Below are 461,373 nucleotides of genomic sequence, written 5' to 3'. Positions count from 1 at the left end.
CAAGGTGGTGGCCGCCGCGGTGGCCGACGGCGTCGTCACCCTGGACGAGTTCGACGCGCTCCGCGAGGCCCAGCGGCAGCTGGGGCTGACTGACGCGGACGTACAGGCTATCCGCGGGGAGGTCATCCGGCAGGCGCTACAGGCCGCGACAGAGGACAAGCGACTCAGTCCCGAGGAGGAGCGCTCACTGCAGCAGCTGGCGGAATACTTCGATTTGCCTGCCGACCAGATCCCGGCGAACCGCGAGCAGCTCGATCGATACCGTCTCCTCTACCAACTCGAGCACGAGCCGCTGCCCGTAGTCATGGTCCCGGGTCTCGTCCTGCGTCGGGGCGAGACGCCGCACTGGTCCGAGCCCGGTGAGCTGTTAGAGGAGCGGGTAATCAACCGGCGGTATGAGGGCGGCTCGTCCGGGTTCTCCTTCCGCATCGCCAAGGGAGTGAGATACCGTGTCGGCGGGCACCGAGGCCGCATCGTCACGGAGACCGGCCTCGTGCCGATCAGCCGCGGTGATCTCGTCCTCACCAACCGGAGGATCGTTTTCAGGGGAGACCGAAGGTCCGTCGCGGCGGAGTGGACGAAGGTGATCGACGTGAGTCTCTACCTCGACGGGATCAAAGTCTCCGTGACGAACCGGGCAAAGCCCGTGTTGATCCGGTTCGCGGATTCGCGCAACGCGGAGATCGTCGGTGTTGTCGTCTCTCGGCTTATAAACGAGGCCTGATTCGGCCGCTGAGCAGGCAATCCACGAGGACACGAGGCGCTTCACCGGCCCCGCTCCCGGCGCGCGGCGCGCACCTCCTCGTCCACCTCGAGCTCGCTCAACCGGTCAAGGCCGCGCTGGGCCGCCCGCTCGCGCATCCGGCTTACCGCCGCCTGCGCCCGGGCCTGGCGCACCGCCCGCAGCGTCTCCTCCAGGTCCTCCTCGCTCGTGCCCACCAGGACGGCCACCGGCGTGCCGTTGATGGTCAGCACGGCCTCCTCACCCTGCCGGAGGGCGCGCCAGAGCTCGCCGGACCGGGACCGCAGCTCGCGCACGGAGACGAAACGCATCCCATGCTCCTCGTCGTAACACTATTGTGCCACGATGGTGTACCAGGCGGAAGCGGAACCGCTGGGACGGCCCTCCCGGCATCCACCCATGGTGCTACCCGGCGGTCGCCGTAGCCGTCTCCCGGCGCCCGGGCGGCGGAGCGTGCGGCCGCGGTAGCGATTCGTCCGGCAGACCGTGGGAGGGGATCGCCTCCTACCGAACGGTGACTCGGTCCGACGGGTCGCGAGCCGTGGCCGGCACCGCTTCGAGGAAGGCCCGCGCCCGCGTCACCGCCGGGTTGGGCGTGCCCTCCTCGGCGGCTCCCTCCTGGCGGACGGCGAAGACCATCAGGAAGCGGACCCGGTCGGACCCGGCGGGGGTCGCCCAGCCGGCGAACCAGCGCCAGCGCGGCGCCCGTTCCCCGCTTCCCACCTGCGCGGTACCCGTCTTGCCCGCGACCGTCCAGCCGCGGGTGGCGGCCAGCGCATGGGCCGTCCCCGTGGGGTCCGCCACCACGCGGCGCAGGGCCTCGCGGATCACCCGGGCCGTCTCCGGACGGATCGCCCCCTCCTTCCAGACGGCCGGCGCGCCCTGGGCGGCGTCCCCGGCCTGGGCCGCGGCCGCGCCCCCTTGCTCCCTCGCCGAGGCCGGTTCGTCCAGGACCAGCCGCGGCCGCACCACGTCGCCGTCGCGCAGGAAGGCGGTGTACATGGCGGCCAACTGGAGCGGGCTGACCTGGACCTGGCCCTGCCCGTAGGCGCTGTCCGCCAGCTGGATCTCCCCCTGGATGCCGCCCTCCCCGGCCACCTGGCCGGGCGGCACCGGCAGGTCGAACGGGAATTCCTCGCCCAGCCCGAACCGGCCCAGGCCTTGGACGAACCGCTCGACCCCCAGGGCGAGACCCACCCGGGCGAAGTAGACGTTGTCCGACCAGACCAGCGCCCGCAGGAGATCGACCCGACCCGGCGGGTGGGGCACCCGGCGGACGTGGTAGTCGCCCCAGGAGGCGTCCTTCTGCCAGGCCTCGGGGCTCGGGCCGAAGTCGGTGTCCGGGGCGATGACCCCCGCATCCAGGGCGACCGCGGCGGTGAAGGGCTTGAAGGCGGACCCGGGCGGCAGCGGCGCCAGGGCCTTGTGATGGAGGGGCGCGTGGGGATCCGCGTTGAGGCGCTCCCACTCCGCCGCGGTGATCCCGTCGGCCAGCTGATTGGGGTCGAAGGCCGGACGGCTGGCCATGGCCAACACGTCGCCGCGATCCGGGTCGAGGACGACGGCGGCCGCCTCGCGGCCGACCTCCCCGCTCCCCTGCCCGGCTCCCGCGCGGCCGGCTCCGCCGTCCAGCGCCCGCTCCAGCGCCTGCTGGACCTCGAGGTCCAGGGTCAGGCGCAGGTCCCGGCCCGGTTGCGGATCCCGCCGGGCGATCTCCGGCCCCTGCGTGCCGTCGGCCCGCTCGATCCAGATGCGACCGCCCCGCTGGCCCCGCAGCGCGTCCTCGCGGGCCCGCTCCAGGCCCTGCTTGCCGATGCGGTCGTGGGCGCCGTAGCCCGCCTGGCGGCGTTCTTCCGTCAGCTCCTCGGCGGTGATGGGGCCCGTGTAGCCCAGGGTGTGGGCCGCCAGCCGGCCGTGGGGATACCAGCGGGCGGTCTCGCGGGTGGAGCTGACGAGCACGCCGGGGATGGCCAGGAGGTCGTCCTCCCGCGCCGCGACCCGGGACGCCGGCCAGGTCACGATGGGGACGAACAGGTCGTCCTCGACCCAGGGCTGTTCCAGCTGCGCCTGCACCGCCTGGGGGTCGATCCCGAGCGCCTCCGCCAGCCGCTCCGCGGAGTCGGGCGCCATCTTCCCGGGTACCAACCCGATGGCCCGGGCCGGTTCGTCCACGGCCAGGGGCTCCCCGTCCCGGTCCAGCAGGCTCCCCCGGCGGGCGGGCAGGCTCTGGGCCCGGACCTTGTCGCCCTCCCGCAGGTCCGGGAAGATCAAGGCGGGCGTCCAGTGCACCCGCCAGCCCTCGTCCTCCCGGACCAGCCGCGCCGTGTACGCCTGGGTGAAGGCGCCGGCCAGGGCCGTCTCCCAGCGGACCTGGAAGGCGAGGGTCACCTCGTCGCCCTCGGGGCGGAAGTCGTCGGGGACGCGGACCTCTGCAGCCAGGCCGGTACGCTCGATCCCCTCCTCGATCCGCCGGTACCGCTCGGTGAAGTCCTGCTCGGGGACGGCCTGACGGCTGGCCTGGTCGAGGAGGGCGTACATCCCCGCGTAGTCCTGGCTCTCCCAGGCGTCCAGGTACTGGCGCAGGACGGCATCGGGCCCCGGCGTCCGGCTGCAACCGACGAGCAACGCGGCCAGGAGGCCGAGGACCACCGCCATCGTGAGGCCGGCACCAGGACGCGATGCCGGTCGACCATGGTGCAAGCCCGGGCGACGGGACTCCTCTCCGATGAGGCGGCCCGGCGCTCCGCCATCCCCTGCCCCGAGGGGCCGCCGGGCCGACATCCCGACCCCCACCCCGATGCCAGGCCGATCCCCCTTGGATCCCGCCACGGCTCCTCCCCCCTGCCGCCGGCGCGGCACCGCTCGCGCCGCGGTCATGCCGTGCCGCCGCTGCCCGTTACCCCTGCTCGGCCGACGGCCGGCGCGCCGACCCGCTGGCCGGTTCCTCCCGCGGCGGAGCCGCCGCCTCGGCCGCCCCCCTGGGTGCCGCGACGAGGTCGGACGCGGTGGCCTTCGCCGGCACCTCCGCCCCCTCCTCCACCACGTGGACCGTCTGGGTAGGGAAGGCGAACGGGATGCCCTCTTCGGCGAAGCGGCGGTAGATGGCCAGGTTGATCGCCTGCTGGATGTCCATGTAGAGCAGGTAGTCCGGGTCCGTGACGAAGTACACGAACTCGAAGATCAGCGCCGAGTCGCCCAGCTGCTTGAGGTGACCCCGATCGAACCGCACGTGGGGTTGGGATTCGATGATCTCGCGCACCATGGCCGGGATGCGCTCCAGCTGCTGGACGGGGGTGCCGTAGGCGACCCTGATGCGGAACTCCACCCGCCGCTCGGTCATCCGCTTCATGTTGCGGATGCGGCTCTTGAGCAGATCGGCGTTGGCGAAGACCACCTCTTCGCCCGTCAGGGCGCGCACCCGCGTGGTCTTGATGCCCACGTGCTGGACGGTGCCGACGAAGTTGTCGACCACGATGAAGTCGCCGACGACGAAGGGCTTGTCCAGCACGATGGACAGCGACGCGAAGAGATCGCCCAGCACGTTCTGCAGCGCCAGGCCGACGGCGATGCCGGCGATGCCAAGCCCCGCCACCAGGGCGGTGATGTCCATCCCCAGCTGGCGCAGCACCACCAGGATGACCAGGGTCCACAGGCCGACGCGGGAGAGCAGCTGGGCGGCCGCCAGGGCGGCGGCGACCTCCTCGTCTTCGCCGCCCCGCTCCTGGAAGGCGCGGCTCAGGAAGAAGCCGATGGCGTAGTTGGCCCAGAGGGCGACCTGCAGGATCAGGGCGAGGCCCACGATCTGGCGCAGGCGGAAGGCCAGGGGCTCCGGCAGCGCCAGGACCTGGGACCCGGCCCAGACCGCCAGCACCAGCAGGGTCAGGGTGCCGGTCCGCCGCTGGAGCAGCTCGACCAGGAAGTCGTCCCAGGCCGTGCCGGTGCGGCCCGCCAGCACCGCCAGCCGTGCCGCCAGCCGGTCACGGGCCAGCTTGAGCAAGGCCAGCGTGAGCAGCGCCACGCCCAGCGCCACCAGCCAGCGCCAGACGGGGTTGCCCAGGATGAGCCACCGGGTGAAGGGTGCAGCCGCCAGGGCCAGGAACGCGGTGTCGCCCGTCACGGTTCCACCCCCTGTCCTTCGCTCCCGCGGGAGCGGCCGCGCCCCACCAGGATCTACGTGCCCGCCCCCCAGGCCATGCCAAGCGCCCATGCCTGGGCCCGACCGCAGGTGCCATCCGCCGCACCCCGTTCGGGCCGGGGTACGCGCCGAGCCGGCTCCACGAAGGCCGTCCCCCAAGTCGCCGATCGGGCTCCGCCAAGACCCGCGCCGAAGACGGCGATGGCCCGGTGGCGAGCCGTCCATCCGTCGCGACGAGGGACCGGTCCGTCGTCGCGATGGACCGGTGGGCTGTGCGGCGCCTGCCCCACCGGCGACCCGGCGGGGCGCCTCCCGCCATGGCCCGCCGACCGCCGGCTCAACGCGCTCCGCCCGCCCCCGCGCCGGGCGCCGGATCGACGCCCGCAGCGCCCCCAGAGCCGCCGGCGCCGCCGGTGCCGCCGGGGCCGCCGGGGCCGCCGGGGCCGCCGGGGACCCGCTCCCGGAAGCCGTTGGTGATGGGGTAGCGCCGGTCACGGCCGAAGGCGCGGGCGGTGACCTTCGGACCCGGCGCCGCCTGGCGGCGCTTGTACTCGCTGCCGCCCACCAGCTGCACCGCCCGGGCCACGGCCCAGGCCGGGTGACCCCGGGCGACCAGGTCCGCCGCGGGCAGGTCCCGCTCCACATAGCCTTCGAGGATCGGGTCCAGCACCGCGTAGGGCGGCAGGCTGTCCTCGTCCCGCTGGCCCGGCCGCAGCTCCGCCGTCGGGGGCCGCTCGAGGACGGATCGCGGGATCACCGGTCCGCCGGGCCGCCCGTTGCGGTAGGCCGCCAGGCGGTAGACCAGGGTCTTCGGCACGTCCTTGAGGGGCGCGAAGCCGCCGGCCATGTCGCCGTAGAGCGTGGCGTAGCCCGTGGCCAGCTCGCTCTTGTTGCCGGTGGCCAGCACCAGGCCGCCGAACTTGTTGGCCAGGGCCATGAGGAGGGTGCCGCGGATCCGCGCCTGCAGGTTCTCCTCGGCCACGTCGAAGGGCCGGTCGCCGAAGAGCGGCGCCAGGGCCTGGCGGAAGGCGGCGAAGATGGCGTCGATGGGGACCACGTGGAAGCCGATGCCCAGGTTGCGGGCCACCGTCTCCGCGTCGCGCAGGCTGGCCGCGGCGGTGAAGGGCGACGGCATCGCGACCCCCGTCACCCGCTGGGGTCCCAGGGCGTCGGCCGCCAGGCAGGCGACCAGGGCCGAGTCGATGCCGCCGCTGAGGCCCAGCCAGGCGCGATCGAACCCGTTCTTGCGGAAGTAGTCGCGCACCGCCAGCACCAGGGCGGCGTAGACCTCCGCCTCGCCCTCGAGGGCCTCGACGCGCCGCGGCGGCAGGGGCGGCTTGGGACCGCGCCGCGGGGCGGCGCCCGCCGCTCCGACCCCCGCCGCCTCGTTCGACCCCGCGGTGGCGGCGGCCGGTCCGCGACCGGGCTGCGCCGGACCGCTGGCGGCGGCCGGCGGGCCGGGTTCGTCCGGACGAACCAGCCCCGCCTGCGGGTCGCGCTGCGATGCGGCGAGGCCATCGCCACCGGCGAGGTCGACCCGTTCGACCCGGGCCGCCTCCTCGGGCGACGGCGGCACGTGCCGCCAGCGGGGCTCGTGCCAGCGGGCGACCGCCGCCTCGGTGGGGTCGTAGTCCCAGACGATCAGGTCTTCGGCGAAGGGGCGGCCGCGGGCCGCCACCTGGCCCGCCGGGGTGACCACCAGGCTGTTGCCGTCGAAGACCAGCTCGTCCTGGCCGCCCACCATGTTGGCGTACACGATGGCGACGCCGAAGTCGGTGGCCCGCGTGACCAGCAGGCTCTCCCGCTCCCGCGGCTTGCCGGCGTGATAGGGCGAGGCGGAGAGGTTCAGCAGCACCTCGGCACCGCCGGCCAGGGCCTGCTCGCGGACGGGGCCCTGGGGATACCAGAGGTCCTCGCAGATGCTGACCCCCAGGGTCACCCCGTGGAGGCGCAGCACCAGGGCGCGCCGGCCCGGCGCGAAGTACCGCTCCTCGTCGAAGACGCCGTAGTTCGGGAGGAAGCGCTTGCAGGCCACGGCCCGGACCCGCCCCCCCTCCAGCACCGCGGCGGCGTTGTAGAGATCGCGATCCTGGTGGACGAACCCCACCAGGGCCACGGGTCCGTCGGCGAGCCGGGCCGCGAGCCAGTGGAGCCAGCGCCGTCCCTCCGCCAAGAAGGCGGGGCGGAAGAGCAGGTCTTCCGGCGGGTAACCGGTCAGGGCCAGTTCGGGGAAGACCACCACGTCGGCGCCCGCCCGGGCCGCTTCGGCGGCGAAGGCCTCCACCTTGCGGGCGTTGCCCTCGAGGTCGCCCACGGTGCTGTCGATCTGGGCGATGGCGATCCGGAGGGGACTGGCGGGTGACCCGTTCAACGCGGTTCCTCCCTGCCGGCGCGGCCGCCCCGGCGACGGACGGGATCGGGCGGCCTCCCCGCCCTCCCGTCGCGCCCGGGCGGTTCCGGCGGCGACGCCGGAGCTCGCCTGTAGTGTAGACGTCCCCCGGAGGCGGGTCAATTGGACGGAAGCGGCCGCGGGACGCGGGACCAGGAGAGGCCGCCGGCAGGGCGAAGGTTCCCGGGACGGACCGGGACGGGCCGGCGGTCCCGTGCGCCGTCTTGCAGGCAGAGGAGGTCCCGCGATGGACGAACCGGCCACCGGGCGCACCCTGGGCATCGCCGTCTACCCCGGCTATGGCCCGGAAGGCACGGAGGAGGCGATCGCACGGCGGATGGAGGAGGCTGCCCGCCGCGGCTACACGGAGGTCTTCACGTCCCTGCACCTGCCCGAGGCGTCGCCCGTCGCCACGGCGGAGAGGCTGGCCCGGCTGGCTGGCCGGGCCCGCTCCCTCGGGCTCCGGCTCTGGGCCGACGTGGCCCCGTCCGCCCTGGCGGCCCTGGGTGCCGCCCCCGACAACCTGGAGCCCCTGGCTTCCCTGGGCCTCAGCGCCCTTCGCGTCGACCACGGCTACGACGCCGCCGCCGTCGCGGCCATGACCCGCAATCCCTACGGCCTGGACGTCGTCGTCAACGCCAGCACCGTGCGCCCGGCAGCGCTGGACCGCATCCTGGCGGCCGGGGCTCGGGCCGAACGGCTGGCGGCGTGCCACAACTTCTACCCGCGGCCGGAGACGGGCCTGAGCATCTGGTGGGTGCACCGCCTCTCCTCGGCGCTGGCGGAGCGGGGGATCCGGGTGGCCGCGTTCGTCCCGTCGCAACACGGCCGCCGCGGCCCCCTGTTCGCCGGCCTGCCGACGGTGGAGCGCCACCGGGCCCTCCCGCCCGACCGGGCGGCGGCGGAGCTCCTGGCGTTGGGCTCCATCCACACCCTGCTCTTCGGCGACCCGGGGCCGTCGACCGACGAGATGGAGGCCGTGCGGGCGGTGTGGCGGGGGGACGGCGTTCCCTTGCGGATCCGGCTGCACCGTGACATCACGGCCGTGGAAAGAGCCATCGTGGAGGCCCCGGTTCACGTCAACCGGCTGGACGCCGCGGAGGCCGTCGTCCGTTCCACGACCTCGCGCACCTCCGCCGGGTCGGCGACCGCCATTCCGCCCCGACCCGCCGAACCCCGGCCCCGCGGCACCGTCACCGTGGACAACGACCGGTATCTGCGGTACGCCGGCGAGCTCCAGGTGACGCTGCGCGACCTGCCGCCCGACGAGCGGGTCAACGTGGTCGGCTGGGTGCTGGCGGACGACTTGCACCTGCTGGACTTCCTGGGGCCCGGCGCCCGCTTCCGGCTGGTGGTGGACGGGAGGAACCCGGGCCGCCCCTCGTAAAATGTCATGCTGGAGACCGGGACAGACTACCACCGGTGGTCGGAGGGTGCCAGCCGCATCCGGCCGACCGCAGGGCATCGCGACCGTCCCGGGCCTTGATCACGGGCCGGACCCCGGCCCCGGGACCGCGACCTCGCCCCGGCCCGGCGCCGGCTCCAGTGGGCGCGTGCCGAACCGTGAGGGAGGGGGTTCTCATGCGTTATGCGTTGCTGGCGCCGCCGCGGGACGACTTCCTCGGCCGCGTGCTGGCCGGCTTGCGCGGGGTGCTGGACCTCCATGGACACCAGCCCACCGACGCCGACGACCCCGAGCTGGGCCTGGCCATCCAGGTGGCCGATCCGGCCGACCCGCGGCCCTTCCGCCGCCAGTCCCGCGGCACCTTCGTGGTCACCCTGATGGAGGGCGAGCCCGGCGAGAACGTCCTGCAGCGGGCCTACCCCTACCTGGTGCGCACCCTCTCCAACCTGCTGATCTACGTCACCGAGGAGCACGGGCGACGCTGCCTCCACTTCATCACACCGGAGCTGGGCCACTACCAGCTGGCGTACGAGGCCCGCGACGAGGCAGCCTTCTTCGAAGAGGTGTACGAGCGGCTGCGGCCCCTGGCCCAGTCCCGGTTCGTCCTGGACAACGTGTTCGTCCCGGACCTGCCGCGGGAGCTGTGGGACGGCAACGAGACCACCCGCGCGCTGGCCGAGGCGGGCCGGCGCCTGGCGGCGCTGGACCTGTTGCCCGCACCCTTCCCGCTGGAGGAGTACCTCTCGCCCCGGGACCTGCGCCACCTCAAGCTGCTCTACGGCATCGGGGGCTTGAGCTACGGCAACCTGAGCGCCCGGCACGAGGGCAACACCTTCTGGATGAGCGCCAGCGGCATCGACAAGTCGCGGATGGAGGTAATCGGCCGCGACATCCTGCTGGTCAAGGACTACGACCCCGAGCGGCAGGCGATGATCCTCAGCGTGCCCGCCGACCGGGAGCCGCGGCGGGTGTCCGTCGACGCCATCGAACACTGGATGATCTACCGCGAGCACCCCGAGGTGCAGGCGATCATCCACGTCCACGCGTGGATGGACGGCGTCCCGTCCACGGAGGTCAACTATCCGTGCGGGACCTACGAGCTGGCGACCTCGGTGGCGGAACTGGTGCGCCGCTCGCCCGACCCCGCGGCGGCGGTGATCGGGCTGAAGAACCACGGCCTGACCATCACCGGCCGGTCGCTGGACGACATCTTCGAGCGCATCGAGGGTCGCATCCAGCGGCAGGTGCCGATGACCTGACCGTTCCTAAAAAACATAGGCATTTATTACATCCGCCTATGACGCCGGGCGAACAGCGCTCCCGACGATTCGCGCCGGGGGATCGCACCCCGGACCCCAAGCCAGACCATCGCACCCGGGGCCGTGCGGCCTTGAGGCCGCCGGTGCCCGGGTGGATCGGGGTTCCCCCCGGCCTGGGGCGTCCTCGGAGGACCGCTCATAGAGCCGGTGCGCGAGCTTGCCGCGCACCGACGGGGCGATGCGCCGCCAATCGCTCCAGACGTGCCGCCCTCGATTCCTCGCGGGTAGAGGGCGGGCGGTTCCGGAGCGCAAGCGCTCGCCCAAACCAAGGCCCCGGCGGGCAATCGCCACCGCCGCCGCGGCGTGGGGCGACAGTCCGTACCGGGCCATGAACTTGACCTTGCCGATCACGCTGGTGAAGGCCGGGTTGACGCGGATCACTTCCACGCCTTCCCGGGCCGCTCGGGAGAGCAGGAGGGCCATGAATGCGGCGTAGGCAAAGGCGGACAGCATCCGGGCGTAGCGGGGGCCTTCTTCCCGAAGGCGGGTCTTCTTCGCCCGGAAGTCCAGCCGCTCGACGACGATGGGCTTGCCGGCGCCCTTGGCCCATGCCACCAGGTCCGCCACCCCCTCGCCCAGGATGGCCTTCACCTGCTCCCGGCGCTTGCCTTGAATCTGAAACCGGATGTCACGCGCCGCCACCGGGTTGCCGAAGCGGTCGACCTCCGCCACGGCCAGCCGGTCGGGATTCAGATCGGCACCAAGGGCGCCCGCCCTCCGCGATGTCGTGATCGGGGCCGCGGGCCGTTCGGTGGTGGCGAAGACATACCACGCGCCGTTTTGCCGGACGAACCGATAGCTGATGGCTCGCCCCGACGCAATGGCCGCCATGATGACATCCTGTCCATAGGGGAAGCGGATGCCGTGCAGCCAAACATACCGCCCAAAGCGGGCGACCAGGGCGTTGGGCACCCGAAGACGCAACCTGTTGCCAAAGAGCGAGCAGGTCTGGTTGCCGCTCATCTCGTCTTTGGAACCGATGCAGAAGAAGCTTTGGCTTCGAGCATCGCGCCATGCCCTGCGCCATTCGTCGTGGGAAGCGAACCCATTCGCCTCCAGGTGGAACTGCCGGTGAAACAAACGCCGGGAACCAAAGCAAATCGGCGGCGATCCCGTCCGGGCTTCCGCCGCTTCAAGGCGGGCGCGCAGCATGGCCAGCCGCCGCTGCTTCTGGTGCAGCCGAAACCGAACCCGGCAGCGCTTTGCAGCCCGTTCTTCGGGGGACAGGGCGGCCCAGCGCCCCTTGCCCGAGGCCAAAGCTTTCGCCTGCTTTTGGAGCTTGGCCATCGCTCGTTCGGTGGATTGAATCTGCCCGCGCAGATGCGCCAGATGGTGCCGATGCGCTTCCTCCGCCGCCTTCACCTTGCCCTTGAGTTCGGTGGCCAGCGCGTTGAAGTGGCGCGCCGTGATGCCGTAGCGGGCAATGTATTCCCGCTTGCATTCGACAAGGGGGCGGTGATGAACATAGACATCGACATACAACCGGCGCAGCAGGCGACCGTACAGGGCGGCGATGGCGTCCAGCGCCGGATAAACCGACTGGTCTTGAATCTTCGTCTGAAAGGTCGCCTGCATGGCCCACGTGTCCTCCCTCGCTCATCATACCAAACGCCTGTTCCATACACCAAAGAGGAACAGGGGTCCGTGTAACGTTTCGGTAGGTGAGGGTCGAGGCAAATAGAAAAGGCCTCACCCGGAGGCTGTCCCTGCATCGGGACGGCTTCCCCAGCGGCAGTCGGAGGGTGAGGCCCCATGGTCAGCATACACGCTGTGCGCGAACTTTTCCTCCAGACATTGCGGGAACTGGCGGAGCTGGTGACGGAGGACCGATCGTTTGGCGAACTGGAGGAAGCCGTTCAGCGGCTCAGCGGCCGGCTGACACTGCGGCTGCTGGAGTGGGTGTTGGCCGGGATCGATGAGCGACTGATGCAGGAGCGGGACCCGAGCCGATATGAGTGCCTGGATACGCGGGAGCGGGTCCTGGACACGCCGCTGGGCGAGTTGCAGGTGAAGCGACGTTACTACCGGGACCGGGCGACGGGCCAGGGTGTGTTCTTGCTGGATGAAGCACTGGGCTTGGAATCGCGGCGGCGACTGTCGCCGCGGCTGGAAGCGCTGTGCCGGCGGCTCGCGACGGAGATGCCGTATCACCGAGCGGCGGCGGTCCTGCGGGAGTTGACGGCGGGGCAGGCACCGGCGCGGGCGATGACGGTGTGGCGGGCGTCCCAACGGGCGGGGCGCCGGTTGAAGGAGGCGGCGGAGCGGCTGCGGCGGTCGGTGTTCGTGGAGGGCCAGGTGCCGGAAGGCCGGCGCCGGAGTGCGCAGCTGCATGCCGAAGCGGACGAGGTTTATCTGCGGGGTCGAGGGCAACCGGTGGTGTTGAAGCTGGGGGTCGCGTACGAAGGCAAGCAAGCCGTGGGTTCGAACCGGCAAGCGCTGCGGGAGCGGCGGGTCGTGGCGGGGGTGATGCCGGGTACGGCCTTTTGGGAGCAGGCGAGCGCCTATTGGGGGACGCACTGGGATCTGAGCGCGGTCCAGGCTTGTTACCTCGGAGGCGATGGGGCGCATTGGGTCAAGCAGGGGTTGCAGTACTTCCCCCGCGCGTGTTACCGGCTGGATCCGTTCCACCTGCGGCGAGCCCTGCGGGAGGCGTTATCGCCTTCCGAGGAGACGTACGCCCAGGTGTGCCGGGCCATCGAAGCGGGGGATTGGGCGGGCGTGGAGTCGGCGCTTCGCCAGGCGCTACGGGGGCGGCGTGGTCCGGCGCGGGAGCGCTTGTTGCGGCTGCGCGGCTACTTGCGGGAGCACTGGGACGGGATTGTGGCTTCTGGGGAAGCGCCGCGGCTGGGGGCGATCGAAGCAGAAGTCTTTCACGTCCTTGCACGACGGATGAAACGGCATGGGGCGCGTTGGAGTGAACGCGGCGCCGACCACTTGGCGCGGCTCTTGAGCGAACGCGTGGACCCCCACTGGCGCGCGGTCCTCGGCGGCCGGCCCCTGCAGATTTCGCCCGGCGTGCGGCAGGCGACACGCCAGGCCGTTCAGCGCGTGATGCGCCAGCTCGAGGAGGACCCAGCCCGTTGGCTGCGTGCCCGCATCCCAGCGCTCACCGGGCCGCATGCGACCAAACCCTGGGTTCAGGTGCTGCGCGACCTGGCCCATGTCCACGCACCGGTGGCTTGACAGCCGATTCACCGCTGGGGGCACCCACCGGAACGTGACACGGACGGAACAGGGAAACGGAGGTGAAATGTTTCGCCTACGTCTGATAAGATTTAACAATCGTTTGGTCAGCAGTTACGAACCCTCCACCTCGCGCCCCTTCGCCCGCGGCATCCCCCACCGAGGCCCGGTCGGGATGGAGCGTGGCAGGCTGCCGTGCGAGGGCATGCGGCCGCACGGGGACGCAAGGTCGGAGGCCGGAGGGCGGAGGGCGGCCGGAGCCGGCGGGCGGTCGCTGCGCCACCGCGCCGCCTCGACAGGGAGAGGAGGACGCAGGTGAAGGCCCTGGTCTACCGGCTGTCGCTACCCCGGGTGGTGCTGGCCAAGCTCTTGGCCCACCGCTGGCCGTGGCTGGTGTACGGCCCGGCCGGGGCGGTGGTGTACACCGACTGGCCGGATCCGGTGCCGCCGGGTGAGGACTGGGCGGTGGTGGCCCCGCGGCTGGCGGGCCTCTGCGGCTCGGACATCGGCGTGATCGCCGCCCACACCAGCCCCTCCGCCTCGCCCTTCAGCTCCTTCCCCGCGGTGCTGGGCCACGAGGTGGTGGGGGTGATCGCGCAGGGCGGCGCCCGGGTTCCCTGGCCGGCCGGCACGCGGGTGGTGGTCGACCCGTCGATCTCCTGCACCATGCGCGGCCTGCCCCCCTGCCCCCAATGCCAGCGGGGCTTCCCCTACCTGTGCCAGCGCTGTACCGACGGGACCCTGTCGCCGGGGTTCCTGGTGGGCTTCTGCCGCGACCTGCCGGGGGGATGGGCCCAGCGGATGCTGGCCCACGCCAGCCAGCTCCACCCCGTTCCCGACGGGATGTCGGACGAACGGGCGGTGCTGGTGGAACCCCTCGCCATCGCCGTCCACGGGGTCCTGCGCCGCCCCCCTGCCGCCGGCGCGCGGATCCTGGTGATCGGCGCCGGCACCATCGGGCTGTCCACCGTGGCCGCCCTGCGCCTGCTCGGGTACGATGCCCATGTCACGGTGGCGGCCCGGCACGGCATGCAAGCCCGGCTGGCGCGGGAGCTGGGCGCCAGCCGGGTGGTGTCGCCCGCCGATCTCGGCCGGGCTGCGGCGGAGGCCGGCGCCCGCGCCTTCCGTCCCCTGATCGGCCGCGCCGTCTACCGCGGCGGGTTCGACCTGGTCTACGATTGCGTCGGCACCCGCCGCTCCCTGGACGACGCGCTGCGCCTCGCCCGGGAAGGCGGCACCGTGGTCCTGCTGGGCGCCGCCGGCGAGATCCCGAAGATCGACTGGACCTTCGTCTGGATGCGGGAGCTGGAGGTCGTCGGGGCGGTGGGCTACGGCCTCGAGCGGGTGGGCGGCCGCACCGTCCACACCTTCGACCTGGTCCTGGAGGCCCTGGCGGCGCACCCGGAGCTGCCCGTGGAACGCATGGTCACCCACCGCTTCCCGCTCCACCGCTACCGGGAGGCCCTTCAGGCCGCCCTGGACCGGCGCGCCTCGGGGGCGATCAAGATCGTCTTCACCCCGAACGAGGGCGGAGCGCCGACCGTCTCCACCCCGAGGGACGGCTGAGGGCCGGCCCTGGGATCCGCCGCGGCCGGGGCCATCCGCCGCGGCATGGGGGCCGCCCGCCGCGGCACGGGCGCCTCGGAAGGTCGGCCGTCGCCTGCCGGGCAGCCTGGACGGACATGGACGGCGGCCGTCGGCTCCCGGACGCGGCCGGTCACGGGGCCCCGCCGCCCACCGCGGATCCTGTCGCCGGCCCGCCGCCGGCCGGCCGTCGCCGGGCCAGGTCGCGCAGGTAGTCCAGCACGTCCCCGTCGATGACCTCGTCCCCCACCACCCGCTCCTCGAAGTTCTCGTTCAGCTGGAAGGTGCGCAGCGCCTGGCGGGTGGCGTCGTCCAGCCGCCCGCTGATCGGCCCGCGGTAGTAGCCCGTCGCCTGGAGGAGCCGCTGGACCTCTTCCACCACCGCGCCCTCGAGGCGCACCTGGCGGGAGGGGTCGGGGGCGCCGAAGTAGAGCCGGTGCAGGCGCACCAGGCGATGGAGCTCCTCGATGGGGCGGGGATGGTCGTCGACCCGCAGATCGAGCCAGCGGTCGGTGTAGCCGCCGTAGCCGCCCCGGGGCTTGACCACCAGCAGCGCCGCCGACTGCTGGCCGCGCCGGTCGCCGCCCGCCGCCTGCCCGGCCCGCAGCGCCTCGATCAGGCGCTCTTCCATGGGCAGCCCGCGGTCGCGGGCCTCCTCATAGGCCCGCGCCATCGCATCGACCACGGCCGGACCGGCCAGGATGTTGCCCTGGCAGGCGTAGCCCGGTCCGACCCGGTGGCCGGCCCACTCCAGGCAGGCCGCACCGGTGTAGGCCGCCGCCCGCCCGTGGGCGTCGACCACCCCCAGCTGCCGGTGGTCCCGCCCGGGATCGGCCTGGACCAAGCGGTCCACCACCTCTTCCGCCGAGAGCCCCTGCCGCAGCAGGGCCAGCCCTTCCGGGCCGTAGGACACGTTGGCCCAGGCCTGGGTGGCGACGGCGCCGACCCCCGCCTCCGCCCAGGGCACCACAGCCCCAACAGCGAGGAACTTCGACTGGACCCCGACCCCCCACATGCCGACCCGGGGGTCGGCGGCCACGATGGAGAAGGTTGCCACGCATTCCCTCATGGCCCGCATGGTGGTTGGATTCGCTGGGCCGGACGCCGCTCCCTGCCCGGCGCCATCCGGGGTGGCCCTCCGAAGGGAGACGAGCCCCATGAAATTGCGTAAGAAGCTGATCTTCGTCGATCGATGAAGAAAAATCGGGATATTTTCACGCCAATCGACTTGCCAACATCGCGAAAGTGTGCTAATGATCGCCGCTCGAGTTTGACCTTTCCTGACGAAAGTGCATACGTTGGAGGCGGAAGGCCGACTCGGGGCCGGACCCCGACGGCCCCCGGCCTTCCGGCTCGAGATCCCGGACGGGAAGGGAGGGTGGTGCCGATGATGGGCGCGCTGGGTTGGGTGGCTGCCATCGTCGCGGGTCTCATCCTCGGTGGTGTCGTCGGTCGTTATGCCATCGGTGGCCGCCAGTTCCCGGGCAACCTGCCCGGCTCGCTGGTGACCGGCGTCGTCGGCGGTGTGCTGGGCGCGTTCATCCCGGGCAACTGGGGCTGGACGCTGGATGGCGCGAACATGGTCGCGGCCATCCTGGCGTCGGCGGTCCTGACGTGGTTGGTCGGCTACTTCGGCGGCAAGGAGGAGAGCAAGTCGGCCGGCACCTCCAGCTGATCCCAGCTGGCGCGGGCGCCGGTCCGACGGCGCGGTAGGCCGGCGGCGGGCGGCGTCGCGGTGGCTTCCGCGGGTCGCCCGGGTTCCGGCCCCGCGGCCCCGGGGGTTGCGCGACCCGCCCTTCCGGTCCGGCCAAGGTGACGAAGGCCATCGCGGAAGCGACGCCGCGGGCGGCAGGGGGAACGCGGTTCCCCCTGCCGCCCGCGGCTTCATCCTGCCCCAACGGATCGGGCCACCCGGGCCCGGCGCCTCGTCCGGCCCGGCCGGTCGGGCTGCGGAGCGCGTCACCGCACCAGGCCTGGGCTTGGCCACCAGGCCGCCCTCCCTTGGCCACCCACCCGTCCCCGGGGCCCGCCCCCGGGGCCCGCCCGCTGGTGCGCCACGGAGTCCATCCTCCGGCGGGCGACGCCATCGCCCTCCGGGGCCTCCCGGAGCCGGCCCCCGGCTTCGTCCCGGGGCGTCCCGTCAAGGGGCGTCCTGGGCGGCCTTCGCTCGCCTCACGGGGTCGCCGCCACCGCCCGGATCGTCTCGATCCACCACACGCCCTTCTCCCCGCGCCGCAGGGGCTGGACCAGGACCACCTCGTAGTCGCGGCCGTCGTGCTTGACCCGGACCAGCGCCTGACCCTTCTCCGGATCCATCTGCACCACCGTGAACTCGTCGCTGAAGGGGTCGAACCCGTAGAGGGCGCCCTGCCGCCGCACGGTGTCCACCGGGTCCAGCCGCCAGAGGTTGGTGCCGCGGTCGACCTCCTCCTGCCAGCTCCGCACCACCTCGGGGTCCACCGGCTTGCGGCCGGTCTGGACCGCCCGCGAGCGGATGTCGTGGATCACCCAGATCCCCTGGTCGCCCTGCTCGCGGGGCTGGATCATGTGCAGCGTGTAGTAGCTGTTGCCGTGCCGCACCCGCACCAGGGCCTCCCCGCGTCCCGATCCCTCGCCGGGGTCGGTCCGGTGCAGCAGCACGTACTCGTCCCAGCCGTAGAAGCCGTAGGTGGTGGCCAGGTAGCGCGCCGCCTCGACGGGGTCGGTCAGCCACTGCATGCGCCCCTGGGCGACCTCGCTCTGGAAGAAGTTCATGACCGCATCGTCCACGTCCATGCGCCAGGGGCTCCAGCCGGAGTCTTCCGCCCCCTCCCCCGCCGCGCCGGCCCGGTCGCCGTCGCCGCCCCCACCGGCGTGGCCACCCGACGGAGGGCCGGCGGAGGCGGCCGGTTCGTCCGCCCCCTCGGGCCCCGCCACCGCGCCCTCCGGGATCGGCCCGCCCGGCACGATCAGGAACCGCTCCAGGGGCTCCTGGATCGCGACGTGGCCGGCCAGGGTCTCCACCGGCTTCCCCTCCACCAGGATCTGGACGCGGCGGATGCCGGGCAGCCCCGTCAGCGTCTGCACGATGGCGTGGACGGTGACGCCCTCGCCGTAGCTGCCGCCGGGGTGGTTCTTCACCAGCTCCTGGGAGAAGTTGACGTACACCGTCTGCTGGCTGTCGTCGACGGAGACGGAGAGCACCCGCGTCCCCTTGGGGAGGACGGAGACGAAGGGGGAGTTGGGCGGCGGCTGGAGCAGGTTCTCCACCGCGATGCGGGCCAGGTCGGCCGTCCGCTGCGGGCGGTCGACGGTGCGGCGCCACGGCCACGGATCCAGCAGGCCCGAACGGGATCCGTAGAACAGGGTGAGGGTGACCCGCTCGTCGCCGGGGTTGGGCACGATGGCGGGCGTCGCCTCCAGGCCGGATGGCGCCGCCGGGGCACCCTCCGGGGCGTCCGCGCTGTCGGGCGCGATGACCACCTCGTGGGCCCCGCCCGGCACGCCCGCCTGCCCGCAGGCGGCCAGGAGCAGCGCCACCAGCAGGGCGACGACGACCCCCCCGCACGCTCCGCCCCGGCGGACGACCTGCCGCCGGGGACGATCCGGCCGGGTCGGGGACCCCACCGCCCCCGCCCCCCGCGGCTCGCGGACCCGGTGGACCCGGTGGCCCCGCGCGCCTCCTCGGTTGCACCCAGCGGGCACCCCGATGGACACGACGGCCTCCCCTCCACCCGTCAGCGTACCGACCTGGCGTTACGCACCCTTGTCAGCGCGGTGTCGGAACGGTTGCATGCGCCGGCTCGGGGTCGATCCAAAGCGATGTTGCGGTCTCGGGCGCGCCAAAGCGATGTTGCGGTCGCGTGCGCGGTTCGCAGCGTCGGCGGTCGCCTTCGCGGTCGCGGCGCCACCGGGGTCGTCGCGGGCGCGCCCCCTCACCGCTCCGACTCCGGATCCCAGGGGTAGACGATCCAATCGTCGGTCTCCTCGGCGTAGTAGTCGGGCTTGCCGGGCACCACCGAGCGCCGCGGCTTGTAGTGCATCACGGCCACCGCGGGCCGCCCGCCGGCCTCCTCGACGCGGTGCTTGACCGCCGTCACCGTGCGGCCGCTGTCCCACACGTCGTCGACCACCAGCACCCGCTTTCCCTTCAGATAGGGGTCGGGCGGGAACTGCAGGAAGGTGGGCCGGTCCAGGGTCTCGCCCACGCCGGTGTAGAACATCACCGCGGCAACCAGGATGTTGCGCATGCCCGTCTTCTCGCTGATCAGGCAGGCCGGGACCATGCCCCCCGGGTGATGACCAGAAGCGCGTCGAACTCCTCGATCCGGATCTGCTGCAAGAGGCGGTCCACCAGCTGCTCGATGTCTTGCCACGTCAGGTACTTCTTCTCCGGCTGGCCGATGACCTCCACCCCCACGATTCGCCGGGCGGTCGCCTCCCCGGCGGGACGGTGACGAAGGGCGTCGGCGGCGATTGGCCTGCCGGGCCGCGCTCGCGACCCGCCGAGGTCTCCCGCCGACCGCCCGCCGGGGACCCGCTGACGCGGGGCGCGCCGCTCTGGCCGACCCTCACCCGCTGACCCGGCGCGCGCCGGTCGGACCGGCCCTCGCGGACACGGGCCGACACCCGGGACGACCGACGCCCGAATTGCCTCCATTGTACCGGATGGCGCCCCCGCCGGCGGCGGGCGGCTCCACCGCAGGACGGCGCCGCTCCCTCGCGCCGGACCGTGGCGGACGAACCGGCCTCCGACTCCCGCAGGCGGGCGGCGACGCCCACCCTCGGACCGACGGGGCGGTGCGGCGGCGGGCCGTCGGTCGGGGTCATGGGACGGCCTGCGAGGGCGGCCGGTGCCGCCGGCCCACCGCCGTCACGGACGGCCCTCAGGGGGCGGAGCCCGACCGGGGCCCCGCGCCGGGAGCGGTTCCAGCCCCCGACCCGCTGGCGCGGGTTCGTAGCTGCTTACCATTCCATCGTCATCTGTTATCAGCCGTAGGCGAACCTTTCGCATAACGGTTCCCCCACTTCCGACCCGTCCCCTCTTCGGCTTGCAGGCGGAACATATGTTTGATATCCTGGGAAAAGGAGGATGATCGGGCCGATGCAGGCGACCTTCCAGACGAAGATCCATGACCGGTCGGTTTACCCGGCCCTGGACGCCCTCGCCGCCCTGTACGGTCGCCTGCTGCGCCGGTTGTTCGTCGATCTCTACGTGCGGAAGCGTCCCCTTGTCGAGTGCAAGCGGGAGTCCATTGCCCGCGACGGCATCACAGCCCGCTACTTCAACGCGCTGGCCACCGAACTGAAGGCCAAGGTGAAGGCGGCGGAGGAAGCCCATCGGCACCATCTGGCGCACCTGCGCGGGCAGATCCAATCCACCGAACGAGCGATCGCCAAGCTCCACAAGCAGGCGAAAGCCTTGGCCTCGGGCAAGGGGCGCTGGGCCGGCCTGCCGCCCCAAGAGCGGGCGGCGCGCCGGCGTCGGGTCCGGTTTCGGCTTCACCAGAAGAAGCGGCGGCTGGCGATGCTGCGCGCCCGCCTGGAAGCGGCGGAAGCGCGGACGGGATCGCCGCCGATTTGCTTTGGTTCCCGGCGTTTGTTCCACCGGCAGTTCCACCTGGAGGCGAATGGGTTCGCTTCCCACGACGCATGGCGCAAGGCATGGCGCGATGCCCGCAGCCAAAGCTTCTTCTGCCTCGGCTCCAAAGACGAGAGGAGCGGCAACCAGACGTGTTCGCTCTTGGGCGACCGCTTGCGCCTTCGGGTGCCCAACGCCCTGGCCGGCCGCTTTGGACGGCATGTTTGGCTGCACGGCGTCCGTTTCCCCTATGGGCAGGATGTCATCCTGGCGGCCCTCGCGTCCGGGCAAGCGATTTCCTACCGCTTTGTCCGGAAGAACGGCGCCTGGTATGTCTTCGCCACCACCGAACGGCCCGCGGCCCCGATCACGACATCGCGGAGGGCGGGGGCCCTTGGTGCCGATCTGAACCCCGACCGGCTGGCCGTGGCGGAGGTCGACCGCTTCGGCAACCCGGTGGCGGCGCGCGACATCCGACTTCCGCTCCAAGGCAAGCGCCGGGAGCAGGTGAAGGCCATCCTGGGCGATGCGGTGGCGGACCTGGTGGCATGGGCTAAGGGCGCCGGCAAGCCCATCGTGGTGGAGCACCTGGACTTCCGGGAGAAGAAGGCCCGTCTTCGAGAAGACGACAAGCGCTACGCCCGGAAGTTGTCCGCGTTTGCTTACGGCAAATTTTACGCCCTGCTCATGGCCCGGGCCGCCCGGGAAGGCGTGGAGGTGCTCCGCGTCAACCCGGCCTTCACCAGCGTGATCGGCAAGGTCAAGTTCATGGCCCGGTACGGGCTGTCGCCCCACGCGGCCGCGGCGGTGGCGATCGCCCGCCGGGGCCTGGGTTTGGGTGAGCGCTTGCGCTCCGGAACCGCCCGCCCTCTACCCGCGAGGAATCGAGGGCGGCACGTCTGGAGCGATTGGCGGCGCATCGCCCCGTCGGTGCGCGGCCAGCGGGCGCACCGGCTCTATGAGCGGTCCTCCGAGGACGCCCCAGGTCGGGGGGAACCCCGATCCACCCGGGCACCGGCGGCCTCAAGGCCGCACGGCCCCGGGTGCGATGGTCTGGCTTGGGGTCCGGGGTGCGATCCCCCGGCGCGAATCGTCGGGAGCACCGTTCGCCCGGCGTCATAGGCGGATGCAATAAATGCCTATGTTTTGAGGAACGGTCCGGCCCAGGATGCGGAGGCCCCTCATCGACCCGTGCCGGGAGCCGTTCCGGCCCCCGACCCGGCGGTCGCTGCCGTCGCCGCCGGCGGGACCGCATCCGCCGGCGGCTGGGGCGGCCAGTCCGTCACCGGCCAGTACAGGGCGAAGACGCTGCCCCGCCCCACCTGGCTGGCGACCACCGCCACGCCGTCGTGGAGCCGCATGATCTCCCGCACGATGCTCAGGCCCAGGCCCGCCCCGGCGGCGTCGCCCCCGCGGGCCCGCGCCCGGTCGAGCCGATAGAACCGCTCGAAGAGGTGGGGCAGCTCCTCAGCCGGGATGCCCGGCCCCCGGTCGATCACCCACACCCAGGCCACCCGCGGGCTGCGACGCAGCGGCTCGTCGTCGCCCACCACCCGAACGGCCGGTTCGGGCGGAGGGGCCACCGCCCCTCCGCCCGAACCGGCCCGCTCCCCGGCGCCCTCGGCGCCACCGGGCGACGCCCCCGCCGGGGCGGCGGCATCCGGACCGGATGCCGCCGCCCCGGCGGGCGGTGCCGCGGGCCCGGCGGGGGATGCTCCAGACCCGGCGGGGGATGCCACGGGCCCGGCGGGCGACGGCACGGCCGGCGCGGCGGGCCCGGGAGCACCCGCCGTTGCACCCTCGTCCGGGCCGACGGCCGCCGCGCTCCCCGCGCCATCGCCGGGCCGCCGGGCGGACGGCTCCGCGCCAGCGTCCGCGCCTGGGGTCGCCGGCGCGTCGGGTCCGCCGGCCCCGGCCCCGCCGGGGGCAGCGGCCGCAGCCCCGTCGCGGTGGGCACCGTCGGCCGCGCCGGGCGGTGCCGGCGCCCGGGGTCGCGCCGTCGGGCCCACGGCCGCCGTGCCGGTGGACGCGACCGGCGCACCGGTCGCGGCCACCGGCACGGCGGCCGGCTCGGGGGCCGGTTCGTCCTGGCGGGCCAGCTCCGCCGCCAGCAGGCGACCGACGGCTCCGGCGTCGAAGCCGGGCTGCTCGCCGAAGACCACCCGCACCAGGCCGGGGCCGCCGTACTTCATCGCGTTCTCCACCAGGTTGGTCAAGGCCCGCTCCATCTTGGTCCGGTCGACCAGCACCTGGGGGTTGCCGCGTCCCTCGAGGCGGATCCGGCACCCGAGGCGGCGCGCCTCGGGTTCGAGCCAGCCCACCACCGTGGTCACCAGCTCCGCCAGGGGGACCGGCCGCAGGTCCACCGTCTCCGTCTCTCGATCCAGCCGCGCCAGGGTGAGCAGGCTCGAGGTCAAGCGCGCCAGGCGCTCCACCTGGTCGTCGATGTCGCGGAGGAATTCGCGGTAGTCCTCGACGGTGGCGTCGGGGTCGTGGATCAGCGCGTCCGTCAACGTCTTCAGTGCGGCCACGGGCGTCCGCAGCTCGTGGGAGGCGCTGGCGATGAAGTCCCGGCGCGACTCGTCGATCCGCGCCAGGTGGGCGGCCATGTCGTTGAAGGCCCGGGCCAGCTGGGCCAGCTCATCGCCTCCCCGCACCGGGACCCGCTCGTCGAAGCGGCCGCGGGCGATGCGCCCCGCCGCCCGCGCCATCTCCCGCAGCGGCGCGGCGAGGTAGGCGCCGAAGCCGTAGGCGACGACCCCCGCCGCCACGGCGATGACGACGCCCAGCTGGATCATGCGCCCGCGGATCTGATCCACCGCCGCGAAGACGTCGCTGACGTCCGTCGAGAGCACCACCGCCCCCACCACGCGGTCGCCGGCGGCGCGCACCGGCGCGGCGGCGTACATGGCGTAACGCCGGTCGTGCAACCGGTGCACGCCGGCGCGGCTCGTGCCCTCCAGGGCGCTCCGGATCTCCACGTGCTCGAGCCGGTGACCGATCAGGCTCGCATCGGTGCCGGCAGCCGTGTCCGCCAGGACGAACCCGGCCTCGTCCACGGCCAGCACCCGACCCAGTTCCTGGACCCGCAGGGCGGCCACCTGGTTCGTCAGCCGCTCGCGGTCCCCCTGGGCGATGGGCTCGGCCAGGCTCCCCGCGAAGAAGGCCGCCGTGGCCAGCGCGCGCGACTGGCGATCGCGCAGCAACACCCCCAGGGCCGTGTCGCTGGCGACCCGCACGGTCACGGCCAGGCTGGTCAGGGTGACGGCCAAGAGCGCCAGGATGATCTTCCAACGCAGGGACAAGGCACCCGTCTCCCGCTCGCCACCGGTCCCGGCGGATCGCGCCCCGGCGGCATCGGCCCCGGCGCCGCGCCGGGACGCCCAAGGCCGGCCGCCGGAGGGGCGGCGGGGCGCCCGCGCCCCACCGCGTCAGCGGGCGTCGGCGCCGCCCGCCGAGGCGTCGTCCGCCCCGAGACGCCGGGCGATCTCCTCGGGCTCGGCAAAATAATAGCCCACGCCCCACTTGGTGCGGACGAAGACGGGATGCGCGGGATCCGGTTCGAGGCGCTCGCGCAGTCGCCGCACCGCCACATCGACCGTGCGGGTGTCGCCGGCGTAGTCGTAGCCCCACACCTGCTCCAGCAGCTGCTCGCGGGTGTACACGCGCCCCGGCCGCTGGGCCAGCACCAGCAGGAGGTCGAACTCCCGCGGCGTGAGCTCGACCGTCCGCCCCTGGAGGGTGACCCGGTAGCGGGCCCGATCGATGCGCAGCGGGCCCCGCACCAGCACCTCCGCGTCGGCGTCGGCCGCCGCGCCCGCGGCCGCGTCCTCCCGGCCGCTGCGGACCCCGGCGCCCCCTGCGGCCGCCGGAGTGCCGTCCCCCGCGGCTCCACCTGCCGGAGGCCCGGCGGCCGGCGTCCCCCCCGCCCCGCCGGCCGGCGGGGACGCAGCCGCCCGCCCCGGCCGGGCCGGCGTCCCCACGGCGACGCCGCCCACCGGCTTGACGCGGCGGAGCACGGCCCGGATGCGCGCGATCAGCTCGCGCGGGTTGAAGGGCTTGACCACGTAGTCGTCGGCGCCCAGCTCGAGGCCGACGATGCGGTCCACGTCCTCGTCTCGGGCCGTCAGCATGATGATGGGCACCTGGGACGTCTTGCGCACCTCGCGGCAGACGGTCAGCCCGTCGATCTCCGGCAGCATGAGGTCGAGGATGATGAGGTCGATGCCGCCCTCGGCGAACCGCTCCAGGGCCTGCCGGCCGTCGGTGGCGACCTCGACCTCGAAGCCCGCCTGCTCCAGGCTCCGGCGCAGGCCCTTGACCAGCGCGGCCTCGTCGTCGACCAGCAAGATCCGCTCGCCCACGGCACCGCCTCCTCCCCGTTCACCGTGCGCCGGCGCCGCGCGCCGGCGCCCCGGCCCGCCGGGACGTCCCGCCGGGCCGCGGCAACCCCGCACGGACCGCTCACCGCAGCCGGAGGAGCTCCGGGACCAGGTCGTCCAGCTCCAGGGGCGCCCGCGACCCGCCGCCCGACCCTTCCCGCAGGGCGGCGACCCACTCGGCCGGGACCGTCCCGGGGTACAGGGCGCCGGCCACGGCGCCCGCCAGGGCCGCCGTGGCCGACGCCGCGTCGGCGGGGCGGCCGTCCAGCTCCGCGTTGCCGGGGCGGGCGGTGCTCGAGGCCGCCGCCGCGGCCTCGAGCACCGCCCGCCGGGCGTCGCCGGCCGCCGCCGCCAGCACCAGGGCGAAGGGCACGGCCCGCGCCGGGCGCGGCTCGGGCTCCCAGCGGCTCGCCAGCACGGCCGCGATCCCGCCCGGCGGCAGGGCGGCCCCGCGGCCCGCCAGGGTGAGGCGCAGCGTCTCGATGGCGTGGGCCACGGCAGCGGCCGGTTCGTCCCCGGGGACCGGCGCGGCCCGGGGTCGGGATGCGGTGCCGGCCGCCGGGTGATCGCCGCGCCGAGCCCCACCCTGCCCCGGATGCGGGGCGGCCCAACCGACGGCGACCGACGCGGCCGTCACCGCCCGGTCGAGGACGGCTTCGGGGCCCTCGCCCTCCACGGCCGCCGAGACGGCCGCCGCGACGGCGGCGGCCGCCGCCAGGGCGGCCGCCGCCACCGGCCCGGCGCCTCCCTGCTGCGGCGCCCGTTCGTCGGCCGCCGGACCGCCCGCCAGGCCGGCGCCGGTCCCGCCCTCCCCGGTGGCCAGGGCGGCGACGTCCTGCACCAGCCACTCCACGTCATCGGGCCGGTTGATCAGTCCCGCCAGGACCGCGCGCACCGCCGGCCCAAGGCCCGTCCCGACGGTGCGGGCGCCGACGGCCATGGGCCCCACCTGTCCCTCGGCGGCCACCACCGCCCTCGCCAAGGCGGCGACCTCCAGGGCCAGGGGCCCGGCCTCCAGGGCGGACGGATCCGGGCCCCCAGGGCCGTCGCCCCCCGGTCGGAAGGCCCCCTCCACCCAACCGCCGGCCCGGGCCGGGCCGCCCGCCGTCACCGCCCCGCCCGCGGCCGCCCAGCGCCCCACGGCCTCGCCGCAGGCGAGGCCCCACAGGGCGTCGCGGATCCGCCGAGCCGTCCCCTCGGCCGATTCCACCGGGGTCAACGCACCGCCTCACCTCGCCGCGCCGCGGGCCGCGGCCGGCGGCCCCATGGGACGCGTCGGTCCCTGGCCGCCGTATGTCCAGGACGTCCTGAGTCTCCCGCGCTCCCGCGGGCCCATCAGGCCTCCCGCGCCGCGGGTTCGTGTCCTGGTTGGGGTTCAAGCCCTTCTGGGCTTCGTCACCGGCGCGGGCCTTCCTCCCGCCGGCCGTCGTCCGCGGGGCCCGCCGCGCCGCCGTCGCCCGTCCGGTGGGGGCCCCCCTCCGTCCTCGTCTCGACGGAGCCGGCCGCCTGCCAGCGGGCGCGGGCCTCCCGGATCGCCCCCCGCGTCAGGGCACTGGCGTCGGTGGTCCGGTCTCCCGGCAGCCGGCCCGACCGCTCGGCGGTGGCGGGACGCGTCGCCACCGCCCGCGGCTGCAGCGGCGTACGCAGCACGGGGCGCGGCCGCAGCTCCGCCGCTGCGTCGAGCCGCGGGTTCGCGGGCTCGGCCGCCACCGGCGGCCCGCCACCGGCGGCGTCACCCCGTCCAGGATCGATGCCGGGCCCCTCCCCCACCGCCTGGACCGCCGCGGCGTTCAACGGCACGGGAGCGCCTCCCACGTCCTGCACCATCGCGGTCTCCGGCGCGGACGCACCGGCCTCGGCCCGCACGCCCTCGCCGGCCTGGACCCGCGCCTCCTCGGGCCGGGGCGTCGCGGCCCGCGTCTCCGGCTGAGCCGGTTCGTCCCGCACCGGTCCCCGCGGGGCGGACCCGGCGCCCGCCGTCGCCGGTTCGACGGAGGGGATCACGTCGGCCGCCGGATCGCCGCGGCCGTCGGCCGGCGTGGCCGCCGTCGCCGCGGGCTGCGCGCCGGCGGGCGGGGCGGCCGCCGCGGCCGGCTCGAACTCGCCCGCGGGCGCGATGGGGCGCCCCTGGGAGCTGGGCGACGGGCGCTGCGTCAGCTGGTGAGCCACCCGGTCGTCGACGCGCCCCTCCTCCGGGCGGCCGGGAGCGTAGTCGACCGCGGGCGGCGCGGCCTGCTCCACCAGGGGGAGGAGCTCGCGGGCCGCGGGCACGCGGTCCACCCCCTGGCGGCGCTGCGCCACCGGCCCGTGGCGCGAGGCGTCCTCGCCCTCGCCGGTCGCGCCCTCCGCCCCGGGGCGGGCCCCGGCAGAGGATCCGTCCAGCCGCTCCCGGCTGGGGACCAGCGGTTCGGCGAAGGCCGCGCGATGGTGACCGCGGTTGGGCTGCCCGTAGAAGAGGTCGGGTCGACGGACCCAGAGGGAGCGGCGGATGTCGTCCCGCTGGTTGGGCCCAGGCCCGGCCACGGCCCCCGCCTCCCCGGCGATCCCGCCGTCGCCGGCCGCCGCGCCGGGACCCGCGGTGCCCCGGTGCCCTGGGGCGTCGCGGCGCGCCGCCGGAGTCCTGGGCTGCCCTTCCCCGGCGGCCCTCAGGGCGGGCAGGGGGAGGGGCCCCGTCGGCCGCCCCCCGCCCTGGGCCGCGCGCAGGCTGATGGGGCGCGCGACCAGGGGACGCGGCCGCGTGGTGCCCGCCCCCTCCGCCGGTTCATCGGCGGCCCGTCCCGACGCCGGGCCGCGGGCGCGATCCGGCTCGGCCCGGGTCCCCGCGGCGGCCTCTGCCGAAGGGGCAGCCGGGCGGGATCGCCGGCCGCCCTCGTCCCTTCCCTTGGATTCCATGCTCTCCGCTCCTTCGCAGACGTCCGTCGGCAGGGGACGCTCTGCCCGTTCGTCCCCGTCCTGGAGGCAGTATGCCCCGGGCCCAGGCCCTGGCGGCCCCGTGCCGGCGTGGTTCCACGGTCCGCGCTCCGCGGAGCGCGTGGGAACGGCCGGGCCATGCCCCGTGGCGGGAGCCCGTGGCCCCAGGTGGCAGCCCATGGCCCAGGCGGCCCTGGCAGCACGGCCGTGGAAGCCGGTGGGACAGGCCACCCGCATGGCACCCGATCATCCCGAGCCGTGGACGCCGAGCCGTGGGGACGGCCAGCGAAGAGGCAACGTCGCGGCACGCGACGGCCCCCACCGGAGGGCGCTCGGTCGGGCCCACCGGTGGGGGCCGGGTCGGCGGCAGGCGGCTCGCTGCCGCCCCGGTGCACGCCGGTCGGCGGTGCGGCGACGTCGCCGCCTACGCCTCCCGCGCCGTGGGGACGCAGACCACCTCGCCCGGCCAGATGCGATCCGGGTTGGTGATCTGGGGGTTGGCGGCGGTCAGCGCCTCGAGGTCGACCCCGAAGCGCTGCGCGATGGCGAAGAGCGTGTCGCCCGGCTGGACCACGTAGGGGACGCCCTCGCAGCGCCCCGGCGAACGCGGCACGCAGACGATCTGGCCGGGCTCGATCCGGTCGGGGTCGGCCAGCTGGGGGTTGGCGGCGATCACCGCCTCCAGGGGGACGCGGAACCGCTGGGCGATGGCGAAGAGGGTGTCACCGGGGCGGACGACCACCAGATGGCCCCCGGGACAGCCCGGCGGCGCCGACGGGATGCAGATCCACTGGCCGGGCACGAGGCGGTCCGGGTCGCCGAGCTGCGGGTTGGCCAGGATGACGGCGGCCAGCGGAACGCCATACCGCTGAGCCAGGAGGAACAGGGTGTCCCCGGGCTGGACCCGGACGGTCTGGCCGCCGGGACACGGGGGCGGGCCCTCCGGCGCGGCGCCGGCCGGGACGGTGGCGGTCTCCGGCACCCCCTGGGGTGAGGTCCCGCCGGGCACGGAGGCTTCGGCGGCCGCGGGCGGCGGGGGATCGGCGTCCGCCGGTGCGTCGACGGCGGGGTGGTCCTGCGCCTCACGAGGCTTGTCGTCTTCGGCGGGGGCGGCGGCCCCCGGCCCGTCCGGGTGCGGCCGGGTCGCGTCTCCCTCAGGCATCGGGTGCATCCCTCCTCGAGTCCCCGCACGGCGACGGGCCGCACGGGCAACCGTGCGAGCGCGACGACGGCCGGCGCGGGCAAGGCGCCACTGACGGCGCCCCACGCTCCCGTCGCGGACGCGGCCAGCGTCCTGCGCTCCTATCACCCTACGCCCGGGGATGCCGGGGCGTTCACCGCTCCTGGACCGTCCTCCACCGCCGCGGCGGTGCCTCGACCGCACCAGCGGCCGGGCACCGTCGGCACGGGACGGGCGCCCGCCGCGCTGCGGCGCACGGCACGAGGGACCCCGGGCCTACCGTGCCACCAGGGCGGCGATCAGCGGCGCGAAGCCAAGGGCGGGCAGGAAGTCCGCCACCGGCAGCCGCTTGATCTCCAGGAGGCCGAGTCCGATCATCACCACCAGGGCCCCGCCGGCAGCCGTCAGCTCCTGCAGCATCGCCGGCTCCACCAGGGGGCTGAGGACGCCGGCGAGCATCGTCAGGCCACCCTGGACGACGAGCACCGTCACCGCCGCCAGGGCGACGCCCGCCCCCAGCGCCGGCGCCATGGCCAACGACGCGAAGCCGTCCAGCGCGGCCTTGACCGCCAGGAGCTGGTAGTCCCCCGTCAGCCCGTCCTGGATGGAGCCGAGGAAGGTCATGGGACCGACGCAGAACGGCAGGCTGGCGGCGATGAAGCCGCGGGCCACGGTCCCGTCCGCCGCCGCAGCGGCCTCCGCCGGCCCGGGGCGGGCCGGCGGGCGCCCGGCCTCCTCCCCGGCGGTCGTCGCCGCCCCGGGCACAGGATGCCGCGTCGCCGACCGCCTACCCGGCGGGCCAGCGGCCGCCACCTCGGCGGGGCGCGGTTCGGCCTCGACGCCGGCGGCCACCGCCGCGGGCCCGGTGCGCGCCGACCGCAGCGCCCGTTCGACCGCCCGGCCCAGGGCGTCCAGGCGCGCCTCCAGCGCCAGGGCGGAGCCCACCAGGCCGCCCAGCAGCACCGAACCCAGCACGATCAGGATGTTGGCCGTCTCCCGGGCCATGTCCAGCCCGATGAGGACCGTCACCACCCCGAGCCCACCGGTCAGCACCTCGCGCGTGCGCGGCGCGAGCCGCGCGCCGAGCCACAGGCCGAGGCCGGATCCGGCCAGCACCGTGACCACGTTGATCAGGGTCCCGAGGCCCTTCATCCCCCGCTCGCCTCCGTTCCCCCTCCCCCGCCGCGCCCCACGCCCGGCCGCACCGCGACGCCCCGGCGACGGCCCTGGCCCGCGTCGCGCGGCGTCGCAGCGGACTCGGCGACATCGAGACGGCGGGAACGACAACACGGTATCATGGCGGACGAACCGGTTCCACCGGGCGCCGGCGAGCGCACCCCGGCGCGGGGACGGGCCCCCCGACGCCGCGGGGAGGGCGAGCGCCTCGCGCAGACCCGGCGCCCCGGGGAAGCGGACGCCCTCCCGGGGAGGTGAGGGATCGTGGCCGCCGCGAAGACGCCGAGCAAGGCCCACCGGTGGTTCCTCCAGCTCGAAGCCCACCCCGCTGCGCGCCTCCGCGGCGCCGTGGTGGGCCTGGCGGCCGCCACCACGGCGTCCGTGGTCCTGCTGGTGGCGGTCCTGGAGCACGTCGCGAGCCCGTGGCTGCGGGCGCCCCTGGTCCTGGTGACCGGCGGGCTGATGAGCGCCGCCGCCCTCGGGCTGGGGGCGGCGCTCTACGAGCTCCGCTACCGCCAACGCGCGTCCGCCGCGAACGCCGCGACGGACCGAACCGCCTAGCGCGTCCGCCCATCGGGGGACCGAACGCCTCGACCGCCCGCCCATCCGGGCGTCGGCACCCGGCCGGGGTCCGGCCCCGCCGTCCCCGCGGCCCACCACGGGTCCCTCGTCCAGGCGTCGCCCACGGCCTCCGCCGCCCCATGCCGGTTCCTCCCCTAGGGTCGTCGCCGGCCGCCCCCCCGGTGCGCGACGGCCGCATCGCCATGGGATCGCGCCGCGGCGAGCCTCCTCCGCGCTGCGCATCGCCGCTCCGCGACCCTGCGCGCGGTGTCCACCCGGCCGCGCCCCCCCGCCGACCGCGGGGCGGGCCACCGCCCTCCTCCCACCCCGGGACCCGCGCGGGTCACCGCTCCCGGACCGTGCCCTTCCCGCCGACCGGTTGCGTGCCCGGGGGCCGGTGGCCCGCCCTTGGCCTCGGCGCTCCCTCGGCCGGCGTCCGACGCCGCCCGTCGCCTCTGCCCCCGCGTCCCCACCGTCCGCCTGCCCTCCCTTGGCCTCCACGGCCTCCGCCGGCGCCGGAGGCGCCGGCGGCGCCGGATCACGCCGCGCCGCATCCGCGGGGCGGCATTGACCCGTCGCGCGGCAGAAATCTATACTGGTTACAAAATTAGATGGGATATCAATTGATGCAAGTGGGAGTCAGTATCAATACCCCGCCCGGGATCCGGGTGGGGACCGGTCGAAGGGGGCACCTTCCGTGGCGGGATTCACCGCGCTACCGCGTTCGCTCGCCGATCGTCGGGCCGATGGTCAGGACGGCCCGGCCGCCCACGGACCCACGACACCGGCGGAGGCCGCCGGTGGGGCGGTGCCGCCGCCGGGCGGCGGCCAGCCGCCGGCCTCCCCGGGCCGGTTCGTCCGCGTCCCCGATGGGCCCGCCGCCGCTGCCGGCAGCACCCCGTCCCCCTCCGCGACGGGCACGGCGGCGCCGACGGCGGTCGAACCGGCGCCTCGGGCGATCCGCCGCGAGCCGGGCTTCTGGGAACGGCACCATCTCGCGGTGCTGACGGCCGTCACCCTGCTGACCACGCTGGCCGGCTGGGTCGCCGAGCGCCTGCAGGCGCCGGCGGCCGTCAGCCTGTTCTTCTACGGCATCGCCTATCTGGCGGGCGGCACGCCGGCCGCCATCGCCGGTCTCCAGGCCCTGCGGCAGCGGGTGATCGATGTCGACCTGCTGATGGTCCTGGCGGCCCTGGGCGCGGCGGCGCTGGGGGCGTGGGAGGAGGGGGCGGCGCTGCTCTTCCTCTTCTCGCTGAGCAATGCCCTGCAGGCCTACGCCATGGACCGGACCCGGCAGGCGATCCGGGCGCTGATGGACCTCGCCCCGGAGACCGCCCGCCGGCGCCGCCCCGACGGCGGCCTCGAGGAGGTGGCGGTCGAGACACTGGCCGTCGGCGACCGCATCGTCGTCCGGCCGGGCGAGCGGATCCCCATCGACGGCCGGGTCGTCGGCGGGCGCTCGAGCGTCGACCAGGCGGCCATCACCGGGGAGTCCGTGCCCGTGGCCAAGGGACCGGGCGACGAGGTCTTCGCCGGCACCATGAACCAGCTGGGCGCCCTGGAGATCGAGGTCACCAAGCCCGCCGGCGACACCATGCTGGCCCGCATCGTCGCCCTGGTGCAGGCGGCCCAGGAGGACCGCTCCCGCACCCAGCGGGTGATCGACCGCATCGAGCAGGTCTACGCCACCGCCGTGGTGGGCATCGCCGCCCTGGCGGCCACCCTCCCCCTGCTGTGGGGGGCCGAGCCGCAGCAGGCGATCTACCGGGCGCTGGTACTGATGGTCGTCGCCTCGCCGTGCGCCGTGGCCATCAGCGCACCGGCCCCCGTCCTGGCGGCGGTGGCCAACGCGGCCCGTCGCGGGGTGCTGCTCAAGGGCGGTCGCTACGTGGAGGAACTGGCCGCCGTCAAGGTGGTCGCCTTCGACAAGACGGGCACGCTCACCCTCGGTCGTCCCCGGGTCACGGACGTGGTCCCCCTCGGCGACGCGGACCGCCGCGAGGTGCTGGAGGCGGCCGCCCTGGCCGAGCGGCTCTCGGAGCATCCCCTGGCGCGGGCGGTGCTCGAGGCGGCCGCGGCGGAGGGCATCCGGCCCCACGACGCCGACGAGGTCCGGGCCGAGCCCGGATACGGCGTGGCCGCCCGCGCGGGCGGTCGGGTGACCTGGGCGGGCAACGGCGACTTCGCCCGGCGCCACGGGGCCGATCCCGGGGCGGCGCAAGCGGTGGTGGACGAACTGGCCCGCCAGGGCAAGACGGTGCTCTTCGTCGGCGTCGGGTCCCGGCTCCTCGGCTGCATCGCCGTCCAGGACGTGCCGCGGCCGGGGGCGCGGGAGGCCGTGGCCGCCCTGCGCCGCCTCGGCCTGATCCCCGTGATGCTGACGGGCGACCGCCCGGAGGTGGCGACGGTCATCGCCCGGCAGGTGGGCATCACCGAGGTGCGGGCGGGCCTGCTGCCCGAGGCGAAGCTGCGGGCGGTGGAGGAGCTGTCGCGCACCCTGGGACCGGTGGCCATGGTGGGTGACGGCGTCAACGATGCGCCCGCCCTCGCCCGCGCCCGGGTGGGCATCGCCATGGGCGCGGCGGGGACCGACGTGGCCCTGGAGACGGCCGACGTGGTGCTGGTCAGCGACGAGATCGAGAAGCTGCCCTTCGTCTTCGACCTGGCGCGGCGCGCCACCCGCACGATATGGCAGAACCTGGCGTTCGCCCTGGGGGTGATCGCCGCCCTGGTCACCTGGACCCTGGCGGGACGGCTCGAACTGGCCCTGGGGGTCCTGGGCCACGAGGGCAGCACGGTGCTGGCGATGCTCAACGGCCTGCGGATGCTGGCGGTCCGCCCGGCCCCCTTCGGCGATGGCGGGCCGCGGGGAGCAGAGGGCCGGGCACGGGCGCCCGAGCCGGCCGCCGGGCGGACGGGCACTTGACCGGTTTTTGCACGCAAAAATAAGATCAAAGTAAGAATCGAAGATGGATTGATAGATCGCCTGATTTGAGCGGGATTCGCGAAAATTCCGATCAAGACTTGCGGTTCGGCGACCTTTGCAGCCCGTCCGCCGACCGCGCCGCAGCCGATGGGACGACCGGCGGGCCATGCCGCCGGGGAAAGGTTGTGACGGCGATGGCCCTGGCGATGGACGAATTCCGGCGACTCCTGGCCGATCGCGGTTACCGGGTGACGGCCCAACGCCTGGCCATCTACGAGCTGCTCCAGGAGAACGCGCGCCGCTCGCACCACCCCAGCGCCGAGGAGCTCTACCAGCAGGCGCGGGAGCGGTTCCCGATGATCAGCCCGGCCACGGTCTACAACACCCTGGAGCTCTTGGTGGAGCTCGGGCTGGCCAGCCAGCTGGGCTTCCCCGGCGACGTGCAGCGATACGACGGCAACCCCCATGCCCACGCCAACGTCCAGTGCGTGGACTGCAAGACCATCTTCGACGTCGACGCCGAGGCCCTGGAGGGCATCGGCCAGCGGGTCGCCGAGCGGTCGGACTTCGTCATCCTGGGCCAGCGGTTCGAGTTCTACGGCATCTGCCCGCGGTGTCAGGAGCGACGGGCCCGCGAGCGCACCCGGGGAACCGAGGGGTCGGGGAGCCGCAGCGGCGCCGCGGACGGGTCGGGGGCCCGGTAGCCCCACCGATCGCCGCGGCCCGCGGGGGCGCCGGGTTCGTCGGCCGCGGGCCTGTCGGTGGGATCCGACGGAGGACCATCGCGTCGCGGGACCGCCATGGCCGGGACGGACGCCGGCCGGCCGCCGGAGCAAGCCTCGCGCTGCCCCCGGGCCGGCGGCAGGGGGCGAGGCCGACCCCGGCGCAAGGCCGCCGCCAGCCGACAGGGGAGGCCCCGTGGTGGCATACCAGTCGCGCCTCCAACACCCTCGCGTCGACCGCCTCTTCGAAGCCATCCTCTCCCTGCAGAACCTGGAGGAGTGCTATCGCTTCTTCGAGGACCTCTGCACGGTGGGCGAGATCCAGTCCTTGGCCCTGCGCTTCGAGGTCGCCCAGCGCCTGGCCCAGGGCCAGACCTACGAGCAGATCCAGCGGGAGACGGGCATGAGCTCGGCCACCATCAGCCGGGTCAACCGGTTCCTCCACTACGGCGCCGACGGCTACCGGCTGGTGCTGGAGCGCCTGGCGCGACGGCAGGCGCCTTCGGGGGACGGCGCGTCCGACGAACCGACCCGGCCCGCGGCGGGCCGGCGCGGAGCCGGCGATGCGGGCGACGCGCCTCCCGCCCGGCCGTCCCCCCGCCGGTCCCCCTCCACCCCGCCGGCCTAGCGGACGAAGCGGCCGCCCGACGCGCGGCGTGGCGCCGGCAGCGCCCGCGGTGCGACGGCCAGGGGTGCCCGCGGCGCGACGGCCGGCAGCACGGCAACCCCCACGCCCAGGCGGCTGCGGCCGCGGCAGGACCCCGCCCACCGGCCCGAGGACCCGACCGGCGGCTCGACCCCAGGGGCTGCTCCAGGATCCACGCGAGGGGCTGCGGCAGGATCCACGCGGCGGCAAGGCCGCAGCCGAGGGAGGGACCTCGTAGGGCCCTCGGCCCGTCGCGGGGACCGGACCCCGCCACGGGGCGGCCCCGGCGCCCGCCTCACCGCGCCGGCGAGGGACCTGGGGGCGCGTCCTGGCCCGCCGGCCCGGGCGCCTCGCCGGCCGTCGGGCTGGCCGCCCGCCCGGCCGACTGGGTGGCGATGAACAGGCCCGCCAGCGTCAACGCCCCGCCGGCCAGCTCCACCCCCGAGGGCGCCTCCCCCAGTAGCAGCCAGGCCAGCAGCGCCGCCCCCACCGGCTCGCCGAGGATCGACACCGAGACCACGCTGGCCGGCACGTACTCCAGCGCCCAGTTGAGGACCGTGTGCCCCCCCAGGGTCGGCACCACCGCCAGGGCGACGAAGATCAAGAGTTCCCGCCCCGGGTACGGCCCGAAGGGAGTCCCGGTCGCCAGCAGCCCCAGGGCGATGACCGCCGCGGCCACCCCGTACACCACGGTGGTGTAGGGCATGACGGGCAGCACCTGGCGCACCCGCCGCCCGATCAGGATGTAGCCGGCGAAGAACCAGGATCCCGCCACCGCGAGGAAGTTGCCGTACAACGCCCGACTGCCCGCCGCCAGGTCCCCCGTCCCCGCGCCCGCGAAGGTCACCACCGCCACCCCGGTCAGCGCCAGCAGGGCGCCCAGGAGGCGCCGCGGTGGCACCCGCTCCCGCAGCAGCCACGCGTCGGCGGCCATCACGTACAGCGGATGGGACGTCACCAGGAGGACGGACGCGGCCACCGAGGTGTAGCGCAGGGACGCGATCCACGTCAGGAAGTGGCCGGCCAGCAGGACGCCGCTGAGGACCGTGGCCCCCCGCAGGCCCGGCGGCAGGCGGCGGACGCGATGCACCTCCCGCCACGCCCAGGGCAACAGCAACACCGTGGTCAACGCCATGCGGTAGAAGGCGATGACGGCGCTGGGCGCCTGGGAGAACCGGATCAGGACCGAGGAGAAGGAGATCGCCAGCACGGCCCCGGCCAGGGCCAACAGCGGCGCCAGCGGATGCACCGGGGTCCCCCTTTCCCTGATCTACAGCGCCACGTCCCGGCCCACTCCGAGGGCCTGCGCACGCTCCCACACCCGGGCGGCGGCGTAGAGGTCCTGGGCGGCGAGCCCGCAGCTCTTGAAGATCGTGACCTGGTCGGCGTCGACCCGGCCCGGGTGGGTCCCGGCCAGCACGGCACCGAGCTCAACCAGATCCCCGGGCGCCAGCGCCCCCGCCTCCAGCGCCTCGATCAGCTCCCCGGCCTCCTCGCGCGCCGCCTCCCGCTGGTCGACGAACACCGGACGGGCGCGCACCACCAGGTCGCGGGCAAGCTCCCGCATCCCGCGGCGAAAGCTGCCCACGGCGTTGACGTGGGTCCCCGGGGCCACGTCGGCCGCGCCCAGCAACGGCTCCGTGGCGGCCGTCGCCGTGCAGATCACGTGGGCGCCGCGGGCCGCCTCGGCCGGGGTGGCGGCGACCCGGACCTCGACGGCGGGCCCGAGCCGCGCGGCCAGCCGCCCGGCCAGAGCCTCGGCCCGCGCCCGGGTGCGGTTGTGGATGCGAACCTGGCGGATGGGCCGCACCGCACACACGGCCAGCACCTGGTAGGGCGCCTGCGCACCGGCGCCCAGCACCGCCAGCACCGAGGCGTCGGGCCGGGCGAGAAGGCGCGTGGCGATCCCGCTGGCCGCCCCCGTGCGCAGCGCGGTCAGGGCCCTGCCGTCCATCACGGCCAAGGGCCGGCCGGTCCCGGCGTCGAGCAGGATCACCAGGCCCGCGATGGCGGGCAGGCCCCGGGCGGGGTTGCCCGGGTAGACGGAGACCACCTTCAACGCCGTGTAGCCGAGGCCGGGATCGTGGGCCGGCATGAACAGCGTCGTGCCGCCGGCCGCCGGCGCCTCCAGGCCGAGGCGCAGGGGCATGGCCACCCGACCGGCGTGGACGGCCGCGAAGGCCTCGGCCATGGCGTCGATGGCCTCGGCCATGGGTAGGCAGCGCTCGACCTCGGCGGCCGTCAACCAGCGGACGGACACGGCCGTCTCGCCTCCTTCCCCCCGTCCGGTCCCCGCACGCCGCGGACGGCGCCCTCCTGGGCCAGCACGCTGGCCAGCAGCACCAACAGCGCCCCGACCCCTTGACCGCCCGTCAGCGCCTCCCCCAGCACCAGCCAGCCCAGCAGGGCCGCCACCACCGGCTCCACCGTCGCCACGATGGCCGCCGTGGAGGCGGGGATCCACTGCAGGCCGGCGGTGTAGAGGCGGTAGGCCAGGAACGTGGGGCCCGCTCCCAGCAGCACCACCCACCCCCACACCGCCGGCGTCCACTCCAGGCGAAGCAAACGGCTCGGCGGCAGGGCGACCAGCAGCACCAGGGCGCCGACCCCCAGCGTGTACACCACCACCGCGGCCGGGTCCAGATCCCGCAGCGCCAGCTTGCCGAAGATGCTGTAGAGGGCGTAGGTCAGGCCGGCTAACAGCCCGACGGCCAGGCCGACCCACGGGACACCGGCGGCGGGATCCGGGGCGCTGACCAGCACCACGCCGGCCACCGCCACCGCCAGGGCCAGCACCCGCCGCGGGCCCAGGGGCTCGCCCAGCAGCAGCCGCGCCAGCACCGCCACCAGCACCGGTGCGGTGTAGAGCAGCACCGCCGCCACCGCCACCGGCAGCAGCCGCACCGCCCAGAAGTAGCTGAGGTAGAAGAGGCCCACGCTGATGGTCCCGTAGGCCACCAGCAGCGGCCATCGCCGCCGGGGGACGGCCAGCGACACGCCCTGCCGCCAGGCCGCGGCCCAGGCCAGCCCGAAGGCGATGGCGGCGCGGAAGAAGACCACCTCGCCGGGGGTCGCCCCGCCTGCGTACGCCAGCCGCGCCACGATGCCCAGCGTCCCCCACAGGGACGCCGCCGCCAGCACGTAGGCCGTCCCCCGCGCGGCCACGCCGTCACGCCCTCCCCGGTCCAGCCCGGAACCGGCGGGGGTCGAAGAGCGCCAGATCCCGGCGCGCCTTGCCCTCGATCAGGTCGGCCACCGCCTCGCCGATCGCCGGGCAGAACTTGAACCCATGGCCGGAGAAGCCGGCGGCCAGCACCACCGCCGGGTGGTCGGGATGCGTCCCCACGAGGAAGTGGCGGTCGGGGGTGTTGGTGTAGAGGCACACCGACGCCTGCACGGGCTCCGGGTCCAGGAGCGGCATGCGCCGGGCCAAGAGCCGGCGCACGGGCTCGACGTCGTCCTCCGTCACCTGGCGCGGGAGGCGGTCCGGGTCGCCCACCTGCCCCCCGTGGTGGAGCCCGACCTTCACACCCTCCCCCTCCAGCCCCGGCAGGCCGTAGAGGGCGGGCTCCGGACCGCGGTCCCAGATGAACACCGGGAGGTGCTCCTCGAACCACTCGGGCCGCTCCGCGGGCCGGAACCAGAGGCTCACCTGCCGCTCCACCTCCAGGGGAAACGCCCCGCCCAGCAGGCGCGGGTTCCAGGCTCCCGCCGCCAGCACCAGCCGCTCCGCCTGATACCGGCCGGCCGGGGTGCGCACCGACACCGAGTCGGACCCCGCCACCCAGGACTCCACCGGCGCGTCGAGCCGCAGCTCCGCCCCCGCGGCCCGCGCCAGCCGCAGATGGGCGGCCACCGCCCGCTCGGGGAACAGCACCCCGGCCTCTTCCTCGTAGACCGCCACCTCGTGGGGCTCCAGGCGAAAGGCGGGGAACCAGCGGCCCACGTCCTCCGGGCTCAGCATGCGGTACTTCAGCCCGTGGCGCCGGGCGCTCTCCGTGCTGCCGGCGACGATGGGCGAATCGGGGGCGCCGATCATCAGGCCGCCGGTCTTGACCAGCAGGGTCTCCCCGCTGTCGCGCTCCAGCGCCTCCCACAGCTCGTAGGCCCGCAGCACCAGCGGCACGTAGGCCGGATCCTCGTAGTACGCCTGGCGGATGATGCGGCTCTTGCCGTGGGACGAACCGGCGTCGTGGGGCGGAGCCAGGCGGTCCAGGCCCAGCACCCGTCGGCCCCGCCGCGCCAGGTGGTAGGCGATGGCCCCGCCCATGCCACCGAGCCCGACGACGATGACGTCGTACACCGTCTCCGGTCCTCCTTCACCGCCGGCCCTCGCCTCCGGTGGGGGGTCGTGCGGGCGCCGCCGGCCCTCGCCGCCGACGGGGGGCCGCGCGGGCGGCCGTGGTCGGGCCCCTCCCTGGGGCCCCCTGGGCATCGGCCGTCCCGGCTGACAGGCATCCAGGACGGTCGTGCGGGCGGTCGTGGTCGGCCCTCCGGGACACGGGCGGCCCTGGGCGACCCGACGAGCGGGCCCAGCCCGCCCTGCGCCCCAAGCCGGCCGCGGAGGGCGCCTCCCCCCGGGTCGCCGGCCCTGGAGGCCACCGGGGGCAGCCCCGGCCGCCATGAAACCCGGCCGTCTCCCGCAGGCCGGCGAGATCGCACACCCGGGCTCGGGCCGGTCTGAGGGGCATTTCCCCACGCGATCCCGGAACCCTCTCCCGCCGGACGCGAGGACGCGCCAGCCCCGGGAGCCTCCCCACCGCCGATGCCGCCCCGCCCCCTCCGGCCGCTCCCCGGGCCGCCCGGAAAGGACGGCGCACCCGCCTCGGGACGTTCCCGTCCGCCGCGGGCCGTGACGGCTGCGGTCTCGGCCGCCCCCCATGCCCCCGCACCGCCAGCGCCCCCCGCGGGTCACGGCCCGATGCAGGCCCCCGGGTCGCGGGTCGTCTTGGTCGCTCGCGGGGTCGCCGCGTCCCCCGGATGGCGGGCATCGCCACCACCGGTCGGGATCGCCGCGTCCTTCGCGGCCGCGCCCGGGTGGCGCCGGAGGCGCCTTGCCCAACCGTTTCCACCCCAGCCGTCTTCGCCGCGGCGTCTTCCGGCCCGTCCGGGTCCGTCTCCGGCGGAGGGGGTCTTCGGGGTCCAGTGAACCGTCCCGCATCGCGCCGTCGGACGCGGCGGCGGGTTGGCAGGATCTCTTTAACGTGTTAATGTGCTAAAGAAATGAAGCATCGGAGGAACGGTCACCGGGATGGGAGCGGGGATGTTCGCCATGAGCTTGCACGCCACGTCCGTGGGATCCCCCGCGTGGGGATCCGGCACCGTCGTCGCCCTCGACCGGGAAGAGGCGGTCCGTCACCGGCTGGCCACCCTGTTCGCCCGCTGGGGGTACCGCCGGGTGCGGACGCCGCTCTGGGAAGAGGCCGGCCCCCCTCTGCTGGAGGTGTTCCCGGAGACGGCGCTGTGCCGGTTCGTCGATCCGTCCGGCCGGGTCCTGGCGCTGCGGCCGGACCACACCCTCGCCGTCGCCCGCTGGGCAGCCCCACGCTTCCGCGGTCCCGATCCGTGGCGCCTGTCCTACATCGACGCCGTCTACCGCCGGGATCCGCGGGACGGCCGCTTCCACGCGGTCACCCAGGCCGGCGTCGAGCTCCTGGGTCTCCCCGCCCCCGCGGGGGACGTGGAACTTTTGGGCCTGGTCCTGGATGCGCTGGACGGGCTGGGGCTGGGAGGGACGTTGCCCGACGGCCCCGCCACCCCCGTCCGGGTGACGGTGGGGCACGTCGGCGTGCTGCAGGCGGTGCTGGCCTCGCACGGCGTGGATGGCACGGCGGCGGGGACGATCCTCGCCGCCCTGGTCCGCCGGGACCGGGTGGCGCTGCGCAGGGAGCTGGAGGCGACCCTGGGCGCCGCGGCCACCGCCCGCCTGTACCCGGTGCTGGTCCGAAGCCTCCCCCCCGATGCCGCGCGGGAATGGCTGGCGGAGCAGGACGGCGAGGCGGCCGCAGGCCTTGCCGCGACGCTGGAGGCCGTCGGCCGGCTCTTCGGGGCGAAGCAGGTGGCCCGCATCCGGGTGGAGCCCGGTCTCGTCCGCGACCTGCAGTACTACACCGGCCTGGTGGTCGAGGTCTTCGCGGGCCGGCGGCGCATCGCCGCCGGCGGCCGGTACGACGGGCTGCTGGCCCGTTTCGGTGGCCAGGGGCCGGCGGTGGGGCTGGCCTTCGACGTCGAGGCCGTGGCCGAGGCGACGGCGATGGAGGCGGCGGCCGACCCGCACGCGGTCGTCGCCATGGGGGCGGCGGTCGGGGAACGGGGGGGCGCCGCCGGGACCCCGGACCCGGACCCCGGCCCTGCAGCGCGCGAGCTGCGGGATGCCGTCGCACCGGCGATCGGGCCTAGCCCGACCCGGGCGCGGGGCGGTGCCGCCCACGGCGGAGCGACGCGGGCCGGCGGGTCGGGGCCACAGGCCGCCTGGGACGGCACCGTCGGCCGGTCCACCTCCACCGGGGACGAAAGCGGCCCACCTCCCGCAGCCCAAGGCGCCGGCGCGCCCATCGACTACCTGGTGGCGGGGCCGGCCCCCTCCGCGGGGGCCGGCCCGGAGGACGCCCGCTGGGCCGTGACGGCCCGCCTGTGGGAGGAGGCCCGAAGGCTCCGCGCCCAGGGGGCCTCCGCGGTGGTGATGGCGGGCTTGGCCGGCGAGGAGCAGGCGGCAGCCGCCGCCCGTCGCCTGGGGTGCCTGCGGCTCCTGTGGCTCGACGGAACCCGCCGCGTCCTGCGCATGGCGTGGCCGGCGGGCGAGCCCCCCGACGCGTGAGGCCGGCCAGGGACCGGCCCCCGGCGGCGACCCTGCACCCCCTCGGCCCGCAACCCTGCAAAGGAGCGATGGTGGTGGAGGTTCCAACTTGCATCCCGACCCCCCGCCCCCTGACCCTGGCGCTCCCCAAGGGGCGCATGCTGCCGGAGGTGGCGGACCCCTGCGTCCGGGCCGGCATCGCCGCCGCCCGCCCCCTCGCCACCGGGGGGGAGCCGCCGGCGCTGCTGCTGGACGACGCCGACGCCGGCGTCCGGCTCTTGCTGGTGCGGCCCGGCGACGTGTGGAGCTACGTGGCCTTCGGCGGCGCCGACCTGGGCATCACCGGCAAGGACGTGCTGGAGGAGATGGCCGGCCCGACACCCCCCGGCTGGCTCGATGCCCCGGCGGCCGTCGAGCTGGCCGACCTGGGGGTCGGAGCCTGCCGCATGGCGGTGGCGGGGCCGGCGGCAGGCGCTGCGACGTGGCCGTGGCGCCGGCACCAGCCGGGAAGGCTGCGCGTCGCCACCAAGTACCCCCGCTGCGCGCGCCGGGCCCTGGGCGGCGGCCCGGTCGAGGTCGAGGTCATCCCCTTGGCCGGATCCGTCGAACTGGCCCCCCTGGCCGGGCTGGCCGACGTCATCGTCGACCTGGTGGCCACGGGTCGCACCCTGCGCACCCACGGGCTGGTGGAGTACGAGGTGCTCTTCCCCAGCACGGCGCGGCTGATCGCCAACGAGGCGAGCCTGCGGCTGCGGGAGGAGGCGGTGCTGCCGCTGGTCGAGCGGCTGGAGGCGGCCGCCCGCCAGGGCGCCGGCCGAGGAGGCGAACGGGCATGCGCCGGCTGACGCCCAGCCAGCTGCTCGCCGGGCTGGATCGCCGCGAGCCCTTCTCCCCCGAGATCCGGGCGGCGGCGGAGGCCATCGTCGACGACGTCCGCCGCCGCGGCGACGAGGCCCTGCTGGAGTACACCCGGCGGTTCGACGCCCCCCACCTCACCCGGGACGAACTGGTCCTCCCGCCCGACGCGCCGGCCCGGGCGCTGGAGGCCCTGCCGGCGCCGCTGCGCGAGGCCCTGGAGCGGGCCGCGGCCCGCATCGCCGCCTACCATCGCCGGTTCGTCCCGGGCGATGTGGCCTGGACCGACGAGGCCGGCAACCGACTGGGCCGGCTGGTGCGCCCCCTGGACCGGGTGGGGATCTACGTGCCCGGCGGGCGGGCGGCCTACCCCTCCACCGTGTTGATGACGGCGATCCCCGCCCGGCTGGTGGGGGTGGGCGAGATCGTGCTCGCCACCCCGCCGCGACCCGACGGGTCGATCCCCGCGGTGGTGCTGGCGGCGGCGGCGCTGGCTGGCGTTCGCCGGGTCGTGCGCGCCGGCGGTGCCCAGGCGGTGGCCGCCCTGGCCTACGGGACGGAGAGGGTGCCGGCGGTGGACAAGATCGTCGGGCCGGGCAACGCCTACGTGACCGCGGCCAAGGCCGCGGTGGCCCACCGGGTGGGGATCGACGCCTTGGCGGGCCCCAGCGAGATCGTGATCGTGGCCGACGACGCCGCCGACCCCCGCTGGGTGGCGGCCGACCTGTTGGCCCAGGCTGAGCACGACCCGCTGGCGGTGGTGGGGTGCCTCAGCCCCGACGGGGCGCTGCTGGACGCCGTGGCCGAGGAGCTCCGGCGACAGCTGGCGGCGACGCCCCGCGCGGCCGTGGCCGCCGCGGCCGTCGAGCGCGGGTTCCTGGTGGCCACGGCCAGCCTGGCGGAGGCCGTGGAGTTGGCCAACCGGCTGGCGCCCGAGCACCTCAGCCTCCAGGTCCGCGACCCCGAGGCGTGGCTCGGGCGCGTGCGGGCGGCGGGCGCCGTCTTCCTCGGACCCTTCGCGCCGGTGGCGGCCGGCGACTACGCGGCGGGCACGAACCACGTGCTGCCCACCGGCGGGGCGGCGCGGCATCAGACCGCCCTGGGCCCCGAGGCCTTCGTGCGATGCATCCCCTTCTTCGCCGGCAGCCCGGACGGCGTGGCGGCCTGGGCGCCGGCGGCCCGGACCCTGGCCGAGGCGGAGGGCCTCCCGGCCCACGCGGCCAGCATCCGGCTGCGGGAGGCGGTCGGATCCGGCGCCGATCCCCACCCGCCGGCCCCGTCGTCCGCGGGCCGGGCGCCGGGCGACGCCGCCGCACCTGCCCCTGGTTACGCCGTGGCCGACGGCCCCGCACCCGTCAAGCTGGACGCCAACGAGGCCGAGCCCTGGCCACCCGCGCTCCGGCAGGCGCTGGTGGCGGAACTCGAGCGGGTGCTGGGGTCGTCCGCCCCCCACCGCTACCCCGCCCGCGACCTGCGCCGGGAGGTGATCGCCCGCATCGCCGCCTACGTCGGGGCGGCCGAGGAGGCCGTGGTCCTCGGCAACGGCTCCGACGAGCTGGTCCAGGCCGTGCTGGGGACCCTGGGCGCCCGCTGCACCGCCGCCGTCGCCCCCTCCCCCACCTTCGGCTACTACGCCACCGCGGCCGCGGCGGCGGGGGTGCCCTACCGCCCGGTGCCGGTCCCTCCCGAGCGGGCGGTCACGCTGGACGACCTGCAGCCGGTCCTGGACGCCTTGCCGGGGGAGAAGCTGGTGTTCCTCTGCCGGCCCAACAACCCCACGGGCCTCTGTTGCGAGCTGGAGGTGGTGAAGGGGCTCCTCCAGCGGCCCGACGTGTGGCTCGTGGTGGACGAGGCGTACGCCGAGTTCGCCGGCGAATCCGTCCTCGACGCCCGTCGCGCCCCGGCGCGGACCGTCTGCGCCGCCCGCGGTGCGGCCTCCCCCTCCGGCCACCGGTCCCCGGCCGCCGTGCCCGACGCCGTCGGCCCCGGCCCCGGCACCGGCGACGACCCTTCCGCGGGGACACCCGAAGACGCGGGGGACGCCGCCCGTCCGGGGGCGGGCGGTCCCGCGCCGGCGAGGGCGGCGCCACGGGCTGGCGACCTCGCCGCGGGGGATCCGGCGGATCGCAGCCCGCACCCGCCGCGGCTGGTGGTGCTGCGCACCCTCTCCAAGGCCTTCGCCCTGGCGGGGGCGCGGGTGGGCTACGCCGTGGCGGCGCCCGCCGTGGCCGACCGGCTGCGGCGGTGGCTACAGCCGTACAACGTCAACACCTTCTCCCTGGTGGCGGCGCGGGTGGCCCTGGACCACCGGGAGGCCTTCCTGCGACGGGCCGAGGCCACCCGCAGCCGCCGCGACCGGCTCCTGCAGGCGCTGAGCCGCTCCCCCGGCATCCACCCGCTGCCCTCGCGCGGTAACTTCGTGCTCTTCCGGGTGGAGCCGGCCTCCGACGCCCGGCCCCTGGCGGAGGCGCTGGCCCGCCGCGGGATCGCCGTCCGGGCCTTCCCGTGGGAGCCGTCGCTGACCGGCTACCTGCGGGTGACCGTGGGCACGGAGGCGGAGAACCAGGCCTTCCTGGCCGCCCTGGCCGACGCCCTGGCCGCGGTGCGGGGAGGCGGGGACGCCGCGCCGTCCCGGGCCGGCCAGGGGCCGGCCCGGCCGGGGCCCGCGGCCGGTTCGTCCGGAGAGAGCCGCCGGGATGCGTCCGGAGCCAGCCGCCCGGGGTGGGGCGCATGACGGCCCCCAGCGGGCGCCGCGCCCACGTCCAGCGCGAGACCCGGGAGACGGCGGTCCGCTGCCGGATCGACCTCGAGGGCGCGGAGCCCGTGCCGGCAGCCCGCATCGAGACGGGCATCCCCTTCTTCGACCACCTGCTGGCCGCCTGGTCCGTCCACGCCGGCTTCGGCCTCGAGGTGGTGGCGCGGGGCGACCTGGAGGTGGACGGGCACCACACGGTGGAAGACGTGGGCATCTGCCTCGGCCGCGCCCTGCGGCAGGCGGCCGGCGACTACGGCACCGTGGCCCGCTTCGGCACCGCCTACGTGCCGATGGACGAGGCCCTGGCGCGGGTGGTGGTGGACTGCAGCGGCCGTCCCCTCCTGGTGTGGGCGGTGGAGGTCCCGCCCCGCGCCTTCGGCGCCTTCCACACCGAGCTGGCCGAGGAGTTCTGGCGGGCGGTGGCGGTGGAGGCCCGCGTCACGCTGCACGTCGATCTCTTGCGGGGCCGCAACGCCCACCACGGGCTGGAGGCGATCTGGAAGGCGGCGGGGCGCGCCATGGCCCAGGCGCTGGCGCCGCGGGCTGGCGGTCCGCTCTCCACCAAGGGCGTCCTGGAGTGACGGTCGCCCACCCCGTGCCCGGACCGCACCGCCCCGCCCGGGGCCCGCTCTGCACCAGGGGTACCCTGGAGGGACCTGGCTTGGCGGGGCCGCCGGGCCCCCGGGCCGCCGGGTCCCCCGCCCCGTCGGCCGCGGCCTGCCGCGGACCGGGTGCGGATGGCCGCGCGGGGAGCCTCGGACGGCGAACATGAAGCCGCCCGTCCCCCGGCGGGTCCGCCGGCGCGGCGGATCGGCCCCCGGCCGCGGGCCGCCGAGGCGACCCATCGCGACGAGGAGGCACCGACCGCCATGGCACGTCCCTACCTGGCCATGGTCGACTACGGTACGGGCAACGTCCATAGCCTGGGCAAGGCCCTGGAGCGGGTCGGCTGCTCCGTGCGCCTCACCCGCGATCCGGACGAACTCGGCCGGGCGGCCGGGATCGTCCTGCCCGGCGTGGGGGCCTTCGGACCCGCCTGGCGGCGGCTGGATGCGACCGGCCTGGTCCCCGTGCTGCGGGGGCTGGTGGCGGCGGGGCGGCCGCTGCTGGGCATCTGCCTCGGCATGCAGCTCCTCTTCGAGGGCAGCCGCGAAGACGGCGAGTGGCCGGGGCTCGGCTTCTTCCCCGGCCGGGCGGAGCCCTTCGCCCCTGGGCCTGCAACGGCGCCCTCCGCGCCCCGGACGCCGGTTGCGTCGCCACCGGAGCCCGGGAGGGGGCGGGTCGCCCTGGTCGCCGGGGACGGGGGCGCAGCCGACCGCCCCGCCGCGACCGCCGGCGGGGGCCACGCGCCGCCGGGGCAGGGCGATGCCGCGCCGGCGGGGTCGGGCGGCAGGCGAGACGGCCCGGTGGCAGGCGAGGGGCACCCCGGCGTGCCCGAGCCGCCAGGGGGCGGGCCAGCCCAGGCGGCCGGCGCCGGGCCGGGCCAGCCGCGGGGAGCCACGGCAGTCCAGGCGGCAGGCGCCGCGGCGAGCCAGCCGGGGGGAGCCCCGACGGCCCAGGCGGCCGGCGCCGGGGCGAGCCAGCTGGGGGGAGCCATGGCAGCCCAGCCGGCTGGCGTCGGGCCGGTTCAGCCGGCCGGGGTGGGGGCGACCCAGCCGGCACGGAGCGGGGCGGCGGCCCCGCTGAAGGTCCCCCACATGGGGTGGAACCGGGTCGCGGTGCCGGCGGGGAGCCGCCTCCTGGCCGGGCTGGGCGAGGGCTTCTACGCCTACTTCGTCCACTCGTATCGGGTGCCGTGGCCCCTCGCGCCGGCCCGCCCCCGGCCGCGCCCCGACGGGGCCTGCGGCGACGCCCCCGGGCGGGCGGCCGCCCAGGGCTCCGCCCGTGGGGACGAACCGGCGGGGCCCCTGGTGGCCCTGGCCGACTACGGCGGCCCCTTCGTCGCCGCCATCGAGTGGGGCCCGGTGGCCGGCACCCAGTTCCACCCCGAGAAGAGCGGTCCGGTGGGCCTCAAGATCCTGCGGAACTTCGGGGCGATGTGCGGTGCTTGTGATCCCGGCCCTTGACCTGCGGGGCGGCCGGCTGGTCCGCCTCTGGCAGGGCGACTACGCCCGCGAGACGGTCTACGCCGACGACCCCGTCGCCGTCGCGCAGGCCTTCGCGGCGGCCGGCGCCCCGCGGCTCCACGTGGTCGACCTGGACGGGGCGCGGGCGGGCCGCCCCGTCCACCGCGAGCTCGTCCTGCGCATCGCCGCCGCCGTCCCCGTCCCGGTGCAGGTGGGGGGCGGCATCCGCGATGCGGCGGCGGCCACGGCCTACCTGGAAGGGGGCGTGGCGGCGGTGATCCTCGGCACCGCGGCCGTCCGGAACCCGGAGCAGGTCGCCGACGTGGCCCGCCGCTACCCCGGAAGGGTGCTGGTGAGCCTGGACCTCAGGGATGGGCGGCCGGCGGTGGAGGGCTGGACCGCCGTGGCCCGGGTGGAACAGGCGGCGCTCGCCGGCACCCTCCGGGGCGGTGCCGCGCCGGCCGACGCCCCCCTGGCCCCTCTGCTGGCCCGCCTGCGGGAGGCGGGCGTGGCCCACCTGGTGGTGACCGACACCGGCCGCGACGGCACCCTGGCCGGGGTCGACCCCGCCGTCTTCCGGCCCTTCCTGGCGGCGGGGTTCCACGTGATCGCCGCCGGCGGGGTGCGGGACGCGGCGGACATCGAGCGCCTGCGCGAGGCGGGCCTGTGGGGCGTCATCGCGGGCCGCGCCCTGTACGAGGGGACCCTCGATCTCGCCACGGCCCTGGCCGTGGCGTCGGGAGCGGCGCCCCCGACCGGCCCGCCGCCCTCGGCCCGGGCGCGGACGGCGGCAGCCCCGGCCCAAGCGCCGACGGCGACCGCCGCGGAGGGGGCGCAGGCGGCGGCCGGCCAGGCGGCGGAGCCGGCGGCGACGGCGGCGGACCCGGCCCGGACCCAGGACTTGGCCGGCCCGAAGCCCCCGGCCCGGGTGCAGACGACCGCCCCGGCGCCGACCGCGGCACCCCCGGCGCCCGGCGGCGATTCGCTGCCCCGCTCGCCGGGACGCACCGCCCCGCGGCCCGGACGCGGAGGGCCGGAGGCGCGCCGGGATCGGCGGGACGGGGCCGGTTCGTCCGGAGAGGAGGGCCGACGGTGCTGACCCGGCGGATCATCCCCTGCCTCGACGTGGACGGCGGCCGGGTGGTCAAGGGCGTCCACTTCCGCGGCCTGCGCGACGCCGGCGATCCGGTGGAGCTGGCCCGCCGCTACGACCGGGAGGGCGCCGACGAGCTGGTCTTCCTGGACATCAGCGCCACCGTCCAGGGGCGCGAGACGCTGGTCGAGGTGGTGCGGCGGGTGGCGTCGGAGGTGTTCATCCCGCTCACCGTGGGCGGCGGGATCCGGGACTGCGACCAGATCGCGCGGCTTCTGGCGGCCGGCGCCGACAAGGTGGCGATCAACAGCGCGGCCGTCGCCCGGCCGCAGCTGGTCGCCGAGGCGGCGCGGCGCTTCGGGCGGCAGTGCATCGTGGTGGCCATCGACGCGGGGAGGAACCCGGCGGCCGCCGGCGGAGCGGCGGCGCCGGTCGCACCCCCCGCGGCGGCGGCCGAGGGTGCGGTCGGCGCGACGGGCAGCCCGGCTCCGCCGCCCCGCTGGACGGTGTTCACCCACGGCGGTCGCCGCCCCACGGGCCTCGACGCCGTCGCCTGGGCCCGACGGGTGGCGGCGCTCGGCGCCGGCGAGATCCTCCTCACCAGCATCGACGCCGACGGAACCCAGGCGGGGTTCGACCTGGAGCTGACGCGGGCGGTGGCGGCGGCGGTGGACGTGCCCGTCATCGCCTCCGGGGGTGCCGGGCGGGCGGAGCACTTCGCCGAGGTGCTCACCCGGGGCGGTGCCGACGCCGCCCTGGCGGCGTCGATCTTCCACTGGCGGCAGGTGCGCATCGCCGAGGTGAAGGCGCTGCTGGCGGCAAGGGGCGTGCCGGTGCGACCCGTGCCGGACGCCGCCGCCCCGGCGGGGGCCGGTCCCGCGGAGGCCGCCCCGTGAGCCGGCACGGCGTCGGCCCGGCAGCCCGCGGCGGCCCTCCCCGGCCGCGGCGCCGAGGGGGCGCCGCGGCCGGTCGGGCTCCCCGCGGGGTGTCCGCTGGCCCTCAGGCGGCGCGGGGCGGTTTGCGAGAGGCCCATGGGGGCAGGTGAGACGGATGCGACACACCCTGACGGCGGTCCGGTTCGACCAGCGCGGGCTGGTCCCGGTGGTGGTGCAGGACGCGGGCCGGGGCGACGTGCTGATGCTGGCGTACGCCGACCGGGAGGCCCTGGCCCGCACCCTGGCCGAGGGGCGGGCCTGGTTCTTCAGCCGCTCGCGCCGGCGGCTCTGGCGCAAGGGCGAGACGTCGGGCCACGAGCTGCGGGTGCAGGAGGTGCGGATCGACTGCGACGGGGACGCCGTGCTGTACCGGGTGGACCCCGCAGGGCCTGCGTGCCACACCGGCCAGCGGACCTGCTTCCACCGGGGCGTCGACGGCGCGCCCCTGAGCGGGGCAAGCCGCGCCGGCCCCCCGCAGCCCGCCCCCGGTCCCGGCGGCGAGGCGGGCGCAGGTGCCGATGGCGCCGCGGCGCATGGGGGCGGCGATGACGATGGGGCGGATGCGGGTGACGACGGCGGCACGGCGGCTGCAGCCGCCCACCGCGGTTCGGACGCTGCGGACGCCAACGGTGGCGACGGCCATGCGACCACAGCCGCCCATCGCGGCATGGACGCTGCGGGCGCCAATGGTGGCGGCGGCGACGGCCGTGCGACCGCAGCCGCCCATCGCGGTGCGGGGGCGGGCGCCAACGGCGTCATGGCGAGCGGGAGCGCCGATGGCGCACCCGGCGGTCTCGCCGGGCTCGGTGCGCTCGAGGCGGTGGTGCGCCAGCGCCAGAAGGAGCGCCCGCCGGGCTCCTACACCACCCGGCTGTTCGAGGCCGGTCTCGCGCGCATCCTCCAGAAGGTCGGCGAGGAGGCGGTGGAGGCGGTGGTGGCCGGCGGCCACCAGTCCCGGCAACGGCTGGTGGAGGAGGTGGCCGACCTGCTCTACCACCTGACGGTCCTCCTGGTGGCGCGCGACGTGAGCTGGCAAGACGTGGGCCGCGAGCTGGGGCGTCGGGCTGGGGCGCCGTGAGATTGCCGGGCGGCCGGCGGCAGCCCGCCGCCTCGGGCCAGCACCGATCCAGGCACCCATGAGGCCACCGCGGCCGCCGGCAGCGCGCCGCCCGAGGCCGCCACCGACCCGGGCATCATGAGGGCGCCGCGCGGCCGGCGGCGGCCCGCCGCCCCGGGCCGGGGCCGGGCCGGGTTCGTCCGCACCCGCCACTCCCCGGCGCCGTCGCTGGGACCCGGGCGGCCCGCCCCACGAGGGGGCGGCATCCTCAGCCGCGCAGCAGGTTCCGCAGGACGAACCCCACGTTGGCCGGCCGCTCCGCCAGCCGGCGCACGAAGTAGCCGTACCACTCCCGTCCGTAGGGGACGTACACCCGCATCGTGTAGCCCCGATCCCGCATGGCCCGCTGCAGCTGCGGCCGGATCCCGTAGAGCATCTGGAACTCGAACCGGTCCCGGGGGATCCCGCGCCGCTCGATGAACGCCAGCAGGTCCTCGATCAGCCGGTCGTCGTGGGTGGCGATGGCCGCGTAGTGGCCCCGCTCCAGGTGCCGCTGGACGAGCTGCCGGTAGTTGCGGTCCACGTCGGCCTTGTTGGGGTAGGCGACCGACGCCGGCTCGTTGTACGCCCCCTTGACGAACCGGATGTTGGGCTCGAGGTCCGCCAGCGCCTCCAGGTCCTGGGCCGACCGGTAGAGGTAGGCCTGCAGGACGATCCCCACGTGCCCGGTGTCGAAGCGCTGCCGCAGCCGGCGGTACAGCCGCAGGGTCCTCTCGGTGTACGGCGAGTCCTCCATCTCGATGCGGACGAACCGGCCCACCGTCGCCGTCCGCTCGAGGATGCGCCGGCAGTTGGCGTAGGCCAGCTCCTCGTCCACCGCGAGGCCCATCTGGCTGGGCTTGATCGACAGGTACGCGTCGATGCCGCGTTCCTCCAGCGCGGCCAGCAGCCGCAGGTACTCCTCCACAGCCGCCTCCGCCGCCTCGGGGCGGGTCACGTGCTCGCCGAGGAACTGGATGGCCAGCGGGAAGCCCTCCTGGTTGAGCCGCCGCGCCACGGCGAGGGCGGCGTCCAGGTCTTCGCCCGCCACGAAGCGGGATGCGCCCAGGCGCATGCCGTAGTGGGTGACGAAGCGGGTGACGGCGGGGTTGCCGGCCAGGGTGAAGATCAGCTGGCGGCTCCAGTGGGGTTGGGCCACAGCCACACGCCTCCGGCGTCGCAGGATGGGGGCCCCGTGGAGAGGCCCCGATCGCATTGTACCGCTTTCGGCGGCCACCGCTTTCGGCGGTCGTCCCGGTGGCGGCCCCCGTCGCCTCGACCTGTGTGGGGGTCGTCCTCCCGGGGACCGTGCGGTCGCCGCGTCGCCTCGCAGGGCCGCCACCCCGGGGCGGCGGTCGGCCCGCGAGTCCAACGGCCCCCGACGGTGCGCTCACCGGTGGGTCGGGTCCTCGGCGACGGCGGAGCCGCCGCCGAGGAGCACCTCTTCGATCAACCGGGCCACGCCGTCCTGCCAGTTGGGGGCCGTGACCCGGTCGGCGCAGCGCTGCACCTCCGGGGCCGCGTTGCCCATCGCCACCCCCAGGCCCGCCCAGCGCAGCATCTCGCAGTCGTTGTCGTTGTCCCCCACCGCCACCACCTGCTCGCGGGCCAGTCCCAACCGCGCCGCGAGCCGCGCCAGTCCGGAGGCCTTGTGGGTCCCGGGCGGCAGCAGGTCGAAGCTCCCCGGCCCGGAGTGGGTGAGGCGGAGCCGCTCCCCATAGCGGTCCCGGATCCGGTGCTCCAGGGGACGCAACGCGTCGGCCGGCCCCAGCGCCGAGATCTTCACCGGCGGCTGCGGGGCCGCCGCCACGAAGCGGGCCAACCGCGGTCCGGGGACGACCCGTGCGTACCGCCGCAGCACCCAGTAGTGACGCAGGGACGGCAGCGCCAGGGATCGCACCAGGGTGCCCACGGGCGGGCGCCGGCTGCTGGCCAGGAACTCGGGGAACTGCACGACCACGGGGCAGCCCGCCGCCAGCAGATCGTCCACCACCGCCGCCGCCAGGTCGCGGGGGAAGGGCCGGACGTCCAGCACGCGCCAGGGCCCGCGGGGCCGGGCCCCGGGACCGGAGGCGGCGGGGGCACCGCGGACCCCCACCTCGGCCAGGACCGCACCGTCGCTGACCACCAGCGGCCCGCGCAGGCCCAGCAGGCGCGCGTACACCCACGCGGAGGGGAGCACCCGACCCGTGGCCAGGGTCACGCGGATCCCGGCCCGGAGGGCCCGCCGCACCGCCCGCCGCACCCGCGGGCTGACGCTCCCCTGCGGCGTCAGGACCGTCCCGTCGAGGTCGAGGGCCAGCAGACGGTAGGCGCGGCCGGGACCCCCTTCCGCCCTGCCCGCGCCGTCCACCCCGCGGCGGCCCGCGTCCCCCGCCGGGCCGGTGCCCGTCGGTCGGGCCGCGGCGGCCCGTTCCTCAGCCACGGCGGTCCACCCCGGGCTCGCCGGCCGGCGTGGGCCGCACCGGCCGCGGGCGGCGCGGGGCGGAGCCCGCGCCGGTCCCTCCGGCGCGGGCGGGGTGTCCCCTCCCCGATGCCGTCGGGTCGCCATCGGGCGGCCCGCCGGCCGGCGGCCGGGCCCCGTCGCCGCCTGGGATGGGGCGGGCGCCGCTGCCGGCCGCCGCGACCGTTCCCGCGCCGTCCAGGAGGCGGGCGGCCTCCCGGTCGAGGAACCAGGTGACCTGGGGGTGGCGCTGCAGGACGGACGCGGGCAGGGAGGGATCCACGGGGCCGTGGATGGCCCGGGCGACCGCCGGCGCCTTGGCCTGCCCGGCGGCGAGGACGAAGATCTCCCTTCCCTCCAGGATCGTGGCGATGCCCACCGTCAGCGCCCGCGGCGGGACGGCGTCGGGGTCGCCGCCGAAGTCGCGGGCGTTGGCGCGCCGCGTCTCCGCCGTCAGGGTGACCACGCGGGTGCGGGAGTCGAAGGGCGACCCCGGCTCGTTGAAGCCGATGTGGCCGTTGCGGCCGATGCCCAGCACCACCAGGTCGATCCCCTCCCGGGCGAGGGCCTCCTCGTAGCGCGCGCACTCGGCCGCCGGGTCGGCGGCCCGCCCGTCCAGGGCGTCGACGGCCGGCGCCGGATCCAGGTGGCGCAGGAGGTGCTCCTCCATGTACCGGCGGAACGAGCGGGGATCCTCGGCACCGAGCCCCAGATACTCGTCCAGCAGGAAGATCCGCGCCCGGCCCCAGGAGAGCGCCTCGCGCCGGGTGATCTCCACCAGGCGGCGGTACATGCCGAGCGGGGTGTGTCCCGTGGGCAGGGCCAGGCGCAGGCTCGGCCGCGCCGCCAGGCGGCGGGCGATGGCCTCGGCGGCCGCCGCACTCATGGCTTCGTAGGAATCGGCGATGCGGATGCGGGGTGCCATGGCAGGGCCTCCTCGTCGTCGTGCTGGCGCAACGGGGTGCGACTCGTCAGTCCGCGCGGCGGGTGGTGTTGAGCAGCGCGTCCACCGCCAGCGGCCGCTCGGGGCCGTGGACGGGCACCCCTTCCACCCAGGTTGCCACGACCCGCCACCCGCCGTCCACGCCGGTGTCCAGGGCGAACAGGTCGGCGTCGTAGCCCGGGACGATGGCGCCCTTGCGCTCGCCCACCCCCGCGATGCGGGCCGGCACCGCGGCCACCATGCGGGCGGCCTCCGGCCACGGCACGCCCACCCGCTCCACCAGGACCTGGAGGCACCGCAGCATGGTGGCCGTGCTCCCGGCCAGGGTGCCGTCGGGCAGCCGGCTGGTCCCGTCCGGCCGCACCTCGGCCACGAAGGCGCGCAGGTCGTACCGTCCCGGCGGCAGCAGCGCCGCCGCGACCGCGTCGCTGATCACCGCCAGCCGCTCGGTCCCCTTGAGCCGCCAGAGGATCCGCATGGCCACCGGGTGGACGTGCACCCCGTCAGCGATCAGCTCGGCGTCGAAGGGGAGGTCCATGACCGCCCCGACCAGGCCGGGGTCGCGGTGGTGCAGCGCCGGCATGGCGTTGAAGACGTGGTTGCCCAGGCTCACCCCGGCCCGCAGCGCCGCCTCCGCCTGCTCGTAGCTGGCCTCGCTGTGCCCGGCGGCCACCACGATGCCCAGGGCCCGCAGCCGCTGCACCAGCTGGAGGGCTCCCGGCAGCTCCGGTGCCAGGGTGACCCGCCGCACGGTCCCCGCCGCCTGCGCCAGCAGCACCTCGAGCCGTTCCGGATCGGGCGGCACCATCCACTCGGGGCGCATGGCGCCCGGCTTGCGGGGGTTGAGGAAGGGCCCCTCCAGGTGCAGGCCCAGCGGCCGCGCGCCGGCGGCCCGGGCGGGATGGGTTGCGACCGCGGCCGCACCCGACGTCGTCGGGGCCGCGGCCGCCGCCGGTTCGTCCGCGGCCGCCTCCCGCCCGGTGTCTGGACGAACCGGCCCCGCTGCGGGCAGCGGGCCGCCCCAGGCCTCCCGGATGAATGCCCCCCAGAAGGCGCACGCCGCCTCCATGTCGCTCCACGCCGCCGTGGCCAGCGTCGGCCAGTAGGCGGTGGTCCCGGTGGCCGCCAGCAGGAGGCCCAGGGACCGCGCCGCCTCCGGCCGCAGGTCGTAGGTGTCCCAGCCGCCCAGTCCGTGGATGTGCAGATCGATCATGCCCGGCATGAGCACCGCATCGCCCAGGTCGAAGCGGGTCTCCCTTCCCCGCGGCCCGGCGGGCGGCTCGCCCCTCCCCACCTCCGCGATCCGCCCGCCGACGATGCGGACGTACCCGTCGATGACGCCACCGGGCACGACGATGCGGCGGCTGCAGAGGACTTGTTCGCCGGCGGCGACCGTCCTCCGGTCCATCCGTCCTCCACCCCCTCCAACGACCCTCGGGGCCCCCGAAGGGACCGGGCGTCACCCCATCCGCGGGTCACTGCGCCGCCGGCTCGTCCCCCGCCGCGGCGGGCAGCGCATGGGTGGTGGCAGCGGGCCTCACCAGCTCGGTCTCGTACCGGTAGCGGTCCCCTCGGTACCACGAGCGGACCAGCTCCACCGGGCGGCCCGTGGTGTCATAGCTGACGCGGGTGAGCAACAGTAAGGGTGCCCCTTCCCGCACGTGCAACCACCGGGCGTGCTCCACCGTGGCCACGGCGGCTTCGATGGTCTGGCGCGCTCGCTGCAGCACGATGCCCATCCGCTCGAACCGCTCGTACAGGGAGAAGGCGGTGGCGCGGTTGCCCCGAAATTGCGCCCGGACGTGGTCGGCCAGGTCGGGCAGGAGCCGAAATGGGACCTGGACGTGCTCGATGGACAGCGGCTCGTCGTTGGCGTACCGGACCCGGCGTAGGGACGTGACTCGCCGGTCCACCGCCAACCCCAGGTGCTCGGCCACGGCGTCCTCGGCCTCGACCACCGCCACGGAGATGAGGCGCGACGACGGCACCAACCCCCGACGCCGCATGTCTTCCGAGAAACTGGTGAGGAACTGCAAACCCAGCGGGATCTTCGGCTCGGCGACGAAGCTGCCGCGCCCCTGTTCCCGCCGGATCACGCCTTCCCAGGCCAGCTGGTCCAGGGCGTGGCGCACCGTCATGCGGCTGGCGCCGAACCGTTCGGCCAACTCCCGCTCCGACGGGATGCGATCCCCCGGGCGCAGGTGCCCTTCCCGAATCTGGCGCCGCAAGTACTCCATGATCTCGACGTACAGCGTCGCGCGTCCACCGGGTCCCCGGATCAACGGGTTCCCCCCCACCCGCCCGTTCACAAGGCCAAGGTACCCGCGCATGGCCCGACAAGGCCAACGTCGAAGCCCGTCTCGTCGTCCACCGCCATCGGCGACGTTGGCTCCTGCGCATCGACAGCCTGGCGCGGTCGGAGTCAGCGTCGGTCGGAGGGTCCAACGGCTTCCAACACCCGCCGGACGAATCCGCCGTGCTCTTCGAGGCGCTGCCGCGCCGCGGCGGCATCCAACCCCGTGACTCCCATGACGATCGCCACCTTTACCTGGTTTCCCGACCGTTCCAGGAGTCCGGCGGCCGTCTCGTAGTCGCACCCCACCACCCGCATGACGATGCGGCGCGCCCGTTCCACCAGCTTCTCGTTGGTCGGCCGGACGTCGACCATCAGGTTGCCGTAGCACTTGCCCAGGCGAACCATGGCGGCGGTGCTCAGCATGTTGAGCACCATCTTCTGCGCCGTGCCGGCCTTCATCCGGGTGGAACCGGCCAGCACCTCCGGTCCCACGACCACCTCGATGGCCAGGTCCGCCACGGCCCCCATGGCGGAGCCGGGGTTGCACGTCACGGCGACGGTGAAGGCGCCGACTTCCTTGGCCAGCTCCAGGGCACCGAGACAGTAGGGTGTTCGACCGCTGGCCGACAGGGCGACCACCACGTCGCCGGATCCCACGCCGCGGGCTTCCAGGTCGCGGCGGCCCGCCGCGGCGTCGTCTTCCGCACCCTCGACGGCGCGTGTCAGGGCCACGGGACCGCCGGCGATGATGCCCTGGACCATCTCGGGGTCCGTCCCGAAAGTAGGCGGGCACTCGGCCGCATCCAGGACGCCGAGCCGGCCGCTGGTCCCTGCGCCCACGTAGAACAGGCGGTGCCCCTTCCGCAAGGCCTCCGCGATGCGCTCCACGGCCACGGCGATGGCGTCCAGCTGCTGTGCCACGGCCGGAGCCACCTTGTGATCTTCGGCGTTGATCAGCCGACAGATCTCCCGGGCGTCGAGAGTGTCCAGGGTCGCCGTGGCCGGGTTGGGCTGTTCGGTCACCAGCCGCGCCAGGTCCACCCGGCGGCTCGTGGGGGCGGAGTCCGCCCGCTCCGTGACTCCGCGGTGGGACGGCACGGAACCGCCCTGGGGCCTGTTCCCCTCTTGTCCGCTGTTCACGTCCACTCCTCCTCGCCCGCACGACGTCCCGTCGACGTCACGGCTTACGGAACGCGTCGCGCGATCATGGTCCGATGGGCAAGCCCGCTGAGCCCCGAAGCGGGACGGATGCCGGCCACCCCAGCGGCCGGCATCCGTCCCGCACGGGCGGGGGCTCGCCGGCTGCGACCCGTCCCCGCCACCGGGCAGGAAACCCCCGTCGGGTGCGCCGGCGAGCCGGTCCACGCCCGCTGGGGTCGTCCGGCGCACCACCACACCAACCGGTGGGTAGTGACTGGTTGAGCCTCCCGCAGTTGGAGCCCGCGGCCCTCGGCGCAGTCAGTCGGCGGTGAAGGCGAAGGTCTGGCTGTTCTGCGCCAGGCTCTCGTCGAATCCCATGGCGTACGAGATGGCGAATCCGGCGATATACGAGATCAGGATCCCCAACAGGTACAGCGCCGGATTGGTCACCAGGAAGGCCAGGAGTACCCCGGAGACCCCGAGAGCCAGTGCACCGATCTTGGTCACGGCGATGAAGGCACCGCCCACTGCGCCGCCCAGGCAGGCGGCGACGAAGGGCCGTCCCAGCGGCAGCGTCACGCCGTAGATCAGCGGCTCGCCGATGCCCAGGATGCCCACAGGCAGCGCGCTGAGGATGATCTGGCGCAACTCGCGGTTGCGCGTCTTCACGTAGACCGCCAACGACGCGCCCACCTGGCCCGCGCCGGCCATGGCCAAGATGGGCAGCAACGGGGTGTTGCCGAGGGAGTTGATGAGCTCCACGTGGATCGGCACCGTTCCCTGGTGGATCCCCAACATGACCATGGGCAAGAAGGTCCCGGCCAGCACGGCGCCCACCAGCGGACCGCCCACGTCCAGCAGGGCCTTCACGCCGTTGGCGATCCAGTTGGACGCGTAAAAACCGACGGGCTGTACGACGAACAGGATTACCGCGCCACCCACCAGCACCGTGATGAACGGGCTCGCCATCACGCTGATGGTGTCGGGCATCCGCCGATTGACGGTCTTGTACAACCACCCCAGGAACGCGCCGGCGATCAGGGCGCCGATGATACCACCCCGGCCGGGCGCCATGTTGGGGATGTTCTGCAGGCTCGGCGCGATCAGGAGCATCCCGGCCAAGGCGCCGATGGCCGGAGGGCCACCGTACTCCCGGGCTGCGTTCATCCCCACGAGGATGTGCATGAACGCTAGAAAGGTGCCGCCCAGGACCTGGAGAACGGCTAGTACGGGGACGCCCGCCACGGTGGTCTGGTCGGTGATCCAGCCGATCCGGACGAAGAAGTTGGTCAGACCGATGATGAGACCGCTGCCGATGATGGCAGGCAACAAGGGAAGGAAGATGTTGGCGATCCGTTTGAGGAAGCTGCGCACGCCGCCCGGGCGCGTCTCGGCGCCCGCCTCGGACGGCTCCACCTTGGCCTGCGGCGCGCTCCCACCTCCCGACCGCAGTTCGGCCGCCACCGCCGCCGTGACGCGCTCGGCCAGACCGGGACCAAAGATGATCTGCAGCTGGTTGCCAGTCCGCACCACACCCTTGACGCCGCTGATCTTCTTGAGACGGTTGGGGTCGACGGACTCCACGTCGGCCAGATCCAGCCGCAGCCGCGTCATGCAGTGTTCGGCAGCCCGGACGTTCGCCCGCCCCACGACGTCGAGTATGGTCTGCGCGATGGCTCGTTCTTCGGCCACGCGGACGCACCCCCTCACAGGATGGTCCCCCGACCCTGCCCGATGGCCTGGCGGGGAACTGGATAGAATGTATATACCACCTTGACCACTTTCCCTCCTGCCGCCGAATCCGGGGAAGCGACCCGTGATCCGTCACGGCGCCCCGGTTCTGCCTGCGGAACCGGCCCCATCGACCGCAATGGGACGCAATACGCGGCGGGGCCTCCGGCTCCCGCCGCGTCGGTGGACGTCGCCTCGGTTGGCGACTGGGGAACGGCCGGCCCGCCAGGCCGACCGTCACTCCGGAAGAACCCATCAGTCGGTGCTCAGCGTCCAGCCCTTTGCCGTCCACCCTGCCTCCGTGTCCCCCCGGTCCCGCCAGATCATCCCCGTCTGCCCGACGACCACGACCTCGTCCACGTACCAGCCCCGCCCGTTGACCGAAGCGTCCGTGACGTAGCGGAAGCGAAGGGTGACCCATCCACGGGCAGGGGGGAGGTCGAGTTCCGCCTCCAGCCACCGGCCACCCGAGGAACCGGTCAGGACGCCTTCCACCGCAACCGAGGCTCCGCCGATGGCCCCAGCCCCCGTGGATGGCGGGACCTTGAGCCGCCCGCGCAAGGGTTCCCAGTGCTGACCCCCGTCCAACGAGATCTCCACGTAGCCGAAGTCGAAGCCCTCCTCGAGATCGAACCAGGTGTGGAATCGCAGCGTAGCCGGGCCGTCGACCGGGATGGTCCGCTGTAGCGTGTGCTCAACGCCGTCACCCATGCCGCCGTACCAAGCTCGTTGGCCGCTCCAAGGTCGTACCGGCAGCGATCGGGCCACCAGACGGGCCACCTGGCGTCGCCAGGGGTTGACGCTACCTCCGTTGCGCGTCGGGTGGACGCGGTTCGTCAGCAGGACGACCACCGTCTCCGAGCGCGGGTCGATAACCAGGGACGTACCGGTGTACCCCGTGTGTCCCGCGGTGAATGGTGATGCCAAGGCATCCATGTACCATCCTTGGTTGAGTTCCCAGCCGAGACCGTGATCGTTCCCCAGCATCTCAGGCAGCTGGTTGACCATCATCGCGCTCACCGTTTGCGGCTTCAGGATCCGGGCGTTGCCGTAGCGCCCACCGTTCAGCAGTGCCTGCGCCAAGACAGCCAGATCCCGGGCTGTGGAGAACAGCCCGGCATGCCCGGCCACCCCACCCAGCGCATGGGCGTTCTCGTCGTGCACGGAACCCCAAACCAGGCTGCGGTTCGTCCAGGGCTGATACTCCGTGGCGGCGATGCGTTCCCGCAAGGATGCGGGTGGGTTGAACATCGTGTCCCTCATACCCAGAGGCTCGGTGATGTGTTCCGCGATGTAACGGTCCAGCGGCAACCCCGAGACCCGCTCGACGAGCACGCCAAGGACGATCATCCCCAGATCGCTGTAACGGTACACGGTGCCTGGAGGGTCGGTCAGCGGAGTCTCCAGGACAGCCCGCAACCGGTCGGCGGGCGTCCCCGGCCACGTGTAGAGCGGCTTCCAGGCCGGAAGGCCCGACGTATGGGTCAGGAGTTGCCGAACTGTCACGAAATCCTTGCCTGCTAGACCGAACTCCGGCACGTACTTCGCCACGGGGTCGTCCAGGTCGATCCGCGCGCGTTCCGCCAATTGCATGACGGCAATGGACGTGAAGAGCTTGGTCACCGACGCCAGGTCGAACACGGTGTCTGGCCGCATCGGCAGCCAGGCGGACGGAGGGAGGGGCTCCCGGTCCGTGGCGTACTTCAGGGCATGGCCGTACGCCTGGTGCTTCACGATGCGGCCGTGCCGCGCGACCAACACCACCGCCCCCGGGAAGACGCCGGCCTCGATCCCGGTGCGGACGGCACCGTCGATCCGGTCCAGGTAGGCGCCGATCATGCCGGCGTCCTCCGGCGTCCCCGGTTGCAGCAGCCGGGATGGGTTGCGCGACCACCAGTCCGCCGCCGTGGTCGGCGGGATCCCGGCCCCGGCCCTGCCTTCATCCCTGCCGGCCTTGCTTGCACCGCCGCGTTCGGCTTCCATCGACGGTCCCGGCTCCCGCGGTGTCGGGGACGACCGGACGGGTGGAGCCGCCGCTGCCGCCACGGCCCCGCCTGCCGCGGTCCTGGTCACGGCCAGAAGGAGCGCCAGGGCCAGGACTCGCACGGCCACCGTTCCGCGCGGCTTACGCATGGTAACTCCCCCCTCACCGGAAGCGGCCGCCACCGCGGAGACGGTACAGAAGGTACCGCTCGCGGAGGGCGTTGAACGCCGCCAGATCCCGCTGCCAACCGGCGACGATCTCATCCACGCCGCGGCCCGCATCGATGGCCGTGCGCACGTAGCTCGACCCCGTGAGTCGGTCGATCCACAGGTCGGACCGCCACTGGAAGCGGTCGCCGTAGAGCCGCTTCGCCTCCACCATGATGGCGATGGCCGTGCGGATCGGGTCGAACCGGTCGCGGTCGGTGACGTACAGCTGGATGCCGCCCACGGTCCGCCCCGCATACTTGCTGAAGGTCGGCGCGAAGTAGGCCTCGCGGAAGCGCACGCCGGGCAGGTTCAGGCTGTCGAGGCGCTGGCTGAGGCGCCAGTCCACGTAGGGCGCGCCCACCAGCTCGAAGGGTCGGGTGGTGCCGCGGCCCTCGGAGAGGTTGGTGCCCTCGATGAGGCCGGTGCCGATGTACACCATGGCGGTGTCCACCGTGGGCATGTTGGGCGAGGGCATGACCCACGGAAGACCGGTCTCCTCGAAGTACATGTCGCGGAACCAGCCCTGCATGGGGACCACCGTGAGCCGCGCCCTGTGCCCGCCGGTGCGCTCGGGGACGAACACCTCGTTGAACATCAGGGCCAGCTCGCCCACGGTCATGCCGTGGCGCTGGGCGATGGGATAGCGGCCGACGAAGCTGCTGTAGGCCGGGTCCAGCACGGGTCCCTCCGCCCGGATGCCGCCCGTGGGGTTGGGCCGATCGAGGACGATGAATTCCGTCCCCGTCAGCGCGGCGGCCTCCAGGGCGTCGGCCATGGTCCAGATGTAGGTGTAGTAGCGGGTGCCCACGTCCTGGATGTCGAAGAGCACGGCGTCCACCCCGGTCTGGCGGAAGAGCTGGGCGATGGCGTCCCGGTCCTTCCCGTAGAGGTCGTAGACGAGCACGCCGGTGCGCTCGTCCACGTAGCTGCCCTCCGACCCGCCGGCCTGGGCCGAGCCGCGAAAGCCGTGCTCCGGGCCGAAGATCGCCACCAGCTCGACGCCCTCCGCCGCCGCCAGGGCGTCCACGCCGTGGCGCAGGTCCGGCAGGATCCCCGTGGGATTCGTGATGATGCCGACCCGCTTTCCCCGGATGAGGTCGAGCCGATGGTCGAGCAGCACCTCCAGGCCCGTGCGGACCCGCTGCCGGGCCGTGGCACCCCGTCCCTCCGCCCCGAAGGTGGCCAGGGCCAAGGCGGCGAGGGCCACGATGAGCATCGAGGCCAGCGAGGCCGCCCCGGATGGACGAAGCCGCCCCCTCGCGGATGGCTTCATCGCACACCCCTCCTCGCGGAACCGGTTTCCCCGGGCCAACCCCGGGCCCGGACGTCCCATGCCCGCGGTCCCCCAAGGGTACGGCTCCGGGGCTACTGCGCCCCGGAGCCCGGATCGAAGCGCAATCCCGCACCGTAGTCGAAGAGCCCGGGCACCGTCACCGGCAGGCGGCCGGACGGGTTCACCTCGCCCACCAGCACTCGCGCCAGGGCCGCCAGGGACACGGGCTGGTGGCCGTAGGTGGCCAGGTAGCCGGCTGTCGCCGGTAGCACCATGGCGTCGTAGGGGTTGCGGGTCGCCGCCACGATCACCGGTTTGCCCGTGGCCACCAGGCGTCCCACCAGCTGCCCCTGGCCTGGGTAGGAAGGCGCGTTGTAGGTGGTCACCACCACCGCGTCCGCCGCCGCGGCCCGGCGGACCGCCTCGTCCTGCTCGCTCGCCGTGGGGTTGAGCCCCGTGCCCAGGGCCGTCACCGCCAACCCCTTGGCCGCCAGCTCGCTGGCCAGGAGCTCGGCCCCTGCCGTGCGGGGACCGACCACCGTCACCCGGGTCCCGCGGCCCAGGGGCAGCACCGACCCCTCATTGCGCAGGAGGGTGATGCTGCGGTCCGCCGCCTGGCGCGCCACGGCCTGGCTCTCCGCGGTGCCGAGGAGGGCGAGGTCCGCCGCGCCGGGCAGATCCCAGGCGAAGAGGCCGCGGCGCATCTTGAGCTCCAGGATCCGGTACACCGACTGGTCGATGCGGCGCTCGGCGATCTCCCCCCGCCGCACGGCATCCACCACCGCGTTGAACGCCAGGGACACGTCGGGAGGCATCAACAGGATGTCCGCCCCCGCCTTGATGGCCTCCACCGGGATCCGCTCGGGGGGAAGGACCTGCGCCCCTTGCATCCCCAGGGCGTCGGTGATGATCACCCCGTCGAAGCCCAGTTCCTCCCGCAACACGCCGGTCAGGATCGGGCGGGACAGGGTGGCCGGCAGGCCGGCGTCGTCCAGCGCCGGGACCACGATGTGGGCGGTCATCACCGCGTCGACGCCCGCGGCGATGGCCTCGCGGAACGGGCGCAGGTCGACCCGCTCCAGGGTCTCCCGGTCGTGGTGGATGATGGGCAGCCCGTAGTGGGAGTCGACGTCCGTGTCGCCGTGGCCGGGGAAGTGCTTCACCGTGGCGATGACGCCCTCGCCCTGGTAGCCCCGGACCTGCGCCACGCCCAGGCGGGCCACCAGCTCCGGGTCCTCGCCGTAGGAGCGCACGCCGATGACGGGATTGGCCGGGTTGACGTTCACGTCCAGCACCGGCGCCAGGTTCATGTTGATGCCCAGCGCCCGCAGCTCCCGGGCGGTGATCCGGGCCGCCGCCTCGGCCAGTTCCGCCGACCGGGTGGCGCCCAGGGCCATGTTGCCGGGGAACTCCGTCGCCGGCTGCCGCACCCGGGCGACGATGCCGCCCTCCTGGTCGGTGGCGATCAGCAGCGGGATGGGCACGCGCTGCTGGCGGGCCAGCTGCTGCAGCCCGTTGGACAGGCTCTGGACCTGCTGCGGATCCAGGGGGATCCCGATGTTGCCGTTCCAGTTGAAGTAGATGAAGCCGCCCACGTGGTACCGCTGGATGGCCTCGGCGAAGTTGCGCACGCCGCGCCCCGACCGCAGGTTCTCGTCCTCGTAGTCGGGGTCGGTGGGGGTCCGCCCGTAGACGTCGATCATGAACATCTGGCCGACCTTCTCCTCCAGGGTCATGCGGGCAACGATCCGCTGGATCCACCCGCGACGGACCCGCTCGTCCCCCCAGCCGCCCGGCGGGCCCTTCACCCCGTCCCGCGCCGGGCCGGCCGCGGCGGGGACCGACAGGACGAACCCGGCCACCCACACGACGACCGCCAGCATCCCCAGGACCCTACGGCCCCGCCCTCGCCGCCTCCGCACGGCTGGCACCCCCTCTTGGACTTCTGATCATCTATACAAGTCATCTATACAAGTCGATTCGCAACGCCCTTCCATCTTCTGGCCATGCCTCCGCCGCGGGCGACGCCGGCGGAACCGCTTCCGGCCGCCGGGGGAACCGCTGCTACTCGAGCGGTTCCAGGCGCCCCTCCGTCAGCAGCCAGCGGGCCACGCGGCCCTCGGCGCCTTCGGAGCCCTCCGTCGCATCCGGGTCGCCCTGGAGCTCGACCCAGGCGACCCCGGCACCCGGGTCCACGCCCAGCAGCCGGCGGATCGCTCCGGGGGCCGTCCGCACCGGAGGCCAGGTCTCGCTGGCAGCGGGAGCCGGTGCGGGCGCGACGGACGCCCCCCCGTCGGCATCCGCCCCACCCTCCGCGGTGCCCGGGCTCCCGGGGGCCCCGCCCTGCCCGGCGGACGAACCGGCCCCTGGGCGGCCGCCCAGGGAGCGCGCCTCGAGCCGGACGCTGCCGCCCGCGGCCACCAGATAGAAGAGGCGCCGGCCGCCGCCATCCCACGCGACGCCCGCCTGCACCAGCCCCGCCGGCAGGTCGATGGCCTCCCGGGTGGTGACGTCCACCAGGCGCCACGACCCCCTGCCCGCCGGGCCACCGGAACGGGCGCCGCCGTCCGCCCTCGGCTGTCCCGGCCCTGCCCCGGGCACCAACACCAACCAGCGCCCGTCCGGGCTGGCCCCCAGCACCCGCCACGGGACGCCGGGGTCGGCGAACACCGGCTCGGCGCGGCCGGTGGGAACCTCGACCGTCACCACCCGCTGCACGGGACCCGGCGCTTCGCCGGTTCGTCCGACGGCCTCGGGCCCGCCGGCCACCAACGCGGCGAGGAAACGTCCCTCGTCCAGCCACGGCCCGGGGAGCGCCACCGCGCCCCGGCCGCTGGCCAGGTCCACGGGACGTGCCTCGCCCCGCGGGAGATCGACCAGGTACAGGTGCGCCCCGCCACCCGGTTCCGCGCCCAGGGCGCCGTAGGCCCAGGACCGCCCGTCCGGCGAGGGCGGCCCGGCCCAGGCCAGCCGCTCCCCCGGCAGCCGGGACCAGCGTCGCGACTCCAGCTGCCAGAGGTACGGAGGATCGCCGACCGCCAGCGTCTCCGGCCCGGCCCAGGCGATGGTGGCGGGGCGGCGCACGTCCTCGGGCACGGCGTAGGGGGTCGACGTCAGGTCGCTGCGCACCACCCAGAGGTAGGGGGTGCCCGCTTCGGCCCGCGTGAGAAAGGCGACGGCGCTCCCGTCCGGCGCCGGCACCACCGGGCTCGCCCAGCGGTGGCCGGGAGGCAGGCGAAAGATCTCCGTCGCCATCCCGTCCGGGTTGACGAACCGCAGCCGCTGGCCGCGGACGGCCAGGACGCCGGTCTCGCCCTCTGCCTCCATGGCCACCGGGCGCGGCTTGACCGCGGACCCGTCCGACAGGTCCACCGGTTGCACCGCCGGCCAGAGGGGATTGCCCGCACCGTCCGCGGCCGCGGTCCCCCTCGCGTCGACGCCCGGGGTGCCCACCCCCTCGTCCGGTTCCTGCCCCCGGGCGCCGTCGGTCGCATCCGACCCCGGCGGCAGGCCGGCGGTCGGTCCGGCCGACGGGGCCGCCGGGTCGGTCCTCGTGCCCGAGCGCCACCAGGCCCAGCCGGCGCCGGCGAGAAGGGCGAGGAGGATCGCGAGGGTGATCCACGGACGGGCCGCAGCAGGATGCGGTCGGCCCACCAACCGATGGCGCCGCAACGCCCCCACCTCCTGCGCGTGTCCGCCCACCGTTCGCCAGGGGCACGGGCGGATCCTGCCGCGAAGGATGCCGGGTGCTGTCGGCGATGGGCGACCACCCCGCGGTGCTCGTCGGCCCTCGACCCCGTGGGCGCGAAGGCCCCGCGGATCGTCTCCGGTCACCGCCGGCCCTGGCCAGGGGCGAGGGAAGGGCGCGGGGCACGGGGTCCGCTCCAGCCGGGAACGCCATCCGCTGCCGGGGCGGACCGGCGGAGGGGAGCCCTGCGATGGATGGGAGGGGTCGAGGGATCGGGCGGTGCGGATCAGCGGTCGCCCGCCCGGTGACGGGCGGCCGGGGCCGCCGGGCGGACGGACACGGGCGCCGCCGGTCCGCCCGGCGCGGCCACCAGGTACACGCCGACCAGGACCGCGAGCCCCCCCACCACGTGGGCCGTCGTCAGCCGCTCGCCCAGCAGGCTGATGGAGAGGGCGGCGGTGTACACCGGCAGGAGGTTGGCGAAGATGGACGCCGGGCCGGCACCGATGCGGCGGACGCCCTCGTTCCAGAAGAGGTAGGCGACGGCGGACGAGACGACCCCGATGTAAAGCACCGCCCAGGTGTCGCGGAGCGAGAGGCTCCAGGCCCCCGCCCGGGCCACCAGGTCCCAGCCGCGGACGGCGGCGGTCATCACCGCGCCGGCCGCCGCGGCGTAGAGGGTGAGGCCCAGGGGCGAGAGGCGGCGCGTCGCCACCCGGGTGACCACGGTGTACACGGCCCAGCTGGCGGAGGCGGCCACCATCAGCAGGTCGCCGGGGTTGAACCGCCAAGCCCGCAGCACCGCCAGGGACCCGCCGGAGAGGATCCACGCCGTCCCGGCGAGGCTCAAGGCGGCGCCCACGGCCCGCCGCCCCGTCACCCGCTCCCCGAGCAGGGGCACCGCCAGCAGGAAGGTCAGGGCGGGCGACGCCGTGTAGATCAGGGTCCCGTTGATGTTGGTGGTCTGCTGTTGGGCGATGTACTGCAGGGTGTTGTACCCCGCCATGCCGGTCAGGCCGCACAGCGCCACGGCCAGCCACTCCCGGCCGCGGGGCCGGGGGAGCCCGCCCTCCCGCCAGTACACGACGGGAGCCAGAACCAGCGCCGCCAGCACCCACCGCACCAGCACCAGGTCGGCGGGATGGACGCGGCGCACCAGCTCCTTGGCGATGGTCCAGTTGCCCGCCCAGAGCAGCGGGGTGATCGCCAGCAGCAGGTAAGCCAAGGGTCGTCCACCACCCGCGGGAGGCTGCGTAATCTCTATAGGTGAAGGCGTCGGTGGAGGCGGGATCCGTCCGCGTCCCCGGGCAGCCCGCCCGGCGCAGGAACCCGGGCGGGCCTGCCGAAGCCCTTGTCAGAACCAGCTAACGATTTCCGACATCTTCCCTGCGGACGAACGCCGCCTGGCGTCGTTCGGGGCGGACCCGGGCACCCCCTGCGGTGGGGGGCGTGCCCCCCACGCCGCGGCCCGGTCGGCCGCAGCGACTCGCCCCCAGGGCGGATCGAGGTGAAGGGCATGAGCACCCGACGCATCCCCGAACACCTGCGTTTCTGGGAACCGGAGGCCGACCGGCTGCTGCTGGCCTTCGTGCAGGAGGCCCTGGACGCGGGCGGCACCGTGCTGGACGGGTGCCAGCGGTTCGTCCAGGCGTTGCAGGCCGCCGGCCCCCGGGTCACCCCCTCGCCCGAGCAGATGGCGATGCGGTGGGAGGTCCTGCAGACCTTCGGGGGCGACCCCGCCCGGGATCCGGGCGTGGCCGTGGGACGCGCCCGTCCCGTGCCGCCGCGGACGGGCGGGGAGCAGGCCCCCCTCCTGCCCCAGCTCGCCGACGAGCTCCACCGCCTGGCCGACGAACTTCACCGTCTCGCCCGACGTCTGGAACAGGTCGCGATCCCCGCGGCCGAAGGCCGGCCGTCCCCGCCCCCCTCGGCGCAACCCCCGGGCCCCCAAGGGGCGACGGCTGGCGGGGCGACACCGGCGCCCCCCTCCGGCCCCTCTGCCGGCCCGCCCGCCGCCCCCGGCTCCCCAACCGGTGCCGTCGGCTCCCCGACCGGGACGGCGGAGCGTGCCGGTTCCGTGGAGCGCGCCGCGCACGCGGACGACGAGGACCAGGCCGTCCCGCCGGAGGCGGAGGCGGGGCCTCCGCTCCAGGGACCTGAGGACCCCCCGGCGGGCGACGCCGGCGACGCCGGGGGCGGCGCGGCCGCGGGCGCGGCGGAAGAGCCGGACTCCGGCTCGGGCGCCGCGCGGGCGCCCGAGCCGGAGTCCGGCAACGGCAGGCCGGCCGACGCGTCCCTGCCCGGGAGGGCCAACGGGACGGCCGGCCGCCGGGGCCGCGAGGCGGACCCGGCGGCCGGTGGCGACCCGGGCCCGGCGGGGCCGGCCCCGGGTTCGCCCGGGTGAGCCGTTCGCCCGGCGGGCGGCCCACGCCGTCGCCCCTCCCGGCGCCGACCCGGGGGATCACCGCTCGCCACCGGTCCCCCTTGCGGTAGTTCCGCGGGCTGGCGCTTCCTTCCTGCCGCGGCGGGACGCCTGCCCCGGCCGGGCGGGCCGCGCCCTCACCCGGCGCGGCCCGCCCGGCCGCCCAGGTAGGCCGCCTGCATCCGCGGATCGCGGGCGAGCTCGGCGGCCGGGCCCGCCAGCGCGACGGACCCCGTCTCCAGGACGTAGGCGCGGTGGGCCAGCTTCAGCGCCGCCCGGGCGTTCTGCTCGACCAGCAGCACGGTGACGCCCTGGCGGTTGATCTCCCGGATCGTCTGGAAGATCTGCCGCACCACCAGGGGCGCCAGGCCCAGGCTGGGTTCGTCCAGCAAAAGCAGCCGGGGCCGGGACATCAGGGCGCGGCCGATGGCCAGCATCTGCTGCTCGCCGCCGGACATCGTCCCCGCCAGCTGCCGCCGCCGCTCCTTCAGCCGCGGGAAGAGATCGAACACCCAGCGCCGCGTCTCCTCCACCGCCGCCCGGTCGGCCTGGGGGTAGGCGCCCAGGGTCAGGTTCTCGTCCACCGTCAGGGGACCGAAGATGCGGCGCCCCTCGGGGGCGTGGGCGATGCCCAGGGCGGGCAGACGGTGGGCGGGCAGGCGCAGCAGGTCCTGCCCGCGGAAGCGGATGCTCCCCTGGTGGGGCCGCACCAGGCCCGAGATCGCCCGCAGCGTGGTGGACTTGCCGGCGCCGTTGGCCCCGAGCAGCGCGACGATCTCGCCCTCGTCCACCGCCAGGTCGATGCCCTTCAGGGCGTGGATCGGCCCATAGAAGACGTGGACTCCGGCCAGCTCCAGCATCGCCATCAGAACTCATCCTCTTCCCGCCCCAGGTAGGCCTCGACGACCTGGGGGTCGGCCTGCACCTCCGCCGGCGTCCCCTCGGCGATCTTGACGCCGTTGTCCAGCACCACCACGCGGTCGGACAGGCCCATGACCAGGTTCATGTCGTGCTCGATGAGGAGCACGGTGATGCCGTCCGCCCGCACCCGCCGCACCAGCTCCACCAGCTCGGCGCGCTCCTGCTCGTTGAGGCCGCCGGCCGGTTCGTCCAGGATGAGGAGCCGCGGCCGGGCGGCCAGGGCCCGGGCGATCTCCAGGCGCTTCTGCTGGCCGTAGGGCAGGTTGCGGGCCAGCGCGTGGCGCAGCTCCCACAGGCCCACGCGGCGCAGCGCCTCCTCGGCCTCCGCCCGGATCCAGGCCTCCTCCCGCCGCTGGGCGGGGGTGCGCAGCACCGCGGCCCAGAACCCCGCCCACGCCCGGTGATGGGGTCCCGCCATCGCGTTCTCCAGCACCGTCAAGTTGCGGAAGAGCCGCAGGTTCTGGAAGGTGCGGGCCACGCCGAGGGCGGCCATGGCGTGGGGCGGGAGCCCCGTGACCCGGCGGCCGCCCAGGAACACGTCGCCCGCGTCGGGCCGGTAGATCCCGGTGATCAGGTTGAACACCGTGGTCTTGCCGGCGCCGTTGGGGCCGATCAGGGCCAGGATCTCGCCCTCGCGCACCTCGAAGCTGACGTCCCGCACGGCCACCAGGCCGCCGAAGCGCTTGGTCACGCCCTCCACGGCCAGCAGGGCCACGGCCCTCACCTCCCCCCGGCGGCACCGCCGGCGGCCGCCCCCGGACCGTCGCCCGCGCCGCCTGCCGGCGCGCCGGGGAGCCCACCCTCCGCCGCGGCGGGCCATCCGCCGGCGCCCCCCGGCACGGCGGCCGACCCGTCGCCGCCCCGCATCGCCAGCCGCCAGCGCCGGCTGGGCCAGAGGCCCTCGGGCCGGACGATCATCAGCACCACCATGGCCGCGCCGAAGACCAGCATGCGGTAGTCGGCCAGCCCGCGGAAGAGCTGGGGCAGCACCACCATGGCGAAAGTGCCCAGGAACACGCCGGGGATGGAGCCCGTGCCGCCCAGGATGACGATGGCGAACATCACCACCGACTCCCAGAAGGAGAAGCTCTCCGGCGCGATCACCCCCATCTTCGCCGCGTACAGGTTCCCGGCCACCCCGGCCAGGGCGCCGCCGACGGCGAAGGCCAGCACCTTGTACCGGCCGGTGTCGATGCCCATGGCCGCCGCGGCCACCTCGTCCTCCCGGATGTAGCTCCAGGCCCGGCCGATGCGGCTGTCCTTGGCCACCGAACAGGGCGCTGAAGGAGACAGACTGGTATGACATGATATGGAAACAAAAGGAGGGTCATTCCTCCCCGCCAGGGACGGAGGGCGGCTCGCGCCCACCGCAGCCGACGCCCCGAGGGACCCACCGGCCTGCCCGGCGAGTTGACACCGCGCCCCCCTTCTGGTGTGATGGGAGGCGCACGGACTGGCACCGAAGGCCCCATCGGCGTACCCGTGACGCTCCGTCGGCGCTTCCCGTGGCGTTCCATCGGGGTGAGGAAAACCGGGTGAACGTTGCCCGCGGGCCAACGCACCCGGTCTTTTTGTCAGTCGGCCGTGCCGGCGCACAAGGGCGCCGGGAGCGGCCGGGCGGAAAGGAGGCGGGACGCGATGTGCGGCATCGCCGGCGCCACCGCCCCCCGCGGCGAGGCGGTGGGCCGCATGCTGGAGGCCATGGCACATCGGGGGCCCGACGACCAGGGACTGTGGATCGGCGAGCGGATCACCCTCGGACACCGCCGGCTGTCCATCATCGACCTGGCGGGCGGGCACCAGCCCCTGGCCAACGAAGACGGCTCCATCCGCGTGGTGTTCAACGGCGAGATCTACAACTACCGCGAGCTGCGGGACGAGCTGGCCGCCCGCGGCCACCGCCTCCGCACCCAGACCGACACCGAGGTCCTGGTCCACCTCTACGAGGACGAGGGGCCGGCCCTGGTGCGGCGGCTCTACGGCATGTTCGCCTTCGCCCTCGCGACGCCCGACGGCCTGTTCCTCGCCCGCGACCCCCTGGGCATCAAGCCGCTCTACGTCGGGCGCGACCGCCATGGCGCGCTGCTCTTCGCCTCGGAGATCGGCGCCCTGCTGCCCCACGTGGAGACCATCGAGGAGTTCCCCCCCGGCCACTACTGGACCGAGCGGGACGGGTTCGTCCGGTACTACGAGCTGCCCCCCGTGCGGTACGACCTGCCCAGCCCGGAGGCCGCCGTGGACGAGCTCGTCGCCCGCCTGCGGCGGGCGGTGCGGCGGCGGCTGGTGGCCGACGTGCCGGTGGGCGTGTTCCTCAGCGGGGGCCTGGACAGCAGCCTGATCGCCGCGCTGGTGGCGGAGGTGCGGGCCGAGACCGGAGAGCCGGTCCATTCCTTCGCCGTGGGCATGGAGGGCAGCGAGGACCTGGAGCGCGCGCGGCTGGTGGCGGCGCACCTCGGCACCGTCCACCACGAGTACGCCTTCACCCGGGAGGAGCTGATCGGGCTGCTGCCCGCGGTCATCCGGCGGCTCGAGTCCTTCGACGCCGCGCTGGTGCGCAGCGCCGTCCCGACGTACCTGGTGTCGCGGCTGGCGCGCCGGTACGTCAAGGTGGTGCTCTCGGGCGAGGGAGCGGACGAGCTCTTCGGCGGATACCAGTACCTCAAGCGGCCGGAGATCCGGGCGCGGCTGCAGGACGAGCTGCGGGAGATCACCCTGGCGCTGCACAACACGAACCTGCAACGGGTCGACCGCATGACCATGGCCCACGGCCTAGAGGGGCGGGTCCCCTTCCTCTCGGTGACCCTGGTCGACCTGGCCTGGCGCATCCCCCCGCGCTGGAAGATCCACGACCGCACCGGGACCGAGAAGTGGATCCTGCGCCAGGCGGCGCGCCGCTTCCTGCCCGCGGCCGTGGTGCAGCGGGAGAAGGCGAAGTTCGCCATGGGCACGGGCGTGGGGCCCACCCTGGAGCGCTTCGCCGAAGCCGCCGTCAGCGACCGCGAGTGGGCGGAGGGCCGGCAGCCGTGGCCGGGCCTGGAGCTGGGCAGCAAGGAGGAGCTCCTCTACTTCCGCTGGTTCTGCCAGGCCTTCGGCCCCCGGGCGCGCTTGGCCGCCCGGCTGGTGGGACGCAGCCGCAGCCTGAACCCGCACGAGCTCTACGCCCCGGGCTGGCGGGAGCGGACGTCCCGCACGGGGACGGAGACGCCGTGACGGCGGGCAAGCCAGCCGGACGAACGCGGCCGGACGGGGCACCGGTTGACAGGCGGGCACAACCGGCGGCATAATCGGCAGCGTACACGCGAGCCGGCTCGACCGCCGGACCGCGGCCCGACGCCCGGTCCCGGCGGCGCCCACGAACAACCGAATACGCCGCATCTCTTCTTATCCAGAGTGGCGGAGGGACGGGCCCAATGAAGCCACGGCAACCTCCGTGCGGCCGCACCGCGGCCCCATCGGCCGTTCCGGCTCGGCCCGCCGGCGGCGGTGGCCGCGGAGGCGTCCGGTCTCGGGTCGGGCCGCCGCGATGCCCGCTGGTCGCGGGGGCGCGACCGCGGGGCCGCGCCCGATGCGGTCGCCGGGTGGTGCCAACTCCCGCAGAACCGCGTCCTGGTGCCGGGACGCCGTTCTGAGAGATAAGAAGGGATGGCACCCTTTGGCCATCCTTTCTGCGTCTCTCGGAAAGGATGGCTTTTTGTTGCCCGTCGCCGGACCGGGACCGCCCGGTTGCGGACCAGGGCTGCCCGCTGCGACGCCGCGGACCGAGGCGGCCGGGTGCGGAGAGGTCGCCTGGTGGACGAACCGGCCCGCCTGAACGGGCACTGCGTCGCCACGGACCGAGGCGACCGGCTGCGGAGGCCGCCGGGTCGGTGGAGGGCGCGGGCCCCCGCCGAACCCGGATCCGGCGCGGGCGACGGGGGTGATGCGGATGCCGGAACCGATGCTGGAGGTTCGCAACCTGGTGAAGGTCTTCCGCGGCCGCCGCGGGACCACCACGGCCCTGGACGGGGTCGACCTCGTGGTTCGGCGGGGCGAGTTCTTCGGCGTCGTCGGTCCGTCGGGGGCGGGCAAGAGCACCCTGGTGCGGTGCATCACCCTGCTCGAGCGCCCGACGACGGGGTCCATCCGCCTCGGCGGCGTCGAGCTCACGCGGCTCCGGGGCGCTGCCCTGCGGCGGCAGCGCCGGCGCATCGGCCTGGTCTTCCAGCACTTCCACCTGCTCTGGTCCCGCACGGCGGCGGGCAACGTGGCGCTGCCCCTCGAGATCGCCGGCGTCCCGCGGGACCGCATCCGGCACCGGGTCGAGGAGCTGCTGGATTGGGTCGGGCTGGCCGACAAGGCGAGCGCCTACCCCGCCCAGCTCAGCGGCGGGCAGAAGCAGCGGGTGGCCATCGCCCGCGCCCTGGCCACGGAGCCGGAGCTGTTGCTCTGCGACGAGCCCACCTCGGCCCTGGACGCCGCCACCAGCCGGACGGTGCTGGAGCTGCTCCAGCGGGTCCACCGGGAGCTGGGGATCACGGTGCTGCTGATCACCCACCAGCTGGAGCTGGTGCGGGCGGCCTGCCAGCGGGTGGCGGTGATGGACGCCGGTCGCATCGCCGAGTGCGGACCCGTGGACGCGGTGTTCGGCCGACCCCAGGCCGAGGCGACCCGGCGCCTGCTGGCCGCGGCGGGCGACGGCGCGGGATCCGACGCCGCGGCGAGGATCGCGACCGCCGGGCAGGGTGCTCCCCTCGCCCAACCGCTCCCCGACGCCGCCCATCCGCTGCCGGCCGCCTCGGGACGGCTCCCGGCGCCCGGCGTCGCCGGCCCATGGCGTGTCGGGAGGTGACGGTGCGTGGGAGGAACCGGCGCGATGCTGCCGGGCGGTTCGACCCTGACGGCGGCGGGGTTCGTCCCCGCACCACTGGCCGAACTGCTCGCGGCCCTGACGGAGTACGGACCCGACATCGTGGAGGCCACCGGCCAGACCCTGTACATGGTGGGCCTCGCCATCCTCTTCGCGACCCTGGCCGGGGTGCCCATCGGCACCCTCCTGGTGGTGATGGACCGGGGGCACATCGCCGCCTTCCCGCCGCTGCGGGCGCTCCTGGCCTTCGTGGTCAACACGGGTCGGTCGGTGCCCTTCATCATCCTGCTCATCGCCCTGGCGCCCTTCACCCGCCTGCTGGTGGGCACGTCCCTGGGGACCGCGGCCGCGGTGCCGCCCATGGCGGTGGCCGCCACGCCCCTGGTCGCCCGGGTCGTGGAGACCGCGCTCAGGGAGGTGGACCGCGGCACCATCGACGCGGCGGTCGCCATGGGGGCGACCCCCTGGCAGGTGGTGACCAAGGTGCTGCTGCCCGAGGCGCTGCCCGCCGTGGTGCTGGGGGTGACCATCGCCACCGTGGGCCTCATCGAGTTCTCCGCGGTGGCGGGCGCCGTCGGGGGCGGCGGCCTGGGCGACCTGGCCTTCCGCATGGGCTACCAGCGGTGGGAGGCCGGGGTGTTGCTGGCCTGCGTGGTGCTCCTGGTGGCGCTGGTGCAGCTGGTCCAGTGGGCTGGCGAGTCGCTGGCCCGGCGGCTCAACCACCGGTGAGCCGGCACCGCCCCCGGCGGCCGGAGGGCGGCGGACCGGCGTCCGCCGCCCTCCGGCCGCCGGGGGCCGCGGCTCGGGACGGCCAGGGACCGCCGCCCGATCCGGCTTGGCGTCCCGGCCCATGGAGCACGCCGGGTCTTGGGCACCGGGTCGGCGCGGCAAGCGGGCATGGGGGATGGTCCGCGGGAGCGGCCGGTTCGTCCGCGAGGGGGTGATGGGGACGCGATGGGTGAGAACAGCCACGTCCACCGCCCGATGGCGAACGCGGCCGAGCGGTGGACGGGAAGGAGGTCGCAGCCCGATGCGTGCAGGCTCCCCTCTCCCCCCGCGCCGGCGCTGGATCCGGCGGATCGCGATGTCGTTGACGGTCTTGCTGGTGGCGGCCGTGGCGGCCGGCTGCGGAGGCGGCCCGTCGGCCGGTTCGTCCGGCGCTGCGGCCGATGAGGGTGCGGCCGGCGGCAACGGGTCCGCGGGCACGCAGGGATCCGTCACCTTGAAGGTCGGCGCCACCGCCGTCCCCCACGCCGAGATCCTCCGCGACGTGGCGGCGCCGGCCCTGGAGAAGCAGGGCATCAAGCTGGAGGTCATCGAGTTCAGCGACTACACCAAGATCAACCCGGCCCTGGTGGACGGCGAGCTGGACGCCAACTACTTCCAGCACATCCCCTACCTGGACCAGTTCAACGCGGACCACGGGACAAAGCTGACGCCGCTGGCCAAGGTGCACATCGAGCCCATGGGGCTCTACTCCGACAAGATCAGCGATCTCGGCCAGCTGCGGGACGGCGCCACGGTGGCCATCCCCAACGACCCGACCAACGGCGGGCGGGCGCTGCTGCTCCTGCAGTCGGCCGGTCTGATCAAGCTCGAGGAGGGCGCGGACTACACCGCCACGGTGCGGGACATCGTGGAGAACCCGAAGAACCTGGAGATCCGCGAGGTGGCGGCCGAGCTGATCCCGCGCACCCTGGCCGACGTGGATCTGGCGGCCATCAACACGAACTACGTGCTGGAGGCGAAGAAGGCGGGGGCGATGAAGAACCCCGAGCCGCTGTTCATCGAGGACGCCGACTCGCCCTTCGCCAACGTGCTGGTGGTGCGGCCGGAGGACGTGGACCGGCCGGAGCTCAAGGCGCTGGCGGAGGTCCTGGTGGGTCCCGAGGTCAAGGAGTACATCGAAGAGAACTACGACGGCGCGGTCGTGCCCGCCCAGGAACTGTTGGAGTAGGATCGCCGCGAGCGGGTGCAACCGGGTCGCCTGCCGGCGGAAGGCGGAAGGCCTCACCCGCGGCGCGGGTGAGGCCTTCCGCGTCCATCCTCCCAGCACCGCAGGTCCCGTTCCACCGGCCCGCATCCAGCGAGCGCACCCGGTGACGAGACCGCGCCGCATGCGGTGGAGGGCAGGAACACGGGGACGGCGGGAGGGCGGAACCCCCCGAACGCCGGGGCTAGCCGCGCAGGCCGGCATCGGCCCCGCCCCGGCGCCACAGGGCCAGCACCCGCTCCACGTAGGCCTGCGTCTCGCGATAGGGAGGAACGTCCCCGTACCGCTGCACGGCACCGGGCCCCGCGTTGTAGGCCGCCAGGGCCAGGCGGATGTCGCCAAACCGCTCCAGCTGCTGGCGCAGGTAGCGGGCGCCGGCCTCGAGGTTCTGCCAAGGATCCCAGGGGTCGGTGACACCCAGCGCCCGTGCGGTGGCCGGCATGAGCTGCATCAGGCCGAGGGCGCCCGCCGGCGAGCGTGCCAGCGGGTTCCAGCCGGATTCCACCTCGATCACCGCGCGGAGCAGGGCGGGATCGAGGCCGTGGCGGCGGGCGGCCACATCGGCCAGGGTCTCCAGCCGATCGCGGGGCCATGGCGACGCATCGTCCCCGGACGGGGTCCCTCCTGCGCTGGCGACCGCGCTGGCGGCGTCGGCCCCGGCCGCACCCAGGGCCGCCAGGGCCCCCACAACCCGCTGGCCCCCGGGAGGGCGCCCCACCCCACCGTCGCCGGGGAACCGCGTCCGCCCGTCGCCGCGATGCCGAAAGCCAGCGCCGTTTCCGCCAGCGCCGCTCCCCCCGTCCAGCCCTCCAGCGCGAGGAGCGACGCCAGCGTCGCCGCGAAGTCGAGGTGCCCGGGGTTTGGCCGGGCCCGGGAAGCGGCGCCGATGACGGGCTCAGGAGGCTGCGAACCGGATGGCATCGGGGCCGAGGGCGTCGCGTCGGTCCCGGCGGCGCCCGCGGCACCCTGCAGCCCCGATGCACCGATGCCGGCGGGCCGCTTCGCTCGTTGCGCCCGCAGGGCCGCCGCCCAGAGCAGGAGCTCCAGGTCCCGGTCCCCGATGCCCCATGTCCCGCCGACGGCCACGTCCACCACCTCCCATCGCCCCGGGGGCATCCGAACCCGCGGCCACCGGTCGGCGTCCCGGACCGCCGGCCCCTCCGGGAGCCCCCGGCGTGCGCGCCGCGCTCCATGGGGTCCTGCGATTCCCCATGGCGCCCGCGCCGTCCACCCCGTCGGACGCCCCCAACGCCGTCCACCAAGCGATCTATCCCAGCGGCTCCTGTCGCCCCACCCGCCCCTCGAACACCGTCACCGTCTCGAATCCATGGGCCCGGGCGTAGGCGACCAGCTCCGGGTACGCCCATCCCACGTGTTCGGGCTCGTGGGCGTCGGAGGCCAGGGTCACCCGCACCCCGAGCCGTCGCGCCTCATCCAGGATGCCCGGGTCCGGGTAGAACTCCCCGACCGGCTTGCGCACCCCGGCGCTGGAGATCTCCAGGCACACCCCGGCCTCCGCCGCCGCCCGCGCCAGGCGCCGGTGATACTCGGCCAGTTCGTCCCGGTATTCGGGCGGCAGCTTGTAGCCGAACACCTTGATCACGTCGGGGTGCCCGAAGACGTCGAAGAGCCCGCTGCGGATCGCCCGCTCCGCCAGGTCGAAGTAGCGCCGGTACGCCTCCCGGACGTCGCGCCCGGGCCAGCTGGCGGGATCCAGGTCGAAGCCCCAGTCGTCGATCCAGTGCACCGAACCGATGACGAAGTCCAGCGGATAGGCAGCCAGGAAGGCACGGATGTCCTCCTCCCGGCCGGGGACGTAGTCCATCTCGATGCCCGCCTTCACCGGCAGGCCCTCGGCGCGGGCGGCCTGCAGCAGGGCGATGTAGTCCGCCATGCGGAAGCCGCTGCTGTAGCGCTCCACGTACCACGGGCGGCCCAGCAGCGGCGCCCCCTCGACGAAGTTGTACGCGTGCTCGGTGATGCCGATCTCGTCCACACCGCGGGCCCGGGCCGTCTCCACGAACCGCAGCAGGTACTCCCGGGTCAGCCCGCCCCGCTCCAGGTGCATGTGGTAGTCGATCAGCATGGCTTCGGCCCCCATCCCCCTTGCCCGCCTCTGGCCGCGGCAAGCACCGCCCGCGCCCGCCCGGCCCTCGTCCTCCACGAACACCGACCGCCGCAGCCGCTCCGCCGCCTCCTTCAACGGACGCCCTGTCGAGCAAGGTCCGCCCCGGGGGACGACCGAGAAGGAGCTGGGCCTGGCGCGTCGCGGCCGCGGGCCTAGCCCCGGGCCGCCGGTTCCTCCGACGGCGCCGGCGAGCGCGCCCCCGTCGACCGCTCCGGCTGCAGGTAGCGGTCGAACCAGTCGACGATGCGATCCAGCCGGTAGACCCGGTGCCAGGGCTTGCCACCGCGGCTCAAGCCGTGGCTCTCCTCGGGGAAGCGGACGAACTCCGTCGGCACGCCGAGGACCTTGAGCGCCGTGTAGAGCTGCTCCGCCTGTTCGATGGGACAGCGCAGGTCCATCTCCGAGTGCATCACCAGGAGCGGCGTCTTGCACCGGGCGATGTGGTGGATGGGCGACATCGCCAGGTACCGCAGCGGGTCCTCCCACGGCGGCACCTCCAGGTCGAAGAGGTCGTAGAAGCCGATGTCGCTGGTGCCGAAGAAGCTGTGCTCGTTGGCCACGCAGCGCATGGTCACCGCCGCCCGGAAGCGGTCGGTGTGGGTGACGATCCAGTTGGTCATGTAGCCCCCGTAGCTGCCGCCCGCCACCCCGAGCCGCTGTCGATCGATGAAGTCGTACCGCTCCAGCACCGCGTCGACGAAGGTCATCAGATCCCGGTAGTCGCGGTTGCCCCAGTCGCCCCGGATGGCCGCACAGAAGGCCTGGCCGTAACCCTGGCTGCCCCGCGGGTTGGTGTAGAACACGGCGTAGCCGCGGGCGGCCAGCAGCTGGAACTCGTGGAAGAAGGCGTACCCGTACATGGCCATGGGGCCGCCGTGGATCTGGAGGATCGCCGGGTACCGCTTGCCCGGTTCGAAGCCCACGGGCCGCATGAGCCAGCCGTCGAGGACGTTCCCGTCGGATTCGAAGGTGAAGTGCTCCGGCTCGACGACCTCCACCTCGGCCAGCCACCGGTCGTTGGCCCGGGAGAGGCGCCGGCCCTGGATCACGGGGTGGCCGTTGCGGGTCGCCCCGCCGGCCGGCCCCTCGGTCGGACCGTCGGCCGCCGCGAGGCCGGCCTCCACGGCGGCAGTACGGCCATCCTTGCCGGAGGAACCGGCACCGGCCTCCGCGGGGCCGTCCCCTGCCGTGCCCGGGGCGGCGGCCGCCCCGCCGCCGCCCACGGCGGCCGCGGCCGGTTCATCCCGGGAAGGAAGCTCGGCGATCCACACCTCGCCCGGCTCCGTCGCCGTCAAGCGAAGGTAGGCGCAGCGCCGGCCCGCCCGGTCGATGCTGATCCCCCGCAGCACCTGCGGACCATCGGTCAACGGGCGGATCGTCCCGTCCACCCCGAACCAGTAGAGCTGCACCTCCCCACGGCGGCTGACCAGGGCATAGAGACCCGACCCGTCGGGAGCCCACGCCATCACGGCCCCGGGCTCACCGACGACATCGTTGACGCTCTCGTCGCCCACCGTCAGGTCGGCCTCGGCGGTGAGGCAGCGCCGCTGGCTGCCGTCGGCGGCGATCAGGTACAGGTGGGTGTTGCTATAGGCCCGGTAGCGGCGGGCGTCCTGGCCCCGGACGGCGATCCAGCGGCCGTCGGGCGACGGCAGCGCTTCGTAGACGTCGAGGTCCGAGCTGGTCAGCTTGCGGACGCCCGGCGGCAGCGGGTCGCGGGAGAGGTCGAGGGGCCCCTCGCCGGTCGCCCCGGAACCGGCCCCGCCCTCCCCGCCGGCCGGGTGGAAGGGCACCAGGTAGACGTCGGTCCAGGGCTGGCGGTCGGCGTCGGGATGCGGGTTCGTCACCACCAGCAGCTCGCGACCCGAGGGCATCCAGGTCACCCAGCGAACGTCGTACTCGCCCGCGGTGATCTGGAACCAGGGTACGGTGGCCGCACCGGGCGGGGCGACCTGCGCCAGGTGGGCATCGCCGTCCCCCAGGTCCAGCACCAGCGCATGGTGGCGGTGATCGGTGAAGTAGCCGACGCCGTCCAACTTGTAGGCCAGCCGGCGGATCACCTTCACGCCGCGGGTGTGACGCCGGTACGGATCGTCGTCGCCCGGCTCGGGGTCCCCAACGGCCTCCAGCCCCCGCTCCGGATGAACCTGCGCCACCACCGACAGGTAGCGGCCGTCGGGCGACCAGCCGGCGGGGCTCACCCCCTGCTTGAAGCGGGTGAGCAGGCGCGCCTCGCCACCGTGCGCCGGCAAGAGATAGAGCTGGGGCCGGGGCTTCTCGTTCCCCCGGCCGGCGGCCTCGCCGGCCTTGCCTGCGGAGCCGGCCCTCCTCCCTGTCCCGTCGCCGGGCAACGGCCGGTCGGAGAGGAAGGCCAGCCAGCGGCCGTCAGGCGACCACCGGGGCGCCCGGTCGATGCCCGGTCCGGTGGTCAGCGGCGCCGGCGGGCCCTCACCGGACGCCGGGGCCGCGTACAGGTTGGACCGGTACTGGTTCCGGTCGGCGTCGATCCAGCGCTCGACCCACACCACCCGGTCCCCGTCGGGGGCGATGCGGGGATCGCCCACGAACCGGAGGTCCAGCAGGTCGCGGGAGGTGATGGGGCGCCGGCCGTTGGCAGGCTGGGTCGCACCATGGGATCCCGTCATGACGTCACCTCGGTCGATGGGTCGAGCCGGCCCCCGCGGGCCGGCTCGCTGGCGATGGACCTGTTGGGGGGATTCGAGCTGGAGTACGGGAACCCTCTCCCCGACCGTGGGCGGGTCGGGCATGCGAAGCCCGGCGCAGGTACGGCTCTCTCTGGACACCATCGGAAAGGCCCCAGCGCGCCACCCCCGACTCGGGCGGCTCGACCGGGACGAGAGCACAGCGTGGAATGTCGCGGCCTTGTGGCCGCCGTCGCCGGGAGTGGCCCGCAGACGGGAAACGCCCGTGGACGGGGCGGAAGACCTGCTTTACAGCAGGCGGCCCCGGAGGAAGCGGGAATCCGGCGCCGGCCGGCCGCCGGGTAAGACCGGCACCGCAACGGCTGGAGACCAACACCGCCAGGGGGTCGTCGTACCCATACAAGGCAAAGGACCGGGCCGGCTCACCCGGCCCGGTCCGCGTCCCGCCTCGCTCAACGGTCTGCCTGATCCCCATTTGCGATGGCTAACGGGTTCAGAATTTGGATCGGCAAACCGCGGAAATCCCGCTCGTTGTCGGTTATGAGCACCGCGTCTTCGGACAGAGCCGTTGCCGCGATTAAAGCGTCGGGCAGCTTCAGCTTCCCTTCGAGACGCTTGCCGCATGTCGGGCACCGCTCGCCTGCCCGTCCCCGCTGCCGGAGCCGCCGCAGCTCCCCGGCCTTGCGCGCGATCTCGGCATCGACCGCGATCACATCGTCCGAGAGGTCCATGAGTGCCTCGATCTCCTGAATGCGTTCCGGTGTCAGACCGGCGGTACTCAGCAATTCAGCCCGCGTCACTTCTGAAAAGAAGATGCGGCAGCCTCGCGCCCGAAGCTCCTGCAGGCACTGGACGACAGCAGGGTGTCCTTCGAGGAAGTGCGTGGCCACGGTAGTATCGACGACGAACGCCTCTTGTTCGGCCACGCCTCATTCCTCGCGATCTTCCCGGATTTGCCGGCCCAGCTCGGGGTAGTCCTCCCAAGCCCCTGCCAGGCCCGCCCAGTCCTTCGGCTTCTGCTTGCTCTCAAACGGAACGGAGGTCAGCTTGCCTTGAAACTGGGCCGCAGGGATTCGCCAGGTTCCGCCAGGCGTCCTCTCCGCCTGGATCCGGCCGCTCTCGCACCATCGGCGCACCTGCTGTTGGCTGACCCGAAAGCGCCGCGCAACCTCCGCCGTCGTCAGATACTCTCCTTCAAGCCGCTCGGCCTGGATGCTCAGCTCCAAGCGAAGACCCTGGTGCGCCGCGTCGGGGTTCTCGTTGATGAGCTTCGTAATCGCTTCCAGCATGGGATCGACGACTCGCTCCAGCAGATGCTCCCTCAACGCCGCACGCTGATCCGACGCGGCAGTCCGCCGCAACGCCTCGACCGTCTGCCGGTCAAGGTTCAGCGCCACGGACATGAGCCGGACCCCCTCTCTTCCTACCACCACTCTAGCCCCTCCGCTCCTCCTTGGGCAACATTTCGCACGTATCGCGCATTTCTTCTATGCCTATGCTGGCCAAGGGTGCCGCGCGCCATACAGGAGCGCCAGCACATCTCCGGCCTGGCCACACCCGGTTCCGGCGGACAACCGACCCGTAAAAACCAAAGCCCCGGGCCGGAATTCCGACCCGGGGAGCGGGCGTGTGGGGTGGATGACGTCGGTGTCCCGCAGCCACGTGGCCACGGGCGACCTCCTCACCGCGCCCTCTGGCCGGCCGCCACCCCCGCCAGCACCGAGCCTTCGACCGGCTCAAGGCCGTGCTCTTCCACCCAGCGGCAGGCTCGCTGGTTGCGAACGGCCGTCCGCGCCTCTGTCTTCTCGCCACCCGGTACCGCCAGTACGTTTTCCCCAGCGCCTTGAGGCTCCGCGGCCGCGGGAGCGGGTTCAGCACGATCTCCCCCTCGCCGTTGACGGATACCAGCACGTCCTCCCCGTCCGCACCGCCCACCCGCTCCTGATCCAACCAGGACGGATCCCGGCCGGTCGGGGAGCTCCAGCGGTGCGTTCACGGAGCAACAGGCTCCAACGCCCCCGGTCCTCAAATCACAAGGGCGCGGGGGTTGGCCCGCCTCCGCGCCCTTTGCCGGTGATCGATCCACCTCGCCGCCTCACCTGGCCCGGGCCAGCCGGCCACCCTGGACCCGCGCAACGGGCCCCTGGGTCCCGGGTCGGATGTCGAACTCAAAGATCTCCGTGGGCAGCCACAACGTGCAGCAGGCGTTAGGAATGTCCACGATCGCGCTGATACGCCCCTCTACGGGTGCTGCCCCCAAGATGGTGTACGCCTCCTCCCCGGTATAACCGAATCCCTTGAGGTACTCGACCGCTTCGAGACACGCCCGTCGGTAGGCCACATGGGGGTCCAGGTAATACTGTTCCCCCTCTTCATCGACCGAATATCCTTCAAATACCAGATAGCGTGAAAACCGCGGCTCGATCGGGCTTGGCTCGAACATCGGATGCCGGATCCCGTACTTGTTCATTCCGTCCTTGATTAGATCGACGTGTAACTCAATCCACCCGGCCATCTCAATGGCACCGCAGAACGTGATCTCGCCATCACCCTGGGTGAAGTGGAGATCACCGACCGTCAGCTTTGCCCCAGGTACGTAAACGGGAAGATAGGCACGAGCGCCGCGGGTGAGGTTTTTGATGTCGCGGTTTCCCCCATTCTCGCGTGGGGGTATCGTCCGTGCCGCTTCTCGGGCAATCCGCTCGTATTCCGGGGTTCCGGGACGCAACGAACCGAGAATGGCGTTACGCGGCTCTGGCGGTAACGCAAGGGGCGGCACGCGGTTCGGATCCCGTGCAATGAGTTTACGCTCGCGTTCGTTCCAACGCTGCAATAACTCGTGAGACGGTGCCGTGCCTAAAATGCCCGGATGAGGAATCGCAGGAATCTTCACGCCGGGCACGTGTCGGGATGTCGCGTAAACACCGTGAAAGTCCCAGATCGCTTTATGCGCCTCAGGGAAGTGGTCCGTCAGGAAGCCGCCGCCATTGGACCTCGCGAAGATTCCCGTATAGCCCCATTTCATCTTGGGGTGCGGACCCAGGTCAAGGATGTCGACCACCAGGATATCTCCTGGTTCCGCTCCACGGACAGCAATGGGGCCTGTTAGGTGGTGGTTGGGAGTCAGGTCCATGTCCCGGATGTCGGAGGCATCATCATCGTTACGGACCTGTCCCCCGGTCCAGTCCAAGCATTCTACGACGAACGTGTCTCCAGGACGCACCTCAACGACAGCCGGGATGTCCGGGTGCCAACGATTCTGTAAGACCTCCCGCTGTTCCTCCACAGGTCGCGTGGGATCGACTTCGATCAGCGGCCGCCCCAAGATGAACACACCCCCTTTGCATCACTTGGTACTGGGATGTTTCCAGCGTACCCGCCAGATGGGGCGTCCTCAAACGTATCCAGGGATCCTGTGGCGAGTTGCGAGCAACTGGGACAGCGTTTCCTGTGCCGCAGTGGGTTTTTCGGACTATTCTGCGGCACCGTTGACAGAATGCGTACTGACAGGACAGCATACGCTATATTTCCTTGCTTGGCCTTCCCATGCCATGGCCTGGGCCAGCCTGCTGGCGCACCGCGTAGCCCCGCCCCGCGGGGCACGGTAACATGCAAAGCGGGTGCGCATGTCCCCCGCCGACGGCACCGAGGTCCCGGGCTGCGCACCCGGACCGCGAGTTCCCGGAGGTCGAACCAGCGTGCGCGCGACGGTGACCCGCACCCGTGACGACCTGCGGCAGATCCTCGGCCGCATCGACGGCCGCGGCTACCCGGCCTACAAGGACATCGCGGGCAGCTACGACTTCGGCTCGTTCGTCCTGGCCATCGACCACGTCCAGGGGGACCCCTTCGCCGCCCCCTCGCGGCTTCGCATCATCATGGCGCCGGCGCGGATGCAGCTGCCGGACTGGGCCGCCGCCACGCCCCTTCGCCGCACCGCCACCGCGGACTGGCTGCTGCGCCGCTTCCACCGCGCGGCAGGGGCCGCCGCCGCGCGGCGCGGCAGCGGCAAGAGCGGTCTGATCACCGTCGACCGCCCCGGCCAGGAGATCCTCCCGCGGACGGCCTGCGTGGTCCACCCCCATCGGGTGGAGGTGCGCTTCTTCGCGGGTCTGCCCGCCGCGGGCCGTCGCATCCTGGGCCGGCAGGCCATCGAGATGCTGTGCCAGGATGTCCCGAGGCTGGTGGAGACGGCCCTGGTCCTCAAGCCAAGCGACCACCGCGACCTGGAGCGACACGTCGCCGTGGCCGAGGACCAGGCCGCCTTGCGCGAGGCGCTGGCCGAGCACGGCCTGGTGGCCTTCGTGGGCGACGGGGCGATCCTCCCCCGGGAGAGCGGGGTCAGCGACCGGCCCTTGCGCGGGCCGCGGGTGATCCCCTTCACGGCGCCGGACTCCCTGGCCGTCGAGCTGGACACCCCCCACCGGGGCAAGGTGCGGGGCCTGGGCATCCCGCGGGGCGTCACGCTGATCGTGGGCGGGGGCTATCACGGCAAGTCGACCCTGCTGCGGGCCCTGGCCCGCGGCGTCTACGACCACATCCCCGGCGACGGCCGGGAACTGGTGGTGACGGACCCCACGGCGGTGAAGATCCGGGCCGAGGACGGCCGCCGCATCGAGCAGGTGGACATCAGCCCGTTCATCCGCAACCTGCCCTTCGACGCCGACACCCGCCGCTTCTCCACCGACGAGGCCTCGGGCAGCACCAGCCAGGCGGCCAACATCATGGAGGCCCTGGAGCTGGGGGCGCGGGTGCTCCTGATCGACGAGGACACCAGCGCCACCAACTTCATGATCCGGGATCGGCGCATGCAGGCCCTGGTCAGCAAGGACCGCGAGCCCATCACGCCCTTCATCGACCGGGTGCGGGCGCTCTTCCGCGACCGGGGCGTCTCCAGCATCCTGGTGGTGGGCGGGGCGGGCGACTACCTGGACGTGGCCGACACCGTGATCCGGATGGACGCCTACCGCGCCCAGGACGCCACGGCCGAGGCCCGGGAGGTGGCCGCCCGCTTCCCCACGGGGCGCATCGCCGAAGACCCCGGCCCCTTCCCGCCCGTACCCCAGCGGGTGCCGCTTCCGGCCAGCCTGGATCCGCGCCGCGGCGCCAAGGTCAAGATCCGCGCCCACGGCACCGACGAGATCACCTTCGGCGTCGAGGAGATCGATCTGAGCGCCGTCGAGCAGCTGGTGGACCCCTCCCAGACCCGGGCGGTGGGCGCCATGATCCGGTACATGACAGGCCGCTACCTGGACGGCCGGCGCACCCTGCGGGAGGCTCTGGAGGCCCTGTACGCCGAGCTGGACGAACACGGCCTGGACCGCGTCTCCCCCTTCCCCACCCCGGCGGGCGACCTGGCCCTGCCGCGGCTGTTCGAGGTGGGAGCGGCCATCAACCGCCTGCGTTCCCTGCGGGTGGAGGTGCGCGGGCCGGCGGTTGGCGAGGACTCCCGCGGACATACTTCCTAGCGGGAACGGCCCGCCTGCACCGATGGACAGGAGGTGGTCCGCGTGGGGATGCGCACCGACCTGGACCGCTGGTCGTGGCCCGCGCCTGCCGGCCGCGGCCTGGGCAGCTGGCGTGAGATGTTCTGGCGCCCGTGGGACTTCTGGCGCGCTTTGGATGGCGAGGCGGACTGGGCCTTCGGCCAGCGCCCGTCCGTCGACGTCACCGACGCCGGGGACAAGGTGGTCGTTGAAGCGGAGATGCCCGGGGTCGAGCCGGAGGACATCCAGCTGGACGTCTACGAAGACCGGGTGGTGATCCGCTCCGAGACCCGGCGCGAGACCCGCAACGAGGGCGACGGGTACTACCTGATGGAGCGGCGCTTCGGCCGGTTCCACCGGGTGGTGCCGCTGCCGGAGCGGGTCAACCCCGAGGGGGCGCAGGCCCGCTGCCGGAACGGCGTGCTGCGGGTCGAGATCCCCAAGGTGCAGGATCAGGGGCGCGGGCGGCGCGTGCCGGTGACCGGGACGTAGGGGGAGCGCGCGAACCTCCGACGCGGGCAAGAGCCCCGGCCTGGCCGGAGGATTCGGGAACGGGCCGGCGCGACCGGCCAAGTCCAGGGGATGCGGCCGGGGCTTCCCCTAAGCCGGGGCTCCCCGGCCGCGGCGGTCCATGCCCCAGGGCGGGACGGCGCCTTGGCTACCGGCCCGGCCCAGGGCGGGGTAGCCTGCCGGCCACCGGCCGGCGCGTCAGTGCCCTCCCGAATGCTCCCCTCCACCTCCACCGGTGCTCGTGCCGGCCGTGTCCCGGACCTCCGCGGTCACCGGCACCTCCAGGCCGCCCTCGAAGACCAGGGTCAGGTCGACCCGGTCCCCGGGGTGCAGCGTTTGCTTCAGGTCCATGAGCATCACGTGGTACCCGCCGGGGGCGAAGGTGACGCGGCCGCCGGCCGGGATCTCCACGGCAGCGACGGGCTGCATGCGCACCGTGTTCCCTTCCTGCATGCTCTCGTGAACCTCCGCCTCGCCCGCGACGCCGGTGCGCACGCCGGTGAGGCGGACCGCGGATTGGCCCTGGTTCGTCACGGTGAAATAAGCCGCCGACATGTCACCCTCAGCGGCCGCCCGTACCCAGGCATCGGTGATCGTCACCCCGGGCCCGCCGGCCTGCTCGGCACCGCCACCGGGCGCAGGTTGCCGGGTCGACCCGGCCTGGCCGCCGCAGCCTGCCAGGGCGCCGAGGACGATGGCCACGGCGCCGGCGAGCACCAGAAAGCGAAAGCGCATGACGTTCCGCCACGATCGCACCATTACGGCCCTCCTCTCAGGTCAAGGCGACCCGTGGCCGAGCAGTCGCCGGGCCGGGATCGACCGTAACAGACTATAGGCCGGGTTCAATTCCCCTGCGCCAGCAGCAACCGGATGTCCGCCTCGATGTCCTCGGCGGTGAAGCCCAGGGGATAGAGGAGGCGCTGGCGCCCTTCCTGGTCGATCAGGTACACCTGGGCCGGGTGGGCTACCGCGTACTTCATGGAGCTCTCAGGCAGCTCGATGCGCTCGGGCTTCACGCCGTAAGCATCCCACACGGGCCGCAGTTGCTCCCGCGTCCCCGTCAGGCCGACGATGTGCCGGCCGAACTGGGGCAGGTGCTCCCGCAGCCGCTCGGGCGTATCCCGCTCGGGGTCCACGGTGACGAACACCATACGGACGCTGTCAGCATCGTCCTGCAAGCGGTCCGCCAGCTCCCGCCATACGGCCAGAGTGGCCGGACAGACGTCGGGACAGTAGGTGTAGCCGAAGAAGAGCAGCACGATCTTGCCGCGCTGGTCGGCCAGGCGGAAGGTCGAACCATCGGCCGCGGGCAGGGCGAAATCGGGCGCCGGCTGCGGATCCAGTAGGGTCATGCCGCGAAAGCCGCCCTCGCCCTTGCTGTCGCCCGAGCCGGCCGCCGGCTCGGGGGCCGGCGTCGCGGGGCCATTGGGGCGCGGATCCCAGCCGGCTCCCGTTTGCAGCACCACCAGGGCCACGACGGCGACCACCGCCAGGCCAGCGAGTGCAAGCCACCATCGCCTGCGCATCGCATCGCCCCCTCGCCACCGGTAGCTGGGCGCACGGGTGCTCCCCATGGGGCACCCGGGTCACCACGGGTATCGCCACCGGGGGATCTGCCGCCGACTCCAGTGTAAGCCCGGTCGCTCACGGAGCGCATCCGGTTCTGGCCCGATGGAACGAGTTGCCATAGACTACGTCGTGGTCCATCATCCTTGTGTGGCGCACGCGGTGGGAGGAGTGACGCAGTGGCCGGCAGCACCGGCCACGGTGAGGCGTTGCGGTTCATGGGCGAGGATCGTGCCAGTCCGGAGCATAGCATGACGCCCGCATCCGGCGCGGGCACGCCGCTCCCCGGTGCCTCCACCGGAACCGGACGGTCCGGCGCCCCTCCCTCACGTCTCGGCCGGCCGCGCCCGGCCCGCGGCCTGCGCCCCCCGCTGCCGCCGGTCCCGCTCGGGCACCGGCACCAGGAGGGTCAGCAAGAGTCCGATGACCGGCAGCAGCACCATGGCGGACAGGGTCGCCTCCAGGCCCCAGCGGTCCGCCAGGGCCCCCAGGGCGGCGGCCCCGATGCCGCCCAGGCCGATGGAGAAGCCGGTGTTGAGCCCCGAGGCCACGGCCACATGGCCCGGCATGAAGTCCTGGCTCATCACCAGGGTGATGCTGAAGGTGGCCACCAGGGCGAACCCGGTGGCCGCCAGCAGCGGCAGGGTCGCCCAGGCCGGTCCGTGCACCAGCGCCCAGTGCAAGGGGATCAGCGCCGCCATCGACGCGATCAGCACCGTCCGCGTCCCGATCCGGTCGGCCAGCGGCCCTCCCACCAGGGTCCCCACGGCCCCCGCGGCCAGGAAGACGAAGAGCAGCACGCCCGTGGAGACCCCGTCGGCACCCGCCTTCTCCAAATAGAGGAACGGCATCAGGCTGAGGACGCCGAACTGCAACCACGACCGGACGCCCACCACCCCGATGAGGAGCGCCTCGGCGAACCAGTTGGGCGCAGCCGCCTGCCCCGCACTCGCCGCGGACGCAGACCCCGCCCCGCTCCCCGTCCCGGTGGCGGGCCGGTCCCGGCGCGCCGCGCCGGTCGCCGGCTGCGCGTCTCCGGACGACCGTTCGCCGCTCGCTGCGACTCGCCCCCTGCCCGACGGTCCCGGCGGCGCCGCGGTCCCCGAGGCGATAGCCGCCGGGTGGCGCACCGCGCCCGCGGCGGCCTCCCGTTCCCGCCGCGCCATGCCCGGCAACGCGGCCATGGCTGCGACGGCCAGCAACGCCGCGGGCAAGACCAGCCAGGCGAGGCCCTCCGGTCCCCAGGCGCGCACCAGGGCGACGGCGACCACCGGTCCCAGGGCGAACCCCAGGTTGCCCCCGACGGAGAAGATGGACATGGCCGTGGCCCGCTGTCCCCCCGCGACGCCGCGGGCCGCCCGGGCCCCCTCGGGGTGGAAGAGGGCGACGCCGATCCCGCACAGGACCGCCGCCAGCAGCACGCCCTCATAGCTCCGCGCGAACCCCACCAGCGCCAGCCCCGCCGCCGCCAGCAGGGGCCCGAACGCCACCAGCCAGCCCTGGGGCCGCTTGTCGCTCCAGTACCCGAAGAGCGGCTGGATCAGCGACGAGGTGATGTTCAGCACCAGCAGCACCACGCCCAGCTGGGCGTAGGTCAGGCCGTAGTCCTCCTTGAGCTGGGGCAGCAAGGCGGGCATGCCGCCCTGGTTGAGGTCGGTGACCAGGTGGGCGATGCTGAGCAGCACCAGATAGCCGAGGGCGCCTCGCACGACGACGGTCGCCTCCTCCGCCCGGCGGATGGCAGGTCGGCTGGGGAAGGATGCAGGATACTTCGCGACCCGAAGGATGTTCCCTCCCGCCGACGCCAGGCCCTAGCCGCCACAGCCCAACGCGAGCCGCAGCCGGTCCAGGTTCTGCTCCAGCAAGGACAGGTAGTCCCGCCCCGCCTGGCGATCGGCCGCGGTCAGCGTCTCGAGGGGATGGACCTCGAGCAGCCGCGCCCCGGTCTCCCGGGCCAGCGTCGCGGCCGCCCCGGCGGCGCCGGGTTCGACCACGATGTAGGGCAGGCCCCGTTCCCGGACGAACGCGGCCACCGCCGCCAGTTGCCGCGGGCCCGGCTCCCGCTCTTCCGCGAAGCCCTCGATCGGGATCTGGACGAGCCCGTAGCGGTGGGCCGGATAGGTCAGGAAGGCATGGCTGACCACCAGCTCCCGCCGCGGGCAGCGGGCCAGCTGCCGGTATTCGGCAGCCAGCTCCTCCAGCCGGCGGGCGAGCGCCTCACCGCGCCGCAGGTAGACGGCGCGTCCCGGGGGATCGGCCCGCCCCAGGGCGTCGGCGATGGTGCGCACCTGGCGGGCGGCCAACGCGGGATCCAGCCACACATGGGGATCCGGTGGGGTGTCGGCGGCGCTCCCCTCGGCGTGCCCGTGGTCCCCATGCCCGTGACCGTCCCGGTCGGCCGGGGCGCCGGCGGATCCGCCCCCCGCTCCCAGGACCCGCGTGGCGGTGCCTGCGGGGACCAAGGGCAGGCCGGCTGCCGCCTCGACGTCGATCCGCCCCGAGCGGCCCGCGGCCTTCAGCAGCCGCGGGACCCACGGCTCCAGCCCCGCGCCGTTGTAGATGAAGACCCGCGCCTCCGCCACGGCCCGCACGTCGGCCGGGCGCGGCTCCCAGTGGTGGGCGTCGGCGCCGGGCGGGATCAGGGCGGTCACCGCCACCCGGTCGCCGCCGATGGACCGCGCCATGTACTCCAGGGGGTAGAAGGTCACCACCACCGGCAGGCGCGCCCGTTCCTCCGACGAACCCGCACGCCCCGGGGCGGCCGGGCCGTCACCCCCGCCCCGGGGCCCGCAACCGGCGGCCAGCGCGGCCAGCGCCATGATGAGGGCGACCAGCAGCCCGCCGACCCACCGCCCCCATCCCCGCCGCCCCCGTCGGCGGCGGGATTCGCCCCGCGCAACCACATCCGGCATCGGCAGCGGCATGCCGTCCCCTCCCTCTTGCCTTTCCTGAGCCCACCGCGGGCATCGGGGCCGCGCCGTCCCGTGTGCTCAGCGGGCGCCGCGCCCGGGCTGCCGCCTGGGCCGGCCGCGGCTCTCGGGCCGGGCGCTCGCCCGGACCCCTGCCGGCGTTGGACCCGGCTCCTCGCCTGCGTCCACCGCGGGTGCCGCGCCCGGGCTGCCGCGGCTCCTCCCCTCAGGCCGGCCCCAGATCGGGCCAGAGCCGGCGCGCCGCCAGGGCGCCCAAAAGCAGCACCACAGCCGCCAGCACCACCGTGGCGCCCGGCGGCAGGTTCAGCCAGTATGCCACCACCAGCCCCGCCCCCACCGCCAGCTGGCCGAACAGGACGGACAGGCCCAGGGCGGCCCGGAAGCTGCGGGCGACCTGCAGGCTGGCCGCCACGGGCAGCACCATGAGCGACGAGACCAGCAGCACCCCCACGACCCGCATGCTGGCCGCCACGGCGGCGGCCGCCATCATCGTGAAGAGGCCGTTGAGGGCCCCCACCGGCAGGCCGGTGACGCGAGCCAGCTCCTCGTCCAGGGTGAGGGCCAGCAGGTCGCGGTAGAGCACCGCGACCACCCCCAGCACCGCCAGCGTCAAGCCGGCGATCAGCGTCGCGTCCGCCGGGCTGACGGTGAGCACGCTGCCAAAGAGGTACGCGAAGAGGTCGATCCCGCCCGTCCCCCCGAGGCTGAAGAACACGGCCGCCAGGGCGACGGACGCCGCCAGCGTGATGGCCACCGCCAGCTCGCCATGCCGGCGGTAGCGGGCCCGCAGCGCCTCCATGGCCGCACCCGCCGCCACGGCCAGTCCGAGGGCCGTACCGGTGGGGTACACCCCGAGCCAGAGCCCCCCGGCCAGTCCGGCCAGGGCGACGTGGGCCAGCGCGTCCCCCATGAGGGACAGGCGTCGCAGCACCAGGAAGGTCCCCACCACCGGCGCCAGCAGCGCCACCAGCGTGCCGGCCATCAGGGCGCGAACCATGAAGTCGTACTGGAACAGCTCCTTCACGCCGGCCATCGCCCGTCCTCCCTCCGCCGACGCCCGCCCGCGCTCCGCCGCTGGCCCTCCTCCCGCCGGCCCGGGCAGGAATCGGTCGTCCGACGCCCCCACCGGCACGACGGCAGGAGTGCCCCGCCGCCAGCAGGGCTGCCGGCAGCCGAGGACGCCCTCCGCCATCGGGGCCGCGGGGCGCATGCCGGCGCCGCGCCGCCCACCGGCTGCCGGCGACAGAGGGAGTCACCGACCGCCACCTCGGCTCGCCACCGGTCCAGACAGCGGACGCCGCCGCGCTGCCGCCGGTCACCCATTCCCCCTCGGGCGGGTCGAGCCATCAGTGCCGGTGACGCACGGTGGTCACCGGGAACCCGTAGAGCTCGGCCATGGTCCCCGGCGCCAACCGCTCGGGGGGCCCGTGGAAGAACAGGCGCCGGTTCAGGCACGCCAGGGTGGTCACCTCGGCGCTGACGACGCCGACGTCGTGGGAGACCAGGATCACCGTCAGACCGTCGCGTTCCCGCAGCTCCCGCAGCAACCGGTAGAAGCGGTCCTGTGTGGCGGCATCGACGCCCTCCAGCGGTTCGTCCAGCACCAGGAGCTCCGGCCGGCCGACCAGCGCCCGGGCCAGGAAGACCCGTTGCTGCTGGCCGCCCGAGAGGCGGCCGATGGGACGCCCCGCCAGGTGCTCCATGCCGACCAGGGCCAGGGCCTCCCGCGGCGACCGCGGTCGCGCCGCGGCGGACGCGCGGCCGATGGCCACGAGCCCCGTGGCCACCACCTCCTCCACCGTGGCGGGAAACCCACCGGCCAGGGCAGCCGGTCGCTGGGGGACGTAGCCCACGCGCCACCACTGGCGAAAGGCTCGCACGTCCTGGCCGAAGAGGCGCACCCGGCCGCGGGTGGGCGCGAGGAGACCGAGGAGGACGCGGAGGAGCGTGGTCTTGCCCGAGCCGTTGGGACCCACCAGCCCGAGGAACTCGCCGCGTCGCACCGTCAGGGAGACGCCGTCCAGCACCGGGTCGGCACCGTGGGCGAAGGCGACGTCCTCGAGCTCGACCACGGCGGGGCCGCTCGAACCGGGACGGGTGGCCCCCCCTGGCTCGCCCGCCGGGGCGCGTCGACCCCCGCTGCCGGCGTGCCGCTCGGCGCCCCGGTCGCCCGCAGGCGCGCCCGCACCGTGGACCGGTTCGTCCGGCGCGGGTCCAGGCTCGCCGCGGTCGCGTCGGGCATGACCCAGGCTGGACGCCATGGCTCGGGCCTCCGCCTCCGACTCGCGATGTGGAATCGGAATATTCCGAACTAGTAATAGCGGCCAACACCCCGGCCTGTCAAGGGAGCAGGCCACCCCGCGGGCGCCGGTGGACACCGGGTCCGCGGCCGACGGACCCGATGGCTCGCCCTGGCCTGGGCGCAATCTTTGACACCGGAGGCCGTCACCGCTAGATTGGAGGTGACGAGGGGACGACGAAACGGGGACGACCGGCAGCGAGCCATTTCGGAATATTCCGATTTCCAACCCGGGTCCAGCGGGACGCCGACTCCCGCCCCACCGGGTCGGCGGCTGTGGAGGTCGGGGCACGGTGAACTTCCAGCGGGCGGTCCAGCGGTTGAAGGAACGGGGGCTGAAGGTCACCCCGCAGCGCCTAGAGATCCTCCGGGCGGTGATGCGGGCGGGTCGGCCCGTCACCGCCCGGGAGGTGACCGACGCGGTGCGGGCCCGTCATCCCAGGGTCAGCCTGGACACGGTCTACCGCAACCTGACCCTCCTCACGCACTGCGGGCTGATCAGCCCCGTCAACCTGCAAGGCCGGGACGGGACCCGCTTCGAGTACCAGGGGGATGACCGCCACCACCACCACTTCGTCTGCGTCGCCTGCGGGCAGTCCTTCTGCGTCGAGTGGTGCCCGACGGCCACCCTGCACGCCGTCCCGACCCAGGACCCCGGGTTCCGCGTGGTGGGACACGCCTTCGAGGTCTACGGCTATTGCAGCCGCTGCCAGCCGGCCGGCTGAGGGGCGAAGGGGGCCGGCCTCGCGACGCTGGCGCCGGCGGCAAGCCGCGGGCATCGGCGGCGGTGGGGCGGGCGAGTCGCCATCAGGCGGGCGATGCGCCATCGGGCGGCCGGGTCACGGGCCGGGCCGAAGCCGCTCGACCACCTCTTCGGCGAGCCGGCGCAGCCGGTGGGCCCGCGCACCGTGGAGCCCCTCCAGGTGCCGTTCCAGGTCCCGAGCCAGGTCGACCATCTCGTGAAGCTGCGCCTGGACCGCATCCCAGGCCGCCGCACCGGCCTGCCCACCCAAGGACTCGTCCTCGCCGGCACCCCGGGGTGCCTCGTGGGCGTTGCCGCGTTCGTCCGCCATCGTCGACCCTCCTCCTGAGCGGCCACGACCGACGGCCTCCTTGCCGACCGCGTCCGGGCCGCCGTCCGGGAAGCACGCGTCGGTGCACCCGCACCGGAGCGGCCATCGCCTTGCCAGCGTGCCCGGACGCCACCGAGGTCAGGATGCGCCGGCCGCCGCCCCGTCATGAACGACCCGCACGACGACCATGGCGGTGGGCGCACCGCGACCTTGGCGGGTGGGCCGCGCAGGTTGCAGGCCCCGGAGGCGACTGCGCGCGGGGCGGGACGCCCACATGCCGGAGGAACGCGACGGCCCGGCGGCGGTTCCGCGGAACCGCCGCCGGGCCGCGGGCGCGTGGCCCAGCGACATCCGCCGAGTTGCTCGCCTCCAGCCACCAACCGACTGCTCGCCCCGGCGTCCCCCTCGCCGTCGCCAACGCCCTCCGTCCGCCGGGGCCCCGGCGGGAGCGCCGTTCCCTGCGGGTGCGCCGTTCCCCGCGGGCCCCGGACCCCTCAGGCGCTGGCCAGCTTCCGCGCCAGCTCCTGCAGCTCCCCGGGGTCGATACCGGGCACGAAGCTCTCCGGAACCTCCGCCAGCTCGGGCACGGGCCCGCCCTCCGGCGCGCCGTCCACCACCTCCAGCTGCCCGCCGTCCGGTGCCGTCCCCTTCCAGATCCGCGCCACCTCGCGGAAGTCGTCCGGGCTCAGCCGGTACAGCTTGCGGTGGATCCCCATCGCCTCGAACTTGCGCGCCTCGGGGAACTTGCTGTTGTCGATGTCCGGGATCGGCAGCATCCGCGCCACCTCGACCCCCGTCAGCGTCTCCAGCGCCCGCGCGTACGCCAGCACGTGCACGCCGCCCCGCACCAGCAGATAGCCGATCATCTCCCGCGCCACCGGGTTCGTCGTCATCTCGTAGACCCGGATCTTCTGCAGCCGCGCCCCGCACTCCAGGAAGAAGTTGTGCAAGAGGTCCAGCACCAGGTTACCGCTGGAGAACACGTAGTCGCCGCTCCAGGGCGCGCCCATGGAGTTGCCCACCAGCGCCGCCTGTCCCGTGGCGATGAAGTGGTGGGTGTTGCGCAGGTCCTTCGCCACCGCCAGCGGCGCCGTCTCCGGCGCACCCGGCCGCGTGCTCCCCTCCAGCAGCAGGTTGATGGTCGCCGCCACCAGCTCGATGTGCCCCAGCTCCTCCGTGGCGATGTTGACCAGCAGGTCGTAGTAGGGCCGCAGCTTCTCCCGCCCGCGGAAGTTGAAGGACTGGTAGGTGTAGTTCATCAGCGTCGACATCTCGCCGAAGCGCCCGCCCAGCAGCTCCTGCACCGCCGCGGCGGCGTTCGGGTCCGCCTCCTTCGGTCGCGGCAACTCCACGGCCAAGCGGTCGATGCGCAGGAACACGCTCTCTCCCTCCCACCGGCAAGCTGCGGGCGGCGGTCCCGCAGCTCAGGCCGTCATCCGTCGGTGCCGGACGGCGGCGCGATCCCGCGCGCGGCGTTCGCGACGGCCGCGGGAAAGCCCCCAGCGCCGCGGTCTCGCCCCGGCCGATCGCCGCGGGAGCCGCCGTGCGGGCCAGCCGATCCGGACACCGAGCCACAGGGCCTGGGTCAACAACACCTCCAGGACCGTGGACGCGATCCTGCACCAGCAGTCGCCGCCGGTCCCGGTCTCCCCCTGCACCACCGGCCCACCTCCTCTGCCGCCTGGACGGGACCGCCGCCCAAACGTGGCCCGCCAGGCCCGGTGGGACCGCAGGGTCCCAGGCCTGCCCCCCAGGGCTGCCACCGGCGCCCGCCGCCCGCCGACCATGCCGGCGGGTCGGGACGCCCGGGGCGGCCCTCACGTCGGGCGGTGGACGGGAGGACCGTCCGCCGCCCATGGAAACGCAGCGGCTCCCGGCGGTCGCGGGAGGCCCGCGTTCACGCGGGAGGCCCGCGTTCACGGATCAGGCCGGCGGGTGCCGGGGTTGGCGTGCGGCGCGAAGCCACCCTCGTGGGACCCGACCCTGGGGAGCGCCACCAGCGGTGGGCTGCCCCGGGTCGCGTCGATCGTCACGGGCGGGACGTGCCGCCCGGCCATCGCGCCCATGATGCGCTCATGGTGGCGCCGACGGCCACGGCGGTCGCGTCGACGGCCGCGGCGGTCGACGGGGTCGGTTCAGGCCTCCACGTCAAGCTCCGGGACGCCGGGGCCCATCAGGTCCGCGAGGACCGACAGCTCGGGGATCTCCGGCCCCATCAGGTCCGCGAGCACCGTCAGCTCCGGGATCTCCGGACCCATCAGGTCCGCCACGGTCGACAGCTCCGGGATCTCCGGACCCATCAGGTCGGCATGGATGCCCTCAGCGGCGTCGGCTGCTGCCACCCCACCTCCACCCCCCGCGAGGATCGCCCACGTCAGCGCCACCAACAGGGTTGCGCCGACCGTCCAACGAACCCTCAACACGTCCTCACCTCCCGCGGGCGATGGGCGTTGGCAAGTCCATCGTGGACCCGGGCGATAGGAACACGGCGTGCCGGTCGTGCACCCGGGTGACCTGGAAGCCGCGCACCAGCGCCCCGGGGGACCACCGCGCCGAGCGAAGGGAGGGCCGGCCCGTGATCGGCGACCGCATCCGGGCCCGGCGCCGGGAACTGGGCCTGACCCAGGAGCAGCTGGCGGCCGGGCTCTTCGACCGCTCCTACATCAGCCGCATCGAGGCCAACGAGGTCGTCCCGCCCCTGGCGACGCTGCGCCTCCTGGCCGAGCGCCTCGGCAAACCCGTGGGCTTCTTCCTGGGCGAGCAGGACGAGTTCGCCCGCCGCCGCGTGATCCATGACTACGTCCAGCGGGGACGCCGCTACACCCGTCAGCGGCGTTTCGGGGAGGCGGTGCGGGCCTTCCGCATGGCCCTGGAACTGCTGGAGCAGGACGAGGACTCGCCCCTCCTGCTCTCGGTCCAGGTCGACCTGGCCTACGCCCTGGCCTGTCTCAACCAGGCGGACGAGGCCGGCCGGTGCCTTTTCGCCGCCCTCAACCTCCTGGCCCGCGTCCCCCTGGATCGCTGCCCGCCGGGGACCACCTTCCGCCTCCACTACACCCGCGGCAAGCTGGCCTTCCAGCGGGACGAACTGGCCGTCGCGGCGGAGGCGTTCCGCCTGGCCGCGTCGGCCGCGAGCCGCCCCGCCGACCGCATCCGGGCCCACGTCGCCCTGGCCAGCACCCTGTTCCGCCAGGGGCACTACCGGGAGGCCCTGGCGTACTACGCCACCGGGTTGCCGGACCGCGAGCGGCCGCCGCGCGCGGCCCCGCCATCGGGTCGCGGGCATGCCCAGGGTTCCCGTACGGAGGCGGCCGCGTCCGCAACGCCCGGAGACGCCCGGGGGTCCCTGGTGGAGCCGGCCGCAGCCCCGACGCCCGGGAACGCGCGTTCCCGCTCGGAACCGGCCCCGGAACCGGCCGGGGTCCCGGCGGCACCCGGGCAGGCTGGCGCCGGCGGGGTCCCGCCGGCGAGGGCATCCGCCCCCGCGCCCGTGCCGGTGCCGGTCCGCCACCTGCCCCGCACGCTGATCGCCGCCTGCCACCATGGGGTGGGCGTCTGCTACTGCGCCCTCAACCAGCTGGACCTGGCCGCCTACCATCTCGAGCGGGCCATCCAGCTGTACCGGGGCCGGGACCCCGCGCGCGTGCTGACGGCCACCCACGATCTCGGCGTCGTCCAGGCGCGCCAGGGGGCGTGGAGGCTGGGTCGGCAGCGCCTCCGGCAGTGCCTGGCGCGGTATCGCCGCATCGGCCGCCTCGACGGCGTGGCCAGCGTGCTGGTGGACCTGGCCAACCTTGAGCTGGCCGCGGGACGCCACCGCCGGGCGCTGGTGCTGGCGCGCATCGCCCGCTGCCGCGCCCGACAAGCCCAGCGACCGCGCCTGTACCTCAGTGCCATGGCCGTCGAGGCGCGCGCCCTGGACGCCCTCGACCCCTCCGCCGCCCGGGCCCTGGATGGGGTCGTGCGAGACCTGCGGGCCCTGGGGTGAGCAGCGCAGCGACGCCCCGGGACGTCGGCCCGGCGCGAACGCTCCCCTCGGTCCCGGCGTAGACTGGGACCGCGGCCGATGCCGGACCCGGGGAAGGACGGGGACCCCTTGCGTTCGCCGCGTTGCCGCCGTCGGAACCGCGACCGCGCGGTGCCGGCTCCTGGTGCCGGTGCCATCCATGCCGCCCCGCGGCGGGATCGTCGACGGGAGCCCAGGCCCCATCGCCAGGGCGGCGCCCGCGAGGCCGCGGGCGCCGCCCTGGGGCTGCTGGCCGTCGCGCTCTTCAGCCTCACCCTCCCCGCCACCCGGGTGGCCCTGGAGCACCTCCCCGGCGAGCTGGTGGGCCCCGGCCGGTCGGCGGGCGCGGCCCTGGCCGCGGCCCTCGCGGCCCTCACGGTCCGCGGCCGCGCCGCCGCGCCCGGATCCCCCCGGGGACGCCCCGCCGTCCGCACGATGGCCCGCTGGCTGCCTCCCCCGACCGCATGGCCCTCGGTCCTCGTGGTGGCCGCCGGCACCACCGTCGCCTTCCCCTGGCTCTCGACGCTGGCGCTGACCCAGCTCCCGGCAGCCCACGGGGCGGTGCTCCTGGGACTGCTGCCCCTGTTGACATCGGGACTCGCCGCGTTGCGGGCGGGGGAGCGGCCCTCGGCCCGGTTCTGGTTGGCGGCGATGGTGGGAAGCGGCGTGGTGGTGGGATTCGCCGTGCGCCAGGGGGCCGGTCGCCCCCACGCCGCCGACTTCCTGATGCTGGCGGCCGTCGTGCTGGCCGCCGCCGGGCACGCGGAGGGCGGCCGCCTGGCGCGGCGTCATGGCGGGTTCCTCCCCATCGCATGGGGGCTGTGGGCCGCCCTGCCGCTCACCCTTGCCGCGACCTGGGGGGCGATCATCGCCGGGCCTGCGGCCCCGTCCGTCCCGGGACCCCCTTCCTCCGGGCCGGCGCCGATGGGGTCCCCACCCCTCTCCGCCGCTGCGGCGACGGCAGCCGCCCGGCCAGGGTGGGACCCGGCGGTGCGGGCCTGGCTGGCCTGGCTCTACATCAGCGTCGTGACCCAGTTCGGCGCCTTCATCCTCTGGTACCACGCCATGGCCCTGGCCGGGGTGGCGCGGACCAGCCAGTTGCAGCTGCTGCAGCCCTTCCTGACCCTCTTCGTCGCCCACGCCGCCCTGGGCGAACGGGTCGACGGGGTCACGGTGCTCGCCGCGGTCGCGGTAGCCCTGGTGGTCGCGGTGGGACGCCGGGCTCCCGTCTACCCCGCGGAGCGGCCGGCGCCGGCCACCGATACGGCGTCGCCCCCACCCGGCGGCACCGCACCCTCGCCGCCCCGGCTCCCCCAGGACGCCGCGCGCCCGGCCGCCGCTGCCCCACCCCAGCCGCGCTCCCGCTGGCCGTAGGACGCGCTCGTCCAAGAGGAGGACCGGGCCGCCTGGCGAAGCAAGGGATGGGGGCCGCGGCCGGGCACCGGCCACGGCCCCCGCTCCCGTGCATCCGGTGGAAGCCACGGGCGTCGAGGGTGAGGAGGCGGTCCATGGAGACCATCGACCCCGCCCGCGTCCAGCGGGCCCTGCAAGCGTACGTCGGCGACGCGGTGTACCTGCACCTGGAGACCACCCACGGCGCCTACACCCGCGGCGGTTTCGGCGCCTTCGCGCGCAACGTCCGGGTTCACCTGGAGGCGGCCGCCGTGCGCGGCCGCGGCCCCTACCGCGTGGGTCTGCGGGTGATGGGCGGCTGGGTCTACGCCGAGGGGCTGACCCACTGGTGGCAAGAGCCGGATCGGGTCCTCCTGGAGGGCCATGACGACGAAGACCGGTTGACCGTGGTGCTCGAGGTGGCGCGACGCCCGTTCCCCTTGGCGACCGACGGGGGGACCGCCGACCGGCCGGCGACCACCTTGACGCCACGGCAGCCGCCGGAGGGCGAGCGGGAACCGGCGCCTGCGCCGGAAACGATGCCGGTGACCGCCACGGACCCGGTCCCCGCCCCGTGGGACCGACACCTGGTGGTGGTCCTGGCCCACCCGGACGACGAGTCCTTCGGCGCCGCCGGCACCATGGCCCGGGCCGTGCGGCAGGGCATCGGCGTCACCATGGTCTGCGTCACCGCCGGCCAGATGGGCCGCCGCGTCGGGCGGCCGCCGCTGGCCAACCGCGAGTCCCTGGGGCCGCTGCGCATCGAGGAACTGCGCCGGGCCATGGCGACCGTCGGCGTCACGGACGTCCGCGTGCTGGGGGTCTGGGACAAGACCGTCGAGTTCCAGGATCGCGCCCAGCTGGCTGGGCGCATCCGCGCCATCCTGGAGGAGACCGGCGCCACCACCGTGATCACCTTCCATCCGGAGTTGGGCGGCCATCCGGACCACGACGCCGTCGGCGCTGCCACGGTGGAGGCGGTGGCCGCGCTGGGCCGGCTGCGGCCGCGGCTGCTGTTCGTCAAGGGCCCCTTGCGCGATGCGGATCCCGGCCTGCCCGTGGTCACCGTCCCCATCGCCGAGGTGCGCACCCTGAAGGAGGCCGCCTTCCGCGCCCACCGATCCCAGACCACCGGGTGGGACGAGCGGCTGCGGCAGGACGAGGAGATGGCCCGGCGCTTCGACCAGCTCCTCCGCGAGGAGAGCTTCTGGGTCGCCCCGTACGATGGCAACGGGCGCGGGCGGTCGGGGCCCGTCGCCGCCGAGCCCTCTTGAAAGCTGCCGCCCTCCGAGGGGCTGGCGGCCGCAAGGCGCCCTGCCCCCCGCTGCCGACGGCCTGCGCCCGCCGGCCGCGAACGCCCCGGGACTCCGGCCGTGGACGCGCCCCGCCTCCGGCGCAGGATGGCCGGGCGGCGGCGCCGACCCGGGCCCACGCGCCAACGCAGGCCCTGACGCGGGGCGACGGACCAGAGGCCAACCCCGCGCGGCCCATCGGACACCCAGACTCGCCGTGGCCGTCCGGACGCCGTCGGCCACCGCGCCTCGGGAGGACCGAGTAACAGCCAGTGCGTTACTCATCGTCTCTCGTCCTATGCCATCCCCTCGTCGCAGGCCGATCGGTGCTTGCACGACGCCTCCCTTTGGTTTAGCATGGGAGATACAAATCGAAACGGCAGGCCGAAGCCCCCTCCAGGGGCGCGGGGGAACCGTCTTCGGGGCGAATTCCCGGCCGCCGCGGCCGCCAGCGGGCGACCCCGCCGGCCCAGGGACGAGCGGACGCGACCGCCGCGTCGCGTCCTCCGTCCGCCGGGCACGCAGCGCGGGACCGCACTCCAGGCCGCGGCGACTCCGGGATAGGGCAGCCCGGCCCGAGCCCGTCAGCTAACCCCGTAGGCACGCGGGCGTTGCATGCACGCCATTCCCTGCCTACCCTGTCCCCCCTTCTGCGGCCGGATTCCACCGCCACGGAACCGACCGCCGCTTCGTTCCCCCGCGCCCATGCGGCCTGCCGCGGAGGGAGGTCGTTGCGTGAAGACCGCGGCACGGCGAGCGGCGGGTGTCCGCCGGCGCGCCCCGCGGGTCCGTCGATGGGCCCCGTCTCTCCTGACGCTGGTGGTCATCCTGGTGGCGACGGCATGCGGCAGCGGCGCCGGCCCCGGCGGCGGGGGATCCGCCGGGGGAGGAACCGGCCCAGCCGACGGTCCGGCGGGCGGTGGCGGCCCGTCCGGCGAGAAGCCCACCCTGGTCTTCGGCGACTTCAGCTGGGACAGCGTGCAGGTGCACAATCGCATCGCCGGGTTCATCATCGAGCAGGGCTACGGCTACCCCGTCGACTACAAGTTCGGCGACACCGTCCCCATCCTCCAGGGCCTGCAGGACGGCAGCGTCCACATCACCATGGAGCTCTGGCCCGACAACATCCGCGAGGCCTGGCAGAAGGCCGTGGACTCCGGTCGGGTCCTCGACCTGGGCCGGAACTATCCCGAGTCCCCGCAGGGGTGGTACGTCCCCGCCTACGTCGTCGAGGGCGACCCGGAACGCGGCATCGCGCCCATGGCCCCGGACCTGCGCACCGTCCAGGACCTGGAGCGTTACTGGCAGCTGTTCGAAGACCCGTCGGAGCCCGGCAAGGGCCGCTTCTACAACTGTCCCACCGGCTGGGTGTGCTCGGACATCAACCCCCAGAAGCTCGAGGCCTATGGGTTGACCGACCGCTTCACCGCCTTCAACCCGGGGTCGGAGGCGGGCCTGAATACCTCCATCGCCACCGCCTACGAGCAGGGCAAGCCGTGGGTGGGCTACTACTGGGAGCCCACGTGGATCACCGGCAAGTACGAGCTGATTCGGCTGGAGGAACCGGCCTACAGCGACGAGTGCTGGGAGAGCGACAAGGCCTGCGCCTACCCGCCGAGCCAGGTGCTGGTGGCAGCCAACAGCCGACTCGAGGCCATGGCCCCCGAGGTGGTCGAGTTCTTGAAGCGATACGACACCACCCTGGAACAGACGGCGGCCGCCCTGGCCTACATGCAGGACGAGAACGCCAAGCCGGAGGAGGCGGCCGTGTGGTTCCTCCAGACCTACCGCGACTGGGAGCAATGGGTGCCGGCCGACGTGCGCGACCGGGTCGACGCCGCCCTGGAGGAGGTGCGGTGAGATGACGGCTCCGACGCCGACGAAGGCGGCTCCCGCGGTGCCGGCCTCGCGGCCTGCCGCAACCGCGGCCCGGCAGGGCGGCCGCGACGGCCGGGGCGACGGCGGGTCCGACGGCCGCCGCCCCGTCCTGCTGGCGGTGCAGAACCTGTGGAAGATCTACGCGCGCCACCACCGCCGCATCGACGTCCGCGACCCGGAGGCGGTGGCGCGGGCCGAGTCCCAGGGCGCCGTGGTGGCGGTCCGCGACGCCACCCTGCGGGTGCGGCGCGGGGAGATCTTCGTGGTGATGGGGCTCTCGGGCAGCGGCAAGTCCACCCTGGTGCGGTGCCTGCTGCGGCTGGTGGAGCCGACCGCGGGCCGCATCCTGGTGGACGGCGAGGACGTCACCGCCATGGACGCCCGGCAGCTGACCGCCTTCCGGCGCCACAAGGTGGCCATGGTCTTCCAGCACTACGGGCTGCTGCCCCACCGCACCGTGCTGGAGAACGTGGCCTTCGGCCTGCGCCTGCGGGGCGAACCCCGTCGCGTCCAGCTCGAGCGGGCGCGGGCCGCCCTGGCCCGCGTCGGCCTGGAGAAGTGGGCGGACCGCCACCCGGCCGCCCTGTCGGGCGGCATGCGGCAGCGGGTCGGCATCGCCCGCGCCCTGGCCCGCGACGCCGACCTGCTGTTGATGGACGAACCCTTCAGCGGGCTGGATCCGCTCATCCGGCGGGAGCTGCAGGACGATCTGCTGCGCCTGCAGGCGGAGCTCCACAAGACCATCGTGTTCATCACCCACGACCTGCAGGAGGCGTTGCGCCTGGGCGACCGGCTGGCCATCATGAGGGCAGGCCGCATCGTCCAGGTGGGACGGCCGCGGGAGATCATCCAGCACCCGGCCGACGACTACGTCCGCCGGTTCGTCCGGGATGTGCGGGAGGCGGCCGCCCTGGCCGGGGGCACGCTCCGGGCGGCCGCCCTGGAGCCCGTGGGCGCGGAGGGGGGATCCGGCCTTGTTCCCTGAGGCCCTGGAGTTCCACGTCGCCCCCTGGATCCAGGACGGCCTGACGTGGCTGGTGGACCGGGGGGGCGGGTTCTTCCACGGCGTCTCCGTGGCCATCACCCGCTCGCTCAACGCCATCGAGGCCGGTCTGCTGGCGGTGCCCTGGTGGGCCTGGGTCGGCGGGGTGCTGCTCGCCGCGTGGGCCGTCACCCGCCGCCCGCTGACGGCGATGACGCTGGCCGGGCTGATGATGGCCATCGGCGCCTTCGGCTACTGGGCGGCCGCCATCGAGACGCTGGCGATGGTCATCGTCGCCGTCGCCCTGGCGGTGGCCATCGGCCTGCCCCTGGGCATCGCCATGGCCGAGTCCCGCCGCATCCACGCCCTGGTGCTGCCCGTGCTGGACGCCATGCAGACCATGCCCAGCTTCGTGTACCTGATCCCCGTGATGATGCTCTTCCAGGCCCTCGGCCCGGTGCCGGGCACGCTGGCGACGGTGGTGTACGCCCTGCCGCCGGTGGCGCGCCTGGTGGACCTGGGCATCCGCCAGGTGCCCGCCGACGCCCAGGAGGCCGCCCAGGCCTTTGGCGCCACCCGGTGGCAGCTGTTGTTCCAGGTGCGGCTGCCCCTGGCCCTGCCGAGCATCATGGCGGGGATCAACCAGACGACGATGATGGCCCTGGCCATGGTGGTCATCGCCAGCATGGTGGGCGCGGGCGGCGTCGGTGAGGCCGTGATGCGGGCGATCCAGCGCGTCGACCCCGGTGCCGGCTTCGAGGCGGGCTTCACCATCGTGGCGCTGGCCATCGTCATGGACCGGCTGTCCCAGGGCTTGGCACGGCGGTGGCAGGTGCCCCGGACCGGATGAACCCGGCCGCCGACGGGCAATCCCGCCGCCGGCGGCGCTGCGCACGGCCGGTCGAGCCGCCACGGGTGGCGGCGTGGACGGGGAGTCCGGCCGTCATCCGCCACGGGATGAAGCCGGCCGTCGCGGACGGCGTGAAGCCGCCAACCGCCCACGGGACGAGGCCGGCCGCCCCCTGCCGGGCACCGTCCGGGCATCCCCCTCCTTCCCCGGCCGCAGCGGCGCGACTGCGAGGAGGTGGTGGCGGTGTCCCTGGTGGTGGTCGCCAACCGGGAGCCTCTGCGGCAGGAACGGGGCCGATGGGTGCCGGCCGTGGGCGGGCTGGCCACGGCGCTGCTGCCGGTGCTGGAACGGCGAGGCGGCACCTGGGTGGCGTGGGGGGAGAAGGAGGCCGACGCCGTGCCGCGCCTCGCCCATCCGCCCGAGGCACCGCGCTTCACCGTGCGACGGCTCCACGTGCCCGCCCGGGAGGTGACCGGCTCGTACCACGGCATGGCCAATCGGGTCCTCTGGCCCCTGGCCCACTACTTCCTGGAGCGGGTGGAACTCCGCCGCGCCTTCTATGCCGCGTACCAGGCCACGAACCGCCGCTTCGCCGAGGCGGTGCTAGAGGAGTGGACCGATCCCGCCACGCCGGTGTGGGTCCACGACTACCACCTGATGCTGGTGCCGGCCCTGCTCCGTGCCGCCCGGCCCGGCGCGCGCATCGGCTTCTTCTGGCACATCCCGTGGCCGCCGCCGGAGGTCTGGCAGGTCCTCCCCTGGACGCGCCAGCTTCTCGAGGGCGTGCTGGGCGCCGACCTCGTGGGCCTGCACACGCCCGAGTACGTGGCCAACTTCCTCGCCACCTGCCGCACGTTGCCCGGGGCGGTGGTCGACGGCCGGCGGGTGCGCTGGCAGGGGCGCGAGATCCGCGTCGAGGCCCACCCCATCGGCATCGACACCGCCCGCTTCGCCCAGTGGGCGGCGGAGCCGCGGGTGCGAGAGCGGGCCCGGCGGATCCGCCGCATGGCCGGGACCCCGCTGGTCGTCGTCGGCATCGACCGGCTGGACTACACCAAGGGCATCCCCGAACGTCTGGCGGCCTGGGAGCGTCTCTTCGAGCGGTATCCCCAGTGGCTCGGCCGGGTGACCCTCTACCAGATCGCCGTTCCCAGCCGGACCCGGCTGCCCTCGTATCGCCTCCTCAAGCGCCTGGTGGACGAACAGGTCGGTCGCATCAACGGCGCCTACATGCGGGACGGCTGGGTCCCCGTGCACTACCTCTACCGCGCCTTCACGCCCCGGGAGCTGACGGCGTTCTACCTCGCCGCCGACGCCGCCCTGGTCACCCCCCTCCGGGACGGCATGAACCTGGTGGCCCAGGAGTACGCCTGGGTGACGGAGAATGGGGTCTTAATCCTCTCCTCGCTGGCCGGGGCGGCCGCGGTGCTTCCCGAGGCCGTGGCGGTGAACCCCTTCGACGTCGACGGGCTGGCGGACACCCTGCACGAGGTGCTCACCTCCCTGGCGGACGAACCCGGCCGACGCCGATGGGACGCCCGCCGGGCCGCCCTCAAGGAGCGGGTGGCCGCCCTGGACGTCCACCGCTGGGCGGAGCGGTTCCTGGCGTCCTTGGAGGGCAGCCCGGTCACCCTGGCCGGCGCGTCCCCCGGTTGAGAGGCCGGCCCGCGGGTCACCCGGCACCCGGCCGAGGCGTGGAGGTGCACACCACCGGACATGGAGCAGCCCCATCCCATGGGATCCCCGCGCACCCGATCGGACGCCGTCGGCCCCCACGCCGGACCCGCCGCAAAGGACGCAGAGACCGCGGCGGCGGGCCGGCGGGATGGACGCGCGGGCCAGCGGCGTCCCGGGCGGGGCATCGGCCCGGAGGCGGTGGCGGGTGCGGCCGCCGGCGACCTCCCGCCGGTGGTGGTCGCCGGCGGGGGCATCGTGGGCACCGCGGTCGCCTTCGTCCTGCAGCGCTCCGTACCGGTGGTGCTGGTGGAGGAGGGCGACTTCCCCGGGCTGGGCGAGACCCGGGACGCCGTGGGCATCCTCAAGGCCGCCGTCGGGCACCCGGTGCTGGACGCCTTCGCCCAGTGCACCTGGGCGTTCGCCGTCGCCCAGCACCGCCACCCCCGCTCCCCCCTGCGGCTGACCTTCGCCCGGCTGGACGGCCATCCCGGCCGCGCCGCCTTCGTCGATCACCTCCTGCTGCTCGACGCCATGTACCTGGCCGCCCGGCGCGCCGGGCTGCGGCTGTTGACCCGCACGCGGGTGATGGCGCCGGTGCTCGCCGGGGACCGGGTGACGGGGGTCCGGGTGGCCCGGGCGGGCGGGGGCCCACAGGCGACCCGTCCCGCCGCCGACCGTCCCGCCGGTCATCCGGTGGAAGGATGGGACGACGTGGTCCCCGCCTCCGCGCTGGTCCTGGCGCCCGGTCCGCGGCCGGAGAGCCTCGCCATGGACGGGCTGCCCCGCGGGTTCGCGAGCCGGTTCGTCCCCGTCAAGGACGTGGTGATCCCCTTTCGCTTGCCGGCCACGGTGGAGACCCCACCGGCGGTGTTCACCCGCCGCTCGCTGATCTGGCGCTTCGCCCTCGGGATCGAGGCGCGGACGCTCTTGGCCGCGGCCCGCCTCGAGGGCGACTGGTCCCCGCCCTCCTTCGACGAGCTCGTGGCGCTGGTGGAAGACCTGGTGGAGCGGTTCGACCTGACCGCAGAGGCCCAGCTCGATCGGGTCCGGACCCTGATCGACCTGCGCGGCCCCGACGGCCTGCCCTTCGTCGGCGCCGTCGCCCCGTGGGGGGGCGCCCGAGGGCTGTTCGTGGCTGCCGGCTTCGGGCTCGAGGGGCTGTCGACGGCCCTCGGCGCCGCCCATGCCATCGCGGCGGCCGTGCTGGCCGACCTCGCCGATCGCCGCCTGATCCCCGGCCGTTGAACGACCCTGCGACGGCCGGCCGACGACCCCCAGAAGGCGGCGCCCCCGCCCGAATCCGGTTGTGGTGAACCGTTCTGGGGGAACGGCGTCGCGGTGGGGGACAGGGGGCGCCGTCCCGGCCCGCGGGGGGACGTCCCGCTCCCGGAGGTTTCTCCCCTCGCCCCGCCCGACCGGCCGGACGGTCGGTCCAGGCGGCCACCGATGCGGGTCCCACACCGGCCACCACGGGCAGGGGCGCGAGCCCCTGTGGTCCGCCGACCGCCGGCCGCTGGGCCGGGGCCGGGCGCTCCGGGCCGCGGTTCCCGGAACGCCCGGCCGCGGCCCGCGCTCCCGGTCGCGGCTCGCGCACCCGATCCCGGCCCGCGGAGCTCCGGACCGAGGTGCCGGAGCTGCGGGCCGCGGGCGTCGTCCGGCTACCGTCGCCGGTGGCCCCACCCGCCCTTCCCCCGGTCAGCGGTCCATCCTGCGGGAAGAAGGGGGGTGAGTGGATGAAGGGCGCCCGCAGCGGTGGCCGGCGCACTCCATGGCGGGTCGCCCTGCGCCGCGCCGGCGGCGACGCCATCCCACCCCGGCCCGTCGCTCGCGGGCGGGGTGGACGGGCGCGCTGCGCCGGTGGGGCGCGACCGCCGTCCGCACGACCGCCGTCGCGGATCGCGGGGGTGGCGGCGGTGGCGCTGCTCGCCCTGGGTCCCCTCGCCGGCGCGGCCGGCGCAGCCGGTGCGGCGGCCCCTGGACCTGCGGACCTGGGCGATCTCCTGGTCCCCGACCGCTACTTCGTCGTGACCGCGGACGAACTGGTGGGCCGCGACGCCGTCATCCTGCCCGCCTCCGGCCCCGGCGCCGGTCCCTTCGACGTGGTGGTGCGGTTCGCGTCGGCCGACATCCGCGACCTGGCCCTGACCCAGGAGCTCGGCCGCGACGGCCCCCCCTACCTTCAGATCACCAGCCGCGGCGTGGCCCGCGTCACCGACGTGGCGCTGCGGACCGACCTCCTCTCGCTGGTGGGCACCATCCCCGGGGCCGTCAAGGCGACGGACCCCATCGCGTTCGTCCTCGACCTGCTGCAGCGCGGCGGGCGGGTGACCCTCCGCGTCCGGGACGTGGGCATGCGGGCCACGTGGATGCACAGCGGAACCGCCGTGCTCCCCGACGCGACCCTGCGGTTCGTCCACGATCCCGCCGACCTGGCCCAGCGGGAGCGCATCGACCGGGTCCGTCGCCAGGCGGATCTCCTCCACCGCCGGTACCGCGATGCCCACGGCCTCGACGACCTCCGGGGCCGGCACCGGTCGTCCGAGGGTTCCCAGCGGCGCCCGCCCGGTGCCTCGCCCGAAGCGGCCCCGGGCGCGGCACAACCCGGTTCGGGTTCGCCACAGCAGCCCGCCGCGGGCACCGGGGAGTCGCAGCCGGCGCCCCCCGGTCCGCCGTCTCCGCCGGACGCCGGGCTGCCACCTGCCGCCCGAGCGCTGGTGACGTGCCTGGCCCAGCGGCTCCATCGCGATCCGCTGCCCCTCGTGGACCTGGAGGCCCTCCGTCAAGGTCGGTGGGATGCGGCCCTCGAGCGGTTGCGGCCGCTGGATCCCGCCGCCGTGTTGGCGTGTCTGGGGGAGGGTACGGGCGCGCCGCCGCCTGACGGGGGGACCTCGGACGGGGCCTCGCGCCATGCCGGCGGCGGCGCCGAGGACGGCGCGGTCCCGCCGCCGCAGCGGTCCCTGCCGCCGAGGGACCCGCTCCTGCCCGAGCTCGGTCCGCCGCTGACGTGCGTCGCCGGCGCGCTGGATCGGCCGGTCCGCGACCTGGCTCCGTTGGCCGGTCGCGCCCTCCGCACCGGCGTCGACCTGCTGGCGGCGCTGGTCGACGAAGGACTGCTCCGGGCCGCGGCGGCTCCCGCCGCGACGCTCCGGCTGGCCGATGCGTGCGGCCGCTTCTGGCCGGACCTCCGGCGACTGGCAGATCGGCTCGACGGCCCACTCCCTCCACCGTCGTCGGCCCAGCCCGGCGAAGGGGGCGGCGACGCCGAGGGAGCCACCCCGGGTTCCGAGCCCGGGGACGCGACCCCGCCGCCGTCTCCCGACGGCCCTGACGCCAGTCGGCGCCAGCGGGGGCTGCTCCCGCGGCTGGGCGAGCTCCTCGATGCGCTGGGCCTGGGGATCTCGCTCGGCGGGGAGCGGTGAGCTGCCCCGGGATCGACCGTCCGGCCCCGAGCGCCCAGGGGTACGCGGGAACCGCGATCACGAGGAGGGAGGCGCCATGCCCCACGTGGCCACCACGGGGACCTTCTCCTGGAGGCGCTTCTTGGTGACCTTCGCCATGTCCATGACGGTGCTGGCCATCATGCTCTTCGTCATGGCGTCCCAGGGGATCGCCCTGGCGGCGCCGCTGGCCGGCATCGGCGGCGTCGTGCTGGAGTTCGACCGCCTCGAAGGACAGGGCTTCCAGCTGCTGCCCGTCACCAACGACACCGACCGGGCCGCCGGCGTCCCCATGGCGCGGGCCAAGATCGACCGGCTGGTGATCACCGACCTGCACATGTACAAAGACCTCAAGGTCGGGGGCAAGACGGTCCGGGTGAGCATCACCGCGTCACCGGTGGAGATCAGCGGGCTGGTCCAGGACATGACCTACCAGCAGGCGGGATCCATCGCCTTCACCCAACAGACCGTCGACGAGCAGCGCGGCGCGAATCCCCTGTCGATGACGGCACCGGGCGTGGTCATCGAAGATGCCCGGATCATCGCCCACTACCTGTTCCAGAACAAGGCCAAGCTGCCCGGCATGAAGCTAGAGGTCAAGGTCATCGACTAGGTCATCGACGAGCCCGCCCCGCAGCCTGCCCCGCCGCCGTGCCGTCGCCGTGGCACCTCCGGCCGTCCCGCGACGGTGGACGAACGCGGCCACACGGCGCCACCGAGCCGGCGAGGGAACGGAGGGGGCAGGGGCGGGATCCCCGGCATCCGTCGGCGGGGGCGATGCCGTGGCGCGCGGCGGCGGGCCGGGGCGCGGAGCCCCGGCCCGCCGCCTCGTGCCCTCTGCGATCTGCACCGGTCGCGGGCGTCGGAGGTGGCGACCCGTCGTCGCCGTCCCGCGAGCCTCGCCGGCGAAGCCGTGGGGTGCCAGCCTCCGGCGCCTCGACCCGGCGGTTCAGTCGGCGGCCATCGCCCCTTCCCCACCGGCCCGCTGCCAGGCCTCCTCCAGCGCCCGGCGGGTGTAGACCCGCGCCAGATGGGCGCGGTACTCCGCCGAGGTCAACGCGTCCCCGTCCACGTCAACCCCATCCACTGCGTGGGCGGCCGCCTCGGCCAGCAGCTCCGGCGACGGCACCCGGCCGGCCAGGCGCTCCTCCACCGCCGTCGCCCGGTAGGCGGCGCCGGTGACGCCGTTGAGGGCGACCCGCACCGCCGCCGCCGTCCCGTCCGCATCCCGGGCGACGGCCGCGGCCACGCCCACCAGGGCGAAGTCCGAGGCCCGGCGGGCCATCTTGAGGTAACGGTAGCCCCACCGCCATCCTCGCTCGCCGCCGGCCGCCGGCGGGATGCGCACGACGGTCACCACCTCATCGGGTTGCAAGGCGGTGATGAAGGGACCGAAGAAGAACTCCCCCGCCGGCACGGTCCGCCGGCGCCCACCCGGCCCCGCCACCTCGATCTCGGCCTCCAGCGCCAGCAGCGCCGCCGGGTAGTCGGCGGCCGGATCGGCGTGGGCGACGCTGCCGCCCAGGGTGCCGCGGTAGCGGACCTGCATGTCGCCGATGACCCCGGCCACCTCCGCCAGCAGGGGCGCGTGCTGGCGTACGACCGGATCGGTCATCACCTGATGGTGCGTCGTCAAGGCCCCCAGGCGCAGGGCCCCGCCGGGTTCCACCGACACCCCGCGGAGCTCCTTCACCCGAGCCAGGTCGATCAGCACCTGGGGCTGGGCCAACCGCAGCTTCATCGCCGGCAACAGGCTGTGCCCGCCGGCCAGCAGCTTGGCCTGCTCGCCGTACCGCCCCAGCAGCTCGAAGACCTCGTCCAGCGTCTCCGGCCGGTGATAGGTGAAGGCGCTGGGGATCACCGCCCCTCCCCCCCTTCGGCGGCCGCCGCGGCCTGCTGGGCCTCCTGGATCGCCCGCCAGACCCGCTCGGGCTTGCAGGGCATGTCGATGTGCCGCACGCCGAGGTGGGAGACGGCGTCGACGATGGCGTTGACCACCGCCGGCGTGGCCGCGATGGTGCCGGCCTCGCCGATGCCCTTGACCCCCAGCGGGTTGACCGGCGACGGTGTACAGGTGAAGTGGGACTCGAAGGACGGCAGCTCCGCCGCCGTCGGCACCGCGTACTCCATCAGGGACGCGTTGACGGGCTGGCCGCTCTCGTCGTAGACCAGCTCCTCGTACAGCGCCTGGGCGATGCCCTGGGCGACGCCGCCGTGGATCTGGCCCTCCGCCAGCAGCGGGTTGATCACGTTGCCGCAGTCGTCCACGCAGACGTACCGCAGGATGCGGGTGCGGCCGTCCTCGGTGTCGACCTCCACCACGCAGACGTGCGTGCCGAAGGGGAAGGTGAAGTTCTCCGGCTGCCAGAAGGCCGTCTCCTCCAGCCCCGGCTCCAGCCCGGGCGGGAAGTTGATGTGGGAGCCCAGGTTGGCCGCCGCCGCGATCTGGGTGAAGGCGATGGCCCGCTGCGGCGCCCCCTTCACCCGGAACTGGCCGTCCACGAACTCCAGGTCCTCGGGATTGCACTCCAGCTGGTGGGCGGCGATCAGGGCCGCCTTCCGCTTGACCTTCTGCAAGGCCTGGTAGAGGGCGATGCCGCCCACCGCCGCCGAGCGGCTGCCGTAGGTGCCCAGGCCGATGGGCCCGCGGCCCGTGTCGCCGTGGAGCACCTCCACGTCCTCCGGCGGGATGCCCAGCTCGCTGGCGACGATCTGGGACCAGGCGGTCTCGTGGCCCTGGCCGTGGGCGGACGAACCGGTGTAGACCGTCACCTTGCCGGTGTGGTGGACCCGCACCTGGGCCGACTCGAACAGGTTGCCGCCGTAGAAGGTGGCCGCCAGGGCGGCCGAGGGCGCCAGGCCGCAGGCCTCGATGTAGCTGGAGATGCCGATGCCCAGCTGCAGCCGGTCGCCCCGCCGGCGCCGCTCGGCCTGCTCCCGCTTGAGCTCCTCATACCCGACGGCCTCCAGCGCCTTGTCCAGGGCGGCGTGGTAGTCGCCGGAGTCGTAGGTGATCCCCACGGGGTTGGTGTACGGGAACTCGTCCTTGCGCACGAAGTTCTTGCGCCGCACCTCGGCCGGATCCAGGCCGAGTTCGTCCGCCAGCCGGTCGATGGTCCGCTCCAGGAAGTGGGTGGCCTCCGGCCGGCCGGCGCCGCGGTAGGCGTCGGTGGGCGTCTTGTTGGTGAACACGCCGGTGATCTTGATGGCGTGGTTCCTGTGCCGATAGGGCCCGGGCGAGACGATGAGCCCCAGGATAGGGATGTAGGGCGTGTTGAGCTGGTTGTAGGCGCCCAGGTCGCAGATCCAGTCGATCCGCATGCCCAGGATCTCGCCGTCCCGCCGGGCCGCCACCTCCACGTCGATGATGCCCTCCCGGCCGTGGATGGTGGCGACGAAGTTCTCCCGCCGGTCCTCCACCCACTTGACGGGGCGCCTGAGCTTGCGCGCCAGGTACGGGACGACGACCTCCTCGGGGTAGACGTTGAGCTTCGCCCCGAAGCCGCCGCCCACCTCCGGGGCGATCACCCGCATCTGGTGCTCGGGTACGCCCAGGATCCCGCAGAGGTTGATCTTGAGCAGGTGCGGGATCTGGGTCGTGCTCCACACGGTCAACTCGCCGGTGGCGGGGTGGCAGTCGGCCACCACGGCCCGCGGTTCGAGGGGCGTGGGCACCAGCCGCTGCTGGATGTGCCGCTGGCGGACCACCACGTCCGCCTCGCGGAAGGCGGCCTCCACGTCGCCACCCGATGCCTCCCAGGTGTAGGCGACGTTGCTGTCGAACTCGGCGTGGACCCGGGGCGCGTCCGGCTCCATCGCCTTCTCGGGATCGACCACCGCCGGGAGGGGCTCGTAGTCCACCTCCACCAGGGCCGCGGCGTCCTTGGCCGCCGCCCGGCTCTCGGCCACGACGGCAGCCACCGCCTCGCCGACGTGGCGCACCTCGTCCACCGCCAGGGGCCAGTGGGGCGGGTTCTTCAGCCCTTCGTAGAGCCAGGCGCAGGGCAGCGGGGCCTTGAGCTCCTGCTTGAGCTCCTCGCCCGTCAGCACCGCCACCACGCCCGGGGCACCGAGGGCTGCGTCGGTCCGGATCCCCCGGATGCGGGCGTGGGCGTGGGGGCTGCGGACGATGGCCACGTGCACCATGTTGGGCAGCTGGATGTCGTCGGTGTACGTGCCCGACCCCGTGATCAGCCGGGGGTCTTCCTTGCGCTTGAGCCGCGCGCCGATGCCTGCAACCGGCACCTGCGTCACCCCCTCGCCGGCGGCCTCAATCCGCGGCCGCGCTTCGCTCCTGCAGCTTGCGGGCGGCGTACTGCACCGCCCGGACGATGTTGTGGTAGCCCGTGCAGCGGCAGAGGACCCCTTCCAGCCCGCGGCGGATCTCCTCCTCCGTCGGGTTGGGGTTGACCTCCAGGAGGTGCGCCGCGGCCATGATCATGCCCGGCGTGCAGAAGCCACACTGCAGCCCGTGCTCCTCCCAGAACCCCTCCTGCACCGGGTGGAGCCGGCCGTCGCGGGCGAGCCCCTCGATGGTCACCACCTCGCCGCCGTCGGCCTGGACCGCCAGCACCGTGCACGACTTGACCGCCTGGCCGTTGAGGTGGACCGTGCAGGCCCCGCAGTTGGACGTGTCGCAGCCGACGTGGGTGCCGGTCAGGCCCAGTTCCTCCCGCAAGAAGTGGACCAGCAGGGTGCGGGGTTCCACCTCGCGGGTGTAGGTGCGGCCGTTGACCGTCAGGGTCACCGGCACCCGCTGGCCGGCCGCCTCCTGGCCGGTCGCTGCCATGACGCCGCCCGACCTCCTTTCACGGGCCCGCGCCCGCGTGACTCTTCCCGGCCCCGGGCGTACGACGACGCCGGGACCGCGTGCCAGGGGGATGCACGGGAGGGAGGCACGCCATCGGTCAGTCGGCGGGAGCGCCCGCCGGCGACGACGACCCGCCGACGCCGGATCGGACGAACCGGCCCCTGCCGGACTTCCGGCGCCCCCGCCGGATTTGCAGCGCGGAACGACGATAAGGCGTCACGTCGACGGTGGGAGGTGACCGGACGCCCGCTGCATCCCCCGTTACACGGTGCAATACGGCGGACAGGTTCCATCTCCTGCCGACCGGCCGCTGCGGGCCGACCGACCCGGCCCGTGGTGCTCTCCAGCGGCTTGGCCGCGCGGACCCGGGGCCCGGCGCGTGCGACGGGCCCCGTCGCTACGACGGGCACCTTCGCGATGTACAATCAAGCCATGAGCCAGTTCTCCGGTGCGTCCGCTTCCGCTCCACCGGCAGAGGTCCCTCGAGCCCAGCTGCCGCCCGGCGCCGACGGCCGGTGCCCGACCGCCCACCGGCACCAGCTCGACGCCCTCGCCGGCATCAACCGGGACATCGTCGCCTGCCGTCGCTGCCCGCGGCTGGTGGCCTACACCGCCGAGGTCGCCCGCACCAAGCGCCGGGCGTACCGCGACTGGGACTACTGGGGCCGACCGGTGCCCAGCTTCGGCGACCCCCTGGCCCGGCTGCTGATCGTCGGGCTGGCCCCTGCCGCCCACGGCGCCAACCGCACCGGCCGGATGTTCACCGGCGACGCCTCGGGCGACTGGCTGTACCGGGCCCTGTACCGGGCGGGCTTCGCCAATCAGCCCACCAGCACCCATCGGGGTGACGGGCTGGAGCTCCGGGACGCCTACATCACCGCCACCTGCCACTGCGCCCCGCCCGACAACAAGCCGTCCCGGGACGAGCTGCTGGCCTGCGGCGACTTCCTGCGCCGGGAGCTGGAGGCCCTCCGCACGGTGCGGGTCATCGTGTGCCTCGGCCAGATCGCCTTCGACGTGTTGCTGCGGCTGATGCGGGAGCGGGGCTACGGCTGGCCGGTCGAGGTCTCGGCGGCGTCGGCGGTGCAGGACGTCGCGGTCCCGCCGGGCCCGGCCCCTGCCCCGCGCGGCGGCACCCACCCCGTCTCCCCGGCCCGGGACGCCGCCGGTGCAGACGCCCGCGGCAGGGGCGGCGAAGCCGGCGCCCGCGGCGGCGCAACCGGCGCCCCGACAGGCCCGGGCCGGTGGCAGGAACCCCGGGGGGCCGGTTCGTCGCGGACGAACCGGCCGCGAGCGACCAAGCCCCGCTTCCGTCACGGCGGCGAGTACCGGTGGGAGGCGGCGCAGACGGCGTCGGCCGGCGGGCCCGGCGACGACCTCCCCTCCCCGCCGGTGCTGCTGGCCAGCTACCACCCGAGCCGACAGAACACCCAGACCGGCGTCCTGACCGAGGCCATGTTCGACGCCGTCTTCCGGCGGGCCCGGCAGCTCGTGGATGGCGAATCCGTCCCGGGCGGGCCCGCCTCCGCCCGATCCGACGGAAGCGGCGGGAGGGGAGGCGCATGACGCGCCCCTGGGTGATGCAACGCGGTCCGCACGACGCCATCACCGACGTCGCCGGCGTCCGGGTGGGCCACGCCACGGTGATCCGCGGCGAGGGGCCCTTGCGGGTCGGCCAAGGGCCGGTGCGCACGGGCGTCACCGTGATCCTCCCGCCCGGCGATCTGCGGACGATCTACGACGGCAAGTTCCCCGCCGCCGTTCACGTGATCAATGGCTTCGGCAAGGCCCTGGGGCTGGCCCAGGTGATGGAGCTCGGCCGCCTGGAGACGCCGATCCTCCTGACCAGCACCCTCTCCATCTGGCGGGCCGCCGACGCCCTCCTGGATCACATCCTGGCCGCCCACCCCGCCATCGGCGTCACGGCCCCTACGGTCAACGTGGTGGCGGGCGAGTGCAACGACGGCTGGCTGAACGACATCCGCGGCCGCCACGTGGGCCCGGCGGAGGTGGCGGCGGCTCTGGCGGGGGCTGCCGGCGGCCCGGTGGCGGAAGGCAGTGTGGGCGCCGGGACGGGGATGATCTGCTACGGCTTCAAGGGTGGAATCGGCACCGCTTCCCGGGTCTGGCCCGCCACCCTGCCCGGCGCCGGCGAGGTGACGGTCACCCTAGGTGGGCTGGTGCTGGCCAACTTCGGCCGCCGCCGCGACCTGACCATCGCCGGCATCCCCGTGGGCCGGCTGCTGGCTGACCTGGACGAACCGGCCGCCCGGCCGGACCCCGCCGAGCCGGAGCCCGGGCGACCTGGGCCTGGGGCTGGCGAGGGGGGCTCGGTGGTGGTGGTCCTGGCCACCGACGCGCCCTTGAGCTCTCGTCAGCTGGGCCGCATCGCCCGGCGGGCCGCCGCGGGCCTGGCCCGGACGGGGACCGTCTACTGGCATGGCAGCGGCGATTTCGTCCTGGCCTTCAGCACGGCCCGCCGCTACCCGCCCTACCTGCCCGATGAGGGCGCTTACCTCAACCCCTTCTTCGAGGCGGCCGCCGCCGTCACGGAGGAGGCGGTGATCCGGGCGCTGGTAGCGGCCCGGCCGCTGACGGGACGCGACGGCCACCGCGTGCCGGCGCTGCCCGTCGACCGGGTGCGCCGCCTTCTGGAAGAACGTGGCATCGCCTGGGATTACGGCCCTGAGCCAAACCCGGAGGGGACATAGGGGCGGCCGGCCCCGATGGTGGCCAGGCCCAGGAGGACCGAGGCCCGGCGCCCGTCGAGGTCGGCGACCACGCCCGTGGGCACCTCGCAGAGGGTGACGGTGATCTCCAGGACGGTGCCCACCAGCGCCAGTTCCAGGGGCCCCAGACCGGCCTGCTGGATGCGATAGAGGGCGGCCACGGTGTGGGCCGTGGTGAGAAGGAAGGCCATGCCGAAGCGATACGCCACGTACACCGATGCCGGGTCACCCCCCACGGACGGGAGGGGCGGCCGGCGATCACGCCGCCACCATGCCATGGACCCACCCCGGCCCGGCGCCGGGCGGGACCTTCCGGACTGGTCCTAATGAGGAACAGCCCGCACCGCCCCGCCGGCGCCTCGCAATGCCAGTGACCCCCCAATCGTCGCGGGGCATCGGGCCGCCGTCAAGGGGCCGGGGAGGCCTGCCCGCCTGCAACCGCGCCCGGGCTCCCTTCTCCCGGACTGCCACCACCGGCCAGGCCCTGCCCTGGGCTCCCCGGCCGGGTGAACCCGTCCCCTGCCGCCTGCTCTGCTGCAGCGGCCAGGATGGCCCGGGCTTCCGCCAACTGCCGCTCCACCGCCTGGCGGGCCGTGCCGCCGTACAGCTTCCGGGCTTCCACCACCGCCCGCGGTGAAAGCCGCCCCAGGGCCTCGGGGCCGAACAGAGGGCTGTGGCTCCGCAGGTCGTCCAGGGTCAGGTCCTGCAGCCGCCGGCCCGCCCGGATGCAGTGCAGCACCAGCTCGCCCACGATGCGATGGGCCTCGCGGAAGGGCACGCCGCGTTCGACCAGATAGTCGGCCAGGTCCGTGGCGGCGGAGAAGTCGCGCTCCAGGGCGGCTTCCATGCGGTCGGCCCGCACCCGCATGGTGCGGATCATCCCGGCGCAGAGGGGCAGGGCCGCCTCCAGGGTGTCCAGGGCGTCGAACACGCCGGGCTTGTCCTCCTGCAGGTCCCGGTTGTAGGTCAGGGGCAAGCCCTTCATCACCGTCAGCAGACTGAAGAGGGCGCCGTAGACCCGCCCCGTCTTGCTGCGGACCAGCTCCGCCACGTCAGGGTTCTTCTTCTGGGGCATGATGCTGGAGCCGGTGCAGTAGGTATCGGCGAGCTCGATGAACCCGAACTCCTCGGACGACCACAGCACCAGCTCCTCGCACAGCCGCGACAGGTGCATGGCCAGGATGCTGCCCGCCGCCAGGAACTCCAGCAGGTAGTCGCGGTCGCTGACGGCGTCCATGCTGTTGGGGTAGACCCGGGCGAAGCCGAGCTCCCGCGCGACCCTCTCCCGGTCCAGGGGGAAGCCGGTCCCGGCCAGCGCGGCCGCCCCCAAGGGGCACCAGCCCGTTCGCCTCCGCGCGTCGGCGAGCCGGCCCGCGTCGCGCTCCAGCATCCAGAAGTAGGCCAGCAGGTGGTGGGCGAAGAGCACCGGCTGCGCCCGCTGCAGGTGGGTGTACCCGGGCATGATCACGTCCAGGTGCGCCTCGGCCTTCTCCACCAGCGCCCGCTGCAGGTCCCGCACCGCGGCGATCAGCCGGCCCAGGGCCTCCTTCATGTAGAGGTGCATGTCCGTGGCCACCTGGTCGTTCCGGCTGCGGCCGGTGTGCAGCTTGCCCGCCAGCGGCCCCACCACCCGGCCCAGCAGGTGCTCCACGTTCATGTGCACGTCTTCCAGCGCCGGATCCAGTTCGAACTCGCCGCTCTGCAGGCGGCGGCGCACCTCTTCCAGGCCCTCCACCAGGGTCCGAGCCTCTTCGGGCGGTAGGACGCCGCACGCACCGAGCATGCGCGCGTGGGCCTGGCTGGCGCGGATGTCCACCTCCAGCAGCCGCCGGTCGACGTCGATGGAGGCGGTGAACGCCTCCACGGCCCGGTCGGTCGCGGCGGTGAAGCGACCGCCCCAGGGCTTGGGGTTGGCCTGCGCAGCACCCGCGCTCTGCGGACCGCCGCCGGGGCTCGCCGCAGGACCGGCGGCAGGATCGGCATCGGTGCGGGGCGTGGGCTCGCCAGCCGCTGGCACGCCGGGATCGCCTCCCCCTCGAAGTCCGTGCTCCACTGCCCAGCATGGGCATCCCACGCGCCGGAAGACCACCGGACCGCGCCGTGGGTCGCCGGCCCCCCCCGCGGCGCTCGCAGCCGGCGCCAGGCAGCGGACCGCATGCCACCGTCACCTGCAACGACCGTGACCTGAGACGTCGTCGTCGGCTTCGGGCGGCCGCTCCCCACGGATCGGACGCGAGCGGAGGAGCGACGCCCTCGCTGCGCTCAGCCCGCTCCGGAGGCCTCTTCGCCCCCACCCCGCAGGGTGGGCGGAAGCGCGGACGGGGTCCGGGATGGGGAGCGGGCCGCTTCCGCTGCCCCCGCGTCGGCTCCGGCGGCGACCACCGGGTCGCCGACCCGGACCACCCCCGTGGTGAGGATCCGCGCCCGCAGGCCGCCGCGGCCGGCCAGGGCCGCCTTGAGCCCCGGCGCAACCTGGCGCTCCAGGTACCCGCACGGGTCGCAGGGGCGGACGCCCTCCACCCAGACGGACCCGAGGCGGAAGCGGCGGCCGATGAGGTCCGCGAGGCGGACGCCACGGGTGACCACGTTGCGCCGCAGGGCAGCGGGGTCGAGGCGACGACCGAGCTCCCGGGCGACCGCGGCCACGGCTTCCTCTTCGACCAGCGTCAGCTCCAGGTCGGGCCAGCCCTGCCAGGTCCCGCTGCCGACGAAGTAGCGATCGCCCTCGAGCCCCCGGCCGGCGACGGCCCGAACCGCGGGGACCGTCACCATCGGGGCGCCGCCGGTGGGGGCGATGCACAGGAGGACCACCCAGCCGCGAGCCAATGGCCTCGCTCCCTCCCGCCGGGGTCCCGGGGCATCGGTGGCAGCGCCGAGCCGGCCGTCGCCCGCCTCGGCGCTGCCGCTTCGACCGGCGGCAGGCCGGCGCGGCAGGGCCGGTGCGCCGCCCGGCGCCCCGGGACCTGAGGACGACGCCCCACCCCCGGGTCCGCGTTCATGCACCGGCGACGCCGGAGTCCGCCTTCGCGAGTTTCCGACCCCCGGCTCGGCGACCCTGCACCCGCGCCGCCGGCGTGCGCCTTCGCGCACCCGTGACGCCGTGGCCGGCCTTCGCGCGGTCGCAACGCCGGGGTTGTGGCCTTCACGCGCCCGCGACGCCGGGGACCCCCGTTCACGATCCCGCGACCTCGGCCGGCTGCGGCGCCCCGGGACCTCCGGATCCCACCGCCTCCCCCGGCTTGCCCCCGGCCGTGCCGGGTTCGACCGCCGCCCCGGGCCCCGCCGCGCCATGGACCGCTGGGCCGGCTCCTCCCGCGCCCTGGCGCTCTGCGCCGTGCACGGCCGCGTGGACCCGCGTCGGCAGCCCCCAGAGCTGGATGAACCCCACCGCCGCGTTGTGGTCGAACCGGTCGTCGGGCGAGTAGGTGGCCAGCTCGTGGCGGTAGAGGGAGACGGGCGAGCGGCGCCCCACCACTGTCGCCGTCCCGCGGTACAGCTTGACGCGGACCTCGCCCGTCACGAACCGCTGGGTCTCGGCCACGAAGGCATCCAGCGCCCGCTTGAAGGGCGAGAACCAGAGGCCGTTGTAGATCACCTGGGCCACCTGCTGCTCGATCACCGGCTTGAAGTGGAGGACCTCCCGCGGCAGGCACAGGGCCTCCAGCGCCCGGTGGGCCTCGACCAGCACCACGGCGGCCGGGGCCTCGTACACCTCCCGGGACTTGATGCCCACCAGCCGGTCTTCGACCATGTCGATCCGGCCGACGCCGTGCCGACCGGCCACCCGGTTCAGCCGCTCGATGAGCTCCACCAGGCCCAGCGGCTGGCCGTCGAGGGCCACGGGCACGCCCGCCTCGAAGGTCAGGGTGACGTACTCCGGCTCCGCCGGCGCCCGCTCGGGGGCGACGGTCATCGCGTAGGCCGCCTCGGGCGGCTCGACCCAGGGGTCCTCCAGCACCCCCGCCTCGCAGCTGCGGCCCCAGAGGTTGGCATCGATGGAGAAGGGGTTCTCCTCGGTCACGGGGATCGGGATGCCGTGCTCGCGGGCGTAGGCGATCTCCTCGTCCCGCGACCAGGCCCACTCCCGGACCGGCGCCACCACCTTGAGGTCCGGCGCCAGGGCCGCCACGGAGACGTCGAAGCGCACCTGATCGTTGCCCTTGCCGGTGCACCCGTGGGCCACGGCGGTGGCGCCGTACTGCCGTGCGGTCTCCACCAGCAGCTGGGCGATCAGGGGACGGGAGAGGGCCGCCGAGAGGGGATACCGTCCCTGGTACAAGGCATTGGCCTGCAGGGCCGGCAGCACGAAGTCGCGGGCGAACCGTTCCCGCGCGTCGACGACCACCGCCTCCGCCGCCCCGATCTGCAAGGCCTTCCGCCGGATGGCTTCGAGGTCCTTGCCCTCGCCCACGTCGGCGGACAGGGCGATGACGTCGTAGCCGTAGGTCTCCTTCAGCCAGGGGATGGCCACCGACGTGTCGAGGCCCCCCGAATACGCCAGGACGATCTTCTCCGCCACGGCCATCGCCTCCATCCCGATCCGTCCCCGGGGTGCGGACATCCGGTGCGGAGGAACCGGCCGGGCCGGCCGCCCGGCCCGCGCCCCGCGGCCGGTTCGTCCCCCGCCGCGGCCATCCCGCGCCGCCGGACCGGCGGGCCGCATCCGCCGCGCCGCACGGTGCCGCCCAGGGCGAGCCGAGCCCGCGGCGGTGGCGCCTCGGCGCCTCCCCCACCGCGCCCCGGGCCATCCCTCAGGCGAGCAGGGCCAGCAGGATCGCCTTCTGGGCGTGCAGCCGGTTCTCCGCCTGGTCGAGCACCACCGAGTGGGGGCCGTCCAGCACCTCGTCGGTCACCTCCTCGCCGCGGTGGGCGGGAAGGCAATGCATGAAGATGAAGTCCGGCGCCGCGTGGGCCACCAGGCGGGCGTTGACCTGATAGGGCGCGAAGGTGCGCCGCCGCTCCTCTTCCTCCCCCTCCTGGCCCATGCTGGTCCAGACGTCGGTGTAGACCACCTCGGCCCCGCGCACGGCCGCCACGGGATCGTGCAGCACCTGGATGGTCGCGCCCGTGTCCCGCGCCAGGACCTCCGCCAGCGCCAGCACCTCCGGCCGCGGCTCGTACCCGGGCGGACAGGCCAGCCGCAGGTGCAGCCCCAGCAGGGCCGCGCCCAGCAGCCAGGTGTGGGCCACGTTGTTGCTGTCGCCCACGTAGGCCACGGTCACCCCGCGCAGCCGACCCTTGTGCTCGCGGATGGTGAGCAGGTCGGCCATGATCTGGCATGGATGGTAGAGGTCCGTCAAGCCGTTGATCACCGGGATCGAGGCGGCCTCGGCCAGTTCCTCCACGGTGGCGTGGGAGTAGGCCCGAACCATCAGGGCGTCGACGTAGCGGGAGAGGACGCGGGCGGTGTCGGCCAGGGTCTCGCCGCGGCTCAGCTGCAGCTCCCGCGGGCTCAGGTTGAGCACGCGGCCGCCCAGCTGCTGCATGCCCACCTCGAAGGACACGCGGGTCCGGGTGGACGGCTTCTCGAAGATCATGGCCAGGGTCTTGCCGTAGAGGGGCTCGCCGCCCCGGCCCCCTCGCCATTCCTGCTTCAGCGCCGCCGCCAGGTCCAGCAGGGCGGCCAGTTCGTCCGGCGTGAAATCGCTCAGCGTCAGGAAGTCCCGCCCGGCCAGGCCGGGCAGGGGTCGCGGGGATCCGGCCGCCGGCATCGCCAGCGGCCCCGGGCTCGTCGGCGTCCACGCGTCCACCGGTCTCCCTCCCGTCGCGATCTGGCGGGCCGCTCCGCGCTCACGCCGTGGCCCGGCCGACCCGGGCCAGCGCCCGCTCCAGGCGCTCGACGGCCTGGTCGAGTTCGTCCACCGTGATGGTCACCGGCGGGAGGAACCGGACCACCCGGCCACCCGCCAGGGTCACCAGCAGGCCCTCCGCGAAGCAGGCCTCGACCACCGGCGCCGCCGGACCATCCAACACCAGGCCCAGCATGAGGCCCTGCCCCCGCACCTCGCGGCATCCGGGGTAGCGGCGGGTCACGTCGACCAGGCGGGTCCGCAGGTATTCGCCGAGGCGAGCCGCCCGCTGGGGCAGGTCCTCCCCCTCGAGGACGTCCAGGGTGGCCAGCGCCGCCGCCGTCGCCAGCGGGTTCCCCCCGAAGGTCGAGGCATGGGTGCCCGGGCCCAGCACCTCCGCCAGCCGCCGGCTGGCCAGCATCGCCCCGATGGGCACCCCGTTGGCCAGCGCCTTGGCCAGGGTCACCACGTCGGGGGCGACCCCCTCCCCCTGCATGGCGAGGAAGGTCCCCGTGCGGCCGCAGCCCGTCTGCACCTCGTCGGCGATGAGCAGCAGGCCGTGGCGATCACAGAGCGCCCGCAGCCCCGCCAGGAACCCCGGCGCGGCCGGCACCACGCCGCCCTCCCCCTGGATGGGCTCCACCAGGATGGCGCAGGTCCGGGGGGTGATGGCCGCCTCGACCGCCGCCAGGTCGTTGAAGGGAACGTGCCGAAAGCCCGGCGGCAGGGGGTGGAACCCCTCGTGGTAGTGGGGCTGGCCCGTGGCGGCCAGGGCACCCAGGGTGCGGCCGTGGAAGCTGCCCTCGAAGGTGATGATCTCCGGGCCCTCCCCGGGGGCGCCGGGTTCCCCCGCAGCACGATCCGCCGTGGCGGGCGTGGCTGCCGTGGCCGCCGTCCCCCCCGCGCCATCCGCCGGCTTCCCCGCTGCCGGTCGGGACGGGGCGGACGGCGGGGCCTCCGGACCCGCCGGCGTGGCGGCCCCCGCCGCCCGTCCCGCCCCGCGCGTCAGCCACCAGTACCGCCGGGCCAGCTTGATCGCCGCCTCGTTGGCCTCGGCCCCGCTGTTGGCGAAGAAGGCGCAGTCGAGACCCGTCAGGCGCGCCAGGCGCCGGGCCAGCTCCTCCTGCTGCGGGATCCGGTAGAGGTTCGAGCAGTGCACCAGCTCGCCCGCCTGCCGGCGGATCGCCTCGGTGACGGCGGGGTGGGCGTGGCCGAGGATGGTGACCCCGATCCCGCTGGTGCAGTCCAGCCACGCCCGGCCTTCGTCGTCATAGAGCCATGCCCCCTCGCCGCGGACGAAGGCGACGGGGAGGCGGCGGTAGTTGGGGAAGAGGTGGGAGGCGGCGTCCGGCACGCCTCCCGTCGTCCCGGTCCCGCCGGTCGGGGCGGATCCCTGGGCCGCCGCCGGTGCGGACGCCAACCCACCCGCCCGCAGGTCCCCGCCGATGGCCTGCCGCCCGCTGCCCTTGCCGCCGCCCTGCTCGCCCCGCGTCACGCCACCCGCCCCCTCTCGCCGGCGACCACCATGGTGCCCACGCCTTCGCTGGTGAACAGCTCCACCAGCAGGGCGTGGGGCCGCCGGCCGTCGACGATGTGGACGCTGCCCGCCCCCGCGGCCAGGGCCCGCAGGCCCGCCTCGACCTTGGGCACCATCCCGCCGCGGATCTCCCCGCGGGCCATGAACGCCCTCGCCGTGTCGGCGTCCAGCCGCGAGACCACCTCGGGCTCGCCGTCGCCGTCCACGTCGGCCATCACGCCCGGCACGTCGGTGAGGAACACCAGCTTCTCCGCCCGCAGCGCCCCCGCCACGGCGGCTGCGGCGTCGTCGGCGTTGACGTTGTAACGGGTCCCCCCCCCCGCGATGGCCACGGGCGAGATCACGGGGACGAACCCGGCCTCGAGGAGCTGGAGGAGAAAGGCGGTGTTCACCCGGACGATCTCGCCCACGTACCCCAGGTCGCGTCCGCCGGGACGCTTGGGGCGCGCCACCAGCAGGCCCGCGTCGCAGCCGGCGAGGCCCACCGCGATGGGACGGCCCGCGGCCTGGTTGAGGCCGGTCACCAGGGCCTTGTTGACCTGGCCGGCCAGGACCATCTCCACCACCGCCAGCGTGGCGGCGTCGGTCACCCGCAGCCCGTCGACGAAGCGAGCCGGTAGGCCGAGGCGATCCAGCCAGGCCGTGATGGCCTTGCCGCCGCCGTGGACGACGACGGGACGGACCCCCAGGGCGCGGAGCATCGCCACGTCGCGCAGGACGCCGTCGTCCCCACAGGCGGGCGCGGCGGGGATGCCGGCGCCCGGCGCGGCGGGTTCGGGCGGCCGGGCGTCGGCGCCGGGGGCGGGCCCGAGGGTGGAACCGCCGTGCTTGATCACCACGATGCGGCCGGCGAACCGCTGCACCCAGGGCAGCACGTCGGCCAGCACCGCGGCCCTGATCTCCGCCGACAGCCCCAGGTCGCCGTCCCCGCGGGCACCCGCCGCCACCCCATCGCCGGGCGTCGGCCCAGGGGGTGCGGTCCGCATGGGCGCCGTCACCCCATCCCCCGCCACCGGCGGCGCCGCCCCGGGATCCGCAACCGGATCGCCTTCGGTCGGCGCGGGCGCGGTCCCCGCGACTTCGCCGCCGGGCCGCGCCGCCAACGCCGACCCCGTCCGGCGATCCGCGGCCGCCGCCCCGACTTGCTCCGCGATGTCCTGGGTCAACCTCCGCTCCTCCCCTCGCTCTCGGCCGGCTCGCGGGCCCGCGGCCCCCCCGACGCCCACCGCCCCTGGGACCGACCGGCACCGCCCCCGGCGCCCAGGGCCGGGGAGCGACGGGCCGCGGGGTCCCGCGCCTCACGTGCGGTAACTGGCGTTGATGTGGACGTAGTCCGGACTCAGGTCGCAGCCGTAGGCCCGGCCGCGGCCCGGGCCGTCGCCCACCCGGATGCGGATCGTCACCTCCGGGGAGTGCAGGTAGGCGGATGCGGCGCCCTCGTCGAAGGGCACGCCGAAGCCGCCGCGGCACACGGGGATGGGCCCCAGGTCGATGTCCACCCGCGAGGGGTCGAGCGCGACCCCCGACCGGCCGGCCGCCGCCAGGACGCGACCCCAGTTGGCGTCGGCACCGTGGACGGCCGCCTTGACCAGGGGGGAGGCCGCCACCGTGCGGGCCACCTGGCGGGCCTCGGCGTCGCCCGGCGCCCCTTCGACCTCCACGGTGATCAGGCGCGTCGCCCCCTCGCCGTCGGCGGCGATCTCCCGCGCCAGCCGGTCGCACACGGCCTCGGCCGCCGCCGCCCACGTATCCCAGCCCGGCCGCCCCGGCGCCAGCGGCGGGCCGCCCGCCCGGCCGCTGGCCAGCACGATGACCATGTCGTTGGTGCTGGTGTCGCCGTCGACGGTGATGGCGTTGAAGGTCCGGTCCACGGCCTCGCGCAGCCAGTCGGCCAGGACGGCCGGCTCGATGGCGGCATCCGTGGTGATGAAGGCGAGCATGGTGGCCATGTCGGGGTGGATCATCCCCGACCCCTTGGCGGCGGCGCCGATGCGGACGAACCGGCAACGGGCCGGATCCTCCGGGGCGGCGCCCGCCGCATCCCCGGTCCCGGTCGCGGCGTCCCCCTGGCCTCGACCGCCGACCGCCGGCGAAGGCCCTTGCCCAGCGGGGCGCGCTCCCCCCTCGGCATCCCCCCTGCCGCCCGCGGGCGCGACGGGAAGGGCGCACAGCGCCCCCCACTGCTTGGGGCGGGTGTCGGTGGTGAGGATCGCCTCCGCGAAGGCGTCGCCGCCTTCGGCCGAGGTGGCCGCGGGCAGGGCCGCCACACCCTGCCGCACCGCCGCCATGGGCATGGGCTCGCCGATGACCCCGGTCTGCGCCACCGCCACCAGCTCCGGGGCGACGTCCAGCGCCGCGGCGACCAGCGCCTGGAGCTCACGGGCGTCCGTCGCCGCCCGCGGTGTGCACACGTTGGCGTTGCCGCTGTTGCAGACCACCGCCTGCAGGTATCCGCCCGTGGCCGCCAGGGCATCCCGCGTCACGTCGAGGCACGGGGCGTGGACCCGGTTGCGGGTGTAGACCGCCGCCGCGGCGCAGGGTCCGTCGGCCACGATCCAGCCGAGGTCGGGCTTCCGTCGCTTGATGCCGCAGTGCAGGCCGGCGGCCTTGAAGCCGGCCGGGACTGTCACGCCCCAGCCCTTGCGGAGGACGAAGTCCCCCGGCGCCGGCACCTCCTCCCCGGCCGCCGCGGCCACGGCGCGGGGGACCGTCCCGCGCGGGCCGTCCGTCGGCGCGGCTGCCGGCTCGGCCCCGCCGGCTCCCCCCGCCGCCGTCGAGCGCGGAACCTCCTCGTCGGCTGCCACCGGCGCCAGGGCGCCGTCCTGCCGGTTCGTCCCGGACATCCCAAGACCCCTTCCTCCGTCGACTCAGGGGAACAAGGGCACCAGGTCGAGGCCGGTGGTCTCATCCCAACCCGCCATCAGGTTGAGGTTCTGGACCGCCTGCCCCGCCGCGCCCTTGACCAGGTTGTCGATGGCGGCGAAGACCGTGATCCACCCGCTGCGCGGGTCGTAGTGCACGCCGAGGTCGCAGAAGTTGGACCCCTGGACGTTCTTGATGGCGGGGACCTGCCCCGGCGGCAGCACGCGGACGAAGGGGCGTCCGCCGTAGAAGCCGCGGTAGAGGTCGTGGAGAGCCGCCGCCAGGTCCGCCGCCGTTGCCGGAGCCGCCGGCCGCGGGCGCGGGACGGCGCCCGCACCCGGGACCGGCTCAGGACCCGGACCAGGGGTCGGCTGCCGCTGCTTGGGGTCGGTGGCCACCGCAGCGGTCGAACGCCGGCTGGCAACGCCGGCTGCGCCCCGGCTCCCGCCCGTCGGCGCTTGGGGCTGACGCTCCCCGCCCCCGCCCGGGCTGCCCGCGGTCGCCGGCCGACGCGCTCGCGCGGGCGAAGCGGCAGCCTCCGGGACGACGGCATCCGCCGTGGCGGCATCCGCCGCCATGACGGCCGCCGCCGGACGATCCCCCGCCGGTGGCGACGGCCACCAGCCCTCTGGCGGCCGGACGTAGCAGGTGGCCAGGATCCCCCGCGTCACGGGCAGCAGGTGGGTGGTGAGCAGCACCGTGACCGGGCGGCCGGCCAGCTGCGCCAACACGTTTTCGACCTCCGGGGTGTGCTGGTGGCGGCCGACCTTGTAGGGGTAGAAGTTCTCGTTGACCTCGGCGAAGGCGGTGGCCGCCGAGGCACCTCGCCCCGCCCCGGAGACGCCGCTCTTGGCGTCGATCACCACCTGGCCGCCCGCCAGGCCGCCGGCGGCCGCCAGGGGGGCCAGCGCCAGCAGCACGGCGGTGGCATAGCAGCCCGGGTTGGCCACCAGACGGGCGTCGCGGATGCGGGGGGCGAAGAGCTCGCTGAGCCCGTACACCGCCTGGGCCTGCAACGCGGGATCGGCGGCCGGCCGGCCGTACCAGGGCTCGTAGAGGTCGGCGGGCAGGCGCAGGTCGCCGCTGAGGTCGATCACCCGCACGCCGCGGTCGGCCGCCGCCGGGAACACCCGGCCCAGGAGCTCGGCGGCCTGGCCGTGGGGCAGGGCGAGGAAGACGAGATCCGGCTCCAGCTCGTCCCATAGGGCCGGACTGGCCGCATCGGCCAGATCCAGGTCGACGATGCCCCGCAGGTGGGGGAACACCGCCGCCATGGGCTCACCGGCCCGGGACGAACCGGCCACCGCCACCAGCTCCACCCGCGGGTGCCGCACCAACAGCCGCACCAGCTCGCCGCCCGCGTACCCACTGGCACCGAGGACCGCCACCCGCACCGCTGCCGTCACCGTCCGTCCTTTGGGTTGGCTGCACCCGTCCGTTGTGTCGGATGCAACTTGCGTATGAGTATACGACCGTTTGTATATTAATGCAATCCTGCGCGACGCGCCCCTCGACCCCTCTCCGCCCCCGGAAGGTCCGAACGCGACACATCGCGGGATCCACAGCCCCCGGCAGGGCGTCAAAGCCTCGCGTCCATCGGCCAGGCGGGCCCCATCCGGTTCAATTGTTAACCAAACACATGTTTTTGTTGACGAACGCCGGTCGCCCGCGGTACGCTGGTCCCGTCGCCCCGCCGGGCCGACCCGCCCGGTTCCCCACGGGCGAGGCCAGGTGCCCGCGGGGCGGGGCGATGCTTCGACGCATCCCGAACCCATCCCGGGAGGGATCGCGATGACCAGGGATCACGAGCCCGCCAAGGGCGCCGCGAGGCGCACCCCCACCGGCACCGGGGGATCCGATGCGTCCACCCTCCCCGCGGCCGGCCCCGATCCCGTCCATGCCACCGCCCACGCCCAAGGGACCGTCGGCGGCACCGCCGCCGCGGCACCGGCGGCGACCACCCCTCCCCTGCAGCCAGGGGCGGCGACCCGCGGGGCGCCTACCCGTCCGCTGGTCCTGGCCGGCATGCTGGCGGCCCTGACGGCCGTGTTGGCCTACCTCCGCATCCCCCTGCCCTTCACCCCCGTGCCCATCACCGGGCAGACCCTGGGCGTCATGCTCTCGGGGCTTCTCCTGGGGCCCCGTTGGGGGTTTGCCGCCCAGCTCACCTACCTCTTGCTGGGCATCGCCGGGGTGCCGGTGTTCGCCGGCGGGCAGGCGGGCCTCGCCCCGGTGATGGGGCCAACCGGCGGCTACCTGCTGAGCTATCCCCTGGCCGCGTGGCTCGTCGGATGGCTGGCGGACGGCGGATCGCCCGGCACCCGCGTCCCGGGGTTCGGCCGGGCCTTCCTCGCCGCCCTGGCGGGCGGGGTCGTCCTGGTGTATGCCGTCGGCGCCCCCTGGTTCGCCCTGCACGCCGGGGCAGCCTGGAGGCAGGTGTGGGTCGGGGCGGTGCTGCCGTTCATCCCGGGTGACGTGGCCAAGGCCGTGGTCGCCGCGATCCTGGGACCGCGGGTGCGCCGCGCCCTCGCCAACCCCGTCCGCTGAGCGGCCGGCTGCAACCGGAACCGGTCGGAACCCGCGGGAACCGGTGGACCGCGGCCTCGGAGCCCGCGAGGGGCGGCGCCCCCCGCCCGCGGGGCGGGGGGCCGGTCAGCCGGCCCGGGTGGCCAGGGTCAGGAAGTGGCGCACCAGGCGAAGGTCATCCACCAGCTCCGGGTGGAAGGCGCTGGCCAGGTGACGTCCCTGCCGGACCAGCACCGGGTGCCCGCGCCAGGTAGCCAGCACCTCGACCCCTGGCCCCACGGCCCGCACCACCGGCGCCCGGATGAACACCGCGCGCACCGGCGCCTCGCCCAGGGCGGGGACGGGCAGGTCGACCTCGAAGCTGTCCACCTGCCGGCCGTAGGCGTTGCGCTCCACCGTCACGTCCAGCACCCCGAGCCGCGGGGGAGCACCCCCCAGCACCTCCCGGGCCAGCAGGATCATGCCGGCACAGGTGCCGAAAAGGGCTAGGGTCCCGGCTGCGACCCGCGCGCGCAGCGGTTCCAAGAGACCGGCCCGCTCCATCATGCGGCCGATGGCCGTGCTCTCCCCGCCGGGGAGGACGAGCCCCTCGAGCCCCTCCAGGTCGCCGGGGGTCCGCACCGACCGGACCTCGGCCCCCGCCCGGGTCAGCGCGGTGCGGTGCTCCTCCACGTCGCCCTGAAGGGCCAGCACGCCCACCCGCGGCCGGCCATCGCCCCCACGGGCCGGCGCCGGGCCGGCGCCACCGGCGGTCCGGTGGACGCCGCCCCGTGGGGCCTCCCGCCGGTTCGTCCACCCGACCGCCGGACCCCCGGTCGGACGGCCGCGATCCCGCCCTGCATCGCCCACGAACGCCTGGCTGCCTCCGTGCATCGGACGTCGACCTCCCGTCACCCGCCCCGCTGCTGCATCCGCTGGCCTTCCCCCAGGGTGTGGGCGGCGATGCCCGGCATCGCCTCGCCCAGGCCGCCGGAGACCTTCGCCAGCCACGCCGGGTCGTCGTAGTGGGCCACGGCTTCGACGATGGCGCGGGCCCGGGCCGCGGGGTTGGCGGACTTGAAGATGCCCGAGCCGACGAAGACGCCGTCGGCGCCGAGCTGCATCATCAGCGCCGCGTCGGCCGGCGTGGCGATGCCCCCGGCGGCGAAGTTCACCACGGGCAGACGCCCCAGCCGGCGCACTTCGCGCAAGAGCTCGCAGGGCGCCCCCAGCTCCCGCGCCAGGGCGACCAGCTCCTCGTCGCCGGCCTCCCGGACCCGGCGGATCTGCTCGTTCATCCGCCGCATGTGCCGCACCGCCTCGGCCACGTCCCCCGTGCCGGGCTCGCCCTTGGTGCGGATCATCGCCGCGCCCTCGGCGATGCGGCGCAACGCCTCGCCCAGGTCGCGGGCGCCGCAGACGAAGGGCACCGTGAAGGCGTGCTTGTCGATGTGGTAGCGCTCGTCGGCGGGCGTAAGCACCTCGCTCTCGTCGATGAAGTCGACGCCCAACGCCTCGAGGATCTGCGCCTCGACGAAGTGCCCGATGCGGCACTTGGCCATGACGGGGATGGTCACCGCCTCCATGATGGCGCGGATTCGCTCCGGGTCGGCCATCCGGGCGACGCCGCCTGCCGCCCGGATGTCCGCCGGCACGCGCTCCAGGGCCATCACCGCCACGGCGCCGGCCTCTTCGGCGATGCGGGCCTCGTCGGGGGTTGTGACGTCCATGATCACCCCGCCCTTGAGCATTCGGGCGAGGCCGGTCTTCAGGCGCCACGTCCCCTGGAGCGGTCGGGGGCGGTCCTGGTCGTCACGGGTCTCCGGCGACCCGGCCGCCGCGACGGTCGCGCCGGGCGTCGCGATGGCCGTGCTGCCCCCTCCCTCCGCCCGGCCCCCTGCCGGGGACGGGGTGGCCGATCCTGCCGGAGGCTGGTCCAGCACGTGCTGTGGAACCGTCACCGGCATCCCCTCCCACCTCGCCACCGGCACCGCCCGCGGTGCACCGACCCTGCCCTGGGCGGCTCGCTGCGCCGGGCCGCCACCGGGCCCCGCGGCGAGCGGGGCCGGACTGGCGGCAGCACCCGCGCCCCGGGCCTGCGAGCCCCGGACCTGCCACGGGAAACGAAAGGCCCGACGCCACCCCGGGCGGGATGGACGCCGGGCAGAGGGCTGCGGCCGGACCGCCAAGCCGTCGCGGGCTTGCGGTCCCGGGCCGTGCCGGACGGGAGGGGGCGCGTCGCGGATCCGCCGGCTCCTGCGGCTTCACCGGCGAGGCCGGGTCCCGAGGTCTCGGAAGCCCGTGGCCCCGGGTCCCACCCGGTGCGACGATCCCGGTCGTGGCAAGCCGACGGCCCCGGGTCCCGCCCTCGGCGGCGGTCCAGGCCGTGGCACCGTCACCGCCGCCGGCGGATGCCCCAGGCCGCCGACCCATCACCACACGCCCCGCAGGCCGCCGGGGCCCGCTGCGCCCTCACCGTCCGGGTGCGCCGCCTCTGCCCGATCGGACTATACCGTCGGCTCCGGATTCTCACCGGATCGACCGCCGAGGCTGGCAGGCTCGTGGGCTGGCCCCGTCGCGGACCGCAGGCTCCAGGACCCGCACGGATCCCCGGACCCCGGGTCCGCCCGCTGCAGCACGAAGGCGGCTGCACCCGCCTTCCGCCCCTCGGAGCCGCCCCATCACTGCCGGTCGGGAATTGGCACCGGCGCACGGCTGCGCCCGGCGCCTCACCCTGCCCCAAAGGAACGGCACACCACGGTGTCGATGCCTGGGTCGTTACCTCTTACGATCGCCCGGTGGGGCCGGCGTGTCAACGGGTTCAAAGGTGGATGCCACCGCATCGCACGGCGGCGATGCCCGGGGACCGGGACCGGCCGACCCCGTCGCGCGCCGCCCCTCGGGTGGCCGTCACCCCCGGCCGGGATCGACGCCCGTTCGCCTGCACGATCGCCCAAGCTTCACCCCGCACCGGGACCGGGCCGCACCCGCCGTCATAGATCGCCGTGGGAGGTGGAACACCCATGGTCCATGACGACCTGCCCGTGGTCGACCCCACGCCCGGCGCCCGGGAGGAGGAGCCCCACGGAGCCCGCGCCTACGGGTCCGGCACGGGCGGAGCCCGCGCCGACGAGTCCGGCGCGATCCGTTCCGACGAACCCGGCGGCGCCGCCGAGCAGGCGGCCACCGCGGAGGGCACCGGGGCGGAGACGGCCGCCGGCCATCAGCCCCAGCTGCCGCCCCCGCCGCCGTGTCCCAACGGGTTCATCTACACGGTGCAGCCGGGGGACACCCTGTTCCTGATCGCCCAGCGCTTCGGCGTCTCGCTCCAGGCCCTGATCCAGGCCAACCCGCAGATCCCCGACCCCAACACGATCTTCCCCGGCCAGCGGATCTGCGTGCCCACCGGGGTCGTGGTGCCGCCCCCGCCGCCCGCGTGCCCCGGCGGCTTCATCTACCGCGTCCAGCCGGGCGACACGCTGTTCTTCATCGCCCAGCGCTTCGGGGTCACGCTGCAGGCCCTGATCCAGGCCAACCCGCAGATCCCCGACCCCAACGTGCTGGTGCCGGGACAGCTGATCTGCGTGCCGACGATCCCGACGGCGCCGCCCCCGCCCCCGCCGCCCTGCCCCAACGGCGTCCTGTACATGGTGGCGCCGGGCGACACGCTGTTCCTGATCGCCCAGGCCTTCGGCGTCACCCTGCAGGCGCTGATCGCCGCCAACCCGCAGATCCCGGACCCGAACCTGATCGTCCCGGGGCAGCTGATCTGCGTCCCCACGGGGGGCCCGGCGCCGCAGGTGCCGACGGTGGAGTGCTGCATGCTGCTGTTCCGCACCGCCAACGTGCCGCGGGGCCCCGAGGCGGGGGGCGTGGCCCGGATCTTCCAGTCGGCGGCGGTGGGAGCCAACACCCTGATCGCCACCATCGACCTGCCGGCCCCGTCCACCTTCGGGGGTGCCACCTTCGTCGCCTGGTTGCGGGGCGTGGCCCCCGACGGCCGCACGGTCAAGGTGCCCCTGGTGCGGACGAACCCGCTGCTGACGCCGCGGGTCTGGGCGGGGTCGCTGGCGCTTCCGGCGGGACGGCAGCTGGCACCCTTCAACGACCTGATCGTGACCGCCGAGATCAGCGCCGACGTGATGACGCCCAGCCTCAACCGGATCGTGCTGATCGGGCTGTTCGCCCAGTGCCAGCCCCAGTTCGCCGGCGGCCCCTGGGTGGGCGGCAAGGGCAAGGCCGGCGATCTCGCCGGCGCGGGCGGCTCCGGCTGCTGCAGCTAGGCCTTGAGGGGCCCGGCCGGCATGGGCGAACCGGATCCGAAGGCGGGGGCGGCCCCGCCTCCCGGCGACGCGGGCCGCGGACGAACCCGCCACCCGGCTCCGCGGTCTCGACGGCGGCGCCGTGGCCTCGATGGCACCTCCGCCGCCTCGGTGGCCGCTCCGCGGTCGCGGTGGCGGCCCCGGGAGGTGGATCGCACCGCGGTGGCCGCTCCGCGGTCGCAGCGGCGGCTCGCGGAGGTGGATCGCACCGCGGTGGCCGCTCCGCGGTCGCAGCGGCGGCCCCGGGAGGTGGATCGCCTGTCGCCCTGAGGGCGACCCGAGCGGGCGGAGGGGCGGCCGGACGGGCTGTCCAGGGCACGCCGGAGGCCGAGCAGGCGAAGGCGCCGCCGGGGGCGGGGCACCCAGGTGCCCCGCCCCCGGCGGCGCCGCTCCCCTTGGTGGTCGCACGGCGCCATGGCGATGCCGTCGGCCGGATGCTCCGGCGCCCCCTCCCTCCTACGCACCTCCCGCTTCCCCGGCATCCACCGGGGCGGCGCCGGCCGGTTCCACCGACCGGGGCAGGCTGCGGACGATGGGGAGCACCCCCAGCGCCAGGAGCATCACCACGGCCATCGCCGCGTGGAACGCGTCGGCCAGGGCCTGCCGCAGCGCCGCCAGGGCCGCCGGATCCAGGGTCGCCCGGCGGCTCGCGTCGAGCAGCCAGTTGCCCGCGTCGGCACCCAGGCGCGCCAGCTCGGGATGTCCGGCCTGCATCAGCGCCCCCTCGAGGCGGGCGTTGATCACCCCGCCCAGCAACGCCGCCCCGACGGCGCTGCCCAGCATGCGGGCGAAGGCCTGCGACCCCGTGGCCACCCCCCGCTCGTGGCGGGGCACGGACTCCTGGATCGACACGATGTACGTCGTCATGGTCAGGCCCATGCTGACGCCGACCAGGAAGCAGCCCGCCGCCACCTGCCAGGGTGACGCACCGGCGTCCGCCAGGAACAGGACCGCCACCCCGGCGACCCCGAAGAGCGCACCGGCCGTCGCGGTGCCCCGGAAGCCCCAGCGCAGCATCAGCCGCCCCGACAACGAGCTGGCCAGCGGCCACCCGATGGAGAGGGTGGCCACGGCAAAGCCGGCCACCACCGGCGCGTGCCCCAGCACGCCCTGGACGAAGGTGGGCACCGTGGACGAGAGGCCGATCAAGACGACGCCGCCCACCAGGCCGCCCAGGTTGCCCGCGCGGAGGACCGGCCGGCCCAAGAGCTCCAGCGGCAGCAGCGGGTCCGGCGCCCGCCGCTCCTGCCGCACGAAGAGCCAACCCGCCGCCAGGCTGACCGCGAGCAGCGCCGCCGTGGTCCCCGAAAGCCACGGCCAGGCGCTGCCGCCCTCCACCAGCTGCACCAGGAGGGCGCTGACCGCCACCACCATCCAGAGGGAGCCGGCCAGGTCGACGGACACCCGGCCGTGGCGCGGCGGCTCGTGGAGGAACAGGGCGATGCCCGCCATGGCCAGCAGGCCGATGGGCAGGTTGATGTAGAAGACCCACGGCCAGCCGGCGTACTGCACCAGCAGCCCGCCGGCCGCCGGTCCGACCACCGCCGAGATGCCCCAGACGCTGGAGAGGTACCCCTGCACCCGGGCGCGCTCCTCGAGCCGGTACAGATCGCCGACGATGGTCATCGTGATGGGCTGCACGGCCCCGGCCCCGAGTCCCTGGAGGGCGCGGAAGGCCACCAGCTGCTCGATGGTGGCCGCCGTGCCGCATAGCGCCGATCCCAGCAGGAACAGCCCGGCGCCCGCCAGGAACACCGGCTTCCGCCCGAAGAGATCGGCCAGCTTCCCGTAGATCGGCACCGAGGCCGCCGACGTCAGCATGAAGGCCGAGATCACCCAGCTGAAGCGGGAGAAGCCGCCGAGGTCGGCGACGATGGACGGGATCGCCGTGGCGACGATGGTGCCCTCGATGGCGGCCATGAACATGGCCAGCATCAACGCGGCCAGGATCCATCCCTTGGGGGACGAACCGGCCACCGCCGACGCCAGCAGCCGCCTCGAGGGCCCCTCCGCCGGCTCGCTCCCTCGGGGCGAGCCGGCGCCACGGGCGGCGGAAGCAGCGGGGTCGCCGGCGCGCGGGCCCGCCGGGCCCGCGGCCCCGCTCCGGTCGCCGTCCGGGGCAGCCGGGTCGGCCACCGCACCCGGACCCGACAGGCCCGCCCGGGTCGCGGGACGAGCCGCGGCGGGGCTGACGGCACCCGCCCCGCAGCCCGGATGGCGGCGCCGCCCCTTCATGACCGCCGGCCTCCGGCCGACCGGTCGCCATCCCCCGCCGACGGGCCGGCGGAGGCCCCGCCCTTCGCGCTCGCCCTGCCCCCCGAGCCCCCGCGGGCCGCCAGCTGCCGTTCCACGGCGGCCACCTTCTCCTCCATGGTCTGGGGACGGTCGCGGCGGTCGTCGATCTTGATCACGGTGGACACCCGTTGGGCTCCGGCGGCGAACATCGCCTCGTGCATCTGGCGGATCAAGGCGAGGATCTCGTCCAGATCGCCCTCCAGGGTAGTGAACATGGGTCCGACCTGATAGCGAACCCGGTCCTGGGCGGCCAGCACCTCGAGGGCCCGCGCCACCCACGGGCTGACGCTTACCCCCTCCCCCACCGGGGCGATGCTGACGGCGACGATGGCCACCCTCACCACCTCCCTAGCGGGTCGCCTCCGCGCCCGGCCGCTCGCGACCCGTACCCGCCCCCATCGCCCGGCCCCGGGGCGGGCCGCCATGCGGCGGCGTCACCGCCGTCCCGGGCGACCGCCGCGGCCACCAAGGCCGCCCTGTTCGACGAACCGCCCGGCGCGGCCCCGCCGGGCCGCCGGGCACCCGCGGCCGGCGGCCTGCGGCCGCCCGACCGGCACCGGTTCACAGCCCGTAGAGCTCCCCGTACTTCCGCCGCACGTAGCGCAGGAAGGCTTCCTCGCCGAGCTCGCTCCCCGTGGCCCGCCGCACCAGCTCCAGCGGCTCGTAGCGGGCGCCGTGGCGATGGACGTGCGCCCGCATCCAACGCAAGACGCCGCCCAGATCGCCCCGGGCGATCTGCTCGGGCAGGGCCGGTTCGTCCCGCAAGGCCGCCTCCCAGAGCTGCAGGGCGATCAGGTTGCCCAGGGCGTAGCTCGGGAAGTAGCCGAAGCCGCCCCAGGACCAGTGGATGTCCTGCAGCACGCCCTCCCCGTCGTCGGCGGGCTCGAGGCCGAGGTAGGCGCGGGTCTTCTCCCGCCAGGCGGCGGGCAGCTCGTCCACGGGCAGGTCCCCGTCCAGCAGGGCCAGCTCCAGCTCGAAGCGCAGCATGATGTGGAGGTTGTAGGTCACCTCGTCGGCGTCGACCCGGATCAGCGAGGGGCGGGAGCGGTTGACCGCCCGGTACATCGCCTCCGCGTCGACCCCCGCCAGCTGGTGCGGGAACCGCGCCTGGACCTTGGGGAAGAAGAAGATCCAGAACTCCCGGGACCGGCCGATCACGTTCTCCCACAGGCGGCTCTGGGACTCGTGCACCGCCGACGAGGCGCCGTCGGCCAGGGGCGTCCGTTGCCAGGCCGTGGGGAGGCCCTGTTCGTACAGGCCGTGGCCCCCCTCGTGCAGGCTGCTGAACAGGGCCGGACCGAAGACGGTCGGGTCGACCCGCGTGGTCAGCCGGACGTCGCCCGGCGAGAGACCGGCGGTGAACGGGTGGATGGAGCGGTCCTGGCGTCCGCGGCGGAAGTCGAAGCCGATGGCCCGCAGCGCCTCCAGGGTCAACGCCCACTGGTCCGCCTCGGGGAAGTCGCCGCGCAGGAAGTCGTCCCGCACCCGGTCCTGGCGCTCGGCGATGGCCTGGACCAGGGGAAGCAGGCCCGCCTTCAGGCGGGCGAAGAGCTCCCGCACCTGCCGGGTGCGCATGCCGGGCTCGTGCTCCTCGAGCAGCGCATCGTAACGCTCCTCCGCATAGCCCAGGGCATCGGCCATCTGCCGCCGGAGCTCGATCAGGCGGGCCAGCGCCGGGGCGAAGGGTGCGAAGCGCCGCTGGGCGCGGGCCTCCACCCAGGCCTGGTACCCCTGGGACGACGCCCGGGCCAGCTCGGCCACCAGGTCGGGCGGGACGCGGCGGGACCGGTCGTACTCGCGGCGGGTGACGCGCAGCAGCGCCGCGGCGTCGCTCTCGGGGTCCAGCTGCGCCGCCCACGGGGCCAGCTCGTCGAGCCACTCCCCCACCTCGGGGGCGGTGAAGGCCTGGTGGGCCAGGCGGCTCAGGGTGGCCTTCTGCTCGGCCCGGGCGGCCGCCCCGCCCGGTGGCATGTTGACCTCCTCGTCCCAATGGAGCAGGGAGGTCGTGGCGCGCAGGTCGCTGACCTGTCCGAGCCGCTCCAGCAGGCGGTGGTAGGCCGGCGGGGCATCGGGCGGGACGATGCGCGACCCGTTCCCCGGGTCGCCGGCGACCCGTGTCCCCTCCCCCGCCACCGCTCCGGCACTGGCGTCGATGTCGGCCACGAGACCGTCTCCTTTCCCAACCCCCGGGGCGCGGCAGGCCTCCCGCCGGCCGCCCACGCCCAAGGCCCCTGGCCGGCCGCATCGTCGGCGCCCAGGGGGTCTTGCCTTCCGGCGCCCCGGGGGCTTTCCTTAGATATGTTGCGGTTCTGCGGCCAGCCCGTCAAAGCCTGCCAGCCCAGGCGCATGGGGCGCGGCGGCGCCGGCCAGCCTGTGACCGGAGGAGAGGAGCGCCCCCAGGCGGCGGCGAAGGTGCCCAGCGACGATCCGCGGGGACCGGGCACGGCCCGGCCGACGCGGGGTGCTGGAGGACGGGACCAACCCACCGCGCCGGCCGTCCGGGCGGGCGTCACGGAACCCAAGGGGCTCTGGGGGAAAGGACATCGACCGTGGACCACCGTGGGGCAGCGGACGCCGCCATCGGGACGGCCGGTTCCTGGCCCGCCGAACTCGTCGCCGCCCTCGCCCGGGCACGCATCGAGGTCGACCTCGACGTCCTGGCGGCGAATCTGGCGGCGGTGCGCCGGTTCGTCCGACCGGGAACCCGGATCCTGGCCGTGGTCAAGGGCGACGCCTACGGGCTGGGGGCGGAGCTGGCGGCCCGTGCCCTGGTGACCGCCGGCGCCGACGGGATTGGCACCGACACCCTCGAGAGCGCCCTGCGCCTGCGACGGGCCGGGATCCCCGGGCCGATCCTGGTGTTCCAACCCGTCGAGGGCGCCCTCGCCCCCCATTGGGTGCAGGCGGGCCTGACCGCCACCGTCCACGACATGGCCTCCCTTCGGGCCCTGGCACGCGCGGTGGAGGCGGTGGGCGCGGCGGCGGACGTCGGTCCGGGGCCGGATGCCGCCGGTGCGGCCGCCAGGGCTCGGCCGATCCCGGACGCCGCCGTCGGGGCGGCCTCGTGGGCCGAGGGGCCGGGCACGCCGCGGCCGGGGGCGGCGGTGGAGCCGGCGCCGGCGGGTCCGCGGGCCGTCGAGAGCCTGCCGACCGTCGATGCCCCGGGAGCGAGCCCGGGGACCGGGTCCTGCCCCGTGTGCCCCGTCCACCTCGAGGTCGACATGGGCTTCGGCCGGGGCGGCTTCCGCCCCGGCGAGGTGGCGGCGGCGCTGGCGGCCGCCCGCGACCTGCCCGGGGTCCGGATCGAGGGGCTCTACACCCACCTGCCCACCGCCGTGCGGCCGCGCCTGGCGCTGCGCCTGCTGGAGCGGTTCCTGCGCCTCGTGGAGGAGCTGGAGCGGGCGGGCTTGCGACCGCCGGTGGTCCACTGCGCCGAGAGCCACCTGCTGGTCCTGGCCCCCGACGCCCAGCTCGACCTGGTACGGGTCGGCAACCTGCTCTACGGTTACGCCCCCCGGGCGGCGCGGCGGGCGGGCCTGGACGTCCGTCGGCCCTCGCGGCTGCTGGTGCGGGTCCGCTCCGTGCACCCCTGCGGGGCGCTGGCTCCGGGGTACCGCGGCGCCTGGGCACGCCGCGGCGCGCCGGTGGCGGTCCTGCCCGTCGGCCTGGCCGACGGCTTGCGCCCGGGGCGCGAGCCCCGATTCTGGCACGACCGCCTGTTGGTGCTGGGCCGGCGGCTGCTGGACGCCCTGGGGCGCGGGCGGCTGGCGGGGCTGGCCGGCCTGCCGCCAGGACCGCGGCTGCGCGTGCACGGGCGGGAGGTGCCCCTGCGGGGCGAGTTCATGATGAACCACTGCCTGGTCGACGCGTCGGGGCTCGACCTCCAGCCCGGCAGCGAGGTGGAGCTGGTGGTCGGGCGGTTGACCGCGCCCGCCCACCTGCCCGTGGTGTACCGGCGGGGCGGGTGCCCGGTGGCCGTCGCATGGCCCGGACGACAGGTGCTGGACGTGGCTCCGGGAGGCTGGGGCGGAAGCGGAGGGACCCAGCCGTCCGCGGTGGCGGCATCGTCCCCGACCCCCGCGGCGCCGGCCGACGCAGCCCTCGGTCCGCCTGCCCTCCCGGGTTGCGGCCGCGATCCCGACGGTTGGGAGAGGGAGAGGATGGGATGAACCGGCCCCGCTCGCTGCACGTGGAGCCGGCCCGGGAGCCGGACCGCGAGGCCTACGACCGCGCCGTGGCCGCTTGCGGCAAGCCCCACTTCATGCAGCTGTGGGGCTGGGGCGAGGTGAAGCGGACCACCGGGTGGGAGCCCCTGCGCTTCCTCGCCCGCGACGGCTCGGCCATCCGGGGCGCCCTGACGGTCCTCTGCCGTCGCCTGCCCGGCCTGGGCGCGGTGTTCTACGCGCCGACGGGCCCGGCGGTGGACTATCGCCACCGCGCCGTGGTGGAGGCGCTGCTCGCGGCGGCGGCGGACGAGGCCCGGCGCCGCCGGGCGGTGATGTTGCGCATCGACCCCGACATCCCCGTCCAGCACCGGGACGCCATCGCGCTGCTGGACCGGCTGAGCTTTCGCCGCGGGACGGAGGCCACGGCCTTCGAGGGCCTGCAACCGCGGTTCGTCATGCGCCTCCCGCTGGCCCCGACCCCCGAGGAGACCCTGGCCCGCTTCGAGGCGAAGACGCGGTACAACATCCGCTACGCCGCGCGCCACGGCGTCACCACCCGGGCGGCCGCCAGCGAGCAGGACCTGGCCGCCTTCTACCGCCTGCTCCAGCTCACCGCCGCCCGGCAGCGCTTCGCCATCCGGGCCTTCTCCTACTACGAGGCCCTCTGGCGCCATCTGATCGCGCCCGGCCACGGGCGCGTCTTCCTCGCGGAATACCAGGGTCGGCCGGTGGCGGGGGTCATGGTGTTCCGCTGTGGCGACGTCGTCTGGTACCTCTACGGTGGCACCGACTACGCGGCCCGCAAGGTGATGCCCAGCCACGCGGCCCAGTGGGCGGCGATCCGCTGGGCCATCGCCGAGGGATGCCGGATCTACGACTTCCGCGGCGTGTCCGGCAACCTCGACCCGGCCGATCCCCACTACGGGCTGTATCGCTTCAAGAAGGGCTTCGGCGCCGAGCTGGTCGAGTACGTGGGCGAGTTCGAGCGGGTGTTCGCGCCCCTGCGCTACTGGGCCTTCCGCGGCGCCTTCGCGGCCCGTCGCCGCCTGCTGCGGCTCCTGCGGCGCCGGCGCGCCGCCCCATCGCCGGCCGACGCCGAGTAGACCGGCGCTCCCGGCGCCGACGAGCGGCGCCACGCCCGCGCAGGACGACGTCCGAGCGGGCCGATCCGGCGGAACCGGCGAACGGGACGAACCCGGCCCCTGCGCACCGCCCCTGCGGGGAGACGGGGCGTGGCGACCCGCGCGGTCGCACGCGCCGCGGATGGGCGGTTTCGCAGCGCCGGGAGTGGCGGGCCGCCCGGCAGGGGCGGCCCTTCCGGCCATGGAACTCCTCTTCCGTCGGGAGCCGTCTCGCCCCGTCCTCATCCAGACGCCTCGACCCCGGAGGGGCGGCGACCGGCCCCGCGGGCCGGTCGCCGCCGGGGCCAGGTCCCCGGGATCCGATCCGCCTTGGGCAGACCGGGTGGGATGGAGGTGGACCGTCGTGGAGGGCACCCATGTCCAGCTGGAGTGGCCCCAGCGCGACGTGGCCCTGGTGCGACTCAACCGGCCCGAGCGGATGAACGCCTTCGACACCGCCATGGCGCAGGGGCTCGCCGCCTGCTTCGAGGACCTGCACCGGCGCACCGACCTCAGGGCGGTGGTGCTCTGCGGCGCCGGCGAGCGGGCCTTCTGCACCGGTGCCGACCTGAAGGAGCGGGCCACGCTGGACGAACAGGCCTGGTTCGCCCAGCACCACGTCTTCCAGCGCATGTTCCGAGCGGTGGCGGAGACTCCCGTGCCGGTGATCGCGGCGGTGCGGGGCTATTGCCTGGCGGGCGGCTTCGAGATCGCGCTGAATTGCGACTTCATCGTGGCGGCGGCCGACGCGCGGTTCGGGCTGCCGGAGGTCACCCGGGGCATCATGCCCGGCGGTGGCGCCACCCAGATCCTGCCGCGGGTGGTGGGCGAGGCGTGGGCCAACCGGCTGATCATGACCGGCGAGATCATCGACGTCGAGACCGCCCGGCGCATCGGGCTGGTCACCGAGGTCACCGAGCCGGAGCGCGTGGTGACGCGCGCCCTCGAGCTGGCCGCCGTGATCGCCGCCAACGCCCCCATCGCCGTGCGGCAAGTCAAGCAGGCCGTCCGCGCCAGCCGTTCCCTGGGATGGGAGGAGGGCCGCCGCCGCGAACTGGAACTCTACGCCGCCTGCGTCCCCACCGACGACCGCCGCGAGGGCATGCGGTCCTTCCTCGAGCGGCGGCGGCCGGTGTTCCGGGGTCGCTGAGCCGTTCCCAAGGGTCAGCCGCCCAGGTAGGCCCGGCGCACGTGCTCGTTCTCGCGCAGCGCCTGCGCCGGCCCTTCCAGCACGAGCCGACCGGTCTCCAGGACATAGGCGTAGTCGGCGACCTGCAGGGTGTGGTACACGTTCTGCTCCACCAGCAGGATCGTCACGCCCTGGGCGGCGATCTCCCGGACGAACCGGAAGATCTGCTGTTCGCCGCCAGAGAGGGTGCCTGCCAGCTGGTCCCGGAGCTTCGCCAGGCCCCCGGTGAGTGAAGCTCGCCCTGGATCGCCATCCTTTTTGGCGAAGGCACCCGACGAATCCTGCCCTTCGTCGGGAAACGCAACCGACGCGCAGGGCCGGGCTCCCGGGGAGGGACGCGCCGTGGACGGAGAACGGCAGGGCGCCGGCAACGGGGCCGGCGCCACGGCCATCAAGTACGGGGCCTGGATCATCATGCTCCTGGCGGTGCTCTACTTCCTGGCCAACTACGTGATCCCCCTGTTCCGGTAGCGGAGCCCTGGGTACGGGAGGGGGAGGGCCGGCCCGACGGGGCGTACACCGCCCGAGCCCGACCGACCCCCTGTCACCGAACGGGTGGCGGGCCCCTTCGCGGGCCCGCCTCGTCGCCGTGGCAGCGACTGCGCCGACTGCAACCCGGGGATCCGCGGACGGCGGCCCGACCTACCGAGCAGGCAATCCCAGGCAGCGGCCGGCTGCGCCGGCATCCCCGGACCCGGGCGGCAGCGGCTGCGCCCGCAGCATCCCGGGTCCCGGTCGGCAGCTGCCGCGCCTGCGGCGTCCCGGGTCCCGGGCGGCAGCTGCCGCGTCTACGGCGTCCCGGGAACCAGCGAACCGCGGGGAGCGGCCTAGCTGGCCCGCTCCCGCGCGGCGCCGGGACGGTCGGGCCGCGCCTGCGGGGGCCCCTCCCCGGCGTCCTCGTCCCCGCGGAGCGGGGCGCCGGCTTCGTCCCACCCCGTCGCCGGCCGCGTCCCCGCCTCCCGGCCGATGCCGCCGGCGAGTCGTCCCGGTCCCCGTCCAAGACCGCTTCCCTGCCGTCCCGCGTCGGCGGCCGCTGCGCCACCCACCGTCGGCGACGGCACGGGCGCGAGCAAGGCCGGCGGGATCTCCACCAGCCGCGCCTCCCCCATCCCCGGCAGGCGGCGGATCTCGTCCAGCAGCGCCGCGGGCACCGGATCGTCGAGGGCCAGGACCATGATCGCCTCGCCCCGGACCTGCCGGCGCGCCACCTGCATGGCGGCGATGTTGATCTCCCGGGCACCGAGCAGGCTGCCCACCTTGCCGATCATGCCGGGCCGATCGTGGTGCCGGGTCATGAGCAGCCGCGCCGCCGGCACCATGTCCAGGGGCAGCCCGTCCAGGTGGACCAGCCGCGGCAAGCCCTCGGGGGTGAGGCTGCCCGCCACCGCCCGGCGGACCGCCCGCCCCCCGGCCAGTTCGACCACCGGCACGGGCAGGTCCGGGTGGCGCTCGCTGCGCCAGCGCAGGGACAGACCGCGCCGCGCGGCCAGGACCGGGGCGTTGACCGTGTTGACGGGCCCGTCGACCACGCCGGCCAGCAAGCCCTTCAGGGCCGCCCCGGCCAGGAGCTCGAACCCCCGTTCCGACGGGAGGTCGCGGGCCGCCACCCGCAGCTCCAGGTCCTCCAGTGGCCCGCCCAGCCCCTCGCGATAGATCAGGCCGACCAGCTCGGCCACGGGGGCCAGGGGCCCCGCCGCATGCCAGTCGCTGTCCGACAGGCGCGGCAGGTTGACCGCCCCCCGCACCGGCTGTCCCCGCAGGGCCCGTAGGACCTGCTCGGCGATGGCCCGGGCGTTGTACGCCTGGGCCTCCCGGGTCGACCCGCCCAGATGGGGTGTGGCCACCACATTGGGCAGGGTCAGCAGCGGGCTCTCCCCCGGCGGTTCCGTGGCGAAGACGTCGAGCCCCGCCCCCGCCAGCCGGCCCTCGACCAACGCCTGGTAGAGGGCTTGTTCGTCCACGATCCCGCCCCGGGCGGTGTTGATGAGATAGGCGCCGGGACGCATGCGGGCCAGCGCCGCCGCGTCGATCAGGTTGCGGGTGGCGTCGGTCAGCGGCGTGTGGATGCTGACCACGTCGGCCCGGGCCAGCAGCGTCCCGAGGTCCACCGGCTCGGCGCCCAGCTCCCGGATGCGGCCCTCCGGCACGTAGGGGTCGCAGGCCAGCACCGCCATCCCGAAGGCGCGGGCCCGGTGGGCCACCTCCTGGCCGATGCGGCCGAAGCCGACGAGCCCCATGACCTTGCCGCGCAGCTCCTCTCCCACCCAGCGGGACCGCTCCCAGCGGCCCTCGCGCAGGGACGCGGCGGCGGGGAGCAGCCGCCGCACCAGGGCGAGGAGCAGGGCGAACACGTGCTCGGCCACGGCCACGGTGTTGCCGTCGGCCACGTTGACCACGACGATGCCCCGCTCCGTGGCGGCATCGAGGTCGATGTTGTCGACCCCCACCCCGGCCCGGCCGATGACCCGCAGCCGCGGCGCAGCAGCGATGAGGTCGGCGGTGACCTTGACCCGGCTGCGGACGATCAGGGCGTCGGCCTCGGGCAGCAGTTCGCGCCGCAAGGTCTCGGTGCTGGCTCCGGCGGCGTCGATCACCTGGCAGTGTTCGTCCAGCAAGGCCAGCCCGTCCCGGGGGAGCGGGTCGGCGACCACCACCCGGGGCTTGCGCGTCATGCGCCCACCTCCCCGGCATCGCCCGCGGCGGCTGCGGCGGATCCCGTGCGGCCCCGGCGGGACGCCGTGACCGGGGACGAACCGGCCGACGCGGCCGCGTCCCCCGCGCCGGACGACGATTGCTGGCGGAAGGCCTCCCACACCGCCTGGGCCGCGGCCCAGGCGCTGCCGGTGCCCGCCCGCGCCGGCGCTGCCGACGGGGCGCCCCCCACCGCCGCGGCCGTGCCCCGCGCCTCTCCGGCGCCCCCTGGACCGGCGGCAGCGGAACGAGCCCCCGCGGCACCCGGATGCCGGCCCGGGCCCGCGTCCCGGGGCTCCGCCTCCGCCAGCGCGGGCGCCAGCACCGCGTCGAAGGCGGCCATGCCGGCCAGCACGTCGGCCGGGCTCACCGCCCCCATGTGGCCGATGCGGAAGGCCCGGTCCTTGAGCCGGCCCTGGGCGCTGACCACCACCACGCCGTGTTCGTCCTCCAGGTGACGGATCACCTCGGCGGGCCGAATCCCGGCGGGGAGGAGCACCGCCGTGACCGTGGGCGAGGCGTCCTCGTCCCGGACCAGGGGCTCCAGGCCCAGCGCCCGCACCCCTGCCCGCACCATGGCCGAGAGCAGCCGGTGCCGGCGGTAGACGTTCTCCTCCCCCTCCGCGGCGATGCGCTCCAGCGCTGCCTGCAGGCCGAACCACAGGGTGACGGCCGGCGTGTAGGGGAAGTCCCCGTCCCCGGCCAGGTACGGGCGCAGGTCCCAGGTGAACCGGGGCAGGCGCGCCCGTTCCACCGCCTCCAGGGCCCGCGGCCCCAGGGCGACGATGCCCAGGCCGGGCGGGGTCATCAGCGCCTTCTGGGAGCCGGTGACCGCCACGTCGATGCCCCACGCGTCCATGGCCACGGGCACCGCGGCGAAGGAGCTCACCATGTCGACCAGCACCAGGGTCTCCGGGGCCGCCTCGCGGATGGCCGGCACCAGCCGGTCCAGGGGCAGCAAGGCGCCGGTGGAGGTCTCCGAATGGGTGAGCAACACGGCGTGGTAGGGCCGGGCGCCGCCCCGCAGACGCGCCACGACCTGCTCCACCGTGGGGACCTGCCCCCACGGGACTTCCAGGCGGTCGACAGCGAGCCCGTACGCCTCGGCGATGGCGGCGAAGCGGTCGCCGAACAGGCCCATCACCACCGCCAGCACCCGGTCCCCCGGCGACAGGGTGTTGACCACCGCCGCCTCCAGGGCACCCGTGCCCGAGCAGGGGAACACCACCACCCGGCCCTCGGTGCGGAAGAGCCGGCGCAGCCCCTCCAGCACGAAGCCGCTGACCCGGTCGAACTCGCGGCTGCGGTGCAGGACCACCTGCCGGCCACAGGCGGCCCGCACCTCATCGGGGACGGCGGTGGGTCCCGGCGACAGGAACACCTTCGCCGGACGAACCGGCTCGCGACGACGCCTGTCGACCCGCTCGGCGTCGGTCTCGCCGGCCGGTCCCGCGGCCGGCTGGGCGGAGAAGGCTCCGGCCACCCTCTCCAGCGGCTGGTGCATGGCGACACCCTCCTTTGGGCGAGCCGGGCAGCGGTGCCCGGACGGTCGAAGCACCCTCGCGATCCCCCGGCAACGCCGCGCGCCGCGTACCGGGTCGGACCCCGGGGCGCGGGAGACCGGGGGGACTACGCCCCCGCAGCAGGCCCCAGAACGCCGGGTCGCGCCTCGAGACGCGATCCCGAGCGCCGCTCCCGGACCCGCCCCGACCACCGCACGCGAAGGGGGGCCCGGGAGGGGACGTCTTGGCCCGCACAGCCCCTTGCAGCCGAGCCTCCGGCACGTCAGGCCAGGGGGCCCGGAAGGGACGTTCCGGCCCGCGCGGCCCGCGGCGACGGGCCGGCAACGGGGCAGGAAAACACGAGAACCCGTCCCTTCCGGGACGGGTTCTCACCCGCGGTGCCACCCCGCTTGACCTCGCGCGCATCGGACCGGGCGGCTCGCGACCGGCATCCGCCCGATGGATGCCCTTCGCTGCCGGCCGGCGCCCGCCCGGTGGCGAGGCCCCCTCTCGGCCGTTAACGGCGGCCTGCCGGACCCCTTCCGATCCCTGCCGGACCCTCGGGGCCACCTCCGGGGTGGATTCCCCTGCCCGCCCCACCGGCTCGCACCGTCCGCCGGCTCTCTGGCGGCAGCGTCAGCAGGGTACTAGCCCCTTCAACGGCGCCTCGACCATCGTTCAGGTTTGGGCGGGATTCTAGCACAGGCGCCCCGGCCAGGCAAGGCGGCGTCGCGGGGATTTTGCGAATGTTCGTCGGCGTCCGGAATCGATCTTTCGACAGCGCGGCATTCGCGGACGTGCCTCCATAGCTCGCGAGGCCCCGCGTCATCGCGTCATCCTTGACGGAGGAACCGCTCGTTCCTCCGGTAGCGTTCGGCCGTCGCCAGCGCCGCCAGGCCAGCCAGGCCCACCAGCGCCCAGCGGTTCGCGACCAAGGCGGGCGGCAGCGGCTGTCCCAGGGCCAGGGCTTCCACGATGGCAGCGGGATCGACCCCGGCCGCGCGCAAGCCGCCACTGGCCGCGAAGAGGTAGAGCGACCCGGTGAGGTCGCCGCGGGTGACGGCCTCCAGCGCCCACCAGGCCACGGCCGCCCCGGCGCCGGCCACCGGGGTCCGGACGAGCACGGCCACCAAGGCTGCCAGAGCGCCGAGCCAGGCCGCGGCGGGCAGCGCGAGGCCCACCGCCCGTAGGCCGGTCCCCCAGGGGGCTCCCCCGGCTGGGGCCAGCCGGAGAACGGCCACGGTGGTCATCCCGAGGGCGACCAGGAGGTAGGTCGCCAGCGCCAAGCCGATCCGCTCTAGCACGACCACCGTCCGGCGAAACGGCAGCGCCCGCCAGAGTCCCGGCCGCCGCCCCTCCACGTCCGCCCACAGGGACACGGTCACGGGCAGGACGGCCAGGACCAGGAACTCCTCGACGAGCCGCAACAGGGTGTGCAGCGCCAGGGGGTGCCCTATCAGCCGCTCGGGCCACACCAACACCGGGACGAACGCCAAGCCCAACACCGCGGTGACCGCCAGGCCTGGTCGCGCCAAACGGAGGTGCAATCGCACCAGACCGGCGCTCATCGCGTCATGACCTCCCTCAGGTCCGCGGCCGTCAGGGGCCGCCGGGCGGCCAACTCACGCAGCCGGCTCAACCGGGCCGTCACCTCAGAACGGGGCGTGCCGAGGAGCCAGCGCTGCACCTCTTCGTACCGCGGTCCGTCGGGCAGATTCTCACAGGGTCCCTGCGGCGGCGCCCCCCCGGCCCCCGGGGCGGTCGGCGCGTCGCCGCCGGGGGTCGGAAACGGCGGGCCTGCCGGCGTCCGACCTGAGGACGCACCCACCACATCGGCGAGAACGGCGAGCAGGCACCCCTCGGCGTCGCCTGCCACCTCCCGGCGTCCGTAGAGCACGGCTTGCGCCACCTGTTGCGGAACCAAGATGTTGGAGCCACGCTCGATGACCGTGCCGGTGTCCGGATCGAGGTGGACCCAATGGGCGTCGCCGCGACCAGGGGGCAGCGTGACCACCCGGGGTCGGACGGTCCGGCCAACCCAGCGGTAGGCCTCGACCAGGTCGCGGGCCCACCGCAGGGCATCGTCGCGGCTCCCCAAGTCCTCAGGGGAGTACCAGATTTCCGCGCTAGAGTCGTTCGCTTGCACCAGGTGCCCACCTACCAGTTCCAGGAAGACCGTGGTGCCTCGCATCACGGTCACCGGTCCCCAGGGCCTCTCCACGGTCTGCAGATTCGACAGCACGGGATACCGACCCGCATGGCGAACCGTCACCTGGAACGATGCCCGCAAGCTCTCCGGGACGTACGGCGGCCGGGGCGCCGCGACGCCCGCCCACCGGATGACGTCGGCGGAGGTCCTGTCCGGACCTTCGCCAAACCACCAGACCTCTTGACCGCCGCCGTCCGGGTCGGCGTGGGTGGCAAGGACCCGGGCCAAGGTCACCGCTCCCGGCAACGGGTACCAGCCATAGGACGGCGGCAGGCTGAGGCTGGCGGGCCCCACCTGGGCACCTCGCATGGGTGGCGGCGCGATGGTCATGCCCGCCGTCCGCACCGGCGGGTATTCGAAGGGCAACAACCACTGGTCGACGCGTCCCCGGTAGGACAGGGCGACCATCGCCGCCCCGCGGGGTGGCAAGACCAGGCCTTGGATGCGGATGACATCGCCTTCCTGGGACCAGCGGACGGCATCGCCGCCCGGCGCCATCACCTGGAGCCGGGTCACGGTGAAGACGTGGCGAAGGGTGAGGACGGGATCCTCCACGGCCTCGCGGCCGCGGTTCTCCAGGCGGAGCCGGGCATGGACGACGACCTCCGGCGCCCGGCGGGCGTCGACGTCGAGTTCGTAGCGGCTGATGGCGAACGGGGGCGCCGGATCCGGCTCAGGACCAGCATAAAGGGAAGCAACCCCGTTCCGGGCGTAGTGCAGCAGCTCAGCACGGGCGGCGTCCGCCTGGGCATACAAGGTGGCGACGAAGCCTGCCGACGATGCCAGGGTGAGCAGCACAAGGGCGGCTGCGGTCATTCGCAAGCCCCATCGCACCCGTGTCTTGACCCAACGGCGCCGGCGGTAGGCCAGGGCCAGGGTCACCACCACGACCCCGGCCGCCGCCAGGTACAGCACCCGATGGGCGACAAACAGGGGCACGTCTTCGGCGAGGGCCGCCAACGCGACGTCCTGCCAATCCCCAGGGAGCATCCCCGAGCCGGTCCACTGTAGAAGCCACGCCACGGGGATGAAGGGTCTGACGAGAGATTGGAAGACATATGGTCCCACAAGGCCCGCCAGCCACGTGGCCAGGATCGCCGCGAACAGCGGCAGACCCCGCAAGCCCAGCCCCAACGCGCCGCCGAGGACACCGGCCCAGAGCGCACCAGAAACGATCCACACCGCCAGCAGGCCCCACTCGGCGAGCACGTAACCCCATGGTAGGCCGGCCGACCGGGCCAGCATGGCCATCCGCACCGCCGGCGGCACCACCGCCCCCAGGGCCGCCAGCAGCGCCAGGGGGGCCGTCCCGGCGAACTTGCCCAGGACCAGGGCCGCCTTGTCCACCGGCCAGGACCACAGCACCGCGGCGCTGTCCTCATCCCGCTCGGGATCGGCCGCCAGCCCCGCCAGCACCATGACCCCCACCTGGAGGAAGGCGAGGAACTGGGCCGCCTGCTGGAGGACGCCGGCTCCGGTCTCCGCCACGGTTAGGGTCACGGTCACCAGGCCCGTGGCCAGGCCGCCGGTCGCGGCGGCCGGCAACCACCAGCTGCGCCGCACCCGGGTCCAGGTGTAGCGGGCCGCCGTCCGGAAGGAAGCGGGCCAGCTCACGGCCTGCCCCCCTTCCCATGGGAGGGCGAACCGGCCCCGCGGCCCCCGGGGGCCCCGCCGGCGGCGTCGCCCGCCGCCGGCCCCGCCGGTTCCTCCCGATCCGGCGCCTCCGGACCGGTCACCCGCTGCGGCGGTGGCGCCCCAGCCGGTTCCTCCCCATGCGCCGGCTCCGCCTCACCCACGGGCCACGGCCGGTACTCCCTGCCGGAGCTTCCCGTTCCCGGCCGCCCGGCCGCCAGGCCCCGCAGCAGGGCCACGTAGCCGTCTTCCACCCGGGGTTCGGCGGGACGGGCTCCCGGCGGCCGGTGCCAGGCCAGCACCCGCAGCAGGGCGGTGCCCCCCTCCCGGCGGGACGAGACCACCACGGCCCCTTCGGGCGCACTCCCTTCCACCTCCCAGACCAGGCCCGCGGCACAGGCGGCCAGGTCCTGGGGCGGTCCCAGCCAGCGCAGCCGCCCGCCGGCGATGACGGCCACCTCCTCGCAGGTGGCGGCGATGTCCTCCACCACATGGGTGGAGAAGATGACCAGCCGCTCGGGGCCCAGGCTGCCCAGGAGCTGGCGGAAGCGGACGCGCTCCTCGGGGTCGAGCCCCGCGGTGGGCTCGTCCAGCAGGATCAGGGAGGGATCCCCCAGGAGGGCCATGGCGATGCCCAGGCGCCGCCGCATGCCGCCCGAGAGGCGGCCGGTCCGGACATGGCGCACGTCCAGAAGACCCACTTGCTCGAGCCGGTGCTCGATCTCCCGCCGGCGGGCGGCCGAGTCGGCGATCCCCTTGAAGATGGCGGCGAAGTCCAGGGTCTCGTAGACCGTCAGCTGGGGGAACCAGCCGCCTTCCTGCGGGAGATAGCCCAGGTGCTGGCGGACCGCGTGCTGGTCCCGGGGCAGGGTCCAGGGCCCGATGCGGACCTGCCCCCGGCTGGGTTCCACCAGGGTCGCCAGGATCCCCAGCAGGGTGCTCTTGCCGGCTCCGTTGGGCCCCAGAAGACCCAGCACGCCGGGTCCCCAGGCCAGGTTCACGTCGTCGAGGGCCACCTTCCGGCGGCCGTAGATCTTGCTGACGCCGGTCAGGTGCAGCCGAAGGCCCGTGTCTTCTTCAGCGCTGCCCGTAGCGGTCGCCGCGGGACCGCCCGGGCGCCGTGAGGCAGCGTGACGGCTCGCGTCCATCCTCCACCCTCCCCGCACCGTCTCTTCCACCCGGAGGGACGGGCGAGACGGCCGGGCGTTCCCCACAAGCCGCACGCCGGCCGGGAGGATCCGGCCGGCGTGCTTGCCCTGCCCCTGCCCAGGGCCCGTTTCCCTCTTGCTCAGAATCTTGCTCACGCACGCTTCAACCCGAACCCGGCCGCCCGGGCGGCCCCGTAGCCGAGCAAGGCACCGACAACGTTAAGCAGCAGGTCGTCGACGTCCCAGGAACCGGTCCCCAGGAGGAACTCGGCCGTCTCCAGGACACCGCTGGCGATCAAGGCGCTGACGGCAACGTGCCGGGCCTGTGCCCGCCGCGGCCAGCACCAGGCCCAGAGGACTCCCCACGGCACGAAGAGCAGCACATTACCGGCCAGGTTTTGTATTGCGACCCCGGGCGAGGGCTCACCGGCCAGATACCCAGCAATGGTGCGAAAGGGAACCAGGTTCACGGACCAGCGCCAGCGGGCCGCGAACCATTCAGGGCCGAAACGGTCACGCCACAGCGCCACGGGGAGCTTGAACACCGTGACACGCAGGAGCACCGCCACGTACACCCCAAAGGCCAGGGCCCGCAGCCAGCCCCACCCCTGCCACCACCGGACCTGCTGGCGACCCACCGGTACAGCCCCCTCGTCCCTGCTTCTTGGCCGGCATTGCACTAAGGCTGCTGTCTTCTTACACCCGCAGCCCCCGGGAGCTCCGCTCAGGCTATCCGGGCCAGACAGCGGGCAGCGTGCAGCCTCAATTGTGCAGCCCCGCTCACCGCCCCGGCAGGACCAGGCACTGGTCCGCCAGGTCGACCAGCCGCCCCTCGCTGTCGACCACCACCGCCCATACCGGCCGCCCGCCGGCGGCCGCCGCCCGGTATTCCTCCAGGGCGGCCCGCAACAGGGTCACGCCGTCATGGTCCAGGCCCCGGGCGGGTTCGTCCAGGATCCAGAGGGCCGGGCGCGCCAGCAGGCTCTGGGCCAGCAGCCAGCGGCGCCACTGGCCGCCCGAGAGCTCCTCCAGGCGCTGGCCGGCCGCACCGTCCAGGCCCCATCGCCGGAGGGCCGCGGCCACCGCCTTCCGTGGCTCGGGCACGGCCCGCAAGGCCGCCAGATAGGCCAGGGCGGCTGCCACCTTCATCCCCCGGACCACGCGGCCTTCCTGGGGCACGTAGCCGGTGCATCCCCGGACCGCGGCCAGGGCGCCGGGCCCTGCCCCGGGGAAGGAGACCGGCTCCCCGCCGGGAGCCGGCCAGGGGTAGTGCACCTGCCCCCGGCGAGGAACGGCCAGCGTCGCCAGCACCCGGAGCAACAGCGACTTGCCCGCCCCCGGCGGCCCCGTGACCAGCACCACCCCCGGTGCCAGCACGGTGTCAGGCACCGCCACCGGCTGCCGGCCCGGCAGGACCAGCCCCTCCCACGCCAGGCGCTGCACCCCGGCCAGGGTCAGGGGCACGGGATCCATCCCCCCACGCCACGAGCCCCGTTCATGCGGCGACCTCCCCGGCACCCGCCTGCTTGGCCAGGCCCCACCCCAGCAGGGCCGCCAGAAGGAGCATGGCGACCTGCACGGCCACCGCCGGCACGGGGCCCGCGGCCAGCGGGTTCCAGGGACCGAGCCAGTGGCCCCCCAGGGTCACGGCCGTCCACAGGCCGGCGGAGGCCAGCATCGCGCCCAGGGTGCCCGCCCGCATGTGCCACCACAGGGCCCACGCCGCCGCCAGCCAGAGGGGCGCCAGCCGGGCCAGGATCACCACCAAGGTCCCGCCGAGGGTCCCGGCCGCCGAACCGGCGACCGCCCCGGTGGCCGGCCACGCCGGCACGGTGTCTGGAGCGGGACCCCCGGGCGGCAGGCCCATGAACGCCTGCACCGCGGCCGGCTGGATCCACCCCGTCACCAGGATGAACAGGGTCGCCAGCAGGCCCGCCACGCCGGCCCGCGCCAGCAGCCGGCTGGCCGCAGGGAAGGGCGACAGGGTCTCCAGATCTGCCCATAGCATCTGCCGCCGGGGCCAGACGGCCGCCAGGGCCACCAGGGTGCCCAGCCAGGGCGCCACCAGGGCCAGGCTGTCGGCGGAGAGCAGGATGAGGCGCCAGCCGTCCAGTGCCAGCGGGCTTGCGGGACCAAGGGCTCCCGCCCCGTCGCCGGCCGCACGGAGCGCCGGGGTCCAGTCCGGCCAGAGCCCCCGGGCCGTCTCCACCGCCACCAGGTGCAGCAGAAGGCCGCCGGCCATCAAAAGCAGCTGCAGGGCGAGAAACGGCAGGGGAAAGCAGCGGGCTTCCGCGGCCAGAAGCCTCAGCAGCGGCACCAGACGAGGCCGCCGCGAACCGTCCGGGGCCAGGGCGGCCCAGTCCAGGGTCCCCCCGCCCGCCCCAGCCCGATCCGGCTCGCCGGTCGGTACGGCAACGGGCTCGGCCCCCTCCTGCGGCTGGGCCTCCTCCTGCCCGCCCGCCGTCTCCAGCAAGGCCCGGGTCACCCGGGCGACCAGGTCCTGGGGAACGGGTTCGGGGCGGGCCCGCAGGGCCGCGAAGTCCGCCCACAGGGCCTTCACCTCCGCCGGGGAGAGGGGATCGTCCCCCTCCCGGCGGGCCCCTTCCGCCGCTTCCTGCCAGAGCATCTCCCAGGCCTGCGCCGCGCCCTGGGAAACCGCCGTGGCCCGCGCAAGACGACGGTCGGCAGAGCCGGCGGCCGGACGGTGGTGCGGTGCCCCGCCCGGGACGCCGGCGGCCGGGTTGGGTGGCGCACGTCGTTCTTCCCCAGCCGGTGCGGGCGCGCTGGCCGCCGGCTCCCGCCGCTCGCCCGTCCGGCGACCCACCGCGTCAGGGCCCGTCATCGCCCGTCACCTCCCCCCTGGCCGCCCGCCGGTTCCAGCCCCCGGCCTAGCCCTTCAAGCGCCTGGCGCAGGCTCTTCAGCGCCCGGTGCAGGCGGGACTTGACAGTCCCTTCGGCTACGCCGAGAATGGCCGCCACCTCGGCCACCGGCCGTTCCTCCAGGATTCGCAGGACCACCACCTGGCGCCAGGGTTCCGGCAGGGTGCCCAGGGCCGCCCGCAGCCTCTCGACCCGGGCCGCGCGGCCGGCGCGCCAGGCCACCACCTCCGCCGGATCGCAACCGGACCCATCCACCGCGGCCCCATCGGGGGAGGATCCGGCGTGCCATGGTGGCGGCCCCTCGGGCATGGCGGCCGCCAGGGCCACCCGCTGGCGGTACGCGCTGCGAGCCTCGTCCCGCAGCCGGTTCGTCAGGATGGTGTAGAGCCAGGGGCCCAGGCGGCCGGGAATGCGCCCGGCGCGGAAGCTGCACAGCGCCCGGACCAGGGTGTCCTGCACCAGGTCCTGGGCAGCCTCTGGATCCGCTCCCAGGCGGCGGGCATAGCGGTACAAGCGGGGTGCCCAGTGCTCGGCCAGCCGCTGCAGGGCGGCCGGATCGCCCGCCCGCAGGCCGGACTCCCAGGAGGGATCCTCCTCCGGCCCGCGGGAAGGCGCCCGCAAGGGGGCGGCCGCCCCGGGAAGAGTCCCGGGGCCTGGAACCCCGGGGCCAGCGGTCGCCTCGATCAAGGCCGAGCCCGGGCGCCCGTCCGCCCACGCGACCGCTTCGACCTGGCCGCCATCCCCTTTCCCGGCCCCGAGCCCTGCCCCATCGATCGGGCCGGTGCCGGCCGCGGCCCCGCGGTCCCGGGCGGGTTGCCGCGCGGGGCGGGGTGGCTCGAGGCTGCGCAGCCGCCACGGGATGTCCGCTGCATACCCGCCGCCTGCCAACGGTCCGATCCTCCTCCATCACCCACGGCCGCCCCATCCCCAGTCCAGCGCCCCCGTCCTGCCGATGGGGCGGCTGCCCAAGAGGAAGCGGCACCCCGTCCGTCCTTCGAGCTCCGGTCCTTTCAACACGACGAACCACCCCGCGCCGGGTTCCCGCCGGGGACCGGCCGGGGTGGGCCGGGGTGGGCCGGGGGGATCGCCCCAGGAATGCGCGAGTTGCGGGAGCGCCACGAAGCCGCTGGGGTGGACCCATCGCCGGGTCGCGCCCGGCTAGCTCACCAGCGCGGCCGGAGGGGCGCCTCATCGAGCTGCAGGTGGGTCGACCGCAGGTAGGGGTACAGCCGTAGCCCCCGGCCCAGGGCCCGGCTCAGCCCGATGTAGGCCAGCCAGCCCAGCAGGGGCAGGTAGACCCGACCTGCCAGCCACCATCCCCCAAGGCCCAGGAGCAGCGGCAGCACCGTGCTGTGGGCGGCGTTGTACAGGACGAACCAGCGGCGCGGGACCAGCGTTTCCGACGCCCGTGCCGCCGGGCGCCGGCGGCCGCCGGTTCCCGGGGCCGGGGCGGAGCCATGCACCCCATCCCGCTCCAGGCGCCGTGCGGCCCAGCGGAAGAGAGCCGCACCGATCACCCCGGGCAGGACGAAGAACACGCCGAAGGCCGCCCAGCGGCCTCCGGCGGCAGCGTAGGCCGCCACCGCCGCCACGGCCAGGAGCGAACCCTCCAGCCGCAGCCACCACCGCGCCACGGCTTCCCCCTCCCCCGGACCCCGGGCACGGCCTCAGCCGGATGGCAGAGCCCCAGGCCACGGGCCGCCCGGCAGGGCCGCGGGCCGCCCCGGCGGCGCCGTCCCGGGGCCTTGCCCCCGACGCACCCGGCCGGCGATGCCGCCACCCGGCCGCTACCTTGCGGCCCTGCGGGGCCACGGGCGGCCGCTTCCACGGGCTGCCGCCTCAGCGGCGATCAGCGCCGGGATGCCGGTTCGTCCAGCAGGTCCCAGGCCAGCAGCGCCGCGCCCACCAGGCCCGCGTCCTGGCCCAGGGCCGCAGGCACCAGGCGGACCGCCGCCAGGTTGGCCGGCAGGGCGCGACGACGCATCTCGGCCTCCATGGCCGGCGCCAGCAACGAATAACGGGCCATCACCCCGCCGCCCAGCACCAGTCGATCGGGGTTGAACAGGTTCACCGCGCTGGCCAGCCCGATCCCCAGCAGCCGGGCGTACTCCTCCGCCACCGCCCGGGCCCGCTCGTCACCCGCGGCCGCCGCGTCCAGCAGCTCGCGGGCGGTCCACCGGCCGCCCGGCCGGCCCGGCGGCGGGCCGAGGCGCTCGGTGGCGAGACGCCCCAGGGCAGGCCCGGCGGCCACGGCCTCCCAACAGCCCCGGTTGCCGCAACCGCAAGCCGGCCCGTCGGGGTCGACGGTGGTATGGCCGATCTCCACCCCGTTGCCGTTGACGCCGCTGAACAGGCGCCCGCCGATCACCAGGCCGCCGCCGATGCCCGTGCCGACGGTGACGTACACCATGACCTCCGCCCCGCGGCCGGCACCCAGCCGGGCTTCGGCCAGGGCCGCGGCGTTGGCGTCGTTGTTGACGGCGACGGGCAAGCCGAGGCGCCCGGCCAGCTGGTCCCGCAGGGCGAAGCCGTTCCACCCGGGCAGGTTGGGGGTGCCTACGAACCGGCCTTCGGGCAGCAGCAGGGGACCGGGCGCGCCCACCCCCACCGCCTGCGGCCGGCGGCCGGCCTCTTCCGCCAGCTCCCGGACGGCGGCCGCGATGCGGTCCATGGCCGCCGCCGGGCCCGAGGGCGCGTCCGTGGGGAGCGTCCGGCTGGCCAGCACCCTGCCCTGGCGGTCGACCAGGCCGGCCGCGATCTTCGTGCCCCCGAGGTCGATGCCCGCCACCACGGGCTCCTCGCCCCGGCCGGCGGGGGGTGGGGATGCCGCGGAGGCTGCGGGGGCCGCGGGGTCCACGGCGGGCCGGGCGGCCGCCCGGCCGTTGCCGCCGGGACCGGCCCGGCCCGCTGCGTCCGATCCAGATGCTTGCCTGTGGAAGGTTCCCGTCGTTCCCGTCATCGATCGCGCCTCGCAAACCGGATGATGCCGCGCACCCGGGCAAGATCCCGCCCTAGGGTTCACCGGGTGGCACCGCAGGTCCTCTTGGCACCGGTCGCACCCGTCCCTCCCGGTCCCCCTGCCGCCCGTCCCCTTCCCTCGTTCCCCTGGCACCCCGTCATCCGTAGTACAATGCGGTTGTCATGACCCCCGTGCGCGTTCCCGCTCTTCGCTCGGCCGCCCGGCGCGAACCCATTGGCCGCTACGGGCTCTTGGCCTTGCGCCTGGCCTTGCTGGCCGGCCTGGTGGCCGTGGCGGCGCGGGTGGTGCGGCCCACCGACGTGGCCGCGCTGGGCCGGTTCCTCCGGGACGAACCGGCCCCGGCCCTGGCGGCCGTGGCCGCGTACGCCGCCGCCTTTGCCCTGCGGGCCTGGGCGTGGCAGGTGCTCCTGCCGCCGGCAGGGCGCCGGCTGCCCTTCGTCCTGCTCTGGCGCCTCACCCTGGCGGCCAACCTGGTCAACCACCTGGCGCCGGGCAAGTTGGGCGAGGTCGCCCGCATCGCCCTGGCGGCGCGAGCCGGCCTGCCTCGGGCGGAAGCCCTGGTGTCGGTGGTGCAGGCGCGGGTCGTGGACACGGCCGCCTTGCTGGCGGCGGCGGCCGCCGCCCTGTTCCTGTCGCCCGCCCATGCGGCCGTCGTGCCGGCTGGGGTCCTGGGCCTCTCCATCCCCCTGGCGCTGGCGGCGGCAGCCCGCCTGGCCCCGCGCCTGGCCCGGCGCTGGCCGCGCCTGGCGCCGGTGGCCGCCGCCCTGGCCGCCGTGCCCGGGCGGCGGCTGGCCCTGGCGTGGCTGCTCTCGGCCCTCAGCTGGCCCCTGGAGGCGGGGATCCTGACGGTGGTGGCCCGGGCGCTGGGCGCGCCCCTCGCCCCGGCCGCCGCCCTCACCGCCACCCTGGTGGCGGTGGCGGGCCAGGTCCTGGCGATCACCCCGGGCGGCCTGGGCACCTACGAAGCGAACATGACCCTGGCGCTCCAGCTCTACGCGGTGGAACCCGCCGCCGCCTTCCGCATCGCCCTGGCTACCCACCTGGCCAAGTACCTCTTCGCGGTGGCGGCGGGCCTGGAGCCGGCCTGGCGCCTGGCCGGAGGCCCGGGCCGGCTGCTGGACCGGGCGCGGGAAGCCGCCGGCAGCCGCCAGCAGCCCACCGGCCGCCGGCAACCGGGGTCGACCGGCCTCTCCGGCGCCGGCGCCCCACCCCCGGCAGCTGCCGCGGAACGGCGCTGATCCCGGCGCCGGCGGCTCCGCCCCGGGTGGCGCACCGATGCTTCCGCTGCGGGTCGCGTCGGCCCTTCCACCACGGGTCGCGAAAGCGAGGAGTCCCGCCATGCCCTATGCCGGAACCTGCGTGGTGGCCGCCGTGCTGGTCGCCACCGAGCCGTACACCTTCGTCAGCCGCCGCGTGGAGGCGGTGGAGGTCGACCTGGGCGGCATCCCCGGCGACCGCCACCACGGGCTCACCCGACCTGCCGGGAGCCGCGAGCCCATGTACCCGCGGGGCACCCCCATCCGCAACCGGCGCCAGCTCAGCGCCGTGTCGGTGGAGGAGTGCGCCGCCATCGCCGACGGCCTCGGGCTCGACGCGGTCCTGCCCGAGTGGCTGGGCGCCAACCTGCTGATCAAGGGCCTGCCGGAGCTGACCCGACTGCCAGCGGGAGCCCGGCTGCTCTTCCCCAGCGGCGCGGGGCTGGTCTGCGAGGGGGAGAACCGCCCCTGCCGCCACCCCGGCGAGGTGCTGGCCGCCCTGCACCCCCTGTACCCCGAGCGGGAGGCGCTGCCCGTGCGGTTCGTCCAGGTGGCGCGAGGACGGCGCGGCATCGTGCTCTCCGTGGAGCGGCCCGGCCGCATCGCCCAGGGCGATCGGGTACGAATCTGGCTCCCTCGGTGAAGCAGACCCGGTGATCCGGGTCCGAAGGCCCCGACGGTCCCGTCCAGCCGGGCCCTCGGGACCGGCGCCGCCGGACCATGCCGGCAGCCACGACCTCGAACCGCCGGCCCCAGCGTCCGGCCCGGCCCCCGGGGCGGGCGCCGCGGGGCCGCCCGGTGCAACGGGTCATCGGTCGCAGCGCCGCGTTCCACCCGCCGATCGCGGAGCTCGGCACGCCACCGCGCCCCCACCACCGCCCGCTACCGCCCCTCCGTCGCCGGCCGTCCGCGACGGCTTCCGGGCATCCAGCCCGCCGGCGCCGGGCCGTGGTGCCCCAGGCCCCGGCACCGTGCTTCACTGCCGGGCGGGCGCCGGCATCGGCTCCGCCTGGGCGTAACCGCGCTTCAGCTCCTCATCCGGCAGGAAGAACAGGCAGCAGAGCCCCATCACCGCCATGGCCGCCGTGTAGAGGTACACCTGGCGCAGGGCCTCCGTGACGGCCTCGTTGAAGGCGGCGCGGAACGCGGCCACCGCCTGGTCCACCTGCTGCTCCATGGCCCGGCGGATCTGGGCGATGGCCTGTTCTTCCGCCTGGGCCGCCATGGCGTCCACCTGGGCGTCCAGCGCCTGCTGGGCCGCCGCCAGGGCCGCCCGCCGCGCGCCCGGGTCGGCCGGCGGGTGCTCCACCAGCCGGCGCAGGGAGGCGGGCAGGGCCGGGTCGGCCAGGAGGGCCTGCCGCGCCCGCTCGTCACCCTCGAGGGCCGCCGCCAGCGCCGTCTTCAGGGAGCCCACCCGTTCCCGCACCCGGGCGCGGATCCCGCCCTTCGGCAACTGCTCCTTGAGGTCGGCGGGTACCCGGGGGTCGGCCTGCAGCCGCGCGTAGGCCTGTTCGTCCCCGCGCAGCGCCCTCTCCACGTCGGCCAGCACCGCCTCGAAGCCCTGGCGCACCCGGACCTCCAGGTCGACGCCACCCGCCATGCCCTCGGCGGGCATCGCGATGGACTGGGTCGCCGCCCGGTAGGCCGGCGGCAGGTGCTGGATCATCCCTTGGTGCAGGGCACCGCTGAGCACCGTGCCGAGCAGGGCGACGGCCACCGTCGATCCCACCTGGCGGAAGAACTGGGTGGCGCTGCTGGCCGTGCCGATCCGCTCGCGGGAGACGCTGTTCTGCACCGCCATCCCGTAGAGCGGCATGGACGGGCCGAAGAAGAAGCCGAGCAGCACCATCAGGACGAGGACCTGCCACAGCGGCGTGTCGACCCGCAGCACCTCGTGGAAGACCAGGAACAGCGCCACCGAGCCGACGGAGCTCACCAGCAGCATCGGCTTGTAGCGCCCGAACCGGGTGGCCAGCTGGCCCGCCAGCAGGCTGCCGGCCATGGTGCCGAAGGTCAGCGGCGTCAGGGCGAGGCCGGAGTTGGAGGCCGAGAAGCCCTTGACCTGCACGAGGTACAGGGGCAGGAACATCACGCTCCCCAGGAAGGTGCCGCCGAAGAACAGCAGCGCCAGCACCGCCCACCGGAAGGTGGGGTTGGCGAACAGGCTGAGGTCGAACAGCGGCTGCGCGCTGCGACGTTCCACCACGACGAAGAGGACCAGGCCCACCGCCGCCAGGGCGAACAGGCCCAGCACCTGGGGCGATCCCCAGGGGTAGGTGGATCCGCCCCACGAACAGGCGAGGATCAGCGGCACCGTCCACAGCGCCATGGCGACCGCACCCGGCAGGTCGAAGGCCGAGCGGCGCAGGGGCGGCAAGAGGGGCATGTGCCGGAGCAGGAAGTACAGGGCCACGATGCCCACCGGCATGTTCACATAGAACACCCAGCGCCAGTCCAGGTGATCGGTCAGCAGCCCGCCCACCCAGGGTCCGACCACGCTGGAGAGCCCGAAGACGGCGGCGAAGACGCCCTGGACGCGCCCGCGCTCCCGCGGGGGGTAGAGCAGCCCGATGGTGGTGATCGAGGTGGCGAACAGGCCGCCGCCGCCGATGCCTTGGAGCGCGCGGAAGGCGATCAGGGCGTCCATGCTCGGCGACAGGCCGCAGAGGGCGGAGCCGGCGAGGAAGATGCCGGCCGCCGCGGTGAACACCCACTTGCCCGGCAGCAGCTCGTTCAGCCGGCCGAAGATGGGCAGGGCGACCACCGTCGCCAGCAGGTAGGCCGTCGCCACCCACGCGTAGCGGTCCAGGCCGTGCAGCTCCTCGACCACGCGGGGCATGGCGGTGGCCACGATGGTCTGATCCAGCGCCCCGAGGAACATGCAGAGCATGACGCCGATCATGGCCAGGCGCCGCTCCCCGGGCCGCAAGCCCGGCGCGGCCGCCCCGGCCCCGCCGGCGGTCGCTGCGGCGGGTTGCGCTTCAACGGGTTGCTTCGTCATGGGCCCTCGCTCCTTCGCCGTTGGCGGCTTTCGTCTTCACCGGCGGCGGCTTGGGCGCCCCGGCGCCCCCTTCGCGCGGCGCGTCACCGCCGCCGACCGGTCCCCCGTGGGGCGCGCGGGCGGCACCGGCCCCGTCGCGGCCGTCCGCTCCCCAGCGCGCGGGATCGGCCCCCTCGCGGCCGGCCGCATCCCACCGCGCGGGACCCGCCCCATGGCGACCGGCCGCTCCCGATTCGCCCGGGAGCGGCACCGGTCCATCCTCGGCCGGCACCGGCCAGCGCTCCTGCCCTGGTCCCGAGGGCGTCCCGTCGTCCGGCCGGCGCCGCGCAGGCCCGGCGCCGTCCCGTGGCCCTCCCGAGGCCGGGCGGCCCGAGGCTGCCCCGCCCCCAGACGAAGGCCACGAGGGGCCGGCGCCCGCCACTCGCCCCGGGGCCGGGCGATCCCCTTGCAGCCGCAAGAGGAGCTGCCGCAGCGTCTCCCGCTCCGCCGGCGTCAGGGTCTCGAGGTGGCGGTCCATGGCCGCCTGGAGGCACGCCCGGGCGGCCGCCAGCGCCTCCTGTCCCGCCGGGGTCAGCGCCAGGCGGTAGCGGCGCCGGTCCTCGGGGTCGAGCTCGCGCGCGATCCAGCCCTCGGCCTCCAGGCGGCGCAGGATGTGGCTGACCGTCGGCGCCGGCAGGCCGAGGGCCGCGGCCACCCCGGACGGCGTGCCGCAGCGCCGGACCATGGCCAGGGCGAAGGGGGCCATGCGGAAGAGCCCGTGCCGCTCCAGGCACGGCGTCGCCTCCCGCAGGACCACCCGCTGCAGCCGCCAGATCTGCTGGAGGATCTCCCAGCCGTTCATACCGGGGATCGTAGGCGCGTCGGATGTCGTTGTCAAGTTGAAATATTTCGAGGGTGAAACAAGCCGGCGGGGAAGGCATCCTGCAGGATCCTGCAGGAGACGAAGGGGGAGCCTGCAGCGAGCGGGACCGTACGCAGGACGCGAGCCTGGGGCCAGCGATCCTAGTTCCCCCGCAGCCACGCCCGGGCCGCCGCGAAGAGCCGCAGCCGCTCCGCGTAGGGCACCGTGCTGCGGCTGGACGGGTTGGGCGCGACGAACTCCCGCACCCCCGCCACCGACTCCCGGGGCTGCAGCCCCCAGTCCACCCGCGCCGTGCGGGCCAACCCGGCGTAGACCCGGTAGACCTGCTTGCCCAGGAGGACCACCAGCCGCGGCCGGTAGCGGGCCATCTTCGCCCGCAGGGCGGCGCCGCCCGCGGCCAGTTCGTCCCAGCCCAGATCCGCCTCGCCCCGGGTCGCCCGCGGCACCACGTTGGTCACCCCCACCCCCCACCGGAGAAGGAGCCGGTCCTCCTCGGGCCGCAGCACCCGGGGCACGAACCCCGCCTCATGGAGGAGCCGCCAGAAGAGGTTGTTGGGCCCGGCGAAGTGGTGCCCGGCGGTGGCGCTGGCGCGGCCGGGATTGAGGCCGACGAACACGACCTCCAGGCCGGGGGCCAGGACGTCGGGCACCGTCATCCGCTCCCAGCGCAGGGCGCGCAGCTCCCGCAGCACCGGCATGGCCTCCAGGTCGTCCTCCGTCACCGCGTCCCACCGGATGCCGCGGGGCTTGGGATACGGCGTGCGGGTCTCGATCACCGCGTCCGGGGTGACGATGACGTCGACCGACAGGTCGTGGGGGTCGACGGGCAGCCGGTCCACCAGCTGGAGGGGATGGACGGTGGTCACCACCGGCAGCTCGGGATGGCCCAGCTCGCGCAGCAAGGCGTACTCGTAGTCGGCGTAGCCCTCCCCCTTGCCCGCCCGGGCACCGTCGCGGGTCACCGCCACGGCGCCGACCACCACCAGGTCGATGGGCGCCGCCTCCGGGGCCAGTTCCTCGAGGGGGACGAACCGGCCGTAGGCCGCCGCCTTGCTGAGCTGGGCCGCCCGCCGCTCCTCGCCGCGTGGGACGTCCTCGGGGCGGATGCGAAGGAAGGCGCCGCGCAGGCGAGGGGTCGGCATGTAGAGCGTCTTGCCATCGGCCAGGGCCATGGCGCGCACGGGGAGCTGGGGCGTGTCCGGGTTCACCTTGAGGGCTCGCGCCCGGCGGTAGAGCTCGAGCTCCCGTAGCCGGGCCGCGGCCCGTTCGGCGCCCTTGAAGTTGGGGATGCGCCCCTCGATGGGAAAGGGGAAGCGGGCCGCCCCGCCCTCCCGCAACCGCCGGTACACCAGCCGGCGGGCCGCCTCCTTCTCCTGGGCGGGATCCCCCGCGGCCTTGCCGGCCCCTGGGCCGTCGCCATCGGGTGCGCCCGGGTCCGACGCCAGCGGCCGACGGTCGCCATCCTTCGCCACGGCTCTCCACCCTGTTCGCGCCGGACGCCGCGCGTTCGATGGGCTGCGGGACGGGCCCACCGGCCGCTCACCGGCTGCTGCGGCCACCGCGTCCCGCGCCGCTCCCTCCCCGCACCGGCCCGGATCCCAGCGGGTTTCGCGGCGAGGGCTGGTCCCGTTCCTCCAACACTTTTATCATGTTCATCGGATCGTCAGCACTCGTCGGGATGATGACGAAGGGAGGGACCCGCCTCACCGCGGGGCAAGGGACATGAACGCCTACCTCTGGATCCCGCTGGTTGGGAGCCTGCTGTCGCTGCTCACCGGACTCGTCTTTGCCACCCGCATCGTCCGCCAGCCGGTGGACCACCCGGCGGTGGCCGACATCGGCGGCCACATCCAGGCGGGCGCCACGGCCTACCTGAACCGGCAGTACCGCACCCTGGCCCTGGTGGCGCTGGTGCTGTTCATCGTGCTGGCGGTGGCGCCGGGCATGGGCCTGACCACCGCGCTCTGGTTCGTGGTGGGCGCCGCGCTCTCGGCGGCCGCCGGCTACATCGGAATGAACGTGGCGGTGCGCGCCAACATGCGCACGGCCATGGCGGCGCGCACGGGCCTGGCGGCGGCCTTCCGCGTCGCCGTCCAGGGCGGTGCGGTGACCGGGCTGATGGTCGTGGGCCTGGGCCTGCTGGGCGTCACCGCGCTGGTCTGGCTGACCGGGGCGGAGAACAACTCGGCCCTGGTGGGCTTCGGGTTCGGCGCCAGCCTGATCTCCGTGTTCGCCCGCCTGGGCGGCGGCATCTACACCAAGGCCGCCGACGTCGGCGCCGACCTGGTGGGCAAGGTCGAAGCCGGCATCCCGGAGGACGATCCGCGCAACCCCGCCGTCATCGCCGACAACGTGGGCGACAACGTGGGCGACGACGCCGGCATGGCGGCGGACCTGTTCGAGACCTACGCCGTCACGGCGGTGGCGGCCATCCTGCTGGGCCTGCTGACGCCGGAGTTCGCCGGCGACCCGCGCTACCTCTACTTCCCGCTGCTGCTGGGGGCGGTGGGCATCGTCAGCTCCATCGTCGGCGTCCTGGCCACCCCGCCCGCACGGCCGGGGGCGATCATGCGGGCGCTCTACCAGGGCGCCCTGGCCAGCGGTGTGGTCGGCGCCGTCGGCTTCTTCGCCGTCACCCGCTGGCTCGGCCTGGACCTGGACCTGTTCTACGCCGCCCTGATCGGCCTGGGCGTCACCGTGGCGATGATCGTCATCACCGAGTACTACACCTCGGCCAACTTCCGGCCGGTGCAGAACATCGCCCACGCCTCCCAGACCGGCCACGCGACCAACATCATCGCGGGCCTGGCCGTGGGCATGCGCTCGACGGCGGTGCCGGCCCTGGTCATCGCCTTGGCGATCCTGCTGGCCTACAACCTGGCTGGCCTCTACGGCGTGGCCATCGCCGCCATGGCGATGCTGTCGCTGACGGGCATCATCGTCACCATGGACGCCTACGGGCCCATCACCGACAACGCCGGTGGCCTGGCGGAGATGGCGGACCTGGAGGACTCCGTCCGCGAGGTCACCGACCAGCTGGACGCCGTGGGCAACACCACCAAGGCGGTGACCAAGGGCTACGCCATCGGCTCGGCGGGTCTGGCGGCCCTGGTCCTCTTCGCCTCCTACGTGGAAGAGCTCCGCAAGGCCGGCGTCGAGGCGCTGTCCTTCGACCTGGGCGATCCCTTCGTGCTGGCCGGCCTCTTGATCGGCGGCGTGCTGCCCTTCTTGTTCGCCTCCATGAGCATGGAGGCCGTCGGGCGGGCCGCCTTCGACGTGGTGGAGGAGGTGCGCCGCCAGTTCCGGGAGATCCCCGGCATCATGGAGCGCAAGGCGAAGCCCGACTATGGCCGCGCCGTGGACATCGTCACCCGGGCGGCCCTGCGCGAGATGGTGCTGCCGGGGCTGATCCCGGTGCTCGGCCCCGTCCTGGTCGGCTTCGCCCTGGGCCCGAAGGCGCTGGGCGGCCTGATCGTGGGCTCCATCGTCACCGGCCTGTTCATCGCCATCCAGATGACCAACGGCGGCGGCTCGTGGGACAACGCCAAGAAGTACATCGAGATGGGTCACTACGGCGGCAAGGGCACCGAGGCCCACGCCGCCGCGGTGACGGGCGACACGGTGGGCGACCCCTACAAGGACACGGCGGGACCGGCCATCAACCCGATGATCAAGATCATCAACATCGTCGCCCTGTTGATCGCGCCCATCGTGGCGTCGTTGTGGCTGTAGGGTGATGTGCTTTTCTCAACGACAGCCGCATCAGCTAGTGTGCGCGAACATCCTAGAGGGGGCAGGATAACATCCTGCCCCCTTTTACCGGCAATTCATTGAACGTGTTTCGTCCCGGTTAGCCACAACATGTCCGCCAAGAATTTAGGTACGTTCCCCAAGCAGCAGACGCCGCACTTCTCGCCACAATTTGTCGAACGAATCACTACGTTGGCGTGCCAGGGATAGATCCATCCGGTGCACCAATGCCACTTGGTCAACGCTCTCCCGATAATCCCGCGAAGGTCCAAAAAGGTTACGGAGAACTTCTTTCGCTCCACGTACAGCTTCGGGGTTAGCGGGGGGTGTCGCGTTCTCAGGTAACCCACGGTAGCCACGTAGTGAATCGATGGAGGCTAGGAACCAGGCTTCAAACTCACGGTTGGCCATAACGACAGCGATCGGCACAGCGGCGACAGGCTCAAGGCTTGCTCGGAGCGCAGGTCCAAGCTCCGCCGGACAGTCGTCGTCCGCGTCAAAGAGAACCAAGATGGCGCCGTTCGATCCAACACGGGAAGCCGCCAGGCGTACAGCGCGCTGTAGCCCTGGCGACCCCACAAAAAATTGATTACGATGAATTCGAATTGGCCGAAGAATATTCAATTCGAAAATCCCCAAGTGATAAGCGATGCGCCGCACTAATTCCGGCAGCGCGTCGACTTCACCATGCCCTTCAACGATGCTCGCGAGGCGCATACCAGACCTTCCTTCGCAACCATCATATTTGCTACTCATCCCTTGTCCCGATTCATCACTTTACCGTTAAATAAATCAGGTTGGAGCTGCCCCATTCGTAACAACTCACCTGCGGTATATAACTGCTCACGAATGGCGCGGCGGGTAGTTTCATCTACCGGTGCAATGAACGTTTGCCCCTTCTCGGCCTCAACGGCCAGCAACATGTCGTCTTTGATCTCAGGATGATCTAGGAGTTCGGGACTGTGGGTAGTAATCAGAATCTGCGTATGGCGCGAAGCCTCAAGAAGAGCATCCATCAACTTGACAGCAGCCCCAGGATGAATGGCGGTCTCCGGCTCCTCAATTCCCACAAGAGGAACCGGAAACTTGTTAACCGCCTGCGTCTGAAAGGCCGCAACCAAGACTCCAAGGGCTCGCATCGTGCCATCGGATACATTGACCGCTGCAAAGGACCAAGGATCACGTGCACCGCGAACGGCCTGACGGAACCGGAGAGCTTGTTTGTGCTGTAGATCGACTACCTCCACCGACCGTACTCCCGGAACCACAGCTTGTAGATACTCCATGATGCGGTTCACAACTTCAGCGTTGTTTTCCTGCAAACGCCTAATGACGCTCGCGATGTTCCGTCCGTCGCGGGCTAGCAATTCTCCCGGATCGGGTTCCTGCAAATCTTTCATCACATCCGGGTTGAGGTTGTAAAAGCCCATATGCGACAAAGAATCGTATAGGCTCCGAAATGCTGAAAGCCCCGATGCAAGGGTGAGGAACAGGCGGTCGCTCTCGATTTGACCCGGCCCAGAGCTTCCAAAGCTAGCCTTGGTGACGGTTCCCTTTTGAACCTCGTAATAATGGCTACCCGAATCCTTTGTCCAGATCAAACACCGTTCGTTGAGTACCTGATACCCTGCGGCCCGAGTAGAGCCTATGCGAAACCCGTATTTCGCTTTCGCTCCATCCGCCAGATTAATGCTCAAATCGATGTCAAAGTTATGCGGATGCCCATGGGACCTCCTGCGAACTTCGTTGATCCCACCACGGTCCCGAATGGCATGCTCAAGTGTCGTTCGTAGGGCGTCGGCCACGAATCGTAGCGCATCCAAGAAGTTGCTCTTCCCAGACCCGTTGGGGCCTACCAGGACCGTAATAGGGCTAAGTTTGACTTCACAGGAGGCAATACTCTTGTAATTCCTTATCTTTACAGACTGGATAAATGCGCCTTGATCGCGCATGTCCCAACCCTCTTCGTTTCGGTAGGCCGCCCGCATGCCCGGCGGTGTGTGCTGGTGCAGCTCACGACGTCGACCTATCTACTATTCTCGCCGAACATTATGGTCCAGCGCGACCTGAGGCATGCACCAAACCGCTCAGGGCCCTTCGCGCAGCAGGCCAACCGTGACTAACCATCGCTTCCCCATCGGAACCTCCACCGAAGGATGGGATGCCCCCCTCGGACGCCGGGCCTTCCTTCTCCCCTGCCCACCGGCAGGCGCCACCGCACCCAGCCGACGTACCTGCGCAGCCCCTCCTCCAGCGCCGTCCGCGGGTGGTAGCCCAGCCGCTGCCGCGCCCGGGTGATGTCGGCCCAGGTGGCCGGGGCGTCCCCAGGCGACGGCGGCTGCAGGTCCAGGGCGATCGGGCGATGCAGGACCCGCCCCAGGGCGTCGATGAGCTCCTTCAGGGTCACCGGCCGCCCGCTGCCTAGATTGTAGACCTGAAAGTCCGCGCCGGGTTCGCACAGGGCGGCCCAGGTGCCGCGGACGGCGTCGCCGACCTCGGTGTAGTCGCGCCGGCTGTGGACGTCACCGAATACGGGGATGGGCTGGCCGGCCAGGGCGCGGGCCGTGAAGCGCGCGATGGCCATGTCCGGACGCTGGCGCGGCCCGTAGACGGTGAAGTACCGCAGGCACGTGACGCCGATGCCGAGCATCCGCTGATAGGTCCGCGCGAACTGCTCCGCCGCCGCCTTGGAGGCCGCATAGGGCGAGAGCGGCGCCGGCGGCAGGTCTTCCCGCCAGGGGCCGGGCTGGGCGCCGTACACCGAGGACGACGACGCCACCACGACGCGCTCCACCCCCGCTCCGTGGCGCCGGATGGCCTCGAAGACGGCCACGGTCCCCGCGACGTTGGCCTCCAGGTAGCGCCGCGGCTCGGCCAGCGAGGGCCGCACCCCCGGAAGGCCCGCCAGATGGGCCACGTGGGTGAAGCGGTGACGGGCGAAGAGCCGATCGAGGAGCTCCCCGTTGCGCACGTCGCCGCGGACGAACCGGAACCCGGCCCCGGCCCTGGCGGCCCGCATGCGCAGCAGCTCGACGTTGGCTTGCTTGAGGGCCGGGTCGTAGTTGGCGGCAAGGTTGTCCAGGATCACCACCTCGGCCCCGTGGGCCAGGGCCCGCTCGGCCAGGTGGGAGCCGATGAACCCCGCGCCGCCTGTGATCAGCAGCCGCATTCCCGATCCCCCCGGTGGACGGCGGCAGCCGGTGAAGGGCCCGCCACCCTGCCACCCTCCCTGCCACCCGTGCCGAGGGCGCGCCGGCCTGCGGCCCCGCGGCCTCCGTCCGCGGACGGGACGGGCGGCGTCACCGGGACGGGATCCCGGCCTCGGCCAGGCCCCGCCCCGGCGCGCCGTGCCCCCGAGTCGCCGCGCATCCGGTCGGCGCCGTTAGCGACCGCGTCCGTCGCCGGCACCGTCCCCGGCCGGCTGCGCGGCGGGGCCGGTTCGTCCGTCGCGGGGAGGCAATGGAGGGGATGGCCGGCCGTCACCGTGACCCGAACCCGCATCCCCACGGGGAAGTCGTGCACGTGCACCATCTCGCTGCTCACCACGGTGCCGGTGTCGAGGCGCACCCGGTAGTGGTAGTATCCGTCGCGGCGCTCCCGCGCGACGACCACCCCGGCGGCGCCGCCGGGGCCGGTGGCGTCGCGGCCCGCGGGCGTGCCGGTGCCGTCGTCCAGCGGCTGCAGGCGCACGTCGTCGGGCCGGACCAGCACCTGCACCGGCTCGCCCGGGGCCTGGGCCGCCGCCTGCCGGAAGAAGCCGAGCTCGGTGGCGATGCCGCCCGGTTCCACCGTCCCCGGGAGCAAGGTGGCCGGGCCCATGAACTCCGCGACGAAGCGCGTGGCGGGTCGGTAGTAGACGGCCTCCGGCGTCCCCACCTGCTCGATGCGACCGGCCTCCATCACGGCGACCCGGTCGCCCAGGTTCAGGGCCTCCCGCCGGTCGTGGGTCACCAGGATCGCGGTGATCCCGGTGCGGCGCAGGATCTCGCGGACCTCCTCCCGCACCTGCTGGCGCAGGTCGGCGTCCAGGTTGGAGAAAGGCTCGTCCAGCAGCAGGATCTCCGGCCGGGGAGCCAGGGCGCGGGCCAGGGCCACCCGCTGCTGCTGGCCGCCGGAGAGCTCGTGGGGATACCGGTCCTCCAGGCCCTCCAGCCGCACCAGCTCCACCATCTCGCGGACGCGCCTCGACCGCTGGGGGCCCCGGGCCAAGCCGTACCCGATGTTCTCCGCCACCGTCAGATGGGGGAAGAGGGCGTACTCCTGGAACACGAAGCCGACCCGGCGCTCCTCCGGCGGCACGAATCGCCCCTCGCCGGCGACCACCCGCCCCCCGAGCTCGATGCGTCCCGCATCGGGCGTCTCGAAGCCGGCGATGAGCCGCAGGGTGGTGGTCTTGCCGCATCCGCTGGGTCCCACCAGGACCAGGATCTCCCCGCGGTAGACCTCCAGGTCGAGACCGGCCACGGCCTGCGTCGCGCCGAAGCGCTTCACCAGGCCGCGGCAGCGGATCACCGGCGCATCGGCGTCCTTCACGGCTCCCACTCCCCCTCCCGGCGGAGGATCAACCCCACGGAGGCGGCCGAGGCCGCCACCAGCAGCAGGGACTTGACGGCCGCCTGGCCGAAGTAGGCCTCGCTGATCGAGTTCCACACCGACGCGGCGAGGGTGTCGAACCCTGGCGGGCTCAAGATCAGGGTCAGGGGCAGTTCCTTCAGGGTGACCAGGAACACCATCCCGGCCCCGGCCAGGATCCCGGGGCGCACCAGGGGCAGGGTCACCGTGGTCAGCACCTGCCACGGTCGCCGCCCCAGGCTGCGGGCGACCTCCTCGAGCTTCGGGTCCACCTGGAGCCACGAGGCCCGCAGCGGCCCCAGGGCCGTGGGCAGGAAGACCATCGCATAGGCGACCACCAGCATCGCCACCGTCTGGTACAGGGGCCCCAGGAAGCGGATGCCGAAGAACACCAGGGCCAGCGCGATGACGATGCCCGGGATGGCGAAGCCGATGTGGACCACGCGGTCGACGAGCCCGCTCCAGCGTCCGGGATGCCGGGCGCCCAGGGCGGCAACGGGCAGCGCCGCCGCCACCGTGACCACGGCCGCCAGCGCGGCCACGGCCAGCGAATTGAACGTGGCCGGACCCAGCAGCACCCACCAGTCCCCCTCCAGGGCACCGCGCAGCGCCCAGTAGGCCAGCACCGCCAGCGGCACCCCCAGGGCGAGCAGCACGACCAGCCCACAGAAGGCCAGGGCAGGCAGGCGCCAGGGGCCCAGCGGCACCGGCGCCGGCGGGCGCGGCGTCCCCGGGGTGTCGCGGTGGTACCGCCAGCGCTCCCGCAGCAGGGCGTCGATGCCCAGGAGGGCCATGGCCGCCGCCACCAGCACCAGGGCCATGCCGCCCGCGGCCTCCCGGTCGAAGGCCACCTGGTACTGGACGTAGAGCGCCCAGGTGAAGGTCTCGTAGCGCAGCGTGGCGACGGCACCGAATTCCGCCAGGGTGTACAGGGCCACCAGCCGGGCGCCGGCGAGGATCGCCGGACGCAGCTGGGGCAGGACCACGGCGCGGAAGGTGGCCCACCGACCGCGTCCCAGGCTGTACGACGCCTCCTCCAGGGCCGGGTCCAGGCGCTGGAGCGCGGCCCGCACCGGCAGCAGGACGTACGGGTAGGTGAACAGGGTCATCACCAGATAGGCGCCCCAGAAGCCGTGCAGATCGGGCAGCCGCTCCACGCCCCAGGGGGCCAGGAGTCGCTGCAGCAGGCCGTGGGGCCCGGCGGCCACCACGTAGAGGAAGCTCCCGACGTAGCTCGGGATCGCCAGCGGGAGGACCGTGGCCACCGCCCAGAACCGCCGGCCCGGCAGGTCGGTCCGGGTCACCAGCCACGCCAGCGGCACCGCCAGCAGCACGCCGGTGGCGGTGACCGCCGCCACCAGCCCCAGGGAGCGGCCGGCGATGGCCCACGTGGACGGGCGGAGCAGCAGCTCCGCCACCCGGTCCCACGCACCCGCCGTGCGGAGGAACAGGTACCCCACCGGGAGCAGCATCATGAGCGCCACCGCGCCGGCGGCCGCCCCCAGGGCCAGGGGCGGCCGGCTCCCCCGGCCGGGCCCGATGGCGGTGGCGCGGCCCGATCCCGTCGCCGCGGCGGGTCGCACCGGCCGCAGCGGGAACGACGGGCCGACGGATGCGCCTCGTCCTGACGGTGTCGACCGCGCCGTGGCCGAGCTCATCGGCTTGCCTCCTCGCGTCCACTGTAGCACGGCCTGCGTCGGATTGAGAGAGATGTTCCATATCAACATCAACAAGGCGCGCCTCGAGGGCCCCGCCGCACGAGCCCGCCCACGGGCGCCCCGAGACCCGTCACCGCCCGGGCGGCCACCCGCCGCCCTTGGCCGGGTTCGTCCGCCGGTGGACCCCGGCCGACGCAGCGGGGAGAGCCGCGGCGCACCCCGCCCGGTCCGCCGCCCCGCGGACCGGCGAAGCCGCCGGGACCGCGGCATCCCCGCGGCGCACCAGCCGCCACCCCCAGGCGCCGAGCCCGGCGAAGACCGCCAGCCAGAGGGCCGTCAAGGCCGTGGTGGTGGGCGTCCACGCCCGGTAGTCCGGGAAGAGCCGTCCCATGGCAGCGAACCACGCCACGGGCATGGCGAAGGGGTCGACGGCCACCGTCACCTGCCCTGCCCCCACCGACCGCACCAGGGCTGCGGTGATCGCCAGCGAGACGGCGGCCAGGACGGCGAAGGCGCCCCGCGCCCGCCGGCCTGCCCGCTGGAGCACCAGGGTGATGGGCAGCGCGTACAGCGGCAGGACCGTCATCAGGGTTCGGCCCGGAAACCACCAGCCCATCATGGTGATGGCGACGAAGGTGGCCACCAGGTGCTGGACGAGGGCGAGAGCCAGCGCCAGGCGACCGCCGCCGCGATCCCGCGCCGCCATCACCCATCCCGGCAGGGCGAGCAGCAGCACCGGGGCCCAGCGGACCAGCCCAAAGCGGCGGTCCACGAACAACCCCCACAGGCGGTAGAACCGGTTGGCGAGATCGGTCAGGTGCGCCTGCAACACCTCCGGGGTCGACTGGCCCGCGTAGACCACGTTGACGCTGTACGGCGTCAGGGCCCCGAACACCCGCAGGTGGAAGAGCACGTAGGGGATGCCGAGGACCAGGGCCGCCAGCCCCAGGGCCCACCGTCCGCGGCGACCCGCCCGCCAGGCCGCGGCGGCCGCCACCACCGCCGCCAGCGGGGCGTACTTGATGCCGAGCCAGCAGAGGGCGGCCAGCAGCAGCGCCAGCACCGCGCACCGGCCGATCTCGCCCGGATGCCCGGCCCCGGGCCCGGGCGCCTGCTGCCCTCGGCCGATGGCCGCGATCCGTCCCCCCAGCCGCCGGGATCCGCCGCCGCACGACCCCGGGGGCACCGGCGCCCGTCCCGTCCCGGCAGGCGCCCAGGGGGGCGGGCCACCCGGCGGCACCGTCGGCCGACCGCCCTCCTCCCCCGCCCCGGATCCCGCCTGGGCGCCCGGGGCCCGTTCGTCCCGCGCCAGCACCAGCAAGGCGGCCACCAGCGCCAGCGCCGCCGGCACCTCGGGGTAGATCTCCGTCGCATAGACGAAGGGCGTCGCGCTGAGGGCCACGGCCAGCGTCGCCCAGGCGCTCCACCGCGTCTCGCCGGTCTGCCGCGCCACCCACACGTACGCCAGGGCGAAGGTCAGGGCAGCCAGCAGCTGCAGCTGGAACTGGGCCCCCCGCAGCCCGGCGAGGGCGAAGCCCGGGATCAGCAGCACCGACAGGCCGGGGTTGTGGGGGCTGAGGATGCGGCCGTCGGCCGTGGGCACCGACTGCATCCAGAGGCCGTCGGGGTGGTCGAAGAAGCTTCGGTAGGACGCGCGCGCATACTGCTGGCGCAGGTCCAGATCCCCGTCCTCCAGCAGGCTCTGGGTCGTCAAGAGGTAGAAGGGCTCGTCGCCGGTGATGGCGGCACCGCGGCTGGCCCGCAGGCCCGCGGACAGGCTGTAGATCACGGCGAGGGGGAGGAACAGGCCCACGGCCCGCCGCGCCACGTCCGCCTCCCCAGACGCGCGGCGCGGCGCGGGCACGGCGCCGGCCGGGCGCCGCCCTGGCCGGGCGGCCTTCGGCCCAAGGCTGCGACTGCCGAAGATGGCCTGGCGCACCTCGCCACCTCCCGGCGACGGGGCCGGCGGTGCCGCCCCCGCCCTCGCCTCGCCCCCCTCGGGGACTCGGCCCTGACCGCCCCTGCCCCCTGACCGCGCCCCGCTCCCGTCCCTGGCTCCCCGCCCTTTGACCCCTTCCCCGGGTCCCCGGGCCAGGGGCTGGGGCCCCCCGGCGCCTCGAGGAGCTGCGCTGCCGGTGCCCGCTGGCGACCGGAGTCACCGGGCCAAGGGCTGGGGTCCCCCGGGGGGCGGGGTGCCGTCCGGCGCCCCGCTCCCCCGGGCGCCCGGCCACCGGTCAGGGCAGCACCCCGGTCTCCCGCAGCAGGTTCAGCGTCTCCCGCAGCTGACCCAGGTCGCTCTGGTCGATGGCCGGCGGCTCGAGCTCCTCCAGCGGCGGCACGCCCTCGGGCAGCGGAACGCCCGGGATCATCGGGTACTCCTTGGTCTCCTGGGTGAAGTAGCGCTGGGCCTCCTCGCTCAGCAGGAATCGGACGAACCGCTCCGCCGCCTCCCGCTGGTCCGTGGCCTTGAGGATCGCCAGCCCCGTGACGTCGATCACCGCCCCGGGGTCCCCGTGCTTGAGGAAGTGGTTGCGGGCCGCGAAGTCCGGGCCGAGTTCCTCCATCAGGCGCGGGACGTAGTAGTGGTTGGCCACGCCGATGTCCACCTCGCCGTCGGCCACGGCGCGGACGATGCTGATCAGGTTCGGGTACTCCTTGGGCTCGTTGGCCTTCATGGCCTCGAGCCACTGCCGGGCGGCCTCCTCGCCCTCGGTCAGGCGGATGGCGGTCACCAGGATCTGCCATTCCCCGTGGGTCGGCGCCCAGCCGAAGCGCCCCTTCCACTTGGGGTCGGTCAGGTCCATGACCGAGTCGGGCAGCTCGCGCTCGTCGATCCGGTCCTTGTTGTAGACGATGACCTTGGACCGGCCCGACACGCCGACCCACTGGCCGTCGGGCGAGCGGAAGCGCGGATCGACCTTCTCCAGCACGTCCCGGGGCAGCTCGGCCAACAGGCCCGCCTCCCGCAAGGGCCCCCAGCCGCCGGCGTCGGACAGGTAGAGGACGTCGGCCGCGCTGCGCTCGCCCTCCTCCAGCAGCGCGTTGACCAGCTCGGCCGTGCTGGCGTACCGGACCCGGATGTCGATGCCCGTCTCCCGGGCGAACTGCTCCAGCAGCGGGTGCACCAGGCTCTGGGTGCGGCTGGAGTAGACCACCAGCTGCGGGCGATCCCCGCCCCCCAATGCGCCGCATCCCGCCAGGACGAACCCGGCCAACGCCAGCAGCGCGACCAGCCCCACGGCCCGGCGGGGCCGGCACCGGCCTGGCCGCCACCGCAGCCGCCAGCGACCGGGCCCGCCGGCTCCCCCAGCCCGTCGAGGCGCTCTCCCCACGGACTGCAAGCTCCTCATCCCCTTCGTCCCAGGGTTCACGGGGTCACCGTCAACTCCGCCACCATGCCCTCTTCGAAGTGGCTGACCGCGTGGTCGCCCTCGCCCTCGACGATGTTGCAGATCAACAGGTACCGCCCGGGCTCGAGGTCGAACAGCCCCGAGGCCTGGGTCCCCGCGGCGAAGGCCTCCACCTCACCGACCATCTCCACCCGGTCTTCCGGCACCCGGCCCTCCACCACCGGGAGCTCCTCCGGCTTCTGGTCGGTCCGGATGACGACCAGCTCGTGGGGGTGCTCCGGGCCCTCGTTGGTCACCAGGAAGTAGACCTGGCCCGCCTTGACCCGAGCCGGTTCGACCTCGATGGCCCATTCCTTCAGGGTCACGTCGACCTGGGTCGCGCCGGCGGGCTTGGGCTCCACGTGGCCGGGCTCCGCGCCAGCGTGGGTGCCCGTCGCGCTGCCGGTGTGGGTGCCCGAGGCGCTCCCCGTGTGGGTCCCCGAGGCGCTGCCGCTATGGGTGCCGGACCCACTGCCGGTGTGGGTCCCTGAGCCGGTGCCCGTCCCGGTCCCGGTGCCCGTGCCGGACACCGACACGGTGGTGCTCTCCGGGTCGACGGAGACGGTGCCCGGCCGGTCCTCGCCCCGGCCGCACGCGGCCAGGGCCATGGCTGCGAGCACCAGCACCGCCAGGGTCGCCAGCCGGCGTCCCCGTGGTCGGACGGCTCGAGGGCTCCGGCGGCGGACGCCTTCCCGACGCCCGCTCACCTCCCCACGGAAGAGGTCTTGGCGGCCGCCGGCCGGTGGCGGCAGGGCCTCCGCCGGCGACACGGCCGTCCTTGGAATCGCCATGGAGCATCCCTCCCTGGGGGCCGGTTCGTCCGGCCCGGTGATGTCCATCAAGGTGCGGCCCAATTGGTGCCGCGAGGCACGGGCCCGCCGACGTCAAGGGTCGGCCCGCGGGAGAGGGGGCGGCACCCGCCCCTCTCGCGGGCACGGGGCGCGGCGCGGCCCGGACCGACCAGCCGCGGCGGCCGGCCGGCGACCGCCCACCGCCCCGGGGATCCGGAATCCGCCCGTCGCTCCGGGACGCGGCCGACGGCCCGCCCGTCCACCGGCAGGGTCAGCTCCCGCCACATGGCCGGAAGCACCCGCCGCACGTAATCGCGGAAGCGGATGAACGACTCCCCCGTCTGCCGCACCCGGTACGCGATGGGCACCTCCGCCAGGCGGAAGCCCTGACGCAGGAGGTTGAGGTTCATCACCTGCGCGTAGTTGTAGTCGTGGACGATCCGGCACGCCCGCAGCGCGGGCCGACTGAAGGCCCGCAGCCCCGTCTGGCCGTCGCTGATCCAGCGGCGCAGGATCAGGGCCTGCAGCAGGGTGAAGGCGTAGTTGCCCAACCGCCGATACCAGCGCATGCCGCGGATTCGGCCGCGGAACCGGGAGCCGAGCACGTAGTCGGCCTGCCCGCGGGCGATGGGGGCGAGCACCGCGGGGATCGCCTCGGGCGGGTACTCGCCGTCGGCGTCGATCATGACGGCGGCGTCGGCGCCCAACCGGTAGGCCAAGCGCAAGCCCTGCCGCACCGTGTACCCGAGGCCGCGGTTGCGGGGATGGCGCACCACCAGGTCCGCCCCGGCCGCCCGGGCGACGTCCCCCGTCCCGTCGGTGGAGCCGTCGTCCAGGACCATCACCAGCGTCTGCCAACCGGGCAGAGCCGGGCGCGGGATGCGCCGGATCACGTCACCGATCGCCGCCGCCTCGTTGAAGGCGGGAAGGAAGACGACGACCACGGGTCGCGTCCAGGCGGCGAGGCCGAGGGATGGCGGCTTCGACCCGTCGCCCCGCCTGCGGCGGCCGTGCCGGGTCGCCCGCGAGCCGGACATGGGGGTCGCGGCCATGGCGCTCACCTCCCGGCTCCCCCTTCCTGCCGCCGAAGCCCCCGGGACCGCCCCCCGACCGCCGACGGTGCCGGGGAGGTCGGCACCGTCGGGGCGGCCGCCCGCCCCTGGGCCACGGCCGTCGGCCGCCCGCTGGGGGCGTCGCCCACCGCGTTCGCCGGCGCCGTCGCCGCCTCCGCCGCCGGCCCTGCCGCCCCGCCGGTCCGGGCGAGGCGGCTGCCCTCGGCTGTGACGGGGGAGCGAGCGGCGAAGTAGGCATCCAGGTCCGCCACCAGGTCCGGGGAGGCGGCATCCAGGGCCTCCTCCAGCACCGGCCCGCGGGCCCGCTGGGGCAGGGGCAGGCCGAGGAGGTGCATCAGCGTCGCCGCCACCGAGACGATGCTGTGGGGTCCCTCCACCCGCCGTCCGCGGGCGATGTTGCGACCCACCAGGAAGAAGGGCACCCACCGCTCCCCTTCCCCCAGGTGGCCGTGGCCGCCGATGCCGTCGCCCTGGCCGTGGTCGGCGCAGATCAGGAAGGTGGCGTCCCGGGTGTAGCCGTGGCGGTGCATCCAGGCGAAGAAGGCCTCGATGTGGGCGTCGGCCTCGCGGATGCGCTCGAGGTACTCCGGGTAGTGGACGCCCCGGGCATGGCCGGTCTGGTCGGTGGCGATCAGCTGGACGACGAGCAGGTCCGGGTCGTCCCGCTGGAGGATCTCCCGGGCCGCGGCCATGATGTTGCCGTCGACCTCGTCCCCGTGCTGCACGCTGGTGATGGCCCGCACGTGATGGCCGAAGGCATCGATCAGGTGGGCGATGCCCAGCAGGACGCCCTTCCGGCCGTGGCGCGCCAATACGTCGAAGACGCTCTCGACCCGCACCCCCAGGCGCAGCACCAGGTTGCTGGTGATGCCGTGCTCCCGCGGGTAGGTGCCCGTGAACATCGAGCTGAAGCAGACCACCGTCCGGGCGGGGTAGACCGTCTCCATCCGGTCGAACCGGGTCCCCCGCGCCGCCAGCCAGTCGAGGAAGGGCGTCTCGGCCTGCTCCAGCTTGTCCTTGCGGCAACCGTCGATGACGATGACCACCACCCGCCGGGACGGACGGGGCAGCGGCGCCGGGGCCTCGGCGTACTCGGGGTACTCGGCCGGCCGCCAGTTGAAGCCGACGCGGTGGACCACCGCCGCATAGACGGCCACGGCCACGGTGAAGAGGAACACGGGGAGCACCGCCGGCCCGCCGCCCACCTCAGCCACCAGCCCCGCTCCGGCCCCTGCCCCGGCCGCGGCGGGCATGGCCCCACCGGCTGCCGCGGTCGCGGCCGCCGCCCCGGCCACCGCACCGGCGGCGCCGCCGGTGGGCGCCATGGGCGAGGCCGCCCCTGCCAGCAGGTGGTGCCACACCGCCAGGGTGAGGAAGGACTTGGGCAGCTGCTCCTGCGCGTTGCCGCTGGTGGAGTCGGCGTTCTTCAGGACCAGCTTCCAGAAGCGGAGGAAGTTCCACAGCGTGGTGCCCGTCCGCAGGTGGTAGTAGACCGTACCCCAGACGATGACGGTGAAGAAGAAGTACAGCCCGGCGGACAGGCCCACCGCCTCGAGGGACGGCCACCCGAAGAGGACGCCGAAGGCGAGGAGGGGTGGCCAGAGGAACCAGCGCAGGTGCAGGGGGAAGTCCCAGCGGACGTACGCCAGCAGCAGGGGGAGACTGGCCAGCAGCGCCCGGCCCAGTCCGGCGCCGCCCCCCATGAGGGCGCCCTGGCGCCAGGCGGGGTCGACGGCGACCAGCACCGCCAACAGGCCCAGGTTGAATAGCGGGTAGAAGCTCTTCCCCTCGTTCAGCAGGTTCCAGGCCCGCGCCGCGAGGACCTCGAAGGCCGAAGCCGCCTTCACGGGGCCGCCTCCCAACCAATAATGAGAATGAGTGTCATTCGTGGGATTCCGCGGCCAGTATAGCGGCCCCGGCTGCGGGCGTCAAGCCGTGGCGTCCCGCCATCCTCCGGCTCTCGTCGATGGGCGATGGGGGTCGAGATCACGGCGGCGCGACCGCGGCCGACGTCACCGCAGCGAGGCCGCGGTCACAAGGCGGCGTAGACCCGGTTCCCCGGGTGTAGACGACGCGAAGGGGTCGAGGAGGCGCGGTGGGGCGGTGGGCCGGGCCCTGTCCACGCATTGCCGGCGCCCCAGGCCACGGAGGCCGCCGCCGTCACCGCGGCAGCGGGCCGCGGGCCTGCTCCAGCGCCGCGCCCACCCGCAGCACCGTGGCCTCGTCTAGGACGCGGCCCACCACCTGCACCCCGAGCGGCAGGCCGCTGGCGCCGACGGCCACGGGCACCGACAGGGCCGGTTGCCCCGTCACGTTGAACGGCGCGGTCAGCCGGATCAGCGCCTCGGGGACGGGTTCCGGTTCGGCCCCAGCGGGCGTCCACGTCGCCTGGCCGAGGCGAGGAGCCGGGATGGGCAGGGTGGGCACCACCAGCACGTGGCATCGCTCCATCACCGCGGCGGCGCGGCGAGCCAGTTCCGTCCGCAGCCGCTGGGCGAGCAGGTAGTCGCGGGCCAGCAGGAACTGGCCCAGCTCGAACCGGATCCGCACCTCCTGGCTGTAGTCGCCGGCCCGACGGGCCAGGGTCGCGGCGTGGTACGCGCCCCCTTCGGCCAGCGCCAGGAGGCGGTTGACCAGCGTCAGCACCCCCGCCGGAGGGAGGTCGGCGTCCCCGATCTCCACCAGTTCCGCACCCATGTCCCCCAGCTGACGCAGAGCGCCGCGGAAGGCCTGTTCGACCTCGGGATGGATGCGGTCGCGGGCCCAGTCGGCCAACACACCGATGCGCAGGCCGCGCAGGTCCCCGGTCGCCCCCGCCTCGGCCGCCTGGACCAGGCCCCGCGCCGGCGCCCCCAGCGCCGCGGGGTCCAGGGGGTCGGGTCCCGCCAGCACCTCCAAGACGCGGGCCGCGTCGGCCACCGTGGCGGCCAGGGGACCGGTGTGGTCCAGGGACCAGCTCAGCGGTACGGTCCCGTGGCGGCTGACCCGGCCGTAGGTGGGCTTGAGGCCGACGGTGCCGCAGGCGGCGGCGGGGATGCGGATGGAGCCGCCGGTGTCGGTCCCCAGGGCGACGGGCAAGAGGCCGGCCCCCACCACCGCGCCGGATCCGCCGCTGGAACCGCCCGCCGAGTGCTCCAGGTTCCACGGGTTGTGCACGGGTCCGTGGAAGGGCGTGTCGGTGGTGGCGCCGAAGGCGAACTCGTGGGTCGCCGTCTTGCCGACGATCACGGCGCCCGCCGCCTCGAGCCGCCGGACCACGGTGGCGCTGGCCTGCGCCACGTGGCCGGCCCGCACCCGGGAGCCGGCCGTGGTGGGCACACCGGCCAGGTCGATCAGGTCCTTGAGCGCCACGGGCACGCCGAACAGGGGACCCGGCGCCTCGCCCCCGCCACCCCCGGCCTCGCCCCCGCCGCGGCGCCAACGCACCAGCTCCGCGTCGCGGTGGCGGGCGGCCTCGAGGGCCTGTTCGGCCGTCACGGTGACGAAGGCATGGAGGTGCGGATCCAGGACCTCGATCTGCTGGAGAACGTACCGGGTCACCTCCTCGACCCCGAGCCGGCCGGTGCGGAAGGCCTCGACCAGTTCCCCGGCGCTCATCCCGGCCAGGGGTCCGCCGGCCATGACCCGGCGGCCGGGGGCGGCCCAGGGCTGCCCCGGCGGCGCGCCATGGGCCCGGCCACCGGCCGCGGGGGCCGGCTCGACCCGCCCGGCGACGGGCCCGCCCGCTGGGACCGGCTCTGCCGTCCCGGCGACGGGAGCGCCCCCTGGAGCCTGCTCCGCCGGCCCGGCCAGGGTCCCGCCCGCCGCGATGGCGCCGGGGACCGGCCGGGTCGTCCCTTCTCCGGCGGCGGGGCGAGGCGCGGGTCGGGCCGCCCCGTCCGCCCCCGCGGGTCGTGCAACCGGCCGCGCCGCCCCGTATCCCGTCCCGCCGGTCGCGCCCAGGCGCTCGAGGGCCGCCACCGGCAACCCCGGCGCGACGCGGTAGGCGGGGTGGCCCGGGTCGAAGGCCATGGCGGGCAGCGTCTCGCCCAGCACCTCCTCGCCAAAGGCCCGCAGGCGGGCAACCAGCCCCTCCAGGCGGGCCGCCGTCTCCCGGATCACCTCGTCGTCCACCGAGCCGCGGCGCAAGAGCTGTTCAGCCATGGAGCGGACGAGCTCTTCCAAGAGCACACCCCCGTTGCCACGCCTTTGCCTGGGAATTCGTGACGGGCCGGCCCGTCCCTACCCGGCCGGGGGCAACCGGAAGCCTCGGGACGGGCACACCCGCGAACCCACCTCTGCCGATGGGGCGGCGGCGGCCGTCCCGGCGGCGCTGGGCACCCTCCTCAGGCGCCCCGGCGATCCGGGGGCACTGGGCACCTTGCCCCAGCGCCCCGCCGATCCCGGAGCGCCCGGCACCCTCCTCAGGCCCACCGTCGATCCAGAGCGCCGGGCACCCTTCTCAGCGGCCTTCCGCTTCGGCGGCCACCTCGCCGGCCGCCTCGGGACACAGGAAGCGAACCAGGTCGTCCGGATCGGTGCGGACGCCGACGTAGAAGGGGCCGAACTCGCCGTAGCGGGCGCTGGCCTCGTCGAAGCGCATCTCGTAGACCACGCGCTTGAAGTCCACGGGGTCGTCGGCGAACAGGGTGACGCCCCACTCCCAGTCGTCCAGGCCCACCGAGCCGCTGATGATCTGGGTGACCCGCCCCGCGTACTTGCGGCCGATGAGCCCGTGGCTGTGCATCAGGCGGCCGCGCTCCTCGAAGGGGAGCAAGTACCAGTTGTCCGCCCCAGAGCGCTTCTTGTTCATCGGGTAGAAGCAGGCGTGGCGAGCCGGCGGGATCGCCGGATAGAGGCGCCCCCGGACGAAGGGCTCGTGGCGGACGTCCCGCTCGGGACCCCCGGGACCGGCACGGTAGAAGCTCAGCTCGGTCACCGACACGTAGGAGTAGGCGGGCTGCAGGTAGTCGCCCAGCGCCGTGCGGGACAGCGCGGTCTCCAGGTCGCCGAGGGCCTCCAGGGTGGGCCGGAAGTGGAGCCAGAGGAGGTCGGCCTTGTGGCCCACCACCCGGTACAGCGCGCTGGCCCCCTCGCCGGTGTCGGCCGCCGCCGTCACGCGGCGCAAGAACGCCGCCGCCTCCCGCGCAATGGCCGCCCGGCGGGCGATCTCCAGCGACTTCCAGCGCCGCCAGTCCAGGCGGCGGAAGTCGTGGAGGACGAACCAGCCCTCCAGGGTGAAGGGCGGCCGGTTCTGGGTCTCGCCCGCCCCCTCGGTCGCGACCTCGTCGTGGCGTCCATCGGCCGCGGGCCCGGCGGTTCGGGAGACCGCCTCCGCACCGGCCGACGCGGGGCGGGACCCGGCAGCGGCCGCCCCGCCGCCGACGGGCGGCGTGATGTCGCCAACGGAGTGCATGGACATCCACCTCACCGCCACGAGCATGGCAGAAGGGGTGCGCCCGGACAAGGGCCGTCCCCCCATCGGGCGCGGACCCGAGGACGGTGGCGTCCGCATGACGTCCCGCCCGTCCGCCCCGGGCCCGGCTGCCCCGCCCCCATCACTCGCCGGTTCGTCCCGTGGGAGGAGCCGGTTCGTCCCGTTGGAGGAGGGCCACGCATTCGACGTGGGCCGTGTGCGGGAACATGTCCACCGGACGAACCGACACCAGTCGGTAGCGGGACCGCAGGTGCCCGCTGCGGGCGGCGCCAGGCCTCCCCGTCCCCGAACCGGCGACGGCTGCGGGCAGGGGCGGCGCGGCCGGCGATCCGGTGGCGCAGAGCACGGCCAGGTCCCGGGCCAGGGTGACGGGATTGCAGGAGACGTAGACGATCCGACGCGGCGCCAGCTCGAGGCATGCCGCGAGGGCGGCGGGATCGCACCCCTTGCGCGGCGGATCCAGGATGATCACGTCTGGACGGCGCCGGTCGTCCCCGGCAGCGGGGACGGGGGGGTCGTCGTCGGGTCCGGTGGCCGCCTCCGCCGCGGGAGGACGGCCCTGCCCCCCTTCCCCGCGGCGGAAGGCCGCGGCCAGCCGCGGCAGGACCTCCTCCACGCTGCCCGTGAGGAACTCCACCCCTGCGAGGCCGTTGAGGGCCGCGTTGATCCGGGCGTCGGCGACGGCCTCCGGCACCACCTCGATGGCGGTCACCCGCCACCGGCCGGCGCCCGGCCGGTGGCGGGCCGCGGCAGCGCGCAGGAGGGCCGCCGCCAGCAAGGCCAGGGTGCCGATCCCGGCGTACGCGTCGATGAGCCAGAAGTCGCCGTCCCGGGCGCCCGGCGCCGGCTCGCCCAGGGCGTGGTCCAGGGCCAGGCGATAGAGGCGCTCGGCCTGGATCGGGTTCACCTGGTAGAACGACGTCAAGCTGATGCGAAAGCGCAGGCCGCCCAGCCGGTCGACGATCCAGGGCCGACCGTCGAGGGGGTGCGTCTCCGGGCCGAGGATCGTGTTGCCCGGGCGGCGGTTCACGTTCTTCACCACCCCGACCAGGGCGGGGACCTCCCGCCGCAGGTAGCGAGCCAGCCGGTCCTCGCCCGGCAGGCCGTCGCCGTTGACCACCAGGCCGGCCAGCGCCTCCCCGCTGCGCAGGCCCACCCGGACCACCAGGTGCCGCAGCAGCCCCTCATGGCGCGCCTCGTCATAGGTCGAGGTGGCCCGGCCGTCGGGGTCCTCCTCCAACCAGCGCCGGAGGGCGGCGATGACCTGGTCGATCACCGGGTGCTGGATGGCGCAGCCCGTCCACCCCAGGTCGACCACCTGGTGGGTCCCGGCTGCGAAGAAGCCCATGGCCACCCGGCCGGACGGGAGCCGTCGCACGGGGATGGCGGCCTTGTTGCGGTAGTGCCAGGGCGGGTCCATCCCCACCGCCTCCGCCACCGGTGGCGAGGGGATCCGGGCGATGCGCTCCAGGGCGTCGATCACCATCTGGCGCTTCCACGCCAGCTGCTGGGGATAGGCGAGGTGCTGCAGCCGACAACCGCCGCAGCGGGCGAAGAAGGGACACCGCGGTTCGACGCGGTGGGGCCCGGGCGCCACCACCGCCACGGGCTGGGCCCGCGCGAACCGCCGTTTGACCTCCGTCACGCGGGCGCGCACGCGGTCGCCGGGCGCCACCCAAGGAACGAAGACCACCATGCCGTCGTACCGGGCCACGGCGTCGCCGCCGGCGGCGACGCCGTGGGGTTCGAGCTCCACCACTTGGCCGGGCTCGAGGGGCGCTGGCTGGGTCCGTTGGCGGGCCATGACATCTTCCTCCTGCCCCGCGGCTTGGCAGGGATGCCGCAACGGGGCGCCAAAACCCTCCCTAGGGCGATCCGCCTCGGGCGCGGCAGCGCCGCCGCACCGGGGCCCTTCGCGAATCCAGGGAGGCGGTGTCACCGTGGCCGTCGATCCCGTGTGCGGCATGACCATCGACGAGTCGACCGCCGAGGAGATGGGCGTCGAGACGGTGGTCTACCGCGGCACCACCTATTATTTCTGCTGCCCGTACTGCCGCAAGCAGTTCGAGCGGGATCCCGAGCGGTACCTCCAGGCCCCGGGGGCGCACCACGACGCGGTCCACGGGGACGGCTGAGGCGCCGGCCTACGACCGGGCCGCGGACCGGCCACCGGGGGCCGTGGGGTCGCCGGGCGGGTCGTTCGTGCCCGACGGACCGCCATCCCCCGGAGGGAGGGGGCGATCGCCGCGCTCCCCTCGGCCGCCGGAGCCGGGCGCACCGACATCCGCGGCGGCGGTCCCGACGGGGGGGCGGCCGGCCGGCGCGGAGTGGGGCTCGACGTGCACGTGCACCAGCTGGATGTCGGGGTCGCGCCGCAGCGCCTGCTCGACCCGGTCCGCCACGGCGTGGGACTGTTCCACGGTGAGGTCGGGATCGACGGTGATGGTCACGTCGATGGCGGACGCCTTGCCCAGGCGCCGTCCGCGCAGGTCCCGGACCCCCTGGACACCCGGCACCCCTGCGATCCGCCTGCGCAGCCGCTGCAGGCGCTCGGGCTCGAAGCCGTCCAGCAGGTCGTGGGTGGCCTCGACCAGCAACCGCCAGGCCGTGCGCACCACCAGCACGCCGACCACCATGCCCGCCACGGGGTCAAGCCAGGGCCAGCCCCGTTGGGCCCCCCAGATGCCGACCGCCGTGCCCAGGCTGACCAGGACATCGGCGCGGTGGTCGCGGGCGGCGGCCCGCAGCGCCAGGCTGCCGGTGCGCCGCGCCAGGGCGCCGTTGTAGAGGTAGACTGCGGCCATGACGGCGGCCGCGGCGAGGGCGACCAGCGCCGCATAGGGCGCGGGCGGTTCGAGCCGCGGGGTGAGCGCCGCCTGGAGGGCGCCGACGCAAACGTCGAGCCCCACCAGCCCCATCACCGTCCCCACCACCAGCTGGGCGACGGTCTCCGCCCGCCCGTGGCCGTAACGGTGCTCGGCGTCGGCCGGCCGGGCCGCCGCCCGGATGCCCCACAGCACCGCCACCGACGCCAGCACGTCGGTCAGGTTGTTGAGGCCGTCGGCCAGGACCGCCCGCGAGCCCGCCCGCCAGCCGACCGCGATCTTCACCGCGCTCAGCAGCGCGTAGGCGGCGATGCCCAGCCAGGCCCCTCGCAGGCTGGCTGCACGAGGGTCCACCGTCTGGAACCCCCGGTCCCGCACCCCACCCGTCACGGACTTTCCTCCCCGCAAGAAGGTTGCGGTCGTGCAACTTCCCAGACACGGCGGGAGGGAGGTCCGCGCCCCCGCGGCCTCCCTCCGCAGCGGTTCCAGTATAGCGCCCCGCCTTGGCCTCCGCCAGCGGGGCGATGGCACCCCCTCCCGCCGGACGAACCGGCTACCGCCGTCCGGCCACCCGCTCCCGCTCCTCGTGCCGGCGTGCGGCCAGCACCTCGTCGCGCAGGGCCTGCCAGACCCGCTGGTAGATGGCGGCGTAGGCGGGGTGCGCCCGCAGGCTGTCCAGGTCGCGGTGCCGCGGGATGGTCACCGGCACCTCCGCCTTGATCCGCCCCGGCGAGGCCGTGAAGACCACGATGCGGTCGGCCAGGTGGATCGCCTCGTCGATGGAGTGGGTGACGTAGAGCACCGTCTTGCGGTTGGACTCCCAGAGGCGCAACAGCTCCTCGGCCAGCAGCAGCTTGTTCTGCTCGTCCAGGGCCGCGAAGGGTTCGTCCATCAGCAGGATCTCGGGGTCGACGGCGAAGGCGCGGGCGACGCTGACCCGCTGCTTCATGCCGCCCGAGAGCTGGTGGGGGTAGGCGTCGGCGAAGGGTTCGAGGCCCACCAGCTTGAGGTAGCGGTCGACGATGCGCTCCCGCTCGGCGCGGGGCACCCGCCGGAGGGCCAGGCCGTAGCCGATGTTGCGGCGGACGGTCATCCAGGGGAACACCGACTGCTCCTGGAACACCATGGCCTGCAAGGGCCGGGAGGGATCACGGCGCGCCACCTCGATGGTGCCCGCCGTCGGCGTCTCCAGGCCGGCCAGGATGCGCAGCAGGGTGGTCTTGCCGCAGCCGGAGGGGCCGACGAGGCAGACGAACTCGCCCTCGGCGACCTCCAGGTCGACGCCGTCAAGGGCGGTGATCACGCGCCGCCGGGTGGCGAATTCCTTGCGCAGGCCGCGAATCCGGATCTTCCACGGTGTGGTCATCGCGATCCCCCCTGAAGCCGTCCCTCGCCACGCCGCTCCCAAGCCGGGCCGTCCACCCACCCTCGCCGCCCGAGGCCCGCCGCCGGCGCGTGGGTCGCGTCGGGACGATCCCCGCCGCCGGCCGCACCCGCGCGCGGACCGCCCTGCCGCGCCCCCGGGCCGGGGCGCCACAGAGGGCCCAGCGGCCCGGTCCGGACGTGGCACGCCCCACGACGCGGCGTCCGGCGGTGGTCGGCCAGCTTCCCGCCGCGCCGGTGTGCGCCCGTCCCTGCCCGCGCCGCTACCGGGGCCGCCAGGGCAGCACCACCCGTTCCAGCTCGTTGAGCGCCATCGTGAAGACGTAGCCGAAGAAGCTCATCAGCACCAGGCCGATGTACATGGCGGCCATGTCCCAGACCTGGTAGGAGTTCCAGATCAGGTAGCCCAGGCCGCTGCGGGCGCCGATCATCTCCGCGGCCACGATGAGCAGCAGCGACACGCCCATGCCCAGCTTCAGGCCGGCGAAGATCATGGGCAGGGCGCCCGGCCACGCCACCGTGCGGTAGAAGTCCAGGCGCGAGGCGCCGAAGTTGCGCGCCACGTCGATGTAGATGCGCTCGATGTTGACCACGCCGGCCACGGTGTTCACCAGCACCAGGGTGAAGCAGCCCAGGGCGATGGTGACCACCTTGAAGGTCTCGCCGACGCCGAAGATCATCAGGAGCAGCGGCAGCAGGGCGATCTTGGGGATGGGATAGATCGCGGCCACCACGGGCTCCAGGACCGCCCGCACCACCGGGAACAGCCCCATGGTCAGGCCGAGGACCACCGCCGGCACGGCGCCCGCTGCGAAGCCGAGGAGCACCCGCAAGAGGCTGATGCCCAGGTGCTGGACCAGGGTGCCGTCGGCCACCATGGCGGCGAAGCGGACGGCGATCCGGCTGGGCGGCGGGAAGAACCGGACGTCCAACCAGCCCAGCCGCACCAGCACCTCCCAGATCAGCAGCAGGCCGATGGGGCTGACGATGGAGAGCCACCGCTCTCGGTCCAGCACCGGTCCGCGGCGGGGCCGGCGGCCGTGCTGCTGCCGCCGGCCCCGCCGGTGCCGCGGGTCGGCGGAGCCGCGTTCGTCCCCGGTGACCGCGGGCTCCACCGGGGCCACGGCCCGCGGGTTCGCGGACGATCCATCGGATCGATCGACCACCGGCGCCAGCCGGCCGGCTACCCGCCACCGGGGTCGACCGTCGCCCTGACCGGGCTGCCAACGGCTCATGGCACTCCCCCCTGGTCCGCAGCGCTCGGTCGCCGCGGGGCCGGGTCCGCGCCGGCGACCGCGACCCCCCGGGGGCCATCCCCCTCCCGCCGACGGCCGAGGCCCCCGATCCGGCGCCGTCGCAGCGTGGACCGGACGGCGGCGACGCCGACGACGGCGGGGTGGGCGGGGATCGCCGACGGGAACGGGAGCGGCCGCCGGGCCGCGGGAGTGGGACCCGGACACCCCCAGCCGCCTGCGACCGCCCCCAAGCTTCACCCGGCACCCGGCGCCAGCCGTGCGCCCTACTTCCCCGGCTCATAGGGACCGAGGACCCGCACCGCGTACTCCACCAGCGACTGGTCGACCACCGCGTCCAGATCGATCTCGCCCGTGAAGTAGCCCCGCTCGCGGTACCAATCGAGCTGCGCCTTGAGGCTCTCCACGTTGAGCCGTCCATCGGGATTCAACCCCGGGACGTACACCTTCTTCCAGAGCTCGGGGTCCTTGAGCGCGGTGTACTTGGTCATGATCGGGATGATCTCGGCCATCTTCGCCTCGTCCCGCTGCACGAAGGCGTCGTTGTAGTCCCGCAGGGCCTTCACGTAGGCCAGCATGAAGCGCTGGGAGAGCTCCTTGTCGGCCACGAAGCGCGGGCTCGCCAGCACCTCGGCGATCTGGAAGCCGGGGGCGTAGTCCCGGGCGGCGTCGCCGAAGCGCTTGAGGATGCCCTGGGCCTCCGCCTGGGTGATCAAGGGCTCGATGTGCATCGCCAGGTCGACGGCCCCGTTGGCCAGGGCGGCGTTCATGTCGCCGAAGGACTTGATGATCACGTACTCCACGTCGTCGCGGCTGAGGCCCGCGTGCTGGAGGGCGAGGTCGACGAACTGCTCGTCCAGCGAGGCCTCCGCCGTGATGGCGATGCGCTTGCCCTTGAGGTCCTTGTAGTCCTTGATCGCATCGGCCTTGTCGGCGGCCACCGTCAGGTTGAAGTACGAACGCCCCGGGATGTTCTCGCCCTTGGTGGCGACGAGACGCAGGTCGAGCCCGCTCTGGATGGCGTTCCAGAGCCCGACGCTGAGCACCCCGCCGGCCACCTGGACCTGGTCGGCGGCCAGGGCCGGCAGCATGTACGCGCTCGACTCGAAGGTGACGAACTCCGGCTTGATGCACAGGTCACGGAAGTAGCCCTTCTCGGTGGCGATGTAGAAGCCCGCTCCCGAGGGGGCGCCGTCTTCCGCGATCTTGACCGTGACCTCCTGCGGCAGGGGCGGCACCCCGGCGAGGCCCGGTCGCCGGCTACAGTCCCCGGCGGCGCCGCTCGACCCGCCGGCCGCACCCCCGTCCGACCCGCCCGTCGCCGCACCCGGCGCGGTCCCGCCACCGGGTCCGCCTGCGCTCCCGCAGGCCGCCAGCACCAGGGCGGCCATCAGGATGGCCACCAGCGCGGGAAGAACGCGGCCCGCGCCGCCGGCCCGGCGGGCCGTGCGCCGGCTGGTCGGTCCGGGCACCGGCCCCTGCACCGGACCGGGCGCCGCTTCGTTCTCCCAGGCGCCAGCGGCCGCCACCGCCCCGCCTCGGTCGATTCCCCTCATGCCTCGGACCCCCCGTCGAGACTCCATGGACCGGGATCGTGTCACGGGACCGTGTCAGGAATCCTGACGTCCCGGCCGTGACGACTACCCCACGATATGCCGTGGCCATGGGCGGGTGTGCAGGACGGCGGACGCGGCGGGGCCGGGACGGGCGGGCTGGACGGGGGTGCGCGCGCAGGGGGTCTGGGTGGACGAGACGGGGGCCGAAGGCAGGGCCGACGCGAAGCCGGGCCGCCGTCGAGGCCTGGTCGGCGGCTGGAACCAGCTGCGGGGGCCGGCCAGAACCAGCCGCGGGGGCGGCTGGAACCCGCCGCGGGGGCCGGCTGGAACCCGCCGCGGGGGCGATCATCCGGCGCGGGACGGGGGCCGTCCAACGGAGGCAGGGGAGCACCCGGCGGGAGCGGAAGTCGCCCGTCGCACGCGGGAGGGGTCGCCCGTCGGAAGCAGAAGTCGCTCGTCGCACGCAGGAGGGGCGCCCGGCGGCGGTGGAAGTCGCCCCTCCGAAGCAGAAGTCGCCCGTCGCACCCAGGAGGGGCGCCCGCCGGGGCCACGCCTCGAGGCAGGCCGGCGGCCGGGCGCGCGTCGCGTGTCGGCATGTCGGCGTCGCATTCGCTGAACCGGGCGTCGGCAGGTCGGCATCGGGTCGCGGGTCGGTACACGCCGGAGCGCCCGCATGGGCAGGGGGGTCGAGAAGGTGACCGCGGATCGAGGCGCCCAGAGCCCGCCGGCGGCTGGGGAGGGCCGGCCGCCGGCGGGAGCGATCGCCGTCCAGGACCGGTACGCCGACGATTTCGCCTGGTGTTACGGCTGCGGCCGTCACAACCCGGCCGGCCTCGGCCTCAAGACCCACTGGGACGGCGAGGGGACGGTGACCCGCTTCCGCCCCCGTCCCGAGCACATGGCGGTACCGGGATACGTCTACGGCGGCCTGATCGCCTCGTTGATCGACTGCCACAGCATGGCGACGGCATCCCTAGCCCTGTACCACCGGGACGGCCATCGCCTGGGGGACCCGGAACCCGTGCCACGCTGCGTCACCGCTTCGCTCCAGGTGGACTACCTGCGACCGACGCCCCTGGGGCCGGAGCTGGTGGTGCGGGGGCGGGTGGTGGAGCTCGGTGCGCGCAAGGCGGTGGTGGAGAGCGAGCTCTACGCGAACGGCGTCCTCTGCGCCCGCGGCCGCGTCGTGGCCGTGCCGGCGCCGCCGACCATGACGGGGGCCTCGCCGGGCCAAGGGGAAGGGTGAGCCGGCACCGGGGGGAGAGGCGGGCGGCGAGGGACCACGCGGGCCTTCGGCGTGCCATCACCTGGAGACCGACCCCGGCACCGGGGGACAGGTGGGCGGCGAGGGACGACGGGCCTCACGGGCTCGCCCGCCGGGTCAGGACGTACAAGGCGGTCGGCCCCGCGGATCCGCCCCCCAGACCCGTCGGCGGGATGCACCGGTCCATCAGGTAGCCCGCGGCCAGGCAGGCCTCCAGCACCTCCCGCAGGTGGTAGCGCCAGGCCAGGCCCCAGTGGGGTCGGCCCTGGCGCCACGCGGCGAACTGGGCCGGGATGCGAACCCCCACCGCGGGCTCGCCCTGGGGCGGCCGCCAGCCCACCGGCTCCGGGATGCCGTCGGCATCCCGGAGCCGGTTGAGCACCGGCACCTCGGCGTCGGCCCCTGGGCGTGCCTCGGCAGCCGGGCGCGCCCCCTGGTCGGGAGCAGCCTCGCCGCCGCGGCCGCGTTCCCCGGCCCCTCCCGCCCCTCGTGGGGCCGGCTCGACGCCCCTCCTGCCCGCCTCGACCACGCCGGCGGCCGCGGCGCGGCGGCTCACCCGTGGACTCCGGAGGTACCACTCGACCACCGCCCGATCGGCCGGCAGCCCCCGGTTCAGCTCGTCGTCCAGCGTGCCGTAGAACTCCCGCACGTACCGGCGGACGACGCCGCCCAGGCGGGTGAGGTTCAGGTAGCCGTTGCGCGCCTGCAACGGGTCGTAGGTCCAGGTGATGAGGTGGATCCCCTGCGCCAGGGCCCACTGGCGCTGGGCCAGCTTCAGCCGCCGGCCGATCCCCCGGTCCCGGAGATCGGGTCGCACGGCCAGTAGATCCGAGTGGAAGACGGGCTCCCGCTCCTCGCCCTTCGCGGGGTCAGCTGACGCCGGCCGGGCCGGCGTGCCCTCCCCCGGCCCGGGCGGCGTCGGGACGGGCGGCGCAGGACCGAGGGGCGGGTCGGGGGCGGGTTCGTCCAGACCGGGAGGAACCGGCTGCCGCCGACGCCAGCCGGGGAAGCCGAAGCAGAAGCCGACCAGCTCGCCGTCCAGCCACGCCCCCATGACGCAGCCGCCCACCTCGAGCACGGCTCGCATGGTGGCCGCCGGGACGATGGGCGGACCGCCCCAGACCACCCGCTCGAGAGCCTCGGCCTGCGACAGCTCGTCGTGGGACTCCAGGGGCCGGATCTCCGGCTCCACGGTTCGGTTCGCCTCCCCGCCCCACCTCCGGGGCCCACCGGCAGGCTGCACGGCGCAGGGCCGTCCGCCGGGCGACCCGCATCGCCCGCTGCCGCGGCACCACCCCGCCGCGCCAGCGCTCGGGGCTCCCGCCGGATCAGCAGTCGCGAGCCCCGCCGGACGGACGATCGGGATCCGCCCCATGCGCCGCCGGATCAGCGATGGCGGCCCCCGCCGGACCGGCGGCCGCGAGCCCCGCCGCATCCGCGGGCGGGAGCCCCCGCCGGACCGGCGGCCTCCCCCGGCCGCCGGTCCGGCACCGGGCCCGTCAGGGCCGGTCTCCGCCGCCGGCCTCCTCGCCGTCTCCCACCGGGCCGCTCCCCGGACGGCGGGCGGGAACGCCCGCCGTCCGGCCGGGCCCCTGGGCGGGCTCCGCCTGCTCTTCGACCAGCCGGCCGACCCGCGCCAGCCGCGCCTGGCGGCGCCGTCGCGCCTCGGCCTGCCTGCGTCGCTCCTCGGGCGTCTCGGCGATGACGGCGGGGACCGGCGTCGGCCGGCCCCCCTCGTCCAGCGCGACGAAGGTGAAGAAGGCCGTGGCCGTGTGGCGGCGCTGGCCCGTGCGCAGGTTCTCGCTGTAGACGTCGACCTGCACCTCCATGGAGGTGCGGCCGGCGTCGGTCACCTGGGCCACTACCTGGATCGCCTCACCCACGCGGATCGGGTGCAGGAAGTCGATGCTGTCCACCGACGCCGTGACGCAGACCCGGCGCGAGTGCCGGGCCGCCGCCAGGGCACCCGCGATGTCCATCAGGTGCATGACCTTGCCGCCCAGGATGTTCCCCAGGGGATTCGCGTCGTTGGGAAGGACCAGCTCGGTCATCTCGACCCGGGACTCCCGGGCGGGGCGGGCCGGCGGCATGACCTCGGCGGCCGGGTCGGCATGGCCCGTCGGGGCGGTTTCGGCACGGGCTCCGGCCGGCGCCGGGCCGGGGCCGCCGGCGGGAGGGGCCGCCTGCTCCGCGGCAACGCGGGGGCGCCATGGGTACGGCACGGGCCCGTCGCCCGCGGCCGCGGCGTCGGGCACCGCCGTCGCCGCGGCCGCAGGGGCCGAGCCTCCAGAGCGCCCCGCCGTGCCGGACCCACCGACCGATTCCACCGGGCGCGAATCCGCCCCTTGGGCTGCGCCATGCTCGTCCGGCGCCATGCCGGGCCGACGCCCCGGTTCCGCCGGGCGCGAACTGGCCCCTTCGGCTGGGCGATGCTCATCCGCCGCCGTGCCGGATCCCCGTGCCGGTTCCAGCGGGCGGGTCTCCGCCGCGGAGCCGGGGCAGCCGCTGGAGGACGCCGCCTCCTCCGCCGTTGCCGTCCGTGATGAGCCGGCGCTGGCCGGCCTGGTGCCGCGCGGCGGCCGTGGCGACGCCCCGGGGACCGGGCCCGTGGAGGGCCCCGTCGCGGAGGAAGCGGGCTCCAGCGGACGGGTGCCAGCCACCGGCCCCGGGCGCCCGCTTGCCGGTGCCGCGTCCGCAGACGCGGTCGCCCGGGCTTCGCCCGGGGCCGCTGCGGCCTCCCCCTGGCGAGCCGGCGGCGGACTTCCGCTCCGGTTGGCCGGCGGCTGCGTCCCATCCCGCGCCTCGCGGCCGTCCATGGACCTCACCCCGCCTGCGCGGGAGGGGCCGGCAGCGCCGGCCCCTCCCGCGGTTGCGCCTCGACGGCGCTGCGCCCTTCGCCGCCCATGATAGCACGGCCCGGCGGCGGACACCTCATGCGCCACGGCCGGCTTCGTCCGATCCCTCCTGCACGCCCGTGCCCTCGGGGACCGGCGCCGCCGGCGCCGACGCCCCCGGCGTCCTCGACGCGCCCGCCGCGCCGCCTCCGGCTGCCCGCCGGCGCTCCTCCTCCGCCAGCACGCGCCGCAGCACCTTTCCGATCAGGCTCTTGGGCAGCTCGCTGCGGAACTCCACCGCCCGCGGCACCTTGTACTTCGCCAGCCGCTCCCGGCAGAAGGCGATGATCTCCTCCTCGGTCGCCGTCTCCCCCGGCTTGAGCACGACGAAGGCCTTGACCATCTCGCCGCGGTACGGGTCGGGGACCCCGACCACCGCCGCCTCCAGCACCTTGGGGTGCTGGTAGAGGACCTCCTCCACCTCGCGCGGGTAGACGTTGTAGCCGCCGGTGATGATCATCTCCTTCTTCCGGTCCACGATCCGGAAGAAGCCGTCCTCGTCCATCACGGCAATGTCGCCGGTGTAGAGCCAGCCGTCCCGCAGGGCGCGCTCGGTCTCCTCCGGCCGGTTCCAGTAGCCCTTCATCACCTGGGGCCCGCGGATGATCAGCTCCCCCTCCTCGCCGGGCCCCAGGACCCGGGTACCCGTCTCGATGTCGACGATGCGCGCCTCGGTGTCCGGCAGGGGGATGCCGATGGTGCCGTTGCGCTTGCCCTCGCCGGTGGGGTTGACGTGGGTGACGGGTGAGGCCTCGGTCAGGCCGTAGCCCTCCACCAGCGACCCGCCCGTCAGCCGCTCGAAGCGCTCCTGCACCTCCAGGGGGAGCGGCGCCGCCCCGCTGACGCACGACTCGATGGACGAGAAGTCGTACTGGCGCAGCCTGGGATGGTTGAGGATCGCCACGTACATGGTCGGCACGCCGGGGAACATGGTGGGCTTGTAGCGGGCGACGGCCTTGAGGACGTCGTCGACGTTGAAGCGTGGCAGCAGGATCATCGTGCCGTGGATGGCGATGGCCAGGTTCATCACCGTGGTCATGCCGTAGACGTGGAAGAAGGGGATGACGCCCATGATCCGGTGCCGCGGCCCCTCGTCGACCTTGCCTTGCAGCACCCACTCGGCGGTCTGCAGGGCGTTGGCCAGCAGGTTGCGGTGGGTGAGCATCGCCGCCTTCGGCCGGCCGGTGGTGCCGCCGGTGTACTGCAGCAGCGCCACGTCGTCGGCATCGACCGGTACCGGGATCCGCGGCTCCCCCGCGTCCCGGCTGGCCCCGCCCTCCGCCGTCGACCGCGCGGCGGGTTCGCCGCCCCGGCCGGCCAGGAGGTCCTGGAACCAGAGCACGCGGTCGCCGGGGGCGATGGTCGGCCAGGTCCCGTCACGCCGGGCCTTGAGCGGATAGAGCAGGCGCAGCAGCCCGGGCATGTACTCGTTGATGCGCGTCAGGATCACCGCCTCCAGCTGCGTCCGCGGCCGCGCCTCCCGGACGGTGGGATAGGTCATGTCCAGGGCGATCAGCAGCCGGCAGCCGGAGTCGTTGAGCTGGAACTCCAGCTCCCGCGCGGTGTAGAGCGGATTGTGGTTGACGACCACGCCGCCGGCCTTGAGGATCCCATAGTAGGCGATGACGAACTGCGGGCAGTTGGGCAGCATCAGGGCCACCCGGTCCCCGCGCCGGAGGCCCAGGCGCACCAGGGCGCGGGCGAAGCGGTCGGCGGCGTGGTTGAGCTGGGCGTAGGTCAACGTGCGGTTGAAGAAGACGACGGCGGGATGCTCGGGCCGCTCCCGCGCCGCCCGTTCCAGCAGGCCGTACAAGGGCATGTCGGGGTAGTCCAGGTGCGCCCGGACGCCCTCGGGGTAGAAGCGCAGCCACGGGAACGACGCCGCCCCGGCCTCCCGTGGAGCGCCCGCCTGCCCTGCCACGGTATCCGCCACGGTACTCCCCTCCCCCGCCCCCGGCTCTCCGCGACTCCCCGCCGGGGGCCCGTCTCGCTTCCCCGGTGCCGATCCGCCCCGGGTCGCGTCCTTCACCTCGACCGGCGGTCTGCGCTCCTCCAGCGCGACCGCCGGATCGCCGGCTCGCTCAAGCCCGGCCCTCGTCCTGGGAGGCGCCGGCCGGACCCGTCCCCACCGGGTCCGCCAGCGCCTCGTCCACCAGCTCCACGAAATCGCGCACCTTGACGCCGCGTTCCTCCGCGCCGGGGACGCCCTTGATGCCCGCCTCCATCATCGCCAGGCAGAAGGGGCAGCCGGTCACCACCACGTCGGCGCCGGTGCCCACGGCCTCCTCCGCCCGGTTGCGGTTGATCTTGCCGCCCTGCTTGTCCTCGAACCACATGTGGGCGCCGCCCGCCCCGCAGCAGAAGCTGCGCTCGCGGGAGCGGGCCATCTCGACCCGCCGGGTGCCCAGGCCGTCCAGCACGCCGCGGGGGGCGTCGTAGACGTCGTTGTAGCGACCCAGATAGCACGGGTCGTGGTAGGTCACCCGCAGCGACCGGTAGAGCTCGCGGGCCAGCTCCAGCTTGCCCTCCTCCATCAGCCGGAAGACCAGCTCGCTGTGGTGGATGACCTCGTAGTGGCCGCCGAAGCGCTTGTACTCGTGCTTGAGCTGCTGCAGGCAGTGGGGGCAGTGGGTGACGATGCGCCGCACCTTGTAGCCGTTCAGGGTCTCCACGTTGGCGCGGGCCAGCATCTCGTAGTGGTACTCGTTGCCGCTGCGCCGGGCCGGGTCGCCGGTGCACTGCTCCTCCGGCCCCAGCACGGCGAACCGGATGCCCGCCTTGGCCATCACCCGGGCCAGCGCGCGGGCCACCTTCTGCGCCCGCTCGTCGAAGGCCCCGGCGCAGCCGACCCAGTACAGGTACTCGATCGCCTCGGGGTCCTCCACCTCGGCCATGGTGCGCACCGGCAGGTCCTTGTACCAGTCGGTGCGGTCGGCGGTGGCGCCGCGGTAGGGGTGCTGGCGCGTCTCCAGGCTCTCCATGGCGCTGGCCAGGGTCTCGGGCATCTCCGCCCGCTCCATGGCCAGGTAGCGGCGCATCTCCAGGATCGTCGGCACGTGCTCGATGAAGACCGGGCACGCCTCCTCGCAGGCGCGGCAGGTGGTGCAGGCCCACAGCGTCTCCTCCCGGATCACGCCGCCCGCCAGGATGGGCAGGTGCTGGACGATGCTGTCATAGGTCTCCTGGTCGCCGGCCAGCTGGGCCGCCTTGGCCCGCAAGAGCTCATCCCGGTGGGCCCGCACGTGGTCCCGCAGGTCCAGGATCACCCGCTTGGGCGAGAGGGGCTTGCCCTCGGCGAAGGCGGGGCAGGCCGCCTCGCAGCGGCCGCACTCGGTGCAGGCGTCGAGGTCGAGGAGCTGCTTCCAGGTCAGGTCCAGCGCCGTGCGGGCGCCCAGGCTGGCGCTCTCGTCCTCCAGGTCCATGGGCTTGGGCTCGGCCTTGGCGTCCAGGTTGCTGAAGAAGACGTTCAGCGGCCCCGTCACCAGGTGGAAGGCCTTGCTGTAGGGCAGGGCGGCCATCCACGCATGCCAGGTCAACATGTGCAGCAGCCACGTGCCCGCGTGGACCGCCCGCAGGGCGCCCTCCGACGGCAGCACCGCCGCCAGGGCGAGGCCGGTCAGGTAGCCGAAGGGCGACCAGAGCGCCCAGGGATCGGCCGTCACCACCAGCCGGATCCCCTCGAGGACGAACCCGGTCACCATGATGACCAGAAGCCCGAAGAGCAGCAGGAAGTCGGCCCGCTTGCCCTTCTCCAGCTGCCCCGGCCGCATCACGTACCGCCGCCAGAAGAACACCGCCAGGGCCACCGTGGCCAGGGCGCCGAAGACGTCCAGGGTCAGGCTGTGGAAGTAGAGGTAGAACCGGCCCCGCAGGATGGGGATGCCCAGGTCGTGGTGGACGAACACCACCAGGGTGCCGATGAACAGCACGATGAAGGCGAAGAACAGCAAGGCGTGGGCGATGCCCGGCAGCCGCTCCTTGAGCAGGCGCCCCTGGCCCAGGGCGTGGACCAGGACCCGACGCAGGCGCTGACCGGGGCGATCCCACCGCACCTCCGGCTTGCCCGCCAGCCACGTGCGCACCCGCTGCCAGACCCCGTAGCCCATGATCGCCAGGGCCACGGCCATGCTGATGTACATGACCCACACGAAGCCGTGGGGGACGTTCCACTGCACCTCGCGGGTCGCCTCGGCGACGGCAGGCATCGCCTCCGGCATGCTCCTCCCCCCTCGCTCCATCCCGGCGCGCCGGCCCAGGACGGCCGCTGCGCCGACCCAAGCCGGCCCAAGGCGCCCGCCGGACCCACCCCGGGCGGGCGCGGGCAGATCATCCCGGCCACAGGCCCACCGCGGCGTCCGCCCCCCGGCCCACCGCGGGCGCCGTGGGGGCTGGCGCCTCGCCGACCCCGGGACCCCGCGGGCCTGGGCCGCGGCCTCCTCGGGCCGGCGTGGCGGCTGGACGCCACCGCGCCCCGCCCCCCGCTGCCGCAGCCCGCTGCCGCAGCGCCCCTCGTCGCGCCGGCCAAGCGGGGTGAAGCCGGCCGGCACCCCGCCCTCTCCTGCCGAGCGCCGGCGCGCCGCGTCGCCCGGCACGCTGCGTCGCCCGGCACGCCGCGGAGCCGGCGTCCCACGGCGGGCGACGAAGCCGGGCGTGCCCCGCTGGCCCGCCCCCACGGCATCCGGCGCGTCCCCGGCGCCGTGCGTGCCACGGCGGCCGGCGTCGCCCGGTGCGGCCCGTACACCCCAGCGGGCGGCAGGCCACGACGGGCGGCACACCAAAGCGTCCAACATGGCTCGGCGGCCCGCATACCATGGCGTCCGGCGTGGCCCGGCGGGCGCCGCGCCTTGGCGGGTGGCGGCGGGACGAACCGGCCGGGCCACGGCCGGTTCGTCCCGCCCGCCCTCAGCTGGCCTTGAGCTTGCGGACCTCTTCGATCAGGTGCGGCAGCACCTTCTGGTACTCCATGGGCACGCCCAGGCGCGCCACCTCGAAGATCGGCGCCTCGGGGTCCTTGTTGATGGCCACCACGGTCTTGGCCCCCGCGATGCCCGCCAGGTGCTGGCTGGCGCCCGAGATGCCGATGGCGATGTACAGATCCGGGGCGATGATCTTGCCGGTCTGCCCCACCTGCCGCTCGGGCGGCGCCCAGCCCTCGTCCACCGCCGCCAGCGACGCGCCCACGGCGCCGCCCAGGAGCCGGGCCAGTTCCTCCAGGTCCTTGAAGGCCTCCGGGCCGCCCAGCCCCCGGCCGCCCGAGACGACGATGCGCGCCTCCTCCAGGCGCACCCCGCCCTCGGCCGCGGGCCTGACCTCCACCCGGCGCAGGGGCCGGTCGGTGCCGGTGACGGTCAGCGCCTCGACCTCCACCGAGGACGAACCGGCCCTCTCCGCCGCGGGGAAGGAGCCCGGCCGCACGGTGGCCACCTGCGGCGAGCGCCTCAGGACCACGTCGGCGATGGCCTTGCCGCCGAAGACGGGCCGCGACCAGACGATGCGGTCGCCGTCGCGCCGCGCCTCGATCACGTCGGTCACCGCCGCGCCGCCCAGCCGTGCCGCCAGGCGGGGCGCCACCTCGCGGCCGCGCGGGTCGGCGGGCATCAGCACCACCTGGGGCTTCAGGCTCTCGCAGGCCGCCGCCAGCGTGGCCACGTACGCCTCGCCGCCGTACGCCTCGAGATCGCCCCCGGCGGCGTACGCCCGGGCGCCGTAGGCCCCGGCCTCGGCCGCCGCCTCCCGGGCATCGGGCCCCAACACCACCACGGCCACGGCGCCGTCCCCGGCCAGCTGCCGGGCGCCGCCCAAGAGCTCCGCGGTGGCCTGACTCAGCGCCTTGCCACCCCACTGGACCACCAGGATCATCGACCGCCCTCCTCCCGGAGCCCACCCGTCACAGCACCTTGAGCTCCCGCAGCCGCCGGACCAGCGTGGCGGCCACCGCCGCCGGATCGTCGCCCTCGATCATCTCGCACTCGGTCTTGCGCTCGGGGATCCGCAGGGCGAGGACCTCGCTGGCCGCCTCGTCGGCCAGGGCCGCCGCATCCAGCCCCAGGTCCGCCACCGTCCACTGGTCGATGGGCTTGCGGTTGGCCATCATCACGTCGCGCACCTTGGGCAGGCGCAGCACGTTGCTGTCGTCGTTGGTCACGGTGACCACCAGGGGCGGCCGGGCCTCCAGCACCTCCCGGCCCGCCGGCGCCTCCCGCACCAGCCGCAGGCCGTCGCCCGCCGGCTCCATCTGCTGGACCAGGGCGGCACACGGCCAGCCGAGTTCCTCCGCCAGCAGGTAGCCCACCTGGCCCTGGTCCCAATCGCCCGCCTGGCGACCCGCCAGCACCAGGTCGACATCGCCGACCTTGCGCACCGCCGCCGCCAGGACCCGCGCCGTGGTGGCCGCATCCGGCAGGTCCAGGCCGTCCAGCTCCACCCGCACGGCCCGGTCCGCCTTGAGGGCCAGCGCCTTGCGCAGCCCGTCGGTGGCCTCGGCGCCGCCGGCGCTGATCGCCGTCACCGTGGCCGCCGCGCCCTTGTCCTTGAGCTGCAGCGCCAGCTCCAGCGCGTTCTGGTCGAAGGGGTTGATGACCACCGGCGCGTCGCCCCGCTCCGGCCGGCGGCCGTCCGCCGCCACCCGGAACTTGCGCGCCGGCAGCTCCGGGTCGAGGATGGGCTTGAGCAGCACCACCACGTTCCAACCCATCCGGCTTTCCCACCTTTCCCGTAGGGGTGTGTCTCCCGTAGGGGCGTTTCGGCACTTCGACGGGCGGCGGCGCCCGTCGGGTTCAAGCGCCCAGCGGCCCCGCCGGCCCTGGGGCGTCCAAGGCCGGGATGCTCCGGACCGCCTCGCCGCCCGCTGCGGTGGGCCGGTTGGCGCCGGACCGGGCAGCGGCCGGCCGTGGGGACGGCTCCCCCGCCGGGCGGTCGTCGCCCCGCGGCGCCAGCAGCCCGTGCAGGATCACCTGGACGAACTGCTCGCCGATCTGTGCCGGGGAGAGCCGACCGTCGGCGCTGTACCACCGGTACATCCAGTTGCAGGCGCCGAGGATGGCCAGGCAGGCGGCGCCGGGATCCACCGGGCGGAACTCGCCCGTCGCCACCCCTCGGGCGATCAACGCCGTCAGCCGCCGCGTGTAGCGGCCGGTCTCGCCCCGCACCTTCTCGGCGTGCTCCGGCGGCAGGGCGTGGGACTCCCGGAAGAGCACCGTCAGCGTCTCCTGGTGCTCGGCCACGACCCGCACGTGGGCGCGGATGGCCGCCGCCAGCTGATCGGCTGCGCTCCCCCCCGCCGCCTCGATCCGATCCAGCTCCGCGTGGAAGAGCCGCATGGTCTCGCCCGCGATCTTGAGCAGGAGCGCCTCCTTGCTGCGGATGTAGTGGTAGAGCGAGGCCTTCTGCAGCCCCACCGCGTCGGCGATGTCCTGCATCGTGGTGGCGTAGTAGCCCTTCTCGCGGAACAACTTGCGTGCCGCGTCGAGGATCTCCTGCTCGCGGCTGGCCATGCCGTCGCCTCCCTGCAGGGCGGTCGGTCGCCGCGTCCCTACCGACCGTTCGGTCGAGCGGCGCGCATAAAAAATTTCCAGGCACACCGTCCACCCACCGCACGCCGCAGGCGTCTCGCGATCTCGCCGCGAACCGCGCCCACCCCGCCCCCGCGACGCCACGGGCCTCAGGGGCCCTACCCTGGCCGCTTCGGGCCGCGACCCCGCGCCGGGACCGCGGCCCACCGCGTCACGGCCATGGGATGGATTCGCCGCTGCGCCGCCGTTTCCTCCCGGGCGCGGCCCCTGTCGCGGGCGCGGTGCCCGCCCCTCCCCCCGTGTCGTCCCCGGGCTGGCGTTCCTGCGGACTAGTCGCCCTGCGGGGCGCCCCGCCCTTCGCCCTCGTCCTGCGCCGCGTCGCCCTCTTGCCCTTGCCCGCCACCGGTGGCCGGCTCCCGCAGCCTCGGCAGGACCTGGTCTTCAAAGTAGGCGAGGTCGTCGGGGTCGAGGCGATAGATCCACGGTCCCTCGTTGGTCATCACGTACCGGCCGCCCTCGTCGGCCGTGCCACCGACCCGGATCTCCAGATGGGGGCCGGCCTTCTGACCCGGCGCCGCCTGGAACTCCAGCCGGATGCGCCCGTACGGTGCGTCCAGGCCGTGGCGGGCCCGCACGGCCAGTTCGTCCCCCTGGTCGCTGACGAAGTCCGCCGCCCGCCACTGGTGCAGGGCAAACCAGAGCTCGGACAGCTGGCTGTCGTCCTGGGTGCCGACCCGGCGGCCGTCCCGCTCCATGGACCAGCTGGTGCCGCCCTCCTGGCGGACGAACACCAGCCGCGCACCGTCCCACTCCAGCTCCACCCGCTGCACGCGATCGTCCTCGAACGGGACGAACATCGTCTCCCGCAGCGCGTCGGGCGCCATCTTGAGGGTGTCGGTGAGCCCGGGGGAGAGCAGGTAGACCGCATCCTGACCCGCCCGCCGCCCGTAGGTCCCGCCCCCCGTGACCGGGCTCTCGGCCCCCAGCTCCAGCACCCGCGCCTCGTCCTGCCCGGTGAATCGCACCGTCACGCGGACCGTCGGCCGATGCAGGCCGTACTGCTCCAGCGCCTGGCCGGTGACGCCCTCGGCCACCCGGCGCTGGGCCGTCAGCCGTCGCAGCCCGTCGACCAGGGTGGTGGCGTACTCCTCGGCCAAGGGGTAGGGGCCGGGCTCGTGCATCCACCAGCGCCGCGAGGACAAGAGCCCGCCGATGGTGTCGGCCGCCATCGGCCCCTGACCGCCGAAGGGGGCGTCGGGCGACGCCACCAGCTCGGGGGGCGGGCCGGGCCGCAGGACGATGCGCCCATGCTCCCCCTCGATGACGATCTCGCGCACCGTGGCGTCGCCGGCATCCCAGACCACGGTGTCCGTCGCCTCGTCCTCGCTTTGGGGCTGGTCGCCCCGCGTGGCCCAGGCGTAGACGGCCAATCCGGCCGCCACCAGCAGGAGGAACAGGCCGAGGAAGGCCTGGGAGGCCGGGTTCCGCCGGCGGCGACGGCCCGGGGCGCTCATGCGTGCCGCCTCCTCCACCAGATGGCGAGGCCGGTGAGGGCGACCAGGGCGGGGAACCCCAGCACGAGCCCGTAGAAGATCCCCACCACCGCCCGCGGGGTGAGCACGATGGGCGTGGCGGCCAGCTCCTTGGGCCGGATGGTCAGGCGCTCCTCCGAACCCAACAGCCAGTTGACGGCGTTGACGATGAAGTCACGGTTCCCCGGGACCCGGTCCAGGTAGTCGTTGGCCACGAAGGCCGCGCTGCCCACCACCACGGCCACCGGCTGCGACCCGCCCTCCCCGTCGCCTTCGGCCGCCTCGCCCTCCGCAGCGGACGCGGCCTCGCCACCCTCGTCCCGCCCTTGCTCGTCCGCCTGGCCTGCGGACCGATCCGCGGGGGCGAGGTCGCCCTCCACCGCCAGCGCCAGCGTCAGCGGGCCCGCGCGGTCGTCACCGTCGCGGCGCACCGTCTCGGACCGCAGATCCGTCTCGCCCCAGGCCTCGTCGCTGGTGTGCAGGAGCTCGGTGGTCGTGAGCTCCGTGCCCTCGCGCGCCTGCAGGCTGCGGGACCCTGGCAGCACCAGCACCAGCTCGCCCTGTCGCAGCGGGTCGACGATGGCGTGGCTCCCCAGGAGCGGCATGGGCGAGAGGGGATCCTGGCCGAGGAAGGCGCGCTGGGGATCGACCACCACGTCCTGGGCGGCCTCCACCCCGACCGATGCCAGCAGCGCCTCCAGCTGCTCCAGGCGCCGGCCGTCGGGGACCGGCCCGTAGAGGACCAGCAGCCGGCCGCCTCGCCGCACGTAGTCCTCCAGTCGCTGGCGCTCCTCCTCCAGCAGGTCCCGGCTGGGACCGGCGATGACCACCACCGCCGCATCCTCCGGCACCTGGCCCCGCTGGGCCAGGTTGAGCGTCTCCACCGTCAGGGCCTCGCCCTCCAGCAGCTGGCCCAGGGTGGTCAGCTCGGTGTCCGGGTTGCCCTCGCCGTGGCCCGTCAGGAAGTAGACCTTCTTACCGCCCCGCCCCGTCAGCTCGAGGAGGGCGCGGGTGATCGCCTGTTCGGCCCGGATCTCGAGGCCGCCGCCCGCCCCGTAGCCGAACAGGCTCAGCGGGTCGATCTTCCGGTGGTCGTCGCCGACCTCCACGACCACCGTGTTGTAGGCGTCCACCTCGTACCGCCTCGCCGTGGACGGCTCCCGCTCGGGGTCCACCACCTCGAGCCGGATGCGGGGCGAGGCGCGGTCGTACTGCTCGAGGATCTTGCGCAGGGTGTCGCCCTCCGCCGATCCGGACTGCAGGAAGCCGTACAGCGTGACATCCTGCTCGAGGTCGGCCAGGACCTCGTGGGTGGAGGGCGAGAGGGAGTAGATCTTCTGGGCGGTGGCATCGTACCGCCACGAGTAGCGGGCGGCGAACACGTTGGCCAGCACCAGCAGGGCCAGCACGGCCACCGTCAGCACCACCGCGTTCGTCCCCCGCCACAGCACGCGACGGCGATGGACATCGGCCCGCTCGGCCATGGACGGCCCTCCTCACCGACTCCGCTCGCTGCTCGCCAAGCCCGCACCCCACCGCGCGGCGCCCCGCACCCGGCGCCACGTCCGGCGGACGGCCCGCTCCAGCGCCCAGAACCGTCCGGGCCGCCTCCCCCTGGGCGTCGGGGGCGGTGGGCCGGGGGCGATGGACCGCCCCCGCGGTCCGCTGCCCGGTCGGCACCCCACCGCGGCGCCCGCCGCCACCGCCGGCCCGCACCAACCCCGGCGGGCGACGGACGGCCGGCCGCGTCACGCGGCCCAGGTGCGCCGCTCCACGTTGCGGACCGCGAGGAACAGGAAGCCGAAGATCAACGAGAGGAAGTAGACGAGGCGCCGGGTGTCCAGCACCCCGTCGATGAAGTCGCTCAGGTTCTCCCAGACCGACGCCGCTCGCAGCACGTCCCCCAGGGTCCCGCCGACGGCCCCCGCCGCCCAGTCCAGCATGTACAGGGCCAGCAGGATCCCGAAGCCCGCCACGGCGGCGATGACCTGGCTGTCGCTGAGGGTCGACGCCAAGAGCCCGGCGGCGGCGAAGGTGGCGGCCACCAGCCACACCCCGAGGTAGCCGACCAGCAGCATGGGCCACTCCACGGTGCCGTAGGCCGCCGTGACGGCGGGGTAGATCCCCGTGACCCCGAGGAGCACCGTCAGCAGCGTCAAGACCGCGAAGAACTTCGCCAGCACCACCTGATTCAGGGTCACCGGCGCGGTCAGCAACAGCTCGGCGGTGCCGCGCTGCTGCTCCTCGGCCCAGAGCCGCATGGTCAGCGCGGGCACGACGAACAGCAGCAGCACCACCATGTGGTCCAGCAGGAAGCGCAGATCCGGCGCCTGGAAGCTGGCGACCACCGCCAGGTAGTACCATCCCGTCAAGGCGAGGAAGACGGCCGCCACCACCCACCACAGGGGCGACAGCCAGAAGGAGAGCACGTCCTTGCGCCATAGGGCGAAGAGGCCCTGCCAACCCATGGCGCTCACCTCCGGCCGGCGCCCGCCGGTCGCTGCCGGCCGGCGCCGCCCTCGCCCGCCCCGCCCCGGGTCCGGCCCGCGGACCCGGAGGGGGCCTGTTCCTCCGTCACCAGTTGCATGAAGATCTCCTCGAGGCTCATCTCCAGGGGGCGCATCTCCAGGATGGGCCAGCGCTCCGCAGCCATGGCGAAGAAGACGGCCTCGCGCAGGTCCTTGCCGCGGGAGGCGACCTCGAGGCGCACCACCGGGGTCGGCGCGGAAGACCCCGCGTCGGCCGTGGACCGGTCCGCCGGCGCCCCCTCCTCCACCCCGGCCGGGGCCGGTTCGTCCCCTTCCAGGATGCGGACCGACTCGACGCCCTCCAGCTCGCGGAGGCGGCGCGCCACCTCGCGGGCCGGCCCCTTGACCGCGAGGCGCAGGGTGCTGACCCCCTGCAGCGCCCGCGTCAGTCCCTCGGGCGTGTCCTGGGCCACCAGCCGCCCGCGGTTCATGATCAACACGCGCTGGCAGGTCTGCCGCACCTCGGGGAGGATGTGGGAGCTCAGGATCACCGTGTGCTCGCCGGCCAGGGAGCGGATCAGCTGGCGGACCTCGACGATCTGCGCCGGATCGAGGCCCACCGTGGGCTCGTCCAGGATGAGCACGTCGGGCTTGCCCAGCAGCGCCTGGGCCAACCCCACCCGCTGCCGGTAGCCCCGGGACAGGTTGCCGATCAGGCGCTTCCACACGTGGGTCACGCCGGTGCGCTCCGCCGCCTCCTGGGCCTCGGCCCGGCGGCGGGGGCGGGGCACGCCCTTGAGGGCCGCCACGAAGAGCAGGTACGCCTCCACGGTCATGTCCGGGTAGACCGGCGGATGCTCGGGGAGGTACCCGACGCGCCGCTTGACCTCCAGCGGTTCCTCCCACGTGTCGAAGCCGGCCACGCGGATGGTGCCGGCGCTGGGGGGCATGTAGCCGGTGATCAGGCGCATGGTGGTCGTCTTGCCGGCCCCGTTGGGACCGAGCAGGCCCACGATCTCGCCCCGCTGCACCGTGAAGGTGAGATCCGTGACCGCGCGGTGCTCGCCGAACCGCTTGCTGACGTGGGAGACCTCGATCATCGCCGTCCTCCTCCCGGTCCGGGCGCACCGGGCGAGCCCCCTCCCCGGCTGCCCCGCCGGGCTGGGTCCCGTCGGGCTTCGCGGCCATTCTGGTCCCTGCGCCAACTCGTGGACGGCAGAGGCGAAGCCCCCGCGGCGCCAAGCCGACGGCCTCCGTGCAGAGGCGGTGTGGACGCCCGGCCGCACGGCGGTCGCCGCGGCGGTGGCAGCCGATGGCCCCCTGCCCAGGCGGTCTGGGACCCCCACCGGGGACGAGCCGCGCCTTGCCGCGCAACAGTATAGCATTGGCGATCCGGGGCCCGCCGGCCGCGCGCGACGGGAAATGTAACGGATCTGTTAACGGGCCGGGGACCGAGGGCCGCCCTCGGGCGGCGGGCGCCATCCACCACGGACGAACGCGGCGAAGGGCGGACGCACGCGGTCGCCGGCCAGGACGGGACCGGCCGGCTCCGCGGGGCGCTGGCAGGGGTCGTCCACGGGCAGGGGGGCCAGCAGCTGGCCCAGCGGGACCACCACCAGGCCGCGCCGGTGCAGGCCCTCGATCATGGCGGGGAGGGCCTCGACCGTGCCCGGCGTGGGGTGCATCAAGATCAGGTCCCCGGGCTGCGCCGCGGCGACGATGCGCCGTGCCATGAGCGCCGGGGGCGGCTTCATCCAGTCGACGGTGTCGAGGCTCCAGTAGACCAGTCGGACGCCGGCCTCCTGCGCCGCCCGCTCCACCGCGGCGGTGCGCACCCCGCGGTGGGTGCTGTAGAACCGCACCGCCGACGGGTCCAGGCCGGCCGCCCGGGCCACCGCTTCGACCCCGCGGCGGAGGTCGGCCAGCACCCCGTCGACCGGCTGGTCCTCGAGTTCCAGGGCGTCCGAGTAGCCGTGGCTGCCGACCTCATGGCCGCGGCGGACCATCTCCGCCACCAGACCGGCGTGGGCCTCCGCCCACCGCCCCACGGGGAAGAAGGTGACCCGCACCCCATGCGCCTCCAGCGCCGCGAGCATGGCGGGCAGGTGCTCCTCCCCCCAGGCCACGTTGACCAGGAAGGCCACGGCCTGTTTGCGCCGATGGCCGTGATAGACGGGCTGACCGGGGAAATCGTCCAGGTCCTTCTGCGGTGGGACGGCGCGGAACTGGAGGTCGACCCGGCTGCCCGGCGGCGCCCGCAGGATGGCTTGCAGGCTGGCGTCGACGTCCAGGGTCAGGCCGGCCACGCCGGGGATCACCGCCCGCTGGGCGGGGTCGGGGCGCGCATCCTCAGGCGGCATGTGCACCGCGTGGGCCAGCTCCTCGAGCCATTCGGACACCCGCTCCCGCGACCACCCGCCCACCGGCACGGGTCCGACCCACACGTCGGGGGCGACCCGGCCGGGGAGCCCGCCCGGTCGCCCCATCCCGGGCAGGAGGCGCAGCGGCGACCAGCCCGCCCGGCCCAACGCGGTCGCGGCTGCGATCAGGAGGAGCCACGCCGCGGCTCGCCGCCACCGGATGCCTGGGCCTGCCATGGATCCCGCCTCCTGGGCGGGCGAGCCGGACGCCAGGAGGAGGGCGGCGCGTCCTCGCCGCACCGCCCCTCCGACGCAGCCGACGCCTGGGAGTCGGCGCCCGTGGAGCGCCATCGCCTCCCGGCGCCGGCCCCCGAACGGCACAGACGGCCGCGACCCCGGCTGATGCCGCCCCCCAGACCACCCGCCCACCTGCAGGCTATGGGCCGCCCACGCCCTCCATGATCCCGGACGGGACCGCCGCACCGTCGGGGCCCCGCCAGCACCGACGACCCGCTCGTTCTTGGACCGCACGCCGACCCGTGGTCAGGCGGTCACCTCCCCGCGCTGCGACCGGGCTTTGGCGATCTTGTACAGCCCCACCGTCACCAGCGGTAGGGCCAGCAAGAGGAGGAAACCGTACGCCATCGCCGTGTACCCCTGCGCCACGAGCGCGATGATCCCGAACCGGGATAGGAGCACCGATGCGATCAGGATCGCGACGGCGATAGCGCTGCGGTGCCTTCCACCCAGTTCCTGGCGGCCGTATTCCTGCAGGGCGCTATCGAGCCGGTTCAGGATGGCATGGATCATCCCGGTGCTCGTATCCACCAGAGTGTAGAAGACCACCAGCGTGTACACCCATCCCAGCCCCGCGCCACCGACCTGCTCCAGCATGGCCAGCCACGGCACGGGGGCGTCCAAGACGTCCCTGCTGGGGTAGAAGGCCATGACAGCGAGGTACGTGAGGATGAAGGGGACAGTGGAAACGAGGCCGGTCAGCACCCCGGCACCGGCAGAGTCCTTGGGTGAGCGCAGGTTGTCGAGGACGAACAAGACCCCCGGTACGACGACCAGGTTATACCCCACGTAGAGAAGGCCTGAGAACACCGCCGCGCCGACCGTGGCCCCCGGCACGTACGACGTGTCGCCGCGGGCGAAGACCGCCTGAACGGCCTCCCAGCGACCGGCGAGCACCATGGCCGCGAAGGCGATGAAGCCCACGTACAACAGCAGGGAGCCGACCGACTTGAACGCCTCGAGGAAGCGGCGCCCCCAGAACATGATCAGACCTACGATGCCGATGACGACCAAGAGCGCCACGAGGCTGGGAATCCGGACGGTGGTGGCCACGATCTCTTCCGCTGCCGACGTCACGATCGCGATCACCAGCACGGCCATCACGATGAACAACACGTCGAACAAGATCCACGCCGGTCCGATCAGGTTGCGCATGTACGTCCGGTAGTCGTACGCATGGAACACCCGGGCAAATTCGTAGGCGATGGCGGAGATGACGGTGAACCCCACGAAGATCGCCACGATGGACCAGACGCCGTAGGCTCCAAATTTGGCCCCATATTCGACGATCTCACGCCCGCTGGCGTAGCCACCCCCGGTCAACACCGAGAGGAAGACCGCCGCCGGCAGCATCAGACGGCTGAACCAGCCCGGCTGCGCCACGGCGCCTGGACGATCCGTCGGTGCATGGACGCCTGCTTGCCCACCCGACATGACGTTCATCCCCCCACAGAACCCCCTCGTACAGCCAGCCGACCCAACTGGACAACCATACTTCGGCCGACAGCCCGCAGCCCGTCCCGACACGAGCCCGCGCATGCCCTTGTCCTCTAGGACCGCGCACGTCTGCGAACGGGACGTCACGCGGCGCCATTGGCTCGGTACGTCGCGCGGCGGCGGGTGACCCGCTGGATCCGGTCCTCCCGCACCTGGTGACCGATGCCGGGCTGCTGGGGTACGGCGATGGTTCCATCACGATCCACCGTCACCGGCGGGTCAATCACATCTTCGAGCCAGTACCGGTCGCTCCCGGACGTATCCCCGGGCAGGGTGAAACCCGGCAGCGTCGCCAGCGCCACGTTGTGCAACCGGCCGATACCGGTTTCCAGCATGCCGCCACACCACAGGGGGATGCCCAGCTGGCGGGCGAGGCGATCGATGGCTTGGACCTCGGTCAGCCCGCCAACCCGGCCGACCTTGACGTTGAGGATGCGACAGGCACCGATCCGCGCCGCCTTGCGCAGGTCGTCGGCGTGGTGAACGCTTTCATCAAGGCAGATGGGCGTCCGAAGCTGCCGTTGCAGGTCGGCGTGGTCCACCAAGTCATCGTGGGCGAGGGGTTGCTCGATCATCATCAGGTCGAAGCGATCCAATTGGGCAAGATGGGACGCATCCGCCAAGGTATACGCCGAATTGGCGTCGACCATCAGCGGGATGTCACCCAAGGCCCGGCGGACCTCCCGGACGACGTCGACGTCCCATCCCGGCTCGATCTTGATCTTGAAGCGGCGATAGCCCTGGGCCTGGAAGGATTCGATGGCCCGCAACAGCGCGGGCACATCCTCCTGGATACCGATGCTGACGCCGACTTCGACGCGGTCCTTCGTGCCGCCCAACGCCCGCCACAGCGGCAAGCCGCGGGCACGGCTCCAGGCATCCCAAAAGGCCCCTTCGAGCCCGGCCTTGGCCATGGGGTGGCGGCGCACATGGGCATAGGACGCCCGGAATTCGCGGGGGCTGTCGAAGGAGCGACCGAGGACCGCCGGCACGAGGAAGTCCCGCAAGATGTGCCAGGCCGTCTCCACCGTCTCCTCGCTGTAGAGCGGAGCCGCATCCGCCACCACCTCCCCCCACCCCTCCACGCCGTCGGCCTCCAACCGGATGAGAAGGCAGTGACGTTCGTGGGTGACGCCAAAACTGGTGCGGAAGGGAGCCCGCAGCGTCATCGCCACGTGGAAGACGTCGATCCGCTGGACACGCATCCGGTCACCCTCCTCAGCAGGCCACCCATCCGCGATCCCCGGAGATCGTTGCGGAATTCAGGCAAGCCACGCCCCGGCGCGGTCAACGCACCAGCACGTACCACCCGACGCCCCGCTGGCGGTCCACCGGCGGCACGAGGTCCACCGCCGTGTAACCCGCTGCCAAGAACCCTCCGAGGCTGTGGCGCACGGCCATCCGCCACGCCCGCGCCAGCTCGAGGTCGGTGCCTTTCAGGTCCTGGATCCGGGCCGGCACGGGCACTCGCACCCGCGGGGGCTGGGTTCGTCCGCACCGGGAGGACGGAGGCGCACCGCCCCGGGCACAGGCCAGCCGTCGGCGCGGACGTCCACCGCGAAGGCGACCAGGTCCTGGTCTTGGTCCGCCGCTCCGGCCAGGGACGCCTCTGGCGAGGCGTCGGCGGGCACGGAAGAGGCCGCGGGCTCCGTGTCCCATTCCGCCAGCAAGCGGTCGGAAGGCAGGTCGCGATTCAAGGCGTCTTGCATGGATCCGTAGAAGTCGGGCAGGTACGTGCGGGCCCTGGCCCGGAGGCGGCGAAGGTTGAGGTACGCATTGCGGCATTCCAGCGGGTCGAAGGTCCAGGTGATGGTGGGATAGCCGAGCGCCCGCGCATACTCCCGCTGGGCTTCCTTCAACCGGCGCCCGACGCCGCGATCCCGGTACACGGGGAGCACCCCAAGCATGTGGGAATGCAACACCCACCGCCCACCGTGCCGCGCCGGGAAGCCGTAGACGAAGCCGACCGGCTGCTCGCCCTCGTAGGCCGCCAGCAGCACCCCGCCGTGGCGCGCCACGACGTACAGCTGATGGGCAGGGACCACCATCGCCGGGTCGCCCCATACCTGGGCCTGCAGCGCTTCCAAGGCGCGACAGGCGTCCATCCGCTCTACGGGTCGGATCTGCAGTTCACCCATCGCCTTCCCCCGTACCCGAGGATGGTGGTTGCGGTATGGGTACTCTCTGTCTCGCCGATCCCCTGCTGCCCGGTCACGAAGGCGACGACGGAGCGGGCCGGTGGCGGAGACGCGGAGGGCGATGGCATCCAGCCACCGCCCTCCGCCCGTCCATCGGTTGCTCCGCGTGGCCATCCCTCGTCGGCTCCGCCCGGGCCCCCTCCGTCCGCAGGGGGCGCGACCGCGGGGGTTCAGGCTTCGCCCAGCTTGGCGAGGATCGCCTTCATGTAAGCCGGCAGGTCGTCCGGCGTCCGCGAGGTCACCAGGTTCCCGTCGACGACCACGGGCTCGTCCACCCACTCGCAGCCGGCGTTGCGCATGTCGTCGCGGATGGCCCGGACGCTGGTGGCCCGGCGGCCCCGCAGGACGTCGGCCGAGACCAGCATCCAGCCGGCGTGGCAGATGGCCGCCACCAGCTTGCCCTGATCGTGGATCTGACGGACGAACCGGACCATCCGCTCGTCGCGCCGCATGCGGTCCGGCGCGTAGCCGCCGGGGATCACCACCCCGTCGTAGTCCTCCGGCCGCACCTCGGCGATGGACTTCACGGCCTTGGCCGGGTAGTGGTGCTTGCTGGTGTAGGCGCGATCCCGCTCGCTGCCGATCAGGTCCACCTGGTGGCCCGCCTCCAGCAGGCGGTAGTACGGGTACCAGAGCTCGAGGTCCTCGTACAGGTCGTCGACCAGGATGGCGATGCGCTTGGCCGCCATGGGACCACCTCCCCCTCCATCGTTCCCCCGGGGACCGGGGGGATCAACGGGCCGCCGCCCGCCACGGGCCCATCGGCCAGCCCCCCATGCTCGCGTCGATCAGGCCGGCCTCCCGGTCGTCCGGCCGCCCACCGCCCGCACCTCGGCGTCGGCCGCCGCCCGTTCCGCCAGGATGGCGCAGACCGCCTTCAGGAACTGCTCGTCGTCGGCGCCGAAGGCGGCCAGCCGGTCGCTGTCGATGTCGATCTCGCCGTAGACCTTGCCGTCCCGGGCGATGGGCACGACGATCTCCGACTGGCAGGAGACGAAGCACTGCAGGTACCGCGGGTCCTTGCGCACATCGGGCACGTTGGCCACCTGGCCCGTGGAGGCCGCCCAGCCGCACAGCCCCGCGTTCAGGGGGATCTCCACGTGCTGGGTGGGCTCCGGCCCGTCCCAGGCCCACAGCTTGAGGCGATCGCCCTCCACCATGTAGACGCCCACCCAGGAGTAATGGGGGAACTCCCTGCACAGGCGGGAGCAGACCGCCTGGGCCAGCTCCCGGAAACGGGTCTCCCGGCCTGCCTCTTCCCGCAACCACGCCAGCGTGCGGGCCCGCAGCCCCTCGAGGGTGGACACGCCCCCCTGGGGCCCCGCGTCCCCGGCCGGTTCGTCCCGCGTGAACTCCGCCATCGCAACCACCTCGCCTCCGCATGCGGCACGCGCCCCAGGGGCGCCGCCCATGCCGGCGCCCCGGTCCCGGCAGCTCTCCTGCGGCCTTCCGCCATCGCCTGGGAGGCCGCAACTGAGACGCCGCAACCCCCCTGCGGCTCCCCACCGCGGTCGCCGCGCCCCCCACCGACAGCGCCTACCCGGCGCCCCCCGCCGCGGCACCGGCCTCCTCGGCGCCCCCCACCAGCGGGCCGATGACGGGCTTGCGCTCCAGCCGGTGCCAGGCCTCGACGAAGCGCACCGTCCCGGTGCGGTAGCGCATGGCCACCGAGTGGGTGTACACGCCGCGGCTGGTGAACTGGACCCCCCGCAGCATCTCGCCGCTGGTGATGCCCGTGGCGGCGAAGATCACGTCTTCGCCTCGGACCAGGTCCTCGATGCGCAGCACCCGGGCCTCGTCGATCCCCATGGCCCGCATGCGCTCGCGGTCCTCCTCGTCTTCGGGCCAGAGGCGCCCCTGCAGCTCGCCGCCGAGGCAGTACAGGGCGGCCGCCGCCAGCACGCCCTCGGGGGCGCCGCCGATGCCCACCATGAGGTCGATGCCGGTTCCCTCCAGGGCGGTGGCGATGGCGGCCGAGACGTCGCCGTCGGCGATCATGCGGATGCGGGCACCGGCCCGGCGGATGCGGGCCACCAGGTCGGCGTGGCGCGGCCGGTCCAGGACGATCACCGTCACGTCCTCGACCCGCTTGCCCAGGGCCCGGGCCACGGCCTCCAGGTTCTCCTCGATGGGCCGCTGGATGTCGATGGCGCCGGCCGCCGCCGGCCCGACGGCGATCTTCTCCATGTACATGTCCGGGGCGTGGAGCAGGCAACCCCGGGGCGCCACCGCCAGGACGGCGATGGCCCCGGGCAGGCCCTTGGCGACCAGGTTCGTGCCCTCCACGGGGTCGACGGCCACATCCACGGCGGGCCCCTGGCCGCTGCCCACCCGCTCGCCGATGTAGAGCCGCGGCGCCTCGTCCATCTCCCCCTCGCCGATCACCACCGTGCCGCGGATGTCCACCGTGTCGAACACGGCCCGCATGGCGTCGACGGCGGCACCGTCGGCGGCGTCCTTGTCGCCGCGGCCCATCCAGCGGGCGGCGGCCAGGGCGGCCGCCTCCGTCACCCGCACCAGCTCCAGGGTCAGTTCCCGTTCCATGCCGACTCCTCCAACCTGCCTCAGGGCCGGTCCTCCACACTACGCCGGGCGGGCACGGCCGGTTCTTCCCGGACGAACCGGCACGCGGCGCCGGGGCCCGCGCCCGCTCCGCCGGGCGGGCTCACGCCTTGCCCGCCGAGCCGAAGAGCCGCATCTTCTCCTTGACCTTCTCCTTCATCGCCTCGCGGGCCGGTCCCAGAATCTTGCGGGGATCGATCTCGTCGGGCCGGGCCGCCATGATCTCCCGTGCCTTGCCGACGAAGGCCGCTCGCAGCTCCGTGTCGATGTTGATCTTGCGGACGCCCAGGGGGATGGCGCGGCGGATGTGCTCCTCGGGGACGCCGCTGCCGCCGTGCAGCACCAGGGGCAGGTCGGGCATGAGCTGGTGGATGCGGGCCAGGCGGTCGAAGTCCAGCTTGGGCTCGCCCTGGTAGAAGCCGTGCTTGGTGCCGATGGCCACCGCCAGGTAGTCGACGCCCGTGCGCTCGACGAAGTCGGGCACCACCTCGGGGTCGGTCAGGACCACGTCCCAGTCCTCGACCCGGATCTCCTCCTCGACGCCGCCGATCTTGCCGAGCTCGCCCTCCACGGAGACGCCCACGGCGTGGGCGGCCTCGACGGCCTTGGCGGTCAGGCGCACGTTCTCCTCATAGGGCAGGTGGGAGCCGTCGAACATCACCGAGGTGAAGCCGTAGCGCAGGCACTCCATGACCTGCTCGAAGCTGGGACCGTGATCCAGGTGGAGGCAGATGGGGACCTTGGCCTCCTCGGCGGCGGCCGTCACCAGGGCGCGGATGTAGCGGATGCCCGCGTACTTGATGGCGCCCTGGCTCGCCTGGAGGATCACGGGCGACCGCTCCTCCTCGGCCGCCGCGATGATGGCCTGCACGATCTCCATGTTGTTGACGTTGAAGGCGCCCACGGCATAGTCGCGCCTCCGGGCGTCGTCCAGGAGTTCGATGCCGGTGACCAGCGGCATTGGGGGATCACCTCACCGAGGGTAGTCCACACCGCTCCCACGATAGCAGGAAAGGCCCGAGCGCGGAAAGCACGGCGGGCAGCACGCACCCCCGCCCTCGCCGACGGGTCGCCCGCGGCCCCTCCCCGCAGCCCCGTCCTCCGAGCGCCTGCCCGCCGGGTGCCGTCTCGCCGCCTCGGCCGCGGGCGCCGCACCCGGCGGCCCCATCCCCCGGAGCGCGCTGCTCCTCGGGGAGACCATGGCGGGCGGGCCCGGGCATCAGGGGCGGGAGGGGCGCGAGGGACGGGACGGACGGGGTGGACGGGAGAGGCCGCTGTGGCCCGGCCGGACGGCCCGGAACCACGCCGATTCGCCGGTGGCGAGGAGGACGCGGACGCCGCCCGACCCGTGCTCGCGGCGCACCGGTCCGATGTGGTGGAGCAGCAGCACCAGCTCCCCTGCGTCCCCCTCGAAGCCCAGACCTGGCCCCGCCGCGTCCCGCACCAGGCCGCGAAACTTGGAGGCGACGTCGGCCACCACGGCGTGACCGCCCATGAACTCCACCCAGACGTCCAGCGTCGCGCCGGCATCCACGGCGTCGAGCAGCTCGAGCAGCGGCTCGAGCCGCGCGGTGAGGCCGGCGAGCGAGGGATCGGCGGCCTCCAGGCGCTGGAGGTCGGCGACCAGCCGCCGCCGGCTGCTCAACAACGCCGGTCGTCCCCCTCGCTGGCTTCCGGCGTCGACGAGGGGGTCGCGACGGGATCGGCCCGATCCGCCGCTCTGCGGGCTGGCGCGGCCCGCGTCCCGCGGGGAGCCGGTTCGTCCCCATGGGATGGTGGCGGCGCGACCGACGATCCCGCGGGGGCAACCGATTCCCGGGGGAGGGGCGTCGCCGCCTGCAGGGGCTCGAGCCTTCGCCAGACCTCGGGGCGAGCCTTGCGCAGGTTGACTGGCTTGCCGCGCCGGTCGATGAAGGCATGCCGCGTCGTGCCCTCCGCCACGGGCTGCCCGGTGGCCGCCAGCCGCAGACGGTAGGCGAAGTCCATGCGGGTGGGCGTCAGGCGCTCCAGCCGCACCTCCAGCTCGAGTTCGTCGTCGTAGTCCACCGGCCGCAGGTAGCGGCACGCCGCCTCCAGGACGGGGAGGAACACGCCCTGGTCCTCCAGCTGGCGATACGAGAGCCCCATGCAGCGGATCAGCTCGGTGCGCCCGTCGGTGAACCAGTCGAAGTAGCGCGCGTAGTACGCCCGGCCCATGCGGTCCGTCTCGCCGTAGCGCACCCGCAGGCGCAGGGTCCAGCTGGCCAAGCCCATCGCCTCCTCGCCGGTTCCACCATACCACCTTGAGTGTCCTCAGTGATCGATGGCGAAGCTTGCGCCAGCGCCGGACCGTCACGGATAGTGACAGCCTGGAGGAAGGGGTGCAGGGTTTCTGGCATCGATTAAGTTGAAGGGGAGAGCGCGATTCGACCACTTCACCGGACGTGACCACGGATCACCCATGCTACGTAGCACCGCCGAAGGGTTGGTACTGGTCTGCATGGAACATCTAGTGCGACGTGGCCTCCGCCAGGTCATCGTTTGGGCCATGCCAAGGAGTGCTGCGTGGACCCTTCATCCCCTCGTTGAGCATGACCCTCGCTCGCTCTCGACTCACGGTACGGCGGGAGGCGGGTTGTTTGACGGCGAACAATGCGCGCCAACGGCGCCGGGTTGTCCTCCTGATGGTCTCACTGCTGGCATCGGTCACCGTGGTCTTGCTCGCCGGCATCTTCCAGAACGCGCCCGCCGGTGGACCACGGCTAGCCGGGGATCTGGTCGTGGCCACAGGTGACAGTCCGGGACATCCATCTACAAGCCGTCAGCGAATCAGCTACGAGGCTTCGTTCACCAACACAGGGAAGGCCCCCATTCACGGCTGGCGATGGGAGGTGGTCATCCCACCGGCCCTTCAATCGCGTCGAATCAGAGAGGAGCACAGGGCCAACCCGGATCCGCGATCCTCCCCTACGCCCCTTGACCTCAATCCCGGCGAAACCATTCGCATCACGGGCTATGTCGATGTGCGCACAGAAGGAACATCCAAGCAACAACTCGAGGCCATTATCGAGGACATCGTGGTCCGAATCACCAATGCGAATGGGCAAGCGATCCTGGAGCTGCCAGCTCGATAGGGCTTCTCCCGAACGCCGTCGACGCTGGCAAGGCGTTTCTTATCGAGCGCCGAGACTTGTTGCGATTACCGCCGGGTCACCCGGACTACAGCACGGGTCGACGCCAGCCTCGGCATGCCGAAGCCGTGAATCCGCTGGCTGTGCCCGAGCGGAGGCGGTGTTCATCGAGCCCCTTCCCTCCAGGACCACAGGGGCCCTGGGGTCGCGCATTCATCCGGAGAGATATTCGGAGACTGCCCAGACGAGCGCTGCGATCCCCAGGACGAGATTCAGAGCGTGGAACCACCAAAGCGGTTTGCGCCCCCGGGCCCGATCCAGCCGAACTCCCCAAACGGCAACAACGAGCAACGTCACACCGCTTGCGGCCGGTACGATGGCGTCCAGCACCGATCATCCACCCTCCTCCCTCGAGTCGGAACGGGTCCGTCCCCGCGCAGCACCACGTCGACCTGCGCATCGCTCACACGATGTCCTCGGGTTTGGACGCCTGGCCCCCCGCCAGGACGTCGTCGGCATCCACGCTCCAGACCGTGCGCCCTGATCTTCCGCGATCGCCGCCCTGGCGCGATCCCTCGCTTCCATGGCCGGTTCGGAGCCTGCTGACGTGGGTGGTCGAGGATGACCAACCCGGGCTGCTAGCGGGGGCTCGCCGTGCCGTCCACGGACAAGCGCCGGCCGGAACGGGCTCGCGGGTCGAAGAAGGTGCGGTACAGGCGGGCGTAGAGCCCGCCCCGGGCCAGGAGCTCGGCGTGGGTGCCCGTCTCCACCACGCGGCCGCCATCCATGACCACGATGCGGTCCGCCCGCAGGGCGGTGGAGAGCCGGTGGGCGACGACGAGGGTGGTGCAGCCGGTAGCCGCCAGCAGGTCCAGGGCCGCGTGGATCCGTTCCTCCGACGCGGCGTCCTGGAAGGACGTGGCCTCGTCGAGCAGCAGGAGCCGCGGGCGGCGGAGCAACGCCCGGGCGATGGCGATGCGCTGTCGCTGACCACCCGAGAGTTGCACGCCGCGCTCGCCCACCGGGGTGTCGTAGCCCCGGGGCAGGGCCTCGATGAACCCGGCCGCGTCGGCGAGCTCGGCCGCCTGCCGGATCGCCTCCGCCGTCGCACCGGGACACCCGTAGGCGATGTTCTCGGCCACCGTCCCGGCGAAGAGCACGGGCTCCTGCATCACCCAGGCCACCTGCCGGCGCAGGTCCTCCAGGTCGTAGTCCCGGACGTCACGGCCGTCCAGGTACACCCTGCCCCGCTGGGGATCGTAGAAGCGGGGCACCAGGTGGAGCAGGGTCGTCTTCCCCGCGCCCGAGGGGCCCACGAGGGCGATGCGCTCGCCGGGTTCGACCCGCAGGTCCACGCCCTGGAGGACGGGCGGACCCTCGGATCGGTAGCGGAACCAGACGCCGGCGAACTCGAGCGACGCGCCGCGGCCCGGTCGGGTGCCGTCCCCGACGCCCGGCCCGGCCCCAGCCCCGCCCGGTGCCGGCGTCCCGACGGCTCGTACCCGCACCCCGCCGGCGCCGGACCGCGACCGATCGCCACGGGTGACCATCCACCCGGCGGCGTCCCCAGCGCCGAGAGTCCCCTGGGGGGTGGCGCCGCGGCCCCGGGCCACCGGCACCGAACGGGTCCCCCCGCCATCCGCGGGCTGCGCCGTAACGGTCGGCGCAACCGCCCGGTCCGGCCGGTTCGCCCGCCGCGGACGCGGCCGCAGGCCGTCCCCCTCGCGGGTCGGGGCGCCCTCGGGAGCCAGGGTCAGGATCTCCTGGACCCGCTCCATGGCCGCCAGGCCTTCCTGCAAGATCAGGTGGAAGTTGACCAGGCTGCGGACCGGAGCCAGCATCATCCGCAGGTAGAGCACCAGCGCCGCCAGCCGGCCCGGGCTGAGCGCGCCGCGGATCGTCAGGTAGCCGCCGACGAACAACAGCACGAGGAGTCCCAGGTTCCCCAGGAGGTCGGCGCCACTCTCCATCCGCCCGATGAACCGCCGCCGCTCCATGTTGAGGGCCTGGTACCGCCGGCTGGCCGCGGCGAAGCGGGCCTCCTCGAAGGGCTCCCCGCCGTAGGCCTTGACCGTGGCGATGGCGCCCACCACCTCGGTGGCCCGGCCCGCCAGGCGGGCCGCCTGGGCCTGGATCTCCCGGCTCAGGCGCCGGATGCGGACCGTCTGCAGGTAGAACCAGGCCCCGGCCGCAGGCAGCAACAGGGCCAGCCCCACGCCCAGGGCGGGTTGCAAGGCGATGGCCGTGGCCACCACCGCCAGCACGCCGCCGAACTCGCCGGCCAGCCGCGCGAACACCGCCTGGACGAATCGCTCGATGGCGCCCACGTCGCTGGTCAGGCGGGAGACCACCGCGCCCTGGCGCTCGCGGTGGAAGTAGGCCAGGGGTAGGGATGCGATGTGGCGGAACAGCCGCACCCGCAGGTCGTGGACCACCCGTTGGGTCAGGTCGAAGGAGACGTAGACGGCGGCGTAGTGCACCCCGGCCCGGCCGGCTACGAGGGCCAGGGAGATCAAGGCCCCCCACCCCAGGAGCGCAAGGTCGCGGGCCGGGATGACCACGTCCAGCAGCCACCGCAGGATCTGGGGGATCCCCAGGTCGAGGCCCGACCGGCCAAGGAGCAGCACCACGGCCAGGGCCGCCTGGGCGCGGTGGGGGCGGAGGAGGCGCCGGTAGGCAGCCCAGGCGCTGGGGACGGCGGCGCGCTCGGGGAGCCCATCCGCTCCTTCCCCGCACGGCGTCCCCCCGGGCCGATCGGGACGGGGACCGGCCGCGCGGGGGCTCGACGGACGCGGGCGCCAGCGAGGGACCATGGCGAATTCATTGTACCGCGGCTGCCGGAGCCGGCGCCCCTCCCGGACGGCCGCTGGCGAGGCCCACGTACGTGATGCCCTGGCCCGGCTCCAGGCGGATGAAGCGGGCCTCACCGTCCCAGGTCAGCTTGAGCCAGATGGGCGTCCGGAGGGCGGCCTCCAGGACCCGGGCGGCGCCGGGGTCCAGCGCCGACGGGTCGGGGACGGCCGTCTGGCGGCCGACCACCAGACCGCGCGGGCTCGCGGTCCCGGGGCCGATGTCCACAGGATGGGCCGCGTCCGACCCGAAGTCGAGCCGGCCGGAGTGGATCCACCGCGCCATGGCCTCGTTCAGTCGGGCCGCGGCGACCACCCCGCGGAGCACCCGTCCGCCCCGCGGCTCGATCCAGATCTCGTAGCGCAATTCACGCCACGGCACCCCGGCTTCGCCCGCGGCGGCCCACGCAGGGTCGGGCGCGGACCGGGTGCGGCCATCTCCCAGCGTCACCGTGGCGCGGATGCGCACCGCATCGGCCACCGTCGCGGTGGAGACGAACCGGTCGCGTGGAGGCCACCCCTCCGTGTCGTGGGGGGCGACGGGCTCCTCCATGGGCCCGCATCCGGGCAGGACGGCCACCGCGGCGGCCGCCACGAGGAGGGCGATCCAGCGGGCCCCGCGCCTGGCACCTCGCCGCAACCGCCGGGCCCGGCGCCTGGGTCCCTTCCGCGTCCGCTGCGACCCTGCCCCTCCCGGCGACGGCCCCATGCGCCCACACTCCCCTGGCTGACCGGTCCGCGGCGGACGCGAGGCCGGCCGTCCTCGTCTGGTTCCACTCCGACGCGGGCCACGGGCCGACGCCGGCCACGGGCCATGCCCCGGCGGGGGCCGCGGGCGTCCGCCCCGGCGTCGGGCACGGCCCTCCGCCCTGGCGCGGGCCTACCGCGACAGCTCCCCGAGCCGCACCGCCCGCGTGTGGACGGTGGGCACCCACTGGCGGTTCCGCGGCGTGAGCAGCGCCCACAGGACCACCAGGATCCACGAGTACTGGAAGATCGGCAGCAGGGGCAAGAACCGGTAGGGCCGCAGGGGCAGGCGGTCGAGCACCAGCACCAGCAGCGGCCCGATCACCGCGAACAGCATCGTCAGCCGCAGCGGCCAATCCGGCAAGGGCACCCAGCCCCACCGGCTCAGATCGCCACCCGCCAGCACGGTCAGACTCGAAGCCGCCGCGGTGACCACGAGGTGCAGCGGCCGCGTCAGGTCGAACACGAACTCGAACTTCACCGGATCCAGCTGGCGCACACCCGCCCAGAGGAGCCGCGGCGCGTGGATCAGCATGACCTGCACGTTGCCGCGCGCCCAGCGCAGCCGCTGACGGCACGAGGCCACGAAGCCCGTGACCTTCTCGTCGTAGATCCGCGTCTCGCGGGCGAAGGTGGTCACGTAGCCGTGCAGCAGGGCCTTGGCGGAGAACTCGAGGTCTTCCGTCAGCGTGCGGGCGTCCCATCCGACCCGCTCCAGGACCTCCCAGGCGATGCACATGCCCGTGCCCGCCAGCGCGCCGCAGAGCCCCCAGTTGTGCCGCGCCTGCAGGCGCCAGCGGTTGCTCATCCAGAAGCTGAAGGCGAAGGCGGCGGCGACCCAGCTGTCGTCGGGGTTCTTGGCGTCCACGTAGGCCTGGATGATCTTCTCGCCGGCCGCCAGGCGGTCGTTCATCACCTGCAGGAAGTTGGGCTCGACCAGGTTGTCGGCGTCGAACATCGCCACCGCGTCATAGTGCCGGCCGAGGCCCGCCAGCCGCTCCAGGGCGTACGCGATGGCGTACTGCTTGCCTCGCCGCCGGGTGTCGAAGCGCTCCCACACGTGGGCGCCCGCCGCCCGGGCGGCCGCGGCGGTGCCGTCGCTGCAGTTGTCGGCGATGACGAAGACGTCATAGAGGTGGCGGGGGTACTCCTGCCGCCACAGGCTCTCGATCAGCGGGCCGATCACCGCTTCCTCGTTGTGGGCGGGGATCAACACCGCGAACCGCATCCGGGGCGCGGTGCGGGGAACCGGACGCGGGTTGCGCAGCCCGCCGAGGTAGACGGCCAGGTTGTAGACCACCACGAAGACCACGGCCGCCTCGAGGCCACGCAAGAGCCACACCGGCCAGACCGGCGCCCCGATGACGGTGGCCGCCGGATCCAGGTACGTCACGGCTCTCCCTCCCCACCCGGCCGGGATGGCCGGAGCCGTCGCCTCCGGCACGGGCTCCCATCCAGGGAATGGAGCGATCCCTGGATCTCTCCCGAAATTCCAGCATACTCCGCCCACCGCGGTCGTCAACGGGGCGGCCCGAGGGTCCTCACGGCCCCAGGGATGGGCGAACCTCCTCCCCATCTTTCGGACGAACCGGGCCGTGCGTCGGTTCCCGGCTGCGCAGGGCCATGGGCAGAGGGTAGTCCACCCGCAACCGGCACCGGTCGGCGTCGAGCTCGAGCCGCAGGATCAGGGGATCCTCCCCTCCGCCGCCCTCGGCGGCCTCGGCTCCCGCCGCCCGCCGCGGCACCGCCTCGAGCGGCCAGCGGGCGGCCACCCACCCGACGGGGACGCGCTCCAGCGGCCCCGCCTGGCACGACCGCGTCGCGGCCGCCAGGACCTGCGACCCCGCCACCAGTTGCCACGTCCATCGACCGGCCACGGCCTCGCCGCTGTCGTTCACGAGCCACACCGGCAGACGCAACGCCGCACCGGGCCGGCCGCGCCGCGGCCAGGCGCCCAGCACGAGGCGCACCGGCCAGCACGCCTGCCGGTAGGCCCGGGCGGCCTCGCGCGGCCGTCCATCCGCCGTGTAGAGGCCGAAGGCCGGTCCCCCGGGGGCATCGTTCAACGCGTACACGAACCCTCCCCTGGCCGGATGGGGACGCCGGCGGAGGATCTCCATGGCATACCTTACGAATGTTGCCTGGCGGGTTTGGTCGAACGCGGGCGCCCCCATCGACGAGACCACGGCCGCGTGGGGCACCAGGCGCAGGCGCCGCTCGATGGCCACGGGGTCGGGTGGCGTGCCAGCAGGCAGGAAGAGGCGCGCATCCCCGCCGCTGCGGGTCCAGGAGGGGACGCCGACCCGCGCCAGCACGGGCCGCCCGGGGTCCAGGGCGCGCAGCCGTCCCGCCAGCTCCCCCACCCGTCGGCCCTCGGCGGACCAGGGCCACTCGGGTCGTCGCACCGGTGGCACCCGCCTCCGCGAGCGGCCGGTCGGCGTCCCCGGCAGCGCCGCCGGCGGCACGGCGGGCTCCTGGGCCACCGCCCAGGCGATGACCGCCGGCCACCGTCCGACGGCATCGACCCACCCGTCCAACTGGGCGGCCAGCGTGGCCGTCGCCTCCCGCGTCACCGGTTCGACCAGCGGGAGGTCCTGCCACACGGCGATGCCCAGGCGACTGGCGGCCTCGTAGAGGGCCGGGTGGGCGGCATGGGCGTAGACCCGGAGGGCATTCAGCCCCAGGGCCCGCGCCCGCCGGACCCAGGCGCGGGCGCGGCGTGGGGTCACGGCCCCCGGCCAGGGCGCGAGGGGGAGGACGCACGCGCCGCGGAACGCCAGGGGCTCCCCGTTGAGGAACCAAGCCTCGGGGTCGCGGGTGACGAAGCGGATGCCGACCAGCGCCTCCAGCTCGGGCCATGGACGCCCGTCCTCGGCGACGGCCCGCGGCGGCACCCCCGCCCTCTCCGCCGCCAGTCCCCAAGGGGCTTGGCCGCCGCCCGGCGAACCCTCCCCGGATCCCGGCGCGAGCGCCGGTTCGAACCACGCACGCAGGCGATACAGGCAGGGACGACCTCGCTCCCACACGGTCCAGAGGCGCGGCGAGGGCAGGGAGAACCAGACCTCCCACGCCCCGCCCGGGGGCGCGGCCTCCACCTCCCAGGCCACCCGGACACCGGGCGCCGCGAAGCCCTCCGGCGTCAGGTCCAGCCAGCAGCGGCCGCGCACCGGCTCCGTCGCCCAGTAGCGGATACGGGCGCAGCCGTGCACCACCGGCAGGGTCGCGGCGGCCTCCGGCCTGGCGGCGACGGTCCCGTCCTCCGGGCGCAGGAACCAGGACAGGCCGGTCAGCACGACGCCGCGGAAGAACCGAAGCCGCACCGGTCCCGTCAAGCCGGGCGGGAGGTAACCCGGCGGGACGGCCTCGGGCCGCGCCCAGGCTCCCCAGCCGACGGGGCTCTCAGTCCCCGCGACCTCGATCTCCAGCTGGTTCGTCCCCGGTCGCACGGCGTCGGTCACGTCCACCGCGGTCGGCACCTGCCCCGCCGCGGGGACCGGGAACTCGCGGTCGTTGAGCCGGACGCGGACCCGTCCCAGTGCGCCGTCCAACTCGAGGCGCGCCGCCATGCCGGTCCATGCCGGGTCCACCTGGACGGTGCGCCGGTAGACCACCACGGGGGACGGCGGCGTCCCCGGGGGCGACGGCGGGTCCCGCGGGACCCAGAGGGTCTGGGGGCGTGCCGCCGTGTCGGGCCGCGCGACCTCCCAGAGACCGGCCAATTCGATCACCCGCTGCCCCACGGCTCCTCGCCGCTCGGCCCGGGCGCCGGGAAGCGGTCCACCGGGGGCGTCGCGGCGCGCGCGAATCGTCGGTTCCACGGCCAACACCTCCCTGGGGGGACCCGTGCGTGCGGCTGTCGGGGCCCGTGCATGCGGCTGGGTGGGGGCCCGCGCACCCGGCTGGGTCGGGGCCCGTGCACCCAGCTGGGCGGCGGCGCGGCGCGGTGCGCGGCGGCCTGCCCGGGCCGCCGCGCCGCCGGAGCGCCCCGGGGCCCGCTCCTCCCCGGCCGCGGGAAGACCGTCGCCGGGCCCCGGGGAGCGGGCCGCCGGGGATGCGACCCGCTGGCTCACGGGCCCGGATGCCCTCGGGTCGACCGGGGGCCGCCCCCGCGGGGCCCCGCGGGGACAACCCTATGCGCCGGTCCGCGGGATGATGCGGCCCGGGAAGGAAGTCCCTTCCGTGAGGGAGAAGGAGCCGCCAGACCGGCGGAGGGGAGAACGGGCGGCGAGGCCCATCCTAAGGCAAGGCCCATCCTGGGCCTGGAGCCCCCGGTGGACAGGGGCGGGGGCTGGGGGCCGCGCGCCACCCCGAAGGGAGGCGAGACCATGCCCAAGCGGGTCGAGCTCTACGTCCAACCCGGGTGAGCCGACTGCCGCCAAGCGGAGGAGTTCCTCCGCCAGCGGGGTGTCGACTTCACCCTCTACGACGTGCGGAAGGACCCCGAGGCCTACGAGCGCCTGGTCAACCGGTACCAGAGCCGCGTCACGGCCACGGTGGTCATCGACGGCGAGGTGTTCCGCGGCTTCGGCCGCAACCGCGAGGCCATCGAGCGGACGCTCGAGGACGGAGCCAGCGCGAAGGGGCAAGGGGCCGGCGCCGGGAGCCGTTGACCGAGGTCCCCAAGCCCACCGCGCTCCCCAGGGCGGCCAGGGGATCGGGGCCGAAGGCCCTGATCCCCTGGCCGGATCCCCTGGCCGTCCCGGACCCCTACCCTGCGCGGGAGGACCCGGCTGGACCGAATCCGCGGTACGCCCACCGCCATCGCCGCCGCCGATCCGGCTCCCGCCCCGTCGTGCCGGCCCGCGCCGCCCGGCGCCGCCGACCGCCTTCGGGGATCGCTGCGCCCGCGCCCGCACCGCCCGGAGCCAGCCGGCGACACCCTGCGGGGCCTCTGCGCCCCTTGGACCCGGCAACGGCCTTCGAGGCCCCTGCGCCCGCCCCGCGCGGAACCGGCCACGCCCTGTGGGGCCCCCCGCCCGCACCGCCTGCACCCGGCAACGCCCTTCGCGGCCCCCGCGCCCGCACCGCATCGCCGGCGTACCGGCGCCGTCGACCCCCGGCCGGGCCCCAGCGCGCGCACCGGCCTGCGGGGATCCTTGCGCCTGCACCCGCCTGCGGGGACCAGGCCGGGTCAGAATACCGGCAGGTACTGGTCCAGCTCCCATTGGTGGACCTGGACCCGGTAGATGTCCCACTCCATCCGCTTCGCCTCGAGGTAGCGGGTGAAGAGGTACTCGCCCAAGGCGTCCCGCACCACGGCGCTGACGCGCATGTCGTCCAGGGCCTCGCCCAGGCTGCCCGGCAGCGGCTCGATCCCCCGGGCGCCGATCTCCGCCGGGTCCAGCTCGAAGACGTTCTCCTCCAGCGGCGGGGGCGGCTCCAGCCGGCGCTCCAGGCCGTCGGCGCCGGCCCGCAGCAGGACGGCCAGCGCCAGGTACGGGTGGCAACACGGGTCGGGGGCGCGCCACTCCAGCTCGCCCGCCTCCCACCCCGCCACCAGCCGTGCCAGCGGGGCGTGGGTCTCCTGGCCCCAGACCACGTACACCGGGGCCTCGAACCCCGGCACCAGGCGCTTGTACGAGTTCACCAGCGGGTTGGTGATGGCGCAGAGCGGCCGGGCGTGCTGCAGCAGCCCGGCCAACCAGTGGCGGGTCAGCGCGGCGCGGCTCCACGGCGCCCCCGGCAGGGGTCGCAGCCGCATCCGCACGTGCAGCCCGGAGCCGTGGCTACCCGTCCGCGGCTTCGGCAGGAAGGTGGCGTGCATCCCGTGGCGCTCGGCCACGGCGTAGACCGTCCGCTTGGCGACCAGGAGGTGGTCGGCGGCGGTCAGGGGCGGCTGCCAGCCCAGGTCGATCTCGTGCTGGGCGGGCGCCACGGCGTGGTGGACGGACTCCACCACGACGCCCATCCGCTCCAGCGCCAGGGCGACGGCCTGGCGCACCGGCTCCCCCGCATCCCGCACGGATAGGTCCAGGTACCCGGCCCGGTCCGGCACCCGCACCTCCGGCCGGCCGCGGTGCCGCCGCAGCAGGTAGAACTCCATCTCGAAGGCGAACTCCACCGCCACCCCGAGGCCGTCCAGGCGCCCCACCGCCCGCCGCAGGCGCTCCCGGGGGCAGCCCTCGAAGGGCTGCCCCTCCCGGGTGTAGATGGCCGCCGGCACCGCCGCCACCCGTTCGTCCGCCGGCGTCCACGGGAGGACGAACACCGCCTCCCCGCCCGCCCGCAGGCGCATCTCCCGCTCCTCGATCCGCATGAACCCCTCCAGGGAGGCGCCGTCGACGCGGACGCCGTCGCCCCACGCGGCCGCCGCCTGGAGGACGGGGAGGGTCAGCCCCTTGTGCACGCCCAACACGTCGGCGTAGACCAGCTGGACGAGCTGCACCCCCTGGGCCTGGAGGCGCCGCGCCGGTTCGTCCGGAGGAACCGGCTCAGCCGGCGGCCGGCGCATCGCGCGGTACCTCCTGTGCGCCCGCGCTCAGCCCGGCGCCGAGCGGCGCCGGGCTGAGCGCATCGCCCGGCATGCGGACCTCCCGCAGGCTGCCCCCACCGCCGGAGGGCTCGCCGGAGGGCCATGCCGGCTGCCCGGCTTGACCGGGCCCGCGCCGCTGCCGGCGACGGGCCTGGTAGAGCACGGCCGGATCCAAGGCCGGGTACAGGCAGCGCGCCGTGCCGACCCCGGGGACCGCAGGCGCCGGACCCCGGAACAGCCGGTCGATGCGACCCAGCCCCGATTCGGGGCCCGCATCGGAGTCCGTACGGGCGTGCGGCGGGACGGCAGCCGCCGCGCGGGGCGGGGAGGCCGTGGCCTCGCCCGGTCGCCCGGCTCCGGCCGCCCTCCCGCCGCCCGCGACGGCGCCCGCGGCGGCGACCTCCCCGTGGCCACGGGATCCGCATCCCGTCGGGGGGGCGGCCCGCGCCGTCACGGCGCGCCTGCCGGCCGCACGGCGCACCGTCGCGGCCACCGGCACGGGAAGCGACCAGGGCTCGGCGGCGGCCAGGGCGGCGGGCAGATCCGGCGGCCCCATGGTCTCCTCCCGGCCGCGCCGGTCCAGGAGGCGCCGGCGGATGTCGTCCAGATGCAGCCCCTGCTGCAGGAGCCCCTTGATCTCCAGCAGCCGATCGACGTCCGCCTGGCTGTAGCGCCGCTGATTGCCCGCCGTCCGCGCCGGCCGGATCAGCCCCGCCTTCTCGTAGTAGCGGATGCGGCGCTCGCTCAGACCCGTCAGGTTCGACACGGCGCCGATGGAATAGAGGGGCAGGTTGCGGTGCCGGGACACGCCAGCCCCCTCCCGTTGCCGTGGGCTCCTTCATACATATGGCGGAGCGGCGCCGGTGTGCCCCGTCGCCGGCTGCGATCCCCCGTACCCCCAAGCGCCGGGGAGCGTCCTCGTGCCCCGCGGACCCCTGCGGCGCGGGGGACCTCCGGCGGGGGACCCCCGCATCCGGCTCCGCCGGCGGTCGGGCTGGAGCCCGCCACGTCCCCAGGGCGCGGCCCCCTGCCGGCGCCGGGGACCGACGGTACCGTGCAGAGCCGGGGCGGCCGTCCCGCGGCCGGCGGTCGCGCCGTCCCCTCGTCCGCCGCCGGGGGACGCGTCCCGGGCCCTCGCCTTGGGCCGCGTCAGGTTCCCTGACACGGCGGGACGTCGGCCCATCCCCGGACTGGCACCCCCACCCCTCCGGGCCCCATAGCGTGTAGCGTCGCGAATCGGTGGCCGACCCGGGACGCCCATGTCACGCCGTCGACCGGCGTCCGGGCCGGTGCCATGGGGGGCATCGGCATGTCGTCGCGGTATGCACGGGTGCGTCGTCTGTTCGCCAGCGGCAACACCGGCCGCGGGTTCCGTTCCTACTTCGATGGGATCCCGTGGCCGGAGCCGCGCCGGGTGTTCGTGCTCAAGGGTGGGCCGGGGACGGGCAAGTCGGCGGTGATCCGCCTGGTGGCCGAGGGCCTCATGGAGCGCGGCGTGGCGGTGGAGCTCTTCCACTGCCCGTCGGACCCCGCATCCCTCGACGCCGTCAACGCGCCCGACCTCGGGCTGGCGGTGCTCGACGGCACCCCACCCCATGCCGTGGAGCCGCCGCTGCCCGGGCTCGTGGGGCGCCTGCTCAGCCTGGAGGCCACGGCCGACCGCGACCTCCTGGCGGCACGCCGGGAACGCATCGCCGCCACCGGCCGGCTGGTTCGTCAGCGGTTCCAGTTGGCCCACCGCTACCTCGCGCTGGCCCGGGACGCGCTGGGCCTCTACGAGGACTTCTATGAGCACGCGGGGGCGTTGGACCAGGCGGCGCTGGAGCAGGCCGCCCACGAGATCGAGGCGGCGATCTTCGACGGCCACCACCGCCTGCGGCGGCCCGGACGCCGCGGCCGCGTGCGGCGGTTGTTCGCCAGCGCCGTCACCCCCGAGGGTCCGCGCCACTTCCTCGACAGCCTGCTGGACCCGCTCCCCAGGCGGGTGTTCGTCCGCGGCAATCCCGGCACCGGCTGCGCCGTCCTGGTCGAGCGGATCGCCGCGGCGGCCCTGCGCCGCGGCTACGACATCGAGGCGTACACCTGCGGGCTCGACGGCCGGCGCCTGGACCACGTGATCATCCCGACGCTGGGGGCGGCGGTGGTCCACAACGCCTATCCCCACACGTACGAGCCCAAGGCCGGCGACCTGGTGATCGACACCGCCGCCTTCGTCGACGTCGAGTCCCTGGAGCGGTATCGGGAAGAGATGGAGGTGGCCCAGGCCCTGTTCGGCCAGGCCTTCGACCAGGGCATCTGGTACCTGCGCCGGGCCCTGATGGCCCACCAGGAGCTGGAGCAGGCCTACGCCACGCCGGAGCTCAGGACCCAGGTGGAGGCGTACGCCCGGCAGATCCTGGCCGAGGCCGACGCCCTGCGCGCCCGGCTCCCCGCGGCGGACGAGGGCCAGCAGCTGGCGTGAGCTGGCGTGATTCCGCGTGGCCCCGACAGTCGGCAGGGACCGTGCGCAGGCGGGCACCGGCGCGGCCGTCGGGGCGACGGGCCGGCGGCCGGCCCCGCGGGGCGGAGCGGGCGGCACCTGCATCGGCGGCAGCGGGCGCCGCCCGTGATACGCTAGGGGTGAGGAGGCCGGCCATGGAGAGCGACCTGCAGGTGACGGGCATCCACCACGTCACGATGATCGCCGGCGACCCCCAGGCCAACGCCGACTTCTACGCCGGCGTCCTGGGCATGCGCCTGGTGAAGCGGACCGTCAACTTCGACGATCCCGGCACGTACCACCTCTACTTCGGCGATGGGACCGGACGGCCGGGCACCCTGCTGACCTTCTTCCCGATCCCCAACGCCGCCCGCGGCCGCCACGGCGCGGGCCAGGTGACGGGGGTCGCCCTGGCCGTGCCGCCCGGCGCCCTAGCCTTCTGGCAGGATCGGCTGCACGGCTTCGGGGTGGCGTGCCGGCGCACGACGAGCCCCGTCGGGCAACCGGCCCTGGCCTTCACCGACCCCGACGGGCTGCCCCTGGCCCTGGTGGAAGATCCGTCGGCGGTGGCCTGGCCCGGGTGGGCCGACGGCCCTGTCCCGGGCGAGCACGCCATCCGGGCCGTGGCGGGCGTCACGCTGACGGTGCGCGAGGCGGAGCCCACCAGCCGGGTGCTGCGCGCCCTGGGCTACCGGCCCGCCGCCGCGGCCGCGGCGGCCACCGCCCAGGCCGGCCACGAAGCGGATCCCGCCGGGTCGGCCGGCCGGCGGACGGATCCGCCTGCGCCCCCCGCCGGCGGCCGCCCCCGCACCCTCTGGACGGTGGGGGAGGGCGGGGCCAGCCGATGGCTCGCGGTGATCGCCGACCCCGCGGCGCCCCGCGGCACCCTGGGTGCCGGCACGGTCCACCACGTCGCCTTCCGCACGCCGACCGACGAGCACCAGCGACGCTGGCGACGGCGCCTGGACCTGCTCGGCCTGGCGGTGACGCCGGTCCAGGACCGCCGCTACTTCCGGTCCATCTACTTCCGCGAGCCGGGCGGGGTGCTCTTCGAGATCGCCACGGACCCGCCGGGGTTCCTCGTGGACGAGGACCCCCGCACCCTGGGCACCGCCCTGCGCCTCCCGCCGTGGTACGAGCCGGCGCGCCCCAGCCTGGAGCGGTCGCTGCCGCCGCTGCGGCCGCCTTCCGACTTCGCGACCCTCGGCTTCATCCACCGCTTCGTGCCCGCGCCGGACGAACCGGCCGACGCCGCGTCCGACGGCCGCGGGTCGCGGCCCCCCGTCCTGCTCCTGCTCCACGGCACGGGCGGCGACGAGCACGACCTGCTGCCCCTCGGCCGCTACCTGGCGCCCCGGGCCGCGCTGCTGAGCCCGCGCGGCCGGGTGCTGGAGGACGGGATGCCCCGCTTCTTCCGCCGGTGGGCACCGGGGGTCCTGGACCGCGACGACCTGCTCGCCCGGGCGGAGCAGATGGCCGGCTTCGTGGCCGCGGCCGCACGACGGTACGGGTTCGACCCCCGCGGACTGGTGGCGGTGGGCTACTCCAACGGCGCCAACCTGGCCGCGGCCCTGCTCATGGCTCGCCCCGGCCTGCTCCAGGGGGCGGTGCTCCTCCGGCCCATGGACCTGCCCCTCGACGACCCGCCGCCGGGGGCGCTGGCGGGCACCCCGGTCTTCGTCGCCGCCGGGCGTCAGGATCCGGTGGTGCCGGCGGAACAGACCCGGTCCCTGGCCCAGCGGCTGGAGGCAGCGGGGGCGCGGGTCACCCTGCACTGGGCGCCGACCGGCCATGAGCTGGACCAGGGGGAGCTCGAGGCCGCGCGCCGGTGGCTCGAGGAGGTCGGACGGCGATGAGGGCGCCGCGCGCCGGCGGCGACAGCGGCCAGCCCGGCCCGTGGGACCGCGGCCACAGCGACGTCCCCGACCCGTGGGACGACCTGGTAGCCCTCTGCCGGCTGCCCCATCGCGGCACGGCCACCGCCGAGGAGGGCCGGGCCGCCCGGTGGCTGGCGGCTCGCCTGGCGGAGATGGGCTACCAGGTGGACGTCCAGCCCTTCACCGCGCCACGCCACACCCTCTATCTGGGCCCCGGGTTCATCGGCGTCGCTCTCGCCGCCCTGGGGATCGGGGGTGCCCGGTGGCAGGGCCCGGCCTGGGCCCTGGGCCTGCTGGCGGCGGCCGCAGCCCTGGTCCTCCTCCCCCTGTTGGGGGAGCTGGTGCTCTGGCCCAGGGGTTCGCGCCTGAGCCTCGCCCTGCTCGTGCCCCGGGGCGCCTCGCAGAATGTGGTGGCCCGCCTGCCCCGCAGGGGCGGTCCGGCAGCGGGGGCGGCCCGGGGTGCCGTCGGCGGCGGCGCACCCCACCCGGCGCCCCGCCCGGTGCGGGAGCCGGCCGCCCGGCCGCCAGCCGATGTTGCGGATCCCAGCGCCACCCGGCCCCCGGCCGCTGCTGCGGGACCCAACGTCACCCGGCCGCCGGCCGATGCTGCGGGAGCCGCGGCCGCCCGGCCCCCGGCCGATGCTGTGGAGCCCGGCGCCGCCCGGCCCCCGGCCGGACCGCCTTGGCCGCTGCACGTGGTGGTCACGGCCCACTACGACACCCAGTGGGGCAGCTGGCTCTTCGCGCCCCGCATCCTGCCCGGCCTCCAGGCGTTCTTCGTCGTCGGCTACGCCGCCTTCCTCGCCGTGCCGCTGCTCCTGGTGGCCCGTGCCGTGGGCCTCGCCGGCTCCACCCCCCTGGCGGTGGCCGCCGCGGCGTCGGCGGCCGTGGCCGCGTTCCTCCTGATCAGTTGGCTGGGAGGCCGCCCGGTCAACGGGGCCAACGACAACGGCTCGGGGGTCGCCGTCGCGCTGGCGCTGGCCCGGCGCTGGGCCCGGCAGCCGTTGCCCGGGATCGAGCTGCTCCTGGCCTTCACCGGGGCGGAGGAGACGGGCATGCGCGGCATGGCCGCGCTGCTGGAGCACCCCTGGTTCCCGCGGACCGCGCCCGGCGGCGTCGCCGTGGTCAACGTGGACAACGTGGGCGCCGGCCGCCTGCACTACCTGACCGCCGAGGGGATGCTGCTGCCCGTGCGCTACGATCCCTGGCTGGTCGCCCAGGCGCGGAGGCTGGCGGAGGAGCTGCCGGCGGGCCTGCTCACCCCGGGCCCACGGCCGCTGCTGCCCACCGACGCGCTGGTCGCGGCGGCCCGCGGGATCCCGGCCATCACCTTCCTCGCCACCGGGCCCGGCGGCCGCATCCCCCACTACCACTGGCACACCGACCGGCTGGAACACGTGGACCGCGGGCATCTGGCCGGCGTGGCCGACCTGCTGTGGCGGTATCTGGCGCAACTGGCCACGGCGGCGGATCGGGCCGCGGGCCGCCGCTGATCCCCTCCCGAACCGGGCGCACAACCCGTGTCAGCCCGCCGGCGAAACGGCCGGCGGGCATGCTACCCGTGTCGGCCCTTCGGCGAACCGGCCGGGCCGCGGCGACCGCGGATCCCCTCCGGGGGTGGGGGCGCCCGCGCCGGCGATCGCCTCCCGGCGCACAACGCGCGTTCGCTGGCGCTGTCCACGGCGGACCCAGGGCGAAGGGCCGCATCGCCGGGCCGACCCCGGAGCCCCGGCGCACGCGGCGCCAACCGGGGGCGCAGCCGCGCCCCGTCCCCGGGGCGATGCCGGAGGGTCCGCGACAGAATCGGTTCGTCATCCGAGTGCGGGTCCGCTGGAGATCGGGTATAAAGGAACGGTGGACGCGATCCCACGAGGAGGGAGCATGCGGGCATGAAGCGCGTACGTCGGTCCCTGCTGGTGCTGGTCGCGCTGATGCTGCTGGCGCTGCCCGTGCTGGCCGCTTGCGGCGGCGGTGGCGGCGAGGGCGGCGGCAACGGGGGCAACGGCGACCAGGCCGCCGGTGGGGGCAACAAGATCACGGTGACGGCCCAGAACATCCGCTTCGACAAGACGGAGATCAACCTGAAGAAGGGCCAGACCTACACCATCGAGCTGGTGAACAACGACTCGGTGCAGCACGACCTGGTGTCGGAGGAGCTGGGCCTGGAGATCGGCCTGACGGATCCGGGGAAGGGCAACTCGGTGGAGTTCACGCCGCAGCAGACCGGCGACTTCGAGTTCATCTGCACGGTGCCCGGCCACGCCGCGACCATGAATGGCACGATCCACGTCACGGAGTGACGGCCGTGGGCGCGGTCCCACCGCCTGACCTGCGGACGCGACGCGCGTGATGCGCGGATCATCACCCCGCAAGCTCGAGAGGCGGTCCGAGAGACCGCCTCCCCTTTTTGCGCCGACGGCACGCGCACGGCGCCGCATTGCGCCGACGCCCCGCCCCACTGCTCGCGACCCCTTCGCGCCTCCATCCTGGCATGTCCCGGCTGGCCGTTCCCACCGCGGAGGCGGGCGACCGCCCGGACCCGCGGGGACGGCGGGCCTGGGCCCCGGGGTGCGGCGGCGGCCCCCTGCCCGCGTACGTTATATTGTTGGCGGGATCCTGATGGCGTTGACGCGATGGGGTGGACGGCACCGGGGATGCCGTCGCCCGGACGGATCTGGCGGAGGACGGTCGGCAGCGGAAACGAGGTGACGCGGTTGCGGCCCACGCCCAGCATGGAGGACTACCTCGAGACGATCTACGAGCTCATCCGCAGCAAGGGGTACGCGCGGGTGAGCGACATCGCCCTGGCCTTGAACCTGCAGCCGTCGTCGGTGACGCGCATGGTGCAGCGGCTGGACGAGCAGAACTACGTGACCTACGAGCGCTACCGCGGGCTGGTGCTCACCGAGCGGGGCGAGGCCATCGGGCGCGCCATGCGCCAGCGCCATGAGACGCTGGCCACCTTCCTGCGGCTGCTGGGCGTCCGCGACGAGGCCGTGGTCCAGCAGGACGTGGAAGGCATCGAGCACCACGTCAGCCGCCAGACCCTCGAGCGCATCGAGCGGTTCGTCGCCTTCGCCCGCGCCAACCCCGCCTGGATGGACCAGCTGCACGCGGCGCTGCACTCCCCTGAGGAGGGGGAGGACCGTCGGTCGGCCGCGCCCGGCCACGGCCAGGCCGGGACGGGCCGCGCGACGGCCGGCGACGCCGACGGCGCCGCGACCCAGGGGGACGATCCGGCGGCGCCCCTGCGGGGCGGAGCCGCCTGAGGCCGGCCGGCCCCGCGAGGCCATCGCCGCCCCTCGGCGCGACCGCACCCGAGGCCGGGGCGGCGGGTTCTAGCCGCCCGCCTCGCAACGCACGTAATCCTTGAAGACGTATCCCGTCTCCCCACCCACCAGCTGGACCTCGGCCCAGAAGCCCTCGAAGGCCATGACGATGACGGGCGTCCCCCGTCCCACCTTGGTCAGGGCTTCCGACTTCCCGCTGGGGCGCTGGCGGACGTTGACGTCGTCGTGGGTGATCACGCCGAAGCAGTGGAAGCGCTCGGGTACCCGGTCTTCGAACAGCTCCAGGCTCTGGAGCTGGAAGCGCTGGTAGTTGTACATCATCTGGGCCAGCCGACGCTCCGTGTCGGTGACGGCGGCATCGACCAACTGCCGGTACCGTTCCAGCAGCGGCCGCTCCTGCTCCCGGAGCTCGGCCGCCAGCTCGGCGATGCGGGACACCGCTTCTCCCCCTTCCCCTGCCGGGTGATCGGAACCGGTATGACCCTATGCGCGGGCCCCGCCGGACATGCAGGCACAGGCAGACAGCGCCCGGGTCGGCCCGGGACGGGCGGGGCGGGGGCGGGAGCCCGATCGGGGCATTCCCGGCGGGAGGTGGAGGAGGCGGGGCGGGCGGCCTCAGCGGGCGGCGGAAGCCGGTCCTGACGGGAGCCGGTCCTGGAAAGGAGGAGAAGGAGGACGGCCATGCCCATGGCTGGGGCGGCTGGGCCGACGAGCCCCTTCGGCTTCCTCCCCGACCCCACCCCTCCCTACGGGGTGGTGGTCGCGGGCGGCGACCTGGACGAACCGGCCCTGGCCCGGGAGGTGGCGCGCCTCGCCCGCGACGCCAGCCTCTGCGTGGCTGCCGACGGCGGCCTGCGGCTCCTCCGGGCCGTCGGCCTGTGGCCCCACGTCCTGGTCGGCGACTTCGACACCCTGACCGCCGCGGAGGTGGAGGCGGCCCGGGCCGCAGGCGTCGAGGTGCAGACCTTCCCGGCGGCCAAGGACCTCACCGACGCCGAGATCGCCCTCGACGCGGCCCGTCGACGGCTGGGCGGGGCACCGCTCTACCTGGTGGGCGGGGTGGGGGATCGGGTCGACCACACCCTGGCGAACCTCTTGCTGACCGCTCGCTGGGGAACCGAGGGCCGCCGGCTGACCGTCTTGAGCGGCCCGGCCCACGTCCGACCGCTGGTGGCGCCGGGGGAGGTCCGCTTCCGGGGCGCCCCGGGCCAGACGGTCTCCCTGGTCCCCCTGACGCCGCGGATGACCGGCGTGGCGACCGAGGGACTGGCCTATCCGTTGGCCGATGCCACCCTGGCGTGGGGCACCGCCTACACGGTCAGCAACGCCCTGGTCGGCACGGAGGGCGCCTTCCGCGCCCGCACCGGGATCGGGCTGGTGGTGCTGCAGCGGCGCCCGTGACGCCGCCTCAGTCCATCACCGACAGCGGCACCATGCGCAGCGGCGCGTCACCGGCGTCCACGCGGTCGGGGTGCAGCCAGGCCGCGAGGCGCTCCAGGCCGTCGAGCGCCTGTGGACCGGCACCCAGCAGCTGATCCGGGGGAAGGTAGAGGGCGGTCGCCGCCGGCGGTCCCCCCGGTGGCACCATGGGGCGGAGCAGGGGCGTCACCACCCGCGTCGATGCCGGCCAGTGACTGCGGCGCCAGCGCTCCTCGCCAGCCAGCCACGCCCCGGGGCCGGCGAGCCCGGTCCCTCGTCGCAGGAGGTGGACCCAGCCGCCGCGGGATCGCGCAGGGGTTGGGTCGCGCCCGTGACCGGACGCCGTCCGTCCGCCGGCGCGTTCGAGCAGCGTCGCCGGCGGGCTGCCCGGGCCCGCCCAGACGGGAGGACGATCCCACGCCAGGACCAGCACCGGCGGCCGCTGGGACGACGGCACGGTCGCCAACGCGGCCTCGATCCGCGCCAGCCGCCGGGCGTAGGTCGCAGCCAGCTCCTGGCCGCGGTCCCGCCGGTTGACCCAGCCGGCCAGCCGGAGGGCGGCCGCAGGGAGTCCCTCCACGTCCGTCCAGACCAGGGTCGCCGCCGGCCAGCCCCGGGCCCGCAGCCGCCGGGCCAACCCCGGCTGCCGGGTGACGGCGGGCAGCAGCACCAGATCGGCCGCACGCCGCCGTAGGTGCTGCTCCTCCATCCCCGCCGGCAGCTCCGTCACCGCCCCCTCCCCCAGCAGCGCCCGGGCCAGGTCGCACAAGTCCTGGCCGCTACAGGCGATGCGCCGGGGTGGCGCCGGCAGGCGGACCCGCTGGCCGAGGTCGTCACGGAACGCCCAGCCCGCCGGGTCGCGGGCGGAGCCGGCCGACGGGAGGGGCCGTCCGCTCGAGACGACCCCCGCCCACAGGGCGGCCGCCAGCAGTCCGACGAGGGTGGCCACGACGGGCGCCCGCCGCAGCGGGCCGGCACGCCACGGCACCGGCATCGCCCCCGGTGCCCATGGCTATTCCGCCCGCGGGCGGGTATGCCCGGTCCTGGGGGGTGGGCGGCACCGCCGCAAGGAGGCGACCCGCAGCGGGGCGGCCGGCCGCAGGCAGCGCCCGTCCACCCGCCCCGTCGGGCTCGGGCTTGCTCCCGCCCGTCGAGGGGCGCGTCATCCCAGGCAGCGTTCGCCCGCCGCCCACGGCGGGCGCGCGTTTGCATCCCGCCCGTCGGGGGGCGGGCTCATCATCGCAGCCAGCGCCCGTCCGCCGCCCACGGCGGCTGTGGAGTACCCGCGGCGTCGTGCCGCGGCCGGCCGCCCCTTCGCCCCGGCGTCGGCGGCTAGCGTTCCATCCCCGGGGCGGGCAGGGCCGCCAGCCGCTCCTTCAGCCGCTGGATGCTGGCGATGGCCGACGGGTCCAGGCCCCGCAGCAAGGCCGCGTACACGGACACCGCGTCGCCGACGTAGGCCAGGCTGAGCAGCTGCGCCAAGCGCCCCTGTCCCCGCGACGCGACCGTCACCCACTCGGCCCGATCGCCGATCAGATCGGCGGTGATGTCCATCCGCGCCCGGTTCCGCGGGTGATCGGCCGCCGCCTGGAGCAGGACCACCAGCGGCCGGCGACCCCCTTCGGCCGCGCCTTCCCAGCCCATGACCTCGTTGTGGTCCAGCTCGGGGAAGGCATGGCTGTGGGCGAGGAGCTTGGCGTTCTCGTTGAGCTGGCACTGCCACCGGTAGGCGGCGGCCTGGCCGAGGCGGCCGGCCCCGTAGACGAACACGGGGCGGTCCAACAACGCCCGGGCCAGCGCCTGGACCGGCCCGCCGGGGCCGTTGGGCTCGACCTCCCGCGCCTGGCTGCGCAGGACGGCGATGGCCTCCTCCACCTGGGCGGACGGATCATCGAGGCCGGTCCACGCGCACGTCAGATACAGCACGGGCAGCATCAGGTACCCCAGCGCCGCCCGCGGCGCCAGCCCCCCGGGCACGACGACGCGCCGTACCGGAGCGCCGGCGGCCTCGTCGGCCGCCGCCCGCTCCAGGAGGGGCCCGCCGCTGGCGACGGCCACCACCGCCGCCCCTCGCCGGCGCGCCTCCGCGTAGGCGCTCAGCGTCTCCTCCGTCGCCCCGGAGTAGCTGACGGTGAACACCAGGTCGCGCGCGCCGACCCAGCCGGGAAGACCGTAGTCGCGGTGGACCACCACCGGCACCGTGGCCTGGGGCTCCACCACGGCCGCCACGAAGTCGCCGCCGATGGCGGAGCCGCCCAGTCCTGCGACGACCACGGCCCGGGGCGGCTCCGCCAGAAGTCGCGGCAGGTTGGCCGCCTCGCGGCCCAGGCGGTAGGCCTCTTCCAACTGGTGGGGGAAGGCGGCGACCACGCCCAGCATCCCCGCCGGGTCATGCCGGCGCAGCGTCGCCCCGTCGGCTGCCGCGCCGATGCCCTCGTCGTCCGCTCCGGGCGCCGGCAGCCCGCCGGCTCGCCCGTCCCGGATGTCCATCGCTGCCTTGGCCCTCCCTCGTTGGTGTCGACCCGCACCTCAGCGGGCGCCCGTTCCGAGTCTGCCACCCTCGCCGTGGGCGGCCGCCTCCGCGCCTCCTGCCCCGCCCAGGGGCGGCACCCTGTACACCGCGGCCACCGGCGGCGAAGGCCATCGGGCGGGCAGGGCGGTGAACACGCCGGCCCGCTCCAGGATCGCCGCGGCCGCCGCCAGGGGCTCCTCGCCATCCGGGAGGCCCGGCAGGCGCAGGCCCGCCGGCGGCACCACGAGCCGGTACGGCATGTAGAGGCGCAGGCGAGTCCCCTCCAGCGCGGGCCACAGCCCCAACCCGAAGAGCTCTCCCTCCACCTTCGCCGCGTCGGCCGCGAGGTCCTGGGAGCGGCACCATTCCAGCAGCGCCTCGAGGTCCACCGCCCTTCCCCGTCCCGACGCGACGGCGTCGGCCAGCACCGCCCACGCCGTCGCCGGGGAGGGGAGCCAGGCCGCCGGGACGTGCACCGGCTGCCAGGGCCAGAGGTGCCGGGCCGCCAGGTCCCAGAGGCGCTGGCGGGCCGTGCTGCTGCGCACCCGGGTGGGGCCGGTGCGGGCGGCCGGTTCGTCCCCGGTGGCAGCGCCGGCGTCCGGGGTCCCCCCAGCCGGAGCCGTCGTCGTGCCGGCACCCCCCTCCGCAGCCCCGGGCGGCTCGGCGCCGGGCGCCTCGCCCGCGGGTGCCGAGGCGGTCGTCCCGGCACCCGCAACCGGGAGGGCATCCCGTCCCGAGGCGGCGCCGTCGCCGGTCGCCGCCCCCTCGGCCGGCCCCGGGTCGGCCACGGCGTCGGCTCCAGCGGCGTCTGCCCGTCCGGCCAGCAGCGGCGCCAGCCACGGGTCGAACCAGCCGGTCACCAGCCACTGCCGCCGCAGGCGCAGGAGGAACGCGGGCCCCTCGGTCTCGCCCCGAGCCGCCGCGGCCCGGCGCACGCGCTCGGCCAACCAGCGCGTCGCCAGTTCGGCCGTCAGGATGGGCGTCCCGCCGCCCTGCCCCGCCGCCGGGAGCCCGCCCCCCGCACCGCCGTCCGGCTGGCCCTCCGCCAGGCGACGGAAGGCTTCGTGGAGCACCAGCGCGTGGGCGAAGCCGGGATCGGCCAGGGCCAGCGCCGTCAGCTGCGCCGCCTCGGTCCCGGCCCGCACCCACACGTCGTTGAGGGGCGTGGCCGTCCAGGTGTCATCCACGCCCGTCAGCCAGCCCATCGCCTCCAGGTAGGCGATGGTCGACCGGGCCTGGGATCGCTGCCGCCAGCGCCCCAGGTACGCCGTCAGCTGGGCCGTGTCGTAGACGTGGCCCGCCAGCAGTTCCGCCAGCAGGCCCCGCACTGCGGCCAGGTTGGTCGGCCGCGGGCCGAAGAGGGGGGCGCGGACGGTGCCGGCGGCGCGAGGATCGACGGCCAGCCAGGCCCCAAGGCCGAAGCGGTCGCGGCCGTATCGCACCACGGCCGGGTCTTCGTTCAGGACGCGGGCCACGGTGCGCCGCGGAAAGCGGTGCCGCCGCTGCACGGCTTCGACCACCTGGTCCAGCGTGACCGGCTCGCCGCAGGCGGCCAGCGCATCGCGGCAGAGCTGGGTCACGCCGTGCTCGGGCTGTCGCTGCCAATGGCTCAGGCCGTAGATCCCCCGGTCGAAGCGCCGGAAGGGCTCGCCTGAGGAGAGGATGGTCAACACGTGGGTCGGCGGCATCTTGCGCCCTTCCGGCAGGAGGTCGTTGACGAGCCGGGTCAGCTCGGTGTAGTGCAGCGGCCGGCCGTGACGCTCCAGGGCGCGAACCAGGTAGTCCCGCGCCCGGACCCGCCGCCCTCCCCGCCACGCGGCCAGCCCGTAGAGGCCCCCGGGATAGCGGATGAACGCCTCCTGCGTCGTGACCACCGCCTTGGCCATGGCCTCCGCATCGGCGGGCAGGTCGTCCATCCGCTCGGCCAGGTGGGCGGCCAGATCCGCCAGGCTGGCCGGCCGTCCCCGCTCCTCCAGGTATGCCTCCAGCACCCTGGCCGCCTCGGGCAGACGCTGGGCGATCTCCACCGTCGTCCACGTGGACCGGGCGGTGCGCCGGAGTCCGGGCACGACCTGCACCGTGAGGCTCACCAGGCGCACCGCCTGCTCGCCGGCCGCGGGCAGCGTCACCGCACCGCCCCGCCGCAGGGCCTCGACCAGCTCCGCCGTGCCCGCCGCCCCGCAGCGCGCGGCGGCCGCCCGCACCGCCGTCACCAGCGGCCGGAACCGCTCCAGCCGGGCGCGGGCCCGCAGCCGGCGCAGGGCACGCCCCTGCACGACGCTGACCCATTGCCGCGTGGTCTGCCAGCGGGCGGCGATGGCACTCAGGTCGTGGGGTTCGGCCCCCAGGAGGCCATAGCGCAGCACCAGGACCTCCCGCTCCCGGTCGGCCAGCGGCTCCACCAGCTCGCGCAGCCAGTCCTCCAGCGCCCGGGGACCCGCCTCCCCCCGGCTGCACTCCTCCCGGTACCGGCCCAGGGCCTCCAGGATCGCGGTCACCCCGCTCTCCCCCAGCCCCCGCAGGCGCCGCAGCCCCTCCTGGGAGAAGCCGGCCACGGCGCCAACGGTGTCCAGACCGGCGCGCTGCAAGGCGGTCGCCACCCGCCGCGGCAGCAGCAGGACGGCGAGGGGGGCCGGATCGTCCATCAGGTCCGGGGCCAGTGGATCCCCGGCACCCCCCGGGGGTGGCAGCGGACGGCCGGACTGCAGGGCGTCGAGGCGCTGGCAGATCTCGGCCAGGGAACGGGGGCCGAGGCCCCGGAGCCGGCGCAGCCCCGCCTCGCCCAGCTCCAGCAGCTGGCCGATGGTCTGGATGCCGGACCGACGCAGGGCCCGGTAGGCCCGCTGGCTGAGGCCCAGATCCTCGATGGACCGGCGGCGCGCCGCCTCCGGGAACCGCTCCGGGTCATAACGACCCACCCGGGCCAGGAGCTGCCGCTGATAGGCCGGGTCGGCCATCACCCGCGCCAGCTCCGTGGCCAGCGCCAGCAGCCCCCGGGTCCCCATCCCCCGGGCGGCCACCAGACGGGGGTCCGCCCGATCCGCCAGGTCCCCCACCGTCTCGTAGCCCCGCTGCTGCAGGGCCGCGCGGACGCGGGGCGGGATCTCGAGCAGGCTCAGCGGGATGGCGGCCAAGGAGGTGCAGACGGGGGGAGCGGCCATGCGCGCTCGGTCGGGACCGCCCCCCGCGGCGGAGCCGGCGTCGCGCCCCGCACCGCCGTCGGCGGAACGGGAGGTCGCCGCGTCCGCGGGCCGCGCCGCCACGCCGGCGCGGTTCGGGGACTCGGCCGCAGCGGCATCCGCGAGCTCTAGCGCGGGGATCGTCGGACCGCCGGCCTCGGGGGCCGCCCCAGGGCTCGCGGCCGCAGCCTCCGCAGCCGCCTCCGGCGACCCGCCGCCCCTCGCCGCGGGGGACGACGCCGGGGCCGATGCCTCGGGGGACCGTTCCATCCTCTCCCCTCCGCAATGGGTCCCGACCCGATGGCGCGGGAGGGAGGTGCCAACCCGGGTCGGTGCCTGGGTGGTCGGCCCGGTCGCACCCGAATTTCGACAAGAGTCTTGGCAGACTTGTCGAACGTTGGCGAAACCGGGCAGGATCGCGTCAATCAATCGCATTCGATTGTAAACCGTCTTTGACGTTTTCCACCAGGGTGATCCGCTCCACCGTGCGCCATGGCACACGCCGTCACACCGACGATGGCGGGTGACACCGCAGCCTCCCCCCATCGCGAACGCGGCACGTTCGCGTTACGTCACCGCAAAGGCGTGCGACACCGTCCCCGCCTCGACCGCCCCCGCTTCGCTCCTCCGCGCCGGGCGCCCGTCCGCCCTGGCTCCGGCCCGCGGGCATCGAAGGCACGCGGCAGGGGCCTCGGGCCCCTGCCGCGCTTCCAGGACCACCTTGGCCAACGGGCGCCGGCGGGCCGCTCCGCGACCGCGATCGCCGTCCACCCCCAGGGGTACCGCCAGTCGCGGGCCATCCCTGAGCGGGAGCCGCGGGCCGCCGGCCGGCTCTCCCTAACGGGCCGCGTACATCCGCCGCAGCTGCTCGGGCACCTCGGGATCGCGCAGGGTGGTGGTGTCGCCCAGCTCCCGACCCTCCACGATGTCCCGCAAGAGGCGCCGCATGATCTTGCCGCTGCGGGTCCTGGGCAGGTCGGGCACGAAGAGCACCCGGTCGGGGCGGGCGATGGGGCTGATCACCTTGGCCACGTGCTCCTTGAGCTCCGCCTCGAGCTCGGGGCTCCCCTGGCGGCCCGCCTCCAGGATCACGAACGCCACCGGCACCTGGCCCTTGAGCTCGTGGGGCGCGGCGATCACCGCCGCCTCGGCCACCGCGGGGTGGGAGACCAGGGCGCTCTCGATCTCCATCGTGCTGAGCCGGTGACCGGCGACGTTCATCACGTCGTCCACGCGGCCCAGGACCCAGAAGTAGCCGTCCTCGTCGACCTTGGCGCCGTCCCCCGGGTAGTAGATGTCGCGACCCCACTTGGACCAGTACGTGTTCACGTAGCGCTCCTCGTCGCCCCAGATGCCCCGCAGCATGGACGGCCACGGCCGCAGGATGGCCAGGTAGCCGCCGCCCTGCCCCGGCGGCACCGGGTTGCCCTGGTCGTCCAGCACCGCCGCCTTGATCCCCGGGAAGGGCCGGGTGGCGCTGCCGGGCTTGGTGACCGTCACGCCGGGCAGCGGCGTGATCATGATGGCGCCCGTCTCCGTCTGCCACCAGGTGTCCACGATGGGGCAGCGGCCACCGCCGATGTGCTCGTGATACCACATCCACGCCTCGGGGTTGATGGGCTCGCCCACGCTGCCCAGCAGGCGCAGGCTGGAGAGGTCGTGCCGCCGGGGGTACTCGGGGCCGTCGGCGGCGAAGGCGCGGATCGCTGTGGGCGCCGTGTAGAAGATGGTCACGCCGTACTTCTCGACGATCACCCAGGGCCGGTCCTTGTCCGGCCAATCGGGCGCCCCCTCGTACATCACCACTGTGGCGCCGTTGGCCAGCGGGCCGTACACGATGTAGGAGTGGCCGGTGATCCAGCCGATGTCGGCCATGCACCAGTAGACGTCGTCCTCGTGCAGGTCGAAGACCCACTTGGTGGTGGCGTACACGCCGGTCAGGTACCCGCCCGTGGTGTGGACGATGCCCTTGGGCCGGCCGGTGGTCCCGGAGGTGTACATCATGAAGAGCATGTCCTCGGCGTCCATGACCTCGGGCGGGCACAGCCGCTCGGCCTGGTCCATCAGCTCGTGCCACCAGCGGTCCCGGCCCGGGGTGAAGGGCACCTCGTCCCCCGTGCGGCGCACCACCACCACGGCCTCCACGTCCTGCTTGCCCGCCAGCAGCCGCAGGGCCTCGTCGGCCTGGGCCTTGAGGGGCACCACCTTACCCCGGCGGTAGTACCCGTCACACGTGACGAGGAACCGCGAGCCGGCGTCCTCCATGCGCGAGGCCAGGGCCTGCGGGCTGAAGCCGGCGAAGACCACCGAGTGCGGCGCGCCGATGCGGGCGCAGGCCAGCATGGCGATGGGCAGCTCCGGGATCATCGGCAGGTAGAGGGTCACCCGATCGCCCTTCTTCACCCCCAGGCTCTTCAGGACGTTGGCGAACTTGTTGACCTCCCGGTAGAGGTCGAAGTAGGTCAACGTGCGCGTGTCGCCCGGCTCGCCCTCCCAGATGATGGCCGCCTTGTTCCGCCGCGGCCCGCGGATGTGCCGATCGACGCAGTTGACGCTGGCATTCAGCTTGCCGCCCAGGAACCACTTGGCATGGGGCGGGTTCCACTCCAGCACCTTGTCCCACTTGCGGAACCACTCGAGCTCCTCCGCCCACCGCGCCCAGTACGCCTCGGGATCCCGCTCGGCCTCCTCGTACACCGACTCGTCCTTCACGTGGGCGCGGGCGCGGAAGGCCTCCGGCGGTGCGAACCGCCGCTCTTCCTTGAGCAAGGCGTCGATGGGCCGTCCACCGTCGGCCGCCATGATCTCCCCTCCCTCAACGGGCGTTGGACGTCCTCCTCCGACGGGCACCGCTTCGGCCGGCTCCTCGGACCGCGGCACCTGCGCCGGCCGGCAAGGGCCACCGCCGACTCCGGCCGGGACGAACCGGCGGGACGCACCGGCCCACCTGGCCCCCCCGAGGAATGCCCGCCGCCGGCCCCGCGGTCTGCGGGGAACGCCCGCCGCCGGCCCCCGACGCGTCGGCGCCGCATGCGCCGCTGCGCAGGGCGCCGGCGGGCCGCCCGGGCGCCATGCCTCCGCCGTGCGGGAAGCGCCCAGCTGCACCGCCCGACGACGGAATCCGCTCCCCATTGCTGTATTTAGAGCGGAACACGGCCAGATCCTGCGACGCCCATCCCTCGGTCCGGCGGCACCGCGGCCTGCTCGAGAACCCCAGCCCCACGACGCGCCCCGCACGGCGCGGCGAGGCGCAGCCTCCCACGCCGCCCCCACCGCAGGAGGGAAGGCACGACGACGGCCCCGCCGGCCGCCGCGCGGCACCGGCAGGGCCGCCATCCGTCGACGGTCAGTCCGCCGTGACCTCGCCGGGGTGGGTCTCCTGCCAGATGGAGATCACGTTGGTCTCCTTGAGGAAGAAGGTCCCCACCAGGAAGGTGATCAGCGCCACCGCGGTCGGGTACCAGACCCCCGCGTAGATGTTGCCCGTGCTGGCCACCACGCTTGCGGAGATGTAGGGCGTCAGCCCGCCGAACCACCCGTTCCCCAGGTGGTAGGGCAACGACAGGGCGGTATAGCGGATCTTCCCCGGGAAGGTCTCCACCAGGAAGGCCGCGATGGGTCCGTAGACCATGGTGACGTAGATGACCTGGATCCACACCAGGAACGTGAGCATCGCCGGGTTCGCCGCGTACTGGTGCATCAGCTGGTAGAGCGGGTAGTAGGTCAGGGCCGCGATCAGGTTGCCGGCCATCATGATGGGCTTGCGGCCGATGCGGTCGGACAGGTGGCCGAACACGATGAAGAAGGGCGTGCCCAGGGCCAGGGCGACGGCCACGATGGTGTTGGCGGTGACGAAGTCGACCTTGAGGGTGTTCTGCAAGTACACCAGGGAGTAGAACTGGCCGGTGTACCAGACCACGGCCTGGCCGGCCGTGGCGCCCAGCAGCGCCAGGAGCACCAGCTTCCAGTTGCGCAGCGTCTCCCGGATGGGGGCCTGGGAGGTCTTCCCCTGGGCCTTCAGCTGCTGGAACAGCGGCGACTCCTGGAGCCGGACGCGCATCCACGCCGACAGCACCAGCAGGACGGAGGAGAGCAGGAACGGGATGCGCCAGCCCCAGGCATTGAAGGCCTCGGGGCTCATGGACAGGCGCACGGCCAGGATCACGGCCAGGGACACGAAAAGCCCCAGCGTCGCCGTGGTCTGGATGAAGGAGGTGTAGAAGCCACGGCGGCCGTCGGGGGCGTGCTCGGCCACGTAGGTCGCCGCGCCGCCGTACTCGCCGCCCAGCGCCAGCCCCTGCAGCAGGCGCAGCACCAGCACGATGAGCGGCGCCAGGATGCCGATCTGCTCGTAGGTGGGGACCAGCCCGATGGCCGTGGTGGCGCCGCCCATGATCAGCAGGGTCATCAGGAAGGCATACTTCCGCCCGATCAGGTCCCCGAGGCGGCCGAACACCAGGGCGCCGAAGGGCCGCACCAGGAAGCCCGTGGCGAAGACGGCCAGGGTGTTGAGCAGACCGATCACTGCCGGCGGGCGCGCCCGCGGCCCACGCGGCGGACCACGAAGCCCACCGCCGCGTGCACGCCCACGGTCAGCGCCAGGCTCCCCGTGCCCCCGAGCACGTAGGCCGGGCTCGCATACGGCGCCAGCGTCTCGCGGGTGAAGGCCAAGGCCCCCTCCACGGACAGCGCCTGTCGCCATGCCGCGGGGAAGCCGGCCAGCATCCACTGCCCGCCCACCCCGTAGAGGTAGAGGGCCAGGCGCTCCAGGACCAGCGGGCAGACGGCGAAGGTCAGCGGGTAGACCCATCCGCGGCCCCCATCGGTCAACCCCGTATAGAGGCCCGCGACCAGGTAGGGCACCACCGCCAGGGCCACGGCCATCCTGGCCGCCCCGGCCGGACCGGCCCCGAAGAGGGTGCTCCCCTCCGCCGGAACAGCGCTGTACACCGCGGTGAAGGCGTAGGCCAGGGCCACCAGGAACCAGCCCAGCGGCGCCGGATCCGCCGGCGGCGGCAGCGGGCCACCGCTCGTCCCGCCGGCCCGGTGCCCGGCGGCGGTCCGCGGCGCCGGCTCCCCGCCCCCCTCTCGCGCCGCGGGTCGCCCGGCACCGCCGGCGGGCCCAGCCCCCTCGGGACCCCCAGCGGAGCCGGCCTCGCCCTGCCCCGGTCCGGCCGGGATCCGGCGCCGCCGGCGGGATCCACCGCGCCACGGCGGACGCCGGCGCCGCCCCGCCCCTGGGGCGGCGCCATCGCGGGCCCGCGACCCGCCGGACGGCGCTCCCGGCGGTGCGGCCCCCTCCGCCCACCGCGGACCCGGGCCGATCAGGAGCAGCTCCCCCTCCGGCCGGCCCGCTGCATCCCCGCCGGCGACCTCGCCCCCCGCGGACCCTCCTGGGCGGCCTCCTCCGCGTCCCGGCGGGTGTGGCGCCGCCGGCTGGTCCTGCCCCCGCTCCACCCGTCCCACCCCTTCCCGGACCCCTGGCCGGGCGACGGTGCCGCGGCCCCTGGGTTGGCCGCCCCCGGCGGCCGCTGGGCCCCTGGGTTGGCGGCCCGAAACGGCCCCTGGGCTCGCGGTCGCGCATCCCACATCGACTTCCCGCTGCGGCCCCGGCGTTCCTCCTGCCACCGCGGCGCGGGAATGCCGACCAGCGCGACAAGACCCAACCCGCCGCGGCATACATCGATGGCGGGATCGTCGATGGCGGGATCGCCGGGCAGGCGCGTCGCCCGCGGGGGGAGAGCGGTGCCGGGGAACGCCTCGCCAGGATCGGCCGCCGGGGGACGACTCGCCCTGCTGGTGGCGGCGGTGGCCCTGGTCCTGATCGCGTCGAGCCAGCGGGCCCAGACGCCGCCCCCCTCCCAGGGCCCGAGGGGGGCGCCGGTCATCGTCCTCGATCCGGGCCACGGCGGGATCGACGGCGGCACCCACCTGGACGGCCGCATCCTGGAGAAGCACCTGACCCTGGAGCTCGCGCGGGCGATGACGCCCCTCCTCGAGGCCTCGGGGTTCCGGACGGTGCTGACCCGCACCGGCGACTACGCCCTGGCCCCCGGTGACGACGACGCCAGCGTGCGCCGCGACCTGCAGGAACGCCTGCGCATCGCCCGCGACGCCCAGGCGGCCGCGCTGGTGAGCCTGCACGTCAACGCCGCCCGGGACCCGCGCTTGCGCGGCCCCATCGTGTTCTACCAGGTGGGGGACGAACCCAGCCGTCGCCTGGCCCGGGCCGTGCAGGCGCGGCTCAACGCCGCCTTCCCGCCGGCCGCCCGCAACGAAGCGCTGCCCGCGGACTTCTTCCTGCTCGCGCGGGCCGGGCGCCCGGCGATCCTGGTGGAGTTCGGGTTCCTGACCAACCCGGCGGACCGCGCCGTGCTCACGAGCCCGGAGGGCCGCCGGGCGCTGGCCGCCGCGGCCGTCGACGGCCTGGTCCGCGGCCTGGCGGAGCTGGGCATCCGCGGTCGTAGCACCCCCGGCGGCACCGGTCTGCCTCCGGCCCGGGCTCGCACCGCCCCGGGCGGCCCGGCACCGGGCCCCGCGCCCCGCCGGCCCCCTCCGGCGCCGCCGGACGGGCGGGCGCATGGTCGCCGATGCCGTCGGTGACACTGCGGGCGGAGGGATGAACCGTGACCACCCTGCCCCCGCAGTGCCCCGAACGCCCCTCTTGCCGCCCGGGACGCGGCCGCCGGGCCCGGAGGCGGCCGTCGGTCATCCGGCTCGTCGCCCTCGCCCTCGGCGCGGCCCTCTTCCTCGGCGCCTGCGCCGGCGGGCCCGCCGCCCGCCCCCCGGCCAAGCCGGGCGACGGCCAGCGCCCCAGCCCGCCGTCCAACCGGGCCGCCGGCATCGTCGGCAACGACCCGGTGGTGTACGGCTTCTACACCGAGCCCGAGCCGGAGGCCGGGCTGCCGGGCTCCTTCGCGACCATGGTCCGTCACGCCCGGGACCTGGACGTCGTCGTACCCTTCTGGTTCCGACTGGCGGAGTCCGGCGACGGCACCATCGAGGCCTACGGGGCGCCCCCGCCCCCGCGGCGCCGCCAGGTGATCGCCGACGCCCACCGGCGCGGGCTCAAGGTCGAGCTCATCCTCCACAACCTGCTCTACGGCTCGGGCGACCGCAGCGCCGCCACCGCACGCCGGTTCCTCCGCGATCCCCGGGCCCAGGACCGGGCCATCCGCGGCATGCTGGACCTGATGCGGCAGGAGGGCTACGACGGCGTCCACCTGGACCTGGAGACCGTGCCGCCCGAAGAGCGCCCCCGACTGACGGCCTTCGTGCGCAAGGTGCGGGAGGCGCTGCCGGAGGGGAAGCTGCTGAGCATCGCCGTCTTCCCCCGGGACCGGGACGACCCCACCGATCCCAACGCCGGCGCCTACGACTACGCCGCCCTCGGCCGCGCCGTGGACTTCTTCATCCTGATGACCTACTCCGAGCACCGCGCCGACACGCCGCCGGGCCCCCTGGCGTCCCTGGACTACGTCGACCGCATGGTCCGCTACGCCCTGCGCCACGTACCCCGAGAGAAGGTGATCGTGGGGCTGGGCGCCTTCGGGTTCGACTGGGGTGGGGACGGACTGCCCCGCTACCTCGACCACGCCCAGGCGGTGCGGCTCGCCCGCGAGCGCGGCGTCGAGGTGCGGTGGGACGACCGCGCCCGCGTGCCCTTCTTCACCTACACCGGCGACGACGGCTCGAGCCACGCGGTCTACTTCGAGAACGGCCGCAGCTGGGCGGAGAAGCTGGATCTGGTCCGCCGGCACCGGGTCCGGGGCGTCGCCATCTGGCGGCTGGGCATGGAAGACCCCGCCGGCTGGCGCGAGATCGCACGCCGCCTGAGTTGAGGCCGCCGGCCGCTCCCCGGGGCCCCGCCGCGTCCGGCGGCCGCCGCGACGGACCGGGGCTCACGCGTAGATCATCTTGACGGTCATGCCGCCGTCGACCACCAGGTTCTGGCCGGTGATGAACCCGGCTTCGGGCGAGACCAGGAAGGCGCAGGCTGCGGCCACGTCCTCGGGGCGGCCGACCCGGCCGACCGGGTGCTGGGCGTGGTCCGCCTCGGTCACGGGCTCGTGACCGGTGTCGATCCACCCCGGGCTGACGGCGTTGACGCGGATCCCGTAGCGTCCCAGGCTGATGGCCAGGGCATGGGTGAGCGCCAGCAGCCCGCCCTTGGCGGCGGCGTACGGCTCGCCGTCGGGCTCGGACATTAGCGCCCGCGTCGAGGCGATCTGGACGATGGCGCCCCGGCCGGCCCGCTTCATGTAGGGCACCGCATGGCGCGCGCAGAGATAGGCCCCGGTGAGGTCGACCGCCAGCACGCGGTGCCAGGTGGCCTCGGCCTCCGGGTGATCCAGGGGGACGAACCCGCCGATGCCCGCGTTGTTGATCAGGATGGTCGGCGGGCCGAGCTCCTCGGCCACCCGGGCCATGGCCCGGGCCACGGCCGGGCTGTCGGCCACGTCGGCCGCCAGCGCCACCGCCCGGCCTCCCTGCCGGCGGATGGCCGCCGTCGTCGCCTCGGCGGCCGCGGCGTCGACGTCCAGCACGCCGACGGCCGCTCCCTCCGCGGCCAGGCGCAGCGCCACCGCACAGCCGATGCCGCGGCCGGCGCCCGTCACCACGGCCACCTCGTCCTGGAGCCGCATGGAGGTCACCTCCTTGCTATGATGGGGGCGAGCGCCACCGGCGAGGTCCCTGCCCATGCCGGTGGGCCCCACCGCCGGCCGGACGGGTCAGCGCCCGGCCGGTTCGTCCGAGGAGCATCGCCCGTGCGCCTGGTCGAACAGTGGCGTCGCGCCCTGGAGCGGGCCCGTCGCGGCCAGCTGGCGGTGCTGCGCCAGCCCTGGCACCGTCCGGTGCCCGGCGGCCAGGTGGCGCCCTACCTGGTCAAGGTCCTCTGCGCCGACGAACGCCGGCTGGCCGCGTGGGGAACCCGCTTCGGCCTGCCGGCCCGGGGCATCTGCCGCCACGGTCGCATCCCGCACTACGACCTGTGGGGACCCCTGGCGGAACGGGCGTGGGCGGAGCTGGCGCCGGCGACCCTGGGGCACGGCGCGGCCCCCCTCCCGGTGGACCGGGAGCAGGGCGTCGTCCCGCGGCGCCCCTGTGCGCGAGGAGGCGTTCCGACCATGCCGTCCTCTCCCCGCTCGACCCCCGTCGTGGCCGTCCACCGCGGACCGTGGCACGCGGGCGACGTCGCCGCCCGCCTCGTGCGGGTCGGCTGGCCCGGTGCCGTCGCCCTCCACGGCCGCTGGCACCACGTCTTCGAGATCGCCCCCTTGCCGCCGGACCTGGCCCGCCGCCTGGCCCACGACGCGGCGGCGCGGACGGGCTTCGCCACCTGGCGGCCCTACGCCGGCGCGACGAGCCTGCTGGTGGCCGGTGCCGTCGCCGCGCTGTGGGAGCTGGCCGGTCGCTGGGTCCTGGCGGGGTCTCCGCCCAGCCGGCCCCTGCAGGCCGGTTCGTCCCGCCCGACGGGCGAGCTGCCGGCCGGGGGTGCCGGCGACGGCCGCGCCGACGGCCCGCCTCCGCCCTCCGGGGCGGAGGGAGCCGGTCGCGCCCTGGCGCGGGCTCTTCGTGCCCTGCCCTTCGCGTCGCCGGCGCCTCCCCCGGAAGGGCTCGCCGGGCCCACGGGCCGCCGCGACGGCGCCGGTTGGTCCGCGGCGGTGGCCGCCGCCCTGCGGGCGGCCGGCGAGGTGCCCCTGGCCCGCGTCCCGCGACGGGTCGACTTCCGCGGGCGCAGCTTGGTGTTCGGGCGGCGCACCCTGATCATGGGCGTGCTCAACGTCACCCCCGACTCCTTCTCCGACGGCGGCCGCTACGACGCGCCCGATCGGGCGGTGCGGCGCGCGCTGGAGATGGTGGCCGAGGGGGCCGACCTCATCGACGTGGGCGCCGAGAGCGCCAACATCGCCGCCTCCAAGCCGGAGCTCGAGGAGGAGCTGGCCCGGCTGATGCCCGTGGTCGAGCGCCTGGTGCGGGAGCTGGACGTGCCCATCTCCATCGACACCTACAAGGCGCCGGTGGCCGAGGCCGCCCTCCAGGCCGGCGCCCACATCATCAACGACATCAGCGGCCTGCACGCGGACCCCGAGCTGGCCGCCGTCTGCGCGCGGTACGGGGCAGGGGTCGTCGTCATGCACCTGCAGGGACACCCCCGCAACCTGGCGCGGCAGCCGCGGTACGACGACGTGGTGCTGGACATCGCCCGCTACCTGCAGGAGGGCGTGGACCGCGCCCTGGCGGCGGGGGTGCGACCCGAGGCCATCGTGGTCGACCCCGGCATCGGCGTGGGCAAGCGCACCCGCCACAACCTGGAGATCCTTGAGCACCTGGGCGCCTTCCGCAGCCTGGGCTACCCGGTGCTCCTGGGGGCCTCGCGGACGTCCGTGATCGGCAACGTCCTCGAGACGCCCGTCCACCAGCGGCTGGAGGGCACCCTGGCCACCACCGTCCTGGCGGTGGTCCACGGTGCCGACATGGTGCGGGTCCACGACGTGCGGGCCAACGCGCGGGCCGCGCGCATGGCCGACGCCCTAGTCCGCGGGTGGGACGAGCCGGCGGACGGCTGGCCCTTCGACGCCGTCACGGGGCGACAGCGCCGCCCCCTGCGGGAGCTGGGTCGCCTTCCCGTCCCGCCGGCGGCCGACCCGGACGCGGCCAACCCCCACGGGGCCGCCGGCCGTCAGACCCCGGCACCGCAGGCGGGGCCGGAACGTCCCCACGGATCCCCGTGAAGGCGGGGCCGCCTTGGCACCGCCGAGGGCGGCGGCGGCCGCCGCCCCGGGGGCTCGCGTCAGTCCAGCACGTGGTAGCGGAGGAAGAGCTCGCCCTCGTGGAAGAAGGCGCTGACCAGGCGCAGGCGGACCCGCGGCTCCAGGGGCCGGGACCCCATGACCATGGTCTTGTCCTCCGCATAGCCGACGATCTTCGGCGCCACGGTCCAGAAGAGCTCGTCCACCACGCCGGCCTCCAGCATGGCGAAGTTCACCGTCGGACCGCCCTCGCTGAGGAGGCGCCGGATCCCGTAGCGCTCCCGCAACAGGGCCAGGGCCGCCCGCATCTGCACCCGGTCCTCCCCCGCGAAGGCCACGTCGGCGACGCGGCGGACGGCCTCGATCCGCTCGCCGGGCGCGGCCCGGCGGGTGATGACCAGGGGACGGCGCGGAGCGTCCCGGAAGAACCGGGCGTCCAGGGGCAGGTCGCACGAGCCGGTGATCACCACCGGCAGCGGCTGGGCGGGGAGGCCGCGGGCCTGGCGCCGTTCGGCGTACTCGTCGGGCACCCGGGGGGGTACGTCGTAGGCGCGCACCGTGCCCGCCCCCCGCAGCACGGCGTCGACGGGCGCCCGCAGCCGGGCCATCAGGGCGTGGTCCACCTTGCTGCCGATGGCCTCCTTGATGGCGCCGCGCCCCATGGTCACCTTGCCGTCCACCGTGGTGACCATGTTCACCAGCACGTAGGGGCGATGGGGCGGCCCCTCGGGCAGATCCAGGTCGTCGTAGATGGTCAGGGGATCGGGCCAGGGGCGCGCCTCGGGGTAGAGCTGCTGCACCAGGGGTTCACCTGCCCTCATCCGGATTGCCGGTGGGTGTGCTGGTCGACGTTTCCAGCGCACCCCGGCTCGATCTTATCCTTGCCCGGGAGGGGTTGCCTACCGTTGCCTGACACGTCGTCTCGAGCCACTCCCGGCGACGGCGGCCACCAAGGCCGCGAGATCCCGGGCCGCGTTCTCGCCCCGGTCGAGCACGAGCCCGCATTCCTCCCAGGGGGAGGTTCCCCATGCCCGGCGCGTGCAGCTCCTTGCGCGGGGCGGGTCCGCCAGCGATCGGCTCCGCGGCGTGAAAAAACGGGCCGGGCGGCGTGGCCCGGGGCCACGCCGCCCGGCGAACCGGTGCGAGGGGCGGGACTCGAACCCGCACGGGATAAACCCACACGCCCCTCAAACGTGCCTGTCTGCCAATTCCAGCACCCTCGCACGTCGCGCCCGCACGGACGGGGCGGGACGGGAAAGGCGGACAGGAACGTCACGCCCTGTCCGCCGGTGCCGAAGGTGGGATTCGAACCCACACGGGCTTACGCCCACGGCGCCCTGAACACCGCGTGTCTGCCAGTTCCACCACTTCGGCATGGATGCGCTGCCGCTCGGATCGGCCGCGCACTGGTAATATAGCACCCTGCCCGGCGGCGCGCAAGCCGTCTTCGGGTCCTCACCCCGCGGCGCCAAGCCCGCGGCCGGCGGCCGCGCCGGCCTGGCGCACCGCGTGCCACAGCGCCGGCAGGCGCCGGTACAGCCATACGTACACCCGATAGTCGCGCAACACTCCGGTGACGAACCGGCGCGTCTCTGGGTAGGGGATGGCCTCGGCGCCGCGCCGGGGGTGCCAGCGACCCCGGGCGATCCAGTCGTCCACCGTCCCCTCCCCGCCGTTGTAGGCCGCCAGGGCCGCCACGGCATCGCCCCCGAAGCGCTCGAGCAGGTAGGCGAGGTACGCGCACCCCAACCGAAGGTTGTACGCCGGCTCGAAGAGCCGGTCCGGATGATACCCCCTGAGCCCCAAGCGCCCCGCCACCCAGGCCCCGGTCTCCGGCATGACCTGCATCAGCCCCCGGGCGCCCCGCTCCGAGACGGCGCGGGGCTCGAATCCACTCTCCCGCCGGACCACCGCCGCGACCAGCAACGGGTCGAGCCCGCACGCGGCCGCCTCCCGGTGGACGAGGTCGGCCATCGGGATGGGATAGGCGGCATACAGGGCCGCCAGGACGGCGAGGAGCCCGAGCAGCCCCGCGGCTCCCCAGGGCAGCCAGCGTCCGCGGCGGACGACAGGCGGACCCCATCGCCCGCCGGTCTCCACCGCTGCGCCCGCTCCGCTGCCGGCCGCGCCCAGCCGCACGAGGCTGGGACTCCGCTCCGGCAGGACGGGATCCCCGACGGCGGGCGGCTCCGCCCGCCCGGCGGGGCGCCGCACCCCCGCGCCCAGCCGGCGGCTCACGCGCCGTCGCCCTCCCCGTCCGGCGCCGCGCCCCGCAGCACGTGCCGACGCCACGCCGCCTCCACCTGCCGGCGGGTCGCCTCCAGCTTGCCGCCGTTGTCGATCACCACGTGGGCGCGGGCTGCCTTCTCCTCCAGGGGCCACTGCGCGGCCATCCGACGCGCCAGCTCCTCGGCGGAGAGGTCGGGATCCCGGCGCCGAAGCCGCGCCAGCCGCACCTCCCGCGGTGCGGTGACCACCCAGATCTGGTCCACCCGGTGCTCCGCGCCGACCTCGAAGAGGAGGGGCACGTCCCAGACCACCGCAGGATGGCGCCCGCCGGCCAGCAGGGCGCCGATGCGCTCCCTCGTCCGCCGGTGGATGGCCGGGTGCAGGATGCGCTCCAGCTCCTGGCGCGCCCGCTCGTCTTGGAAGACGATGCGACCCAGGGCGCGCCGGTCGAGCTCGCCGGCGGGGGTGAGCACCGCCGGTCCGAAGACCTGGACCACCCGGTCCAGGGCGGGCTCGCCCGGCCGCACCACCTCGCGGGCGATGGCGTCGGCGTCGACGACGGCCGCGCCCAGGGCCTCCAGCATGCGCGCGACGACGCTCTTGCCGCTGCCGATGCCGCCGGTGAGGCCGATCAGCAAGGGGCGGACCCGCGCGGAGGCCGGCCGCGCCCCCTCCCCGCCGGTCCCCGGGTCGCCCGCGTCGCCGCGGCCCGGCGGCAGGGGGCCGTCAGCCGGCCTCACAGGTCGACCCGCTGGCCGCCCAACCGCTCCAGGGACGCCTCCCGCAGCGTCTTCTCGGAGGTGATGGTCAGCCGCCAGCGGCCTCCCTCCAGGGGCTTGATGGCCAGCTCGCCGGTCACGCCCAGGTTCTTGCGCAGGCGCTGGACCGCCGCCTCCAGCTTCTTCGGGTCGTCGAACTCCAACGCCACCACCATCATGTCGGACCGACCCCCTCAAACCCTGCCGACGACGCCGCTGCGCCACCGGTCCGGCGCTGCGACCGCGTCCCGCCTCCCGTTCGGACCGCAGCCGTCGCGATTATACCGCGCGCCCGGGGCCCTCGCGATGACAGGCGCTGTCGGCCGGACGGCGCGTCGGCCGGGCCACCGCCCGCCGGAACCGGCGATTTCCTGTTCTGTCGATCTCCGTCCTCATGACCATGGATTGAACGATGTCGAGAAATCTACGACTTCTTATAATTTACGCGTAAAAAGTTGAAATAGCCTATTTCCATACACAAACGTGGCGAACGCCGTGCGGCGGGGACGCCACGGCGGACGACGGTTCACGACATACGGTTGGAGGAGGGGCTCCCATGCAGGCTGCTGCCAAGGAGCAGGTCACCCCGGCCAGCCCGCAGCCGCCCGGCCGGTCGGCTGGAGGCGCGTCGCCCGGCGGGCCGATCCTGGCCGTCGCCCTGGCCCTGGCCTTCGTCCTCGCGGGGCCGGTGGCGGCCGTGGCCGGCGAGGCGCACCCCGGGCTGACGGGCGGTGCCCCCGTCCTGGCCCGCGCCCACGACGCCGACGAAGGCGGTCCGGGCGGCTCATCCGGCCGGGGCATCCAGGACGCGGACGGGATCGCGACCCAGGGCGCGCCCCGGCCCGGGGCCGCCACGCTGCGCGCGGACGGTGCCACCGGATGGCGTCGGGACGCACCCACCGGACCCCACAAGGGCGGATCGGACGTAGGGCATCGGCATCTCCGCGGCGGGAGAGAGGGTCGCCCAGCCGAGCGCGAGGGTCGCCCAGCCGCCCGTGGGCCCCAGCGTCGGCACCCGCCCATGGCCCTGAGCCCCTGGGAGCTGCGCCTCCTGGCCCAGATGATCGAGGCCGAGGCGGGCGCCGAGCCGTACGCGGGCAAGGTGGCCGTAGGGGCGGTGATCCTCAACCGGGTGCGCAGCCCCCTCTTCCCGGACACCGTGGAAGCGGTGATCTTCCAGCCCTGGCAGTTCGAACCCATCCTGAACGGCTGGTTCTGGCGCGAGCCGAGCCCCGCGTCCTGGCGGGCCGCCCGGGATGCCGCCCGCGGCGAGGATCCCACGGGCGGGGCCCTCTACTTCTGGAACCCGGCCGAGAGCGGCCATCAGCCCCATCTGGAGGCGCGGCCCAGTGCGGGGTGGATCGGCAACCACCGCTTCGCGTACTGAGGGCGGACCGGCGGGCGGCCGCCGGCGCCCGCCGGTTGCACACCTCGCGGATTGCAGCTGCCAAGCGCGCTTCCATCGAGTCCCGTCTCACCTGTTGACGCGTCTCTCCCCACCCGAACAGGAAACATTTTGCTAATGATCGCAATTGTTGCGCGTCCCTATAATTCATTGCGTCAATGTTACATCACCATTTCACCCGGGGAGGGACGCGATGGTGCAGCGGCGTTGGCAGCGGACGCTGGCAAGCCTCGTGGCGGGGTTCGGCCTGGCCGGCCTGACCCTGCTGGGTACCGCGGCCCCGGCGGCCGCCCACGGCGGTCCGGCCTTCGTCACCCACTACGTGCGCTGGGGCGAGACCATCTGGAAGATCAGCCAGCGCTACGGGGTGCCGATGGCCGACATCGTCGAGCTGAACCGGCTGCCGTCGGCCGACGTGGTGTGGGCCGGCACGTATCTGGCGATCCCCAAGGTGGAGCGGTATGACATCTACACCGTGCGACCCGGGGACACGCTCTTCAAGATCGCCCGCAAGTACGGGCTGACGGCGGCGGCCCTGCAGCGGGCCAATGCCCTGGGGACCGACGAGATCGTGCCCGGCCAGCGCCTGATCGTGCCCCTCGGCGGCTGGAGCGGCGGATCGGGGAGCGGCGACTCGGGACGCCCGGCCGCGCCGGCCGCGCCGGAGCGGGGCGGTCGCACCGGGTCCGGGGTGCACGTCAGCGACTACGAGCTGCGCCTCCTGGCCCAGATGGTCGAGGCCGAGGCGGCCGGCGAGCCGTACGTGGGCAAGGTGGCCGTCGCCGCCGTGATCCTCAACCGCGTCAAGAGCCCCCTGTTCCCGGACACGGTGGCCGGGGTGCTCTTCGAGCCCTATCAGTTCGAACCCGTGCTCAACGGGACCTTCTGGCAGGAACCCAGCGCCGAGTCGTGGCAGGCGGCCATCGACGCCGTCAACGGCTGGGATCCGACCGGCGGCGCCCTCTACTTCTGGAACCCGATGAAGTCCGGCTACCAGCCCTTCTTGGAGAGCCGGCCCAGCGCGGGCTGGATCGGCAACCACCGGTTCGCCTACTGAGCCGGCGGCGGGACCCCGGTGCGGCGCGGGGTGGGCGCGAGGGCCCGGCGCCGCGGAGCGGGCGGTCCCCGGCGCCGCCTGCGGCGGTGCCCCGCTGCGGTGAGGGGTGAGGCGATCCGCCGGCGCGCTGCCGGCGGATCGCCCTTGCCCCACGGCGCATGACGGGCCGGCCGCCGGGCGTCGCCCCGGCATGATGGCCGCCGGCCCTGGGACGGCCGGGATGCGGCCGGGGGCGCTGGGAACGGCCCGCGATGGGGCGCACGGCTTGGGATGGGGTGCGCGGCGCGCCGTCGGCGCCGCGCCGGCCATGGCATCGGCCGCCGCCGGGCCACGGCATCGGGTGCTGCCCGCGAGGGGGCGGGGAGCTGCGGCTCCCCGCCCCCTCGCGTCCACGGTTGCTCGGCCGCCGGGGTGGCCACGCTACAGGAGCCGGGTCCTTCCGCCCACTCCGGGCCCGGCAGAGGAGCGAGGGCCATGTCGCCGCGCGATGGGCGACCTGACGCGACCGAGGAGGGGACCGGGAGGCCGCCGGTCAGGGGCCGGGTTCGTCCCGAACCCGGCGCCCCGGCGCCCGATCGACCCGTGACCTCCGGCGCCCCGTCCTCCTTCACCGACGACGACCGCTGGATCGACGAGCTGGAGGAACTGGCCGACGCCCAGGCCCGGGCCATCGGCGTGCGTCCCCAGGTGGAATTCGAGGTCCCCGGACTGCGGGTGACGGCGGACATCGGCGGTCCGGAACCCGACGCCACGGCCTACGGGGCCCCGCAGGCCACGCGGCCCGCCCCCGGGGCGGGCGGTCCCGCCGCCCCGTCCCCCGGCGGCGCCGCCTCGCCGACGCGTCCCGGCCCCAGCCGGCGCCCGCGGGATCGCCGCGAAGACGACGCCTAGCGGGCGAGAGGGCCGGCACCCCGGCGAGGGCAGGCCGCGCCCCGGCCGACCTCGCCGCCGGCGGCGTCGGGCGGGGGTTGGCAACGGGGGCAGAAGTGAGCGGTGCGCCCGGCCAGGGGCAGGGCGGCGATCGGCGTGCCGCACCGGGGACAGGGCTCGCCCGCGCGGCCGTAGACGGCCAGGCGCTCAGCGAAGCGCCCGCGGCGCCCAAGGCCGTCGCGGTAGTCGGAGAAGGTCGTGCCGCCGGCGGCCAGGGCCTCGCGGAGGACGCGGCGGACCGCCCGCACCAGCCGGCGCAAGGCGGTCGGCGACAGGCTCCCCGCGGGATGGGCCGGGTGCAGACGGGCGCGGAAGAGGGCCTCGTCGGCGTAGATGTTCCCGAGGCCGGCCACCACCCGCTGGTCCAGGAGCACGGCCTTGATGGGCGCCCGCCGCCCGGCCAGCCGCCGGGCCAGCTCCGAGGCCGTGAAGCGGCGGCCCAGGGGTTCGGGCCCCAGGCTGCGCAGCCCCGGTGGTATGGGGTCCGGTCGGCCGGGGTCGCCGCGCCACTCCGGCGGCCTGGGGCCCGGCTGGTCCGGGTCGCCGCGCCGCTCCGGCGGCGTGGGGTCCGGCCGGCCCGGGTCGCCGCCCGCAGCCTGGAGGCTGCGGGCGCCGGCACCCGCGCTGCGAGCCGTCGGCGGCATCCCGGCATCGCGCTGACGGCGGGCGCCGTCGCCGGGCCTCAGCCCGGGCCCCCGGCCCAGGGGGCTCCGCCCCAGCAGGTACACCCGGCCGAAGCGCCGCGGGTCGGAGAGGCGCAGCTCCTCCCACGGCCCGGCGTCGGCCAGCTCCCACACCACGTGGGTGTGGGGCGGCAGGGGCTCGTGGCGGCGCGCCAGGGTGAGCCGGCCGGTCATGCGCAGGTGGATCGCCAGCCACCGCCGCCGCGGCCGCCGCGCCGCGCCGAGGGGAGCCGATGCCGCCGGCTCGCGCCCCCCGGGAACGCATCCCTTCGCGGACGCAACCGAGGGCGTGCCGTGCAGGGCGGCGTCCGCCGCCCCTGAGCCCGCTCGGCCCTGGCGGGCCCCTCGGCCCCGGCGGAGCGCCGCGGCGGCCGCTTCGTCGGGGACCTCCACCTCGAAGAGCAGGTACTTGCCGCGGCGCGCGAACCGGAGGAACCGGCCCCCGCGGAGGAGGCGGTCGAACTCCGCCGGCGACGCCCCCACCACCACCTCGGGGCGCAGGACCCGCACCCCCGCGACCCGCGCCCCCCGCAGGTGGCGCTCCAGATCGCGGCGGATGGTCTCCACCTCGGGCAGCTCAGGCACCGGCGTCGACGGCCTCCATCTCGTACCAGTTGGCGCCGGCCTTGACCTCCACCACCAGCGGCACCGCCAGGGTGAAGGCACCCTCCATCTCCCGCCGCAGCAGGGCGGCCACGGCGGGCACCTCGTCCTCCGGCGCCTCGAGCAGGAGCTCGTCGTGGACCTGCAGGACGATCCGTGCCCGCAGCCCCTCCTCGGCCAGCGCCCGGTACACCCGGATCATCGCCAGCTTCATGATGTCGGCGGCGGTCCCCTGGATCGGCGTGTTGATCGCCACCCGCTCGGCGTTCTGGCGGATGTGGTAGACGCGGTGGCGGATCTCCGGCACCGGTCGGCGCCGGCCCAGCAGGGTGCTCACCTCGCCCTCCTGGCGGGCGCGTCGGACGGTCTCCTCCATGTAGCGCTTGACCCCGGGGTAGCGCTCGAAGTAGCGATCGATGAAGCGCCGGGCGTCGGCCCGGTCGATGCGCAGGGCGCGGGCCAGGCCGAAGTCCGTCTGCCCGTAGGCCAGGCCGAAGTTCACCGCCTTGGCCACCCGCCGCTGCTCGGGCGTGACCCGCTCCAGGGGTACGCCGAAGATCTCGCTGGCCGTGCGGGCGTGGACGTCCTGCCCGCGGGCGAAGGCCTCCAGCAGCCCGGGGTCGCCGCTGTAGTGGGCCAGCACCCGCAGCTCGATCTGCGAGTAGTCGGCCGCCACCAGGCGGTGGCCCGGCGGCGCCACGAAGGCGCGCCGCAGGGAGCGGCCGGGTTCGTCCCGGATCGGGATGTTCTGCAGATTGGGCTGGGTGCTGGAGAGCCGGCCCGTCGCCGCCACCGTCTGCTGGAAGGTGGTGTGGATGCGACCGTCGGGGCCGATGTGCTCCGCCAGCCCGTCCACGTAGGTGCCCTGCAGCTTGACCAGGGACCGGTACTCCAGCACCAGCTCGGCGATGGGGTGCTTGGCCGCCAGGGTCTCGAGCACCTCGGCGTCGGTGGAGAAGCCGGTCTTGGTCTTCTTCACCACCGGCAGGCCCAGGCGTTCGAACAGGATCTGCCCCAGCTGCTGGGTGGAGTTGATGTTGAAGCGCTCGCCCGCCAGCTCGTAGATCTGCTCGGCCAGCTCCTGGCTGCGCCGGGTGAAGAGCCGGCCCAGCTCCTCCAGCTGGCGGCGGTCCACCGCGATGCCGGCCTCCTCCATGGCGGCCAACACCGGCACCAGCGGCAGCTCGATCTCGCGATACACCCGCTCCAGGCCGCGGGCGGCGATCTCCGCCTCCACCGCGGGGCGCAGCCGGGCGCAGAGGGCGGCGTCGCGTCCCAAGAGCGCCACGGTGCGGCAGGCCGGGTCGGCGGGACGGTCGGCGGGCCCCTCCTCCAGGTCCCAGCCGAAGAACTGCCGGGCGGTGTCCACGAGGTGGTAACGGTTGCGCACCGGGTCGAGCAGGTACGCAGCCAGCTTGAGGTCGGCCACCGGCGGCGGCAGGAGCGCCTGGCCCGAGGCCGATCCCGCGCCGTCGCCCCTGGCCGCTCCCGAGGGCGCGGGGGCTCGCTCCCCGGTCGCCTGGCGCAGCAGAAGCCGGTACAGCGGCTTGAGGTCGAACCCGGCCAGCGGCCGGCCGCGCAGGGCGCGCAGCACCGCCTGCACGCCGGGACCGGCGGTCCCGGCGCCTCCCGCGTCGCCGCGGACGCCTGCCGCCGCGGGGGAGGGATCGTCCGCGGAGCCGGCGCCGGCCCCCGGCGGAGCGGTCCGGCCCGCCGCACCAGGCCGGGCGCCCGCGCCATCACCTGCGGTGGACCCAGCCGTCCACGCCGCGGCCCGCCCCCCCGCCGCCAGGCCGAGGCCGGCCAGGACGGCCCCGGCTCCACCCCGGGGCTCGTCCCCCTCCCCCTCCCACGACGCCACGACGGCGACGGCGAACCGCTGCCCCACCGCCGGCGCAACCGGCTCGGTTGCCGGGTCGGCGTCCTCGGGCGCCGCGCCGGCATCGGCCCCCGCCGCCGCGTCCAGCCAGGACGCCACCGCCTCCGCGGTCAGCTCCTCCACCGCGCCCGGCCAGCCGGCGCCCGCGTCCGCGGTGCCGGGGGCGAGCCCGTCGGCTCCGGCGAGCCCGGTGGGCGTCCCCGCCTCGGGGCCGCGGGCGGAAGCCGGTTCGTCCGTCGCACCCCGTCCGCCTCTCGCCCCGTCGTCGCCTGCACGGCGCGGGTCCGCACCGGCCCTGGCCCCGGACGGGCCGGCCCGATCCCCGTCGCGGGGTGCCCCCCTGGGCGGTCCCCCGGCCTGGTGGCGCGGGGCGCCCTGGATTCCGCCGGCCGCCGGCGCCGTCAGCCCCAGCCGCTCCACCAGGCTGCGGAACTCCAGCCGCATGAGCAGCGGGCGCAGCACGCCGGGATCGGCCGGCCGGCGGATCCAGCGCTCGGGGTCGAAGTCCACCGGGGCGTCGGTGCGGATGCGGGCCAGCTCCCGGCTCATGCGCGCCTGATCGGCGTATTCGCGCAAGGCAGCCGGCAGCTTCTTGCCGCCCGCCTCCTCGGGGTTGGCCAGCACGGACTCCAGGTCGCCCAGGCGCTGGATCAGCTTGAGCGCCGTCTTCTCGCCGATCCCCGGCACCCCGGGGATGTTGTCCGAGGCGTCGCCCATCAGCGCCTTGACGTCCAGGTACTGGGCGGGCTCGATCCCCATCTCCTGGCGGATGCGCCGGCGGTCGTAGCGCTGGACGTCGCTGATCCCCCGCCGGGTCAGCAGCACCTCGATACCCTCGTCCAGCAGCTGCAGCACGTCCCGGTCGCCGGTGACCAGCAACACCCTGGGTACCCCGGCCGCCCGGGCCCGACGGGCCAGGGTGCCCAGCAGGTCGTCGGCCTCGAAGCCGTCGTGCTCCACCATGGGGACGCCCATGGCGGCCAGCACGTCCTTGAGGATCGGGAACTGGCTCCGCAGGTCGTCCGGCGTCTCCGGGCGGTGTCCCTTGTAGTCGGGGTACCGCTCCACGCGGAAGGTCGGCAGGCCGCGGTCGAAGGCGACGGCCAGGTAGCGGGGTCGCTCCTCCTCCAGCAGGCGCAGCAGCATGGTGAGGAAGCCGTACACCGCGTTGGTCGGCAGGCCGTCGGCCGTGGCCAGGGGTGGCAGGGCGAAGAAGGCCCGGTACATCAGGCTGTGGCCGTCGATCAGGACCAGTTTGTCTTCGAGATGCTCCGGGTCGGGCGCCAGCAGGTCCTGGGGGCGGGATGGGACACCGCTACCCCGTCCCTGGGAGCGCCCCGTCCCTCCCCGACGCCCGCCGGCCGTACTGCCCTCCTGCCCCGCCGGCGGGGTCTTCGACCCCCCGGCCACCGGCCGGGGCCAGGTTCCTCCTGACCAAGTCGCGCCCGGCGACCCGGCTACCTGTTGCTGGCGATCGGCGTCCATCGACGTGCTGCCCCCTCCCCGCGACAACCGCGCCGGGCGGCTCCCATGCCTCCGTGCCCGTCGCGCCCCCATGGGGTGACGGGATTTGTCCCGTTCATTGTAGCATCGGCCACCGCCGCACCGGTCCCGCCACAGCCTCCACGAAGAGCCGGGCCCCCCGGCCGTCTGGCCGGAGGGCCCATGGCACCGCCCCCTTGGCGGGTCTGTAGACAAACCGGGCCGGCCCCGCGGCCGGGCCCTTAAGCTGCCATCCGCGACCACGGTGACCGGCATCCGGCACCGGCATGCGCCACCCCACGCTTACAGGCATCCGCCACCCGTATCCGCCACCGGCGTCACCGGTAGCTGGCGTCGAGGTGGTAGCTTCCCGAGCCGGCGTAGCTGTAGACCTCCACAAGGTAGGTGCCCGTGGCCGTCGGCTGGTAGAGGATCCGCTCCTCCCGGGCCGTCCCCTCCGACCGCGCCACCAGGCGCCCGGCCGGATCGTACAGGTAGAGGTCGAAGTCCGGGCTGCAGCTCCAGATGCCGCAGCTGGGGTCGTGAACAGCTTGCCGAAACATAGTCAGACATAGGCAAACATATGTGCTATATTTCAGGTATGAAGCTCTCCGAGTGGGCCAAGCGTGAAGGAATCAGTTACATCACCGCCTGGCGTTGGTGGAAGGCGGGCCGGCTGCCCGTCCCTGCCCGGCAGACCCCATCCGGGACCATTCTCGTGGACCTGCCAGCTCCGGCAAAAGGGAAGACGGTGGTGTACGCCCGCGTTTCCTCTCACGACCAGAAGAGCGATCTCGACCGTCAAGTTGCCCGGGTCACGGCATGGGCGACGGAGCACGGGTTTCATGTGGGCCAGGTGGTCACGGAAATCGGGTCCGGGCTGAATGGGAAACGGGCGAAGTTTCGCCGACTTCTGGCCGACGCATCGGTTGCAACGATTGTGGTGGAACACCGTGATCGGTTGGCCCGCTTTGGGGTGGAGTACCTGGAAGCCGCTCTCGCAGCCCAGGGACGGCGGATCGTGGTCGTGGATCCGAGCGAATCAACGGATGACCTTGTGCGCGACATGATTGAAGTGTTGACCTCCTTCTGCGCTCGATTGTATGGCCGGAGGGGGGCGCGCAATCGGGCCCTGCGAGCCCTGGCGGCAGCCCGTAGGGGCGATGTCGAATGAAGGTTCTTCAAGCGTACCGCTTCGCCCTGGACCCCACACCCCGCCAGGAACGGGCGCTGGCCTCCCACGTGGGCGCCCGTCGCTTCGCATTCAACTGGGGCCTGGCCCTGGTGAAAGAGCGCCTGGAAGCCCGTGCCCGGGGTGAGGATGTGGAGGTGCCGTGGACGCTTCCGGCCTTGCGGCGGGAGTGGAACCGGCAAAAGCACCTCGTCGCCCCCTGGTGGCGGGAGAACTCGAAGGAGGCCTACTCCTCCGGTCTGGACGGACTCGCCCGGGCCCTGCAGAACTGGTCGAAGAGCCGCCAGGGTGAACGTAAGGGCCGCCGGGTTGGATTCCCGCGCTTTCGGAAGAAGGGGCGGGGTCGTGAGTCCGTGCGGTTCACCACCGGCGCGATCCGGGTGGACGACAAGAGCCACGTTGTCCTGCCTCGGATCGGGCGGGTGAAGACCCACGAACCGACGACGGCCCTGCTGGAGCGAGTCCAGGCGGGGACGGCCCGCATCCTTTCGGCCACCGTCTCGCGCGAAGGCAGCCGGTGGTTTGTCAGCTTCACCTGCGAGGTGGAGCGGCCGCCGGGCCGCCCCCGGTTCCCAGACAAGGTGGTGGGCGTGGATGCCGGTGTGCGGCACCTGGCGGTCCTTTCGACCGGCGAGGTGTGGCCGAATCCCCGGGCGCTTGAGAAAGCGCTGAAGAAGATCGCCCGGTGGAACCGCGCCCTAGCCCGCCGCCAGGAGGGCAGCCGGGGGTGGCAACAGGCCCGCCGCCGGCTGGCCCGGCTCCATGCGCGGGCCCGGAACATCCGCCAGGATGCCCTTCACAAGCTGACGCACCAGCTGGCGACCAGATATGGCGTGGTGGTGGTTGAACAGCTGCATGTGGCGGGCATGTTGAGGAACCGTCGGCTGGCCCGGGCGCTAGCCGATGCGTCCCTGGCGGAGATCCGCCGTCAGCTCAGCTACAAGTGCTCATGGTACGGAGCGAAGCTGATCGAAGCGCCGCCGTTCTACCCGAGCAGCAAGCGTTGTTCCCAGTGCGGCGCGATCAAGCCGTCGCTGCCGCTTTCGCAGCGCACCTTCCGCTGCGAGGAATGCGGGCTCGTGCTCGACCGGGACGAAAACGCGGCCCGGAATCTCGCGGCCCTCGTGGCCGCCGTCGCCGGGAGTGGCCCGGAGACGTTAAACGCCCGTGGACGGGATGGAAGACCTGCCACCTGGCAGGCGGTCCCGGAGGAAGCGGGAAGCCGGCACCGGCACATGGTCGGGTAAGACCGGCACTGCCGATCCGTGAGGATCGGCTGCCTGAAACAGATGACGATGTTTCAGGTAACGGTTGGAGGCCATGTTCATCGTCAGGCCCAGGGGCCGGCTGGCGTCGGTGACGGTCACGCTGTAGACGTCGCTGTCACCGCTGCCCGACAGGGACCCCGCCCAGTAGGCGTGCTGCAGGCCGTCGCTGAAGCTGCCGCTGTACCCACCTGCGGCCTTGACCGCGTTGTAGGCGATGCTGATGCCGGCGCCCCAGTCGATGTCCTTGCCGCCCGGGCCGAAATCCTTCACGTTGCCCGAGGCGGTGAGCAGGCTCTTCACCTGGGACGGCGTGAGCCCGTAGTTGGCGTCCAGCATCAGAGCCGCCGTGCCGGCGATGAAGGGCGTTGCCATGGACGTTCCGCTGTAGGTCACGTACCCCCTGGTCGAACCGGCCTTCGCCGCGGTGATGTTGCGGCCCGGGGCGGTCACGTCGGGCTTGATGCGACCGTCGGCCGTCGGCCCGCGGCTGGAGAACTCGGCCAGCACCCAGCCCCGCTCGCCGGGGTCGTACACGGCCCCCACGGTGACGGCGCTGGCCGCCGCCCCCGGGGCCCCGATGGTGCAGCGGTTGGGCCCCTCGTTGCCCGCCGCCACCATCATGACGATCCCCGCGGTCACGGCATTGTTCACCGCCGTCGACAGCGAGTCGGTACCGTCGGAGCAGCCGGCGGCCCCCAGGGACATGTTGCCGATGCGGATGCCCCCGGCGACCACGCAGGCGGCAACGCGGCACCGCCAGGACGGGCGCTCCGGACCAAACCCTGTGGGTACGGAATCCCGGCGCCACGCACCCATAACGCATCCCCTCCTTGCAGGATCTGGGGATACCATATACGAGGTGGTTCCCCGGTCGCCTCAGTGCCGCAAGCCCAACTTCGCAGGTCTCAGGTCCCGCTTCGCAAGCCTTGGGTTCTGCCGGCGCCCAAGGGCTCGGCCTGTCAGCGTCCTCGCCACCGGCGCCCGATGCGCCAGGCCAGCACGACGGCGCCGGCCAGGGCGGCATACGGCAGCACGATCGCCGCCCCGACCAGGGCCAGGGTGGCCAGGGTGGCCAGGGACCGCAGCGAGGCCTGCCAGGCCAGGCGGACGCGGGTGAACAGGTCGCCGGCGGGAGGGGCAGGCTGGGGCGCCAAGGCCTCGATGGCCAGCTCGATCCGGGCCAGGCGCATGGCCTGTTCCCAGTAGCGGACCTGGCCCTCCAGCTGCTCGATCTCCCCGCGCACCCGCCAGAGCTCCTGTTCCACCTTGAGCAGCTCCTCCACACTGCCCGAACGCCCGGCCAGCTGCCGCAACCGTTCCTCCTGCGCCCGGAGGTTGGCCAGGCGGGCCTGGGTATCCACCCACTGCTGCGAGATGTCTTCGGCACTCAGGGCCCTCAGGTCGACCCGGCCGTCACCGGCCAGGGCCGCTAGGCGGTCCATGGCCTCCTCCAGCCGCTGGTCGGGCACGCGGAGCACCAGGTAGGCGAAGCGGGCCGGTCCCCCGCCCTCCAGCTGCGCCTGCTCGGTGAAGCCTCCCAGGCGCCGGGCCACGGCCTGTGCCTCCCGGAAGGCGGGCTCCACGTCCGGCACGGCCAGCTCCAGGCGGCCGGAGCGGATCAGCCACGGGCCCTGCCGGTCCCGACCCGGACTCGTAGCCAGGAGGCCGGCTGCGGCGGCGTCACCGCCCCGGGGTCCGGGAGCCGGCACGCCGGCGGGGTCCGCGGGCCCGGCTCCTTCAGCCGCTCCCGGCCCGTCCCCGAATCCCTCCGCTCCGGCCTCTGCGGCCTCCCCCGCGCCCGCCCGGTTCGCCGCCACGGTCCCGCCTTCCCGGACCTCGTCGCGATCGGTGGCCACCGGAGGACCGCCGGCGGGAGTGCCCGCCGTTTCCAAGGCGGGCAGGCCCTGCCGGCCCGGAGGGGTGCTTTGCGAGCCGGCCGGGCCGTCACCGGTGCCGCCGAACCGGCCGGCCAGGAGGACCAAGGCCACCATCGCCGCGGCCGCCAGCACCGCCGGCAGGGGCCTGCGCCCCGGCCCGCGCCCCGGAACCCGGCGGCGCCCTGGGCCGTGGCGGCCCCCGTGGCGGTCCCCTTGCTCCGGGCCGGGCCTTGCCGCCGGTTCGGCCCTTTCCCCGGGTGCGGGCCCCACCGCCGGCCGTCCCGCTTCCGGCCGGTCTGCTGGTGCGGACGCGGCCGCGGGGGAGGGGACGCCGGCCGGGATCCCGGTCCGGGCCAGGATGGCCTCCATCAGGCCGGGCGGCGGCTCCACCGTCTCCAGGGCCGCCAGGGCCATGCGAGCCTGGGCTTCGGCTTCCGCCAGGGTCCGGCACCGAGGGCAGCGGGCCAGGTGGCGCTCGATGGCCTGCCGCCGCTGCGGCGGCAGCTGGGCCCGAGCGTCGCCGTCAAGCCAGCGGGACGGGTGGAGTCCCGGGCCCGGGAAACCGGCCAGGAAGTCGATCCAGGACCATCTCATGACGTCTCGCCTCCGGTTCCCGGCGCCCAGCCGGCGCGGATCAAGGCGTCCCGCAGCAGCAGGCGGCCGCGGTGAATCCGGGACCGCACCGTTCCCGGGCGCAAACCCAGGACGGCGCCGATCTCCTCATAGGACAGGTCGTGCAGGTCACGGAGGACGACCGCCACCCGGAACGGCTCGGGCAAGCCGGCCAGGGCGGCGGCAACGGCCTGGCGGATCTCCCCCGCCAGCACCGCCGCTTCCGGACTGGATCCCGGCGCGAAGGGATCGGGCAACCGGACAGGGGGTCGCGCCGCACCTGCCGCGCGGCTCCCGCTCCCGCCCCGGAGGGCGCTGGTACCGGTGCGGGTGCCCCCGCCGCCAGGATCCGGCGTGGCCCCGGCCACCGCGGTCCCGGCTGCCGCGGCACCGGCGCCGTCGCCGGTGCCGCCGGCTCCGGCCGGTGCGGCGGTTCCCCCCTCGCCGGTGGGCGGCCGGTCGGGTTCGCCGGCCGGGCCGGGTTCGTCCCCGACCCCGCCTGCGGAGAGCCCGGCACCGGACCCACCGGCGGGATCCGGAGCGGACCCCAGGGCTGCACCCCTCCTGCGGGTGGAAGCCGGGTGAAGGTCGCCGTGGAGGTCGCCCCACGGCCAGGGTCGCCGTCGGCGCCGGCGCAGCTCGTCCTGGCAGGTGTTGACGGCGATCCGGTAGAGCCACGTCCGGAACCGGGCCTGGCCGCGGAAGCGGGCCAACCGGGTGAACACCCGGAGAAAGACCTCCTGCGTGGCGTCGGCCGCGTCCGCCGGCTGCCCCACCAGCCTGAGACAGAGGTTGTAGACCAGCCCGTGGTGCCGTCGGACCAGTTCCGCAAAGGCCTCGTGGTCCCCCTGGCAGGCCCGCTGGACCAGGTCCTCGTCAGAGACCGGGTCGCCGGCCGGAACCGGGGGGTCGACGGCCTCGCCGCCGGGCGGGGTCCCTGCGGCCGCAGGCCCAGAAGCCAGCCGCCCGCCCTCGCCGAGGTGCATCGCCGTCCTCCTCTCTGCACCGCCTTGGACGCCAGGATCCCGGCGCCGGTTCCTGGGGACCGACACCAACGCCAGCGCATAGGTACCAGGCAATGGGAGGGATGGCACCTTGCATGTCCTGATGCTCACGGCGGCATTCTTCCCGTCCGGACAGACGGCCCACGTCCTGGACCTGGCCCGGGGGCTGGTGCGGCGGGGCCACCGGGTGGACCTGTGGGTCACCCACTCCCGCGGCGGTGGCCAAGCCCACGCCGGTACGGTGGCCGCCCTGGAAGAGGCGGGGGTGGTGGTGCGTTTCCTTCCCGCCCCTGTGGTGGGCGAGCGGGCCGGTCTGCCGGTCGAGCGGTACGACGTGGTGCACGCCCAGTCGTCCTGGTCCTTCGAGCTGGGCCGCCGCCTTGCCGAGATGCTGGGCGTTCCCCTGGTGCTGACCTGCCACGGTCTCGGGCTCGACCAGCCGGCCTACCGGCGCGCCCTGGCAGCGGCCAGCCGGCTCATCTGCGTGGGCCCCCGCGTAGCCGGTGACCTGGGAGCCTACCGGTCGAAGATCGCCGTGGTGGGCAACGGCGTGGATCTGGAACGGTTTCGCCCCGGTATTCGCGAGCCGCGCTGGACCCTCCTGTACGCCGGTCGGGTGGATCGCGGGAAGCGCCCCGCCCTGGCCGCGTTCCGGCGAGCGGTACAGGGACTTCCTCGGGACGCCCAGGTGTGGGCGGCCAGCACCCGCCGCCTGGGAGGGGGGCGAATCCAGAACCTGGGCTGGGTTTCCGAACTGGAGCGGTTGATGGGACGGGTGCACGTAGTCGCTGGCACGGGCCGGGTCATCCGCGAGGGGCTGGCCTCGGGCGCCGCCTGCCTGATCCTGGGGCGGGAGTACCACGGCCCGGTGACCCCGGACCTGGTGGAACGAATGGACTTCCCCGACTTCAGCGGCACCGGCCGCGGCCTGGGACCGCCGGATCCGGCGGCCATCCTCCAGGACCTCTTGCGGCTCTACCGGGACCGGAGGTGGCTGGCGGAGCTGATGGCCTTTGGCCGGCGCTACGCGGAGGCCCACCTCGGGCTCGACGCGATGGTCGAGGCGACGGTGGCGGTCTACAGGGCGGCAGGCGCGGGGGCGCCGGGAGCGGGGCCAGGCCCGGGTCCTTCCGGGGCTGGACCTGAGGCTCCGGGCGCCGAGGGAGGCGGGCCGTCAGGCAACGGGGGTCGGCCGGCCACCGGCGCGGGATGAAGCACCGGAGCAGGCCCAACAGGAACGAAGGAGGGGCGCCGATGGAAACCGGCGAGGGAAAACGCGCAAGGGGCCGGGCCACCTCGCCCGGCCCCTTTTCCTTCAGCTCTTGACCGTGACCGGCCGGTCCGGGATCAGCCGTCCCCTTCCGCGGCCTCCAGGGCCTCCCAGTACCGGAGATAAGGGTACGGGTTGACCGGCCCCGGCTGCCTGCCCTGCCGGCGCAACTCGAAGTGCAGGTGGGGCCAGAACTTGCCCCGGGTCCCCGGTGGGCCGTAGCCCGTGTTGCCCACGTACCCCAGGACCTGTCCCGCTCGCACCCGCTGTCCCACCCGGACCTCGGGAGCGTAGCGGTCCAGATGGGAGTAGTAGGCGAAATAGCCCGTCCCGGCCAGCTCCACGAGGATGAACCAGCCCCCGTAGGGGCTCCAGCCGCGGGCCAGGACCCGGCCCGGCCCCACCGAGCGGACGGGCGTCCCCCTGGCCGCCAGCAGGTCGTTGCCCTGATGCGGCCTGGGCCGCGGGCCCGAAGGGGTCCAGTGCCGCGGATCCCCGAAGGTGTCCCGGTCCAACCGGTAGCTGCCCCGGGGCAGCGGGAAGCGATAATCGGGGCGCAGCAACCGGGGGTCGAGATGGGGGTACCGCGGCCGTACCGTGGCCTCCCACCGGCGCAGGGCCTGGCCGGCGGCTGGGGACAGGAGAATGCGGCGCAGCCGGTCCCGCACCCCCTGTGCGGCCGGAGCGGGAACCCGGGGCGTGCCGCTTGCCCCACCCGGTGATGAACGGGGCCGCCCGCCGCGGTCCCCCTGGGTGTGGGGGCGGGCCGGACCGGGGACCGCGTCGGACACCGGGTCATGGGGCCCGGCGCCGGGACCATGGCCTGGGGCGGCTTGTCCGGCACCCGGACCTCCGGCCTCAATCGCTCCGGCTCCGGGCCCGGCGGGGTCGGAGCCGGAGCACCGAGCGGCTGGCCGTCCCATGCGGCCACCCTCCTTTCGCCTTACCACCTGCTCGCCTCCCCTGGCAGACGGCGCAGAAGCTGCAGGGGCCGCACCGCCAGGCGGTGCGGCCCCTTGCGCCGGTGCCGCCGGTTCGTCAGGTCGTGGGCGGCACGCACTGCGGGGGGAACAGGTTCTCCGGCGGGCAGACCAGGGGCGGCTTGGGAAGGGTGACGCAGGGCGCCGGCACGCAGAAGCCGTAGGCCGGCACCAGCAGCTTGACCAGCGCCTTGGACTGGATCAGCAGGCACAGGTCGACCTCGCAGCAGACCTGGCCGTTGATGATCACGCACGGGCCGCAGCGCGAGCCGGCCGAGTCGCACTGGATCACCGTCCCCTCCGGCGCGCAGAGCAACACCGTCTTGAGGAAGCCAAAGGAATCCTCGAACTGGGCGACCACGCTGTCATTGCGCCGGATGGTGAACTGCATGGTCACGGTGACCAGCAGGGTCACGTCGGCAAAGCCGGGGTTGTTGGGGTCCTCCTCCCGCGAGACCTCCTGGCAGGTGACCTGCACGATCTCACAGGTCACCAGGTCGGAGGGCAGGATCCCCTGGAAGGCGGCGGGGATGGGGAAGCACACGTTCTCCCGCCGGTCCGTCTGGAAACAGAAGTCGTACACCTTGACCGTCTCGATGCAGACGATCTCGGTGGGATCGGGGCACCCGTACACCGGGTCGCATGGCCCGGGCACCACCTGATCGACCTGCTGCGCCCGCACTCCGTCGCTCACGACGATCCCTCCTGCCCCGTGGGCCGGTCTGTTCAGCCTGTCCCGGCAGTCCTGCCGGACCACCGGGCACCCGGCGTGTTACGTGCGGCGGGGGCTCGCGCCCCTGCTTGCCTCCCGGCGCCCGCCCATGGGTCAACCCGGCGGACCCACAAGGCCCGGCCGGTCGTCCCGCCTCGCCTGCTACCGCTATATGAGCCGCCCTCCAGGGTGGCCACGGCCTAGCGCCAAGATTGGGTTCGTGTCCCCGGGGCGAGGCCGGTTGCACCACCCCCTTGGGCGGTCGCCGCGCCCTGCCATGGGCTTGGGTGGGCTGGGGCGCAGTCACGTGACCCGCTCCGCTGGGTGGCCATCCCGTGACACATGGTGGCATAGCCCGGCCAGGATCGCCGTAGAAGCTTGCAGGGCCTGTGGGAGAGGGTGCGTCCCATGGACGCCAGGCGCCCCTGGGGCTGTGGTCCAGGGCAGGATCCCGCTGGTGAAGGCAACGGGCCGTCCCTGCCGCTGGATGAGGGGGTGGCTCCCGCCACCCCAAAGCCTGAGCCGCCCTTGGCCGGACCACCGGTGCCGGATCGCCCCGATGCGGAGCCTCATGTGCGGACCGGGCAGGTCCCAGGGGACCCGGACCCTGCCGCCGGCCTGGTCTTCCTTGGCCTTGGGCCGAATGGGGAACCGTGGAGCTGGCAGCCCCTGCCCGGACAACCTCTTCTAGTGGCGGGTGCCGGTGCCGCCGGAACCCCCTGGCTGGCACGAGCCGGCCCCGTGCCGCGCCGGGCAGCGGGCGAGCCGCTGGTCTGGGCCGGATGGGGTCCTGCTGCCCGGGAGATCCGGTTCCCGCACCTAGGAGCGGGGGTGACGGGAGACGCCCCGACCGTACCCTGGGTGGTTCTCACCCGGTAGGCACGGGGATCCGATCCAGGTGACGTGGATGTGTGGATCGATCCTGGGGGCAGCCCGGCCGGCGGGGGCCGGGTAAGGCCCCTCTGGGGCGAGCGGGTGTTGATGGCCGTTCCCTGCAGCGACCCGCGGGGACGGGCCGTGTTCGTCCCCTGGTTCCGGGCGGGACCGGCCCAGGGTATGGCCGGGATCACGGGGGAGTGGCGCGTCCTCTGGTTTCGGCAACGGTGGCGCGACGAGCCGGTGGTGCCCCGTCCCGCCGGGCGGGGCAATCCGGGCCCGGCCTCCCGCCCTTCCCTCCCGGGCGCGGGAAGCAAGGGGACCGGCTTCATGGCTGCCGGTGCGGGCCCGGTGGGCCTCGTGGGGGTCCGGGACCTTCTTCCAGGACCAACGATCCCGGCCGCCCATGCCTCCACCGGCGCCGCCCGTGCCTCCGCCGGAGTCCGGAGCGGCCCGCTCCCCCGGCCGGCTTCGGCCGGCTGGTGCGGGGGCGCGTCGCCCGTGGTGCTCCTGGTTCTGCCGCGGGGAAGGTGGCCGGCGCCCGCAGGGCCGACCTCCGGCCCTTGCGGGGACTGGCGTGACGCCCGGGAAACCGCCCCGCAGCCTGGGCCGGCGGTTCGGAAGGGTGGGCAACCTGAAAGCGCGCCTCCGGCCCGTCCTGGCGGTCCCGGGCTCTGGCTGGGTATCTGGCGGCGTCACGGGGACGGTTACTGGCTCGCCGAGTGGGTCGACCTCGACCTTTCCTCGCTTTGCCCCCCCACCGGCCGGCCGGCCTCGCCCGGTGCAGGACCCGCCACCGGGCTCTCCGCCCGTCGCCCCCCTGCCGCCTGGGCCATGGTGCGGTTGCTTGTGGCTCCCGCCGGGGGCGCCGCCCTGGTTCTGGCCGGTCGCGGCGGAACCGGGTCTGGCGGGGTGCGGCTCCTCGCCCGGATCACCCCGGAGGGGGAGCTGCGCCGGAAAGCCTGCGGCCGGCAGCCGGACGAACCGGCCCCCGCTAAGGCGGAGGCCGGCCAGGCTCCGGAACCGCCGCCGCCGGTCCAGGCTGGAACCACCGTGGACATCGGCTGGCTGGCGGACCTGGGGGTGACTGCACCCCTCGGGGAGACCTCCCAGGGGACACCGCCCGCCGAGGTGGAGGCGCCCCGGATGCAGCCGTTCCCGCCCGCAGGACCTTCCGGGGAACCTGCGCCGGAACCCGTCCAGGGCGATCTGAGGCCTCCAGGGACAGTGCCGGCGGTGGGGCACGTCGCCAGGCCGGGCAGAAGCCCGTTCCCCCATGGCTCCCGCCCCTAGCCGGATTCTTCCATGGACTTCAAAAGCGACCTGGCCGTACGGACAGGTCTCCCCGGCGGCGTCCTTTCTCTCTTCGGCCGGTACGATGCCAACTCAAACGTTTGCCCCTCAGGCTGCAGATCTGAACAATGGATGCTGGGTTCCACTCAAAAGAGGAGGGAATTTATGGAACGGGCCTCTCTTTGGCGGCGGGCCGCCGCAACGGCGGCGGCCCTGCTCCTGATGGCCGTCACCGCAAGCCCCGCCCAGGCATCGTGGTATCTGGCCCGGTCTCCGTCCGCACCTGCCGCGGTCCGGACCGCCAGCCCGCCGGCTCCCGCCCCGGTCCAGCAGCCCCAGCAAACCGCGCCCCTCCCTGGCACGGGTAACCAGGCCGTGGACACGGCCCGCCCGGTCGCTGCCGGCTCCCCGTCCTGGTACTACGCCTGGAAACTGGCCATCCTCCGCCAGCGTTCGGCCGACGGTACGGCAGGTCCCGCCACCCAGCCGGCACCGGCAGGCGGCAGCACCCCGGCGGCCCCGGCGGCGCCGACGCCCCGCGGCAGTGGGCCGGGTTCCGCGCCGTCCACCCCTGCCCCGGCGGCGCCGTCTCCGTCCAGTCCCGCCGTACGGCCGGCCCTGACGGCCGCGGAGAAACACCTGGTGGACCTGGTGAACGACGCGCGCCGTGACCGCGGGCTCCCGGCCCTGGCCGTCGACCCGGATCTGGTGCGGCTCGCCCGGCTGAAGGCCGAGGACCTCCGCGCCCGCGGCTACTTCGACCACGTATCCCCAACCTATGGCTCGCCCTATGAGATGGAACGGCGCGCGGGCATCTCGGCCCGGGTCATGGGCGCCGAGAACCTGGCCATGTCGCGGGACGTGGACCGGGCCCATCTGCAGCTCATGGCGAGCGGAGGGCACCGGGCCAACCTGCTCAACCCCAGCCACGACGCCATCGGCGTGGCGGTGGTGCCCATTCCGTACGGCGTCCTGGTGGTTCAGCTGTTCCTGGGAGACCGCTACCGGTAGGTAGGTCCCCGGGCCAGGTAGGTGCCGGGGCGGCAACCTGTGAGATGGCCGGCGTCAAACGGGCGGGCGGTGCCGTGGGGCACCGCCCGCCTGCACTCCGGTCCGTCTCCCCGATCCATCCATGCCCTGCCCGGCCCTGCCTGCGCCCATCCCGACCTGCCCGCGCCGTCACGGCGCTACGGCCTGCCGATCTACCGGTCCCGCCCCGACGGCTCCGGCGGCCTGCCGGGATCCTCCGGCGGGCGCTGGCCACCTTTCAGCAGCCGGTAGGCGCCGATTCCCAGCAGCACGATGAGCCCGTACGTCATGCCCAGCATGATCAGCAGGAACGCCTTGGGCAGCTGTGCGCCGCTTGTCCAGTGGCTAGCCAGTTCCAGGGGCGTCATATCGCCTTCCCCCTCCGGGAGCACAGGGCCGCGACGGGTGTCGCGGCCCTGCTCCTTCCGCAGCCGTGCCTCCGGAGAACCCTTCCCGCCCGCTCAGTAGTCCAGCGCCACGCCGTACCACATGATCAGCGCGAAGATCATCGGCGTGATGATGACGTAGATCATGTTGAGCTTCTCGAAACGCAGGTGCATGAAGTTGGCGACGATCAGCACCGCCTTCAGCACCGTCATCAGCAGCAGGATGCCCACCAGCAGGGCCCGGGGCAGGTGGAACAGGACCACGCCCACCTCCAGCACGGTGATCACCAGCAGCCACAGCCAGGTGGTGAAGTACAGCCGGTTGCCGTGATCGTGCTCGTGGCCGTGGCCATGCTCCAGCGCATGCTCCGTGGAACCACTCACCGGGCGCCCCTCCTTCCTCGCCAGCAAACCTAGATCAGATAGAACAGGCTGAAGACGAACACCCACACCAGGTCGACGAAGTGCCAGTACAGCCCGGCCACCTCGACGCCCAGCCCCGAGTACCGGCCGCGCATGGCATTGAGCGTGACGACGGTCAGGTAGATCAGGCCCGTCAGCACGTGGAACCCGTGAAAGCCGGTGATCACGAAGAAGCTGGCGCTGAACTGCGGCACGCCCCACGGGTTGCTGAACAGCCGGGCGCCGTCGTGGATCATGTGGGACCACTCGTAGGCCTGCGATCCGAGGAAGAACAGGCCGCCCAGGATGGTCAGCAGGAGGAAGCGCACCGCCGCCCGCTGGTCGCCGCGCCGCGCGGCCCCCACCGCGGCCGCCATGGTCGAGCTGCTGCTGATCAGGATGAAGGTCATCAGTGTGACCAGCCACAGCCCGTCGAAGATTTCGGTGCGGTCGGGCCAGGTCGGGGCCTTCAGCCGCGCCACGCCGTACGCCGTCAGCAGCGTGGCGAAGACCAGCACGTCCGACGCCAGGAAGATCCACATGCCCAGCTTGGCATGGGCCGTGGCGAAGGGCGAGCGGCCGCCCCCCCAGTCCGAGCGCAGCACCGCCTCCTGGTCGGCGGCCAGCGGGTGCTGCGACGCCTCGATGGTGCTCATGCCGCCACCTCCGTCCTCACCAGAGCAGCAATGCGAACACGTACACCCACAGCGCGTCGACGAAGTGCCAGTACGTCGCGATGTTGGTCAGCGATCCGGCCAGCTGGCCCGCTCGTGCAGGCCGCGCCAGGCGCCACATCCCGTAGCCGAGGGCGCCCAGCCCGCCCGCCACGTGCGCGGCGTGGACGCCGCTCAACAGGTAGAAGAACGCGGCGTGCGTGCTCTCGGCCACGCCGACCCCGGCGCCCACCCACTGGAGCCAGGCGGCCCCTTGCCCGATCACGAAGACGGCTCCCAGCAGCAGCGTCCACCCCAGGGCCCGGCGCGCCCCCGCCCGGTCGCCCCGTCCCACGCGGCGCCGCGCCACCTCCATGGTGACGCTGCTGGCCAGCAGGACCGCCGTGTTCCACCACAGCAGGGACGGCAGGGCCTGGCGGGCCCAGCCCGGCTCCGCGCTGCGCACCACGTAGGTGCTGGTGAACCCCATGAACATCAGGGTGACGGCCGCCACCACCAGCCAGGTGGCCATGGTCGCCGCCCGGGAGCGCGCCGCGTCGTCGTCCCCCGCGGGACCGGGGCCGCCACCGCGGCCGTCCCACCCGTTGGGCGGCACGCGCCCAGGGGTGTGGATCCGGCCGCCGGGCATCGCCGGGACGGCCGGGCGCTCCCGCCCCGGCGGCCGCCCCCCGCGGGTGCGCTGGCGCGGTGGCCGCTGGATCGTCGTCGACATCCGCCTCACCCCCGCCGGCCCACCGCCGGCCGCTCGCCGCGGACGGCAGGGGCCGCTCTCGTCAGCCCCCCCACCCGTCCGCGCGTCCGCGGCCCGCCAACGGCTGACCGACTCCGCACGTCCCGTGGAACGCCCGCCTGCGCCAACCGGTGCCGGTGCGCCACGGGATCCCGCCCTCGCTCCCTCCATGGGTGCGGATTCGTGCCGTCCCATCGCCGACGCCGCCGGATCACGCCGCGGCGGCGTGCCCGCGGCGCGGGCAGCGGGATGGGCGGTCCCTTCCGCTCACCGCGCCCGCTGGCCGTCGCGCCCGGCCACGGCCATGGCCGGCTCCGGCAGCCACTGCGGGATGTGGTCGACGCCCTCGGGCGCGTCCTTGGGGCTGTACTCGTACGGCCAGCGGTACACCACCGGCTCGGCCTCGTCCCAGTTGCCGTGGGGCGGCGGCGACGGCGCCCACCACTCCAGGGTGTTGGCCTGCCACGGGTTCCGCTCGGCCTTCGGACCCCGGAACATGCTGTAGAACAGGTTGTACGCGAAGATCAACTGCGCGGCGCCCAGCACGAAGGCCGAGATGGAGATCACATGGTTCAGGGTCGCCACGTCGCCCAGGAATTGATAGGCGTCCCAGTTGTAGATCCGCCGTGGCATCCCGGCCGTCCCCAGGAAGTGCATCGGGAAGAACGTCCCGTAGATGCCGAGGAACGTCAGCCAGAAGTGGATCTTCCCCAGGCGCTCGTTCATCATCCGGCCGAACATCTTGGGGAACCAGTGGTAGATCCCCGCGAAGACGCCGAACAGCGCCGCGGCTCCCATGATGAAGTGGAAGTGGCCGACGACAAAGTACGTGTCATGGAAGTACAAGTCGACGGACGGGTTGCCCAGGATGATGCCCGTCAGGCCGCCGGTGATGAACAGCGACACGAAGCCGATGGCGTACAGCGACGCCGCCGTGAACCGCATCTTCGACCGGTAGATGGTCGCCAGCCAGTTGAACGTCTTGATGGCCGACGGGATTGCGATGGCCAGGGTCGTCACCATGAAGATGCTGCCCAGCGTCGGGCTCATGCCGCTGGAGAACATGTGGTGCCCCCAGACGAGGAAGCTCAAGCCCGCGATGGTCAGCATCGACCCGACCATGTACTTGTAGCCGAAGACCGGCTTGCGGCCGTGGGCCGCCAGGACCTCGGACACGATGCCCATGGCCGGCAGGATGACGATGTAGACCTCGGGGTGACCGAAGAACCAGAACAGGTGCTGCCACAGGATCGGGTCACCGCCGCCGGCCGGGTCGAAGAAGTGGGTGCCGCCGACCCGGTCGAAGATCAGCATCAGGCACGCCGCCATCAGCGCCGGGAAGGCGAACAGCCCGATCAGCGCCGTGGCGAACAGCGCCCACACCGTCAGGGGCAGCCGGCTCATGGACATGCCCTTGGTGCGCATGTTGAGGGTGGTCGTGATGTAGTTGATGCCACCCGCCAGGAACGCCAGCATCAGGATGAATACCGAGATCAGCCAGAGGGTCTGGCCGGCCGTCTCGCGTTCGCTGAGGGGCACGTAGGCCGTCCAACCGGTACCCGGCGCGCCGCCCTGGACGAAGAAGGACGCCAGGGCGAAGGCGATGGACACCGGGAACGCCCAGAAGGACAGCATGTTGAGAACCGGGAAGGCCATGTCCCGGGCACCGATCTGCAGCGGGATCAGGAAGTTGGCGAACCCGCCGCTCAGGGCCGTGGTCAGGAAGAAGAACACCATGATGGTGCCGTGCATGGTCACGGCCCCGTAGTAGAAGTCCGGATCCATCTGCCCGCCCTTGAAGGCGTTGGGCATGATGGCCTCCAGCAACGGCCACTCCTTCCCCGGCCAGCCCAGCTGCACGCGCATCAGCATAGCCAGGAAGCCACCCACCGCCGCCATGATCAGCGACGTCAAGAGGTACTGGATGGCGATGATCTTGTGGTCCGTGCTGAAGACGTAACGGCGCCAGAAGCTCTGCGGCGCGTGGTGATGGGCCGCCTCGGTGGCGTGCCCCGCCACGGCCGCCGGGGTCCCGCCGTGGGCCATGGACTCCTCCTCCTCTCTACCGGACCGGCGGGCGCTCACTGGGCCGTCCCGCCGTGCTCACCCGCGCGCTCCTGGAGCCACGCCTGCCAGTCCGCCTCGGAGACCACCCGGAGCTCGCCACGCATCGCGAAGTGCCCGACGCCGCACAGCTCCGCGCACGCGATCTCGTAGGTGCCGGGCTCCGTCGGCTCGACGTAGACCTCGTTGACCTGGCCGGGCACCGCGTCCATCTTCACCCGGAGGGACGGGACGAAGAAGCTGTGGATCACGTCCCGCGACGCGAGCCGCACCGTCACCCGGTACCCCGCCGGGACCACGATCGGCTCCTTGGAGCCGTCGACGACGATGTCGTCACGGCCGGCCGGGTCATTGGGATCGATGCCGAACGGGTTCTTCTGGAAGTCCACGTACTGGGGGTCCGTCTTGCCGAATTGGCCGTCCGGCCCGGGATAGCGCGCGGTCCAGAAGAACTGCTGCCCCCAGACCTCCACCACCGCCGTCTTCTCCGCCGCCGCGGCCGTCGGCGCGTGGAGCGACAGCCAGATCTGGTAGCCCATGACGATGAAGGCCGTCAGGACTACCGCGGTCACCACCGTCCAGGTGGTCTCCAGCCGCCGGTTCTCGTGCCAGTACAGGGCCCTGGGATTCCGGGCCGCCTGCCAGACGAACCAGGCCAGCGCCCCCTGGGTCAGCACGAAGACGATGCCAATGGTGACCATCAGCAGGTTGAACATGTGGTCGATGGGTGCCGCCGCGGCCGACACCAGGGGTGGCAGCCACCAGCGCTTGGTGGCGTAGACCGTGCTGGCCACGCCCGCCACCAGGACCAGCCCGACGAGCAAGGTCATGATGGCGCCTCCGCGCCGGTTGTCGCGCTCCGTCACCTGATGCATGTCCGCCTTGCCTCCAATCCCGCCGGCCCCGAACGGCCACCGCCCGCCGGCGCGCCTCGGGGCTCCGGACCTCTGCGTCCCTCGTCACAGGCACAGGTTGGTCAGAAACCGGGTTGCTGAGAAACCGGCTGCAGACCCGCTTGGATTGTATGGAATCCCCCCTACGGTCGCAAGGCGACGAATGACAAGGGCGCCAGTTTGCCCCCGTGACCGGGGGTCCACCCTGGCGTCGACCTTGCCGGCGTCAACCTTGCTGACGCACCGTTAACCGGCGCACCGTTGATTGGTAGAATGAAGCCGTGATCGATGGGAACGGTGGTCGATCCTGCCCGTCCCCTTCGCCGCGATCCCCCTTTCACAGTCCCCCAACCCACTCGACCCTGGCCATCGGTTTGTAGACCGATGCGCCTCGGTTGGGAGCCGGAGCATGTGCTTTTGGGTCGCCTGAGCGCCGCCGGATCCGCTATCTTCTAATCGTCGGTCGCCCATGGGTGACCCGGTCGCCGGCGCCCGGACGGCTCCGCCATCGGGAGGTCGGCGAGGTGCCGGTCTTGCGTCGGCGCGGGTGCTCCGCACCGGGACCGGGTCCCCGTGCGGTGGTGGACCTGAGCGGATCATGGGGTCGTTGCCCCCTGGGATGGAGGAGCGCCTATGAGCGTACCCGACAGCGCCGCGCTGGCGCGCGCGGTGCCCGCCAGCCGCAGCGAAACCCTGCGGGACTACCTGACCCTGATGAAGCCCGGTGTCATGCTGCTCGTCCTGGTGACGACCGCGGCCTCCATGTGGGTCGCCCTGGGCCAGGCACCGCATCCTTGGACGCTTCTGCTCACGCTGGGCGGCACCTTGCTCGCGGGCGGGGCCGCCGCCGCGCTGAACCACGTGCTCGATCGCGACATGGACGCGGCGATGCCCAGGACCAGCCGCCGACCCATCGCGGCGGGCCGTGTGCAGCCGATCCACGCCACGGTCTTCGCCATCGCCCTGGGGATCGCGAGCTTCGTCCTGCTCTACACGCAGGTCAACCCCCTGACGGCCTACATCGCCGTGGCCGGTCTCGTCTACTACGTCGGGATCTACACGGCGTGGCTCAAGCGCCGGACGCCCCAGAACATCGTCATCGGCGGGGCGGCCGGCGCCGTGGGCCCGTTGATCGGCTGGGCCGCGGCCACGGGCGAGCTCGACCTGGCCGCCGTCCTGATGTTCCTGATCGTCTTCTTCTGGACGCCGCCCCACTTCTGGGCCCTGGCCGTGGTGCTGCGCGACGAGTACGCCCAGGCCAAGGTGCCGATGCTGCCGGTGGTGGCGGGGGTGGAGGCCACCCTCCGGCAGATCTACGTCTACACCTGGGTCACGGTGGCCGCCACCCTGGCCACGGCGCCGCTGGGAGGGCTGCGTTGGATCTACGCGCTCGCGGCCGTGGGACTGGGGGCCCGCTTCCTGCGCATGGCGGCCAGTCTCATGGCCCGGCCGAGCGACGCCCTCGCCCGCGCGTTGTACGGCTACAGCATCGTCTACCTGTTCGGCCTGTTCACAGCCATGGTCGTGGACGTCACGCTGCGGCAGGTCTGGGCGATGTTGTCCGGCTGAGGGTGCGGGTGGGGTCGACGTCCTCGACGTCCGGGCACCGTGCCGCGGACTCGCGGGCGAAGGACGCTGGGCGTACTACGGCGGACTACGTCTGAGGCATGCCCGCTGGGCCCGCTGGCTCGGGGGGCGTGCCCTCGGGTTCGGGGAGCGCGTCCCCTTCGGGGAAGCGCGTCCGCTGGGATGGGAAGCGCCCCCTGAGGCTTGGGCGTAGGGGCTTGACCGGGTCCGTAGCAGAGGTGCCGGTCCGTGGCACGGGCGCCGACGCCCATCGCAGCGGCTCGCAGCGCGGCGGCGGCCGGAGCGTCGCGGACGCTCCGGCCGCCGCCAGGCCCCGTGCCGGCATCGACCCGCCTTCCGCCGGCGGGCCCTACGCGCCCGCCGGCGCGCCCACCTCTCCGGCCGCCCCCGCCCGACCGGGTCCTCCTGCTCCGCCGGCGCGGGCCCCCGGTGCCGGCTGGCCGTAGGCGGCCACGGACCACCCGGGTCCGGCCACCTCCAGCGCCACGTGGCAGAGGACGGTGAAGAGCAGGGCCATCAGGCTGCTGTGCAACATGGTCGCCGGCAGATCGAGGCGGCTGAGCACCACGTACGCTCCGCTCAGCGCCTGCAGGACGGCGAGCACCGCGGCCCACGCGAGCCCGCGCGCCAGCGCCCCGCGCGGCGCCGCCGGGTTCGTCCAGGCGGCGGCGACGGGTCCCACCAGGGTCCCCGTCACCCCGGCAGCCCGGGACGCGGACCGCAGCGGCCTCCCGTCGGCGCGCCGCGCGACGCGCCGCGCCGCCACCGCCATGGCCACCACGGCCAGCACCAACAGGCCGGCCGCCAGCCGATGGGCCATCTGGATCGCAGCGGCCCCCTCCCAGGGCGCGCCGCAGTGCGGCCAGGCGGGACAGGCGAGGCTGGTCTGGGTGTGCCGGACGTAGGCCCCCGTGTAGACCACCCCGTAGGTGTAGGCGAGCAGGCCCCAGACGGCCCGGCGCCACCCGACCGGGATGGCCGCCACCTCCCGGGCGGCCCCGGCCCCCGCGTCGTGGCCGCGATCCGGGGGCTCGACGCCGTCCCCCGGCCGACGCCCGCCCGCCGGTCCCGCATCGGCGCCATTGCCGTACCCCGCCGCAGACCCCGACGGCGCCGGCGCCGCGGCCGGAGACGACGCAGCGCGCCAGACCCGGAGCCCGAGCAGGGCGACGGACGCGAAGGACACCAGCGAGATCCCGAAGTGCAGGGCCAGCACCGCGTCCGACTGCCCCCACAGGACCACCCCGGCCCCGAGTCCCGCCTGCAGGAACAGGAACGCCACGGCCACCCCCGCCAGCCAGCGGGCGTCCCGCCGTCCGCCCAGCCTGCGGGGCGCGACCCACGCCAGCGCCACCACCACCAGGGCCGCCACGCCGGAGACCACCCGGTGGCTGAACTCGATGACCGCCTGCACGGTCCACACCGGGGAGCCGCACAGCGGCCAGGACCGCCCGCACCCCTCGCCGGAACCGGTGGCGGTGACCAGGGCGCCGGCCACGACCACCAGGAACATGGTGACCGTGGCCACCACCGCCAGGGCCCGCAACCATCCGGGTACGGGGGCCACCGCTCGGCTCGTGCCCCGATGGCGGCCAGCCCTCCCTGCGGCCGCCACCGCGGTCCGCCGGTCCCCGTGGGCCGACCCCTGCCGCACCTCCGTCCGCGCCACGAACGCGACCCTCCCCGGCACGGTCCTGCGCGGGGCCGGCGCGTCCCGCCGCGACGGACGGTGGCCGCCATCGCCCGGGATGCCCCCGTCGATCGCCCGGCGATGGGACGAACCGGCCCCGGCCGAAGCCAGGTCCAACGTAGCCCAAGGCGGGACGCCGCGCAATGCGGCCGCCGCCCTACCGACCCGCCTCGCTGATCGCCTTGGCCTGCCCCCTCGCCGGGCGCCCTCGCGGACCCTGAACCGCGCACTGCCCGACCTGCCCCGCCCGTCCGGGCCTGGCCCCGTGATCTTCCGTGCCGGCCCGCCCCCGGGAGCCGCGTCCCCCGGGGTCGTCCGCCGCCCGGGCCGCACCTGGGCCGGCGGTGGGGGTCGGCGGGGGATCCCGGTCCCCCGAGTTCCGCGCACCGCCCCGTCGCGACCCCGCCTCGGCGACCGGGATCCCGGGCGGGCGGGACGCCCCGAGCCCGAGGAGAGGCGCAAGCCGGCGTCAGCCGCCAGGGGGATGGCCGTGGCAGGCCGGACACCCGTACAAGGGCGATGGGCAACGCTCCGGTGGGCGATGCGGGATCCTGCCGAGGACGATGCGCGACCCGCCCGAGCGCCCGAGGCCGATGCGCTGCGCTGCCGGGAGACGCGCACCCCTGCGCCCTGCTGGAGGAACATCAACCATGGGGATCCTGCGGCGGGAATGGCGCGGCGCCCCGGTGGGAATGCTAGCCCGAGCCCCCGGGCGCGGGATGGGCCCGGGCACGCGGGTGGGGCCGCCTCCGCCGCCGCCATGCCCGCTGCGCACCGGGGGACCAGCCCAAGACCTCGAGGAGCTGACCGCAAGCCATGTCTCCCGTCCGTGGCGTGCCGACGGCCCGGGTCGTGGCCGCCGGCCTGATCGCCGGCCTGGTGCAGATCGCCACCGTCTACGTGCTGCAGCCCATCGTCGGAACCCAGCGCGGGACCTTCACCCGTTTCGTGGCCGACGGCCTCGGCATGGGCGACGCTCGCACCATGGCCCAGGCGGCCATGTCCCTGGGGGGCCTGGCGGCGCTGCTGGTGGCGGCCGTGCTGTGGGCCCTGGTCTACCGCGCCGTCGCCCCCGCCGGGAATGCCGTGACCGGCATGGCCTTCGGCCTGGCCATCTGGCTGGCCGGTGCCCTGGTGGTGTTGCCCCTGCTCGCGGCGGCCGGCGCCGCCCCGTCACCCGGGTTCCTGGGCACCGGCTTCTCCGGGGCCCGGAGTGCCCTGGTGGCGGCCATCGCCCACCTGGTCTACGGCGGCGTCCTCGGCTCCATGTTGGGCACGCCCCGCCGGGCGGAGACGTGAGCGCGACCCCCGACAGGCGGACGCTCCGCCCTGCGCACTCCTCCCCATCCCGGCGCGTATGTTACAACGACCCATCGCCGCGGCCGTGAGCCGTGTCACCGCGCCGCGCGCCGCGGCCCGGCGCTCCGACCGCCGGCGGACCGCGGTGACGGCCCTCGCCGGGATCCGCCGTGGGCCAAGGGGGGTGCGCCATGGACATCCTCGTCCGCCACCGTCGCCGCTTCACCGTCGACCCCGCCGGCGCCGGGGGCTGGGCCGCCGTGCTCGAGCACCTGGGCCACCGCGTCCACCTGGGCCCCGACGGCCGGCACGCGGCCGTCGACTCGGCCCTCCACGGCCGCACCCTGGCCCTTCGCGTGACCGCGGCGTCACCCCACCCGCACCCGAGCGCCGCGGCGCCGGCCGCCGCGTCCGCGGGCCCCGCGCCGGCCGTCATCGGGCACGCCGGCGCCCGCGATCGTCTGCTCGCCTTGCTGGCCGCCACGCTCCGGGAGTCGGGTGCCGCGGTCTGGCTGGAGGAACCGGCCGCCGCCGGCCACAGCGGCGGCGCCGTGGTCCCGCCGGCGGGACGCCCCGAGGGACGCCCGGGCATGGCCGTCGACATCCTGATCCACGTGGCGCTGGACGACGTCACCCTCCGCGCCTGGCTCACCACGGCCGGGTGCCCGCCCTGGGCCGCGTGGCGTCTCGGGCGCCACCTGGCCCGCGCCCTGTGGCGCGCCGGCTGCGTCCCCGTCCGGCAGCGGCACCGGCCCGCCGCCCGCCCGCCCCGCACCCTCGGCCGGCCGCTCCCAGCGGAGGAGGCGGCCGGAGGGCGCGGCGACCGGGCAGCCGCAGGACGCGACGACCGGGCGGCCCCGGGGTGCGACAGACCAGCGGCCGCGAGGCCGCCCGAGGCGGCGCCGCCTACGTCCTGGGCCCCGGACGCGGCAGAAGACCCGGGCCACGGCCCGCGGGCGGTCGTCGGCGCGGCCGCGCCGACGACCGCCCGGGTCCTGGTGCCCCGTCTGGCCGTAACGCTGCGCTTGCCCGCCGCGTGGCCGGCGGAGGCGGTGGCCACCGCCATCTACCAGGGGCTGGTGACCTTCTTCGGCGGGCCCGCCGATGCCCTCGTGCCCCCGACGGACCCGGCCCCGGCAGCGGACGACCCCGGGGGGACCGTCCGCGCCACCGCCGGCGACCGATCCGCGCCCGCGGGCCAGGACCCGCCGCAGCATGCCGCACCGCGGCAGGATCCCGCCGCCGACGACGACCCGGTCCCGCCGGGTTCCGAGGCCGGAGCGGACGCCGCCCCGCAGGAGGCGCAGCAGGCGAGGGACGCCACGACCCCTCCCCCGGCCACGCCCGGCCGGTCGACGCCCGCCGGATCGGACGCATCAGCAGCCGACGGGTCGGGCCCGCCATCCGAGCCTGGTGGGGATCCGAGCTCCTGGGCCGCCGCCCGCCCCCAGGGCGAGGCCGCAGCGGAGGCGCCGGCTCCTGCCTCGCCCCAGGGCTCCCCGGCGACCGCCGGTGCCGGAGCCAGCCGACACCGGGCCTCCCGATCGCGACCGGTGGCGGTCCCTGCCCATCTGCCGGCTACCGCCATGCCGCCCGGTGCGGCATCCGGCCACGTCTTCGCCGCCCCGCGCCCGACCGGTGGCGCCCCGGGCCGTCCCGCGCCCCCGCCGACGGCCCGTCCGTGGACGTCCTCGACCGGGCCGGGTTCGTCGGTCACGGGGCGACCCCGACCCCGCCCCGTGCCGTCCTTCGCCGTCGGCCGACCGCCGGGATCCCTGCAGCCCTTCCGGTGACTGCGCCCAAGCCGCCGGCCGTGAGCCGGCTTGCCCACCGCCAAGGCGGGGCGCCGCGGAGGCCCGCAGCGGCGCACACCCCTCGCGGGCCCCGCCCGCGGAACCGGCGCCGCAGCCGCAGCCGCTCCCGCCGCCGGCGGGCCACCGGCCGGGTCCGCTCGCCTCCACGCAGGCCGGCAGTGGCTGACCGCGGGACGCGTCGCCTGCGGGCCCGGCCGGGTGCGCCCACGCCCCGCGCAGGCCGGCAGTGGCCGGCCGCGGGACCCGTCGCCTGCCGGGCCACCGGCCGGGTGGCCTCACCCCTCGCCAGGGCCCCCATCCAGCGGCTGCGGCCGGTCCCGCTGCGCGTCGACCACGCACAGGAAGCCGAAGGGCTCCGCCCCGTCGCCGCCCCGGTGGCGGAACTGGTGGGGCGTCCGGGGCGGCACGTAGATCAGGTCGAAGGGACGCACCCGGTGGACCTCGTCGCCCAGCTGCACCTCGCCCTGGCCCCGCAGGACCAGGACCGCATGGATGTGCTGGTGGAGCTCCAGGCGCGAGTAGCCCCCCGGCCCCACCTCGAAGTAGCGCACCTCGAAGGACGCCGGGGTCGCCCCGCCCGGCACCAGGGTGCGCCGGATCACGTTCCGGAACCGCGGGGCCGGCTCCTCGGGTCCCTGGTAGACCTGGTCCGGGATCCCCTCCCAGCGGAAGGTCGTGGGGTCGAACCGGCGCACCCGCAGGCGGGCGAACTCCTCCGCCGACAGGGGCCGGTTGGCCGCGGGCGCCGCCGCGTCCGGGCCGAGGGCCGACCCGCTCTTCGTGCTGCCGTCCACGGCTGCCATCGCCTCGTCTCCCTCCTCCACCCGGCCGCCCCGTCATCCCGCCCGGCTGCCCCGTCATCCCGCCCCAAGGGGGCCCCGTCGGGGACGTTCCGCCGTCCGGCCCCGCGGCCCCCCGGCACCGCTTCCCGGCCGGTCCCGGCCGCCGGTCGACCCCGGCGGCCGGCGGTGCGGCCGGCGGTTCCCCCGCGGCGTGCCGACGGCGCGCCGCCCGTCCCCGGGCCGCGCCCGCCCAGCCCGCGTCCCCGCACCGCGGTCCGCGCCCTCGAGCGGTGCGGCGCCCAAATCGGCAGCCGCGCGTCGCGACGGGCGATCCGGACCCACCCCGTCAGAGCTCGACCACGACCTTCAGGGCATCCGGGTCCTTGACCCGACGATAGGCCGTGCCGACCTGCTCCAAGGGGTAGCGGTGGGTGACCAGCTCCGCGGCCGGGATCAGGCCCGCGGCCAGCAGCGCCAGGGCGTCCCGGGTGTCGTCGGGTCCCGCCGAGTAGCTGGGGACGAGCCGGATCTCGCGGAAGAACACGTCGTGTCCGGGGATGGCGGGGTCGCGCCCCGGGGCGGTGGGCGCGAACATCACCACGGTCCCGCCCGGACGGGCCGCGGCGATGCCCAGGCGCAACGGTTCCTCCCCCGCGGGCGACACCAGCACCAGGTCCGCCCCCTCCCCCCATCGCTCCTGCAGCAGCCGGGCGACGCCGGCCGGCTCAGCCGCCGCCGGGTGCGCGGGGGCACGCAGCCACGGCACGGTCCCGGGCGGCGCGGTCCCCGGCGCGGACGAACCGGCCCCGCCGTCCCCGACATCGATCACCAGCGTCGCCCAGCGCCGCGCCGCCCAGGCCAGCCGGCCCGGCAACCGGTCGACCACGGCCCGCTCCACGGCCCCCCACGCCCGGGCCACCAGGCCCAGCACCTGCCCCATGAAGCCGGCGCCGATCACCAGCACCCGCGACCCCGGCCGGAACGCCGCCCGCCGCAGGGCGTGGACGGCGCAGGCCACCGGCTCCACCAGGACGCCCACCTCCCAGCCGGCGTCGTCCGGCAGGGGGAGGGTGTCGTGCTGCAGGACCTGGGGCGCCACCACCGCGTACTCGGCCATGCCCCCCGGGATCAGGCCAGTCCGGCGCCAGACCGGGCAGTGGACGTAGTCCCCCCGCCGGCAGGCGGCGCAGCCCATGCAGGGCGCGTGGTGGTGGACGAACACGCGGCTGCCCACCCCGAGCCCGGGCGGTGGCGTCGTCCCGGGGCCCAGGGCCACGATCTCCCCGGCCGGTTCGTGACCGAAGACGAAGGGGCCCTGCCGGGCCTTCTCCGCCACGTACCAGTCCAGGAGGTCGCTGGAGCAGATGCCGCACGCCCGCAGGCGGACCAGGGCCTCACCCGGTCCCGGCCGCGGCACCGGCATCCAGGCCACCTCGACACGGCCCCGGGCGTCGAGGCGCGCCACCCGCATCCGCTCGGGAAGGGGCGGCGACACGGAACCGTCGGGGCGCGCAGGTTCGGGCATCGAAGCAGGCCTCCCTCCACCCAGAGGGCTTGCATGGGGCGCGGGCCCCGGTTCGCGGGGTCCGCGGGGTCCGCGGGGAGGACCTACGCGTCGTCGCCGCCCGGGCCGGGTTCGTCCCCCTCGGGAACCAGGGCCACCTTGATGGCCTCGCCCCGATCCAAGGCCTGGAACACCGTGGGCAGCTCGACCAACGGACGGCGATGGGTGATCAGCCGCGCCACGGGCAGTCGCCCTTGGGCCAGCAGCCCGTAGGCCTCGCGCACATCCGCCGGGGTGTAGTGGAAGGAGCCCAGCAGATCGACCTCTTCGTAGTGGAGGCGGTAGGCCTCGAAGTGGACCCAGGTGCCCCCCGCCAGGCCGCCGAAGAGCAGGACCCGGCCCCCCGGCCGCACCCACTGGGCCGCCGCCTGCCAGCCCTCGGCCCGGCCGGTGGCCTCGATCACCGCCGCCGGCCCCTCGCCGCCGAACAGCGCCTGCACCCGGGGCGCGGCCTCCTGGGCGTCGGCCCTCACGGTCTCCGTGGCTCCGACCTCGCGGGCCAGCTCGAGCCCCGCCGGGCGACGCCCCACCACGACCACCCGGGCCAGCCCCAGCGCCCGGGCCACCATGACGTGCAGCAGCCCGATGGTGCCGGTGCCCAGCACCACCACCTCGGGCGGCTTGCCCAGGCGTCGCCACCCGCGCACCACGCAGCTCAGCGGCTCGAGGAAGGCCGCCTCCTCGAAGCTCAGGTGGTCGGGCTTGGGGAACAGGTGCCGGGAGACCACCGGGGCCGGCAAGCGGATGAATTCGGCATACGCGCCCAGGGCCATCCGTTCGGGCTCGAACAGCCGCTGGCAGAGGTTCTCCTGCCCGCGGCGGCAGGGCGGGCAGGCACCGCAGGGGGCGGTCGGCACCCACATCACGGGATCGCCCGGCCGGAAGCGCCGGACCCCCTCGCCGACGGCGTGGACGACGCCCGACGCCTCGTGGCCGAAGGGACCGGGCACGGGCAGCCGGGCGTGACCGCGGCGGAAGGTCTTGAGATCGGTGCCGCAGGTCAGGGCGCGACGGATCCGCACCACCACCTCCCCCGGCCCCGGCTCGGGCACGGGGACCTGGCGCACGGTCAGCCGGCGGATGCCGGCCAGGTATCCTTGCAGCAACGGCGACCCTCCATCCGCCTGGCGCTGGCGGTCGCTGCCGCCTTCGTGACTAAATTAGAAGGTACCACAACGGGCGGACCCGCCCCGAGCCGGCGGTGGCGAGGCGGTCCGCCCACCCACGAGGTGATCCGCCGTGCACCGCGCCGTCCATCCGCCGTTCCAGCCCGTCGAGCTCCGCCATCGCAGCCGGGTGCTGGAGGGAAACCCGTGGGACGACCCCGTGGAGCGCTCCCTGTGGGTCCTGGTCCCGCCCGACGGGCTCCCGGCAGAGCCGGTGCCCTGCATCTGGCTGCTGGCGGGCTTCGGCGGCACCGGCGCCCGCCTGCTCAACTACGACCCCTGGGAGGAGACCCTCCCGGAGCGCCTGGGCCGGCTCTACGCCCAGGGGCGCATCGGCCCGGTGATCGTCGCCCTGCCGGACTGCTTCACCTACCTGGGCGGCAGCCAGTACCTCAACTCGCCGGCCGTCGGCCGGTACGAGGACTACCTGGTCCAGGAGCTGGTGCCGCTGCTCGAGGGACGCTACCGCGTCCGCGCCCACGGGATCGCGGGCAAGTCGTCGGGCGGCTACGGCGCCCTGGTCCAGGCGGCCCGCCACCCCGAGGTCTTCCGGGCCTGCGCCTGCCACGCGGGGGACATGGCCTTCGAGTACTGCTACCTCCCGGACTTTCCCAAGTTCCTCCGGCACGTCCACCAGCTCGGCGGGCTGGACGCGTACATGGCGGCCTATCGCCGGCTGCGGGACCGCGGCGAGGAGCCCGGCGGCCCCTGGCACAGCTCCCTGAACGTCCTGGCCATGGCCGCCTGCTACTCCCCCGATCCCGCCGAGCCCTACGGCATCGCCCTGCCCGTGGAGCTGGAGACCGGCGCCCTGCGGCCGGCGGTCTGGGATCGCTGGCTGGCGATGGACCCGGTGCGCATGGCCCCCCGGATGGCGGAGGCCCTGCGGCGCCTGCGGCTGGTGTACGTGGACTGCGGCCGCCAGGACGAGTTCCATCTGATCTGGGGAGCCCGTCAGCTCCACCGGGCCCTGGAGGGCCTGGGCGTCCCCCACCGCTACGAGGAGTTCGACGGCGGTCACTTCCGCATCGCCCACCGGTACGACGTCTCGCTGCCGCTGCTCTACCGGGCGCTGGTCGAGGCCTGAGGACCGGCCGGAGGGCCGACCCGAGGCCCAGCCGCCGGCCCGCCGCCGGGGGTGCGGCCGCCGGCGGCGGGCCGCGACCCGCGCCCACCGCCGGCGGCGGTCCGGCGACCGCCGCCGGCGGGAAGGACGGCGGGCGCCTGCGGCGAAATCCGGGAGCACCATCTTTGCTGGCGACGCGATCGGGGGTGCCGGGCATGGTCGCCGCCGCCCGCCGCCCATGGACCTCGCCGCCCTGTCCCCTGCCGCTCGGGGGCTGCCGGGTGGTCAACCTCGCCCTCAACGTGCCGGGTCCCGTCGCCGCAGCCCGGCTGCAGGCCCTGGGCGCCACGGTCGTCAAGGTCGAGCCCCCGGGCGGGGATCCCCTGGCCGCCGTCGCCCCGGCCTGGTACGCGCAGCTGACCGCCGGTCAGGAAGTGCGCACCCTCGATCTCAAGACGCCCCGCGGCCGGGAGGCGCTGGAGCGGCTGCTGGCCGACGCCGACCTCCTGCTCACCGCCCAGCGTCCGGCCGCCCTGGCGCGGCTGGGGCTCGCACCCGCCGAGGTGGGCCGCCGGTTTCCCCGCCTGGCCTACGTGGCCATGGTCGGCTACCCGCCGCCCCGCCAGGACGAACCCGGCCACGACCTGACCTACCTGGCGGAGGCCGGCCTTCTGGAGCCGCCGGTCCTGCCCCGCACGCTCATGGCCGACCTGGCCGGCGCCGAGCGGGCGGTCAGCGCAGCCCTGGCCCTGCTCCTGGGGCGGGAACGGGGGCATGCGGCGCGCTACGTCGAGGTCCCCCTCGCGGAGGCCGCCGCCGACTGGGCGGCGCCCCTGCGCCACGGCCTCACCGCACCCGGGGGCGTGCTGGGAGGCGGCTTGCCGCTCTACCGCTGCTACCCCGCCCAGGACGGGTGGGTGGCGCTGGCCGCCCTGGAGCCCCACTTCGCGCGGCGCCTGCTGGAGGCGCTTGGCGTCCGGGCGACTCGTGGGGGGCGCGCTGGTGCCGACACCGGCTCGGGCGGCGGCCGCCCGGTGCCGGAGGACGCGCCACCCGCGGAGAACGCCCGGCCATGGGCGGACGCTCCGCCATGGGAGTACGCGCGGACGTTGGAGGCCTTCCTGGCCGACGTCTTCCGGCGGCGGCCGGCCCGTGAGTGGGAGGACTGGGCCCGGGAGCGGGACCTGCCGCTGACGGCGGTGCGGGCCGTTCCCCGGGCCGGCGACCGGCCTGCAGGGGGGTGATGGTCCCGCCGCAGCGTCCACGACGCCACGGGTCGGGTCGACGGTGCAACCGCTCGGGCAACCGGTCGGCCGGGCGGAGGGGTCGGATGCGCTGGGGGATGCAGGGTGGGAGTCGCCGCCGGGCATCGCGGCGGCCGCCGCGAGGGCGGGGGGCGGGCCGCGGGGGGCCGGTTCTTCCGGACGAACCCGGCCCGTCGGCCCCGCCGCGGGCGACGGCGGCCGGCGGCCGGGCGACGCCCCCAAAGCCCGCGGCCGCCAGGGCCGCGGCCGTCGATCGTGCGGGAGGGGTGCTGCATGCGCGGACTGATGCTGGATTACCAGCTGACGATCCCCGCCATGTTGCGGAGGGCGGAGCAACTGTTCGGCGGCAAGGCGATCGTCACCCCCCTGCCGGACAAGAGTTTTCATCGCTACACGTACGCCGACTTCGTCCGCCGGGCCAAGCGGCTGGCCGTGGCGTTGCGCGAGCTGGGCGTCGGTCGGGGGGATCGCGTCGCCACCCTGTGCTGGAATCACCACCAGCACCTGGAGGCCTACTTCGGCGTCCCGAGCGCCGGCGCGGTCCTCCACACGCTGAACCTGCGGCTCCACCCCGACGAGCTGGCGTTCATCGTCAACCATGCCGGGGATCGGGTCCTGCTGGTCGATCACATCCTCCTGCCCCTGTTCGAGCGGTTCCGCGAGCGGGTGAAACTGGAGCACGTGGTGGTGGTCGGCGCCGAGGGCGACGTGCCCGCGGGCATGCTGGACTACGAGCAGCTGCTGGCGGAAGCGGACGAGAGCCACTACGAGGACCCCGATCTGGACGAGAACGACGCCGCCGCCATGTGCTACACGTCGGGCACCACGGGGCGGCCCAAGGGAGTGCTCTACTCGCACCGAGCCATCGCCCTGCACTCCCTGGCCGCGGCGCTGGCCGACACCCTGGGGGTGCGGGAGGCCGACGTGGTCCTGCCGGTGGTGCCGATGTTCCACGTCAATGCCTGGGGGCTGCCCTTCGCGGCCACCCTGGTCGGCGCCAAGCAGGTCTTCCCCGGCCCACACCTCGATCCCGGCAGCCTTCTGGAAGACCTGTCCCAGGAGCGGGGCACCCTGACCGCCGGCGTCCCCACCATCTGGCTGGGCATCCTCCAGGAGCTGGACCGGAATCCGGGCCGCTGGGACCTCTCCAGCCTGCGGGCCATGGTGGTCGGCGGGTCGGCGGCCCCGCGGGGCATGATCCAGGCCTTCCAGGAACGCCACGGCCTGCGGGTGGTCCACGCCTGGGGCATGACGGAGACGACGCCCCTCGGCACCGTGTCCACCCTCACCCCGGAGCTCCAGGAGGCGCCGGCGGACGTCCAGTACGACTACCGGGCGAAACAGGGTCGACCCATCCCCTTCATCGAGATCCGGGCCCGCAACGACCAGGGCCTGGTCCCCTGGGACGGGCAGACCATGGGCGAGCTGGAGATCCGCGGCCCCTGGGTGGCGTCGGCCTACTTCGAGGCCCCGGAGGCGGGCGACCGCTGGACGGACGACGGCTGGCTCCGCACGGGTGACATCGTCACCATCGACCCCCAGGGCTACATCGAGATCAAGGACCGCGCCAAGGACCTGGTGAAGTCGGGCGGCGAGTGGATCAGCTCGGTGGCCCTGGAGAACGAGCTCATGGCCCACCCGGCCGTGGCGGAGGCCGCGGTGATCGCCGTCCCGCACCCCAAGTGGCAGGAGCGCCCGCTGGCCGTGGTGGTGCTCAAGCCGGGGCAGTCGGCCACCAAGGACGAGCTGCTCGACTTCCTGCGCCCCAAGTTCGCCAAGTGGTGGCTGCCGGACGACATCGTGTTCGTCGACCAGATCCCCCGTACGTCCACGGGGAAGTTCCTCAAGCAGGCCCTGCGCGAGCGCTTCCGCGACCACCTCACGAAGGAGACCGCCAGCTGAGACACGGCACCCCCGGCGGGCCACGACCTCGACCCAGGAGGAAGGAGTGAACCGGCATGCTCGCCCCCGACCCCCGCATCCGCCGGGCACTGCGGAACACCATCGGCGACGCCTTGCGCCGCTCGGTGCGGAAGAATCCCCACAAGGAGGCGATCCGCTTCGGGGAGCGCCGGTGGACGTACGCCGAGTTGGACGCGGCCGTCAACAAGCTGGCCCATGCCCTGCTGGCCCGTGGCCTGGCCAAGGGCGACCGCCTGGCCGTCTACGGCCGCAACTCGGACATCTACGTCCTCGCCTGGCTGGCCTGCGTTCGGACCGGCATCATCCACGTGCCCATCAACTACATGCTGACGGGGGAGGAACTGGTCTACATCGTCAACCAGTCGGGCAGCCGGGCGCTGTTCTACGACGCGGACCTGGCCCCCCAGGTGGAGGCGGTGCGCGAGCGGGCCGGGGCGGCCACCACCGGCACGCTGGAGGAGCTGCTGGAGGCCGCCCTGGACCCGGCCGGTAACGGGGAGGAGCCGGAAGCCGAGCTGGACGACACCGACGTCGTCCAGCTGCTCTACACCTCCGGCACCACGGCGGCGCCCAAGGGCGCCATGATGACCCACCGCGCCCTGCTCGCCGAGTACGTCAGCTGCATCATCGAGCTGGACCAGAGCCCGGAGGATCGCAGCCTCAACGCGCTACCCCTCTACCACTCCGCCCAGATGCACGTCTTCCTCATGCCCCAGCTCCTGGTGGGAGCCACCAACGTGATCCTGCCGGCGCCGGCGCCGGACGCCTGCCTCCCGCTGATCGAGCGGGAACGGATCACGTCGATGTTCGCGCCGCCCACGGTGTGGATCAACTTCCTCCGCCACCCCGACTTCGACCAGTACGACCTCTCCAGCCTCCGGAAGCTGTACTACGGCGCCTCCATCATGCCCGTGCCAGTCCTGGAGGAGCTGCGGCGGCGCCTGCCCGGCGCCCGTCCCTACAACTGCTACGGCCAGAGCGAGATCGCACCCCTGGCCACCGTCCTGCGCCCGGAGGAGCACGACGCGCGACCGGCCTCGGCAGGCCGGCCGGTCTTCCACGTTGAGACTCGAGTGGTGGACGAGGCGATGCGGGACGTGCCACCAGGAGAGCTGGGGGAGATCGTCCACCGCTCGCCCCAGCTGCTGGTGGGCTACTGGGACAAGCCCGAGGAGACCGACGAGGCCTTCCGCGGCGGCTGGTTCCACTCCGGCGACCTGGGCTATGTGGACGAACAGGGCTACCTGTACGTGGTCGACCGCCTCAAAGACGTGATCAACACCGGCGGCGTGCTGGTAGCCAGCCGCGAGGTGGAGGAGGCCCTCTACACCCACCCGGCGGTGTCCGAGGTGGCGGTCATCGCCTTGCCCGACCCCAAGTGGATCGAGGCGGTAACGGCGGTGGTGGTGCTGAAGCACGGGGCGACGGCCACCGCCGAGGAGCTGATCGATCACGCTCGGCAGAGGCTGGCGCCCTTCAAGGTTCCCAAGCGGGTGATCTTCGTTGACGACCTGCCCCGCAACGCCTCCGGCAAGATCCTCAAGCGGGAGCTGCGGGCCCGCCTGGCCGGTGAGGGGCCGGGAGCGGGTCCGGGCGCCCGAACCTGAGGCCGCCAAGCAACCCATCCCGGATGGGGCTTGGGCAAAGGAACCAGTGGGGACCGACCACGGCCAAGGCTTCGCAAAATGGCGCGCTTCAGCCCCTTGGCCGCCGGTTCCACACGGGGAGGGTTAACCGTGGGAGAACCCGTGATCGTCGAGGCAGTCCGCACGCCCTTCGGCAAGCGCGACGGCGTCCATCGGGCGACCCGACCCGACAAGCTGCTGGCCCTGGCCCTGCGGGGGCTGCTGGACCGCACGGGGCTCGACGCCGGGGCGGTGGACGACGTGGTCACCGGCTGTGTCACCCAGACGGGCGAGCAGGGCGCCAACATCGGGCGGCTGGCCGTGATGCTGGCCGGGTTCCCGGTGACGGTGCCGGCGGTCAGCCTCAACCGCATGTGCGGCTCGAGTCAGCAGGCGATCCACTTCGCCGCGCAGGCCATCGCCGCGGGCGACGCTCGTTTCGTGATCGCCGCCGGCGTCGAGAGCATGACCCGGGTGCCGATGTTCAGCGACATCCGGGGCGGCTTCGAAACGCTGAACCCCGAACTGCGGGACCGCTACGAGCTCATCCACCAGGGCGAGAGCGCCGAGCGCATCGCCGAGAGGTGGGGCATCTCCCGGCAAGAGGCGGACGAGTACTCCGCCGAGAGCCACCGGCGGGCTAGCGCGGCCGCCCGGGAGGGGAGGAACCGGGAGATCGTGCCCGTGGAGGGCCTGGACCCGGAGGGCCGCCCCGTCACCGTCACCCGGGATGAAGGCATCCGCGACCGGGTCGACCTGGGGCGCATGGCCGCCCTGCCCCTGGCCTTCCGGCCCCAGGGCAAGGGCATCGTCACTGCGGGCAACAGCAGCCAGATCTCCGATGGGGCGGCAGCGGTGCTGGTGGCGGATCGCGAGGCGGCACGGGCCGCGGGCCTCCGCCCCAAGGCCCGCTTCCGGACCCGCGTGGTGGTGGGCGACGACCCGACGATGCAGCTGACGGGGGTGATCCCGGCCACGCGGTTGGCCCTGGAGCGCGCCGGCCTCACCCTCCGCGACATCGACTGGATCGAGATCAACGAGGCCTTCGCCACCGTGGTGCTGGCCTGGGCCCGGGAACTGGACCCGGACATGGAGAAGGTGAACCCCTGGGGCGGAGCCATCGCCCACGGGCACCCCCTGGGGGCCACGGGGGCCGGATTGATGGCGAAGATGCTGGCGGGGCTGGAGGCCACGGGAGGCCAGTTCGGCCTGCAGGTCATGTGCATCGGGCACGGCATGGCCACGTGCACCATCATCGAGCGGCTCGCGTAGCGCCACCCACGTCAGGCGACACCAGTGGCTGCGCTGGTGCAGCGACGGGGCAGCGGCGACGAAGGATGGGCAGCGGGACCACCAGCCCAACCCACCCCCCACCCCGCCGGGCTCGCCGGCGTCCGTCCGCCCGCGGGCCCATCCCACGGGCGGGTGGTCGCCCCGGGAAGGGGCGGCTGAAGGGTAGAGGGGCAGAGAACGGGCGGGATGAACCTTGCCGGAGAGGAGGTCCGTCCTTGGAGGTTCAGGGTGCCACGTTCCTCGTGACCGGCGGCGGCTCCGGCCTGGGTGCGGCCACCGCCGAGCTGCTGGCCGAGGTCGGTGGTCGCGTGGTGATCGCCGATATCAATCGTCCGGCCGGGGAGGCGGTGGCCGCGCGGCTGGGCGAGCGCGGCCGGTTCGTCCCCACCGACGTGACCGACGCGGAGAGCGTGCAGCAGGCGGTCCGGACGGCCGTCGACGCCTTCGGCGGATTGCACGGCGTCGTCAACTGCGCCGGCATCGCCATCGCGGAGAAGGTCTTGGGCCGGGAGGGGCCCCACGACCTGGACCGGTTCCGCCGCGTCATCGAGGTCAACCTGGTGGGAACCTTCAACGTGATCCGGCTGGCGGCGGCGGTCATGGCCCAGCAGGAGCCCAACGCCGAGGGCGAGCGCGGCGTCATCGTGAACACCGCTTCGGTGGCGGCCTTCGACGGCCAGATCGGCCAGCCGGCCTATTCGGCCTCCAAAGGCGGCGTGGCGGCCATGACCCTCCCCATCGCCCGGGAGCTGGCCCGGCACGGGATCCGCGTCGTGGCCATCGCGCCAGGCATCTTCGACACGCCGATGATGGCGGGGCTGCCGGAGCCCGCCCGCAAGTCCCTGGAGCAGCAGGTCCCCTTCCCGCCCCGCCTGGGCCGACCGCGGGAGTACGCCATGCTGGTCCGGCACATCGTCGAGAACCCGATGCTGAACGGCGAGGTCATCCGGCTGGACGGGGCGCTGCGGATGGGGCCGCGCTGAGGCGCGGCCCCATCCGGCGTCAGTCCTGCGCCGCCTGCCTGCCGTTGCCTTCCTCCAGGGCGGCCAGCCGACGGGCCAGTTCGTCCAGGGTGCGGTAGGCGCGGACCAGGCGCTTGACCAGGTTGAGCTCGGCCAGGGCCGTCATCACGTGATCCTGGGCGTGGATGGCGAGGAAGCTCGGCGGCGCCTGCTCCATCGACTGGATGAGCTCGGTCTGCCACCGGTGTCCCTGCTGCAGCTCCTCCTCGGCTTCGGCGAGGCGGCGCTCCGCCGCCTCGAAGTCGAACCGCTCGGCGGCATCGAGGGCTTCGTAGGCCTTGGCCCGGGCGTTGCCGCCGTGCAGGACCAGCTGGAAGATCGCCTGCTCGAGCTTCTCCAACCAAAGACCCTCCTCGACTCCGGTCACCCCATGGCTTGACGCCCCGGCGCACCACGGCGTGTCGCCCACCGGCGCCGGAGGCCGGTCCCGTCGCCAACCCCGAAGGCGTGCGGGCCTCCCCACCGCCCCCGGCCCACCCCGCCTGCGTTGAGCCACGCCCCCCTGCCTCCACGACCCACGGGTCCCCGGAAGGACCGCGCCGACCCGACCCCGACCTCCTGCGGTCCGCGGGAGAGCCGGCCAGCGCCCGTCACCCGTTCTGCTCCTGGGCGAGCAGCGTCCGCTCGTACTGCTTGAAGAAGGGCCAGTAGATCAGCGCCGCGATGACCGCATCGATCACCTGGACGAGGCCCGCCAGCACCGACCCCCTGGTGGCGATGAAGCCGCCGAGGAAGATGGGCACGGTGAAGGGGGGCTGGACGATGATGGGCGGCAGGACGCCCGATGCGAAGAGGAGATAGTTGATCGTGACGATCACCGCCGGCGCGAGGATGAACGGGATCATCATGATCGGGTTGAGCACGATGGGAAGCCCGAAGATCACCGGCTCGTTGATGTTGAAGATCGCCGGGATCAGCGCCGTCTTCCCGACCTGGCGCAGCTGGTGGGACCGCGACAGCAGCATGAAGATCACCAGGCCCCACGTGGCGCCGGATCCGCCTAGGTGCGCGAACATGTGGAAGAACGGCTCCGTGACGATGCCGTGGGCGGGCTGTCCGGCGCTGACCGCCTCCGCGTTCTGGGCCAGCTGGGTCATCCAGAACGGGTAGGCGACCGACGAGACCACGTTCATCCCGTGGATCCCCAGGCTCCACAGCAGCATCATCAAGACGATCATGCCCAGGGCCGCGGGATACGAGTTGGAGACCGCCACCAGCGGGCTGAATACCTTGAGCACCGCCGCGGGCAGCGTCATCCCCGTGCGCGCCCACACCACCCACTCCAGGAGCCACGCCGCGGGGAGCACGATCATGAAGGGGAGCAGCGCCCGGAAGGTGCGCAGGACGTAGGGCGGCACGCCGGGCGGCAGCTCGATGGCCAGTCCGCTCCGGACGAACAGGCGCATCAGCTCGGTGGCGGCGATGGCGATGAGGATGGCGACGAACAGTCCCTGGCCGCCCAGGTTGTCCAGCACGTCGCCGAAGCGCACCGCGGAGAGATCCTCGACCGGGAAGGCGGTCATCAGGAAGGCGAGCATGGAGAGGATGCCCGCCAGCACCGAGTCCACCTCGCGCCGCTCGCCCAGGCTGTAGCCGACGCCGAAGGCCACCACCAGCGACACGAGCCCGAAGGTGAGGTGGAAGGGGAAGAGGATCTCCGCCTGATAGGGCTCCACGGCCCGCGCCCAGGCCTGGATCGGCCCCCACTGCACCGACGCGGGCGGGTTCGCCACGATGAGGAAGATCGAGCCCGTCAAGATGACGGGCAGGGCGAAGATCACGAAGGCGTCAAGGCCCGTGGGTCGACCACGTCGACCGGGATGCCGTGCTCGGCGGCGACGCGCTCCACCTCCCCCTTGAGGTGGCGCACCTGGGGCTCCAGGAGGGCGACGTCGAACTGGCCGGCCTTCTTCTTGAACTCGCCGGTGCCGCCGGCGTCGGCCACGAGCTCGATGCCCCGCCGCCGGGCGGCTTCCTGCACCTTGCGCGCCAGCTGGCTGGAGGTCGCTCCCCAGCTGCAGAGGATGACGAGCCGGATGGGTCGAGACGTGGAATCGGACACGGACGCAACCTCCTTCCGCTGCCGCCGCTGCGGCCGGTGTTATTTTAATCCTCCGCCGAACGTCGGTCCAAAGGCTCGGACCGCGGCCCCGGCGGTGCGCCGCTTCGCGGTCCGTCGTCGGCGTGCCCCGCGGGCGGCTCCGGCCGCTCCTCCCCAGCGGCCCGCGGGCGGGAGCGGGTTCCGGGCAACCGGCCCGCCCGCCGCAGGGCGTCGCGCAGGACGTACTCGATCTGCGCGTTCACGCTGCGCCACTCGTCGTCGGCCCAGCGCCGCAGCGCGTCGTAGATCGCCGGGTCGAGCCGAAGGAGGAAGCGCTTCTTCGCTTGCTGCCGCCGTCTCTCGGGCACGGCTGCTCCCTTCCCGTGGGAGGGACGGGGCGGGATGCCGGCCATGCGACCCATCGGGCCGCGCGCCCGGGCGCCCCGCCCCGACCGCATCCCGTTGCTCCCCGCCGCTGCCGGTTCGTCCGCCGAACGCGGCGACGGCACGCGACGGGGATGCGAACGCCCCATTCGACGGTCCCATTCGCCGGTTCAGTCCGTATCAGTAGATGGTGCCGGTGTTGATCACCGGCTGCGCGGCTCGCTCGCCGACGATGGCGACCATCAGGTTGTTGATCATGACGGCGCGGCGCTCGTGATCCAGGTCCACCAGGCCGCTGCGCTGCACCTCGGCCAGGGCCATCTCCAGAGGTACACACCCCCAGCCGACAAGAACAACACCACCAGCAGGCCGAGGATCCCCGGCCGGGCACGGACCCGCGTCTCCTGCATCGGCACTGACCTCCCCGGAGCGCGAGCACGCGTCTTGCGATATCTTGTTGATATCAATTTGCTCTCTAATGGCACGCCTCCTTCTGACCCCTTGCCCCGCGGCACCCAAACGGCACGTTCCTTCCGGGGGATTGGCCCGCGCCCTGGCGGCGGTCGAAGGCAGGGACTCGGATGGGGAGTGAAACAGGACACCAGGCGCGAGGCGACCACGGGGGCGGCTGGCGACTCCCCGGTTCTCGGCAGCGCGACGCTGCCGGCACAGGACGTCGGGCTTCCCTGCGAAGGGTACGAGCGGGACCATCGTCGATTGCGATACCGTCGTGCGGGTTCCTACGGACTGGTGGTGCCACCAGGCCCGCCCTGCCGGCCATCGCCCCGCCGCAGGCAGCAGTGCTTGTACTTGCGCCCGCTGCCGCAGGGGCAGGGGTCGTTGCGGCCCACCTTCTTCCGACGTACCGGCTCGGGTCTGATCCACCGGCGGAAGACACCGACCAGCCACGCCAGGGCGCCCTCCGTGGCCTGCCACGCTCCCAAGGCCATGTTCCAGTAGATCAACGCCTCTTCGCGCCCACCCGGGGTGAAGGATTCAGGCTCGTCGAGGTCGGCCAGGTCCTCTGCCAGCAACGGGACGACGTGGGGATTGGTGGCAAAGGCTTCCCAGGCCGCCCGGCGCGCCGCCCACCCGTCGCCGCCCCGCTGATAAGTGCACAGGGCGCGGGCGTACAGCCAAAAGGCGCTGTCCTCGTCGTGTTCACGGAGCAACGCCTCGGCCTCGTCGCTGCGCTTCGTCTCGAGCAACCAGTGCACCAGGAGGTAACGGACACCCTGGTTGTCGTTGGGGTTGAGGCGTAGGAGCTCGCGGCCGTGGGCGATCGCCTCGTCCCTGCGCCCGGCCTGGTAAAGGGCCTGGGCCAGGGCGAAGCGGGCCCGCATGTAGGGGCGGGTGGTGACCAGACCCCAGAAATGCCCGGAATCTTCCTCGAACACGCGGGCACCCAGGGCCCGTTCCCCTGCGCGCACCCCCTCTGTGTAACAGCGAATGGCCTCTTCCAAGGAGTCGGCCTCATGGCCCAGGATCACCCAGGCATCCGCGCAGTCGGCGGAAAGGGACAGCGCCTCGCGGGCCAGGCGCACCCGCTCGGCAGGGTCGTCGGCCTCCCAGGCCGTGTAGGCCAGCTCCTGCGCCAACTCCAGCGCGGATTCGGCGGGAAGCTCCGGGAGTCCACCCTGCTCCAGGTACCCTTGCACGAAGGCATTGAGCTCTTCCGCACTGGCGAACTCCCGGCCCTGGAGCAGCCGATCCAGCTTGCGCAGCTCCCGCTCCGTGGCCATCCACAGCCCGCGGGGCGGACCTTCCCGATGGTTCGGGCCAGGGGGGTGCCCGGAATCGTCCCCCACCTGGTCGCCGCGCCGCCGGCGGGCCTCCTCCGCGGCGGATCCTGCGATCGAGCCGATCTGGTGGTCCATCTGGGCGAGCAACGCGGCGAGGATCAGCGCGTTGCGACCCCGGGCGACGGCGCGCAATGCCTCGAGTTCGGAACGCAAGCGCCGCAATTCGTCCGCGGTGACCTCGACGACCACCCCCTCGGCGGTCTGCCGGGCCCGGTCCAAGATCCGTAGCGCCTCTGGGGACAGCTCCGGCTGGCGGCGGAATTCCCGCACCTGGAAGGGCGAGGCGAAGATCAGCACGCCGACCTGCGGGGCATCGGGGGGCAGGCGGTCCTGGCGACGGTCGAAGGGGGTCCCCTGCCAGCCGCGGATCACGCCGCCGTCGCCGCAGACGGGACATCGCCAGCGCACCTCTTCCCGATCCTCCGGCCCGGTGCACCGTACCCAGAGGTGCCCGCGGCATGGGTGGCGATCGGGACGCCGCCGGCACCGGAGGGGGGTCAGCACCTCCTCCCCGGGCCGCTGGGCCGAGGCCGCGGCCACGATGGCCCCGTAATACCGCGCCAGCGCGCCCGGGCGCCCGGGAGCGGGCTGCCCGCGTTCGTCCAGCAGGTGGCGAAGGTGGGTCACCTGGTCCATCGTGCGCCGCCCCCTCCCCATGCGGTGGCGTGCGGGCGGCTCAACATGCCCGTTGCCGCGTTCCCTCCGACCCGCAACAAGGATCCGGCCCCGCCGGGACGTCTCCCCGACGGGGCCACGCGCAGCCGCAGTGCTGGTCGGTGCCGGGGGCGGGAGTCGAACCCGCACGGGCTCGCGCCCAGCGGATTTTGAGTCCGCCTCGTCTACCAGTTCCGACACCCCGGCGCTTGGCACGCGCGGGCGCGTCCCCACCCGCGCGTGCACGAGCATCGTAACACAGGCGCGGCGACCGCCACAACGGGCCGCCTTCGGACCGGCCGCATCCGGCGACGGCCGGGCGATCGCCCCGCGAGGCCTGTCCTATTACGCACTTCCGGTCCGGCGGGAGCCGCCGGTGACGCTCCCAAGGACCCGCACGGGCCCCGCTCCACGCAGCACCCTCGCCTAGGGCTGCCCCTCGCCGCCGCCATCCAGGACCGCCATCAAGCGGGGCGCGCACCGCACCAGATTCGGGTGGACCATCATCACGCGGCGCGCCAGCTGGTGGACCGTCTGGCGGATGTCCCACTGGGCCTCCGGCTTTCCGCGCAGGGTGATCAGGTGGTACAGCTGCCACAGGTCGAACTCGGCCTGCACCCGGCGCCGGTGGGCATTGGTCACCACGTAGTGGGCCGCCAGGGGCAGGCCCGCGCGCACCAGCCGGAGGAACAGCCGCTCCGCGGCGTCCACCGCTCGCATCAGCACCGGCGCGAGCCCCGCCTCCTGCACCCGCGGCGGCACGGTGACGCCGTGCTCGATGCCCGGCGCCTGGGGCGCGAAGTGCATCCGCCGCGAGTGGCGCAGGAGCTGATGCCAGTTGGCCTCGGACACGGTGAGCTCCACCCGGTAGCGGACGAACTTCAGCGCGTCCGGCGGCGGGTCGTGGGGCCCCAAGGCCTCGACGGCGCGCGCGAACAGGGCGATCTTCTCCGCCGGGGTCATGCGCGCCAGGACGTCGTCCGTCTCCGGCCATCCGCCGGAGCCGAACTCCGTGAGCCAAGCGCTCAGGACCACGTCCAGGGCGGCTTGTTCGTCGGGGGTGGTGGTACCAGGGACGTCGCCGGTCGCTGCGCGCGGCCCCGTCGCATCCCCGCCGGACGTGGCGTCGCGGGAGGCGCGGGCGTCCCGCCCCGTCCAGTCCAGCAGCACCACCGGGTCGCTGGCCACCGCCCGCACCTCGCGGTAGCGACCCAGGGCCGCGGCGACTCCCCGAGCCACGCCCTCCTCCGCGGCACGGATGCGGGGATTGGGTTCGGCATACCGAACCAGGGTGGGCAACACCTTGGTGACCTCGCTCCGGATCGCCTCGGCCAGGCGGGTCGTCTCCGCGTACGGATCCGACAGCAACCGGACGATGGCATCGCGCAAGGCGCGCCCGTTGCCCACCATGCCCAGGTTCGTCTGGACGGCCAGGGTCAACGCGTACCGCGCGTCCTCGAAGGCCAGCCTCTCCAGGCGGGTGCGCCGTGCCCGGGGCGTCTCGCCGGCCCGGGCCGGTTCGACCCGGTCCAGGTGCTCCACCAGCCCGTGCAAGATCTGCTGGTAGGCGTCGTAGGTGACGTCCTGGACGCGGTGGAAGTCCTCCAAGAGCGCCGGGTCGCCGGCCGCCTCCAGCTCCGGCGGCACGACGTAGGCGCCGCGCGGCGGCATCTGGTAGCGCTGGCTGTATTCGATGAACGACAGCCATGGGTTGGCCGTCTCGAGCCGCGCGCTGGCCAGGCGCGAGATCCCCTCGATGCCCACCGCCGCCTTGGCCAGTTCGGCCACCGACGCGTGGCCGTAGCCGACCACCCACTTCTCGTGGAACTTGCGCGCCTTTTCCGCCGCGATGGCCACGGACCCCGCGACGTCAGCCGCCGCAGCCGACGGAGCCAGCGCAGAACCTCGGTCCTCATCGTCCGCCGCCGCGGCCACCTGCTCCGCGCTGGCGGCCGACACCGGCTGGGGCTGGGCTGGCAGACCCGCCAGCAGGTCCAGCTCGGGATCCTCCATCAGACGCAGGAGGTTCTCCCGGAAGCTGCGCGGGCTGCGGCTGACGTAGGCGAAGATCACCGCCACGACCTCTTCGGGCAGGTTGTAGATCGCATACACGTTGCCATCGAGGTTGCTGACGTAGCGGGCCAGGAGCGCCCGCTGGCGGGGGGTGTAGCGCGAGGAAGCCGTGGACATGGACAAGGCGAGCACCGCCTCCGCACGCCCGACGGCTTGGCCGCTGTTGCCGTCATCCCCTCGACCATCCCTGGTGTCCGGAGGCACCAGGACCGGTGGGGCCGGCGGCCCTTCGTCGGGCATTCGATGCACTGCAGGGAGCCATTCGACATTCGTTCGACTTCCGTTCGACAGAACCTGCTCGCCTTTGCGCGGGGCCTCGCCGACCGGTCTCCCCGGCCCCCCCATCCCTCGCGCCCGGTCGCGAGGGGTTCACACGTCTTCAAGGCCCCCGTGGCGGGTAGCCAAAGAAGCTACGGGGCTGGGGTCATCCTGGGTCGCCACAGCCGCGGAGTCGAAACCAGGCGGCGTTGTGGCCAAAGGGCAGAGGCTGCACGACAATGGGGCCAGGAGGTGGGCCACGATGAACCCCGCGCCCAAATCCCGAGCCGCCCTCCCGGCGGGGATCCGCCTCGGGCCCGTGTACCTGCGGGTCCGCCAGCTGGACCGCATGCTGGAGTTCTACAGCGGACTCCTGGGTCTTTTCCCGTCGCGTGCACCGGTAGGGACAGGTGGTTCGTCCCCAGGCACGGCGGGCGCCCCATCCGCAGCAGCCGCCGGACCTACCCGCGCTGCCGGCGATGCCGGCGCAGCGGTCTGGCTGGCCGCCGCCCCTGGCGACCCTCCCCTGCTCTGCCTCGAAGAGGCGTCCGATGCGCCACCGCGCCCGCCGCGCACCACGGGTCTGTACCACGTGGCGCTGCGCTACCCCCGACGGGCGGACCTGGCCCGCGCCTTCCTGCGCCTGCGAGAGGCGCGATGGCCCTTCCAGGGTTTCGCCGATCACGGCGTGAGCGAGGCAATCTACCTGGCCGACCCAGAGGGCAATGGCCTCGAGCTCTACGCCGACCGACCCCGGGAGCGGTGGCCGCGGCGCAACGGCGGGGTGGCCATGTACACCGCCCCCCTGGACCTGGACGGCCTGGTCGCCGCCGGCAGGGCGGCCCCCAACTCCGTCGCGACGCAGCCGCCCCCAGGGGGAACCCGATCCTCCGGCGACCCGGCGGCCGGGGGTCCCGCCCCCGGGAGCGGGGGCAGAGCCCCGGTGGGCGGGACCGCTGACTTGGCAGCCGGCGGAGAGGCCCCGGCGGCGGAGGCGGTGGGGCCCGTGGTCGGGCACATCCACCTGCAGGTCTCCCGGCTTGAGACGGCCGAGGCCTTCTACTGCGGCGTGCTCGGCTTCGAGGTCACCCAGCGGGACTTCCCCGGTGCCCTGTTCGTGGCGGCGGGCGGATACCACCACCACCACCTCGGCTTCAACGTCTGGGCTGGCGAAGACGTGCCACCCCCGCCCCGCGGGGCTGCCGGTCTCGCAGGGTTCGCCATCCAGTTGCCTGGGGACGCGGACCTCCAGGCCGTCTTGGATCGGGCCCGGGCCGCGGGCGTCAGCGCCGATCCCTCGCCCCGCGGGTGGGTTATGCACGACCCCGACGGAAACCCGGTCTTCCTCACCGTCTGACGGCGCCCCCTGCAGGCGCGGGCGCGCCGCGCCCCCGGGCGGGTCCGGCGCCGTTCGTCCCGAGTCGCGCGATTTCCCGGGCAATGGACGCCGGCCGCCCCGGATCGTGCCGTCGCGGCAACAGGATTCGACCACGCCCGGCCGAACACTTCTACCATGACGACACCGACCCCGCGCCACGTCTTCGAGGTCTTCACCCTGGGCTTCCTGGTCCGGGAGGGCCAGGTCCTGCTGCTGGAACGGCGCAAGCCGCCCAACGCGGGGCGCTGGAACGCGCCGGGCGGGAAGCTCGAAGCCGGCGAGGACCCCATCCAGGGGGTCGTCCGCGAGTTCGCGGAAGAGACGGGGCTGGTCCTCCAGGACCCGGTCCTGCGGGCGATCCTGTGCTTCCACGAGTTGGACGGCCGGTGGCGGCCGCAGATGATCTACACCTTCTTAGCCCATGCCGCCAGCGGGGAGCTGCTGGCATCCGAGGAGGGCCGGCTCGCGTGGTGGCCGGTGGAGCAGGTGCTCCGCGACCCCCGGGTGGTCGGCAACATCCCCCTCTTCTTGCCGCGCATGCTGGAACCGGAGCCGCCCTTCGTCTTCATCGCCGCCTACCGCGACGAGCGGCTGGAGGGATATCGCATCGCGCCGCTGCTGTCGGCGCCGGTTCCGATCTCCCCGACCGCCGGTCGTCCGGGACCGCAGGCGGGTTGAGCCGGCGTGCAACACTGGCGCGAAAGGGATGGAGGTCGTCTGCCGCCCCGGCCCCGTTCCCGCGCGGCGTCGTGCCCGTCATCCCTGGCCGCGCCGCTTGCGACCGTTCCACCTCCTGCCGCTCACCGATCCCCGATTTGCGGGCCGCGGATCAGACGGTTTACGCTGGGGCCGGGAGGCGAGTTGGGGGGTCGGACGGTGACCGAACTGCCCCCGCGGGTGGCACGGCTCTTCCACAATTACGACGTCCGCACCATCGACGCCGAGCGGGACCGGCAACTGGTCATCCTCACCGTGCTGGCGTACGGCGAGTGGGAGGACATCCAGTGGCTCTTCCGCACCTACGGGTGGGATGCGGTGCGGGACGTCGTGGCCCGCGACCTCCAGACCGTCCGCAGCCTGCCCCCGTCGGTGCTGAACCTCTGGAGCATCGTCTTCTGGGGCAAGCCCCTGCGCCCTCCTGAGCCGCGGGAAAGGTGGGCGCCGACGCGGAGCCCCGAACCACCGAGCTGACAGGCACAAGGTGGCTGGCCCATCGATGCACTGGGAGCTCCTAAGCGACGACATGCGCACCGTGCTGCTCCGCCTCCGCGAGGCGGGGCTCTGTGAGGGGTTCTACCTCACCGGCGGAACCGCCCTGGCGCTTCACCTCGGCCATCGTCGCTCGGTGGACCTGGACTTCTTCACGCGGCGTCCCCAACGCACGATCCGGGCTGCAGTCCTTCAGAAGGCGTGCTCGCGGGTGTTCGACGCCTCCGAAATGCGGCTGATCCTGCGGGAAGCCGACCAGGTGTGGTTTGAGCTCCGCGGCGTGAAGACGACCTTCCTCGCGTATCCCTTCCCCAGGGTCCGCCGGCTCCACCATGCGGAAGGCATCGCCATCGCAGCCGTGCAGGACATCGCGCTGCAGAAGGCCTATGCCATCGGTCGCCGGGCGACGGCGCGGGACTATGTCGACCTGGCATACATCTTACACAGCGGAGCCGTGTCGTTGGAGCAGATCGTGCACGATGCCCGGCGGGTCTTCGTCCTCGATGGGGAACCTGTCTTTTCGGTTCGCTCGTTCCTTTCCCAGCTCGTCTACGACGCCGACCTTCCCGACAAAGACGTGGCGGTCTCCCTCCTCCGCCGTCGGGAGGACTTCGCTTCGATCATGGCCCTCCTGCGAGAGGAGGTCCGGCGGACGACCCCCCACCTCCTTGGCTTCGCCGATGACCTCGCTGCCCAGGATCACTGAGGACGGTCCATCAGACCCTGTAGGGATGGTCTACGTGCGTGGCGCCCTGGGTCGCGAGGGCCCGACGCCCTTCAACCTGACCCTGGCCGAGGTGGCGATCTGGGCCCTCGGTGCGTGCTCGCTCCTTGCTATTGAGATGCCCGGGGAGCCGGTTCGTCCGCAGCGGCCTCGCCCGCCCCGAGCCCGAAGGCGGCGTGCACCGCCCGCACCGCGTCATCCACCCGCTCCCGGGCCACCAGGCAGGAGATGCTGATCTCCGAGGTGCTGATCATCTCGATGTTGATGCCCGCCGCCGCCAGGGCGCCGAACATGGTGGCCGCCACGCCAGGCTGGGTCGCCATGCCGGCGCCGACGGCGCTGACCTTGGCGATGCCGTCGTCCACCACCAGGCGCTCCGCCGGCAGCTCCCGCACCACCGGCTCCAGGATGCGCCGGGCCACGGCCAGGTGCCCGTCGGCGATGGTGAAGGCGATGTCCTGGTGACCGTTCCGGGCGACCGACTGGCTGATCATGTCCACGTTGATCCCGGCCTCGGCCAGGGCGCTGAACACCCGGTGGGCGATGCCCGGCACGTTGGGCACCGAGACCAGCGCCAGCCGCGCCACGTGGCGGTCGGAGGCGACGCCGCTGACCGGGCGATCGGGCTCGATGGCACCCGCCGGCACGACCCGCGTCCCCGGGTGGTCGGAGAAGGTTGACCGAGCGTGGATCACGATGCCGTGGTGCTGGGCGCAGGTCACCGCCCGGTGGTGGAGCACCTGGGCACCCAGCCGCGCCAGCTCCATCATCTCGTCGTAGGAGATCACGGGGAGGAGCTGGGCGTCGGGCACCACCCTGGGGTCGGCGGTGAAGACGCCCTCCACGTCGCTGAAGATCTCGCAGCGGTCCGCCCCGAGGGCCGCGGCCAGGGCGACGGCCGTGGTGTCGGAGCCGCCGCGGCCCAGGGTGGTGACGTATCCCTCGGCGCTGAGCCCCTGGAACCCCGCCACCACCGGGACGAACCCGGCCCCGAGCGCCTCGCGCAGCCGCTCGGGCGCGATGGCCCGCACCCGGGCGCTGCCGTGGGGCCCCTCGGTCTGGATGCCCGCCTGCCACCCGGTGAAGGAGCGGGCCGGCACGCCCAGGGCATCCAGGGCCATGGCCAGCAGCGCGGCGCTGGTCTGCTCGCCGGTGGCCATCAGGGCGTCCAGTTCCCGCGCGGGAGGTTCGGGGTGGAGCTGCCGGGCCAGATCGATGAGGTCGTCGGTGGTGTCCCCCATGGCCGAGACGACGACCACCAGGTCGTGCCCTTCCTTGCGGGCCTCCGCCACCCGCCGGGCCACGTGGCGGATCCGGTCGGGCCCTGCGACGGAGCTGCCGCCGAACTTCCACACCCACAGCGCCAAGGCTCATTCCTCCGTCTCGCGCCGGGCAGCGCGCCACCCGCCCCGCCTCGGAGGGACCGGGGGGACCTCAGGGACCGGGCCGCCAGGCCCCGCCCTACCGGCCCTTCCGCTTGCAGGACGAAGCGCGCTGCCGGTGACGTCCTAAACTGTCTGTAAACGCGAAGCGGTCTGGGCTACCATCGGTGGCGTCGGAAAACTCGCCCCAGCTGGGGCACACCGAGGAGGACCCAGACCTATGTCCAGGATACCACCCAGCCAGCAGTTGGCGGAGCTGGCCCGGCAGCTGGCCGCGCAGGCCCGGGAGGGTACTGAGGTCGAGGACCTGACCCATGCCCTCGTCCGCCTGGGCGCCCGCAAGCTCATCCAGGAGCTGCTGGAGGCAGAGGTCACGGAGCTTTTGGGGCGCGGACGCTACGAGCGGCGCGAGCCTGGCCAGGAAGGCGCCCGCAACGGCTACAAGCCGCGGACGCTGCGTTGCGCCGAGGGGCGGCTCGAGATCGACGTCCCCCAGGTGCGGGGCATGGAGGGACTGTGCCAGCCCACGCTGTGGAGGGCCCTCAAGCGGCGGACGGACGTGCTGGAGCGCCTGGTGGTGGAGATGTACGCCCGGGGCCTCTCTACCCGGGACATCGAGGATGCGCTGGCGGAGCTGGCGGGCAGCGAAGCGCCGCTTTTGAGCCGGTCCACCGTGAGCCGGATCACCGAGGCGCTCCACGAGGAGTTCGAGGCCTTTGCCCAGCGGGACCTGTCAGGCCTCGACGTGGTGTACCTGTTCGCCGACGCCATCTACGAGTCGCTGCGCCGGCAGGCGGGCTGCCGTGAGGGCATCCTGGTCACCTGGGCCATCTTGAGCGACGGCAGCAAGGTGCTGGTGCACCTGAGCCTGGGCAACAAGGAGCGCTACGAGGACTGGCTGGAGCACTTCCGGGATCTGGTGCGCCGGGGGCTGAAGACGCCGCTGACGGTGACGACGGACGGGGCGCCGGGGCTGATCCAGGCGGTGGAAGCCATGTGGCCGGAGGCGGAGCGCATCCGCTGCTGGGTGCACAAGATGCGGAACGTGCTGGACAAGGTGCCGGAGGAGGCGCGGCCCGTGCTCAAGCCCTACCTGGAGGCGATCCGGGACGCACCGGATATCGAGCAGGGCCGGCGGCTGGTGGCCGAGGTGGTGGAGCGGTTCGGGCGGGAGTATCCCTCGGCCATGCGGAGCCTGCAGGAGGACCTGGAAGCGAGCCTGGCGCACCTGCGGCTACCCGCCGCCCACCGCAAGCATGTCCGGACCACCAACCTGGTGGAGCGCAGCTTCGAGGAGGAGCGGCGGCGCGCCAAGGTGATCCCGCGGTTTCGGAGCGAGCGGGAGTGCCTGAAGCTAGTCTTCGCCGTGCTGTGGCGGGCGAGTGAGCGCTGGCGGCGGGTGCAGTTCAGCGAGCACGAACGAAAGCAGCTGGAGCGCTACATCGAGGAGCGGCAACGGCAAAGAGCGGCGCAGAAAGAGGTTTCACCCGCTGCCACCGTGGCATGACCCAGACCGCTTTTACAGACAGTTCGGGACTTGACCCGCGCTGCCTGGCAGACTCCTTGTCGGGTATTGTTCCGTCCGGCGGGCAGGCTGTCAAAGGGTGTGGGGAGCGGCCCACGGGGAGGGGCCGCCGGCGGGAGGATGCGATTCCCGACGACACGACGCGCTCCTTCAATTCCTCAACGGTCATCGGAGATTTGATCGTCGCCACGTCCCACCGCAGACTTCGCAGGTTTGGGTGGATATTACCATCCCGGAAGGGAAAGATATGAATGCTGTCGACCGGTCGCCAGGTGGCGGGATCGTAAGGAGAGAGCGACCGACGTAGGAAGAAAACGTGGAGTTTTCCGCTTTCCCGAATGAGGTCTTCACGGTGATCCATGTCTGGCTCCATCCTTGTAGAGGATCCCCCAAGGACCCGAAGGAGGATTTCCTCGTTAGGGTTCCAGTCAGGCGTGGCATAGACGACGTCCGCCACTTCGATACGGAAATCGGTGTACGGGGTGTAAGGTATATCAGTACCAGACGGTGACGAGACAGGGCGCTCCCAGCCGTCTTCCGTTGCCTCAAGCAGTGTCTCACCTACCTTCACGGCTCGCCCGACGACGATCAACTCAGCTGCCCAGATAGCTTCATCCAAGGATTTTACCTCGGGGTCGATGGACATTAGGATCCGACCCTCGTTGTTGTCGATGCTTTGGCGGTAACCCTGAAGGCCAACCCATACCACCGTTCCTGCCAGCACGAGCGGAATGATGGGAAACATCCATGCGATTGCTCCGCTTTTCCGCATGGTTTCTGCCTCCTTCCTATGGCCAGATGGTGTTGAGTCCCCGAATATCCCCCGATCCGGGGAAGCTCGTGGTGCGCTCGGTCCAAGCCAGGTCAAGTCCCGAACTGTCTGTAAAAGCGGTCTGGGTCATGCCACGGTGGCAGCGGGTGAAACCTCTTTCTGCGCCGCTCTTTGCCGTTGCCGCTCCTCGATGTAGCGCTCCAGCTGCTTTCGTTCGTGCTCGCTGAACTGCACCCGCCGCCAGCGCTCACTCGCCCGCCACAGCACGGCGAAGACTAGCTTCAGGCACTCCCGCTCGCTCCGAAACCGCGGGATCACCTTGGCGCGCCGCCGCTCCTCCTCGAAGCTGCGCTCCACCAGGTTGGTGGTCCGGACATGCTTGCGGTGGGCGGCGGGTAGCCGCAGGTGCGCCAGGCTCGCTTCCAGGTCCTCCTGCAGGCTCCGCATGGCCGAGGGATACTCCCGCCCGAACCGCTCCACCACCTCGGCCACCAGCCGCCGGCCCTGCTCGATATCCGGTGCGTCCCGGATCGCCTCCAGGTAGGGCTTGAGCACGGGCCGCGCCTCCTCCGGCACCTTGTCCAGCACGTTCCGCATCTTGTGCACCCAGCAGCGGATGCGCTCCGCCTCCGGCCACATGGCTTCCACCGCCTGGATCAGCCCCGGCGCCCCGTCCGTCGTCACCGTCAGCGGCGTCTTCAGCCCCCGGCGCACCAGATCCCGGAAGTGCTCCAGCCAGTCCTCGTAGCGCTCCTTGTTGCCCAGGCTCAGGTGCACCAGCACCTTGCTGCCGTCGCTCAAGATGGCCCAGGTGACCAGGATGCCCTCACGGCAGCCCGCCTGCCGGCGCAGCGACTCGTAGATGGCGTCGGCGAACAGGTACACCACGTCGAGGCCTGACAGGTCCCGCTGGGCAAAGGCCTCGAACTCCTCGTGGAGCGCCTCGGTGATCCGGCTCACGGTGGACCGGCTCAAAAGCGGCGCTTCGCTGCCCGCCAGCTCCGCCAGCGCATCCTCGATGTCCCGGGTAGAGAGGCCCCGGGCGTACATCTCCACCACCAGGCGCTCCAGCACGTCCGTCCGCCGCTTGAGGGCCCTCCACAGCGTGGGCTGGCACAGTCCCTCCATGCCCCGCACCTGGGGGACGTCGATCTCGAGCCGCCCCTCGGCGCAACGCAGCGTCCGCGGCTTGTAGCCGTTGCGGGCGCCTTCCTGGCCAGGCTCGCGCCGCTCGTAGCGTCCGCGCCCCAAAAGCTCCGTGACCTCTGCCTCCAGCAGCTCCTGGATGAGCTTGCGGGCGCCCAGGCGGACGAGGGCATGGGTCAGGTCCTCGACCTCAGTACCCTCCCGGGCCTGCGCGGCCAGCTGCCGGGCCAGCTCCGCCAACTGCTGGCTGGGTGGTATCCTGGACATAGGTCTGGGTCCTCCTCGGTGTGCCCCAGCTGGGGCGAGTTTTCCGACGCCACCGATGGTAGCCCAGACCGCTTCGCGTTTACAGACAGTTTAGGACGTCACCTCCAAGCCACAAACATGACGTTGGCACTGTTGGACGTTCGGAGATGGTCATCAAAGAAGGCGACGACCCGTTGCCGATAAGCATCCGGCGCCGTGGCGTAGGCCTTGACGTGCCCCGCCCCCTCCACCTCCCACAGTTCCACCGGCACCCCCGACCGCTCGGCCACGATCTGCAGGTGGCGGCTGTGGTGGGGACCGATCACCGTGTCCGCGGTGCCGTGGATGAGCAAAAGGGGTGTGGGCGCCATCCGCGTTACCGCCTCCACGGGCCGCACGCGTTCGGGGTGGACGTCGACCAGCGGCGGCAGCAGGGTGCGGATCAGCCAATTGAAGGGGAAATCGGGCAGCCCCGTCCAGTGGGACAGGTTCTCCTCCAGGTAGGTCTGCAGGTCGGCGAAGGGCGCGTCGGCCACCACGGCCTGGACCGGCTCGACCCCGCCGGCGGTGAGGATCGCCGTCACCGCCCCCATGGACCAGCCCAGCAGGCCCACGGCGTGGTCCGGCCCGTGGGTGCGGCGCACCCACTCCACGGCCGCCGCCAGGTCCTGCACCTCGTCTTGGCCTACCGTGGTGCGGTCGCCGCCCGACTCCCCGCTGTTGCGGAAGTCGAACATCCGCACGTTGAACCCGGCCCGGACCAGGGCCGCTGCTACATCCAGGGCGGGTACGTCGTCCTGCAGCCGGTTCTTCCCGTAGCCGTGGGCGAAGATCACCGTCCGGGGCGCCACGCCGCCCGCCGCGGGGAGGAACCAGCCCTCGAGGCGGACGCCGTCGCGGCTCGTGAAGGTCACGTCCTCAAAGGCCAGGCCGCGGCTGGAAGGGTCCGTCGTCACCGGCTCCCGCTCGGGGTGGATCAGACCCAGCCCCACCTGCCAGGAGATGGCCACGCAAGCCGCTGTGGGTGCACCCGTTCGCCCCGGAAGTTGCTTCCACCTTCCGCCTCGCAGCCCGCCTCGGGACCCCCGCCCCGGGACCAGGGACCGGCAACGGGCCAAAGGGTGGCGGCACGCTCTCCCGCATCGGGGGCTCGCCCCCGCCCCGGGGCCAGGGAACGGCAACCGGCCAGGGGCCGCCGAGAACCTCTCGGCGACGCCTGGCCGGTTCTTCTCGCGGCCGGTTCTTCCCGCGACCGGTTCTGTGTGAGGCCACGGCCCCCTCTCCGGTGGCCGGTCCAGCATCGAAGCCGCTCTCCGCGAGCTCGTCCCCTGCGAGGCCGCGGCCCCCCTCGCCGCCGGGCCGGTTCAGCGCGAGGCCGCGACCAGCCGCTCGGCCGGCAGGGTGATCTCCGCGATGCGGCCCGCCAGTTCCAGGAAGGCCTTGGCCACCTGGCTCTCGGGCGCGTGGATCGCCACCGGCTTGCCCGCGTCGGCCGCCTCGCGCAGCTCCTCCTGGATGGGCAGCTGGCCCAGCAGGCGCGTGCCCAGCTTCTCCGCCAGCTGCTGGCCGCCGCCCCGGCCGAAGATCTCGTGGCGCTCGCCGCAGCTCGAGCACACCAGATACGACATGTTCTCGATCACGCCCAGCACCTCGTGCTGCACCTTGCGGGCCATGATGCCCGCGCGCTGGGCCACCGTCACCGACGCCGGCTGCGGCGTGGTCACCACCACGACCTGCGCCCGCGGCAGCTTCTGCATGATGCTCAGCGGCACGTCGCCCGTGCCGGGCGGCAGGTCGATGAGGAAGAAGTCCAGGTCATCCCAGAGCACGTCGGCCAGGAACTGTTCGACGGCGCCCATCAGCATCGGCCCGCGCCAGATCAGGGGCGTGTCGGCGTCGACGAAGAAGCCCATGGACATGACCTGCATGCCGTGGGCGGGGATCGGCACGATGGCCTTGTTGAAGGCCACGGGCTTGCGCCCCTCGATGCCCAGCATGCCGGGGATGCTGAAGCCGTAGATGTCGGCATCCAGCACGCCGACCTTGTAGCCCAGGACCCGCAGGGCCGCGGCCAGGTTGGCCGTCACCGTGGACTTGCCCACGCCGCCCTTGCCGCTGGCGATGGCCAGGATCACGGTCGGGGAGTCGTCCGCCATGATGCGCGACTTGGGCTGGCGCGGCTGCCGGAACTTCTCGATCAGCTGCTGGCGCTCCTCGTCGGTCATGGCCCCCAGGTGGACCACCGCCTCGGTCACCCCCGGGATGGCCAGCAGCTTCGACTCCACGTCCTTCTTGATCTCGTACCGCAACGGGCAGCCCCGCACCGTCAGCGCGACCTCCACCTCGACGCGACCGCCGTCGATCTGGAGGTCGCGGACCATGTTCAGCTCCACCAGGTTGCGGTTGAGCTCGGGGTCCTTGACCTGCGCCAGCGCGTTGAGGACCTGCTCCCGCGTCACCTCGGACACGGTGGCGTCCCCCCTTTCCACGCCTCCATTGTACCAGCCGTGGGGCGGCGGCCATGCCCCGGGCATCCGGACGAACGCAGCCTGCCCTCGGGGTCGGGCTCACCGCGTCGCCCGCGCCGCCCCGCCTCGGGGTCCGCGCCGTGGCCACCCGGCAGAGCCGGTTCGTCCGGAGGAGCGCGCTGAGGGCTTGGCCGTGGAGCCGGCTCGCCCTCACCCGACCCGCGCCCAGCCGCGGTACACCAGGCCGCGCCGGGCGTCGACGGTGACCGTCTCGCCGTCCCGGAGGGTCTCCAAAGCCCCCGTCGCGCCGACGATGGTCGGGATGCCGCGGTGCAACCCGACGATGGCCGCGTGGGAGGTCAGGCCGCCCTCCTCGGTGATCAGGGCACCGGCCTTCTCGATCAGCGGCATGAAGTCGCGGTCGGTGGCGGCGGCGACCAGGACCTCCCCGCCGTGGAAGGGTCCGGCCGCCTCCGGGTCGCGCACGATGCGCACGGGACCGGTGTGGCTCCCCTGGCCGACGCCGGTGCCCCGCAAGACCGCCTGGCCCACGGTGTGGACCTGCAGCATGTTGGTGGTACCGGGCTGGCCCACAGGGACGCCGGCGGTGATCACCACCAGGTCCCCGGGCCGGACGAACCCGCCCTTCACCGCGCCCCGCAGCGCGTGCTCGATCAGCCCGTCCACGTCGTCCTGGGGTTCGATGACCAGCGCCCGCACTCCCCAGACCAGGCTGAGCTTGCGCGCCACCCGGGGGCTCGGGGTGAGGGCCACGATGGGCTGGCGCGGGCGGTAGCGGGAGATCATGCGCGAGGTGTAGCCCGACTGGGTGGCGGTGAGGATCGCGGCGGCGCCCAGGTTCTCCGCGGCCGTGCAGGAGGCGTAGCTGACGGCGTCGGTGACGGTGCGGTGCTCCTCCTGGGCGAGGCGCGCCAGGCGCTGGGCGTAGCCCAGGGCGGCCTCGGTGCGCCGCGCGATGCGGGCCATGATCTCCACGGCCTCCACCGGATACCGGCCCGCCGCCGTCTCCGCCGACAGCATCACCGCGTCGGTGCCGTCCAGGATCGCGTTGGCAACGTCGGTGCTCTCGGCCCGGGTGGGACGCGGGTGGTGGACCATGGACTCCAGCATCTGGGTCGCCGTGATCACCGGCTTGCCGGCGCGGTTGGCCGCCTGGATGATCTGCTTCTGCAGCACGGGGATCTCCTCGACCGGGAGCTCCACCCCCAGATCCCCGCGGGCCACCATGAGGCCGTCGGCGCTGGCCAGGATCTCGTCGAGGCGCTCGACGCCCAGCCGGTTCTCGATCTTGGCGATGACCCACTGGTCGCCGCCCGCCTCCTCGATCACCCGGCGCAGCGCGTGGACGTCGGCCGCCGACCGGACGAAGGAGGCGGCGATGAAGTCGATGCCCAGCTCGATGCCCAGGCGCACGTCGTCCCGGTCCGCCTCGTTGAGGTAGGGCAGGTCCAGGCTCTCCGCCGGCAGGGTCGCCTTCTTCCCCTGGAGCAGCCGGCCGCCGGCGTCCACGCGACAGTACACGTAGACGCCGTCGCCCCCCTCGACCGTCAGCACCAGGTTGCCGTCGTCCAACAGGATGCGGTCGCCCGGCCCCACGCTGGTGGCCACACGGCTGTAGGAAAGGGGGATCACGGGCACCTCGGGCAACGCCTCGCGGGAACCGGCACCCGACGGCGCGGCAGCCCCCGCGGCCCCCTGGTCTGCGCCGGTTCCTCCGGACGAACCGGCCGCCCTCGCGGCCGGTGTCGAGCCCGGCGCGCCCTCCCCGCCGTTGGCCTCGCCCTGCCCGGCGGCGACCAGGGCCACCCGCTGGCCGGTGGCCAGCTCCAAGGCCCCGCCGGGCAGTGGGCCGACCCGTACCTCGGGGCCGCGGGTGTCGAAGAGGATGCCCACGTCGTCGCGGCCGAGCTCGCGCGCCACCGCCCGCAGCGTCTCGACCCGCCGTCGGTGGTCGGCCGCGGTGCCGTGGGAGAGGTTGATGCGGGCGACGTCCATGCCGGCCTGCAGGAGGCGGCGGAGCACCGCGGGGTCGTCGGTGGACGGACCCAGGGTGCACACGATCTTGGTCCGGCGGAACTCCACGGCCATCACCTCGCGCTAGCAGTGGGTGGGCGGTCGGGCCGTGCGGGCGCGGGGGCCTCCCAAGTCCCGCGCGAGGGCACCGGTCGCGACCTCGGAGACGCCCGGCATCCCCGCGGGGGTCTCGGTCCCGGGCACGGGGGCGCGCCGGATGCCGGCCGCAGGGACGTCTCGCGTCCCCCGAGGGACGGCTTGGGTCCGGCCGCGGGGACACCTCGCGCGTCGCTTCCCGCGCGGGAGCCCGGGTCCTCGCCGCGGGGGCGCCCCGAGTCCCGCGCGGGGCAACCCACCCTCGCGCGGCTCCCCGGCCCGCTGCCGCTCCCGCGGCCGGCGCGTCAGCGGGCGAGGATCTCGGCCAGCTCCATCCACCCGGCCGGAAGGGGGCGGGGCGAGGCCAGCACCTCCTCGATGGGGGTGGCCATCCAGCCGTCCCCGCGCACGCCCACCATGACCCCCGACTGGCCCGCCAGCAGGGCCTCCACCGCCGCGGCCCCGAGGATGCTGGCCACCATCCGGTCGCGGCCCGAGGGCGTGCCCCCGCGCTGGATGTGCCCCAGCACCGTCACCCGGGTCTCCAGGCCGGTGCGCGCCTCGATGGCCTGGGCCACCTCGAAGCCGCGCGCCGCGCCCTCGGCCACGACGATGATGCTGTGGCGCTTGCCGCGCTGGCGGCCGCGCAGGAGCCGGGCGCAGACGTCGTCCAGGTCGTAGGGTACCTCGGGCACCAGGATGGACTCGGCGCCACCGGCCAGGCCGGCCATCAGCGCGATCTGGCCGCTGTGCCGTCCCATGACCTCGATGACGAAGGTGCGCCCGTGGGCGGTGGCCGTGTCCCGCACCCGGTTGATCGCCTCCAGCACGGTGTTGACGGCGGTGTCGAAGCCGATGGTGACGTCGGTGCCCGCCAGGTCGTTGTCGATGGTGGCGGGGACGCCCACCACCGGGAAGCCCTGGCGGTGCAGGGCCAGGGCCCCGCGCAGCGTCCCGTCGCCGCCGATGGCGACCAGCCCCTCGATGCCGTGGCGGCGGAGCTGTTCCAGGGCCCGCTCCTGGCCCTCGGGGGTGCGGAAGGCCTCGCTGCGCGCGGTGCGGAGGATGGTCCCGCCGCGGTGGATGATGTCGCCCACCGCCCGGTGGTCGAGCTCCTCCATGCGGCCCTCGATCAGGCCGGCGTAGCCCTCCTGCACCCCGATGGGCTGGCAGCCCGCGGCCAACGCGCGCCGCACCACCGCGCGCACCGCCGCGTTCATCCCCGGCGCGTCGCCGCCGCTGGTCAAGAGCGCGATGCGCTGCACGGGATCTCGCCCTCCCCTTCCCACCCACTGGGCGGTGCTGCCCGAAGCGCGGTGCAAGGCGCCCGACAGGAAGGGTTCCTGCGACGGGGCACCCCGCGGCGACGGACGCGCGGCGCGTCCCGCCCGCGCGGCCCCGTCCGCCCCCTTCGCCGGGCAGCGTCCTGACCCTTCCATGGTAGCGCAGCGGTGGGGCAGCATGTCCGCCGGCACGGCAACAACCCATTGCCGGACATCGCCCGCGCCCGGGGCGCCGACATTAGGTCCGGGGGGTGAGCCGCGTGACGGTCGGCAGCAAGATGCAGCAGACGCTGGCCAACGCCGAGAGCATCCTGGCGGACCTGAAGAGCTACCAGCTGGAGACCCAGGACCAGCAGGCCAAGCAGCTGTTCCAGAACCTGGCCAACCAGATGGAGCAGACGGTCAACGGCCTGAAGCAGCGTCTCCAGCAGATCCAGCAGCAGGAGCCCCAGTACCGCCAGAAGTGAGGCGGCAGCCGGCCGTGCGAGGGTTCACCGCCATCCCGTGCCCACGCGGGGGCGGAAGGCGAGCGGGAGCCTGTCCAGGCTCCCGCTCGCCATTGGCGGGCTGCTATCCTGGCGGGTGGAGGTGGTCCGCGGTGACGGCCCACGGCGGCGTGCTGGCGATCCCGCTGCACGAGCTGACCGAAGCCGGCCTGCTGGCGGCCGGGTTCGCCCTGCACTCCTTCGGCATCCCGCTGACCACGGTGGCGCTGTTCACGCTCCTGGCCGCGTGGGCCGCCCAGGCGGACGTGGGATGGCTCGTGGCAGGAGCCCTCGCGGCCGCCGCCACCCTGGCCGGGCACGTCGCCGTGTTCGTCCTCGGGCGATGGTGGGGCTGGCGCGGCATCGACGCCGCCCGGCGCCGATGGGGCTCCATGGAGCGCCTGGCCGAGCGGGTGGACCGGTGGGCCCGCAGCCCCACGGGATGGGCCGCGCTGACCGCGTGGCGCTGGGTGGGGCCGGGCTTCGCCCAGGCCTTCTGGGTGCTGTGCGCCCTGCCGCGGCTGGATCGGACCCTGCTGGCGCTGATGGCCTACCTCGCGCTCCACGACGTGGTGTGGTCCTTCGCCTGGACCTACGCCCTGGTGGTGCTGCACCTGCGGGCGCCGACGGTGGCCCTTTGGCTCGACCGGCTGGCGTGGGGGCTCCTCCTCGGCACGCTGCTCTGGACCGCAGCGGCCCGCTGGCGCCGCCGCCGGGCGGCGGCCGGTTCGTCCCGGTGAGACGTCTCGGCGGGACGCCCTTCACGGCGCCCGCCGCCGCGGCCGACGGGCCGACTGGTCCGCGCCTCCGGGGCCAGGCGCCCCGCACCCGCCGCCCCCGGCGCCCGCGAGGCGAGTCGGGGACTGGTTCGTCGTCGGCCCTCACCGCCCCAAAAGCTGCCCCACGTAGCGCACCGTCTCGTTGGCGCAGGTCGGGCAGTACCCCTGCCGCTCGCAGAGCCGTTGGACCACCTGGTTGATGCGCTTCAGCTGCTCCTCGTCCGGGTGGCTCGCCGAGGTGGTGATCTTCACCACGTTGCGCAGGTCGCTGAAGAGCTTCCTCTCGATGGCCTCCCGCAGCCGGTCGTGGGAGGTGTAGTCGAACTTCTGGCCGCGCCGGGCCAGGGCCGAGAGCCGCAGCAGGATCTCCTCGCGGAAGGCCTTCTTGGCGCTCTCCGGCACGCCGATCTGCTCCTCGATGGAGCGCATCAGCTTCTCGTCGGGGTCCCGCTCCTCCTCGGTGATGGGGTCGCGCAGCTTGGTCTTGTTGCAGTAGGCCTCGATGTGGTCGAGGTAGTTGTTGAACAGGTTGCGCGCCGACTCCTCGAAGGAGTAGACGAAGGCGCGGTGGACCTCGTTCTTCGCGATCTCGTCGTACTCGCGGCGCACCTCGTGGATCAGGTTGAGGTAGCGCTCCCGCTGCTCCCGCGTGAGCCCCGTGTGGTGGTCCAGCCCGTCCCGCAAGGCGCGCAAGGCCGCCAGCGGCCCGAGGCAGCGGTTCTCCGCCCGGATCACCGCGCTGGAGAGGCAGTTGATCACGTAGCGGGGCGAGACGCCCGTCATCCCCTCCCGCTCCGCCGCCTCCCGCATCTCCCGCACGTCCCGCGGGCTGAAGCCCTCCACCGGCTGGCCGTCGTAGAGGCGCAGCTTCTTCATCAGGGTCAGGTTGGGGTGCTTGGGCGGCTCCAGGCGCGTCAGGATGGCGAACATCGCCGCCACCTCCAGGGTGTGGGGCGCGACGTGCACGCCCTGGAGGTCGCTCTCCGCCAGCAGCTTGCGGTAGATCTTCACCTCCTCCGACAGGCGCAGGTTGTAGGGCACCTTGATCAGGATCATCCGGTCGATCAGGGCCTCGTTGCGCTCGTTCTTGACGAAGGCCTGGTACTCCGCCTCGTTGGTGTGGCCGATGACCACCTCGTCGGCGTAGATCATGGCGAAGCGGCCCGTCTTGATGGACTGCTCCTGGGAGAGGGTGAGCAGCGCGTAGAGGAACTCCGTCTGGGCCTTGAGCAGCTCCACGAACTCCATCAGGCCGCGGTTCGCCACGTTGAGCTCCCCGTCGAAGCGGTAGGCCAGGGGATGGGACTCGGTCCCGTACTCGCCCACGGTGCTGAGGTCGATGGACCCCACCAGCTCGGCGATGTCCTGGGATTTCTCGTCGGAGGGGGTGAAGGTGCCGATGCCCACGCGGTCCGCCTCGGAGAAGACGATCCGCTGGACGGGGAAGCGCTCCACGTCGCCGCCGTAGTCGTGCTCGAGGCGGTAGCGGCAGACGGGACAGAGGCTGCCCTCGATGTGGACGCCCAGCTCGCGGCTCACCTGGGGTCGCAGCGGCTCCGGGATCAGGTGCAGGGGTTCCTCGTGCATCGGGCAGCCCTTGAGGGCGTAGACCGCCCCCGCGTCGGTGCGCGTGTACCGCTCCAGACCTCGCTTCAGCAGGGTGACGATGGTCGACTTGCCGCCGCCCACCGGCCCCATGAGCAGCAGGATGCGCTTGCGCACCTCCAGCCGCCGCGCCGCGGACTCCAGGTAGTCGTAGAGCTGGTTGAGGGGTTCCTCCAGGCCGAAGAGCTGGCCGTCGAAGAAGTGGATCTGCCGCGGCCGCGCCTCGCCGTCGCCGCCCTCCTCCGCCTCGGTCACCCCCGCCGCCTTGAGCATGTCGAAGAGCCGGGCGTGGCTCAGGCGGGCCACCTCGGGCCGGCGGCGCACGATCTCGAGGTAGTCGGCGAAGGTGCCCTCCCAGCGCAGGCGGGCCTCCTCCTCCCGGTGGCGTCGCAACAGGTCGTGCAGGTTCGTCCCGGTCTCGCCCATCGCGGTCTCACCCCTTCTCGGCGGGCGACGCCGACAGCACCACGTCCCGGCCGTCGACCCGGGTCTCCAGGTACACTGGGCGCCGCCACAGGCGCTCCACGTGGGCCAGCACCCGCCGCGCCTCGTCCAGGTCCAGCTCCCGCCCGTCGAAGACGTGGCGCAGCAGCAGCTCTCCCCGGCCGCGGTGGTCGCCGTCCACCACCACGATCAGCGGGAAGCCGCCGCGGACGCGGCTCAGGACCAGGAGGTCCCGGATCGCCTCCCAGTCGTCCTCCACGACGACCCAGCGGTCGCCCTGGCGGGCGTACACGAAGAGGTCGCACGCCTCCACCACCTGCCGGTCCAGGTGGTTGCGCAGGAAGGCCACGTCGTCCTCGGTCTCCAGGATGAGGCGCGCCTCGTCCCAGCCGCGGGTGGCCAGGATCCGCTCCCAGACGTGGTACCCGACGGCGTAGGGGTTGAAGGCGAAGGGGGAGGCGGCCTGGATGCCGGCGTGGAGCCGGGCGAACTCCATGTAGTCGCCGTCGGACAGCTCGAGCCGGCGCAGGATGCGGGTGTGGGCGATGCAGGCCCACCCCTCGTTCATCACCTTGGTGCGGACCAGGGGCCAGAAGTAGAGGCGCTCGGCCCGCACCATGGCCAGCAGGTCCCGCTCCCAGTCGGCGAGCTCCGGCGCGTGGTGCTGCAGGAACAGCAGCACGTCCTCGCACGGCTCCTCGGGCCGCAAGGGCGGCACCGCGTCCGGGTCCCGCAGCCAGGGGTCGGTGTGGGGCTCCAGCGCCAGGGCGGCGTCCAGCACCCGCTCCACCGCCTCGACGCCGTGGTCCGACTCGTACCGGCGCACCCGCTCGGCGTGGACGGCCGCCAGAGCGGCCATGTCGCGGCCGGCCCGGCGGAAGAACACGTTGTGGCGGAAGAAGTCGGCGTGCCCCGCCACGTGGGCCGCGACGAACAGGTTCTCCAGCAGCGTGTTGCTCTCCAGCAGCAGCGCCTGGCAGGGGTCGGCGTGGATCACCAGCTCGTAGATGCGGTGCAGGCCGTAGTCGTGGCGCGTCTTCAGCAGGTGGTAGGCCTTGCCGTGGCTCCAGTGGGTGAAGCGTCCCGGCAGCCCGTAGGCCGCCACCTCGTAGACCACGGATGCCGGCACCACCTCGAAGTGGGTGGGCAGGGGGTCGAACCCCAGCTCCCGCGCCACGGCCCAGACCCGCTCCAGGTGGGGCAGGAGCCGCTCGGCGCCCGGCCCCGAGGCGGTGACGCCCGCTGCGGTCATGGGCGCTCACCTCGCCCCGCGGGCCGCTCCGGCGCCGCGGCCGGAGCCCCTTCCGGGTGCGCCCGGAAGATCGCCTTCAGCGCCGGGTAGACGTCCTCGCGCCGGCTGATCTGCACCCGCACGAAGCGGGGGTGCCGCAATCCCGCGAAGGCGGTCATCAAGGGCGAGCGGTAGCCGCTGTCGTTGATCTCGCCGTAGGCGAAGAGGCGCGCCTGCTCGGCCAGCTCCCGCGCCAGCTGGACGCAGAGCCCGTTGTCGCTCTCCCCCCAGTTGTCGCCGTCGGAGAAGTGGACGGCGTAGACGTTCCACTCCGCCGGCGGGTAGCGCTGGGCGACGATCTCCAGCGCCAAGCGATACGCGGAGGAGACCCGGGTGCCGCCGCTCTCGCCCAGGTGGAAGAACCGCTCCTCGTCGACCTCCTGGGCCTCGGTGTGATGGGTGATGAACACCCGCTCGACGGTGCGGTAGCGGGTCTGGAGGAACCGGTTCATCCAGAAGAAGAAGGTCCGGGACATCGCCTTCTTGAACTCGCCCATGCTGCCCGAGACGTCCCGCATGGCGACGACCACGGCCCGGGCCTGGGGACGCGGATCGTCCCGCCAGCTGCGGTACCGCAGGTCCTCGCGGCGGAAGGGGCCGAGCCGGGCCTCGCCCTGCCGGGCGTGGCGCCGGAGGTTCTCCTTCAGGGCGCGGCGCAGGTCGGCGCGGCTGAGCGGTCCGGCCCGGGTGATCTCGGTGAAGCGGGGCCGCTGGGCGTCCAGCACCGCCTGGCGGCGCGGCTCGAGGTTGGGCAGCTCCAGCTCCTCGAAGAGGACGGCCTCCAGATCCTCCAGGGCGACCTCGGTCTCGTAGTAGTCGATGCCGGGTTCGTGGCCGGCGCCGTGGGGGTCCCCCTGGGCGCCGGGGTCCCCCGGCTGGCGGGCCAGCACGTCCCCCTTGCGGCGGCCGCCCCGGCCCTGCCCCACCTGGGGGTTGCGGTGGGTGCTGAAGCGGAAGCGGTACTCCCGCAGGGAGCGCACGGGAACCTTGACCACGCGTCGACCGTCGCTGGTCAGCAGGGACTCGTCGGCGATCAGGTCGGCCAGGTTCTCACGAATGGCGGCGCGGACCTTCTCCTGATGGCGCGCCTGGTCCACGGGCCCCTTCCGGTGGAGGGACCAGTCGATGGCGCCCCGCGGCACGGACCTCACCCCCTCGCGGTATGTACGGCTGGATGCGGCGAGGGTGGGGTTTCTTCGGGTCTATGTGGCCGCGAGGGCCGCCATGCCGTCGGGACAATCCAGATCCTGGGCGTCCCGGACCGCCGGCGGGCGGCCGGCCTCGCTATGTACGCGGAGCGGTTCGTCGCGGGAGGAACGGGCCGACAGGGTGGCGATCCCAGGCGGTTCGTCCTGCTACGGGCGGCTTGGGGCCGGGTGGGGCCCCCTGCGTCGGTTCGCCGTGACTCGCGGTGTGCTGTCGATGCGGTTCGCTCGCACCACCCTGCTCCGGGTCGCGGGTCCGGGCCGCCGGGTCGCGGGTCCGGGCCGGACGGTGCGGTCGACGTCGTGGGATGGTGGCTGCGTCCTCTGGCCTGAGGTCGACGTTCGGTCGCGGCGGCTTCGTCGTCGGCGGCGTCCTCTCCCGATGGGTCCCGACGGGGGCCGGATGGTGTCGGACGGTCTCTCCCGACGGGTCTCGACGGGGACCGGATGGCGGCGGACGGTCCCTCCCGACGGGGCTCGACGGGGCCGGCTGGCGTCGGACGGTCTCTCCCGACGGGGTCGGCTGGCCGTGGAAGCCGCCCGGCCGGGACGCTGGGCGACGGTGCAGGGCCCGAACCGCCGCTCCACCGCGCGCTCCACCGCGGCCTTGCCCGGACGCAGCCGGGTACCGCCCTTCGGCGACCCGCCACCGTCGACGCGCATCGCCGGTGGGTGTCCCATGGTATGCGGCTGCGAGGGCGGGTGCGCCGCCCCGCCGCCCGGAGTCGCGGGGGCCGCACCGTCGCACGCCCCCGGCGCCACCTCCCCGTTCGCCGCCGGGGTGGCACCCCTCGCGCGCCCGCCGCCCGGGAGCCGCCGGGGCCGCACCTCGGTATACGACCGGCGCCGCGTCCCTACAGTCCGCGGCGGCCGCACCCCGGCACACCTCCGGCGCCGCGTCCGTGCAGACCGCCGAGGCCCGACCCTTGCACCCCCCCGGCACCGCGTCCTGCGCGCCACCGGTGCCGCACCCCTGGGTCCCGCGACACCGCAGGCGCAGCACGCCGCACGGCGCGGCGAGGACGCCCGCCGGCCACCGTCCCCGGCGCATCCCCAACGGGTAGGCTGATGATAAGGCAACGACGGGACGCTGACAAGCCTCCGCCTGGCAGGGATCCATCAGGTCCAGCGGTCCCGGACGCCCGCGGCGTCGACGACGAGCCACAGGTTGTCGATCAGGCGGGTCGAGCCCAGCCGCGCCGCCACCAGGAGCAACACCTCCCCCTCCACCCGCTCCAGGGGCTCCAGGTCGCTGGCGCCGACCACCGCCGCATACTCGGGCTCGAGGAGCGGCTCGGCCCGGAGCACGGCCTCCATGGCGGCGACCAGCGCCGGCCCCTCCCGCTCGCCGGCCTCCAGGCGCCGGCGGGCCGCCACGAGCGCCCGGTAGAGCGTGGGCGCCGCCTGCCGCTGGCGCCGGTCCAGGTAGACGTTGCGCGAGCTCAAGGCCAGGCCGTCCGGCTCCCGGACCGTGGGGCAGACCACCACCTCCACGGGGAAGTCCAGGTCCGCCACCATCCGGCGGATGATCACCGCCTGCTGGGCGTCCTTCTGCCCGAAGTAGGCCCGGTCGGGCTGGACCAGGTGGAAGAGCTTGGTCACCACGGTGACCACGCCGCGGAAGTGCCCGGGCCGGCGGGCCCCCTCCCAGCGGCGCGCCAGGTCGCCCACGTCGACGAAGACGCCGGGCTCGCCCCGGGGGTACATGACCTCCACCGACGGGTGGAAGAGCAGGTCGGCCCCGGCGGCGGCGGCCAGCCGTCGGTCACGGTCCAGGTCCCGCGGGTAGCGGGCGTAGTCCTCGTGGGGGCCGAACTGCAGCGGGTTGACGAACACGCTCACCACCACGCGGCGGCACTCCGCCCGCGCCCGGCGGATCAGGGCCAGGTGCCCCTCGTGGAGGTAACCCATGGTGGGCACGAACCCCACCCGGCCGTCGGGGTCCTCGCGACGCCAGCGGGCGATGCGGTCCCGCAGGGTGGGGATGTCCTGCACCAGCTCCACGGCAGCGCCACCTCCATCGGACGAACCGGCACCGCCGCCGGAGGGGGCTGGCGGATCGGCCGGCGCCGCAGGCCGGCAATGCCGGTCGCGGCAGCGGACCGGCGGCCTGGCGGTCGCCCGGTCGACACCCCCGTCGGGGCCGCGGCACCCGGAGTGTCCGTGCTGCGAAGGCCACCGGTACGGGGTCGCCGGGTCGACACCGCCACCGGGGCCGCGGCACCGGTCGGCTGGCGGCCGCCGAGGACCGGGGCCCCTGGGGGCGCGGCGCAGGCGATCGCCGCGGTCGCCCCGGGGCAAAGGGCCCGCGAGGCCCAGGTCGGCCCCGTCCAGCAGGTCGAGGGCCGACGCGAGTCGACCAGGAGCCAAGGACCCGCGAGGCCCAGGGGACCATCGGGGGCCCGGTCGCCTAGCGGTCGCCGTACGGGGCGCCGCCCTCCTCGTCCGCCAGGCGCTGGGCCACGTCCGGCGCCAGGTGGTAGCTGTGTTCGTCCGTCGGGAAGGTCCGGTTGCGGACGTCGGCGGCGTACCGCTGCAGGGCCTCCAGGGCCAGCCGTCCCAGTTCGGCGTACCGCCGGACGAAGCGCGGCACCCGGCCGTGGGTCAAGCCCAACAGGTCGTGGATCACCAGCACCTGGCCGTCGCAGTCCGGGCCGGCGCCGATGCCGATGGTCGGGATGCGCAGGCGCCGGGTGATCGACGCGGCCAGCTCCCGCGGCACCATCTCCAGCACCAGCGCGAAGGCGCCGGCTTGCTCGAGGGCCAGGGCCTGGTCCAGCAGGCGGCGGGCCTCCTCCTCGTCCCGGCCCTGGACCCGGTAGCCGCCCAGGGCGTGCACCCGCTGGGGCAAGAGGCCCAGGTGGCCCACCACCGGGATGCCGGCCTCGGTCAGACGGTGGACGACCTCGGCCACCCGCCCCGCCCCCTCCAGCTTGACGGCCTCGGCGCCGCCCTCCTGGACCAGCCGCCCGGCGGCCTTGAGGGCCTCGTCCACGGAGAGGTGGAAGGTGAGGAAGGGGAGGTCCGCCACCAGCAGGGCCCTCTGGACGCCGCGGCGGACGGCCTTGGTGTGGTGGACCATGTCGTCCAGGGTGACGAAGACGGTGCTCGGGTAGCCCAGCACCACGTTGCCCAGGGAGTCGCCCACCAGGATCATGTCGACGCCCGCCGCGTCGGCCAGCCGGGCAAAGGGGTAGTCGTAGGCCGTGACCATCACCACGGGCCGGCCCTGCTGCTTGCTCTCCAGCACCGTGCGCACCGTCACCCGCTGGGCGGGGGCGTCCGTGGCCGCGGACCCGCCCGGCGCATGGCGCGCCGGTTGGGCCTCGGCCGCCGCCCCGCAGGCCGCGCTCTCCGGCTGGCTGCGACCGTTCACCCCCGTCGTCCCCCTCTCGGCCTGGTGTTGCGCGGTCGGCCCGGTCGTCACCCCGGCGGAGGGGCCGGGACCGATCGCCCGGGCCGTCTCCCGCCCAGGCAGGCCGCCGCCGGCCGCGGTCCCCGCGGTCGCGGGCCGGTGTTCGCCGCTCGCCCCGGCCCCATGGGTCGCGGGGACCGCCCATCTGGCCTCCGGCAGCCGCAATGCCATCCCCTCCCGCGATGCGCCCTGCGGGCCCTGCGACGCCTCCGCTCCCGGCGCGGGAGCCGGCAGGGAGCGACCAGGCGACGGTCCGGGTTCCGGCGCCGGTCGGTCGTCCGCCAGTCCCACCAGGCGGGCGATCTCGTCCAGGGCCGGCGGCGGCTCGGGCAGCCGGCGGGCCGCCGCCACCACCAGGGCGGCGGCCCGCCGGTACCAGGTGGCGGGGCCGGCCTCCGCTTCCGCCCGGCGGCGCGCCAGGGCGTCCAGGTGGCGCAGGTGGCGCTGGACGGTGGGGACGTCGCCCCGCGCGATGGGACCGGTCAGCGCCGCCAGCGGGCCCCGCTCCGCCACCGCCGCGAGGGCCGCCGCCGCCAGCGCCACCACGGCGGGTCGACGGGCGTCGGGCGCGCCGGTGGCGGCCACGGCGTCCTCCGCACCGGGGGCGGGCGTGGCGGTCGCGGCGACGGCCTCCTCGCCGCGGGGGCCGGATGCGCCCGTCCCCGTGGCCACCCCGCCTGTCCTCCGGCCGACCGGGGCGGTCCCCTCCCGGGGGCCCCCGTCCGCCGGGGCGGTCACGGCCTCCGCGGGCTCCCCCGTGCGACCGCCCGCGTCCCCGGCGCCGCCCCGCGCACCCGACGCGCCCGCAGCGCCCGAGGCGTCCGCTGCACCCGACGCGCTTGCGGCGCCCGAGGCGCCTGCGGTGCCCCAAGCGCCCGAGGCGTCCGCTGCACCCGACGCGCTTGCGGCGCCCGAGGCGCCGGCTGCACCTGAGGTGCCCGAAGCGCCCAAGGCGCCCGCGGCCCCCACCCCCGGGTATCCCGCCAGGCCCATCAGCTCCTCGGCCGCCCAGAGCAGGGCGGTCACGCCGTTGGCCGCCAGGGTCGCCGCCGCGTGGTAGAGGGCCAGCTGCTCCGCCGTGGCGCCGGGCCAGGGGACCGGCGTGGCGCCCACCGCCCGGGCCAGGGCCGGGCCCACCGGGGCCCGGCCCTGGCCCGGCGCGTACACCACCGTGACGTACCCCCCTGCCAGGCGGTCCCGCCCCGCGGGACCGCCTGGCAGGGGCAGCAGCGGGTGGAACACCTCCGGGGCCAGGCCGAGGCGCGCCAGCGGTGCCAGGGGCTCGAGCCCCAGCGCACCGCTCAGGTGCAGGGCGTGCCGCGGCCGGCGTGCGGGCGGCACCGCCGCCAGCACGCCGGCCAGGGCCTGCGCCACCGGCTCCAGCGCCCGGTCGGGCACCGCCAGCACCAGCACCGGCGGCCAGGGACCGGGCAGCCCCTCCCGTCGCAGCCGCTCCCAGGCCAGCGGCCGGGCCCCCACCGCTGCGGCCAGCTGGCGGGCCGGTTCCTCCCGGCGTCCCACCACCCAGGCCACCGGCACGCCGGCCGCATGCCAGACCCGCGCCAGGGCCCGGCCTGCCCGGCCAGGGCCGACCAGCAGGATGGCATGCTCGTCCGGGCTGATGCGGGATTCCCTCACGCCGCCCGCGTTCCCTCCCGACGGCCCCGTCGCCCGCCGCACCGCCTCACGGCTCGTTGTGGGCGATCCGCGCCGCCGCGGCCGCCGCCACGCCGGCCACCAGATCGTCCAGGAAGGTCTGCACCCGGCCCTGGCTCTTCTGGTTGTTCAGCCGCTCGATGACGCCCAGCTTCACCTTGTCCAGGTACCCGAAGTTGGTCAGGCCGATGGAGCCGTACACGTTGGTGATGGCCAGCGCCAGGACCTCGTCGACCCCGTAGAGGGGCTCGTCGGTGCGGAGGATCGACAGCAGCGGCTCCTCCAGCAACCCCTGCTCGGCCGCCTCGTCCAGGGCGATGCCCGTCAGCAGGGCGTGCTGCACCTCGCGCTTGGCGATGACCGCCTCCACGCTGGCTTCGCACTGCTCCAGCGTGATGCCCGGCACGTACTTCTCCTGGATGGTGCGGACGATCTCCGCGATGTCCCGCAGGGTCACGCCCCGGCGCTCGAGGCGCCGGACCACCTCGGCCCGGTAGTCGACCCGCAGGCGCACCGGCTCCGGCATCTTGGGCGCTTGTTCGGCCAACGGGCTTCCCTCCTCGTCGGCCCGCCTCCGGCGGGCCCCCCACGCCGGTTCTCCCGGCCTCCCGGGCTCCCGGCCTCCTGCATCCTGCCTTCGGCCCTGTGGCGGCTCCCGGCTGCGGCCCCATGCCGACGCGAACGGCCGGGTCGACCGGTGGACGGCTGCCGGCCGGCCCCGGTCCCCGGCACCGCACGGGACCGGGGATGGCACCGTGCCCTTCCCGACGCACCCCGGGGTCAGTGGTCGTCCAGGTAGAACCCGTCGTCGCCCACCACCCGGGCCAGGTCCTGCAGGAGCTCGGGCCGCGGCGTCACCCAGTACTGGGCGTCGACCTGCAGGGCGTGCTGGCGCCCGGGGAAGACCAGGACCACCGGCGAGGTGCCCGGGTACCGCTGGCAGGCGCCGCGCACCTGGGCCAGCACGCCCTCGACGGCCTCGGCGTCGCCGCCCGCCGGCAGCGCCACCACCAGCCGCTTGCCCGTCACCAGGGGCCAGATCGCCTCCGCCACCACCTTGGGGGGTTCCTCTTCCTCCCGGCGGTCGACCCGGCCCCGGACGACGACGACCGCGTCCTCCTGCAGGGCCTCCGCCGCCTCGGCGTAGGTCCGCGGGAAGACCACCACCTCCACCGAACCCTCCAGGTCCTCCAGCTGCACGAAGGCCATCAACTCGCCGCCGCGGGTGGTGATGCGCCGCACCCCCTGGACCAGGCCGCCCACCTGGACCCGGGCGCCGTCCTCCCGCTCCGCCAGCTGGCGGGTGGTGGCCGTCACCCGCCGGGCCAGCTCCCGCTCGTAGTGGGCCAGCGGATGGCCCGACAGGTAGAGGCCCAGGACCTCCTTCTCCATGGCCAGCTTCCGGTTCGGGGGCCACTCGTCCACGGGCGGCAGCGGGGTGACGTCGTCCCCCCACAGGGCGGCAGCCGCATCGGCCGCGGGGCCATTCGACCCCGCCGGTGCCACCGCCGGGGATCCGGTCGCCCCGCCCCCGGCGGCGCCGGTCGCCCCGTCGACCGCAGCCTGCCCGGGGCCAGTTCGTCCGGACGAACCGGCCGCGGCCGCGGCGTTCCGCCCCCGCCCCCCGGCAGGGGCCGCCCCGTCGCGGCCCACCGGCTCCCCGGTGGCAGCCCCGGGGCCACCGCCCGTCCCCTCGGCGGCCCGCTGCCGGCCGCCCGTCGCGGATCCCGCCCCCGCCAGCGCGGCGGTCAGGTCCAGCAACGAGACCTGGCCCGTCTCCCGCTCCCTCTGCCAGCGCTGGGCCCGCTCCATGACCTCCTCGAGGCCAGCCAGGAGCCGCGCCCGGGGGTGGCCCAGGCAGTCGAAGGCGCCGGCCTTGATCAGGCTCTCCAGGGCCCGCCGGTTCACCTGGCGCAGGTCCACCCGGCGGCAGAAGTCGTCCAGGGAGCGGAAGGGCCCCCCCGCCTCCCGCGCGGCCACGATGGACTCGATGGCGCCGAAGCCCACGTTCTTCACCGCCGCCAGACCGTAGCGGATCGCCTGGCCGCCCGGCCCCCGGGGGTCGGGCACCACGGTGAAGCGGGCTTGGCTCTCGTTGATGTCCGGCGGCAGCACCGGGATGCCGAGGCGCCGGCACTCGCCGATGTATTCCGCCACCCGGTCGGCGTTGCTCATCACGCTGCTCAGGGTGGCGGCCATGTAGGGCGCCGGGTAGTGGGTCTTGAGGTAGGCGGTGACGTAGGCCAGGTAGCCGTAGGCGGCGGAGTGGCTCTTGTTGAACCCGTAGCCGGCGAAGTACTCCATCAGGTCGAAGATGCGCTCGGCCAGCTGGCGGTCGATGCCCTTGGCCGCCGCCCCGGCCAGGAACTTCTCCCGCTGCTTCTGCATCTCCTCGGGCTTCTTCTTGCCCATGGCCCGCCGCAACAGGTCGGCCTCGCCCAGCGTGAAGCCCGCCATCACGCTGGCGATCTGCATGACCTGCTCCTGGTAGACGATGGTCCCGTAGGTCTCCTTCAGGATCGGCTCGAGCCACGGGTGCGGGTACTCCACCGGCACCTGGCCGTGCTTGCGCTTGATGAAGTCGTCCACCATGCCGCTGCCCAGCGGGCCCGGGCGGAAGAGGGCGACGGCGGCGATCAGGTCCTCGATGCTGGACGGCTTGAGGGACCGCAGCATCTGGGTGAAGCCCGACGACTCCACCTGGAACATGGCCGCGGTCTCGCCCCGGCTCATGGCCTCGAAGGTGGCCCGGTCGTCCAGGGGGATGTCCTTGACCCGGAAGGGACGGGCGGGGGCGGTGGGCGTGGGGCCGTCCCCGGCCATCGCCGGGCCCCGGGCCGCGACCGCCAGGCCGTGGGCCGGATCGGATCCGGCGGCCCGCCGAGGACCGGCCCCTTCACCCCGGCGGCGGCCGCCGCCTCCCGTCAGCCCATCGCCGACGCCGCCCGTCGGCCCGCTGCCATCGCCCATCGGCCCGCTACGGGCATCGCCCGTCGGGCGGCCAGCGGCGTCGCCCTGCGGCCCGCCGGCGGCGTCGCCGGTCGCGCCGCTGGCCGCGTCGCCCGCCGGGGAGGGCCCGGGGTCCGCCGCGCCGGGGCCGGGTTCGTCCGCCAAGACGTCCCGCGCCCCGGTGGCGTTGATCAGCGCCTCGGTCTCCTGGATCACGTGCAGGGTGCGGAGGCCGAGGAAGTCCATCTTCAGGAGGCCCAGCTCCTCCAGGGTGGTCATGGGGAACTGGGTGACGGTGGAGCCGTCCTGCATCCGCTGCAGGGGCACGTGCTCCATCAGGGGGTCGCGGCCGATCACCACGCCGGCGGCGTGGACCGAGGCGTGGCGGGGCATCCCCTCCAGCTTGCGGGCCATGTCCACCAGCTGGCGGACCACCGGCTGCTGCTCGTAGGCCTGCCGGAGCTCCGGGCTCGCCTCCAGCGCCTGGTCCAAGGTGATGCCCAGCTGGGCCGGCACCATCTTGGCGATCTTGTCCACCTCGCCGTAGGGCAGGCCCATGACCCGCCCCACGTCGCGGATCACCGCCCGCGCCAGCATGCGGCCGAAGGTGATGATCTGGGCCACCCGGTCGCGCCCGTACTTGCGGACCACGTAGTCGATGACCTCGTCCCGCCGGTGGTCGTCGAAGTCGATGTCGATGTCGGGCATGGTCACCCGCTCGGGGTTCAGGAACCGCTCGAAGAGCAGGTTGTAGCGCAGCGGGTCGATGTCCGTGATCCCGAGGACGTAGGCCACCAGGCTGCCCGCCGCCGAGCCCCGGCCGGGCCCCACGGCGATCCCGTTGCGGCGGGCGTAGTCGACGAAATCCCACACGATCAAGAAGTAGGCCGGGTAACCCATCCGGGTGATGACCTCGAGCTCGTGGTTGAGCCGGTCCCACACCTCGCTGCCGGCGTCGGGATAGCGCTCGGGCAGCTTGGTCTCGCACAGGTAGCGCAGGTAGGAGGCGGCGTCGTGCCCCTCCGGCACCTCGTAGTGGGGCAGGAGGAACCGGCCGAACTCGAACTCCAGCTCGCAGCGCTCGGCCAGCTTGACCGTGTTCGCCAGGGCCTCGGGCACGTCGCGGAAGACCGTCGCCATCTCCTCCGGGCTCTTGAGGTAGAACTCCGACCCCTCGAAGCGCATGCGGCTGGGGTCGTCGAGGGTCTTGCCGGTCTGGATGCAGAGCAGCACCTCGTGGGCGGCGGCGTCCTCGCGGTGCAGGTAGTGGACGTCGTTGGTCGCCACCACGGGCACGTCGAACCGCCGGGCCAGCTCCAGGATGCGGGCGTACGCCCGCCGCTCCTCGGGCAGGCCGTGGTCCTGGATCTCGAAGTAGAAGCGGTCGCCGAAGACCTCCAGGTACCAGCGCACGGCGCGGAGCGCCTCTTCGTCCCGCCCCTCCAGGAGCAGCCGCGGGATCTCGCTGCCGATGCACCCCGACGTGACGATCAGGCCCTCGCTGTGCTCGGCCAGCAGCTCCTTGTCGGCCCGCGGCTTGTAGTAGAACCCCTCGGCGTAGGCCCGGGAGACGATCTTGATCAGGTTGCGGTACCCCGTCTCGTTCTGCGCCAGGGCCAGCAGGTGGTAGGACTGGTCGTCCACCTTGGGCTCGCGGTCGTGGCGGGTACGCCGCGCCAGGTAGAGCTCGCAGCCGATGATGGGCTTGATGCCGTGCTGCTTACACGCCTTGTAGAAGTCGATGGCCCCGTACATGACGCCGTGGTCCGTCAGGGCCAGGGCGGGCATGCCCAGCTCCGCCGCCCGGGCGGCCAGCTCGCCGACGCGGGCGGCGCCGTCCAGCAGGCTGTACTCGCTGTGGACGTGCAGGTGGACGAAGGGCTGCATCGCCACCCCTCCGGTCTCGCGGTTCCTGTCCACCTTCGCCAGAGAGCCGCGCGGGTCCTGGCATCCCGCCCCGCAGACCCGTTGTCGCAATCTGATTAAGTCAATTAAAATTCTCGACAATAGCCGGTGGCGGGGATGGACGGGGACGAACCGGCCGCCGGCCGGCGACGGCCCCGGTAGGCACCTCGGACACGCACCGAGGGCCCCAGCGGCCCATAGGGTGGTCCGTGACACGTGCCCGCGCGGCCCGGGAGCGACGCCCGGCCCGGCGGGCCGGCCGCCCACGGGACCGCGGCGGGTCACGGCGGCAAGGCGCCCGCCCCGGCAGCCGGCGCAAGCCCGGCGACCCACCGCGCCGAAGGGGCCGTTCCCACCGCCGGATGTCCGCCCACCGCCGGTCCCGCGGCCTCGGGGAGGTGGCAACCCTTGCACCGCTTGCTGGTCTTCGCCCTGGTCGGGCTCGTCGCCCAGCTGGTCGACGGCGCCCTGGGCATGGCCTACGGGGTGACGTCGTCCTCGCTCCTGCTGCTCTACGGCCTGACCCCCGCGGCCGCCTCCGCCTCGGTCCACCTGGCGGAGACCATCACCACGGCCCTGTCGGGGCTCGCCCACTGGCGGCTGGGCAATTGGCACAAGCCGACCCTGCGGGGACTGGTGCTGCCGGGCGCCGTCGGCGCCTTCCTCGGGGCCGTGCTGCTGTCGTCGCTGCCGGCGGCGCGGGTCCGGCCCCTGGTGGCCGGGTTCCTCCTGATCCTGGGCGTCTACATCCTCGTGCGGTTCGCCCTGGCTTCGACCCCCCGCCGTCCGCGGCCACCTCGCATCCGGCTCCGCTACGTGGTGCCCCTGGGCTTCGTGGCGGGCCTGCTGGATGCGACGGGCGGCGGCGGGTGGGGGCCCATCGCGACGCCGGCGCTGATGGTGCGGGGGACGCTGCCGCCCCACCAGGTGGTGGGCTCGGTCTCCATCGCGGAGTTCGCCGTCGCCCTCTCCGCGACCCTGGGTTTCGCGCTGAGCCTGGGGTGGGAGGCGGTGGCGTGGGCCCAGGTGGCCGCCCTGGTGGCCGGCGGCGCGGTGGCGGCCCCGCTGGCGGCCTGGATGGCCCGCAAGCTGCCCGCGCAGGTGCTGGGGGTGCTGGTGGGCACGGCGGTGCTGCTGGTGAACCTGCGCACCCTCTTCGGCGCCGCCGGCGTCACCGGCCTGGCGCGGGCGGCCGGCTACGTCGTGGTGGCCGCCGTATGCGGCGGGCTGCTGGTGCAGGTGGCGGTGCGCAGCCGCCGGACGGCCGTCTCCCAGGTCCAGCACCCGGCGACCGACTGAGCGGAGCCGGCCGGCCCCGGCCGGTCGGCGCCTGGCTGGCCGGCCACGTCTGCACCCCAACACCCCCACGCCAACGGGGGCCGGGAACGCCGTCGCCTACGACCGGGAACGCCGCCGCCGGGCCGCGCCCCTCTGCCTGCGGCCCGACGGCGCGCCCCGTTGGCGAGTTCCGGCACCGCCGTCGGGCCCACCGCCGCCGGGCCGGCGCCGCGGCGGCCGGATCCCCGTCCCGGGGACCCGGTGGCACCGAGGCCGCCGCATCCCCGACCAGGGCCCCCACCTCGCCGCGGTCACCCGCGGGCGTCGCCGAGCCCGGTTCAGACGCCGCCGTCAGCCGTCGGGACCGCCTCCCCGGCCGTGCCCTCGTGCACCCGCTGCCCGTTGACCTCGACGGCGTAGTGGATGGCCGCGGTGCGGCCGATCATGGCGCTGACGCCGCAGTACTTCTGCTGGCTCAGCGTCACGGCCCGCACCGCCCGCTCGGGGTCGAGACCGTGTCCCTCCAGCCGGTACACCAGCCGCACCCGCGTGAACACCTTGGGGTGCTCCGCGGACTCCTCCGCCTCCAGATCGACGATCAGCGCGCCCAGGGGCTGCCGCATCTTGTGGAGGATCTCCACGACGTCGACGGCGGTGCAGCCGCCCAACCCCAGCAGCACCAGGTCCTTGGGCGACGGCGCCACCCGCCGCTCCCCCTCCCGCGGCGGCCCCTGGAACGGCACCTCCAGGCCCAGATCGTTGGCGCCGACGTAGTGGCTGCCTTCCTTCCAGCGCACCGTGCCCCGCTTCATGGGCATTCCTCCGATCGCCGGCCCCGCCGTCGGCCCGCGCCGCCCCCGCCGCGCCCTCCGGCCTCAGGCGCAGAAGCGGTCGAAGGCGGCCTTGAGGTCGGCGGCCACCTCCTCCGGCGTGCGGTTCTCGATGTCGCTGCGGTGGAGCATGTACACCAGCTGCCGGCCCTTGAGCAGGGCGATGGACGGCGAGGACGGCGGCTGCCCCGTGAAGTACTCCCGCATGCGGGCCGTCGCCTCGCGGTCCTGGCTGGCGAACACCGTCAGCCAGCGCTGGGGCCGCCGCGGGTGCTCGAGGGCCATGGCCACCGCCGGGCGGGCGATGCCGCCGGCGCAGCCGCACATGGAGTTGACCACCACCAGGGTCGTGGTGTCGTCTTCGGCCTCGGCCATGGCCTGATCCACCTCATCAGGCGTCCGCAGCTCCTTGAAGCCCAGGCGCACCAGCTCCTCGCGCATGGGCGCGAAGAACATGTCGAGCATCTCCATGCTCATGGGGATCCCTCCCTCTCGCCGGCCCCTGCCGGGGTGCGGCGCTTGCTGGCCTCTCGGCACCGCCGCCTGCAGGCTCGCCCCCAGTCCGCCCCCTCCGTCACGACCCCGCCGTGGGCGCCGGCTGCACCGGCCGCTCCGTCACCCGATGCACCAGCTCCACGAGCCGTCGCAGGTGGTCGACGGGGGTCTCGGGCAACACGCCGTGGCCCAGGTTGAAGATGTGCCCGGGCCGTCCCGCCGCCCGGCGCAGCACGTCGCGAGCCAGCTCCTCCACCTGGGCGAAGGGCGCCAACAGGGCCGCCGGATCGAGGTTGCCCTGGATCGCCCGCTCCGGACCGATGGCCGCCCAGGCCTGGTCCAGGTCGACCCGCCAGTCGACGCCGACCACCTCCGCCCCGGCCTCGGCCATCAGCGGCAGCAGGGCCGCGGTCCCCGTTCCGAAGTGGATCCGTGGCACCCCGAGGTCCGCCAGGCCCTCGAGCACGCGGCGCGAGTAGGGCAGGACGAACCGGCGGTACGCCGCGGGCCCGAGGCCGCCCACCCAGGAGTCGAACAGCTGCACCGCCTGGACGCCGGCCTCCACCTGGGCCCGCAGGTACTCCAGCACCGTCTCCGCCAGCCGCTTCATCAGCCCGTGCCAGAAGGCGGGATCGCCGTACATCAGCGCCCGGGTGCGATGGAACTCCCGCGACGGGCGCCCCTCGACCAGGTAGCAGGCCAGGGTGAAGGGCGCGCCGGCGAAGCCGATCAGCGGCACCCGCTCGCCCAGCGCCCGCCGCACCAGCCGCACCGTCTCCAGCACCGGGGCCAGTTCGTCCCGGGGGTCGAACCGGCGCAGCCGCCCCAGGTCCGCGGCCGACGCCAGCGGCCGGCCCACCACCGGCCCCACCCCGGGCTCGATGCGGTAGTCGACGCCCAGGGGCTTGAGCGGCGTCATGATGTCGGCGAAGAGGATGGCCGCGTCGACCCCCAGCCGCTCCACGGGCATCACGGTGATCTCGGCGCAGAGGTCCGGGTGCTGCATGAGCTCCTCGAACCCGTAGTGCCGCCGCAGCGCCCGGAACTCCGGGAAGATGCGGCCCGCCTGGCGCATGAACCAGACGGGCGTCCGGTCCACGGGCTGCCGCCGGCAGGCGGCGAGGAAGCGCTGGCTGGGCGTCAACGGGACCCCTCCTGGCCGTCGACGGATCTACTGCCATTGTAGCACCCCGTCCCCCGCACCCTGCGGACGTTAAAGCAGGTTGGCCGGGACCGGTCCCTCGACCTGGTGCCGGCCAAAGAACGCGGGGGGCCACCCGGGCCAGGGCTTACCACTGCACAACGCGCGCCCCGGTGCGCCTTGCGATGCCGCGGTCGTTCGTCAGCAAGTGGACGTCCTCGTCCCCCGACGCCCTGGCCGCAAGGTACCCATCCACGAAGTCGAGCTGCCCTGCCGCATGGTGGCGGAGTCCGGCCAGGACGGCCTCTTCGTCTTCCACGTCGACCTCAGGGGTGCGGATGAACTGGAGAAGGGCCGCGACCGCCTCGGCAGGACGGTAGCGGTAGGCGCCTTCTAGGACACAGAGCGCCCCGGCCACCACGACGGGCGTGACGAGCAGCCGGTGCCCCGCGGCGATGGCTCGCTCCAAGGCCCGGTCGAGCGCCTCGAAGCGCTCGTGAAGGTGAGCGGCCTGCGGGTTCGCCAGGATGTGGTCGCGAGCCAGGCAATACACGATGACGTTGGCGTCGAGCAACCAGGTGCTCACGGGCTATTCCCTCACCCGGTCCTCGACCGGTTCCCGCCCCGCGGCCGCCTGCGCCAGCGCCTGTGCGCCCGGCCCGTCCAGGCCATGCTTTTCGGCCCACCGCCGAGCCCGGGATGCACGGATCGCGTCCCGGGCCTCCTCCGTGTCCACGGGCCGATCGATCTTCAGCACGCTGCCCAGCTCCTTGAGACTCCGCGGCCGCGGCAGCGGGTACAGCACGATCTCGCCCTCGCCGTTGACGTACACGAGCACGTCGTCCCCCTCCTCCAGACCGACGCGCTCGCGGATCGCCTTGGGCAGGGTCATCTGCCCCCTCTGGAGGATCTTCACCACGGCCACGGCGCGATCACCTCGCGTCCCCACGATACCACCTCGCTGGATGAGACTCAAACAAGTCGCTTTCTGTTCGGAGTATATGCATCATCGTCAGATTCCAATCGTCCCTGAGCGGCCGCGGCAGCCAAGATCGGCACCGCGGGCCATGGGATGATCGGCGCAGGGCGGGGAAACGGGTGCGAGCCGTGGCGGCCGCACGGCTCCAGGGCCTCGGCCGGCTCGCGCTGCCGGCGTCCTTTCGGAAGGCTGTGGGCGTCAAGCCTGGCGATGGGCTGATTCTGGGAGCGCGGGGCCCCGGACAGTTTGAGGCCCGCGTGCTCTCACGATGGGTTCCTTCTGGATTTCCCCCAGATCGACGCCGGTGCGTTCAGGGTGGGCGCCCTGTGGGCGACCTGCAGCGGGGCGGCCGAGGCGGATGGTGGTCCGCCCGATGCCAGCCGTGACACTGCGCGAAAGCGGTTCCTGGGGGGAATCGGGTGAACCGTCCGTGCTGGAGCTCTCGGACGTGGTCGCTACTCTCGCCCTACGGCGGTGGGCGGCGTGGCGTCTAGAACGGCTTGGCAACGAGCGGCGTCCTCTCGAGGCTCGCCGCACCGAGATACCGCCCCAGCCGCTCCACCTCCGCCGCCACTGCCCGCTGGATGGACCGGTTCCAGCGCTCGTACGCCGGCTCGAGAGCGAGGCGGTGCACGACGAGGGTGCGGGTGACCTGACGGAACTCCAGGTCGATGCGGCCCACCAGGCGGTTCCGGTACAACACCGGCATGGTGTACGGCCCGTAGCGCCGTTTGGCGGCCGGGATGTAGATCTCCCACGTATAGTCGAAGCCGAACAGGTCACGCACCCGGCTCCGGCGCCAGAGCAGGTTGTCCAGGGGCGGGAGGAACCTGGCGCTGCGGGACTCCGGTAGCTCGCCGGCGGATTCCAGCCGCTCGCGGTCCTCCGCCGCCGCGTAGTAGGGCCGCTTGACACCCTCGATCTCGACGCGCACCCACTCCCCGACAGCAACCCGCCGCTCCGCCTCCTCCCGCCGCCGGGGCGCAGGCCAGCGGTGCCAGCCGAAATACGGGTCCCCGGGGTCGAACAGGACCATGGCCTGGGCGTAGTGCCGGATTCGCTGCTCTGCGGCTTCGCCGGCGTCCAGTTGCCGGACCAGCACCTCCTTCGGCAAGACCCGCTCGGGCAGATCGTAGGTGCGCTCGTTGCCCCGCCGGGAGCGGACCACCAGTCGGCCTTCCTCCCACAGGTGCTGCAGGGCTTGGCTGACGGCCCGGGTGGCCGGCACGTCCCGGTCCCAGTAGCCGATGACCCGCTCGCCCGAGTCGATCCGCCGCGGGGACACAGCGCCCCCCGTCGCCACCATCTCCAGGATTCGCCCCATCCACTCCCGCACGGCGGGGTCGAGCCGGTCGGCCGACACCGTCCGGAAAGCCGGCCGGAAGGCGGGATACCAGCTCACGGGCAGGGCGCAGCGGGCGTGGCACCAGGCCTCAAACACCTGGCCCTCGTCGTAGAGTTCCTCGAACAGGGCGGGACGGTAGCCTGGCAGGCGGTTGAAGAAGACCAGGTGGTGGTTGCGTTCCACCACGTTGACCGGATCCAGCTGCACCGCACCGAGCTGGGTCAGGACGGCGAGCACGTCCCCGGCGGTGGCCGTGCGGCGACGGGTCCCGGCCGCCGCATCCGAAAGTCTTGCGCCACCCCCGGCGGGGTCACCGCCGTCGGCCGGACCGGGAGCCGACGGCACCGCGGACGGGGGTCGAACCGCAGGCACTGGGGCCGGCGTGGCACGCCCCAGCAAGCCCAGACGTTCCAGCAAGAAGTTGGCGGCCGCCTGCCGGCTGACCCGCACCACCCGCCCGTCGCGACCACCGGCGTGCCGCCCCGCGGCCGGTGCCCGCCCCGTCATCGCCCGCCTCCCGGGCCGCCGGCCCTGGCCGCGGCAGCGCAGCCCGGGCGCTTCCCTGCCCGCTGGCGGCGGTGGTCCTCGCCGTCCATCACGTCGGCACCTCCGATGCGCTTCCCAAACCTTTGTTCGGCGAGAACGTCCCCAGGACCTGCCGGGTCGCGCCGTCGCGCCGGTCGTGCGGACGGGCCCCGGGACGTCCGCTGTCTAGCCTACGAGCCCGCCCCTGTCGTGGTACCGCCGGCGATGCCCGCTCCAATCGTCGGCGGCCGGGCGTCTGCCGGAGACCGTTCCTCCGACGGCCTTCTCACCTTTCCGCCATCCTTGCTCCCAGGCGCCTGAGGTCGCGGTCGTTGGAGGCGACCCGGTAGGGCTCGGCATGGGACCGCGAGGCCAGGTAGCCGCCCACGAAATCGAGTTTCTTCGAGAGCCGGCTCAGGGCATACAGGACGTGCGCCTCGTCCTCGCACTCCACGCCGGTCCAGGCGAGCACCCGCTCGACGAGGCGGGCCGCTTCGCGGGGGTGCAGGTCGAATCCCATGAGGACCAGCAACGTCTCGAACACCACGACGGGCGTCACCACCAGGGTCGCCTCGCCCCGCGCCGCCCGCTCAAAAAGACCCCGGACCCGCTCGCGAATCGAATCGCTCGGCGCCTGATCGGGAGCCAGCAGGTAGATGATGAGGTTCGTATCCAGAAGCCACCGCTCCATCACGAGGCGTCCCTCGCCGGCGTTGCGTCTCGCCAGGCGACGGCCGCTTGCGGCCTGGGCTGGCTCTCGCGCCAGGCTTCGGCGTACTCGGTGGCGGCCCGTTCCAGGGCGTCCGCCAGCGACCGGCCCCCCGTATCCTTCAGGGCCCCTGCGACTTCGTCGATCGACCGCGGCGCAGGCAGCGGGTGCAGGACGATGTCGCCGGTCGCCGGCCTCGTTGACGTAGCAGACCATTTTCCGCCCTTCGGCAACGCCGAGGGCCTGACGGATCTCGACCGGCAGGGTCACCTGCCCCCGGCGACCAACGCGGAGGATCGCCACGAGCCCCTCACCTCGCATCGCCAGTGTCCGCGGACCGTTCCCTGGTGTCAACGTTGGTGCAGCGAATTCGGAATCGACCCAACTCAAGCGGAAAGATGCGGTGCTCCGCCGCATCCCACGCACGATCGGCGGCGTACAGGATGGGACCGGACGGCGTGGAACGGGAAAGACTGGCTGGGCGGTGCCGTGATCTTGCCGACATGGGAAGGCTACCGAGCTTGTGGGGCTTGTGGGTTGGCCCGAACGGCAGGCCGCCAAACGGCCTAAACAAGGCAACATTCCGCCCACGCTTGCTGTCCTGCAGGCTCCTCAGCGAGAAGGATCCTCCCAATACGACGCGAATGCTAGCTACGCAGACTGTTGAAGAGGATGAAGAGGAGGCTGTTCTCGGATGGCACGGTTATCAGATTGTATACGGAGATTTTTGCGTGAATTCGGATGCGCTCAAGGCTTGGCAGGTATCGTAGTAACAGCCCTAGTAGTCGCCATACTGGCTTCGCATGTATCTTACGTCCAGGCCAGCCACGGCGAGTTTCCTGATGTCGATGGCGTGCTGACAGGCGACATCTTAAAGGCACATGACGTCGGGCTAGTCGACGGATTTCCTGACGGGACCTTCCGCCCAGGTGCCAGGGTGACTCGTGCGGCCTTCGCAAAAATGCTTGTTCTAGCTGTTGAACGGGCTACGGGAACAGAATTGCCTCTTGGGAGAGAATTTTTCCTGGATGTCACCGAAGGGCAGAAGCTATACGAATACGTTGTAAAGGCTTACAACGCGGGCTTCATACTGGGATACACAGATGGAACTTTTGGTTATGACAAAAACATTACGAGAAAGGAAGCTGCTGTGATCATCCAACGTGCCTTGAACCTCGCTCCAGCGTCGGAACCATTTGATGACGTTCCCGCGGACAGCTGGTTCGCAGATGCTGTCGGCGCCGTTGCGCGGGCCAACATTATGAAAGGATACGACGACTTTGTGTGGCGATACTTCCGACCCGATATGGAGCTGACACGTGGACAGGCGGCTGCAGTAGCCTATCGCGCCTACTCTTTCAAGAGAAATGAAGTCAATCCGCCGTTAGGTAGCCCGAAGAATCCTGCTCCAATCGGTACGGAGTTTCCCGTCGGGGATAAGTGGATGGTCAAGATCCTCAGCATCGATCCAGACGCATGGCCTGAGATTTCTGAAGAATCCATGTTTAACGATCCGCCCGACCCTGGATACCAGTATGTGATGGCTCGTGTCCGAGTGACATACGTCGGTACCGATAGTTCCGGTTCGTTCATCGACGTGCATTTCGACTATCTCGATGCCAATAGCGTTCGAGCTACGGATTCCTGCGGCGTCATCCCTGATCCCCTACTTGGCGGTTTCGAGACCATTTTGCCTGGATACGCTAAAGAGGGGAATGTGTGCTGGTCGGTCGCGTCCGATGCGGTAAGGGGCGGCATAATCGCCGTGTCCTCGTTCTGGGATGGTCCCCGCGTCTACTTTGAGGGGGTGCGATGAAGGGGTGTCGTTGGTTCGTGCTGTGCGGCGTGGGGAGACCAGAGCTGATTTGGCGCCATTCCCTCCCTGGCCTGAAGCGGTGCGAGATGTTGTGCACAAGACGAGGGAACTGCCGCGGCGAGGGTGTCGCCAGCGGTCTTGCTCCCCAGTGGAGGGGCAAATGGGGCGGACCCGACATTGGGTCCTTCCGTCGAATGTCCTGGCATCGACGTGCGATGATGGCAAGTCTGATCCTGGCTGTCGGTGGAGCGCTCACATGCGCCGACAGTATCTGGCGTCAGTGTAGGTGGCAGTGTAGGTGGCACCAGGGGCTGTGTCCGTGGAGCTAACGCAGGTGGGATACGGCCTGTCGCGGTGGAACCAAGCCTTCCACCCCGATGTAAGCTACGAGGACGAGCTCCACGACCTCCCGTAGGTGCACGCGGTGGCGGTGGGCTTGAACGGCGGATCCTACCCCGCCCGGAGCGAGCTGGTCGGACAGGCCTACGAAGCCTTCAAGGCGTGGGCCTGCGGCTGCCGGGCGGCTACAGCCGGTGCCACGTTCCGGCACGAACCTCACCGGGTACCCTAGTGATATGCGGCCTCAATGTGCCAAGGAAAGCCGTTTATTTCTCAAGAGTTCTCAACCATCACGGTCAATTTGACTGAACCTCTCGGGGCTGCAGTCCTGCGGAAATACCTGGGTTCGTGAAGCAGGCTCAAAAGGGCCGCACGCCACGATGACGCGTGGCGTGCGGCGTTGCCTTTCCCCTATGGACATGAACCAATCCTTACTGGGTCACCAGTTGCAACTCCACAGGTACGAACGACTCAACCTGTTCGCCCTTGATCACCTTCAGTGCGTACTCTATGGCCAGCATACCCATCTTTCTGGGCTGCTGGGCCACAGTGGCCGCCAGTTGGTCACGTCCCGTCAAGTGGTGTGATTTGCGCTCCCCTCGGGTTTGAACGCCTTACATGGCCAGCACCTTCAGGGTTGCTTCGGTTTCATGGAGCCGCGTAGCCTCATGTGATGTACACGCGTCAATCTTGGCCATCGACTCCAGGCTGAAGTACCGCCGGGACACCAGCCATTCGTCCTGTTGCTCCTCGAGAAGAGCTCCCAACAGGCGGATGGCGGCGGCCATGTTCGGGAAGATCCCCACCACGTCGCAGCGCCGGGCCAGTTCCCGATTCAGCCGCTCCAGAACGTTGGTCGAGTGGATCCGCCGCCAGTGCTCGGTCGGGAAGGCCATGTACGCCAGCACGTCCTCCATTGCATCCCGAAGCAGAGCGGCGGCCTGGGGGAATCGCCGGTCCAGGTTGGCTGCCACGTGTTCCAGCTGCTCCCGGGCGGACTCCAGGTCGGGCTGGGCGAAGATCGTCCGCACCAGGGCCGCCACCATCGGCTGGGCGTGCTTGGGCACCCGGGCCAGCAGGTTCCGCATGAAGTGCACGCGGCACCGTTGCCAGCTGGCGCCCGCCAGCACCTCGCTGATGGCGCGCTTGAGCCCCTCATGGGCATCGGAGATGACGAGGCGAACACCCTTGAGCCCGCGGGCCACCAGGCTGCGGAGAAACGCGAGCCAGAACTCGTACGTCTCGGCGGCGCCCACGTCAAAGCCCAGCACCTCGCGCTCCCCGGTTCGCTTCACCCCGACGGCGATGACCGCGGCCATGTTCACCACCCGGTGGTCCTGCCGCACCTTGATCGGCTTGGCGTCGAGCCAAACGTAGGGGTACTCGCCTTCCAGGGGACGGTTGCGGAAGCGCTCCATCCGCTCGTCCAGTTCCGCGCAGAGTCGCGACACCTCGCTCTTGCTGATGCCGTCCAGGCCCAAGGCCCGGACCAGGTCGTCGACCTTCCGGGTGCTGACCCCCTGCACATAAGCCTCCTGCACCACGGCGACCAGGGCCCGTTCCGCCCGCCGGCGTGGCTCCAGCAGGCTTGGGAAGTAGCTGCCCTGGCGGAGCTTTGGGATCCGCAGCTCGATGGTGCCCACGCGGGTATCCCAGGGCCGGGAGCGATAGCCGTTCCGGTAGGTCTTGCGCGTTTCCGTGCGCTCGTACCGCTGAGCGCCAACGAGTTCGCTCACCTCGAGCTCCATGAGCTGTTGGGCCAGCCAGCGTAGTCCTTCCCGCAGGGCATCGGCTTCCGGCTCCCCCTGGTGTTTGCGTAGAAGCTCGAGAAGTGCCATCCTGAAATCAGCGGTCACCGGTGAGCGGACCTCCCTTCATGGCGGTTCTTGTCCAACCCGAAGGGGAGCCACCGGTGACCTTTCTTGTCAAGGGCCACCAGGCTCGGGCCCTACAGCCCGGCGATTTCCACCACCACCTGGGACACTAACCAGTTCACCGGCTTTAACGGCCGCTACGGCGTCGGGGGTACCGTCAAAGCCGATAACTTTGATGCCTGAACGACCGGAGGCTTTAATCGCCTCAAGTGCTCCCAACGCCATCTCGTCGTTGTGAGCGAAGACAGCATCGATCTCCGGCTGAGCTTGCAGGATGTTCTCCATCACGCTCATTCCTTTGGCGCGGTCGAAGTCAGCTGGTTGCCGTGCCACTACCTCGATACCGTCAGCCGAACCAATAACCTCGTTGAACCCCTGGCCGCGATCACGGGCGGCCGACGTTCCAGGAATTCCCTCCAACTCCACCACCTTCCCCTCGCCCCCGAGCAGATCGATGATGTACTCGCCAGCCATACGACCGCCTGCAACGTTATCCGAGGCAATGTGTGTAGCGACCTTACCGCCCGTTGCCGCCCGGTCGACCGTGATCACAGGGATGTTGGCTTGATTCGCCTTCTCAATCGCTGGGACAACGGCGTCCCCGTCGGTGGGGTTGATAACGATGGCGTCAACGCCTTGCGTTACTAGATCCTCAATCTGGCTTACCTGCCGGGCCGGGTCGTCCTGGGCATCAAGGACGACCAAATTTGCTCCAGCAGCCTCAGCTGCCTCCTTCGCCCCTGCCTCAAGATCAACGAAGAACGGGTTGTTCAGAGTCGAAATCGCCAGCCCAATGACTACGTCGTCCTTTGATTCATTCGTCGTATCAGAGGAACCCATCTGGCCGTTGGTAGCCTGCCCCTGGTTACCACCACACGCACTAAGTATACCCACAGCCAGAATAGCGAGCAGCCCCAACGCCGCCTGCTTCCATTTCCGCACCACAATTCCCCCTCCCCGCGTGCTTCTTCAAGTTGCCAGCCTAGAACCGGTTCCACAAGCGATAATGTTGTCCCCTTCGGCTATATGGTCACATACCGCCCCCTCTCCTCCTCAACAATGGATTGGGAATTCCTTACTGGTGGAACCTCTCGCCTGTGGGCTTTCTTAGCGTCGCCCGCGGTCAAGCAACACGGCTATCAGGATAACAAGCCCTTTCACCACTTGTTGATAGAAGGACGAGACGTTGATTAGGTTAAGACCGTTATTCACCACGCCGATGATTAGAGCACCAACAAGGGTTCCGCCTACTCCCCCTGCGCCGCCCGACAGCCCTGTGCCGCCGAGCACAACCGCTGCAATGGCATCCAGTTCAAACCCCGTACCCGCTGTTGGCTGGGCCGAGTTAAGACGTGCTGCCAGCACAACACCGCCAAGCGCCGCAGTGAGTCCCGACAGACTATAAGCCAGAAGACGTATCTTACGGACCGCTATGCCGGAAACCCAGGCAGCTTCCTCATTTGAGCCAACAGCATAGATGTAGCGACCCGCGCGGGTGTGGCCGAGGAAAGCCCATACGACCGCGTAGACACAGATCATGATCAGGATTGGCGCCCACTCCGAACCCAGCGCACGAAAACCCTCACCGAGGCCCGTAATAGGACGGCCGCCCGTGAAAGCCAGGGTTAACCCACGCACGGCGGTCATCGATCCCAAGGTGGCAATGAACGGCGCTATGCGTCCGTAAGCGACAAGTATCCCGTTCAGCACGCCACACGTCACGCCAACTGCGAGAGCTCCAACCAAGACAACCGACACGGGCAACCCATCCGCGGCCAACCTCGCCGCTATAGCACCGCTAAAGGCTAGCACCGACCCCACCGACAGATCAATACCGCCTGTTAAGATGACGACGGTCATCCCGGCACCGATGATAGCTTGGATCGAGACTTGCCGTGCTACGTTGACTAGATTCGCTCCTTCTAGGAACCGCGGATGCAAAACGGCCAGTAGCCCACACATGAGTGCCAGGCCCAACAACGGTCCCAGGCGAGCCAGTGCATGACGTACTCGCACGGAAGTTTCAGATGCAACTACCGTCGTTTTCACCGGCGAGAACACGGTCATTCAGCCCCTCCTGCAGCCGCACGCAGCACCGCCTCCTTCGAGGCGTTGGCAGCCGGGAGCTCCTTAACGATACGGCCGCCGGCCATCACCATTATCCGATCGCACATTCCTAGTAGCTCGGATAAATCGGACGAGGCCATGACAATGGCCACTCCATCCTCAGCCAAAGAATTGATCAGCGTATACAACTCCACTTTCGCGCTAATGTCCACACCACGGGTCGGCTCATCGAGTAACAGAACACGCGGTTTAATTGCAAGCCAGCGAGCCAGTACCGCCTTCTGCTGATTGCCACCGCTAAGCTCGGCCACCACCTGTTCCTCGTCTCGGCAGCGAATAGCCAGCCGTCGCACCAAATCCCGGGCCAATTGGCGTTCCGCACGATGCGACACCCAGCCGGCACGCGACAGTAGCGGTAACGCTGCCAACGTGAGGTTCTCGCGCAGGGGTCGCTGGAGAAACAGGCCTTGCCGCTTGCGGTCCTCGGGCACAAGCGCCACCCCACACCGTAGTGCCCTCCCGGGATTACCAGGCGGCAGCCACCGGCCTTCGACCCATACCTCGCCTTCGTCGAGGGGGTCGGCCCCAGCGATAGCACGCAACAACTCGGTACGACCAGCCCCGAGCAGTCCCGCGAGTCCTACTACTTCGCCGCGCCGCACCTGCAACGATACACCGTGGAATACCCCTTGGCGGGTGGCGCCTCGGACGTCTAGCACAACGTCGCCGATAGATGAATACCTTGGTGGATACCGTTCGGTCATTGATCGGCCTGCCATGAGGCGAATCAACACGTCGAGATCTGCCTCGGCCATGGTGACTGTTGCCACCGCGCGACCGTCGCGCAACACCGTCACCCGATCACAAAGGCTCAGCACTTCCTCAAGCCGATGGCTAATGTAGAGGATCGCCACGCCTTGTAAACGCAACCCACGGAGTATCGTGAAGAGTCGCTCAACCTCGGCAGGGGTCAGCGCCGCTGTCGGTTCGTCGAGAATCAACACCCGGCTTTCCATACTCAGCGCACGGGCAATCTCCACCATCTGCTGGACGGCTACTCCAAGCTGCCGAACAGGAACATCTGGATCGAGATCCACGCCGAGGCGAGCCAGAGCCCTCTGTGCAATGTCGCGCATCGCTACACGGTCAATGCGGCCCAAGCGCACCGGTTCACGGCCGAGACAGATGTTTTCCGCTACCGTCATATCCGGGGCAAGGGTCAATTCTTGGTAGATAGTCGCGACACCCGCCTCCCGCGCCTCCCGAGGCCCTCGGAACGTTACCGGCCGCCCAGCTAATTCAAGCCGCCCTGCGTCCGGCACGTGATAGCCCGCTAACACCTTGATCAGGGTGCTCTTGCCCGCCCCGTTTTCGCCTAACAAGCCGTGAATCTCACCTTGATGTAAATCAAGGTCCACTTCATCGAGAGCAATGACCCCAGGAAACACCTTACGTATGCCGGTGGCGCGCAGTACCACGGCACACATGGTCAGAAAGTAACCCCCGACCGCAGGATAATGTTGGCGTACGGCGTGCATTCTCCAGTACGCACCACGGCTACCGACTCCCGGGACAGTCGCTTCAACTCGTCATGGGTGATTGTTCGCAGAGGAACGCCATGCTCAGCCAACAGCCGGATGACCTTCTCACCTACGGTTGGGTTTTGATGTTGCGTTTCCTGCGCGATCAGTGCTTCTTCCACCTGCAGTTCGCTAAGCACCACCCGGACGGTGTCCAAGAAAGACGGCACGCCGGACGTCAGCGCTAAATCAACACGACGTGGTCCGTGCGGGATTGGGAGACCTGCGTCACCGATCACGAGCAACTGACCGTGACCCATCCCGGCGATAATTTCGGAGAGGGCCTGGTTGAGCAATGGTCCCTTTTTCACAAACTTTCACCTCCCGTTGAGTAAGGCCATCAGTTCTTCAAGTCGCGGCATTGCTGGTTGGGCGCCGAGACGCGTCACAGCCAAAGCGCCCGCCGCGCAGCCCCACCGTAGGGCCTCGGTGAGCGGACGGCCGGATGCAATCGCTGCAGCCACACCCCCCGCAAACGCGTCGCCAGCAGCTGTGGTATCGATTACTGACACCGGGAACGCCGGGATCTCTAACTCGCCCTCGGGGCCTAAATAGTAGACACCCGCACTGCCTCGTTTCACCACCACACGCTCGGCACCCTGACGGCGCAATGCCTCGGCGGCCCGCCGAACTCCGTCAGGGTCGTCGACTGGCAATCCCGTCAACCTTGCAGCTTCGGTTTCATTGGGGGTTATCAAGTAGACTAGACGCAGGAGTTCGGTCGGCAGGGGTTCCGAAGGCGCCGGAGCCGGGTCGAGCACCACCTTCACGCCACCTGCATGCGCGATGCGTGCTGCTTCGAACACAGTGGGCTGCGGAACCTCAAGCTGCAATAGCAGGACATGCGCCGCGGCGATTATGTCTCGAGCCGCCGCCACGTGATCCGGTCCGAGACACCCATTTGCCCCGGGCAGTACAATTATGCTGTTTTCGCCGCCAGAATCCACGACAATTACAGCCGTACCCGTTTCAATGTCAGGCAGCATGACAACGTGCTGCGTGTCTACCTGACTTTCGTGAAGACTGGCAAGCAGCATGCGCCCGAACTCGTCGTTGCCCAAGCATCCCACCATCGCCGTTTTGCATCCCAACCGTGCGGCGGCTACGGCCTGATTCGCGCCTTTGCCGCCAGGCAGGCGAGTTAGGCGCTTCCCAATGACGGTTTCACCTACCCGGGGTCGGCGCCCCACAGCGACTATCAGGTCAAGATTGAGGCTCCCTACCACCACCACATCAGCCATCGGCCGTGCCTCCTTGCCTCCCACCGCACGAGCCTCGGACAACCAGTCTAGGCGAAACAATTACGTGTCGGCCAGGACCCTGCCACCGCCCACTTATGCGATCGAGTAGGAGTTCCACTGCGCGTGCACCGAGATCGTAGCTATTCTGTGCGACAGTCGTGAGAGGCGGCGATACCAAGACGGCAGGTAGAATGTCATCGAAACCCACGACCGCTAATTCGTGTGGAACCTCGACCCCCGCCTCGGTCGTGGCGTGGAGCACACCCAGTGCCATCAAATCATTAGCTGCAAAAACGGCCGTCGGCCTCGGGCGCCGGTTGAGCAGTTGCTTCGCCGCATAGACGCCCCCCTCAAACCGAAACCCACCCTCAAACACCAAATCTCGCTTGAAAGAGATTCCCGCCTCGGCCAGTGCACGCTGGTAGCCGCGCAAACGAGCCTGCGCAGTGGGACTGGTCTTGGGGCCGGCCACATGGGCGATACAGCGATGGCCAAGTTCCACAAGGTGGCGTACAGCGAGCCACGCACCATGCTCGTTATCAGAAGAAACAGCGTCCACATTGAGGCGCGGTGGGACGCGATCAATGAACACCGTTGGCACGCCGGAGTGCACCAAGTCATGGAGATGTGAGGTTTGGTATGCCTGGGGCGCAATGATCATTCCATCCACCCAACGCTCTCGCAACTGAACCACTGCCTCGGCCTCACGGTGAGGGTCGTCGTCGGTATGGGTTAACAAAACAGTATACCCGGCCCGGGCCGCTGCATCCTCGACCCCACGAACGATTGCAGGAAAGAACGGGTTTGTTATATCTGGTATGACCAATCCCAACGTACGCGTGGACTTTTGCACCAGACTGCGCGCAAGGAAATTCGGCCGGAAATTCAGGGCTCTGGCGGCCTCAAGCACGCGGCGACGCGTCTGGTCACTGACGTAACCTCTTTCGTTGATCACCCGCGAAACTGTGGACTGACTGACGCCCGCCCTTTGTGCCACGTCGCGAATCGTTGCCCCAAGAGTACGCTGGCCACTCCGCGGCACCTGAGGCTCCGGCATCCATTCCTCCCTCCGCCAAACGAACTCTGAAATGGGCCAAGCGCCAGGACAAGGAAACGGTTTCACATGTAACATTCGCGACAGCGGCTGGTTTCCCTGCCTGGAGACGGTGGCGGAGCGTTTCAAAGGGCCCGGAACCAAGACTCTATCTCAAGCCTTGACCGGTCATCGTGCAGCCGCCGGAAGCCCTTCACGCCCCGTACAAAAAAGGGCTCCACCCCATGGCCTTGCCATGGTCGAGTCAGTGGCAATTCACAGGGCGGTGGTCCTCACCGAGGGCTCGCGAGGTCCTCCAAACCGACCAGACGGTTCTCCCTGGCTCGTCACATCCCCGCGATGCTCTAGCGCGCGGGCCACGAGTCGAGGCGGACGCTCGGGCACCAGGGCGTCCTTTCCGTGGCGTAACCGGAACAGGGGCGGGGTGATCCACCCATTGGAACATGGTGCACGCTCCGCGTCTGGTGCCGCGACGCCGGGCATAGGCTTGGGGGGAGGGATCCCACCGTGACGCGCCTGTCCCTTGGGCATCTGATCTACGTGGCCTGCATCGCCGCGGGGATCGTGGTCGGCGGCTCCCTGGCGGGGGGCCTGGCGCGGCTGCTGTTCGTCCAGGTCCCGCTGGATGCCCCGAGCAGCCTGCCCGTGGGCTCGCTGCCCGACCTGGCCAACCGGCTGAAGATGTGGGGGACCTTCGCCGCCCTGGGCGGCTCCATGACCGCCCTGCAGAACCTGGAGTCGGGGATCCTCGGCCGGTCCTTCGGCGTGGCGGCGACCCAGCTGCTGCTGATCCTGAGCGCCTTCACGGGCGCCCATCTGGCCTACGTGGCCCTTCGCTACCTGGCCGGGGCTCCGCCCGACGCATGAGGGCCGCAACCGTGCCTCCGCCCCAGGATCATCGGCTGGCGCGGCACACGGTCCCGCCCCGCGGCCGCCCGTCCACGCGGCCACCGGGACGGGTCCCACCGGCCCCGGAGCCCCAACGCCCGGCCCCCGGATCCGAGCCGGGGCCGGACGGCGGTGCGCCCCGGCCTGGCAAGCGACGGAGGAGGGAGCCTCGTGCCCCCTTCCCCGCCCCTGCGCCTGCTGGCCGCCCTGGCCGTGGGCGCCTTCCTGGGTGCCCTCCTCACCCTGCCCCTGGCGGCGCGGCGGGTTGACACCCTCACCCTCCTGGCCACGGACCTCTTGCGCGAGCTGGCCGAGGTGGAGAACGAGCTGGCCCGCCTGCGGGAGGAGCCGCCGGGGTCCGTGGCGGTGTACGAGACGCGGCTCGAGCTGGTGGACGGTCGCGGGCAACGCCTGCCCCAGGCCACGGAGATCGTCCTGCGACAGCAGCTGGAGCCCTTCGCCCAGCGGCTGGTGGGCGAGAACGTGTACGATCTCAGCCCGGCGGTGGTGCGGGACCTCTTCGACCAGCGGCGGCTGCAGGTGGACGAGACCCTCTACCGGGTCACGGTGGAGAGCATGGTGCTGGGGCCCCGCTCGCTCCTCCGGCTGCGGGTGGAACCGGTGCCCACCGCCCCGGGGACCGGCAGCCGGAACGGGACGGGGTAGGCCTAAGACGGCACGTCCGGCGCCGCGGGGTAGGCCTAAAACGGTACGCCCGACGCCGGGGGTAAGGCCAAAAAAAAAAGCGCGTCCGGCGCCGGGCGGAAGAGCACGGCCGCGAATCCGTCGATGCAGGCGGCCGCCTCCGAGCCCGACCCCCCGCCCTAGACGAGGGCCCGGACCAGCTCCTTGAACCGCCGCCCCCGCTCGGCGTAGTCGCGGAACATGTCGTAGCTGGCGCAGGCCGGGGAGAGCAGCACCACGTCACCGGGTCGCGCCAGCCGCCGCGCCTCCCGCACCGCCTCGTCCAGCGACCCGACCCGCCGTACCACCGGCGCCCTGCCCTCGCGCGCGGCCGCCGCCTCGATCACCCGCTGGATGGCGTCGGCTGTCTGGCCCAGCAGGACCACGGCCCGGGCCCGGCGGCACACCGCCGGCCCCAGGGGGTCGAAGGGGATGCCCTTGTCGTAGCCGCCGGCGATCAGCACCACGGGCTCGCTGAAGGACTCCAGGGCGGCCAGGGTGCGGTCGGGGGCGGTGGCGATGGAGTCGTTGTAGTACCGCACGCCGTCGAGTTCCCGCACCAGCTCCAGGCGGTGCTCCACCCCGGGGAAGGCCGCGGCCGCCTGCGCCATGGCCTCGGGCGGGGCGCCCGCCACCCACCCCGCGAGGATGGCCGCCAGCGCGTTCAGGCGGTTGTGGGCGCCGCGCAGCCGCATGGCGCGCCCGTCCAGCAGGCGGCGTTCTTCCCGTCCGTCCCAGAGCACCAGGTGATGGCCGTCCAGGTAGCCGGCCCGCACCGGCCCGCCCCGCCGACCGGCCTCCCGCTCCGCCACCTGCCGCGCCACCCGGGCCGAGGCGGCGAAGACCGCCACGTGGCCCGGCGCCCGCGGTGCCAGTTCGGCGGGGGCCGGGTCGTCCCCGTTCAACACCGCCCAGCCGTCGGGCTGCTGCAGCTCCACGATGCGGGCCTTCGCGGTGGCGTAGGCCTCCATGCTGCCGTGGACGTCCAGGTGATTGGGCCGCAGGTTGAGGTACACCGCCACGTGGGGCGCCCGGTGGCAGAGCTCCAGCTGGAAGCTGGAGAGCTCGAGGACCACCAGGGCCTCGGGCGGGATGCGGTCCACCTCTTCGATCAGCGGACGGCCGATGTTGCCGCCGACGTAGACGGGACGGCCCTCGAGGGGGCCGCCCGGGGTCGCCGCCTGCCGCAGCCCCTCGCCGATCAGGGAGGTGGTGGTGGTCTTCCCGGCGCTGCCGGTGACGCCGATCACCGTCGCCCGGCAGCGCTCGAGGAACAGGTCCACCTCCCCGCGGATCCGGGCCCCTGCCGCCCGGGCGGCCCGGATCTCGGGCAGATCCTTCTTCATGCCGGGGGTGAGGAAGACGGTGGCGAAGGGACGCTCCACCAGGACCCGCAGGTAGTCCGGGCCCAGGTGGAGCTCGACCCCTGCCTCCCCGAGGGCGCGGATCTCGGGATCGGCCTGCTCGGGCGGCTGGCGGTCGCAGCCCACGACCGCCACGCCGTGGGCCCGAAGATACCGCACCAGGGCGCGGTTGCTGCGACCGAGCCCCACCACCGCCACGGGCCCGGGGACGATGGCCTCGCCCCCGGCGGTGGAGACGGTCCCCGACGCCGGGAAGGCCCCTCCGGCCGGGCCCGCCGTCCCCCGCGGCCCAGAGCCAGGGGCCGCGCCGGGCCCGAGCCGTGGCCGCGGACCGCCGACCGGTTCCTCCGCCGACCCCTCGGCCCGGGACGGCGACCGCGCGGGGACCGGCCGGTTCGTCCCGGATCCGCCTGCCGCTCCCACCTTCTCCACGCCCGGCTCCCCCACGGAGTTGGCATCCGGCGCCGCCGCGCCCCGACCCGACCCCTCCGGCGCGTCGCCCCTTGCTGGGCGATCCCGTTCGCCGGCCGGCATCAGGCTCCCCCCAGCAGCTGCCCCAGCCGCCGCAGCGCCTCCTCCAGGTCGGAGCGCGCGGTGGCATAGGAGAGCCGCAGGTAGCCCGGCGTCCCGAAGGCCGTGCCCGGCACCACGGCGATACGAGCGGTCTCGAGCAGCACCTCGGCCAGGGCCACGTCGTCGTCCACCCGCCGGCCGCCGATCTCCCGGCCCAGGAGTCCCCGCACCGACGGGTACACGTAGAATGCGCCCGCCGGCCGCTCCACCGCGATCCCCGGCAGGTTCGAGAGGCCCTCCACCAGCAGGTCCCGCCGCCGGCGATACTCCTCGCGCATGGCCGCCACGTCGTCCTGCGGCCCCGTCAAGGCCGCCACGGCCGCCTTCTGGGCGATGGAGTTCACCGCTGAGGTGGCCTGGGACTGGATGGCCGCCATGGCCTTGGCCACCGGCCGCGGCGCCGCCGCCCAGCCGATGCGCCAGCCCGTCATGGCGTAGGCCTTGGACACGCCGTTGATCAGGATCGTCCGCTGGCGGTACTCCGGGCGCAGGGCGGCGATGGAGACGTGCTGGCCCTCGTAGATCAGGTGCTCGTAGAGCTCGTCCGTCACGATCCACAGGTCGGCCTCCGCGGCCACCGCAGCCAGGGCGTCCAGCTCCTCCCGCGTGTAGACGGCCCCGGTGGGATTGTTGGGACTGTTGACGACCACCGCCCGGCTGCGCGGCCCCAGGGCCCGCCGCAAGGCCTCCGGCGTCAGCTTGAAGCCGGTCTCCGGCCCGGTCTCCACGATCACCGGCTCGCCGCCCGCCAGCCGCACCATCTCCGGGTAGGAGACCCAGTACGGCGCGGGGATGATCACCTGGTCCCCGGGATCGCAGATGGCCATGAAGGCGTTGAACAGGGCGTGCTTGCCGCCGGACGAGACCACGATCTCGTCCTCGGCGTACGCCACCCCGTTGTCGCGCCGGTGCTTCTCGGCGATGGCCCGGCGGAGCTCGGCGATGCCGGCGGCGGGCGTGTAGCGGGTGAAGCCGGCCTCGATGGCGGCGACGGCCGCTGCGCAGACGTGGCGCGGCGTGGGGAAGTCGGGCTCCCCGGCGCTGAGGTTGATCACGCGCTCCCCCGCATCCTGGAGCGCCTTGGCACGGGTGTCGATGGCGATGGTGACCGACGGCTGGATCCCTCGGGCGCGCGCGGAAAGGTGCATGGCGGCTCATCCTCTCCCTGACGTGTCGATCCCCGGCCTGCCGGTGCCGGCCCCCCTCGCGGCGGACGAACCGGCCGCCGCCCGCGGCGCGGACGCCGGCGGCAGCCACCCCCTCCCCCAGGGCGGCGGCGTCCTCCGGTGCCGGGTGCAGCCGTCAGCTCAGGACGACGGTCGCCCCGGGCTCGGCCAGCTCCGCCTCCGGGAACACCTCCCGGGCCTCGGCCAGCACCGCCTCCGGATCGTACTCCGGCAGCAGGTGGGTCAGCAGCAGCCGCCCCACCCCGGCCTCGCGGGCGATCGCAGCCGCCTGCCGGGCCGTCAGGTGCCCCGGCGCCCGATCGCCGCGGCGGGCCAGGAGGCTGGCCTCGATCAGCAGCAGGTCGGCCCCGCGGGCCAGCTCCACCAGGGCGTCGGCCGCCTCGGGCCCGGTGTCGCCGGAGTACACCAGGCGCCGCCCGCCGGCGCTCCAGGCGGAGGCCAGGCAGGGCAAGGGGTGGTCCGTGGCCCGGACCTCCACCTCGATCCCCGCGACGGTCACCCGCTCGCCGGGGTCGAGGAAGCGGGGTGCGAAGACGTCCTTGTACGGCATCCGCCCGGCCAGCTCCGCCGGACGGGCCGGGCCGTACAGGGGCAGGGGCGCCGGCCGCGGGCGACCCAGGTGGCGGGCGATGTCGAGGACGTAGCGCAACACGAAATGGTCGCCGACGTGGTCCGGATGGTAGTGCGAGTAGAACACGGCCGCCAGCTGGGGGACGTCCACCCGCTGGCGCAGCCGCGCCAGGACGCCCGGTCCGCAGTCGATGAGCACCGGTCCCTCCGGCCCCTCCAGGAGGTAGCCGGAGCACGCGCCGCCGGGAGCCGGGTACGGCCCGTCCCGGCCCAGGATGGTGAGCCGCATCGGCCGTGGCCCTCCTCCCCCTGGGGTGCCCTGCGGTGTTACGTTTCCGTGGAAGCCGGCCGAATCCTGCGCTGCTGCGCCAGCCGCTGGAGCACCTCGGGCGGGATGCGACCCTCCTCCTGGGCCTCCTTGACCAGCCGCTGCATGTAGCCGCCGATGCGCCCGCTCTCCAGCGAGGTCAGCGCACCCCAGCCCTCGGCCTCCACCTTGGGCCAAAGCCCGAGCTCCTTGGCGGCCTGGACCTTGAAGGGGTAGAGCGGGTCGTCCTCGGGGTTGGGCTGGGCGACGCGCCGGCCGCCCCGCCGGCCCACGCCGCCCCGGTGTCCGCGCTTGCGGCGGCGGCGCGACGTGGCCGTGGGAGGGAGCTCGATGGCGCTCCAGGGCGACGGGCTCGCTCCCGCGGGAGCGGACGCGGTGGCCGCCTGGTCTGAAGCCGACGCCGCCGTCCCCTCTCCCTCCGTCGCCGGTCCGGGCGGCGGTGCCTCGCCAACCCATCCCGGGCCCGGCGTGCCCACGGTGGAGGGACCGGTTCCGCTCACCGGTACCTCTCGGGAGGTCGCGCCCCCGCCCCCCGGCACCGCGCCGACGGGCGCCGCAGCCCGTTCTGCCGCCGCTCGCCCACGGCCGTCGACCGAGGCCGCGGCGCGGCCCTGCGGCGTGCCCTCCCCCTCCCGCGGATCGCTCGGCGTCAAGGCGGGTTCGTCCGATGGCATGGTCCCCACCTCCAGGGGCTTAGTGTGGGCACCGCGGGAGCCTTGCAATCGGCTGCTCAGCGTTTGCTGCCGGGTTTGCTGCCGGCGCGGGCCGCGGGTCGGGCCGTGGACCGGGCCAGGCTGCGGGACCGGCTGCGGGATCGTCCCCGACATGCCGGGCGCGGTGCGGGAATAGAGGTATGGCGCGGGCCCCCGTCCGATCCCCGCCATCGCGACGGTGGCGCCCGCGGCGGGTGGAGGTGGAAGCCGTGGCACCGACCGGACCGGGGCCGTGGCGGGGATCCCGCGGCCTGGCGACGGCGACGCGGTGGATCGGTCCGGGCGCCCGGGTGGTCCTCTGGGTGGCGCTGGCCGTGGCCGTCGTGGTCGTCGTCGCCCTGGGATGGTGGCGGCGCCCCGGGCCGGAGCGCCTGCAGTGGGGAGAGCAGCCCTTCGTGCTGGTCTACCACACCCACGCCACGGAGGCGTTCCTGCCCGACCTGCCCGGCGGCGACCGGCCGGGCCGGGACATCCACCGCGACGCCTTCTCCCGCGACCCGCGACGGTCGGTGCGCGCCGTCGGGCAGACCCTGGCCCGGCGGCTGGCCGAGCGAGGCCTGGACGTGCTCTGGAACGGCACCGTCTACGACGCCGCCGGCCGCGACGAAGCCTACCAGCGGGCGCGCGCGAGCCTGCAGGACCTGCTGGCCCGCTACCCGTCCATTCGCGTCGCCCTGGACGTCCACCGCGACGCCACCACCACCCGCGTCCAGGTGGGCGGCCAGCCCGCCGCCGGCGTCCTGTTGGTCGTGGGCGCCGGACACCCGGGCTGGCACCGCAACCTGGCGCTGGCCGAGGCGCTCGCCGACCGCCTGGGCCGGATCCACCCCGGCCTGGTGCGGGGGATCGCCCTCAGGCCCTGGCACTACAATCAGGATCTGCTGCCCGGCGCGCTGCTGGTGGAGATCGGCGGCGCCGAGAACACGCTGGCCGAGACCGTCCGCACCGCCCGCTGGGTGGCCGACGCGCTGGTGGAGGCGCTGGCGATCCGGCCCGGCCGGCCGCCGGCCCGGCCCACCACCCTGCCCCGTCCCCGGCCGTGGCGGGCAGCCACGTCCAGCTCCCCAGCCTGGGCGGCCGCCGGTCCCGCGGGCGGCTCCGCGCGCGGCCCCGGCGTCGGTCCCGCCGCCGGTCCGGCGGCTCTGGCCGGCTCCTTCGCGGCACGGCACCCCGTCGCGGTGGGCGGCCCCGCCCCGCTCCCCCGCGCCGAAGCCGTGGGCGGCTCGCCTTCCCCGTCCGCGGCGGTGCGTCGGTGACCCGTCCGGCGTGGGTCCACCGTAGCCCGCCGTCCTGGTCCCCGCCGTCCTCCCGCTCGAGCCGTCCCGATCCGCGCACCGGCCGGCGTCCGAGTCGACGAGCCGCATCGGCCCCGCATCGACGGGCCGCCGACCTCGCATCCACGGACCGCATCCGCCCCGCGTCTACGCCCCCGCCCCTGGGCGACCGCCCGCCCCCGAGCGCCGGATGGCTTCGCCCCGGTATGAACCCGCCGCCCGCCGCCCCAGGTTAAGGCCAGGTCGAGGCCGGGGGGTTGTCGATGACCGACCCAAGGGGTGCCGGCGGGATCCGGGTCGACCGGGGCAGCGCGGCGGGGTGGGTTGCCCTGGGTCTGCTGCTGATCCATCTCGTGCTGGCCGCCGGTCCCGGCGCGCCCGCCGGGGGTCCGCCCGCCAAACCGGCCCCGCCCGCCGGGGCGCAGGAAGAGACCGGCGAGGCCGGCAGGCCCGGGGATGCCGGCCCGAGCGGCCGGGCTACCAGGGCCGGTCCCGGGCCGCGCCCCGGGCCGGCGACGGCGGACGAACCGCCGCCCGGCCGCGTGCCGCTGGATCCCGCCGTGGCGCGCCGGTTCGTCCGCGAACCCACCATCACCGTGTTCGACCACGCCATCGCCGCCCCGCGCACCATGGCGATGGAGGAGTACCTCGCCCACGTGGTGGCCGGCGAGGTGTTGACCAGCTGGCAGCCCGACGCCCTGCGCGCCCAGGCGGTGGCGGCCCGCACCTACACGGTCTCGCTGCTGCTGGCCGGGGAACGGGCGACCCCGCGCCGGCTGTACGGCACCGACACGTCCACCGATCCCGCCGAGGCCCAGGCGTACAGCCCCACGGTGCCGCGGGCCGTGGCCGAGGCCGTGGCGGCGACCCGGGGCCAGATCCTGGTCTACCGGGGAAAGCCCATCGTCGCCCTCTTCCACGCCTGCGCGGCGGGGCGGACCGCGTCCCTGCGGGAGTCCTTCCCCCGCGACCCGCGGCGGGCGCCGTACCTGCGGCCCGTGCCCTCGCCCTGCGACCAGGCGGCGCCGGCGCGGATCCGGCGCTGGGCGGTGGCGGTGACCGCCGAGGAGCTGGCGGTCGCGGCCGGGCTCTCGCCGGCGGAGGTGCGGGAGGTGCGCGTCGCCGCCCGCGGACCCTCGGGGCGGGCGGTGGCCATCCAGATCGGGCCGCGGCGGGTGCACGCCGCCGAGCTGCGGCGCCACGTGGGCCCGAACCGCCTGCGCTCGACGTTGCTCACCGCGATCCAGCCCCTGGAGGGCGGCGTCTGGATCTTCCGCGGGCGGGGGTGGGGGCACGGCCTGGGCCTCGATCAGTGGGGTGCCGAGGCCATGGCCCGACGCGGGATCAGCTACCGGGACATCCTGGCCCACTACTATCCCGGGACCCGGCTGGTGCGGCTGTATCCGTGACCGGTCGGCTCCGTCGGGGGCCGCGCAGTGACCGGCCGGCTCGGTCGGGGGGCCGCGCCGGCTCGCGGGGGGTGGGTTCCGGACACCTCGAGGCCCCGCGGCGCGCGGGTTCCGGATGCCTCGACGCCCCGCGGTGGGTGGGTTCAGGACGCCTCGACGCCCGGATCAGCTCAGGATCAGCTCGAAGCGCGCCAGTCGCGAGAGGTAGGCGGCCACCACCAGCGGCCGGTTCAAGCGGAAGAAGTGGCTGGTCCAGACGCGGGTGACGGGGTCCTGCTCGATGACCTCGAGGACGTTGACGTAAGGCGAGTCCACCCGCTCGATGGCGGTGTAGGGGATCTCCAGGTGCCGCGGGCCGCCCGCGCCGGCGCCCGGGCCCTCGGCGTCCCCCTCCCCGGGGCGGGGGCGCGACGACGGATCGGCGTGGAAGACCAGGCTCTCCCGCCCCACGACCAGCCACCCCTGGCCGCGCGAGGCGAAGCCGCCCCCGGGGCGCTCCTCCAGCAGGGTGCAGCGCGCGGCGTAGTAGGCGGCTCGGTGCGGCACCCCCTCAGGCAGCCGCTCCAGGAGCGGCCACTGCTCCATGGGCACGGCCAGGACCCGGCGCGCCGCCTCCCGGTCCGCCTCCCGGTTCGCCGCCCACTCCCGCTGCTGCCGCATGGCCCGCAGGCGCGGTCGCGCCCGCAGGAGGGAGCGGGCGAGCAGGACCACTGCCACCAGGACGGCCAGGGTCACGATGAGGCTGGTCCAACCCGCTGCCATGGCGCTGCCCTCCCGTTCCCGTCCCCCTTCGGCCCGGACGCCGTCCGGTCCGGCCGGCGCCTACGGGCGGGGGCCATGCGCTCCCGCCCATGCTGGTGGGGACACCGCTCCACCACCGTGGGCGTGCCGGCCGGGGCGATCCGCCCGTGGGCAGCCGCCCTTGGCCAGGTTGCCCACCCCCGGGGAGGTTGCCCGCCCTCGGCCAGGTTGCCGCCCCCAGGGCAGGTTGCCCGGCCTCAGCCACGTTGCCTACCTTCGGCCAGTTGCCCCATCCTTGGCCACGTTACCCGCCGTTGGCCACGTTGCCCATCCCCGGCCAGGTTGCCCGCCGTTGGCCGCGTTGCCCGGCTCCGGCCCGGGGACGGCAAGCGCCGGCGTGAGACCGTCCTTGGCACCGCGGGGACGATGGTCCCGCCGCGCCCATTTTGCCACAAGGCTGCCATGACGTCCTCTCCCTCGGGGCGCACCGGATCGCACACCCGGCCCCCCGCCGTGGAACCGCACACCCGGCCGGTCGCCGCCGGGGAATCGCGCACCCCACCGGCCGCCACTGCAGACGACCCTGGTGGACAGCCCGGGCAGACGACCCTGGTCGGCAGCACGAGCGGATCCCCTCGATCCCGCCGCAGCCTGGCCGGCAAGGCAACCATGGGATCACGAACCCGGCCCGACGTCGCCAAACAAGCGCCGCAACGTCGCGAAACAACAGGGTACGACGCCCGTGCTTCCGCAACGGGTGGTGGCGCGGGGCGCGCTCCGCCATAATGGACGGGGCGGGCGCCGGTTCGGCGTCGCCCAGGGGATGTCGCGGCGGCGGTCGCCGGGTGCCGCGGGCTTGCGGTGCCGAGCGGGACCCACCCGCCCGCACCCGGTCGGGACCGGATGGAGCCGCGAGTTCGCGGCAGCCGTGTCACCGCCCGCGAGATCGCGGCACCCGTCGCCGCACGCGGGGTCGCGGCACCCGTCGGCGCACGTGGGGTCGCTGAACCCGTCGCGGTGCGGGCTCGCAGCGGACCGGCATGTCCCCGCCTCGCCGGGCGTAGGATGAACCGGCCGGGGGACAAGGTCGGTCCGGCGCCGCCCCGGCCGGCGTCCACACGGGCGACGTCGCGCGGGGGTTTTGGTTCGGCAAGCGCGGCAAACACGCGGGAACGCGAAGGGGGACGCGGCTTGGACGGGCTGACCCAGGTGGTGGAGCGGTGGGGCTACGTGGGCCTGGTGGCGGTGGTCGCCCTGGAGAACGTCTTCCCGCCGATCCCGTCGGAGGTGGTGATCCCCTTCGCGGGCTTCCTCACCACCTTCGGCGCGATGACGCTGCCGGGGGTGATCGTGGCCGCCACGGTGGGCTCCGTGCTGGGCGCCCTGGTGCTGTACGGCGCCGGCCGCGCCCTAGGCCGGCGGCGGCTGGAGGCCTTGACCCGCCGCTACGGGCACTACCTGGGCATCCAGCTCGACCACGTGGCGCGGGCGGAGGACTGGTTCGCCCGCTACGGACCCTGGGCGGTGCTGATCGGGCGGGTCGTGCCCATCGTCCGCAGCCTGATCTCGATCCCCGCGGGGCTCGCGGAGATGCCGCTCCCGGTGTTCCTGCTCTACACCGTGGTGGGGACCGTGGCGTGGAACACCGCCCTGGCCGGAGCGGGGGCCGCCCTGGGCGCCGCGTGGCCGCTGGTGGAGCAGTGGGTCCGGCTCTATCAGCATCTGCTGCTGGTGGCGGCACTGACGGTCGCGGCCGTGTGGCTCGGGCTGCGCCTCGCGGCGCGGCCCCGCCGCTAGGCGACGCGCCGTGAACAGGCGCAGGGCGCTGGGCATCCCAAAACCCCCACGACCGGTGCGAGGTGAGGACCATGCGATCCAAGGGGAAGAACCGCTGGCGCCACTGGATCTGGCTGGCCTTGACGCTGGTGCTGGTGGCCTCGTTCGTCCTGATGACCCTGGCCCCCGCCCTGGCTGCAGGGTCGGAGTCCGGGCCGGCCGCGGGCACCGCGGCAGCGAGCGGGAGCGCGGGGCAGCCCGCCGGGCAAGCCGGGGCCGATGGGAATGCCGCCGGCGGGGCGGAGGGTGACGCGGAGAGCGCCGCGGCCGAGGGCACCACGCCGACGGAGCGCACGGTGGTTGTGCTGGGCGCGGACCTGACGCCCTCGCAGCGGCAGGAGGTGTTGCGCCTCCTGGGCCTCGACCCCGCCACCTGGGACGGGGAGCCCCTGGTCCTGACCCACCAGGAGGAGGTCGCCCTGGTCGGCGACTACGTCCCCCGCGAGCAGCTGGGCAGCCGCGCCATCTCGTCCGTGCGGGTCGAACCGGCCGCTCCCGGCAGCGGCATCCGCGTCGAGACCAAGCACATCACCTGGGTGCCCCCGGAGATGTACGCCGAGGCCCTGGCCACCGCCGGGGTGAAGGACGCCGTGGTCTACGTGGCCGCGCCCTTCGACGTCTCGGGCACGGCCGCCCTGGCGGGGATCTACAAGGCGTACGAGATCTCGGCCGGGACGACCCTGGACGCGGAGCGCAAGGACCTGGGCGCCCAGGAGATCGGCGTCATGGTGCGGATCGCCCAGGAGATCGGAAGCCCCGAGAAGGCCAGCCAGTTCCTCAGCCTGCTCAAGGAGCGCATGGCCGAGCACCCGCCCACCAGCCGCGACGAGATCCTGGCCCTGATCCGCCAGCTGGAGCAGGACCTGGGCATCCAGCTGAGCGACGCGCTCCGGGAAGAACTGGCCACCCTGGTGGAGAAGCTGCGGGACGCCGGCATCGACTGGCAGGCGGTCACCGCCCAGCTGCAGCAGGTGCGGGAGCAGGTGAACCGCTTCCTGGGCGAGGACACGCCGATCATCCGGGATTTCTTCAACCGGGTGTGGGACTGGGTGCTGCAGGTCGTGGACGCCATCCGCAGCTGGTTCGGCCAGTGACCCGGGCGGCCGGAGAGCAAGAGCCGGGGAGCCGGTCTGCCGCCCGAGGCCCTTCACCCGGGGCCCTTCGCCCTGGGGGCCTTGCCCCCTTTGGGGCTGGCCAGGATCCCGGGTCCGTGCCGTCCACCGTCCGGAAGGAGCATGACGCCTTGTACGATGACCCAATGCCCGGCAGGCCGTTGCAGGACGGCGAGTTCTACGTCACCGTGAACGGGATCCGCCACTGGTGCAGGATCGCCGGCGCGGGGAAGGGCGCGACACCTTTGGTGGTGATCCACGGCGGACCCGGTGGCAACGTCTACAACTTCGAGCGCACCATCGGCCCTCTCCTGGAAGCGTTCGCGACCGTCGTCTACTACGACCAGCGGGGCTGCGGCCGGTCGGACCCTCCGGCCAGCCCCGCCGACTATTCCTTGCCGCTGCTGGTGTCGGACCTCGAAGGGTTGCGGGCCCGGCTGGGCCTGGCCCGCTTCATCCCCCTCGGCTTCTCCTTCGGCGGGGAACTCGCTCTGGAGTACGCCCTGGCCCACCCCGGCCGCGTGGAGCGGTTGATCCTCCAGGCCCCCACCTTCTGCGACCCGGTGCGGCTGGCATGGGTCCAGCTGTACGGCTTCTACCACGTGGCGACGGGCGAACTGAAGGACCGGATCGCCCAGCTCCTCGCAGGGGACGAACCGGCCCCGGCCCGCCTGGAACAGGCCTGGAACCTGGTGGATACGGAAACCCTGGACCGCTTCCTGTTCTTCGACCCCGCCGCCGCCCGGCTCAACCGCCGGCTCTGGGAGGAAAGCGGGCTCGTCAACACCGGCGACATGCAGCGCGCCCTGGCCGCCCAGCCCCAGCCTCCCAGCCGGATGGACACGCTGTCCCGGATCACGGTCCCCGCCCTGGTCATGGTGGGCCTCCACGACCGCAACATCGGGGTCGACGTGTGCCGGGACATCAGCGCCAGGCTATCCCGGGGCCGGCTGGTGATCTTCGAGCGCAGCGCCCACTTCCCCGACATCGAGGAGCCCGAACGCTACGCGGCGGAGGTGAGGCGCTTCCTCGGCCTCTAGCTCCGATTGGGGCTGACTCGGCGAGGCGTCAACCGGCGCCCCGCCGGCGGGGGGAGCCTGCCTGGTACCAATTCCGCGGGACTTGGGTGCGCCAGCCCAGGACATGACGGGGCGCGGGGGCCGGGGGCCGCGATAAAGGCGACATCCACGCGAGCAAGGCGGAATCCGCCCTTCAACCCTTGCGGGAGCATGTGGGAATCGAACCCACCGGGGACGGTATCGCCATCCCCCACTGGTTTTGAAGACCAGGGGCGACACCAGTCACCAGCTGCTCCCCCGAAGACCCCCAGGCCTCCTGCCCCTGCCGCTCCCCTCGCACCCGCCAGCCGGCAGAGGTCCTGGGCCTGCGGGCTCCAGCGCAGAGGCCCTGCGCCGTCCCGTCCCCTCAACCCGAAGTGTACCGGACGGGCCCGACGGCGTCATGGACCCCTACGCCACGCCGAGCGCCTTGAGCGCCCGCTGGGGGTGCTCCTCGGGCTTGACGCCCCGGATCACCTGGACGATGCGCCCTTCCTCGTCGATCACGAAGGTGGTCCGGTCGATCCCCCAGTAGGTCCGGCCGAACATCCGCTTCTCCTTCCAGACGCCGTAGCGTTCCGCCACCTGGTGGTCGGGGTCCGACAGCAGCGGAAACGGCAGGCCGTACTTCTCGCGGAACTTCACGTGGGATTCCACCGGGTCCGGGCTGACGCCCAGCACCACCGCGCCCGCCTCCTGCAGGCGCTGGTAGTCGTCCCGGAAGCTGCAGGCCTCGCGGGTGCAGCCCGGCGTGTCGTCCTTCGGGTAGAAGTAGAGCACGACCTTGCGGCCGCGGAAGTCGCTGAGGCGCACGGTCTCGCCGCGATGATCGACCAGGGCGAAGTCGGGTGCCACGTCGCCAACCTTCGGCATGATGCCCTTCCCTCCCATGGCTCCTCGGTGGCGTGCCCCGCGTGCGCCAGCGGGGCATGGCCGGTGGCCGATGCCGCCAGCCTCGCCACGGCCGGCGCCCCCATCCGAACCGGATCCCAGGGGGTGGTCGGCGTCAACCGGCCCCCGGCCGGGAGTCAGAGCGGGCGTCGTCCCACTCCGGTTCGTCCCCGCGCACCCACCCGGGGTGCACCGGCAGCGGCAGATCGGGCACCAGCCGCCGCAGGGCGTCGCCCTCCGGGTCGCCGGCCCGTTCCACCGCCCGGATCTTCTGGTCCGCGAAGGCCAGGATGGCCTCCACGTCGATGCCCAGGTAGTGGGGCCGGTACCGCTCCAGGTACCGGCGCGCCTTGGCCAGGTTCCGCCGCACCCCCCGCGGCGTCCCCCGGTCGCGGCGCACGAAGGCGGCGGCCAGGATGATCAGGCCGTGGTAGAAGTCGCTGCGACACCGGCGCCACGCCTCCTCCAGCACCTCGTGGCTCTCGAAGAACCGGCCGCGGTGGTACAGGTGGAGGAATGCGGCCAGCGGCGCCGGCACCAGGGCCGGGGGCACGGCACCGGTCGCGGCCGGTTCGTCCCCCTCCTGCGGGCTCCGTCCGTCCGATGCGCCGGACCCCTCCGGCGCATCCCCTCCTTCCGAAGCACCGAACCCCTTTGGCGCATCCCGTCCTTCCGAAGCGCCGGACCCCTCTGGCGCATCCCGTCCTTCCGCTGCGCCGGACCCCTGCGGCGCGCGCCGCCCTCCCGGTGCGTCCGAGCCTGGGGGCGCGCCCCGCCCTGCCGATGCGCCCGACCCCTGCGGCGCGCCGGGTCGTCCCGAGGCGCCGGGCCCCGGCCGGGCGGCCGCACCGCCCGGCGCGGCCGCCCCGCCCCCCTCTTGGGGCGCCGCATCCCGGCCTCGCCCCCCGGCCTTGGCCCCGCCGGCGCCCGCGGGCTTCCGCGCCACCGCCACGAGCCGGCGGCTCTCCGGGGAGAGGGGCGCACCGTTCTCGTCGTAGAATCCCACGGGCTCGAGCCCCGCCTGGCGCAGCAGCGCCCCGAGCTCCGCCGGGGTGTACAGCCGCACGAAGAACCGGCCGCGGCGCACCCGCCCCTGGCGGATCACCGTCCGCTGGGTCACGACGCGCCCCGTCACCGGATCCCACCGGTGGGCGTCGATCAGGAAGTCGTCGCCGCGTTCGACCACGTTGAAGGGGGCGAAGCGGGCCAGCAGCGCGTCCCGGTGCTGGGTCTCGAGGAGGAACCGGCCCCCCGGCCGCAGGGCCGCCGCCACCTGCCGGAGCACCTCCAGGTTCTCCTCGTCCACGAAGTAGCCGAAGCTGGTGAACACGTTGAAGGCGGCGTCGAACCGGTCGCGCCAGGGCAGGCGGCGCATGTCGCCCTCGACCCACTCCACCTCGACCCCCTGGCGGGTGGCGGCCTCCCGGGCCCGGGCCAGGAACCCCGGGCTCCGGTCGAGCCCCGTCACCCGCACCCCCATGGCGGCCAGGGGCACCGCGACGCGACCGTGGCCGCAGGCCAGGTCGAGCACCGCCTGCCCCGGCCGCAGGCCGAGGAGCGTCCAGATCAGGGCCACCTCCCGCTGGGTGCGCTCGGGGGTGAGCATGGGCTCGTAGAAGTAGAGGTAGTCGTCCGGATCGAAGACGGCGTCGAAGTCGAAGGCCGGTTCGTCCGCCACGGCACCACCTCCCCTCCCCGCCCACGCCGGGTCGGGCCGGTTTGCCATGCCAAACCCTGGCCCGGGGCGCAGGGAATGGCTGTTCGCAAGTGGAAAGCTACCCTCGACGGCAGACCTCCGGTGCCCGCGGCGGGTCCCGGCCCATCGGCGGGCCGTGGGCGCGCCTCCCCCATCACGCCCCGGAGACCGAGGTGGCCCATGCAACGCGTGCAAGAGGTGGCAGGGCGGGTGCTGGCCAGCGTCGAGCGGGCCGTCGTGGGCAAGCGGGCGGAGATCCGCTATCTCTTCGCCGCCCTGCTGGCCAACCGCCACGTGCTCATCGAAGACGTCCCCGGCGTCGGCAAGACCACCATGGTGCGGGCCCTGGCCCGCTCCATCGATTGTACCTTTCGGAGGATCCAGTTCACACCGGACCTGTTGCCGTCGGACATCACCGGCCTGTCGGTGTACGACCCGAGCACGCGCCAGTTCACCTTCCGGCCGGGGCCGATCCACAGCCAGGTGGTGCTGGCCGACGAGATCAACCGCACCTCGCCGAAGACCCAGTCGGCGCTGCTGGAGGCCATGGAGGAGGGGCAGGTGACGGTGGACGGGCAGACCTACCCGTTGCCGCGGCCTTTCTTCGTCCTGGCGACCCAGAACCCCATCGAGTACGAGGGGACCTTCCCCCTGCCCGAGTCGCAGCTCGACCGGTTCGGCCTGCGCATCCGCCTGGGCTACCCCAGCCCGGCGGAGGAACGAGCCATCCTGGACCTGCACCATGCCGGGCGGCCCGTGGACGCGGTGGAGCCGGTCACCACCGCGGACGAGATCGTGGAGCTGCAGCAGCGGGTCACGCAGGTCCACGTGGCGGACAGCGTCAAGGACTACGTGGTGCGGATCGTCCAGGCGACCCGGGTCCACGGCGCGGTGTACCTCGGTGCGAGCCCCCGGGCCAGCCTCAGCCTGTACCGCCTGAGCCAGGCCCTGGCTGCCATGGACGGCCGCGACTACGTGCTGCCCGACGACGTCAAGGAGCTGGCGCCGCTGGTGCTGGCCCACCGGCTGGTGCTCCACCCGGAGGCCCGGTGGCAGGAGACGGACCCCGAGGCGGTGGTCCGGGACGTGCTGGAGCACGTACCGGCGCCGGTGGAACGCCGCGTCGGCGGGCTGCTCGGCCGCCGCTAGGAGGACCGGCGATGCCACCCGCGACGCCCCTGCGGACGATCCGGCTGCAGAGCTGGGGCATGCCGTTCTGGACCCTGGTCGCCCTGGTCTTCGCCGTGACCACCGGCGGCCCCGTCCCCTGGTTCCTCGTCAAGTTCCTGGCGGCCCTCCACCTGCTGGCCGCGCTCTGGGCCTGGGCCCTGGCCCGCGGCCTCGACGTGGAGGTGCGCGTCGACCGGCGGCGGGCGACGGTCGGCGAGCCGGTGGAGGTGGAGGTGTTCGTCCACAACGGGTCGATCCTGCCGGTGCCCCGCCTGGCGGTGTCGCTGCCGGGTCCGGTGGCGGGGGTGCTCGCGCCATCGGGGCCCGGGACGACGGACGCGAGCGCACCTGGGGCGGCGGATGCGGGCGCAGCCGGAGCGACGGACGCGGGCGCGGGCGCGGCGACGGGCACGGCCAGGGGAAGGGGGTGGCACCCCGGTTCCCGCGCGGGGTGGACGGGTCCGGGGCGATGGACGGATCCGGGGGGACGAACCAGCACCTCGGCGGCGACGGATCCCCGGCGGTGGAACGGTGCCCTTGGGCCGGCGGCGGCCCCGGCCGGCATGGGGCCGACCGCCGGCCCGCACGGGTCGGCACCGCGGCCCATGACGGGCCCTGGGCGCACGGTCGCGGGAGCGGGCGGGGCGGCGGCTCCCGCGCGATCGACGACGCCAACGTTCGCGGGGGGCCCGGCCGCGGGCGGCCGGCGCCGGCAGCATTCGCGAGGAGGGTCGGCCCCGGGCGAGGGGCCGCGGCACCGGTCGGGACGGGGTCCGTTCCCGCACCGTCGGCGGTGCCGGTGAAGGCGGCCCCGGTGGCGGCGTCCCCGGTAGCGGCGGCGCCGGCGGCGGTGCCGTTGGCGGCGGGGGTCGGCTCCGGAACGGGGGTCGCCTCCCGGCCGCCGGCCGGGGACCCCGTCGCGACGGGGTCCGGTCCCGGGCGGCCGGCCAGCACACCGGTCGGGAGGGGACCGGACCCCGTCCAGCCGGCCGCGGCGGGCAGGCCCTCGGGCCCCGTGCTCTACCGCAGCCTGGGCCCGTGGGGCAGCCTGGTGTGGCGCCAGACGCTGGTGGTACTGCGGCGCGGCCGCTACACCCTGGGTCCGGTGACCGTCGAGCTGCAGGAACCCCTGGGCATCTTCCGCGTCCGGCGGGAGGCGGCGGCGGAGGCCGTGCTGACGGTGTACCCGCGCGTCGTGCCGGTGGACGAGCTGGCCGTGCTGCCCCGCCAGCCCTTCGGGCAGCAGCGGGTGGACACCCGCGCCTGGCAGGACCCCTCGAGCCTCGCCGACGTGCGTCCCTTCCGGCCCGGCGACAACCCGAAGCACATCCACTGGAAGCTCTCGGCGCGGCTGGACGAGCTCCACGTCAAGGAGTTCGAGCTGCGCGCGACCACCGACTGCTTCCTGTTCGTGGACCTCGGCGACCCGGCGGACGGGGCCGTCGACGCGGACATGCCGGTGGCCATGGCGCTCGCCGACGGTGGGGAGGCCGGCGGCTTCGCAGCCGCGGCGGAGCCGGCGGCGGCCGAGGACGGGTCGGCCCCGGAGGCTGGGGGGGCCGCCGCGACGGAGGCGAGGCGGCGTGCGCCCGGGCCGACCGGCACCGGTCACCGGCGCGGGCCCGCACCGGGCACGTCCTCGACGGAGGGGAAGCGGGGCGCCCTGGCGGGTCCGGACGCACCGGCCGGCGGTGCGGCCGGTGCCGTGGACGATGGCCGCCCCGGCGAGCCGGGCGCGGCCGCGGTCCGTGACGCCCCGGCGGGCGCGATGGAGGCGGTGCCGGCCGTCTCCCTGGCTCCTGGGGAGTGGGTGGCCGGCGTGACGGCCGGCGTCGCGGCCCTGGCCCTGGACCGCGAGCTGACGGTGGCCGCCGCCGCCCCGGCCCACGGCTCCCCTCGCCTGCCGCCTGGCCGCGGCCCCCAGCACTTCCGTCGCCTGCTGGAGTGGCTGCTCGACCTGGAGGGGGCGGCAGGCATGCCCCTGGCCGAATTCCTGGCCGCCCAGCGCCGCTGGCTGACCCCGCGATCGGCGGTGCTGGTGGTGACCCACCGGCTGGATCGCCGGCTGGCCCGCGTGCTGGTGCAGCTGCGCGGCCAGGGCCATGCGGTGGGGGTGTGGCTCGTCCGCGCGACCCCGGATGCGGCCGACGGGACGCGGGCCCCCTTTGGGATCGACGGCGGGGCCGACGGCGCCGGTGCGCCCTGGGGGCGTCCGCCGTCGGGTCCGGAGGAGCGCCGTGAACGCCGCAACCCGAGCCGCAGCGGGATCCGGCGCCGCGGGGGTGGCGGACGATCCGAACCCGGTGCCCCAGCCGCGGACCCGCCGGCGCCGGGAAGGACCGCATCGGCCCGCACACCGGGGTCCCGGGCGGCCGCACCGCCGCGTGCACCGGGGTCCGCGGAGGCGGTGGCGGCGGGGGTGCCGGCCTCCGGCGCGACCGTGCCGGCGGGAGCGACGGGGCCCGGCGACGTCGGCCTGGGCCCGCGGTCGGGAGCGCCCTCCGCCGAGCCGCCGGGCCTGGACGAGACCGAGACCCTGCTGCGCTCGCTGGTCAGGGCGGGGGTGGCCGTCCACCCCGTGGGGGTCCCGCCTGCGGTGCCCGTCGCCCGCGGCACCGCCCTCGGGCCCGGCGGCGCCGACGCGCTGGCGTCGCGGCGACGGAGGTGGGGGCCGTGAGCGTCCGGGCCGCCCCCGAGGAGGACCGGCGGAACCCCTCGGGACCCGGCTGGCACGCCCCGCGGTGGCGGGCCGCGCCCCCGGCGGGGAGGTCCTCGCCGTCCCGCACGCCCCTCCCCGCACGCCTCCGGGCGGCCTGGGACCGGGGGCGGCTGCCGGTGATCAGCCCCTGGTACCTCGTGCTGCTGGTCCTCGGGGTGGCCAGCACCCTGGCCATGGTCCACGGCCTCGCCCCCTTCCTGGGCTGGGCCCCGCGCAGCCCCGAACCCGGCCGGCTGGTGCTGACGGTGGCCGCCCTGCTCTGGCCGCTGCTGACCTTTCCCGCGGTCCTCCTACTGGGAGCCGGCGCCGCGGCCGCCTGGGTGGGGTGGCTGGCCCTGCGCCATCCGGACCGGCTGACCCTGCTGGTGGACTCGGGCCTGCCGCTCGTCGGCGCCGGCCTCGCCGCCCGCTGGGGCGGCGTGCTCGAGGCGCTCTGGCTCGGGACCTACCGCCGGCTGCCCCCGGAGCTGCTGGCGCCGGGCACCGCGCTGCTGGCCGGGTTGCACCTGGCCCTGGTCTTCGCGGCCGCCCGCCGTCCCGCCCTGGCCATGGTGCCCGCGGTGACCGGCGGCCTGGCCCTGCTCCTCGCCTGGTTCTACGGCGAGCTGCCCCACCCCCACGGACCCCTGGCGACCTATGCGATCCTCGCCTTCACCTTCGTGGCCGTGGCCCGGGCGACGGCGGCCGGGCCGGGGGCCGCCCGCCACGTGCCGGGGCGGCTGGTCGTCCCCGTGGCGACCCAGGCGCTGGCGGTGATCGTCATCGCCGCCCTGCTGGCCGGGTCGCTCCCGTTCCTGGACGAACCGGCCGCCGACTGGGTGTCCCTCACCAGCCTGGCCAACCGCTGGCTGCCCTTCACCACCGCCGACCGGGCCGGCGGCTGGGGCGCCATCCCCGGCTCCCGCGGCGGCATGCAGGTGGCGCCGCGGCAGTTCCTGGGCGGCCCCTTCTTCGCCGACGGCACGCCGCTGATGACGGTGGAGCTCGCGGGCGACGCGATCCCCGCCACCGTCTACCTGCGGGGCGCCACCCGCCTGAGCTACGACGGGCGTTCTTGGGGACCGCCCACGGACCGGCCGTGGCTCAGCCGGCCGGGCCTCTCCCTCTGGCGGGCCAGCGGCGGCGAGGGCGGACGCGCATGGTACGCGGCCAACGGCTACGCGGATCCCGCCGCCCCGGTCCCGGCCATGGAGGGGGCCCGGGTGCTGGTGCAGGCCATCACGCCCCGCCAGCCGGTGCACCCGTTCCTCTACGCCGCCTTCGAGGCTCGCGACGTCCAGGGGCGTTCACCCCTGGTCCAGTGGCCCCAGGGGCGACCGGACCGCGGGGGCGCGTCCGGCCCGCCCGTCATGCGCACGGTGGACGACACCCTCCTCGTGTTCGCGCCCCATGGCGGCCCCTACACCGTGCGCTCGCGGGTGCCGCGCATCGACCCCGAGCGCGCCCGGCGCGCCGCCGCCGTGGCGGAAGCGCGAGACCCCGCCTGGCGGGCCGACCCGGCCCTCGCGCCCTACCTCGAGCTGCCGCCGGAGCTGCCGGAGCGGGTTCGCGAGCTGGCCGCCCGGCTGACCGCGGATCACCGCAACCCCTACGACCGGGCGCGGGCCATCGAGGCCTACCTGCGCACCCTGCGCTACGACCCCAACATGCCCTTCACGCCGGAGGGGCGGGATTTCGTCGACTACTTCCTCTTCGACCTGCGGCGCGGCTACTGCGTCGCCTTCGCCTCGGCGGCCGTGGTGATGCTGCGCAGCATCGGGCTGCCGGCCCGGTGGGTGGAGGGATTCATCGTGCCCACCGGCGGCCAGCCCGGCACGTACCTGGTCACCGCTGCCCAGGCCCACGCCTGGCCCGAGGTGCTGATCCCCGGCTACGGGTGGATCCCCCTGGAGCCCACGCCGGCCTACCCCGAGGGTCCGCTGGTTGCGGCCCCCGTCGCCGCCCAGGGGGTCACGGAGAGCGCGGCGAGCGACGGCCCGCAGGAGGTGCCCGGCCCGGCCCCCCGGCCCCGCCCGGCGGACGAACCGGCCGAGGCCCCGGAGGACCCCAGCGCCGGCTCCACGCCGGCCGACCGGGACGGAGCCGCGCCACGGGCGGGGGGCCTGGCGATGGCGCTCGCAGGGGTCGCGGCGGCCGCGGCGGCGGCTGCCGCCGCGGCCGCCGCGGTGGCCCTGGCCCGCCGGCGCCGCCCGGGCGGCGCATCCCGCCCGGGCGGCGCCGGCCGCGAGGGCGGGGTCCCGCCGGACCCCGCCCTCGCGGCGCGGGCCGTGTTCGTCCAGGTGGAGCGGTGGCTCGACCGCCTGGGGCACGGACGGCTGCCGTCGCTGACGGCGCGGGAGTACGCCCGCTGGCTGGAGCGGCGCATCCCCGAGCTGTCCCCGGCCTGGGAGCGGCTGGCCACGCTGTACGAGATGGCCCGATACGGCCGCGGCGGCCTCGCCCTGGACGACGTCCAGCAGACGGCGCGGGCCCTGCGCCGCGATCTGGAGGGCCACTTCGGCTGGCGGTTCCGCTGGGTGCGCCTGACGCCCGATGTCGCCGCCCTGGCCGCCACCGTCGGGGAACGGGCCACCCAGCTCCGCACCGCCCTGACGGGCTGGTGGCAGGGCACCCGGGTGGGCGCCCGCGTCACCGCCTGGCGGCGCAGCCGCCGACGCCGGGATCCGCGATCGGGCCCGCGCCGGCCGGCCCAGCCCGTGGCCCGGCCGGCAGGCCGGTTCGTCCAGCCGGCGCCGCCCCCAACCGGCCGCTGGCGCCGCGCCGCACACCCGGGACACTGGCAAGGCGATCCCGGATCGTAGGGGCATCGGCCGGTCCCATCGGCCGCGCCCCGCCGGGGCCCACGGCCCGGCCGGCCCCGGCGCCGGCTCCCGGAGGTGCCGAAGGCGGCGTTCCCGCAGGCGGGTGCGGGGCTCTTCCCGGCGTTCCTGCACTGCGGTGCGGGGACCCCTCCCGGCGTTCCCGCACTGCGGCGCGGGGGCCCTTCCCGGCCTTCCCGCACTGCGGTGCGGGGACCCCTCCCGGCGTGCCCGCACTTCGGTACAGGGGTCCTTCCCGGCGTTCCCGCCGTCGATAGGGGCCGTTTCCGGCGTTCCCCCCGGGCCGGTACCCGACCTTCCTCGGGCAGCCGCAGGGCGGTCCGGTTGCCGTGGCCAGGTCCTTCCGAGGCATCCCGGGCGGTGGTGGGCTCGTCGGCGATCAGCCGCTGGCGCTCGCAGGCCACGGCCGTGGTGATCATCGCGGGCTGGCGCGTGCCGCCCGGCACCGGACAGCAAGTCCTTCCATGCCCGCGATCCGGAAGAGCACAAGCGGGCGCGGCTCCCTTCCCGGACCCGGCCGAGGCACGGCAGCCGACGGCGCCCCCCTCCCCGGAATGTCCGTGTAACGTTTCGGTAGGTGAGGGTCGAGGCAAATAGAAAAGGCCTCACCCGGAGGCTGTCCCTGCATCGGGACGGCTTCCCCAGCGGCAGTCGGAGGGTGAGGCCCCATGCTCAGCATACACGCTGTGCGCGAACTTTTCCTCCAGACATTGCGGGAACTGGCGGAGCTGGTGACGGAGGACCGATCGTTTGGCGAACTGGAGGAAGCCGTTCAGCGGCTCAGCGGCCGGCTGACACTGCGGCTGCTGGAGTGGGTGTTGGCCGGGATCGATGAGCGACTGATGCAGGAGCGGGACCCGAGCCGATATGAGTGCCTGGATACGCGGGAGCGGGTCCTGGACACGCCGCTGGGCGAGTTGCAGGTGAAGCGACGTTACTACCGGGACCGGGCGACGGGCCAGGGTGTGTTCTTGCTGGATGAAGCACTGGGCTTGGAATCGCGGCGGCGACTGTCGCCGCGGCTGGAAGCGCTGTGCCGGCGGCTCGCGACGGAGATGCCGTATCACCGAGCGGCGGCGGTCCTGCGGGAGTTGACGGCGGGGCAGGCACCGGCGCGGGCGATGACGGTGTGGCGGGCGTCCCAACGGGCGGGGCGCCGGTTGAAGGAGGCGGCGGAGCGGCTACGGCGGTCGGTGTTCGTGGAGGGCCAGGTGCCGGAAGGCCGGCGCCGGAGCGTCGAGCTGCATGCCGAAGCGGACGAGGTTTATCTGCGGGGTCGAGGGCAACCGGTGGTGTTGAAGCTGGGGGTCGCGTACGAAGGCAAGCAAGCCGTGGGTTCGAACCGGCAAGCGCTGCGGGAGCGGCGGGTCGTGGCGGGGGTGATGCCGGGGACGGCCTTTTGGGAGCAGGCGAGCGCCTATTGGGGGACGCACTGGGATCTGAGCGCGGTCCAGGCTTGTTACCTCGGAGGCGATGGGGCGCATTGGGTCAAGCAGGGGTTGCAGTACTTCCCCCGCGCGTGTTACCGGCTGGATCCGTTCCACCTGCGGCGAGCCCTGCGGGAGGCGTTATCGCCTTCCGAGGAGACGTACGCCCAGGTGTGCCGGGCCATCGAAGCGGGGGATTGGGCGGGCGTGGAGTCGGCGCTTCGCCAGACGCTACGGGGGCGGCGTGGTCCGGCGCGGGAGCGCTTGTTGCGGCTGCGCGGCTACTTGCGGGAGCACTGGGACGGGATTGTGGCTTCTGGGGAAGCGCCGCGGCTGGGGGCGATCGAAGCGGAGGTCTTTCACGTCCTTGCGCGACGGATGAAACGGCATGGGGCGCGTTGGAGTGAACGCGGCGCCGACCACTTGGCGCGGCTCTTGAGCGAACGCGTGGACCCCCACTGGCGCGCGGTCCTCGGCGGCCGGCCCCTGCAGATTTCGCCCGGCGTGCGGCAGGCGACACGCCAGGCCGTTCAGCGCGTGATGCGCCAGCTCGAGGAGGACCCAGCCCGTTGGCTGCGTGCCCGCATCCCAGCGCTCACCGGGCCGCATGCGACCAAACCCTGGGTTCAGGTGCTGCGCGACCTGGCCCATGTCCACGCACCGGTGGCTTGACAGCCGATTCACCGCTGGGGGCACCCACCGGAACGTGACACGGACCCCCGGAATCGGACCGCTGGACACCGCCCGCGTCCACGGCCCACAATGGGCAGGGAGCCTCTTGAGGAGGAGAGGACGCGATGGGCGTCAGCGAGCAGGGTGCATCACCGGGCGGCGGGGCCCGGGCCCGCATTGACCGGGTCCTCTTCCGGGAAGAGGCGCTGGCGGCCAAGGTGCGGGAGCTGGCGGAGCGCATCCGCCAGGACTACGCCGGGGCCGTCGGCGCGGGGCCCGGCCGGGCGCCGCTGACGGTGGTGGGCATCCTCAAGGGCGCCTTCGTCTTCACCGCCGACCTGGTGCGGGCGCTGGGCGCGCTGGAGGTGCCGCTGCAGGTGGACTTCATGGCCGTCTCCAGCTACGGCTCGGCGACCCAGACGTCGGGGATCATCCGCATCCTGAAGGACCTGGACCGGCCCATCCGCGGCCAGCACGTGCTGCTGATCGAGGACATCGTGGACACCGGCCTGACGTTGCGCTACCTGCGCGAGCACCTCATGGCCCAGGATCCCGCGTCCCTGAAGGCGTGCGTGCTGCTCGACAAGCCGGAGCGGCGCGTGGTGGACGTGCCCGTGGAGTACGTCGGTTTCACCATCCCGGACGAGTTCGTCGTGGGCTACGGGATCGACTACGCGGAGCAGTTCCGCTATCTGCCGTACATCGCCTGCGTACGGCTGGAGGGGTGAGGGCAGGGGCCCGGGCTTGCCGTCCCCCGGGCCGGAGGACGGGAGGGCGCGGCCCGGCCTCCCGTCGGCCCAGGCCGCAGCGGGCGCGGCGACGGTCGCGCCACCGCGCGTCGGGAGGGCCGCGGTCCATCGGGAGGGCGGCACTCCGGGCCGCACTCCAGGCCGGAGGGGTCCGCCACGGCCGGGGAGTCGGCTGCGGCCCGATGCGGCGGAACGGTCCTGACGCCCAGTCTTCCGCGCGGGGTCCCACCCGCCTCCGGCGCGGTCCCGGCCTGAAGCGCCGGGATCGACCCCGCGGGCGTGGGGATCGACCGCGGACGCTAGGAGCGACGCGCCGGCGCCGGGATCGACCCCGCGGGCATGGGGATCGACCGCGGACGCTGGAAGCGAGGCGCCGGCGCCGGGATCGGGCGCTGCGGCGGGGGGACCGACCTGCGGCCGTTGGGATCGACGCGCCGCCGCCGGGATCGACCCGCGGCCGCCGGGGTCGATGCGCCGGCGCCGGGACCGCTCCTGGGACGCGGGAACCGGCCCCGGCGCGGGGGTCTCCCCTCCGGCCCGCGGGGGCCTCCCCTCCGGCCCCAGGAAAAGGAAGGCGAAGCCTTCGTCCCGAAGTCTCTATTGCCGTGTCGGTCGCCTGAACGCGAATACCGGAAAGGGGGCGATGCCGTGTTCCGTCGCGGGCAATGGGTGCGCCACCTCCGGACCGGCGAGCTGGGGGTCATCGTCCGGCTCCGCAGCTCCCGGCAGTCCATCCGCGTGCGCTGGCAATCCGGACAGGAGCAGGAGTGCACCTCGGAGGACGTCGAACCCTGGGACCCGCCGCCGGGCGTGGACCCTGCCCGGTTCATGGCATCGAGCCAGCGAGGCTCCGCCGACCGACGGAGCGCCTCCGGCGAGTGACCGGCGGATCGGCGGGTCGTTGGGCGCGTCGTCGGCCGGCCTGGGACCCCCCAGCGGCGCCCGCATACCCGGGCGCAGTCGAGGCGGATCGCTCGGCCAATCTTGCGTCGGCATGAACACCCGTACGGCACCCGGGTGCGCCGGGTGCAGTCGGAGCGGATCGTCGGGCGAGTCGTTGGACGGCACGCGACGGCGTCGATGGGCGGGGCACCAGGCGACGGCAAGCCAACGCGGTCCATGGTCTGCGGACGAACCCGGCCCCGCGGCGCGGCCGCCTCTCCGGCGGCCGCGCCGCGGCGTGCTGGGCGTCGATCCCATGACGCCGGGCGAACGGTGCTCCCGACGGTTCGCGCCGGGGGATCGCACCCCGGACCCCAAGCCAACCCATCGCACCCCGGGCCGTGCAGCCTTGAGGCCGCCGGTGCCCGGGTGGATCGGGGTTCCCCCCGGCCTGGGGCGTCCTCGGAGGACCCCGCCTAGCCGGTGCGCCCGCTGGCCGCGCACCGACGGGGCGATGCGCCGCCAATCGCTCCAGACGTGCCGCCCTCGATTCCTCGCGGGTAGAGGGCGGGCGGTTCCGGAGCGCAAGCGCTCGCCAAAGCCCAGGCCCCGGCGGGCCATCGCCACGGCCGCCGCGCGGGGCGACAGCCCGTACCGGGCCATGAACTTGACCTTGCCGATCACGCTGGTGAAGGCCGGGTCGACGCGCCGGGTCGACGCGGAGCACCTCCACGCCTTCCCGGGCGGCCCGGGACATGAGCAGGGCGACCGCAGCCAGGCCGCATCCACCCGGGCAGGACCCCGGGCGCCGCTCAGTGCCCCTCCCGGACCGCGGCCCGGACCGATGCCCGGGCCGCTTCACCCCCCTTCCGGTGCCCATTCCCCTTCGCCCCCGTTCGGAGAGCCTCCGCCCGTGCGCAAGGCCCCCAAGTCGGCGGCCCCCAAGTCGGCGGCCCAGCCGGGGCCGTTCGAGGGCGTCCGGGCATCCTAAGCCCATGGGCAACCCCGTGAGGACGAGGGGATCCCAGGGCCAGCCGTTCCCCTCCGACGCCCCCCACGCCGGCCGGCTGGCGGCCGCAGCCCTTCCGCGGCCGACGTCCGGCGCGCCGGCGTCCGGCGATGCGCCGTCGGAGGAACCGGCGTCCCCGGCCCGGGTCTCCGCCGCTCGCCGCGCCCCGGGCCCCGGCGGGAGCGCCGCGCCGGCGCCCCGGACGGCCGGCGGGATCCCGGCGCCCGGAGCCCGGGGCGAGGCTGGAGCGGACGCCGGAGCGACCGCGGCCCACGGCGCCCACCGGGCCGCGTTCCTCCGGCACGTTGGCTTGGGCGACGTCCGGGTCCTGGCCGCCGAGGCCGCGCTGCTCGTGACCTACGTGCGCCGCGTGCTGCCGCTGGTGGACGAAGCCCTGGACCGGTGGCAACGGCGGGCCGCCGCGATCCCCGACCCCGAACTGCGACGGCAGGCCCTGGCCAGCATCCGCACCAAACGCTTCCACTGCGAGGGCGGCGCCGTGTTCGCGGCGGCGGTCCCGCCGGCGCGGCGGCGCGCGCTGGTGGAGGCGGTGGTGGCCCTGCAGACCATCAGCGACTACCTGGACAACCTGTGCGATCGCAGCGAGAGCCTGGATCCGGCCGACTACCGCCAACTGCACCGGGCCATGCTGGACGCCGTGACCCCGGCCGGGACCGCAGCGGGAGCGCCCCCCTCGGCCGCCGGTGCCTCCGCCACGACCGCCATGCGCGCCATGGCACCGGAGGGCGACGGCTGCCGGGATGCCGCGGCGGCCAGGCCGTCCGGGTTGCGCGCCACCGCGCCCGCCTCCCGATGCCGTCGCGCCCCGCCGGTCCCGCCGCTCGCCCGTCGACCGGACGCCCCCAGCCGCCCGGGCCCCGGCCCGTCGCCGGTGGCGCCGGTGGCGCCGGTGGCGCCGGCGTCGCCGCCGGCGCCGCCTGGCGCGGCGAACGGGTACTACCGCCTCCACCCGCACGGGGACGACGGCGGTTACCTGGAGGCCCTGGTGGCGACCTGCCGCGCGGCGCTGGCCACCTTCCCCGGCTACGGCGCCGTGGCGGGTGCGGTGCGCCGGCTGGTCTCCCTGTACAACGACCTGCAGGTCAACAAGCACGGCGATCCCCGAGGACGGCAGGCGCGCATGGCGGCCTGGTACCGGCGGGCGGCCGGGCGGTGGCACGGGCGCCTGGCGTGGTGGGAGTTCGCCGCCGCCTGCGGCTCGACCCTCGGGGTCTTCGCCCTCTTCCGGGAGGCGCTCCTCGAGCCGGATCCCCCGGCGCCCCGGATCCGGCGCCTGCTCGACGCCTACTTCCCCTGGATCGGCGGGCTGCACATCCTGCTGGACTACCTGATCGACCAGGCGGAAGACCGGGCCGGCGGCGACCTCAACCTGGTGGAGCCGTACGGGGATGCCGGCCGCGCCGGCCAAGGGCTCTCCGTCTTCGTCCGCGAGGCCGCCCGACGCGCCGCCCGCCTGCGGGACGCGCCCCTGCACCGCTTGGTGGTCGACGGCCTCTTGGGGCTCTACCTCTCCGATCCCAAGGTGGCCCAACAGCGGCTGGAGCCGGTGGTGCGGCACCTGCTGGCCAGCGGGGGAGCTGGCGCGCGCCTGTGCTTCGCGGCGAGCCGGTTCGTCCGACGATGGCGACGCCCCGGCGGCTGACGGCGGGGCCCGGTCGCCCTGGACTGCTCCGGCGACCGATCCCCACCCGCGCGGCGCCTCGTCACCGCCGGTGGACGCCGCACCGAGCCGCCTGCGGGGCGGCCAGCCGGCGGACGGCGGATGGTTCAGCCTCCTGCCGACCGGCCACCGGGGCGGGGATCGCCCTCCCCGTCCGGCGCCGGCCCCTCGGCGTGGCCGGCGCCGGGGCCGGCGTCGAACAGCAACCGGGCGCAGTATTCGATGATCTCCCGCCGCCGCACGATGCCGATGAACAGGCCACGATCGTCCACCACCGGGACGAAGCTCTGCACGGCGGCCAGGCGTACCAGGTCGCGGACGTCGGCGCGGATGGAGACCGCCTCGTTGCGCAGCCGTCGCGGCACGTCCCGCACGAGGATGCGCTCCGCCTGGTCGAAGGTGAAGCCCGGCGTGCGCTTGATGAACCATAGGAGGTCGCCCTCGGTGAGGGTCCCTGCGTAACGCCCCTCCTCGTCCACCAGGGGGACGGCGGTGTAGCGGTGGTACTCCATGCGCTCCAGGGCCTGGCGCAGGGTGTTGCGCGGGCTCAGCCACACCACCTCGGCCTTGGGCAGGAGGAAGAAGGCCACGTTCACGGCCATCACCGCCTCCATCTTACCCGCCGCCCGCCGAGGCGCGCCCACCCGCCAGCCGAGGCCCGGGCGTCGAGGAGCAGCGGCGTGGGGGCGCTCCGCACGGGGGAGGAACCGTCCCCCGAGCGCAGAAGCACCCTCTCACCATGGCCACGCCCCGTGCCCTCGCGTCGACGCCCACCGCCCCCCACGCCACCGCAGGCCGGAGCCGCCGCGCCATGGCCGGCGTGCTCATCGGGGCCACCCTGTGGGGCCTCTCGGGCACCGCGGCCCAGCGGCTCATGCAGGGCTACGGCGTCACCCCGCAGTGGCTGGTCACCACCCGCATGCTGGTGGCCGGCCTCTTGCTCCTGCTGGCCGGCCGGTGGCTGGGTGTCCGCGACCGGCTCGCCCCCTGGCGCGACGGCCGTTCCCGCCGGCAACTCATCGCCTTCGCGCTGGGTGGCCTGCTGGGGGTGCAGTACAGCTACATGGCCGCCATCGCCCTGGGCAACGCGGCCACCGCCACGTTCCTCCAGTATCTGGGCCCCGCCTTCGTCACCGTCTACGAGGTCCTGCGGTGGCGACGCCGGCCGCGCCCGCATGAGGTGGCGGCCCTGGTCCTCGCCATGGGAGGCACGCTGCTGCTGGCGACGGGGGGATCCCTCCATCGCCTGGCGGTGCCGGCCGGCGCCGTGGCGTGGGGGCTGGTCTCGGCGCTGACCCTGGCCTTCTACACGGTGGCCGGCGCCAGCCTGCTCCAGCGGTGGCCGCCGGCCGTGAGCGTCGGATGGGCGATGGTCGTCGGGGGTGCGGCGATGGCGGTCCTGGCGCCGCCGTGGTCGGTGGGAGGGCGGGCCGTCGCGTGGGATGCGGCGGCCGCCGGACTCTGGGCGTTCGTGGTGCTGGGCGGGACGCTGGTGGCCTTCACCCTCTACCTGGCGAGCCTTCGCCACCTGCGGCCGTCCCAGACCAGCCTGCTGGCGTGCATGGAGCCGCTGGCGGCCGCGGCATCCGCCACCCTGTGGCTGGGCGTGCCCTTCACCGGCCCCATGGCTGCGGGGGGCGCGGCGGTGATGGCGGCGGTGCTCCTGCTTTCCCGGGAACGTGCCGGCACCGAACCCGGTGAACGTGCCGGCACCCAGCACGAGCTGGCTGCGCCCACGGCCGCCGAGCCGCCCCGGTGACGCCCGGCTACCCGGCCACGTCCCGTACCGAGGCGATGACCCGTTTGTTCCCTCGTCCCCACCCCTCCGTCCCGCGGGGTCCGCCAGCCCGCCTCGGCTGCCGGCGCGACGGCTCACCGCCCCGGGTACACGGGGAGCTCCATCAACCGCGCCCCGGTCCCTCGGGTGGCCGCGAAGAGCAGCGCGGCGGCGATCTCCCGGGGATCGATCCAGCCCCTTCGATCGGCGTCGGGCATCGCCCGTCGGTTGGCCGGTGTGTCTACGACGCCCATGGGGTAGACCACGACCACGCGAATGCCGCCCGTGGGCCCCGCCGGGGTCTCCGACCCCGGCCGCCGCCGGTTCCGCAGCTCCTCGTCCAGGGAGCGCAGGAAGGTCGCCACGGCGCTCTTGGCCGCCGCGTAGAGGGCCGCACCGGGTCCCATCCCACGCCAGGCGGGACCCGACGCGAAACCGGCGAGGAATCCTTCCCCCTGCTCCAGCATCACCGGCAGCACCGCGCGCACGCAGTAGAACAGGGTCCGCACGTTGAGGTCGAAGAGGCGGTCGTACTGCGAGGGCTCCACCTCGTGCACCCGACCCCCGGCGTAGGCGCCCACGGTGTGGATCAGCCCGTCGACCCGCCCCATGTCGTCCCGGACCCACCGGACCAGCGCCTCGGCCTCCGCGAACTGCGTCAGGTCCGCTGTGAAGGACATGGCCCCCAGCTCCCGCGCCCGGGCGGCCAATGCCTCGCGGGCCCGGTCCAGGTCGGCCAGGACCAGCCGTGCCCCGGCGGCGGCGAAGGCGCGGGCGATGCGGCCTGCGATGGCCCCGGCACCGCCGGTGATGACCCACACCTGGCCGGAGAGACCTTCTTCAGGCATGCGTGCTTCCACCTCCCGCGGCGCCACCGCGGCCGTCTTGCCGGGCTCCACGGCCGGAAGGCCCCGCCGTCACCGGGCCGTGGTGAACCGTTCAGTGGTCGTTTTCAGCGGTCGGTGGCGGGCCCCTTTCATGCGGCCTCTTCGGTCGCCTGCGCCGTGGCCGCTTCGACCCGGAAGCGCGCCATCTGCGCCTCCAGCTCCCTCATGGCCCCGTTCAGCTGGTCGGCCAGGTCCGCGATCTGCGCGGCCGCGGCCTTGAGCTGCTCCACGTTGGACGAGACCTGCTCCGCCGCCGCCGCGTTCTCCTGGGTCACCGCCGCGACTCGCTCCACGGACTTCTGCACCTGGGAGGCGCTGGCGGCCATCTCCTCGGTGGCGGCCGTGTTCTCCTCCGTCACCGCGGCCACGGCGTCGAAGGTGCGAACCAGCTGGGACGTGCTCTCGGAGAGTTCGCCGATGGACTCCCGGATGCCCTGCAGGTCGCCGCGAACCCCCTCCGCGGCTTGGAGGATGTCCTCGAGCGCCGTGCGCGTCTCCCCCACCAGCGTGGAGCTCTTGTCGAGCTCCGCCATGACGGCGTCGGTCGCGTCCACCGCCTCGACCGTAGCGCCTTGGATCTGCTCGATAAGGCCGGCGATCTCCCGGGCCGAGTGGGCCGACCGCTCGGCGAGCTTGCGGACCTCGTCCGCGACGACGGCGAACCCCCGCCCGGATTCGCCGGCCCGGGCCGCCTCGATGGCCGCATTCAAAGCCAGCAGGTTGGTCTGCTCGGCGATGTCCGAGATGACGTTGGTGATGTGCCCGATCTGCGCCGACAGCTCGCCCAGGGCGCGCATCCGCTCCGCCGTGCGCGAGGCCGCCTCCCGGATCCGGCGGGCGCCGTCCAGCATCTGCTGGATGACGTCCGCGCCCCGGACGGCGGTGGCGGCCGCTTCCTCCGCCCGCTGGGACGTTCGCTGGGCATTCGCCGTGGCCCCTTGGACCAGCTGGGCGACCCGGTCCAGCAGCTGGTGGGTCGCTTGCAGCTCCGTGGCGGTCTGCTGGGCGCCGGTCGAGATCTGGCCGATGGCTTCGCCCAGCTGGCTGACGGCCTGGCGCATCTCCTCCGACGCCTGCGCCTGCTCGGTGGCGCCCGAAGCGACCTGGGCCACCGCGGCCGCTGCCTCGGACGCACCGGCCGCGGTCTCCTTCGAGGTTTGGGTCAGGCGGGCGGCGATGGTCCGCACCGTCTCGACCGACGCGCCGATGGCCGCCACGATCGCCTTGAAGTTCGCCAGCATGTGGTTGAGGGCCGCGACCGTCTCGCCCACCTCGTCCCGGTTCCCCACCTTCAGCGCGGCGACCGTCAGATCCCCGGCCGCCAGCCGCCGGGCCAAGCCGGCCATGCCGCGCAGGGGGACGAGGGTCGCGCGCAACAGCAACCACACCGCGATCGCACTGGCGACCAGGCCGGCCACCGCAGTGGTCACCATCGTGCTCCAGGCACGGCGCTGGATGGCGCCCTGCCGGTCCGTCGCCTGCTGAGCCAGGGTGTCGCCGAAGGCGACCACCTGGCCGACCACCTCGTTCAGCCGTGAGGCCGGCGCGCCCAGCTCGGCCCGCGCGCGGCGGGCTTCCTCCAAGGCGTAGGATCGGCGGGCCAGGATCGAGCTCACCACGGACTCGTAGGCCCGGGTCGCCTCCTCCAGCTCACCGGCGATTTGGCGCCCCCTCTCGGTGCGCACCAGCCCCTGGATCTGTTCGACCAGCGCTTGGAGTTGGGCGCCCGCCTGTTGGGCCTGCTCGCGCAAGCGCTCGTCGCCCGTGAGGAGGTAGTCGCTGACCGCCGCCTGCTGCCGCTGGGCCACCAGCTGCACCTGATCGCCCAGCTCCTGGACGGTGCGGATGCGTTGGATCTCCTGGGTGGTGGCGATCAGTTGGCGCATGGTGGAAAGGCCTGTGTATGTGACCAGAGCGCCCAGCACCATGACCACGCCAAACGACACGCTGAGTTTGAACGCTATGCCATACCGCCGCTTCACGGGGCCCCTCCCCTTCCCAACCCGGCGTGCGGTGACGTCTTGCGCGGTGCGTCCGACTCTCGAAGCTCGGGCAGTGAAGTCCTCATGCGACTCGAGCGGAGAGGTGGAGTCGGGGAAAGAGGTGGCTCGGCTACACGGCTCCCGCCCCCAGCGACCTGGAGACTCGCCGGCGTTTCTCACCCGTTTCTCACCCGCGGTTATCGACGAGGGAGGCGGCGGATTGAGGGCCGGTTCGTCCGCATGGCCCGGCACATGGAGGGATGGGCTTGGCCATCCGCCAGGCCCCTTCTGCACCCGTCGAGGGGGCCGGGTTGCGTCGCGTCGAAGAGACGGGGTGAGACGGAGACGGCGGGGGCAGAGCGCGCACCCCGCCCCCGCCGAGAATCCGGATGCGCCGTGGCCGTCTCGTGCGATTGGCGCCCGCTGCCGGTGACGTGTCGACCGGACGGACTGCGGAACACCCGGCGCGCCGAACGGTTGGCATCCGGTACGGTCGGTCGGTACGCCGGACCACGGCCCTCGGCTTCAGCACTCGCTGTAGCCGCAGGCCAGGCACTTGCTGCAGCCCTCCTCGTGCACCAGGGCGTGGCTGCCGCACTCCGGGCAGAGGTTCATGCTGAGCTCGCGGCCGTTGCCGCCGGTGATGCGGACCACCGCTCGTTCCGTGGTGGAGGCGCCGGACACCGCGCCAGCCGAGGTCGACTCCCGGGTCGCCGGCTCCGGCTCGCCGTCCCCTGCCTCGCCCGCCGCCGAACGGGCCGCCGCCACCGCCTCCCGGGCCTGCTGCGCCGGATCCGTGGGGAAGACGGTGAGCTGGCCGGCGGCCACCTCGTCGACGGGGTCGCGGTCCACCTTGCCCGCCAGGTAGTCGTCGAGGAACTGGGCGATGGCGTCGGGCACCGACAGCACCCGGTTGGGCCCGAAGCCCACGGAGCGGCTGCCGCCGATGCCCCGTAGCTGCTCCACCACCTCGTGGGGGTCGATCCCCGCGCGGAAGGCCAGGGACACCAGCCGGGCGATGGCCTCGGTGAAGGCGGCCACGTCGGAGCCCGCCTTGCCGATCTGGGCGAAGAGCTCGAACGGGTAGCCGTTGAAGGTGTTCAGCGTCAGGTAGAGGTTGCCCAGGGGCGTGGTGCGCCGCACGGTGAACCCGTTGAGCTTGCTGGGCCGCTCGATGGGCCGGATCTTCCCCCACGTCACCCTCATGGCCCCCGCGTGGCCGGCTGCGGCGCCGGAGCCGGGTCCCGCGGCCGTACCCGACGCGGTGCCCGACGACGCCGCAACCGTCGCAGGCGTGGCCACCGCGGCAGACCGGCCGTCGCCCTCGCCGCCGGCGGCTCGCCCCTTGCCCTCGCCGAAGCCGCGACCCTGCTTGCTCCTCCCGCCGTCGTCCAGCTTGTGCAGCACGCCCTCGCGGCTGCCGTCGCGGTAGTAGGTGATCCCCTTGCACCCCAGCTCGTACGCCAGCCGGTAGAGGGTCCGGACCTGGTCGACCGTGTGCTCGCGCGGCGCGTTGACCGTCTTGGAGATGGCCGCGTCCACGTACTGCTGGATCACGGCCTGCATGCGCACGTGTTCCTCCGGCGTCAGCTGGTCGGCGGAGACGAAGTAGTCGGGCACCGGCTCGTCCGGGTGCTCTTCCAACCACTTCTTGTAAAGCTCGTGATAGACGATGTGGGTGCCCGTCCGGTCCGTCCGCTTGAAGGAGAAGGCGAAGACCGGCTCGATGCCGGAGCTGACGCCGGCCAGCAGGCTCGTGGTCCCCGTCGGCGCCTGGGTGAGCAGGAACCCGTTGCGGATGCCGTGCTCGGCGATCAGCCGGCGGATGTCCTCCGGCAGCCGCTGGATGAACCAGCCCTGGAGGTACTTCTCCTTGTCGAACAGCGGGAAGGGCCCCTTCTCCTTGGCCAGCAGGGCCGAGGTCCGGTAGGCCTCGTCGCGGATCAGCCGGTACACCTGCTCGCAGACCTCGAAGGCCTTCTCGCTGCCGTAGCGGATGCGCAGCTTGATCAGCATGTCCGCCAGGCCCATGGTGCCCAGGCCGATGCGCCGGATGCCGTATCGCTGCGCCTTCTCGTTCTCCGGGAAGAAGTACTCCGTGGCGTCGATCACGTTGTCCAGGAAGCGGACGGCGACGGCCACCGTCTCCCGCAACCCCTCGAGGTCGAGTTCGCCATCGTGGACGAACGCGGCCAGGTTGATGGCGCCCAGGTTGCACACGCCCCAGGGCCCCAGCGGCTGCTCGCCGCAGTTGTGAGCCACCAGGCCGTTGGCGATCAGCGAGTGGGTCACCGGCTCCGTGGTGTCGTACACGTCGGCGGTGCCCGCCGGTTCCACCGCCACCACCCGGGTGATGTAGGTCTCCCGGTCGGAGCGCCGCGCCTTGCCGGCCACGAAGGCCGCTACCTTCTCCTGTTTGCGCGGGCTCAGGAACCCCACCTCGGCGAGGAACCGGTCGCGGTTGGCCTTGTCCAGGATGAGCTCGTACTGCGGGGCGGTGGCGTAGCGCCGCAGCCGACGGCGGCTGTCGGGCAGCCGGCTCTCCCCACCGGCCCGTCGCTCCCGCAGCGCGGCCACGATGCCCAGGTTCAGGAGGAGCAACTGCACGTCCTGCAGCAGCGCCTTCGAGCTGCTGGCCAGGCGGATCGAGCAGGACTTCTTGGCGTCGGTCCGGTTGACGGTGCCGTCGCTGGTGAACAACCCCTGCAGGAAACCCACCACCGCCTCCCGGGGAGCGCGCCACAACGCCTCGGGGACCCGCTTCTCCCGCGCCTTGACGGCCCGGACCCCCAGGCTCTCGAAGAAGGTGGCCACCGTGCTCCCGTACAGCAGCGTCGTGGTGTGGTTCCGGGTGCTGACCGCTCCGCGGACGCCGAACCAGCGGCGGATCCGCTCACGGATCACCGGCAGGACGTCGGCCTCGTCGCAACCGAAGACGAACCCCACCCGGGGCTTGCCTTGATCGCGGTACAGGTAACCGTCGCCCGTCAGCCAGCCCAGCACCTGGCCGAGCTCGCGGCTCCAGGTTCGGGGCGGGGCGGCCTCGCCCCGCTCGATGCGCCCCCGCATGCGGCCGCGGGCGGCCACCGCCCGGTGCCATTCGTCCGGCAGCTGCGGGTCGGCCGGCCAGGCCCCCTCGCCGGACTGCAGGAACAGCACGTCGCCGGGGCGGAGGTCCTTGAGCGCCACGTAGCCCGCCGGCGTCAGGAAGGGATGATCCGGCGTGGCCACCACCTCGAAGCCGTGCTCCGTGACCAGCCGCATGACTTCGGCTTGCCGTCGGGTGAGCATGACCGGCGCCGCCGGACGCAACCGGGTCCCCAGGCGCGGGAAGCCGGCGCCCGCACCCACCACCTGCAGCGCGGCGTCCTCCGCCCGCAGGTCGGTGAGGACGGTGACGGGACGGCCCTCCCGGTAGAGCTCTTCCATGGTCTTGAGCCCTTCCGCGGTGGCCAGGCGCGTGGACCCCACGAAGCAGGGGTTCACGCAGTTGATGCGCTCGCAGTACCAGCTGTTGGAGCGCTTGTTCACCCGCTCCATGAAGACGACGCCCGGCTCCCCCGAGGCCCACGCCGACTCGCAGATCAGCTCCCACAGGTCGCGGGCCCGGACGGTCTTGTACACCTTGCCGTTCCACTTCAGGTCCCAGGGCAGGTCCTGCTGGACCGCCTCCATGAAAGCGTCGCTGATGCACACCGACAGGTTGGCGTTGGTGATCTTGGTCAGGTCCCGCTTGACGGTGATGAACTCCTCGATGTCGGGGTGCTCGTCGTCCAGCATGAGCATCAGGGCGCCGCGCCGGCTGCCGCCCTGGATCACGCTGCCGGTGGCGGTGCTGTAGACCTCCGCCCAGGAGACCGGGCCGCTGGCGGTGCCGTTCACGCCCTTGACGTACGTGCCGCGCGGGCGCAGGGTCGAGAGGTTCACCCCCACGCCGCCGCCGCGGGACATGATCTCGACCATCAGCGAGACGTTCTCCATGATCCCCTTGCGGCTGTCCTCGGGCGAGGGGATCACGTAGCAGTTATAATAGGTGACCTTGTTGCCGGTGCCCGCGCCCGCCAGGATGCGGCCACCGGGCACGAACTTGAAGCCGTCGAGGGCCTGACGGAAGCGTCGTTCCCAGACCTCCCGCTGGCCCGGCTCCTCCACCTCGGCGATGGCCCGGGCCACGCGGTCCCACATCTCCTCCGGCGACGACTCGACCGGCTTCCCGTCGGGACCCTTCCGGGCGTAGCGGTCCAGGAAGACGGTCTTCCGGATCCCCGTCAGTTCCATCGGCGGCCCTCCTCCTCATGGCTGCCAAGAGCTTGTCCCCGTGCCCACGACGCCGCGGCCGCCTGCCCCCGCGGCCCCAGCGCCGAGCAGCCGGGCCCGCACCTCCCAGCGGAAGGGAGGCAAAGGTTCGACGGCACTACGACGCTGGGGCCCCGCCGGTCGCCCCCGCGGCGGTCCCATCGGCGGCCGACGCCGGTGCGTCCCGCGGGACCACGCCGTCCTGGGGGCGCGGCCCGTCGCCCGCGTCCGCCGCCCGGGTGGCGGGCGCCGCGGCAGCAGCGTCGGCGCCGTCGGCCGGTTCGTCCCCCGCCAGCAACCGGTCCAGCTCGCGGCGGAAGGTCTCGATGTCCTTGAACTGGCGGTAGACCGAGGCGAACCGGACGTATGCCACCTGGTCCACGTGGCGGAGGCGCTCCATGACCATCTCGCCGATCACCTTGCTCGGGATCTCCTTCTCGTACCGGCTGCGCAGCTCGCGCTCGATCTCGGCGGCGATGGCCTGCAGGCGCTCCACCTCCACCGGTCGCTTCTCGCAGGCGGTCAGCATCCCGCGCAGGACCTTTTCGCGATCGAACCGCTCGCGGCGTCCGTCGCGCTTGATCACGAAGAGGGGGGTCTGCTCCACCTTCTCGTAGGTGGTGAAGCGCTCCCCACAGCGCTGGCACTCCCGCCGCCGCCGGATGGCCATGCCCTCCTCCGTCGGCCGGGAGTCCAGCACCCGCGTGTCGGGGGCGTGACAGCGCGGGCAACGCACCGACTCACCCCCCCCTTCGCCCCGCTCGCCGGGCACCGGTCGGGCATCGGTCGCGGGCTGCGTCCGTCGGCCCCTGCCCCGCGGAAACCCACCTACATCTAGGCGTCTCGACACGATCATCCACTACATTTTGTTAAAGCACGCCGAGGCAGGCTTCGCCACCCGCCGGGGCCATTCCTGCCGCCCGTGACTCTTCCCGCCCGGACGAGCCGGCTGCGCTCCGGCCGCGCCAGCCGACAACGGAGGGGCGCCCTCGCAGGGGTCGCCGGAGCCCGGCAAACATCCATTCCCCTTGAGCGTGCCCCATCGACGGCGGGGTCGCAAATCGCCGTCGAGGCGCTGACGGCCCGTCCCGCCGCATCCTGGGCCGTTGGCGCCCGTGACGCCGACCGCTTGCAGCATCCGCCGCCTCCTACCCTGGCGCCCAGGGGGTCGTGAACAGCTTGCCGAAACATAGTCAGACATAGGCAAACATATGTGCTATATTTCAGGTATGAAGCTCTCCGAGTGGGCCAAGCGTGAAGGAATCAGTTCCATCACCGCCTGGCGTTGGTGGAAGGCGGGTCGGCTGCCCGTCCCTGCCCGGCAGACCCCATCCGGGACCATCCTCGTGGACCTGCCTGCTCCAGCAAAAGGGAAGACGGTGGTGTACGCCCGCGTTTCCTCTCACGACCAGAAGAGCGATCTCGACCGTCAAGTTGCCCGGGTCACGGCATGGGCAACGGAACACGGGTTTCCTGTGGACCAAGTGGTGACGGAAATCGGGTCCGGGCTGAATGGGAAACGGGCGAAGTTTCGCCGACTTCTGGCCGACGCATCGGTTGCAACGATTGTGGTGGAACACCGTGATCGGTTGGCCCGGTTTGGGGTGGAGTACCTGGAAGCCGCTCTCGCAGCCCAGGGACGGCGGATCGTGGTCGTGGACCCGAGCGAATCAACGGATGACCTTGTGCGCGACATGATTGAAGTGTTGACCTCCTTCTGCGCTCGATTATATGGCCGGAGGGGAGCGCGCAATCGGGCCCTGCGAGCTTTGGCCGCAGCCCGCAGGGGTGATGCCGAATGAAAGTCATTCAAGCGTACCGCTTCGCCCTGGATCCCACACCCCGCCAGGCACGGGCGCTGGCCTCCCACGTGGGCGCCCGCCGCTTCGCCTTCAACTGGGGCTTGGCCCTGGTGAAGGAGCGCCTGGAAGCCCGCGCCCGGGGTGAAGACGTGGAAGTGCCATGGACCCTCGCCGCCTTGCGGCGGGAGTGGAACCGGCAAAAGCACCGCGTCGCCCCCTGGTGGCGGGAGAACTCGAAGGAGGCCTACTCCTCCGGTCTGGACGGACTCGCCCGGGCCCTGCAGAACTGGTCGAAGAGCCGCCAGGGTGAACGCAAGGGCCGCCGGGTTGGATTCCCGCGTTTTCGGAAGAAGGGGCGGGGGCGGGAGTCCGTGCGGTTCACCACCGGCGCGATCCGGGTGGACGACAAGAGCCACGTCGTGCTGCCCCGGATCGGGCGCGTGAAGACCCACGAGCCGACCATGGCCCTGCTCCGGCGCATCGAAGCGGGAACGGCCCGCATCCTGTCCGCCACGGTCGCCCGGGAAGGGGGTCGATGGTTCGTCAGCTTCACCTGCGAGGTGGAGCGGCCGCCGGGCCGGCCCCGGTTCCCCTGGAAAGTCGTCGGCGTCGATGCGGGCGTCCAGCACCTGGCGGTGCTCTCCACGGGGGAGGTCGTGCCCAACCCCCGAGCGCTGGAGAAGAACCTGAAACGGCTGGCCCGGTGGAACCGCGCCCTGGCCCGGCGCCAGAAGGGCAGCCGGGGATGGCAAAAGGCCCGGCGTCGGCTGGCCCGGCTCCATGCGCGGGCCCGGAACATCCGCCAGGATGCCCTTCACAAGCTGACGCACCAGCTGGCGACCAGCTATGGCGTGGTGGTGGTTGAACAGCTGCATGTGGCGGGCATGTTGAGGAACCGTCGGCTGGCCCGGGCGCTAGCCGATGCGTCCCTGGCGGAGATCCGCCGTCAGCTCAGCTACAAGCGCTCATGGTACGGAGCGAAGCTGATCGAAGCGCCGCCGTTCTACCCGAGCAGCAAGCGTTGTTCCCAGTGCGGCGCGATCAAGCCGTCGCTGCCGCTTTCGCAGCGTGTTTTCCGCTGTGAGGAATGCGGGCTCGTGCTCGACCGGGACGAAAACGCGGCCCGGAATCTCGCGGCCCTCGTGGCCGCCGTCGCCGGGAGTGGCCCGGAGACGTTAAACGCCCGCAGACGGGATGGAAGACCTGCCGCAAGGCGGGCGGTCCCGGAGGAAGCGGGAAGCCGGCACCGGCGCATGGCCGGGTAAGACCGGCACCGCCGATCCGCAAGGATCGGCTGCCTGAAACAGATGACGACGTTTCAGGTAACGGTGCAAGCGCCCGGTCAAGGCGCAGACGTCGCCCACCAGCCCCTGACGCAGTCCGCGCGGCTCACCGCGCCGGTCCGGTGGGGCGGTTCGCCGGCGCGGCGGGCGCACGGCACGGGCGGATCACACCCGGGCGGCGGGCCCGGTCGGCCCGGGCGCGACGGGGGTGTGGTCGTCAGCGGCGTCGCGGCGGGTGGCCGTCCCGGGTGGTACGGTCCGGACGGCGCGGGCGCCATGGGGGTGGCGCCACGGTCGGCGTCGCGGCGGGCGGCGCGGGCGGCCGGCCCGGTTCGCCTCGGTCGACGGCCCGAGCCCGTGCCGGCAACATCCGGTGGACGACCCTTGCGGGTGGAAAGACTCTTTGTGTAGTGTGAAGTGGTAGACGTGCGGGGCCCCTGCCGCCAACCGGTCGCCGCCGCCCGGCGGCCGCGGGCCGTTGCTGGCAGCTCGCCCCGGCCCCGCAGCTGCGCCGCCACCTCGAGGGCCCGGAAGCCGGTGGCGGGCGGGACCCCGTCCCCAGGGCGCACCCCACCGGGCGCCCGGGGCGGCTGGCGACACTCGTCGGCCGGAAGGAGGAGCTTCCCGTTGAGCCGGGTCCAGACACCGGAGCAACAGCCGCCGGCGCCCGGGGGGCGGAAGTCGCTGATCGGACGGCTCGCCGACTGGATCTTCAACAGCGCCCTCTGGAAGTCGATGTACATGAACCCCTACCCGCGGGACCGGCGCACCCGCGGGCTGGCCGTCTTGAACAGCCTCTTCCTCCACCTGCACCCGGGCCGCATCAGCCGTCAGGCCCTGACGTTCCGCTACACCTTCGGGCTCGGCGGCACGTCGTTCTTCATGTTCATCATCCTGACGGTGACGGGCATCTTCCTCATGTTCTACTACGTTCCGGCCGTGCCGCAAGCCTACTTCAGCATCGAGGAGCTGGAGACCACCGTCGCCTTCGGCCAGTTCTTCCGCAACATCCACCGCTGGGCCGCCCACGCCATGGTCCTGCTGGTGTTCCTGCACATGCTGCGGGTGTTCTACACCGGAGCCTACAAGCCGCCGCGGCAGTTCAACTGGGTGATCGGCGTGGTGCTGCTGGTCCTGACCTTCTTGATGAGCTTCACGGGCTACCTGCTCCCCTGGGACCAGCTGGCCTACTGGGCGGTGACGGTGGGCACCAACATGGCCGGCGCCACGCCGTTCGTCGGCGACAAGCTGAAGTTCCTCCTCATCGGCGGATACGACATCAACCAGAACACCCTGATCCGGTGGTACACGCTGCACGTCTTCGCCCTGCCCCTGGTGGCGGCCGTGTTCATGGGCATGCACTTCTGGCGGGTGCGCAAGGACGGGTTCTCCCGCTAGCGCGCCGCCGGCGCGAGGCCCGACGGCGGATCGGCTGCGACGGGTCCGGTCACCGTCGGTGGGTCCGGGGGCCGCTCCGCCGGGCCCCGATCCGATGCCATCTGCAGGCCCGGGCCGGACGAGCGCGGCGGCGCCCCACCGGGCCCCGCGCTGCCGCGGTTCCCGCGAGGCGCGGCATGACGGGTAGGGCACGAGGAGGGAAGCTCCGTGGCACAGCCGCAACCGGTCAAGGCCGCTTCCGGCGAGGAGCCCAAGCGGCCCAATCCCAAGGAGCAGGTGACCGTCTGGCCGCACCTGCTGCTCATCGAGTTCGTCGGCGCCCTGATCTACACCATCGGGTTGTCGATCCTCGCCATCTTGATCAAGGCGCCGCTGCTCGACCTGGCCAACCCGACCCACACGCCGAACCCGGCCAAGGCGCCCTGGTACTTCCTCAACCTGCAGGAGCTGCTGCTGCACATGCATCCCAGCCTGGCCGGTGTGATCGTGCCGGGGCTCGTGCTGGTGCTGATCGCCGCCATCCCGTACATCGACACGGATCCGTCGGACACCGGGGTGTGGTTCTCGGGCGAGAAGGGCCTGCGCATCTTCAAGTTCTCCTTCGTCTACACCGCGTTGATCGTGGTGGGGCTGGTGCTCTTCGACGCCTTCTTCGCCGTCAACGTCGGCGGCGTCGACTACATCGGCACGCGGGGCGTGGTGGCCGCGGTCCTGCAGCTGTTCATGAGCCCGGAGGCGATCCACGCCCAGGCGCAGCTCGTCGAGTGGATCGCCGGGGTGGTGATCCCGCTGATCGTCATGGCGGCGGTGCCCGGCGTGCTGGCCGCCATCGTCCGCAAGCGGTACCAGGCCAATACCCGCGAGACCATCATCGCGCTGTTCACGGTCTTCGTCGCCTCCTACGTCGTGCTGACCATCATCGGTACGGGCTTCCGGGGCGAGAGCCTGCACCTGGTGTGGCCGTGGCAGCTCGAGCCGCCCCACTGAGGGGAGTCCGCGGGGAGAGGGCGCGGTTCGGCCGCTTGCGGCCGGTCCATCCGGCTGCGTACGATGCTGGACGTTGGAGGGATCGGGAGCATGGCCGACGATCGGGAACGGGGTCCCGAGTCGGAAGGCGGAGCCGGCGCGGGACAGCCTGATACCAAGGATGCACGGCCTGCCGGTGAGGCCCCGGCGGGCTCGGCCGGCCGCTCCGGCGGCGCGGAGGCGGCCGGTGGCGCGGAGTCGGCCGGCGGCGCGGGGTCGGGGGCGGAACGGCCGGCGGCGGCCGCACCGTCCGTCGGGGGCCGCCAGGCCGCCGGGTCGCCGGCGGGGGGCACCGGGCCTGCAGCCGCCGGCGCCGCGGGTCCGCAGGGCCATCGCGGCGCGGGCACCCCGTCGAAGGTCGACCCCGAGAAGCTGGCCGCGGCCAAGGCGGCGGCCGCGCGGGCGGCTGCGGCCAAGGCTGCGGGCGGCGGTGCCGGTGGCGGGGCGGCCGCGACGGCGGCAGGGGGCGTTGCGCGACCCGCGGCGCGAGCCGGCGGCCACGGCGCAGCGGCCCGGCGGGACGAACCGGTGACGCGCCGCGACTTCCTCCACTGGGCGCTGTGGGGGTCGGCGTTGCTGTGGCTGGGGCTGTTCGCCGGCAGCTTCGCCAACTACTTCTGGCCGCGGAAGGTGGGCTTCTTCGGCCAGAAGATCAACATCGGGCCGGCGTCCAACTTCCCGGTGGGGTCCGTGACCAAGATCGACGCGGGCAAGTTCTACCTGGTCCACGTCGAGGAGGGCATGATCGCCCTATACTGGCGCTGCACCCATCTGGGCTGCACGGTGCCGTGGAAGCCGGAGGAGCGGCCGGACGCCGGCGGCTGCTTCTGCTGTCCCTGCCACGGCTCCCAGTTCAATAAGGTGGGCGAGAAGATCGGCGGCCCCGCGCCGCGGCCGATGGACTACTTCCCCATCGAGATCGACGAGGCGGGCAACGTGTGGGTGGATACCGGCCGCGTCCAGCAGCGCACGGCCTTCAGCCCCGACCAGCTGACGCCGGTGCCGCGGGCGTGATGCCCCGCGTCTTCGGCGGCGACGCCCTGGCCAGGAGGAGGTGAGCCGCCGTGTTCGAGGTCCTCGAGTCCGTGGAGCTTCTCGCCGTGGCGATCACGATCTTCCTCTGCCTCTGGGCGGTCGATACCGTGGAGCGGTTCACCGGCCGCCCGCTGGAGACGTCGGGCGAGGACGAGTGAAGGCCGCCCACGCACCCACGCGGAAAGGAGTCGCAGCCTTGAGCAAGCGGAAAGTGGTCGCCCTCAGCCTGCTCTGGGCCCTGATCCTGATCCTGCAGGGCTACTGGCTCTTCGAGGGCCAGCGGATGTCCGGGGCAGCCGAAGCCGCGCGGGAGGAACAGGCCGCCCGGGGCGCCCAGCTCTACGCCCAGAACTGCATGGTCTGCCACGGACCCGTCGGCGAGGGCATCATCGGGCCGCCGTTGAACCGGGACGCGTTCCGGGCGGAGGGCAAGCCGCCGGTGCAGGTCGCCACCATCCAGGACTCGCTGACCAAGACCATCGCCCGGGGCCGCCCGGGGTTCGACAGCCATACCTGGTTGGTGGAGGACGGCAAGATCCACTCCTACACCCGGATGCCGGCGTGGTCCACCGCCGACAACGGCCCGCTCAACGAGCAGCAGATCCGCGACCTGGTCACCTTCCTGATGTACGGCGACTGGCAGGAGCCCAGCAAGCACGCCGCCGCCCCCGAGGTGGCGCGGCTGACGGTGACCGAGTACGTCCAGAATCCCGACACCGGCGCGCAGGAGCAGCGCACCCGACCCGTCACCGCCCAGGACCTGGACGTCCAGGCCAAGGGGTTGACGGAGGAGGAGAACCAGCAGGCCAAGGAGCTCTTCGTGGAGATGAACTGCATCCAGTGCCATACCCTGGGCAGCTACGGCGGGGTCGTGGGCCCCAACCTGACCCGGGCCGGCGAGTGGCTCCCCAGCCAGGAGTTCGTCGAGCGGTGGATCGCCAACCCGCAGGACTTCGCCCCCTGGGAGCGCATGCCCTCGGTGTGGGACGGGCAGGGCACGCCGGTGGACCTGACCGAGACCTATCGGGAGGAGCAGGACAAGTTCCGCAGCATCATGCCCCCTTACGAGGACGCCATGTCACCGGAGCAGATCCGCCTGCTGGCCCGCTTCCTGATGGGTCTTGGCGACGTGGAGAAGCGGAACGCCGCATCGCTCCCCGCTCCCTCCGGCGTGAGCAGCCAGGGCCCGGAGCAGGGCGGCGGTGGCGACGCCGGGGGCGCCGGCGGGGGTTCGTGATGATCGCAAGAGCAGGGGTGCCGCGGTCCGAAGGGGCACCGGTGAGCGGCCGGTGCCCCTTGGTGCCATGTCCGGGCCTTCGCCTTCAGAGCCGTTCGGTCGCTCGCCGTCGGCGCGGGCCGCACCTCGACCTGGGCATGGCGTGGACGGTTGCGGGTTCGTCCGCGGCGGCGGTGCCCCTGGACCCGCGCTGGGATCGACCGCCAGGGAGCACCGCCGTGGGTGGCTGCCGAGCGCACGGAGGCACGGACCGACCATGACGTCACCGAGACGGGTCGTCACGATGCAGGCGGTTCCCAGAGATCTGGCCCGCTCCGGCTGGATCGGCCAGCCCGCAGTGCAGCCCGGGGCTCCGTGGAGCTGGGCCATCGCATGCCTGCTCCTGGGGTGGGGTGCGGGATCCCTGTTCCGGCTGCGTGCCCTCCTGGGCATCAACGTCCTGGACATGTTCGGGTTCTGGTGCCTGGTGGGTGCCGGCTTGTGTGCCGCCCAGTTCTTCACGGCCATGCAGGTCGTCGACGGCCGGCGCCGGCTGTTCGAGGCGCTGGAACGACTGTCCGGCGGGTTCGTCAAGGTGGCCATCCCCGGCGCCGCCCATCGCGGGCGCGGCGGGGCGGAGGTGCTGGTGGCGACCGCGGACCGGGCCTGGGTGATCGGCACGCTGGACGTGTCGGCCTCCGCCCGCCCCAAGGCGGCGCGCAAGCGGCTGGTGGCCGCCGCCGATCGCCTGGTGGCGGAGAGCCGGATCCTGAGCGCAGAGCTGGCGGCGGCCGGCGTGCGGTGGCCGGCCGAGCCCGCACCGGTGCTGGTGCTCACGCGTCGCCCCGTCCACGGTCCTCTGCTGGAGTACGGCGTGTGGCAGGTGAACCCGGAACATCTCGTCAAGTTGTTGGACGAACGCAGCGCGGCAACCCGCGTCCGCGGCAGCCTGCACGCGGCCCTGGCCGCCTGGCATGACCGGCGGGCCCTGCAGGCGCAGCACCGGCGCCGGCGCTGAGAGGCAACCGAGGGCGGCGGTGGTGTGCGGCTCCAGGGCCATCCCAGGGGCAGCCGAACCTGCAGGCGCAGCACCGGCGCCGGCGCTGCAGCGCGGCTGCGATGCCGGGACAGGGGAAGCCGAGCCACCACTGCGGTCGCGGGCCGCGACGTGGGGATCCCGTCGGGGAAGCCCCGAAGCCCCTGGGAGCGTTCCCCCGGATCCGTCGGGCGTGAGGCCGGCCGCGGATCGGGTGGGCCTGGCAAGCACCGCCCGCATGCCCCATGCCCCGCGTGCGCCGTGCCCCGGGGGCCGGGCGTGCCGGAGGGGGGGGGGGGGGGGGGGGCGCGTCGGATGGGCCTCACCGCCCGGAGCCGCCGCGCGCTGCAAGGAGGACGAGGTGGGACATGCCTTCGTTCCTGCAAGTGGCCTTGCTGCTCGCCGTGGTGATCCTCGCCGCCAAGGGCGCCGGGGCCCTCTCCAAGCGCCTGGGCCAGCCCGCCGTGTTCGGCGAGTTGTTGGTCGGCATCCTGCTGGGGCCCTCGCTGTTGGACATCCTGCACTGGCCGGTCTTCACCGACCCCCACTACCTCGAGCAGCTGGTCCGCGACCTGGCCGAGCTCGGCGTCATCTTCCTGATGTTCCTGGCCGGTCTGGAGACGGACCTGACGGAGATGCGCAAGGTGGGCACCGCGGCCTTCTTCGGGGCGGTCGGCGGCGTCGCCCTGCCCTTCCTGGCCGGCACCGGGGTGGCGCTCGCCTTCGGCTTCCCCACCTACGAGAGCGTGTTCATCGGGACCATCCTCACCGCCACCTCCGTCAGCATCACCGCCCAGACCCTGCTGGAGCTCGGGCGCCTGCGCTCCCGGGAAGGCACGACGATCCTGGGCTCCGCCGTGATCGACGACGTGATGGGCATCGTCATCCTGTCCGTCGTGGTCGCCCTCCACCAGGCCGGCCTGGGCGAGGGTCCCGGCACCGCACCCGGCGCCGGCGCGGCGGGGATCGCGACGCTGCTCCCCATCGTCCTGCGCATGGCAGCCTTCTTCCTGGCCGCCCTCGCCGTCGGCCGCTGGCTGCTGCCGCCGGTGCTCCGCGCGGCCGCCCGCTGGCCTGGGACGGAGCCGCTCTTCGCCGTGGCCCTGGTGGCCGGGCTGCTCATGGCCGTCGCCGCGGAAGAGCTCGGCGGCGTCGCCGCCATCACGGGCTCGTACATGGCCGGCGTGATGTTGACCTTGCATCCCGATCTCAAGCACCACGTGGAAGAGCGGCTGGCCGTCCTGGCCTACGGCTTCTTCGTCCCCATCTTCTTCGTCAACATCGGGTTGGAGAGCGACGTGGTGGCGGCCGTGGCCGAAAGCGGCGCCGGCTTCCTCATCCTGATCCTGGCGGCCGCCGTCCTCGGCAAGGTCATCGGCTCCAGCCTCGGCGTCCGTCCCTTCGGCTTCCGCTGGATCGAAGCCCTCCGGGTTGGCATCGGGATGGTCAGCCGGGGCGAGGTGGCGTTGATCGTGGCCGGCATCGGCTTGCAGGAGGGCGTGATCTCGCAACCCGTGTTCTCCGTCATGGTGGTCATGACCCTGTTCACGACCCTGGTCACACCCGTCCTCTTGCGCTGGTCCTTCGGCCGTGCGCCCGATTCGCCCTCGGGGGCCGCCGCCTATCAGCCGGTGCCGGGAGCCCGGTCCGGCGAGGCCGATTGAGGGAGCGCGAGCGGCGGGTGTGCCCAACTTCCCGGCGGCGAGACCGAAGTCCGAAACGGGGCCGCGACGGAGCGCCAGGCGCACCGTCGCTCCCGTCCCCCTCGCCCTTCGGCGCGGCCACCGCACGCGGCCTACCGGCGTGATGAAGGAGGTCATGGCAATGAAGCTCTTGGTCGCGGTCGACGGTTCCCCGCCCTCGGGCCGCGCCCTCGAGCTGGCCGCCCGGCTCGTCCAGGGCCGCCAGGGGGCGCGGCTGGTGCTGGTGCACTGCGTTCCCGGGATGAGCGGCGACCTGTTCGTCGGCCCCGATGCGGTGTACCGCTACCTGGAGGAGTCGTCGGAGCGCCTGGGGCGATCCATCCTGGACGCGGCGACCCGGCGTCTCGGCGAACCGCGGCCGCCTGTGGAGACGGTCCTCCGGCGCGGCGAGCCGGGACGCGAGATCGTCGCCGAGGCCGAGCGCCAGCGCCCCGACCTGGTGGTGGTGGGCCGGCGCGGGTTGGGGCGCGTCACCTCCGCCCTGCTGGGCAGTGTCAGCGGGTACGTGCTGGAACACTGGCGCGGGGCGGTGCTGGTGGTGCATTGAGCTGGGAGGCGGGCACCGCCCTGCCGGCCCACCGGCCCCGGCCGGCCCATCCCATCCATCCCCCTCCATCCCCCTGCCGCCGCGCGGGACGAAGGTGGCGCTACATGCCGCCCCGGCCCATGGCCATCAGCGACACCTCGGCCCACCGCATGAAGGCGTCGGGCCAGATCCCCAGGACCAGGGTGAAGAAGAAGCAGACCGCCAGCACCGTCCAGATCGGGGCGGGCACCGGCACCGCCGTGTCGGGCACGGGCGCCTTCTCCGCCGGCACCACGTACATGTGCCGCACCAGGTTGTAGTAGTATCCGACCGAGATCACGCTGTTGAGCGCCACCAGCACCGGCAGCCACAGGTTGCCGGCCGCCACCAACGCCCGGAACACGCCGAACTTCGCCATGAACCCCGCAGTGAACGGAAGCCCCACCAGGGAGACCAGGAAGACCACCAGCAGCGCCGCCAGCAGCGGCTCCCGGCGAGCGAGCCCGGTGAAGTCCTGCACCGTGCGGCCCTCGCCGTGCACCTGCAGCGCGGTGATCACGGCGAAGGCGCCGACGTTCATGAAGGTGTAGGCCATCACGTAGTACAGCACGGCGGTCCGGCCGAGCTCCGACGCCGCCGCCACGGCCGCCAGGATGTATCCCGCCTGGGCGATGGACGAATAGGCCATGAGCCGCTTGACGTCGGTCTGCCGGAGCGCCGCCACGTTGGCCACCGTCATCGTCAGCACGGCCAGGACGACGAAGGCGGTCTGCCAAGCCTCCTGGGCTCCGCCCATCCCGCCGTAGAACACCCGCAGGATGGCTGCGAACGCCGCGCCCTCCGACACCACCGCCAGATAGGCGGTGATGGGCGTGGGTGCGCCCTGGTAGGCATCCGGCAGCCAGAGGTGGAAGGGCACGGCGCCGGCCTTGAAGGCCAGCCCCGCCAGCAGGAAGGCGACCCCCAGGGCCAACATCGGCACCGGCACGGCGGCGGCCGCCTCGCCCTGCAGCACCTGACCGACCTGGCGCGCCAGCTCGACCAGGTCGAAGGTGCCCGTGGCACCGTACACCAGCGAGACGCCGAAGAGCAGGATGCCCGAGCTCAAGGCCCCGTTGAGGAAGTACTTCAGCGCCGCCTCCTGGGAGCGCGGGTCGGTGCGCATCAGCCCCGCCAGGGCGTAGGAGCTCAGCGACAGCAGCTCCAGCCCCAGGTAGAAGGTCAGCAGGTTGGCCGCCCCCGCCATGAACAGGGCCCCGGTGGTCGCCAACAGCAGCAGGCTGAAGTACTCGCCCGGGGCGATGCCGCGCTGGGCCACGTAGTCGATGGACAGCAGCGCCACCAGTGCGGTGGCGATCAAGAACACCGCCTTGAAGAACGCGGCGTAACCGTCGCTGGACACCATGCCGCCCAGGATGGGACCCGGCTGGGCGACGTCGCGGCGGATGACGATCATCGCCACGACGACGCCGAGCACGGCCAGGTAGCCGATCCAGTCGCGGCGCCCTGCGGCCGTCCCCGGGGCCGCCGCGCCGGTCTCACCGCCCTGCCCCGCCGCCTCGTCGCGCCCGCCGGCGAAGGCGTCGGCCAGCAGGAGGACCATGGCCGTCACGGCCAGCACGATCTCGGGCAGGAGATAGATCAGTTCCCCGGCCGACAGCACCGGCATGCTCACATCCCTCCCAACTTGGCGACGAACTGGGCGACGGGCGTGCTCAGCACCTGGGTCAACAGGCCGGGCATCCACCCCAGCAGCAGCATGGCCGCCACCAGCGGCACGAAGGTCGCCAACTCCCGCGGCGTGACGTCAGGGAGGCCGCTCCACTCGGGCCTCGGAGCGCCCATGGTCACCCGCTGCAGCATGGTCAGGTTGTACATCGCCGCCCCGACCAGCCCGACCAGGGCGACGTAGACCGCGGTGGGGAACACCGGCAGCGTGCCCATCAGCGTGAAGAACTCGCCGATGAAGGTGCTGAACCCGGGCAGGCCCAGGTTGGCGAAGGCGGCGATGCCCAGGAAGGTGGCCCCCACCGGCGTGGTGCGGAACATGCCGCCCAGCCGGTCGAAGTCCCGGGTGTGGGTGCGGTCGTACCAGAAGCCGACCAGCAGGAACAGCAGCGCCGACGCCAGCCCGTGGGCCACCATCATGAAGACCGCCGCCATGGTGGCGGACTGCCCCGCCTCCAGGATCACCTGGGGGTCGCGCCCCGCCAGCTGGGCGGCCTGGGCGACCCCCGGCGCCGCGGCGGCCGCCGCCAGCGCCAGCACCACGAACCCCATCTGGCTGACCGAGGAGTAGGCCACCAGCCGCTTGAAGTCCCGCTGCCCCAGGGCGGTGAAGGCGCCATAGAGGATGGCGATCACGGCCAGCGTCGCCAGCGCGCCGGCCAGGTCGCGGGCCACGTCGGGCAGCGTCGGCCACGTGATCCGCATCATGCCGTAGGTGCCCAGCTTCAGCAGCACCGCCGCCAGGATCACGCTGATGGGCGTCGGCGCCTCGACGTGGGCGTCGGGAAGCCACGTATGGACGGGCCACATGGGCGTCTTGATGGCGAACCCGACGAAGAGCAGCAGGAACAGGGGCAGCTTGAGGGCCTCGGGCACCGCCGCCGGGGCGCGCCGCGCCAGCTCCACCATGTCGAAGGTGCTGGCGCCGGTGAGCAGGTAGAGTGCGAGGATGCCGACGATCAGCACGATGCTGCCCACCAGCGTGTAGATGAAAAACTTCAGCGACGCGTAGTCCCGCCGCGGGCCGCCCCAGACCCCGATGAGGAAGTACATCGGGATCAGCGACAGCTCGAAGAACACGTAGAACAGCAGGTAGTCCAGGGCCAGGAACACGCCAAAGATCCCGGTGACCAGGAGCCCCAGCAGCACCCAGTACTCCTTGACCCGCACCTCGATGCCCCAGGAGGCCAGCGCCGCGATGGGGGCGATCAGCGCGGTCAAGGCGACCAGCGGCAGCGACAGGCCGTCGACGCCCAGGTAGTACCAGGCGCCCAGGGTGGGGATCCAGCGGTAGCGCTCCACGAACTGGGGTCCGCCGGCCGCCGGGTCGAACCCGGCCCACACCGCGGCCACCAGCAGCAGCGGCACCGCCATCGCCACGGTGCCCACCAGGCGAATGGCCCGGTGGTTCTCGCGCGGGATCAGCAGGGTCAGCAGCGCGCCCGCCGCCGGCACCCCCAGGATCAGGCTCAGGTAGGGCAGCGACGCGGACATCACCACAGGCCTCCCGTCCGTTGCAGGATCAGCAGCGCCAGCAGCACCACCCCGGCGAACAGGGTGAGCATGTACCCCTGGACCAGGCCGGTGGACCAGCGCCGCACCACCTCGCCCACGCCGGCCACCAACCCGGCCACCCCGTTGACGATCCCGTCGATCACCAGCCGATCGAACCCGGCCGCCAGCCGCGCGACCCAGGACGAACCGGCCAGCACCACGACCTCATAGGCCCGGTCGAAGAACCACTTCTCCTGGAGGACGAAGTAGGGCGTCGCCAGGGCGCTGCGCAGCGTCGCCGGCGAGATCCACCCCAGCCCGTAGACGACGATCCCCAGCAGGATGCCCGCCACGGCGAACAGCGTGCCCGTCAGGACCACCAGCGACTCCGGCTCGTGGGCGGCCTGGTGCTCCCCGAAGGTGATGAACTCGTGGACCGGCGCACCGAACAGCGCCGGCGCCAGGAAGCCGGCGGCGAAGGCGGGGATGGCCAGCAGCACCAGCGGCCAGCGCAGCTCCGGCCCGCCCTCGTGGGCATGGGCGAACCGCTGCTCGTCCCGCGGCCTGCCGAAGAAGGTCAGCACCACGGCCCGCGTCATGTAGAAGGCGGTCAGGCCCGCCGTCACGGCACCGACCCAGAACAGCACCGGATAGCGGGAGTGATAGGCGGCCAGCAGGATCTCATCCTTGGAGTAGAAGCCGGAGAAGGGCCAGATGCCCGCCAGCGCCAGCGTGCCGACGATGAAGGTCAGCGCCGTCAGCCTCATCTTCCGGCCCAGGCCGCCCATCTCGCGCATGTCCTGCGTGTGCACCGCGTGGATCACCGCGCCGGACCCCAGGAACAGCAGCGCCTTGAAGAAGCCGTGGGTCCACAGGTGGAACATGGCCGCGCTGTAGCCGCCGACGCCCAGGGCCATCACCATGTAGCCGAGCTGGCTGACCGTCGAGTAGGCCAGCACCTTCTTGATGTCCGTCTGGACCACGGCGATGGTGGCCGCCAGGAAGGCGGTGAACGCGCCGAGGAACGCCACCACGGCCAGCGCCGCGGGCGCCTCGGCGAAGATGAAGTAGGTCCGGGCGATGAGGAACACGCCCGCCGCGACCATGGTGGCGGCGTGGATCAGGGCGCTGACCGGGGTCGGGCCGGCCATGGCGTCAGGCAGCCAGACGTGCAGCGGCGCCTGGGCCGACTTGCCCACCGCCCCGCCGAAGATCAGCAGCGCGGCGACGGTCATCGCGCGGGTGAAGTCGGGCGTCCCCGCGCCCGCCTGCTGCTCCACCCACGCCTGCCAGTCGGCGAAGCGCAGGCTGCCCGTCAGCTGGAACATGTACCAGAAGCCGGCCATCATCAGCACGTCGCCGATGCGGGTGGTGATGAAGGCCTTGTACGCCGCCGCCTGGTTCTCCCGCTCCTCGAACCAGTGGCCGATCAGCAGGTAGGAGCAGGCGCCCATGATCTCCCACCAGATCAGCCAGAACACGGCGTTGTCGGCGATCACCAGCCCCAGCATGCCCGCGGTGAACAGGGAGATCAGGGCGAAGTACCGGTTGTACCGGGCGTCGCCGTGCATGTAGCCCAGGGAGAAGACGTGCACCATCAGGCTGACGAAGGAGACCATCAGCAGCAGGGCCGCCTCCAGGTTGTCCACCCGGAAGCCGACGTCCAGCGCGAAGGAACCGAACGCCAGCCACCGCCAGGCGGCCTCGTAGGCGTCCGGCCGCGCCACGGCATCGCGGAACACCCCGAGCGACAGGGCCGTCGCCGCCAGCATCCCCGCGACGCCGATCCAGCCCGCCCGTTCGCCCAGCCGGCGGCCGACGAACACCGTCAGGACGAAGGCCGCCAGCGGAAAGAGCGGGATCAACCAGGCCGACTCCACCACGCCGCCTCACCTCGCAGTCCCGTCCGTGCCCTCATCGGCCCATCGCCGGTACGCCGACGCCGGTGGGCGGTCGGCCGCCCCACCGCGCGATCCGCCGACCCAGCGCGTCAGCCGCGCATCAACCGGATCTTGTTGATGTCCACCTCGCCGCGCCGCCGGACCACCATCAGCACGATGCCGATGCCGATGGCCGCCTCCGCGGCGGCGATGGCGATGATGAACAGGCCGAAGATCTGCCCCTCCACCGACCCGGGGTCCAGGTACCGGTTCAGCGCCACCAGGTTCAGGTTCACGGCGTTGAGCATGAGCTCGATGCACATCAGGATCCGGATGGCGTTGGTGCGGGTCAGCGCGCCCCAGAGGCCGAGGCCGAAGAGCAGGGTGCCGACCACCAGGTAGTCCATCAGCGGAACGCCGCCCATCACCGGCCCACCTCCCTGGCGGTCCCGGCCGCCACCGCGGCGCCCGCGCCGGAGGTGCCCCCCTGCGTCCCCGACACCGCACCGGATGCCGCCGGCTCCGCCGCGGGCCGTCCGCGGCCGGCGGGGGACGCCTCCCCGCCGCCGGCATCGGGGGTCGCCGGCGCGACCCGGCCGCGGGTGCGGCCGCGTTCCTCCGCCGCATCGCGCCGCGTCAGCCCGATGGCGCCGATCAGGGCGGCCAGCAGGGCCGCCGAGGCCACCTCGAAGGGCACCGCGTAGCGGGTGAACATCTCCCCGCCGATGGCGCGCAGGTCGTCGGCCACGGGGTCACCCAGCGGCACCCGCGGCAGCTGGGCCGCCGCCAGGCCGGCCAGCACCACGGCCACCAGGACGCCCGCCACGACCACCGGGATCCACCCGTAGTACGGCGAGCGCAGGCGGCGGCGCAACCGCTCCGCGGGCGGCAGCTCGCCGGGGCCCCGGAGCTCCTCGGGGTCCGAGAGCATGATGGCGAAGACCACGACGGTCAGGATGGCGCCGACGTAGACCAGCACGTGGAGCAGGGCGAAGGTCGGGGCCTGCAGCAGGATGAACAGCCCCGCCATGCCCACGAAGGTCAGCCCCAGGAACAGGGCGCTGTGGGCGATCTGCTCGCTGGTCACCACCCGCCAGGCGCCCAGCAGCACCACCGCCGCCAGGATGGCGAAGATCACGGCGCCGCCGCTCATGGCTTCTCGCCCCCGGCCAGCCGGACGGCGTCGTACTGCTTCCAGATCTCCGCCAGCTGCTCCTTGTTGAAGATCAGGTTGGGCACGGAGTAGTCCGCGATCTCGAAGTGGTTCGCCATCTCCAGGGCATCGAAGGGGCAGGCCTCGACGCACAGGTTGCAGACCATGCACCGCGACATGTCGATGTTGAAGACCTTGGGCCGGCGCAGGCGCTTGCCCTTCTCGTCGGTCTCCTCGATGACCTCGATGACGTTGACCGGGCACGAGCGGGCGCAGAGCCCGCACGCCGTGCAGTTGAGCTCGCCGGTCTCCAGGTTGGTCTTCAGCACCGGGATGCCGCGGTAGCCCTTGGGCAGGTCCGGCCGCTCGTCGGGGTAGTTCACCGTCACCGGCGGCCTGGCGGCCGATCGCCAGGTGACGGCGTGCCCGATCACCACGCTCTTGGCCGCCTGCCAGATCTCCGCCAGGATGCTCACCCACCGTCACCGCCTTTCAGACCAGGAACAACCCGGTGATCACCAGGTTGAGCAGGCCCACCGGCACGAGGAACTTCCAGCCCAGGTCGAGCAGCTGGTCGATGCGGATCCGCGGCAGCGTCCAGCGGATCCACATGGCCAGCAGGACGAAGGCGTACGTCTTGATCAGGAACCACACCACCGGCGGCAGCAGGGGTCCGTTCCACCCACCGAAGAACAGGCTGGCCGCGATGGCCGACATGGTGAACAGGTTCGTGTACTCGGCGAACATGAACATGCCCCAGCGGATGCCGCTGTACTCGGTGAAGTAGCCCGCCACCAGCTCCGACTCGGCCTCCGCCATGTCGAAGGGCGTGCGGTTGAGCTCGGCGATGGCGGCGATCAAGAAGACGATGAAGCCGAGGAACTGCGGGAACACGAACCAGTAGGTGCGCTGGGCCTCGACGATGTCCTGGAGGCTGAGGCTGCCCGCCAGCATCACGACGCCCAGCACCGCCAGCACCAGCGGGATCTCGTAGGCCATGAGCTGCGCCGCGGCCCGCATGGCGCCGATCAGCGAGTACTTGTTGTTGGATCCCCAACCGGCCATGAAGATGCCGAACAGGGTGAAGGACGAGACCGCGCTCAAGAACAGCAGGCCCAGGTTGAAGTCCGGCTGCACGCCGAAGTCCGGCCCCACGGGCAGGATGACGAACAAGAGCACCGCCGGCGCGAAGACGACCACCGGCGCCGCCGCCCAGACCCAGCGATCGGCCGCGGCCGGCATCACGTCCTCCTTGGAGAACATCTTGATGGCGTCGGCGATCAGCTGCAGCCATCCGTGGGGCTTGCCCACGCGGTACGGGCCCACGCGGTACTGGATGCGCGCCGACACCTTGCGCTCCAGCCACACGAGGAACATGAAGTTGAGCCCGATGAAGGCGAGGGCGATGGTCGCCTTGAGGATGGCCCACAGCACCGCCACCAGCCCCTCCGGCATCAACGGTCGACCTCCCCGAGGACGATGTCGATGCTGCCGATGATGGCCACCACGTCGGCGACCAGGTGCCCCCGCGCCAGGAGGGGCAGCAGCTGCAGGTGGACGAAGCAGGGCGACCGCCAGCGGGCCCGGTAGGCGTTGGTGTCCCCCGCCGCCACCAGGTAGACGCCCACCTCGCCGCGCGGGCCCTCCACCCGGTGGTAGACCTCGCCGTACGGGCGGATGGCCCGCGGGACCTTGGCCATCACCGGGCCGTCGGGCAGCTCCTTGACCGCCTGGCGGATGATCTTCGCGCTCTCCAGCATCTCGTACATGCGCACCACGGCCCGGTCGTAGACGTCGCCGTTCTCGCCCACCGGGACGTCGAACTCGAACCGATCATAGGGCAGGTAGTTGTCCACCTTGCGGACGTCGTACTTGACGCCCGAGCCGCGCAGGACCGGTCCGCTGGCCCCGTAGGCGATGGCCACCTCCGGCTTGAGCACGCCGATCCCCTTGGTCCGGCGGACGAAGATGGCGTTGTCGATGAGCAGCCGCATGAACTCCGGCCAGTAGGTGCGCTCCAGCTGGTCGAGGAAGGCGAGCAGGTCGTCGAGCCACCCGTCGGGGACGTCATTGCGCATGCCGCCGATGCGCAGATATCCGTACAGGAACCGCGCCCCGGTGGCCCGCTCGAACAGCTTGTAGCAGTACTCGCGCGCCGTGAAGGCGTGCAGGAAGGGCGTCACCGCCCCCATGTCTAGCCCGAAGGTGCCGAACCACAGCAGGTGGCTGGTGATCCGCTGCAGCTCGGAGAAGATCACGCGCAGGATCTGGGCGCGCTCGGGGACCTCGATGCCCGTCAGCTTCTCCACCGCCTGCACCAGCGCGAGCTCGTTGGTGATGGCGGCCAGGTAGTCGTTGCGGTCCGAGAAGGGGACCGTCATCGCATACGTCATGTACTCGGCGATCTTCTCCCAGTTCCGGTGCAGGTAGCCGATGTCCGGCTGCGCGTCGACCACCCGCTCGCCGTCCAGGGTGAGCACCACCCGCAGCACGCCGTGGGTGCTGGGGTGCTGCGGCCCCATGCTCATGGTCATGGTCTGGCGCCCGCCGTCCAGGGCCTCGACCCGCACCCGGTCGCCCAGGCGCGGATCCAGCTCCAGCGGCTGCACCGGCTCCTGCGTCAGGCTCACGGCCCTCACCTCGCCTTCCGTCCACCCGCTCCCCACCGTCGCCCCATCGCCCGCCCTCGGGCAGGCACCGGGGGTCCCGTCCGCGCCGCTCGCCTCCCCCCGGCGCGCCCGACTCCCTCCGCGCCGTCCCGCGGCGCGCCCTCACCGCGGACGCACCTTGCGCTCCCGCTTGGGCCGCCGGTCGACGAAGTCCTTGCGCAACGGGAAGACGTCGTCGGGCGTCCAGGGCGGCATCAGGATCCGCCGCAGGTCCGGGTGGCCGCGGAAGCGGATCCCGAACATGTCGAAGGCCTCCCGCTCGTGCCACCCGGCGCCGGGCCAGACCTCGACCACGCTGGGGACCTCGGGGTGGTCCTTGCCCACGTTGACCTTGACCGTCAGCCGCCGGCGGTGCCCCACGCCCCGCAGCTGGTACACCACCTGCAGCGCGTCCTTGTAGTCGACGCCGCACAGGTCCGAGAGGTAGTCGAAGCCGAGCTGCGGGTCGTCGCGGAGGAACCGGGCCACCTCGAGCCACCGGTCCACCGGCACGGTGACGATGGGGCAGCCGTCGGCCGTGGCCGCCACGGGCTCGAAGTCCACGTCCGGGAAGGCCTCGCGCAGACGGGCTACCACGGGGTCGGTGGCCGGTTCCTCCGCCGCGCCCTCGGCCGCCGCCTTCTTCTTCGCCTTGGGGTCCACGAACGTGCCCTCGGCCGGCAGGGGCAGGGCCTCCAGCAGGGGCTTGTCGTCCTGGTGGATGTGGATCGGGCGGTCATCCCCGGCTTGCCCGGGCGCCGCCTCGGAGCGTTCCGCCACAGGTCTTCCCCCCCATCGTTCCGGCGCGGTCTGGTGGCGTCCTCGCGGCCCGCGGCCGACGGGGCCGGCTTGCCATGGGGCCCATCGGGCGCAGGGGCGCCGCCGCGGCCGACGTCGGCCCGCCGGCGTCCCAACGCGCCTGCTCCCGGGCTCCCGGCGCGACGCGTCACGGCGCCCAGGCAAACGCCAGCCCCGCTCCCCGCGGGGCTGCGCCGTCTTCCGCTGGTCAGGCCGGCAGGTTCGCCCGGGCCACCTTGTCCTGCAGTTTCATGATGGCGTAGATCAACGCCTCCGGCCGCGGCGGGCAGCCGGCCACGTACACGTCGACGGGGACGATCTTGTCGACGCCGTCCACCACGTTGTAGCCCTGGTAGTACGGCCCGCCGTTGGAGGCGCAGGCCCCCATGGCGATCACGTACTTGGGCTCCGCCATCTGGTCGTACAGCGTCTTGATCACCGGCGCCATCTTCTCCGTGACCGTGCCCGCCACGATCATCAGGTCGGCCTGGCGCGGCGAGGCCCGGAACACCGAGCCGAGCCGGTCCAGGTCGATGCGCGAGGCGCCCGCCGCCATCATCTCGATGGCGCAGCACGCGATCCCGAACAAGAGGTACCAGAGCGAGTTCTTGCGACCCCAGTTGACCAGGGTCTGCAGGTTCGTGGTGATGACCCCGGGCAGGTACTCCCACACGCCCGGCAGGCGCTCCGCGGCGCGGTCGATCAGGCGGTCGGGATCCGTCTCGTCCCAGGCCACGTCGGCCAGGGTGATGCCCGACGGGCCCGTGACCCGCGGGTTGCTCACGCCCATCGTAACACCTTCTTCTTCCACGCGTAGACCAGGCCCACCGTCAGCATCCCGATGAACACGGCCATCTCCACGAAGGCAAAGGGCCCCATCTGGGCCAGCTCGCGGAACCGCACGGCCCACGGGTAGAGGAAGACCACCTCGACGTCGAACACCAGGAAGATCAGGGCGAAGACGTAGTAGTGGATGCTGTAGCGCACGCGGGCGTCGCCGTAGGGGCGAATCCCCGTCTCGTAGGTGGTCAGCTTGCTGGGGTCGCGCCAGTCGCGCCGCAGCAGCCGGCTCAGGGCCACGTTGACCATCGGGAACGTGACCCCGGCGACGAGGAAGACCAGGACGTCGATCCAGACCCGGGAGTCCAACTGGCCGCCCCCCGTTTCCCCACCGGTGGACGCCACCGCGGCGGTGGCCACCGGTATAGAAAGGCGACGGGCGGGACTTCGTGAAATTCGGAACATGACGGAGCCCGCCCGAAAGCCATCCACATTATATGGAGAAGAAAAATTCGGTGTCAACCAAAGGCGCGGCAGCGCCCGCCGGGGCCCGGGGCGCCACCGGGACGGCGGGCAACGCGCCCCGCCCGGCATGGGGGTGTCGTCCCGGCGCCGACCGGACGCCGCGTGCACCCCCTCCCGGCGCCACCCTGACCGGCCGGGTGCCGTCGCCGCGGGGTTCCCCACGCCCGACGCGATGGTGACCTCCCTGGTGCTGGCCCCCCTGCACGACGGGGGCACGCTCCCGCCACGCCATCGAGGCGATCGGCGATGACGACCCGGTGCTCGCCGGCCGGCTTCCGCGCCACGAGGAGCAGGGCCGTCGGGAACCGACCCCGGCACCCGGGCCCCTTGGCGACGTCACCCGCCGGCTGCGCCGACGGCCGGTTCGTCCCCCGCATCGGCCGGGTGCCAGGCCGCCACGTTCCAGAGGAACCCGCCCGGCGAGCCGCTGATGGGCCCCGCCACCTCCGGGCGCACCGCCAGCACCTGGATCTCCTGCCAGAGGAACAGGGCCGGCTGCAGCTCCACCAGCCGCTCCTGGACCTTGCGGTAGGTGGCACGGCGGTCGCCCCCGCGGCGCCCGGCTTCGAGCAGCCGGTCCAGCTCGGCGTCGTGCAGGCCGGTGAAGTTCAGGTGGCCGCCCGAGTGCCACAGGGCGTAGCCGTCGGGGTCGACGCCCACCCCGACCCCCAGCAGCGCCGCCTGATACCGCCCCTCCCGCAGGGCGGCCACCAGCTCGCCCCATTCGAGCCGGCGCACCTCGACGGCGATCCCCACCCGCCGCAGCCAGTCGGCCAGCATGACCGCGGCCTGCTCCCGGTACCGGTTCTCCCGGTGGGTGAGGAGCTCGATCACCAGGGGCCGGCCGTCCCGCTCCCGGATGCCGTCGCCGTCGACGTCGCGCCAGCCTGCCGCCGCGAGCAGGTCGCGGGCCGCCTGGGGATCGTGGCGGGGCAGGGGCGCGGGGCCCGCCCACCAGGTGCCCGGCAGGGCCGGGGACGTCAGGGGCTCGGCATACCGCCCGAAGAGCTCGCCCACCAGGGCCTGTCGGTCCACCGCCAGGTCGATGGCCCGGCGCACCGCCGGGTCGGCCAGCACCGGGTCGCGCAGGTTGTAGGCCACATAGGTGTAGCCGAGGTCGGGGAACTCCACCAGCCGCAGGGGCGACCCGCTCTCCACCGCCTGGCGGGCCGCCTCCGGGGAGAGGCGGCCGGCGTCCACCTCCCCGTCGAGGATCGCCCGGTCCAGCTCGTCCTGGTCGCGGAAGAACCGCACGACCACCACGGGATAGCCCGGCGTCGCAGCCGGCGGCAGGTCGTCCCGCGCCACAAGGCGCGCCTCCACCCCGGGCACCCAGCTCTCCAGCCGGTACGGCCCGGAGCCCACCGGCGCCCCGGTGTGGAAGGGGTGTTCGGGGTCGAGGGCCTCCGCCTGGCTGGCGAAGGCGTGGGCCGGCACCACCGGGAGGGTGAAGAGCTCCAAGGCCGGGGCGTAGGGCTCGGCGAAGGTCACCACGACGGTGCGCGGATCCGCGGCCCGCACCGCCCCCTGGGCGAGCCACCGCGCGTAGGCCGCCTGGGCCCGCTCCTCCCAGGCGTCCGCATCGATCCGGCCCGCCTCTCGCTCCCGATCCAGCCGCTCCAGCTCCGCGAGGTACTCCGCCGCGCCCGCCAGGGCCGCCAGGTTGTACGCGCCCATCCGATCGGCCGCGGGATGCAGGCGGGCCGTCAGGGAGAATACCACGTCATCGGCCGTCACCGGCTGGCCGTCCTGCCAGGTCGCCGCCGTCAGGTGGAGGGTGTAGGTGCGGCCGTCGTCGCCGACCTCCCAGGAGGCGGCCAGATCGGGTTCGACCTCCATGCGGTCGTTGTAGCGCACCAGGCTGCGGAACAGCAGGGGCTGCAGGGGATGCCGCTCGGTGAGCAGCGGGTTCCAGCCCTCGAAGCCACCGAGGCTGCCGATCACCAGCTGGGGGGCGCCATGGTCCGCGCCCGGGCCCGGCGCCGGCGTCGCGGCCGACCCGGCGGGCGCCGTGGGCGTGCGGCGGGCGGGGCCCGCTGCGTGCCACACGCCGGCCACGGCGATCAACACCAGGGCGAGGATCAGCGCCGCCCCCAGCCGGCGCCGCAGGTTCAGAGTCTGCTCGGACAACCGGCATCCTCTCCCCGTTGCGGTGAACCCGGGGACGAACCGGCCCACGCGCGACGGCGCGGCGACGGCCGGGGGCGGGCGCCCTCCCGGGGCGGACCGGGCCCCCGCCCGGCGAGGGCGGACCGGGCCCAAGACGCGCGGGCCGCGCGCCGCCGTCGCCGATCCCGCCCCGACCGACCCGATGCGGCCGCGCCGGCGCGGGCCCACGCCTAGCGCCGCCGCGGCAGCTCGACCAGCCGCGCCCGGGCCTCGCCGCCATCCAGCTCCAGCCACGCGTAGCTCGGCGCCGGGGCCCGCCGCGGATCCGTCGGCGAACCCGGGTTCAGCAGCAGCACGCCCTCCCGCCGCTCGATCAGCGGCTGGTGGCTGTGCCCGAAGATCACCACCGCCGGCCGCGGTTCGTCCGCGGCGAAGGCCTCCAGCGCGCGCCCCGGGGTCGTGGGCGCCCGGCCCAGGTGCCCGTGGGTCACCCCGACCCGCACCCCGTCGCGCTCGAAGACCGCCCGGGCCGGCAACCGGCGGCACGCCTCCGGGTCGTCCACGTTGCCGTGCACGGCGACCACCGGCGCCAGCAGGGCCAGTTCGTCGTACACGTCCAGGGTCACCAGGTCGCCCGCGTGGACGACCAGGTCCGCCTGCGCGGCCTCCTCCAGCACGGCCGGCGGCAGGAAGCGCCCCCGCCCGGGCAGGTGGGTGTCGGAGAGCACCAGGACCCTCGTCGGCACGGCGCCGGCCTCCCCCCTCTCGCCCCGCGGACCGCGCATCAGGCGCCGACGTCCACGGCCGCGCCCGTCTCCGCCGCCACCCGGGCGAGGTAGCCTTCCCGCAACCGGGCGAAGACCGGCCCCGGGCGGCCGTCGCCCACCGGCCGGCCGTCCACCTCCACCACCGCCAGCACCTCGGAGTTCGTGCCCGAGAGGATGACCTCCGACGCCCCCTCCAGCCACTGCACGGGGATCGCCTGCTCCCTGACGGGCATCCCCGCCTCCCGGGCCACCTCGAGCACCACCATGCGGGTGACCCCGGGCAGGATGTTGGCCAGCGGATGGGTGTAGAGGACGCCCTCCCGCACCACGAACACGTTGCTCGACGTGCCCTCGGTGAGCAGGCCGTCGCGGACGAACAGAGCCTCGTAGGCCCCCGCCCGGGCCGCCCGCTGCTTCGCCAGCACGTTGGGCAGCAGGCCCGTGGTCTTGACCCAACACAGGCCCCACCGGTTGTCGGGTACGGTGATCGCCTTGACGCCGCGGCGCACCGCCTCGGCGGGCGGCGTGCCGCCGGGCCGGGCGATGGCCACCACGGTCGGCTGGAGGCCGTCCGGCCAGGCATGGGCGCGGGGCGCCACCCCGCGGCTGACCTGGACGTACACCGACCCGTCCCGCACCCCGTTGCGCCGGATCAGCTCCTCCAGCACCTGGGTCCAGCGGGCGCGGTCGTAGGGCAGGGGGATCTCCAGGGCGGCCGCGCTCTGCTCGAGGCGCTCCAGGTGGTCGTCCAGGCGGAAGAACCGGCCGCCGTAGCAGCGGATCACCTCGTAGATCGCGTCGGCGAAGAGGAAGCCGCGGTCTTCCACGGGCACCACGGCCTGGTCATACGGGACGAAGCCTCCGTTCAGGAAGACGACCTCCGGCGGCAAGGGGTTCCCCTCCCTCTCCGGACCCGGTCCGGCGCACGCCGGCGACGGTGGCCCGGACGCATTCCAGCCCGTCGGGCCGGTACAGGGCGTTGCCCACGACCACGGTATGGGCCCAGGCGGCCATGGCCGCCGCCTGCTCGGCGGAGGCGAGTCCCCCGCCGTAGAAGAGCCGGGCCCGCCTGAGGACGCCGGCGGCCGCCCGGACCCACGCCGGCTCCCCGTACCGGCCGCTGTACTCAATGTACACGATGTCGGCTCGCAGGAGCCGCTCGGCCACCGTCGCCCAGGCCGCCACCTCGTCCGGCCCGGCGGGTGGCCGGGCGGCCGTCAGGCGCGCCACCGTGGCGTCCGGGTTGCAGACGACGTACGCCTCCGTCACCACCCGGTCCCAGGGCACCGGGATCCCGGGGGCGATGCGGTCCAGCCGCTGGAGGGCCTCGCGGTGCGCCCCCACCAGCCAGCGCGGGTCGCCGGCGTTGAGGACCATGGGGATCAGGTACCAGTCCGCCCCGGGCACCACCGCCTCAGGGCTCGAGACCTCCACGGCCACCGGCAGCCCGCTGGCCCGGGCCGCCGCCATCAACCGCACCACCGCGTCGCGGCGGATGCCGTCGCTGCCGCCCAGGATCAGGGCGTCGGTGCCGGTGGCGGCCAGCCGGCCCACCACCTCGGGGGCGATGGGACGGGCGGGATCCAGCTTGACCGCATGGCGCCAGCGGCGCCAGTCGCCCCCGTCCATGGCGCGCACCTCCTCCGGGCGCCGGCCGCCACCGGCGGGACCGGCGCAGCGTGCCCGGCCACCGGGGCCCTCCCGGCGATCTCGCGGCCGGCGTCGCCGCCCGCCCAGGGTTCGGCACCGGTATCGCAAGACCCTGCCACGACGGAGGGAGACGTCGTTCCCGTCACCATGGCCGCGCCGGCCCCGGGCTCCGTCGTCCCGGCGCCGGCCAGCGCCCCTCCGCCAAGAGCCAGGCGCACGGCAGCACCACCAGGGTCAAGGCCGTCGAGGTGAAGAGCCCCCCGACCAGGACCGCCGCCAGCGGCACCTCCAGCTCGCCGCCCCGCCCGGGGGCCACCACCAAGGGCAGCGACCCCAGCAGGGTGGTGAGCGCCGTCATCAGCACGGGCCGCAGGCGGCGGCACCACGCGAGGCGGATCGCCGCCGCCGCGTCCATCCCCGCCGCCCGGTGGCGCCGGGCGGCGTCCACCAGGACGATCCCGTTGTTGACCGCGATCCCGGCGAGGACGATGCCGCCCATCACCGCGGTCAGGCCGATGGCGTGGCCCACCGCGGCCAGCCCGGCCACCGCGCCCACCAGCGCGAGGGGCAAGGTGACCATCATCAGCAGCGGGTGCACCAGGGATTCGAACTGGGCCGCCATGGCCATGTAGATCAGCAGCAGCGCGCCCGCGGCGGCGGGCCCCAGCGTGGCGAAGCCCTCCTGCATGAGCACGGCGGTGCCGGCCGGTTCGACCGCCGCGCCGGGCGGCAGCACGGCCGCCACCTGGCGCCGCGCCCGCTCCACCGCGGAGCCCAGGTCCGTGCCCGCCGGCCGCGCGGTGAGGGTCGCGGCCAGCCAGCCGTCCCGGCGGACCAGCGCGGCCGGCGTCGCGTCGGGCCGCAGGGCCGCCAGCTGGTCCAGGCGCGTCCAGCCGCTGCCGCCGGCCAGGGGCATCCGGGCCAGCACGCCGCCCGCCGCCGGCCGGGCGCGATCCCCGATCCCGGACGGCGCAGGCTGCGGGCCGCCGCTGGGCGGAGCCGCCCCGGCCGCGGGCGCCGGGGGGATGCCGGCTGCCGCTCCGCGGGATGCGTCCCCGCCCGCACCGCGACCCGCGAGGCCCGCACCGGTCGCCACCTCCCCGGCTGCGGTCCTCCCCTCGCCGGTCCCGGCCGCCGCCTCGGCGGTCCCTGCCTGCGCCCCGGCGGTCCCGGCCGGTGCCCCGGCGGTTCCGGCCGCCGCCCCGGCGGCCTCCGTGCCAGGGTCGGTGTGCAGGACCACGGGCAACCACCGCCCGTCCACCCGGGCGCGGGCCACGACCTCGCCCGCCAGGGCCAGCCGCAGCTGCTGGCCGACCTGGGCCGGCGCCAGGCCGAAGCGGGCGGCGGCCGCCGGGTCCACCCGGACCGCCAGCCGCGGCGCGGTGCGGTCGAGGTCCACTGCCACGTCGACCAGCCCGGGCGTCGCGGCCAGCGCCTCGCGGGCCCGCGCCGCCGCCTCGGCCAGGGTGACCGGGTCCTGCGCCCGCACCACCAGCTCGACCACCGGCGCACCGGCGCCGACGTCGGCCCAGAGGTTGCGCGGCTCCACGTGGACCTGCGCCCCGAGGCGGTCCAGGGCGGCCCGGGCCTCCGTCGCCAGGGCGCGCCGGATCCGCTCCGCGGCCCGGGTGGACGAACCGGCGTCGCCCGCCAGCTGCACCCGCACCAACCCCTGGTGGGCCGCGCCCTCCTCGCCGGGCCACGGGCCGCCGCCGGCGCGGGCGATCACCGTCTCCACGCCGGGAAGCCCCCGCACCGCGCGCTCCACCGCTTGCAAGGCCTCGGCGGTGACCGGCAGGGCGCTGCCCTCCGGCAGGGTCACCGCCACGTCCACGGCCCCCTCGTCCACCGCGGGCAGGAACTCGGTCCCCAGGCGCGCCGCGGCGGGCAGCGAGGCCAGCACCATCACCAGCGCCGCCGCCAGCGTGGCCGCCGGCCGCCGCAAGCAGGCCTCCACCGGGCGGGGCAGCGGCAGCGGGCCGGGATCGGACGGGCCGCACGGACCGGTGCCGGCCGCCGCCACGGGCGACGGCGTCCGGCGCCGCCCCGCGGGGGCCGGTTCGTCCAGGCACCAGGCGGCCAGGGCGGGGACGACGGTCACGGCCACCAGCAGCGATGCCGCCTGGGCCAGGCCGTTGGCCAGGGCGAGGTCGCGGAAGAGCTGGCCGGCCAGTCCGCCAAGGAACAGCACCGGCAGGAAGACGATCAGGTTCGTCACCGTCGAGGCGGCCACGGCGGCGGCCACGTCGGCGGTCCCGCGGTCGGCGGCCTGCCGGGCGGGCAGCCCCTCCTGGTGGCGGCGGGCGATGCTCTCCAGCACCACGATGGCCTGGTCGATCAGCACGCCGGCGCTCAGGGCCAGCCCGCCGAGGCTCATGACGTTGAGGGTCATGCCCAGGAGGTGCATCGCCGCCAGGGTCGCACAGGCGCTGATGGGGATGGCCAGGGCGATGACCGCCACGGCGCGGCCGCGGCGGAGGAAGAGCCAGAGGACGGCGACCGCCAGCAGGCTGCCCACCAGCAGCGACTGGCCGACGCCGCGCACCGCCTGTTCCACCATCCGGCCGGCGTCGTAGGTGATCGTGGCCTCCCAGCCGGGCATCGACGCCAGGCCGGCGTCCAGGGCCGCCCGCACCGCCCGGCTGACGGAGACTGTGTTAGCCCCCGGCTCCTGGTAGACCACGAGTCCCAGGCCGTCGCGGCCGTTGAGCCGCTCCACCTCCGCCGGCGGGTCCCGGCGCACGTGCACCGTGGCCACGTCGGCGAGGCGGACCGGGACGGCGCCGGCGAGGACGGGCCGGGGGACGCCCGCCATCGGGGCCGGCGCCAGCACCGTCGCCGGCGAGGAGAGCCCGACCACGACGCGCTGCAGGTCGTCCAGCCGGTGGAACCCGCCCTCCACCTCCACCGGCCACCGGCGGGTGCCGTCGCCCCCGGCGACGGCACCCGCCGGCACGGAGGCCGCCGCCGCGGCCACGGCCGCCTGGACCTGGCCCGGCGCCAAACCGTGCCGGCGCAGGGCCGCCGCGTCCAGCACCACCTCGACCCGCTCCGCGGGCGCGCCCCGCAGGCTGACGGCGGCCACGCCGGGCACCGCCTCCAGCCGCGGCACCAGCACCTCCCGCACCTGGCGGGCGCGCTGGGCCGCGTCGCCGGGGCCCGCCAGCCCGATCTCCATCATCGGCAGCTGCGTGGGGTCGAAGCGCAGGATCTGCGGCCGGCCGGCGCCGGCGGGCAGGGGGACCGCGTCCAGGCGCTGGACCACCTGCTCCCGCGCCGTCTCGAGATCGGTGCCCCAGCGGAAGCGGAGGACCACCGTGGCCATCTCGTCGCCGGAGCGGGCGATGACCTCCTGCACCCCGCTGACGGTGCGCAGGGTCTGGCTCAAGGGCTCGCCCAGCAGCTGGTCGATGGCCTCGGGCGAGGCGCCGGGGAGGGAGGTGACCACCGTCAGCACCGGCGGGTCCAGGGCGGGAAGCAGGCCGACGGGCAGGGTGCGCAGGGCGAAGAGGCCGGCCCACACCAGGACGCCCATGGCCATCACCGTCGCCACGGGCCGGGCGATGGCCCAACGCCAGACGGCCACCGGGGACCCTCCCGAAAAGGACCGGCGGCGCCGCCGCGCCGCCGGTCTCCAGGATGGCCCACCGCTGGCCGTCCTATCCGCGGGCGCCCGCTCCGCGTCCGCCCCCCGGGCCCTGACCGCACCGCGAGCGCCCGATCCGCGTTCGCCTGCCCGGGCCCTGACCGCGCCGCGGGCGCTCGATCCGCGTACGCACCGACCGGGTCCTGACCGCGCCCCCCCGCTCCGCATGCCGAGGCGGCCATCGCGGCCCCGCTCGAGGTACCGCCCGGGCCGTCAGCCGCCGGGGGCACGCAGGAGGGACAGGGCCCTTCGCCCGCGGCCCCGGGGGGCGCCTACCCGTCCAGCCGCTCGCGCAGCAGCTGGTTCACCCTCCTACAGCGCGGCCGCCGCTGTGGTCCTGATGGCTACCCGTCCAGCCGCTGGCGCAGGAGTTGGTTCACCCGCTGCGGGTTGGCCTTGCCCTGGCTGTACCGCATCACCTGGCCGACCAAAAAGCCCAGGGCGTTGGTCTTGCCGCCCTTGTAGTTCGCCACCGCCTCGGGGTTCTCCGCGATGGCCCGCTCGACCCACTGCACCAGTTGGGCCTCGTCGGTGATCTGCACGAGCCCCCGCTCGCGGACGATGGCCTCGGGGTCGCCGCCCGTCTCCAGCATCTCGGCGAAGACCTGCTTGGCGATCTTGCCGCTGATGGTGCCCTTGTCCACGAGCTTGAGCAGCGACGCCAGCTGCTCGGGACCGAAGGGCAGGTCCTGGACCGAGCGGCCGGTGGCGTTGAGGTGGGCCAGGAGCTCGCTCATGATCCAGTTGCTGGCCGCCTTGGGCGCCACCCCGGCCGCCACCACGTCCTCGAAGAACCGGGCCAGGGCCGGGTCCGCCGTGAGGACGCCCGCGTCGTAGGCCGGCAGGCCGAGTTCGTCCACGTAGCGGGCCCGCCGCTGGCGGGGCAGCTCCGGCAGCCGCGCCCGCAAGCCCTCGACCCAGGCCTCGTCCAGCACCAGGCGGGGCAGGTCGGGCTCGGGGAAGTAGCGGTAGTCGTGGGCCTCCTCCTTGCCCCGGGAGGGCCGGGTGACGCCCCGTCCCTCGTCCCAGTGGCGGGTCTCCCGCTGGAGCCGCTCGCCCCGGCGCACCGCCTCCAGGTGGCGCGCCACCTCGTACTCCAGGGCCCGGACCACCGAGCGGAAGGAGTTGAGGTTCTTGATCTCGGTGATGGGCGTCCGCAGCTCGCCCCCGTCGGGGCCGGCGCCCGCCACCACCACGTTGACGTTGGCGTCGCAGCGCAGAGAGCCCTCTTCCATGCGCACGTCGGAGACGCCCGTGTACAGGATCGCGGTCCGCAGCTCCTGGAGGAACAGGCGCGCCTCCTCGGGCGAGGCCAGGTCGGGCTCGGTGACGATCTCGATCAGCGGCACCCCCGCGCGGTTGAAGTCCAGCAGGGTGCCCGCGGCGTCCTGGTCGTGGAGGGACTTGCCGGCGTCCTCCTCCAGGTGCAGGCGCCGGATGCGGATGCGCTTGGGGCCCGCCGGCGTGTCGATCTCCACCCAGCCGCCGCCGGCCAGGGGCTGGTCGTACTGGGAGATCTGGTAGCCCTTGGGCAGATCGGGATAGGTGTAGTTCTTCCGGTCGAACTTGGTCTCCCGGGCGATGCGGCAGTTCAGGGCCAGGGCCGCCAGGGCCGCGTACTCCAGGGCCTGCTGGTTGAGCACCGGCAGGGTGCCGGGCAGGCCCATGCACACCGGGCAGACGTGGGTGTTGGGCTCGGCGCCGAACTGGTTCGGGCAGTTGCAGAAGATCTTGGTGCGCGTCCGCAGCTCCACGTGGACCTCCAAGCCCACGATCACCCGGTAGCGCAGGCCGTCCCGCTCCTGCCACGGTTCCGCGGACGAACCGGCCGCAGGCCGCGGGCCGCCGGAGGCGGGGGTCGCGACGGCCTGCCCCGCGGCAGTGTCGCGAACCGCGTCCGCGGTCGCCGGGGCCTTTGCCGTGGCGGCCCGGGACGGCATCGCCGCGGCGTCGCGGGGGCGATGGGCTCCCGCCGTCCCCGTCATGCGGCAACCCTCCCCACAGGCGGCCGCAGGTCCAGCCGCAGCCGCTGCTCGATGGCGTAGGCCACCCGCAGCACGGTGTCCTCCGCGAAGGGCCGCCCGATCACCTGCAGGCCCACGGGCAGCCCGTCGACGAAGCCGCAGGGGACCGACACCGCCGGCAGGCCCGCCAGGTTGACGGGCAGTGTGCAGATGTCGGCGGCGTACATGGCCAGGGGGTCCTCGGTCCGGGCGCCCAGCGGGAAGGCGACCCCGGGCGACGTGGGGGTGATCAGCACGTCGAAGGTTGCGAACAGGCGGTCGAAGTCGTCCTTGATCAGGCGGCGCACCTGGAGCGCCTTGCGGTAGTAGGCGTCGGCGTAGCCCTCCCGCAGGGCGAAGGTGCCCAGCAGGATGCGCCGCTTGACCTCCGCGCCGAACTGCTTGCGGGTCTCGAGGTACATCCCCTCCACGGTGTCGGCGTCGGCGCGGTAGCCGTAGCGCACCCCGTCGTACCGCGCCAGGTTGGACGACGCCTCCGCGGTCGCGATGAGATAGTAGGCCGGCAGGGCGTGCTCGGCCGAGGGCAGGGAGGTTTCCTCGGCCGTGGCGCCGTCGGCGACCAGCCGCTCCACCGCCGCGCGCACGGCCCCCGCCACCGCCGCCTCCACGGCGTCGCCGAAGAACTCCCGGGGCAGCCCGATGCGCAGCCCCTTCACCTCGCCCGTCAGCGACTCCCGCCACGAGGGCACCGGCACCGGCGCGGAGGTGGCGTCGGCGGGGTCCGGGCCCGCGATGGCCTCCAGCACCAGGGCCGCGTCGGTGACGTCCCGGGTCAGCGGGCCGATCTGGTCCAGGGACGAGGCGAAGGCGATCAGCCCGTAGCGCGAGACCCGGCCGTAGGTGGGCTTCAGACCCACCACGCCGCAGAAGGCCGCCGGCTGGCGGATGGAGCCGCCGGTGTCCGAGCCCAGCGCGGCGGCCGCCTCCCCTGCCGCCACGGCGGCGGCCGACCCGCCGCTGGATCCGCCCGGGACCCGCTCCAGGTCCCACGGGTTGCGGGTCGTGCGGAAGGCGGAGTTCTCGGTGGACGAGCCCATGGCGAACTCGTCCATGTTGGTCTTGCCGAGGATCACCGCGCCAGCGCGGCGCAGCCGCTGGACGGCGGTGGCGGTGTAGGGCGGGCGGTAGCCGGCCAGCAGCCGCGAGGCGGCGGTGGTCGGCACGCCCTGGATGCAGAGGTTGTCCTTGACGGCGACCGGGATGCCCGACAGCGGTCCCACGGGCTCGCCCCGACGGCGCCTCTCGTCTTCCTCGCGGGCCTGGCGGAGCGCCAGCTCCGCGGTCACCGTCAGATAGGCGCCCACGGTGCCGTCCAGCGCCTGGATGCGGTCGAGGAAGGCCTGCGTCAGCTCGCGGGCGCTGACCTCGCCGGCCGCCAGGCGCTGGGCCAGGCGGTGGACCGGTTCGTAGCAGAGTTCGTCCATCACTCGATCACCCGGGGAACGCGCAGGAACGGCCCGCTGCGGTCGGGGGCGGCGGCCAGCAGGGCCTCGCGGTCCGTGCCCGGCCGCGGCTCATCGGGTCGGGTCACGTTGGCGAGGCTCGCCAGGACGTGGGTTAGCGGCGCCGCGTCGCCGACGTCGACCCGGCGCAGGCGGGCCATGGCCTCGACGATCCGCTCCATCTGGGCGGCCAGGCGCTCCTCCTCGGCGGGATCGAGGCCCAGCCGGGCCAGGGCGGCGATCCGCCGCACCTCCTCCCGCGTGATCTCGGCCATGCTCGTCCTCCTCTCGTGCGGCCATTATACACCAAAGGCTCCCCCACCCCGGACGAACCGGCATCCCCCTCAATGAACGGGCGGGCAGCCGACCGCCCAGGACCGGCGCGGCCCGCGCCGGGGCGAGTCGGCTCCCGCCGGGGCGACGGTCGCGACGTGGTCGCGGCCTCCCGCCCCGACGAAGCCGGCCCACCGCGGACAGGGGCGCCGGTGGCGAGGGGCGACGGGGTTCGGGGTGGGCGGGGGCGAGCGGGCGGCCGAGCGGCCGACCGAGGCCTAGCCGCAGATCAGGCTCTCCAGGTCCCGCGGGTAGTCGGTCAGGATCTCGATGCCCTTGTCCGTGACCAGCACCGTGTCCGAGTGGCGGAAGCCGCCCATGCCCGGCACGTAGAGGCCGGGCTCCACCGTGAACAGCATGCCGGGCTCGATCACGGTCTCGTCGCCCACGTCCAGGAAGGGCGGCTCGTGGCCCAGCAGCCCGATGTTGTGGCCCACGTGGTGGCGCCAGTAGGGCCAGAGGCCGTGTTCGTCGTAGTACCGGCGCACCTCCCGGTCCACGGCGGCGCAGGGGACGCCCGGCTTGATGGCGGCGAAGGCGACCTCCTGCAGCGCCACCATGTGCCGGAAGAACCGGGCCTGCTCGGGGCTCGGCTCGCCGACGAACATGGTGCGCTCCAGCTCGCTGCAGTACCCGCCCACGTGGGCGGTGGCCCCCGTCACCAGCACGTCGCCCGGCCGGAGCACGGCGTTGATGGTGACGGCGTGGGGCAGGGCGCTGTTCGGCCCCACCTGCCCGCGGAAGCCGGCGTGGGCCGAGGGCGGGACCACCGGCCTGGCCTCCCCGCACGCCTGGAGCATCGCCATGGTGGCCTCGTGGGAGGCGCGGTGGCTGATCGCCACCTCGCTGGCGCCAGCGGCCGCGTATTCCTGGAGCAGCCGGTGGGCGCGCCCCGCCCAGCGGCAGCTCTCCCGGATCAGGGCGATCTCCTCGGCCGACTTCACCATCCGGTGCCGCTCGATCAGACGGGTGTCCACGGTGATCCGAGCGTCCGGCAAGAGCTCGGCCAGGGGCGGGCCCTGGTATCCCCACGCCGAGGCGTAGCCCGCGGCCTCGGCCAGGAGGTGGGCCCGGGCCAGGCCGCGGTCCCGCAGCCACCGCGCCAGGTGCTCCATGGGGTGGACGTCCCCCGGGTACTCCGGGTAGTCGCGGACCTCGTCGACGCGCGCCGCCATCTGGGCGTGCTCGCGTTCCAGGCGCGGGACCAACAGCCCGCAGCGGCCGCTCTCCTCGAGCACCAGGGCGATGGGGCGCTCCGTGGGGATGAAGTGGAAGTTGGTCAGGTAGAAGATCGACGTCGGGCTGTACGCGACGAAGGCGGCGGCGCCCCGCCGGCTCGCCTCCTCCAGCACGCGCCGACGGCGGCGCTGGAGCTCCGGGTCGCTGATCCGCCACATCGTCCCGCCTCCCCCGATCCGGGACGCCGGCGCGGCGGCCGGGTTGAGGCCGTCGGCCGCCCGCCGGTCGCCGCCGCTGGGTCGGTCCGGGGCCCACACCCGCAGTCCCCGATTCGTCCGATGGGGCGCGCCCCTCAGCCGCGCGGGGGCACCGACGGCGCATCGGCGCGGGCCGCGGCCGGCCCGGCGGCTGGCGCGTCGGCCGGGGCTTCCTCCATGCGGCGGAAGACGTACGCCAGGAGAGCCCCCGACAGGTTGTGCCAGACGCTGAAGATGGCGCTGGGCACGGCCACCAGGGGCGTGAAGTGGGCGGCCGCCAGGGCGGCCCCGAGGCCGGAGTTCTGCATGCCCACCTCGATGGCCAGCGCCTTGCGCTTGGACAGGGTCAAGCCCACCGACCGCGCCGCCAGGTAGCCGAGCGCCAGGCCGAAGAGGTTGTGCAGGATCACGACCAGGATGATGGACAGCCCGCTGGTCGCCAGCGGGTCGCGGTTGGCGGCCACCACCGCCGCCACGATGGTGACGATGGCGGCCACCGAGACCAGCGGGAGGGCCTTGACCGCCGCCTCGGCCGGCCGGCGGAAGAGCCCCTTTACGATCAGGCCGGCCACCACCGGCAAGATGACCACGTTGACGATGGACCAGAACAGCGACGCGGCGTTGACGGGGATCCAGCGGCTGGCCAGGAGGAGCACCCACAGCGGCGTGAGGAAGGGCGCCAGCAGCGTGCTGGCCGTGGTCATGGCCACGGACAGGGCCACGTCGCCCCGCGCCAGGTAGGTCATGACGTTGGAGGCCGTGCCCCCCGGACAGGAGCCCACCAGGATGACGCCGACGGCGATCTCCGGCGGCAGGTTCAGCAGCCGCGCCAGGGCGTAGCCGACCAGCGGCATGATCAGGTACTGGGCCAGCACGCCGATGGCGACCTCCCGCGGACGGCGGAGCACCGCCCGGAAGTCCGCCGCCGACAGGGTCAGGCCCATGCCGAACATAACCACGCCCAGCAGCGGCACGATGTACGCCGAGAGCTCCCGGAAGGCGCCCGGAAAGGCATAGCCGAGGAAGGCGAAGAGCAGCACCCACACGGCGAAGGTGTCGCCGACGAAGCGGCTCCATCGGGCCACGGATTCCATTGGCGGTCCGGCACCTCCTGCCCATCGCGCCTCGCGAGCCGCTCCGGAGACCACGACAAGGGGTGCGCCCCGAGGGGGCCCTGCGACCGCACCCCATCCCGCGCTGTGGCCCGCAGCGCTCGCCGCACCACGGCACGCCGTGCCGCGGGCCTACGTCCGGGCGAATCGGTCGAGGATGCGGATCACGTGCTCGATGCCCCGGTAGTAGTCGTCCACGTAGACGTTCTCGTTGGGCGCATGGACCAGCGAGCCGTGGTGGCCGATGCCCACCCCGTCCACGGTGGCGGTGAGCCCGATGCGGTGGAACAGGAACATCGGTCCCGTCCCCGCCGTGCGGGGGCGCACCACGGGTTCGACGCCGTACACCTCCTGGGCCGTGTCGCGGATGACCCCCACCAGGGGATGCTCCGGATCGGTCTGGGCCGGGTCCTCCGGCCCCAGGACGACGATCTCCAGGTCGTCGAAGCCGTGCCGCGCCAGGTGGGCCCGCAGCTTGGCGAGGATGTCGTCGGCCCGCTGATCCGGCACCAGCCGGAAGTCGATCTTGGCCCGCGCCTCCCGGGGCAGCACCGTCTTCGTGCCGGGGCCGGTGTAGCCGGACACCAGGCCGCAGATGGTGCAGGTGGGGGCGTAGAGCAGCTTCTCCTGCAGCGCCGGCCCCCGCAGCCCGCCGATGAACTGCCGCAGCCCCCAGCTGCGCAGCATCTCCTCCTCTTCCAGCGGGTACCGCTCCAGGAGCCGCCGCTCGGCCGGGGTGGGGCCGCGCACGTCGTCGTAGAAGCCGTCGATGCGCACCCGGTCGGTGTCCACGTCCTTGAGGGTGGCCAGGGCCTGGACCAGCCGCCAGGCCGGGTTGGGCACGATGGCCGCCAGGCTGGAGTGGAGGTCCTGGTTGGCCGCCCGGGCCACCAGCTCGACGTACAGGATCCCCTTGCACCCCGCGGAGATCACCGGCCGGCCGCGGGCGTCCTTGCCACCTGACTCCCACACGACCCCGTCGGCGGCCAGGCGATCGCGGTAGCGCTGCATGAACTGGTCCAGGTGGACGCTGCCGATCTCCTCCTCCCCCTCGACGACGAACTTGACGTTGACCGGCAGGCGCCCCTCGCCCTGGAGCCACGCCTCCACCGCCTTGATGCGCGTCATCAGGTTGCCCTTGTTGTCCGCCACGCCGCGGGCGATCAGCCGCCCGTCGCGGATGGCGGCCGCGAAGGGGTCGACCTCCCATTCCTCCAGCGGCTCCGGCGGCTGCACGTCGTAGTGGTTGTAGAACAGCAGGGTGCGGGGCGCCCCCGCGTCGATCTCGCCATAGACCACGGGGAAGCCGCCCTCCAGGGGCACCACCTCCACCTTCGCCCCCAGGGCCTCGAGCATCGCCGCCACCTGCTCCGCGCAGGCCTCCATGCCCAGGTTCTGGGCCGCCACCGACGGCTGGCGCAACAGGGTCCGCAGATCCTCCAGGGCCGCCTCCCGGTGGGTGCGGGCGTATTCCAGGGCACGTTGCACGGCGGTCCCTCCTCTCGGCGATCGATCGGTGTGGGGGGAAGCGGCACCGCCACGCGACCGGCCGGCCTATTCCAACGGGAAGTGGCAGGCCACCGCGTGCCCCGGCGCCACCGGCCGCAGCACCGGCGGCTCCTCCCGGCACCGCGGCTGGGCGAAGGGACAGCGGGGGTGGAACCGGCACCCCGCCGGCGGATTCGCGGGCGAGGGCACGTCACCCTGCAGGACGATGCGCTCCCGGCGCCGGCGCGGATGCGGGACGGGCACCGCCGAGAGCAGGGCCGCCGTGTAGGGATGGGCCGGGTGGCCGAAGAGCTCGTCCACCGGCGCCACCTCCACCAGCTGGCCGAGGTACATCACGCCGACGCGGGTCGAGACGTGGCGCACCACGTTGAGGCCGTGGGCGATGAACAGATAGGTCAATCCCAGCCGCTCCTGCAGGTCGGCCAGCAGGTTCAGGATCTGGGCCTGGACCGAGACGTCCAGCGACGAGACGGCCTCGTCGGCCACGACGAACCGGGGGTTGAGGGCGATCGCCCGGGCGATGCCGATGCGCTGACGCTGGCCGCCGGAGAACTGGTGCGGGAAGCGGTGCCGCCAGGCGGGGTTGAGGCCGACCAGCTCCATCAGCTCCGCCACCCGCCGCTCCCGCTCCTCCCGCCGGCGCATCCCGTGCACCCGCAGGGGCTCGCCGATGATGTCGGCCACGGTGAAGCGCGGGTTCAGGGAGCCGAAGGGGTCCTGGAAGATGATCTGCATCTGGCGGCGCATCCTGCGCATGGCCGCCGGCGGCAGCGCCAGCAGGTCCTGGCCGTCGAACCAGATCCGCCCGGCGGTGGGCGGGATCAGCCGCAGGATCAGCCGCGCCAGGGTCGACTTGCCGCAGCCCGATTCGCCCACCAGGCCGCTGCGTCGGCCCTTTCGAAGCACTCACTCCGACCCCCTTCGCGTCCGGGCCTCCCGTCCCGGTGCCCTACGCTCCGGGACCGACTTCCAGCGATGGACGAACCGGCTGCCCTCGCGGGGCGCGACGGCGACCGAAACGGGCGGCACCCCGCCCGGCGATCGCCTGCGGCCCCCAACGCGCCACCCCGGCATCCTCACCGTTACCTGAAACATCGTCATCTGTTTTCAGGCAGCCGATCCTTGCGGATCGGCGGTGCCGGTCTTACCCGACCATGCGCCGGTGCCGGCTTCCCGCTTCCTCCGGGATCGCCTGCCTTGCGGTAGGTCTTCCATCCCGTCCACGGGCGTTTCTCGTCTCCGGGCCACTCCCGGCGACGGCGGCCACAAGGGCCGCGAGATTCCGGGCCGCGTTTTCGTCCCGGTCAAGCACGAGCCCGCATTCCTCACAGCGGAAAACGCGCTGCGAAAGCGGCAGCGACGGCTTGACCGCGCCGCACCGTGAGCAGCGCTTACTGCTGGGATAGAAGGGCGGCGCTTCGACCAGGACCGCGCCGTGCCAGGGACACTTATAGCTGAGCTGGCGGCGGATCTCCGCCAGGGCCGCATCGGCCAGCACCCGGGCCAGCCGCCGGTTCTTCAGCATGCCCGCCACGTGCAGCTGTTCGACGACCACCACACCGTAGGTGCTCGCCAGGTGGTGGGTCAGCTTGTGAAGGGCATCCTGGCGGAGGTTTCGGGCTCGCGCATGGAGCCGGGCCAGCCGGCGGCGGGCCTTTTGCCACCCCCGGCTGCCCTTCTGCCGGCGGGCCAGGGCGCGGCTGGACCGGGCGATCTTCCGGAGCACTTTTTCAAGGGACCGGGGGTTCGGCCACTTCTCACCCGTCGAAAGGACCGCCAGGTGCTTCACCCCCGCGTCCACGCCCACCACCCGCCAGGGGAACCGGGGCTGGCCCGTCTGCCGCTCCACCTCGCAGGTGAAGCTGACGAACCACCGGCCCCCTTCCCGGGCGACCGTGGCGGACAGAATGCGGGCCGTTCCCGCTTCGATGCGTCGGAGCAGGGCCGTGGTCGGCTCGTGGGTCTTCACCCGCCCGATCCGGGGCAGGACGACGTGGCTCTTGTCGTCCACCCGGATCGCGCCGGTGGTGAACCGCACCGACTCCCGCCCGCGGCCCTTCTTCCGGAACCGGGGGAACCCCACCCGGCGTCCCTTACGTTCACCTTTGCGGCTTTTGGACCAGTTCTGTAGGGCCCGGGCCAGCCCGTCCAGCCCGGAGGAGTAGGCCTCCTTCGAGTTCTCCCGCCACCAGGGGGCGACGAGGTGCTTTTGCCGGTTCCACTCCCGCCGCAGGGCGGGAAGGGTCCATGGCACCTCCACGTCCTCGCCCCGGGCGCGGGCTTCCAGGCGCTCCTTCACCAGGGCCAAGCCCCAGTTGAAGGCGAAGCGGCGGGCGCCCACGTGGGAGGCCAGCGCCCGTTCCTGGCGGGGTGTGGGGTCCAGGGCGAAGCGGTACGCTTGAAGAACCTTCATTCGGCATCGCCCCGGCGGGCTGCAGCCAGGGCCCGCATGGCCCGATTCCGCGCTCCCCGTCGGCCATCCAGCCGAGCGCAGAAGGAGGTCAGCACTTCAATCATGTCGCGCACAAGGTCCTCTGTTGATTCGCTCGGATCCACGACGACGATGCGCCGCCCCTGGGCCGCGAGAGCGGCTTCCAGGTACTCCACCCCAAAGCGGGCCAACCGATCGCGGTGTTCCACCACAATGGTGGCAACCGATGCGTCGGCCAGAAGCCGGCGAAACTTCGCCCGTTTCCCATTCAGCCCGGACCCGATTTCCGTCACCACTTGGTCCACAGGAAACCCGTGTTCCGTTGCCCATGCCGTGACCCGGGCAACTTGGCGGTCGAGATCGTTCTTCTGGTCGTGCGAGGAAACGCAAGCGCAGACCACCGTCTCCCCTTTCGCCGGAGCCGGAAGGTCCACGAGAATGGTCCCGGATGGGGCCTGCCGGGCGGGAACGGGCAACCGCCCCGCCTTCCACCAACGCCAGGCGGTGATGGAACTGATTCCTTCACGCTTGGCCCACTCGGAGAGCTTCATCTTGGAAATGTAGCACAGATGTTTGCCTATGTCTGACTATATTTCGGCAAGCTGTTAACGGCCCCCTCCGATCTGTGACAGTCGGTTGTGGACAGCTATACCACGCCCGTGCCGGAGTTCCTTCCATCGAACTGGATGCTTTTCCAAGGATTTGGGCTGGATCGCGTCCCCTCGCGCGGCGGCCGTCGAGACCTGCGGGCCGGGGTGCCGCGGCTCGCCGGTGCGGGCCCCCCGCAGCGCACCATGGGATGGCGCCGCACCGGCTCGTCCATCGCCAGGCTATGCGCGACGCCTCACCGGCATGACCGATCGCGGCCGGGAACCGCCCGGCGTCGCGCCGGCCACGGCCGATGGCGAGGAGCCGCGCAACGCCAAAGGGCCCCGCCACTGCGGGGCCCTCGGCTCAAAAGCCATGGGGTGGTCGTCGCATCCGGGCCGGGAGGGGTCGGGGCCTGCGAGGGTCAGGCCGCGTTCGTCCCCTTGACCAGGTGGCAGGCCGCCCAGTGGCCGGGCGCGATCTCCTCCAGCGGCGGTCGCACCTCCCGGCACACCTGCTCCGCCAGCGGGCAGCGGGTGCTGAAGGGACACCCCCGCGGCGGATCCAGCGGGCTGGGCACGTCGCCCTTGAGCACGATCCGCTCTCGGGTCCGCTCGACGGCCGGGTCGGGGATGGGCACGGCCGAGAGCAGCGCCTGGGTGTAGGGGTGCTGGGGCCGCAGGTAGAGCTCGTCGCTGGGCGCCAGCTCCATGATCTGCCCCAGGTACATCACCGCCACCCGGTCGCTGATGTGCTTCACCATGGACAGGTCGTGGGCGATGAAGATGTACGTCAGCCCGAACTGCTCCTGGAGGTCCGTCATCAGGTTGACGATCTGGGCCTGGATGGACACGTCCAGGGCGGAGATGGGCTCGTCGGCGACGATGAACTCCGGGTTGACCGCCAGGGCGCGGGCGATCCCGATGCGCTGGCGTTGGCCGCCGGAGAACTCGTGGGGGAAGCGGCCGGCGTGCTCGCGGTTCAGGCCCACCAGGTTGAGGAGCTCGTGGATGCGCTCCGTCCGCTCCTTGCGGCTCTTCACCATCCCGTGCAGGTCCAGGGCCTCGCCGATGATCTCCGACACCAGCATGCGGGGGTTCAGGGAGGCGTAGGGGTCCTGGAAGATCATCTGGGCGCGACGGCGGAAGCGCATCAGGTCCTTGCCGGTCAGCTTGTGCACATCCTGGCCGTCGAACAGCACCTGGCCTGCGGTGGGCTCGTACAGCCGGACGATGGTGCGGCCCACGGTGGACTTGCCGCACCCCGACTCGCCCACCAGGCCGAGCACCTCGCCGCGCCGCAGGGTGAAGCTGACGCCGTCCACCGCCTTGAGGACGGCACCCCGCCCCACGTCGAAGTACCGCTTGAGGTCGCGCACCTCCAAAAGCGGCTGCTCGCCCGGGGTCGCGGCGTCCTGGTCGCCGCCGGCGTCGCGGACCGCCTCGGCCGTCGTGGCTCCGCCCTTGGCCACGGCTCACGCCCCCCTTTCCTCGGCGTTGAGGCCCACCACCGGCGCGTAGGGATGGTGCAGCCAGCACTTGGCCAGATGGCCGGGCCGGATCTCCTCCAGCTGCGGATCGTACGTGTGACAGACGCGCATGGTGTACGGGCAGCGGGCGGCGAAGGCGCACCCCGCCGGCGGCGCGAACAGGTCCGGCGGCGTTCCCGGGATCGCCTGGAGCCGCTCCCGCCGGTCGTCCAGGCGCGGGATGGAGCGCAGCAGCGCCTCGGTGTACGGGTGCTTGGGATGGTGGAAGATCTCCTCCGCCGTCCCCTGCTCGACGATCTGCCCGGCGTACATCACCGCGATGCGGTCGGCCATGCGCGCCACCACGCCCAAGTCGTGGGTGATCAGGATGATCGCCGTTCCCAGGCGCCGCTTGAGATCCTGCATGAGCTCGAGGATCTGCGCCTGGATGGTGACGTCCAGGGCCGTGGTGGGCTCGTCGGCGATGAGCAGCGCCGGGTTGCAGGCCAGGGCGATGGCGATCATCGCCCGCTGGCGCATGCCGCCGGAGAACTGGTGGGGGTACTGGCGCACGCGCTCCTCGGGGTTGGGGATCCCCACCATCCGCAGCAGCTCGATGGCGCGCGCCCGCGCCTGGTCGGGTCGCATGCCCTGGTGCTTGATCAGCGGCTCCGCGATCTGGCGCCCGATGGTCATGGTCGGGTTGAGGGAGGTCATGGGATCCTGAAAGATCATGCCCATCGAGCGTCCCCGGATCTTCTGCATCTCGCGCTCGGGCAACTGCACGATGTCCTTGCCCTGGAAGAGGATGGAGCCGCTGACGATCCGCCCCGGCGGCATGGGGATCAGGCGCATGATGGTCTGGGCCGTCACCGACTTCCCGGAGCCCGACTCCCCGACGATGCACAGGGTCTCGCCCTTGTGCAGGTCGAAGGAGACACCCCGGACCGCCTGCACCTCGCCGCCGTGGGTGCGGAAGTGGACTCGCAGGTCGCGGACTTCCAGCAGCTTCTCCATAGGCTTCGTCCTTTCCTAGCGGGCCCGCAGGCGCGGATCCAGCGCGTCCCGCAGGCCGTCGCCCACGGCGTTGAAGGCGAACATGGTGATGCTCAGGGCCAGGGCCGGAAAGGCGAACTGCCACGGCCGGATGCGCATCACCGTATAGGCCTCGTTGATCAGCGTGCCCCAGCTGGCCATCGGCGGCGGCACGCCCAGGCCGATGAAGCTCAGGAACGCCTCGCCGAAGATCGCCCCCGGCACCGTCAGCGTCAGGCTGACGATGATCGGCCCCATGACGTTGGGGATCAGGTGCCGCAGGATCAGCTGCAGGGTCGGCACGCCCAGCACCCGCGCCGCCAGGACGAACTCCATCTCGCGCAGCTGGAGGATCTGGCCGCGCACCAGGCGCGCCATCCCCACCCAGCCGGTGATGCCCATCGCCAGGATGATGGTCGGCAACCCCGGCTGCATCACCACCAGCAGCAGGATCACCAGCAGCAGGTAGGGGATGCCGTAGAGCACGTCGACGATGCGCATCATGATCTCATCGACCCGGCCGCCCAGGTACCCGGCGATGCCGCCGTACAGCACACCGATCACCAGCTCCAGCAGGGCGGCGACGATGCCGATGAACAGCGAGATGCGCCCGCCCATCCAGACCCGGGTGAACAGGTCGCGCCCGATCTGGTCGGTGCCGAACCAGAACTTGGCCGACGGCGGTTGATTGATGCTGGCGTAGTCCTGGTAGTCGAAGGTATGGCCATGTACATGGTATGAGATCACAGGGCCCAGAAGGGCAGCCGCCGTCATCAAGATCAGGAGCACCAGCCCCAGCATGGCCAACTTGTTGGCCCGGAAACGGACCCAGGCGTCCTGCCAGAAGGTCAGGCTGGGGCGGACGATGGCCTCCGCCTCGCCGGCGGTCATGCGTGCCGGCTCGAACAGGTCCGGTGTTAGCGGCGGCGGCGACGCGTCAGCGGAAGCCGCCCGGTTCACTGCCATGCACTCACCCCCTGGCCCGGTTCGTCAGCCGGATGCGCGGATCGATCAAGCCGTAGGACATGTCAACCAAGAAGTTGGCCACGATCAAAAAGATGAAGTAGAAGAGAGTGGTCCCCAGGATCAAGGGATAGTCCCGCTCATAGACGCTCTCAACGTAGTACTTGCCAAGGCCCGGAATTCCAAAAATGGATTCGATCACCACTGTCCCGGTGATGACGCCGGCCACCAGCGGGCCCAGCAAGGTGACGATGGGTAGGATGGCGTTGCGCACCGCGTGGCGCCACACCACCTCCCGTTGTGACAGGCCCTTCGCCCGAGCGGTGTTGATGTAATCCTGGTTAAGCACATCCAACATCTGGGTACGCATCATGCGTACCAGTGTCGCCAGCATGGTCCCACCCAGAGCCAGCGAGGGTATGACCGACGTTTCCCAACGCCCGTTCCACAGCACAGGTACCCAGTTCAGCTTGACGGCAAACAACCACTGGCCAAAGACCGCGATCACGAAACTGGGCACCGATACGCCCAGCACCGCGATCACCATTGCCAGGTAGTCCGGCCAGCGGTTTCGGTTGAGGGCAGCCACAATCCCCATCGACAAGCCGACCACCAACGCAAAGAGTAGCGCCTGGATGCCGACCCAAGCGGACTCCGGGAAGCCTTCGGCGATCATGCGGTTGACGCTCTGGCCGATGTTCTTCAGCGACACGCCGAGGTCGCCGTGCAGCAGATTGTTCCAGTAACGGAGGTACTGCTCCCACAGGGGGTCATTGAGGCCGTACTTCTCCATCATCAGAACCAGAATTTCGGGGCGCAATCTGGGATCTGAGAAGGGGTTGCCCGGAATCGCATGCATAAGGATGAACGTGACCGTTACGACTGCCCAAATGGACACCAACATCAGTAGCAACCGCTGCAAGAGGTAACGACGCATTCCTTCCCCCCTCCCCGGACACCGGTCCTTAGGCGGGACCATTTAGACGGGACGAGATCCCGGCGCTCGGCCGGGATCTCGTCCCCTCAATCGCCGCTTACGCCTGACTGCGTTACACCTGCCTAGTCCCCTGAATCAGAGGCTTAGGCCTTGCTCTCCAGCCGGTCCGCCATCCCCTCGCGTTTGGTCATTGCTGGCGACCCTGCGTGTAGGCCCACTTGAATTCGGGGCTATAGCCAACAGCCCGGCGAACAAGGCCCTTCACGAAAGGCCGCTGAGCATATTGAACCACGCGGTGATAGACCGGCACCATGGGCAGGTCCTTGGCGATCAACTTCTCCAGCTCGATAGCGATCTCGCGCTGCTTTTCAGGATCGGGCTCGTTTTGGAGTTGCTCCACGAGACGATCGTACTCGGCGTTGCAGTACTTACCATCGTTGTATGGCCCATTGCATACCCACAGGTCCAGGTAGGTCAGCGGATGGTCATAGTCCGGGCCCCACCCGGCAAAGATGATGTCGAACTTCCCGGTCCGCTGCCGCTCCAAGCGTTCTTGGAAAGGCACCTGGACAATCTGAAGGTCGATGCCCAGATTCTGCTTGAACTGCTGCTGGAAGAACTCCAGCCGTGTCTTGACGACGTCACCGTCATCGCCCACGAACTCGATTGTCGGCACCTCAGTGAGGCCCTCTTCCTGAAGCGCCTCTTGCCACAGTTGCTTGGCCCTCTCGGGATCCGCCTTCGTCGGGAGCAGCTTCAACGGATCCACGTACTTCTTGGCAAAGCTGTTACCCGGCTCCTCGCCCGGAGCTGTAATCACGGGGTTGACGTAACTAGTCGCGGGGATACCAATCCCCTTGAGGAGAGCCTGGATATAGGTTTCCCGGTCGAAGGCCAGCGCGATGGCCTGGCGCGCCTTGGGATTGTTCCACGGCTTCTTCGTTTGGTTCAAGACCAGGTAGAACGTCCCGCCATCCTCGTAGGTACCGAGCTCGTTGGCGTGATCTCGCTCGAACTGTTCCTTGTATTCGCCTGGCACACCCGTAATGTCGAGTTCCCCTGCCTCATAGGCGTTGATATATGCGGCCGCATCTGGCACCATCACGAAGTCAATGTAGTCGAGTTTGACCGTCTGCGCGTCCCAATAATTGGGGTTCTTTTCGAGCCGCAGGGAGTTCCCGTGCTCCCATTCCTTGATCACGAACGGACCATTGTAGACTGCCTTGTCAGCGTCGCTGGCGAACTGATCTCCAAATTGTTCAACGATATCCTGCCGTACCGGATACCAGGTTGGGAACGTGAGCAGGCTCAGGAAAAGGCCCTGGTTTTGGCTCAGGTTTTCTGTCACAGTTACCTTGAGCGTCTTCTCATCGACAACCTCGATACCGACGTTGTCGAGAGCCTCTTCGAGTTTGGCTATTTCTTGATCGTTTTCGCAAGCGTCGTCTTCGTTACCCAGTTCCCCATCGTTGTCACATGCAGTCGCAACCTCATGACCGCCCTTGATCCATCGATACACCATGTAACTATACTGCGAGGCTGTCCGAGGGTCCATCGCCCGCTTCCATGCGTAAGCGAAGTCGTTGGCCGTCACCGGCTTCCCATCGCTCCATTTGGCGTCACGCAGATGGAAGGTATAGGTCAGACCGTCCTCGGAAACCTCCCAGCTCTCAGCCATGCCACTTCCCTGCTTGATCTCGCCATTCGGATCTCGGCGAACCAAACCTTCGTAGGCCGCTCCAAGCACTTCAAAGGATACGCTATCGGTCGCGAGCTGGGGATCCAGGCTCGGCGGTTCATCGCCCAGATTCAACTTCAAGTAGCTGGGGCTGTCAACACCGCTCGCCTGCTGACCCTGCCCCGGCTGCTGGCTCGTGGTGCCACCGTTGCTGCAGGCAGCCAGGACCAGCGAGGCCACCACGAGGATGCTGAATAAAGCAAACCACTTCCGCGTGCGATTCAACGTAAGTACCCCCCCTGATCCAGGTTGGCGCTCCCCGCGCCGGACCGTCTCGACGCACCTTCACCTCCTGCCGCCGGTCATGTTTTCGATTATGCATGATACACCGATGGATGGTTCTCGCAAGGCACCGAATTTCCTCCTGACTTGCGACCCGGTAGCCAGGGAAAAACCGGCGCGCGCAGCACCAGGAGGGCGCCGCCTGCCGGCGCCGGTTGCGCGTTCTGGCCTTGCGGGGCGGGGCCGGGACGGCCCCGGGGTGCACCGGGCGCCCGCGACGGTCGCTGCGCGGAGTGCGCCGGGTGGCATCGTCAAGCGCCGGTGCGCTCCGGCCCGGGCGGGCCCGCTGCTGCCCGGGACCACCCGCAGCGCCGGCCCCTCACGCCCCGGCCGCCACATCCCATGCGGGCACCGGCGGCAGTTTCTCGGCCAGGTGGCAGGCCACCCGGTGCCCGTCGCCCATGGCCCGCAGCTCGGGCTCCTGCTCCCGGCAGACCGCCTCGGCGAAGGGGCAGCGGGTGTGGAAGCGGCAGCCTCGAGGCGGGTTGGCCGGCGAGGGTACGTCGCCCTGGAGCACGATCCGCTCCCGCTGCCGCTGCCGGGGCGGATCGGGCAGGGGCACCGCGGAGAGCAGCGCTTGAGTGTAGGGGTGGAGCGGCCGGCGGAAGAGCTCTTCGGTTTCCGCCAGTTCCACCAGCCGGCCCAGGTACATGACCCCGACCCGGTCACTGATGTGCCGGACCACCGAAAGGTCGTGAGCGATGAAGAGGTAGGTCAGGCCGAACCGCGCCTGCAGGTCCTCCAGCAGGTTGATCACCTGGGACTGGATGGACACGTCCAGGGCCGAGACCGGCTCGTCACAGACCACGAACCGGGGGTTCAGGGCCAGGGCGCGGGCGATGCCGATGCGCTGCCGCTGGCCCCCCGAGAACTCGTGAGGGTAGCGGCGGGCATGGTCGGGGGACAGCCCCACCACCTCGAGCAGTTCGGCCACCCGCTGCTTCAGGGCCCGGCCCCGGGCCACGCCGTGCACCGCCAGGGCCTCGCCGACGATCTCTCCCACCGTCAGCCGCGGGTTGAGGGAGCCGAAGGGATCCTGGAAGATGATCTGCATATCCCGGCGCAACCTGCGCAGCTCCCGCGGCGGCAGGCGGAAGATGTCCTTCCCGACGAAGCGCACCCTGCCTGCCGTTGGCTCCAGCAAGCGCAGGATCAAGCGGCCCGTGGTGGTCTTGCCGCAGCCCGACTCGCCCACCAGGCCCAGGGTCTCCCCCTCGTAGATGTCCAGGTCGATGCCGTCCACGGCCCGCACCCAACCCCTGGGCCGGCCGAGCCAGCCGCCGCCGGTGGGGAAGTATTTCTTGAGCCCGCGGACCTCGACCAGCACCCGGCCCGCTCCCGTTGAGGCGCCTGCGCGCGCTTGCGGGGCGGCCGCGCGCACTTCCGGTTCGCGGGACTGCGTCATCCCGCCACCTCCCCTCGCGGGGTGCCCGGTGCATCGCCGCCGGCCGCCGCCCCGTCTTCTTCCCGCAACCAGCAGGCAACCCAGCGCCCGGCGCCGGCGGGACGCAGCTCGGGCTCCTGCCGGCGGCAGAGATCGCTCGCGTGCGGGCAGCGCGGGTGGAACCGGCAGCCGCCGGGCAGCCGGGCCGGGTTGGGCACCTGGCCGGGGATCACGTGCAGGCGCTGCCGCCGCCTGTGGAGCTGGGGCAGCGAGGCCAGCAGGCCCTCGGTGTAGGGGTGCAGGGGCCGGGCGAACAGCTCGTCCACCCCGGCGACCTCGACGATCTTGCCCGCGTACATGACCAGCACCCGGTCGGCCATGTCGGCGATCACGCCCAGGTCGTGGGTGATCAGCAGGATGGCCGTCCCCGTGCGCCGCCGCAAGGACTTCATCAGGTCCAGGATCTGGGCCTGGACCGTGACGTCCAGGGCCGTGGTGGGCTCGTCGGCGATGAGCAGCTGGGGGTTGCACGAGACCGCCATGGCGATCATCACCCGCTGCCGCATGCCGCCCGACATCTGGTGGGGATACTGGCGCGCCCGCGTCTCCGGGTCGGGGATGCCCACCAGGCGCAGCAGCTCCACGGCCCGGGCGAAGGCCTCCCGGCGCGGCAGCCGCTGGTGCAGCCGCAAGGACTCGGCGATCTGGGCCCCCACGGGGTACACGGGGTTCAGTGAGGTCATGGGCTCCTGAAAGATCATGGCGATCCGGTTGCCCCGGATGCGCCGCATCCGGGCCTCGCTGAGGCGCAACAGGTCCTGCCCCTCGAACAGGATCTGGCCGCCGGCGATTCGCCCCGGCGGCGAGGGTACCAGGCGCAGGATGGAGAGGGAGGTCACGCTCTTGCCCGAGCCCGACTCGCCCACCAGGCCCACGGTCTCGCCCCGGTCGATGGTGAAGCTCACCCCGTCGACGGCGGCGAAGCGCCCCTCGTCGGTGGCGAACTCGGTGCGCAAGTCGCGGACCTCCAGCAACGGCCGGCGGGTGGTGCTCAAGGATGGCTCCTCCTGGGACGGTGGCCGCCGGCGGGGCCGGCGGCCACCCGGTGCAAGCCCGGCTCCGATTCGAAGCCCTCAACGGGGAATCGGATGCCGGGACTCGACAATATACCATCAAAAATCAACGGTTTTCACGAAGAGTTCGCCACCGTTGCCGCGGGTCCTGCCCGGTCACCCGCGCCCGCGCCCGAACTCGGCCGGGCACCGTCCCGCGGGACGGGCCGCCAGCGGCGCACCGGCCGGCCCGTGCAGGGCGCGGGCCGGGTTGCCCGGTCAGCCCTCGCCCCCCGTCGCCGGGTCGCGCCCCACCAGGCGGAGGAAAGCCGCCTCGTCCAGCACCGTAATGCCCAGTTCCCGGGCCCGGGCCAGCTTGGAACCCGCGCCCTCCCCGGCCACCACGTAGTCGGTCTTGCGGCTGACGCTGCCGGTCGCGCGGCCGCCCAGGGCCTCCACCAGCGCCTCGGCCTCGTCCCGGGTCATGGAGGCCAGCCCGCCGGTAAAGACGAAGGTCTTGCCGGCGACCCGGGCGCGCACCTCCGGCGGCACCGCCGCGGCGGCACCGCGCCCGCCTTCCCCCGCCGCGCCGTCACCGGCCGCGCCCATAACCCCCTGGCCCGAACCGCCCGCGACCGCGCCGGCAGCGGCGGCCGCGCCCGTGCCCGTGCCGGCCGCACCGCCCCCAACCGGCACCCCGCCGGCGGGGGCGCTACCGGGCTCGGGCTCGCCCGCCGCCGCCCGCACCCCGGCCTCGGCCAGCCGCCGGATGAGCTGCCGGTTGTGTTCATCCCGGAAGAAGGTGACCACGCTCTCGGCGATGCGGGGACCGATCTCGGGCACCGCCGTGAGCTCCTCAAGCCCCGCGGCCATCAACCGGTCGATGGTGCCGAAGTGGCGGGCCAGCAGGCCGGCCACCCGCTCGCCGACGAACCGGATCCCCAGGCCGTACAGCAGGCGCCGCAGGGGCCGGCCGCGGGAGGCGTCGATGGCGGCGATCAGGTTGGCCGCGGACTTGGGCCCCATGCGCTCGAGCTGGGCGACGGGCTCCGCCTCCAGATGGTACAGGTCCGCCACGTCCCGCACCAGGCCCCGCGCCACCAGCTGCTCGATGATCGCCGGCCCCAGTCCCTCGATGTCCATGGCGTCCCGGGAGGCGAAGTGGCGGATGCGCTCCAGCTGCTGGGCAGGGCAGGCGGCATTGGGGCACCGGGTGGCCGCCTCGCCCTCCACCCGCACCACCGGGCTGCCGCAGGCGGGGCAGCGCTCCGGCATGGTGAAGGGCCGCTCGGCCCCGGTGCGGGCCTCCTTCACCACCTCCACCACCTCGGGGATGATCTCCCCCGCCTTGTGGACCACCACCAGGTCGCCGATGCGCACGTCCTTCTCCCGGATGTAGTCCGCGTTGTGCAGGCTGGCGCGGCTGACGGTGGTCCCCGCCAGCAGCACCGGGTCCAGCACCGCCACCGGGGTCAGGGCGCCGGTGCGGCCGACGCTGACCAGGATGTCCCGCACCCGCGTCCGCGCCCGCTCCGCCGGGAACTTGTAGGCGATGGCCCAACGCGGACTGCGGGCGGTGGCGCCCAGCCGCCGCTGCTGCGCCAGGTCGTCCACCTTGATCACGATGCCGTCGATCAGATAGGGGAGCTCGTGGCGCCGCCGGGACCACTCCTCGATGAACGCCAGCAGTTCCTCCAGGCTGGTGCAGCGGCGGGCGTGGGGATTGACGGGCAGGCCCCACTGCCGCAGGGCCTGGAGCACCTCCCACTGGCTGCGCGGCGCGACCGCGCGGTCGCCCTCCCACCCCGCCAGGCCGTAGACCCACAGGTTCAGGGAGCGGGAGGCCGTGACCGCCGGATCCAGCTGGCGGACGGAGCCCGCGGCGGCGTTGCGCGGGTTGGCGAAGGGGGGCAGGCCCCGCGCCTCCTGCTCCTGGTTGAGCCGGCGGAAGGCGTCGAAGGTCATGTACACCTCGCCGCGGATCTCGACCCGCCGCGGCACCGGCCGCTCGCGATCGCGCAGGCGCAGGGGCAGGCTGCGGATGGTGCGCAGGTTGGCCGTCACGTCCTCGCCGGCCTCGCCGTCGCCACGGGTCGCCCCGCGGACGAACCGGCCCTCCTCGTAGGTGAGGGCGACGGAGAGCCCGTCGATCTTCAGCTCGGCCACGTAGGCGACGGCATCGCCCACCGCCCGCCGCACCCGCTCGTCGAAGGCCTCCAGCTCCTCGCGGCCGAAGGCGTTGTCCAGGCTGAGCATGGGCTCGGCGTGCTCCACCCGGGCGAAGGGCGCCGCGGGCCGGCCGCCCACCCGCTGGGTGGGCGAATCCGGCGTGACGATCTCCGGGAAGCGCTCCTCCAGCTGGCGCAGCTCCCGCATCAGAGCGTCGTAGGCCGCGTCGTCGATCTCGGGCCGGTCGAGCACGTAGTAGAGGTAGTCGTGGTGGCGGATCTGCTCCCGCAGTTCCTCGGCCCGCGCCCGGGCGGCCGCCAGGGCCTCCCCCCGGGCGGCATCGCCCGCGCCCTTGCCGGACCCGCCGCTTCCGCCGTTGGACCGGTGCTCGTCCACGTCCATCCCCCCGTCGCCCCTGCCCGCCGGCGCCGCCCGCCCCGGCCCGGCCGCACCCGCGCCCGGACCGGCTCCGTCCTGCGGGTCGCCCTCACGCGCGCCGTAGATTGGCGTAGCGGACGATGAAGGTCTTCAGCCCGGCGTCGGGGAACGCGATGGTGACCTCGGCGTCCTCCCCCTCGCCGCGGCGCATCACGATGGTCCCCTCGCCGAAGCGCGGGTGGACGACCCGCTCCCCCGGCCGGAACCCCTCCCCTCCGGCGAGCGCGGCCTCGGCGCGGCGCGCGCCGTCGCCGTCAGCCGTCCCGCCGGCGGTGCGACCCGGCTCCCGTCCCCCCCAGTCGGGCGCCGTCCGGGTGCGCCCGTTGCGAGCGGCGCCCGCGGACGGACCGCCGCGGTGGCGATCCCGGCCGAACGCCCCGCCGACGCGATCGAACCGGCCCGTCGCACCCCACCGGGCACCGCCGCCGGGCCAGCCGGACCCGCCCGGCGCCCCCGCGACCTCGCCGCCCTCGGCGGCCGGTTCGTCCGCACCGGGGAGCAACCCCCGCCACTCCAGGTACCGCGCGTCGGCCTCGTCCAGGAAGCGGGAGGGCACCTGGCGCCGCGTGGCGCCGAACAGGGTGCGCTGGCGGGTGAAGCACAGGTAGAGCCGCTGGCGCGCCCGCGTCATGCCGACGTAGCAGAGGCGCCGTTCCTCCTCCAGCTCCTGGGGGTCGTCCAGCGACCGGCTGTGGGGGAACACCCCCTCCTCCATCCCCGTGATGAAGACCACGTCGAACTCCAGGCCCTTGGCGCTGTGGAGGGTCATCAGGGAGACGGCGCGGGCGCCCTCCTCCAGCTGGTCGACGTCGCTGACCAGGGCGACCTCCGCCAGGAAGTCCACCAGCGGCGCGTCGCCGGGACCGCGCTGGCGCTCGAAGTCGCGCGCCACGGAGAGCAGCTCCTCCAGGTTCTCCAGCCGCGTCCGGGCGTCCGGCGTCCGCTCCTGCTCCAGCATCTCCCGGTAGCCCGTGCGGTCCAGGGCGAAGGCGATGACGTCGTAGGCCGGCCGCTGCTGCGCCAGGGCGGCGAGATCGGCGATCACCTCGCCGAAGGCCGCAAGGGCCGCGGCCTGGGGGCGGGTGATCCCGGGGATGGCCTCCGCCTGGGCCAGGGCGTCCAGCAGGCCCACCCCTGCCCGGTCGAGATGGGCCTCCAGCCGCGCCAGGGTGACCTCCCCGATGCCGCGCCGCGGCACGTTGATCACGCGCCGCAGGCTGATGCGGTCGTCCGGGTTCACCGCCAGGCGCAGGTAGGCCAGGATGTCCTTGACCTCCTTGCGCTCGTAGAACTTCAGGCCGCCCACGATCCGGTAGGGGATGCCCCGGCGCAGCAGGGTCTCCTCCACCACCCGCGACTGGGCGTGGGTGCGGTAGAGCACCGCCATGTCGCCGTATTCGTACCCCTCGTCGTGGAGCCGCTCCATCTCCCGGGCGACGAACCAGGCCTCATCGTGCTCGTCGGCGGCGCCGAAGACCACCACCCGCGCCCCCTCGCCGTGGACGGAGCGCAGCTGCTTCTCCTTGCGCTGGGTGTTGTGCTCGATCACCGCCTGGGCCGCCGCCAGGATGGAGGCCGTGGAGCGGTAGTTCAGCTCCAGCCGCACCACCCGCGCATCGGGATAGTCTTCCTCGAAGCGCAGGATGTTGGTGATGTCCGCCCCGCGCCAGCGGTAGACGCTCTGGTCCGGGTCGCCCACCACGAACAGGTTGCGGTGCCCCGCCGCCAGCAGGCGCAGCAGCCGGTACTGGGCGTGGTTGGTGTCCTGGTACTCGTCGACCAGGATGTGGACGAACCGGCGCTGGTAGGAGGCCAGCACGTCGGGCGCCTCTTCGAACAGGCGCACGGTCTGCATCAAGAGGTCGTCGAAGTCCATCGCCCCGTTCTTCTGCAGCCGCTCCTGATAGGCGGCGTAGACGGCGGCCACCTGCTGGCGGTAGAAGTCCCGGTGCCGGGCGGCGAACGCCTCCGGCCCCAGCAGCTGGTTCTTCGCCGCGGAGATCATCGCCCCGACGGCGTTGGGCGGGTAGCGGGTCTCGCTGAGGTTGCGCTCCTTGAGGACCTCGCGCAGGACGGTGCGCCGGTCGTCCTCGTCGAGGATGACGAAGTTCCGGTCGTACCCGACCCGGTGGCCGTCCCGCCGCAGGATGCGGACGCAGCTGGCGTGGAAGGTGCCGATCCACATGTCCCGCGCCTGGGCCCCCACCATCTGCTCCACCCGTTCCCGCATCTCCCGGGCCGCCTTGTTGGTGAAGGTGATGGCCAGGATCTGGTGGGGCGCCACGCCCTGCTGCAGCAGGTAGGCCACCCGCCGGGTGAGGACCCGCGTCTTGCCGCTCCCGGCCCCGGCCAGGACCAGCACGGGGCCCCCGGGATGGGTCACCGCCTCCCGCTGCGCCGGGTTGAGATCCGCCAGCAAGTCTGCCAAGTCGCGTACCTCCCGTCCGCCGCACGGCCTGCCTCTCCGAGGACCGGCCGTGCCGGTGCCGGCCACCCGGCCTGGCGGCGAGGGCCGCCCGCCGGGACACGGCCTCGCGGACCGCCCCCGCCGCCGACGACCCCAGCTGGCGTGCCATCCACCCCGCCCCGCCAAGGCCCGTCCCCGACGACGGCGGCGATTCCCGTCCGGACCGGATACGTCGCCGCGGCGGCCCGGTGGCGACGGGTCCGTCGCCGCCGGCACCGGGCCAGGGCACCGTGCCCCGACCCCCGGTCACGGGCCCTCCCCGTCGGCTTCGTCCCGGGGTCCCGCCACCGGCAGCACCACCCGCATGCGCGTGCCGCGGCCCACCTCGCTGTCGACGTCGATGTGCCCCCCGTGGTTGCGGACGATGCCGTAGCTGACGGCCAACCCCAGGCCGGTGCCGCCCTCCTTGGTGGAGAAGAAGGGATCGAAGATGCGATTCAGGTGCTCGGGCGGCATGCCCGTCCCGCGGTCCTCCACCTCCACCAGGACGGTCCCCGCCGCGGGGTCGTGGGAGGCCCGCAGCCGCAAGACGCCGCCGCCCGGCATGGCGTCCAGGCCGTTGCGCATCAGGTTGAGGAAGACCTGGCGCAGCTGGGCCTCATCCGCGGTCACCGGCGGCAGCGGTTCCACGACCCGCAGTTCCACGGAGCACCCGCGGGCCACCTCGTCCATGCGGACCATGTCCACCAGTCGCCGCAGCAGGGCGCCCACATCCACCGGCCGCAGCCGCGGCTTGGGCGGGCGGGCCAGCAGCAGCAGGTCGTTGACGATGCCCTCGATGCGCTCGATCTCCTGCAGGACGATGTCGATGTAGCCCGCCAGCTCCCCCTCCACCCGGCGCCCGATCAGCTGCATGAAGCCCTTGATGGCGGTGAGGGGGTTGCGGATCTCGTGGGCCGCGCCGGCGGCCAGCTGCCCCACCGCCGCGAGGCGCTCCGAGCGTCGGGCCCGCATCTCCAGCTCCCGCTCCTGGGTCACGTCGCGCAGGAGGACGATGGCCCCGGCGCGCTCCCCCTCGGAACCGACCAGGGGGAACGCCTGCGCCGTGACCAGGAGGGGCGCGCCCTCCCGCGTCGCGAACTCCCACAGGCGGGGCGGCAGGGGATCGTCCGCGGCCAGCTGCTCCAGCAGCATGCTATCACACGGGGTGTCACTGCCCAAAGGACGCGGCGGCTGCAGCGCGTCGTCGGGAAAGCCGGCGCGACGCAACAGCTCGACCGCCGTGCAGTTGGCCAGCGTCAGGGTGCCTGCGGCGTCGGCCGCCACGATGCCGGTCCCCACCTGCTGGAGGATCAGGTCCTGGAAGCGCTTGAGGGCGGTCAACTCCTGCAGCCGCACCTGCGCCTGCTCGAAGAGGCGGGCGTTGTCCAGGCTCAAGGCGGCCTGGCTGGCGAGGACGTCGATCAGGCCCCCATCGGCGAAGGAGTAGGGTGGCGGCTGGTCGCGCACCACCGCCACCGCCGCCAGCAGCTGGTCGCGGGCCACCAGGGGCACCGCCAGCACCCAGCGTCGGTGACCACCCAGCAGCCAATCCGGTCCCTGCTCCGGCTCGAGGCGCGCCACCACCGTGCGGCGTTCCTCCACCAGGCGGTGGAAGGGCGGCCGGTGCAGGCCGAGCTCCCGCCCCACCAGGCCGGGCGGCGCGTTGCGCAGCGTGCCGACGCGCAGGACGCCGGGGGCCGAGGCCGGCACCAGCCAGAAGACCCGGCCCCCGAGCACCTCGAAGAAGGTGTCGACGACCCGCTCCGCCACCTCGTCGGGCCGCAGGGTGGCGTTGATCACCCGCGCGAAGTGGGACAGGGCCACGACCCCGCCCACCGCCTGCCGCAGCAGCTGGTCGTCGTGGAAGGCGGCGGGCCGGCCCTGGGCGTCGCGCCCCTCCTCCCGGACGAACCGGCGCAGCTGGTCGGCGGCCGCGGCCAGCTCCCCGGCGACGGTCACCAGGGGCTCTCCGAATTCGCCCACCACCGACCGCACCCTGGCCAGGGCGGCGACGGCGTCGGGATCGTACCGGCTGCCCGCGCGGGACCGCACCGCCTCCCACGCCATCTCCGGGTCCCCCCAGCGCTGCAGCGCGAACAGGTAGGCCTCGGCCACCGCCAGGATGCGACTGGCGAGGGGAATGACGGTTCCCGCCAGTCCGTCGGGACCGCCGGTGCCGTCCCAGTGCTCGTGGTGGTGGCGCAGGATCCGCGCCACCGGCTCCAGCACCGCGATGCGGGCGACCTCCCGCGCCGACACCAGGGCGTGCCGCACCAGCTGTTCCGGCGACGGATCGCCGTCGCCCACACCGGGCGGTCGCGGTCCCCCTGCTTCGTGCAACAGGGCGGCCTGCCGCAGGTTGTCCAGATCGCGACCCCGCACCTCCAGGCCCTCGGCCATCTCCGTCACCAGGCGCACGAGGTGCTCGGCGCGACGCAGCGCCTTCGGGTCGGCGTGCAGCGCGCGCAGGAATCGCTCCACGGCTCGTTGGCGGAGGCTCCGCGTCCAGATCGACGTCCCGAAGTGATGGGCCAGGGCGAGAAAGGGGAATGCGGCAAGGGCCCCGGGCGGGTAGTCGTACCGGGTGAAGAGCACGTACACCCCCACCGCAAGCAGCCAGGAGACCATCAGTCGCCAACTGTCCTCGATCACGTAGGTCTGCCACTGCTGACGGAACGGGATGCGCTTGTACAGAGCCAGGGCGGCCGCCACCAAGCCCGTGTTGACCAGGCCGAAGCCCGCGGCACTCGCCAGGTACGGGATGATCGGGTCCCATCCGTCCAGGGGCTGTCCCCACTCGCCGCCGCTGACGCGGAAGATGGCGGCCGCCGTCAGCACGGCCAGGATCGTCTGACCCACATTGAACGCGGTGACGAGGAAGGGCGGACGCCGCCACAAGGCGGCGAAGCACCAACCCACGACCTCCGCCCACATCGGCACCGCGGGGCCGAGCAGCCACAGGGATACCAGCACCACCAGGGCGCCGATCGAGACGGCCTCGCCGCTCGCGGAAACGACCTGGTACAGCTCCGCCACCAGCAGGGCGCCACCCAGCAGCACCGCCAGTGCGGGAGGGGGTGCACTGGTGGAGACGACGAGGATCACCAGTCCGAGAAGACCCGCCGCCGCGACGCCTGCCATGTAGCGAGCCACGACCCCTGAGGGTTTCATGGGGACTCCACTTCGCTGGGGCACCGTGCAACCCTCCCCGGCACCGAGGGGCGCCGACCCTCGCGCCCGCTGGCTCCATGTGGCAGCCTGACCCCCCGAAGGTGCCGTTGCTCAAGGGGTTCAACCACGATGAAGGCCGCGTTCTCCTCAAGAACGCGGCCTTGAACGGGGTCCTTCGCGGTGGTCCCCGACCGCTGGTGATCCGCTACGCATCCGGTCGTCGATCGATCGCGGACGGGTCAGAAGGCGGCCCCAACTCGGTCAACATGCCAATGCCAGATGACCGGTGCCGGCCCGCCCGGGCCGGGTGGGCATCTGCCCCTTTACACCCCACCACGACGTGTGCTTCGATGAAACCGGTCTGCCTAACGGGTGGGGTGGAGCCACGAGCCGGCACCGGCCTCCGGCCACGACGCTAGCCGATGGGCCAGCTGGTCTGCGCAGCGAGGGCGACGACCACGCCGGTCAGGATGCTGGCCGCAGCCATGGCGAGACGGTACAGCATGGCTTCACCTCCCATCCTTCCACCCGGCCGGTGCCGCCCGCCCACCCGCGGGCGGCACCGGCCTTGCCAGGCTTTCCCGGCCCTTTCACCCCCTGCCTACGACACGATCTCGACGATTCCTCCTAGATTCCGAAAGAATAGGACCAGAAAGTGATGGTCCTCCTAGATTCCGAAAGAATAGGACCAGAAAGTGATGGTTTTCGACAAAATTCGCGCTCAAGCCAACGGTCGCGCCGGTGAATCCCCCGAGCCTCTGCCGTCTTCTCGACGGTCGTCGGCGTCCCGGTCATGGACTCGCCATCCGATGGCGAAACCTGTCTGGGACCGCGGCGGCAAGCCGGGCGGCCCCGCCGGTTCGTCCGGGGTCCCCGTCACTCCCACTCGATGGTGGCGGGGGGCTTGGAGGTGATGTCGTAGACCACGCGGTTGACGCCCTCCACCTCGTTGACCAGCCGGCGCGCGATGCGGTCGAGCACCTCGTGGGGCAACCGCACCCAGTCCGCGGTCATCCCGTCGTCCGAGGCCACCACCCGCACGGCGACCGCCTCGCCGTAGGTGCGACGATCGCCCATGACCCCCACCGTGCGGGCCCCCGTCAGGACGGCGAAGGCCTGCCAGACCGAGCCCTCCAGCCCTGCCCGGCGGATCTCCTCGCGCACGATCCGGTCGCACGCCCGCAGGCGCCGGAGGCGTTCGGCGGTGACGGCGCCCACGGTCCGGATGGCGAGCCCCGGTCCCGGGAAGGGATGGCGCTCGATGAGGGCCGTCGGCAGCCCGAGCCGGCGCCCGACCTCCCGCACCTCGTCCTTGAACAGGTCGCGCAGCGGTTCCACCAGCTCGAAGTCCAGGTCGGGCGGCAACCCGCCCACGTTGTGGTGGCTCTTGATGGTGGCGGCCGCCCCGCCGCCGCTCTCGATCACGTCCGGATAGGTCGTCCCCTGGACCAGGTAGGGGATCGGCCCCAGCTCGGCGGCGAGGCGTCGGGCCTGTTCCTCGAACACGCGGATGAAGGTCTCCCCCACGGCCTTGCGCTTGGCCTCGGGGTCGACCAGGCCGGCGAGCGCATCGAGGAACCGGTCCCGCGCGTCGACCACCCGCAGGTCCATGCCGAGCCCGGAGAAGGTGGATCGGACCTCCTCGACCTCGCCCTCCCGCAGGAGACCGGTGTCGACGAACACGGCGACCAGCCGCGAGCCGATGGCGCGATGCACCAGCGCGGCCGCCACGGCCGAGTCGACGCCGCCGCTCAGCGCGCACAGGGCACGGGCCCCGTCGAGCCGCCGCCGCAGGGCCGTCACGGCCCGCTCGACGAAGTCGGCCATGGACCAGCCGCCCCGGCAGCCGCAGACCCGGAAGAGGAAGTTGGCCAGGATGTCCCGGCCCCGCGGCGTGTGGGCGACCTCGGGGTGGAACTGGACGCCGAGCCAGCGCCCGTCGCCCCCCTCGATGGCCGCGTAGGGCGCATCCGCGGTGTGCGCCAACACGGTGAAGCCGGGCGGCAGCACCTCGACCCGATCGGCGTGGCTCATCCAGACGTCCACCCGCGCGCCGAGGCCCGCCAGCAGGCGGCCGGGTTCGTCCACGTGGAGGGTGGCGGGGCCGTACTCCCGCCGTGCCGCCGGGACGACCCGGCCCCCGAGCTGGTGGACCATCAGCTGCATGCCGTAGCAGATGCCGAGGACCGGCACCCCGGCCTGCCAGAGCTCGGGGTCGCATTGCGGTGCCCCCGGCTCGTAGACGCTGGCGGGACCGCCGGAGAGGATCACCCCCCGCGGGCGGTGGCGGAGGATCGCAGCCAGGGGGGTGTGGTGGGGCAGGACCACCGAGTACACCCCGAGCTCCCGCACCCGCCGGGCGATCAGGTGACCGTACTGCGAACCGAAGTCGAGGATCACCACGCGCTCTTCCGGTTCCACCAGAGACGGCTCCCCTTCCATCCCGACCATGGCCATCGCTCCCTTCCTGCCCGGTACGGGCGGAGCGCAAGGGTGAGACGCAGGTACCGGGACCGCGGCCGGTTCCCGCGGGCCGCGGACCGGGGGCAGAGACGACTCGAGGTCGCCGGCGTAGCGTCGATCGATGTCACAACGTGATATCTTAACATGATATCGTAGCAAGACGATGCGTTTTGAACAGGTCCATGGGCGGGTTGGCCGCCAACCCGGGATGGCCGGAGCGGGGAGGGATTGCGGTGGCGGAAGGCCGTCAGTCCTTGACGGTGCACGTTCCCAGCGATTTGTTGGCATGAAGGAGCGGATCGTGGGCTCCGACACCGGCGTCCTCGTCGTTCCTGACGCCCGATGAACCGGAGGACGCCGCGGCAGTTCTGGAACATGCCAAGCCGCCGCCGCGGGCCGCGGGGCGATGCCCTGCGGCCCGCGGCGCCCCGGCCGGTTCGTCCGCCGCGCCAGCGAAGGGCAGTAGCCCCGCTTGAGCAAACAGGGGCGGGGTGCCCGCGCCTCCCGCGCGGGCACCCCGCCCCGGCCACGGCCCAGCGGGCGACGGACTCAGAAGTCCATGTCGCCCACGTTGCTGCCGGCCGCCTCCTTCTTCTCCTCGGGCAGGTCGGCCACCAGCGACTCGGTGGTCAGCACCATGGCGGCGATGCTGGCCGCGTTCTGCAGCGCCGACCGGGTCACCTTGGCCGGGTCGACGATGCCGCGGGCGAACATGTCGCCGTACTCGCCCGTCAGGGCATCGAAGCCCTCGTTGTCCGGCAGCTGCTTGACCCGCTCGACGACCACCGAGCCCTCCATACCCGCGTTGGCCGCGATCTGGCGCAGCGGCTCCTCCAGGGCGCGGCGGACGATCTCGATGCCCATCCGCTCGTCCTCGTTGCGGGCCTCCACCTTGTCCAGCGCCTTGATGGCGTGGACCAGCGTGGCACCGCCACCGGGGACGATGCCCTCCTCCACCGCCGCCCGCGTGGCCGAGAGGGCGTCCTCGATGCGGTACTTCTTCTCCTTCATCTCCACCTCGGTCGCGGCGCCGACCTTGATCACGGCCACGCCGCCGGCCAGCTTGGCCAGCCGCTCCTGCAGCTTCTCGCGGTCGAAGTCCGAGGTGGTCTCCTCGATCTGCCGCTTGATGACGTTGATGCGGGCCTTGATCTTCTCGGGATCGCCAGCGCCCTCGACGATGGTCGTGTTCTCCTTCTCCACGACCACCTTCTTGGCCCGGCCGAACATGTCGGGCGTGACGTTCTCCAGCTTGATGCCCAGGTCTTCGGAGATCACCTGGCCGCCGGTGAGGATGGCGATGTCCTCCAGCATCGCCTTACGCCGATCGCCGAAGCCGGGCGCCTTGACCGCGCAGGACTGCAGCGTGCCGCGGATCTTGTTGACCACCAGGGTCGCCAGCGCCTCGCCCTCGACGTCCTCGGCGATGATCAGCAGCGGCTTGCCGCGCTCCACCACCCGCTGCAGCACCGGCAGCAGGTCGTTGACGGACGAGATCTTGCGGTCGGTGATCAGGATGAAGGGCTCCTCGAGGACGGCCTCCATCGCCTCGGCGTCGGTGACGAAGTACGGCGACAGGTAGCCCCGGTCGAACTGCATGCCCTCCACGACCTCGACGGTCGTGTCCAGGGTCTTGCTCTCCTCGACCGTGATCACGCCGTCCTTGCCGACCTTCTCCATGGCGTCGGCGATCATCTTGCCGATCTCTTCGTCGTTGGCGGAGATGGAGGCCACCTGCTGGGTCGCTTCCTTGGTCTCGACGGGCTTGGCGATCCGCTTGATCTCATCGACGACGGCCGCGACCGCCTTCTCGATGCCCCGCTTGACCAGGATCGGGTTCGCGCCGGCGGCCACCACCTTCATGCCCTCGCGGACCATGGCCTGGCCCAGGACGATGGCGGTGGTGGTCCCGTCACCGGCCACGTCGTTGGTCTTGGTCGCCACCTCCGTGAGGAGCTTGGCGCCCATGTTCTCGAAGGGGTCCTTCAGCTCGATCTCGCGGGCGATGGTCACGCCGTCATTGGTGATGGTCGGCGAGCCGAACTTCTTCTCCAGGACCACGTTGCGGCCCTTGGGCCCCAGGGTGATCTTGACGGCGTTGGCGACGGTGTTCAGCCCCTTCTCCAGGCTGCGCCGCGCCTGCTCGTTGAAGACCAGCTGCTTCGGCATGCCGCCTTCCCTCCTCGGTCACGAACGCTCACTGGATGACCGCCAGGATGTCGCGCTCGCTGAGGATCAGCAGCTCCTCGTCATCCAGCTTGACCTCGGTGCCGGCGTACTTGGAGAAGATCACCCGGTCGCCTTCCTTGACCTCGAGGGGGACCTTCTGGCCGTTCTCGAGGATGCGGCCCGTGCCCACGGCCAGGACCTCACCCTGCTGCGGCTTCTCCTTGGCCGTGTCCGGCAGGATGATCCCGCCCTTGGTCCGCTCCTCCTCCTCGATCACCTTGACGACCACCCGGTCGCCGAGAGGGCGCAGCTTCACCGACACGGTCCCTCCCTTGGGCTGCGGCTGAACGCTCACCGCCGTCCACCTCCCTGGTGCGCTGAGGGTTCGGCTCCGGGGCGCCCGGCCACAGCGGTCGAATGGTGCCGTGATCGGATCTGGCAGGATCGCTGCCCGGCGGGCCCGAGCCCCCGAGCCGCGGGACTCCTGTCCTGTTAGCACTCCCCGTCGGAGAGTGCTAAGCCATCGACTATGGTAAGGCGGCCAGAAACGGTCGTCAACCCCCGAATTGGCCGCCGCTCCCATGCTTGCCGCTATTGCTTCTGCCCCGCTCGGCGCCGGATTATGCGCCGCGTGCGCCGGCACGCCGGTGCGGACGAACCGGCTCGGCGCCCCCCTCCCGACGGCGAAGGACCCCGACGCCTCGCGAGGCGCCCGTAGGTTCCCACGCGTCGGCGACGGGTGCGGCGATGGGTGCAGCGGTCGGCGGATCTCAACGGGCGTCGCGATGCCCGCCGCCGTGGAGGATGGCGACGGCGTGGTCCAGCAGCGGTGCGAGGACCTCGAGGCACTCGGCCACGCCCCGCGGGCTGCCCGGCAGGTTGACGATCAGGGTGCGCCCCCGGATGCCCGCCACCGCCCGGGAGAGGTAGGCCATCACATTGGCCGCCCCCGTCGCCGCCCGCATGCGCTCGGGAAGGCCCGGGACGACCCGCTCCACCACGTCCAGCGTCGCCTCGGGGGTGACGTCCCGGGGGCCGAGGCCCGTGCCGCCCGTAGTCAGGATCAGGTCGGGGATGGAGGCGGCACCCTGCTGCGATGCGGTCCGCTCCGACCCGTCGTCCCCGTCGCGGGCAGCCGCCGCTCCCCGCCCGTCGGCCACCGCGGCCAGCCAGCGGGCGATGGCCCGGCGGTCGTCGGGCACCACGCCGCGGGCCACCACCGCGAACCCGCGCTCTGTGGCCCATCGCGCCAGATAGTCCCCGCTCGCGTCCCGGCGCCAACCCTGGCTGACCCCGTCGCTGACGGTGAGGATCGCCACCCGCACGGCCAACGCCCCCTCCCGTTCCGACGCCGCGCCGCCCCGCGCGGCTGCGGGCCGCGACACGCGCCTCCGCGCTCCCCTGGGTCCGCCGGCGAGCCCCGTCAGCGGGACCTGCCGCCCTCCGCCCGGGTGGCTTCGGGCCGGACGGGCTCGCCCACCGCCTCCCAAGGCGGTTCGCCGGCCCGCCAATAGTCGCCGCTGCGCCCCCCCGTCTTGCGCACCAGGCGGATCCCCTCGACGACCATCCCCTTGTCCAGGGCCTTGCCCATGTCGACCAGCGTCAGGGCGGCCACCGCCACGGCCGTCAGGGCTTCCATCTCCACCCCCGTGCGCGCCGCGGTGCGCACCGTCGCCTGGATCTCCACCGCGTCCTGCGTCAGCCGGAAGTCGACGGCGACGGTGTCCAGGGGCAGCGGGTGACACAGGGGGATCAGCCGGCCGGTCTCCTTGGCCGCCAGGATCCCCGCCACCCGGGCGACGGCCCACACGTCGCCCTTGGGCACGTCGCCGGCCCGCAGGCGGGCCAGGGTGGTCGGCGCCATGCGCACCCGGCCCCGCGCCACCGCCTCCCGCACCGTCACCGCCTTCCCGCTGGTGTCGACCATCTGCGCCCGGCCTGCGGCGTCCAGGTGCGTCCACGCCGGCGCCCCGGACGGGACCGGCGCGGCCGGTTCCTCCGCCGGAGAGGGTACGACCCGCCGGCCACCGGCGTCCTCGCCCCGCGCCTCCGGTGCGGCGGGCGCCGGCTCCCCTCCGGCGGACGCCCCCGCCGGGCGGTCCCCCTCCGGTCCCCCGGCCCGGTCGGAGGGACGGGCTCGCTGCCTCACCAGGGGATCACCTCCACCTCGGCGCCGGCCGGCAGCTCGTCGATGGCCATGGGCAGGTGCACCAGCCCCTGGGCCCCGGTCAGGGCGGTGATCAACCCGGACTTGCGCGGTTGCGGCCGCGCGGCATACTCCCCACCGCGCCAGAGCAGGGCGACGGGGACGTACTCCTCGCGGCCGGCCGGGCGCCGCAGGGCGGTCTCCAGGCGGGCGCGGATCCGTGGGCCGGGTCCCGCCGGCGGCTCGAGGCCGAGCCAGCGGAACACCACCGGCCGCACCAGCAAGCGATAGACCACCAGGGCGGACACGGGGTTGCCCGGCAAGCCGAAGACGGGCTTGCGCCCCGCCATGGCGAACAGCGTCGGCTTGCCCGGCTTCAGGGCGACGCCGTGGAGGATCACGCCAGGCGGCTCCAGCTCCGCCGCCAACTGGGCCGTGAGGTCGCGCTCGCCCACCGAGCTGCCGCCGGAGATCAGCACCAGGTCCGCTTGCTGGAGGGCGCGCCGCAGCGCCTCCCGGAAGGCAGCCGGCTCGTCGGGCACGTAGACGGGTTCCAGGGGCTGGGCGCCGTCCTGCCGCAGGGCAGCCGCCAGCGCCACCCCGTTGATGTCGCGGATCTGGCCGGGCGCCGGCGTCCGCTCCGGGGGCACGATCTCATCGCCGGTGAGCAGCAGCGCCACCCGCGGCGGGCGGGTGACCGGCACCCGCGTGACGCCGGCCCCCGCCAGGGCCCCCAGCTCGGCCGGACCGAGCCGGCGCCCCGGCGTCAACAGCGCCAGGCCGGCGGCGGCGTCTTCGCCCCGGGCGATGACGTTGTCGCCCGGGCCCGCGAACCGGTGCACCAGCAGCCACGACCCCTCGCGGGTGGTGTGCTCGAACATCACGACGCAGTCGGCGCCGGGCGGCAGCATGCCCCCGGTGGGGACGGCCACCGCCTGGCCGGGTTCGACCCGCACGGCGGCGGCCCGGCCCACCAGGACCCGGCACACCACCTGCAGGCGGGCCGGCCGCCCGGGCGCGATCCCCCGCAGGTCCTGGCTGCGCACGGCGTAGCCGTCCACCGTGGCGCGGTGGAAGGCGGGGACGTCCTCGGGCGCGTACACCGGCTTGGCCAGGACGCGGCCGAGGGCCGCGGCCAGCGGCAGCTCCTCCACCGCCAGCGGCGGCTGGCCGGCGGCGGCCAGGATCCGCCGGCGCGCCTCGGCGACGGTGGGCAGGCCCTCCGCCGGGAAGGGCTCCCGGAAGCCGGGCGCCTCCGCCTTGGCCGGGTGCCGCGGTGGCGGCCCCGGTTCCCCGGGCTGCGGGTTCGGTGCACCCGATGCGGCCGAGCCCTCCGGCGGGCCCGATGCGGCGCAGCCCTCCGGCGGGGTGGATCCGTTGGACACGGGAGCCGATCCCCCTTCCCACGCATCCGCCGGCCGGGGCCGGTTCGACCCGCGGCGTCGTCCTCCTGACGCCGCCGCTCCCGGGCCGACCGATCCGGTGGCCCGGCGTGGCGCCATCCGCCGGGCGGCTCCCCGCCACCGGCCCCCCGGCCGGCGTCACGGATCGACGCGGATCAGCGTCGCCTCGCCCTGGCCGCCGCCGCTGCAGATGGTGGCGATGCCGTAGCCGCCCCCGCGGCGGCGCAGCTCGTAGGCCAGGGTGAGCAGGATGCGGGCGCCGCTGGCGCCGATGGGGTGGCCCAGGGCGACGGCGCCCCCGTTGACGTTGACCCTCTCGGGGTCCCAGCCGCCGAGCTTCATGGTGGTCAGGGCGACGGCGGCGAAGGCCTCGTTGACCTCGAAGAGGGCGATGTCGTCCCAGCGGAGGCCGGCCTTCGCGAGGGTGCGCTCGGCGGCGTAGTACGGCACGGTGTGCAGGTACGGCGGATCCAGGGACGCCTGGCCCTGGCTGACGATGGTGGCCAGGGGCTTGACGCCCAGGGCGCGGGCCCGCTCCCGCTCCATGAGGACCAGGGCGGCGGCCCCGTCGTTGATGCCGGGGGCGTTGCCCGCCGTCACCGTGCCGTCCTCCTCGAAGACCGGCGGCAGGGCGGCCAGCTTCTCGTAGCTGGTGTCGCGGCGCGGCGCCTCGTCCACCGCCACGCGGACCGCCTCGCCCTTGCGGGCCGGGACCTCGACGGGCACGATCTCCTCCGCCAGCCGGCCGGCGTCGATGGCCGCGATGGCCCGCTGGTGGCTGCGCAGCGCCCACCGATCCTGTTCCTCGCGGGTGATGCCGTACTCGGCGGCGACGCGGCTGCCGTAGACGCCCATGTGGCAGCCGCCGAAG

At 73.8% G+C, this 461,373-nt stretch carries 356 protein-coding genes, 4 tRNA genes and 2 pseudogenes (2 of these 362 running past the window's edge); 112 read left to right on the top strand and 250 right to left on the bottom strand.

What is annotated here, in order from left to right; translation table 11 throughout:
* Nucleotides 1-724 carry the 3' portion of a hypothetical protein gene (locus E1B22_RS06795; protein WP_135225056.1) on the top strand. 95 nt of this gene lie to the left of the window's left edge, so the window shows 724 of its 819 coding nt (coding positions 96-819); the start codon falls outside the window, past its left edge; it ends in the stop codon at nucleotides 722-724.
* Nucleotides 725-765: 41 nt separating this feature from the next.
* On the opposite strand, the gene E1B22_RS06790 is transcribed toward E1B22_RS06795, so the two are convergent.
* From E1B22_RS06790 to E1B22_RS06775, 4 genes are all read right to left on the bottom strand, one after another.
* Nucleotides 766-1,053 (bottom strand): type II toxin-antitoxin system Phd/YefM family antitoxin, encoded by a 288-nt coding sequence (locus tag E1B22_RS06790; RefSeq protein ID WP_135225055.1) that lies wholly within the window; start codon nucleotides 1,051-1,053, stop codon nucleotides 766-768.
* A 193-nt stretch (nucleotides 1,054-1,246) separates the two neighbouring features.
* Nucleotides 1,247-3,397 (bottom strand): penicillin-binding transpeptidase domain-containing protein, encoded by a 2,151-nt coding sequence (locus tag E1B22_RS06785; RefSeq protein ID WP_243123213.1) that lies wholly within the window; start codon nucleotides 3,395-3,397, stop codon nucleotides 1,247-1,249.
* A 241-nt stretch (nucleotides 3,398-3,638) separates the two neighbouring features.
* Entirely contained in the window at nucleotides 3,639-4,859 is a 1,221-nt protein-coding gene (locus E1B22_RS06780; RefSeq protein WP_135225053.1) for a mechanosensitive ion channel family protein, read from the bottom strand.
* Between the two features lie 355 nt (nucleotides 4,860-5,214).
* Nucleotides 5,215-7,248, bottom strand: coding sequence for an NAD+ synthase (locus tag E1B22_RS06775; RefSeq protein ID WP_135225052.1), 2,034 nt, complete (start codon nucleotides 7,246-7,248; stop codon nucleotides 5,215-5,217).
* 265 nt (nucleotides 7,249-7,513) lie between these two features.
* Between E1B22_RS06775 and E1B22_RS06770 the strand changes: the two genes are divergently transcribed.
* Both E1B22_RS06770 and E1B22_RS06765 read left to right on the top strand, forming a co-directional pair.
* Nucleotides 7,514-8,653: a DUF871 domain-containing protein gene (locus tag E1B22_RS06770; protein ID WP_135225051.1), complete on the top strand. Its 1,140-nt coding sequence runs from the start codon at nucleotides 7,514-7,516 to the stop codon at nucleotides 8,651-8,653.
* 194 nt (nucleotides 8,654-8,847) lie between these two features.
* Nucleotides 8,848-9,930 carry a class II aldolase/adducin family protein gene (locus E1B22_RS06765; RefSeq protein ID WP_135225050.1) on the top strand — a complete coding sequence of 361 codons (1,083 nt, stop codon included), beginning with the start codon at nucleotides 8,848-8,850 and terminating at the stop codon, nucleotides 9,928-9,930.
* 36 nt (nucleotides 9,931-9,966) lie between these two features.
* Here the strand turns inward: E1B22_RS06765 and E1B22_RS06760 are convergent, their stop codons facing one another.
* Complete coding sequence (locus E1B22_RS06760) at nucleotides 9,967-11,565, bottom strand: IS200/IS605 family accessory protein TnpB-related protein (RefSeq protein WP_135225049.1); 1,599 nt, start codon at nucleotides 11,563-11,565, stop codon at nucleotides 9,967-9,969.
* Between the two features lie 177 nt (nucleotides 11,566-11,742).
* Between E1B22_RS06760 and E1B22_RS06755 the strand changes: the two genes are divergently transcribed.
* Nucleotides 11,743-13,173, top strand: coding sequence for an ISLre2 family transposase (locus tag E1B22_RS06755; RefSeq protein ID WP_135225048.1), 1,431 nt, complete (start codon nucleotides 11,743-11,745; stop codon nucleotides 13,171-13,173).
* A 315-nt stretch (nucleotides 13,174-13,488) separates the two neighbouring features.
* Nucleotides 13,489-14,739, top strand: a complete 1,251-nt coding sequence (locus E1B22_RS06750; RefSeq protein ID WP_135225047.1) for a zinc-binding dehydrogenase — start codon at nucleotides 13,489-13,491, stop codon at nucleotides 14,737-14,739.
* Between the two features lie 151 nt (nucleotides 14,740-14,890).
* Here E1B22_RS06750 and E1B22_RS06745 read toward each other — a convergent pair whose 3' ends face one another.
* Nucleotides 14,891-15,814, bottom strand: a complete 924-nt coding sequence (locus E1B22_RS06745) for a DUF1028 domain-containing protein (protein WP_243123212.1) — start codon at nucleotides 15,812-15,814, stop codon at nucleotides 14,891-14,893.
* A 330-nt stretch (nucleotides 15,815-16,144) separates the two neighbouring features.
* Between E1B22_RS06745 and E1B22_RS06740 the strand changes: the two genes are divergently transcribed.
* Nucleotides 16,145-16,432: a hypothetical protein gene (locus tag E1B22_RS06740; RefSeq protein ID WP_135225045.1), complete on the top strand. Its 288-nt coding sequence runs from the start codon at nucleotides 16,145-16,147 to the stop codon at nucleotides 16,430-16,432.
* 497 nt (nucleotides 16,433-16,929) lie between these two features.
* Here the strand turns inward: E1B22_RS06740 and E1B22_RS06735 are convergent, their stop codons facing one another.
* The 3 genes from E1B22_RS06735 to E1B22_RS13265 all read right to left on the bottom strand — a co-directional run bounded on the left by E1B22_RS06735 (nucleotide 16,930) and on the right by E1B22_RS13265 (nucleotide 19,156).
* Nucleotides 16,930-18,363 carry a GerMN domain-containing protein gene (locus E1B22_RS06735; protein WP_243123211.1) on the bottom strand — a complete coding sequence of 478 codons (1,434 nt, stop codon included), beginning with the start codon at nucleotides 18,361-18,363 and terminating at the stop codon, nucleotides 16,930-16,932.
* Between the two features lie 308 nt (nucleotides 18,364-18,671).
* A complete protein-coding gene (locus E1B22_RS06730; RefSeq protein ID WP_243123210.1) occupies nucleotides 18,672-19,022 on the bottom strand; it encodes a phosphoribosyltransferase in 351 nt (116 codons plus the stop codon).
* The gene (locus E1B22_RS13265; RefSeq protein WP_243123209.1) at nucleotides 19,004-19,156 is read right to left on the bottom strand and encodes a hypothetical protein; all 153 of its coding nucleotides are present in this window, start codon (nucleotides 19,154-19,156) and stop codon (nucleotides 19,004-19,006) included. The genes E1B22_RS06730 and E1B22_RS13265 overlap by 19 nt, the downstream gene beginning before the upstream one ends.
* 672 nt (nucleotides 19,157-19,828) lie before the next feature.
* Here E1B22_RS13265 and E1B22_RS06725 point away from each other — a divergent pair.
* Nucleotides 19,829-21,439: an IS200/IS605 family accessory protein TnpB-related protein gene (locus E1B22_RS06725; RefSeq protein ID WP_243123208.1), complete on the top strand. Its 1,611-nt coding sequence runs from the start codon at nucleotides 19,829-19,831 to the stop codon at nucleotides 21,437-21,439.
* Between the two features lie 59 nt (nucleotides 21,440-21,498).
* On the opposite strand, the gene E1B22_RS06720 is transcribed toward E1B22_RS06725, so the two are convergent.
* From E1B22_RS06720 to E1B22_RS06695, 6 genes are all read right to left on the bottom strand, one after another.
* Nucleotides 21,499-23,622, bottom strand: a complete 2,124-nt coding sequence (locus E1B22_RS06720; protein ID WP_135225044.1) for a sensor histidine kinase — start codon at nucleotides 23,620-23,622, stop codon at nucleotides 21,499-21,501.
* Nucleotides 23,623-23,748: 126 nt separating this feature from the next.
* Nucleotides 23,749-24,681: a response regulator transcription factor gene (locus tag E1B22_RS06715; protein WP_135225043.1), complete on the bottom strand. Its 933-nt coding sequence runs from the start codon at nucleotides 24,679-24,681 to the stop codon at nucleotides 23,749-23,751.
* A 100-nt stretch (nucleotides 24,682-24,781) separates the two neighbouring features.
* On the bottom strand, nucleotides 24,782-25,918 hold the full coding sequence (locus E1B22_RS06710; protein ID WP_135225042.1) for a hypothetical protein: 1,137 nt from the start codon (nucleotides 25,916-25,918) through the stop codon (nucleotides 24,782-24,784).
* Between the two features lie 176 nt (nucleotides 25,919-26,094).
* The gene (locus tag E1B22_RS06705; RefSeq protein ID WP_135225041.1) at nucleotides 26,095-27,591 is read right to left on the bottom strand and encodes a hypothetical protein; all 1,497 of its coding nucleotides are present in this window, start codon (nucleotides 27,589-27,591) and stop codon (nucleotides 26,095-26,097) included.
* A gap of 442 nt (nucleotides 27,592-28,033) precedes the next feature.
* Nucleotides 28,034-28,771: a LysM peptidoglycan-binding domain-containing protein gene (locus E1B22_RS06700; protein ID WP_167758865.1), complete on the bottom strand. Its 738-nt coding sequence runs from the start codon at nucleotides 28,769-28,771 to the stop codon at nucleotides 28,034-28,036.
* Between the two features lie 294 nt (nucleotides 28,772-29,065).
* Entirely contained in the window at nucleotides 29,066-29,941 is an 876-nt protein-coding gene (locus tag E1B22_RS06695) for a DUF554 domain-containing protein (protein WP_135225039.1), read from the bottom strand.
* 288 nt (nucleotides 29,942-30,229) lie between these two features.
* On the opposite strand from E1B22_RS06695, the gene E1B22_RS06690 reads away from it, so the two are divergent.
* The 4 genes from E1B22_RS06690 to E1B22_RS06675 all read left to right on the top strand — a co-directional run bounded on the left by E1B22_RS06690 (nucleotide 30,230) and on the right by E1B22_RS06675 (nucleotide 34,802).
* A complete protein-coding gene (locus E1B22_RS06690) occupies nucleotides 30,230-30,526 on the top strand; it encodes a hypothetical protein (RefSeq protein WP_135225038.1) in 297 nt (98 codons plus the stop codon).
* Nucleotides 30,527-31,223: 697 nt separating this feature from the next.
* Nucleotides 31,224-33,452, top strand: coding sequence for a heavy metal translocating P-type ATPase (locus tag E1B22_RS06685; RefSeq protein WP_243123207.1), 2,229 nt, complete (start codon nucleotides 31,224-31,226; stop codon nucleotides 33,450-33,452).
* Between the two features lie 194 nt (nucleotides 33,453-33,646).
* Nucleotides 33,647-34,156 carry a Fur family transcriptional regulator gene (locus E1B22_RS06680; RefSeq protein WP_135225037.1) on the top strand — a complete coding sequence of 170 codons (510 nt, stop codon included), beginning with the start codon at nucleotides 33,647-33,649 and terminating at the stop codon, nucleotides 34,154-34,156.
* Between the two features lie 217 nt (nucleotides 34,157-34,373).
* Nucleotides 34,374-34,802, top strand: a complete 429-nt coding sequence (locus E1B22_RS06675) for a YerC/YecD family TrpR-related protein (protein WP_371413454.1) — start codon at nucleotides 34,374-34,376, stop codon at nucleotides 34,800-34,802.
* A 313-nt stretch (nucleotides 34,803-35,115) separates the two neighbouring features.
* Here the strand turns inward: E1B22_RS06675 and E1B22_RS06670 are convergent, their stop codons facing one another.
* Genes E1B22_RS06670 through solA form a run of 4 tightly spaced genes read right to left on the bottom strand, consistent with a single transcriptional unit; the run spans nucleotide 35,116 to nucleotide 39,123 of the window.
* Nucleotides 35,116-36,069 (bottom strand): DMT family transporter, encoded by a 954-nt coding sequence (locus E1B22_RS06670; RefSeq protein WP_243123206.1) that lies wholly within the window; start codon nucleotides 36,067-36,069, stop codon nucleotides 35,116-35,118.
* A 21-nt stretch (nucleotides 36,070-36,090) separates the two neighbouring features.
* On the bottom strand, nucleotides 36,091-37,080 hold the full coding sequence (locus E1B22_RS06665; protein WP_135225036.1) for an ornithine cyclodeaminase family protein: 990 nt from the start codon (nucleotides 37,078-37,080) through the stop codon (nucleotides 36,091-36,093).
* Entirely contained in the window at nucleotides 37,062-37,985 is a 924-nt protein-coding gene (locus E1B22_RS06660; protein WP_135225035.1) for a DMT family transporter, read from the bottom strand. The genes E1B22_RS06665 and E1B22_RS06660 overlap by 19 nt, the downstream gene beginning before the upstream one ends.
* Before the next feature lie 4 nt (nucleotides 37,986-37,989).
* Entirely contained in the window at nucleotides 37,990-39,123 is a 1,134-nt protein-coding gene (solA, locus tag E1B22_RS06655; protein WP_135225034.1) for an N-methyl-L-tryptophan oxidase, read from the bottom strand.
* 960 nt (nucleotides 39,124-40,083) lie between these two features.
* On the opposite strand from solA, the gene E1B22_RS13875 reads away from it, so the two are divergent.
* From E1B22_RS13875 to hisI, 8 genes are all read left to right on the top strand, one after another.
* A complete protein-coding gene (locus tag E1B22_RS13875) occupies nucleotides 40,084-41,637 on the top strand; it encodes an ATP phosphoribosyltransferase regulatory subunit (RefSeq protein ID WP_305791184.1) in 1,554 nt (517 codons plus the stop codon).
* A 74-nt stretch (nucleotides 41,638-41,711) separates the two neighbouring features.
* Nucleotides 41,712-42,461, top strand: coding sequence for an ATP phosphoribosyltransferase (hisG, locus tag E1B22_RS06645; protein WP_243123204.1), 750 nt, complete (start codon nucleotides 41,712-41,714; stop codon nucleotides 42,459-42,461).
* Entirely contained in the window at nucleotides 42,449-45,205 is a 2,757-nt protein-coding gene (gene hisD, locus E1B22_RS06640) for a histidinol dehydrogenase (RefSeq protein ID WP_135225032.1), read from the top strand. The genes hisG and hisD overlap by 13 nt, the downstream gene beginning before the upstream one ends.
* A complete protein-coding gene (hisB, locus tag E1B22_RS06635; protein WP_135225031.1) occupies nucleotides 45,202-45,807 on the top strand; it encodes an imidazoleglycerol-phosphate dehydratase HisB in 606 nt (201 codons plus the stop codon). The genes hisD and hisB overlap by 4 nt, the downstream gene beginning before the upstream one ends.
* Before the next feature lie 288 nt (nucleotides 45,808-46,095).
* Nucleotides 46,096-47,292 carry an imidazole glycerol phosphate synthase subunit HisH gene (locus E1B22_RS06630; protein WP_243123203.1) on the top strand — a complete coding sequence of 399 codons (1,197 nt, stop codon included), beginning with the start codon at nucleotides 46,096-46,098 and terminating at the stop codon, nucleotides 47,290-47,292.
* Nucleotides 47,270-48,391, top strand: coding sequence for a HisA/HisF-related TIM barrel protein (locus E1B22_RS06625; protein WP_135225030.1), 1,122 nt, complete (start codon nucleotides 47,270-47,272; stop codon nucleotides 48,389-48,391). The genes E1B22_RS06630 and E1B22_RS06625 overlap by 23 nt, the downstream gene beginning before the upstream one ends.
* A complete protein-coding gene (gene hisF, locus E1B22_RS06620) occupies nucleotides 48,385-49,281 on the top strand; it encodes an imidazole glycerol phosphate synthase subunit HisF (protein ID WP_135225029.1) in 897 nt (298 codons plus the stop codon). Before E1B22_RS06625 ends, hisF begins: the two co-directional genes overlap by 7 nt.
* Nucleotides 49,282-49,435: 154 nt before the next feature.
* A complete protein-coding gene (hisI, locus tag E1B22_RS13245) occupies nucleotides 49,436-50,398 on the top strand; it encodes a phosphoribosyl-AMP cyclohydrolase (RefSeq protein ID WP_135225028.1) in 963 nt (320 codons plus the stop codon).
* Nucleotides 50,399-50,645: 247 nt separating this feature from the next.
* Here hisI and E1B22_RS06610 read toward each other — a convergent pair whose 3' ends face one another.
* The 12 genes from E1B22_RS06610 to E1B22_RS06555 form a co-directional block, all read right to left on the bottom strand.
* The gene (locus tag E1B22_RS06610; RefSeq protein WP_243123202.1) at nucleotides 50,646-51,581 is read right to left on the bottom strand and encodes a proline dehydrogenase family protein; all 936 of its coding nucleotides are present in this window, start codon (nucleotides 51,579-51,581) and stop codon (nucleotides 50,646-50,648) included.
* 225 nt (nucleotides 51,582-51,806) lie between these two features.
* Complete coding sequence (locus E1B22_RS06605) at nucleotides 51,807-52,841, bottom strand: HAD family hydrolase (RefSeq protein ID WP_135225027.1); 1,035 nt, start codon at nucleotides 52,839-52,841, stop codon at nucleotides 51,807-51,809.
* Nucleotides 52,834-53,784 carry a glucosamine-6-phosphate deaminase gene (locus E1B22_RS06600; protein WP_243123201.1) on the bottom strand — a complete coding sequence of 317 codons (951 nt, stop codon included), beginning with the start codon at nucleotides 53,782-53,784 and terminating at the stop codon, nucleotides 52,834-52,836. The genes E1B22_RS06605 and E1B22_RS06600 overlap by 8 nt, the downstream gene beginning before the upstream one ends.
* A 46-nt stretch (nucleotides 53,785-53,830) precedes the next feature.
* Nucleotides 53,831-55,210 carry an N-acetylglucosamine-6-phosphate deacetylase gene (gene nagA, locus E1B22_RS06595; protein ID WP_135225026.1) on the bottom strand — a complete coding sequence of 460 codons (1,380 nt, stop codon included), beginning with the start codon at nucleotides 55,208-55,210 and terminating at the stop codon, nucleotides 53,831-53,833.
* A gap of 67 nt (nucleotides 55,211-55,277) precedes the next feature.
* A complete protein-coding gene (locus E1B22_RS06590) occupies nucleotides 55,278-56,084 on the bottom strand; it encodes a GntR family transcriptional regulator (protein WP_243123200.1) in 807 nt (268 codons plus the stop codon).
* Nucleotides 56,085-56,224: 140 nt separating this feature from the next.
* Complete coding sequence (murQ, locus tag E1B22_RS06585; RefSeq protein WP_135226000.1) at nucleotides 56,225-57,139, bottom strand: N-acetylmuramic acid 6-phosphate etherase; 915 nt, start codon at nucleotides 57,137-57,139, stop codon at nucleotides 56,225-56,227.
* 417 nt (nucleotides 57,140-57,556) lie between these two features.
* Entirely contained in the window at nucleotides 57,557-58,930 is a 1,374-nt protein-coding gene (locus tag E1B22_RS06580) for a PTS transporter subunit EIIC (RefSeq protein ID WP_135225025.1), read from the bottom strand.
* Nucleotides 58,931-59,224: 294 nt separating this feature from the next.
* Nucleotides 59,225-61,102: a serine hydrolase gene (locus E1B22_RS06575; protein ID WP_167758864.1), complete on the bottom strand. Its 1,878-nt coding sequence runs from the start codon at nucleotides 61,100-61,102 to the stop codon at nucleotides 59,225-59,227.
* 13 nt (nucleotides 61,103-61,115) lie between these two features.
* The gene (locus tag E1B22_RS06570) at nucleotides 61,116-62,435 is read right to left on the bottom strand and encodes an exo-beta-N-acetylmuramidase NamZ domain-containing protein (RefSeq protein ID WP_207669848.1); all 1,320 of its coding nucleotides are present in this window, start codon (nucleotides 62,433-62,435) and stop codon (nucleotides 61,116-61,118) included.
* Nucleotides 62,436-62,527: 92 nt separating this feature from the next.
* Nucleotides 62,528-64,357, bottom strand: coding sequence for a glycoside hydrolase family 3 protein (locus E1B22_RS06565; protein WP_243123199.1), 1,830 nt, complete (start codon nucleotides 64,355-64,357; stop codon nucleotides 62,528-62,530).
* 142 nt (nucleotides 64,358-64,499) lie between these two features.
* Nucleotides 64,500-66,107: a hypothetical protein gene (locus E1B22_RS06560; RefSeq protein ID WP_135225023.1), complete on the bottom strand. Its 1,608-nt coding sequence runs from the start codon at nucleotides 66,105-66,107 to the stop codon at nucleotides 64,500-64,502.
* 302 nt (nucleotides 66,108-66,409) lie between these two features.
* Nucleotides 66,410-67,348 (bottom strand): DMT family transporter, encoded by a 939-nt coding sequence (locus E1B22_RS06555; protein ID WP_135225022.1) that lies wholly within the window; start codon nucleotides 67,346-67,348, stop codon nucleotides 66,410-66,412.
* Nucleotides 67,349-67,639: 291 nt separating this feature from the next.
* On the opposite strand from E1B22_RS06555, the gene E1B22_RS13240 reads away from it, so the two are divergent.
* Entirely contained in the window at nucleotides 67,640-68,527 is an 888-nt protein-coding gene (locus E1B22_RS13240) for a hypothetical protein (RefSeq protein ID WP_243123198.1), read from the top strand.
* Between the two features lie 155 nt (nucleotides 68,528-68,682).
* Here the strand turns inward: E1B22_RS13240 and E1B22_RS06545 are convergent, their stop codons facing one another.
* The 3 genes from E1B22_RS06545 to E1B22_RS06535 are packed head-to-tail and all read right to left on the bottom strand — an operon-like array spanning nucleotide 68,683 to nucleotide 70,735.
* Nucleotides 68,683-69,411 carry an ABC transporter ATP-binding protein gene (locus tag E1B22_RS06545; RefSeq protein WP_135225021.1) on the bottom strand — a complete coding sequence of 243 codons (729 nt, stop codon included), beginning with the start codon at nucleotides 69,409-69,411 and terminating at the stop codon, nucleotides 68,683-68,685.
* Nucleotides 69,411-70,181, bottom strand: coding sequence for an ABC transporter ATP-binding protein (locus E1B22_RS06540; RefSeq protein WP_135225020.1), 771 nt, complete (start codon nucleotides 70,179-70,181; stop codon nucleotides 69,411-69,413). The genes E1B22_RS06545 and E1B22_RS06540 overlap by 1 nt, the downstream gene beginning before the upstream one ends.
* A 5-nt stretch (nucleotides 70,182-70,186) precedes the next feature.
* Complete coding sequence (locus E1B22_RS06535; protein ID WP_243123197.1) at nucleotides 70,187-70,735, bottom strand: branched-chain amino acid ABC transporter permease; 549 nt, start codon at nucleotides 70,733-70,735, stop codon at nucleotides 70,187-70,189.
* 369 nt (nucleotides 70,736-71,104) lie between these two features.
* On the opposite strand from E1B22_RS06535, the gene asnB reads away from it, so the two are divergent.
* From asnB to E1B22_RS06515, 4 genes are all read left to right on the top strand, one after another.
* Complete coding sequence (gene asnB / locus E1B22_RS06530; RefSeq protein ID WP_135225019.1) at nucleotides 71,105-72,676, top strand: asparagine synthase B; 1,572 nt, start codon at nucleotides 71,105-71,107, stop codon at nucleotides 72,674-72,676.
* 715 nt (nucleotides 72,677-73,391) lie between these two features.
* A complete protein-coding gene (locus E1B22_RS06525; protein WP_243123196.1) occupies nucleotides 73,392-74,294 on the top strand; it encodes a methionine ABC transporter ATP-binding protein in 903 nt (300 codons plus the stop codon).
* A 24-nt stretch (nucleotides 74,295-74,318) separates the two neighbouring features.
* The gene (locus E1B22_RS06520; protein WP_135225997.1) at nucleotides 74,319-75,041 is read left to right on the top strand and encodes a methionine ABC transporter permease; all 723 of its coding nucleotides are present in this window, start codon (nucleotides 74,319-74,321) and stop codon (nucleotides 75,039-75,041) included.
* Nucleotides 75,042-75,342: 301 nt separating this feature from the next.
* Nucleotides 75,343-76,269, top strand: coding sequence for a MetQ/NlpA family ABC transporter substrate-binding protein (locus tag E1B22_RS06515; protein WP_207669847.1), 927 nt, complete (start codon nucleotides 75,343-75,345; stop codon nucleotides 76,267-76,269).
* 220 nt (nucleotides 76,270-76,489) lie between these two features.
* Here E1B22_RS06515 and E1B22_RS06510 read toward each other — a convergent pair whose 3' ends face one another.
* From E1B22_RS06510 to fmdA, 6 genes are all read right to left on the bottom strand, one after another.
* Nucleotides 76,490-76,993 carry a lytic transglycosylase domain-containing protein gene (locus E1B22_RS06510; RefSeq protein ID WP_243123195.1) on the bottom strand — a complete coding sequence of 168 codons (504 nt, stop codon included), beginning with the start codon at nucleotides 76,991-76,993 and terminating at the stop codon, nucleotides 76,490-76,492.
* 579 nt (nucleotides 76,994-77,572) lie between these two features.
* Complete coding sequence (locus E1B22_RS06505) at nucleotides 77,573-78,508, bottom strand: histidinol-phosphatase (RefSeq protein ID WP_243123194.1); 936 nt, start codon at nucleotides 78,506-78,508, stop codon at nucleotides 77,573-77,575.
* A gap of 77 nt (nucleotides 78,509-78,585) precedes the next feature.
* Entirely contained in the window at nucleotides 78,586-81,078 is a 2,493-nt protein-coding gene (locus tag E1B22_RS06500; RefSeq protein WP_135225017.1) for a S9 family peptidase, read from the bottom strand.
* 470 nt (nucleotides 81,079-81,548) lie between these two features.
* Nucleotides 81,549-82,022 (bottom strand): type II toxin-antitoxin system VapC family toxin, encoded by a 474-nt coding sequence (locus E1B22_RS06490; RefSeq protein ID WP_135225016.1) that lies wholly within the window; start codon nucleotides 82,020-82,022, stop codon nucleotides 81,549-81,551.
* A 3-nt stretch (nucleotides 82,023-82,025) separates the two neighbouring features.
* On the bottom strand, nucleotides 82,026-82,499 hold the full coding sequence (locus E1B22_RS06485; protein ID WP_135225015.1) for a helix-turn-helix domain-containing protein: 474 nt from the start codon (nucleotides 82,497-82,499) through the stop codon (nucleotides 82,026-82,028).
* Nucleotides 82,500-83,191: 692 nt separating this feature from the next.
* Complete coding sequence (gene fmdA, locus E1B22_RS06475; protein ID WP_243123193.1) at nucleotides 83,192-84,430, bottom strand: formamidase; 1,239 nt, start codon at nucleotides 84,428-84,430, stop codon at nucleotides 83,192-83,194.
* Between the two features lie 364 nt (nucleotides 84,431-84,794).
* Here fmdA and E1B22_RS06470 point away from each other — a divergent pair, with 364 nt between their 5' ends.
* Nucleotides 84,795-86,564, top strand: coding sequence for an ABC-ATPase domain-containing protein (locus E1B22_RS06470; RefSeq protein ID WP_135225013.1), 1,770 nt, complete (start codon nucleotides 84,795-84,797; stop codon nucleotides 86,562-86,564).
* A 48-nt stretch (nucleotides 86,565-86,612) separates the two neighbouring features.
* Nucleotides 86,613-87,074, top strand: coding sequence for an Hsp20/alpha crystallin family protein (locus E1B22_RS06465; protein ID WP_243123840.1), 462 nt, complete (start codon nucleotides 86,613-86,615; stop codon nucleotides 87,072-87,074).
* A 216-nt stretch (nucleotides 87,075-87,290) separates the two neighbouring features.
* On the opposite strand, the gene E1B22_RS06460 is transcribed toward E1B22_RS06465, so the two are convergent.
* The 6 genes from E1B22_RS06460 to E1B22_RS06435 all read right to left on the bottom strand — a co-directional run bounded on the left by E1B22_RS06460 (nucleotide 87,291) and on the right by E1B22_RS06435 (nucleotide 93,849).
* Complete coding sequence (locus E1B22_RS06460; RefSeq protein ID WP_167758863.1) at nucleotides 87,291-87,848, bottom strand: copper chaperone PCu(A)C; 558 nt, start codon at nucleotides 87,846-87,848, stop codon at nucleotides 87,291-87,293.
* Between the two features lie 86 nt (nucleotides 87,849-87,934).
* Nucleotides 87,935-88,618 (bottom strand): SCO family protein, encoded by a 684-nt coding sequence (locus tag E1B22_RS06455; protein WP_167758862.1) that lies wholly within the window; start codon nucleotides 88,616-88,618, stop codon nucleotides 87,935-87,937.
* A gap of 366 nt (nucleotides 88,619-88,984) precedes the next feature.
* A complete protein-coding gene (locus E1B22_RS06450) occupies nucleotides 88,985-90,367 on the bottom strand; it encodes an MFS transporter (RefSeq protein ID WP_135225009.1) in 1,383 nt (460 codons plus the stop codon).
* Nucleotides 90,368-90,469: 102 nt separating this feature from the next.
* Nucleotides 90,470-91,582: a metal ABC transporter solute-binding protein, Zn/Mn family gene (locus E1B22_RS06445; RefSeq protein WP_135225008.1), complete on the bottom strand. Its 1,113-nt coding sequence runs from the start codon at nucleotides 91,580-91,582 to the stop codon at nucleotides 90,470-90,472.
* A 211-nt stretch (nucleotides 91,583-91,793) separates the two neighbouring features.
* Nucleotides 91,794-92,621, bottom strand: a complete 828-nt coding sequence (locus tag E1B22_RS06440; RefSeq protein ID WP_135225007.1) for a metal ABC transporter permease — start codon at nucleotides 92,619-92,621, stop codon at nucleotides 91,794-91,796.
* A 313-nt stretch (nucleotides 92,622-92,934) separates the two neighbouring features.
* The gene (locus E1B22_RS06435) at nucleotides 92,935-93,849 is read right to left on the bottom strand and encodes a metal ABC transporter ATP-binding protein (RefSeq protein ID WP_243123192.1); all 915 of its coding nucleotides are present in this window, start codon (nucleotides 93,847-93,849) and stop codon (nucleotides 92,935-92,937) included.
* Nucleotides 93,850-94,180: 331 nt separating this feature from the next.
* Between E1B22_RS06435 and E1B22_RS06430 the strand changes: the two genes are divergently transcribed.
* Nucleotides 94,181-94,612 carry a Fur family transcriptional regulator gene (locus E1B22_RS06430; RefSeq protein WP_135225006.1) on the top strand — a complete coding sequence of 144 codons (432 nt, stop codon included), beginning with the start codon at nucleotides 94,181-94,183 and terminating at the stop codon, nucleotides 94,610-94,612.
* Nucleotides 94,613-94,726: 114 nt separating this feature from the next.
* Here the strand turns inward: E1B22_RS06430 and E1B22_RS06425 are convergent, their stop codons facing one another.
* The 3 genes from E1B22_RS06425 to E1B22_RS06415 all read right to left on the bottom strand — a co-directional run bounded on the left by E1B22_RS06425 (nucleotide 94,727) and on the right by E1B22_RS06415 (nucleotide 97,380).
* Nucleotides 94,727-94,960: a hypothetical protein gene (locus tag E1B22_RS06425; RefSeq protein ID WP_135225005.1), complete on the bottom strand. Its 234-nt coding sequence runs from the start codon at nucleotides 94,958-94,960 to the stop codon at nucleotides 94,727-94,729.
* Nucleotides 94,961-95,454: 494 nt separating this feature from the next.
* Entirely contained in the window at nucleotides 95,455-96,339 is an 885-nt protein-coding gene (locus E1B22_RS06420; protein ID WP_135225004.1) for a manganese catalase family protein, read from the bottom strand.
* 756 nt (nucleotides 96,340-97,095) lie between these two features.
* Complete coding sequence (locus tag E1B22_RS06415; protein ID WP_135225003.1) at nucleotides 97,096-97,380, bottom strand: hypothetical protein; 285 nt, start codon at nucleotides 97,378-97,380, stop codon at nucleotides 97,096-97,098.
* Nucleotides 97,381-97,535: 155 nt separating this feature from the next.
* Between E1B22_RS06415 and E1B22_RS06410 the strand changes: the two genes are divergently transcribed.
* The 10 genes from E1B22_RS06410 (at nucleotide 97,536) to E1B22_RS06365 (ending at nucleotide 111,087) form a co-directional block, all read left to right on the top strand.
* On the top strand, nucleotides 97,536-98,948 hold the full coding sequence (locus tag E1B22_RS06410; protein ID WP_167758861.1) for a helix-turn-helix transcriptional regulator: 1,413 nt from the start codon (nucleotides 97,536-97,538) through the stop codon (nucleotides 98,946-98,948).
* A 108-nt stretch (nucleotides 98,949-99,056) separates the two neighbouring features.
* Nucleotides 99,057-100,340 carry a DMT family transporter gene (locus tag E1B22_RS06405; protein WP_243123191.1) on the top strand — a complete coding sequence of 428 codons (1,284 nt, stop codon included), beginning with the start codon at nucleotides 99,057-99,059 and terminating at the stop codon, nucleotides 100,338-100,340.
* Nucleotides 100,341-100,474: 134 nt separating this feature from the next.
* A complete protein-coding gene (bshB2, locus tag E1B22_RS06400) occupies nucleotides 100,475-101,632 on the top strand; it encodes a bacillithiol biosynthesis deacetylase BshB2 (protein ID WP_135225000.1) in 1,158 nt (385 codons plus the stop codon).
* 753 nt (nucleotides 101,633-102,385) lie between these two features.
* Nucleotides 102,386-103,510 carry an ABC transporter substrate-binding protein gene (locus E1B22_RS06395; protein WP_135224999.1) on the top strand — a complete coding sequence of 375 codons (1,125 nt, stop codon included), beginning with the start codon at nucleotides 102,386-102,388 and terminating at the stop codon, nucleotides 103,508-103,510.
* A 1-nt stretch (nucleotide 103,511) separates the two neighbouring features.
* Nucleotides 103,512-104,513, top strand: coding sequence for a betaine/proline/choline family ABC transporter ATP-binding protein (locus E1B22_RS06390; protein ID WP_243123190.1), 1,002 nt, complete (start codon nucleotides 103,512-103,514; stop codon nucleotides 104,511-104,513).
* Nucleotides 104,503-105,360 (top strand): proline/glycine betaine ABC transporter permease, encoded by an 858-nt coding sequence (locus E1B22_RS06385; protein ID WP_135224998.1) that lies wholly within the window; start codon nucleotides 104,503-104,505, stop codon nucleotides 105,358-105,360. Before E1B22_RS06390 ends, E1B22_RS06385 begins: the two co-directional genes overlap by 11 nt.
* Nucleotides 105,361-105,597: 237 nt before the next feature.
* Nucleotides 105,598-107,016: a trehalose-6-phosphate synthase gene (locus tag E1B22_RS06380; protein ID WP_243123189.1), complete on the top strand. Its 1,419-nt coding sequence runs from the start codon at nucleotides 105,598-105,600 to the stop codon at nucleotides 107,014-107,016.
* Nucleotides 107,017-107,235: 219 nt separating this feature from the next.
* Entirely contained in the window at nucleotides 107,236-108,282 is a 1,047-nt protein-coding gene (locus tag E1B22_RS06375; protein ID WP_243123188.1) for an FAD-dependent oxidoreductase, read from the top strand.
* A gap of 668 nt (nucleotides 108,283-108,950) precedes the next feature.
* Nucleotides 108,951-110,456 carry a hypothetical protein gene (locus E1B22_RS13870; protein WP_167758860.1) on the top strand — a complete coding sequence of 502 codons (1,506 nt, stop codon included), beginning with the start codon at nucleotides 108,951-108,953 and terminating at the stop codon, nucleotides 110,454-110,456.
* Between the two features lie 76 nt (nucleotides 110,457-110,532).
* On the top strand, nucleotides 110,533-111,087 hold the full coding sequence (locus E1B22_RS06365) for a DUF6230 family protein (RefSeq protein ID WP_135224995.1): 555 nt from the start codon (nucleotides 110,533-110,535) through the stop codon (nucleotides 111,085-111,087).
* A 336-nt stretch (nucleotides 111,088-111,423) separates the two neighbouring features.
* Here the strand turns inward: E1B22_RS06365 and E1B22_RS06360 are convergent, their stop codons facing one another.
* Genes E1B22_RS06360 through E1B22_RS06350 form a run of 3 tightly spaced genes read right to left on the bottom strand, consistent with a single transcriptional unit; the run spans nucleotide 111,424 to nucleotide 115,263 of the window.
* Nucleotides 111,424-112,335 (bottom strand): xanthine dehydrogenase family protein subunit M, encoded by a 912-nt coding sequence (locus E1B22_RS06360; RefSeq protein ID WP_135224994.1) that lies wholly within the window; start codon nucleotides 112,333-112,335, stop codon nucleotides 111,424-111,426.
* Nucleotides 112,332-114,719, bottom strand: a complete 2,388-nt coding sequence (locus tag E1B22_RS06355) for a xanthine dehydrogenase family protein molybdopterin-binding subunit (RefSeq protein WP_135224993.1) — start codon at nucleotides 114,717-114,719, stop codon at nucleotides 112,332-112,334. Before E1B22_RS06355 ends, E1B22_RS06360 begins: the two co-directional genes overlap by 4 nt.
* Before the next feature lie 25 nt (nucleotides 114,720-114,744).
* Nucleotides 114,745-115,263, bottom strand: a complete 519-nt coding sequence (locus E1B22_RS06350) for a (2Fe-2S)-binding protein (RefSeq protein WP_135224992.1) — start codon at nucleotides 115,261-115,263, stop codon at nucleotides 114,745-114,747.
* 438 nt (nucleotides 115,264-115,701) lie between these two features.
* On the opposite strand from E1B22_RS06350, the gene E1B22_RS13865 reads away from it, so the two are divergent.
* Entirely contained in the window at nucleotides 115,702-116,850 is a 1,149-nt protein-coding gene (locus tag E1B22_RS13865; RefSeq protein WP_305791183.1) for a uracil-DNA glycosylase, read from the top strand.
* Complete coding sequence (locus E1B22_RS06335; protein WP_135224991.1) at nucleotides 116,847-117,995, top strand: P1 family peptidase; 1,149 nt, start codon at nucleotides 116,847-116,849, stop codon at nucleotides 117,993-117,995. Before E1B22_RS13865 ends, E1B22_RS06335 begins: the two co-directional genes overlap by 4 nt.
* On the opposite strand, the gene E1B22_RS06330 is transcribed toward E1B22_RS06335, so the two are convergent.
* The 9 genes from E1B22_RS06330 to argC all read right to left on the bottom strand — a co-directional run bounded on the left by E1B22_RS06330 (nucleotide 117,962) and on the right by argC (nucleotide 129,607).
* Complete coding sequence (locus E1B22_RS06330; RefSeq protein ID WP_135224990.1) at nucleotides 117,962-118,228, bottom strand: hypothetical protein; 267 nt, start codon at nucleotides 118,226-118,228, stop codon at nucleotides 117,962-117,964. The genes E1B22_RS06335 and E1B22_RS06330 overlap by 34 nt on opposite strands.
* Before the next feature lie 191 nt (nucleotides 118,229-118,419).
* Nucleotides 118,420-120,030 (bottom strand): argininosuccinate lyase, encoded by a 1,611-nt coding sequence (gene argH / locus E1B22_RS06325; RefSeq protein ID WP_135224989.1) that lies wholly within the window; start codon nucleotides 120,028-120,030, stop codon nucleotides 118,420-118,422.
* Nucleotides 120,031-120,275: 245 nt separating this feature from the next.
* Nucleotides 120,276-120,839, bottom strand: a complete 564-nt coding sequence (locus E1B22_RS06320; protein ID WP_207669845.1) for an MOSC domain-containing protein — start codon at nucleotides 120,837-120,839, stop codon at nucleotides 120,276-120,278.
* Nucleotides 120,840-121,185: 346 nt separating this feature from the next.
* Nucleotides 121,186-122,538, bottom strand: coding sequence for an argininosuccinate synthase (locus E1B22_RS06315; protein ID WP_243123839.1), 1,353 nt, complete (start codon nucleotides 122,536-122,538; stop codon nucleotides 121,186-121,188).
* A gap of 226 nt (nucleotides 122,539-122,764) precedes the next feature.
* On the bottom strand, nucleotides 122,765-123,724 hold the full coding sequence (gene argF / locus E1B22_RS06310; RefSeq protein WP_135225992.1) for an ornithine carbamoyltransferase: 960 nt from the start codon (nucleotides 123,722-123,724) through the stop codon (nucleotides 122,765-122,767).
* Nucleotides 123,725-123,803: 79 nt separating this feature from the next.
* Nucleotides 123,804-125,297, bottom strand: coding sequence for an aspartate aminotransferase family protein (locus E1B22_RS06305; protein ID WP_243123187.1), 1,494 nt, complete (start codon nucleotides 125,295-125,297; stop codon nucleotides 123,804-123,806).
* Complete coding sequence (argB, locus tag E1B22_RS06300) at nucleotides 125,294-126,505, bottom strand: acetylglutamate kinase (protein WP_243123186.1); 1,212 nt, start codon at nucleotides 126,503-126,505, stop codon at nucleotides 125,294-125,296. The genes E1B22_RS06305 and argB overlap by 4 nt, the downstream gene beginning before the upstream one ends.
* A 132-nt stretch (nucleotides 126,506-126,637) precedes the next feature.
* Nucleotides 126,638-128,182, bottom strand: coding sequence for a bifunctional ornithine acetyltransferase/N-acetylglutamate synthase (locus tag E1B22_RS06295; RefSeq protein WP_135224988.1), 1,545 nt, complete (start codon nucleotides 128,180-128,182; stop codon nucleotides 126,638-126,640).
* 24 nt (nucleotides 128,183-128,206) lie between these two features.
* Nucleotides 128,207-129,607 carry an N-acetyl-gamma-glutamyl-phosphate reductase gene (gene argC / locus E1B22_RS06290; protein ID WP_135224987.1) on the bottom strand — a complete coding sequence of 467 codons (1,401 nt, stop codon included), beginning with the start codon at nucleotides 129,605-129,607 and terminating at the stop codon, nucleotides 128,207-128,209.
* 385 nt (nucleotides 129,608-129,992) lie between these two features.
* Between argC and E1B22_RS06285 the strand changes: the two genes are divergently transcribed.
* Nucleotides 129,993-130,748, top strand: coding sequence for a biotin transporter BioY (locus E1B22_RS06285; RefSeq protein ID WP_207669844.1), 756 nt, complete (start codon nucleotides 129,993-129,995; stop codon nucleotides 130,746-130,748).
* Between the two features lie 105 nt (nucleotides 130,749-130,853).
* On the opposite strand, the gene pdxT is transcribed toward E1B22_RS06285, so the two are convergent.
* Nucleotides 130,854-131,600: a pyridoxal 5'-phosphate synthase glutaminase subunit PdxT gene (gene pdxT, locus E1B22_RS06280; protein WP_135224986.1), complete on the bottom strand. Its 747-nt coding sequence runs from the start codon at nucleotides 131,598-131,600 to the stop codon at nucleotides 130,854-130,856.
* A 17-nt stretch (nucleotides 131,601-131,617) separates the two neighbouring features.
* Nucleotides 131,618-132,667, bottom strand: coding sequence for a pyridoxal 5'-phosphate synthase lyase subunit PdxS (gene pdxS / locus E1B22_RS06275; RefSeq protein ID WP_371413453.1), 1,050 nt, complete (start codon nucleotides 132,665-132,667; stop codon nucleotides 131,618-131,620).
* 1,062 nt (nucleotides 132,668-133,729) lie between these two features.
* Here pdxS and safA point away from each other — a divergent pair.
* Nucleotides 133,730-134,989, top strand: a complete 1,260-nt coding sequence (gene safA, locus E1B22_RS12880) for a SafA/ExsA family spore coat assembly protein (protein WP_207669843.1) — start codon at nucleotides 133,730-133,732, stop codon at nucleotides 134,987-134,989.
* Between the two features lie 495 nt (nucleotides 134,990-135,484).
* Here the strand turns inward: safA and E1B22_RS06265 are convergent, their stop codons facing one another.
* The 3 genes from E1B22_RS06265 to E1B22_RS06255 form a co-directional block, all read right to left on the bottom strand.
* Nucleotides 135,485-137,263 (bottom strand): MDR family MFS transporter, encoded by a 1,779-nt coding sequence (locus tag E1B22_RS06265; protein ID WP_135224985.1) that lies wholly within the window; start codon nucleotides 137,261-137,263, stop codon nucleotides 135,485-135,487.
* Nucleotides 137,260-137,658, bottom strand: a complete 399-nt coding sequence (locus E1B22_RS06260) for an MTH1187 family thiamine-binding protein (RefSeq protein ID WP_135224984.1) — start codon at nucleotides 137,656-137,658, stop codon at nucleotides 137,260-137,262. The genes E1B22_RS06265 and E1B22_RS06260 overlap by 4 nt, the downstream gene beginning before the upstream one ends.
* 226 nt (nucleotides 137,659-137,884) lie before the next feature.
* Nucleotides 137,885-139,486 carry a carboxypeptidase M32 gene (locus tag E1B22_RS06255; RefSeq protein WP_243123802.1) on the bottom strand — a complete coding sequence of 534 codons (1,602 nt, stop codon included), beginning with the start codon at nucleotides 139,484-139,486 and terminating at the stop codon, nucleotides 137,885-137,887.
* A 386-nt stretch (nucleotides 139,487-139,872) separates the two neighbouring features.
* Here E1B22_RS06255 and E1B22_RS06250 point away from each other — a divergent pair, with 386 nt between their 5' ends.
* The 3 genes from E1B22_RS06250 to E1B22_RS06240 all read left to right on the top strand — a co-directional run bounded on the left by E1B22_RS06250 (nucleotide 139,873) and on the right by E1B22_RS06240 (nucleotide 143,760).
* Nucleotides 139,873-141,492: an alanine racemase gene (locus E1B22_RS06250; RefSeq protein WP_243123801.1), complete on the top strand. Its 1,620-nt coding sequence runs from the start codon at nucleotides 139,873-139,875 to the stop codon at nucleotides 141,490-141,492.
* Complete coding sequence (locus E1B22_RS06245; protein ID WP_135224983.1) at nucleotides 141,489-142,592, top strand: peptidoglycan bridge formation glycyltransferase FemA/FemB family protein; 1,104 nt, start codon at nucleotides 141,489-141,491, stop codon at nucleotides 142,590-142,592. Before E1B22_RS06250 ends, E1B22_RS06245 begins: the two co-directional genes overlap by 4 nt.
* Nucleotides 142,593-142,974: 382 nt before the next feature.
* On the top strand, nucleotides 142,975-143,760 hold the full coding sequence (locus E1B22_RS06240; protein ID WP_135224982.1) for an enoyl-CoA hydratase/isomerase family protein: 786 nt from the start codon (nucleotides 142,975-142,977) through the stop codon (nucleotides 143,758-143,760).
* Between the two features lie 14 nt (nucleotides 143,761-143,774).
* Here the strand turns inward: E1B22_RS06240 and E1B22_RS14075 are convergent, their stop codons facing one another.
* A complete protein-coding gene (locus E1B22_RS14075) occupies nucleotides 143,775-143,927 on the bottom strand; it encodes a hypothetical protein (RefSeq protein ID WP_207669930.1) in 153 nt (50 codons plus the stop codon).
* Nucleotides 143,928-144,141: 214 nt separating this feature from the next.
* On the opposite strand from E1B22_RS14075, the gene E1B22_RS13700 reads away from it, so the two are divergent.
* Nucleotides 144,142-144,270: a hypothetical protein gene (locus E1B22_RS13700; protein WP_256369301.1), complete on the top strand. Its 129-nt coding sequence runs from the start codon at nucleotides 144,142-144,144 to the stop codon at nucleotides 144,268-144,270.
* 356 nt (nucleotides 144,271-144,626) lie between these two features.
* Here E1B22_RS13700 and serA read toward each other — a convergent pair whose 3' ends face one another.
* From serA to E1B22_RS06180, 11 genes are all read right to left on the bottom strand, one after another.
* Nucleotides 144,627-146,471: a phosphoglycerate dehydrogenase gene (gene serA / locus E1B22_RS06230; protein ID WP_243123800.1), complete on the bottom strand. Its 1,845-nt coding sequence runs from the start codon at nucleotides 146,469-146,471 to the stop codon at nucleotides 144,627-144,629.
* Complete coding sequence (locus E1B22_RS06225) at nucleotides 146,468-147,994, bottom strand: alanine--glyoxylate aminotransferase family protein (protein ID WP_243123799.1); 1,527 nt, start codon at nucleotides 147,992-147,994, stop codon at nucleotides 146,468-146,470. The genes serA and E1B22_RS06225 overlap by 4 nt, the downstream gene beginning before the upstream one ends.
* An 831-nt stretch (nucleotides 147,995-148,825) precedes the next feature.
* On the bottom strand, nucleotides 148,826-149,560 hold the full coding sequence (locus tag E1B22_RS06220) for a hypothetical protein (RefSeq protein ID WP_135224981.1): 735 nt from the start codon (nucleotides 149,558-149,560) through the stop codon (nucleotides 148,826-148,828).
* Nucleotides 149,557-151,815, bottom strand: a complete 2,259-nt coding sequence (locus E1B22_RS06215) for an ABC transporter permease (RefSeq protein WP_135224980.1) — start codon at nucleotides 151,813-151,815, stop codon at nucleotides 149,557-149,559. Before E1B22_RS06215 ends, E1B22_RS06220 begins: the two co-directional genes overlap by 4 nt.
* Nucleotides 151,812-152,981, bottom strand: coding sequence for an ABC transporter ATP-binding protein (locus E1B22_RS06210; protein WP_135224979.1), 1,170 nt, complete (start codon nucleotides 152,979-152,981; stop codon nucleotides 151,812-151,814). The genes E1B22_RS06215 and E1B22_RS06210 overlap by 4 nt, the downstream gene beginning before the upstream one ends.
* Nucleotides 152,982-153,133: 152 nt before the next feature.
* Nucleotides 153,134-153,619, bottom strand: coding sequence for a VanZ family protein (locus E1B22_RS06205; protein WP_243123798.1), 486 nt, complete (start codon nucleotides 153,617-153,619; stop codon nucleotides 153,134-153,136).
* A gap of 142 nt (nucleotides 153,620-153,761) precedes the next feature.
* A complete protein-coding gene (locus tag E1B22_RS06200) occupies nucleotides 153,762-154,454 on the bottom strand; it encodes an ATP-binding cassette domain-containing protein (RefSeq protein ID WP_305791218.1) in 693 nt (230 codons plus the stop codon).
* 22 nt (nucleotides 154,455-154,476) lie between these two features.
* Nucleotides 154,477-155,823, bottom strand: coding sequence for a hypothetical protein (locus E1B22_RS06195; protein WP_135224977.1), 1,347 nt, complete (start codon nucleotides 155,821-155,823; stop codon nucleotides 154,477-154,479).
* Complete coding sequence (locus E1B22_RS06190) at nucleotides 155,820-156,482, bottom strand: RNA polymerase sigma factor (protein ID WP_167758859.1); 663 nt, start codon at nucleotides 156,480-156,482, stop codon at nucleotides 155,820-155,822. The genes E1B22_RS06195 and E1B22_RS06190 overlap by 4 nt, the downstream gene beginning before the upstream one ends.
* 542 nt (nucleotides 156,483-157,024) lie before the next feature.
* Nucleotides 157,025-157,495, bottom strand: a complete 471-nt coding sequence (locus E1B22_RS06185; protein WP_135224975.1) for a DUF4260 family protein — start codon at nucleotides 157,493-157,495, stop codon at nucleotides 157,025-157,027.
* 215 nt (nucleotides 157,496-157,710) lie between these two features.
* Nucleotides 157,711-158,649 (bottom strand): ROK family protein, encoded by a 939-nt coding sequence (locus E1B22_RS06180; protein WP_243123797.1) that lies wholly within the window; start codon nucleotides 158,647-158,649, stop codon nucleotides 157,711-157,713.
* Nucleotides 158,650-159,002: 353 nt separating this feature from the next.
* Between E1B22_RS06180 and E1B22_RS06175 the strand changes: the two genes are divergently transcribed.
* Together E1B22_RS06175 and E1B22_RS06170 are read left to right on the top strand one after the other, a co-directional pair.
* The gene (locus tag E1B22_RS06175) at nucleotides 159,003-160,079 is read left to right on the top strand and encodes a lysylphosphatidylglycerol synthase transmembrane domain-containing protein (RefSeq protein WP_135224974.1); all 1,077 of its coding nucleotides are present in this window, start codon (nucleotides 159,003-159,005) and stop codon (nucleotides 160,077-160,079) included.
* A 100-nt stretch (nucleotides 160,080-160,179) separates the two neighbouring features.
* Nucleotides 160,180-160,740 carry an MOSC domain-containing protein gene (locus tag E1B22_RS06170; RefSeq protein WP_135224973.1) on the top strand — a complete coding sequence of 187 codons (561 nt, stop codon included), beginning with the start codon at nucleotides 160,180-160,182 and terminating at the stop codon, nucleotides 160,738-160,740.
* Nucleotides 160,741-161,073: 333 nt separating this feature from the next.
* On the opposite strand, the gene E1B22_RS06165 is transcribed toward E1B22_RS06170, so the two are convergent.
* From E1B22_RS06165 to E1B22_RS06155, 3 genes are all read right to left on the bottom strand, one after another.
* Entirely contained in the window at nucleotides 161,074-163,098 is a 2,025-nt protein-coding gene (locus E1B22_RS06165; protein ID WP_135224972.1) for an MDR family MFS transporter, read from the bottom strand.
* Nucleotides 163,079-163,939, bottom strand: a complete 861-nt coding sequence (locus E1B22_RS13215) for a MarR family winged helix-turn-helix transcriptional regulator (RefSeq protein WP_243123796.1) — start codon at nucleotides 163,937-163,939, stop codon at nucleotides 163,079-163,081. Before E1B22_RS13215 ends, E1B22_RS06165 begins: the two co-directional genes overlap by 20 nt.
* A 161-nt stretch (nucleotides 163,940-164,100) precedes the next feature.
* Nucleotides 164,101-165,432 carry a 5-formyltetrahydrofolate cyclo-ligase gene (locus E1B22_RS06155; protein WP_243123795.1) on the bottom strand — a complete coding sequence of 444 codons (1,332 nt, stop codon included), beginning with the start codon at nucleotides 165,430-165,432 and terminating at the stop codon, nucleotides 164,101-164,103.
* Between the two features lie 250 nt (nucleotides 165,433-165,682).
* Between E1B22_RS06155 and E1B22_RS06150 the strand changes: the two genes are divergently transcribed.
* Nucleotides 165,683-167,692, top strand: coding sequence for a sodium-translocating pyrophosphatase (locus E1B22_RS06150; protein ID WP_135224971.1), 2,010 nt, complete (start codon nucleotides 165,683-165,685; stop codon nucleotides 167,690-167,692).
* A gap of 144 nt (nucleotides 167,693-167,836) precedes the next feature.
* Here E1B22_RS06150 and E1B22_RS06145 read toward each other — a convergent pair whose 3' ends face one another.
* The 13 genes from E1B22_RS06145 to rlmD all read right to left on the bottom strand — a co-directional run bounded on the left by E1B22_RS06145 (nucleotide 167,837) and on the right by rlmD (nucleotide 186,413).
* The gene (locus E1B22_RS06145; protein ID WP_207669929.1) at nucleotides 167,837-168,427 is read right to left on the bottom strand and encodes a DUF4276 family protein; all 591 of its coding nucleotides are present in this window, start codon (nucleotides 168,425-168,427) and stop codon (nucleotides 167,837-167,839) included.
* 35 nt (nucleotides 168,428-168,462) lie between these two features.
* Nucleotides 168,463-169,662 (bottom strand): AAA family ATPase, encoded by a 1,200-nt coding sequence (locus tag E1B22_RS06140; RefSeq protein ID WP_135224969.1) that lies wholly within the window; start codon nucleotides 169,660-169,662, stop codon nucleotides 168,463-168,465.
* A gap of 167 nt (nucleotides 169,663-169,829) precedes the next feature.
* Nucleotides 169,830-170,879, bottom strand: a complete 1,050-nt coding sequence (locus E1B22_RS06135; RefSeq protein ID WP_135224968.1) for an SDR family NAD(P)-dependent oxidoreductase — start codon at nucleotides 170,877-170,879, stop codon at nucleotides 169,830-169,832.
* Nucleotides 170,867-172,243: an ABC transporter ATP-binding protein gene (locus E1B22_RS06130; RefSeq protein WP_243123794.1), complete on the bottom strand. Its 1,377-nt coding sequence runs from the start codon at nucleotides 172,241-172,243 to the stop codon at nucleotides 170,867-170,869. Before E1B22_RS06130 ends, E1B22_RS06135 begins: the two co-directional genes overlap by 13 nt.
* Nucleotides 172,240-173,940 carry an iron ABC transporter permease gene (locus tag E1B22_RS06125; protein ID WP_135224967.1) on the bottom strand — a complete coding sequence of 567 codons (1,701 nt, stop codon included), beginning with the start codon at nucleotides 173,938-173,940 and terminating at the stop codon, nucleotides 172,240-172,242. The genes E1B22_RS06130 and E1B22_RS06125 overlap by 4 nt, the downstream gene beginning before the upstream one ends.
* Before the next feature lie 130 nt (nucleotides 173,941-174,070).
* On the bottom strand, nucleotides 174,071-175,879 hold the full coding sequence (locus E1B22_RS06120; RefSeq protein WP_243123793.1) for a hypothetical protein: 1,809 nt from the start codon (nucleotides 175,877-175,879) through the stop codon (nucleotides 174,071-174,073).
* 295 nt (nucleotides 175,880-176,174) lie between these two features.
* Nucleotides 176,175-177,272: an iron ABC transporter substrate-binding protein gene (locus E1B22_RS06115; RefSeq protein ID WP_243123792.1), complete on the bottom strand. Its 1,098-nt coding sequence runs from the start codon at nucleotides 177,270-177,272 to the stop codon at nucleotides 176,175-176,177.
* A 35-nt stretch (nucleotides 177,273-177,307) separates the two neighbouring features.
* Complete coding sequence (locus E1B22_RS06110) at nucleotides 177,308-178,120, bottom strand: hypothetical protein (protein WP_135224966.1); 813 nt, start codon at nucleotides 178,118-178,120, stop codon at nucleotides 177,308-177,310.
* A 47-nt stretch (nucleotides 178,121-178,167) separates the two neighbouring features.
* Nucleotides 178,168-179,172: a glycosyltransferase family 2 protein gene (locus E1B22_RS06105; RefSeq protein ID WP_243123791.1), complete on the bottom strand. Its 1,005-nt coding sequence runs from the start codon at nucleotides 179,170-179,172 to the stop codon at nucleotides 178,168-178,170.
* A gap of 5 nt (nucleotides 179,173-179,177) precedes the next feature.
* Nucleotides 179,178-181,040: an alkaline phosphatase family protein gene (locus tag E1B22_RS06100; RefSeq protein ID WP_243123790.1), complete on the bottom strand. Its 1,863-nt coding sequence runs from the start codon at nucleotides 181,038-181,040 to the stop codon at nucleotides 179,178-179,180.
* Between the two features lie 313 nt (nucleotides 181,041-181,353).
* On the bottom strand, nucleotides 181,354-183,357 hold the full coding sequence (locus tag E1B22_RS06095) for an amidase (protein ID WP_243123789.1): 2,004 nt from the start codon (nucleotides 183,355-183,357) through the stop codon (nucleotides 181,354-181,356).
* 277 nt (nucleotides 183,358-183,634) lie between these two features.
* Nucleotides 183,635-184,588 (bottom strand): hydrogen peroxide-dependent heme synthase, encoded by a 954-nt coding sequence (gene hemQ / locus E1B22_RS06085; RefSeq protein ID WP_243123788.1) that lies wholly within the window; start codon nucleotides 184,586-184,588, stop codon nucleotides 183,635-183,637.
* Between the two features lie 142 nt (nucleotides 184,589-184,730).
* Entirely contained in the window at nucleotides 184,731-186,413 is a 1,683-nt protein-coding gene (gene rlmD / locus E1B22_RS06080) for a 23S rRNA (uracil(1939)-C(5))-methyltransferase RlmD (protein ID WP_135224965.1), read from the bottom strand.
* 136 nt (nucleotides 186,414-186,549) lie between these two features.
* On the opposite strand from rlmD, the gene E1B22_RS06075 reads away from it, so the two are divergent.
* Nucleotides 186,550-186,744 carry a YHS domain-containing protein gene (locus E1B22_RS06075; RefSeq protein ID WP_135224964.1) on the top strand — a complete coding sequence of 65 codons (195 nt, stop codon included), beginning with the start codon at nucleotides 186,550-186,552 and terminating at the stop codon, nucleotides 186,742-186,744.
* A gap of 9 nt (nucleotides 186,745-186,753) precedes the next feature.
* Here E1B22_RS06075 and E1B22_RS06070 read toward each other — a convergent pair whose 3' ends face one another.
* The 4 genes from E1B22_RS06070 to E1B22_RS06055 form a co-directional block, all read right to left on the bottom strand.
* The gene (locus tag E1B22_RS06070) at nucleotides 186,754-187,824 is read right to left on the bottom strand and encodes a cation diffusion facilitator family transporter (protein WP_135224963.1); all 1,071 of its coding nucleotides are present in this window, start codon (nucleotides 187,822-187,824) and stop codon (nucleotides 186,754-186,756) included.
* Between the two features lie 163 nt (nucleotides 187,825-187,987).
* Nucleotides 187,988-188,800, bottom strand: a complete 813-nt coding sequence (locus E1B22_RS06065) for an ABC transporter ATP-binding protein (RefSeq protein ID WP_135224962.1) — start codon at nucleotides 188,798-188,800, stop codon at nucleotides 187,988-187,990.
* Between the two features lie 280 nt (nucleotides 188,801-189,080).
* Nucleotides 189,081-190,052, bottom strand: a complete 972-nt coding sequence (locus E1B22_RS06060) for an ABC transporter permease (protein ID WP_135224961.1) — start codon at nucleotides 190,050-190,052, stop codon at nucleotides 189,081-189,083.
* A gap of 284 nt (nucleotides 190,053-190,336) precedes the next feature.
* Nucleotides 190,337-191,626, bottom strand: coding sequence for an ABC transporter substrate-binding protein (locus tag E1B22_RS06055; RefSeq protein ID WP_135224960.1), 1,290 nt, complete (start codon nucleotides 191,624-191,626; stop codon nucleotides 190,337-190,339).
* A gap of 694 nt (nucleotides 191,627-192,320) precedes the next feature.
* Between E1B22_RS06055 and E1B22_RS06050 the strand changes: the two genes are divergently transcribed.
* On the top strand, nucleotides 192,321-192,872 hold the full coding sequence (locus E1B22_RS06050) for a PaaI family thioesterase (RefSeq protein WP_243123787.1): 552 nt from the start codon (nucleotides 192,321-192,323) through the stop codon (nucleotides 192,870-192,872).
* A gap of 115 nt (nucleotides 192,873-192,987) precedes the next feature.
* Here E1B22_RS06050 and E1B22_RS06045 read toward each other — a convergent pair whose 3' ends face one another.
* The 22 genes from E1B22_RS06045 to E1B22_RS05945 form a co-directional block, all read right to left on the bottom strand.
* Complete coding sequence (locus E1B22_RS06045) at nucleotides 192,988-194,082, bottom strand: GNAT family N-acetyltransferase (protein ID WP_135224958.1); 1,095 nt, start codon at nucleotides 194,080-194,082, stop codon at nucleotides 192,988-192,990.
* A gap of 307 nt (nucleotides 194,083-194,389) precedes the next feature.
* Entirely contained in the window at nucleotides 194,390-194,941 is a 552-nt protein-coding gene (locus E1B22_RS06040) for an acyl-CoA thioesterase (RefSeq protein ID WP_243123786.1), read from the bottom strand.
* Nucleotides 194,942-195,821: 880 nt separating this feature from the next.
* Nucleotides 195,822-197,603: a long-chain fatty acid--CoA ligase gene (locus tag E1B22_RS06035; protein ID WP_135225982.1), complete on the bottom strand. Its 1,782-nt coding sequence runs from the start codon at nucleotides 197,601-197,603 to the stop codon at nucleotides 195,822-195,824.
* Nucleotides 197,604-197,865: 262 nt separating this feature from the next.
* Nucleotides 197,866-200,001, bottom strand: a complete 2,136-nt coding sequence (locus E1B22_RS06030; RefSeq protein ID WP_135224957.1) for a (Fe-S)-binding protein — start codon at nucleotides 199,999-200,001, stop codon at nucleotides 197,866-197,868.
* 685 nt (nucleotides 200,002-200,686) lie between these two features.
* Nucleotides 200,687-201,643: an electron transfer flavoprotein subunit alpha/FixB family protein gene (locus E1B22_RS06025; protein WP_135224956.1), complete on the bottom strand. Its 957-nt coding sequence runs from the start codon at nucleotides 201,641-201,643 to the stop codon at nucleotides 200,687-200,689.
* A 28-nt stretch (nucleotides 201,644-201,671) separates the two neighbouring features.
* A complete protein-coding gene (locus E1B22_RS06020; RefSeq protein WP_135224955.1) occupies nucleotides 201,672-202,478 on the bottom strand; it encodes an electron transfer flavoprotein subunit beta/FixA family protein in 807 nt (268 codons plus the stop codon).
* 82 nt (nucleotides 202,479-202,560) lie between these two features.
* A complete protein-coding gene (locus E1B22_RS06015) occupies nucleotides 202,561-203,277 on the bottom strand; it encodes a TetR/AcrR family transcriptional regulator (RefSeq protein WP_243123784.1) in 717 nt (238 codons plus the stop codon).
* 347 nt (nucleotides 203,278-203,624) lie between these two features.
* A complete protein-coding gene (locus E1B22_RS06010; RefSeq protein ID WP_135224954.1) occupies nucleotides 203,625-204,809 on the bottom strand; it encodes a DUF4340 domain-containing protein in 1,185 nt (394 codons plus the stop codon).
* A complete protein-coding gene (locus E1B22_RS06005) occupies nucleotides 204,806-206,311 on the bottom strand; it encodes a GldG family protein (protein WP_135224953.1) in 1,506 nt (501 codons plus the stop codon). The genes E1B22_RS06010 and E1B22_RS06005 overlap by 4 nt, the downstream gene beginning before the upstream one ends.
* 264 nt (nucleotides 206,312-206,575) lie before the next feature.
* On the bottom strand, nucleotides 206,576-207,295 hold the full coding sequence (locus E1B22_RS06000) for an ABC transporter permease (RefSeq protein WP_135224952.1): 720 nt from the start codon (nucleotides 207,293-207,295) through the stop codon (nucleotides 206,576-206,578).
* Nucleotides 207,296-207,300: 5 nt separating this feature from the next.
* Nucleotides 207,301-208,395 carry an ABC transporter ATP-binding protein gene (locus E1B22_RS05995; protein ID WP_135224951.1) on the bottom strand — a complete coding sequence of 365 codons (1,095 nt, stop codon included), beginning with the start codon at nucleotides 208,393-208,395 and terminating at the stop codon, nucleotides 207,301-207,303.
* A gap of 336 nt (nucleotides 208,396-208,731) precedes the next feature.
* Nucleotides 208,732-209,892, bottom strand: coding sequence for a polysaccharide deacetylase family protein (locus E1B22_RS05990; protein ID WP_243123783.1), 1,161 nt, complete (start codon nucleotides 209,890-209,892; stop codon nucleotides 208,732-208,734).
* A 306-nt stretch (nucleotides 209,893-210,198) separates the two neighbouring features.
* Nucleotides 210,199-211,386 carry a hypothetical protein gene (locus E1B22_RS05985; protein WP_135224949.1) on the bottom strand — a complete coding sequence of 396 codons (1,188 nt, stop codon included), beginning with the start codon at nucleotides 211,384-211,386 and terminating at the stop codon, nucleotides 210,199-210,201.
* Nucleotides 211,387-211,532: 146 nt separating this feature from the next.
* Nucleotides 211,533-212,654: an o-succinylbenzoate synthase gene (gene menC, locus E1B22_RS05980; RefSeq protein WP_135224948.1), complete on the bottom strand. Its 1,122-nt coding sequence runs from the start codon at nucleotides 212,652-212,654 to the stop codon at nucleotides 211,533-211,535.
* Between the two features lie 82 nt (nucleotides 212,655-212,736).
* Nucleotides 212,737-212,910 (bottom strand): hypothetical protein, encoded by a 174-nt coding sequence (locus E1B22_RS12675; protein ID WP_167758858.1) that lies wholly within the window; start codon nucleotides 212,908-212,910, stop codon nucleotides 212,737-212,739.
* Entirely contained in the window at nucleotides 212,886-213,587 is a 702-nt protein-coding gene (locus E1B22_RS05975) for a GNAT family N-acetyltransferase (RefSeq protein ID WP_167758857.1), read from the bottom strand. Before E1B22_RS05975 ends, E1B22_RS12675 begins: the two co-directional genes overlap by 25 nt.
* A gap of 230 nt (nucleotides 213,588-213,817) precedes the next feature.
* Nucleotides 213,818-214,336 (bottom strand): type 1 glutamine amidotransferase domain-containing protein, encoded by a 519-nt coding sequence (locus E1B22_RS05970; RefSeq protein WP_135224946.1) that lies wholly within the window; start codon nucleotides 214,334-214,336, stop codon nucleotides 213,818-213,820.
* Between the two features lie 99 nt (nucleotides 214,337-214,435).
* Entirely contained in the window at nucleotides 214,436-215,008 is a 573-nt protein-coding gene (locus tag E1B22_RS05965) for a GAF domain-containing protein (RefSeq protein WP_135224945.1), read from the bottom strand.
* Nucleotides 215,009-215,183: 175 nt separating this feature from the next.
* Nucleotides 215,184-216,191 carry a class II fructose-bisphosphatase gene (gene glpX, locus E1B22_RS05960; protein ID WP_135224944.1) on the bottom strand — a complete coding sequence of 336 codons (1,008 nt, stop codon included), beginning with the start codon at nucleotides 216,189-216,191 and terminating at the stop codon, nucleotides 215,184-215,186.
* A gap of 121 nt (nucleotides 216,192-216,312) precedes the next feature.
* A complete protein-coding gene (locus tag E1B22_RS05955) occupies nucleotides 216,313-217,170 on the bottom strand; it encodes a class II fructose-1,6-bisphosphate aldolase (protein WP_135224943.1) in 858 nt (285 codons plus the stop codon).
* Nucleotides 217,171-217,428: 258 nt separating this feature from the next.
* Nucleotides 217,429-217,854, bottom strand: coding sequence for a glycine dehydrogenase (locus E1B22_RS05950; RefSeq protein WP_135224942.1), 426 nt, complete (start codon nucleotides 217,852-217,854; stop codon nucleotides 217,429-217,431).
* Nucleotides 217,851-218,456 (bottom strand): thioesterase family protein, encoded by a 606-nt coding sequence (locus E1B22_RS05945; RefSeq protein ID WP_243123782.1) that lies wholly within the window; start codon nucleotides 218,454-218,456, stop codon nucleotides 217,851-217,853. Before E1B22_RS05945 ends, E1B22_RS05950 begins: the two co-directional genes overlap by 4 nt.
* 371 nt (nucleotides 218,457-218,827) lie before the next feature.
* On the opposite strand from E1B22_RS05945, the gene E1B22_RS05940 reads away from it, so the two are divergent.
* Nucleotides 218,828-219,322 (top strand): hypothetical protein, encoded by a 495-nt coding sequence (locus E1B22_RS05940; protein ID WP_135224941.1) that lies wholly within the window; start codon nucleotides 218,828-218,830, stop codon nucleotides 219,320-219,322.
* 210 nt (nucleotides 219,323-219,532) lie between these two features.
* Here E1B22_RS05940 and E1B22_RS12670 read toward each other — a convergent pair whose 3' ends face one another.
* From E1B22_RS12670 to E1B22_RS05920, 5 genes are all read right to left on the bottom strand, one after another.
* Complete coding sequence (locus tag E1B22_RS12670) at nucleotides 219,533-219,709, bottom strand: hypothetical protein (RefSeq protein ID WP_167758856.1); 177 nt, start codon at nucleotides 219,707-219,709, stop codon at nucleotides 219,533-219,535.
* 248 nt (nucleotides 219,710-219,957) lie between these two features.
* Nucleotides 219,958-221,949: an ABC transporter ATP-binding protein gene (locus E1B22_RS05935; RefSeq protein WP_243123781.1), complete on the bottom strand. Its 1,992-nt coding sequence runs from the start codon at nucleotides 221,947-221,949 to the stop codon at nucleotides 219,958-219,960.
* A 190-nt stretch (nucleotides 221,950-222,139) separates the two neighbouring features.
* The gene (locus E1B22_RS05930; protein ID WP_135224939.1) at nucleotides 222,140-222,721 is read right to left on the bottom strand and encodes a hypothetical protein; all 582 of its coding nucleotides are present in this window, start codon (nucleotides 222,719-222,721) and stop codon (nucleotides 222,140-222,142) included.
* 327 nt (nucleotides 222,722-223,048) lie between these two features.
* Entirely contained in the window at nucleotides 223,049-224,308 is a 1,260-nt protein-coding gene (locus tag E1B22_RS05925) for a glycosyltransferase family 2 protein (RefSeq protein ID WP_135224938.1), read from the bottom strand.
* 148 nt (nucleotides 224,309-224,456) lie between these two features.
* Nucleotides 224,457-226,733, bottom strand: a complete 2,277-nt coding sequence (locus E1B22_RS05920) for a hypothetical protein (protein ID WP_135224937.1) — start codon at nucleotides 226,731-226,733, stop codon at nucleotides 224,457-224,459.
* A gap of 507 nt (nucleotides 226,734-227,240) precedes the next feature.
* On the opposite strand from E1B22_RS05920, the gene E1B22_RS05915 reads away from it, so the two are divergent.
* Nucleotides 227,241-227,525 carry a glutaredoxin domain-containing protein gene (locus E1B22_RS05915; protein ID WP_135224936.1) on the top strand — a complete coding sequence of 95 codons (285 nt, stop codon included), beginning with the start codon at nucleotides 227,241-227,243 and terminating at the stop codon, nucleotides 227,523-227,525.
* Nucleotides 227,526-228,046: 521 nt separating this feature from the next.
* Here E1B22_RS05915 and E1B22_RS05910 read toward each other — a convergent pair.
* Nucleotides 228,047-229,366: a glutamine synthetase family protein gene (locus E1B22_RS05910; RefSeq protein WP_135224935.1), complete on the bottom strand. Its 1,320-nt coding sequence runs from the start codon at nucleotides 229,364-229,366 to the stop codon at nucleotides 228,047-228,049.
* Complete coding sequence (locus E1B22_RS05905; RefSeq protein ID WP_135224934.1) at nucleotides 229,347-230,195, bottom strand: MerR family transcriptional regulator; 849 nt, start codon at nucleotides 230,193-230,195, stop codon at nucleotides 229,347-229,349. Before E1B22_RS05905 ends, E1B22_RS05910 begins: the two co-directional genes overlap by 20 nt.
* Nucleotides 230,196-230,696: 501 nt before the next feature.
* On the opposite strand from E1B22_RS05905, the gene E1B22_RS05900 reads away from it, so the two are divergent.
* The 5 genes from E1B22_RS05900 to mntR all read left to right on the top strand — a co-directional run bounded on the left by E1B22_RS05900 (nucleotide 230,697) and on the right by mntR (nucleotide 237,012).
* Entirely contained in the window at nucleotides 230,697-231,848 is a 1,152-nt protein-coding gene (locus tag E1B22_RS05900; RefSeq protein ID WP_135224933.1) for an AAA family ATPase, read from the top strand.
* 173 nt (nucleotides 231,849-232,021) lie between these two features.
* Nucleotides 232,022-233,722: a VOC family protein gene (locus E1B22_RS05895; protein WP_135224932.1), complete on the top strand. Its 1,701-nt coding sequence runs from the start codon at nucleotides 232,022-232,024 to the stop codon at nucleotides 233,720-233,722.
* Nucleotides 233,719-235,236 (top strand): M28 family metallopeptidase, encoded by a 1,518-nt coding sequence (locus E1B22_RS05890; protein WP_135224931.1) that lies wholly within the window; start codon nucleotides 233,719-233,721, stop codon nucleotides 235,234-235,236. Before E1B22_RS05895 ends, E1B22_RS05890 begins: the two co-directional genes overlap by 4 nt.
* 396 nt (nucleotides 235,237-235,632) lie before the next feature.
* Entirely contained in the window at nucleotides 235,633-236,043 is a 411-nt protein-coding gene (locus E1B22_RS05885; protein ID WP_135224930.1) for a cupredoxin domain-containing protein, read from the top strand.
* Between the two features lie 414 nt (nucleotides 236,044-236,457).
* The gene (gene mntR, locus E1B22_RS05880; protein WP_243123780.1) at nucleotides 236,458-237,012 is read left to right on the top strand and encodes a transcriptional regulator MntR; all 555 of its coding nucleotides are present in this window, start codon (nucleotides 236,458-236,460) and stop codon (nucleotides 237,010-237,012) included.
* A 69-nt stretch (nucleotides 237,013-237,081) separates the two neighbouring features.
* Here mntR and E1B22_RS05875 read toward each other — a convergent pair whose 3' ends face one another.
* Entirely contained in the window at nucleotides 237,082-237,471 is a 390-nt protein-coding gene (locus E1B22_RS05875; protein ID WP_135224929.1) for an SH3 domain-containing protein, read from the bottom strand.
* Between the two features lie 243 nt (nucleotides 237,472-237,714).
* Here E1B22_RS05875 and E1B22_RS05870 point away from each other — a divergent pair, with 243 nt between their 5' ends.
* On the top strand, nucleotides 237,715-238,434 hold the full coding sequence (locus tag E1B22_RS05870) for a thiamine diphosphokinase (RefSeq protein ID WP_135224928.1): 720 nt from the start codon (nucleotides 237,715-237,717) through the stop codon (nucleotides 238,432-238,434).
* Nucleotides 238,435-238,441: 7 nt separating this feature from the next.
* Here the strand turns inward: E1B22_RS05870 and E1B22_RS05865 are convergent, their stop codons facing one another.
* From E1B22_RS05865 to E1B22_RS12870, 6 genes are all read right to left on the bottom strand, one after another.
* Nucleotides 238,442-239,446 (bottom strand): ABC transporter substrate-binding protein, encoded by a 1,005-nt coding sequence (locus E1B22_RS05865; protein ID WP_135224927.1) that lies wholly within the window; start codon nucleotides 239,444-239,446, stop codon nucleotides 238,442-238,444.
* A 338-nt stretch (nucleotides 239,447-239,784) separates the two neighbouring features.
* A complete protein-coding gene (locus E1B22_RS05860) occupies nucleotides 239,785-240,942 on the bottom strand; it encodes a bifunctional phosphoglucose/phosphomannose isomerase (protein WP_135224926.1) in 1,158 nt (385 codons plus the stop codon).
* A gap of 39 nt (nucleotides 240,943-240,981) precedes the next feature.
* Complete coding sequence (locus E1B22_RS13860; RefSeq protein WP_305791217.1) at nucleotides 240,982-244,413, bottom strand: DNA-directed RNA polymerase subunit alpha C-terminal domain-containing protein; 3,432 nt, start codon at nucleotides 244,411-244,413, stop codon at nucleotides 240,982-240,984.
* Nucleotides 244,414-244,980: 567 nt separating this feature from the next.
* Nucleotides 244,981-246,945, bottom strand: a complete 1,965-nt coding sequence (acs, locus tag E1B22_RS05850) for an acetate--CoA ligase (protein WP_135224925.1) — start codon at nucleotides 246,943-246,945, stop codon at nucleotides 244,981-244,983.
* Between the two features lie 544 nt (nucleotides 246,946-247,489).
* Nucleotides 247,490-248,668: an MFS transporter gene (locus tag E1B22_RS05845; protein ID WP_243123779.1), complete on the bottom strand. Its 1,179-nt coding sequence runs from the start codon at nucleotides 248,666-248,668 to the stop codon at nucleotides 247,490-247,492.
* On the bottom strand, nucleotides 248,665-249,120 hold the full coding sequence (locus E1B22_RS12870; protein ID WP_207669927.1) for a hypothetical protein: 456 nt from the start codon (nucleotides 249,118-249,120) through the stop codon (nucleotides 248,665-248,667). Before E1B22_RS12870 ends, E1B22_RS05845 begins: the two co-directional genes overlap by 4 nt.
* A gap of 768 nt (nucleotides 249,121-249,888) precedes the next feature.
* Between E1B22_RS12870 and E1B22_RS05835 the strand changes: the two genes are divergently transcribed.
* Both E1B22_RS05835 and E1B22_RS05830 read left to right on the top strand, forming a co-directional pair.
* The gene (locus tag E1B22_RS05835) at nucleotides 249,889-250,746 is read left to right on the top strand and encodes an N-acetylmuramoyl-L-alanine amidase (RefSeq protein ID WP_305791216.1); all 858 of its coding nucleotides are present in this window, start codon (nucleotides 249,889-249,891) and stop codon (nucleotides 250,744-250,746) included.
* A 23-nt stretch (nucleotides 250,747-250,769) separates the two neighbouring features.
* Nucleotides 250,770-251,984: a glycosyl hydrolase family 18 protein gene (locus tag E1B22_RS05830; RefSeq protein ID WP_135224922.1), complete on the top strand. Its 1,215-nt coding sequence runs from the start codon at nucleotides 250,770-250,772 to the stop codon at nucleotides 251,982-251,984.
* Between the two features lie 60 nt (nucleotides 251,985-252,044).
* Here the strand turns inward: E1B22_RS05830 and E1B22_RS05825 are convergent, their stop codons facing one another.
* Complete coding sequence (locus E1B22_RS05825) at nucleotides 252,045-252,788, bottom strand: glucose 1-dehydrogenase (RefSeq protein ID WP_135224921.1); 744 nt, start codon at nucleotides 252,786-252,788, stop codon at nucleotides 252,045-252,047.
* A 123-nt stretch (nucleotides 252,789-252,911) separates the two neighbouring features.
* Here E1B22_RS05825 and folP point away from each other — a divergent pair, with 123 nt between their 5' ends.
* Nucleotides 252,912-254,879, top strand: coding sequence for a dihydropteroate synthase (gene folP, locus E1B22_RS05820; protein ID WP_135224920.1), 1,968 nt, complete (start codon nucleotides 252,912-252,914; stop codon nucleotides 254,877-254,879).
* A gap of 59 nt (nucleotides 254,880-254,938) precedes the next feature.
* Here folP and E1B22_RS05815 read toward each other — a convergent pair whose 3' ends face one another.
* The 6 genes from E1B22_RS05815 to E1B22_RS05790 form a co-directional block, all read right to left on the bottom strand.
* Entirely contained in the window at nucleotides 254,939-255,697 is a 759-nt protein-coding gene (locus tag E1B22_RS05815) for a dihydrofolate reductase family protein (protein WP_135224919.1), read from the bottom strand.
* Nucleotides 255,698-256,037: 340 nt separating this feature from the next.
* A tRNA-Leu gene (locus tag E1B22_RS05810) sits at nucleotides 256,038-256,120 on the bottom strand.
* 67 nt (nucleotides 256,121-256,187) lie between these two features.
* A tRNA-Leu gene (locus E1B22_RS05805) sits at nucleotides 256,188-256,271 on the bottom strand.
* Between the two features lie 81 nt (nucleotides 256,272-256,352).
* Nucleotides 256,353-257,135: a lytic transglycosylase domain-containing protein gene (locus tag E1B22_RS05800; RefSeq protein WP_243123778.1), complete on the bottom strand. Its 783-nt coding sequence runs from the start codon at nucleotides 257,133-257,135 to the stop codon at nucleotides 256,353-256,355.
* The gene (coaE, locus tag E1B22_RS05795; protein ID WP_243123777.1) at nucleotides 257,132-257,866 is read right to left on the bottom strand and encodes a dephospho-CoA kinase; all 735 of its coding nucleotides are present in this window, start codon (nucleotides 257,864-257,866) and stop codon (nucleotides 257,132-257,134) included. Before coaE ends, E1B22_RS05800 begins: the two co-directional genes overlap by 4 nt.
* Nucleotides 257,863-258,063 (bottom strand): hypothetical protein, encoded by a 201-nt coding sequence (locus tag E1B22_RS05790; RefSeq protein WP_135224918.1) that lies wholly within the window; start codon nucleotides 258,061-258,063, stop codon nucleotides 257,863-257,865. Before E1B22_RS05790 ends, coaE begins: the two co-directional genes overlap by 4 nt.
* Nucleotides 258,064-258,440: 377 nt before the next feature.
* On the opposite strand from E1B22_RS05790, the gene E1B22_RS05785 reads away from it, so the two are divergent.
* From E1B22_RS05785 to E1B22_RS05775, 3 genes are all read left to right on the top strand, one after another.
* A complete protein-coding gene (locus E1B22_RS05785; protein WP_135224917.1) occupies nucleotides 258,441-259,271 on the top strand; it encodes a cell wall hydrolase in 831 nt (276 codons plus the stop codon).
* A 211-nt stretch (nucleotides 259,272-259,482) separates the two neighbouring features.
* The gene (locus tag E1B22_RS05780; RefSeq protein ID WP_135224916.1) at nucleotides 259,483-260,346 is read left to right on the top strand and encodes a cell wall hydrolase; all 864 of its coding nucleotides are present in this window, start codon (nucleotides 259,483-259,485) and stop codon (nucleotides 260,344-260,346) included.
* A gap of 474 nt (nucleotides 260,347-260,820) precedes the next feature.
* Nucleotides 260,821-261,237: a translation initiation factor 2 gene (locus E1B22_RS05775; RefSeq protein ID WP_243123776.1), complete on the top strand. Its 417-nt coding sequence runs from the start codon at nucleotides 260,821-260,823 to the stop codon at nucleotides 261,235-261,237.
* Here the strand turns inward: E1B22_RS05775 and E1B22_RS13200 are convergent.
* From E1B22_RS13200 to E1B22_RS05755, 3 genes are all read right to left on the bottom strand, one after another.
* Nucleotides 261,234-262,544, bottom strand: a complete 1,311-nt coding sequence (locus E1B22_RS13200) for a DNA-formamidopyrimidine glycosylase family protein (RefSeq protein ID WP_243123775.1) — start codon at nucleotides 262,542-262,544, stop codon at nucleotides 261,234-261,236. The two genes, E1B22_RS05775 and E1B22_RS13200, sit on opposite strands and share 4 nt — an antisense overlap.
* Nucleotides 262,537-265,926: a DNA polymerase I gene (polA, locus tag E1B22_RS05760; RefSeq protein ID WP_135224915.1), complete on the bottom strand. Its 3,390-nt coding sequence runs from the start codon at nucleotides 265,924-265,926 to the stop codon at nucleotides 262,537-262,539. Before polA ends, E1B22_RS13200 begins: the two co-directional genes overlap by 8 nt.
* 335 nt (nucleotides 265,927-266,261) lie before the next feature.
* Nucleotides 266,262-266,486, bottom strand: coding sequence for a PPC domain-containing protein (locus tag E1B22_RS05755; protein ID WP_207669926.1), 225 nt, complete (start codon nucleotides 266,484-266,486; stop codon nucleotides 266,262-266,264).
* Between the two features lie 38 nt (nucleotides 266,487-266,524).
* On the opposite strand from E1B22_RS05755, the gene E1B22_RS05750 reads away from it, so the two are divergent.
* Entirely contained in the window at nucleotides 266,525-267,097 is a 573-nt protein-coding gene (locus E1B22_RS05750; RefSeq protein ID WP_135224914.1) for an IS607 family transposase, read from the top strand.
* Nucleotides 267,094-268,362: an IS607 family element RNA-guided endonuclease TnpB gene (gene tnpB, locus E1B22_RS05745; RefSeq protein ID WP_135224913.1), complete on the top strand. Its 1,269-nt coding sequence runs from the start codon at nucleotides 267,094-267,096 to the stop codon at nucleotides 268,360-268,362. The genes E1B22_RS05750 and tnpB (E1B22_RS05745) overlap by 4 nt, the downstream gene beginning before the upstream one ends.
* On the opposite strand, the gene E1B22_RS05740 is transcribed toward tnpB (E1B22_RS05745), so the two are convergent.
* From E1B22_RS05740 to E1B22_RS05730, 3 genes are all read right to left on the bottom strand, one after another.
* Nucleotides 268,273-269,199: a S8 family serine peptidase gene (locus tag E1B22_RS05740; protein ID WP_243123774.1), complete on the bottom strand. Its 927-nt coding sequence runs from the start codon at nucleotides 269,197-269,199 to the stop codon at nucleotides 268,273-268,275. The two genes, tnpB (E1B22_RS05745) and E1B22_RS05740, sit on opposite strands and share 90 nt — an antisense overlap.
* Before the next feature lie 143 nt (nucleotides 269,200-269,342).
* Nucleotides 269,343-270,854 carry a DUF4349 domain-containing protein gene (locus E1B22_RS05735; RefSeq protein WP_135224912.1) on the bottom strand — a complete coding sequence of 504 codons (1,512 nt, stop codon included), beginning with the start codon at nucleotides 270,852-270,854 and terminating at the stop codon, nucleotides 269,343-269,345.
* Complete coding sequence (locus E1B22_RS05730) at nucleotides 270,851-271,858, bottom strand: RNA polymerase sigma factor (protein WP_135224911.1); 1,008 nt, start codon at nucleotides 271,856-271,858, stop codon at nucleotides 270,851-270,853. Before E1B22_RS05730 ends, E1B22_RS05735 begins: the two co-directional genes overlap by 4 nt.
* Nucleotides 271,859-271,967: 109 nt before the next feature.
* Here E1B22_RS05730 and E1B22_RS05725 point away from each other — a divergent pair, with 109 nt between their 5' ends.
* Nucleotides 271,968-273,089, top strand: coding sequence for a glycosyltransferase family 4 protein (locus tag E1B22_RS05725; RefSeq protein WP_135224910.1), 1,122 nt, complete (start codon nucleotides 271,968-271,970; stop codon nucleotides 273,087-273,089).
* A 134-nt stretch (nucleotides 273,090-273,223) separates the two neighbouring features.
* Here E1B22_RS05725 and E1B22_RS05720 read toward each other — a convergent pair whose 3' ends face one another.
* Together E1B22_RS05720 and E1B22_RS05715 are read right to left on the bottom strand one after the other, a co-directional pair.
* Nucleotides 273,224-273,814 (bottom strand): M23 family metallopeptidase, encoded by a 591-nt coding sequence (locus E1B22_RS05720; RefSeq protein ID WP_167758855.1) that lies wholly within the window; start codon nucleotides 273,812-273,814, stop codon nucleotides 273,224-273,226.
* A 370-nt stretch (nucleotides 273,815-274,184) separates the two neighbouring features.
* Nucleotides 274,185-274,820, bottom strand: a complete 636-nt coding sequence (locus tag E1B22_RS05715) for a hypothetical protein (RefSeq protein WP_135224908.1) — start codon at nucleotides 274,818-274,820, stop codon at nucleotides 274,185-274,187.
* 2,352 nt (nucleotides 274,821-277,172) lie between these two features.
* Here E1B22_RS05715 and E1B22_RS12865 point away from each other — a divergent pair.
* Nucleotides 277,173-278,018 carry a CAP domain-containing protein gene (locus tag E1B22_RS12865; RefSeq protein ID WP_207669925.1) on the top strand — a complete coding sequence of 282 codons (846 nt, stop codon included), beginning with the start codon at nucleotides 277,173-277,175 and terminating at the stop codon, nucleotides 278,016-278,018.
* A 191-nt stretch (nucleotides 278,019-278,209) separates the two neighbouring features.
* On the opposite strand, the gene E1B22_RS05705 is transcribed toward E1B22_RS12865, so the two are convergent.
* From E1B22_RS05705 to coxB, 6 genes are all read right to left on the bottom strand, one after another.
* Entirely contained in the window at nucleotides 278,210-278,404 is a 195-nt protein-coding gene (locus E1B22_RS05705; protein ID WP_135224906.1) for a type IV secretion protein Rhs, read from the bottom strand.
* A gap of 93 nt (nucleotides 278,405-278,497) precedes the next feature.
* Nucleotides 278,498-278,806 (bottom strand): cytochrome C oxidase subunit IV family protein, encoded by a 309-nt coding sequence (locus tag E1B22_RS05700; protein WP_006904428.1) that lies wholly within the window; start codon nucleotides 278,804-278,806, stop codon nucleotides 278,498-278,500.
* Nucleotides 278,807-278,835: 29 nt separating this feature from the next.
* A complete protein-coding gene (locus tag E1B22_RS05695; RefSeq protein ID WP_135224905.1) occupies nucleotides 278,836-279,480 on the bottom strand; it encodes a cytochrome c oxidase subunit 3 in 645 nt (214 codons plus the stop codon).
* A 16-nt stretch (nucleotides 279,481-279,496) separates the two neighbouring features.
* Entirely contained in the window at nucleotides 279,497-280,210 is a 714-nt protein-coding gene (locus tag E1B22_RS05690; RefSeq protein ID WP_135224904.1) for a cytochrome c oxidase subunit 3, read from the bottom strand.
* A gap of 285 nt (nucleotides 280,211-280,495) precedes the next feature.
* The gene (locus E1B22_RS05685; protein WP_135224903.1) at nucleotides 280,496-282,274 is read right to left on the bottom strand and encodes a cbb3-type cytochrome c oxidase subunit I; all 1,779 of its coding nucleotides are present in this window, start codon (nucleotides 282,272-282,274) and stop codon (nucleotides 280,496-280,498) included.
* A 35-nt stretch (nucleotides 282,275-282,309) separates the two neighbouring features.
* Complete coding sequence (gene coxB / locus E1B22_RS05680) at nucleotides 282,310-283,167, bottom strand: cytochrome c oxidase subunit II (protein ID WP_135224902.1); 858 nt, start codon at nucleotides 283,165-283,167, stop codon at nucleotides 282,310-282,312.
* 651 nt (nucleotides 283,168-283,818) lie between these two features.
* On the opposite strand from coxB, the gene E1B22_RS05675 reads away from it, so the two are divergent.
* On the top strand, nucleotides 283,819-284,754 hold the full coding sequence (locus E1B22_RS05675; protein WP_135224901.1) for a heme o synthase: 936 nt from the start codon (nucleotides 283,819-283,821) through the stop codon (nucleotides 284,752-284,754).
* 367 nt (nucleotides 284,755-285,121) lie between these two features.
* Here the strand turns inward: E1B22_RS05675 and E1B22_RS05670 are convergent, their stop codons facing one another.
* Complete coding sequence (locus tag E1B22_RS05670; protein WP_243123773.1) at nucleotides 285,122-286,441, bottom strand: heme A synthase; 1,320 nt, start codon at nucleotides 286,439-286,441, stop codon at nucleotides 285,122-285,124.
* A gap of 837 nt (nucleotides 286,442-287,278) precedes the next feature.
* Between E1B22_RS05670 and E1B22_RS05665 the strand changes: the two genes are divergently transcribed.
* Nucleotides 287,279-287,761 carry a hypothetical protein gene (locus E1B22_RS05665; protein WP_135224900.1) on the top strand — a complete coding sequence of 161 codons (483 nt, stop codon included), beginning with the start codon at nucleotides 287,279-287,281 and terminating at the stop codon, nucleotides 287,759-287,761.
* A 191-nt stretch (nucleotides 287,762-287,952) separates the two neighbouring features.
* Nucleotides 287,953-289,554, top strand: a complete 1,602-nt coding sequence (locus E1B22_RS05660; RefSeq protein ID WP_135224899.1) for a hypothetical protein — start codon at nucleotides 287,953-287,955, stop codon at nucleotides 289,552-289,554.
* A gap of 296 nt (nucleotides 289,555-289,850) precedes the next feature.
* On the opposite strand, the gene E1B22_RS05655 is transcribed toward E1B22_RS05660, so the two are convergent.
* The 3 genes from E1B22_RS05655 to E1B22_RS05645 form a co-directional block, all read right to left on the bottom strand.
* Nucleotides 289,851-290,378, bottom strand: coding sequence for a cupin domain-containing protein (locus tag E1B22_RS05655; protein ID WP_135224898.1), 528 nt, complete (start codon nucleotides 290,376-290,378; stop codon nucleotides 289,851-289,853).
* Between the two features lie 325 nt (nucleotides 290,379-290,703).
* Nucleotides 290,704-291,882 (bottom strand): alcohol dehydrogenase catalytic domain-containing protein, encoded by a 1,179-nt coding sequence (locus E1B22_RS13855; protein ID WP_135224897.1) that lies wholly within the window; start codon nucleotides 291,880-291,882, stop codon nucleotides 290,704-290,706.
* Between the two features lie 83 nt (nucleotides 291,883-291,965).
* Entirely contained in the window at nucleotides 291,966-293,027 is a 1,062-nt protein-coding gene (locus E1B22_RS05645) for a zinc-binding dehydrogenase (protein ID WP_243123772.1), read from the bottom strand.
* 133 nt (nucleotides 293,028-293,160) lie between these two features.
* Between E1B22_RS05645 and E1B22_RS05640 the strand changes: the two genes are divergently transcribed.
* From E1B22_RS05640 to E1B22_RS05615, 6 genes are all read left to right on the top strand, one after another.
* Nucleotides 293,161-294,174, top strand: a complete 1,014-nt coding sequence (locus E1B22_RS05640) for an alpha/beta hydrolase family protein (protein ID WP_135224896.1) — start codon at nucleotides 293,161-293,163, stop codon at nucleotides 294,172-294,174.
* 194 nt (nucleotides 294,175-294,368) lie between these two features.
* A complete protein-coding gene (locus E1B22_RS05635) occupies nucleotides 294,369-295,397 on the top strand; it encodes a CoA transferase (RefSeq protein WP_135225977.1) in 1,029 nt (342 codons plus the stop codon).
* Nucleotides 295,398-295,691: 294 nt separating this feature from the next.
* Nucleotides 295,692-297,320: a long-chain fatty acid--CoA ligase gene (locus E1B22_RS05630; RefSeq protein ID WP_135224895.1), complete on the top strand. Its 1,629-nt coding sequence runs from the start codon at nucleotides 295,692-295,694 to the stop codon at nucleotides 297,318-297,320.
* A gap of 56 nt (nucleotides 297,321-297,376) precedes the next feature.
* On the top strand, nucleotides 297,377-298,948 hold the full coding sequence (locus E1B22_RS05625; RefSeq protein WP_135224894.1) for an acyl-CoA synthetase: 1,572 nt from the start codon (nucleotides 297,377-297,379) through the stop codon (nucleotides 298,946-298,948).
* A gap of 129 nt (nucleotides 298,949-299,077) precedes the next feature.
* Nucleotides 299,078-300,238: a thiolase family protein gene (locus E1B22_RS05620; RefSeq protein ID WP_135224893.1), complete on the top strand. Its 1,161-nt coding sequence runs from the start codon at nucleotides 299,078-299,080 to the stop codon at nucleotides 300,236-300,238.
* 236 nt (nucleotides 300,239-300,474) lie between these two features.
* The gene (locus tag E1B22_RS05615) at nucleotides 300,475-301,242 is read left to right on the top strand and encodes a 3-hydroxyacyl-CoA dehydrogenase (RefSeq protein WP_135224892.1); all 768 of its coding nucleotides are present in this window, start codon (nucleotides 300,475-300,477) and stop codon (nucleotides 301,240-301,242) included.
* 19 nt (nucleotides 301,243-301,261) lie between these two features.
* On the opposite strand, the gene E1B22_RS05610 is transcribed toward E1B22_RS05615, so the two are convergent.
* From E1B22_RS05610 to E1B22_RS05575, 8 genes and pseudogenes are all read right to left on the bottom strand, one after another.
* Complete coding sequence (locus tag E1B22_RS05610) at nucleotides 301,262-301,621, bottom strand: PTS lactose/cellobiose transporter subunit IIA (protein WP_135224891.1); 360 nt, start codon at nucleotides 301,619-301,621, stop codon at nucleotides 301,262-301,264.
* A 250-nt stretch (nucleotides 301,622-301,871) separates the two neighbouring features.
* Nucleotides 301,872-303,062, bottom strand: a complete 1,191-nt coding sequence (locus E1B22_RS05605; protein WP_135224890.1) for a PTS sugar transporter subunit IIC — start codon at nucleotides 303,060-303,062, stop codon at nucleotides 301,872-301,874.
* Nucleotides 303,059-303,343: a PTS sugar transporter subunit IIB gene (locus tag E1B22_RS05600; protein WP_243123770.1), complete on the bottom strand. Its 285-nt coding sequence runs from the start codon at nucleotides 303,341-303,343 to the stop codon at nucleotides 303,059-303,061. The genes E1B22_RS05605 and E1B22_RS05600 overlap by 4 nt, the downstream gene beginning before the upstream one ends.
* Before the next feature lie 44 nt (nucleotides 303,344-303,387).
* Nucleotides 303,388-303,690, bottom strand: coding sequence for a hypothetical protein (locus tag E1B22_RS14070; protein ID WP_371413488.1), 303 nt, complete (start codon nucleotides 303,688-303,690; stop codon nucleotides 303,388-303,390).
* Nucleotides 303,691-303,886: 196 nt separating this feature from the next.
* Nucleotides 303,887-304,000, bottom strand: a pseudogene (locus E1B22_RS13695) (SPFH domain-containing protein); the annotation flags it as partial.
* A 446-nt stretch (nucleotides 304,001-304,446) separates the two neighbouring features.
* Nucleotides 304,447-306,144, bottom strand: a complete 1,698-nt coding sequence (locus E1B22_RS05585) for an SEC-C metal-binding domain-containing protein (protein WP_167758853.1) — start codon at nucleotides 306,142-306,144, stop codon at nucleotides 304,447-304,449.
* Between the two features lie 141 nt (nucleotides 306,145-306,285).
* Nucleotides 306,286-306,369 (bottom strand) — tRNA-Leu (locus tag E1B22_RS05580).
* Nucleotides 306,370-306,588: 219 nt separating this feature from the next.
* A complete protein-coding gene (locus tag E1B22_RS05575) occupies nucleotides 306,589-308,352 on the bottom strand; it encodes an FAD-dependent thymidylate synthase (RefSeq protein ID WP_135225974.1) in 1,764 nt (587 codons plus the stop codon).
* Between the two features lie 403 nt (nucleotides 308,353-308,755).
* Between E1B22_RS05575 and E1B22_RS05570 the strand changes: the two genes are divergently transcribed.
* The 4 genes from E1B22_RS05570 (at nucleotide 308,756) to E1B22_RS05555 (ending at nucleotide 311,786) form a co-directional block, all read left to right on the top strand.
* On the top strand, nucleotides 308,756-309,850 hold the full coding sequence (locus tag E1B22_RS05570) for a VOC family protein (RefSeq protein ID WP_135224888.1): 1,095 nt from the start codon (nucleotides 308,756-308,758) through the stop codon (nucleotides 309,848-309,850).
* A 156-nt stretch (nucleotides 309,851-310,006) separates the two neighbouring features.
* On the top strand, nucleotides 310,007-310,549 hold the full coding sequence (locus E1B22_RS05565) for an 8-oxo-dGTP diphosphatase (protein ID WP_135224887.1): 543 nt from the start codon (nucleotides 310,007-310,009) through the stop codon (nucleotides 310,547-310,549).
* A 198-nt stretch (nucleotides 310,550-310,747) separates the two neighbouring features.
* Nucleotides 310,748-311,062 carry a hypothetical protein gene (locus E1B22_RS05560; RefSeq protein ID WP_135224886.1) on the top strand — a complete coding sequence of 105 codons (315 nt, stop codon included), beginning with the start codon at nucleotides 310,748-310,750 and terminating at the stop codon, nucleotides 311,060-311,062.
* 25 nt (nucleotides 311,063-311,087) lie between these two features.
* Entirely contained in the window at nucleotides 311,088-311,786 is a 699-nt protein-coding gene (locus E1B22_RS05555; RefSeq protein ID WP_135224885.1) for a nucleotidyl transferase AbiEii/AbiGii toxin family protein, read from the top strand.
* Between the two features lie 128 nt (nucleotides 311,787-311,914).
* On the opposite strand, the gene E1B22_RS05550 is transcribed toward E1B22_RS05555, so the two are convergent.
* Complete coding sequence (locus E1B22_RS05550) at nucleotides 311,915-313,171, bottom strand: aspartate kinase (protein WP_135224884.1); 1,257 nt, start codon at nucleotides 313,169-313,171, stop codon at nucleotides 311,915-311,917.
* 235 nt (nucleotides 313,172-313,406) lie between these two features.
* On the opposite strand from E1B22_RS05550, the gene E1B22_RS05545 reads away from it, so the two are divergent.
* Nucleotides 313,407-314,693, top strand: a complete 1,287-nt coding sequence (locus E1B22_RS05545) for an IS256 family transposase (protein ID WP_135224104.1) — start codon at nucleotides 313,407-313,409, stop codon at nucleotides 314,691-314,693.
* Between the two features lie 916 nt (nucleotides 314,694-315,609).
* Here the strand turns inward: E1B22_RS05545 and E1B22_RS05540 are convergent.
* The 5 genes from E1B22_RS05540 to pfkA all read right to left on the bottom strand — a co-directional run bounded on the left by E1B22_RS05540 (nucleotide 315,610) and on the right by pfkA (nucleotide 322,738).
* Nucleotides 315,610-316,896 carry an IS256 family transposase gene (locus tag E1B22_RS05540; RefSeq protein ID WP_135224104.1) on the bottom strand — a complete coding sequence of 429 codons (1,287 nt, stop codon included), beginning with the start codon at nucleotides 316,894-316,896 and terminating at the stop codon, nucleotides 315,610-315,612.
* Nucleotides 316,897-316,994: 98 nt separating this feature from the next.
* Entirely contained in the window at nucleotides 316,995-317,885 is an 891-nt protein-coding gene (locus tag E1B22_RS05535) for an alpha/beta hydrolase (RefSeq protein ID WP_243123769.1), read from the bottom strand.
* A gap of 354 nt (nucleotides 317,886-318,239) precedes the next feature.
* Nucleotides 318,240-319,343, bottom strand: coding sequence for an Mrp/NBP35 family ATP-binding protein (locus tag E1B22_RS05530; protein WP_135224883.1), 1,104 nt, complete (start codon nucleotides 319,341-319,343; stop codon nucleotides 318,240-318,242).
* Between the two features lie 210 nt (nucleotides 319,344-319,553).
* Nucleotides 319,554-321,452 carry a pyruvate kinase gene (gene pyk / locus E1B22_RS05525; protein WP_243123768.1) on the bottom strand — a complete coding sequence of 633 codons (1,899 nt, stop codon included), beginning with the start codon at nucleotides 321,450-321,452 and terminating at the stop codon, nucleotides 319,554-319,556.
* Nucleotides 321,453-321,778: 326 nt separating this feature from the next.
* Nucleotides 321,779-322,738: a 6-phosphofructokinase gene (gene pfkA, locus E1B22_RS05520; RefSeq protein WP_135224882.1), complete on the bottom strand. Its 960-nt coding sequence runs from the start codon at nucleotides 322,736-322,738 to the stop codon at nucleotides 321,779-321,781.
* Between the two features lie 278 nt (nucleotides 322,739-323,016).
* Between pfkA and E1B22_RS05515 the strand changes: the two genes are divergently transcribed.
* On the top strand, nucleotides 323,017-323,223 hold the full coding sequence (locus E1B22_RS05515; protein ID WP_135224881.1) for a DUF1657 domain-containing protein: 207 nt from the start codon (nucleotides 323,017-323,019) through the stop codon (nucleotides 323,221-323,223).
* Between the two features lie 131 nt (nucleotides 323,224-323,354).
* A complete protein-coding gene (locus E1B22_RS05510; RefSeq protein ID WP_135224880.1) occupies nucleotides 323,355-323,981 on the top strand; it encodes a hypothetical protein in 627 nt (208 codons plus the stop codon).
* A gap of 141 nt (nucleotides 323,982-324,122) precedes the next feature.
* Here E1B22_RS05510 and E1B22_RS05505 read toward each other — a convergent pair whose 3' ends face one another.
* The 7 genes from E1B22_RS05505 to dnaE form a co-directional block, all read right to left on the bottom strand.
* Entirely contained in the window at nucleotides 324,123-326,051 is a 1,929-nt protein-coding gene (locus tag E1B22_RS05505; protein WP_135224879.1) for a PrkA family serine protein kinase, read from the bottom strand.
* A 7-nt stretch (nucleotides 326,052-326,058) separates the two neighbouring features.
* Nucleotides 326,059-327,321 carry a SpoVR family protein gene (locus E1B22_RS05500; protein WP_135224878.1) on the bottom strand — a complete coding sequence of 421 codons (1,263 nt, stop codon included), beginning with the start codon at nucleotides 327,319-327,321 and terminating at the stop codon, nucleotides 326,059-326,061.
* Nucleotides 327,318-328,502 (bottom strand): sporulation protein YhbH, encoded by a 1,185-nt coding sequence (gene yhbH, locus E1B22_RS05495; protein ID WP_135224877.1) that lies wholly within the window; start codon nucleotides 328,500-328,502, stop codon nucleotides 327,318-327,320. The genes E1B22_RS05500 and yhbH overlap by 4 nt, the downstream gene beginning before the upstream one ends.
* Nucleotides 328,503-329,684: 1,182 nt before the next feature.
* Complete coding sequence (gene panC / locus E1B22_RS05490) at nucleotides 329,685-330,569, bottom strand: pantoate--beta-alanine ligase (protein WP_135224876.1); 885 nt, start codon at nucleotides 330,567-330,569, stop codon at nucleotides 329,685-329,687.
* Nucleotides 330,570-330,975: 406 nt separating this feature from the next.
* Nucleotides 330,976-333,618, bottom strand: a complete 2,643-nt coding sequence (gene panB / locus E1B22_RS14065; RefSeq protein WP_371413487.1) for a 3-methyl-2-oxobutanoate hydroxymethyltransferase — start codon at nucleotides 333,616-333,618, stop codon at nucleotides 330,976-330,978.
* 46 nt (nucleotides 333,619-333,664) lie between these two features.
* A complete protein-coding gene (locus tag E1B22_RS05475; protein WP_371413495.1) occupies nucleotides 333,665-334,162 on the bottom strand; it encodes a phosphatidylglycerophosphatase A in 498 nt (165 codons plus the stop codon).
* Nucleotides 334,163-334,416: 254 nt separating this feature from the next.
* Entirely contained in the window at nucleotides 334,417-338,472 is a 4,056-nt protein-coding gene (gene dnaE, locus E1B22_RS13185; RefSeq protein ID WP_243123767.1) for a DNA polymerase III subunit alpha, read from the bottom strand.
* A 426-nt stretch (nucleotides 338,473-338,898) separates the two neighbouring features.
* Between dnaE and E1B22_RS05455 the strand changes: the two genes are divergently transcribed.
* On the top strand, nucleotides 338,899-339,789 hold the full coding sequence (locus tag E1B22_RS05455; protein ID WP_135224874.1) for a sulfite exporter TauE/SafE family protein: 891 nt from the start codon (nucleotides 338,899-338,901) through the stop codon (nucleotides 339,787-339,789).
* A 317-nt stretch (nucleotides 339,790-340,106) separates the two neighbouring features.
* Here the strand turns inward: E1B22_RS05455 and E1B22_RS13850 are convergent, their stop codons facing one another.
* The 8 genes and pseudogenes from E1B22_RS13850 to E1B22_RS14060 all read right to left on the bottom strand — a co-directional run.
* Entirely contained in the window at nucleotides 340,107-340,580 is a 474-nt protein-coding gene (locus tag E1B22_RS13850) for an OsmC family protein (protein ID WP_135224873.1), read from the bottom strand.
* Nucleotides 340,581-340,643: 63 nt separating this feature from the next.
* Complete coding sequence (locus E1B22_RS05445) at nucleotides 340,644-341,075, bottom strand: BrxA/BrxB family bacilliredoxin (protein ID WP_135224872.1); 432 nt, start codon at nucleotides 341,073-341,075, stop codon at nucleotides 340,644-340,646.
* 97 nt (nucleotides 341,076-341,172) lie between these two features.
* Entirely contained in the window at nucleotides 341,173-342,237 is a 1,065-nt protein-coding gene (gene hemE, locus E1B22_RS05440; protein WP_135224871.1) for a uroporphyrinogen decarboxylase, read from the bottom strand.
* 145 nt (nucleotides 342,238-342,382) lie between these two features.
* Nucleotides 342,383-342,820, bottom strand: coding sequence for a PIN domain-containing protein (locus E1B22_RS05435; protein WP_135224870.1), 438 nt, complete (start codon nucleotides 342,818-342,820; stop codon nucleotides 342,383-342,385).
* 3 nt (nucleotides 342,821-342,823) lie between these two features.
* A complete protein-coding gene (locus E1B22_RS05430) occupies nucleotides 342,824-343,183 on the bottom strand; it encodes an AbrB/MazE/SpoVT family DNA-binding domain-containing protein (RefSeq protein ID WP_135224869.1) in 360 nt (119 codons plus the stop codon).
* Between the two features lie 520 nt (nucleotides 343,184-343,703).
* On the bottom strand, nucleotides 343,704-345,065 hold the full coding sequence (locus tag E1B22_RS05420) for a winged helix-turn-helix domain-containing protein (protein WP_135224868.1): 1,362 nt from the start codon (nucleotides 345,063-345,065) through the stop codon (nucleotides 343,704-343,706).
* A gap of 304 nt (nucleotides 345,066-345,369) precedes the next feature.
* Nucleotides 345,370-345,774 (bottom strand): PIN domain-containing protein, encoded by a 405-nt coding sequence (locus E1B22_RS13175; protein ID WP_243123766.1) that lies wholly within the window; start codon nucleotides 345,772-345,774, stop codon nucleotides 345,370-345,372.
* Between the two features lie 249 nt (nucleotides 345,775-346,023).
* Nucleotides 346,024-346,113: pseudogene (locus tag E1B22_RS14060) on the bottom strand (AbrB/MazE/SpoVT family DNA-binding domain-containing protein); the annotation flags it as partial.
* Between the two features lie 433 nt (nucleotides 346,114-346,546).
* On the opposite strand from E1B22_RS14060, the gene E1B22_RS05410 reads away from it, so the two are divergent.
* Nucleotides 346,547-347,608 carry an S-layer homology domain-containing protein gene (locus tag E1B22_RS05410; protein ID WP_167758851.1) on the top strand — a complete coding sequence of 354 codons (1,062 nt, stop codon included), beginning with the start codon at nucleotides 346,547-346,549 and terminating at the stop codon, nucleotides 347,606-347,608.
* Between the two features lie 953 nt (nucleotides 347,609-348,561).
* Here the strand turns inward: E1B22_RS05410 and E1B22_RS05405 are convergent.
* From E1B22_RS05405 to E1B22_RS14055, 7 genes are all read right to left on the bottom strand, one after another.
* The gene (locus tag E1B22_RS05405) at nucleotides 348,562-349,785 is read right to left on the bottom strand and encodes an IS256 family transposase (RefSeq protein WP_135225854.1); all 1,224 of its coding nucleotides are present in this window, start codon (nucleotides 349,783-349,785) and stop codon (nucleotides 348,562-348,564) included.
* Between the two features lie 87 nt (nucleotides 349,786-349,872).
* The gene (locus E1B22_RS05400) at nucleotides 349,873-350,763 is read right to left on the bottom strand and encodes a D-ribose ABC transporter substrate-binding protein (protein ID WP_243123765.1); all 891 of its coding nucleotides are present in this window, start codon (nucleotides 350,761-350,763) and stop codon (nucleotides 349,873-349,875) included.
* 165 nt (nucleotides 350,764-350,928) lie between these two features.
* Nucleotides 350,929-351,888: an ABC transporter permease gene (locus E1B22_RS05395; protein ID WP_135224865.1), complete on the bottom strand. Its 960-nt coding sequence runs from the start codon at nucleotides 351,886-351,888 to the stop codon at nucleotides 350,929-350,931.
* The gene (locus E1B22_RS05390) at nucleotides 351,885-353,375 is read right to left on the bottom strand and encodes a sugar ABC transporter ATP-binding protein (RefSeq protein WP_135224864.1); all 1,491 of its coding nucleotides are present in this window, start codon (nucleotides 353,373-353,375) and stop codon (nucleotides 351,885-351,887) included. The genes E1B22_RS05395 and E1B22_RS05390 overlap by 4 nt, the downstream gene beginning before the upstream one ends.
* Before the next feature lie 2 nt (nucleotides 353,376-353,377).
* Nucleotides 353,378-353,779 (bottom strand): D-ribose pyranase, encoded by a 402-nt coding sequence (gene rbsD, locus E1B22_RS05385; protein ID WP_135224863.1) that lies wholly within the window; start codon nucleotides 353,777-353,779, stop codon nucleotides 353,378-353,380.
* A 6-nt stretch (nucleotides 353,780-353,785) separates the two neighbouring features.
* Nucleotides 353,786-354,709: a ribokinase gene (gene rbsK, locus E1B22_RS05380; protein ID WP_135224862.1), complete on the bottom strand. Its 924-nt coding sequence runs from the start codon at nucleotides 354,707-354,709 to the stop codon at nucleotides 353,786-353,788.
* Complete coding sequence (locus E1B22_RS14055; RefSeq protein ID WP_167758850.1) at nucleotides 354,702-355,766, bottom strand: LacI family DNA-binding transcriptional regulator; 1,065 nt, start codon at nucleotides 355,764-355,766, stop codon at nucleotides 354,702-354,704. Before E1B22_RS14055 ends, rbsK begins: the two co-directional genes overlap by 8 nt.
* Nucleotides 355,767-356,270: 504 nt before the next feature.
* Between E1B22_RS14055 and E1B22_RS05370 the strand changes: the two genes are divergently transcribed.
* Both E1B22_RS05370 and E1B22_RS05365 read left to right on the top strand, forming a co-directional pair.
* The gene (locus E1B22_RS05370; RefSeq protein ID WP_135224860.1) at nucleotides 356,271-356,630 is read left to right on the top strand and encodes a YtrH family sporulation protein; all 360 of its coding nucleotides are present in this window, start codon (nucleotides 356,271-356,273) and stop codon (nucleotides 356,628-356,630) included.
* 192 nt (nucleotides 356,631-356,822) lie between these two features.
* Nucleotides 356,823-357,317, top strand: coding sequence for a hypothetical protein (locus E1B22_RS05365; protein ID WP_135224859.1), 495 nt, complete (start codon nucleotides 356,823-356,825; stop codon nucleotides 357,315-357,317).
* 158 nt (nucleotides 357,318-357,475) lie between these two features.
* Here E1B22_RS05365 and murD read toward each other — a convergent pair whose 3' ends face one another.
* The 4 genes from murD to E1B22_RS13170 form a co-directional block, all read right to left on the bottom strand.
* Entirely contained in the window at nucleotides 357,476-359,146 is a 1,671-nt protein-coding gene (gene murD / locus E1B22_RS05360) for a UDP-N-acetylmuramoyl-L-alanine--D-glutamate ligase (RefSeq protein ID WP_243123763.1), read from the bottom strand.
* 86 nt (nucleotides 359,147-359,232) lie between these two features.
* Nucleotides 359,233-360,420: a pyridoxal phosphate-dependent aminotransferase gene (locus E1B22_RS05355; RefSeq protein WP_135224857.1), complete on the bottom strand. Its 1,188-nt coding sequence runs from the start codon at nucleotides 360,418-360,420 to the stop codon at nucleotides 359,233-359,235.
* Between the two features lie 154 nt (nucleotides 360,421-360,574).
* A complete protein-coding gene (locus tag E1B22_RS05350) occupies nucleotides 360,575-361,318 on the bottom strand; it encodes an MBL fold metallo-hydrolase (protein WP_135224856.1) in 744 nt (247 codons plus the stop codon).
* Nucleotides 361,319-361,356: 38 nt separating this feature from the next.
* Nucleotides 361,357-362,031 carry a small, acid-soluble spore protein, alpha/beta type gene (locus E1B22_RS13170; protein WP_135224855.1) on the bottom strand — a complete coding sequence of 225 codons (675 nt, stop codon included), beginning with the start codon at nucleotides 362,029-362,031 and terminating at the stop codon, nucleotides 361,357-361,359.
* 248 nt (nucleotides 362,032-362,279) lie between these two features.
* Here E1B22_RS13170 and spoIIP point away from each other — a divergent pair, with 248 nt between their 5' ends.
* Nucleotides 362,280-363,326, top strand: a complete 1,047-nt coding sequence (spoIIP, locus tag E1B22_RS05340; protein ID WP_243123762.1) for a stage II sporulation protein P — start codon at nucleotides 362,280-362,282, stop codon at nucleotides 363,324-363,326.
* Nucleotides 363,327-363,607: 281 nt separating this feature from the next.
* The gene (locus tag E1B22_RS05335) at nucleotides 363,608-364,753 is read left to right on the top strand and encodes a SpoIID/LytB domain-containing protein (protein WP_135224854.1); all 1,146 of its coding nucleotides are present in this window, start codon (nucleotides 363,608-363,610) and stop codon (nucleotides 364,751-364,753) included.
* A 165-nt stretch (nucleotides 364,754-364,918) separates the two neighbouring features.
* Here E1B22_RS05335 and E1B22_RS05330 read toward each other — a convergent pair whose 3' ends face one another.
* A complete protein-coding gene (locus E1B22_RS05330; RefSeq protein WP_135224853.1) occupies nucleotides 364,919-365,515 on the bottom strand; it encodes a hypothetical protein in 597 nt (198 codons plus the stop codon).
* 1,170 nt (nucleotides 365,516-366,685) lie between these two features.
* Here E1B22_RS05330 and E1B22_RS05325 point away from each other — a divergent pair.
* From E1B22_RS05325 to E1B22_RS05315, 3 genes are all read left to right on the top strand, one after another.
* Nucleotides 366,686-367,291, top strand: a complete 606-nt coding sequence (locus tag E1B22_RS05325; protein ID WP_135224852.1) for a DedA family protein — start codon at nucleotides 366,686-366,688, stop codon at nucleotides 367,289-367,291.
* A 71-nt stretch (nucleotides 367,292-367,362) separates the two neighbouring features.
* Nucleotides 367,363-368,424 carry a DUF1002 domain-containing protein gene (locus tag E1B22_RS05320; protein WP_135224851.1) on the top strand — a complete coding sequence of 354 codons (1,062 nt, stop codon included), beginning with the start codon at nucleotides 367,363-367,365 and terminating at the stop codon, nucleotides 368,422-368,424.
* 149 nt (nucleotides 368,425-368,573) lie between these two features.
* A complete protein-coding gene (locus E1B22_RS05315; RefSeq protein WP_207669924.1) occupies nucleotides 368,574-369,482 on the top strand; it encodes an alpha/beta fold hydrolase in 909 nt (302 codons plus the stop codon).
* Nucleotides 369,483-369,664: 182 nt separating this feature from the next.
* On the opposite strand, the gene E1B22_RS12660 is transcribed toward E1B22_RS05315, so the two are convergent.
* The 3 genes from E1B22_RS12660 to E1B22_RS05305 form a co-directional block, all read right to left on the bottom strand.
* Nucleotides 369,665-369,758 (bottom strand) — tRNA-Sec (locus E1B22_RS12660).
* A gap of 153 nt (nucleotides 369,759-369,911) precedes the next feature.
* A complete protein-coding gene (gene bcp / locus E1B22_RS05310; RefSeq protein ID WP_135224850.1) occupies nucleotides 369,912-370,373 on the bottom strand; it encodes a thioredoxin-dependent thiol peroxidase in 462 nt (153 codons plus the stop codon).
* Nucleotides 370,374-370,506: 133 nt separating this feature from the next.
* Entirely contained in the window at nucleotides 370,507-372,069 is a 1,563-nt protein-coding gene (locus E1B22_RS05305; RefSeq protein WP_243123761.1) for a DUF309 domain-containing protein, read from the bottom strand.
* A 198-nt stretch (nucleotides 372,070-372,267) separates the two neighbouring features.
* Between E1B22_RS05305 and E1B22_RS05300 the strand changes: the two genes are divergently transcribed.
* The 8 genes from E1B22_RS05300 to E1B22_RS13845 all read left to right on the top strand — a co-directional run bounded on the left by E1B22_RS05300 (nucleotide 372,268) and on the right by E1B22_RS13845 (nucleotide 385,197).
* Nucleotides 372,268-373,236 (top strand): MoxR family ATPase, encoded by a 969-nt coding sequence (locus E1B22_RS05300; RefSeq protein WP_135224848.1) that lies wholly within the window; start codon nucleotides 372,268-372,270, stop codon nucleotides 373,234-373,236.
* A gap of 11 nt (nucleotides 373,237-373,247) precedes the next feature.
* Entirely contained in the window at nucleotides 373,248-374,060 is an 813-nt protein-coding gene (locus E1B22_RS13165; protein ID WP_243123760.1) for a hypothetical protein, read from the top strand.
* 212 nt (nucleotides 374,061-374,272) lie between these two features.
* Entirely contained in the window at nucleotides 374,273-375,934 is a 1,662-nt protein-coding gene (locus tag E1B22_RS05290) for a DUF58 domain-containing protein (protein WP_243123759.1), read from the top strand.
* Complete coding sequence (locus tag E1B22_RS05285) at nucleotides 375,931-378,777, top strand: transglutaminase domain-containing protein (RefSeq protein WP_243123758.1); 2,847 nt, start codon at nucleotides 375,931-375,933, stop codon at nucleotides 378,775-378,777. The genes E1B22_RS05290 and E1B22_RS05285 overlap by 4 nt, the downstream gene beginning before the upstream one ends.
* A 686-nt stretch (nucleotides 378,778-379,463) precedes the next feature.
* Nucleotides 379,464-380,894, top strand: a complete 1,431-nt coding sequence (locus E1B22_RS05280; protein ID WP_135224609.1) for an ISLre2 family transposase — start codon at nucleotides 379,464-379,466, stop codon at nucleotides 380,892-380,894.
* 125 nt (nucleotides 380,895-381,019) lie between these two features.
* Nucleotides 381,020-381,622: a hypoxanthine phosphoribosyltransferase gene (hpt, locus tag E1B22_RS05275; RefSeq protein ID WP_135224847.1), complete on the top strand. Its 603-nt coding sequence runs from the start codon at nucleotides 381,020-381,022 to the stop codon at nucleotides 381,620-381,622.
* Between the two features lie 669 nt (nucleotides 381,623-382,291).
* Nucleotides 382,292-382,525, top strand: coding sequence for a hypothetical protein (locus tag E1B22_RS05270; protein ID WP_135224846.1), 234 nt, complete (start codon nucleotides 382,292-382,294; stop codon nucleotides 382,523-382,525).
* 1,319 nt (nucleotides 382,526-383,844) lie between these two features.
* A complete protein-coding gene (locus tag E1B22_RS13845; protein WP_305791215.1) occupies nucleotides 383,845-385,197 on the top strand; it encodes a DUF2600 family protein in 1,353 nt (450 codons plus the stop codon).
* A gap of 125 nt (nucleotides 385,198-385,322) precedes the next feature.
* On the opposite strand, the gene E1B22_RS05255 is transcribed toward E1B22_RS13845, so the two are convergent.
* The gene (locus tag E1B22_RS05255; RefSeq protein ID WP_243123757.1) at nucleotides 385,323-385,829 is read right to left on the bottom strand and encodes a CBS domain-containing protein; all 507 of its coding nucleotides are present in this window, start codon (nucleotides 385,827-385,829) and stop codon (nucleotides 385,323-385,325) included.
* Nucleotides 385,830-385,954: 125 nt separating this feature from the next.
* Here E1B22_RS05255 and E1B22_RS05250 point away from each other — a divergent pair, with 125 nt between their 5' ends.
* Complete coding sequence (locus E1B22_RS05250) at nucleotides 385,955-386,974, top strand: DMT family transporter (protein WP_243123756.1); 1,020 nt, start codon at nucleotides 385,955-385,957, stop codon at nucleotides 386,972-386,974.
* Nucleotides 386,975-387,087: 113 nt separating this feature from the next.
* On the opposite strand, the gene E1B22_RS05245 is transcribed toward E1B22_RS05250, so the two are convergent.
* The 4 genes from E1B22_RS05245 to nrdR form a co-directional block, all read right to left on the bottom strand.
* The gene (locus E1B22_RS05245) at nucleotides 387,088-387,840 is read right to left on the bottom strand and encodes an SDR family oxidoreductase (RefSeq protein ID WP_135224844.1); all 753 of its coding nucleotides are present in this window, start codon (nucleotides 387,838-387,840) and stop codon (nucleotides 387,088-387,090) included.
* 128 nt (nucleotides 387,841-387,968) lie between these two features.
* Nucleotides 387,969-389,861, bottom strand: a complete 1,893-nt coding sequence (locus E1B22_RS05240; protein WP_135224843.1) for a methyl-accepting chemotaxis protein — start codon at nucleotides 389,859-389,861, stop codon at nucleotides 387,969-387,971.
* Nucleotides 389,862-390,386: 525 nt separating this feature from the next.
* Nucleotides 390,387-394,139: an LAGLIDADG family homing endonuclease gene (locus tag E1B22_RS05235; RefSeq protein WP_135224842.1), complete on the bottom strand. Its 3,753-nt coding sequence runs from the start codon at nucleotides 394,137-394,139 to the stop codon at nucleotides 390,387-390,389.
* 136 nt (nucleotides 394,140-394,275) lie between these two features.
* Nucleotides 394,276-394,893, bottom strand: coding sequence for a transcriptional regulator NrdR (gene nrdR / locus E1B22_RS05230; RefSeq protein ID WP_135224841.1), 618 nt, complete (start codon nucleotides 394,891-394,893; stop codon nucleotides 394,276-394,278).
* 493 nt (nucleotides 394,894-395,386) lie between these two features.
* Here nrdR and E1B22_RS05225 point away from each other — a divergent pair, with 493 nt between their 5' ends.
* The 10 genes from E1B22_RS05225 to E1B22_RS05185 all read left to right on the top strand — a co-directional run bounded on the left by E1B22_RS05225 (nucleotide 395,387) and on the right by E1B22_RS05185 (nucleotide 405,203).
* Nucleotides 395,387-395,959 carry an IS607 family transposase gene (locus E1B22_RS05225; RefSeq protein WP_135224840.1) on the top strand — a complete coding sequence of 191 codons (573 nt, stop codon included), beginning with the start codon at nucleotides 395,387-395,389 and terminating at the stop codon, nucleotides 395,957-395,959.
* Entirely contained in the window at nucleotides 395,956-397,224 is a 1,269-nt protein-coding gene (gene tnpB / locus E1B22_RS05220) for an IS607 family element RNA-guided endonuclease TnpB (RefSeq protein ID WP_135224839.1), read from the top strand. Before E1B22_RS05225 ends, tnpB (E1B22_RS05220) begins: the two co-directional genes overlap by 4 nt.
* Nucleotides 397,225-397,869: 645 nt before the next feature.
* Nucleotides 397,870-398,640, top strand: a complete 771-nt coding sequence (extP, locus tag E1B22_RS05215; protein ID WP_135224838.1) for a selenite/tellurite reduction operon b-type cytochrome ExtP — start codon at nucleotides 397,870-397,872, stop codon at nucleotides 398,638-398,640.
* 207 nt (nucleotides 398,641-398,847) lie between these two features.
* Nucleotides 398,848-399,627, top strand: a complete 780-nt coding sequence (locus E1B22_RS05210; RefSeq protein WP_135224837.1) for a menaquinol-cytochrome C reductase — start codon at nucleotides 398,848-398,850, stop codon at nucleotides 399,625-399,627.
* Nucleotides 399,628-399,717: 90 nt separating this feature from the next.
* Nucleotides 399,718-400,680 (top strand): ubiquinol-cytochrome c reductase iron-sulfur subunit, encoded by a 963-nt coding sequence (locus tag E1B22_RS05205; protein WP_135224836.1) that lies wholly within the window; start codon nucleotides 399,718-399,720, stop codon nucleotides 400,678-400,680.
* A 50-nt stretch (nucleotides 400,681-400,730) separates the two neighbouring features.
* A complete protein-coding gene (locus tag E1B22_RS13690; RefSeq protein ID WP_256369299.1) occupies nucleotides 400,731-400,859 on the top strand; it encodes a hypothetical protein in 129 nt (42 codons plus the stop codon).
* Between the two features lie 38 nt (nucleotides 400,860-400,897).
* Nucleotides 400,898-401,938, top strand: coding sequence for a cytochrome c (locus tag E1B22_RS05200; protein WP_135224835.1), 1,041 nt, complete (start codon nucleotides 400,898-400,900; stop codon nucleotides 401,936-401,938).
* 256 nt (nucleotides 401,939-402,194) lie between these two features.
* A complete protein-coding gene (locus tag E1B22_RS05195) occupies nucleotides 402,195-402,935 on the top strand; it encodes a hypothetical protein (RefSeq protein WP_207669922.1) in 741 nt (246 codons plus the stop codon).
* A 386-nt stretch (nucleotides 402,936-403,321) separates the two neighbouring features.
* Nucleotides 403,322-404,617 carry a cation:proton antiporter gene (locus tag E1B22_RS05190; protein ID WP_135224834.1) on the top strand — a complete coding sequence of 432 codons (1,296 nt, stop codon included), beginning with the start codon at nucleotides 403,322-403,324 and terminating at the stop codon, nucleotides 404,615-404,617.
* 160 nt (nucleotides 404,618-404,777) lie between these two features.
* Nucleotides 404,778-405,203, top strand: coding sequence for a universal stress protein (locus tag E1B22_RS05185; RefSeq protein WP_135224833.1), 426 nt, complete (start codon nucleotides 404,778-404,780; stop codon nucleotides 405,201-405,203).
* A 100-nt stretch (nucleotides 405,204-405,303) separates the two neighbouring features.
* On the opposite strand, the gene E1B22_RS05180 is transcribed toward E1B22_RS05185, so the two are convergent.
* From E1B22_RS05180 to E1B22_RS04975, 42 genes are all read right to left on the bottom strand, one after another.
* A complete protein-coding gene (locus E1B22_RS05180) occupies nucleotides 405,304-406,851 on the bottom strand; it encodes an NADH-quinone oxidoreductase subunit N (RefSeq protein WP_135224832.1) in 1,548 nt (515 codons plus the stop codon).
* Nucleotides 406,852-406,853: 2 nt separating this feature from the next.
* A complete protein-coding gene (locus E1B22_RS05175) occupies nucleotides 406,854-408,404 on the bottom strand; it encodes a NuoM family protein (protein WP_135224831.1) in 1,551 nt (516 codons plus the stop codon).
* The gene (gene nuoL / locus E1B22_RS05170; RefSeq protein WP_243123755.1) at nucleotides 408,404-410,284 is read right to left on the bottom strand and encodes an NADH-quinone oxidoreductase subunit L; all 1,881 of its coding nucleotides are present in this window, start codon (nucleotides 410,282-410,284) and stop codon (nucleotides 408,404-408,406) included. The genes E1B22_RS05175 and nuoL overlap by 1 nt, the downstream gene beginning before the upstream one ends.
* Nucleotides 410,285-410,394: 110 nt before the next feature.
* The gene (gene nuoK, locus E1B22_RS05165) at nucleotides 410,395-410,709 is read right to left on the bottom strand and encodes an NADH-quinone oxidoreductase subunit NuoK (protein ID WP_135225966.1); all 315 of its coding nucleotides are present in this window, start codon (nucleotides 410,707-410,709) and stop codon (nucleotides 410,395-410,397) included.
* The gene (locus E1B22_RS05160; RefSeq protein WP_135224829.1) at nucleotides 410,709-411,437 is read right to left on the bottom strand and encodes an NADH-quinone oxidoreductase subunit J; all 729 of its coding nucleotides are present in this window, start codon (nucleotides 411,435-411,437) and stop codon (nucleotides 410,709-410,711) included. The genes nuoK and E1B22_RS05160 overlap by 1 nt, the downstream gene beginning before the upstream one ends.
* On the bottom strand, nucleotides 411,434-411,913 hold the full coding sequence (locus tag E1B22_RS05155) for an NADH-quinone oxidoreductase subunit I (RefSeq protein WP_135224828.1): 480 nt from the start codon (nucleotides 411,911-411,913) through the stop codon (nucleotides 411,434-411,436). Before E1B22_RS05155 ends, E1B22_RS05160 begins: the two co-directional genes overlap by 4 nt.
* Nucleotides 411,914-411,929: 16 nt before the next feature.
* The gene (nuoH, locus tag E1B22_RS05150) at nucleotides 411,930-412,892 is read right to left on the bottom strand and encodes an NADH-quinone oxidoreductase subunit NuoH (protein WP_135224827.1); all 963 of its coding nucleotides are present in this window, start codon (nucleotides 412,890-412,892) and stop codon (nucleotides 411,930-411,932) included.
* Nucleotides 412,892-414,067 (bottom strand): NADH-quinone oxidoreductase subunit D, encoded by a 1,176-nt coding sequence (locus tag E1B22_RS05145; protein WP_135224826.1) that lies wholly within the window; start codon nucleotides 414,065-414,067, stop codon nucleotides 412,892-412,894. Before E1B22_RS05145 ends, nuoH begins: the two co-directional genes overlap by 1 nt.
* Before the next feature lie 141 nt (nucleotides 414,068-414,208).
* Nucleotides 414,209-414,865 (bottom strand): NADH-quinone oxidoreductase subunit C, encoded by a 657-nt coding sequence (locus E1B22_RS05140; RefSeq protein WP_135224825.1) that lies wholly within the window; start codon nucleotides 414,863-414,865, stop codon nucleotides 414,209-414,211.
* 226 nt (nucleotides 414,866-415,091) lie between these two features.
* On the bottom strand, nucleotides 415,092-415,673 hold the full coding sequence (locus tag E1B22_RS05135; RefSeq protein WP_135224824.1) for an NADH-quinone oxidoreductase subunit B: 582 nt from the start codon (nucleotides 415,671-415,673) through the stop codon (nucleotides 415,092-415,094).
* On the bottom strand, nucleotides 415,664-415,972 hold the full coding sequence (locus E1B22_RS05130) for an NADH-quinone oxidoreductase subunit A (RefSeq protein ID WP_243123832.1): 309 nt from the start codon (nucleotides 415,970-415,972) through the stop codon (nucleotides 415,664-415,666). Before E1B22_RS05130 ends, E1B22_RS05135 begins: the two co-directional genes overlap by 10 nt.
* A 552-nt stretch (nucleotides 415,973-416,524) precedes the next feature.
* Nucleotides 416,525-418,318: an ABC transporter substrate-binding protein gene (locus E1B22_RS05125; RefSeq protein ID WP_135224822.1), complete on the bottom strand. Its 1,794-nt coding sequence runs from the start codon at nucleotides 418,316-418,318 to the stop codon at nucleotides 416,525-416,527.
* Between the two features lie 209 nt (nucleotides 418,319-418,527).
* Nucleotides 418,528-419,043: a metallophosphoesterase family protein gene (locus E1B22_RS05120; protein WP_135224821.1), complete on the bottom strand. Its 516-nt coding sequence runs from the start codon at nucleotides 419,041-419,043 to the stop codon at nucleotides 418,528-418,530.
* 38 nt (nucleotides 419,044-419,081) lie between these two features.
* Complete coding sequence (gene dat / locus E1B22_RS05115) at nucleotides 419,082-419,954, bottom strand: D-amino-acid transaminase (RefSeq protein WP_135224820.1); 873 nt, start codon at nucleotides 419,952-419,954, stop codon at nucleotides 419,082-419,084.
* Nucleotides 419,908-420,693 (bottom strand): heptaprenylglyceryl phosphate synthase, encoded by a 786-nt coding sequence (locus E1B22_RS05110; RefSeq protein WP_135224819.1) that lies wholly within the window; start codon nucleotides 420,691-420,693, stop codon nucleotides 419,908-419,910. The genes dat and E1B22_RS05110 overlap by 47 nt, the downstream gene beginning before the upstream one ends.
* Before the next feature lie 163 nt (nucleotides 420,694-420,856).
* The gene (locus tag E1B22_RS05105; RefSeq protein WP_135224818.1) at nucleotides 420,857-424,300 is read right to left on the bottom strand and encodes an efflux RND transporter permease subunit; all 3,444 of its coding nucleotides are present in this window, start codon (nucleotides 424,298-424,300) and stop codon (nucleotides 420,857-420,859) included.
* A 404-nt stretch (nucleotides 424,301-424,704) separates the two neighbouring features.
* Nucleotides 424,705-426,345 carry an Asp-tRNA(Asn)/Glu-tRNA(Gln) amidotransferase subunit GatB gene (gene gatB, locus E1B22_RS05100; protein WP_243123754.1) on the bottom strand — a complete coding sequence of 547 codons (1,641 nt, stop codon included), beginning with the start codon at nucleotides 426,343-426,345 and terminating at the stop codon, nucleotides 424,705-424,707.
* Nucleotides 426,342-427,808, bottom strand: a complete 1,467-nt coding sequence (gene gatA, locus E1B22_RS05095) for an Asp-tRNA(Asn)/Glu-tRNA(Gln) amidotransferase subunit GatA (protein WP_135224817.1) — start codon at nucleotides 427,806-427,808, stop codon at nucleotides 426,342-426,344. The genes gatB and gatA overlap by 4 nt, the downstream gene beginning before the upstream one ends.
* Nucleotides 427,808-428,101 (bottom strand): Asp-tRNA(Asn)/Glu-tRNA(Gln) amidotransferase subunit GatC, encoded by a 294-nt coding sequence (gene gatC / locus E1B22_RS05090; RefSeq protein WP_135224816.1) that lies wholly within the window; start codon nucleotides 428,099-428,101, stop codon nucleotides 427,808-427,810. The genes gatA and gatC overlap by 1 nt, the downstream gene beginning before the upstream one ends.
* Before the next feature lie 276 nt (nucleotides 428,102-428,377).
* Nucleotides 428,378-429,556: a Xaa-Pro peptidase family protein gene (locus E1B22_RS05085; RefSeq protein ID WP_135224815.1), complete on the bottom strand. Its 1,179-nt coding sequence runs from the start codon at nucleotides 429,554-429,556 to the stop codon at nucleotides 428,378-428,380.
* Between the two features lie 134 nt (nucleotides 429,557-429,690).
* Nucleotides 429,691-430,689: a bile acid:sodium symporter family protein gene (locus E1B22_RS05080; protein WP_135224814.1), complete on the bottom strand. Its 999-nt coding sequence runs from the start codon at nucleotides 430,687-430,689 to the stop codon at nucleotides 429,691-429,693.
* Nucleotides 430,690-430,839: 150 nt separating this feature from the next.
* Nucleotides 430,840-432,195 (bottom strand): M20/M25/M40 family metallo-hydrolase, encoded by a 1,356-nt coding sequence (locus tag E1B22_RS05075; RefSeq protein ID WP_135224813.1) that lies wholly within the window; start codon nucleotides 432,193-432,195, stop codon nucleotides 430,840-430,842.
* A 66-nt stretch (nucleotides 432,196-432,261) separates the two neighbouring features.
* Nucleotides 432,262-433,122 (bottom strand): ABC transporter ATP-binding protein, encoded by an 861-nt coding sequence (locus E1B22_RS05070; protein ID WP_243123753.1) that lies wholly within the window; start codon nucleotides 433,120-433,122, stop codon nucleotides 432,262-432,264.
* Nucleotides 433,123-433,360: 238 nt separating this feature from the next.
* Nucleotides 433,361-434,629 carry an IS607 family element RNA-guided endonuclease TnpB gene (tnpB, locus tag E1B22_RS05065; protein WP_135224812.1) on the bottom strand — a complete coding sequence of 423 codons (1,269 nt, stop codon included), beginning with the start codon at nucleotides 434,627-434,629 and terminating at the stop codon, nucleotides 433,361-433,363.
* Nucleotides 434,626-435,198: an IS607 family transposase gene (locus E1B22_RS05060; protein ID WP_135224811.1), complete on the bottom strand. Its 573-nt coding sequence runs from the start codon at nucleotides 435,196-435,198 to the stop codon at nucleotides 434,626-434,628. The genes tnpB (E1B22_RS05065) and E1B22_RS05060 overlap by 4 nt, the downstream gene beginning before the upstream one ends.
* A gap of 461 nt (nucleotides 435,199-435,659) precedes the next feature.
* The gene (locus E1B22_RS05055; RefSeq protein ID WP_256369298.1) at nucleotides 435,660-436,706 is read right to left on the bottom strand and encodes an ABC transporter ATP-binding protein; all 1,047 of its coding nucleotides are present in this window, start codon (nucleotides 436,704-436,706) and stop codon (nucleotides 435,660-435,662) included.
* A gap of 3 nt (nucleotides 436,707-436,709) precedes the next feature.
* Nucleotides 436,710-437,720, bottom strand: coding sequence for an ABC transporter ATP-binding protein (locus tag E1B22_RS05050; protein WP_135224810.1), 1,011 nt, complete (start codon nucleotides 437,718-437,720; stop codon nucleotides 436,710-436,712).
* A 15-nt stretch (nucleotides 437,721-437,735) separates the two neighbouring features.
* On the bottom strand, nucleotides 437,736-438,704 hold the full coding sequence (locus E1B22_RS05045; RefSeq protein ID WP_135224809.1) for an ABC transporter permease: 969 nt from the start codon (nucleotides 438,702-438,704) through the stop codon (nucleotides 437,736-437,738).
* A gap of 4 nt (nucleotides 438,705-438,708) precedes the next feature.
* Nucleotides 438,709-439,638: an ABC transporter permease gene (locus E1B22_RS05040; protein WP_135224808.1), complete on the bottom strand. Its 930-nt coding sequence runs from the start codon at nucleotides 439,636-439,638 to the stop codon at nucleotides 438,709-438,711.
* Between the two features lie 187 nt (nucleotides 439,639-439,825).
* Nucleotides 439,826-441,601, bottom strand: a complete 1,776-nt coding sequence (locus E1B22_RS05035) for an ABC transporter substrate-binding protein (RefSeq protein WP_135224807.1) — start codon at nucleotides 441,599-441,601, stop codon at nucleotides 439,826-439,828.
* Between the two features lie 376 nt (nucleotides 441,602-441,977).
* Nucleotides 441,978-443,063, bottom strand: a complete 1,086-nt coding sequence (locus tag E1B22_RS05030) for an ABC transporter ATP-binding protein (protein WP_135224806.1) — start codon at nucleotides 443,061-443,063, stop codon at nucleotides 441,978-441,980.
* Nucleotides 443,060-444,097 (bottom strand): ABC transporter ATP-binding protein, encoded by a 1,038-nt coding sequence (locus tag E1B22_RS05025; RefSeq protein WP_135224805.1) that lies wholly within the window; start codon nucleotides 444,095-444,097, stop codon nucleotides 443,060-443,062. The genes E1B22_RS05030 and E1B22_RS05025 overlap by 4 nt, the downstream gene beginning before the upstream one ends.
* Nucleotides 444,098-444,373: 276 nt before the next feature.
* Nucleotides 444,374-446,665: an NAD-dependent DNA ligase LigA gene (gene ligA / locus E1B22_RS05020; protein WP_243123752.1), complete on the bottom strand. Its 2,292-nt coding sequence runs from the start codon at nucleotides 446,663-446,665 to the stop codon at nucleotides 444,374-444,376.
* Nucleotides 446,666-446,750: 85 nt separating this feature from the next.
* Complete coding sequence (pcrA, locus tag E1B22_RS05015; protein ID WP_135224804.1) at nucleotides 446,751-449,129, bottom strand: DNA helicase PcrA; 2,379 nt, start codon at nucleotides 449,127-449,129, stop codon at nucleotides 446,751-446,753.
* A 285-nt stretch (nucleotides 449,130-449,414) separates the two neighbouring features.
* Nucleotides 449,415-452,321 carry an ATP-binding protein gene (locus tag E1B22_RS05010; protein WP_135224803.1) on the bottom strand — a complete coding sequence of 969 codons (2,907 nt, stop codon included), beginning with the start codon at nucleotides 452,319-452,321 and terminating at the stop codon, nucleotides 449,415-449,417.
* An 876-nt stretch (nucleotides 452,322-453,197) separates the two neighbouring features.
* Nucleotides 453,198-454,772, bottom strand: a complete 1,575-nt coding sequence (gene guaA, locus E1B22_RS05005) for a glutamine-hydrolyzing GMP synthase (RefSeq protein WP_305791214.1) — start codon at nucleotides 454,770-454,772, stop codon at nucleotides 453,198-453,200.
* A gap of 561 nt (nucleotides 454,773-455,333) precedes the next feature.
* Complete coding sequence (groL, locus tag E1B22_RS05000) at nucleotides 455,334-456,953, bottom strand: chaperonin GroEL (protein WP_135224802.1); 1,620 nt, start codon at nucleotides 456,951-456,953, stop codon at nucleotides 455,334-455,336.
* Nucleotides 456,954-456,981: 28 nt separating this feature from the next.
* On the bottom strand, nucleotides 456,982-457,308 hold the full coding sequence (gene groES, locus E1B22_RS04995) for a co-chaperone GroES (RefSeq protein WP_013494708.1): 327 nt from the start codon (nucleotides 457,306-457,308) through the stop codon (nucleotides 456,982-456,984).
* Nucleotides 457,309-457,723: 415 nt separating this feature from the next.
* Nucleotides 457,724-458,278, bottom strand: coding sequence for a molybdenum cofactor biosynthesis protein B (locus tag E1B22_RS04990; protein WP_135224801.1), 555 nt, complete (start codon nucleotides 458,276-458,278; stop codon nucleotides 457,724-457,726).
* Between the two features lie 98 nt (nucleotides 458,279-458,376).
* Nucleotides 458,377-459,102 carry a cyclic pyranopterin monophosphate synthase MoaC gene (moaC, locus tag E1B22_RS04985; RefSeq protein WP_167758848.1) on the bottom strand — a complete coding sequence of 242 codons (726 nt, stop codon included), beginning with the start codon at nucleotides 459,100-459,102 and terminating at the stop codon, nucleotides 458,377-458,379.
* Nucleotides 459,099-460,484, bottom strand: coding sequence for a gephyrin-like molybdotransferase Glp (gene glp / locus E1B22_RS04980; protein ID WP_135224800.1), 1,386 nt, complete (start codon nucleotides 460,482-460,484; stop codon nucleotides 459,099-459,101). Before glp ends, moaC begins: the two co-directional genes overlap by 4 nt.
* Before the next feature lie 156 nt (nucleotides 460,485-460,640).
* On the bottom strand, nucleotides 460,641-461,373 hold the 3' portion of the coding sequence (locus tag E1B22_RS04975; RefSeq protein WP_135224799.1) for an acetyl-CoA C-acetyltransferase. It continues 452 nt past the right edge of the window; the window shows 733 of its 1,185 coding nt (coding positions 453-1,185); its start codon lies off the right edge, out of view — the gene reads right to left on this strand; it ends in the stop codon at nucleotides 460,641-460,643.

It is taken from the genome of Thermaerobacter sp. FW80 (assembly GCF_004634385.1).
In the GTDB taxonomy this organism is placed as follows: Bacteria; Bacillota; Sulfobacillia; order Thermaerobacterales; family Thermaerobacteraceae; genus Thermaerobacter; species Thermaerobacter composti.
This window is presented reverse-complemented; position numbering and strand designations above follow the sequence as displayed.

Bases quoted from the DNA above. Each gene is read 5' to 3' on its own strand.
- E1B22_RS06790 (WP_135225055.1), bottom strand. From the start codon at position 1,053: ATGCGTTTCGTCTCCGTGCGCGAGCTGCGGTCCCGGTCCGGCGAGCTC.
- E1B22_RS06785 (WP_243123213.1), bottom strand. From the start codon at position 3,397: ATGGCGGTGGTCCTCGGCCTCCTGGCCGCGTTGCTCGTCGGTTGCAGC.
- E1B22_RS06770 (WP_135225051.1), top strand. From the start codon at position 7,514: ATGGACGAACCGGCCACCGGGCGCACCCTGGGCATCGCCGTCTACCCC.
- E1B22_RS06765 (WP_135225050.1), top strand. From the start codon at position 8,848: ATGCGTTATGCGTTGCTGGCGCCGCCGCGGGACGACTTCCTCGGCCGC.
- E1B22_RS06760 (WP_135225049.1), bottom strand. From the start codon at position 11,565: ATGCAGGCGACCTTTCAGACGAAGATTCAAGACCAGTCGGTTTATCCG.
- E1B22_RS06755 (WP_135225048.1), top strand. From the start codon at position 11,743: ATGGTCAGCATACACGCTGTGCGCGAACTTTTCCTCCAGACATTGCGG.
- E1B22_RS06740 (WP_135225045.1), top strand. From the start codon at position 16,145: ATGATGGGCGCGCTGGGTTGGGTGGCTGCCATCGTCGCGGGTCTCATC.
- E1B22_RS06730 (WP_243123210.1), bottom strand. From the start codon at position 19,022: ATGGTCCCGGCCTGCCTGATCAGCGAGAAGACGGGCATGCGCAACATC.
- E1B22_RS06725 (WP_243123208.1), top strand. From the start codon at position 19,829: ATGATCGGGCCGATGCAGGCGACCTTCCAGACGAAGATCCATGACCGG.
- E1B22_RS06705 (WP_135225041.1), bottom strand. From the start codon at position 27,591: ATGGAATCCAAGGGAAGGGACGAGGGCGGCCGGCGATCCCGCCCGGCT.
- E1B22_RS06700 (WP_167758865.1), bottom strand. From the start codon at position 28,771: ATGCCTGAGGGAGACGCGACCCGGCCGCACCCGGACGGGCCGGGGGCC.
- E1B22_RS06695 (WP_135225039.1), bottom strand. From the start codon at position 29,941: ATGAAGGGCCTCGGGACCCTGATCAACGTGGTCACGGTGCTGGCCGGA.
- E1B22_RS06680 (WP_135225037.1), top strand. From the start codon at position 33,647: ATGGCCCTGGCGATGGACGAATTCCGGCGACTCCTGGCCGATCGCGGT.
- E1B22_RS13875 (WP_305791184.1), top strand. From the start codon at position 40,084: ATGTTCGCCATGAGCTTGCACGCCACGTCCGTGGGATCCCCCGCGTGG.
- hisD (WP_135225032.1), top strand. From the start codon at position 42,449: ATGCGCCGGCTGACGCCCAGCCAGCTGCTCGCCGGGCTGGATCGCCGC.
- hisB (WP_135225031.1), top strand. From the start codon at position 45,202: ATGACGGCCCCCAGCGGGCGCCGCGCCCACGTCCAGCGCGAGACCCGG.
- E1B22_RS06630 (WP_243123203.1), top strand. From the start codon at position 46,096: ATGGCACGTCCCTACCTGGCCATGGTCGACTACGGTACGGGCAACGTC.
- hisI (WP_135225028.1), top strand. From the start codon at position 49,436: ATGCGACACACCCTGACGGCGGTCCGGTTCGACCAGCGCGGGCTGGTC.
- E1B22_RS06600 (WP_243123201.1), bottom strand. From the start codon at position 53,784: ATGGCACCCCGCATCCGCATCGCCGATTCCTACGAAGCCATGAGTGCG.
- nagA (WP_135225026.1), bottom strand. From the start codon at position 55,210: ATGGACCGGAGGACGGTCGCCGCCGGCGAACAAGTCCTCTGCAGCCGC.
- E1B22_RS06575 (WP_167758864.1), bottom strand. From the start codon at position 61,102: ATGCGTAAGCCGCGCGGAACGGTGGCCGTGCGAGTCCTGGCCCTGGCG.
- E1B22_RS06570 (WP_207669848.1), bottom strand. From the start codon at position 62,435: ATGAAGCCATCCGCGAGGGGGCGGCTTCGTCCATCCGGGGCGGCCTCG.
- E1B22_RS13240 (WP_243123198.1), top strand. From the start codon at position 67,640: ATGAGCACCCGACGCATCCCCGAACACCTGCGTTTCTGGGAACCGGAG.
- E1B22_RS06545 (WP_135225021.1), bottom strand. From the start codon at position 69,411: ATGGCGATGCTGGAGCTGGCCGGAGTCCACGTCTTCTATGGGCCGATC.
- asnB (WP_135225019.1), top strand. From the start codon at position 71,105: ATGTGCGGCATCGCCGGCGCCACCGCCCCCCGCGGCGAGGCGGTGGGC.
- E1B22_RS06525 (WP_243123196.1), top strand. From the start codon at position 73,392: ATGCCGGAACCGATGCTGGAGGTTCGCAACCTGGTGAAGGTCTTCCGC.
- E1B22_RS06520 (WP_135225997.1), top strand. From the start codon at position 74,319: ATGCTGCCGGGCGGTTCGACCCTGACGGCGGCGGGGTTCGTCCCCGCA.
- E1B22_RS06515 (WP_207669847.1), top strand. From the start codon at position 75,343: ATGCGTGCAGGCTCCCCTCTCCCCCCGCGCCGGCGCTGGATCCGGCGG.
- E1B22_RS06500 (WP_135225017.1), bottom strand. From the start codon at position 81,078: ATGACGGGATCCCATGGTGCGACCCAGCCTGCCAACGGCCGGCGCCCC.
- E1B22_RS06485 (WP_135225015.1), bottom strand. From the start codon at position 82,499: ATGTCCGTGGCGCTGAACCTTGACCGGCAGACGGTCGAGGCGTTGCGG.
- E1B22_RS06465 (WP_243123840.1), top strand. From the start codon at position 86,613: ATGCGCACCGACCTGGACCGCTGGTCGTGGCCCGCGCCTGCCGGCCGC.
- E1B22_RS06455 (WP_167758862.1), bottom strand. From the start codon at position 88,618: ATGCGCAGGCGATGGTGGCTTGCACTCGCTGGCCTGGCGGTGGTCGCC.
- E1B22_RS06445 (WP_135225008.1), bottom strand. From the start codon at position 91,582: ATGCCGCTGCCGATGCCGGATGTGGTTGCGCGGGGCGAATCCCGCCGC.
- E1B22_RS06440 (WP_135225007.1), bottom strand. From the start codon at position 92,621: ATGGCCGGCGTGAAGGAGCTGTTCCAGTACGACTTCATGGTTCGCGCC.
- E1B22_RS06435 (WP_243123192.1), bottom strand. From the start codon at position 93,849: ATGGCGTCCAGCCTGGGTCATGCCCGACGCGACCGCGGCGAGCCTGGA.
- E1B22_RS06425 (WP_135225005.1), bottom strand. From the start codon at position 94,960: ATGGCGGACGAACGCGGCAACGCCCACGAGGCACCCCGGGGTGCCGGC.
- bshB2 (WP_135225000.1), top strand. From the start codon at position 100,475: ATGGAGACCATCGACCCCGCCCGCGTCCAGCGGGCCCTGCAAGCGTAC.
- E1B22_RS06390 (WP_243123190.1), top strand. From the start codon at position 103,512: ATGACGGCTCCGACGCCGACGAAGGCGGCTCCCGCGGTGCCGGCCTCG.
- E1B22_RS06365 (WP_135224995.1), top strand. From the start codon at position 110,533: ATGCCCCACGTGGCCACCACGGGGACCTTCTCCTGGAGGCGCTTCTTG.
- E1B22_RS06350 (WP_135224992.1), bottom strand. From the start codon at position 115,263: ATGGCAGCGACCGGCCAGGAGGCGGCCGGCCAGCGGGTGCCGGTGACC.
- E1B22_RS13865 (WP_305791183.1), top strand. From the start codon at position 115,702: ATGTACAATCAAGCCATGAGCCAGTTCTCCGGTGCGTCCGCTTCCGCT.
- E1B22_RS06335 (WP_135224991.1), top strand. From the start codon at position 116,847: ATGACGCGCCCCTGGGTGATGCAACGCGGTCCGCACGACGCCATCACC.
- E1B22_RS06315 (WP_243123839.1), bottom strand. From the start codon at position 122,538: ATGGCCGTGGCGGAGAAGATCGTCCTGGCGTATTCGGGGGGCCTCGAC.
- argF (WP_135225992.1), bottom strand. From the start codon at position 123,724: ATGCCGGCGGCCGGATCCCCGCGACCCCTGCCCGGCCTGGCCGGGCGG.
- E1B22_RS06295 (WP_135224988.1), bottom strand. From the start codon at position 128,182: ATGTCCGGGACGAACCGGCAGGACGGCGCCCTGGCGCCGGTGGCAGCC.
- E1B22_RS06285 (WP_207669844.1), top strand. From the start codon at position 129,993: ATGACCAGGGATCACGAGCCCGCCAAGGGCGCCGCGAGGCGCACCCCC.
- pdxT (WP_135224986.1), bottom strand. From the start codon at position 131,600: ATGCACGGAGGCAGCCAGGCGTTCGTGGGCGATGCAGGGCGGGATCGC.
- safA (WP_207669843.1), top strand. From the start codon at position 133,730: ATGGTCCATGACGACCTGCCCGTGGTCGACCCCACGCCCGGCGCCCGG.
- E1B22_RS06265 (WP_135224985.1), bottom strand. From the start codon at position 137,263: ATGAAGGGGCGGCGCCGCCATCCGGGCTGCGGGGCGGGTGCCGTCAGC.
- E1B22_RS06245 (WP_135224983.1), top strand. From the start codon at position 141,489: ATGAACCGGCCCCGCTCGCTGCACGTGGAGCCGGCCCGGGAGCCGGAC.
- serA (WP_243123800.1), bottom strand. From the start codon at position 146,471: ATGACGCGCAAGCCCCGGGTGGTGGTCGCCGACCCGCTCCCCCGGGAC.
- E1B22_RS06225 (WP_243123799.1), bottom strand. From the start codon at position 147,994: ATGCACCAGCCGCTGGAGAGGGTGGCCGGAGCCTTCTCCGCCCAGCCG.
- E1B22_RS06220 (WP_135224981.1), bottom strand. From the start codon at position 149,560: ATGAGCGCCGGTCTGGTGCGATTGCACCTCCGTTTGGCGCGACCAGGC.
- E1B22_RS06210 (WP_135224979.1), bottom strand. From the start codon at position 152,981: ATGGACGCGAGCCGTCACGCTGCCTCACGGCGCCCGGGCGGTCCCGCG.
- E1B22_RS06200 (WP_305791218.1), bottom strand. From the start codon at position 154,454: ATGGATCCCGTGCCCCTGACCCTGGCCGGGGTGCAGCGCCTGGCGTGG.
- E1B22_RS06195 (WP_135224977.1), bottom strand. From the start codon at position 155,823: ATGACGGGCCCTGACGCGGTGGGTCGCCGGACGGGCGAGCGGCGGGAG.
- E1B22_RS06175 (WP_135224974.1), top strand. From the start codon at position 159,003: ATGACCCCCGTGCGCGTTCCCGCTCTTCGCTCGGCCGCCCGGCGCGAA.
- E1B22_RS06170 (WP_135224973.1), top strand. From the start codon at position 160,180: ATGCCCTATGCCGGAACCTGCGTGGTGGCCGCCGTGCTGGTCGCCACC.
- E1B22_RS06165 (WP_135224972.1), bottom strand. From the start codon at position 163,098: ATGACGAAGCAACCCGTTGAAGCGCAACCCGCCGCAGCGACCGCCGGC.
- E1B22_RS13215 (WP_243123796.1), bottom strand. From the start codon at position 163,939: ATGAACGGCTGGGAGATCCTCCAGCAGATCTGGCGGCTGCAGCGGGTG.
- E1B22_RS06150 (WP_135224971.1), top strand. From the start codon at position 165,683: ATGAACGCCTACCTCTGGATCCCGCTGGTTGGGAGCCTGCTGTCGCTG.
- E1B22_RS06145 (WP_207669929.1), bottom strand. From the start codon at position 168,427: ATGCGCCTCGCGAGCATCGTTGAAGGGCATGGTGAAGTCGACGCGCTG.
- E1B22_RS06140 (WP_135224969.1), bottom strand. From the start codon at position 169,662: ATGCGCGATCAAGGCGCATTTATCCAGTCTGTAAAGATAAGGAATTAC.
- E1B22_RS06135 (WP_135224968.1), bottom strand. From the start codon at position 170,879: ATGCGGCTGCTGATCACAGGCGGCGCGGGGTTCATCGGCTCCCACCTG.
- E1B22_RS06125 (WP_135224967.1), bottom strand. From the start codon at position 173,940: ATGAGCTCGGCCACGGCGCGGTCGACACCGTCAGGACGAGGCGCATCC.
- E1B22_RS06110 (WP_135224966.1), bottom strand. From the start codon at position 178,120: ATGGCGATTCCAAGGACGGCCGTGTCGCCGGCGGAGGCCCTGCCGCCA.
- E1B22_RS06105 (WP_243123791.1), bottom strand. From the start codon at position 179,172: ATGGCCGCGACCCCCATGTCCGGCTCGCGGGCGACCCGGCACGGCCGC.
- hemQ (WP_243123788.1), bottom strand. From the start codon at position 184,588: ATGCACTCCGTTGGCGACATCACGCCGCCCGTCGGCGGCGGGGCGGCC.
- rlmD (WP_135224965.1), bottom strand. From the start codon at position 186,413: ATGGCCCGCCAACGGACCCAGCCAGCGCCCCTCGAGCCCGGCCAAGTG.
- E1B22_RS06065 (WP_135224962.1), bottom strand. From the start codon at position 188,800: ATGACCACACCGTGGAAGATCCGGATTCGCGGCCTGCGCAAGGAATTC.
- E1B22_RS06060 (WP_135224961.1), bottom strand. From the start codon at position 190,052: ATGAGCCGTTGGCAGCCCGGTCAGGGCGACGGTCGACCCCGGTGGCGG.
- E1B22_RS06055 (WP_135224960.1), bottom strand. From the start codon at position 191,626: ATGAGGGGAATCGACCGAGGCGGGGCGGTGGCGGCCGCTGGCGCCTGG.
- E1B22_RS06040 (WP_243123786.1), bottom strand. From the start codon at position 194,941: ATGACCGAGCTGGTCCTTCCCAACGACGCGAATCCCCTGGGGAACATC.
- E1B22_RS06035 (WP_135225982.1), bottom strand. From the start codon at position 197,603: ATGCCCTTGTACGGCCTGCTGGAACGGGCGGCGCGGGAGCGGCCCGAG.
- E1B22_RS06030 (WP_135224957.1), bottom strand. From the start codon at position 200,001: ATGCCGGAGGCGATGCCTGCCGTCGCCGAGGCGACCCGCGAGGTGCAG.
- E1B22_RS06025 (WP_135224956.1), bottom strand. From the start codon at position 201,643: ATGATCCTGGTGGTCCAGTGGGGTGGCAAGGCGCTGAGTCAGGCCACC.
- E1B22_RS06020 (WP_135224955.1), bottom strand. From the start codon at position 202,478: ATGGGTTGGAACGTGGTGGTGCTGCTCAAGCCCATCCTCGACCCGGAG.
- E1B22_RS06015 (WP_243123784.1), bottom strand. From the start codon at position 203,277: ATGGCCAGCCGCGAGCAGGAGATCCTCGACGCGGCACGCAAGTTGTTC.
- E1B22_RS06010 (WP_135224954.1), bottom strand. From the start codon at position 204,809: ATGAGCGCCCCGGGCCGTCGCCGCCGGCGGAACCCGGCCTCCCAGGCC.
- E1B22_RS06005 (WP_135224953.1), bottom strand. From the start codon at position 206,311: ATGGCCGAGCGGGCCGATGTCCATCGCCGTCGCGTGCTGTGGCGGGGG.
- E1B22_RS06000 (WP_135224952.1), bottom strand. From the start codon at position 207,295: ATGGGTTGGCAGGGCCTCTTCGCCCTATGGCGCAAGGACGTGCTCTCC.
- E1B22_RS05995 (WP_135224951.1), bottom strand. From the start codon at position 208,395: ATGATCGAGGTCTCCCACGTCAGCAAGCGGTTCGGCGAGCACCGCGCG.
- E1B22_RS05990 (WP_243123783.1), bottom strand. From the start codon at position 209,892: ATGGCAGGCCCAGGCATCCGGTGGCGGCGAGCCGCGGCGTGGCTCCTC.
- E1B22_RS05985 (WP_135224949.1), bottom strand. From the start codon at position 211,386: ATGTCGGGTGGGCAAGCAGGCGTCCATGCACCGACGGATCGTCCAGGC.
- menC (WP_135224948.1), bottom strand. From the start codon at position 212,654: ATGCGTGTCCAGCGGATCGACGTCTTCCACGTGGCGATGACGCTGCGG.
- E1B22_RS05975 (WP_167758857.1), bottom strand. From the start codon at position 213,587: ATGGGTGAACTGCAGATCCGACCCGTAGAGCGGATGGACGCCTGTCGC.
- E1B22_RS05970 (WP_135224946.1), bottom strand. From the start codon at position 214,336: ATGGCGGCCAAGCGCATCGCCATCCTGGTCGACGACCTGTACGAGGAC.
- E1B22_RS05965 (WP_135224945.1), bottom strand. From the start codon at position 215,008: ATGGCGGAGTTCACGCGGGACGAACCGGCCGGGGACGCGGGGCCCCAG.
- glpX (WP_135224944.1), bottom strand. From the start codon at position 216,191: ATGGAACGGGAACTGACCCTGGAGCTGGTGCGGGTGACGGAGGCGGCC.
- E1B22_RS05955 (WP_135224943.1), bottom strand. From the start codon at position 217,170: ATGCCGCTGGTCACCGGCATCGAACTCCTGGACGACGCCCGGAGGCGC.
- E1B22_RS05930 (WP_135224939.1), bottom strand. From the start codon at position 222,721: ATGGAGGAGCCCGTCGCCCCCCACGACACGGAGGGGTGGCCTCCACGC.
- E1B22_RS05910 (WP_135224935.1), bottom strand. From the start codon at position 229,366: ATGCGCCGGCCGCCGGCTGAGCCGGTTCCTCCGGACGAACCGGCGCGG.
- E1B22_RS05900 (WP_135224933.1), top strand. From the start codon at position 230,697: ATGTCGTCGCGGTATGCACGGGTGCGTCGTCTGTTCGCCAGCGGCAAC.
- E1B22_RS05895 (WP_135224932.1), top strand. From the start codon at position 232,022: ATGGAGAGCGACCTGCAGGTGACGGGCATCCACCACGTCACGATGATC.
- E1B22_RS05890 (WP_135224931.1), top strand. From the start codon at position 233,719: ATGAGGGCGCCGCGCGCCGGCGGCGACAGCGGCCAGCCCGGCCCGTGG.
- E1B22_RS05885 (WP_135224930.1), top strand. From the start codon at position 235,633: ATGAAGCGCGTACGTCGGTCCCTGCTGGTGCTGGTCGCGCTGATGCTG.
- E1B22_RS05870 (WP_135224928.1), top strand. From the start codon at position 237,715: ATGCCCATGGCTGGGGCGGCTGGGCCGACGAGCCCCTTCGGCTTCCTC.
- E1B22_RS05865 (WP_135224927.1), bottom strand. From the start codon at position 239,446: ATGCCGGTGCCGTGGCGTGCCGGCCCGCTGCGGCGGGCGCCCGTCGTG.
- E1B22_RS05860 (WP_135224926.1), bottom strand. From the start codon at position 240,942: ATGGACATCCGGGACGGGCGAGCCGGCGGGCTGCCGGCGCCCGGAGCG.
- E1B22_RS13860 (WP_305791217.1), bottom strand. From the start codon at position 244,413: ATGGAACGGTCCCCCGAGGCATCGGCCCCGGCGTCGTCCCCCGCGGCG.
- acs (WP_135224925.1), bottom strand. From the start codon at position 246,945: ATGGCGGCCGACGGTGGACGGCCCATCGACGCCTTGCTCAAGGAAGAG.
- E1B22_RS05825 (WP_135224921.1), bottom strand. From the start codon at position 252,788: ATGCGGCTCCAGGACGAGGTGGCCGTGGTGACGGGCGCCGGCCGCGGC.
- E1B22_RS05790 (WP_135224918.1), bottom strand. From the start codon at position 258,063: ATGATGGTGGTGGCGTTGGAGTTCGACGACCCGAAGAAGCTGGAGGCG.
- E1B22_RS05785 (WP_135224917.1), top strand. From the start codon at position 258,441: ATGCAGGCTGCTGCCAAGGAGCAGGTCACCCCGGCCAGCCCGCAGCCG.
- E1B22_RS05780 (WP_135224916.1), top strand. From the start codon at position 259,483: ATGGTGCAGCGGCGTTGGCAGCGGACGCTGGCAAGCCTCGTGGCGGGG.
- E1B22_RS05775 (WP_243123776.1), top strand. From the start codon at position 260,821: ATGTCGCCGCGCGATGGGCGACCTGACGCGACCGAGGAGGGGACCGGG.
- polA (WP_135224915.1), bottom strand. From the start codon at position 265,926: ATGGACGCCGATCGCCAGCAACAGGTAGCCGGGTCGCCGGGCGCGACT.
- E1B22_RS05755 (WP_207669926.1), bottom strand. From the start codon at position 266,486: ATGTTTCGGCAAGCTGTTCACGACCCCAGCTGCGGCATCTGGAGCTGC.
- E1B22_RS05750 (WP_135224914.1), top strand. From the start codon at position 266,525: ATGAAGCTCTCCGAGTGGGCCAAGCGTGAAGGAATCAGTTACATCACC.
- tnpB (WP_135224913.1), top strand. From the start codon at position 267,094: ATGAAGGTTCTTCAAGCGTACCGCTTCGCCCTGGACCCCACACCCCGC.
- E1B22_RS05740 (WP_243123774.1), bottom strand. From the start codon at position 269,199: ATGGGTGCGTGGCGCCGGGATTCCGTACCCACAGGGTTTGGTCCGGAG.
- E1B22_RS05735 (WP_135224912.1), bottom strand. From the start codon at position 270,854: ATGAGATGGTCCTGGATCGACTTCCTGGCCGGTTTCCCGGGCCCGGGA.
- E1B22_RS05730 (WP_135224911.1), bottom strand. From the start codon at position 271,858: ATGCACCTCGGCGAGGGCGGGCGGCTGGCTTCTGGGCCTGCGGCCGCA.
- E1B22_RS12865 (WP_207669925.1), top strand. From the start codon at position 277,173: ATGGAACGGGCCTCTCTTTGGCGGCGGGCCGCCGCAACGGCGGCGGCC.
- E1B22_RS05705 (WP_135224906.1), bottom strand. From the start codon at position 278,404: ATGACGCCCCTGGAACTGGCTAGCCACTGGACAAGCGGCGCACAGCTG.
- E1B22_RS05695 (WP_135224905.1), bottom strand. From the start codon at position 279,480: ATGAGCACCATCGAGGCGTCGCAGCACCCGCTGGCCGCCGACCAGGAG.
- E1B22_RS05690 (WP_135224904.1), bottom strand. From the start codon at position 280,210: ATGTCGACGACGATCCAGCGGCCACCGCGCCAGCGCACCCGCGGGGGG.
- E1B22_RS05685 (WP_135224903.1), bottom strand. From the start codon at position 282,274: ATGGCCCACGGCGGGACCCCGGCGGCCGTGGCGGGGCACGCCACCGAG.
- coxB (WP_135224902.1), bottom strand. From the start codon at position 283,167: ATGCATCAGGTGACGGAGCGCGACAACCGGCGCGGAGGCGCCATCATG.
- E1B22_RS05675 (WP_135224901.1), top strand. From the start codon at position 283,819: ATGAGCGTACCCGACAGCGCCGCGCTGGCGCGCGCGGTGCCCGCCAGC.
- E1B22_RS05665 (WP_135224900.1), top strand. From the start codon at position 287,279: ATGTCTCCCGTCCGTGGCGTGCCGACGGCCCGGGTCGTGGCCGCCGGC.
- E1B22_RS05660 (WP_135224899.1), top strand. From the start codon at position 287,953: ATGGACATCCTCGTCCGCCACCGTCGCCGCTTCACCGTCGACCCCGCC.
- E1B22_RS05655 (WP_135224898.1), bottom strand. From the start codon at position 290,378: ATGGCAGCCGTGGACGGCAGCACGAAGAGCGGGTCGGCCCTCGGCCCG.
- E1B22_RS13855 (WP_135224897.1), bottom strand. From the start codon at position 291,882: ATGCCCGAACCTGCGCGCCCCGACGGTTCCGTGTCGCCGCCCCTTCCC.
- E1B22_RS05635 (WP_135225977.1), top strand. From the start codon at position 294,369: ATGGTCGCCGCCGCCCGCCGCCCATGGACCTCGCCGCCCTGTCCCCTG.
- E1B22_RS05630 (WP_135224895.1), top strand. From the start codon at position 295,692: ATGCGCGGACTGATGCTGGATTACCAGCTGACGATCCCCGCCATGTTG.
- E1B22_RS05625 (WP_135224894.1), top strand. From the start codon at position 297,377: ATGCTCGCCCCCGACCCCCGCATCCGCCGGGCACTGCGGAACACCATC.
- E1B22_RS05585 (WP_167758853.1), bottom strand. From the start codon at position 306,144: ATGGACCAGGTGACCCACCTTCGCCACCTGCTGGACGAACGCGGGCAG.
- E1B22_RS05575 (WP_135225974.1), bottom strand. From the start codon at position 308,352: ATGTCCACGGCTTCCTCGCGCTACACCCCCCGCCAGCGGGCGCTCCTG.
- E1B22_RS05570 (WP_135224888.1), top strand. From the start codon at position 308,756: ATGAACCCCGCGCCCAAATCCCGAGCCGCCCTCCCGGCGGGGATCCGC.
- E1B22_RS05565 (WP_135224887.1), top strand. From the start codon at position 310,007: ATGACGACACCGACCCCGCGCCACGTCTTCGAGGTCTTCACCCTGGGC.
- E1B22_RS05555 (WP_135224885.1), top strand. From the start codon at position 311,088: ATGCACTGGGAGCTCCTAAGCGACGACATGCGCACCGTGCTGCTCCGC.
- E1B22_RS05545 (WP_135224104.1), top strand. From the start codon at position 313,407: ATGTCCAGGATACCACCCAGCCAGCAGTTGGCGGAGCTGGCCCGGCAG.
- E1B22_RS05540 (WP_135224104.1), bottom strand. From the start codon at position 316,896: ATGTCCAGGATACCACCCAGCCAGCAGTTGGCGGAGCTGGCCCGGCAG.
- pyk (WP_243123768.1), bottom strand. From the start codon at position 321,452: ATGGCCGTGGAGTTCCGCCGGACCAAGATCGTGTGCACCCTGGGTCCG.
- E1B22_RS05505 (WP_135224879.1), bottom strand. From the start codon at position 326,051: ATGGGCGAGACCGGGACGAACCTGCACGACCTGTTGCGACGCCACCGG.
- E1B22_RS05500 (WP_135224878.1), bottom strand. From the start codon at position 327,321: ATGACCGCAGCGGGCGTCACCGCCTCGGGGCCGGGCGCCGAGCGGCTC.
- E1B22_RS05475 (WP_371413495.1), bottom strand. From the start codon at position 334,162: ATGCCGGAGCCGGTGCGCCTGCGGGTCGACTACCGGGCCGAGGTGGTC.
- dnaE (WP_243123767.1), bottom strand. From the start codon at position 338,472: ATGCAGCCCTTCGTCCACCTGCACGTCCACAGCGAGTACAGCCTGCTG.
- E1B22_RS13850 (WP_135224873.1), bottom strand. From the start codon at position 340,580: ATGAAGCGGGGCACGGTGCGCTGGAAGGAAGGCAGCCACTACGTCGGC.
- E1B22_RS05445 (WP_135224872.1), bottom strand. From the start codon at position 341,075: ATGAGCATGGAGATGCTCGACATGTTCTTCGCGCCCATGCGCGAGGAG.
- E1B22_RS05420 (WP_135224868.1), bottom strand. From the start codon at position 345,065: ATGACGGGGCGGGCACCGGCCGCGGGGCGGCACGCCGGTGGTCGCGAC.
- E1B22_RS13175 (WP_243123766.1), bottom strand. From the start codon at position 345,774: ATGGAGCGGTGGCTTCTGGATACGAACCTCATCATCTACCTGCTGGCT.
- E1B22_RS05405 (WP_135225854.1), bottom strand. From the start codon at position 349,785: ATGGCACTTCTCGAGCTTCTACGCAAACACCAGGGGGAGCCGGAAGCC.
- E1B22_RS05395 (WP_135224865.1), bottom strand. From the start codon at position 351,888: ATGACCGTGTTCTCGCCGGTGAAAACGACGGTAGTTGCATCTGAAACT.
- E1B22_RS05390 (WP_135224864.1), bottom strand. From the start codon at position 353,375: ATGTGTGCCGTGGTACTGCGCGCCACCGGCATACGTAAGGTGTTTCCT.
- rbsK (WP_135224862.1), bottom strand. From the start codon at position 354,709: ATGGCTGATGTGGTGGTGGTAGGGAGCCTCAATCTTGACCTGATAGTC.
- E1B22_RS14055 (WP_167758850.1), bottom strand. From the start codon at position 355,766: ATGCCGGAGCCTCAGGTGCCGCGGAGTGGCCAGCGTACTCTTGGGGCA.
- E1B22_RS05355 (WP_135224857.1), bottom strand. From the start codon at position 360,420: ATGCACCTTTCCGCGCGCGCCCGAGGGATCCAGCCGTCGGTCACCATC.
- E1B22_RS05350 (WP_135224856.1), bottom strand. From the start codon at position 361,318: ATGCGGCTCACCATCCTGGGCCGGGACGGGCCGTACCCGGCTCCCGGC.
- E1B22_RS13170 (WP_135224855.1), bottom strand. From the start codon at position 362,031: ATGCCATCGGACGAACCCGCCTTGACGCCGAGCGATCCGCGGGAGGGG.
- E1B22_RS05335 (WP_135224854.1), top strand. From the start codon at position 363,608: ATGACCGACCCAAGGGGTGCCGGCGGGATCCGGGTCGACCGGGGCAGC.
- E1B22_RS05330 (WP_135224853.1), bottom strand. From the start codon at position 365,515: ATGGCAGCGGGTTGGACCAGCCTCATCGTGACCCTGGCCGTCCTGGTG.
- E1B22_RS05320 (WP_135224851.1), top strand. From the start codon at position 367,363: ATGCGATCCAAGGGGAAGAACCGCTGGCGCCACTGGATCTGGCTGGCC.
- bcp (WP_135224850.1), bottom strand. From the start codon at position 370,373: ATGCCGAAGGTTGGCGACGTGGCACCCGACTTCGCCCTGGTCGATCAT.
- E1B22_RS05300 (WP_135224848.1), top strand. From the start codon at position 372,268: ATGCAACGCGTGCAAGAGGTGGCAGGGCGGGTGCTGGCCAGCGTCGAG.
- E1B22_RS13165 (WP_243123760.1), top strand. From the start codon at position 373,248: ATGCCACCCGCGACGCCCCTGCGGACGATCCGGCTGCAGAGCTGGGGC.
- E1B22_RS05280 (WP_135224609.1), top strand. From the start codon at position 379,464: ATGCTCAGCATACACGCTGTGCGCGAACTTTTCCTCCAGACATTGCGG.
- hpt (WP_135224847.1), top strand. From the start codon at position 381,020: ATGGGCGTCAGCGAGCAGGGTGCATCACCGGGCGGCGGGGCCCGGGCC.
- E1B22_RS05255 (WP_243123757.1), bottom strand. From the start codon at position 385,829: ATGGAGGCGGTGATGGCCGTGAACGTGGCCTTCTTCCTCCTGCCCAAG.
- E1B22_RS05250 (WP_243123756.1), top strand. From the start codon at position 385,955: ATGGCCACGCCCCGTGCCCTCGCGTCGACGCCCACCGCCCCCCACGCC.
- E1B22_RS05245 (WP_135224844.1), bottom strand. From the start codon at position 387,840: ATGCCTGAAGAAGGTCTCTCCGGCCAGGTGTGGGTCATCACCGGCGGT.
- E1B22_RS05235 (WP_135224842.1), bottom strand. From the start codon at position 394,139: ATGGAACTGACGGGGATCCGGAAGACCGTCTTCCTGGACCGCTACGCC.
- E1B22_RS05225 (WP_135224840.1), top strand. From the start codon at position 395,387: ATGAAGCTCTCCGAGTGGGCCAAGCGTGAAGGAATCAGTTCCATCACC.
- tnpB (WP_135224839.1), top strand. From the start codon at position 395,956: ATGAAAGTCATTCAAGCGTACCGCTTCGCCCTGGATCCCACACCCCGC.
- E1B22_RS05205 (WP_135224836.1), top strand. From the start codon at position 399,718: ATGGCCGACGATCGGGAACGGGGTCCCGAGTCGGAAGGCGGAGCCGGC.
- E1B22_RS05195 (WP_207669922.1), top strand. From the start codon at position 402,195: ATGACGTCACCGAGACGGGTCGTCACGATGCAGGCGGTTCCCAGAGAT.
- E1B22_RS05190 (WP_135224834.1), top strand. From the start codon at position 403,322: ATGCCTTCGTTCCTGCAAGTGGCCTTGCTGCTCGCCGTGGTGATCCTC.
- E1B22_RS05185 (WP_135224833.1), top strand. From the start codon at position 404,778: ATGAAGCTCTTGGTCGCGGTCGACGGTTCCCCGCCCTCGGGCCGCGCC.
- E1B22_RS05180 (WP_135224832.1), bottom strand. From the start codon at position 406,851: ATGCCGGTGCTGTCGGCCGGGGAACTGATCTATCTCCTGCCCGAGATC.
- E1B22_RS05175 (WP_135224831.1), bottom strand. From the start codon at position 408,404: ATGTCCGCGTCGCTGCCCTACCTGAGCCTGATCCTGGGGGTGCCGGCG.
- nuoK (WP_135225966.1), bottom strand. From the start codon at position 410,709: ATGGGCGGCGTTCCGCTGATGGACTACCTGGTGGTCGGCACCCTGCTC.
- E1B22_RS05160 (WP_135224829.1), bottom strand. From the start codon at position 411,437: ATGAGCGGCGGCGCCGTGATCTTCGCCATCCTGGCGGCGGTGGTGCTG.
- nuoH (WP_135224827.1), bottom strand. From the start codon at position 412,892: ATGCCGGAGGGGCTGGTGGCGGTGCTGTGGGCCATCCTCAAGGCGACC.
- E1B22_RS05135 (WP_135224824.1), bottom strand. From the start codon at position 415,673: ATGGGCGTGAGCAACCCGCGGGTCACGGGCCCGTCGGGCATCACCCTG.
- E1B22_RS05130 (WP_243123832.1), bottom strand. From the start codon at position 415,972: ATGGTCAACGTGGCCCTGAGCCGGCTGCTGCGGCGCGACTGGCGCGAC.
- E1B22_RS05110 (WP_135224819.1), bottom strand. From the start codon at position 420,693: ATGGACGGGGGCGACTGGCGCCGCTGGCGCCATGCGGTCAAGCTGGAT.
- gatB (WP_243123754.1), bottom strand. From the start codon at position 426,345: ATGACGGGGACGGCGGGAGCCCATCGCCCCCGCGACGCCGCGGCGATG.
- gatA (WP_135224817.1), bottom strand. From the start codon at position 427,808: ATGGACGAACTCTGCTACGAACCGGTCCACCGCCTGGCCCAGCGCCTG.
- gatC (WP_135224816.1), bottom strand. From the start codon at position 428,101: ATGGCCGAGATCACGCGGGAGGAGGTGCGGCGGATCGCCGCCCTGGCC.
- E1B22_RS05085 (WP_135224815.1), bottom strand. From the start codon at position 429,556: ATGTGGCGGATCAGCGACCCGGAGCTCCAGCGCCGCCGTCGGCGCGTG.
- E1B22_RS05080 (WP_135224814.1), bottom strand. From the start codon at position 430,689: ATGGAATCCGTGGCCCGATGGAGCCGCTTCGTCGGCGACACCTTCGCC.
- tnpB (WP_135224812.1), bottom strand. From the start codon at position 434,629: ATGAAGGTTCTTCAAGCGTACCGCTTCGCCCTGGACCCCACACCCCGC.
- E1B22_RS05060 (WP_135224811.1), bottom strand. From the start codon at position 435,198: ATGAAGCTCTCCGAGTGGGCCAAGCGTGAAGGAATCAGTTCCATCACC.
- E1B22_RS05050 (WP_135224810.1), bottom strand. From the start codon at position 437,720: ATGGAGAAGCTGCTGGAAGTCCGCGACCTGCGAGTCCACTTCCGCACC.
- E1B22_RS05045 (WP_135224809.1), bottom strand. From the start codon at position 438,704: ATGGCAGTGAACCGGGCGGCTTCCGCTGACGCGTCGCCGCCGCCGCTA.
- E1B22_RS05040 (WP_135224808.1), bottom strand. From the start codon at position 439,638: ATGCGTCGTTACCTCTTGCAGCGGTTGCTACTGATGTTGGTGTCCATT.
- E1B22_RS05030 (WP_135224806.1), bottom strand. From the start codon at position 443,063: ATGACGCAGTCCCGCGAACCGGAAGTGCGCGCGGCCGCCCCGCAAGCG.
- ligA (WP_243123752.1), bottom strand. From the start codon at position 446,665: ATGGACGTGGACGAGCACCGGTCCAACGGCGGAAGCGGCGGGTCCGGC.
- E1B22_RS05010 (WP_135224803.1), bottom strand. From the start codon at position 452,321: ATGAAACCCTCAGGGGTCGTGGCTCGCTACATGGCAGGCGTCGCGGCG.
- guaA (WP_305791214.1), bottom strand. From the start codon at position 454,772: ATGGTCGGGATGGAAGGGGAGCCGTCTCTGGTGGAACCGGAAGAGCGC.
- groL (WP_135224802.1), bottom strand. From the start codon at position 456,953: ATGCCGAAGCAGCTGGTCTTCAACGAGCAGGCGCGGCGCAGCCTGGAG.